This window comes from Cellulomonas sp. T2.31MG-18 (assembly GCF_964266755.1).
Lineage (GTDB): Bacteria > Actinomycetota > Actinomycetes > Actinomycetales > Cellulomonadaceae > Cellulomonas.
This window is the reverse complement of the sequence record NZ_CAXWGW010000001.1, coordinates 566,596-1,020,601: the sequence shown is the minus strand read 5'-3', so window position 1 is coordinate 1,020,601 and position 454,006 is coordinate 566,596. Positions and strand designations below refer to the sequence as shown.

General features: G+C 73.4%; 434 protein-coding genes, 6 tRNA genes and 1 riboswitch (1 of these 441 cut by a window edge). Of the genes, 110 read left to right on the top strand and 330 right to left on the bottom strand.

The annotated features are described in order from the left end of the window. On the bottom strand, positions 1–606 hold the start of the coding sequence (gene mmsA / locus ACFQTY_RS04780) for a multiple monosaccharide ABC transporter ATP-binding protein (RefSeq protein ID WP_378097932.1). It extends 942 nt beyond the left edge of the window; the window shows 606 of its 1,548 coding nt (coding positions 1–606); it begins with the start codon at positions 604–606; its stop codon lies beyond the left edge, outside the window. A gap of 308 nt (positions 607–914) precedes the next feature. Between mmsA (ACFQTY_RS04780) and ACFQTY_RS04775 the strand changes: the two genes are divergently transcribed. Further along, positions 915–1,196 (top strand): DUF167 domain-containing protein, encoded by a 282-nt coding sequence (locus ACFQTY_RS04775; protein ID WP_378097929.1) that lies wholly within the window; start codon positions 915–917, stop codon positions 1,194–1,196. A 29-nt stretch (positions 1,197–1,225) separates the two neighbouring features. Here ACFQTY_RS04775 and ACFQTY_RS04770 read toward each other — a convergent pair whose 3' ends face one another. The 4 genes from ACFQTY_RS04770 to ACFQTY_RS04755 form a co-directional block, all read right to left on the bottom strand. Then, positions 1,226–2,014, bottom strand: coding sequence for an ATP-binding cassette domain-containing protein (locus ACFQTY_RS04770; protein ID WP_378097925.1), 789 nt, complete (start codon positions 2,012–2,014; stop codon positions 1,226–1,228). 59 nt (positions 2,015–2,073) lie between these two features. Further along, positions 2,074–3,264, bottom strand: coding sequence for an ROK family transcriptional regulator (locus tag ACFQTY_RS04765; protein ID WP_337973426.1), 1,191 nt, complete (start codon positions 3,262–3,264; stop codon positions 2,074–2,076). Between the two features lie 169 nt (positions 3,265–3,433). After that, positions 3,434–4,426, bottom strand: coding sequence for a malate dehydrogenase (locus tag ACFQTY_RS04760; RefSeq protein WP_378097921.1), 993 nt, complete (start codon positions 4,424–4,426; stop codon positions 3,434–3,436). Positions 4,427–4,493: 67 nt separating this feature from the next. Further along, entirely contained in the window at positions 4,494–5,711 is a 1,218-nt protein-coding gene (locus ACFQTY_RS04755; protein WP_378097918.1) for an NADP-dependent isocitrate dehydrogenase, read from the bottom strand. A gap of 176 nt (positions 5,712–5,887) precedes the next feature. Here ACFQTY_RS04755 and ACFQTY_RS04750 point away from each other — a divergent pair, with 176 nt between their 5' ends. Further along, complete coding sequence (locus ACFQTY_RS04750; protein WP_378097915.1) at positions 5,888–6,883, top strand: aquaporin; 996 nt, start codon at positions 5,888–5,890, stop codon at positions 6,881–6,883. 51 nt (positions 6,884–6,934) lie between these two features. Here the strand turns inward: ACFQTY_RS04750 and ACFQTY_RS04745 are convergent, their stop codons facing one another. Continuing rightward, positions 6,935–8,215: an NAD(P)/FAD-dependent oxidoreductase gene (locus ACFQTY_RS04745; protein ID WP_378097912.1), complete on the bottom strand. Its 1,281-nt coding sequence runs from the start codon at positions 8,213–8,215 to the stop codon at positions 6,935–6,937. A 154-nt stretch (positions 8,216–8,369) separates the two neighbouring features. On the opposite strand from ACFQTY_RS04745, the gene ACFQTY_RS04740 reads away from it, so the two are divergent. Next, positions 8,370–8,714: a DUF3017 domain-containing protein gene (locus tag ACFQTY_RS04740; RefSeq protein ID WP_378097909.1), complete on the top strand. Its 345-nt coding sequence runs from the start codon at positions 8,370–8,372 to the stop codon at positions 8,712–8,714. Positions 8,715–8,798: 84 nt separating this feature from the next. Here ACFQTY_RS04740 and purH read toward each other — a convergent pair whose 3' ends face one another. Both purH and purN read right to left on the bottom strand, forming a co-directional pair. After that, entirely contained in the window at positions 8,799–10,427 is a 1,629-nt protein-coding gene (purH, locus tag ACFQTY_RS04735) for a bifunctional phosphoribosylaminoimidazolecarboxamide formyltransferase/IMP cyclohydrolase (RefSeq protein ID WP_378097906.1), read from the bottom strand. A gap of 47 nt (positions 10,428–10,474) precedes the next feature. After that, positions 10,475–10,566: riboswitch (ZMP/ZTP riboswitch) on the bottom strand. A 3-nt stretch (positions 10,567–10,569) separates the two neighbouring features. Next, positions 10,570–11,253 carry a phosphoribosylglycinamide formyltransferase gene (gene purN, locus ACFQTY_RS04730; protein ID WP_378097903.1) on the bottom strand — a complete coding sequence of 228 codons (684 nt, stop codon included), beginning with the start codon at positions 11,251–11,253 and terminating at the stop codon, positions 10,570–10,572. Between the two features lie 68 nt (positions 11,254–11,321). Here purN and ACFQTY_RS04725 point away from each other — a divergent pair, with 68 nt between their 5' ends. Then, complete coding sequence (locus ACFQTY_RS04725) at positions 11,322–11,924, top strand: hypothetical protein (protein WP_378097900.1); 603 nt, start codon at positions 11,322–11,324, stop codon at positions 11,922–11,924. Between the two features lie 24 nt (positions 11,925–11,948). On the opposite strand, the gene ACFQTY_RS04720 is transcribed toward ACFQTY_RS04725, so the two are convergent. From ACFQTY_RS04720 to sucC, 3 genes are all read right to left on the bottom strand, one after another. Beyond that, positions 11,949–13,253, bottom strand: a complete 1,305-nt coding sequence (locus ACFQTY_RS04720) for a DUF6350 family protein (RefSeq protein ID WP_378097897.1) — start codon at positions 13,251–13,253, stop codon at positions 11,949–11,951. Positions 13,254–13,368: 115 nt separating this feature from the next. Beyond that, entirely contained in the window at positions 13,369–14,244 is an 876-nt protein-coding gene (gene sucD, locus ACFQTY_RS04715; RefSeq protein ID WP_378097894.1) for a succinate--CoA ligase subunit alpha, read from the bottom strand. A 30-nt stretch (positions 14,245–14,274) separates the two neighbouring features. Next, positions 14,275–15,456, bottom strand: coding sequence for an ADP-forming succinate--CoA ligase subunit beta (gene sucC, locus ACFQTY_RS04710; protein ID WP_291757793.1), 1,182 nt, complete (start codon positions 15,454–15,456; stop codon positions 14,275–14,277). A gap of 197 nt (positions 15,457–15,653) precedes the next feature. Between sucC and ACFQTY_RS04705 the strand changes: the two genes are divergently transcribed. Both ACFQTY_RS04705 and ACFQTY_RS04700 read left to right on the top strand, forming a co-directional pair. Next, a complete protein-coding gene (locus tag ACFQTY_RS04705) occupies positions 15,654–15,872 on the top strand; it encodes a helix-turn-helix domain-containing protein (protein ID WP_378097891.1) in 219 nt (72 codons plus the stop codon). Continuing rightward, positions 15,872–16,447: a Clp protease N-terminal domain-containing protein gene (locus ACFQTY_RS04700; RefSeq protein ID WP_378097888.1), complete on the top strand. Its 576-nt coding sequence runs from the start codon at positions 15,872–15,874 to the stop codon at positions 16,445–16,447. The genes ACFQTY_RS04705 and ACFQTY_RS04700 overlap by 1 nt, the downstream gene beginning before the upstream one ends. Positions 16,448–16,468: 21 nt before the next feature. Here ACFQTY_RS04700 and ACFQTY_RS04695 read toward each other — a convergent pair whose 3' ends face one another. The 6 genes from ACFQTY_RS04695 to ACFQTY_RS04670 form a co-directional block, all read right to left on the bottom strand. Then, positions 16,469–17,602 carry an arabinan endo-1,5-alpha-L-arabinosidase gene (locus tag ACFQTY_RS04695; protein ID WP_378097885.1) on the bottom strand — a complete coding sequence of 378 codons (1,134 nt, stop codon included), beginning with the start codon at positions 17,600–17,602 and terminating at the stop codon, positions 16,469–16,471. Positions 17,603–17,627: 25 nt separating this feature from the next. Continuing rightward, positions 17,628–19,136 carry an alpha-N-arabinofuranosidase gene (locus tag ACFQTY_RS04690; RefSeq protein WP_378097881.1) on the bottom strand — a complete coding sequence of 503 codons (1,509 nt, stop codon included), beginning with the start codon at positions 19,134–19,136 and terminating at the stop codon, positions 17,628–17,630. 83 nt (positions 19,137–19,219) lie between these two features. Then, a complete protein-coding gene (locus tag ACFQTY_RS04685) occupies positions 19,220–20,134 on the bottom strand; it encodes a carbohydrate ABC transporter permease (protein ID WP_378097878.1) in 915 nt (304 codons plus the stop codon). After that, positions 20,131–21,075, bottom strand: a complete 945-nt coding sequence (locus ACFQTY_RS04680; protein WP_378097875.1) for a carbohydrate ABC transporter permease — start codon at positions 21,073–21,075, stop codon at positions 20,131–20,133. Before ACFQTY_RS04680 ends, ACFQTY_RS04685 begins: the two co-directional genes overlap by 4 nt. A 65-nt stretch (positions 21,076–21,140) precedes the next feature. Continuing rightward, entirely contained in the window at positions 21,141–22,508 is a 1,368-nt protein-coding gene (locus ACFQTY_RS04675) for an ABC transporter substrate-binding protein (RefSeq protein WP_378097872.1), read from the bottom strand. Between the two features lie 164 nt (positions 22,509–22,672). Next, positions 22,673–23,704, bottom strand: coding sequence for a LacI family DNA-binding transcriptional regulator (locus ACFQTY_RS04670; protein ID WP_378097869.1), 1,032 nt, complete (start codon positions 23,702–23,704; stop codon positions 22,673–22,675). A 192-nt stretch (positions 23,705–23,896) separates the two neighbouring features. On the opposite strand from ACFQTY_RS04670, the gene ACFQTY_RS04665 reads away from it, so the two are divergent. Next, positions 23,897–24,367, top strand: coding sequence for a GyrI-like domain-containing protein (locus ACFQTY_RS04665; RefSeq protein ID WP_378097865.1), 471 nt, complete (start codon positions 23,897–23,899; stop codon positions 24,365–24,367). Between the two features lie 3 nt (positions 24,368–24,370). Here ACFQTY_RS04665 and pcrA read toward each other — a convergent pair whose 3' ends face one another. From pcrA to ACFQTY_RS04640, 5 genes are read right to left on the bottom strand one after another with little or no spacing between them, the layout of a single operon-like run. Beyond that, a complete protein-coding gene (gene pcrA, locus ACFQTY_RS04660; protein ID WP_378097862.1) occupies positions 24,371–26,947 on the bottom strand; it encodes a DNA helicase PcrA in 2,577 nt (858 codons plus the stop codon). A 53-nt stretch (positions 26,948–27,000) separates the two neighbouring features. Then, complete coding sequence (locus ACFQTY_RS04655; RefSeq protein WP_291757800.1) at positions 27,001–27,495, bottom strand: DUF456 domain-containing protein; 495 nt, start codon at positions 27,493–27,495, stop codon at positions 27,001–27,003. A gap of 10 nt (positions 27,496–27,505) precedes the next feature. Then, positions 27,506–27,862 (bottom strand): hypothetical protein, encoded by a 357-nt coding sequence (locus tag ACFQTY_RS04650; protein WP_378097858.1) that lies wholly within the window; start codon positions 27,860–27,862, stop codon positions 27,506–27,508. Positions 27,863–27,898: 36 nt separating this feature from the next. Continuing rightward, positions 27,899–28,570, bottom strand: coding sequence for a response regulator transcription factor (locus ACFQTY_RS04645; protein WP_263729599.1), 672 nt, complete (start codon positions 28,568–28,570; stop codon positions 27,899–27,901). Then, complete coding sequence (locus ACFQTY_RS04640; protein ID WP_378097854.1) at positions 28,567–29,925, bottom strand: PspC domain-containing protein; 1,359 nt, start codon at positions 29,923–29,925, stop codon at positions 28,567–28,569. Before ACFQTY_RS04640 ends, ACFQTY_RS04645 begins: the two co-directional genes overlap by 4 nt. A gap of 126 nt (positions 29,926–30,051) precedes the next feature. Here ACFQTY_RS04640 and ACFQTY_RS04635 point away from each other — a divergent pair, with 126 nt between their 5' ends. Further along, positions 30,052–31,524 carry a PspC domain-containing protein gene (locus tag ACFQTY_RS04635; protein WP_378097851.1) on the top strand — a complete coding sequence of 491 codons (1,473 nt, stop codon included), beginning with the start codon at positions 30,052–30,054 and terminating at the stop codon, positions 31,522–31,524. Beyond that, positions 31,524–32,057 (top strand): hypothetical protein, encoded by a 534-nt coding sequence (locus tag ACFQTY_RS04630; RefSeq protein WP_378097848.1) that lies wholly within the window; start codon positions 31,524–31,526, stop codon positions 32,055–32,057. The genes ACFQTY_RS04635 and ACFQTY_RS04630 overlap by 1 nt, the downstream gene beginning before the upstream one ends. 189 nt (positions 32,058–32,246) lie before the next feature. Here ACFQTY_RS04630 and ACFQTY_RS04625 read toward each other — a convergent pair whose 3' ends face one another. The 4 genes from ACFQTY_RS04625 to guaA form a co-directional block, all read right to left on the bottom strand. Beyond that, a complete protein-coding gene (locus ACFQTY_RS04625) occupies positions 32,247–32,798 on the bottom strand; it encodes an aromatic ring-opening dioxygenase LigA (RefSeq protein WP_378097845.1) in 552 nt (183 codons plus the stop codon). A gap of 231 nt (positions 32,799–33,029) precedes the next feature. After that, a complete protein-coding gene (locus tag ACFQTY_RS04620; protein ID WP_378097841.1) occupies positions 33,030–34,175 on the bottom strand; it encodes a glycosyltransferase family 4 protein in 1,146 nt (381 codons plus the stop codon). A gap of 41 nt (positions 34,176–34,216) precedes the next feature. Then, on the bottom strand, positions 34,217–34,618 hold the full coding sequence (locus ACFQTY_RS04615) for a DUF3817 domain-containing protein (protein WP_378097838.1): 402 nt from the start codon (positions 34,616–34,618) through the stop codon (positions 34,217–34,219). A 4-nt stretch (positions 34,619–34,622) separates the two neighbouring features. Then, positions 34,623–36,203, bottom strand: a complete 1,581-nt coding sequence (gene guaA / locus ACFQTY_RS04610; RefSeq protein WP_378097835.1) for a glutamine-hydrolyzing GMP synthase — start codon at positions 36,201–36,203, stop codon at positions 34,623–34,625. A gap of 147 nt (positions 36,204–36,350) precedes the next feature. Here guaA and ACFQTY_RS04605 point away from each other — a divergent pair, with 147 nt between their 5' ends. Next, on the top strand, positions 36,351–38,138 hold the full coding sequence (locus tag ACFQTY_RS04605; protein WP_378097832.1) for an ABC transporter ATP-binding protein: 1,788 nt from the start codon (positions 36,351–36,353) through the stop codon (positions 38,136–38,138). Then, a complete protein-coding gene (locus tag ACFQTY_RS04600) occupies positions 38,135–39,871 on the top strand; it encodes an ABC transporter ATP-binding protein (RefSeq protein WP_378097829.1) in 1,737 nt (578 codons plus the stop codon). Before ACFQTY_RS04605 ends, ACFQTY_RS04600 begins: the two co-directional genes overlap by 4 nt. A 10-nt stretch (positions 39,872–39,881) precedes the next feature. Here the strand turns inward: ACFQTY_RS04600 and ACFQTY_RS04595 are convergent, their stop codons facing one another. Beyond that, on the bottom strand, positions 39,882–40,658 hold the full coding sequence (locus ACFQTY_RS04595; RefSeq protein ID WP_378097826.1) for an SURF1 family protein: 777 nt from the start codon (positions 40,656–40,658) through the stop codon (positions 39,882–39,884). Positions 40,659–41,031: 373 nt separating this feature from the next. Here ACFQTY_RS04595 and ACFQTY_RS04590 point away from each other — a divergent pair, with 373 nt between their 5' ends. Genes ACFQTY_RS04590 through ACFQTY_RS04580 form a run of 3 tightly spaced genes read left to right on the top strand, consistent with a single transcriptional unit; the run spans position 41,032 to position 46,905 of the window. Next, entirely contained in the window at positions 41,032–43,512 is a 2,481-nt protein-coding gene (locus ACFQTY_RS04590) for a phosphoketolase (protein WP_378097823.1), read from the top strand. 46 nt (positions 43,513–43,558) lie between these two features. Further along, a complete protein-coding gene (gene pta, locus ACFQTY_RS04585; RefSeq protein WP_378097820.1) occupies positions 43,559–45,712 on the top strand; it encodes a phosphate acetyltransferase in 2,154 nt (717 codons plus the stop codon). Next, positions 45,709–46,905, top strand: a complete 1,197-nt coding sequence (locus ACFQTY_RS04580) for an acetate/propionate family kinase (RefSeq protein WP_291757821.1) — start codon at positions 45,709–45,711, stop codon at positions 46,903–46,905. Before pta ends, ACFQTY_RS04580 begins: the two co-directional genes overlap by 4 nt. Before the next feature lie 65 nt (positions 46,906–46,970). Here the strand turns inward: ACFQTY_RS04580 and ACFQTY_RS04575 are convergent, their stop codons facing one another. From ACFQTY_RS04575 to ACFQTY_RS04520, 12 genes are all read right to left on the bottom strand, one after another. Next, positions 46,971–48,623: a succinic semialdehyde dehydrogenase gene (locus ACFQTY_RS04575; protein ID WP_378097817.1), complete on the bottom strand. Its 1,653-nt coding sequence runs from the start codon at positions 48,621–48,623 to the stop codon at positions 46,971–46,973. A 144-nt stretch (positions 48,624–48,767) separates the two neighbouring features. Continuing rightward, positions 48,768–50,483, bottom strand: a complete 1,716-nt coding sequence (ptsP, locus tag ACFQTY_RS04570; protein ID WP_378097814.1) for a phosphoenolpyruvate--protein phosphotransferase — start codon at positions 50,481–50,483, stop codon at positions 48,768–48,770. Then, positions 50,480–50,761, bottom strand: a complete 282-nt coding sequence (locus ACFQTY_RS04565; RefSeq protein WP_263729620.1) for an HPr family phosphocarrier protein — start codon at positions 50,759–50,761, stop codon at positions 50,480–50,482. Before ACFQTY_RS04565 ends, ptsP begins: the two co-directional genes overlap by 4 nt. 57 nt (positions 50,762–50,818) lie before the next feature. Continuing rightward, complete coding sequence (locus tag ACFQTY_RS04560; protein WP_378097810.1) at positions 50,819–52,363, bottom strand: PTS fructose transporter subunit IIC; 1,545 nt, start codon at positions 52,361–52,363, stop codon at positions 50,819–50,821. Continuing rightward, on the bottom strand, positions 52,360–52,815 hold the full coding sequence (locus ACFQTY_RS04555; RefSeq protein WP_291757827.1) for a PTS sugar transporter subunit IIA: 456 nt from the start codon (positions 52,813–52,815) through the stop codon (positions 52,360–52,362). The genes ACFQTY_RS04560 and ACFQTY_RS04555 overlap by 4 nt, the downstream gene beginning before the upstream one ends. Position 52,816: 1 nt before the next feature. Then, positions 52,817–53,764: a 1-phosphofructokinase gene (pfkB, locus tag ACFQTY_RS04550; RefSeq protein WP_378097806.1), complete on the bottom strand. Its 948-nt coding sequence runs from the start codon at positions 53,762–53,764 to the stop codon at positions 52,817–52,819. After that, on the bottom strand, positions 53,761–54,522 hold the full coding sequence (locus tag ACFQTY_RS04545) for a DeoR/GlpR family DNA-binding transcription regulator (protein ID WP_378097803.1): 762 nt from the start codon (positions 54,520–54,522) through the stop codon (positions 53,761–53,763). Before ACFQTY_RS04545 ends, pfkB begins: the two co-directional genes overlap by 4 nt. A gap of 458 nt (positions 54,523–54,980) precedes the next feature. Continuing rightward, on the bottom strand, positions 54,981–55,421 hold the full coding sequence (locus ACFQTY_RS04540; RefSeq protein ID WP_291757830.1) for a PTS sugar transporter subunit IIA: 441 nt from the start codon (positions 55,419–55,421) through the stop codon (positions 54,981–54,983). Beyond that, positions 55,418–57,019 (bottom strand): PTS mannitol transporter subunit IICB, encoded by a 1,602-nt coding sequence (locus ACFQTY_RS04535; protein WP_378097800.1) that lies wholly within the window; start codon positions 57,017–57,019, stop codon positions 55,418–55,420. The genes ACFQTY_RS04540 and ACFQTY_RS04535 overlap by 4 nt, the downstream gene beginning before the upstream one ends. Positions 57,020–57,173: 154 nt before the next feature. Then, the gene (locus tag ACFQTY_RS04530) at positions 57,174–58,214 is read right to left on the bottom strand and encodes a zinc-dependent dehydrogenase (protein WP_291757832.1); all 1,041 of its coding nucleotides are present in this window, start codon (positions 58,212–58,214) and stop codon (positions 57,174–57,176) included. Positions 58,215–58,275: 61 nt separating this feature from the next. Then, entirely contained in the window at positions 58,276–59,037 is a 762-nt protein-coding gene (locus ACFQTY_RS04525; protein WP_337973480.1) for a DeoR/GlpR family DNA-binding transcription regulator, read from the bottom strand. Between the two features lie 277 nt (positions 59,038–59,314). Next, positions 59,315–60,436, bottom strand: a complete 1,122-nt coding sequence (locus ACFQTY_RS04520) for a GuaB3 family IMP dehydrogenase-related protein (protein ID WP_263729632.1) — start codon at positions 60,434–60,436, stop codon at positions 59,315–59,317. A 129-nt stretch (positions 60,437–60,565) separates the two neighbouring features. On the opposite strand from ACFQTY_RS04520, the gene ACFQTY_RS04515 reads away from it, so the two are divergent. After that, on the top strand, positions 60,566–61,291 hold the full coding sequence (locus ACFQTY_RS04515) for an exonuclease domain-containing protein (RefSeq protein ID WP_378097795.1): 726 nt from the start codon (positions 60,566–60,568) through the stop codon (positions 61,289–61,291). Positions 61,292–61,318: 27 nt separating this feature from the next. Here the strand turns inward: ACFQTY_RS04515 and guaB are convergent, their stop codons facing one another. From guaB to ACFQTY_RS04500, 3 genes are all read right to left on the bottom strand, one after another. Beyond that, the gene (guaB, locus tag ACFQTY_RS04510; protein ID WP_378097792.1) at positions 61,319–62,830 is read right to left on the bottom strand and encodes an IMP dehydrogenase; all 1,512 of its coding nucleotides are present in this window, start codon (positions 62,828–62,830) and stop codon (positions 61,319–61,321) included. 94 nt (positions 62,831–62,924) lie between these two features. Beyond that, a complete protein-coding gene (locus tag ACFQTY_RS04505) occupies positions 62,925–63,617 on the bottom strand; it encodes a DNA-binding response regulator (protein ID WP_378097788.1) in 693 nt (230 codons plus the stop codon). Between the two features lie 176 nt (positions 63,618–63,793). Next, complete coding sequence (locus ACFQTY_RS04500) at positions 63,794–64,753, bottom strand: MerR family transcriptional regulator (protein ID WP_378097785.1); 960 nt, start codon at positions 64,751–64,753, stop codon at positions 63,794–63,796. 272 nt (positions 64,754–65,025) lie between these two features. Between ACFQTY_RS04500 and ACFQTY_RS04495 the strand changes: the two genes are divergently transcribed. Then, the gene (locus ACFQTY_RS04495) at positions 65,026–65,322 is read left to right on the top strand and encodes a WhiB family transcriptional regulator (protein ID WP_291757840.1); all 297 of its coding nucleotides are present in this window, start codon (positions 65,026–65,028) and stop codon (positions 65,320–65,322) included. Between the two features lie 124 nt (positions 65,323–65,446). Here ACFQTY_RS04495 and groES read toward each other — a convergent pair whose 3' ends face one another. Next, complete coding sequence (gene groES / locus ACFQTY_RS04490; protein WP_263729639.1) at positions 65,447–65,740, bottom strand: co-chaperone GroES; 294 nt, start codon at positions 65,738–65,740, stop codon at positions 65,447–65,449. A gap of 206 nt (positions 65,741–65,946) precedes the next feature. Here groES and ACFQTY_RS04485 point away from each other — a divergent pair, with 206 nt between their 5' ends. Beyond that, complete coding sequence (locus ACFQTY_RS04485) at positions 65,947–67,203, top strand: SAM-dependent methyltransferase (RefSeq protein WP_378097780.1); 1,257 nt, start codon at positions 65,947–65,949, stop codon at positions 67,201–67,203. Further along, the gene (locus tag ACFQTY_RS04480) at positions 67,203–68,351 is read left to right on the top strand and encodes a glutamate--cysteine ligase (protein ID WP_378097777.1); all 1,149 of its coding nucleotides are present in this window, start codon (positions 67,203–67,205) and stop codon (positions 68,349–68,351) included. Before ACFQTY_RS04485 ends, ACFQTY_RS04480 begins: the two co-directional genes overlap by 1 nt. 42 nt (positions 68,352–68,393) lie before the next feature. Here ACFQTY_RS04480 and tsaD read toward each other — a convergent pair whose 3' ends face one another. Then, a complete protein-coding gene (tsaD, locus tag ACFQTY_RS04475) occupies positions 68,394–69,449 on the bottom strand; it encodes a tRNA (adenosine(37)-N6)-threonylcarbamoyltransferase complex transferase subunit TsaD (protein ID WP_378097774.1) in 1,056 nt (351 codons plus the stop codon). 97 nt (positions 69,450–69,546) lie between these two features. On the opposite strand from tsaD, the gene ACFQTY_RS04470 reads away from it, so the two are divergent. Beyond that, positions 69,547–70,197, top strand: a complete 651-nt coding sequence (locus ACFQTY_RS04470; RefSeq protein ID WP_378097771.1) for a malonic semialdehyde reductase — start codon at positions 69,547–69,549, stop codon at positions 70,195–70,197. Between the two features lie 83 nt (positions 70,198–70,280). On the opposite strand, the gene ACFQTY_RS04465 is transcribed toward ACFQTY_RS04470, so the two are convergent. The 7 genes from ACFQTY_RS04465 to ACFQTY_RS04435 are packed head-to-tail and all read right to left on the bottom strand — an operon-like array spanning position 70,281 to position 76,376. Continuing rightward, positions 70,281–71,129, bottom strand: coding sequence for a sulfurtransferase (locus ACFQTY_RS04465; protein ID WP_378097768.1), 849 nt, complete (start codon positions 71,127–71,129; stop codon positions 70,281–70,283). Then, on the bottom strand, positions 71,126–71,611 hold the full coding sequence (rimI, locus tag ACFQTY_RS04460) for a ribosomal protein S18-alanine N-acetyltransferase (protein ID WP_378097765.1): 486 nt from the start codon (positions 71,609–71,611) through the stop codon (positions 71,126–71,128). The genes ACFQTY_RS04465 and rimI overlap by 4 nt, the downstream gene beginning before the upstream one ends. Further along, entirely contained in the window at positions 71,608–72,303 is a 696-nt protein-coding gene (gene tsaB / locus ACFQTY_RS04455) for a tRNA (adenosine(37)-N6)-threonylcarbamoyltransferase complex dimerization subunit type 1 TsaB (protein ID WP_378097762.1), read from the bottom strand. The genes rimI and tsaB overlap by 4 nt, the downstream gene beginning before the upstream one ends. Before the next feature lie 5 nt (positions 72,304–72,308). Beyond that, on the bottom strand, positions 72,309–72,899 hold the full coding sequence (gene tsaE / locus ACFQTY_RS04450) for a tRNA (adenosine(37)-N6)-threonylcarbamoyltransferase complex ATPase subunit type 1 TsaE (RefSeq protein ID WP_378097759.1): 591 nt from the start codon (positions 72,897–72,899) through the stop codon (positions 72,309–72,311). Then, positions 72,896–74,092 (bottom strand): alanine racemase, encoded by a 1,197-nt coding sequence (gene alr, locus ACFQTY_RS04445; protein ID WP_378097756.1) that lies wholly within the window; start codon positions 74,090–74,092, stop codon positions 72,896–72,898. The genes tsaE and alr overlap by 4 nt, the downstream gene beginning before the upstream one ends. Before the next feature lie 47 nt (positions 74,093–74,139). Further along, a complete protein-coding gene (locus ACFQTY_RS04440; RefSeq protein WP_378097753.1) occupies positions 74,140–74,823 on the bottom strand; it encodes a nucleoside/nucleotide kinase family protein in 684 nt (227 codons plus the stop codon). Then, positions 74,820–76,376 carry an NAD(P)H-hydrate epimerase gene (locus ACFQTY_RS04435; protein WP_378097750.1) on the bottom strand — a complete coding sequence of 519 codons (1,557 nt, stop codon included), beginning with the start codon at positions 76,374–76,376 and terminating at the stop codon, positions 74,820–74,822. Before ACFQTY_RS04435 ends, ACFQTY_RS04440 begins: the two co-directional genes overlap by 4 nt. Before the next feature lie 30 nt (positions 76,377–76,406). On the opposite strand from ACFQTY_RS04435, the gene ACFQTY_RS04430 reads away from it, so the two are divergent. Next, a complete protein-coding gene (locus ACFQTY_RS04430; protein ID WP_291757864.1) occupies positions 76,407–77,393 on the top strand; it encodes an LLM class F420-dependent oxidoreductase in 987 nt (328 codons plus the stop codon). Between the two features lie 72 nt (positions 77,394–77,465). Here the strand turns inward: ACFQTY_RS04430 and ACFQTY_RS04425 are convergent, their stop codons facing one another. Next, positions 77,466–77,819: a holo-ACP synthase gene (locus ACFQTY_RS04425; protein WP_378097746.1), complete on the bottom strand. Its 354-nt coding sequence runs from the start codon at positions 77,817–77,819 to the stop codon at positions 77,466–77,468. 7 nt (positions 77,820–77,826) lie between these two features. After that, on the bottom strand, positions 77,827–79,683 hold the full coding sequence (gene glmS, locus ACFQTY_RS04420) for a glutamine--fructose-6-phosphate transaminase (isomerizing) (RefSeq protein ID WP_378097743.1): 1,857 nt from the start codon (positions 79,681–79,683) through the stop codon (positions 77,827–77,829). On the opposite strand from glmS, the gene coaA reads away from it, so the two are divergent. Next, positions 79,682–80,716: a type I pantothenate kinase gene (gene coaA / locus ACFQTY_RS04415; protein ID WP_378097740.1), complete on the top strand. Its 1,035-nt coding sequence runs from the start codon at positions 79,682–79,684 to the stop codon at positions 80,714–80,716. The two genes, glmS and coaA, sit on opposite strands and share 2 nt — an antisense overlap. 24 nt (positions 80,717–80,740) lie before the next feature. On the opposite strand, the gene ACFQTY_RS04410 is transcribed toward coaA, so the two are convergent. The 7 genes from ACFQTY_RS04410 to ACFQTY_RS04380 form a co-directional block, all read right to left on the bottom strand. Continuing rightward, positions 80,741–81,397, bottom strand: a complete 657-nt coding sequence (locus tag ACFQTY_RS04410) for a hypothetical protein (RefSeq protein ID WP_378097736.1) — start codon at positions 81,395–81,397, stop codon at positions 80,741–80,743. Positions 81,398–81,533: 136 nt separating this feature from the next. Beyond that, positions 81,534–82,184: a DedA family protein gene (locus tag ACFQTY_RS04405; RefSeq protein WP_378097733.1), complete on the bottom strand. Its 651-nt coding sequence runs from the start codon at positions 82,182–82,184 to the stop codon at positions 81,534–81,536. 69 nt (positions 82,185–82,253) lie between these two features. Continuing rightward, positions 82,254–82,925, bottom strand: a complete 672-nt coding sequence (locus ACFQTY_RS04400) for a peptide deformylase (RefSeq protein WP_378097730.1) — start codon at positions 82,923–82,925, stop codon at positions 82,254–82,256. Continuing rightward, positions 82,922–84,271, bottom strand: a complete 1,350-nt coding sequence (glmM, locus tag ACFQTY_RS04395) for a phosphoglucosamine mutase (RefSeq protein WP_378097727.1) — start codon at positions 84,269–84,271, stop codon at positions 82,922–82,924. Before glmM ends, ACFQTY_RS04400 begins: the two co-directional genes overlap by 4 nt. 190 nt (positions 84,272–84,461) lie before the next feature. Next, the gene (rpsI, locus tag ACFQTY_RS04390) at positions 84,462–84,950 is read right to left on the bottom strand and encodes a 30S ribosomal protein S9 (RefSeq protein ID WP_263729660.1); all 489 of its coding nucleotides are present in this window, start codon (positions 84,948–84,950) and stop codon (positions 84,462–84,464) included. A 38-nt stretch (positions 84,951–84,988) separates the two neighbouring features. Then, positions 84,989–85,438 carry a 50S ribosomal protein L13 gene (gene rplM / locus ACFQTY_RS04385; RefSeq protein WP_263729661.1) on the bottom strand — a complete coding sequence of 150 codons (450 nt, stop codon included), beginning with the start codon at positions 85,436–85,438 and terminating at the stop codon, positions 84,989–84,991. 228 nt (positions 85,439–85,666) lie between these two features. Next, on the bottom strand, positions 85,667–86,587 hold the full coding sequence (locus ACFQTY_RS04380) for a LysR family transcriptional regulator ArgP (protein WP_378097722.1): 921 nt from the start codon (positions 86,585–86,587) through the stop codon (positions 85,667–85,669). 19 nt (positions 86,588–86,606) lie between these two features. On the opposite strand from ACFQTY_RS04380, the gene ACFQTY_RS04375 reads away from it, so the two are divergent. Both ACFQTY_RS04375 and ACFQTY_RS04370 read left to right on the top strand, forming a co-directional pair. After that, complete coding sequence (locus ACFQTY_RS04375) at positions 86,607–87,251, top strand: LysE/ArgO family amino acid transporter (protein ID WP_378097719.1); 645 nt, start codon at positions 86,607–86,609, stop codon at positions 87,249–87,251. A 108-nt stretch (positions 87,252–87,359) separates the two neighbouring features. Then, the gene (locus ACFQTY_RS04370; protein WP_378097716.1) at positions 87,360–87,809 is read left to right on the top strand and encodes a DUF5709 domain-containing protein; all 450 of its coding nucleotides are present in this window, start codon (positions 87,360–87,362) and stop codon (positions 87,807–87,809) included. 106 nt (positions 87,810–87,915) lie between these two features. Here ACFQTY_RS04370 and truA read toward each other — a convergent pair whose 3' ends face one another. Beyond that, positions 87,916–88,839: a tRNA pseudouridine(38-40) synthase TruA gene (truA, locus tag ACFQTY_RS04365; protein ID WP_378097713.1), complete on the bottom strand. Its 924-nt coding sequence runs from the start codon at positions 88,837–88,839 to the stop codon at positions 87,916–87,918. A gap of 33 nt (positions 88,840–88,872) precedes the next feature. Here truA and ACFQTY_RS04360 point away from each other — a divergent pair, with 33 nt between their 5' ends. Continuing rightward, positions 88,873–89,637 (top strand): ROK family protein, encoded by a 765-nt coding sequence (locus tag ACFQTY_RS04360; protein ID WP_291757883.1) that lies wholly within the window; start codon positions 88,873–88,875, stop codon positions 89,635–89,637. Here ACFQTY_RS04360 and ACFQTY_RS04355 read toward each other — a convergent pair. The 43 genes from ACFQTY_RS04355 to ACFQTY_RS04145 all read right to left on the bottom strand — a co-directional run bounded on the left by ACFQTY_RS04355 (position 89,539) and on the right by ACFQTY_RS04145 (position 126,369). Beyond that, positions 89,539–90,435, bottom strand: coding sequence for an alpha/beta fold hydrolase (locus ACFQTY_RS04355; protein ID WP_378097709.1), 897 nt, complete (start codon positions 90,433–90,435; stop codon positions 89,539–89,541). The two genes, ACFQTY_RS04360 and ACFQTY_RS04355, sit on opposite strands and share 99 nt — an antisense overlap. A 120-nt stretch (positions 90,436–90,555) precedes the next feature. Beyond that, positions 90,556–91,119, bottom strand: a complete 564-nt coding sequence (gene rplQ, locus ACFQTY_RS04350) for a 50S ribosomal protein L17 (RefSeq protein ID WP_378097706.1) — start codon at positions 91,117–91,119, stop codon at positions 90,556–90,558. A gap of 76 nt (positions 91,120–91,195) precedes the next feature. Continuing rightward, a complete protein-coding gene (locus ACFQTY_RS04345; RefSeq protein WP_291757890.1) occupies positions 91,196–92,209 on the bottom strand; it encodes a DNA-directed RNA polymerase subunit alpha in 1,014 nt (337 codons plus the stop codon). Between the two features lie 134 nt (positions 92,210–92,343). Beyond that, positions 92,344–92,748 carry a 30S ribosomal protein S11 gene (gene rpsK, locus ACFQTY_RS04340; protein ID WP_291757892.1) on the bottom strand — a complete coding sequence of 135 codons (405 nt, stop codon included), beginning with the start codon at positions 92,746–92,748 and terminating at the stop codon, positions 92,344–92,346. Between the two features lie 45 nt (positions 92,749–92,793). Beyond that, complete coding sequence (rpsM, locus tag ACFQTY_RS04335; protein ID WP_263729672.1) at positions 92,794–93,174, bottom strand: 30S ribosomal protein S13; 381 nt, start codon at positions 93,172–93,174, stop codon at positions 92,794–92,796. A 179-nt stretch (positions 93,175–93,353) separates the two neighbouring features. Then, positions 93,354–93,467 (bottom strand): 50S ribosomal protein L36, encoded by a 114-nt coding sequence (gene rpmJ / locus ACFQTY_RS04330; RefSeq protein ID WP_088289657.1) that lies wholly within the window; start codon positions 93,465–93,467, stop codon positions 93,354–93,356. A 55-nt stretch (positions 93,468–93,522) separates the two neighbouring features. Continuing rightward, a complete protein-coding gene (gene infA, locus ACFQTY_RS04325; protein WP_029290613.1) occupies positions 93,523–93,744 on the bottom strand; it encodes a translation initiation factor IF-1 in 222 nt (73 codons plus the stop codon). 346 nt (positions 93,745–94,090) lie between these two features. Then, on the bottom strand, positions 94,091–95,017 hold the full coding sequence (locus ACFQTY_RS04320) for a hypothetical protein (protein ID WP_378097699.1): 927 nt from the start codon (positions 95,015–95,017) through the stop codon (positions 94,091–94,093). Positions 95,018–95,307: 290 nt separating this feature from the next. After that, a complete protein-coding gene (gene map / locus ACFQTY_RS04315) occupies positions 95,308–96,129 on the bottom strand; it encodes a type I methionyl aminopeptidase (protein ID WP_378097696.1) in 822 nt (273 codons plus the stop codon). A gap of 5 nt (positions 96,130–96,134) precedes the next feature. Further along, the gene (locus ACFQTY_RS04310; protein WP_378097693.1) at positions 96,135–96,716 is read right to left on the bottom strand and encodes an adenylate kinase; all 582 of its coding nucleotides are present in this window, start codon (positions 96,714–96,716) and stop codon (positions 96,135–96,137) included. Next, a complete protein-coding gene (secY, locus tag ACFQTY_RS04305) occupies positions 96,713–98,008 on the bottom strand; it encodes a preprotein translocase subunit SecY (protein WP_263729676.1) in 1,296 nt (431 codons plus the stop codon). Before secY ends, ACFQTY_RS04310 begins: the two co-directional genes overlap by 4 nt. A gap of 167 nt (positions 98,009–98,175) precedes the next feature. Beyond that, positions 98,176–98,886, bottom strand: a complete 711-nt coding sequence (rplO, locus tag ACFQTY_RS04300; RefSeq protein WP_378099108.1) for a 50S ribosomal protein L15 — start codon at positions 98,884–98,886, stop codon at positions 98,176–98,178. 2 nt (positions 98,887–98,888) lie between these two features. Beyond that, the gene (rpmD, locus tag ACFQTY_RS04295) at positions 98,889–99,071 is read right to left on the bottom strand and encodes a 50S ribosomal protein L30 (protein ID WP_263729677.1); all 183 of its coding nucleotides are present in this window, start codon (positions 99,069–99,071) and stop codon (positions 98,889–98,891) included. Continuing rightward, positions 99,071–99,718: a 30S ribosomal protein S5 gene (gene rpsE / locus ACFQTY_RS04290; protein ID WP_291757903.1), complete on the bottom strand. Its 648-nt coding sequence runs from the start codon at positions 99,716–99,718 to the stop codon at positions 99,071–99,073. The genes rpmD and rpsE overlap by 1 nt, the downstream gene beginning before the upstream one ends. A 37-nt stretch (positions 99,719–99,755) precedes the next feature. After that, positions 99,756–100,127 (bottom strand): 50S ribosomal protein L18, encoded by a 372-nt coding sequence (gene rplR / locus ACFQTY_RS04285; RefSeq protein WP_263729681.1) that lies wholly within the window; start codon positions 100,125–100,127, stop codon positions 99,756–99,758. A gap of 3 nt (positions 100,128–100,130) precedes the next feature. Then, positions 100,131–100,670: a 50S ribosomal protein L6 gene (gene rplF / locus ACFQTY_RS04280; RefSeq protein WP_263729682.1), complete on the bottom strand. Its 540-nt coding sequence runs from the start codon at positions 100,668–100,670 to the stop codon at positions 100,131–100,133. Between the two features lie 25 nt (positions 100,671–100,695). Further along, positions 100,696–101,094, bottom strand: coding sequence for a 30S ribosomal protein S8 (gene rpsH, locus ACFQTY_RS04275; RefSeq protein WP_263729683.1), 399 nt, complete (start codon positions 101,092–101,094; stop codon positions 100,696–100,698). An 86-nt stretch (positions 101,095–101,180) separates the two neighbouring features. Beyond that, positions 101,181–101,366, bottom strand: a complete 186-nt coding sequence (locus ACFQTY_RS04270; RefSeq protein ID WP_263729684.1) for a type Z 30S ribosomal protein S14 — start codon at positions 101,364–101,366, stop codon at positions 101,181–101,183. 1 nt (position 101,367) lies between these two features. Beyond that, a complete protein-coding gene (rplE, locus tag ACFQTY_RS04265) occupies positions 101,368–101,940 on the bottom strand; it encodes a 50S ribosomal protein L5 (protein ID WP_263729685.1) in 573 nt (190 codons plus the stop codon). Further along, positions 101,940–102,281: a 50S ribosomal protein L24 gene (rplX, locus tag ACFQTY_RS04260; protein WP_263729687.1), complete on the bottom strand. Its 342-nt coding sequence runs from the start codon at positions 102,279–102,281 to the stop codon at positions 101,940–101,942. Before rplX ends, rplE begins: the two co-directional genes overlap by 1 nt. A 2-nt stretch (positions 102,282–102,283) precedes the next feature. Beyond that, positions 102,284–102,652, bottom strand: coding sequence for a 50S ribosomal protein L14 (gene rplN, locus ACFQTY_RS04255; protein ID WP_263729688.1), 369 nt, complete (start codon positions 102,650–102,652; stop codon positions 102,284–102,286). 130 nt (positions 102,653–102,782) lie between these two features. Further along, complete coding sequence (rpsQ, locus tag ACFQTY_RS04250; protein ID WP_263729689.1) at positions 102,783–103,073, bottom strand: 30S ribosomal protein S17; 291 nt, start codon at positions 103,071–103,073, stop codon at positions 102,783–102,785. A gap of 7 nt (positions 103,074–103,080) precedes the next feature. Then, the gene (gene rpmC, locus ACFQTY_RS04245; protein WP_263729690.1) at positions 103,081–103,320 is read right to left on the bottom strand and encodes a 50S ribosomal protein L29; all 240 of its coding nucleotides are present in this window, start codon (positions 103,318–103,320) and stop codon (positions 103,081–103,083) included. Next, entirely contained in the window at positions 103,320–103,739 is a 420-nt protein-coding gene (rplP, locus tag ACFQTY_RS04240; RefSeq protein ID WP_263729691.1) for a 50S ribosomal protein L16, read from the bottom strand. Before rplP ends, rpmC begins: the two co-directional genes overlap by 1 nt. A gap of 3 nt (positions 103,740–103,742) precedes the next feature. After that, positions 103,743–104,558, bottom strand: a complete 816-nt coding sequence (gene rpsC / locus ACFQTY_RS04235; protein WP_263729692.1) for a 30S ribosomal protein S3 — start codon at positions 104,556–104,558, stop codon at positions 103,743–103,745. Next, positions 104,558–104,944 carry a 50S ribosomal protein L22 gene (gene rplV / locus ACFQTY_RS04230; protein ID WP_263729693.1) on the bottom strand — a complete coding sequence of 129 codons (387 nt, stop codon included), beginning with the start codon at positions 104,942–104,944 and terminating at the stop codon, positions 104,558–104,560. Before rplV ends, rpsC begins: the two co-directional genes overlap by 1 nt. Positions 104,945–104,996: 52 nt before the next feature. Continuing rightward, entirely contained in the window at positions 104,997–105,278 is a 282-nt protein-coding gene (rpsS, locus tag ACFQTY_RS04225) for a 30S ribosomal protein S19 (RefSeq protein ID WP_263729694.1), read from the bottom strand. A gap of 12 nt (positions 105,279–105,290) precedes the next feature. Next, positions 105,291–106,127, bottom strand: coding sequence for a 50S ribosomal protein L2 (gene rplB, locus ACFQTY_RS04220; RefSeq protein WP_263729695.1), 837 nt, complete (start codon positions 106,125–106,127; stop codon positions 105,291–105,293). Between the two features lie 22 nt (positions 106,128–106,149). Further along, entirely contained in the window at positions 106,150–106,452 is a 303-nt protein-coding gene (gene rplW / locus ACFQTY_RS04215; protein ID WP_299166694.1) for a 50S ribosomal protein L23, read from the bottom strand. After that, positions 106,449–107,105 carry a 50S ribosomal protein L4 gene (rplD, locus tag ACFQTY_RS04210; RefSeq protein ID WP_378097677.1) on the bottom strand — a complete coding sequence of 219 codons (657 nt, stop codon included), beginning with the start codon at positions 107,103–107,105 and terminating at the stop codon, positions 106,449–106,451. Before rplD ends, rplW begins: the two co-directional genes overlap by 4 nt. Before the next feature lie 5 nt (positions 107,106–107,110). Further along, complete coding sequence (rplC, locus tag ACFQTY_RS04205) at positions 107,111–107,770, bottom strand: 50S ribosomal protein L3 (protein WP_291758114.1); 660 nt, start codon at positions 107,768–107,770, stop codon at positions 107,111–107,113. Between the two features lie 22 nt (positions 107,771–107,792). Next, entirely contained in the window at positions 107,793–108,101 is a 309-nt protein-coding gene (gene rpsJ / locus ACFQTY_RS04200) for a 30S ribosomal protein S10 (RefSeq protein WP_263729699.1), read from the bottom strand. A gap of 428 nt (positions 108,102–108,529) precedes the next feature. Further along, a complete protein-coding gene (gene tuf, locus ACFQTY_RS04195) occupies positions 108,530–109,723 on the bottom strand; it encodes an elongation factor Tu (protein ID WP_291758112.1) in 1,194 nt (397 codons plus the stop codon). A gap of 122 nt (positions 109,724–109,845) precedes the next feature. Next, positions 109,846–111,948 (bottom strand): elongation factor G, encoded by a 2,103-nt coding sequence (gene fusA, locus ACFQTY_RS04190; protein WP_378097672.1) that lies wholly within the window; start codon positions 111,946–111,948, stop codon positions 109,846–109,848. An 84-nt stretch (positions 111,949–112,032) separates the two neighbouring features. Further along, positions 112,033–112,503: a 30S ribosomal protein S7 gene (gene rpsG / locus ACFQTY_RS04185; RefSeq protein WP_263729702.1), complete on the bottom strand. Its 471-nt coding sequence runs from the start codon at positions 112,501–112,503 to the stop codon at positions 112,033–112,035. Between the two features lie 5 nt (positions 112,504–112,508). Further along, positions 112,509–112,877 (bottom strand): 30S ribosomal protein S12, encoded by a 369-nt coding sequence (gene rpsL, locus ACFQTY_RS04180; protein ID WP_263729703.1) that lies wholly within the window; start codon positions 112,875–112,877, stop codon positions 112,509–112,511. 425 nt (positions 112,878–113,302) lie between these two features. After that, positions 113,303–117,172, bottom strand: coding sequence for a DNA-directed RNA polymerase subunit beta' (locus ACFQTY_RS04175; RefSeq protein WP_378097667.1), 3,870 nt, complete (start codon positions 117,170–117,172; stop codon positions 113,303–113,305). A gap of 118 nt (positions 117,173–117,290) precedes the next feature. Continuing rightward, positions 117,291–120,797 carry a DNA-directed RNA polymerase subunit beta gene (gene rpoB / locus ACFQTY_RS04170; RefSeq protein ID WP_378097664.1) on the bottom strand — a complete coding sequence of 1,169 codons (3,507 nt, stop codon included), beginning with the start codon at positions 120,795–120,797 and terminating at the stop codon, positions 117,291–117,293. 534 nt (positions 120,798–121,331) lie between these two features. Next, the gene (gene rplL / locus ACFQTY_RS04165; protein WP_263729706.1) at positions 121,332–121,721 is read right to left on the bottom strand and encodes a 50S ribosomal protein L7/L12; all 390 of its coding nucleotides are present in this window, start codon (positions 121,719–121,721) and stop codon (positions 121,332–121,334) included. 84 nt (positions 121,722–121,805) lie between these two features. Continuing rightward, positions 121,806–122,339 (bottom strand): 50S ribosomal protein L10, encoded by a 534-nt coding sequence (rplJ, locus tag ACFQTY_RS04160; protein ID WP_291758107.1) that lies wholly within the window; start codon positions 122,337–122,339, stop codon positions 121,806–121,808. A 268-nt stretch (positions 122,340–122,607) separates the two neighbouring features. Beyond that, the gene (locus ACFQTY_RS04155) at positions 122,608–125,235 is read right to left on the bottom strand and encodes a CHAT domain-containing protein (protein WP_378097660.1); all 2,628 of its coding nucleotides are present in this window, start codon (positions 125,233–125,235) and stop codon (positions 122,608–122,610) included. Between the two features lie 4 nt (positions 125,236–125,239). Then, a complete protein-coding gene (locus ACFQTY_RS04150) occupies positions 125,240–125,743 on the bottom strand; it encodes a carboxypeptidase regulatory-like domain-containing protein (RefSeq protein WP_378097657.1) in 504 nt (167 codons plus the stop codon). Further along, positions 125,740–126,369 (bottom strand): RNA polymerase sigma factor, encoded by a 630-nt coding sequence (locus tag ACFQTY_RS04145; protein ID WP_291758103.1) that lies wholly within the window; start codon positions 126,367–126,369, stop codon positions 125,740–125,742. Before ACFQTY_RS04145 ends, ACFQTY_RS04150 begins: the two co-directional genes overlap by 4 nt. 403 nt (positions 126,370–126,772) lie before the next feature. Between ACFQTY_RS04145 and ACFQTY_RS04140 the strand changes: the two genes are divergently transcribed. Beyond that, positions 126,773–128,413, top strand: a complete 1,641-nt coding sequence (locus ACFQTY_RS04140; RefSeq protein ID WP_378097654.1) for a peptidase S32 — start codon at positions 126,773–126,775, stop codon at positions 128,411–128,413. Between the two features lie 196 nt (positions 128,414–128,609). Here the strand turns inward: ACFQTY_RS04140 and rplA are convergent, their stop codons facing one another. From rplA to ACFQTY_RS04115, 5 genes are all read right to left on the bottom strand, one after another. Then, positions 128,610–129,326 (bottom strand): 50S ribosomal protein L1, encoded by a 717-nt coding sequence (gene rplA / locus ACFQTY_RS04135; protein ID WP_378097651.1) that lies wholly within the window; start codon positions 129,324–129,326, stop codon positions 128,610–128,612. Positions 129,327–129,400: 74 nt separating this feature from the next. Then, positions 129,401–129,832, bottom strand: coding sequence for a 50S ribosomal protein L11 (rplK, locus tag ACFQTY_RS04130; RefSeq protein WP_263729713.1), 432 nt, complete (start codon positions 129,830–129,832; stop codon positions 129,401–129,403). A 94-nt stretch (positions 129,833–129,926) separates the two neighbouring features. Further along, positions 129,927–130,748 (bottom strand): transcription termination/antitermination protein NusG, encoded by an 822-nt coding sequence (gene nusG / locus ACFQTY_RS04125; protein ID WP_378097647.1) that lies wholly within the window; start codon positions 130,746–130,748, stop codon positions 129,927–129,929. Positions 130,749–130,809: 61 nt separating this feature from the next. After that, positions 130,810–131,091, bottom strand: a complete 282-nt coding sequence (gene secE, locus ACFQTY_RS04120) for a preprotein translocase subunit SecE (RefSeq protein ID WP_263729716.1) — start codon at positions 131,089–131,091, stop codon at positions 130,810–130,812. A gap of 150 nt (positions 131,092–131,241) precedes the next feature. Then, a tRNA-Trp gene (locus tag ACFQTY_RS04115) sits at positions 131,242–131,314 on the bottom strand. A gap of 142 nt (positions 131,315–131,456) precedes the next feature. On the opposite strand from ACFQTY_RS04115, the gene ACFQTY_RS04110 reads away from it, so the two are divergent. From ACFQTY_RS04110 to ACFQTY_RS04085, 6 genes are all read left to right on the top strand, one after another. Then, entirely contained in the window at positions 131,457–132,680 is a 1,224-nt protein-coding gene (locus ACFQTY_RS04110) for a pyridoxal phosphate-dependent aminotransferase (protein ID WP_378097643.1), read from the top strand. A gap of 154 nt (positions 132,681–132,834) precedes the next feature. Beyond that, positions 132,835–133,788: an ABC transporter ATP-binding protein gene (locus ACFQTY_RS04105; protein WP_378097640.1), complete on the top strand. Its 954-nt coding sequence runs from the start codon at positions 132,835–132,837 to the stop codon at positions 133,786–133,788. Next, positions 133,785–134,639 (top strand): ABC transporter permease, encoded by an 855-nt coding sequence (locus ACFQTY_RS04100; protein WP_337973521.1) that lies wholly within the window; start codon positions 133,785–133,787, stop codon positions 134,637–134,639. The genes ACFQTY_RS04105 and ACFQTY_RS04100 overlap by 4 nt, the downstream gene beginning before the upstream one ends. A gap of 152 nt (positions 134,640–134,791) precedes the next feature. Then, a complete protein-coding gene (locus ACFQTY_RS04095; RefSeq protein ID WP_378097637.1) occupies positions 134,792–136,093 on the top strand; it encodes a histidine kinase in 1,302 nt (433 codons plus the stop codon). Continuing rightward, positions 136,090–136,713 carry a response regulator transcription factor gene (locus tag ACFQTY_RS04090; RefSeq protein WP_291758093.1) on the top strand — a complete coding sequence of 208 codons (624 nt, stop codon included), beginning with the start codon at positions 136,090–136,092 and terminating at the stop codon, positions 136,711–136,713. The genes ACFQTY_RS04095 and ACFQTY_RS04090 overlap by 4 nt, the downstream gene beginning before the upstream one ends. A gap of 57 nt (positions 136,714–136,770) precedes the next feature. Beyond that, complete coding sequence (locus ACFQTY_RS04085; protein WP_378099106.1) at positions 136,771–137,811, top strand: adenosine deaminase; 1,041 nt, start codon at positions 136,771–136,773, stop codon at positions 137,809–137,811. Positions 137,812–137,843: 32 nt separating this feature from the next. Here ACFQTY_RS04085 and ACFQTY_RS04080 read toward each other — a convergent pair whose 3' ends face one another. From ACFQTY_RS04080 to ACFQTY_RS04070, 3 genes are all read right to left on the bottom strand, one after another. Then, complete coding sequence (locus ACFQTY_RS04080) at positions 137,844–139,001, bottom strand: UDP-N-acetylmuramate dehydrogenase (protein WP_378097632.1); 1,158 nt, start codon at positions 138,999–139,001, stop codon at positions 137,844–137,846. A gap of 9 nt (positions 139,002–139,010) precedes the next feature. Next, a complete protein-coding gene (locus tag ACFQTY_RS04075) occupies positions 139,011–140,384 on the bottom strand; it encodes an MFS transporter (protein WP_378097629.1) in 1,374 nt (457 codons plus the stop codon). Between the two features lie 64 nt (positions 140,385–140,448). Then, positions 140,449–141,756: an MFS transporter gene (locus ACFQTY_RS04070; protein ID WP_378097626.1), complete on the bottom strand. Its 1,308-nt coding sequence runs from the start codon at positions 141,754–141,756 to the stop codon at positions 140,449–140,451. A gap of 274 nt (positions 141,757–142,030) precedes the next feature. Here ACFQTY_RS04070 and ACFQTY_RS04065 point away from each other — a divergent pair, with 274 nt between their 5' ends. After that, entirely contained in the window at positions 142,031–143,095 is a 1,065-nt protein-coding gene (locus tag ACFQTY_RS04065; RefSeq protein WP_378099104.1) for a LacI family DNA-binding transcriptional regulator, read from the top strand. A 13-nt stretch (positions 143,096–143,108) separates the two neighbouring features. Here ACFQTY_RS04065 and ACFQTY_RS04060 read toward each other — a convergent pair whose 3' ends face one another. The 3 genes from ACFQTY_RS04060 to rpmG are packed head-to-tail and all read right to left on the bottom strand — an operon-like array spanning position 143,109 to position 144,159. Next, complete coding sequence (locus tag ACFQTY_RS04060; protein WP_378097623.1) at positions 143,109–143,534, bottom strand: MaoC family dehydratase; 426 nt, start codon at positions 143,532–143,534, stop codon at positions 143,109–143,111. After that, positions 143,534–143,983, bottom strand: coding sequence for a MaoC family dehydratase N-terminal domain-containing protein (locus tag ACFQTY_RS04055; RefSeq protein ID WP_378097620.1), 450 nt, complete (start codon positions 143,981–143,983; stop codon positions 143,534–143,536). Before ACFQTY_RS04055 ends, ACFQTY_RS04060 begins: the two co-directional genes overlap by 1 nt. Before the next feature lie 5 nt (positions 143,984–143,988). Next, the gene (rpmG, locus tag ACFQTY_RS04050; RefSeq protein WP_291758088.1) at positions 143,989–144,159 is read right to left on the bottom strand and encodes a 50S ribosomal protein L33; all 171 of its coding nucleotides are present in this window, start codon (positions 144,157–144,159) and stop codon (positions 143,989–143,991) included. 221 nt (positions 144,160–144,380) lie between these two features. Between rpmG and ACFQTY_RS04045 the strand changes: the two genes are divergently transcribed. Continuing rightward, positions 144,381–145,550, top strand: a complete 1,170-nt coding sequence (locus tag ACFQTY_RS04045; protein ID WP_378097616.1) for a MarP family serine protease — start codon at positions 144,381–144,383, stop codon at positions 145,548–145,550. A gap of 61 nt (positions 145,551–145,611) precedes the next feature. Beyond that, on the top strand, positions 145,612–146,448 hold the full coding sequence (locus tag ACFQTY_RS04040) for an LLM class F420-dependent oxidoreductase (protein ID WP_378097612.1): 837 nt from the start codon (positions 145,612–145,614) through the stop codon (positions 146,446–146,448). 54 nt (positions 146,449–146,502) lie between these two features. Here the strand turns inward: ACFQTY_RS04040 and ACFQTY_RS04035 are convergent. The 3 genes from ACFQTY_RS04035 to ACFQTY_RS04025 form a co-directional block, all read right to left on the bottom strand. Then, positions 146,503–146,576: transfer RNA gene (locus ACFQTY_RS04035), tRNA-Met, on the bottom strand. Between the two features lie 53 nt (positions 146,577–146,629). Further along, a tRNA-Thr gene (locus tag ACFQTY_RS04030) sits at positions 146,630–146,702 on the bottom strand. A 200-nt stretch (positions 146,703–146,902) separates the two neighbouring features. Continuing rightward, positions 146,903–146,984: transfer RNA gene (locus ACFQTY_RS04025), tRNA-Tyr, on the bottom strand. A 154-nt stretch (positions 146,985–147,138) separates the two neighbouring features. Between ACFQTY_RS04025 and ACFQTY_RS04020 the strand changes: the two genes are divergently transcribed. Continuing rightward, positions 147,139–147,636 carry a YajQ family cyclic di-GMP-binding protein gene (locus ACFQTY_RS04020; RefSeq protein WP_291758083.1) on the top strand — a complete coding sequence of 166 codons (498 nt, stop codon included), beginning with the start codon at positions 147,139–147,141 and terminating at the stop codon, positions 147,634–147,636. On the opposite strand, the gene ACFQTY_RS04015 is transcribed toward ACFQTY_RS04020, so the two are convergent. From ACFQTY_RS04015 to ACFQTY_RS04005, 3 genes are all read right to left on the bottom strand, one after another. Next, positions 147,623–148,246: a DinB family protein gene (locus ACFQTY_RS04015; protein ID WP_378097608.1), complete on the bottom strand. Its 624-nt coding sequence runs from the start codon at positions 148,244–148,246 to the stop codon at positions 147,623–147,625. The two genes, ACFQTY_RS04020 and ACFQTY_RS04015, sit on opposite strands and share 14 nt — an antisense overlap. Before the next feature lie 79 nt (positions 148,247–148,325). Continuing rightward, the gene (gene htpX, locus ACFQTY_RS04010; protein WP_337973530.1) at positions 148,326–149,210 is read right to left on the bottom strand and encodes a zinc metalloprotease HtpX; all 885 of its coding nucleotides are present in this window, start codon (positions 149,208–149,210) and stop codon (positions 148,326–148,328) included. A 133-nt stretch (positions 149,211–149,343) separates the two neighbouring features. Then, positions 149,344–150,714 (bottom strand): FAD-dependent oxidoreductase, encoded by a 1,371-nt coding sequence (locus ACFQTY_RS04005; protein ID WP_378097605.1) that lies wholly within the window; start codon positions 150,712–150,714, stop codon positions 149,344–149,346. A gap of 138 nt (positions 150,715–150,852) precedes the next feature. On the opposite strand from ACFQTY_RS04005, the gene rarD reads away from it, so the two are divergent. Further along, positions 150,853–151,848, top strand: coding sequence for an EamA family transporter RarD (gene rarD / locus ACFQTY_RS04000; RefSeq protein ID WP_378097602.1), 996 nt, complete (start codon positions 150,853–150,855; stop codon positions 151,846–151,848). A gap of 43 nt (positions 151,849–151,891) precedes the next feature. Here rarD and ACFQTY_RS03995 read toward each other — a convergent pair whose 3' ends face one another. From ACFQTY_RS03995 to ACFQTY_RS03910, 18 genes are all read right to left on the bottom strand, one after another. Continuing rightward, on the bottom strand, positions 151,892–152,638 hold the full coding sequence (locus ACFQTY_RS03995) for a PP2C family protein-serine/threonine phosphatase (RefSeq protein WP_378097599.1): 747 nt from the start codon (positions 152,636–152,638) through the stop codon (positions 151,892–151,894). A gap of 159 nt (positions 152,639–152,797) precedes the next feature. Then, on the bottom strand, positions 152,798–153,805 hold the full coding sequence (locus ACFQTY_RS03990; protein ID WP_378097596.1) for a polyprenyl synthetase family protein: 1,008 nt from the start codon (positions 153,803–153,805) through the stop codon (positions 152,798–152,800). Between the two features lie 50 nt (positions 153,806–153,855). After that, the gene (nuoN, locus tag ACFQTY_RS03985) at positions 153,856–155,568 is read right to left on the bottom strand and encodes an NADH-quinone oxidoreductase subunit NuoN (RefSeq protein ID WP_378097593.1); all 1,713 of its coding nucleotides are present in this window, start codon (positions 155,566–155,568) and stop codon (positions 153,856–153,858) included. After that, on the bottom strand, positions 155,565–157,100 hold the full coding sequence (locus tag ACFQTY_RS03980; RefSeq protein ID WP_378097590.1) for an NADH-quinone oxidoreductase subunit M: 1,536 nt from the start codon (positions 157,098–157,100) through the stop codon (positions 155,565–155,567). The genes nuoN and ACFQTY_RS03980 overlap by 4 nt, the downstream gene beginning before the upstream one ends. A 17-nt stretch (positions 157,101–157,117) precedes the next feature. Further along, positions 157,118–159,070, bottom strand: coding sequence for an NADH-quinone oxidoreductase subunit L (gene nuoL, locus ACFQTY_RS03975; RefSeq protein WP_378099100.1), 1,953 nt, complete (start codon positions 159,068–159,070; stop codon positions 157,118–157,120). A 19-nt stretch (positions 159,071–159,089) separates the two neighbouring features. Then, positions 159,090–159,389 (bottom strand): NADH-quinone oxidoreductase subunit NuoK, encoded by a 300-nt coding sequence (nuoK, locus tag ACFQTY_RS03970; protein ID WP_263729737.1) that lies wholly within the window; start codon positions 159,387–159,389, stop codon positions 159,090–159,092. Continuing rightward, positions 159,386–160,372 (bottom strand): NADH-quinone oxidoreductase subunit J, encoded by a 987-nt coding sequence (locus ACFQTY_RS03965; RefSeq protein WP_378097587.1) that lies wholly within the window; start codon positions 160,370–160,372, stop codon positions 159,386–159,388. Before ACFQTY_RS03965 ends, nuoK begins: the two co-directional genes overlap by 4 nt. Next, entirely contained in the window at positions 160,369–161,049 is a 681-nt protein-coding gene (nuoI, locus tag ACFQTY_RS03960) for an NADH-quinone oxidoreductase subunit NuoI (protein WP_378099098.1), read from the bottom strand. Before nuoI ends, ACFQTY_RS03965 begins: the two co-directional genes overlap by 4 nt. Positions 161,050–161,230: 181 nt before the next feature. Further along, the gene (gene nuoH, locus ACFQTY_RS03955; RefSeq protein ID WP_378097584.1) at positions 161,231–162,577 is read right to left on the bottom strand and encodes an NADH-quinone oxidoreductase subunit NuoH; all 1,347 of its coding nucleotides are present in this window, start codon (positions 162,575–162,577) and stop codon (positions 161,231–161,233) included. Beyond that, positions 162,574–165,189: an NADH-quinone oxidoreductase subunit G gene (locus tag ACFQTY_RS03950; protein ID WP_378097581.1), complete on the bottom strand. Its 2,616-nt coding sequence runs from the start codon at positions 165,187–165,189 to the stop codon at positions 162,574–162,576. Before ACFQTY_RS03950 ends, nuoH begins: the two co-directional genes overlap by 4 nt. Beyond that, a complete protein-coding gene (gene nuoF, locus ACFQTY_RS03945) occupies positions 165,189–166,523 on the bottom strand; it encodes an NADH-quinone oxidoreductase subunit NuoF (protein WP_378097578.1) in 1,335 nt (444 codons plus the stop codon). The genes ACFQTY_RS03950 and nuoF overlap by 1 nt, the downstream gene beginning before the upstream one ends. Continuing rightward, positions 166,523–167,305: an NADH-quinone oxidoreductase subunit NuoE gene (nuoE, locus tag ACFQTY_RS03940; RefSeq protein ID WP_378097575.1), complete on the bottom strand. Its 783-nt coding sequence runs from the start codon at positions 167,303–167,305 to the stop codon at positions 166,523–166,525. The genes nuoF and nuoE overlap by 1 nt, the downstream gene beginning before the upstream one ends. Further along, positions 167,305–168,672, bottom strand: coding sequence for an NADH-quinone oxidoreductase subunit D (locus ACFQTY_RS03935; RefSeq protein ID WP_378097572.1), 1,368 nt, complete (start codon positions 168,670–168,672; stop codon positions 167,305–167,307). The genes nuoE and ACFQTY_RS03935 overlap by 1 nt, the downstream gene beginning before the upstream one ends. Continuing rightward, positions 168,669–169,610: an NADH-quinone oxidoreductase subunit C gene (locus ACFQTY_RS03930; protein WP_378097569.1), complete on the bottom strand. Its 942-nt coding sequence runs from the start codon at positions 169,608–169,610 to the stop codon at positions 168,669–168,671. Before ACFQTY_RS03930 ends, ACFQTY_RS03935 begins: the two co-directional genes overlap by 4 nt. Then, positions 169,607–170,161 carry an NADH-quinone oxidoreductase subunit B family protein gene (locus ACFQTY_RS03925; RefSeq protein ID WP_291758070.1) on the bottom strand — a complete coding sequence of 185 codons (555 nt, stop codon included), beginning with the start codon at positions 170,159–170,161 and terminating at the stop codon, positions 169,607–169,609. The genes ACFQTY_RS03930 and ACFQTY_RS03925 overlap by 4 nt, the downstream gene beginning before the upstream one ends. A 66-nt stretch (positions 170,162–170,227) precedes the next feature. After that, the gene (locus ACFQTY_RS03920; RefSeq protein WP_263729744.1) at positions 170,228–170,590 is read right to left on the bottom strand and encodes an NADH-quinone oxidoreductase subunit A; all 363 of its coding nucleotides are present in this window, start codon (positions 170,588–170,590) and stop codon (positions 170,228–170,230) included. Positions 170,591–170,654: 64 nt separating this feature from the next. Further along, entirely contained in the window at positions 170,655–171,929 is a 1,275-nt protein-coding gene (locus ACFQTY_RS03915) for a geranylgeranyl reductase family protein (protein WP_378097565.1), read from the bottom strand. A 194-nt stretch (positions 171,930–172,123) separates the two neighbouring features. Beyond that, positions 172,124–172,828, bottom strand: coding sequence for a demethylmenaquinone methyltransferase (locus ACFQTY_RS03910; RefSeq protein WP_378097562.1), 705 nt, complete (start codon positions 172,826–172,828; stop codon positions 172,124–172,126). 130 nt (positions 172,829–172,958) lie between these two features. Between ACFQTY_RS03910 and ACFQTY_RS03905 the strand changes: the two genes are divergently transcribed. Then, complete coding sequence (locus ACFQTY_RS03905) at positions 172,959–174,332, top strand: isochorismate synthase MenF (protein ID WP_378097559.1); 1,374 nt, start codon at positions 172,959–172,961, stop codon at positions 174,330–174,332. A gap of 91 nt (positions 174,333–174,423) precedes the next feature. On the opposite strand, the gene ACFQTY_RS03900 is transcribed toward ACFQTY_RS03905, so the two are convergent. The 3 genes from ACFQTY_RS03900 to ACFQTY_RS03890 form a co-directional block, all read right to left on the bottom strand. Beyond that, a complete protein-coding gene (locus tag ACFQTY_RS03900; protein ID WP_378097556.1) occupies positions 174,424–176,301 on the bottom strand; it encodes a trypsin-like peptidase domain-containing protein in 1,878 nt (625 codons plus the stop codon). Positions 176,302–176,424: 123 nt separating this feature from the next. Further along, positions 176,425–178,314 (bottom strand): 2-succinyl-5-enolpyruvyl-6-hydroxy-3-cyclohexene-1-carboxylic-acid synthase, encoded by a 1,890-nt coding sequence (gene menD, locus ACFQTY_RS03895; RefSeq protein ID WP_378097553.1) that lies wholly within the window; start codon positions 178,312–178,314, stop codon positions 176,425–176,427. Then, entirely contained in the window at positions 178,311–179,282 is a 972-nt protein-coding gene (locus ACFQTY_RS03890) for an o-succinylbenzoate synthase (protein ID WP_378097550.1), read from the bottom strand. The genes menD and ACFQTY_RS03890 overlap by 4 nt, the downstream gene beginning before the upstream one ends. A 57-nt stretch (positions 179,283–179,339) precedes the next feature. Here ACFQTY_RS03890 and ACFQTY_RS03885 point away from each other — a divergent pair, with 57 nt between their 5' ends. Continuing rightward, positions 179,340–180,311, top strand: coding sequence for a 1,4-dihydroxy-2-naphthoyl-CoA synthase (locus tag ACFQTY_RS03885; RefSeq protein WP_378097547.1), 972 nt, complete (start codon positions 179,340–179,342; stop codon positions 180,309–180,311). Positions 180,312–180,404: 93 nt separating this feature from the next. Here the strand turns inward: ACFQTY_RS03885 and ACFQTY_RS03880 are convergent, their stop codons facing one another. The 3 genes from ACFQTY_RS03880 to ACFQTY_RS03870 are packed head-to-tail and all read right to left on the bottom strand — an operon-like array spanning position 180,405 to position 183,249. Then, positions 180,405–181,157, bottom strand: a complete 753-nt coding sequence (locus ACFQTY_RS03880; protein WP_378097544.1) for an SDR family oxidoreductase — start codon at positions 181,155–181,157, stop codon at positions 180,405–180,407. Positions 181,158–181,173: 16 nt separating this feature from the next. Further along, positions 181,174–182,097, bottom strand: coding sequence for an RNA polymerase sigma factor SigJ (gene sigJ / locus ACFQTY_RS03875; RefSeq protein WP_378097541.1), 924 nt, complete (start codon positions 182,095–182,097; stop codon positions 181,174–181,176). Positions 182,098–182,112: 15 nt separating this feature from the next. Further along, positions 182,113–183,249, bottom strand: a complete 1,137-nt coding sequence (locus tag ACFQTY_RS03870) for a DUF3048 domain-containing protein (RefSeq protein WP_378097538.1) — start codon at positions 183,247–183,249, stop codon at positions 182,113–182,115. A gap of 127 nt (positions 183,250–183,376) precedes the next feature. Here ACFQTY_RS03870 and menE point away from each other — a divergent pair, with 127 nt between their 5' ends. After that, positions 183,377–184,582 (top strand): o-succinylbenzoate--CoA ligase, encoded by a 1,206-nt coding sequence (gene menE / locus ACFQTY_RS03865; protein WP_378097535.1) that lies wholly within the window; start codon positions 183,377–183,379, stop codon positions 184,580–184,582. A gap of 94 nt (positions 184,583–184,676) precedes the next feature. Next, positions 184,677–185,546, top strand: a complete 870-nt coding sequence (locus ACFQTY_RS03860; protein ID WP_378097532.1) for a 1,4-dihydroxy-2-naphthoate polyprenyltransferase — start codon at positions 184,677–184,679, stop codon at positions 185,544–185,546. On the opposite strand, the gene ACFQTY_RS03855 is transcribed toward ACFQTY_RS03860, so the two are convergent. The 7 genes from ACFQTY_RS03855 to ACFQTY_RS03825 form a co-directional block, all read right to left on the bottom strand. Continuing rightward, entirely contained in the window at positions 185,510–185,953 is a 444-nt protein-coding gene (locus ACFQTY_RS03855; RefSeq protein WP_378097529.1) for a DUF4229 domain-containing protein, read from the bottom strand. The two genes, ACFQTY_RS03860 and ACFQTY_RS03855, sit on opposite strands and share 37 nt — an antisense overlap. A gap of 19 nt (positions 185,954–185,972) precedes the next feature. Then, complete coding sequence (gene ccsB / locus ACFQTY_RS03850) at positions 185,973–187,133, bottom strand: c-type cytochrome biogenesis protein CcsB (protein ID WP_378097526.1); 1,161 nt, start codon at positions 187,131–187,133, stop codon at positions 185,973–185,975. Then, positions 187,130–188,827, bottom strand: coding sequence for a cytochrome c biogenesis protein ResB (locus tag ACFQTY_RS03845; protein ID WP_378097523.1), 1,698 nt, complete (start codon positions 188,825–188,827; stop codon positions 187,130–187,132). Before ACFQTY_RS03845 ends, ccsB begins: the two co-directional genes overlap by 4 nt. Positions 188,828–188,956: 129 nt before the next feature. After that, positions 188,957–189,838 carry a cytochrome c biogenesis CcdA family protein gene (locus ACFQTY_RS03840; protein WP_378097520.1) on the bottom strand — a complete coding sequence of 294 codons (882 nt, stop codon included), beginning with the start codon at positions 189,836–189,838 and terminating at the stop codon, positions 188,957–188,959. Continuing rightward, positions 189,835–190,512 carry a TlpA family protein disulfide reductase gene (locus tag ACFQTY_RS03835; RefSeq protein WP_378097516.1) on the bottom strand — a complete coding sequence of 226 codons (678 nt, stop codon included), beginning with the start codon at positions 190,510–190,512 and terminating at the stop codon, positions 189,835–189,837. The genes ACFQTY_RS03840 and ACFQTY_RS03835 overlap by 4 nt, the downstream gene beginning before the upstream one ends. Next, entirely contained in the window at positions 190,512–191,207 is a 696-nt protein-coding gene (locus tag ACFQTY_RS03830) for a histidine phosphatase family protein (RefSeq protein ID WP_378097513.1), read from the bottom strand. The genes ACFQTY_RS03835 and ACFQTY_RS03830 overlap by 1 nt, the downstream gene beginning before the upstream one ends. 66 nt (positions 191,208–191,273) lie before the next feature. Then, positions 191,274–191,765 (bottom strand): MarR family winged helix-turn-helix transcriptional regulator, encoded by a 492-nt coding sequence (locus ACFQTY_RS03825; protein WP_378097510.1) that lies wholly within the window; start codon positions 191,763–191,765, stop codon positions 191,274–191,276. A 146-nt stretch (positions 191,766–191,911) separates the two neighbouring features. Here ACFQTY_RS03825 and ACFQTY_RS03820 point away from each other — a divergent pair, with 146 nt between their 5' ends. After that, on the top strand, positions 191,912–192,469 hold the full coding sequence (locus ACFQTY_RS03820; protein WP_378097507.1) for a YceI family protein: 558 nt from the start codon (positions 191,912–191,914) through the stop codon (positions 192,467–192,469). A gap of 104 nt (positions 192,470–192,573) precedes the next feature. Here the strand turns inward: ACFQTY_RS03820 and ACFQTY_RS03815 are convergent, their stop codons facing one another. Together ACFQTY_RS03815 and ACFQTY_RS03810 are read right to left on the bottom strand one after the other, a co-directional pair. Continuing rightward, positions 192,574–193,239, bottom strand: coding sequence for a redox-sensing transcriptional repressor Rex (locus ACFQTY_RS03815; protein ID WP_378097504.1), 666 nt, complete (start codon positions 193,237–193,239; stop codon positions 192,574–192,576). A gap of 69 nt (positions 193,240–193,308) precedes the next feature. After that, the gene (locus ACFQTY_RS03810) at positions 193,309–193,569 is read right to left on the bottom strand and encodes a glutaredoxin family protein (protein WP_378097501.1); all 261 of its coding nucleotides are present in this window, start codon (positions 193,567–193,569) and stop codon (positions 193,309–193,311) included. Between the two features lie 147 nt (positions 193,570–193,716). On the opposite strand from ACFQTY_RS03810, the gene ACFQTY_RS03805 reads away from it, so the two are divergent. After that, positions 193,717–194,724: an HAD-IB family hydrolase gene (locus tag ACFQTY_RS03805; RefSeq protein WP_378097498.1), complete on the top strand. Its 1,008-nt coding sequence runs from the start codon at positions 193,717–193,719 to the stop codon at positions 194,722–194,724. A 101-nt stretch (positions 194,725–194,825) separates the two neighbouring features. Further along, positions 194,826–195,347 carry a GNAT family N-acetyltransferase gene (locus ACFQTY_RS03800; RefSeq protein WP_378099096.1) on the top strand — a complete coding sequence of 174 codons (522 nt, stop codon included), beginning with the start codon at positions 194,826–194,828 and terminating at the stop codon, positions 195,345–195,347. 76 nt (positions 195,348–195,423) lie between these two features. On the opposite strand, the gene ACFQTY_RS03795 is transcribed toward ACFQTY_RS03800, so the two are convergent. From ACFQTY_RS03795 to ACFQTY_RS03785, 3 genes are all read right to left on the bottom strand, one after another. Further along, positions 195,424–195,522, bottom strand: a complete 99-nt coding sequence (locus ACFQTY_RS03795; RefSeq protein WP_003792170.1) for a 30S ribosomal protein bS22 — start codon at positions 195,520–195,522, stop codon at positions 195,424–195,426. A 243-nt stretch (positions 195,523–195,765) separates the two neighbouring features. After that, positions 195,766–196,002 carry a helix-turn-helix domain-containing protein gene (locus ACFQTY_RS03790; RefSeq protein WP_291758047.1) on the bottom strand — a complete coding sequence of 79 codons (237 nt, stop codon included), beginning with the start codon at positions 196,000–196,002 and terminating at the stop codon, positions 195,766–195,768. A gap of 151 nt (positions 196,003–196,153) precedes the next feature. Continuing rightward, positions 196,154–197,353: an acetoin utilization protein AcuC gene (locus ACFQTY_RS03785; RefSeq protein WP_378097495.1), complete on the bottom strand. Its 1,200-nt coding sequence runs from the start codon at positions 197,351–197,353 to the stop codon at positions 196,154–196,156. A gap of 182 nt (positions 197,354–197,535) precedes the next feature. Here ACFQTY_RS03785 and ACFQTY_RS03780 point away from each other — a divergent pair, with 182 nt between their 5' ends. Then, a complete protein-coding gene (locus ACFQTY_RS03780; RefSeq protein WP_378097492.1) occupies positions 197,536–198,390 on the top strand; it encodes a polyphosphate kinase 2 family protein in 855 nt (284 codons plus the stop codon). A 40-nt stretch (positions 198,391–198,430) separates the two neighbouring features. Here the strand turns inward: ACFQTY_RS03780 and ACFQTY_RS03775 are convergent, their stop codons facing one another. The 28 genes from ACFQTY_RS03775 to ACFQTY_RS03640 all read right to left on the bottom strand — a co-directional run bounded on the left by ACFQTY_RS03775 (position 198,431) and on the right by ACFQTY_RS03640 (position 234,985). After that, a complete protein-coding gene (locus ACFQTY_RS03775) occupies positions 198,431–199,162 on the bottom strand; it encodes an ABC transporter permease (protein ID WP_378097489.1) in 732 nt (243 codons plus the stop codon). Then, positions 199,159–199,920, bottom strand: a complete 762-nt coding sequence (locus ACFQTY_RS03770; RefSeq protein WP_378097486.1) for an ABC transporter ATP-binding protein — start codon at positions 199,918–199,920, stop codon at positions 199,159–199,161. Before ACFQTY_RS03770 ends, ACFQTY_RS03775 begins: the two co-directional genes overlap by 4 nt. Continuing rightward, entirely contained in the window at positions 199,910–200,638 is a 729-nt protein-coding gene (locus tag ACFQTY_RS03765) for a TetR family transcriptional regulator (RefSeq protein WP_378097483.1), read from the bottom strand. The genes ACFQTY_RS03770 and ACFQTY_RS03765 overlap by 11 nt, the downstream gene beginning before the upstream one ends. 106 nt (positions 200,639–200,744) lie before the next feature. Continuing rightward, a complete protein-coding gene (gene mmsB, locus ACFQTY_RS03760; protein ID WP_378097480.1) occupies positions 200,745–201,926 on the bottom strand; it encodes a multiple monosaccharide ABC transporter permease in 1,182 nt (393 codons plus the stop codon). 5 nt (positions 201,927–201,931) lie between these two features. Continuing rightward, on the bottom strand, positions 201,932–203,461 hold the full coding sequence (gene mmsA / locus ACFQTY_RS03755) for a multiple monosaccharide ABC transporter ATP-binding protein (RefSeq protein WP_378097477.1): 1,530 nt from the start codon (positions 203,459–203,461) through the stop codon (positions 201,932–201,934). An 83-nt stretch (positions 203,462–203,544) separates the two neighbouring features. Continuing rightward, the gene (chvE, locus tag ACFQTY_RS03750; RefSeq protein WP_378097474.1) at positions 203,545–204,693 is read right to left on the bottom strand and encodes a multiple monosaccharide ABC transporter substrate-binding protein; all 1,149 of its coding nucleotides are present in this window, start codon (positions 204,691–204,693) and stop codon (positions 203,545–203,547) included. Between the two features lie 171 nt (positions 204,694–204,864). Further along, positions 204,865–206,370 carry an L-arabinose isomerase gene (gene araA, locus ACFQTY_RS03745; protein WP_378097471.1) on the bottom strand — a complete coding sequence of 502 codons (1,506 nt, stop codon included), beginning with the start codon at positions 206,368–206,370 and terminating at the stop codon, positions 204,865–204,867. Beyond that, the gene (locus tag ACFQTY_RS03740; RefSeq protein WP_378097468.1) at positions 206,367–207,122 is read right to left on the bottom strand and encodes an L-ribulose-5-phosphate 4-epimerase; all 756 of its coding nucleotides are present in this window, start codon (positions 207,120–207,122) and stop codon (positions 206,367–206,369) included. Before ACFQTY_RS03740 ends, araA begins: the two co-directional genes overlap by 4 nt. 26 nt (positions 207,123–207,148) lie before the next feature. Continuing rightward, positions 207,149–208,795, bottom strand: a complete 1,647-nt coding sequence (locus ACFQTY_RS03735) for a xylulokinase (protein WP_378097465.1) — start codon at positions 208,793–208,795, stop codon at positions 207,149–207,151. Between the two features lie 88 nt (positions 208,796–208,883). Next, positions 208,884–209,951 carry a LacI family DNA-binding transcriptional regulator gene (locus ACFQTY_RS03730; protein WP_378097462.1) on the bottom strand — a complete coding sequence of 356 codons (1,068 nt, stop codon included), beginning with the start codon at positions 209,949–209,951 and terminating at the stop codon, positions 208,884–208,886. A gap of 11 nt (positions 209,952–209,962) precedes the next feature. Then, positions 209,963–210,829, bottom strand: coding sequence for a pyrroline-5-carboxylate reductase (gene proC, locus ACFQTY_RS03725; protein ID WP_378097459.1), 867 nt, complete (start codon positions 210,827–210,829; stop codon positions 209,963–209,965). A gap of 182 nt (positions 210,830–211,011) precedes the next feature. After that, complete coding sequence (locus ACFQTY_RS03720; RefSeq protein ID WP_378097456.1) at positions 211,012–213,009, bottom strand: HlyD family efflux transporter periplasmic adaptor subunit; 1,998 nt, start codon at positions 213,007–213,009, stop codon at positions 211,012–211,014. Continuing rightward, positions 213,002–213,937 carry a hypothetical protein gene (locus ACFQTY_RS03715; protein WP_378097453.1) on the bottom strand — a complete coding sequence of 312 codons (936 nt, stop codon included), beginning with the start codon at positions 213,935–213,937 and terminating at the stop codon, positions 213,002–213,004. The genes ACFQTY_RS03720 and ACFQTY_RS03715 overlap by 8 nt, the downstream gene beginning before the upstream one ends. 53 nt (positions 213,938–213,990) lie before the next feature. Then, positions 213,991–215,223: an ABC transporter permease gene (locus ACFQTY_RS03710; protein ID WP_337973577.1), complete on the bottom strand. Its 1,233-nt coding sequence runs from the start codon at positions 215,221–215,223 to the stop codon at positions 213,991–213,993. After that, complete coding sequence (locus ACFQTY_RS03705) at positions 215,220–216,053, bottom strand: ABC transporter ATP-binding protein (protein WP_378097449.1); 834 nt, start codon at positions 216,051–216,053, stop codon at positions 215,220–215,222. The genes ACFQTY_RS03710 and ACFQTY_RS03705 overlap by 4 nt, the downstream gene beginning before the upstream one ends. Continuing rightward, complete coding sequence (locus ACFQTY_RS03700) at positions 216,046–217,455, bottom strand: efflux RND transporter periplasmic adaptor subunit (protein ID WP_378097446.1); 1,410 nt, start codon at positions 217,453–217,455, stop codon at positions 216,046–216,048. Before ACFQTY_RS03700 ends, ACFQTY_RS03705 begins: the two co-directional genes overlap by 8 nt. Before the next feature lie 221 nt (positions 217,456–217,676). Beyond that, positions 217,677–219,947, bottom strand: a complete 2,271-nt coding sequence (yicI, locus tag ACFQTY_RS03695) for an alpha-xylosidase (protein WP_378097442.1) — start codon at positions 219,945–219,947, stop codon at positions 217,677–217,679. Positions 219,948–219,975: 28 nt separating this feature from the next. Beyond that, positions 219,976–220,869, bottom strand: coding sequence for a carbohydrate ABC transporter permease (locus ACFQTY_RS03690; RefSeq protein WP_378097439.1), 894 nt, complete (start codon positions 220,867–220,869; stop codon positions 219,976–219,978). After that, positions 220,866–221,804, bottom strand: coding sequence for a carbohydrate ABC transporter permease (locus ACFQTY_RS03685; protein WP_337973582.1), 939 nt, complete (start codon positions 221,802–221,804; stop codon positions 220,866–220,868). The genes ACFQTY_RS03690 and ACFQTY_RS03685 overlap by 4 nt, the downstream gene beginning before the upstream one ends. A 92-nt stretch (positions 221,805–221,896) precedes the next feature. Continuing rightward, the gene (locus tag ACFQTY_RS03680) at positions 221,897–223,228 is read right to left on the bottom strand and encodes an ABC transporter substrate-binding protein (RefSeq protein WP_378097434.1); all 1,332 of its coding nucleotides are present in this window, start codon (positions 223,226–223,228) and stop codon (positions 221,897–221,899) included. A 62-nt stretch (positions 223,229–223,290) separates the two neighbouring features. Further along, positions 223,291–224,307: a LacI family DNA-binding transcriptional regulator gene (locus tag ACFQTY_RS03675; RefSeq protein ID WP_378099094.1), complete on the bottom strand. Its 1,017-nt coding sequence runs from the start codon at positions 224,305–224,307 to the stop codon at positions 223,291–223,293. Positions 224,308–224,534: 227 nt separating this feature from the next. After that, a complete protein-coding gene (locus tag ACFQTY_RS03670; RefSeq protein WP_378097431.1) occupies positions 224,535–226,208 on the bottom strand; it encodes a methyltransferase in 1,674 nt (557 codons plus the stop codon). After that, positions 226,205–226,978: an endonuclease/exonuclease/phosphatase family protein gene (locus tag ACFQTY_RS03665; protein ID WP_378097428.1), complete on the bottom strand. Its 774-nt coding sequence runs from the start codon at positions 226,976–226,978 to the stop codon at positions 226,205–226,207. Before ACFQTY_RS03665 ends, ACFQTY_RS03670 begins: the two co-directional genes overlap by 4 nt. A 32-nt stretch (positions 226,979–227,010) precedes the next feature. Beyond that, positions 227,011–229,467 (bottom strand): sodium-translocating pyrophosphatase, encoded by a 2,457-nt coding sequence (locus ACFQTY_RS03660; RefSeq protein ID WP_378097425.1) that lies wholly within the window; start codon positions 229,465–229,467, stop codon positions 227,011–227,013. Positions 229,468–229,796: 329 nt separating this feature from the next. Next, positions 229,797–230,159, bottom strand: coding sequence for an STAS domain-containing protein (locus ACFQTY_RS03655; RefSeq protein ID WP_378097422.1), 363 nt, complete (start codon positions 230,157–230,159; stop codon positions 229,797–229,799). 276 nt (positions 230,160–230,435) lie between these two features. Further along, positions 230,436–232,073 (bottom strand): DUF222 domain-containing protein, encoded by a 1,638-nt coding sequence (locus ACFQTY_RS03650; RefSeq protein WP_378097419.1) that lies wholly within the window; start codon positions 232,071–232,073, stop codon positions 230,436–230,438. A 252-nt stretch (positions 232,074–232,325) separates the two neighbouring features. Next, the gene (locus ACFQTY_RS03645; RefSeq protein ID WP_378097416.1) at positions 232,326–233,114 is read right to left on the bottom strand and encodes an anaerobic ribonucleoside-triphosphate reductase activating protein; all 789 of its coding nucleotides are present in this window, start codon (positions 233,112–233,114) and stop codon (positions 232,326–232,328) included. Continuing rightward, positions 233,111–234,985 carry a ribonucleoside triphosphate reductase gene (locus tag ACFQTY_RS03640; RefSeq protein ID WP_378099092.1) on the bottom strand — a complete coding sequence of 625 codons (1,875 nt, stop codon included), beginning with the start codon at positions 234,983–234,985 and terminating at the stop codon, positions 233,111–233,113. Before ACFQTY_RS03640 ends, ACFQTY_RS03645 begins: the two co-directional genes overlap by 4 nt. A gap of 409 nt (positions 234,986–235,394) precedes the next feature. On the opposite strand from ACFQTY_RS03640, the gene ACFQTY_RS03635 reads away from it, so the two are divergent. Further along, entirely contained in the window at positions 235,395–238,034 is a 2,640-nt protein-coding gene (locus ACFQTY_RS03635) for a DEAD/DEAH box helicase (protein ID WP_378099089.1), read from the top strand. 8 nt (positions 238,035–238,042) lie between these two features. On the opposite strand, the gene ACFQTY_RS03630 is transcribed toward ACFQTY_RS03635, so the two are convergent. The 7 genes from ACFQTY_RS03630 to ACFQTY_RS03600 form a co-directional block, all read right to left on the bottom strand. Next, positions 238,043–238,498 carry an Rv3654c family TadE-like protein gene (locus tag ACFQTY_RS03630; protein ID WP_378097413.1) on the bottom strand — a complete coding sequence of 152 codons (456 nt, stop codon included), beginning with the start codon at positions 238,496–238,498 and terminating at the stop codon, positions 238,043–238,045. Next, positions 238,495–238,803: a TadE family type IV pilus minor pilin gene (locus ACFQTY_RS03625; RefSeq protein WP_378097410.1), complete on the bottom strand. Its 309-nt coding sequence runs from the start codon at positions 238,801–238,803 to the stop codon at positions 238,495–238,497. The genes ACFQTY_RS03630 and ACFQTY_RS03625 overlap by 4 nt, the downstream gene beginning before the upstream one ends. 119 nt (positions 238,804–238,922) lie before the next feature. After that, on the bottom strand, positions 238,923–239,282 hold the full coding sequence (locus ACFQTY_RS03620) for a DUF4244 domain-containing protein (RefSeq protein ID WP_378097406.1): 360 nt from the start codon (positions 239,280–239,282) through the stop codon (positions 238,923–238,925). A 138-nt stretch (positions 239,283–239,420) separates the two neighbouring features. Beyond that, positions 239,421–239,879 carry a type II secretion system F family protein gene (locus ACFQTY_RS03615; protein WP_378097403.1) on the bottom strand — a complete coding sequence of 153 codons (459 nt, stop codon included), beginning with the start codon at positions 239,877–239,879 and terminating at the stop codon, positions 239,421–239,423. Between the two features lie 176 nt (positions 239,880–240,055). Further along, positions 240,056–240,856, bottom strand: a complete 801-nt coding sequence (locus tag ACFQTY_RS03610) for a hypothetical protein (RefSeq protein ID WP_378097400.1) — start codon at positions 240,854–240,856, stop codon at positions 240,056–240,058. After that, on the bottom strand, positions 240,853–242,169 hold the full coding sequence (locus ACFQTY_RS03605; RefSeq protein ID WP_378097397.1) for a TadA family conjugal transfer-associated ATPase: 1,317 nt from the start codon (positions 242,167–242,169) through the stop codon (positions 240,853–240,855). Before ACFQTY_RS03605 ends, ACFQTY_RS03610 begins: the two co-directional genes overlap by 4 nt. Before the next feature lie 19 nt (positions 242,170–242,188). Beyond that, the gene (locus tag ACFQTY_RS03600; protein ID WP_378097394.1) at positions 242,189–242,959 is read right to left on the bottom strand and encodes a pilus assembly protein FlpE; all 771 of its coding nucleotides are present in this window, start codon (positions 242,957–242,959) and stop codon (positions 242,189–242,191) included. Between the two features lie 191 nt (positions 242,960–243,150). On the opposite strand from ACFQTY_RS03600, the gene ACFQTY_RS03595 reads away from it, so the two are divergent. The 5 genes from ACFQTY_RS03595 to acs all read left to right on the top strand — a co-directional run bounded on the left by ACFQTY_RS03595 (position 243,151) and on the right by acs (position 250,219). Beyond that, positions 243,151–244,077 carry an HAD family hydrolase gene (locus ACFQTY_RS03595; protein WP_378097391.1) on the top strand — a complete coding sequence of 309 codons (927 nt, stop codon included), beginning with the start codon at positions 243,151–243,153 and terminating at the stop codon, positions 244,075–244,077. 380 nt (positions 244,078–244,457) lie between these two features. Continuing rightward, positions 244,458–245,855: an NAD-dependent malic enzyme gene (locus ACFQTY_RS03590; RefSeq protein ID WP_378097388.1), complete on the top strand. Its 1,398-nt coding sequence runs from the start codon at positions 244,458–244,460 to the stop codon at positions 245,853–245,855. 89 nt (positions 245,856–245,944) lie between these two features. Then, a complete protein-coding gene (locus tag ACFQTY_RS03585) occupies positions 245,945–246,829 on the top strand; it encodes a formate/nitrite transporter family protein (protein WP_378097385.1) in 885 nt (294 codons plus the stop codon). 165 nt (positions 246,830–246,994) lie between these two features. Then, positions 246,995–248,062 carry a hypothetical protein gene (locus ACFQTY_RS03580; RefSeq protein WP_378097382.1) on the top strand — a complete coding sequence of 356 codons (1,068 nt, stop codon included), beginning with the start codon at positions 246,995–246,997 and terminating at the stop codon, positions 248,060–248,062. Between the two features lie 177 nt (positions 248,063–248,239). After that, a complete protein-coding gene (gene acs, locus ACFQTY_RS03575) occupies positions 248,240–250,219 on the top strand; it encodes an acetate--CoA ligase (protein ID WP_378097379.1) in 1,980 nt (659 codons plus the stop codon). Between the two features lie 73 nt (positions 250,220–250,292). Here the strand turns inward: acs and ACFQTY_RS03570 are convergent, their stop codons facing one another. Continuing rightward, positions 250,293–250,973: a response regulator gene (locus ACFQTY_RS03570; RefSeq protein WP_378097376.1), complete on the bottom strand. Its 681-nt coding sequence runs from the start codon at positions 250,971–250,973 to the stop codon at positions 250,293–250,295. Continuing rightward, positions 250,966–253,029: a histidine kinase gene (locus ACFQTY_RS03565; RefSeq protein ID WP_378097373.1), complete on the bottom strand. Its 2,064-nt coding sequence runs from the start codon at positions 253,027–253,029 to the stop codon at positions 250,966–250,968. The genes ACFQTY_RS03570 and ACFQTY_RS03565 overlap by 8 nt, the downstream gene beginning before the upstream one ends. A gap of 194 nt (positions 253,030–253,223) precedes the next feature. On the opposite strand from ACFQTY_RS03565, the gene ACFQTY_RS03560 reads away from it, so the two are divergent. After that, positions 253,224–253,925 (top strand): hypothetical protein, encoded by a 702-nt coding sequence (locus tag ACFQTY_RS03560; RefSeq protein WP_378097370.1) that lies wholly within the window; start codon positions 253,224–253,226, stop codon positions 253,923–253,925. Positions 253,926–253,959: 34 nt separating this feature from the next. On the opposite strand, the gene ACFQTY_RS03555 is transcribed toward ACFQTY_RS03560, so the two are convergent. Beyond that, entirely contained in the window at positions 253,960–254,760 is an 801-nt protein-coding gene (locus ACFQTY_RS03555; RefSeq protein WP_378097367.1) for a hypothetical protein, read from the bottom strand. Next, on the bottom strand, positions 254,757–256,388 hold the full coding sequence (locus ACFQTY_RS03550; protein WP_378097364.1) for a bifunctional lysylphosphatidylglycerol flippase/synthetase MprF: 1,632 nt from the start codon (positions 256,386–256,388) through the stop codon (positions 254,757–254,759). The genes ACFQTY_RS03555 and ACFQTY_RS03550 overlap by 4 nt, the downstream gene beginning before the upstream one ends. A 110-nt stretch (positions 256,389–256,498) precedes the next feature. Between ACFQTY_RS03550 and ACFQTY_RS03545 the strand changes: the two genes are divergently transcribed. Then, complete coding sequence (locus tag ACFQTY_RS03545; protein ID WP_378097361.1) at positions 256,499–257,641, top strand: alpha/beta hydrolase; 1,143 nt, start codon at positions 256,499–256,501, stop codon at positions 257,639–257,641. A gap of 79 nt (positions 257,642–257,720) precedes the next feature. Then, entirely contained in the window at positions 257,721–258,926 is a 1,206-nt protein-coding gene (locus ACFQTY_RS03540; RefSeq protein WP_378097358.1) for an alpha/beta hydrolase, read from the top strand. A 35-nt stretch (positions 258,927–258,961) separates the two neighbouring features. Here the strand turns inward: ACFQTY_RS03540 and ACFQTY_RS03535 are convergent, their stop codons facing one another. Beyond that, the gene (locus ACFQTY_RS03535; protein ID WP_378097355.1) at positions 258,962–260,083 is read right to left on the bottom strand and encodes an NAD(P)-binding domain-containing protein; all 1,122 of its coding nucleotides are present in this window, start codon (positions 260,081–260,083) and stop codon (positions 258,962–258,964) included. A gap of 150 nt (positions 260,084–260,233) precedes the next feature. On the opposite strand from ACFQTY_RS03535, the gene mshD reads away from it, so the two are divergent. From mshD to ACFQTY_RS03520, 3 genes are read left to right on the top strand one after another with little or no spacing between them, the layout of a single operon-like run. Beyond that, entirely contained in the window at positions 260,234–261,199 is a 966-nt protein-coding gene (gene mshD / locus ACFQTY_RS03530) for a mycothiol synthase (protein ID WP_378097352.1), read from the top strand. A gap of 46 nt (positions 261,200–261,245) precedes the next feature. Next, complete coding sequence (locus tag ACFQTY_RS03525; protein WP_378097349.1) at positions 261,246–263,489, top strand: RNA degradosome polyphosphate kinase; 2,244 nt, start codon at positions 261,246–261,248, stop codon at positions 263,487–263,489. Further along, the gene (locus tag ACFQTY_RS03520; RefSeq protein ID WP_378097345.1) at positions 263,486–264,457 is read left to right on the top strand and encodes a histidine phosphatase family protein; all 972 of its coding nucleotides are present in this window, start codon (positions 263,486–263,488) and stop codon (positions 264,455–264,457) included. Before ACFQTY_RS03525 ends, ACFQTY_RS03520 begins: the two co-directional genes overlap by 4 nt. 45 nt (positions 264,458–264,502) lie before the next feature. Here ACFQTY_RS03520 and ACFQTY_RS03515 read toward each other — a convergent pair whose 3' ends face one another. The 3 genes from ACFQTY_RS03515 to ACFQTY_RS03505 all read right to left on the bottom strand — a co-directional run bounded on the left by ACFQTY_RS03515 (position 264,503) and on the right by ACFQTY_RS03505 (position 267,024). Then, positions 264,503–265,507, bottom strand: a complete 1,005-nt coding sequence (locus ACFQTY_RS03515; RefSeq protein ID WP_378097342.1) for an anion permease — start codon at positions 265,505–265,507, stop codon at positions 264,503–264,505. A gap of 6 nt (positions 265,508–265,513) precedes the next feature. Next, on the bottom strand, positions 265,514–266,134 hold the full coding sequence (locus tag ACFQTY_RS03510; RefSeq protein ID WP_337973611.1) for a DUF47 domain-containing protein: 621 nt from the start codon (positions 266,132–266,134) through the stop codon (positions 265,514–265,516). A gap of 290 nt (positions 266,135–266,424) precedes the next feature. Further along, the gene (locus ACFQTY_RS03505) at positions 266,425–267,024 is read right to left on the bottom strand and encodes a hypothetical protein (RefSeq protein ID WP_378099087.1); all 600 of its coding nucleotides are present in this window, start codon (positions 267,022–267,024) and stop codon (positions 266,425–266,427) included. 199 nt (positions 267,025–267,223) lie between these two features. Between ACFQTY_RS03505 and ACFQTY_RS03500 the strand changes: the two genes are divergently transcribed. Next, the gene (locus tag ACFQTY_RS03500) at positions 267,224–268,690 is read left to right on the top strand and encodes a sugar porter family MFS transporter (protein WP_378097338.1); all 1,467 of its coding nucleotides are present in this window, start codon (positions 267,224–267,226) and stop codon (positions 268,688–268,690) included. A 27-nt stretch (positions 268,691–268,717) separates the two neighbouring features. Here the strand turns inward: ACFQTY_RS03500 and ACFQTY_RS03495 are convergent, their stop codons facing one another. Beyond that, a complete protein-coding gene (locus ACFQTY_RS03495; RefSeq protein ID WP_378097335.1) occupies positions 268,718–269,491 on the bottom strand; it encodes an NERD domain-containing protein in 774 nt (257 codons plus the stop codon). 105 nt (positions 269,492–269,596) lie between these two features. Then, a complete protein-coding gene (gene msrB / locus ACFQTY_RS03490) occupies positions 269,597–270,001 on the bottom strand; it encodes a peptide-methionine (R)-S-oxide reductase MsrB (RefSeq protein WP_378097332.1) in 405 nt (134 codons plus the stop codon). Between the two features lie 152 nt (positions 270,002–270,153). Here msrB and ACFQTY_RS03485 point away from each other — a divergent pair, with 152 nt between their 5' ends. The 4 genes from ACFQTY_RS03485 to ACFQTY_RS03470 all read left to right on the top strand — a co-directional run bounded on the left by ACFQTY_RS03485 (position 270,154) and on the right by ACFQTY_RS03470 (position 274,112). After that, positions 270,154–272,226, top strand: a complete 2,073-nt coding sequence (locus ACFQTY_RS03485; RefSeq protein ID WP_378097329.1) for a putative bifunctional diguanylate cyclase/phosphodiesterase — start codon at positions 270,154–270,156, stop codon at positions 272,224–272,226. A gap of 242 nt (positions 272,227–272,468) precedes the next feature. Then, entirely contained in the window at positions 272,469–273,161 is a 693-nt protein-coding gene (locus ACFQTY_RS03480) for a TasA family protein (protein WP_378097326.1), read from the top strand. Between the two features lie 5 nt (positions 273,162–273,166). Next, positions 273,167–273,889, top strand: a complete 723-nt coding sequence (locus ACFQTY_RS03475; RefSeq protein WP_378097323.1) for a signal peptidase I — start codon at positions 273,167–273,169, stop codon at positions 273,887–273,889. Then, a complete protein-coding gene (locus ACFQTY_RS03470; RefSeq protein ID WP_378097320.1) occupies positions 273,870–274,112 on the top strand; it encodes a hypothetical protein in 243 nt (80 codons plus the stop codon). The genes ACFQTY_RS03475 and ACFQTY_RS03470 overlap by 20 nt, the downstream gene beginning before the upstream one ends. Positions 274,113–274,225: 113 nt before the next feature. Here the strand turns inward: ACFQTY_RS03470 and ACFQTY_RS03465 are convergent, their stop codons facing one another. Continuing rightward, entirely contained in the window at positions 274,226–275,659 is a 1,434-nt protein-coding gene (locus ACFQTY_RS03465; RefSeq protein ID WP_378097317.1) for an FAD-binding oxidoreductase, read from the bottom strand. Between the two features lie 228 nt (positions 275,660–275,887). Between ACFQTY_RS03465 and ACFQTY_RS03460 the strand changes: the two genes are divergently transcribed. Both ACFQTY_RS03460 and ACFQTY_RS03455 read left to right on the top strand, forming a co-directional pair. Next, positions 275,888–277,063 (top strand): LLM class flavin-dependent oxidoreductase, encoded by a 1,176-nt coding sequence (locus tag ACFQTY_RS03460; protein ID WP_378099085.1) that lies wholly within the window; start codon positions 275,888–275,890, stop codon positions 277,061–277,063. Continuing rightward, on the top strand, positions 277,060–277,680 hold the full coding sequence (locus ACFQTY_RS03455) for a CE1759 family FMN reductase (RefSeq protein WP_378097314.1): 621 nt from the start codon (positions 277,060–277,062) through the stop codon (positions 277,678–277,680). The genes ACFQTY_RS03460 and ACFQTY_RS03455 overlap by 4 nt, the downstream gene beginning before the upstream one ends. Here the strand turns inward: ACFQTY_RS03455 and ACFQTY_RS03450 are convergent. Next, positions 277,655–278,602 carry an endonuclease/exonuclease/phosphatase family protein gene (locus ACFQTY_RS03450; RefSeq protein ID WP_378097311.1) on the bottom strand — a complete coding sequence of 316 codons (948 nt, stop codon included), beginning with the start codon at positions 278,600–278,602 and terminating at the stop codon, positions 277,655–277,657. The genes ACFQTY_RS03455 and ACFQTY_RS03450 overlap by 26 nt on opposite strands. A 122-nt stretch (positions 278,603–278,724) precedes the next feature. Between ACFQTY_RS03450 and ACFQTY_RS03445 the strand changes: the two genes are divergently transcribed. Next, on the top strand, positions 278,725–279,348 hold the full coding sequence (locus tag ACFQTY_RS03445) for a nucleotidyltransferase family protein (RefSeq protein ID WP_291757972.1): 624 nt from the start codon (positions 278,725–278,727) through the stop codon (positions 279,346–279,348). 86 nt (positions 279,349–279,434) lie between these two features. Here the strand turns inward: ACFQTY_RS03445 and ACFQTY_RS03440 are convergent, their stop codons facing one another. Beyond that, on the bottom strand, positions 279,435–279,836 hold the full coding sequence (locus tag ACFQTY_RS03440) for a transferase (protein ID WP_378097307.1): 402 nt from the start codon (positions 279,834–279,836) through the stop codon (positions 279,435–279,437). A 139-nt stretch (positions 279,837–279,975) separates the two neighbouring features. Here ACFQTY_RS03440 and ACFQTY_RS03435 point away from each other — a divergent pair, with 139 nt between their 5' ends. Further along, positions 279,976–280,749, top strand: a complete 774-nt coding sequence (locus tag ACFQTY_RS03435; protein ID WP_378097304.1) for an aldo/keto reductase — start codon at positions 279,976–279,978, stop codon at positions 280,747–280,749. Between the two features lie 43 nt (positions 280,750–280,792). Here the strand turns inward: ACFQTY_RS03435 and ACFQTY_RS03430 are convergent, their stop codons facing one another. The 5 genes from ACFQTY_RS03430 to ACFQTY_RS03410 all read right to left on the bottom strand — a co-directional run bounded on the left by ACFQTY_RS03430 (position 280,793) and on the right by ACFQTY_RS03410 (position 284,912). After that, on the bottom strand, positions 280,793–281,239 hold the full coding sequence (locus tag ACFQTY_RS03430) for a hypothetical protein (RefSeq protein ID WP_378097301.1): 447 nt from the start codon (positions 281,237–281,239) through the stop codon (positions 280,793–280,795). 245 nt (positions 281,240–281,484) lie between these two features. Beyond that, positions 281,485–282,309: a hypothetical protein gene (locus tag ACFQTY_RS03425; protein ID WP_378097299.1), complete on the bottom strand. Its 825-nt coding sequence runs from the start codon at positions 282,307–282,309 to the stop codon at positions 281,485–281,487. Then, on the bottom strand, positions 282,306–282,956 hold the full coding sequence (locus ACFQTY_RS03420) for a signal peptidase I (protein WP_378097296.1): 651 nt from the start codon (positions 282,954–282,956) through the stop codon (positions 282,306–282,308). Before ACFQTY_RS03420 ends, ACFQTY_RS03425 begins: the two co-directional genes overlap by 4 nt. 70 nt (positions 282,957–283,026) lie before the next feature. Continuing rightward, complete coding sequence (locus ACFQTY_RS03415; RefSeq protein ID WP_378097293.1) at positions 283,027–283,464, bottom strand: hypothetical protein; 438 nt, start codon at positions 283,462–283,464, stop codon at positions 283,027–283,029. A 278-nt stretch (positions 283,465–283,742) separates the two neighbouring features. Next, entirely contained in the window at positions 283,743–284,912 is a 1,170-nt protein-coding gene (locus ACFQTY_RS03410) for a sensor histidine kinase (protein ID WP_378097290.1), read from the bottom strand. A gap of 69 nt (positions 284,913–284,981) precedes the next feature. On the opposite strand from ACFQTY_RS03410, the gene ACFQTY_RS03405 reads away from it, so the two are divergent. Then, positions 284,982–285,653, top strand: a complete 672-nt coding sequence (locus tag ACFQTY_RS03405; protein WP_378097287.1) for a response regulator — start codon at positions 284,982–284,984, stop codon at positions 285,651–285,653. Between the two features lie 75 nt (positions 285,654–285,728). Here ACFQTY_RS03405 and ACFQTY_RS03400 read toward each other — a convergent pair whose 3' ends face one another. After that, positions 285,729–286,403 (bottom strand): recombinase family protein, encoded by a 675-nt coding sequence (locus ACFQTY_RS03400; RefSeq protein WP_378097283.1) that lies wholly within the window; start codon positions 286,401–286,403, stop codon positions 285,729–285,731. Between the two features lie 247 nt (positions 286,404–286,650). Between ACFQTY_RS03400 and ACFQTY_RS03395 the strand changes: the two genes are divergently transcribed. Together ACFQTY_RS03395 and ACFQTY_RS03390 are read left to right on the top strand one after the other, a co-directional pair. Next, positions 286,651–289,158: a LamG-like jellyroll fold domain-containing protein gene (locus ACFQTY_RS03395; RefSeq protein ID WP_378097280.1), complete on the top strand. Its 2,508-nt coding sequence runs from the start codon at positions 286,651–286,653 to the stop codon at positions 289,156–289,158. A 112-nt stretch (positions 289,159–289,270) separates the two neighbouring features. Further along, the gene (locus tag ACFQTY_RS03390; RefSeq protein ID WP_378097277.1) at positions 289,271–289,765 is read left to right on the top strand and encodes a hypothetical protein; all 495 of its coding nucleotides are present in this window, start codon (positions 289,271–289,273) and stop codon (positions 289,763–289,765) included. Between the two features lie 186 nt (positions 289,766–289,951). Here the strand turns inward: ACFQTY_RS03390 and ACFQTY_RS03385 are convergent, their stop codons facing one another. The 8 genes from ACFQTY_RS03385 to ACFQTY_RS03350 all read right to left on the bottom strand — a co-directional run bounded on the left by ACFQTY_RS03385 (position 289,952) and on the right by ACFQTY_RS03350 (position 297,293). Then, positions 289,952–290,212 (bottom strand): hypothetical protein, encoded by a 261-nt coding sequence (locus ACFQTY_RS03385; protein ID WP_378097274.1) that lies wholly within the window; start codon positions 290,210–290,212, stop codon positions 289,952–289,954. Positions 290,213–290,228: 16 nt separating this feature from the next. Then, complete coding sequence (locus ACFQTY_RS03380) at positions 290,229–291,032, bottom strand: hypothetical protein (protein ID WP_378097271.1); 804 nt, start codon at positions 291,030–291,032, stop codon at positions 290,229–290,231. Between the two features lie 979 nt (positions 291,033–292,011). Beyond that, positions 292,012–293,271: an LCP family protein gene (locus ACFQTY_RS03375; RefSeq protein WP_378097268.1), complete on the bottom strand. Its 1,260-nt coding sequence runs from the start codon at positions 293,269–293,271 to the stop codon at positions 292,012–292,014. 40 nt (positions 293,272–293,311) lie between these two features. Next, the gene (locus tag ACFQTY_RS03370) at positions 293,312–293,836 is read right to left on the bottom strand and encodes a DUF2975 domain-containing protein (protein WP_378097265.1); all 525 of its coding nucleotides are present in this window, start codon (positions 293,834–293,836) and stop codon (positions 293,312–293,314) included. A gap of 33 nt (positions 293,837–293,869) precedes the next feature. Further along, positions 293,870–293,943 (bottom strand) — tRNA-Thr (locus tag ACFQTY_RS03365). Positions 293,944–294,012: 69 nt separating this feature from the next. Beyond that, positions 294,013–294,939 (bottom strand): DsbA family protein, encoded by a 927-nt coding sequence (locus ACFQTY_RS03360; RefSeq protein ID WP_378097262.1) that lies wholly within the window; start codon positions 294,937–294,939, stop codon positions 294,013–294,015. Positions 294,940–294,985: 46 nt separating this feature from the next. Next, the gene (locus ACFQTY_RS03355) at positions 294,986–295,459 is read right to left on the bottom strand and encodes a hypothetical protein (protein WP_378097259.1); all 474 of its coding nucleotides are present in this window, start codon (positions 295,457–295,459) and stop codon (positions 294,986–294,988) included. A 46-nt stretch (positions 295,460–295,505) separates the two neighbouring features. Further along, positions 295,506–297,293 carry a protein kinase gene (locus tag ACFQTY_RS03350; RefSeq protein WP_378097256.1) on the bottom strand — a complete coding sequence of 596 codons (1,788 nt, stop codon included), beginning with the start codon at positions 297,291–297,293 and terminating at the stop codon, positions 295,506–295,508. Positions 297,294–297,502: 209 nt separating this feature from the next. Here ACFQTY_RS03350 and ACFQTY_RS03345 point away from each other — a divergent pair, with 209 nt between their 5' ends. The 4 genes from ACFQTY_RS03345 to ACFQTY_RS03330 all read left to right on the top strand — a co-directional run bounded on the left by ACFQTY_RS03345 (position 297,503) and on the right by ACFQTY_RS03330 (position 302,029). Next, on the top strand, positions 297,503–299,020 hold the full coding sequence (locus ACFQTY_RS03345; RefSeq protein WP_378097253.1) for a trehalose-6-phosphate synthase: 1,518 nt from the start codon (positions 297,503–297,505) through the stop codon (positions 299,018–299,020). Continuing rightward, entirely contained in the window at positions 299,013–299,801 is a 789-nt protein-coding gene (otsB, locus tag ACFQTY_RS03340; protein ID WP_378097250.1) for a trehalose-phosphatase, read from the top strand. Before ACFQTY_RS03345 ends, otsB begins: the two co-directional genes overlap by 8 nt. A 96-nt stretch (positions 299,802–299,897) precedes the next feature. Continuing rightward, positions 299,898–300,815: an ABC transporter ATP-binding protein gene (locus ACFQTY_RS03335; RefSeq protein WP_378097247.1), complete on the top strand. Its 918-nt coding sequence runs from the start codon at positions 299,898–299,900 to the stop codon at positions 300,813–300,815. Beyond that, positions 300,812–302,029 (top strand): ABC transporter permease, encoded by a 1,218-nt coding sequence (locus ACFQTY_RS03330; protein ID WP_378097244.1) that lies wholly within the window; start codon positions 300,812–300,814, stop codon positions 302,027–302,029. Before ACFQTY_RS03335 ends, ACFQTY_RS03330 begins: the two co-directional genes overlap by 4 nt. A 43-nt stretch (positions 302,030–302,072) precedes the next feature. Here ACFQTY_RS03330 and ACFQTY_RS03325 read toward each other — a convergent pair whose 3' ends face one another. The 10 genes from ACFQTY_RS03325 to csrA all read right to left on the bottom strand — a co-directional run bounded on the left by ACFQTY_RS03325 (position 302,073) and on the right by csrA (position 311,026). Continuing rightward, a complete protein-coding gene (locus ACFQTY_RS03325) occupies positions 302,073–302,561 on the bottom strand; it encodes a hypothetical protein (protein ID WP_378097241.1) in 489 nt (162 codons plus the stop codon). Then, positions 302,558–302,920, bottom strand: coding sequence for a response regulator (locus tag ACFQTY_RS03320; protein ID WP_337973641.1), 363 nt, complete (start codon positions 302,918–302,920; stop codon positions 302,558–302,560). Before ACFQTY_RS03320 ends, ACFQTY_RS03325 begins: the two co-directional genes overlap by 4 nt. Then, positions 302,917–303,396, bottom strand: coding sequence for a chemotaxis protein CheX (locus tag ACFQTY_RS03315; RefSeq protein ID WP_378097237.1), 480 nt, complete (start codon positions 303,394–303,396; stop codon positions 302,917–302,919). The genes ACFQTY_RS03320 and ACFQTY_RS03315 overlap by 4 nt, the downstream gene beginning before the upstream one ends. After that, positions 303,393–303,788 (bottom strand): response regulator, encoded by a 396-nt coding sequence (locus tag ACFQTY_RS03310; protein ID WP_291762996.1) that lies wholly within the window; start codon positions 303,786–303,788, stop codon positions 303,393–303,395. The genes ACFQTY_RS03315 and ACFQTY_RS03310 overlap by 4 nt, the downstream gene beginning before the upstream one ends. Beyond that, on the bottom strand, positions 303,785–304,720 hold the full coding sequence (locus ACFQTY_RS03305) for a CheR family methyltransferase (protein ID WP_378097233.1): 936 nt from the start codon (positions 304,718–304,720) through the stop codon (positions 303,785–303,787). Before ACFQTY_RS03305 ends, ACFQTY_RS03310 begins: the two co-directional genes overlap by 4 nt. Then, positions 304,717–305,964 (bottom strand): chemotaxis-specific protein-glutamate methyltransferase CheB, encoded by a 1,248-nt coding sequence (gene cheB, locus ACFQTY_RS03300; RefSeq protein WP_378097230.1) that lies wholly within the window; start codon positions 305,962–305,964, stop codon positions 304,717–304,719. The genes ACFQTY_RS03305 and cheB overlap by 4 nt, the downstream gene beginning before the upstream one ends. A 101-nt stretch (positions 305,965–306,065) precedes the next feature. Next, positions 306,066–307,679 (bottom strand): methyl-accepting chemotaxis protein, encoded by a 1,614-nt coding sequence (locus ACFQTY_RS03295; RefSeq protein ID WP_378097227.1) that lies wholly within the window; start codon positions 307,677–307,679, stop codon positions 306,066–306,068. A gap of 128 nt (positions 307,680–307,807) precedes the next feature. Further along, on the bottom strand, positions 307,808–308,224 hold the full coding sequence (locus tag ACFQTY_RS03290) for a chemotaxis protein CheW (protein ID WP_263732604.1): 417 nt from the start codon (positions 308,222–308,224) through the stop codon (positions 307,808–307,810). Then, the gene (locus tag ACFQTY_RS03285; protein WP_378097223.1) at positions 308,221–310,653 is read right to left on the bottom strand and encodes a chemotaxis protein CheA; all 2,433 of its coding nucleotides are present in this window, start codon (positions 310,651–310,653) and stop codon (positions 308,221–308,223) included. Before ACFQTY_RS03285 ends, ACFQTY_RS03290 begins: the two co-directional genes overlap by 4 nt. A 52-nt stretch (positions 310,654–310,705) precedes the next feature. Then, the gene (gene csrA, locus ACFQTY_RS03280) at positions 310,706–311,026 is read right to left on the bottom strand and encodes a carbon storage regulator CsrA (RefSeq protein ID WP_378097220.1); all 321 of its coding nucleotides are present in this window, start codon (positions 311,024–311,026) and stop codon (positions 310,706–310,708) included. Between the two features lie 128 nt (positions 311,027–311,154). On the opposite strand from csrA, the gene ACFQTY_RS03275 reads away from it, so the two are divergent. Then, positions 311,155–311,421 carry a type II toxin-antitoxin system Phd/YefM family antitoxin gene (locus ACFQTY_RS03275; RefSeq protein WP_378097217.1) on the top strand — a complete coding sequence of 89 codons (267 nt, stop codon included), beginning with the start codon at positions 311,155–311,157 and terminating at the stop codon, positions 311,419–311,421. Beyond that, complete coding sequence (locus ACFQTY_RS03270) at positions 311,421–311,687, top strand: type II toxin-antitoxin system RelE/ParE family toxin (RefSeq protein ID WP_378097214.1); 267 nt, start codon at positions 311,421–311,423, stop codon at positions 311,685–311,687. The genes ACFQTY_RS03275 and ACFQTY_RS03270 overlap by 1 nt, the downstream gene beginning before the upstream one ends. Before the next feature lie 34 nt (positions 311,688–311,721). On the opposite strand, the gene ACFQTY_RS03265 is transcribed toward ACFQTY_RS03270, so the two are convergent. Continuing rightward, on the bottom strand, positions 311,722–312,225 hold the full coding sequence (locus tag ACFQTY_RS03265) for a hypothetical protein (protein ID WP_378097212.1): 504 nt from the start codon (positions 312,223–312,225) through the stop codon (positions 311,722–311,724). Positions 312,226–312,386: 161 nt separating this feature from the next. On the opposite strand from ACFQTY_RS03265, the gene ACFQTY_RS03260 reads away from it, so the two are divergent. Further along, positions 312,387–312,668, top strand: a complete 282-nt coding sequence (locus tag ACFQTY_RS03260) for a hypothetical protein (RefSeq protein ID WP_378097209.1) — start codon at positions 312,387–312,389, stop codon at positions 312,666–312,668. 9 nt (positions 312,669–312,677) lie between these two features. On the opposite strand, the gene ACFQTY_RS03255 is transcribed toward ACFQTY_RS03260, so the two are convergent. The 30 genes from ACFQTY_RS03255 to ACFQTY_RS03110 form a co-directional block, all read right to left on the bottom strand. After that, the gene (locus ACFQTY_RS03255; protein WP_378097206.1) at positions 312,678–313,835 is read right to left on the bottom strand and encodes a hypothetical protein; all 1,158 of its coding nucleotides are present in this window, start codon (positions 313,833–313,835) and stop codon (positions 312,678–312,680) included. Continuing rightward, entirely contained in the window at positions 313,813–315,870 is a 2,058-nt protein-coding gene (locus tag ACFQTY_RS03250) for a flagellar biosynthesis protein FlhA (RefSeq protein WP_378097203.1), read from the bottom strand. The genes ACFQTY_RS03255 and ACFQTY_RS03250 overlap by 23 nt, the downstream gene beginning before the upstream one ends. Continuing rightward, positions 315,867–317,150 (bottom strand): flagellar biosynthesis protein FlhB, encoded by a 1,284-nt coding sequence (locus ACFQTY_RS03245; protein WP_378097200.1) that lies wholly within the window; start codon positions 317,148–317,150, stop codon positions 315,867–315,869. Before ACFQTY_RS03245 ends, ACFQTY_RS03250 begins: the two co-directional genes overlap by 4 nt. Then, complete coding sequence (locus ACFQTY_RS03240) at positions 317,147–317,923, bottom strand: flagellar biosynthetic protein FliR (protein WP_337973654.1); 777 nt, start codon at positions 317,921–317,923, stop codon at positions 317,147–317,149. The genes ACFQTY_RS03245 and ACFQTY_RS03240 overlap by 4 nt, the downstream gene beginning before the upstream one ends. 13 nt (positions 317,924–317,936) lie before the next feature. After that, the gene (locus ACFQTY_RS03235) at positions 317,937–318,209 is read right to left on the bottom strand and encodes a flagellar biosynthetic protein FliQ (protein ID WP_337973655.1); all 273 of its coding nucleotides are present in this window, start codon (positions 318,207–318,209) and stop codon (positions 317,937–317,939) included. After that, positions 318,206–319,156, bottom strand: a complete 951-nt coding sequence (gene fliP / locus ACFQTY_RS03230; protein WP_378099083.1) for a flagellar type III secretion system pore protein FliP — start codon at positions 319,154–319,156, stop codon at positions 318,206–318,208. The genes ACFQTY_RS03235 and fliP overlap by 4 nt, the downstream gene beginning before the upstream one ends. After that, positions 319,156–319,704, bottom strand: a complete 549-nt coding sequence (locus ACFQTY_RS03225; RefSeq protein ID WP_378097195.1) for a flagellar biosynthetic protein FliO — start codon at positions 319,702–319,704, stop codon at positions 319,156–319,158. Before ACFQTY_RS03225 ends, fliP begins: the two co-directional genes overlap by 1 nt. After that, the gene (gene fliN, locus ACFQTY_RS03220; protein ID WP_291758171.1) at positions 319,704–320,417 is read right to left on the bottom strand and encodes a flagellar motor switch protein FliN; all 714 of its coding nucleotides are present in this window, start codon (positions 320,415–320,417) and stop codon (positions 319,704–319,706) included. The genes ACFQTY_RS03225 and fliN overlap by 1 nt, the downstream gene beginning before the upstream one ends. Continuing rightward, the gene (locus ACFQTY_RS03215) at positions 320,414–321,400 is read right to left on the bottom strand and encodes a flagellar motor switch protein FliM (protein WP_378097190.1); all 987 of its coding nucleotides are present in this window, start codon (positions 321,398–321,400) and stop codon (positions 320,414–320,416) included. The genes fliN and ACFQTY_RS03215 overlap by 4 nt, the downstream gene beginning before the upstream one ends. A 224-nt stretch (positions 321,401–321,624) precedes the next feature. After that, the gene (fliL, locus tag ACFQTY_RS03210; protein WP_378097187.1) at positions 321,625–322,149 is read right to left on the bottom strand and encodes a flagellar basal body-associated protein FliL; all 525 of its coding nucleotides are present in this window, start codon (positions 322,147–322,149) and stop codon (positions 321,625–321,627) included. An 81-nt stretch (positions 322,150–322,230) separates the two neighbouring features. Continuing rightward, on the bottom strand, positions 322,231–323,145 hold the full coding sequence (locus ACFQTY_RS03205) for a flagellar motor protein MotB (protein WP_378097184.1): 915 nt from the start codon (positions 323,143–323,145) through the stop codon (positions 322,231–322,233). Continuing rightward, positions 323,142–323,918 carry a motility protein A gene (locus tag ACFQTY_RS03200; RefSeq protein ID WP_378097181.1) on the bottom strand — a complete coding sequence of 259 codons (777 nt, stop codon included), beginning with the start codon at positions 323,916–323,918 and terminating at the stop codon, positions 323,142–323,144. The genes ACFQTY_RS03205 and ACFQTY_RS03200 overlap by 4 nt, the downstream gene beginning before the upstream one ends. After that, complete coding sequence (locus ACFQTY_RS03195) at positions 323,918–324,235, bottom strand: flagellar FlbD family protein (RefSeq protein ID WP_378097178.1); 318 nt, start codon at positions 324,233–324,235, stop codon at positions 323,918–323,920. The genes ACFQTY_RS03200 and ACFQTY_RS03195 overlap by 1 nt, the downstream gene beginning before the upstream one ends. 128 nt (positions 324,236–324,363) lie before the next feature. After that, positions 324,364–325,026 carry a D-alanyl-D-alanine carboxypeptidase family protein gene (locus ACFQTY_RS03190; RefSeq protein ID WP_378097175.1) on the bottom strand — a complete coding sequence of 221 codons (663 nt, stop codon included), beginning with the start codon at positions 325,024–325,026 and terminating at the stop codon, positions 324,364–324,366. Positions 325,027–325,034: 8 nt separating this feature from the next. After that, positions 325,035–326,234, bottom strand: coding sequence for a flagellar hook protein FlgE (locus tag ACFQTY_RS03185; RefSeq protein WP_378097172.1), 1,200 nt, complete (start codon positions 326,232–326,234; stop codon positions 325,035–325,037). 26 nt (positions 326,235–326,260) lie between these two features. After that, positions 326,261–326,734 (bottom strand): flagellar hook assembly protein FlgD, encoded by a 474-nt coding sequence (locus tag ACFQTY_RS03180; protein ID WP_378097170.1) that lies wholly within the window; start codon positions 326,732–326,734, stop codon positions 326,261–326,263. 52 nt (positions 326,735–326,786) lie between these two features. Continuing rightward, positions 326,787–328,334, bottom strand: a complete 1,548-nt coding sequence (locus ACFQTY_RS03175) for a flagellar hook-length control protein FliK (RefSeq protein ID WP_378097167.1) — start codon at positions 328,332–328,334, stop codon at positions 326,787–326,789. Continuing rightward, a complete protein-coding gene (locus ACFQTY_RS03170) occupies positions 328,331–328,777 on the bottom strand; it encodes a flagellar FliJ family protein (RefSeq protein WP_378097164.1) in 447 nt (148 codons plus the stop codon). Before ACFQTY_RS03170 ends, ACFQTY_RS03175 begins: the two co-directional genes overlap by 4 nt. After that, positions 328,774–330,126 (bottom strand): FliI/YscN family ATPase, encoded by a 1,353-nt coding sequence (locus tag ACFQTY_RS03165; RefSeq protein WP_378097161.1) that lies wholly within the window; start codon positions 330,124–330,126, stop codon positions 328,774–328,776. The genes ACFQTY_RS03170 and ACFQTY_RS03165 overlap by 4 nt, the downstream gene beginning before the upstream one ends. Further along, entirely contained in the window at positions 330,123–330,740 is a 618-nt protein-coding gene (locus ACFQTY_RS03160; RefSeq protein WP_378097158.1) for a FliH/SctL family protein, read from the bottom strand. Before ACFQTY_RS03160 ends, ACFQTY_RS03165 begins: the two co-directional genes overlap by 4 nt. Then, complete coding sequence (gene fliG, locus ACFQTY_RS03155) at positions 330,733–331,737, bottom strand: flagellar motor switch protein FliG (RefSeq protein ID WP_337973669.1); 1,005 nt, start codon at positions 331,735–331,737, stop codon at positions 330,733–330,735. The genes ACFQTY_RS03160 and fliG overlap by 8 nt, the downstream gene beginning before the upstream one ends. Next, a complete protein-coding gene (gene fliF / locus ACFQTY_RS03150) occupies positions 331,734–333,350 on the bottom strand; it encodes a flagellar basal-body MS-ring/collar protein FliF (protein WP_378097154.1) in 1,617 nt (538 codons plus the stop codon). Before fliF ends, fliG begins: the two co-directional genes overlap by 4 nt. Continuing rightward, positions 333,350–333,691: a flagellar hook-basal body complex protein FliE gene (fliE, locus tag ACFQTY_RS03145; protein ID WP_378097151.1), complete on the bottom strand. Its 342-nt coding sequence runs from the start codon at positions 333,689–333,691 to the stop codon at positions 333,350–333,352. Before fliE ends, fliF begins: the two co-directional genes overlap by 1 nt. Before the next feature lie 2 nt (positions 333,692–333,693). After that, complete coding sequence (locus tag ACFQTY_RS03140) at positions 333,694–334,089, bottom strand: flagellar basal body rod protein FlgC (protein WP_378097148.1); 396 nt, start codon at positions 334,087–334,089, stop codon at positions 333,694–333,696. Next, positions 334,089–334,436: a flagellar basal body protein gene (locus ACFQTY_RS03135; RefSeq protein ID WP_291758201.1), complete on the bottom strand. Its 348-nt coding sequence runs from the start codon at positions 334,434–334,436 to the stop codon at positions 334,089–334,091. Before ACFQTY_RS03135 ends, ACFQTY_RS03140 begins: the two co-directional genes overlap by 1 nt. A 180-nt stretch (positions 334,437–334,616) precedes the next feature. Then, positions 334,617–334,943 carry a hypothetical protein gene (locus tag ACFQTY_RS03130; RefSeq protein WP_378097144.1) on the bottom strand — a complete coding sequence of 109 codons (327 nt, stop codon included), beginning with the start codon at positions 334,941–334,943 and terminating at the stop codon, positions 334,617–334,619. Beyond that, positions 334,940–335,365 carry a flagellar export chaperone FliS gene (fliS, locus tag ACFQTY_RS03125; RefSeq protein ID WP_378097141.1) on the bottom strand — a complete coding sequence of 142 codons (426 nt, stop codon included), beginning with the start codon at positions 335,363–335,365 and terminating at the stop codon, positions 334,940–334,942. The genes ACFQTY_RS03130 and fliS overlap by 4 nt, the downstream gene beginning before the upstream one ends. A 19-nt stretch (positions 335,366–335,384) precedes the next feature. After that, positions 335,385–336,770 (bottom strand): flagellar filament capping protein FliD, encoded by a 1,386-nt coding sequence (gene fliD, locus ACFQTY_RS03120; protein WP_378097138.1) that lies wholly within the window; start codon positions 336,768–336,770, stop codon positions 335,385–335,387. A 138-nt stretch (positions 336,771–336,908) separates the two neighbouring features. Then, complete coding sequence (locus ACFQTY_RS03115; RefSeq protein WP_378097134.1) at positions 336,909–338,081, bottom strand: flagellin; 1,173 nt, start codon at positions 338,079–338,081, stop codon at positions 336,909–336,911. Positions 338,082–338,215: 134 nt separating this feature from the next. Further along, a complete protein-coding gene (locus ACFQTY_RS03110; RefSeq protein WP_378097131.1) occupies positions 338,216–339,076 on the bottom strand; it encodes a sigma-70 family RNA polymerase sigma factor in 861 nt (286 codons plus the stop codon). A 376-nt stretch (positions 339,077–339,452) separates the two neighbouring features. Here ACFQTY_RS03110 and flgN point away from each other — a divergent pair, with 376 nt between their 5' ends. The 8 genes from flgN (at position 339,453) to ACFQTY_RS03070 (ending at position 348,166) form a co-directional block, all read left to right on the top strand. Then, a complete protein-coding gene (gene flgN / locus ACFQTY_RS03105; protein ID WP_337973677.1) occupies positions 339,453–339,938 on the top strand; it encodes a flagellar export chaperone FlgN in 486 nt (161 codons plus the stop codon). Positions 339,939–339,945: 7 nt separating this feature from the next. After that, a complete protein-coding gene (gene flgK, locus ACFQTY_RS03100; protein ID WP_378097128.1) occupies positions 339,946–341,421 on the top strand; it encodes a flagellar hook-associated protein FlgK in 1,476 nt (491 codons plus the stop codon). Then, entirely contained in the window at positions 341,418–342,329 is a 912-nt protein-coding gene (gene flgL, locus ACFQTY_RS03095; RefSeq protein WP_378097125.1) for a flagellar hook-associated protein FlgL, read from the top strand. Before flgK ends, flgL begins: the two co-directional genes overlap by 4 nt. Next, positions 342,326–342,784: a flagellar assembly protein FliW gene (locus tag ACFQTY_RS03090; RefSeq protein WP_378097122.1), complete on the top strand. Its 459-nt coding sequence runs from the start codon at positions 342,326–342,328 to the stop codon at positions 342,782–342,784. The genes flgL and ACFQTY_RS03090 overlap by 4 nt, the downstream gene beginning before the upstream one ends. A 44-nt stretch (positions 342,785–342,828) precedes the next feature. Continuing rightward, positions 342,829–344,025, top strand: coding sequence for an EAL and HDOD domain-containing protein (locus ACFQTY_RS03085; RefSeq protein ID WP_378097119.1), 1,197 nt, complete (start codon positions 342,829–342,831; stop codon positions 344,023–344,025). 188 nt (positions 344,026–344,213) lie between these two features. Beyond that, on the top strand, positions 344,214–345,293 hold the full coding sequence (locus ACFQTY_RS03080; RefSeq protein ID WP_378097116.1) for a DsbA family protein: 1,080 nt from the start codon (positions 344,214–344,216) through the stop codon (positions 345,291–345,293). A gap of 283 nt (positions 345,294–345,576) precedes the next feature. After that, positions 345,577–346,698, top strand: a complete 1,122-nt coding sequence (locus tag ACFQTY_RS03075) for an ABC transporter ATP-binding protein (RefSeq protein WP_291758218.1) — start codon at positions 345,577–345,579, stop codon at positions 346,696–346,698. A 157-nt stretch (positions 346,699–346,855) separates the two neighbouring features. Beyond that, positions 346,856–348,166: a DUF4032 domain-containing protein gene (locus tag ACFQTY_RS03070; protein ID WP_378097112.1), complete on the top strand. Its 1,311-nt coding sequence runs from the start codon at positions 346,856–346,858 to the stop codon at positions 348,164–348,166. A 65-nt stretch (positions 348,167–348,231) separates the two neighbouring features. Here ACFQTY_RS03070 and rlmB read toward each other — a convergent pair whose 3' ends face one another. From rlmB to ACFQTY_RS03035, 7 genes are all read right to left on the bottom strand, one after another. Beyond that, positions 348,232–349,248 carry a 23S rRNA (guanosine(2251)-2'-O)-methyltransferase RlmB gene (rlmB, locus tag ACFQTY_RS03065; protein WP_378097109.1) on the bottom strand — a complete coding sequence of 339 codons (1,017 nt, stop codon included), beginning with the start codon at positions 349,246–349,248 and terminating at the stop codon, positions 348,232–348,234. Further along, complete coding sequence (gene cysS, locus ACFQTY_RS03060) at positions 349,248–350,684, bottom strand: cysteine--tRNA ligase (protein ID WP_378097106.1); 1,437 nt, start codon at positions 350,682–350,684, stop codon at positions 349,248–349,250. Before cysS ends, rlmB begins: the two co-directional genes overlap by 1 nt. A gap of 9 nt (positions 350,685–350,693) precedes the next feature. Further along, positions 350,694–351,989, bottom strand: a complete 1,296-nt coding sequence (locus tag ACFQTY_RS03055) for an MFS transporter (RefSeq protein ID WP_378097103.1) — start codon at positions 351,987–351,989, stop codon at positions 350,694–350,696. Beyond that, complete coding sequence (locus ACFQTY_RS03050) at positions 351,989–352,633, bottom strand: TetR/AcrR family transcriptional regulator (protein WP_378097100.1); 645 nt, start codon at positions 352,631–352,633, stop codon at positions 351,989–351,991. The genes ACFQTY_RS03055 and ACFQTY_RS03050 overlap by 1 nt, the downstream gene beginning before the upstream one ends. 144 nt (positions 352,634–352,777) lie before the next feature. Next, positions 352,778–353,293 carry a 2-C-methyl-D-erythritol 2,4-cyclodiphosphate synthase gene (ispF, locus tag ACFQTY_RS03045; RefSeq protein ID WP_378097097.1) on the bottom strand — a complete coding sequence of 172 codons (516 nt, stop codon included), beginning with the start codon at positions 353,291–353,293 and terminating at the stop codon, positions 352,778–352,780. Next, a complete protein-coding gene (gene ispD, locus ACFQTY_RS03040; RefSeq protein ID WP_378097094.1) occupies positions 353,290–354,021 on the bottom strand; it encodes a 2-C-methyl-D-erythritol 4-phosphate cytidylyltransferase in 732 nt (243 codons plus the stop codon). Before ispD ends, ispF begins: the two co-directional genes overlap by 4 nt. Before the next feature lie 48 nt (positions 354,022–354,069). Then, complete coding sequence (locus tag ACFQTY_RS03035) at positions 354,070–354,552, bottom strand: CarD family transcriptional regulator (RefSeq protein WP_122148867.1); 483 nt, start codon at positions 354,550–354,552, stop codon at positions 354,070–354,072. Positions 354,553–354,792: 240 nt separating this feature from the next. On the opposite strand from ACFQTY_RS03035, the gene ACFQTY_RS03030 reads away from it, so the two are divergent. Beyond that, the gene (locus ACFQTY_RS03030) at positions 354,793–355,377 is read left to right on the top strand and encodes a hypothetical protein (protein ID WP_378097090.1); all 585 of its coding nucleotides are present in this window, start codon (positions 354,793–354,795) and stop codon (positions 355,375–355,377) included. 26 nt (positions 355,378–355,403) lie between these two features. Here ACFQTY_RS03030 and pstB read toward each other — a convergent pair whose 3' ends face one another. From pstB to ACFQTY_RS03000, 6 genes are all read right to left on the bottom strand, one after another. Then, positions 355,404–356,183 carry a phosphate ABC transporter ATP-binding protein PstB gene (pstB, locus tag ACFQTY_RS03025; protein WP_378097087.1) on the bottom strand — a complete coding sequence of 260 codons (780 nt, stop codon included), beginning with the start codon at positions 356,181–356,183 and terminating at the stop codon, positions 355,404–355,406. Positions 356,184–356,226: 43 nt separating this feature from the next. Beyond that, the gene (gene pstA, locus ACFQTY_RS03020) at positions 356,227–357,195 is read right to left on the bottom strand and encodes a phosphate ABC transporter permease PstA (RefSeq protein ID WP_378097084.1); all 969 of its coding nucleotides are present in this window, start codon (positions 357,193–357,195) and stop codon (positions 356,227–356,229) included. Continuing rightward, on the bottom strand, positions 357,195–358,115 hold the full coding sequence (gene pstC / locus ACFQTY_RS03015; protein WP_378099081.1) for a phosphate ABC transporter permease subunit PstC: 921 nt from the start codon (positions 358,113–358,115) through the stop codon (positions 357,195–357,197). The genes pstA and pstC overlap by 1 nt, the downstream gene beginning before the upstream one ends. 219 nt (positions 358,116–358,334) lie before the next feature. Then, positions 358,335–359,465 carry a phosphate ABC transporter substrate-binding protein PstS gene (gene pstS / locus ACFQTY_RS03010; protein WP_378097081.1) on the bottom strand — a complete coding sequence of 377 codons (1,131 nt, stop codon included), beginning with the start codon at positions 359,463–359,465 and terminating at the stop codon, positions 358,335–358,337. A gap of 165 nt (positions 359,466–359,630) precedes the next feature. Beyond that, the gene (locus ACFQTY_RS03005) at positions 359,631–360,350 is read right to left on the bottom strand and encodes a response regulator (RefSeq protein WP_378097078.1); all 720 of its coding nucleotides are present in this window, start codon (positions 360,348–360,350) and stop codon (positions 359,631–359,633) included. Further along, positions 360,347–361,591 (bottom strand): sensor histidine kinase, encoded by a 1,245-nt coding sequence (locus ACFQTY_RS03000; RefSeq protein ID WP_378097075.1) that lies wholly within the window; start codon positions 361,589–361,591, stop codon positions 360,347–360,349. Before ACFQTY_RS03000 ends, ACFQTY_RS03005 begins: the two co-directional genes overlap by 4 nt. A 147-nt stretch (positions 361,592–361,738) precedes the next feature. Between ACFQTY_RS03000 and phoU the strand changes: the two genes are divergently transcribed. Continuing rightward, positions 361,739–362,410, top strand: a complete 672-nt coding sequence (phoU, locus tag ACFQTY_RS02995; protein ID WP_378097072.1) for a phosphate signaling complex protein PhoU — start codon at positions 361,739–361,741, stop codon at positions 362,408–362,410. Positions 362,411–362,504: 94 nt separating this feature from the next. Here phoU and ACFQTY_RS02990 read toward each other — a convergent pair whose 3' ends face one another. The 4 genes from ACFQTY_RS02990 to ACFQTY_RS02975 form a co-directional block, all read right to left on the bottom strand. Next, complete coding sequence (locus tag ACFQTY_RS02990; RefSeq protein WP_263732435.1) at positions 362,505–363,245, bottom strand: phosphoglyceromutase; 741 nt, start codon at positions 363,243–363,245, stop codon at positions 362,505–362,507. Between the two features lie 76 nt (positions 363,246–363,321). Beyond that, entirely contained in the window at positions 363,322–364,653 is a 1,332-nt protein-coding gene (locus ACFQTY_RS02985; RefSeq protein ID WP_378097068.1) for a glycosyltransferase, read from the bottom strand. Between the two features lie 49 nt (positions 364,654–364,702). Further along, the gene (locus ACFQTY_RS02980) at positions 364,703–365,800 is read right to left on the bottom strand and encodes a lactonase family protein (RefSeq protein ID WP_378097064.1); all 1,098 of its coding nucleotides are present in this window, start codon (positions 365,798–365,800) and stop codon (positions 364,703–364,705) included. Then, on the bottom strand, positions 365,797–367,092 hold the full coding sequence (locus tag ACFQTY_RS02975) for an ROK family protein (RefSeq protein ID WP_378097061.1): 1,296 nt from the start codon (positions 367,090–367,092) through the stop codon (positions 365,797–365,799). Before ACFQTY_RS02975 ends, ACFQTY_RS02980 begins: the two co-directional genes overlap by 4 nt. An 80-nt stretch (positions 367,093–367,172) precedes the next feature. Here ACFQTY_RS02975 and xylA point away from each other — a divergent pair, with 80 nt between their 5' ends. Beyond that, positions 367,173–368,360, top strand: coding sequence for a xylose isomerase (xylA, locus tag ACFQTY_RS02970; RefSeq protein ID WP_263732432.1), 1,188 nt, complete (start codon positions 367,173–367,175; stop codon positions 368,358–368,360). After that, complete coding sequence (gene xylB, locus ACFQTY_RS02965; RefSeq protein WP_378097057.1) at positions 368,357–369,769, top strand: xylulokinase; 1,413 nt, start codon at positions 368,357–368,359, stop codon at positions 369,767–369,769. Before xylA ends, xylB begins: the two co-directional genes overlap by 4 nt. Before the next feature lie 131 nt (positions 369,770–369,900). Here xylB and ACFQTY_RS02960 read toward each other — a convergent pair whose 3' ends face one another. The 5 genes from ACFQTY_RS02960 to ACFQTY_RS02940 form a co-directional block, all read right to left on the bottom strand. Further along, the gene (locus ACFQTY_RS02960) at positions 369,901–370,236 is read right to left on the bottom strand and encodes an Lsr2 family protein (RefSeq protein WP_263732430.1); all 336 of its coding nucleotides are present in this window, start codon (positions 370,234–370,236) and stop codon (positions 369,901–369,903) included. Between the two features lie 73 nt (positions 370,237–370,309). Then, a complete protein-coding gene (locus ACFQTY_RS02955; RefSeq protein ID WP_378097053.1) occupies positions 370,310–370,477 on the bottom strand; it encodes a hypothetical protein in 168 nt (55 codons plus the stop codon). A 23-nt stretch (positions 370,478–370,500) separates the two neighbouring features. Then, positions 370,501–372,057, bottom strand: coding sequence for a lysine--tRNA ligase (gene lysS / locus ACFQTY_RS02950; protein ID WP_378097050.1), 1,557 nt, complete (start codon positions 372,055–372,057; stop codon positions 370,501–370,503). A 96-nt stretch (positions 372,058–372,153) separates the two neighbouring features. Further along, on the bottom strand, positions 372,154–373,437 hold the full coding sequence (locus ACFQTY_RS02945; RefSeq protein WP_378097047.1) for an endo-1,4-beta-xylanase: 1,284 nt from the start codon (positions 373,435–373,437) through the stop codon (positions 372,154–372,156). Positions 373,438–373,516: 79 nt separating this feature from the next. Then, positions 373,517–374,587, bottom strand: a complete 1,071-nt coding sequence (locus tag ACFQTY_RS02940) for a LacI family DNA-binding transcriptional regulator (RefSeq protein WP_378097044.1) — start codon at positions 374,585–374,587, stop codon at positions 373,517–373,519. A 319-nt stretch (positions 374,588–374,906) separates the two neighbouring features. Here ACFQTY_RS02940 and ACFQTY_RS02935 point away from each other — a divergent pair, with 319 nt between their 5' ends. The 5 genes from ACFQTY_RS02935 (at position 374,907) to ACFQTY_RS02915 (ending at position 382,229) form a co-directional block, all read left to right on the top strand. After that, positions 374,907–376,217 (top strand): extracellular solute-binding protein, encoded by a 1,311-nt coding sequence (locus ACFQTY_RS02935; RefSeq protein WP_378097041.1) that lies wholly within the window; start codon positions 374,907–374,909, stop codon positions 376,215–376,217. Between the two features lie 8 nt (positions 376,218–376,225). Then, a complete protein-coding gene (locus ACFQTY_RS02930; RefSeq protein ID WP_291758254.1) occupies positions 376,226–377,251 on the top strand; it encodes a carbohydrate ABC transporter permease in 1,026 nt (341 codons plus the stop codon). Continuing rightward, positions 377,251–378,126, top strand: coding sequence for a carbohydrate ABC transporter permease (locus ACFQTY_RS02925; RefSeq protein WP_291758256.1), 876 nt, complete (start codon positions 377,251–377,253; stop codon positions 378,124–378,126). Before ACFQTY_RS02930 ends, ACFQTY_RS02925 begins: the two co-directional genes overlap by 1 nt. Before the next feature lie 105 nt (positions 378,127–378,231). Continuing rightward, on the top strand, positions 378,232–380,664 hold the full coding sequence (locus ACFQTY_RS02920) for a glycoside hydrolase family 3 N-terminal domain-containing protein (protein WP_378097037.1): 2,433 nt from the start codon (positions 378,232–378,234) through the stop codon (positions 380,662–380,664). Between the two features lie 8 nt (positions 380,665–380,672). Next, positions 380,673–382,229 (top strand): glycoside hydrolase family 43 protein, encoded by a 1,557-nt coding sequence (locus ACFQTY_RS02915; RefSeq protein ID WP_378097034.1) that lies wholly within the window; start codon positions 380,673–380,675, stop codon positions 382,227–382,229. A gap of 183 nt (positions 382,230–382,412) precedes the next feature. Here the strand turns inward: ACFQTY_RS02915 and ACFQTY_RS02910 are convergent, their stop codons facing one another. The 16 genes from ACFQTY_RS02910 to dacB form a co-directional block, all read right to left on the bottom strand. Next, positions 382,413–382,526 (bottom strand): DivIVA domain-containing protein, encoded by a 114-nt coding sequence (locus tag ACFQTY_RS02910; protein WP_378097032.1) that lies wholly within the window; start codon positions 382,524–382,526, stop codon positions 382,413–382,415. A 91-nt stretch (positions 382,527–382,617) separates the two neighbouring features. Then, the gene (gene nadC / locus ACFQTY_RS02905; RefSeq protein ID WP_378099079.1) at positions 382,618–383,523 is read right to left on the bottom strand and encodes a carboxylating nicotinate-nucleotide diphosphorylase; all 906 of its coding nucleotides are present in this window, start codon (positions 383,521–383,523) and stop codon (positions 382,618–382,620) included. Between the two features lie 59 nt (positions 383,524–383,582). Continuing rightward, the gene (locus tag ACFQTY_RS02900; protein WP_378097029.1) at positions 383,583–385,322 is read right to left on the bottom strand and encodes an L-aspartate oxidase; all 1,740 of its coding nucleotides are present in this window, start codon (positions 385,320–385,322) and stop codon (positions 383,583–383,585) included. 4 nt (positions 385,323–385,326) lie between these two features. Further along, positions 385,327–386,244, bottom strand: a complete 918-nt coding sequence (panC, locus tag ACFQTY_RS02895; protein ID WP_378097026.1) for a pantoate--beta-alanine ligase — start codon at positions 386,242–386,244, stop codon at positions 385,327–385,329. Continuing rightward, positions 386,244–387,224: a Rossmann-like and DUF2520 domain-containing protein gene (locus ACFQTY_RS02890; RefSeq protein ID WP_378097023.1), complete on the bottom strand. Its 981-nt coding sequence runs from the start codon at positions 387,222–387,224 to the stop codon at positions 386,244–386,246. Before ACFQTY_RS02890 ends, panC begins: the two co-directional genes overlap by 1 nt. A gap of 10 nt (positions 387,225–387,234) precedes the next feature. Beyond that, complete coding sequence (locus ACFQTY_RS02885; protein ID WP_378097020.1) at positions 387,235–388,818, bottom strand: PH domain-containing protein; 1,584 nt, start codon at positions 388,816–388,818, stop codon at positions 387,235–387,237. Beyond that, a complete protein-coding gene (locus tag ACFQTY_RS02880) occupies positions 388,815–389,324 on the bottom strand; it encodes a PH domain-containing protein (protein WP_378097017.1) in 510 nt (169 codons plus the stop codon). The genes ACFQTY_RS02885 and ACFQTY_RS02880 overlap by 4 nt, the downstream gene beginning before the upstream one ends. Before the next feature lie 100 nt (positions 389,325–389,424). Then, positions 389,425–389,934, bottom strand: coding sequence for a DUF3180 domain-containing protein (locus tag ACFQTY_RS02875; RefSeq protein ID WP_378097014.1), 510 nt, complete (start codon positions 389,932–389,934; stop codon positions 389,425–389,427). After that, complete coding sequence (gene folK / locus ACFQTY_RS02870) at positions 389,916–391,547, bottom strand: 2-amino-4-hydroxy-6-hydroxymethyldihydropteridine diphosphokinase (protein WP_378097011.1); 1,632 nt, start codon at positions 391,545–391,547, stop codon at positions 389,916–389,918. Before folK ends, ACFQTY_RS02875 begins: the two co-directional genes overlap by 19 nt. After that, entirely contained in the window at positions 391,544–392,404 is an 861-nt protein-coding gene (folP, locus tag ACFQTY_RS02865) for a dihydropteroate synthase (RefSeq protein ID WP_378099077.1), read from the bottom strand. Before folP ends, folK begins: the two co-directional genes overlap by 4 nt. A 100-nt stretch (positions 392,405–392,504) precedes the next feature. Beyond that, positions 392,505–393,179, bottom strand: coding sequence for a GTP cyclohydrolase I FolE (folE, locus tag ACFQTY_RS02860; protein ID WP_291758277.1), 675 nt, complete (start codon positions 393,177–393,179; stop codon positions 392,505–392,507). A 1-nt stretch (position 393,180) separates the two neighbouring features. Continuing rightward, a complete protein-coding gene (ftsH, locus tag ACFQTY_RS02855) occupies positions 393,181–395,244 on the bottom strand; it encodes an ATP-dependent zinc metalloprotease FtsH (protein WP_378097007.1) in 2,064 nt (687 codons plus the stop codon). A 142-nt stretch (positions 395,245–395,386) separates the two neighbouring features. Further along, entirely contained in the window at positions 395,387–395,941 is a 555-nt protein-coding gene (hpt, locus tag ACFQTY_RS02850; RefSeq protein WP_378097004.1) for a hypoxanthine phosphoribosyltransferase, read from the bottom strand. A gap of 5 nt (positions 395,942–395,946) precedes the next feature. Next, a complete protein-coding gene (gene tilS, locus ACFQTY_RS02845) occupies positions 395,947–396,990 on the bottom strand; it encodes a tRNA lysidine(34) synthetase TilS (RefSeq protein WP_378097001.1) in 1,044 nt (347 codons plus the stop codon). Between the two features lie 4 nt (positions 396,991–396,994). Further along, the gene (locus ACFQTY_RS02840; protein ID WP_378096998.1) at positions 396,995–398,056 is read right to left on the bottom strand and encodes a zinc-dependent metalloprotease; all 1,062 of its coding nucleotides are present in this window, start codon (positions 398,054–398,056) and stop codon (positions 396,995–396,997) included. A 46-nt stretch (positions 398,057–398,102) separates the two neighbouring features. After that, positions 398,103–399,527: a D-alanyl-D-alanine carboxypeptidase/D-alanyl-D-alanine-endopeptidase gene (gene dacB / locus ACFQTY_RS02835; protein ID WP_378096995.1), complete on the bottom strand. Its 1,425-nt coding sequence runs from the start codon at positions 399,525–399,527 to the stop codon at positions 398,103–398,105. A gap of 196 nt (positions 399,528–399,723) precedes the next feature. Here dacB and ACFQTY_RS02830 point away from each other — a divergent pair, with 196 nt between their 5' ends. After that, complete coding sequence (locus ACFQTY_RS02830; protein ID WP_263732407.1) at positions 399,724–400,221, top strand: inorganic diphosphatase; 498 nt, start codon at positions 399,724–399,726, stop codon at positions 400,219–400,221. A gap of 92 nt (positions 400,222–400,313) precedes the next feature. Here ACFQTY_RS02830 and ACFQTY_RS02825 read toward each other — a convergent pair whose 3' ends face one another. After that, entirely contained in the window at positions 400,314–401,705 is a 1,392-nt protein-coding gene (locus tag ACFQTY_RS02825; protein ID WP_378096991.1) for an NlpC/P60 family protein, read from the bottom strand. A 189-nt stretch (positions 401,706–401,894) separates the two neighbouring features. Further along, positions 401,895–404,189 carry a putative bifunctional diguanylate cyclase/phosphodiesterase gene (locus ACFQTY_RS02820; RefSeq protein ID WP_378096988.1) on the bottom strand — a complete coding sequence of 765 codons (2,295 nt, stop codon included), beginning with the start codon at positions 404,187–404,189 and terminating at the stop codon, positions 401,895–401,897. Between the two features lie 376 nt (positions 404,190–404,565). Between ACFQTY_RS02820 and ACFQTY_RS02815 the strand changes: the two genes are divergently transcribed. Both ACFQTY_RS02815 and ACFQTY_RS02810 read left to right on the top strand, forming a co-directional pair. After that, positions 404,566–405,885 carry a bifunctional o-acetylhomoserine/o-acetylserine sulfhydrylase gene (locus ACFQTY_RS02815; protein ID WP_378096985.1) on the top strand — a complete coding sequence of 440 codons (1,320 nt, stop codon included), beginning with the start codon at positions 404,566–404,568 and terminating at the stop codon, positions 405,883–405,885. A 4-nt stretch (positions 405,886–405,889) separates the two neighbouring features. Beyond that, positions 405,890–407,122, top strand: coding sequence for a homoserine O-acetyltransferase (locus ACFQTY_RS02810; protein ID WP_378096982.1), 1,233 nt, complete (start codon positions 405,890–405,892; stop codon positions 407,120–407,122). Positions 407,123–407,326: 204 nt separating this feature from the next. Here the strand turns inward: ACFQTY_RS02810 and ACFQTY_RS02805 are convergent, their stop codons facing one another. Further along, the gene (locus tag ACFQTY_RS02805; RefSeq protein WP_291758313.1) at positions 407,327–409,312 is read right to left on the bottom strand and encodes an ABC transporter ATP-binding protein; all 1,986 of its coding nucleotides are present in this window, start codon (positions 409,310–409,312) and stop codon (positions 407,327–407,329) included. Continuing rightward, entirely contained in the window at positions 409,309–411,042 is a 1,734-nt protein-coding gene (locus tag ACFQTY_RS02800; protein ID WP_378096978.1) for an ABC transporter ATP-binding protein, read from the bottom strand. The genes ACFQTY_RS02805 and ACFQTY_RS02800 overlap by 4 nt, the downstream gene beginning before the upstream one ends. Positions 411,043–411,276: 234 nt before the next feature. Here ACFQTY_RS02800 and ACFQTY_RS02795 point away from each other — a divergent pair, with 234 nt between their 5' ends. From ACFQTY_RS02795 to ACFQTY_RS02785, 3 genes are all read left to right on the top strand, one after another. Beyond that, positions 411,277–412,008: a maleylpyruvate isomerase N-terminal domain-containing protein gene (locus ACFQTY_RS02795; RefSeq protein WP_378096975.1), complete on the top strand. Its 732-nt coding sequence runs from the start codon at positions 411,277–411,279 to the stop codon at positions 412,006–412,008. Between the two features lie 99 nt (positions 412,009–412,107). Beyond that, positions 412,108–413,076, top strand: coding sequence for a zinc-binding dehydrogenase (locus tag ACFQTY_RS02790; protein ID WP_378096972.1), 969 nt, complete (start codon positions 412,108–412,110; stop codon positions 413,074–413,076). Continuing rightward, positions 413,073–414,035: an alpha/beta hydrolase gene (locus ACFQTY_RS02785; protein WP_378096969.1), complete on the top strand. Its 963-nt coding sequence runs from the start codon at positions 413,073–413,075 to the stop codon at positions 414,033–414,035. Before ACFQTY_RS02790 ends, ACFQTY_RS02785 begins: the two co-directional genes overlap by 4 nt. A 24-nt stretch (positions 414,036–414,059) precedes the next feature. Here the strand turns inward: ACFQTY_RS02785 and ACFQTY_RS02780 are convergent, their stop codons facing one another. The 11 genes from ACFQTY_RS02780 to ACFQTY_RS02730 form a co-directional block, all read right to left on the bottom strand. Continuing rightward, positions 414,060–415,544, bottom strand: a complete 1,485-nt coding sequence (locus tag ACFQTY_RS02780) for a hypothetical protein (protein WP_378096966.1) — start codon at positions 415,542–415,544, stop codon at positions 414,060–414,062. A gap of 116 nt (positions 415,545–415,660) precedes the next feature. Beyond that, complete coding sequence (locus ACFQTY_RS02775; protein WP_378096963.1) at positions 415,661–415,969, bottom strand: MTH1187 family thiamine-binding protein; 309 nt, start codon at positions 415,967–415,969, stop codon at positions 415,661–415,663. Positions 415,970–416,384: 415 nt separating this feature from the next. Beyond that, entirely contained in the window at positions 416,385–419,285 is a 2,901-nt protein-coding gene (locus tag ACFQTY_RS02770) for an FAD-binding and (Fe-S)-binding domain-containing protein (RefSeq protein WP_378096960.1), read from the bottom strand. Positions 419,286–419,355: 70 nt separating this feature from the next. Then, positions 419,356–420,129, bottom strand: a complete 774-nt coding sequence (locus tag ACFQTY_RS02765; RefSeq protein WP_378096957.1) for a hypothetical protein — start codon at positions 420,127–420,129, stop codon at positions 419,356–419,358. Between the two features lie 131 nt (positions 420,130–420,260). Beyond that, the gene (locus ACFQTY_RS02760; RefSeq protein ID WP_378096954.1) at positions 420,261–420,770 is read right to left on the bottom strand and encodes a DUF6318 family protein; all 510 of its coding nucleotides are present in this window, start codon (positions 420,768–420,770) and stop codon (positions 420,261–420,263) included. Positions 420,771–421,135: 365 nt separating this feature from the next. Then, positions 421,136–421,378 (bottom strand): hypothetical protein, encoded by a 243-nt coding sequence (locus ACFQTY_RS02755; RefSeq protein WP_378096951.1) that lies wholly within the window; start codon positions 421,376–421,378, stop codon positions 421,136–421,138. Further along, a complete protein-coding gene (gene feoB / locus ACFQTY_RS02750; protein ID WP_378096948.1) occupies positions 421,378–423,582 on the bottom strand; it encodes a ferrous iron transport protein B in 2,205 nt (734 codons plus the stop codon). The genes ACFQTY_RS02755 and feoB overlap by 1 nt, the downstream gene beginning before the upstream one ends. Continuing rightward, positions 423,579–423,869 carry a ferrous iron transport protein A gene (locus ACFQTY_RS02745; protein WP_378096945.1) on the bottom strand — a complete coding sequence of 97 codons (291 nt, stop codon included), beginning with the start codon at positions 423,867–423,869 and terminating at the stop codon, positions 423,579–423,581. Before ACFQTY_RS02745 ends, feoB begins: the two co-directional genes overlap by 4 nt. Positions 423,870–424,074: 205 nt before the next feature. Then, positions 424,075–424,512 carry an OsmC family peroxiredoxin gene (locus ACFQTY_RS02740; protein ID WP_263732388.1) on the bottom strand — a complete coding sequence of 146 codons (438 nt, stop codon included), beginning with the start codon at positions 424,510–424,512 and terminating at the stop codon, positions 424,075–424,077. Between the two features lie 66 nt (positions 424,513–424,578). Further along, a complete protein-coding gene (locus tag ACFQTY_RS02735) occupies positions 424,579–425,727 on the bottom strand; it encodes an AAA family ATPase (RefSeq protein ID WP_378096942.1) in 1,149 nt (382 codons plus the stop codon). Positions 425,728–425,750: 23 nt separating this feature from the next. After that, on the bottom strand, positions 425,751–427,274 hold the full coding sequence (locus ACFQTY_RS02730) for a D-alanyl-D-alanine carboxypeptidase family protein (RefSeq protein WP_378096939.1): 1,524 nt from the start codon (positions 427,272–427,274) through the stop codon (positions 425,751–425,753). Between the two features lie 129 nt (positions 427,275–427,403). Between ACFQTY_RS02730 and ACFQTY_RS02725 the strand changes: the two genes are divergently transcribed. The 4 genes from ACFQTY_RS02725 (at position 427,404) to ACFQTY_RS02710 (ending at position 429,731) form a co-directional block, all read left to right on the top strand. Then, positions 427,404–427,802, top strand: a complete 399-nt coding sequence (locus tag ACFQTY_RS02725) for a hypothetical protein (protein ID WP_378096935.1) — start codon at positions 427,404–427,406, stop codon at positions 427,800–427,802. A 16-nt stretch (positions 427,803–427,818) separates the two neighbouring features. After that, entirely contained in the window at positions 427,819–428,499 is a 681-nt protein-coding gene (locus ACFQTY_RS02720; protein ID WP_378096932.1) for a protein-L-isoaspartate O-methyltransferase, read from the top strand. Positions 428,500–428,506: 7 nt separating this feature from the next. Next, positions 428,507–429,136, top strand: coding sequence for a DUF3806 domain-containing protein (locus tag ACFQTY_RS02715; RefSeq protein ID WP_378096929.1), 630 nt, complete (start codon positions 428,507–428,509; stop codon positions 429,134–429,136). 64 nt (positions 429,137–429,200) lie between these two features. Beyond that, positions 429,201–429,731, top strand: coding sequence for a hypothetical protein (locus ACFQTY_RS02710; protein ID WP_378096926.1), 531 nt, complete (start codon positions 429,201–429,203; stop codon positions 429,729–429,731). 57 nt (positions 429,732–429,788) lie between these two features. Here the strand turns inward: ACFQTY_RS02710 and ACFQTY_RS02705 are convergent, their stop codons facing one another. From ACFQTY_RS02705 to ACFQTY_RS02675, 7 genes are all read right to left on the bottom strand, one after another. After that, positions 429,789–430,748, bottom strand: a complete 960-nt coding sequence (locus ACFQTY_RS02705) for a 5'-3' exonuclease H3TH domain-containing protein (RefSeq protein WP_378096923.1) — start codon at positions 430,746–430,748, stop codon at positions 429,789–429,791. Continuing rightward, complete coding sequence (locus ACFQTY_RS02700) at positions 430,745–430,942, bottom strand: hypothetical protein (protein ID WP_378096919.1); 198 nt, start codon at positions 430,940–430,942, stop codon at positions 430,745–430,747. Before ACFQTY_RS02700 ends, ACFQTY_RS02705 begins: the two co-directional genes overlap by 4 nt. 49 nt (positions 430,943–430,991) lie before the next feature. After that, positions 430,992–432,743 carry a hypothetical protein gene (locus ACFQTY_RS02695; RefSeq protein WP_378096916.1) on the bottom strand — a complete coding sequence of 584 codons (1,752 nt, stop codon included), beginning with the start codon at positions 432,741–432,743 and terminating at the stop codon, positions 430,992–430,994. Positions 432,744–432,884: 141 nt separating this feature from the next. Then, positions 432,885–433,406 carry an RNA polymerase sigma factor gene (locus ACFQTY_RS02690; RefSeq protein WP_378096913.1) on the bottom strand — a complete coding sequence of 174 codons (522 nt, stop codon included), beginning with the start codon at positions 433,404–433,406 and terminating at the stop codon, positions 432,885–432,887. Between the two features lie 142 nt (positions 433,407–433,548). Beyond that, positions 433,549–435,009, bottom strand: coding sequence for a MinD/ParA family protein (locus ACFQTY_RS02685; protein ID WP_378096910.1), 1,461 nt, complete (start codon positions 435,007–435,009; stop codon positions 433,549–433,551). Positions 435,010–435,199: 190 nt separating this feature from the next. Further along, a complete protein-coding gene (locus tag ACFQTY_RS02680; RefSeq protein WP_378096907.1) occupies positions 435,200–435,643 on the bottom strand; it encodes an ATP-binding protein in 444 nt (147 codons plus the stop codon). A gap of 113 nt (positions 435,644–435,756) precedes the next feature. Continuing rightward, the gene (locus tag ACFQTY_RS02675) at positions 435,757–436,002 is read right to left on the bottom strand and encodes a PspC domain-containing protein (RefSeq protein ID WP_263731290.1); all 246 of its coding nucleotides are present in this window, start codon (positions 436,000–436,002) and stop codon (positions 435,757–435,759) included. 371 nt (positions 436,003–436,373) lie between these two features. On the opposite strand from ACFQTY_RS02675, the gene ACFQTY_RS02670 reads away from it, so the two are divergent. Genes ACFQTY_RS02670 through ligD form a run of 3 tightly spaced genes read left to right on the top strand, consistent with a single transcriptional unit; the run spans position 436,374 to position 440,650 of the window. Beyond that, positions 436,374–436,622, top strand: coding sequence for a hypothetical protein (locus tag ACFQTY_RS02670; RefSeq protein WP_378096903.1), 249 nt, complete (start codon positions 436,374–436,376; stop codon positions 436,620–436,622). Continuing rightward, the gene (locus ACFQTY_RS02665) at positions 436,604–439,522 is read left to right on the top strand and encodes an AAA family ATPase (protein ID WP_378096900.1); all 2,919 of its coding nucleotides are present in this window, start codon (positions 436,604–436,606) and stop codon (positions 439,520–439,522) included. The genes ACFQTY_RS02670 and ACFQTY_RS02665 overlap by 19 nt, the downstream gene beginning before the upstream one ends. Before the next feature lie 57 nt (positions 439,523–439,579). Beyond that, on the top strand, positions 439,580–440,650 hold the full coding sequence (gene ligD, locus ACFQTY_RS02660) for a non-homologous end-joining DNA ligase (RefSeq protein ID WP_378096897.1): 1,071 nt from the start codon (positions 439,580–439,582) through the stop codon (positions 440,648–440,650). Positions 440,651–440,675: 25 nt separating this feature from the next. Here ligD and ACFQTY_RS02655 read toward each other — a convergent pair whose 3' ends face one another. Next, a complete protein-coding gene (locus tag ACFQTY_RS02655) occupies positions 440,676–441,140 on the bottom strand; it encodes a nucleotidyltransferase domain-containing protein (RefSeq protein WP_378096894.1) in 465 nt (154 codons plus the stop codon). A 54-nt stretch (positions 441,141–441,194) separates the two neighbouring features. Further along, positions 441,195–442,055 (bottom strand): M15 family metallopeptidase, encoded by an 861-nt coding sequence (locus ACFQTY_RS02650; RefSeq protein ID WP_378096891.1) that lies wholly within the window; start codon positions 442,053–442,055, stop codon positions 441,195–441,197. A 380-nt stretch (positions 442,056–442,435) separates the two neighbouring features. On the opposite strand from ACFQTY_RS02650, the gene ACFQTY_RS02645 reads away from it, so the two are divergent. Then, a complete protein-coding gene (locus ACFQTY_RS02645) occupies positions 442,436–443,731 on the top strand; it encodes a hypothetical protein (protein WP_378096888.1) in 1,296 nt (431 codons plus the stop codon). A 189-nt stretch (positions 443,732–443,920) separates the two neighbouring features. On the opposite strand, the gene ACFQTY_RS02640 is transcribed toward ACFQTY_RS02645, so the two are convergent. From ACFQTY_RS02640 to ACFQTY_RS02615, 6 genes are all read right to left on the bottom strand, one after another. Next, a complete protein-coding gene (locus ACFQTY_RS02640; RefSeq protein ID WP_378096885.1) occupies positions 443,921–444,142 on the bottom strand; it encodes a hypothetical protein in 222 nt (73 codons plus the stop codon). Positions 444,143–444,346: 204 nt separating this feature from the next. Then, complete coding sequence (locus tag ACFQTY_RS02635; RefSeq protein WP_378096882.1) at positions 444,347–444,646, bottom strand: hypothetical protein; 300 nt, start codon at positions 444,644–444,646, stop codon at positions 444,347–444,349. A gap of 119 nt (positions 444,647–444,765) precedes the next feature. Next, on the bottom strand, positions 444,766–445,518 hold the full coding sequence (locus tag ACFQTY_RS02630; protein ID WP_378096879.1) for an alpha/beta hydrolase: 753 nt from the start codon (positions 445,516–445,518) through the stop codon (positions 444,766–444,768). A 209-nt stretch (positions 445,519–445,727) separates the two neighbouring features. Continuing rightward, entirely contained in the window at positions 445,728–446,738 is a 1,011-nt protein-coding gene (locus ACFQTY_RS02625; protein WP_378096876.1) for a LacI family DNA-binding transcriptional regulator, read from the bottom strand. Positions 446,739–446,853: 115 nt separating this feature from the next. After that, positions 446,854–446,926 (bottom strand) — tRNA-Thr (locus ACFQTY_RS02620). A gap of 116 nt (positions 446,927–447,042) precedes the next feature. After that, a complete protein-coding gene (locus ACFQTY_RS02615; protein ID WP_378096873.1) occupies positions 447,043–448,635 on the bottom strand; it encodes an alpha/beta hydrolase in 1,593 nt (530 codons plus the stop codon). A gap of 131 nt (positions 448,636–448,766) precedes the next feature. Between ACFQTY_RS02615 and ACFQTY_RS02610 the strand changes: the two genes are divergently transcribed. The 4 genes from ACFQTY_RS02610 (at position 448,767) to ACFQTY_RS02595 (ending at position 451,740) form a co-directional block, all read left to right on the top strand. Next, positions 448,767–449,237 (top strand): hypothetical protein, encoded by a 471-nt coding sequence (locus tag ACFQTY_RS02610; RefSeq protein WP_378096868.1) that lies wholly within the window; start codon positions 448,767–448,769, stop codon positions 449,235–449,237. Then, on the top strand, positions 449,234–449,584 hold the full coding sequence (locus tag ACFQTY_RS02605; protein ID WP_378096865.1) for a hypothetical protein: 351 nt from the start codon (positions 449,234–449,236) through the stop codon (positions 449,582–449,584). The genes ACFQTY_RS02610 and ACFQTY_RS02605 overlap by 4 nt, the downstream gene beginning before the upstream one ends. A 45-nt stretch (positions 449,585–449,629) precedes the next feature. Continuing rightward, the gene (locus ACFQTY_RS02600; protein WP_378096862.1) at positions 449,630–450,460 is read left to right on the top strand and encodes a response regulator transcription factor; all 831 of its coding nucleotides are present in this window, start codon (positions 449,630–449,632) and stop codon (positions 450,458–450,460) included. A gap of 122 nt (positions 450,461–450,582) precedes the next feature. Then, the gene (locus ACFQTY_RS02595; protein WP_378096859.1) at positions 450,583–451,740 is read left to right on the top strand and encodes a histidine kinase dimerization/phospho-acceptor domain-containing protein; all 1,158 of its coding nucleotides are present in this window, start codon (positions 450,583–450,585) and stop codon (positions 451,738–451,740) included. On the opposite strand, the gene ACFQTY_RS02590 is transcribed toward ACFQTY_RS02595, so the two are convergent. Both ACFQTY_RS02590 and ACFQTY_RS02585 read right to left on the bottom strand, forming a co-directional pair. Continuing rightward, positions 451,685–452,449, bottom strand: a complete 765-nt coding sequence (locus ACFQTY_RS02590; RefSeq protein WP_378099075.1) for a TetR/AcrR family transcriptional regulator — start codon at positions 452,447–452,449, stop codon at positions 451,685–451,687. The two genes, ACFQTY_RS02595 and ACFQTY_RS02590, sit on opposite strands and share 56 nt — an antisense overlap. 65 nt (positions 452,450–452,514) lie before the next feature. Next, entirely contained in the window at positions 452,515–453,903 is a 1,389-nt protein-coding gene (locus ACFQTY_RS02585) for a DUF222 domain-containing protein (protein ID WP_378096856.1), read from the bottom strand. Between the last annotated feature and the right edge of the window lie 103 nt (positions 453,904–454,006).

Sequence of the window (454,006 nt, the reverse complement as noted above, 5' to 3'; positions counted from 1 at the left end):
GGAGATCATGATGCTGGTCAGCCCGCGGGAACGCAGGCCGCGCAGCAGGTCCAGCAGGTGCGCCGAGTCGTCCTCGTTCAGTGCCGACGTCGGCTCGTCGAGGATGAGCAGCTTCACGTTCTTGGAGAGCGCCTTGGCGATCTCGACGAGCTGCTGCTTGCCCACGCCGATGTTCTTGATCACCTCGTCGGGTGACTCGTCCAGGCCGACGCGCGCCAGCAGGTCGACCGCGCGGCGACGGGCCTCGGCCCAGTCGATGCCGAGCGAGCCCTTGACCTCGTTGCCCAGGAAGATGTTCTCGGTGATCGAGAGCTCGGGGATGAGCGCGAGCTCCTGGTGGATGATCACGATCCCGGCGTGCTCGCTGGACTTGATGTCCTTGAAGCGGACCTCTTCGCCGAGGTAGTTGATCTCACCCTCGTAGGTGCCGTAGGGGTACACCCCCGAGAGCACCTTCATCAGAGTCGACTTGCCCGCACCGTTCTCCCCGCAGATCGCGTGGATCTCCCCGGCACGAACCTGCATGCTCACCCGGTCCAGGGCCCGGACCCCCGGGAACACCTTGGTGATCGACCGCATCTCCAGGATGACTGGGCCGTCCGTCATTTCACGCTCCTCGTGCCACACTGCACACCGCGACCCCGCGGGTCCGGACAGACACTAGGCAGGGCACCCCATCGCGTCAACTCATGAACGCAAGGCCGTGTCCGTACCCTCACCGCATCGTGACCTCGCCGTGACATTGGCATCCGTTGCCATCGGCTCGCCCCGACTCCGCCCGAGTCTTCACGTCCGGATCCGCCCGACTTCACGCAGCACAGGGGACGACTCGCTTCTTGTCATCACTTCTTGAACGCTAGGGACAGCCCCGGGAAGTTCACCCGCCGCGGCCTCGGTGCGGCACCATCTGGGTCATGCGTCTGGAGATCCGCGTGCGCCCTGGCTCGTCCCGGGCGGGCGTCGGAGGCGAGCACGCGGGTCGGCTCGTGGTGGCCGTGCACGAGCGCGCGGTCGACGGCAAGGCGACGGATGCCGCCCTCGGCGCCGTCGCCGACGCCCTGGGCGTCCCCACCCGCAGGGTGCGCCTGGTGCGCGGGGCCACGAGCCGCGACAAGCTCGTGGAGGTCGAGACCCACGACACGCAGGAGGAGGCCGACCTGCTCGAGCTCGTCGACCGGCTGCGGTCGGCTCGCTGACCGTTCAGCCCTGGGGGGACGGCCTGCGGCTAGATGACGGAGCGCAGGTGAGACACCGGCCGGTTCGACGAGGCACCGGTGATCGCGGCGATGATCGCCTCGTAGCTGGTGCTCGCCGTGTCGAACGAGCCGTTGTTGCGCCCGTGGCGCAGGACCTCGATGCGGTCCGACACCGAACGGACGTCGGTCATGTTGTGGCTGATCAGCACGACGCCGAGGCCGAGGTCGCGCAGCCTCTCGATGTGCGTCAGCACCTCGGCGGTCTGCGCGACGGACAGCGCCGCGGTCGGCTCGTCGAGCACGACGAGCCGGGGCTGCCCGACCAGCGTCCGCGCGATGGCCACGGCCTGGCGCTGGCCGCCCGACAGCGTGCGCAGCGGCGAGTGCACCGACGGGATGCCTGCGGTGATCTGCTGCAGGATGCGCCGCGCCGTCTGCTCCATGCGCTCCTCGGCCAGCCAGCCGCCGGACGCGCGCACCTCCTGGCCCAGGAAGATGTTGGCCGTCACGTCGAGGTTCTCGCACAGCGCGAGGTCCTGGAACACGGTCGCGATCCCGAGCTCGCGGGCCGCCTTGGCGGACGTGATGCTGGCCGGCTCGCCGTCGAGCTCGACCAGGCCGGCGTCGGGACGCAGCACACCGGCGATGATCTTCGCCAGGGTCGACTTGCCCGCACCGTTGTCGCCGACGAGCGCGACGACCTCGTGCGCGTGCACCTCGAAGTCGACGCCGATCAGCGCCTCGACGGCACCGAACCGCTTGGTCACTCCCTGCATCGACAGCAGGGGTGGGCGGATGTCGGGCGTCGTCGCCGTCATGCTCTCCTGCTCCTCGTCGGTCATACGTCCCGTCAGTGAATCGGTGCGGACGTCCACAGTCAACCAACCCCCCAGCGTCCGACCGGCTCGTCCTCGACCGCCCTCACCAACAGATCGGTCGACGACAGCACGAGCAGGAGGGCACCCATCACCTCGGCGTTGGCGCCGAGGTCGGCGGGCACCACCTCGAGGGGTGCGATCTGGTTCAGCAGCACCCGGCGGCGGATCGCCTCGCGCATGGGTCCGAGCAGGATCTCCCCCGTCTCGGCCAGCTCGCCGCCCACCACGACGCACTGCGGGTTGACGGCCATGCCGAGGCCGGCGACGACGGCGCCGATGGTGGCACCGGCGTCGGCGACGATCTGGCGGCAGCCGGGGTCACCGCTCAGCGCCTGGGCGATCACGTCGCGGAGCGCCAACGTGCCGTGGCTCGCGCGCAGCGGGGCGAGCAGAGCCTGCGCGCCGACCACCGTGTTGAGGCACCCGCGGCTGCCGCACAGGCAGATGTCGCCGCCCGCGTCGACCTGCACGTGGCCGATCTCCCCCGCGGTGCCGGCGAACCCGCGGTGGACCTGGCCGCCGATGACGATGCCGCCACCGACGCCGTACGAGGCACGCACGTACACCGAGTCCTGGTAGCCGCGGGAGGCGCCGATGCGGCTCTCGGCCAGAGCGCCCAGGTTGGCGTCGTTGTCCACGAACACCGGTCGGTTCAGCCGCTTCGACATCACGTAGCCCACGGACACGTCGTCCCAGCCGCGCATGATGCCGGGGACGGAGATGGTGCCGGTGGCGACGTCGACCGGCGCCGGGAGGGCGATGCCGATGCCGAGCACCTCGTCCAGGGCGGACCCGACGCGCTCGAGCAGGTCGACGATCAGCAGGGCGGCACGGTCCAGGCTGGTGTCCGCACGGTGCTCGGGAGGCAGCGGCAGCGTCTGGTCCGCCAGCACCTCGTGGGAGGCGTCCGCCAGCGAGATGCGCAGGTGCCGCAGGCCGATGTGGACGCCGACAGCCACGCCGGTGCGGTGCGCGAGCGTGACCAGCTGGGCACGGCGACCGCTGCGCACCGTGGTGCGGACCTCGACGACGCCGGCGCCGAGCAGCTCCTTGACGATGTTGGACACCGTCGCCGCGGACAGGCCGGTGGTGCCGGCGAGCTCCACCTGGGTCAGGCCGCCGAAACGGCGGACGGCGTCGACGATCAGCGCGCGGTTCGCCCCTCGCAGGGCGGACTGCGACCCCGACATCGTCCTCGCCCTCCCGCCGCGCCGCGCCGCGCCGGAGGGGGCGCCGGTTGGTCGGCGCACCGGGCCTGCCCGGGCGGTTTCAGGGTGAATCAAACCACCGATGGTCAAGACCTCGCCCCGGCAGGCGCGGCGGCCGACCGGGGCGAGGTGGGGACGAGGACGGTGCGGATCAGACCAGGCCGAGGGCGCGGACCTGGGCCCGCTCCTCCTCCAGCTCGGCGACCGAGGCGGCCAGCCGCTCCCGCGAGAAGGCGTCGAGCCGCAGGTCAGGCACGATGGTGAAGCGTCCGTCGGCCGCCGTGACGGGGAACGAGGAGACCAGCCCCTCGGGGACGCCGTAGGAGCCGTCGGACACCACGCCGGCCGAGGTCCAGTCCCCCGCCGGGGTGCCGTGCACCCAGGTGTGGACGTGGTCGATCGCGGCGTTGGCGGCCGACGCCGCCGACGAGGCGCCGCGCGCCTCGATGATCGCCGCACCGCGCTTGGCCACCGTCGGGATGAACGTCTCGCGGACCCAGGTCTCGTCGCCGACCACCTCGGGAGCCGGGCGGCCGCCGATGGTCGCCTGGGTGATGTCCGGGTACTGGGTGGCGGAGTGGTTGCCCCAGATGGTCAGCCGAGCGACGTCCGACACGGCTGCACCGGTGCGGGCGGCGAGCTGCGCGACCGCGCGGTTGTGGTCCAGACGCGTCATCGCGGTGAAGCGGTCGGCCGGGACGTCGGGCGCGTGCTGCTGCGCGATGTACGCGTTGGTGTTCGCGGGGTTGCCGACGACGAGGACGCGCACGTCATCCGCCGCACCGGCGTTGATCGCGGCGCCCTGCGGTCCGAAGATCCCACCGTTCGCGGTGAGCAGGTCGCCGCGTTCCATGCCCGCGGTGCGCGGGCGGGCGCCGACGAGCAGCGCCACCTGGACGCCGTCGAACGCCGCCGTCGCGTCGTCGTGGATGTCCGTGCCCGCGAGCAGCGGGAACGCGCAGTCCTCCAGCTCGAGCGCGACGCCCTCGGCCGCCTTGACGGCCTGCGGGATCTCGAGCAGGTGCAGCCGGACGGGGGTGTCGGGGCCGAGCAGCTGGCCGGAGGCGATCCGGAACAGCAGCGCGTAGCCGATCTGGCCGGCCGCGCCGGTCACCGTCACGTGCACGGGGGTGGGTGCGGACACGTTCGTTCTCCTTCGAATCGATCGCGCGGCGGCCGGCCGCCGGGTGGTGCTGCTGGTGCCGGGCGCCTCAGGCGAGGCGAGCGGCGAGGTTCTCGTCGAGCTGGGCGAGGAACTCCTCGGTGGTCAGCCAGGGCTGCTTCGGCCCGACGAGCGAGGCGAGGTCCTTGGTCATCGCACCCGACTCGACGGTCTTGATGACGACGTCCTCGAGGGTCTCCGCGAAGCGCGTCACCTCGGGCGTGCCGTCGAGCGAGCCGCGGTGCTTGAGGCCACCGGTCCACGCGTAGATCGAGGCGATCGGGTTGGTGGACGTCGGCTTGCCGGCCTGGTGCTGGCGGTAGTGCCGCGTGACGGTGCCGTGGGCGGCCTCCGCCTCGACCGTCTTGCCGTCGGGCGTCATCAGCACGGAGGTCATCAGGCCGAGCGAGCCGAAGCCCTGCGCCACCGTGTCGGACTGCACGTCGCCGTCGTAGTTCTTGCAGGCCCAGACGTAGCCGCCCTCCCACTTCAGGGCCGAGGCGACCATGTCGTCGATCAGGCGGTGCTCGTAGGTGAGGCCGGCGGCGTCGAACTGCGCCTTGTACTCGGTCTCGAACACCTCGGCGAACAGGTCCTTGAACTGACCGTCGTACGCCTTGAGGATCGTGTTCTTGGTCGACAGGTACACCGGGTAGCCGCGCTGCAGGCCGTACGCGAAGGACGCGCGCGCGAAGTCCTTGATCGACTCGGTGAAGTTGTACATGCCCATCGCCACGCCCCCGGCCTCGGGGTAGACGACGACGTCGTGGCTGATCGGCGCGGAGCCGTCCGCCGGCGTGAACGTCATCGTCAGCGTGCCGGCGCCCGGGACGACGAAGTCGGTGGCGCGGTACTGGTCGCCGAAGGCGTGACGACCGATGACGATCGGCTTGGTCCAGCCCGGGACCAGGCGCGGGATGTTGCTGATGATGATCGGCTCGCGGAAGACGACGCCGCCGAGGATGTTGCGGATGGTCCCGTTGGGGCTCTTCCACATCTTCTTCAGGCCGAACTCCGCGACGCGGGCCTCGTCGGGCGTGATCGTCGCGCACTTGACGCCGACGCCGTGCTCGGCGATGGCGTGCGCCGCGTCGATGGTCACCTGGTCGTCCGTGGCGTCCCGGTGCTGGATCGACAGGTCGTAGTAGAGGAGGTCGACGTCGAGGTACGGGTGGATCAGGCGGTCCTTGATGAACTGCCAGATGATCCGGGTCATCTCGTCGCCGTCGAGCTCGACGACCGGACCGACGACGCTGATCTTCGCCATGATGCGGGCTCTCCTGTGGGCCGGGACCGGCACCGCTGGGTGCCGCGCGCCAGATTACTCGACATCGAGAGATCTCGCGGCGCGGGTCCCGGCGCCGGCCTCTGACGCGCCACAGCACCGGCTGGCATGCTGGGGGCCGATCCCCGATCTCCACCCGTACTCACGACAGGACGACCATGTCCCAGCAGAAGCCCGACCCCGCCGACATCACGGCCGCGACCGCGTCCGACGCACCCGTCGAGACCGAGGCCGTCCCGGCCGGCACCCACCCCGAGCCCGTGTCGGAGCCCGAGGAGCTGGCCGACGTCACCGCCGACGGCGAGCTGGTGCTCGACGAGGACGTCGAGACCTACGTCGAGGGGCCCTCGCTGGCCGCCAAGCTCGGCGCCGAGGCGCTCGGCACGTTCGTGCTGGTGTTCGCCGGCGTCGGCGTCGCCCTGTACTCCGCCTTCAGCGGCGTCGGCGGCACCCTGGCGGTCGCGCTGGCCTTCGGCATCGCCGTGCTGGCCGGCATCATCGCGTTCGGCCGGGTCTCCGGCGGGCACTTCAACCCCGCGGTGACCCTCGGTGCGGCGGTGGCCGGCCGCACCCGCTGGGCCGACGTGCTGCCCTACTGGCTGGCCCAGGTGGTCGGCGGCGCGCTCGGCGCGGCCGTGCTGTTCCTGACGGTGCCGAGCGGTCTGCCGCAGATCCTGGGGCACCAGACCGGCGGCGTCCGCGCCCTGTTCAGCACGGTCTCCACCGGCTACGGCATCCACTCCCCGCTGGCGCACGTGCTGGCGCAGAACCAGATCACGTCCGACGTCACGTTCGGCGTCGGCGCCGCGCTGCTGGCCGAGGCGGTCGGCACGGCCATCTTCGTCGCCGTGATCCTCGGCGCCACGGACCGTCGCGCCAACCTGCAGCACGTCCCGTTCGCGGTGGGTCTGACGCTGTCCGCCGTCATCCTGGTGCTGCTGCCGATCACCAACGCGTCGGTGAACCCGGCGCGGTCGCTCGCGACGGCGATCTTCTCCGAGGGCTGGGCGCTCAAGCAGGTCTGGCTGTTCTGGGTGGCTCCGCTGCTGGGTGCCGCCGTGTCCGGCCTGCTGTACCGGGCCTTCGCGCGCGAGCCGATCGAGGACGACCTGTTCGGCGAGGAGGACGAGGAAGAGATCCTCGTCGTGCAGTAAGGGACCTTCGCACCCCGTCGACGCCCGCCGTCTGCCTCCCGCTCCGGGAGCTCAGCCGGCGGGCGTCGCGCTGAGCAGGGTGCGCAGCGGCACATCCGGGTCCGCGGCGGCCGCGACGTCGACGCGCGGCAGCTCGGCACCGCCGAACGCACGCCGTGCGGGACCGACCTCCCGGTGCCGGTCGACGACCAGGACTGCGGTGACACGGTCGCCGGCGAGCCAGAGGACGCTCCAGCCGGTGGACGCCGTGGGGTCGCCGCGGACGACGACCTCGTCCGCGGCGCCGGGCTGGCCGAGCAGCACCACGTCGTGGCCCAGCTGGGTGGAGAACACCTCCGGCGCGGGGTCGTGGGTGGGTGGCTCGACGGTCGCGGCGACCGCGGTGCCGTCCGTCGCCACCAGGTGGCGCGCCAGGGCCTCGGGCCCGCGCAACGCCGCCTCCCAGTGGCCGCCGGGCACCCAGCCGTGCCTGGCTGACCGGCGCAAGGCCACGTCTCCGACCGCCCACAGGCCCGGGACCGGCTCCCGGCCGGCCAGGACCCGGTACCGCTCGTCCACCCGCACGGCGCCGGACGCGTCCCGAGGCACGGTGTCGCCGAGCCACCCGGTGGCGGGCCGAGCGCCCACCGCGGCGAGCACCGTGCCGGCCGTCAGCCGACGGCCGTCACCGAGCCGCACGCCACCGTCCTCCACCGCCGCGACCGGCGCCCGCGTGACCAGCTCGACGCCCGCGGCTGCGTACCAGGGCACCGTCAACGCCCCGACCCGGGCGCCCAGCGCGCCGCTCAGCGGAGCGGGTGCCGCCTCGACGACGGTCACGGGCGTGCCGGCCGCCGCCACCACACCGGCCACCTCGGCACCGATCCAGCCCGCGCCGATCACCACCAGCGGCCCACCGGCCGCGAGCGCGGCACGCAGCCGGTCGGCGTCGGCTGCGGTGTGCAGCGTGCGGGCAGAGGGCCAGGCCGGAGGGCGGACGGCATGGGCGCCCGTCGCGAGCACGACGTGGTCGGCGCGCACCGGGCCGGTGTCCGTGGCGACACCGGGCCGTCCGGGCTCGTCGAGCAGCAGGGCGCGCGCGGGTCGGTCCAGCTCGACGCGGTCGGCCAGGGCCGCGACGTCCACCCCGAGCTCGTCGGTCAGCCAGGCAGGTGCGGTGCGGTCGAGCAGGTGCTTGGACAGCGGCGGCCGGTCGTACGGCGGCACGCCCTCGGCACCGAGCACGTGGATGTGGCCGTCGAACCCGGCGGTGCGCAGCTCGGCCACGGTGCGCGTGGCGGCCAGCCCGGCGCCGACCACCAGGACGTCACGGGCGGCCGGGTTGCTGCGCACCGGGCCACGGTAGTCTGCCGAGAGGGAGGCACGGATGGGCGCTGAGCATGCGGTCGGTCGTGCGCCGACGGGCGCACCGACCTCCGGTGGCGCACCCCGCACCCCGTCCGCCACCGCGTCCACATGGCCCCGGATCGACGCAGGGGGCACCTCGATGAGCACCCCCGGCGCGGTGCCACCGACGGCTGCGTCCTCGCCGTCGCCTGCAACCGGAGCCGTCCCGCTGGTCGCCCGGCGCCGGCCTCGCCTGCCCCGTTCGGTCCTGCTGGTGGTGCTCGGGGTCGTCCTCGTGGTGGTCGCCGCCCTGCTGCTCGGCACCCGCGCGGCGGCGGGTCTGCTCGCGCTGCAGCTGCTGGTGTGCGCCGTCGTGCGGGCCGTCCGCCCGGCCCCCGGACCGAACGCGTTGGCCGTGCGCTCACGCGCTCTCGACGTGCTGACCCTGACTGCGTTCGCCCTGGTCCTCGGCGTGCTGGCGGCGATCGTCCCCAGCGCGCGCTGACGGCTGCCGCGACAGCTGCGGCAGGCACCGTCACGGGACGGGCTCGTCCGGGACCGCCGTCTGCACGGTCCCGGACGGTGCCCGTCAGTGGGCGAAGTGCCGCGTCCCCGTCAGGTACAGGGTGACGCCGGCCGCCGTCGCCGCCTCGATCACCTCGGGGTCACGCACGGAGCCGCCCGGCTGCACGACGGCGCGCACCCCGGCGTCCAGCAGCACCTGGAGGCCGTCGGCGAACGGGAAGAAGGCGTCCGACGCGGCGACCGAACCGCGCGCCCGCGCCTGACCGTCCGCGTCGGCACGCTCGACGGCCAGCCGGCACGAGTCCACGCGGTTGACCTGCCCCATCCCGACCCCGACCGAGGCGCCGTCGGCGGCGAGCAGGATCGCGTTCGACTTCACCGCCCGGACGGCGCGCCAGGCGAACGCGAGGTCGGCCAGCGTGGCGGCGTCGGCGGCGTCGCCCGCGGCGAGCGTCCACGTGGTCGGGTCGTCGCCCGCGGCGTCGATCCGGTCCGCCTGCTGCACGAGCAGGCCACCGCTGATCGAGCGCTGCTCGAGGCGGGCGGCCGGCGGGGTGTCCACGACCAGGAGGCGCACGTTCTTCTTCTGGGACAGCAGCTCGAGGGCGTCGTCGTCGAAGGCCGGCGCCAGCACCACCTCGGTGAACACCGGCGCGATCTGCTGAGCCGCCGCCAGGGTGATCGGCACGTTCGCGGCGATCACACCGCCGAACGCCGACACCGGGTCGCACGCGTGGGCCTTGGCGTGGGCGTCCGCCACGTCGGTGCCGACGGCGATGCCGCACGGGTTGGCGTGCTTGATGATCGCGACGGTGGGCTGGTCGCCGTGGTCGTGCGCCGCACGCCAGGCCGCGTCGGCGTCGACGTAGTTGTTGTAGCTCATCGCCTTGCCGTGCAGCTGGGTCGCCTGGGCCAGCCCCCGCGCACCGTCGCCGGCGGTGTACAGCGCCGCGGCCTGGTGCGGGTTCTCGCCGTACCGGAGCACCGCCGAGCGCGTCCACGTGCCGCCGACCCATGCCGGGAAGCCGGTGTGCTGACCCTCGACCTCGTCGGTGCTGGTGGCGACGTTGCCCATCCAGGAGGCGACCGCCACGTCGTAGGTGGCGGTGTGCACGAACGCCTCCGCGGCGAGCCGGGTGCGCTGCGCCAGCGTGAAACCGCCGGCCGCGACGGCCTCGACCACCGCGGGGTAGCCGGACGGGTCGACGACGACGGCGACGCTCGGGTGGTTCTTCGCGGCGGCCCGGACCATCGAGGGGCCGCCGATGTCGATCTGCTCGACGCACTCGTCGACGGACGCGCCCGAGGCGACGGTCGCGGTGAACGGGTACAGGTTGACGACCACCAGCTCGAACGGGGCCACGCCGAGGTCCTCGAGCTGGGCCAGGTGCTCCGGGCGGCGGGTGTCGGCGAGGATCCCGGCGTGCACCCGCGGGTGCAGGGTCTTGACGCGGCCGTCGAGGCACTCGGGGAAGCCCGTCAGCTCCTCGACGCGGGTGACCGGGACGCCGGCGCCGGCGATCGTCGCGGCCGTCGAGCCGGTGGACACCAGCTCGACCCCGGCCGCGTGCAGTGCGGTGGCGAGCTCGACGAGGCCCGTCTTGTCGTAGACGGAGACGAGCGCACGGCGGACGGGGCGGCGACCGTCGCCGGTCGGGGTTGCGGGGGTGGACTGGCTGGGCTGCTGGGACATCGAGCACTCTCCCGGGTCAGGGCGCCGCGGTCACGGCGCGGGGCGGACCCGGGCACCCAGGCGGACGGTGCACGGACGACGGTGGTGCGGCCGCTCCCCGGTGGTGATCCACCTCGGTTCGCCAGTCACGGCCGAGGCCATGCTATCCGGCGACCGGGGCACCGCCGAGCCGCACGTGACGGCCCTCGACGCTGACTCCCTCCCGGACCACCCGCCCGACGACGTCGACCAGCAGCTCCCGCTCGACGGTCTTGATGCGCTCGTGCAGCGTCGCCTCGTCGTCCCCCTCGAGCACCGGCACCGCCGACTGCGCGACGATCGGGCCCGAGTCGACGCCCTCGTCGACCACGATCACCGAGCAGCCGCTGACCTTGACGCCGTGCGCGAGGGCGTCCCGGACCGCGTGCGCACCGGGGAAGGCCGGCAGCAGCGCGGGGTGCGTGTTGAGCGTCCGGCCACCGTGCTCGGCCAGGAACGCCTGGCCGACCAGCCGCATGAACCCGGCGAGGACCACCAGGTCCGGGGTGAACACCCGGACCGTCTCGGCGAGGGCGCGGTCCCACGCCGCACGGTCCGCGAAGTCCGCCGGGGCCACCACGGCCGTGGCCACCCCGGCCTCCCGCGCGCGCTCGAGCGCCCTGACGCCGTGCCGGTCGGAGACGACGGCGACGACGCGCGCGCCGTACGCCGGGTCGGAGTGCGCGGCCAGCAGGGCGTCGAGCGTCGAGCCGGTGCCGGAGACCAGCACGACGACGCGCCCCGCGGTGCGGGTGGACGGTGCGGGCGGGGTCGGGCCGGGAGGGGTGGGGCCGGGAGCGGCGGTCACGGGGGAACCCTAACCGGGCGCCGACGGACGCCCGACGTCCCCGTCGACGGCCCGGGGGACAATGAGGTGTGAGCAACCCGTACGCCCCGCCGGACGACCGGCCCCGCGGCGACGAGGCGCCGGCCGACCGCGGCGCTCCCGACGGGCGGCACGGCGTGACCGGTCCCGGGCACGGCCCGTCCAGCGGACCGTTCCATGGTCCGGACGGGCAGGCACCGGCACCCTGGCCGGGTGTCCGTCCCGCCGACCGGCCTGGCGTCGGGCACGGTCCCGGTCAGCAGGAGGTGCCGCCGCCGGTCAGCCCCGCGCAGCTGTCGCGGATCGCCGCGGGCATGCGCTTCGGCGCCGCCCTGGTGCTCGCGGCGCTCCTGGTCCAGCTGCTGCCGCTGCCCTGGGGGCTGCTCGCGCTGCCGTTCGCGCTGCTCGGCACGGGCGTGGTGGGACGGACCATGCTGCTGATGTCCCGGGCACGGGTGCGGGGGCCTGCCTCGGTGCTGACCACCCTGCTGCTGGTGGTGGGCGTCGGCAGCGTGGCGGTCTCGCTGATGCTGGCCGCCTACTGGGCCGCCGGTGCCGAGTCGTACCGGTGCGAGCAGTCGGCGCTCACCGTGCAGGCCCACTACTCGTGCGCGGCGCTCCTGCCGCAGCAGGGGTCGGTGCACCTCCCCTGACGGCCGACGGCCGAGCGCGAGCGCTCAGGCCCCGCCGAGCTCGGTATCGTCCGGCACCCACGGGTCGGCCGCCCGCCTGTGCACCAGGTGCCGCACGGCTGCGCGGACCACAGGGGCGCTCAGCGTCGTCGTGACCGCGGCACCGACCCACACCCAGAGCCCCACCCGCAGGCCGACCAGCCAGCCCTCCGCTCCGACGACGGCCATCCGGCCCGGGCCCGCCGCCCCGCTCGCGGCCGTCACCACGAGCGCGACCAGCACCGCGACCACCCCCGCGAGCAGCCCCGCCGCCGCGGCCGGGTGCCACCACCGCCGCGCGGACCACCCGCGGTGCAGCACCAGTCCGGCCAGCACGCCGACCAGGGCGAGCACCAGCGGCAGCACCGCGGCCGCGATTCCGTGCACCGTCTCGGCGGGCAGCATGCCGAGCAGCGGGACGGCCGGGAGCGATCCGGGGACGACGGCGTCGGGCGCGAACCGGGACCCCGCACCGACGGAGAAGCCGACCCCGGAGACCCACGTCAGCGCCCAGACCACGATGTTCGGCAGGTAGCCGAGCTGGACCACGGCGAGCACGACGCCGCCGATCACGTCGAGGTTCAGCCCGCCGACCACGGACGCCACCTGAGTCCGCCCGTCCAGCAGCCACCCGCACGTCACCAGGCTCGACACCACCGCGAGCAGCGCGACGGTGAGCAGGCCCGTGCCGAGCGCCGCGCGCAGCACGGGTGGCAGCCGACGGGTCAGCGGCTGCGCGAGCCGCGCCCACGTCGGCGCGTCGCTCTTGCGCATCACCCCCGTGCCGAGCCCGAGCAGCGCGACCACCGCCCCGCCCAGCAGGGCGCGCGGCAGCCCACCGCGCGCCGCGGGCGTCAGCGCGGCCATCCCGGCCACGACCACCACGTAGGTCGCCATCCCGGACAGCGAGGAGGACCAGCTCGCCGCGCCCGACCGCCGGGCCGAGGCGTGGCAGGTGTACACCGCGAGCGCGGTCACGCCCAGCGGCACCAGGCCGACCGTGATCGCCCCGACGCTGACCGTGACGCCGTGCCCGAGCAGCCAGACCGCGGTGCCGACCCCGACGGCGCGCACCCATGGCACGCCGTCGTTCGCCGGGTCGGCGGAGGTCGCCACGAACGCGGCGACCGACGGGACCACGATGACCAGCCACGACAGCAGGGCACCCTGCAGGGCGGCGAGGACGCCTGCGACCCACCGCGGGGCGCCGTCGAGCGCGCTGCCGAGATCGACGGCCAGCGCCAGGTCACCGGCACGTCCGCGGGTCGTCCGCGGCGCGCGGCGGATGGCGGGGTCGGTGCGCAGGCTCACGCGCCCATGGTCGGCCGACCACCGCGTGCCGTCCGGCAGGCACGTCCGGCGAGTCGCTCACGGCGCGACCCGGCGCCGTCGCGCCCGCCGCAGCGCGCGCGACGCCTCCGCGGGCTCAGGACAGCAGCGCGCGGACCAGCGCGGCGGTCTCGGACGGCGTCTTGCCGACCTTGACCCCGGCGGCCTCGAGGGCCTCCTTCTTGGCCTGCGCGGTGCCCGACGAGCCGGAGACGATGGCACCGGCGTGGCCCATGGTGCGGCCCTCCGGTGCGGTGAACCCGGCGACGTAGCCGACCACCGGCTTGGTGACGTGGTCGCGGATGTACGCGGCGGCACGCTCCTCGGCGTCGCCGCCGATCTCGCCGATCATCACGATCGCCTCGGTGTCCGGGTCCTCCTCGAACGCGGCGAGCGCGTCGATGTGCGTCGTGCCGATGATCGGGTCGCCGCCGATGCCGATGGCCGTGGAGAAGCCCAGGTCACGCAGCTCGTACATCATCTGGTACGTCAGCGTGCCGGACTTGGACACCAGCCCGATGCGGCCGGGACCGGTGATGTCCGCCGGGATGATGCCGACGTTCGACTGCCCGGGGCTGATCAGGCCGGGGCAGTTGGGGCCGATCACCCGCACGCCGTTGTCCTGCGCGTAGGCGAAGAACGCGGCGGTGTCCGCCACCGGGACGCCCTCGGTGATGACGACGACCAGCGGCACCCGGGCGTCGACCGCCTCGATCACCGCGTCCTTGGTGAAGGCCGGCGGGACGAAGACGACGGACACGTCGGCACCCGTCTCGGCGACAGCCTCGGCGACCGTCCCGAAGACGGGGACGTCACCGGTGGGGAACGTCACGGTGGTGCCGGCCTTGCGCGGGTTCACGCCGCCGACCACCTGCGTGCCGGACGCGAGCATCCGGGTGGTGTGCTTGGTCCCCTCGGACCCGGTCATGCCCTGCACGATCACCCGCGACGCAGCGGTGAGGAAGATGGCCATGGCTGTTCGTCTCTCTCGTCGTCGGGTGGCTCAGGCGGCCGTCGAGGCCAGGCGGGCCGCGTCGTCCGCGCCGCCGTCCATCGTGTCGGCCAGCGTCACCAGCGGGTGCGCCGCCTCGGTGAGGATCCGGCGGCCCTCGGCGACGTTGTTGCCGTCGAGGCGGACCACCAGCGGCTTGGACGCCTCGTCGCCGAGGATGCCCAGGGCCGCGACGATGCCTCGCGCGACCTCGTCGCACGCGGTGATGCCGCCGAACACGTTGACGAAGACGGCCTTGACCTGCGGGTCGGACAGGATGATGTCCAGCCCGTCAGCCATCACCTGCGCCGAGGCGCCGCCGCCGATGTCGAGGAAGTTGGCGGGCTTGACGCCGCCGTGGCCCTCACCGGCGTAGGCGACCACGTCGAGCGTGCTCATCACCAGGCCGGCGCCGTTGCCGATGATGCCGACCTGACCGTCGAGCTTGACGTAGTTCAGGCCCTTCTCCTTGGCGCGCGCCTCGAGCGGGTCGGCTGCGGCCTTGTCCTCGAGCTCGGCGTGGTCCGGGTGCCGGAAGTCGGCGTTGGCGTCCAGCGACACCTTGCCGTCGAGCGCGATCACGTCGCCGTCCTCGGTCAGCACCAGCGGGTTGACCTCGACCAGCGTCGCGTCCTCGTCGCGGTAGACCGCCCACAGCCGCTCGAGCACGTCCACGACCTGACCGGCCACCTGCTGGTCGAAGTCGGCGGCCCGGACGATCTCCTCGGCCTTGGTGCGGTCGATGCCGGTGCGCGGGTCGACGGCGACGCGGGCGAGGGCCTGCGGGCGCTCGACGGCGAGCTGCTCGATCTCCATGCCGCCCTCGACGGACGCCATCGCCAGGTACCGGCGGTTGGCCCGGTCCAGCAGCAGCGACACGTAGTACTCGCTGGCGATGCGGGCTCCCGCGGCCACCATCACGCGGCGCACGGTGTGGCCCTTGATGTCCATGCCGAGGATCTGGCCGGCGACCTGCTCGGCCTCGTCGGCCGACCGGGCGAGCTTGACGCCGCCGGCCTTGCCGCGGCCACCCACCTTCACCTGGGCCTTCACGACGACGACGCCACCGCTCTCGCCGAGCAGCCGCTCGGCTGCGGCCCGCGCCTCCGCGGGCGTCGTCGCGACGATGCCCGGCAGGACCGGTACCCCGTGCTTCTCGAACAGGTCCCGTGCCTGGTACTCGAACAGGTCCACGCCGGCGCGTCCTCTCGCTCATCCCGCACGTCGGTGTAGGCGACGTGCGCACCGGTGGCGACTCTAGCCGGGGACCGGCGATTTCTCGACATCGAGAGATTCGTTCGACGCGCCGGGCGGGGGGTGGTGGCCGCCGAGCTGCATCTGCCTCCAGAGGCGTCAAGCCGCCTTGACAGAGCGTCGAACGTCAATCTAGGTTGACGCCCATGACCGACACGTTGCTCGACAGGGCGACCTCCGACGACCCGGCGAGCGGCCTGGCCGCCGTCGGGGCGCTGCGTGAGCTCGCCGACCGCCTCGAGGCGCTGCAGGTGGAGCGTGCGCGGCGGCTCGGCTGGTCGTGGCAGCAGGTCGCCGCCGCCCTGGGCGTGTCCCGGCAGGCCGTCCACCAGAAGTACGGGAAGAGGTTGGGCTGATGTTCGAGAGGTTCACGCAGGACGCCCGCACCGCCGTGGTGCAGGCGCAGGAGCTCGCGCGCGAGCTGCACGCCGACCGGATCGGCACCCAGCACCTGCTGGCCGGCGCGGTGCGGACCGAGGGGTCGGCCGCCTCCCGCGCGCTCGCCTCGCTCGGCATCCGGCCGGCCGACGTCGACGCCGCGGTGCGGCGCCGCAGCAGCACCGGGCTCGACGCGGACGCCCTCGCGGCGCTCGGCATCGACCTCGAGGCCGTCCGCGCCCGGGCCGAGCGGCTGTTCGGTGTCGGTGCGCTCGACCGGCCCGCACCCGGCCGGGGCGGCCGACGAGGCACGCACGTCCCCTTCGACACCACCGCCAAGAAGCTGCTCGAGACCACCCTGCGCGAGGCGGTCGCAGCCGGGCACCGGCGGATCGACACCGGCCACCTGCTGCTCGCGGCCGTGCGTCTCGAGGACGTGCCGGCGCACCAGGTACTGCTCGGCCTCGGGCTGGCACCGGAGGAGGTCCGGCGGGCGGTCCGACGGGCGTGGGCCGAGCCGGACGACGGGCCGGCCGGCGTGCTGGTCGGCTGAGACCGCCCCGCACCGGCCGCGTCAGGGCCGTGGTGACGGTCCGGCGCTCGCGGCGGTGCCGGCCTGCTCCGCCGCCGTGGTCGCCACCGGCCACCCGTCGTCCGTCCACGCCAGCTTGCGGATCGCCAGCCTAAAGTCGCCGCCGGCCGTCGCGTCGTAGTAGTGGAAGGCCAGGTACCCGTTCGAGTACGACTGCCCGCCCGGGCCGACCATCGTCCCGGTGGTACCGAGCAGCGGCGTCGCACCGTCGAGCGTCGCCGGGGTCCCGGTGCGGCCGATGTACGGACCCCGCACGTCGGTCGACCGAGCCACCGCGATGTTGTACGTGGACGCGGTCCCTCGGCAGCAGCTGTCCCGCGAGACGAAGAGGTAGTACCAGCGGCCACGGTGCACCAGGTAGCCGGCCTCGATCGCGTCGGGTGGGCCGAGGCGGCTCGCGATCGTGGTCGGGCTGGCGCCCGGCGCCGGCTTGCCGGACGGCCACTGCAGCTGCAGCAGCCGGATGCCGCTCCAGAAGGAGCCGTACGCCATCCAGGGCGTGCCCGACGCATCGGTCACGACACCGGGGTCGATCGCGTTGTCGCTGCTCTGGCCGGCCGTGGAGTGCCACACCTCGCCCCGGTCCACCCAGTGGTAGGCCGGGTCCGCCGGGTCGAGCGTCGTGTTGGTGGTGAGCCCGATCACCGAGGTGTTGGAACCGAACGTCGACGCCGCGTAGTAGAGGTAGTACGTGCCGTCGTGCTCGACGACCTCCGGTGCCCAGAAGTTCTGCACGCCCTTGACCCGCTGGTACACCCACTGCGGACGTGTCGCGGCGTCCCACACGGTGCCGACGTACGTCCAGGTGCGTCCACCGTCCGTCGACCGGCGGACCTGCGGAGCACCGAGCCCCACGTGCACGTCGCCCGTCGAGAAGACGTACCAGGGCTGCTTGCCGGTCCCGGCCACCAGCGCGGGGTCGTGGGTGTGCAGGTCGCCGTGCAGGTCCAGCGCCTCGGCGGCGGGCCCGGCGGCGCTCGTCGCCGTCGCCGGGCCCGCCCCGGACGCCACGCAACCGGCGGTCAGCAGGACGACCGCCAGCAGCAGCGCGGCTGCCAGCAGGTGACGACGTCCAGGGTTGGGGCCGGACGTCGCCACCTGCCGGGTCACAGGCACCGGAGAGCCAGCGGGTGGGGCCGGGTCACAGTCCCAGCCGGACCACGTTCCAGGACACCGGCGGCACCGTCAGGCTGAGCCGTCCGTCCCGCACCGCGGCGGTCGCGTTCGAGCGAGGCGCCACGCTGCTGTCGTCGTCCGCCGTCGCCTGCCAGGTGTGGTCGGGGTTGGACAGCGTGCTCGCGGACGTGAGCTGCAGGCCCGGGATCGAGCGCAGGTCCACCTCGAGGCGGCCCTCCTGCGTCGTCGAGCGGTTGACGGCGAACAGCGCCACGGCACCCGTCTCGGGATCGTGGGTCGCGACCGCATCGACCAGGGGGGCGTCCCCGAACTTCGCCGTCTCGTACGTCGGCACGTCGATCGCCACCTGCAGCACGTCGCCGAGGGCGGCGGACGACGCCTGCGCGAACGGGTGGAAGATCGTCTGCTTCCACGACCGGCCGCCCGGCTCCGTCATGATCGGCGCGATCACGTTGACCAGCTGGGCGAGGCTGGCGGCCGCGACCCGGTCGGTGTGCCGCAGCAGGCTGATCAGCAGGCTGCCGACCACCACCGCGTCCGCCACGTTGTAGCGGTCCTCCAGCAGGACGGGCGCCACCGGCCAGTCGTCGCCGGTCGGCGGCTGGGACTCGGCCCGGTGCTGGTACCAGACGTTCCACTCGTCGAACGAGATCGCGATGCGCTTGGACAGCTTCTTGTGGGCGCGGACGGCGTCCGCCGTGGCCGCGACCGACGTGATGAAGTGGTCCATGTCGAGCGCCGACGCGAGGAACGAGCCGAGGTCGCCGTCCTGCTCGCAGTAGTAGGCGTGGGCCGAGATCATGTCGACCTGCTCGTAGGCCTCGGTGAGCACCGTCTGCTCCCACTCGCCGAAGGTCGGCATCCCGACCCCCGACGACCCGCTGGCCACCAGCTCCAGGTCCGGGTCGATCATCCGCATGGCCCGCGCGGTCTCCGCCGCCAGCCGGCCGTACTCGTGGGCGGTCTTGTGACCGATCTGCCAGGGGCCGTCCATCTCGTTGCCCAGGCACCACATCTTCACCTTGTACGGCGCGGCCGCACCGTTGGCCCGCCGCAGGTCGGACAGAGCGGTCCCACCCGCGACGTTGCAGTACTCGAGAACGTCCAGCGCCTCCTGGATACCCCGGGTGCCGAGGTTCACCGCCATCATCGGCTCGACGTCCGCGGCGGCGGCCCACCGCATGAACTCGTCCACGCCGACGAGGTTCGGCTCGGTCGAGTGCCAGGCGAGATCCAGTCGCCGCGGGCGGCCCTCCACCGGTCCGATGCCGTCCTCCCACCGGTACCCGGACACGAAGTTCCCGCCCGGGTAGCGCACGGTCGAGACGCCGAGCTCGCGCGTCAGCTCGATGACGTCCTTGCGGAAGCCGTCCGCGTCCGCCGTCGGGTGGGACGGGTCGTGGATGCCGGTGTACACGCAGCGACCGAGGTGCTCGACGAACGAGCCGAAGGTGCGGCGGCGGACCGGGCCGACGCGGAACGCCGGGTCGAGGGTGAGGGTGGCAGTGAACATGCGGGTGGAGCTCCTGGTTCGTGGTGACGTGCGAGGGAACCGCGCCGGCACGGTGCCGCCCTGGCGGGCGCCGTGCCGTCGCACTACTTGATCGAGCCGAGCGACAGGCCGCCCTGCCAGTACTTCTGCAGGCTGAGGAACGCGATGATCAGCGGGAGGACGGAGACCAGCGCTCCCGTGGTGATGAGGTTCCACACCTGCTCGCCGCCGGCACCGGCGTTCGACAACGCCTGCCAGTTGTTCAGGCCGACGGTGACGGGGAGCAGCTGCGGGTTCTGGACCATGGCGAGCGGCAGGAAGAAGTTGTTCCACGTCGCCACGACGGTCAGCAGGAGCACCGTCACGATCGCCGGCCGCAGGAGGGGCAGGGCCACCTGGGCGAACACCCGCAGCTCGCCCGCACCGTCCACGCGCGCGGCGTCGAGCATCTCGTCCGGCACCGCGTCCTGCGTGTACACGCGCATCAGGTACACGCCGAGCGGGGACAGCAGCGACGGCAGGATGACGGCCCACATCGTGTTCACCAGGCCCACCCGGCTCAGCAGCACGAACGTCGGGATCACCAGCGCGGTGAGCGGCACCATCACCGAGCCCAGGAGCACCGAGAAGTACAGGTTGCGTCCGCGGAACCGGTACTTGGCGAACCCGTAGCCGGCGAGGATGGCAAGCACCGTGGCGCCGATGCCACCGGACAGCGCGTAGACGAACGAGTTGGCGAGCCACCGCCAGTAGATGCCGCCCTGGTGCTGCCCCAGGCCACGCAGGTTGTCCAGCAGGTTCAGGTGCGAGTCGAACCACAGGGGGCCGTGCGCGCCGGTGAAGAGACCGGAGTTGCTCTTGGTCGCGGCGACCACCAGCCACCACAGCGGGAGGATGAAGTAGAGGACGAGGACCAGCAGGAAGAGGTGCGAACCCAGCCGCGGGCTGCGCCGGGCGACGTTGGCGGCGACGTCCGCGTCCTGGTGCCGGGCAGTCGGCTGACGAAGGCTCGTGGTCATGACTGCAGTCCGCTCTGCTTGCGCGTCAGGAAGAGGAAGAAGTAGGAGCCGATGAAGACGACGACCCCGAGCGCGAAGGCGATGGTGGACGCGTAGTTGAACTGGCTGTAGGAGAACGCCAGCGAGTACGCGTACATGTTGGGCGTGTAGTCGGGCGGGATCGCGCCCTGCGCGATGGAGCGCAGCACCTGCGGCTCGGTGAAGAACTGCAGCGTGCCGATGAGCGAGAACACCACGACCATCACCATCGAGCTGGAGATCATCGGCACCTTGATGCGCGTCGAGATCTGCCATCCGCTGGCACCGTCGATGCGCGCCGCCTCGTAGATCGACGGATCCACGGAACGCAGGGCCGCGTAGATGACCACCATGTAGTAGCCCGACCACTGCCAGGTCACGATGTTGACGAGGCTGGCGAAGATCATGTTCTGCGCCAGGAAGCTCGGGGCGTGCAGACCCACCAGGGCGAGGATGTCGTTGGCGGGCCCGAACCGGGGGCTGTAGAGGAACCCCCACATCAGCGCACCGATCATGGCGGGCACCGCATAGGGCACGAAGATCATCAGCCGGGAGAACTTGGACAGGCGCGTCGTCAGCGTGTCGAGCACGAGCGCCGCGACGAGGGCGACCACGATCTGCACCGGCACCATGACGATCGCGTACAGCGCGACGCGCTCGAGACCGTGCAGGAACAGCGGGTCGGTGAAGGCCCTCGCGTAGTTGCCGAGGCCCACGAAGCGGTCGCCGGTGGCGAGAGTCTTCGACCGCAGGCTCATCCAGAACGCGTACGCGATGGGCGCCACGAGGAATGCCAGGAAGATGACGGTGAACGGTGTCACGAAGAGCCAGCCCCAGCGCTGCCTGTTCGTCTCGATCGAGCTCGCCGCACCCCGGGCCGTCGTCGCGCTGCGCTGCGGTGCGGTGGACGTGATGGTGCTCATGGACCTTCCTTCCGCCAGGCCCGGGGTCGGCGCGCGGACGACGCGCCGACCCCGGGACGAGGACCTCAGTTGCTGACCTTGAAGCCCTGCTGCTTGGCGTACTGCACGAGGCTGTTCTGCAGGTTGTCCAGCGCGGTCGAGGCGTCCTGCTTACCCTGCGCCATGTCGTACAGCTGCTGAGTCTGCTGGTCGAACGCGTAGTTCTGGAACGGGCTGAACGTGAAGCCCTTGTAGCCGGCGGCCGCGGTGAGGAACACGTCCTTGTTGATCTGCTGACCACCGAAGAACGGGTACGCGAGGTTCTTGAAGTAGTCCGAGTCGAGGATCGGCTTCCACAGTGGGAACAGGGCGCCCTGCTCGATACCGATCTTCCACGCCGCTTCCGTGTTGAAGACACCCTTCGCCACCTCAGCGGCGGCGGCCTTGTCCTTCGCCTGGCTGGTCACCGCGAAGGTTGACCCACCCCAGTTGATCTGGACGGGGCTGGAGGCGTCCCACTGCGGGATGGGCGCCGCCTTCCACTGCGCGCTCGCGTCGCTCCCGGACAGGCCCTTGAGGTAGCCCGGGCCCCACGCCGCCGCCAGGTAGACGGCGTACGTACCGTCGACGAGCTTGGTGTTGTAGTCGGTGGTGAAGGCGTCGTCGGCGGCGACGAGCTTCTTGTCGAGCAGGCCCTTCCAGTAGCTCAGGACCTTCTTGGCGTTGTCGTCGTTCGCCTTGATGCCGACATCCGTGGGCTTGGTGGAGTCGTACGTGAAGGGCGTCGAGCCGACCTGCGAGAACAGCGCCTGGTTGAACGCCCGGCCGTTGGTCGGGAAGTTGGTGATGTACCCCTTGTAGCCCGCGTCCCTGAGCTTCTGGGCCGCGGTGGCGAACTCGTCCCAGGTCGTGGGGACCGGGACGTTGTACTTGGCGAAGATGTCCGCGCGGTAGAGCATGCCCATCGGTCCGCCGTCGACCGGGATCGCGTAGACGTGCGAACCGCTGGAGACGTCCTTCCACGCACCTGCCGTGTAGTCCTTGGCGACGTCCGCGGCACCGTACGACGAGAGGTCGACGAGCGCGTTACGAATCGTGAAGCTCGACAGCACCTCCGCCTCGAGCATGATGACGTCCGGCGCACCCGACTTCGCCTCGATGGCGGTGGAGAACTTGGTGTACTCGTCGTTCCCCTGACCCGCGTTGGTCCAGCAGATCTGGACGTCGTCGTGGGTCGAGTTGAACTGGTCCACCACCTTGTCGAACGCCGGGTACCAGGCCCAGACCGTCACCTTCTTGGCCGACGGCTTCTGGATGGTGTTGGTGCACGAGCCGGCCGCTGCGGCCGACGCTGTGGACGAGGCGCTGCTGCCTCCGCTGCTGCAGGCCGTGAGCAGTGCGAGGGCTGCCGCCGCGGGCAGGGCGACCCACCTTGCGAGCAAGGACTTCCGCATCCGAATCCTCCTTGATCCGAGTCAGGTACCGGCGACTGCGCCGGCCGACACGTCGAGGCGCGACGCGCGCCCTGCAACGTTGTAGTACAACGATAGAGAACCTGTCGACCGGATGACAAGTCACAGAACGGACACGATGTCCCGGTCCCACTGATCTCCACCGCTCAGCTGCGGGTCGACTCCCGCGCGACAACCACGTAGTCCGCGACGATCGTGCGTGGGGGGCCCGCCGCGTCGCCGCGCTCGATCCGCTCCCTGAGCAGACCGACTGCCGTCTGGGCGATCTGCTCGCGGCCCGGCGCGATCGACGACAGGGTTGGTGTGGAGTACTGCGCCTCCTCGATGTCGTCGAAGCCGATCACCGCCACCTCGCCCGGCACCTCGATCCCCCGGTCGTGCAAGGCGTGCAGCACACCGAGCGCGAGCGCGTCGTTCATCGCGAACACCCCGTCGATCGGCGCACCGGCGTCGAGCAGCCGGTTCATCGCATCGGCACCCGTGGCGCGGTGCCAGAGGCCGGCCTCCCCCACCAGCGCCGGGTCGTACGGCAGGCCGGCGCCCTCGAGCGCGGCTCGATAGCCCTCGAGCCGGAGGGCGGCCGAGCCCGACGACTCGCCGAGGTGCGCGCCGACGACGGCGATGCGGCGTCGGCCGCGCCCGATCAGGTGCTCCGTAGCGGCTCGGGCTGCCTCGACGTTGGCCATCGTCACGTGGTCCGCTCGCGCGCCGAAGATCCGTTCGCCGAGCAGCACCATGGGGAAGTCCAGCTCCAAGGACGTCAGGTCGCCGAGGTCGAGCGCAAGGGGCGAGTAGAGCAGCCCGTCGGTCAGCTGCCGCTGCGCGCTGGTCAGGACGGCGAGCTCCCGGGCGCGCTCGGCACCGGTCTGCTCGATCAGCACCGTCAGGCCCGCGCTCTCGGCGGCGCGGATCACCGAGTCGGCGAGCTCGGCGAAGTACGGCAGCCGCAGCTCCGGCAGGGCGAGGCCGATGATGCCGGTGGACCCGCGGCGCAGGTTCCTCGCGCTGAGGTTGACCTGGTATCCGAGGTCCGCGATCGCCTGCTCGACCCGCTCGCGCGTGGCAGGGCGGATGTACGGGTACTCGTTGAGCACGTTGGAGACCGTCTTGATGGACACACCCGCCCGGGCGGCGACGTCGTGCATCGTCACACCGCCCGTGCGACCTGCACGGCTCATCACGTCACCCTCTCCCGTCGCCCGCCCACCCGTCCGCCACAGGGTGGCAGACGCTGCGCGCACCGGACCGCACGACGCCGCGCCGTCGGATCGTACATCGTTGTATAGGACCGCCATCAGGACCTCTGCACCACGCCGCAGCTCGTGACGCACCATCTCGACGGCGACCCGGCTCAGCGGGACGCTGGAGCCATGACGACCGAGGAGATCGCGCGTGAGGTGCGCGCGGAGCAGCAGGTGGCGGTGGTGTGCGGGCGGATGACGACCGAACAGCTGCCGGGGTTCCTGGGTGGTGCGTTCGGCGAGGTGATGGCGACCGTCGCGGCGCAGGGCCGGCACGTCGCCGGCATGCCGTTCGGCCGGTACGTGCCCGTCGGTGACGGCACGTTCGATGTCGAGGCCGGCTTCCCGGTGGACGCGCCGGTGGTGGCGCAGGGCCGGGTGGCGCCGCGCACGCTGCCCGGCGGACCGGCGGTGAGCGTGGTGCACCGCGGCAGCTACGACACGGTCGCCGCGGCGTACGAGCTGCTGCTGCGGTCGGTGAGCGAGGCCGGCGCGGAACCCGCGGGAGCTCCGTGGGAGTCCTACCTCGACGAGCCGGGGGTGCCCGAGCCGCGGACCGAGGTGGTGCTGCCGTACACCGACCGCGCAGCCGGCGCCTGAGGGCTACAGCTTGGTCACGGGCGAGAACCGCAGCAGCAGCCGCTTGGTGCCGGCCGAGCCGAAGTCGACCTTGACCACCGCGTTGGGACCGGCGCCCTCGAGCGCCACGACGGAGCCGAGGCCGTAGGCGTCGTGCGTCACGCGGTCGCCGACGGCCAGCGCCGGGATCGCCCCCTCCGGCCGCGGCTTGGCCGAGCCGAAGGACGCGCCGGTGGACGGCAGCGGGGCGCGCTCGGTGCGCGATCCCGACCCGCCGCCCGAGGAGCCCCGTGGGCCGTCGGACCAGGACGAGCCCCGTCCGCCTCCGCTGCCGAAACCGGACCCCCAGCCGCCGCGGATCCGCGACGTCGACGACTCGCGCCGCCGCCAGTCGATCAGCTCGTCCGGGAGGTCCTCGAGGAACCGGCTCGGCGGGAACTCGTTCGGCACGCCCCAGGCGGTGCGGACCGCGGCGCGCGAGATGTACAGCCGCTGCCGGGCACGCGTCAGCCCGACGTACGCGAGCCGGCGCTCCTCCGCGAGCTGGTCCGGGTCGGACAGCGACCGCAGGTGCGGGAACGTGCCGTCCTCGAGGCCGGTGAGGAACACCACCGGGAACTCCAGGCCCTTGGCGGTGTGCAGCGTCATCAGCGTGACGACGCCCTGGTCGGGGCCCGTGCCCTCGTCGCCGCCGTCCGGCGTCGGGATCTGGTCGGAGTCCGCCACCAGGGACACGCGCTCGAGGAAGTCGGCGAGGTCCCCGTCGGGATCCCCCTGCTCGAACTCCGTGGCCACCGCGTGCAGCTCGGCGAGGTTGTCCACCCGCGAGCCGTCCTGCGGGTCGTCCGACGCCCGCAGCTCCGCCAGGTAGCCGCTGCGGTCCAGCACCGCGCCGAGCACCGTCGCCGGACCGGCGTCGGCCGCCAGCTCCCGCAGGCCGCCCAGCAGCTCCCGGAAGGCCGTGAGGCCGGTGACCGCGCGTGTGCCCAGTCCCGGCACCTCGTCGAGCCGCTCGAGCGCGGCCCCGAAGCTGATCCGCTCCCGCTCGGCGAAGGCGGCCACCATCGCCTCGGACCGCTCCCCCAGCCCGCGCTTGGGCACGTTGAGGATGCGGCGGGTGTTCACGTCGTCGTCCGGGTTGGCGATCGCGCGCAGGTACGCGATCGCGTCCTTGATCTCGCGGCGCTCGTAGAACCGCGTGCCGCCGACCACCTTGTAGGGCAGGCCGACGCGGACCAGCACCTCCTCGATCGCGCGGGACTGCGCGTTGGCCCGGTAGAAGATCGCGACGTCACCGGGCCGCACGTCGGCGGTGTCGCCGAGGCGGTCGATCTCCTCGGCGACGAACCGGGCCTCCTCGCGCTCGTCGTCCGCGACGTACGCGACGATCTGCGGGCCGGCACCGGCGTCCGTCCACAGCCGCTTGGGCTTGCGGCCGGGGTTGCGGGAGATCACCGCGTTGGCCGCGGAGAGGATCGTCTGCGTGGAGCGGTAGTTCTGCTCGAGCAGGATGGTGCTGGCGTCCGGGTAGTCCGCCTCGAACTCGAGGATGTTGCGGATGTTGGCGCCACGGAACGCGTAGATCGACTGGTCGGCGTCGCCCACGACCGTCAGCTCGCCGCGCGGCACGCCGTCCGAGCCGTCGCCGACCAGCTCCTTGACCAGCACGTACTGCGCGTGGTTGGTGTCCTGGTACTCGTCCACCAGCACGTGCCGGAACCGGCGGCGGTAGTGCTCGGCAACCGCCGGGAACGCCTGCAGCAGGCTGACCGTGGTCATGATCAGGTCGTCGAAGTCGAGCGCACTGGCCTGCCGGAGGCGCTGCTGGTAGCGGCTGTAGACCTGCGCGAGCGCGGTGTCGAAGTCGTTGGCGGCGCCCTGGCCGCTGGTCGCCGCGAACGTCTCGGGGTCGACCAGCTCGTCCTTGAGGTTGCTGATCTTGGCCGCGAGCGCCTTGGCCGGGTAGCGCTTGGGATCCAGGTCGAGCTCGCGCGCGACCAGCGTCAGCAGGCGCTGCGAGTCCGCCGAGTCGTAGATGGAGAACGAGGAGCGCAGGCCGAGCGTGGTGGCCTCGCGGCGCAGGATGCGCACGCACGCCGAGTGGAAGGTGGACACCCACATCCGCTGCGCCGAGGGGCCGACCAGGGCCTCGACGCGCTCACGCATCTCGGCGGCGGCCTTGTTGGTGAAGGTGATCGCGAGGATCTCCCCCGGCCGGGCGTGGTGCGTGGCCAGCAGGTGCGCGATCCGGTGGGTCAGCACCCGCGTCTTGCCGGAGCCGGCGCCCGCGACGATCAGCAGCGGACCGCCCTCGTGCAGCACGGCCGCGCGCTGCTGCGGGTTCAGGCCCTCGAGCAGCTCGTGGGCACGGGCCTCGTCGCGCGCCTGCGCCTGCTCGCGCGCACGCGCACGGTCGTCGTCCGCGCCCTCGGGCGCCCCCGCGCCCGTCGCCGCCCCGGCGCGCTCGTCCTCCCGGGGCGGCAGCACCACCGGCAGGCCCGAGGACTCCCCGACGTGCGTGGGCCGGACGGAGCCGGACGCGGGGGTGCCGCGGACCGACCCGGGGAGGGGCAGGGACAGGTTCTCGAACAGCGACGTCATGGCCCTACCAGGGTAGGCGAGCGGACCCACACACCTGGGCGCGGCGGGCCTCCTCAGCGGGTGACCAGCGCCACCACCCAGACGCCCGCGACGAGGAGCGCCGCCGTCAGCTCCACGAGCACCGTCAGCCCGGCTGCGCGCAGGGCGACGCCGGTCGCGCGCCAGGCCGCTGCATGCGACCGCAGCCGCAGCCGCTCCGCCAGGTAGACGCCGAGCACGAACCCGAGCACCACCCCGACGACCGGGACGACGACGAACCCGACCACGCCGAGCACCCCGCCCCACACGAGGGCCGATCGCGGCACTCCCCCGCGCCGCAGCTGCCGCCCGGCGAGCAGGTACTTCAGCACCTGCCCGGCCGCGGTGAGCAGCACCGCGACCACGGTGACCGTCCAGCCGCGCGGCCCACCGGTCAGCGCGCCCCATCCCGCGACCGCCGCGCCGACCAGCAGGGCGCCGGGCAGCACCTGCACCACGGTGCCCACCAGGCCGACCGCGACCAGCGCGCCAACGAGCCAGGTCAGCTCCCCGGCCGCGCCGATCGTCATCCCGTCGGGGCTACTGCCAGAGCACCGCCACCGCGACGTTGAACGCCGTCAGGCCGCCGATGGTCAGCACCAGCCAGCGCGGCACGCCCTTGTCCTTGCGCCGGCCGCCCCACGCCACCAGCCCGGTGACGATCAGGGCGACGACCAGCTTGACGCCCAGCTTGGCGTTGCTGAAGTGCTCGTCGGGCTTCCATGCGCCGGACGTGAGCAGGAACGCGAGGATCAGACCGGTGACCAGGGCGGTCAGCGCGCCGTGCAGCATCCCGGTGGGGATGCGCGGCGGCCGGAGGCTCACCAGGGCGCCGCCGAGCACGATGGCCCAGCCGATCAGGTGCAGCACGATGAGGACACCAGCGACGACGGTCATGGCGCGACCCTACGAGACGGCCCCGTGCGGCGCGTCTCAGAGCAGCCGACGCGCCGCCGCCCACCGGGTCAGCTCGTAGCGGCTGGACAGCTGCAGCTTGCGCAGCACCGCCGAGACGTGGGTCTCGACCGTCTTCACCGAGATGAACAGCTCGCCGGCCACCTCCCGGTAGGAGTAGCCGCGCGCGATCAGCCGCATCACCTCGCGCTCGCGTGCCGACAGGCGGTCGAGCTCGTCGTCGCCCGTGGCCACGTCGCCCGCCGCCGTGCCGAACGCGTCGAGCACGAAGCCGGCCAGCCGCGGGGAGAAGACGGCATCGCCGCCGGCCACGCGCAGCACGGCGTCGGTCAGGTCCGGACCGCTGATCGCTTTGGTGACGTAGCCGCGCGCGCCGACGCGGATCACACCGACGACGTCCTCGGCGGCGTCGGACACCGACAGCGCGAGGAAGCGGGTGCCCGCGAGCAGGTCCGCGCACCGGCGGATCACCTCGGCACCGCCACCGCCGTCACCCCCGGGCAGGTGCACGTCGAGCAGCACGACGGGCGGCCGCAGCCGGTGGATCACCTCGACGGCCTCGTCGACGCAGTCGGCCTCGCCCACCACGTCGACACGCTCGTCCAGGGACGCACGCACGCCGGTGCGGAACATGTGGTGGTCGTCCACCAGCACCACGTCCACCGGTGGGCGCACCGCGCTCGTCGTCATCGGGCCACCTCCGTCCTCTCCGCCCGTCCGTCACCGTCCGCCGCCGGCCGCGCCACCACGGGCGGGACGACCGCGGCGCCGACGGGGAGCAGCAGGTGCACCTCCGTGCCGCGGTCCGGCCGGCTGGTCACCGTCGCCGTGCCGCCGCGCCTGTGCACGCGCCCCATGATGGACTCCCGCACGCCGAACCGGTCGGGACCGATCGCGTCGACGTCGAACCCGTCGCCGTGGTCGCGGACGAACACCTCGACCTCGTCCGGACGGACCTCGAGGTAGAGCGAGACCGGCGGGCGGCCGTGCACCACGGCGTTGACCAGGGCCTCCCGGCTCGCGGCGAGCAGGGCGTCGGTCCCCTCGTCGGGCACCCGGTCGCCGACCACGACGGTGTCGACCGCGACGGGCTCACCGCCCGGCCCCGAGCGGGAGTCCTCCACCTCGGCGACCACCGCGCGCAGGGCCGCCGCAAGCGACGTGCCGGGGGCCGGTCGGTCGTCGTAGAGCCACTCGCGCAGCTCCCGCTCCTGGGCGCGGGCCATGCGGGCGACCTCGGCAGGCTCGTCCGACCGGGCCCGGATCAGCGCGAGGGTCTGCAGCACGGAGTCGTGCAGGTGCGCGGCCATGTCCGCCCGCTCCGCCTCACGAGCCCGGGCGGCACGCTCGTCCCCCAGCTCGCGCCACAGCCGCAGCCACCACGGCGCGAGCACCAGCCCGACGCCGGCCAGCACGGCGACCGCCGCGACCACCGCCTGCAGCAGCACACCGGGCGCGATCCCCTGCCCGGTTGCGCCACCCACCAGCAGCAGCACCCCGACGCCGGCCAGCACCACGCCGCCGACCAGGCGCAGCACGCTGACGGGCACGCGACCACCGGCGCGCTCCCGCAGCCGTCCGCGCTGCACGGCGTCCAGCTGGCTCCACGCGAGCACCAGACCGGCCGCGACGAGCATCGCCGGCAGCACCCACTGCAGCCCGAGCGACCCCTGCTGCCGGGCGAGCAGCAGCGCGGCCGCGCCCGCCATCAGCAGCACGCCGACGGCCACGTCCGTCACCGGGAGGCGGCTGGGGGTGCCGTCGGTGCCCTGCCGGCGCGCCAGCCGGGCGAACGCCGCGGGCCGCGCGGCCTCGGCCGCCTCGGCGGGGTCGCCCTCCGGGACCGTCAGCCACCAGAACCCGTAGAGCAGCGGTCCGACGCCGAGCACGGGCGTGAGCACCACGAAGAGGACCCGCACCAGGCGGACCGAGATGCCGAGGTGCACGGCCAGCCCGATGGCCACCCCGGCCAGCCGACGGCCCTGGGCCGGGCGCCGCCACGGCAGGCGCGGCGGCGCAGGAGGCGGCACGGGAGCGGTCCACACAGGTCGATCGTGACACGTCCGGGTGCTGGTGAGGGCAGCCGCCGGGGCAGGATCAGGGGCGGTTCAGGGTGCGCTCAGGGGGCCACCCGATGGTGGCGGCGGGACACCCCGGCGGACGATCGGGACATGGACAACCCGACCTCCCCGACGCCGGCACCCGGGCCGGCGCCCGCCCCACCGGCGGGGTTCTTCGCGGCGATCCGCCGCACCGGGCTCTACCGTTCCGACGACCGCTGGATCGGCGGCGTGTGCGGCGGCCTGGCCGCCCGGTTCGGCGTCGACCCGCTGCTGGTGCGCGGCATCGTCGCCGTCACCGTGCTGCTGGGCGGCTTCGGCCTGGTGCTCTACGCCGTCGGCTGGGCCCTGCTGCCGGAGCAGCGGGACGGCCGCATCCACCTCGAGGGCCTGACGCTGGGGCACCCGGACATCGCGCTGCTCGGCGCACTGGTGATGCTGCTCGTCGGGCTGGGACGCGGCTCCTACTTCGGCTTCGACGGCCACGTCCCCGGCTGGATCCAGGGCCTGTTCTGGGTGGCCGCCGTGGTGGGCGCCGTCGTGCTGGTCGCGACCGCCGCATCCCACCGGACCACCACGCCGCGCCCACCGACGCCCTACGGCCCGTTCCCGGGCGGCCCGGTGCCGCCCGGAGCACCCGTGCCCCCGGTGCCCGGCACGGCGTCGACCACCTCTGCGGCCGCAGCCGGCTACCGCCCGGCCGCGCAGATGCCGGCACCCGCTGCCTACGGCGCCGCACCCCAGACCCCGACGACCGGCCAGCCCGGTGGCCCCGGCGCCTACCCGCCGCCCGGCCCCTACGGGCCGTACCCCGGCTCGGCAGCGCCGTCCGGCCGTCCCGGCTACCCGCCGCAGGCTCCGTACTCCCCGGGACCCGTCCCGCCGCGCCCCGTCGCGACGGCCACACCCGTGTACCCCTCGCCGGTCCGGCGCTCCGCCGGTCTGCCGTGGGTGGGCAGCGTGGTGGCGCTCGGCCTGCTGACGCTCGCCGGCCTGCTGATCGCGCAGCGCACCACCGACTTCACGGGACCGGTCGTCGCCACGGCGGCGGGGGTGACCGTGGTGCTCGCCGGCCTGGCGACCATCGCGGTCGGGCTGCGGGGACGACGCAGCGGCGGGCTGACCGCCGTCGCCATCATCGCGGTCCTGATCGCCGGACCGGCCGCGCTCGGCGAGCGCAGCGACTGGACCTCACCGGGTCTGTCGCACGCGCAGCAGGTCAACGGGTCGTCCACCGTCACGGTGTCCGACCGCGCCGAGGCCGCACGCGGTGTGCGCGCCGGCGTCGGGAACACGCGCATCGACCTCAGCTCGGTGCCGATGGACGCCAGCACCCTCGAGGTGCCGCTGTGGCTCGCGGTGGGCAACTACACCGTGGTGGTGCCGCACGGCACGGCCGTCACGGCGACGGTCGACCTCGGCGCCGGCTCCGTCAGCTGGCGGCTCGACGGCGGCACCGACCAGGCGAACGGCGTCGGCATCTCCCAGCGCAACTTCGCCAACCAGGCCGCGTCCAGCGGCACGTCGCAGCTGCACCTGCGGATCAGCATGGGCACCGGCGACCTGACCATCGAGGAGCAGTGATGAGCACCGACGACACCCGCCCGCTGCCCGCGGCGGACGACGAGACGCCCACCCGGGCGATCGAGCCGGTCGCGGCGGACGAGGCCGAGCCGGCGGTCGACACCGCCACCCTGGACCAGGACAGCGCAGGGACCACCCGGCCGCTGCCGATCGCCGAGGAGACGGTCGCGACGTCCCGCGAGAGCGCGGACGCGCCGCGGTCGACGGCGGCGAGCGAGACGGCGGCACCCCCGCGGCCGACCGCGGCACCAGCACCCACGCCGGCGTCCGCACCCACGCCGGCACCCGCTCCGGCACCGGCTCCGGCAGCGGCGCCCGCCACACCGGCCGGGCCGGAGCTGCGGGTCGGGACGGTGGTGTGGGGCCTGGTGGTGGCGGTCGTCGGCATCGGGATCGTCTCGTTCGCCTGGGGCGCCCGGATCGACGGCGGGCTCGCACTGATCGTGCTGCTCGCCGGCGCGGGAGTCGCGCTGCTGGTCGGCTCGCTCGTCGTGGCGCTCCGCCGGCCGCACCGGCGGGACGGGCGGGCCTGAACCGACGCGCAGGAGGGCGCGCCGCGGACGTGCACCGCGAGGCGGTCGGGTCGGCCCGGAGGGCCGGAGACGGTGGGCCGACCCGGCCGAGCAGCAGGTCAGCAGGGTGATGAGGGACGAAAGAACGAGGGACGGTCGACCGGTTGGTCGACCGTCCCTCGTTCTGTGGGACCGTGCGTGCTGAGCAGGTCAGACGGTGACAGGCTCGCGAGCCGCCGCCGTGGCCACCGCGGCGGGCCGCGACAGCTTCATCAGGGTCCAGCCGATCAGGGCGAACACGACGCCGACGCCGACCGCGAAGAGCGCGACACCGAAGGCGATCACCGAGGTGAACAGCGAGGCGCGGAGGAACGAGCCGTTCATCACGGTGGTGCGCTGGCCCTGCAGCTTGACGACGTCGGCGTCCTTGGCGATCTCGTCAGTGGACTTGCCGGCGGCCTTGAGGTCGGCCTGCTTGGCCGAGATCATGGCGCCGAGCTCGGCGTACGTCTTGTCGTTGCTGGCCGTCAGGGCGTGGTGGCGGATGATCATCGCCTGCGAGAACGCCGTCCACGGCGAGTTGACGTCCTGGCCACCGAAGGCCGAGGCGTCGGGCGAGACGGTGATCTTCTCGTCGGCCAGGTTCGCCGACACGGCGCCCCACGTGACGCCGCCGGCGACGATGAAGATGGCGCCGAAGATCAGAACGATGAGGCCCAGGACCCTGGCGGTCCCGGTGCGCTCGCTGAGGGTGGTGGACATGGTCTCCCCGATTCGTTGGTGAATCTCTGCAGCTGGCGAGGCCCGGCGAGATCCGGCCCTCGGTGAGCGTCTGTGCTCGAGAGAAAGCGTCGCTGCTGGTGGAGGCACCTGGCTGGGACCCAGGTCCCGCGGAATGTAGCGCCGCAGGTCAGGGCACCCTTTGTCGACAGATCTCGTCCCATGACCCCCCTTGCACGGGGTCGGGCAGCCCCCGGACGGGGCGACGGAGCGTCAGTGCGTGCCGACGAGCGAGCGGGCGCGCTCGTACTCCACCTCGGCGGCGCGGAGCACCCGCTGCCATCCGAAATCGGGTCGCCGGGACCGGTTGTGGGCCGCCATCCGGTCCAGCAGTGCGCCGTCCCGGGCGAGCCGCACGATCGCCATCGCCATGTCGTCGTCGTCCTCCACCAGCAGCCCGTCGACGCCGTCGACGACGAACTCCGCGATCCCCGTCCCCCGGCGTGCCACCACCACAAGGCCGGCGGCCCGCGCCTCGAGCGCGGCGATGCCGAACGCCTCGAGCTGGGCGGGGGCGAGGAACACGTCCGCGTCCTCGTACGTCGCCCGCACCTGCTCCCGCGGCACCTGTCCGCGCAGGTCCACCAGGTGCTCCAGACCGCTGTCCTCGACGGCGGCCTGCACGGCCCCCCGGGCCGGCCCCGAGCCGAGGACGGTGAGCCGGAGCCGGTCGGGCGGCAGCCGCCGTGCAGCCTCCGCCACCGCTCTGACCAGCGGAACCGCACGCTTGCGCGGCGCGAGCCGCATGGTGGCGACCAGCCGCAGCGGCCCGCGCTCCCCCGGTCGGTCGGCCCGGTCGGGGTCGCCGCGCGGCGCCCACCGGTCCAGGTCGACACCGTTGGGCAGCACGTCGACGGGCTGTCCCTCGAACACCGCCGAGACGCGCTCGGCGGCCGCCGAGCTCACCGCCGACAGCGCCGCCGGCACCGTGCGCCAGTGCGACAGCTGCACGGCGCGGTGCAGCACGGGCGCGATGCCGTCGAGCATGCAGTGCCACGTGATCGCCGTCGGCAGGCCGGCGGCGATCGCCAGGCGGGCCCCGTCGTAGGCGAACGGCGACACCACGCCCGCGTGCACGTGCACGACGTCGGGCTGCACCGCGCGCAGCGCCTGCGTGATCAGGTGCGGTCCGCGCGGGTTCACCGGCAGCTCGAAGGGCATGCGCGCACCGAGGCGGTGCACCTGCACGCCCCGGACGTCCTGCAGCGCGCCGCCCCGCTCGCCGTCGGGGCCCAACGTCCCGGTCAGCACGTGGACCTCGTGCCCTGCGGCGACCTGGTAGGTCGCCAGGTCGCTGACCTGGGTCTCGATGCCACCCGTCCGGGGCGGGAAGCAGTCGGAGACGTGGACGATCCGCACGCGGGCCCGCTAACCGAGAGGTGCCTGACGGCCTGCCGCGCTCACCGGCGGCCGAGCGTCGCCAGACGCTCCTGACCGTCGGCGTGCACCCGCCGCTCGAGGACGAAGGACATCACCGGGACCACGCCGGCCGCCGCCATGGTGACGAACCGGCCCAGCTTCCACCGCATCACCGACCACAGGTCGAACACGGTGACCAGGTACACGATGTACACGAAGCCGTGCAGCCGCGGCACCCAGTCCAGCGCGTTCACGTGGAAGCCGTACTTGAGCACCATCTCGAGGCACAGCACCAGCAGCATCGAGCCGGTGACGTAGGCCATCACCCGGTACCGGGCCAGCGCACCGGACGCGCGCCGCACCCGCGGGTCCACGGCCGCAGCGGCCGTCGGGTCAGGTGTCGGCTCCGTGCGCGGTCCCGTCGAGTCCGTCGTCCCTGTCACCGTCTCACTCCCACTCGATCGTGCCCGGCGGCTTGCTCGTCACGTCCAGCACCACGCGGTTGACCTCCGGGACCTCGTTGGTGATCCGGGTGGAGATCGTCGCGAGCACCTCGTAGGGCAGCCGCGTCCAGTCGGCCGTCATCGCGTCCTCGCTGGACACCGGTCGCAGCACGATCGGGTGACCGTACGTGCGCTCGTCGCCCTGCACGCCGACCGAGCGGACGTCGGCCAGCAGCACCACGGGGCACTGCCAGATGTCGCGGTCGAGGCCCGCGCGCGTGAGCTCCTCACGGGCGATCGCGTCGGCGGCACGGAGCACGTCGAGGCGCTCGGCCGTGACCTCGCCGACGATGCGGATGCCGAGGCCGGGGCCCGGGAAGGGCTGGCGCCAGACGATCGCCTCCGGCACGCCCAGCTCCAGGCCGACGGCCCGCACCTCGTCCTTGAACAGCGTGCGCAGCGGCTCGACCAGCTCGAACTGCAGGTCGTCCGGCAGGCCGCCGACGTTGTGGTGGCTCTTGATGTTCGCGGCACCCTCGCCGCCGCCGGACTCGACGACGTCGGGGTAGAGCGTGCCCTGGACGAGGAACCGGACCTGCTCGCCGGACTCGCCGGCCTCCTCGACCACCTCGCGGGCGGCGTCCTCGAACACGCGGATGAACTCGCGGCCGATGATCTTGCGCTTGGTCTCCGGGTCGGACACCCCCGCGAGCGCCGTCAGGAACCGCTCGCGCGCGTCGACGACCTCGAGCCGCACGCCCGTGGCGGCGACGAAGTCCTTCTCCACCTGCTCGGCCTCGCCGGAGCGGAGCAGCCCGTGGTCGACGAACACGCAGGTCAGCTGGTCACCGACGGCCTTCTGCACCAGCGCCGCGGCCACCGAGGAGTCCACGCCGCCGGACAGCCCGCAGATCACGCGCGCGTCGCCCACCTGGGCGCGGATCGCGGCGACCTGCTCGGTGACCACGTTCTCGGGGTTCCAGTCGGCGGCCAGGCCGGCACCGCGGTACAGGAAGTTCTCCAGCGTCGACTGGCCGAGCGGCGTGTGGTGCACCTCGGGGTGCCACTGCACGCCGAACAGCCGACGGTCGGTGTCCTCGAACGCCGCGACAGGTGCGGCGGCGGTGCTGGCCAGCACGCGGAACCCGGCTGGCGGGGACTGCACCGCGACGCCGTGGCTCATCCACACCCGCTGCTCGTCGGGCGAGCCGTCCAGCAGCACGCCGTCGTCGGACACGTCGGCCCGCGTCTGGCCGTACTCGCCCGTCGCGCCCGCGTCGACCGTCCCGCCGAGGGCGTGGGCCATCGCCTGGAAGCCGTAGCAGATGCCCAGCACGGGCACACCGGCCTCGAACAGCGCGGGGTCGACGGACGGGGCGCCCGGCTCGTACACCGAGGCGGGACCGCCGGACAGGATGATCGCCGCAGGGTGCTTGGCCAGCATCGCCTCGACCGACGCCGTGTGCGGCACGATCTCGGAGTACACGTGCGCCTCACGGACGCGACGCGCGATGAGCTGGGCGTACTGGGCACCGAAGTCGACGACGAGGACCGGGCGCTGCGCGGAGGCCGGGGGCTGCGTCACGCGACCAGGATAGGTGCGCGTCGCGGGCGTCCCGGCCCGGTGAGCGCCGCCAGGTCGGCCAGCCCGGTTCCCACGCCCCGCCGCCACCGTCCGGACGAGCGAAAACACCGTGAGCCGTGTCGGTACCTGTCCGTAACGTGGACGCCCGTGCGCTCGCTGCCCCTCGCCGATCCCGGCACCCCGCCGACCAGCGGCCCCTGGCCGCTGCTGGGCTGGTTGGCGCGCAAGCAGGCGGGTCCCCTGACCGCCGCCGTGCTGCTCGGCATCCTGACGTTCGCCTGCCAGGCGGTGCTGCCCTGGCTGACCGGGCGAGCGGTGGACGGCGGGCTGACGCACGGGTTCGGGCGGGACCTGTTCCGCGCGGTGACGGGCCTGGTCGCGCTCGGCCTGGTCAGCGCGGCGGCCAGCGCGATCGGCCACCGGTTCGACGTGACGTGCTGGATGCGTGCGGCGTTCACCTCCTCCGAGCTCGTCGGACGCACCGCGGCGCGCTCCGGCCACGCGATCACGGCCGAGCTGCCCACCGGCGAGGTGGTCTCCGCGGTGGCGAACGACTCGCTGCGGATCGGTGAGATGTACGCGAACGCCGGGCGGTTCGTCGGGAGCCTGGTGGCGTACGCGGTCGTGGCGGTGCTGATGCTGCGGGTGTCCGTCCCGCTCGGCCTGGTGGTGGTCCTGGGGCTGCCGACCGTCGCCGCGGTGCTCGGGCTGCTCGTCAAGCCCCTGCAGCGCAAGCAGGCCGCGCAGCGCGAGGCGTCCGGCCGGCTGACCACGCTGGGTGCCGACACGGTGTCCGGTCTGCGCATCCTGCGGGGCATCGGCGGCGAGCACGTGTTCACCGCGCGGTACCGCGAGCAGTCCCAGAAGGTCCGCGCCGCCGGTGTGGACGTCGCCGGGACGCAGTCCTGGCTCGACGGGCTGCAGGTGCTGCTCCCCGGAGCGTTCGTGGTGGCGCTGGTGTGGCTCGGCGCGCACCTGGCGCTGACGGGCACGGTCACGCCCGGCCAGCTGGTGTCGACCTACGGGTTCGCGGCCTTCCTCGCCTGGCCGGTGCAGAACGCGACGATGATGCTGCAGGCCGCGACCCGGGCGCACGTCGGTGCCGCCAAGGTGGTCGCGGTGCTCCGCGTGGTGCCGGCCTCCGGCGCCCGGCCTGCGAGCGCGGCCGCCCCGGCGCCGGGCGTGGCTCTGGTGGACGAGACGAGCGGCGTGCGGGTGGACACCGGCCAGGTGGTCGGCCTGGTCAGCGCGGACCCGGACGAGTCCGCGGCGATCGCGACGCGGATGGGCCGGTTCGACGACGAGGCGGAGGCCACGACACCGGTGCTGCTCGGCGGTGTCGCACTGGCCGACCTGCCCAAGGAGGAGGTGCGCCGCCGGATCGTCGTCGCCGAGGCGACGCCCCACCTGTTCTCCGGACCGCTGGTCGACGAGCTGGACGTCCGGGGGGTCGCCGACCGGACTCACGTGAGCCACGCGCTGACGCTCGCCGACGCCCACGACGTGCTGGAGTCGCTGCCCGGCGGGCTGGACGGCGAGCTGACGGAGCGCGGCCGGTCGCTGTCCGGGGGGCAACGGCAGCGGGTCGCCCTGGCACGAGCGCTGCTCACCGACCCCGAGTTCCTGGTGCTCGTCGAGCCGACCTCGGCGGTCGACGCCCACACGGAGGCGCGGATCGCGGCACGGCTGGCGGACGCCAGGCGGGGCCGGTCCACCCTCGTCGTCAGCGCGAGTCCCGTGGTGCTCGAGCACGTCGACGAGGTGCAGCTGGTCGAGGACGGCCGCCTGGTCGCCCGCGGACGGCACGACGACCTGCTCGCGGGTGCGGCGGGTGCCGACGTCGCGGACCGGTACGGACGGATCGTCGGCCGCCGGCTGGACGAGGAACGCACCACCGCCGCCGGCGGTACGGAGCGGACGGGAGGTGCGGCGTGAGGCTCCCCATCGCCGACGGGCCGACGGTGCGGGCGTACGCCCTCGGGCTGCTGCGCGCGCACCGCTCCGCGCTGACGCGCATCGCCGTGCTGCACGGTTTGGCCGCCACGGCCGGACTCGCCGGACCGTGGCTGCTCGGGCGGGTGGTCGACGGGATCACCCACGGCACCACGGGCGGGTTCATCGACCGGATGGTCGCCGTCGGTCTGGTCGCCGTGCTGACCCAGGCGGGCCTGACCCGGTACGCCACCCGCGCCTCGATCGTGTTCGGCGAGCAGGTGTTCGCCCAGCTGCGCGAGGAGTTCGTCGAGACGGTCACCACGCTTCCGCTGTCCACCGTGGAACGGGCGGGCACCGGCGACCTGGTCGCCCGGACCACCAACGACGTCAACCGCCTGCAGCACGCCGTCCGGTTCGGGGTGCCGCGGGTGATCGTCGCGGTCGTGTCGATCACCCTCACGGTGGTCGCCTGCGTCCTCGTGTCGCCCCTGGTGGCGCTCGCGCTGTTCGTCGGGGTGCCCGGGATGGTCACCGTGGTGCGCTGGTACCTGCGCCGCGCGACCCCGGCCTACGTCCGGGAGGCGGCGGCCTACGCCACGCTCAACGGCACCATCACCGAGTCGGTGGAGGGTGCCCGGACGGTCGACGCCCTGAGCCTGGGCCCGCGCCGGCACCGCCGCGTCCGCTCCGACCTGCACGAGGCTTTCCGTGCGGAGCGCGCCACGCTGAACCTGCGCACGGTGCTCTTCCCCGGCGTCGACCTCGCGTTCGTGCTCGCGCCCGCCGCCGTGCTGCTGTGGGGCGGATGGCTGGCCGCGGACGGCCGGGTCAGCCTCGGCGCCGTCACGTCGATCGTCCTGTACGGGTACCAGATGGCCGGGCCCGTGTGGGAGCTGATCTTCTGGGTGGACGAGATCCAGGTCGCCATGACGGCGCTGGCCCGCATCGTCGGCGTGCAGCTGGTGGCGCCGGACCGGACCGCCGGCAGCGAGCAGCCCGCGGACGAGCGGATCGCTGCCGAGGGCCTGCGGTACGCGTACCGCGAGGGGCACGACGTGCTGCACGGGATCGACCTCGACCTGGTGCCGGGCGAGCGGCTGGCCGTCGTCGGACCGTCCGGCGCCGGCAAGTCCACGCTGGGACGCCTGCTCGCCGGCATCCACCCACCCACGGGCGGACGGGTGACCGTGGGCGGTGTCCCGCTGGTCGACCTCCCGCTCGGCGAGCTGCGCGGGCACGTCGCCCTGGTCACCCAGGAGCACCACGTCTTCGTCGGCTCGGTCGCCGACAACCTCCGGCTGGCGGCCGAGCACGCCGACGACCACGCGCTGGAGCACGCGCTGCGGGCGGTCGACGCGTGGGACTGGGTCCAGGCCCTCCCCGAGGGTCTCGGCACCGCGGTCGGCTCGGGTGGTGCCGCGCTGACCCCGGCCCAGGCGCAGCAGCTCGCCCTGGCGCGGCTCGTGCTGCTCGACCCGCACACCCTGGTGCTCGACGAGGCCACGTCGCTGCTGGACCCGAGGGCCGCACGGCACCTGGAGCGGTCGCTGTCGGCGGTCCTCGCCGGGCGGACGGTCGTGGCGATCGCGCACCGCCTGCACACCGCGCACGACGCGGACCGGGTCGCCGTGGTGCAGGACGGGATGGTCAGCGAGATCGGTGCCCACGACGACCTGGTCGCAGCGGGCGGCGACTACGCCGCGCTCTGGCGGTCGTGGCAGCACGAGGCCTGACGGTGCGTCCCTAGTCGAACGGGTTGCCGCGCGCCTCGTCCCGCACCATGCGCCACCACAGCAGCAGCGCGAACCCCGCGAAGATCCACCACTGCGCGGCGTAGGACAGGTTCTGCAGGTTCAGCCCGGTGCCGCGCCTGGTCGGCGGCGGCAGCACCGTCGGCGGGTCGCCCTGCGCCGGGTCGGACGAGGCGAGCACCACGTACCCGGTCCACGTGGGTCCGCCCCACACCCCGACGAGCTCCGCCGGGCTGATCGCCTCGGTGCGCCCGTCGGACACCCCCGCTCCGGGAGCCTCCCCCGCCTGCAGGTACCCCACCACGGAGACGGCACCGCCGGGTGCCGCGGGCAGCGGCTCACCGTCGGGCACGAACCCCCGGACGACGGCGAGCACGGCCGCGCCCTGCGGGGTGCTGACGTGCAGCGGCGTGAGCACCAGTGACCCGTGCCGGCCACCGACCACCCGTCCGGTCACCTGCAGCTGCCCCGCCGGGTCGTAGGTGCCCGAGACCTGCACCTTCCGCCCCACCATGCCGCCCGTGAACGGCTGCTGCGGTGCGATCACCTGGTCGAGCGGGACGGGTGCCGCCGTGGTCAGCTCCGCCTGGTGCCGCTGCTCGGCGGCGGCCCCGCGGACCTGCGCACGGTCCAGCTGCCAGACCCCGAGCCGGGCGCACACCGCCGCCGCCAGGAGCAGCAGCGCGAGCATCCCGAGCATCCGCGGCGTCACCGCAGCCCGGAACCAGCGCGCCGCCCCTCCGGACGGTGCCGGGACGTCGGTCCCCACCGCGTCTGGGACCTGCGTCCCAGTCGGCTCTGTGACCGGTGCAGACGCGTGCCCGGAAGCCTGCTCGGCACGTCCCGGACCGCGGTCCGACGACGGGCCGGGCGGTGCGCTCGGCAGGGGGCTCATGGGCACGTGCCACGGTACCTCGGCACTCGGGAGCAGCACCGTGACCAGGGCAGATGCGCGCTCGGCCGTACCTGCTGAACCGATGCGGCCCGCACCGGTGCGCTGCCCGTCGCCATGGGGTTGTATGGCGTTATGAGCCTTGTCACAGCGCTCCCTGGGCCTGATGTCCCGGATTCGGAGCCGCGGCTCACGCAAGGCTAGGGTCCGGGACCGGCCTAGACCGGCCGTCGACGAGGGGAAGACACCGATGAGCACGACGACGGAGAAGCCTGCGGCCTGGCGCCGCGGGGCGGGCGCCCAGATCGAGGCATCGACCCTCGAGCGCATCGACCAGTGGTGGCGTGCCGCCAACTACCTGTCGGTCGGCCAGATCTACCTGCTGAACAACCCGCTGCTGCGCGAGCCGCTCAGCCGGGACGACGTCAAGCCGCGCCTGCTGGGCCACTGGGGCACCACGCCGGGCCTGAACTTCCTGTACGCGCACCTCAACCGGGCCATCGCGGAGCGCTCGCAGTCGACGATCTACGTCACCGGCCCGGGCCACGGGGGCCCCGGTCTCGTCGCCAGCGCCTACCTGGACGGCACGTACTCCGAGATCTACACGAACATCACCGAGGACGAGGACGGGCTGCGCAAGCTGTTCCGCCAGTTCTCCTTCCCGGGCGGCATCCCGTCGCACGTCGCCCCGGAGACGCCGGGCTCGATCCACGAGGGCGGCGAGCTCGGCTACGCGCTCTCCCACGCGTACGGCGCGGCGTTCGACAACCCCGATCTGCTGGTCGCCGCGGTCGTCGGCGACGGCGAGGCGGAGACCGGCCCGCTGGCGACCAGCTGGCACTCGAACAAGTTCGTCAACCCGGCGCAGGACGGCGTCGTGCTGCCGATCCTGCACCTCAACGGGTACAAGATCGCCAACCCCACGGTGCTCGCCCGCATCAGCGACGACGAGCTGCACGACCTGATGGTCGGCTACGGCCACCACCCGTACGTGTTCACCGGCGGCTACGACGCCGACGAGCCGATGGTGGAGGTGCACCGGCGGTTCGCGACCCTGCTCGACGAGGTGCTCGACGAGATCGCCGACATCAAGCAGCGTGCCGCTGCCGGCTACACCGACCGGCCGATGTGGCCGATGATCGTCTTCCGCACCCCCAAGGGCTGGACCGGCCCGGCGGAGATCGACGGCAAGAAGACCACCGGCTCGTGGCGGGCCCACCAGGTGCCCCTGGCGAGCGCCCGGGACACCCCGGAGCACCTGCAGGTGCTCGAGGAGTGGCTGAAGTCGTACCGCGCCGAGGAGCTGTTCGACGCGACCGGCCGCCTCGAGGCGAACATCCGCGCGCTGGCGCCGAAGGGCGACCTGCGGATGAGCGCCAACCCGAACGCGAACGGCGGCGTGCTGCTCAAGGACCTGCGGCTGCCCGACTTCCGTGACTTCGCGGTCGACGTGCCGCACCCCGCCGGCTCGTTCTCCGAGGCGCCCCGGGTGCTCGGCGACTACCTCACCGAGGTGATCCGCCGGAACCCCGACAACTTCCGGATCTTCGGCCCGGACGAGACGGCGTCCAACCGCCTGCAGTCGGTGTTCGGCGTGACGGACAAGCAGTGGAACGCCGAGTACATCTCCCCCGACGTCGACGAGCACATGGCCCGCGCGGGTCGTGTGATGGAGATGCTGTCCGAGCACCAGTGCCAGGGCTGGCTCGAGGGCTACCTCCTGACCGGGCGGCACGGCCTGTTCACCTCGTACGAGGCGTTCATCCACATCGTCGACTCGATGTTCAACCAGCACGCGAAGTGGCTGAAGGTCACCAACGACATCCCGTGGCGCCGGCCGATCGCCAGCCTGAACTACCTGCTGTCCAGCCACGTCTGGAGGCAGGACCACAACGGCTTCTCGCACCAGGACCCGGGCTTCATCGACCACGTGGTCAACAAGAAGGCCGAGGTCGTCCGCGTCTACCTGCCGCCGGACGCGAACACCCTCCTGTCCACCTACGACCACTGCCTCAAGAGCCGGCAGTACGTCAACGTGGTGGTGTCCGGCAAGCAGCCCGCGCCCAACTTCCTCACGATGCAGGAGGCCATCGAGCACACCACCCGGGGCCTCGGCATCTGGGAGTGGGCCGGTACCGAGGTCGCCGGTGAGGAGCCGGACGTCGTGCTGGCCTGCGCCGGTGACGTGCCGACGCTCGAGGTGCTGGCCGCGGCGGACATCCTGCGCCGAGAGCTGCCGGTGCTGAAGGTGCGCGTGGTCAACGTCGTCGACCTGATGCGGCTGCAGGACGAGCGGGAGCACCCGCACGGCATGTCCGACCGGGACTTCGACACGCTGTTCACGGCGGACCGGCCGGTCGTCTTCGCCTACCACGGCTACCCGTGGCTGATCCACCGCCTCACGTACCGCCGCAACGGGCACGCCAACATCCACGTGCGCGGGTACAAGGAGGAGGGCACCACCACCACGCCCTTCGACATGGTGATGCTGAACGACCTGGACCGTTACCACCTGGTGATCGACGTGATCGACCAGGTGCACTGGCTGCGCGCGTCGCAGGCCGGCCTGCGCCAGCGCATGGTCGACGCCCGCCTGCGCGCCCGCCAGTACACCCGGGAGCACGGCGAGGACATCCCCGAGGTGCGCGACTGGGTGTGGCCGGATGCCGGCGACGCCGCCGCCGAGGGTGAGGTCGCCGCGACCTTGTCCACGGGTGGCGACAACGAGTAGTCGGTGAGGGGGCCGGAGCGGGTGACCGCTCCGGCCCCCTCGTCGCATGACGAACCGCAAGAAACAGGAGACGCCCACCGTGGCCCGCAGCATCTACATCGCCTCACCCGAGGGTGACACCGGAAAGTCCACGGTGGCTCTCGGCCTCGTCGACCTGCTCACGCGAACCGTGCAGCGGGTGGGCGTGTTCCGTCCGGTCGCCCGGTCCACCGAGGAGCGGGACTACGTGCTCGAGCTGCTGCTCGCGCACGACGGCATCGACATGACGTACGACGACGCGATCGGCGTCACGTACGAGCAGGTGCTCGACGACGCCGAGGGCTCGCTGGCGAAGATCGTGCAGCGGTACCACGACGTGGAGCGCCGCTGCGACGCGATCGTCGTCGTCGGCACGGACTACACGGACGTCGCCGGACCGACCGAGCTGGCGTACAACGCCCGCATCGCCGCGAACCTCGGCGCGCCGGCGGTGCTGGTGGTCAGCGGCAAGAACCGGGCACCGGACGCGATCCACCAGATCGCGGAGGTCGCGATCGCCGAGATGAAGGCGAACCACGCCCAGGTGGTCGCGGTGGTGGCCAACCGGTGCGCGGCCACGTGCGTGGACGGGGTGCGGGCAGAGTTCAAGGACGAGCTGCCGATCTGGGCCATCCCGGACGACCCGATGCTGACGGCCCCGACCCTGCGCGAGCTGGTCGACGCGGTGGGCGGCTCGCTGATCCGCGGCGACGAGGAGCTGCTGTCCCGCGAGGTGCTGGACCTGCTGGTCGGCGCGATGAGCGTGGAGCACCTGCTCGACCGGCTGCAGCCGGGTGCCGTGGTGATCACCTCCGGCGACCGGCACGACGTGCTGCTGGGCCTCCAGCTGGCGCACCAGGCCGACGGGTTCCCCAACCTGGCGGGCATCGTGCTGACCGGCGGGCTGACGCCCGCGCCCGTGATCTCCCGGCTGCTGGACGGCCTGAACTCCCGGCTGCCGATCATCAGCACCGACCTCGGCACGTTCCGGTCCGCCTCCGCGGCGGCGGCGACCCGTGGGCGGCTCAGCCGCGACTCGCAGCGGAAGGTCGACTCCGCGCTCGCGCTGTTCGAGCAGCACGTCGACGGCACGGCCCTGCTCGGGGCTCTTGACGTCCCGCGCGTCGCCGTGGTCACCCCGCTGATGTTCGAGTACGAGCTGCTGGACCGGGCCCGCAACGACCGCAAGCACATCGTGCTGCCCGAGGGTGGCGACGACCGCATCCTGCGCGCCGCCTCGACCTTGCTCCAGCGCGGTGTCGCGGACCTGACGATCCTCGGCGACGAGCAGTCGATCCGGACCCGGGCCACCGAGCTGGGCCTGGTGCTGGACGCGGCCCAGGTGATCGACCCGAAGGACGGCGAGCTGCTCGAGCGGTTCGCCGCGGAGTACACCGAGCTGCGCAAGCACAAGGGCATGACGGTGGAGCGCGCGCGAGAGATCGTCTCCTCGGTGTCCTACTTCGGCACGATGATGGTCAAGCTCGGCCTGGCCGACGGCATGGTGTCCGGTGCGATCCACACGACGGCGCACACCATCAAGCCGTCGTTCGAGATCATCAAGACGGCCCCGGGCGTCAGCAACGTGTCCAGCTGCTTCCTGATGTGCCTCGAGGACCGCGTGCTGGTGTACGCCGACTGCGCGGTGATCCCGGACCCGACCGCCGAGCAGCTGGCGGACATCGCGATCTCCTCGGCGGCGACCGCCGAGCAGTTCGGCATCGAGCCGCGCATCGCGATGCTGTCCTACTCGACCGGCGAGTCCGGCACCGGGGCGGACGTGGACAAGGTCCGCACCGCCACGGCGCTGGTCCGCGAGCGCCGCCCCGACCTGTCGGTGGAGGGCCCCATCCAGTACGACGCCGCCGTGGACGCCTCGGTGGCCAAGACGAAGCTGCCGGACTCGGCGGTGGCCGGGCGGGCGACCGTGTTCGTCTTCCCCGACCTGAACACCGGCAACAACACCTACAAGGCCGTGCAGCGGTCCGCCGGCGCCGTGGCCATCGGCCCGGTGCTGCAGGGTCTGCGCGCCCCGGTCAACGACCTGTCCCGCGGCGCCCTGGTCCAGGACATCGTCAACACCGTCGCGATCACCGCGATCCAGGCCCAGGCGCTCGCCGGGGCCACCACCCGCACCGAGCTGCCCGCGGCAGCCGACCCCGTGGAGGCAGCAACCCGATGAGCACCCGCACAGTCCTGGTGGTCAACTCCGGCTCGTCGTCGATCAAGTACCAGCTGGTCGACCCCGACGCCGGCACGGCGATCGCCTCGGGCCTCGTCGAGCGGATCGGCGAGAGCTCCGGCAACGTCAAGCACACCTACGGCGACCAGACGGTCAAGCGCGAGCTGCCCGTGCCGGACCACGCGGTCGGCATGCGCATCGTCCTCGACCTGTTCGAGGAGGTCGGCCCCTCGATCCACACGTCGAACGTCGTGGCCGTCGGCCACCGCGTGGTGCAGGGCGGCTCGGTGTTCGACGCGCCGGCCCTGATCGACGACGACGTGGTGGAGAAGATCGACGCCCTGTCCCCGCTGGCGCCGCTGCACAACCCGGCCCACATCACCGGGATCAAGGTCGCCCGGCAGCTGCTGCCGGACGAGCCGCAGGTCGCGGTGTTCGACACGGCGTTCTTCGAGAAGCTGCCGGCCGAGGCCGCCACGTACGCGATCGACAAGAAGGTCGCCGCCGCGCACCAGGTGCGCCGCTACGGCGCCCACGGCACGTCGCACCAGTACGTCTCGCAGGAGGTGGCCCGGTACCTCGACCGCCCGGTCGGCGAGCTGAACCAGATCGTGCTGCACCTGGGCAACGGCGCCTCGGCGTCGGCCGTCAAGGGTGGGCACGCGGTGGACACCTCGATGGGGCTGACGCCGCTCGAGGGCCTGGTGATGGGCACGCGGTCCGGCGACATCGACCCGGCCGTCGTCTTCCACCTGTACCGGAACGCCGGCATGTCGATCGACGACATCGACGACCTGCTCAACCGGCGCTCGGGGATCAAGGGCCTGTCCGGCGAGAACGACTTCCGCGCGCTGCACGAGCTGATCGCGGCCGGGAACGCCGATGCGGCGCTCGCCCTGGACGTGTACGTGCACCGGCTGAAGAAGTACGTCGGCGCCTACTACGCGATCCTCGGCCGGCTCGACGTGCTGACGTTCACCGCCGGCGTCGGTGAGAACGACGACGTGGTGCGCGCGCGGGTGTGCGAGGGGCTCGAGCCGCTCGGCATCGTGCTCGACCCGGAGCGCAACGCCGGCCGCGGTGGCCCGAAGGTCATCTCGGCGGAGGGCTCGCCCGTCACCGTGCTGGTGATCCCCACCAACGAGGAGCTCGCCATCGCCCGCCAGTCGCTGGCGGTGGTCGAGGCCCGCTGAGGCCCGCGACCCACGGGTGCCCCGGTCCGCTCGTCGGACCGGGGCACCGCTGCGTCAGGCGGCGCTCACGGCAGCCGCACCGTCCGCATGGCCCGCAGCGCCTGGGTGTAGACGACCGGCCAGAGCTCGTGCCCCAGCCCGAACAGCCGCTCGAGCCCCAGCGTCGGGCCGCCCCACGGACCCAGCACGCCGTGCGTCCCCCGCTGCACGGCGATGGTCTGCTGCCGCGTGTGCAGCCACAGCCCCTCCGGGCCGTGCCGCCCGCCGAGGCCGGACGGTCCCCAGCCGGACTGCGGCGCCCCCATCGACGCCCAGCTGGCGACGTACCCCTCGTTGACGTTCACCGACCCGGCCCGCACGCGCCGAGCGAGCGCGGCCCCGCGTCGCGCCGACGCCGTCCAGATGCTCGCGTTCAGGCCGTACTCGCTGTCGTTCATCGCGGCGACCGCTTCGTCGTCCGACGACACCGGGCTGAGCGCCACCACCGGACCGAAGGTCTCCTCGCGGCACAGCAGGGCCGTGGCCGGGACGTCGGTCAGCACCGTCGGCTCGTAGAAGTAGGGGCCGAGGTCCGGTCGCTCGTGCCCGCCGGTCAGCACCCGTGCACCCTGGCCGACGGCGTCCTCGACGTGCTCGACCACCCGCGCGAGCTGGCTCGCCGACGTCAGCGACCCGACGTCCGACCGGTAGTCCAGCCCCGCACCCAGCCGCAGCGCACGCGTCCGGGCGACGAACGCCGGCACGAGCTCGTCCCACACGGCGCGGTGCACGTACACGCGCTCGACGCTCACGCAGATCTGGCCCGTGCCCGCGAAGGCGGCGCGCACCACCCCGGCGGCCGTGACGTCCACGTGCACGTCCTCGGCGACGTAGAGGGCGTTCTTGCCGCCGAGCTCGAGCGTCGCAGGCACCAGGCGCCGCCCGGCCTGCGCGGCGACCGTGCGACCGGCGCCGGTGGAGCCGGTGAAGACGACGGCATCGGCCGCGTCGACCACCGCCGAGCCGATGTCCGGCCCGCCGGTGACCACCTGCAGCACGCCGACCGGCAGGCCCGCGTCCTCCAGCAGCTCCGCGGCCCACAGCGCCGTCAGCGTCGTCTGCGGGTCGGGGCGCAGCACCACGGCGTTGCCCGCGACCAGGGCCGGCAGCGCATCGCCCAGGGCCATGGTCAGCGGCACGTTCCAGGGCGCCACCACGCCGACCACCCCGATCGGGTGCCGCACCACCCGGGTGGACGTCAGCCCGGGCAGCAGCCCGGCGGCGTGCCGGGTGGCCAGGTACGAGCGGGCGCGGACGGCGTAGTGCCGCGCCACGTTGGCGACGTCCGCGACCTCCTCGAAGGCGTGGGTCCGCGCCTTGCCCGTCTCCACCTGGATCAGGTCGAGCACGTCGCTCTGCCGTTCGAGCAGCAGGTCGTGCAGCCGCAGCAGCACCGCCGTGCGCTCCCGGAGCGGGGCGGCGGACCACAGCCGCTGGGCGGCACGGGCGGTCCGGACGGCGTGCACCACGTCCTCCGGCCGGGACAGCGGGACGGCGGCGATCGGTGCGCCGGTGAACGGCGCGTGCGCGACGTGGACGGCGTGGCCGGGGCCGGCGACCACCCTGGCCAGCAGCGTGCGCAGGTCGTCCGGCTCGAGCACGTAGGTGGCGAGCGGGTCCGTCTCCGGGTCGTGCAGCTGGGCGTGTGCCGGGTCCGGCTGCCCTGCTTCGTGCGCCATCGCGTCAGCGTACGTCCGCCGCCTGTCGGAGCCCATGCGGGCAGAGTCGGTGGAGCCGGCGCCGTCGGGCGCAGCCGGACGCACTCGGGTGCGGAACGCAGGTGGGGCGGTCGCCGTCGGCGCCCGCCCCACCCCGTCGTGCGCTCAGCCCAGCGTCGCGCGCACCTCGTCGACCAGCAGCCCGACCACGGCCGCCCGGCCCTCCTCGGCCGACCGCGCCGCGAGCGCCGCCGCCGCCATCTCGCGGCACCGCTCCAGCGTGTGGTGCCGCACGGCGTACCGCACGGCCGGCACGGCACCTGCCGACATCGACAGGCTCGTGACGCCAAGACCCACCAGGACCAGCGCCATCAACGGGTCGGCCGCCGACTCGCCGCACACCCCGACCGGCTTGCCGAGCGTCACCCCGGCCCGAGCCGTGGTGGCGACCAGGTCGAGCACGGCCGGCTGCCACGGGTCGAGCAGGTCGGCCAGCTCACCGCGCAGCCGGTCGGTGGCCATCGTGTACTGCGCGAGGTCGTTGGTGCCGAGGGAGACGAAGTCCACCTCCGCGAGCAGCTGCTCGGCCCGCAGCGCGGCCGAGGGCACCTCCACCATCACGCCGACCGTCGCGACCCCCGCGGCACGCGCCCGTGCCGCGAACTCCCGGGCCTCGTCCACCGTGGCGATCATCGGCGCCATCACCCAGGGGGTGGTGCCCGTCTCCCGCTGGGCATCGGCGAGCGCCGCCAGCTGGGTGTCGAGCAGCTCCGGGTGCGTGCGCACCTGGCGGTATCCCCGCACGCCGAGCGCCGGGTTCTCCTCGTCGGGCTGCGTGGCGAAGGTCAGCGGCTTGTCCGCACCGGCGTCGAGCGTGCGGACCACCACCTTGCGCTCGCCGAGCGCCCGCAGGACGACGGCGTAGGTCTCCGCCTGCTCCTTGCGGGTCGGCGCCGTGGACCGCTCGAGGAACAGCACCTCGGTGCGGAACAGGCCGACGCCCTGCACCGGCTGCGGGGCCACGCGCTGGGCGTCCTCGGCCGTGCCGATGTTGGCGAGCAGCTGCACGGGGTGACCGTCGGCCGTGGCGCCCGGTGCGGTGTCCTCCTCGAACACGCGCTCGGTCGCCGCCCGGCGCGCCAGCGCCGCCCGCAGCTCGTCGTCCGGGTCGACCGTCACGGTGGACGTCGCCGAGTCGACGGCGACCTCGACGCCCTCGGGCAGCTCGGTCGCACCGGTGACCCGGACCAGGCACGGCAGGCCCAGCTGGCCCGCGATGATCGCGGTGTGGCCGGTCGGGCCGCCCAGCTCGGTGACGATCGCCAGCACGTTCGCCAGGTCGAGCGCCGCCGTGTCCGCCGGTGCGAGGTCGCGGGCGACCACCACGGACGGCCTGGTCAGCTCGGGGACACCGGGTGCCGGCAGCCCCATCGCGCGGGCCACCACCCGGTCACGCACCGACCGCAGGTCGGTGACGCGCTCGGCGAGGTACCCGCCCGCCTGCTCGAACATCGCGGCGAACTTGTCCACCACGGCGTCGATCGCCGCGACCGGCGGCTCGCCGGCGTCGAGCCGGGCGAGCACGCCGGTGCGCAGCGCCGGGTCGGCCGCCATCTGCGCGGTGGCGGCCAGCACCTCCTTGACGGTGCCGGACGAGCGGTCGGACTGGGCCTGCAGGGCGTCCGCGACGTCCGTGAACGCCTGCCCCACCGCGGCGCGCACCTGCTCCGGGCCGGCCGGTGCACCGTCCACCAGCAGCGGCGCGTCGGCGGCGGGGGCCGGTGCCGGGCGCACCTGCACGACGGGGCCGACGGCGGTCCGACGGCCGACGCCGACGCCGTGCAGCACGGCACCGGACGCGGCCCCCACCGCCGCGGTCACGACGTCGCCTCGGGTGCGTCCAGGTCGCGGGAGAGCAGGTCGACGAGGCCGTCGAGCACCTCGTCCGCCTTCGGTCCCTCGGCTGCCAGGGTCACCTGGGCACCGCACGGCACGCCGAGCGACATCACCAGCAGGATGCTCGACGCGTCCACCGGCAGCCCGCCCTCGGTGGCGATGGTGACGGGGGTGCCGCCGGCGGCCACCGCCTGCGTGAAGAGCATCGCGGGACGGGCGTGCAGCCCCACCCGGGACGCCACGGTGACAGTTCGTTCTGCCATGTCGTCAATCGCCTTTCGTCAGGTCGTCCAACGTCGTCGTCGTCACTGCGATGCTGCTCACGCCGCCCGGGCGACCACCGGACGGGTGACCGCCTCGTCGGCGAGCTCCGCGTCGGAACCCTGCCCGAGCCGCTTCATCGCCATCACCGCCAGGGCGGACACCACGGTGCCGACCACCAGGGCGAGCAGGAACAGCAGCGGCTTGCTGATCAGGGCCAGCACCCAGATGCCGCCGTGCGGGGCCAGCTGACCGCTGCCGAAGGCCATCACCAGGCCACCGGTCACGGCGCCGCCGAGCATGAACGACGGGATCATCCGCAGCGGGTCGGCCGCAGCGAACGGGATGGCGCCCTCGGAGATGAAGGACAGGCCGAGGAGCCAGGCGGACTTGCCGGACTCCCGCTCGTTCTCCGTCCACAGCGCCGGACGGACGGCGGTGGCCAGCGCGACGGCCAGCGGCGGGACCATGCCCGCGGCCATCACGGCGGCCATCACCTTCGCCGGGGCGGCCGACGTGCTGGCGGCGTTGGCCAGACCGGTGGTGGCGAAGACGTACGCCACCTTGTTCAGCGGTCCGCCGAGGTCGAAGCACATCATCAGGCCCAGGATCACGCCGAGCAGCACCGCGCTGCCGCCGGACAGGCTGGACAGCCAGCTCGAGAGCCCGTCGTTCAGCGCCTTCATCGGCGGGCCGATCACCAGGGCGGTCAGCACGCCGACCACGGCGACGGACAGCAGCGGGATCACCACGACGGGCATCACGCCCCGCACGCCCTTGGGCACCTTCCAGCGGGAGATCCACAGCGCGAGGAAGCCGCCGAGGAAGCCGGTGACGATGCCGCCGAGGAACCCGGCGCCGACCAGGCCGGCCGCGAAGCCGCCCACCATGCCGGGCACGATGCCCGGACGGTCGGCGATGCCGTAGGCGATGTACGCCGACAGCGCCGGGACCAGGAAGGCGAAGGCCCACTTCCCGATCCAGAACAGCAGCACGGCCCACGACTGCCCGGAGGTGAACGAGAACCCGTCGGCGATCCACTTGGCGAACGCCGCACCGTTGGTGCCGTCCACCACCTTGGTGACCTCGATGGCGCCGTTGGACGGCCACGCCACGGTCGCGATCAGGAAGCCGATCGCGATGAGGATGCCGCCGGCGGCGACGAACGGGATCATGTACGACACGCCGGTCATCAGGTACTGCCGGATGCGGTGACCCACCCCGACCGTACGGGCCGGTGCTACCGCGACCGGGACCGGTGCGGCCCCAGCGGCGGGTGCGGTGCCCGCGGCGCGGGCCGCCTCGACCGCAGCGACGGCCTGCGCGATCACGCCGGGCGCGTCGTGCACCGCCTTCTTCACGCCGACGTCCGTGATCGGCTTGCCGGCGAACCGCTCCTTGCCCTGCACGTCCAGGTCGGCGGCGTAGATGACGCCGTCCGCCTCGGCGATGAGCGCCGGGTCCAGCGGGACGGAACCCGCGGCACCCTGCGTCTCGACGTGGACCTCGTGGCCGGCCGCCTTGCCGGCCTGCTCGAGGGCCTCAGCGGCCATGTAGGTGTGCGCGATGCCCGTGGGGCATGACGACACGGCGACGAACTTCATGCGGGAACCACCTCTCGGGTGATGATCTCGGCAACGGTGGCGGCGTCCGGCGCGTCGGTCAGCGACTGCCGGAACTCCGGGTGCACCAGGCGGCGCGCGAGCGCCGCCAGGATCTTCAGGTGGTCGGCGTCACCGGACGCGGGCGCCGCGATGAGGAAGACCAGGGTCGCGGGCCCGTCGGGGGCACCGAAGTCCACGCCGCCCGGCACCTTGCCCAGCGCGAGGCTGGGGGTGGTGACGTACTGGGACCGGGCGTGCGGCAGGCCGATGCCGCCGGGCATGCCGGTGGCCATCTGCGCCTCACGTGCCTTGACGTCGGCGGCGAAGCCGTCGGCGTCGGTCACGCGGCCCGCCGCCACCAGCTTGTCGATGAGCTGGCGGACGACGTCGTCCCGGTCGGTGGCGACCACGTCGACGGCGACGAGGTCGGGGGTGATCAACGAGGTGCTCACGTCACAGCTCCTTCAGTGCGAGGCGGGGATCCGGGTTCTCGATGACGTGGACGGCCTCCACGTCGACGTCGGCGGGGTCCGGGACAGCGGTGCCCGGCATCATCACGGCGGCCCGTCCCCATGCCACCGCGGCACGCAGCCGCTCGGCCGGGGTGCCGGTGGCGCCCAGGTAGCCGGCGAGGGTGGTGTCGCCCGCGCCGACGGTGGACAGCGGCACCAGGGCGGGCCCACCGGCCCACCACGTGCCGTCCGCCAGCACCAGCAGCGCGCCGTGGGCGCCGAGGCTGACCAGCACGGCCTTGGTGCCGGCGGACATCACCTCGCGCGCGGCCTCGGTGACGTCGCCGACCGTGCTCAGCTCGCGGCCCACCAGGTCCGCCAGCTCCTCGTCGTTCGGCTTGACCAGGCACAGACCACCGGCGCGCACGGCGCGCGTGAACGGGGTGCCGGAGGTGTCGAGCACCAGCGGCACGCTGTACCGGGCCGCCAGGCCCGCCAGCCGGACGAAGAACGACTCCCCCGCACCCGCCGGCAGGCTGCCGGCGGCGACCAGGGCGGCCGGCCGGGTGGCCAGCTGCGCCTCGACCGCCGCGAGCACCGCGTCGACCTCGGCGGCGGACAGCTGCGGACCGGGCGCGTTGACCTTGGTGGTGGTGCCGCGCGAGTCGACCAGCGTCAGGTTGGTGCGGGTGTCCCCCGCGATCGGCACCGGCACGGCCGGCACCTGGTGCTCGTGCAGCAGGCGCACCAGGTAGTCGCCGTCGGCACCGCCCACCGGCAGCACCGCGCGGGTCTCGACGCCCTGCCGGGCGAGCACGCGCGACACGTTGATGCCCTTGCCGCCGGGGTGCACGTGCGCGGCGTGCGCGCGGTTGACCTCGCCGACCTCCAGGCGGTCGACGTCCAGGGCCCGGTCCAGGCTCGGGTTGGGGGTCAGCGTGACGATCATGCGCGCACCACCCTCAGTCCGGCCGACTCCAGCTCCTCGGCGAGCTCGGCGTCCACGCCGGCGTCGGTGATCAGGGTGTCGACGGCACCGATCGGGGCGACGTGGACGAAGTCGGCCCGGCCCACCTTGGTGTGGTCGGCCAGCACCACCGTCCGCCGCGCGGCGGCCACCAGCGCCCGCTTCACGGACGCCTCGGCCAGGTCCGGGGTGGTCAGCCCGTGCTCGACGCTGATCCCGTTGGTGCCGAGGAAGGCGACGTCGGCGTGGATGTCGCCCAGGTCCCGCAGCGCCCAGGTGCCGACGGCGGCGAGCGTGCGGCCCCGCACCGTGCCGCCGACCAGGTGCAACGTGATGCCCTGCCGCGTGGCGAGCACCGTGGCGACCGGCAGCGCGTGGGTCACCACCGTCAGCTCCCGGTCGCCCGGGAGCAGCTCGGCGAGCCGCACCGTGGTGGTGCCGGCGTCGAGGATGATCGCGCCCCCGTCGGGCAGCTCGTCGAGCGCCGCCTTGGCGATGCGCTCCTTCTCTCCGGAGAGGACGCCCTCGCGGTCCGCGATGCCGGGCTCGAAGCCGAGGCGCTCGACCGGGATCGCGCCGCCGTGCACCCGGCGCACCAGGCCGTGCCGCTCGAGCGCGGTCAGGTCGCGGCGCACGGTCTCGGGCGTGACGTCGAGCTCGATCGCCAGCGAGGCGACGTCGACGCGCCCCTCGCTGCGCGCCCGCGCCAGGATCTGCTGGTGCCGCTCCGGTGCGTACACGGTGACTCCGTCGTCCTCAGGCCGGACGGGCCCTGCGCCGCGTCCGTGCCAGTGAGACTCTCGCCCACGGCGCCGGATGTCAACCCCAAGCAAGCAGACTCGGACATAGCCGGGTCCGATCGGGCACCGGTCGGTCCGATAACGGGACCTCGGTCCCATTCGGTCGCGCTGATCGGACATTGTCGACGCCCCCGATGTCCGGGCCTGTGGGATCGCATCCACGCCGTGCGTCCGCGCACGTCCCGGCACACGCCGAGCGTCCCGCGCGGACGGCGCTCGCGCCAGACGAGCGCGCCACCGGCTCCGGCCGTGCCGCCACCGCGACCGGGCATGGCGAAGGGCGCCGCGGGCGCGGTGCGGAGACCTTCTGGAGTGGTCTCCGCACCACGACCGCGGCGCCCTTCGCCCCTCGGCTCCCGGGCCGCGTCACCAGCCCGGGAACCGACGGCACGGGCCCGTCAGGCCTCGTTCACCGAGGAGATGAGCTCGTACAGCTCGTCGGCGTCCTTCACCTCGAGCACGCGTGCCGCCTGCTCGGGGTCGGCGAACACCAGGGCGATCTTGGACAGGATCGCCAGGTGCTCGTCGCCGACACCGGCGATGCCCACCACGACCCGCACGGGCTTGTCCGGGCCCCACTCGATCGGCTCGTCGTACCGGACCAGGCACAGGGCCGACCGGACGATCTGCCCCTTGCTCTCGTCCGTCCCGTGCGGGATGGCCAGGAAGCTGCCCATGTACGTCGACATGGACCTCTCCCGCTCGGCCATCGCCTCCACGTAGGCCGGTGTGACGGCTCCGGCGCTGACCAGGAGCTCACCGGCCTCCCGGATGGCCTCGTCCTTGGTCCGGGCCGTGCCCGGCACCACGACGAGGTCCCGGGTGAGGACGTCCGTCACGAGGCGCTCCTGTCGCCGGCCGTGGCGGCCGCCGCCTTCGCCTCCGCCACCACGTCGTCGTAGACGGGGCTGGCCAGGAAGTTGTCGACGGACAGGTGCCGGGAGGTCGGCGCGTGCCGACGTGCGCGGTCGGTCAGCTCGCTCTGGCTGATCACGATGTCGGCGCCGTCCTCCAGGTTCGCCACCGCCTTGTTGACCACGGAGATGTCGCTCAGCCCGGCCTTGCGCAGCTTGTCGCGCAGGATGCTCGCCCCCATCGCGCTCGAGCCCATGCCGGCGTCGCACGCGAAGATGATCGAGTGGATCGGCCGGGTGCCGACCAGGGTGGACCCGGCGGCGTCCGCCGTGGCCGCACCGGACAGAGAGCCCAGCGCGCTGCTGGACTTGCCCTTGTTCGCCTCGGTCTGGGCGATCGCGGCGGACAGGTCGCCGCTCTCACCGAGCTCGAGGTCGCGGCGCCGCTGCGCCCGCAGGATCACGGCCGCCACGACGAAGGACACCGCGGCGGACAGGACCACGGACAGGATGACGCCGAGGTAGCTGCCCCGCGGGGTCGCCGCGAGCACCGCGATGATCGACCCGGGTGCCGCCGGACCACGCAGGCCGGAACCGAACACCACGTTGGTCGCCACGCCGGTCGCGCCGCCGAGGATCGCGGCGATGATCAGCATCGGCTTCATCAGCACGAACGGGAAGTACACCTCGTGGATGCCGCCGAAGAACTGGATGATGATCGCGCCGGGAGCCGAGCTCTTGGCGACGCCGACACCGAGCAGCGTGTAGGCGAGCAGGATGCCGAAGCCCGGGCCGGGGTTCGCCTCGACCAGGAACAGCAGCGACTGACCGTGCTGGGTGACCTGCTGCGCGCCGAGCGGCACCAGCACGCCGTTGCCGATCGCGTTGTTGAGGAACAGCACCTTCGCCGGCTCGACGATCAGGCTCATCAGCGGGAGCAGCTGGTGGGACGCCATCGCGTCGACGACGTGGCCCAGGGCCTTGCTGACCGAGGTGATCACCGGCGCGAACAGGAAGAACGCACCGACGGCCATGGCCGCGCCGGCGATGCCGGCGGAGAACATGTCGACCAGCATCTCGAAGCCGGGACGGATCTTGCCGGCCCAGATGGAGTCGATCTTCTTCATCACCCAGGCGGAGGCCGGGCCGACGATCATGGCGCCGAGGAACATCGGCACCGTGGAGCCCACGATCATGCCGACGGCGACGATCGAGGCGACAACGGCACCGCGGTCCTTGTAGACGATCCGGCCGCCCGCGTTCGCGATCAGCAGCGGGAGGAGGTACGTGATCATCGGGCCGACCAGGCCCACGTACTGGTGGAACGTCGTGCCGTCCTTGGCCTGGGCCAGCGCCGTGGCGGCACCCTGCCAGCTCATCGCGTCGGCGTTGCCGAACCCGCCGAGGATGCCGTTGGGCGTCCAGCCGGCGGCGATGAAGAGGGTGGTGATCAGGCCCCAGGCGAGGAACGCCGGGAGGTTCGGCATGATCATGGAGGTCAGGAAGGCCCCGAACCGCTGGACCCTGACCTGTGCGCTCTTGCCCCGGCGCACGGTGGGGACGGCTGCCGCACTAGCGGACATCCCGCTCACTCTCCGTTCGGTGTGACGGTCGGTCGGGCTCTCGCCCGGGTCCGGCACTGAGGGATCTTCATTGATCGCGCCCTGCTCCCCGGGGCCCCTGCACCCCGGGACTGGTGCCGGGCGGCCGTCGGCCGACCGCCCGGCGGTCACGGCCTCACGGCTCGATCGTGACCTTGATGCCCGTCCCGTTCCGGACGACGTCGAGGCCGTCGCGGATCTGGTCCAGCGGCAGCCGGTGGGTGATGAGGTCCGCCACCGGCACGCTGCCGTCGGCGATGTGGGCGAGGGCCTGCTTGTTGTGCGCAGGGCTCGACCCGTTGGCGCCCCAGATCGTCAGCTCGCGGTAGTGCACGAGGTTGGAGTCCAGGGTGATCGTCGGCTTGTCCTTGGGCAGGCCGCCGAACAGGCTGATCCGGCCGCGCGGGGCCAGCATGCGCAGACCCTGCTCCTGGGCCGCACCGGAGGCGGCGGCCGTGATGACGAGGCTCGCGCCCTTGCCGTCGGTCAGGTCGAGCACGGCCTGCACCGGGTCGGTCTCGGCCGAGCAGATCGCGGCGTCCGGCTTGACGATCTCGGCGGCGAGGTCGAGGCGCTCGCGGCTGAGCTCGACGAGGAACACCTTCGCCGCGCCGCGGGCCCGGGCCAGCCGCACGTGCAGGCAGCCGATGGGGCCGGAGCCGACGACGACGACCACGTCGCCCTCGTGCGTGTCGGCGAGCTCCTGCGCGTTGATCGCGCAGGCGAACGGCTCGCTGACCGACGCCTCGGCGAACGAGACGCCGTCGGGGATGCGGTTGAGGCCGTCCACCGCGAGCACCTGCGGCGGCACGATCATGTACGGCGCGAACCCGCCGTCGAAGTCGTAGCCCATCGACAGCTGGTTCGGGCAGATGGTCATCAGGCCCGCCGTGCAGAACTCGCACTTGCCGCACGGGATGGCGGCGATCACCTGCACGCGGTCACCCGCGGCCCAGCCGGTGACGCCCTCGCCGACCTCGACGATCTCGCCGGCGATCTCGTGGCCCATGACCCGCGGCGGCTGCATGCGCTGGTGGCCGGCCGTCGCGATCTTCACGTCCGTGCCGCACATCGAGCAGGCGCGCACCCGGATCTTCACCTCGCCGGCGGCGACCTGCGGCTCGGGCGACTCCTCGATGCGCACGTCGCCCGGGGCGTAGAAGCGGAAGACCTTCATCGTTCTCCTTCGTTCGTGGTGCCCACGCTCCGGGCGGGGTGCGGGCGGACGGGCAGCGCGGTCATGCGCGCACCACCCGAGGTCCGGCTGCCTCGATCTCGTCCACCAGCTCGGGTGCCGCGTCGGTGTCCGTGACGAGCACGTCCACCGCGGACAGGGGAGCGACCAGGGCGAAGTCGGAGACGCCGAGCTTTGTGTGGTCCGCGAGGACCACGACGCGTCGGGCGGCGGCCACGAGCGCACGCTTGACCTGGGCCTCCGCCAGGTCCGGCGTGGTCAGGCCGCGCTCGACGGTCACGCCGTTGGTGCCGAGGAACACGACGTCGGCGTGGATCTGGGTCAGCGCCGCCAGCGCCCAGGAGCCGACGGCGGCCAGCGTGCGGCCGCGCACCGTGCCGCCCACCAGGTGCACCGTGATGTTGGGCCGTCCGGCCAGCACCGTGACGATCGGCAGGCCGTGCGTCACCACCGTCAGGTCCCGGTCGGTCGGCAGCATCGCGGCCAGCCGGATCGTGGTGGTGCCGGCGTCGAGGATGATCGCGCCGCCGTCCGGCAGCTCGTCCAGGGCGGCCTTGGCGATCCGCTCCTTCTGGGCGGACATCACGCGTTCGCGGTCGGCGAGACCGGGCTCGAAGCCCAGGCGCTCCACGGCAACCGCGCCGCCGTGCACCCGGCGCAGCAGGCCCAGCCGCTCGATGGCGGTCAGGTCGCGCCGCACGGTCTCCGGCGTCACGTCCAGGTCGAGCGCCAACGAGGCGACGTCCACCCGACCCTCGGCCCGCGCACGGGTGAGGATCTGCTGGTGTCGCTCGGGTGCGTACATCGGTCTCCGTCGACTCGACCGGGCGGCAGTGCCCGCGACGTCAGAGCATGATGTCCACTCGGACAGATGTCAAGCACATCCGGACTCAACCGGCGGCATCACCACATCGGTTCACGCGTGAAACGGGCATCCGAACGGTCATTTTCGCAGGTGAGGCCCGTGTTCCCACCCAACCGGGCACGCGCCGCCCCACCCCGGCGGTCCACGCCCGAACATGGCGGAGCCCGGTGCGCAGGAGGTGCGCACCGGGCTCCGACGGGAGGTCTCGCGGACCCGCTCAGCGGGGCTGGTACGGGGAGACGACGACCTCCACGCGCTGGAACTCCTTGAGGTCCGAGTAGCCGGTGGTGGCCATCGCCCGGCGCAGGGCGCCGATCAGGTTCAGCGTGCCGTCGGCCGTCCGGCCCGGGCCGAACAGGATCTGCTCGAGGGTGCCGGCGGTGCCGACCTCGACCCGCTCACCGCGCGGCAGGTCCGGGTGGTGCGCCTCCGGTCCCCAGTGCCAGCCGCGGCCCGGCGCCTGCGTGGCGCGGGCCAGCGCGGCACCGAGCATCACCGCGTCCGCACCGCAGGCGATCGCCTTCACGAGGTCGCCGGAACGGCCCACGCCGCCGTCGGCGATCACGTGCACGTACCGACCGCCGGACTCGTCGAGGTAGTCGCGCCGGGCGGCGGCGACGTCCGCCACGGCCGTCGCCATCGGGGCGTGGATGCCCAGCGACACGCGCGTGGTGTGCGCAGCTCCCCCGCCGAACCCCACCAGCACGCCCGCGGCGCCCGTGCGCATCAGGTGCAGCGCGGCGGTGTACGTCGACGCCCCGCCGACGATCACCGGCACGTCCAGCTCGTAGATGAAGCGCTTGAGGTTGAGCGGCTCCGCGCGCCCCGACACGTGCTCGGCCGAGACGGTCGTGCCGCGGATGACGAACAGGTCGACGCCCGCGTCGACCACGGTGCGCCAGTGCTCCTGGGTCCGCTGCGGCGACAGCGCCCCCGCCACGGTGACCCCGGCGGCGCGCACCTCCTGCAGGCGGGCGGTGATCAGCTCGGGCTTGATCGGCTGGGAGTAGATCTCCTGCATGCGCTCGGTCGCCCGGGACGGGTCCAGCGTGGCGATCTCGGCGAGCAGCGGCTCGGGGTCGTCGTACCGCGTCCACAGGCCCTCGAGGTCGAGCACGCCGAGACCGCCGAGGCGGCCCAGCTCGACGGCGGTTGCGGGGCTCATCACCGAGTCCATCGGCGCGGCGAGCACCGGCAGGTCGACGTGGTAGGCGTCGATCTGCCAGCCTACGTTGACCTCCTCCGGGTCGCGGGTGCGCCGGGAGGGCACCACCGCGACGTCGTCGAAGGAGTACGCGCGGCGACCGCGCTTGCCACGTCCGATCTCGACCTCGCTCACCGGCCCAGGCTACCGGCGTGCCGAGCACGGCCGTGTCGGTGGCCGGTGCCATCCTGGCGCCGCAGCGGGGGTACGACGAGGTCGGTGCAGCACCGAGGTCAGGCAGCGAAGGCAGGCAGTGAGGGCACGATGACGACGAGCTGGAGCGAAGGGCCGCTGCTCGGCTTCGACACCGAGACCACCGGTGTGGACGTGGACAGCGACCGCATCGTCACCGCCGCGCTGGTCCGCCGGGACGCGACCGGCACCAGCATCACCACGTGGCTGATCGACCCCGGCGTCCCCATCCCGGCCGAGGCGGCCGCGATCCACGGCATCACCACCGAGCACGCCCGTGAGCACGGCAGGCCGCCGCGGGACGCGCTGGAGGAGATCGCCGTCGAGCTGGCGGAGGCGTTCCGGGCCGGTGTCCCGGTGGTCGCGTACAACGCGTCGTTCGACCTGCGGCTGCTGGACGCGGAGCTGCGCCGGCACCGCCTGCCGACGCTGCCGGACCGGCTCTGCCAGGCTGCCCGCCCGGTGATCGACCCCCTGGTGCTGGACCGCGCGGAGGACCGGTTCCGGCGAGGAAAGCGCAAGCTGGTCGACCTGTGCGGCTTCTACCGCGTCATCGAGTCCGGCTCGCTCCACAGCGCCGACGTGGACGTCGTCGCCACGCTGGACGTGCTCGAGCGGATCCTCGGGCGCTTCCCGCACCTGGCGGAGCTCGACCTGGACACGCTGCACGAGTACCAGGTGTCCGCCCACCGGGCCTGGGCCGAGGGGTTCAACGCCTGGCGCGCCGAGCAGGGTCTCGACGGCCCGGGTGCCGAGCTGGTCTGGCCGACACGCGAACCGGCCGGCACCCTCTGGTAGGGCGCCGGCCGGTTCGGGTCGAGCAGGTCAGTGCGAGGTGTAGTTCGGCGCCTCGACCGTCATCTGGATGTCGTGCGGGTGCGACTCCTTCAGGCCCGCCGGCGTGATCCGGATGAACTTCCCGCGGGCCTGCAGCTCCGGGATCGTGTGCGCACCGACGTAGAACATCGACTGGTGCAGCCCGCCGACCAGCTGGTGCGCGACGGCGCCGAGCGGCCCCCGGTAGGGCACCTGGCCCTCGATGCCCTCCGGGACGATCTTCTCGTCGGACGGCACGTCCGCCTGGAAGTACCGGTCCTTGGAGTAGCTGACCCGGCCGCGGGAGGCCATCGCACCCAGCGAGCCCATGCCGCGGTAGTGCTTGTACTGCTTGCCGTTGACGAACACGAGGTCGCCCGGCGACTCGTCACAACCGGCGAGCAGCGAGCCCAGCATCACGGTGTCCGCACCGGCCACCAGCGCCTTGGCGATGTCGCCCGAGTACTGCAGGCCACCGTCGCCGATCACCGGCACCCCGGCCGGCTTGCACGCCCGTGCCGCGTCGTAGATCGCGGTGATCTGCGGCACGCCGACGCCCGCCACCACGCGCGTGGTGCAGATCGAGCCCGGGCCCACGCCGACCTTCACCGCGTCGGCACCGGCGTCGACCAGGGCCTTCGCCCCCTCGTACGTCGCGATGTTGCCGCCGATCACCTGCACGTGCGCCGTCGCGGCGTCGGCCTTGAGCCGGCGCACCATGTCGAGCATCAGGCGCGCGTGCCCGTTGGCGGTGTCCACCACCAGCACGTCGACCCCGGCATCGACCAGGGCGGTCGCCCGCTCCCACGCGTCGCCGAAGAACCCGATGGCCGCACCGACCACCAGCCGCCCCTCGGCGTCCTTGGTCGCGTCGGGGTACTGCTCGGACTTCACGAAGTCCTTGACGGTGATCAGGCCCTGCAGCACGCCCCGCTCGTCGACCAGGGGCAGCTTCTCGACCTTGTGCTTGGCCAGCAGCGCCGCGGCGTCCTCGCGGGCGATCCCCACCGGTGCGGTGACCAGCGGCATCGACGTCATGGTCTCGCGCACGCGGCGCTGCTCGAACTCGGCGGCGGGGACGAACCGCAGGTCGCGGTTGGTGATGATCCCCAGCAGGTGCCGCTCGTCGTCCACCACCGGCAGGCCGGACACCCGGTACGTGGCGCACAGCCGGTCCAGCTCGGCGAGCGTGGCGTCCGGCCCCACCGTCACGGGGTCGGAGACCATGCCCGACTCGGAGCGCTTGACCAGGTCCACCTGGTGCGCCTGGTCGGCGATCGACAGGTTGCGGTGCAGCACCCCGATGCCGCCCTGCCGTGCCATGGCCACGGCCATCCGCGACTCGGTGACGGTGTCCATCGCGGCGGACAGCAGCGGGACGCGCACGGAGATCTGGCGCGTGAGACGCGAGGTCGTGTCGACCTCGCTGGGGATGACGTCGGTCTCCCCGGGCAGCAGCAGGACGTCGTCGTACGTCAGTCCTGTGCGGCCGAACGGGTCGTGCTCGTCTGTCCGGCTCATCGGTCCATGGTACGGGGCCGGGACGGGCGCCCTGGCAGCGGTCAGGGCCGCCGGGACGGTCCGGCCGCCGCCCGCGGAGCCGGGTGCCGAGCGGTCAGCGGATGATGCCGCGGCGCAGCCCGATGGCGACCGCCTGGGCGCGGTCCCGGGCGCCGAGCTTGCGGAACAGCCTCCGGGCGTGGGTCTTGACCGTGTCCTCCGACAGGAACAGCTCCGCGCCGATCTGCGCGTTGGACTGGCCGTTGCTCATGCCGACCAGCACCTGCACCTCGCGCCGGGTCAGCTCGAGGTCGCCCGAGGAGTGCGCGCCGACCGAGGCCAGCGCCTCCGGGGCCAGTGGCAGCGAACGGAGGTCGTGCACCGACTCGACCTGGCTCGCGGAGACGGGCTGCGGGACGGTGGCGGACCGGCCACCACCCGCGAGCCCGGCCTGCACGTGCGCCGCGACGGCGGCCAGCTCGGCGCGACCGACCTCCGGCGCAAGGAACCCGCGAGCACCCAGCGCCAGCGCGCGGTCGAGAGCCACGCCGTCGTCCGGGCCGGCGAGCAGCACCACCGCGGTGGTCGGGGCGACCGCCCGGAGCCGGCGGACGACCTCGACGGTGCCGACGCCAGGCAGGTGCGCGTCGATCAGTGCGATCGAGGGCGGGACCCGGCGGGCGAGCGCCAGCAGCTCCTCCGCGGTGGCGGCGGCGCGGACCGGCGCGAGCACGGGCACGCCGATCGAGGCGACGACGAGGCGCTCGCGCACCGACGCCGACGCATGGCACACCACCACGCCAGCCATTCGGGTAACCCTCCCCTGCAACGGACACCCATCTGGGCATTTACCGATACATCGGCCCGCTGGACCTGGACGTTAGCGGCACCGGAGGAACTGCTGGACGGCGCGGTGCCGAATTGCCCCGTGGAGGGCGGACAACCGGAATTGTCCGTGACCCGTTCGAGTGGATCTTCGGGGCATCACCCGAGAAATCGCCCGCCGTGACTCGAGGTTCCCCCCGACTCGCCGAGCGCCGCCAGCACCTCGTGGAGCAGCCCGGTGAAGGTCCGCGCGCGGTGCACGGAGCGACCCAGCGGGAGCAGCTCGGCCGCCGAGTCCGGGACCATCACGAAGTGCGGCACCTCGGGCCGGTCCTCCGCGAGCCGCGCAACGGGCGCCAGGTCCGGCACCTGCTGCTGAGACACGGTGACCAGCGCACCGGCCCGCGTCATCGCGACCAGCTCCACGGCGTGCCGACCCGACAAGGGGCCGCCCACCACGCGAGCGTCCACGCCGTGCTGGACGAGCGCCGCCGCCAGCGCGTGCGCCAGCAGCGGCCGCGGCGCACCGGACGGCACGAGGACGAGGACGACGGGCTGACCCGTCGTCTCGTGGTCCGGCGTCACGTCCCGGAGGGCGCCCAGGGCGGCTGCCCGCAGCACCGTCTCGGCGTCGGCGCCGGGGCGGTCGATCACGGTCCGGCGGCTCAGCGCCTCGAGCGCCGGCTCCACCAGGGCGGTCCACCAGCTGACCACGTCACCGCCGGCGCCGATCCGCAGCAGCGCCGCGCACCCCTCGCCGTCACCGGCGAGAGCGGCGTCCACGACCGGACCCGGCGTCCGGGACGCGCTCGGCGCCGGTACGGCGACCCGGTCGGGCACCGCGTCCAGGAGCGAACCGCCGGAGACCTCGGTGGCGAGCGCGATGCGCGCGGCCTCGCCGGGTGCGACGCCGTCGATGGTGAGCCGCCGCATCACCAGCAGCCGCGCGAGGTCCTCGGCGCCGTACCGACGGTGGGAGCCGGCCGGGTGCTCGGACGGCCCGAGGCCGTAACGGCGGTCCCAGGTCCGCAGCGTCGCCGGTGCGACGCCGAGGCGACGGGCGACCGCGGCGACCGTGAGCGCCGGCGCCAGGTGCGCGGCCTGCTCGTCTTCGGCCATGACGCGATTGTGCCAGGCCGCAGGACCCTCAGCACTGCAGTGGTCGCGCTCCCGCGCCTGATGCCGTGGCCTGCACCGACACTCGGACCGGACCTGGGCACGCGTCCATATCGTTTCACCGAGGCTGAACTTTCGACCGGGTCTTGAACAACCTATGGCGCGGTTGCTACGGTGACCAAGCACCACCCGATCGACCGGCACCGCCCGTTGCGGCGCCAGGGCGGTCCGCACGCAGCGGCCGACGAGGCCGAGAACACGAGGAGGACGACCAGATGGCCGAGATCTCGCGCTTGCCCGGTCCGGTGATGGACCTGTGGGAGTGGCAGTTCCAGGGAGCGTGCCGCGACGCCGACGAGAACCTCTTCTTCCACCCTGAGGGCGAGCGGGGCGCCGCCCGCCGCCGGCGTGCCGAGGCGGCCAAGGCGATCTGCGCCACGTGCCCGGTGATCAAGGAGTGCCGCGAGCAGTCGCTCGCCGTGCGCGAGCCCTACGGCGTGTGGGGCGGCCTGTCCGAGGACGAGCGGGCCGCTGTGCTGGCCGAGCGGGCGGGCCACCGGCACGTCGGCTGAGAGAGCTCAGCACTCCACGGACCCGAACGGGTTCCACGGACCCGAACGGGTTCCACGGACCTGAACGACGAGGGCCCCTCTCCCGACCGGGAGAGGGGCCCTCGTTCATGACGGGGGGCGAGGATCAGCCCACGACCGCCAGCACGTCACGCGCGGACAGGATGAGGAACTCCTCGCCCGCGTACTTCACCTCGGTGCCGCCGTACTTGGAGTAGATGACCTTGTCACCGACCGCGACGTCGAGCGGCACGCGGTTGCCCTTGTCGTCGATGCGACCCGGGCCGACGGCGAGGACCTCGCCCTCCTGCGGCTTCTCCTTGGCGCTGTCCGGGATGACCAGACCGGACGCGGTCGTGGTCTCGGCCTCGAGGGCCTTCACCACGATCCGGTCCTCGAGGGGCTTGATGGAGACCGACACAGCGGACCTCCCCTTCGCATGTGAGTAGTTCAGCAGGTCAGTGCCGCACCGTCAGCCGCCGTCGTCGCGGTGCCGGGACCTGGGTGCGGTTGGCACACTCACGGGGAGAGTGCCAGCTCCTCACTCTAGGAACGCCTTAGCACTCGGTCAAGGCGAGTGCCAGCGACAGGCGGCGTCGCCGCCGGTCGCCGTGCGAGGATCGCCGCATGGACGCCGCCAGCCTCTCGCTCCTGCTCAGCGAGCAGGGCTGGGCGTTGCTCACCGCGCTGCCACCGTACGACGAGCAGCGCGTGATGGCCCTGTCCACCCGGCTGCAGGCCGAGGGCCTGGACCCGGCACTCGTCGCCGCGGCACTGACGCAGTCACGCCTGCGCGCGCGGGCGCGCACCAAGTTCGGGGACTTCGCGGACGGGATGCTGTTCACACCGGCCGGTCTGGAGCAGGCGACCCGCCTGCCGGTGGCGGCGCACCATGCGCGGCGCTACCTCGCCGCCGGGCTGACCCGGGTGGCGGACCTGACGACCGGGATCGGCGCCGACGCGATGGCGCTGGCGGGCGTCGGCATCCAGGTGCTGGCGGTGGACCTCGACGAGGTGACCGCCGCGGTCGCGACGGTCAACCTGCGGCACTTCCCCGAGGCACAGGTGCGCCACGGCGACGGTCTGCAGCTCGACCTCACGGCGGAGGGCGTCGACGGCGTCTACGCCGACCCGGCCCGGCGCAGCGCCGCTGGACGGCGCAGCTGGGAGCCGACGGACTGGACCCCGCCGCTGGACGCGCTGCTCGCGCTGCGTGACCGGGTGCCCGCCGTCGGCCTCAAGCTCGGACCAGGGCTCCCCCACCGGCTCGTGCCCGACGGCGCGCTCGCCCAGTGGGTCTCCGTCGACGGCGACGTCGTCGAGGTGGGTCTGTGGTTCGGCCCCCTGGCACCCGAGGGCCCCGGACGGTCAGCGCTGGTGCTGCGCGACGGCCGCGCGCACACGCTGGCCGGCGGGACGGACGACGACGAGCGGCCGCCGGTGGGCGCCGTCGGCACCTACCTGTACGAGCCGGACGGCGCGGTGATCCGCGCCGGGCTGGTCGGCACCGTCGCGCAGGGCCTGAACGGCCGGCTGCTGGACCCCACCATCGCGTACGTCACCGCCGACCGGCTGGTGCCGAGCGACGTCGCCACGACCTACCGCGTCCTGGACGACCTGCCCTTCGGCGTCAAGCGGCTGCGCACCTACCTCCGCGAGCGCGGCGTGGGTCGGCTCACCGTCAAGAAGCGCGGCACCGCCGTGACACCCGAGCAGCTGCGCGGGCAGCTGGACCTGCGCGGCGACGCGGAGGCCACCGTGGTGCTCACCCGCGTCGGCGGTTCGCAGCGGGTGCTGCTCGTCGAGCCGGTCGCCGACCCGACCGCGGCGACCACCGGCCGGTCTGACCCTGCCGCCTCCGGCGGCGAGCCCGAGGAACCCTGATGGCGGCACCCGTCCCCCTGCCGTTCGCCGTGTCCGAGCGGTCGACCATCGGCATCGAGTGGGAGGTCGCCCTGGTGGACGCCGACTCCGGTGACCTGCGGCAGGCCGCCCAGACCATCCTGCAGGCCGTGAGCGCCGAGGACGGCAGCGACCACCCGAACATCAGCCAGGAGCTGCTGCTCAACACCATCGAGGTGCAGAGCGGCAAGTGCCGGACCGTCGCGGAGGCCGCCGCGGATCTCCAGGTCGCGCTGGACCAGGTGCGGCGCGTCGCCGAACCGCTGCGGATCGAGCTGATGGGCAGCGGCACGCACCCGTTCGCCCACTGGGCCACCCAGAAGGTCACCGACAAGCAGCGCTACGCGACGCTGATCGACCGCACCCAGTGGTGGGGCCGTCAGATGCTGATCTACGGCGTGCACGTGCACGTGGGCGTGGAGGACCGTGCCAAGGTGCTGCCGCTGTCCCGCGCGATGCTCACCGTGTTCGGCACCATCCAGTCGCTGTCCGCCTCGTCGCCGTTCTGGGCCGGCGCCGACACGGGCTACGCCTCGAACCGCGCGCTGATCTTCCAGCAGCTGCCGACGGCCGGCCTGCCGCCCCAGTTCGACCGGTGGTCGCAGCTCGAGCAGTACGTCGGCGACATGGTGCACACCGGCGTGATCGACCAGGTGGACGAGGTGCGCTGGGACATCCGGCCCTCCCCGCGCTTCGGCACGCTCGAGATGCGCATCGCCGACGGCGCCGCGAACCTCCTCGAGGTCACGGCCATCTCGGCGCTGACGCACTGCTTCGTCGAGCACTTCTCCGAGCTGCTCGACGAAGGCGAACCCCTGCCGGCCCTGCAGCCCTGGTTCGTGCAGGAGAACAAGTGGCGCTCGGCGCGCTACGGCATGGACGCGATCCTGATCACCGACGCCGCCGGCGACGAGGAGCTGGTGACCGACTCGGTCACCCGGTGGCTGGAGGTCCTCGCGCCCGTCGCCGAGCGGTTGGGCTGCGGCGCCGAGCTGGAGCAGGTCCGCACCATCCTCCGTCGCGGCGCGTCGTACCAGCGGCAGCGGGCGGTCGCGCGCCGCAACGCCGGCGACCTCGGCGCGGTGGTCCGCGCGCTGGTCGAGGAGTTCAGGGCCGGACGACCGCTGTAGCGGTCCCGGGGTGGCGTCCCGAGCGGCCCGCGCCGTCCGACGCTAGACGAGCACCTGGGTCAGCGGCATGGACGAGTCGACCGGCAGGTCCAGCGACGACGCCGGCCGCCCCCGGCGCACCAGCGCGGAGCCGAGCGCCGCGATCATCGCGCCGTTGTCCGTGCAGTACCGGATGGGCGGGATGCGCAGCGTGATGCCGGCCTCCTCGCAGCGCAGCGCGGCCATGTCGCGCAGCTGCGAGTTCGCCGAGAAACCGCCGCCGACCACCAGCGTGTCGACGCCGTGGGCCTTGCAGGCGGCGATCGCCTTGGCGGTCAGCACGTCGGCGACCGCGGCGGCGAACGACGCGGCCACGTCGTGCAGCGGGATCTCGAGCCCGGCGTCCTCGCGCGCCTCGACCCACCGGGCCACGGCGGTCTTGAGCCCGGAGAAGGAGAAATCGGTCGCGTGGGCGGCCTGGTCCTTCGCCGCGGTGAGGCCGCGCGGGAACCGGATCGCCTCCGGGTCGCCCTCGCGCGCCAGCCGATCGATGTGCGGACCGCCCGGGTACGGCAGGCCGAGCAGGCGGCCGACCTTGTCGAACGCCTCCCCCGCCGCGTCGTCGAGCGTCGAGCCGAGCTCGGTCACCTCGACGGTGTCGTCGATCCGGAGCAGGGAGGAGTGGCCGCCGGAGACGACGAGCGCGAGCACCCGCTCCGGGAAGGGTCCGTCGACCAGCTCGTCGACCACGGCGTGGCCGATCACGTGGTTGACGCCGTACAGCGGACGGTCGAGCGCCACGGCGAGCGCCTTGGCGGCGGAGGCGCCGATGGTCAGCGGGCCGACGAGACCCGGGCCGGCGGTGACGGCGATCGCGTCGACCTGCTCGAGCCCCACCCCGGCGGTGCCGAGCGCCCGGCGGATGGTGGGGATCATCGCCTCGAGGTGGGCCCGCGAGGCGATCTCGGGGATGATCCCGCCGAAGCGCGCGTGCTCGTCCATCGAGCTCGCGACGGAGTCCACCAGCAGCTCGTACCCGCTGACGAGGGCCACACCGGTCTCGTCGCAGGAGGTCTCGATGCCGAGGACGAGCGGGTCGGTGGATCCAGGCAGCGGCACGAGGACAGGATAGGCGAGGGCCCGGGATCCGCCCGGCTGTGGCGCAGGTCACACGCGTGGCGGGAAGTGACCCGAGCGGTTGAATGTTCAACGAGTTGTGAGCACCGACACCACACCGCTGGACACCTCGGACCTCGACGCCGAGCTGGACTCCGCCGGCCTCCTCGACGGAGCCACCGCCGACCTGCTGTTCCGGGCGGCCCGGACCGCCGGCGCCTTCACCGCCGACGACGTCACGGACGCGCAGCTGCAGGCGGCCTACGACCTGGCCAAGTGGGGCCCGACCGCGATGAACGTCACCCCGCTGCGGATGCTCGTCGTCCGCACGCCCGAGGCCCGCGCGCGCCTCGCCGCGCACATGAACGAGGGCAACCGGCAGCGCGTGCTCGACGCGCCCGTCACGCTGCTGCTCGCCGCCGACACCCGGTTCCACCAGCACCTGCCGCTGCTCGCGCCGCACCGCGCCGAGATGGTGGACACGTTCGAGGCGATGCCGCAGATGCGCGAGCAGATGGCGCGCAACAACGCGTGGCTGCAGGCCGGCTACCTGATCCTCGCCCTGCGCGCGGCGGGGCTGGCCGCGGGGCCGATGGGCGGGATGGACGCCCAAGCGATCGACGACGACCTGCTCGCCGGCACCGGATGGGCCTCGCTGTTCGTCGTCAACGTCGGCCAGGCCGAGGGCGCGCAGTACCCGTTCCCGCGCGCCGCGCGGCTCGACTGGGACCAGGCGACGCGCACGGTCTGAAGGAGCGCCGGCCGCGGACCACGGCACGGCACGGCACCCCAGCCTGATCGGGCCGACGTGAGCGGTCGGCCCGGTCAGGCGCGTCAGGCGGTCGTCTCCCCGGAGGACGTGGCCACCGGTCGCGACGGGTCCGAGGACCACTGCGACCACGACCCCGGGTACAGGGCCGCCTCGATCCCGACCGCCGCGAGCGCCGCGACCTCGTGGGCCGCCGTCACGCCCGAGCCGCAGTACACGGCCACGGGACCCTTCACGCCGACCGCGGCGAACCGGGCGAGCAGCGCGTCGTCCTCGAGGAATCGCCCGTCCGGCGCGAGGTTGTCGGCGGTCGGTGCGCTGCGGGCGCCGGGGATGTGGCCCGCTCGCGGGTCGACCGGCTCGACCAGGCCGGCGTAGCGCTCCGCCGCGCGGGCGTCGAGCAGCGTGCCGGCCTCGGGCCAGGCTGCCGCGCCGTCCGCGTCGATCGTCGGCAGGCCGCCCGCGTGCAGCACCACGTCCCCCGGTTCCGGGAGCACCTCGCCGGCCTCCAGCGACAGGCCCGCCGCGGTCCACGCCGACAGGCCGCCGTCGAGCAGCCGGACCTGGGCCACGCCCGCCCACCGCAGCAGCCACCACGCCCGCGCTGCCGCGGTGCCCCCCGTGGCGTCGTAGACCACGACCGCCGCTCCGTCGCGCAGCCCCCAGCGCCGCGCCGCGGCCTCCAGGTCGGCCAGCGGCGGGAGCGGGTGCCGGCCGGCAGCCGCGCTCGGGGGCGCGGCGAGCTCGGCGTCCAGGTCGACGAAGACGGCGCCCGGCAGATGGGCCGCGAGGTACTGCTCGTGCCCGTCCGACCGGCCCAGGGCCCAGCGGACGTCCAGCAGCACCGGCGGTTCCTCGTCGGCGAGCGCCGCCGCCAGCGCCTCCGCGGAGACCAGCACGTCGGCCCTGCTCATCGGGCCTCCTCGGACGCCACGAGCGGGAGCAGCATGGTCCAGGCGTCGATGTTGCCCGGCTGGTAGTACGCCCGGCGGCGGCCCAGCCGCTGGAAGCCGGTCGACTCGTAGAGGTGGATCGCCGGGTCGTTGTCGACCCGCACCTCGAGCAGCACGCGCAGGGCGCCCAGCCCCCGGGCGTGGTCCACCAGCTGGTTCAGCATGGTCCGCGCGATGCCCCGGTCCTGGTGCTGGGAGTCCACCGCGATCGTCATCACCTGGGCGTCCTCACCGTCGAACCACAGGCCCGCGTACCCGACCAGCAGCCCGGTCGTCGGCGTGACGGCGCCGATGTACCACCTGCCCTCGGTGACCAGCTCCTCCGCGAGCGACGCCGACGACCACGCAGCCGCACCGAACAGGTCCCGCTCCAGCACCTCGAGCCGTGGCAGGTCGCTCGCGGCCAGCTCCCGCACGACGACGTCGGGCGGGACGGCGCTCACGTGAGGACCCGCTTGCGCACGACGGACGGCTCGGCGTCCGGTCGGCGGAGGTAGAGCGGGGTGGTCGCGAGCGGCTGACCGGCGGCGTGGCGGGCCAGCGCCAGCCGGCCCAGCTCGGCGGGGTCGGGGTCGAGCAGCGCGGGGTCGTCCGGCTGCTCGTCCGTCAGCCCGAGCGCCTCGTGGTGCAGCCACGCTCCGCGCCCGACGACCAGCGCGCCCGTGGTGCGGCCTCGCTCGACGAGCGTGGCCGGGACGGCGATGTCCGGGCCGCCGATCGGCTCCGCCGCGCGGTCGGCGTCGACGCGGTACTCCGCCCAGTACACCTCCCGGCGGCGTGCGTCCGTCACCACCAGCACGCGGGCTCCAGGCTCCGCCGTCCGCGCGGCGGTCGCCGCCAGGGCGTCGACCGAGGGCACTCCCCACGCCGGGACGTCGAGCGCCAGCGCCATCGTCCGGGCCGTCACCAGCCCGACGCGCAGCCCGGTGAACGGCGCCGGGCCGGTGCCGGCCACGACCGCGGTCAGCTGCGTCCGGTCGACACCGGCATCGGCCAGCACGTGCTGCACCATCGGCGCGAGCAGCTCGGCATGGTGCCGCTGCTCGGAGTCGGACCGGGTGGCCAGCACCGTGCCGTCGTCGGCCAGCAGGGCGACGGCGACGGCGGAGGACGTGTCCAGGGCGAGGATCGGCACGGCGATCAGCCTGCCACGACGGTCAGGACGCCGACGCGCGGGAGCGCGACACCGGCCCAGCGAGGACCCACGGCACGGACCGTGAGCACCCGCTCGCCGGCGTCCGCCGGCTCGTCGGCCGTCGGGTCCACCGCCCCGCGCGGACGCCGCAGGCTCAGCTCCAGCCGGTCCTCCGCCAGGGGCTCGACCCACCCCTCGCCCCACTCCACCACGGTCACCGACTCGTCCAGGCTCGAGTCGAGGTCGAGCGCCTCGACCTCGTCGAGGGACCGCAGCCGGTACGCGTCCACGTGCACCAGCCCGGGCCCGACGGAGCCGTCGGGCTGCGGGACCGGCGGGTGCTCACGGGCGATGATGAACGTCGGCGAGGCGACCTGCCCGCGGACGTGCAGTCCGGCGCCGATGCCCTGGGTCAGGGTCGTCTTCCCCGCGCCGAGGTCACCGGTGAGCACCACGAGGTCCCCCGGCCGCAGCACGGCCGCGAGCTCGAGCCCGTAGGCCCTGGTCGCCTCGGCGTCCGGCAGCCGCACGGAGCCGGTCGGTGCCGCACCGCCCGAGCCCGGCGCCCCGGGCACACCCGCCAGCTCGCCGCTCATCGGACGACCGCCTGGTCGCACGCCGGCACACCGGCGCGCGCCACGGAGTCCACGTGCTCACGCGGTACGCGCACGCCCAGCCGCGTGGTGATCTCGTAGCTGATGGTCCCGGCCGCCCGGGCCCAGTCCTCCGCCGTCGGACCTCCGTCCGCACCCGTCCCGAACAGCACCACCCGGTCCCCCGCTCTCTGCGTCGCCTCCGGCCCGAGGTCGAGCACGAACTGGTCCATGCACACGCGCCCCGCCACCCCGAGCGTGCGGCGCCCGACCTGCACCGGCCCGCCGAGCCGCGCCCCGGACCCGGACGCGTGCCGGGGGATCCCGTCCGCGTACCCCAGCGGAACCACACCGAGCGTCGTCTCGCGGTCGGTCACGTACTGGTGCCCGTAGGACACGCCCTGGCCGGCCGGGACGCGCTTGACGGTCGCGAGCTCCGCCTCGAGGGTCATGGCCGGCACCAGCCCGAAGTCGGCCGGCCCGCCGAGCTGGGGCACCGGGGACAGCCCGTACACGGCCAGCCCGGGGCGGACCAGGTCGTAGTGCACAGCCGGCCGCGTCAACGTCGCCGCCGAGTTGGCGATGTGCCGCACCTCGAGCCGCGCACCGGCGGCCTCCACCGTGCGCACCGCGTCGGCGAACACCTGCTCCTGGGCCCGGACGGTCGGGTGGTCGGGCTCGTCGGCGAACGCGAAGTGGGACCACACGCCGACCAGGCGGACGGCGCCCTCCGCCTCGGCTCGCAGTGCCGCCGCCGTCAGCTCCGGCAGCTGGTCCGGCAGCACGCCGTTGCGGCCCAGCCCGGTGTCGACCTTCAGGTGCACCCGGGCGGTGCGGCCGGTGGCACGGGCGGCACGCAGCACCTCGTCGAGCGCCCACGGCGCGGCGACCGACACGTCGACGTCCGCCTCGATCGCCTCGCCCAGCGGGGCTCCCGGGGCGTACAGCCAGGTCAGCACGCGGGGCGCGGTCACCCCGGCGGCGCGCAGCGCGAGCGCCTCGGACACCTGCGCGGTGCCGAGCCAGGTCGCACCGGCCTCGACGGCGGCCGTCGCGACGGGCAGCAGCCCGTGGCCGTAGGCGTCCGCCTTGACCACGGCCATCACCTGCGCCGTGGGGGCGTGCTGGGCCAGGGCCCGCACGTTGCCGCGGATCGCGGCCAGGTCGACGACGGCACGGGCGGGGAAGCGGCTCACGGCCGTCAGTGTCTCACCGGCCCCGCGGAGGGGCCCGAGGCTGCCCGTCAGCCGGGGTCGACCACCAGGTCGGCGCGGTCGGCCGTCGCCGCGATCAGCCGCGCGTTGGCCTCGTCGGGACCGAGCGACCACGTCCGTGCGGCGTCCGGCGCCTTGCCGAACCGCACGTGCCGGGCGACCAGGCGCTCGAGCCGCACCTCGTCCTCGACCCTGACGTACCAGGTCTCGTCCAGCAGCTCGGCCACCGGCCCGAACCCGTGCTCGCGCACCAGCAGGTAGTTGCCCTCGACGACCACCAGCGGGACGTCGGCCGGCACGGCCAGCGCACCGGCGATCGCGTTGTGCGCCTCGCGCCGGTACTCGGGCGCCCACACCGTCTCGCCGTCGACCGGCCGGCGCAGCCGTCGCAGCAGCGCGACGAAGCCGGCCGCGTCGAACGTGTCGGGCGCTCCCTTGCGGTCCGCCCGCCCCAGCCGCTCGAGCGTCGTCTGCGCGAGGTGGAAGCCGTCCATCGGCACGACGACGCAGTCCGCGCCGAACGCCTCGGCCAGCCGTGCGGACACCGTGGACTTGCCGGCACCCGGTGCACCCGTGATCCCGAGGAGCCGCCGGTGCGCCGCACCGCCGGACGGTTCGGTGCCGCCGGCGGATCGTCTGGGCGGACGGTCCAGCAGCGCGCGGACCCGCTCGACCAGGGCGGACGGCAGCGGGGACGTCTCCGGGATCGTCATGCGTCCGCCGCCGCCGTCTCGTGCGGCGCCACCAGCCCCGCCACCACGCCGGGGAGCGCCTGGGCCACCGCCAGGGCCGCCACGGGTCCGCCGGGGTTCGCCGCCCGTGCCGCGCGACCGTGCACCGACGCGGCGGCGGCCGCGAGCGCCGCGACCAGGGTCGGGTCGGCGCGCACGTCGTCCGAACGGCCGGCGAGCAGGGCGCCGAGCAGTCCGGTCAGCACGTCGCCCGCACCGGCGGTGGCCAGCCACGCGGGCGCCTCGGCCTGCGCGTACCGGGCGCCGTGCGGTCCCGCCACCACCGTCACGGCCCCCTTGAGCAGCACCGTGGCGCCGGTCAGCTGCTGCGCCCGCACCGCCCATCGCAGCGGCTCCCGCTCGACGTCCGCACGCTCGACCCGTTCACCACGTGCGCCCAGCAGGGTCGCCAGCTCCCCGGCGTGCGGGGTCAGCACCGTCAGCGGGGTCAGCCGGTCCGGCAGCAGCCCGAGCGCGCCCGCGTCCGCGACGACAGGGAGGTCGTCGGCCGCCGCCGCACCGACCGCGTCCCGCACGCGTGCGGCCGCCACCTCGTCGTCGGGGTCGATGCCGGGACCGACCGCCCAGGCCTGCACCCTCCCGGTCCCGACGACCACCTCGGGCCGCGCGGCGAGCACCGCATCGCCGACGTCACCGACGTACCGGACCATCCCGACGCCGGCCAGCACCGCGGCGCTGCTCACCAGGACCGCAGCGCCGGGGTACCGCGGCGTGCCGGCCACCACGCCGAGCACCCCGCGGGTGTACTTGTGGGCCGCTTCGCCGGGCACGGGCCACAGCGCCGCGAGGTCGTCGGCCCCGAGCCGCACCACGGCCGGCGTGCCGGCGTTCCGCAGCCCGATGTCCACCACGTCGACCCGCCCGGCCAGAGCCGCCGCGGGCGGCAGCAGCAGCCCCGGCTTGAAGCAGCCGAACGTCACCGTGAGGTCCGCGGTCAGCACGGGACCGGGGACGCTGCCGTCGTCCACCCCGATGCCGGAGGGCACGTCGACCGCCACCACCAGGGGCGGCCGCGCCACCGCCGCGAAGGTCTCCTGCAGCGCCGTGACCAGCGCCGCGCCCGTGCCACGCAGGCCGCCCCGCGCCCCGATGCCGAGCATCCCGTCGAGCACCACGTCGGCCTGCGCCGCCAGAGCGGCCGCCACTCGAACGGACGAGCCGTCGGACGACCCGTCCAGCGACCCGTCCAGCGACCGCAGCCGGCCCCCGGCCTCCCGGAACGCCACCGACCCCTCCGGGTGGACCCGCTCGGACACCAGCAGCGCCGTGACCTCGGCCCCCCGGCGCAGCAGCCGCACGCCCGCCCACAACGCGTCCCCGCCGTTGTTGCCGCCACCGACCAGCAGGACCACCCGCGCGCCACCGACCCGGCCCCGCCGTTCTCGCAGGCGGGCCGCGACCACCGTGGCCAGCGCGAAGGCGGCGCGGTCCATCAGCGGCACCCCCGCCGCCAGCAGCGGCTCCTCCGCGGCCCGTACGTCGTCCGACCCCCACGCCAGCAGCACGTCGCCCATCCTCGCGGGTCCCCAGGTAGCGTGCGAACCATGCGCTTCGGACTCTTCATCCCCCAGGGCTGGCGGCAGGACCTCACCGGCATCGACCCCCGCGAGCACTGGTCCGTGATGCACGGCCTCGCCCAGCACGCCGACGACGGCGACACCTGGGAGTCGATCTGGGTCTACGACCACTTCCACTCGGTGCCCGAGCCCAACGGCGAGGCCGTGCACGAGGCGTGGAGCCTGATGAGCGCCTTCGCCGCCAGCACCTCCCGGGTCCGACTGGGCCAGATGTGCACCTGCATGGCGTACCGGAACCCCGCCTACCTGGCGAAGGTGGCCGCCACCGCGGACGTGATCAGCGGCGGCCGCGTGGAGATGGGCATCGGCGCCGGCTGGTACGAGCACGAGTGGAAGGCGTACGGCTACGGCTTCCCGTCCGCCGGCAACCGGCTCGGCATGCTCGACGAGGGCGTGCAGATCTTCAAGCAGCTGTGGAGCACCGGCACCGCGACCCTCGACGGGAAGCACTACCAGGTGGACGGCGCGATGCTGGCCCCGCTCCCCCTGCAGCTGGACGGCCCGCCGCTGTGGATCGCGGGGGGCGGCGAGAAGGTGACGCTCCGGATCGCGGCCGAGCACGCGTCCTACACCAACTTCGACGGGGCGCCGGCCGGCTTCGCGCAGAAGTCGCAGATCCTGCGCGGCCACTGCGAGGCGATCGGGCGGCCGTTCGACGAGATCACGCGCTCGGCCAACTACAACGTGGTGATCGGGTCGACGCAGGCCGAGGTGGACGACCGGATCGCCTGGATCGAGGAGCACTACGCGCTGACGGTGCCGGCCAAGGCGGCCGACGAGGCGGAGTCCTGGCGCCGCGGCCCGCTGGTCGGCACGCCGGAGCAGATCGTCGAGAAGCTGCGCGAGCTCGAGGGGCTCGGCATGACGTACGCCATCTGCTACTTCGCCGAGGCGGCCTACGACCGCTCGGGCATCGAGCTGTTCGAGCGCGAGGTCGTGCCGGCGCTGCGCTGAGAGGTCGGTCGACGCGCCGGGCCGGCTGCCGGTCGGCCCAGCGTGGGACCGTGCCTCTGACGACCTGGCGGCTCAGTCGCGCTCGGCGACGACGACGGCGGCCGCGATGCCGGCGTCGTGCGAGATCGAGACGTGGAACCGCGCGATCCCCAGCTCGGCGGCCCGTGCCGCGACGGTCCCGGTCACCTCGATGACGGGCTGAGCACCCGCCACGCGGCGCACCACCGCGTCGTGCCAGTGCAGCCCCGCGGGTGCCCCCAGCGCCTTGGCGAGGGCCTCCTTGGTGGCGAACCGCGCCGCCAGGGAGGTCTCCGGCATCGACCGCTCGTCGGCGACGAACAGCCGCTCGCGGAGCCGGGGTGAGCGGTGCAACGCCTCCACCAGGCGCTGCACGTCCACCACGTCGATGCCGACGCCGACGATCACCGTCCGGTCACTCGACCGTGACGGACTTGGCCAGGTTCCGCGGCTGGTCCACGTCCAGCCCCTTCGCGGTGGCCAGCTCGCAGGCGAAGATCTGCAGCGGCACCACCGTCAGCAGGGGGGCGAGCAGCGTCGGGCACTGTGGGACCGAGAACACCTCGTCCGCGAACGGGAGCACGGCCTCGTCGCCGTCCTCGGCGATCACCAGGGTGCGCGCGCCGCGCGCCCGGATCTCCTGGATGTTGGAGACGACCTTCGAGTGCAGCGAGTGCCGGCTGCGCGGGCTCGGCACGATGACGAACACGGGCTGACCGGGCTCGATCAGGGCGATCGGTCCGTGCTTGAGCTCGCCGGCCGCGAACCCCTCGGCGTGGATGTACGCGATCTCCTTGAGCTTGAGCGCACCCTCGAGGGCCACCGGGAAGCCGACGTGCCGGCCAAGGAACAGCACGCTCTGCGTGTCGGCCATCCACCGCGCCACCTGCCGCACCCGGTCGGCCCGGTCGAGCACCTGCTGGATCTTGTCCGGCATCGCCCGCAGCTCGGTGAGGATCGCGCCGACCTCGTCGGGGAACATGTTGCCGCGCAGCTGGGCGAGGTACAGGCCCAGCAGGTACACCGCGGTGATCTGGGCGAGGAACGCCTTGGTCGACGCGACGGCGATCTCCGGACCCGCATGCGTGTACAGCACCGCGTCCGACTCGCGCGGGATCGTCGAGCCGTGCGTGTTCACCACGGCGAGCACGCGAGAACCCTGCTCACGGGCGTGCCGGACGGCCATCAGCGTGTCCATCGTCTCGCCGGACTGCGAGATCGCCACGACCAGCGTCCGCTCGTCGACCACGGGGTCGCGGTAGCGGAACTCGTGGGCGAGCTCCACCTCGACCGGGATCCGGCACCAGTGCTCGACGGCGTACTTGGCGACGTGCCCGGCGTAGGCCGCGGTGCCGCAGGCGACGACGACGATCTTGTCCACCTGACGCAGCACCGACTCGTCGATGTGCATCTCGTCCAGCACCAGCCGGCCGTGCACGTCGGTCCGGCCGAGCAGCGTGTCGGCGACGGCGTGCGGCTGGTCGTGGATCTCCTTGTCCATGAACGACCGGAAGCCGCCCTTCTCGGCGGCGGCGGCGTCCCAGTCGACGACGAACCGGCGGCCCTGCGCGGCGTTCCCCGCGAAGTCGGTCACCTCGACCCGGTCCGGCGTGATGGTCACCACCTGGTCCTGCCCGAGCTCGAGCGCCTCGCGGGTGTGCGCGATGAAGGCCGCGACGTCCGAGCCGAGGAAGTTCTCGCCGGCGCCGAGGCCCACGACGAGCGGCGAGTCGTGCCGTGCGCCGACGACGAGGTCGGGGCGGTCGGCGTGCACCGCGAGCAGCGTGAAGGTGCCCTCCAGCCGCAGCGCGACCGACTGCATGGCGGTCGTCAGGTCGCCCGTGCGGTCGAAGGCGGCGGCCAGCAGGTGCGCGACGACCTCGGTGTCGGTCTCGGAGGCGAACTGCACCCCCTGCTCGACCAGCTCGGCCTTCAGGGTGGCGAAGTTCTCGACGATGCCGTTGTGGATCACGGCGAGCCGCCCCGAGACGTGCGGGTGGGCGTTGACGTCGGTCGGACCGCCGTGCGTCGCCCAGCGGGTGTGGCCGATCGCGGCCGTCGCGGCGGGCAGCGGACGGGCGTCCAGCTCCTCGACGAGGTTGGCCAGCTTGCCCGCCTTCTTGCGGGTGTCGAGCTCCCCGTCGGCCGTCACGACGGCGACCCCGGCGGAGTCGTAGCCGCGGTACTCGAGCCGCCGGAGGCCCTCGACCACCACCTCGAGGGGAAGGCTGCTGGCCGTTCGACTCCCGACGTACCCGACGATTCCGCACATGGCGTCGATGGTAACGGGCGGGCCACGACGGACCGGTGCCGGCCGTCCTCGCCGGCCTCCGGTGGCGTGCGAGGATCGGGCCGTGCCGCTCACCGCCGCGTCGTCCACGCCGTACGTCGACCTGGACCGGTCGGCCTGGGTGCGCCTGTCGGAGTCGACCCCGCTGCCCCTGACCGGCGCCGACGTGCAACGGCTGCGTGGCCTCGGGGACCCGATCGACCTCGCGGAGGTCGACGCGATCTACCGGCCGATCTCGCGCCTCCTGGACCTGCACATCGAGGCGACGCGCCACCTGCACCGGGCCACCAGCACGTTCCTGCACGAGGACGCCGGGCTGACGCCCTTCGTCATCGGCGTCGCCGGCTCGGTCGCCGTCGGCAAGTCCACCACCGCCCGCCTGCTGCGCGAGCTGATGGCCCGCTGGCCCGCCACGCCGCGCGTCGAGCTGGTCACCACCGACGGCTTCCTGTACCCGAACGCCGAGCTCGAGCGGCGTCGGCTGCTCGACCGCAAGGGCTTCCCGGAGTCGTACGACCGCCGTGCACTGCTGCGGTTCGTCGCCGCCGTCAAGGCGGGGCGGCCCGAGGTGAGCGCCCCGGTGTACGACCACCTGACCTACGACATCGTGCCGGGCGCCCGGACGGTGGTGCGGCGGCCGGACGTGCTGATCGTCGAGGGCCTGAACGTGCTGCAGCCGGCCCGGACCCCTCTGGGCGGCCGCTCGAACCTCGCGGTCAGCGACTTCTTCGACTTCTCCATCTACGTGGACGCGCGGACCGCCGACGTGCGCAAGTGGTACATCGACCGGTTCCTGCGGCTCCGCGAGACGTCGTTCACCCAGCCGAGCTCGTACTTCCACCGGTTCGCCGCCCTGTCCGACGACGAGGCGACGGACATGGCCAAGGGGATCTGGGACGCGATCAACGCGCCCAACCTCGAGGACAACATCCTGCCGACCCGCAGCCGGGCGACCCTGGTGCTGACCAAGGGCCCTGACCACAGCGTCCAGCGGGTCCGGCTGCGCAAGCTCTGACCGCGCCGCCAGCCGTCGTCCGGCTCAGCGACCCGTCGGTGCCGGCGTCGCCGGCGCGACCAGGCTGACCGGCGCATCGGACTGGTCCGTCACCGTCAGGGCGTCCAGCGCATGCCGCACCGCCTCCGTCGGGCGGCCGCAGCCGTCCGTCGGCGTCTGCGGGCGGACGGCCCGGCCCATCGAGTCCACCAGCCACAGCTCCACCCGGTCGGCGGGGCTGGTCGAGCAGGTGGACGGCCTCCCGCTCGGCGCCACCGGCGCCGGGGCACCTTCCAGGGCGGCCTGCAGGGCCGCGATCGCCGTCGCGGTGCCCTCCCTCGTCGTCGCCGTGACCACCGACCAGGTGCCGGACCCGTCGCGCAGCGTGCCACCGGCCTGGCACACCACCGCACCGACCGGGCTGAAGGAGCTCGGGACCCGACCGGCCGCCGGTGCCGGCTCGTGCGCCCCCGCCGTGGCGAGAACCGCGTCGAGCCGCAGCCCGAACGCGTCGAGCACCTCGGGCGCCAGGCAGTCGGCTGCCGGCACGACCTCGGCCGACCGGGTGCTGCGCAGCGCGTCGTCGTCGGACCGCTGACCGAGCACCAGGACCAGCAGCACGGTGCCGATCCCGAGACCCGCACCGATCAGGGCCACCGGACGCGCGGCACCGCGCTGCGCGCGCCCTCGTCCTCGGTCCACGTCCTGCCCCTGCCTACGTCCTGCGGCCGGCAGGACCGCCGCGGACGACGTGCGGTGCCGGAGGCCCAGCCGCGGCGCCGACCCGGATCGAGGGTAGGTGGGTCATCCCGCCGATTGACGCAGTGAGACCGGATCGTTAGCCGGCGGCGCCGGATCGTGACCTCGACCCACCGGGGCGGCGCGCCCATGCGCTGAGCACCCAGTCCACCAGCGCTCCGATCACCAGGCCGCCGACCACGCCCACGACCAGGCCGATCATCGGATGGTTCTTCAGCACCACGCCGGACGCGATGCCGATCAGCGAGGAGTAGGTCGCCCAGGTGACCGCCGCGAGCGCGGTGATGCCGACGAACCGGCGACGGCGGTAGCGGAGCGCGCCCGCCGTCATGTTGACGGCCACGCGGCCGACGGGGATGTACCGCGCGGCGATGATGAACGACGCCCCACGGGTCGCGAGCGACCGCTCGGCCCAGTCCAGCGCCTGCTGCGCCCTGGGCCGGGCGAAGATGCGCAGGCTGCGGACCTTCACCCGGGTGCCGATCGTGTAGGCGATCTGGTCGCCCGTGAACGCACCGAGGGCCGCCACCAGGATCACGGGCAGCAGCGGCGGGCTCCCCCGCGACGCCCACAGCGAGGCGAGGGCGATCACCACGGTCTCGCTGGGGATCGGCGGGAAGAAGCCGTCCACGGTGGCGAACGCGTAGAGCGCGGCGAACACCCACGGCGACCCGACCAGGGCCAACGCCCACTCCTGCACGCCTGACGTCCCCTCGCCGACGGTCGGCACTGCCCGTGCCCCGGGGCGGGCGTGCCGCCGTCTTCACGCTACAGGCCGGGGCACCGCCTCCGGGAGCGTTCAGTCCAGCGGGAAGCCGAGCGTGCGGGACGCGGTGACCGGCCGCGGCTCCGCCGCCCACCGGGCGCCGAGCTCGTCCGTGGCGGAGAGGGAGCGCAGCTCGGCGCGGTCCAGGTACAACGTGCCGGCCAGGTGGTCGGTCTCGTGCTGGACGATGCGCGCGGTCCAGCCGTCGACCACCTCGTCGAGCGGTTCGCCGTGCTCGTCCTGGCCGGTCAGGCGCACGGAACGGTGCCGCGCCACGACGGCCTGGTAGCCCACCACCGACAGGCACCCCTCGTAGAAGGACACGCGCTCGTCGTCCAGGGGCGCGTACCGCGGGTTGACCAGGACCCGGGGGGCCAGCGGCTGGCGCTCGCGCACCGTGGCGACCTCGGGGCTGGCGACCCCGGGGTCCTCGAGCACGGCGAGGGCGAGCGGAAGGCCGACCTGGGGCGCGGCGAGACCCACACCGGGGGCGGCCCGCATCGTCCGACGCATCAAGGACAGCAGGGCGGCCAGCTCCGTGGCCGACAGCTGACCGTCGAAAGGGACCGCCACGGCCCGCAGGGCCGGGTGGCCGGCACGGACGATCGGAGCCAGCCCGTCCGGGCGCGAAGCAGCCGCCTCGACCAGGCGCAGGGCGTGGTCGCGCAGCGCGTGGTCGCGCGCCGCCCGGTCCGAAGCCGTCACAGCGCGAGCCGCTCCCGCACCACGTCGGCCAGCTCGCCGGCGACGCGGTCGGCCTCGGCCTGGGTGGCCGCCTCGACCATCACGCGCACCAGCGGCTCGGTGCCGGACGGCCGCAGCAGCACACGGCCGGTGCCGCCCAGCAGCCGCTCGGCACGGGCGACGGCGTCGCCGAGCGGGCCGTCGCCGGCTGCCCGCGTCCGGTCGACGCCCGAGACGTTGACGAGCGTCTGCGGGAGGCGCCGGACCACGGAGGCGAGGTCGGCCAGGGGCCGGCCCGAGGCGGCGACGCGCGACGCCAGCTGCAGGGCGGTCAGGATGCCGTCCCCGGTGGTGGCGTGCTCCGCCAGGATGATGTGCCCCGACTGCTCGCCGCCGAGGCTGAAGCCGCCGGCCCGCATCGCCTCGAGCACGTACCGGTCCCCCACGGCGGTGTCCACGGTGGTGACGCCCGCCTCGGTCATCGCCAGCCGCAGGCCCAGGTTGCTCATCACCGTGATGACCAGGGTGTCGTGCGCAAGGCGGCCCTGGTCCCGCAGGGCCAGCGCGATGACCGCCATGATCTGGTCGCCGTCGACCAGGGTGCCGTTCGCATCGACCGCCAGGCAGCGGTCGGCGTCCCCGTCGAACGCGACGCCGAGGTCGGCACCGGAGGCGACGACGAACGCCTGCAGCTGTTCCGGGTGCGTGGAGCCGCAGCGGTCGTTGATGTTCAGCCCGTCGGGCGCGGCGTTGATCACCAGCACCTCGGCGCCGGCTGCTCGCAGCGCCGCCGGACCGACCTCGCTGGCCGCGCCGTTCGCGCAGTCCACGGCGATCCGCAACCCGGTCAGCGGGGTCGTGATGGTGCTGACCAGGTGCTCCACGTACAGCTCCCCGGCGCGTCCGGTGTCCACCCGGATGCGTCCAACCTCCGCACCGACCGGCCGGTCCCACGGCTCGCCGAGCCGGGTCTCGATCGCGTCCTCGAGCTCGTCGTCCAGCTTGTGCCCGCCTCGAGCGAGGAACTTGATGCCGTTGTCCGGCATCGGGTTGTGCGAGGCGGACAGCACGACGCCCAGGTCGACCCCCGTCGCCGCCGTCAGGAAGGCCACCGCGGGTGTGGGCAGCAGGCCGACGTCGTCCACGTCCACGCCGGCGGAGGCGAGCCCCGCCGAGACGGCCGCGGCGAGGAACTCGCCCGACGCCCGCGAGTCCCGGCCGACCACCGCGCGCGGCCGGTGCCCGGCGAACGCTCCCTTGGTGCCGAGCACGTGCGCGGCCGCCACGGAGACGTCCAGCGCCACCTCGGCCGTCACGTCGCGGTTGGCCAGCCCCCGCACACCGTCGGTCCCGAACAGTCGGCCCATCAGCGGACCCCCTCGTCGTCGTACCCCACGTGCCGGGACCCCGAGGTCTGCCGGCCGGTCATCTGCTTGTGGACGGTACCGGTCGCGATCGTGCCGCGGGCCGGAACGTCGGCCGGACCCCTCCGGGGCCCGGCATGCCGACGGCCCCGCGCACCGAGGTGCAGCGGGGCCGTCGTGACGAAGTGCCTGATCAGCGCTTCGAGTACTGCGGAGCCTTGCGGGCCTTCTTCAGACCGGCCTTCTTGCGCTCCACGACGCGCGCGTCGCGGGTCAGGAAGCCGGCCTTCTTCAGTGCCGGGCGGTTGTGCTCGGCGTCGATCGCGTTCAGCGCACGGGCGATGCCGAGGCGCAGGGCGCCGGCCTGGCCGGTGACGCCGCCGCCGCTGACCCGGGCGATGATGTCGAAGCGACCCTCGACGTCCACCACCTTCAGCGGGGAGCTGACCAGCTGCTGGTGCAGCTTGTTCGGGAAGTAGTCCTCGAGCGTCCGCCCGTTGATCGTCCAGGTGCCGGTGCCGGGCACCAGGCGGACGCGGGCGATGGCCTCCTTGCGGCGGCCGAGCGCCTGGCCCGGTGCCGTCAGGGACTGGCCACGCCCTGTGGGGGCCGCCGTCTCAGAGGTGTAGCTGGTGGGCGTGTCGTCGCCCTCGGTGTCGTAGTCGACTGTGGTCTCCGCCACGGGGATCCTCGCGTTCCGTCGTTCGTCGCAGCGGGGCCTCAGCCCTGCTGCGCCACCTGGATGAGCTCGAAGGGCTTCGGCTGCTGCGCGGCGTGCGGGTGCTCCGGACCCGTGTACACCTTGAGCTTGCCCAGCTGCTGGCGGCCGAGCGTTGTCTTGGGCAGCATGCCCCGCACGGCCTTCTCGATCGCGCGCTCCGGGTGCGTGGCCAGGAGCTCGGTGTAACCGGTGGCCGTCAGACCGCCCGGGAAACCGGAGTGCCGGTAGGCGACCTTGGTCTCCCGCTTGGTGCCGGTGAGGGCGACCTTCTCGGCGTTGATGACGATGACGAAGTCACCGCCGTCGACGTGAGGAGCGAACGTCGGCTTGTGCTTGCCACGCAGCAGCGTGGCCACATGGGTGGCCAGGCGGCCCAGGACGACATCGGTCGCGTCGATGACGTACCAGGTCCGCTCGACGTCGCCGGGCTTCGGGGTGTACGTGCGCACGGGTGTGAGCCTTCTGGTCAGTGATGCATGTCGAGGCCGCGGACGACTCGCAGAGCGAGCAGCCCGTGACGGGTATGTCGAGGCATCCCGATCCGGCGAGTGGGATCACCGGGTGCAGCCATCGGTGCCAGGTGGTGAGAAGCCACCGGCGCACGACAGGGGACGCGCAACGACACACCAGGGTAACTGAGAGCGGCACCACGGCAAAACCCGTCCGTCGGCGACCCGTCAGACCGCGACGGGCGCCTGCCGCAGCGCGCTGCGGGCGACCTCCACCACCCGGTCGGACAGCTCGTCGAGCGCCCGGGTCCGGATGGCCCAGCGCTGCCACCACAGCGACACGTCCAACCACGCGCCGGGAGCGAGGTCGACGAGCACACCGGCCGGCGCGAGGTGGTCGGCCTCCTGCTCGGACACCATCCCCCAGCCCAGGCCCGCGGCGATCACCGAGACGTACGCCGAGCTGGACGGGACGTGGTGCACCCGACGCAGCCCGGCGCCGCCGCCCAGCATCGTGACGAACCGGTGCTGCAACGCGTCCTCCGCGGTGAACGCGACGGCCGGCGCCGTGGCGAGCGCCCGCGCGAGACGACGCCGCTCCCGCGAACCGCCGAGCGGCACGTCGGCCAGGTGACGTGCGACGAAGGACGCGGATGCCATCGCGCGGTACCGGGCCGACCCGAGCGGTACCGAGCGGCAGCCCTGCACCGCCCGTCCGTCACCGGTCACCGCGGCCATCACCGTGCCGTCCCGGAGCAGCTGAGCCGTCCGGTCCTGGTCCTCCCGGTGGACCTCGACCGTGACGTCGTCGCCGACGCTCGAGAGGACCTGGACGAACCAGGTGGCGAGCGAGTCGGCGTTGACGGCCACCGGCAGCCGGTCCGCGGGCCCGCCCAGCTGCCCCAGCGCATGCCGCGCCTCCGTGTCCAGGGCGGCGCGCTGGCCGGCGAGCCGCACCAGCACCTCTCCGGCCGCCGTCGGGCGGCACGGCCTCGTCCTGAGCACCAGCACCTGGCCCGCGTGCTGCTCGAGCGCTCGGACACGCTGGCTGACCGCGCTCGGCGTCACGTGCAGCGTCTGCGCGGCGGCGTCGAACGTGCCCTCGGCGACGACCGCCGCGAGAGTCGTCAGCTGCTCGGCGTCGTACACATGAGCAATGCTACAGATGATGCAGAAACCTGAACTTCCCTGTCGGAGCGCATCCGCCTACCGTCCCTCCGTGATCGCCATCCGTGGCCTGCTCAGCGGCCTGTCCCTCATCGTCGCCATCGGCGCGCAGAACGCCTTCGTGCTGCGGCAGGGCCTGCGCCGTGAGCACATCGGCGCCGTCGTCGTCCTCTGCGTCCTGGCCGACGCCGTGCTCATCGCCCTGGGTACCGCCGGGCTCGGCGCCGTCGTGCAGGCCCACCCGACCGCACTCACCGCCGTGCGCGTCGGAGGCGCCGCCTTCCTGCTGTGGCTCGCCGCTGACGCCGTGCGACGTGCCGTGCGGCCGGGCGTCCTCGACCCCGCCACCTCGGGCCCCGCACGCCTACGCCCGGTGCTCGCCACGAGCGCCGCGCTGACGTTCCTCAACCCGCACGTCTACCTCGACACCGTGCTGCTGCTCGGCGCGCTCGCCCAGCAGGCGGGAGCCGCCCGGTGGCAGTTCGCCGCCGGCGCTGCAGTCGCCAGCGTCGTCTGGTTCACCGCCCTGGGCTACGGGGCCGTGCACCTGCGGCCGCTCTTCGCCCGCCCCGGTGCCTGGCGGGTCCTCGACCTGCTCGTCGCCGCCGTCATGGCGACGATCGCCGTGCGGCTGGTCCTCGACTGAGCCGACGGCGCACCCCAGGCGCACGACGCCGCACGGTGCGCCCGCACCGCACGGGCTTGGTGCCCCGCACCCGTGGCGCCGCCGGCCGACGGATGCCACGGTGGAGCCATGACCGAGGAGACCCCAGCCACCAGCACCGACGCCGCACTCGGTTCCGAGGGTGACGCCGACCAGCTCCCGCGCGAGGACATGCTGCTCGAGCGCGGCGTGGAGGACCTGCTCGACGAGGGCTACTCCCCGCCCGAGCGCGGCCGCAGCACCCACTACGGCGAGACGGCGTGGGAGGAGGAGCACCGGGAGACGATCGACCAGCGGGCACGGCAGGAGGAGCCCGAGGTCTGGGAGATGCCGGAGGGCCCGAGCGGCGACCGCGAGGAGTACCGCGCCGGCCGCCTCGAGGCCGACGACGACGCGGTGGAGGCCGGCGTGACCGACACCTTCGCGCACGACGTCGGCGTCGCCGGCGGCGCGGCCAGCGCCGAGGAGGCAGCGGTGCACGTCATCCCCGACCCCGACCAGCAGGAACCGTTGTACCGGGCGGACGACGAGCACGAGTGAGCGGGGCGTCGCGGCACGCCCCGCTCGGGCGCGTCAGCGACCTCGTCGGATCGTCGCGCCGCGCGGTACGGGACCCCGCCGCTGACGGTGTGCCGTCCGGGCGTGGTCAGTCGCACTCGCAGCCGGGGGCGCCGGCGGCTTCCTCCGGCCGGCGCCGCGCCCGGGTCTGCACCGCACGCTCCGCCAGCTCGGCGTCCGGCGGGTAGCGCACCTCCTCGAGCGTGAGGCCGTGCGGCGGCACGACGGCCGCAGCCCCGTCGCGCCGACGTCCGGCGAGCAGCTCGGCCGCCCACCCGGCGGGGCGTCGCCCCTCGCCGATGACGAGGCTCGCGCCGACGAGCGCCCGCACCATCGAGTGGCAGAACGCGTCCGCCTGCACCTGGGCGACCACCAGGCCCTCGTCCGGCCCGCCGGTCACGCGACTCCACTCGAACCGCTCCAGGGTGCGGATGGTCGTGGCCTCCGGCCGTGGCTTGCAGAACGCGGCGAAGTCGTGGCGTCCGACGAGCGGGCGCGCCGCTGCCGCCATCGCGTCGGCGTCGAGCGCCCGCCGGTGCCACAGCACGTGACCGCGGCGCAACGGGTCGCGGAGCGCCGCGTCGTCGCAGACGCGGTAGACGTAGCGGCGTCGCAGTGCGGAGAACCGAGCGTCGAACCCGCTCGGCGCCACGGTCACGCGATGCACGACCAGGTCGCCGGGCAGCACGCCGGCCAGCCGGGCCACGAGCGCCGTCGGGCCGTCCCGGTCCGACCGCCCCCGAGTCGCCAGCAGCGCCGCCACACCGACGTCGACGTGCGCCACCTGTCCTCTGGCGTGCACCCCGGCGTCGGTTCGACCGGCCACCGTTACCCGAGGCAGGGCCTCGCCCCGAGGCGCCGCGCGCAGGACCGTTGCGAGGGCGTCCTCCAGCACGCCCTGCACCGTCCGCAGCGCGGGCTGCCGCGCCCAGCCCGCGAAACCCGTGCCGTCGTAGGCCAGGTCGAGGCGCAGCCGGACGACGGGGTCCGCGGCGGTGGTCACGGCGGACACCGTAGCCGCACGGGGCCCCGCTACCGTGGTCCGGTGGCGAACCCGTCGGACCCGTTCACCCTCGCCGTGGACTGCGGCGGAGGCGGCATCAAGGCGTCGGTGCTGGACGGCGCCGGCACGCTCCACGCGCCGCCGGTCCGGGTGCCGACGCCCTACCCCCTCCCCCCGGACCGGCTGGTGCAGACGGTCGCGGAGCTCGGTGCCGCCCTTCCCCCGTTCAGCCGAGCGACCGTCGGCATGCCGGGCATGATCCGGCACGGCGTCGTCGTGGCCACGCCGCACTACGTCACCCGGTCGGGTCCGCGCAGCACCGTGCTGCCCGAGCTGGTCGACGCCTGGGCGGGCTGCGACATCCGCGCCCTGATCGAGGACCGCCTCGGTGTGCCGGCGCTGGTGCTGAACGACGCGGAGGTGCACGGCGCGGGCGTGGTGTCCGGCACCGGCGTGGAGCTCGTGCTCACCCTCGGCACCGGGCTCGGCTCCGCACTGTTCGACGGCGGCAGACTGGCGCCCCACCTCGAGCTGTCCCATGCGCCGCTGCGCCGCAGCACCACGTACGACTCGTACATCGGCCAGCCGGAACGGGCCCGGCTCGGCGACGCGCTGTGGTCGCGCCGGGTGCGGCACGTCGTCGAGGGCTTCCGGCCGGTGTTCTGGTGGGACCGGCTCTACCTCGGTGGCGGCAACTCCCGCCACATCTCACCGCAGGTGCTGGACCGGCTCGGTGACGACGTCGTCGTGGTGCCCAACCAGGCGGGCATCGTCGGCGGCGTCCGCGCCTGGTCGCTGACCCTCTGACGTCGGTCCGACGCCGCGCGGCACCGCTCCCTCGAGGACGCTCTCGACCTCGGCGACCGCCTCGAGCAGCACCCGGGTGAACCGCGTCGGACGCACCAGGCTGACCAGGTGCGTCGCGCCGGGAACGACCACCAGCCGACCGTGCCGGCACGCACGCAGGAAGGCGCGCTCCTCACCGCGGAAGTGGTCGAACCGACCGTTGACCAGCCACACGGGTGCGTCGACCCGAGCCAGGTCCTCCAGCGGCCGCGCCGACCGCATCGCGTGCAGGACGTCGCCCATCACCTCGAGGGCGAACCCGCCGGCACCCGAGTCGGCCGCGCCCGCGGGTGGGAGCATCCGCTCGACGAGCACCTGGTTCAGGCGTGCGCCCGCGTCCGGCAGCCGGGCGATCACGCTCGCCGCAACCGCCCAGGCGTCCACCAGCGGCGGCCACGGGCGCGTGCAGCAGGACGCGGCGACCAGGCCGACCACCTGCTCCGGGTGTCGCGCGGCGTGCGCGATCGCCACGTAGCCACCGAGCGACAGCCCGACCACGAGCGCGCGGCCCCCGACGTCGTCGACGGCGCGCACCAGCGTCTCGTCCGCCGCCTCGACGCTGAACCGTTCCCCGCGCCGCACGCCGTGCCCGGGCAGGTCGACCGCCACCGCCGTGCGACCCGACCGCTCCAGCGCCTCGACCTGGACCCGCCACATGGTGCGGGACGTGCGCAGCCCGTGCACCAGCACGACCGGCACCGTCGACCGCCGCGGCTCGGCCCCTGCCGACGCCGACCGCTCCCGGTCCCTCTCGGTCACGGCCCGACGCTAGGCCGTCCGTCACCGCGGTGCCCAGGTTCAGCCGGCGGACGCAGGAGAGCCCGGGACATCCCCTCTGCGGATGTCCCGGGCTCTCGTGTGGTGCTGCGGTGCTGCGGATCAGGCCTTGTCGGCGTCGCTCTCGGGGGCGTCGTCGGCGGCCGTGTCGGCGGCAGGCTCGTTCGGGGTCTCCTCGGCGACAGCCGCGGACTCCTCGACCGGGGTCTCGCTCTCCTCGACCGGAGCGGCGGCGACCGGCGCGGCCGCGGGTGCCGCCTTGGCGGTCGCGCGCGTCGCCTCCTTCACGACGGCCTGCTTCGGCGAGAGCGGCTCGAGCACCAGCTCGATGACCGCCATCGGCGCGTTGTCACCCTTGCGGGCGCCGATCTTGGTGATGCGCGTGTAGCCACCCTGACGCTCGGCGACCGCGGGTGCGATCTCCGTGAACAGGACGTGCACGACGCCCTTGTCCTTGACGACCGTCATCACCCGACGACGGGCGTGCAGGTCGCCGCGCTTGGCGAACGTGATGAGCCGCTCGGCGAGGGGGCGCAGGCGCTTGGCCTTGGCCTCCGTCGTCGTGACACGCTGGTGCTCGAACAGCTGCGTCGCGAGGTTCGCGAGGATCAGCCGCTCGTGAGCCGGTCCGCCACCGAGCCGGGGTCCCTTGGTGGGCGTGGGCATGGTCTCTACTCCTTGAGTTCTGGTGATGGTCGACGCGCGCGGCCCGTCGAGCGACGGGCCGGCGCGTTCCCCGGCGTCAGTACTGCTCGTCCTCGCTGAAGTCGACCTCGTCGTCGGCGTAGTAGCCGGCACCGGCCGTCGCGTCGAAGTCGATCGGGCTGTCCTTCAGGCTCAGTCCCAGCTCGGCCAGCTTCTCCTTGACCTCGGTGATGGACTTCGCACCGAAGTTGCGGATGTCGAGCAGGTCGGCCTCGGACCGTGCGACGAGCTCGCCCACCGTGTGGATGCCCTCGCGCTTGAGGCAGTTGTACGACCGGATGGTCAGCTGGAGGTCCTCGATCGGCAGCGCCAGGTCGGCGGCGAGCGCGGCGTCCGTCGGCGACGGGCCGATCTCGATGCCCTCGGCCTCGACGTTGAGCTCGCGGGCCAGCCCGAACAGCTCGACCAGCGTCTTGCCGGCGGAGGCCAGCGCGTCGCGCGGGCTGATCGCCGGCTTGGTCTCGACGTCCACGATCAGCTTGTCGAAGTCGGTGCGCTGCTCGACGCGGGTCGCCTCGACCTTGTAGGTCACCTTGAGCACCGGCGAGTAGATCGAGTCGACGGGGATCCGGCCGATCTCGGTGTCGAACGACTTGTTCTGGCTGGCGGAGACGTAGCCACGGCCACGCTCGACGGTCAGCTCGATCTCGAGCTTGCCCTTGTCGTTCAGCGTCGCCAGGTGCAGCTCGGGGTTGTGCACCTCGACACCGGCCGGCGGGACGATGTCCGCCGCGGTCACCTGACCGGCACCCTGCTTGCGCAGGTACATGACCACCGGCTCGTCGTTCTCGGAGGAGACGACCAGGTTCTTGATGTTGAGGATCAGCTCGGTGACGTCCTCCTTGACCCCCGGCACGGTGGAGAACTCGTGCAGCACGCCGTCGATGCGGATGCTGGTCACGGCCGCACCCGGGATGGACGACAGGAGCGTCCGGCGCAGGGAGTTGCCGAGCGTGTAGCCGAAGCCCGGCTCCAGCGGCTCGATGGAGAACCGCGAGCGGTGCTCCGAGATGACCTCTTCGGTCAGGGTGGGGCGCTGTGCGATCAGCACGGTGGGGTTCCTCTCAGCGGGCGTCCGCCATATGACGCTCCGCAGTGACGTGCAATGACCGCGCGCGGTCTCGGTCCACCGGCGCGGTCGGCGCACCGGTCCGTGCGACAGGGCACGGACCGGTGCGATCGAGCTCAGACGCGACGGCGCTTCGGCGGACGGCAGCCGTTGTGGGCCTGCGGCGTCACGTCCTGGATCGAGCCGACCTCGAGGCCCGCCGACTGCAGCGAGCGGATCGCGGTCTCACGGCCGGAGCCGGGACCCTTGACGAACACGTCGACCTTGCGCATGCCGTGCTCCTGCGCCTTGCGCGCGGCGGCCTCGGCCGCCAGGCCCGCGGCGAACGGGGTCGACTTGCGCGAGCCCTTGAAGCCGACGTCGCCGCCCGACGCCCAGGCGATCACGGCGCCGGACGGGTCGGTGATGGAGACGATCGTGTTGTTGAAGGTGCTCTTGATGTGCGCCTGGCCGTGGGAGACGTTCTTCTTCTCCTTGCGGCGCGGCTTGCGCACGGAGCTGGTGCGGGTCTTGGGGGGCATCTGCTTCTTCTCTCGGGGTCTGCGGGTCGTCCGACGACGGGCGGGCTACTTGCGCCCGGCCTTCTTCTTGCCGGCGACGGTGCGCTTGGGGCCCTTGCGGGTGCGGGCGTTGGTCTTGGTGCGCTGACCACGCACCGGCAGGCCGCGGCGGTGGCGCAGCCCCTGGTAGCAGCCGATCTCGACCTTGCGGCGGATGTCGGCGGCGACCTCGCGCCGCAGGTCACCCTCGAGCTTGTAGTTGCCCTCGAGGTAGTCGCGCAGAGCGACGAGCTCCGCGTCCCCGAGGTCCTTGACGCGGACGTCCGGGCTGATGCCGGTCGCCTTCAGGGTCTCGGTCGCACGCGTGCGGCCGACCCCGTAGATGTAGGTGAGCGCAACCTCGAGCCGCTTCTCGCGGGGGAGGTCGACGCCGATGAGACGTGCCATGTGCCTGGTGGCTCCTGCAACTTCGTCGGAGGTCTGCCGCACCGTCCTCCCGCGAGCCTGCGGGCCCCGGCCTCCGAGCCGGGGGTGTCACCGGTGCCGACGTCTGCACGACGGCGACCGGTGCGGCGGTGCGCTGATCGGGTCCCGTCACCGGGACCCGGGGTGGTGCTGGTGGCTGCTCAGCCCTGGCGCTGCTTGTGGCGCTGGTTCTCGCAGATCACCATGACGCGACCGTGCCGGCGGATCACCTTGCACTTGTCGCAGATCTTCTTGACGCTCGGCTTGACCTTCATGGTTCCCTCCGCCGCCGGGCACCCTCGCAGGTGAGACGGCGTGGTCGAGTGGTGATTACTTGTAGCGGTAGACGATGCGCCCGCGGGACAGGTCGTACGGGCTCAGCTCCACCACGACGCGGTCCTCGGGGAGGATCCGGATGTAGTGCTGACGCATCTTGCCCGAGATGTGGGCGAGAACCTTGTGCCCGTTGCTCAGCTCGACGCGGAACATCGCGTTCGGCAGAGCCTCGACCACCGAGCCCTCGATCTCGATGACACCGTCCTTCTTTGCCATGTCCTCCGCTGCCTGTCGGTCCGTACGTGTCGACCCACGACACGCGACCCGCCAGAGCTGACGCCCCGGCGACTCGTGCCATCGTGGAGGGTGCTGCCGGTCTCCCCGTCCAGACAGGGCGGGGGATGACGACCTTGCCCGCCCACGCCGCAGCGCAGGATGACGCACACCCAACGGGCGATCCTACGCCATCGGCCGCACCCCGGGAAACCGGCCCGGTGAGAGCCCCGGCACACCCGCCCGCGACATCCGGGTGCCGGGTACGTCGGCGGCGCGCCACGGCCGTCGGGCACGGACCGGTGGCGCGCCGCGCACCTGCGTCAGGAGAGGTGCGGCGCCGCCGGCCTCATCGCATCGCGCCGCGACGGCGGAGCACCAGCAGAAGCACGCCTGCTGCCACGAGCACGACCGCTGCGACTGCGACACCGATCGGCGCCGCACCGGTCTGCGCCAACGAGCCGGTGCGGTCCTCGGCTGCCAGCACGGCGCTGACGACCTGTGGGCTGGCGCTCTGGGTGGAGTCCGGCGCGGACAGCACGACGTCGACGACGTCCCGCGAGGAAGAAGCGCTCGGCTTCGGCGTCGCGACCGGTGCAGCCGTGGCACTCGGGGTCGCCGCCGGAGCGACTGTCGCGCTCGCGGACGCCGTGGGCGCGGTCGTGGCCGCACGGCTCGGGCCGACGGTGGGGATCGTCTCGACCGGTCCGGGCGTCTCGGTCGGGACGACGACGGGTGCGGCGGGCGCCTTCGGCGTGGTGGTCGGCGTCGGGGTCGGGACGGCTGTGGCCGAGGCGCACGCAGGGACCTCGACGAGCTTGTCCAGGGTCCAGTGCTGCGCGGCGAAGATCGGTGGCCAGCCGATGGTCATCTTCGGGTAGCTCGGCGCCGGGGTGTCGGTGAACAACGACTCCGTGCCGTACGCCTGGTCCTCCTGCACCGCCCAGCCGGAGCCGCACAGCTCGACACCCGCCACGGCCAGCGCGGTCCGAACCTGGTCGAGCGTCACCGGGCGGTACTCGGCGCCCGACCAGGTCGCCACCAGGTACTGCTGCGTGGAGTTCTTCCAGGACGCGGGCCGGCTGGCGTCGCGCTTGCGGTAGACGTACGCGCCGGTCGCGGTCGCGGGTGCGGCATGCGTGCCACCACGCGGGGGGAACGGATGCGCAGGGACTCCCTGGGACTCGTCCTGCCCCCCACCGCCCGCGTCCACACAGCTGGCCGCGGCCGACGCACCCGTGGCGAGGCCGATCATCATCACCGTCCCGGTGAGCACGGCCGCTGCAGCTCTGAGGCCGCGGCGGGGGACGGAGCTTCCATGACGAGAACTGCGCAGCATGGTCCACCCATCGATGCGGGCAGGCGTCAGCGCTGAGGCACCTGCCGGGGAACGCGAGCACCAGTGCCGCTGCGTGCGTGACGCACGCGCTCGCGCCCCCTGGCCCGTGGCGGGATCCTTCCCGCGCGAGCGACCATATCGGACATACCGGACCGATGTGGGCAATCCACAGCCCTGACCAGCCTCAACGGGAATGCCACCCGATCAGGTGATCCAGCTCGGCGCTCTCAGCCCGGCGTCGCGGTCCGCACTCCCCGCTCGCCGAGACGGGCCGCGCCGCCGTCCTCGGCCGTGAGCACCCAGAGCGCCCCCTCCAGCACCGCGACGGTGTGCTCCCAGTGCGCGGCCCGGGACCCGTCGTCCGTCACCACCGTCCACCCGTCGGCGAGCTCGTGCGTGTCACCCGAACCGCGCGTCAGCATCGGCTCGACGGCCAGCACCATGCCGGGCGTCACCCGGTGCCCCCTCGGTCGAAACCGATAGTTCGGCACGTCGGGTGGCTGGTGCATCGCGGTGCCGATGCCGTGCCCGACGTAGTCCTGCACGATCCCGTAGCGCACCGGACCCGAGTCGACCAGGTTCTCCACGGCCTCCCCGACCACACCGATGCGGTCCCCGCCGGCAAGAGCGGCGATGCCGGCCCACATCGCCGCCTCGGTCGTCGCGACCAGCGCCTCGTCGGCAGGATCGCCCTCGCCGACCACCGTGCTGAAGGCGCTGTCGCCGTGCCATCCGTCCACGATCGCGCCGCAGTCGACGGACACGAGGTCGCCCGAGCGGACCACCCGCTCCCCCGGGATGCTGTGGACCACCTCGTCGTTCACCGAGACGCAGATCGTCGCCGGATACCCCTCGTACCCGAGGAAGGACGGCGTGGCACCCGACGAGGCGATCACCCGTGCCGCCACGGCGTCGAGCTGGGCCGTGGTCGCACCGGGTACGAGCGCGGCCCGCACCTCCGCCAGCGCCGCCGCGACGACGAGCCCCGCGCGCCGCATGGCGCATACCTCGTCGAGCGACTTCAGCTCGATCCGCTCCCGGCCGGCCACGCCGGTCAGTGATGCAGCGCGGGCTCGATCGCCGCGAGCAGGCGGTCGGTCACCTCGTCGATCTCGCCGAGCCCGTCGACCCGCACCAGCAGCCCACGCTCGGCGTACACGCCCGACAGCGGCGCGGTCTGGTCGGCGTAGACGTCGAGCCTGTGGCGGATCACGTCCTCCGTGTCGTCCACCCGACCCTCGATCTGGGCGCGCTTCAGCAGACGCTCCACGACGACCTCGGCATCGGCGGTGATCTCCACGACCACGTCGAGAGCCCGGCCGGCGTCGGCGAGGATCGCGTCGAGCGCATCGACCTGGGCGAGGTTCCGCGGGTACCCGTCGAGCAGGAAGCCCTCGGCCGCGTCGGGCTCCGCGAGGCGGGCACGGACCAGCTCGTCCGTCAGCTCGTCCGGGACCAGCGCGCCCACGGAGGTGTACTCCACGACCCGTCGCCCGAGCTCGGTCCCGCCCTTGATGTTGCTGCGGAAGATGTCGCCCGTGGAGATCGCGGGGACGCCGAGCTTGTCGCAGATGCGCGCGGCCTGCGTGCCCTTGCCGGCACCGGGAGGACCGAACAGGACCAGGCGGACGCTCACCGCAGGAACCCTTCGTAGTGCCGCTGCTGCAGCTGGGACTCGATCTGCTTCACCGTCTCCAGACCGACGCCCACGATGATCAGGATCGACGACCCGCCGAAGGGGATGTTGCCGCCGACCTTCATCAGGGCGAACGCCACGGTCGGCACCAGCGCCACGAAGGCCAGGTAGATCGAGCCGGGAGCCGTGATGCGGGTGATCACGTAGTCGAGGTACTCGGCCGTCGGACGTCCCGCACGGATGCCGGGGATGAAGCCGCCGTACTTCTTCATGTTGTCGGCGACCTCGTCCGGGTTGAACGTGATGGCCGTGTAGAAGTAGCAGAAGAAGATGATCAGCAGCGTGTAGATCACCATGTGCAAGGGGGCACTGGAACTGGCGAGGTACTTGCCGACCCACTTCACCCAGCCGGTCGTCTGGTTGCCGAACTGGGCCAGCAGCACCGGCACCTGCAGCAGCGACGACGCGAAGATGATCGGGATCACGCCCGACATGTTGATCTTGATCGGGATGTACGTGCTGGAGCCGCCGTACATCTTCCGGCCGACCATCCGCTTGGCGTACTGCACCGGGATGCGCCGCTGGGACTGCTCGACGAAGACGACGAGCGCGATGACCAGCACGATGATCGCGAGCACCACGATGAACTTGCTCACGCCGCCGTTGCCGCCGGCGATCGACCACATGTTCGAGGGGAACCGCGCGGCGATCGAGGTGAAGATCAGCAGGGACATGCCGTTGCCGACGCCACGCTCCGTGATGAGCTCGCCGAGCCACATGATCAGGCCGGTACCGGCGGTCATCGTGATGACCATGACGAGCATGGTCACCCAGCTGCTGTTGGGGATCACGCTCTGCGTGCAGCCCTGGAACAGGTTGCCGGACCGGGCGACCGCGATGATCGTCGTCGACTGCAGGATCGCCAGGCCGATGGTGAGGTACCGGGTGTACTGGGTGAGCCGCGACTGACCCGCCTGGCCCTCCTGGTACAGCTCCTCGAACTTGGGGATCACCACGCGCAGCAGCTGCACGATGATGCTCGCGGTGATGTAGGGCATGATCCCGAGCGAGAACACCGACAGCTGGAGCAGGGCTCCGCCGCTGAACAGGTTGACGATGCCGAGCAGGTCGTTGCTGGCCGTCTGCTTGATGCAGGCCTGGACGTTGGGGTACGACACCCCGGGCGTCGGGAGGAACGACCCGATCCGGAACACCACCATGATCGCGATGGTGAAGAGCAGCTTGCGCCGCAGGTCGGGCGTACGGAACGCCCGCACGAATGCGCTGAGCACCTGTCCTCCTGGCACCGCCCGTCGGCGGCATCTCGTCCGGCCGGAGCACTCCGGCCGGGCCGCCTGCGACGCGTCGCAGGCACCTGGGGAACCCTAACGGATGGCCCAGGGTGCCGGAACGGGGCCGGTGAGCGAGGGTCTCGCCACCGGCCCCGTTCCGGATCGAATCAGTCCTGCGCGACGGTCCCGCCGGCAGCGACGATCTTGTCCTTCGCGGACGCGGACAGAGCGTCCACGGCCACGGAGACCTTGACCGTCAGCTCACCGTCGCCGAGCACCTTGACCGGCTTGCCCTTGCGGACAGCGCCCTTGGCCACCAGGTCCGCGACGGTGACGTCGCCCCCGTCCGGGTAGAGCTCCGAGAGGCGGTCGAGGTTGACCACCTGGTACTCGACACGGAACGGGTTGGTGAACCCGCGCAGCTTGGGAAGGCGCATGTGCATCGGCATCTGGCCACCCTCGAACCGCTCGGGCACCTGGTACCGGGCCTTCGTGCCCTTGGTGCCGCGACCGGCGGACTTGCCCTTGGACGCCTCACCACGACCCACACGGGTCTTGGCGGTCTTCGCGCCCGGGGCCGGCCGCAGGTGGTGCACGCGCAGCGTGCCACCCGCGCCGGGGACGGCGGCGGCCTCGGCCGCCTCCTTCGCCGCGGCCGAGACCGCAGGCGTGGCCTTGGCCTTCGCCGGAGCCTTGGCGACCTTCTCGGTCTTCTCGGCCTTGGTCGCCTTCTCCGCCTTGGCAGCAGCCGGCTTCTCGGCAGCGGGCTTCTCAGCCGCTGCCTTCGACGCCTTGGCAGGGGCGGCCTTCGCCGCCGCAGCCTTCTTCGCCGGGGCCTTCGCCTCGGTCGTCTCGTCAGCCTTCTTCTCGTCGGCCATGGTCACTCGACCTCCTCGACCGCGACGAGGTGCGTCACCGTGCGGACCATGCCGCGGATCTCGGGACGGTCCTCCTTGACGACCACATCACCGATCCGCTTCAGGCCCAGGGTGCGCAGCGTGTCGCGCTGGTTCTGCTTGCCGCCGATGGCGGACCTGGTCTGGGTCACCTTGAGTCGTGCCATCACGCACCGACCTTCGCAGCCGTCGCAGCGGCACGACCGGCGGCCTGCGCCCGCAGGAGCGGGGCCGGCACGACGTGCTCGAGGGGGAGCCCGCGGCGTGCTGCCACGGCGGCCGGCTCCTCGAGGCCGCGCAGGGCGGCAACGGTCGCGTGCACGATGTTGATGGAGTTGGACGACCCGAGCGACTTGCTCAGCACGTCGTGGATGCCGGCGCACTCCAGCACCGCGCGCACCGGACCACCGGCGATCACACCGGTACCCGGCGAAGCGGGACGCAGGAAGACGACACCGGCAGCGGCCTCACCCTGGACGGGGTGCGGGATGGTGCCCTGGATGCGCGGGACGCGGAAGAAGTTCTTCTTCGCCTCCTCGACACCCTTGGCGATCGCCGCGGGCACCTCCTTGGCCTTGCCGTAGCCGACGCCGACGGTGCCGTCGCCGTCGCCCACCACGACGAGCGCGGTGAAGCTGAAGCGACGACCACCCTTGACGACCTTGGCCACACGGTTGATCGTCACGACGCGCTCGACGAACGCGCTCTTCTCAGCGGCGTCCTGCCGACGGCCGCCGTCCCGGCGGCCACCATCGCGGCGGTCGCCGCCGGCGCCACCCTGGGCACCGGTGTTGCTGCGTGCAGGTGCAGCCATCAGTGGATCCTCTTCTTCGTCTGGACGTGCGTCGTGGTCACAGCGTCAGGCCTCCCTCGCGGGCACCGTCGGCGACCGCGGCCACGCGACCGTGGTACTTGTTGCCGCCGCGGTCGAACACGACGGCCTCGATGCCGGCGGCCTTCGCGCGCTCGGCGATGAGCTCGCCGACCTTGCGGGCCTTGGCCGACTTGTCGCCCTCGGCGCCGCGGAGGTCGACCTCGAGGGTCGACGCGGAGACGAGCGTCCGGCCCACGGCGTCGTCCACGACCTGGGCCGTGATGTGACGCGTGGAGCGGGTGACGACGAGGCGCGGACGTGCGGCCGTGCCGACGACCTTCTTGCGCAGGCGCAGGTGACGGCGCTTGCGCGCGATCGCCTTGCCCTTGCCCTTGATGCTGATCGCCATGGCTTACTTCCCAGCCTTTCCGACCTTGCGCCGCACGACCTCGTCCGCGTACTTGACGCCCTTGCCCTTGTACGGCTCGGGCTTGCGGATCTTGCGGATGTTCGCGGCGACCTCGCCCACCTGCTGCTTGTCGATGCCCGTCACCGTGAACTTGGTGGGGGTCTCGACCGAGAAGGTGATGCCATCCGGAGGCTCGACCGTGACCGGGTGGCTGAAGCCCAGGGCGAACTCGAGGTTCGAGCCCTTGGCCTGCACGCGGTACCCGGTACCGACGATCTCGAGCTTCTTGCTGTAGCCGTCCGTCACGCCGACGACCATGTTGGCCAGGAGCGTGCGGGTGAGGCCGTGCAGCGAGCGCGACGCGCGCTCGTCGTCAGGCCGGGACACCACGAGGGCGCCGGCGTCGTCGCGCGCCACCTGGATGGGCGCCGCTACGGTGTGGACCAGCGAACCCTTGGGACCGTTGACGGTCACCACGGCGCCGTCGATGTCGACCTGGACGCCGGCCGGGACCGGGACGGGGATCCTGCCGATACGAGACATGGGCTTCTCCTCTCCGTCTCTGTCGTTACCAGACGTAGGCGAGGACTTCCCCACCCACGCCCTTCTTGGCGGCCTGCTTGTCCGTCAGCAGCCCGGACGACGTGGACAGGATCGCCACGCCCAGGCCGCCGAGCACCTTCGGCAGGTTGGTCGACTTGGCGTACACGCGCAGGCCCGGCTTGGACACGCGCTTGACGCCGGCCAGCGCACGCTCGCGGTGCGGGCCGTACTTCAGGGTCACGACGAGGTTCTTGCCCACCTCGGCGTCCTCGACGGTCCAGCCGGCGATGTAGCCCTCGGCCTGCAGGATCTCGGCGATGTGCGACTTCAGCTTCGAGAACGGGATGCTCACCGAGTCGTGGTGCGCGGAGTTGGCGTTGCGCAGCCGCGTCAGGAAGTCGGCGATCGGGTCGGTCATGGTCATGGGGCGTCGCCCCTCTCTCGCCGGGGTATCCCGGTCCCGCCGTTGCGGGACCGGGACCTACCGACGTCTGTCTCCTACAGGGTTCGTTACCAGCTGCTCTTGGTGACGCCGGGCAGCTCGCCGCGGTGCGCCATCTCGCGCACGCAGATCCGGCACAGGCCGAACTTGCGGTACACCGAGCGGGGGCGGCCGCAGCGCTGGCAGCGGTTGTATCCACGCACACCGAACTTCGGCGTGGCGTTCGCCTTGTTGACGAGGGCGGTCTTCGCCATGTCAGTCCTCCTTGAACGGGAAGCCGAGGGCCTTGAGGAACGCGCGTCCCTCGTCGTCCGTGGTGGCCGTGGTGACGACCGTGATGTCCATGCCGCGCACGCGGTCGATGTTGTCCTGGTCGATCTCGTGGAACACCGACTGCTCGGTCAGACCGAACGTGTAGTTGCCGTGACCGTCGAACTGCTTGGCCGACAGCCCGCGGAAGTCGCGGATGCGCGGCAGCGCGATCGACAGCAGGCGGTCCAGGAACTCCCAGGCCCGGTCGCCGCGCAGCGTGACGTGCGCGCCGATCGGCATCCCCTCGCGCAGCTTGAACTGCGCGATCGAGGTGCGGGACTTGGTCACCTGCGGCTTCTGGCCGGTGATGGCGGTGAGGTCGCGGACGGCTCCGTCGATCAGCTTGGAGTCCCGCGCGGCCTCGCCGACGCCCATGTTCACGACGACCTTGACGAGGCGCGCGACCTGGTTGACGTTCTCGTGGCCGAACTGCTTGAGCAGCGCGTCACGGATCTCGGCGTTGTAGCGCGCCTTCAGCCGCGGCTGTGCCGGCGCGTCGATGGTGGTCTGCGTCATCAGATGTCCTTACCGGAGCGCTTGGCCACGCGGACGCGGACCGTACGGGTGCGACCGTCACGCTCGACCTGCTCGGTGCGGTAGCCCACCCGGGTGCCCTTCTTGGTCTCCGGGTCGACCAGCATCACGTTGCTGATGTGGATGGGAGCCTCGACGGTCTCGATGCCACCGGTCCGGGTGCCGCGCTGGGTCTGGCCGGCCTTGACGTGCTTGGTCACCCGCTGCACGCCCTCGACGACCACGCGCTGGGTCTCGACGAGAACCTCCAGGACGCGACCCTGCTGGCCCTTGTCCCGGCCCGAGATGACGACGACGAGGTCGCCCTTCTTGATCTTGGCCATGGTCAGAGCACCTCCGGCGCCAGCGAGATGATCTTCATGAACTTCTTGTCGCGGAGCTCGCGACCGACCGGACCGAAGATGCGGGTGCCACGGGGCTCCCCGTCGTTCTTCAGGATCACCGCCGCGTTCTCGTCGAACTTGATGTACGAACCGTCGGCGCGACGGCGCTCCTTGCGGGTGCGGACGACGACCGCCTTGACGACGTCGCCCTTCTTCACGTTCCCGCCCGGGATCGCGTCCTTCACCGTGGCGACGATGACGTCACCGATGCCGGCGTAGCGGCGACCGGACCCGCCGAGCACACGGATGCACAAGATCTCCTTGGCACCCGTGTTGTCGGCGACGCGCAGCCGCGTCTCCTGCTGGATCATCTACCTGCTCCTGTCGTCTGGCGGGTTCTCGCCGCCCGGTCTCCCGGACGGACGAGCCTGGCCGAACGGATAGTTGCCGTGGTGCACACGTCGCGGACCGGGGTCCGCCCGTGGGCAACTGCCTGTCTGCCTACTTGGCCTTCTCGAGGACCTCGACCACGCGCCACCGCTTGGTGGCCGACAGCGGACGCGTCTCCATGATGAGCACGAGGTCGCCGATGCCCGCCGAGCTGAGCTCGTCGTGCGCCTTCACCTTGCTCGTACGTCGCATGACCTTGCCGTAGAGCGGGTGCTTGACCCGGTCCTCGACCTCGACCACGACGGTCTTCTCCATCTTGTCGCTGACGACGTAGCCCCGGCGCGTCTTGCGGTACGCGCGGTGCTCGGACGTCGCCGTCGTCGACTCGTTCTTGGTGCTCATGCGATCCTCACTCGCTCGGGCTCGGGGCGGTCCGGATGCCGAGCTCGCGCTCGCGCAGGATCGTGTAGATCCGGGCGATGTCGCGGCGGACGGCCTTGAGCCGACCGTGGCTCTCCAGCTGGCCCGTGGCCGACTGGAAGCGGAGGTTGAACAGCTCCTCCTTGGCCTTCTTCAGCTCGGCGACGAGACGCTCGTCGTCGTAGCCGTCCAGCTCGCTCGGCGCGAGGTCCTTGGTTCCGACGGCCATCAGCTGGCACCTCCCTCGCGGACCAGGAAACGGGTCTTCATCGGGAGCTTGTGCTGCGCGCGGCGCATGGCCTCACGAGCGAGCTCCTCGGGGACCCCGGCCAGCTCGAAGAGCACCCGGCCGGGCTTGACGTTGGCGATCCACCACTCCGGCGAACCCTTGCCGGAACCCATGCGGGTCTCGGCGGGCTTCTTGGTGAGCGGCCGGTCCGGGTACACGTTGATCCAGACCTTGCCGCCACGCTTGATGTGGCGGGTCATGGCGATACGAGCAGCCTCGATCTGCCGGTTGGTGACGTAGGCGGGCTCGAGAGCCTGGATGCCGAAGTCGCCGAAGGCGATGGAGGTGCCACCGGTCGCGGCGCCGGAGCGCCCGGGGTGGTGCTGCTTGCGGTGCTTCAGCCTGCGCGGGACGAGCACGGCTCAGGCCTCCGTTCCGGTCTCAGGGGTGGTGTCCGACGAGGGCGCGTCCGACTGCTCGGAACGCTCCGGCCGACGAGCACCGGCACGCGGGCCGCGCTCGGGACGGTCGCCCCGGTCGCCACGCGGACCACGCGACGGGCGGGGAGCCGCCGTCGCCTGCTCGCGGGCGAACTCCTTCTCGGTCATGTCGCCCTTGTAGACCCAGACCTTCACGCCGATGCGGCCGAAGGTGGTGCGGGCCTCGTGGAAGCCGTAGTCGATGTTGGCGCGCAGCGTGTGCAGCGGCACCCGACCCTCGCGGTAGAACTCCGTGCGGCTCATCTCCGCACCGCCGAGGCGGCCGGAGACCTGCACGCGGATGCCCTTCGCACCGGCGCGCTGGGCGGACTGGATGCCCTTGCGCATGGCGCGACGGAACGACACGCGGCTGGCGAGCTGCTCGGCGATGCCCTGCGCGACCAGCTGCGCCTCGATCTCGGCGTTCTTGACCTCGAGGATGTTGAGCTGCACCTGCTTGCCGGTGAGCTTCTCCAGCTCGCCGCGGATGCGGTCGGCCTCCGCGCCACGACGCCCGATGACGATGCCCGGGCGGGCGGTGTGGATGTCGACGCGAACCCGGTCACGGGTGCGCTCGATCTCGACCTTGGCGATGCCGGCGCGCTCGAGGCCCGTCGACATCAGCTTGCGGATCTGCACGTCCTCGCGCACGTAGTCGCGGTAGCGCTGACCGGTCTTGGTCGAGTCGGCGAACCACCGCGAGCGGTGGTCGGTCGTGATGCCCAGGCGGTACCCGAGCGGGTTGACCTTCTGTCCCACTATCGGGCCCGTCCCTTCGTGCTCTGTGCCGTCGCCTGCTCGCGCTCGGCGACCACCACGGTGATGTGGCTCGTGCGCTTGAGGATGCGGCCGGCACGACCCTGCGCGCGCGGCCGGAACCGCTTCATCGTCGGGCCCTCGTCCACGAAGATCTCGGAGACGTAGAGGTTCGCCTCGTCGAGCCGCGTGCTCGCTCGCTTGGCGCCCTCGACCGCGTTCGCGATCGCCGACTCCACGGTCTTGAGGACCGGCTGTGCCGCGACCTGCGGGGCGAACCGCAGCACGGCCACCGCCTCGCTGGCCTGCTTGCCACGGACGAGGTCCACGACGCGCCGGGCCTTCTGGGGCGTGACGCGGACGAACCGCGCCTTCGCCATGGCTTCCATCGCTGTCCTGCCTTCTGTCTGCGCCGTCAGGGCGTCGTCACCGACCCGGGGGTCAGCGGCGACGGCCCTTCCGGTCGTCCTTCTCGTGGCCGCGGAACGTCCGCGTGGGGGCGAACTCGCCGAGCTTGTGGCCGACCATCGACTCGGTGACGAACACCGGCGTGTGCTTGCGGCCGTCGTGCACGGCGAAGGTGTGGCCGAGGAACTCGGGCGTGATGACCGAGCGGCGCGACCACGTCTTGATGACGTTCTTCGTGCCCGCCGTGTTCTGGACGTCGACCTTCTTCTGCAGGTGGCCGTCGACGAACGGGCCCTTCTTCAGGCTGCGTGGCATCTCAGGCTCCTATCAGCGCTTCTTGCCGGTGCGCCGACGGCGCACGATGAGCTTGTCGCTCGGCTTGTTCGGACGACGGGTACGACCCTCGGGCTGGCCCCAGGGGCTGACCGGGTGACGGCCACCGGACGTCTTGCCCTCTCCACCACCGTGCGGGTGGTCGATCGGGTTCATCGCGACACCACGGACGGTCGGGCGCTTGCCCTTCCAGCGCATGCGGCCGGCCTTGCCCCAGTTGATGTTCGACTGCTCGGCGTTGCCGACCTCGCCGATCGTCGCGCGGCAGCGCAGGTCGACGTTGCGGATCTCACCGGACGGCATGCGCAGCTGGGCGTACGGCCCGTCCTTGGCGACGAGCTGCACCGAGGCACCCGCGGAGCGGGCGATCTTCGCACCGCCGCCGGGCCGCAGCTCGATGGCGTGGATGATCGTGCCGGTGGGGATGTTGCGCAGCGGCAGGTTGTTGCCCGGCTTGATGTCCGCCGTGGCACCGGCCTCGACGAGGTCGCCCTGGTTCAGCCGGTTCGGCGCGAGGATGTAGCGCTTCTCGCCGTCGGCGTAGTGCAGGAGCGCGATGCGCGCCGTGCGGTTGGGGTCGTACTCGATGTGCGCGACCTTGGCCGGCACGCCGTCCTTGTCGTGGCGACGGAAGTCGATCACCCGGTACGCCCGCTTGTGGCCGCCGCCGTGGTGGCGGGTGGTCACGCGGCCGGTCGAGTTGCGACCGCCCGACTTGGTCAGCGGACGGACCAGCGACTTCTCCGGCTCGGACCGCGTCAGCTCGACGAAGTCGGCCACGCTCGAGCCACGACGGCCCGGCGTCGTCGGCTTGTACTTACGGATTCCCATGTCAGTAGTCCTCTCGGGCCGCTCAGCCGACCGGTCCGCCGAAGATGTCGATCGAGCCCTCGCGGAGGGTGACGATCGCACGCTTCGTGGCCTTGCGACGGCCGATGCCGAACCGGGTCCGGCGGGCCTTGCCCTGCCGGTTGGCGGTGTTGACCGAGTCGACCTTGACGCCGAACACCTGCTCGACGGCGATCTTGATCTCGGTCTTGTTGGCCCGCGGGTCGACGAGGAACGTGTACTTGCCCTCGTCGAGCAGGCCGTAGCTCTTCTCCGAGACCACCGGGGCGATCAGGATGTCGCGCGGGTCCTTGCCGACGGTGCTCACTTGGTCTCCTCCTTGGCGGCCGAGGTGCCGGCGAGGAACGCGTCGAGCGCACCCTGCGTGAACACCACGTCGTCGCTGACGAGCACGTCGTAGGTGTTCAGCTGGTCAGCGACCAGCAGGTGCACCCGCTCGACGTTGCGCAGCGACTTCCACGTGATCTCGTCCGCCCGCTCGACGACCACCAGGACGTTCTTGCGACCCGACAGGTTGTCGAGCACCTTGATGGCGGCCTTGGTCGACGGCGCCTCGCCCGGGGCGAACCCGGAGACGACGTGCACGCGGCCGGCACGGGCGCGGTCCGAGAGAGCACCACGGAGCGCCGCGGCCTTCATCTTCTTCGGGGTCCGCTGGCTGTAGTCGCGCGGCGTCGGGCCGTGGACGACGCCACCGCCGGCGAACTGCGGTGCACGCGTCGAGCCCTGACGGGCGCGGCCGGTGCCCTTCTGCTTGTACGGCTTCTTGCCGCCACCGGACACCTCGCCACGAGTCTTCGTGGAGTGCGTGCCCTGGCGCGCCGCAGCGAGCTGCGCGACGACGACCTGGTGGATCAGCGGGATGTTGGTCTGCACGTCGAAGACGGCGCCGGGCAGGTCGGCCGTACCGGCCTTGTTGCCCTCGGCGTCCAGGACGTCGACGGTCAGCGTGTCACTCATCGTGGTCACGCACCCTTCACAGCGGTACGCACGAGGACCACGCCGCCCTTGGGGCCGGGGACGGCGCCCTTGACGAGCAGCAGACCCCTCTCGGCGTCGACCGCGTGCACGGTCAGGTTCTGAACGGTCTGACGGGCGTTGCCCATCCGGCCGGCCATCCGCATGCCCTTGAAGACGCGCGACGGGGTGGACGCCCCGCCGATCGAGCCGGGCTTGCGGTGGTTGCGGTGCGAACCGTGGGAAGCGCTGACGCCCTTGAAGCCGTGACGCTTCATCACACCGGCGGTGCCCTTGCCCTTGGTGGTGCCGGAGACGTCCACCGACTGGCCCGCCTCGAAGGCGGTCGCGGTCAGCTCCTGGCCGACCGAGTAGTCGGCGGCGTCCGCCGTGCGGATCTCGGCCACGTGCCGGCGGGGGGTGACCCCGGCCTTCTCGAAGTGGCCCTTGAGCGGCTTGGTGACCTTGCGCGGGTCGATCTGGCCGTAGGCCAGCTGCACCGCGACGTAGCCGTCGGCCTCAGCGGAGCGCACCTGCGTCACGACGTTCGTACCGACCTCGACGACCGTGACGGGGACGAGGCGGCCTGCCTCGTCCCACACCTGAGTCATGCCGAGCTTGGTGCCGAGCAGCGCCGTGACCGGGCGAGCGGTCTGCTGGGTTGCCATGAAGATCAGTCCTTCCCAGCGATCAGAGCTTGATCTCGATGTTCACGTCCGCAGGCAGGTCGAGACGCATGAGCGAGTCGACGGCCTTCGGCGTGGGGTCGATGATGTCGATCAGCCGCTTGTGCGTGCGCATCTCGAAGTGCTCGCGGCTGTCCTTGTACTTGTGGGGCGACCGGATGACGCAGAAGACGTTCTTCTCCGTCGGCAGCGGCACCGGGCCCACGACCTGCGCACCAGCTCGGGTCACCGTGTCGACGATCTTGCGCGCCGAGCTGTCGATGACCTCGTGGTCGTAGGACTTGAGCCGGATGCGGATCTTCTGTCCCGCCATGGCGTCGTCTACTTCTCTCTCTTCGAAACCGGTCTGTCCGACCCCCGCACTCGGGCGTGTCGCATTGAGCGACACACTCTCGCGCTGCGCACCGTCAGGTGCTAGGTCAGTGGTTGCGGTCGAGCCCCTCACCGCCGGGTGACCCCGGGGTCCGTGGGCTCTCCACGTCGTCGCGCCCGCACGTCTGCGGCGCGCGAACGCACCACACCCCAGCGGGCAACCCCGACAGTCTGCCAGACGCTCACCCGATTGACCAAACCCGGATGGGCACCGACTGCGTCACACGCGGAGCAGCCCGGACGCGGACGCCGGAGCGACGACCCCGGACGCCCGACGATCTCCCGCGGACCGGCACCGGACGACAGAAGGGCCCGGGTGCGGCGTGCGCACCCGGGCCCTCTGCGTCGATCAGCCCCGAGGGGCGGTGATCACTTGATGATCTTGATGACCCGGCCCGAGCCGACGGTCCGGCCACCCTCACGGATGGCGAAGCCGAGGCCCTCCTCCATGGCGATGGGCTGGATCAGCTGGACGCTGATCTCGGTGTTGTCGCCGGGCATGACCATCTCGGTGCCCTCGGGCAGCGTGATGACGCCGGTGACGTCCGTGGTCCGGAAGTAGAACTGCGGACGGTAGTTCGAGTAGAACGGGTTGTGACGGCCACCCTCGTCCTTGGCGAGGATGTAGACCTGGCCCTCGAACTGGGTGTGCGGGGTGATCGAGCCCGGCTTCACGACGACCTGGCCACGCTCCACCTCCTCGCGCTTGGTGCCGCGGAGCAGCAGACCCGTGTTGTCGCCGGCCTCGGCGTAGTCCAGGGTCTTGCGGAACATCTCCACGCCGGTGACCGTGGTCTTGATCGACTTCTCCTTGATACCGACGATCTCGACCTCCTCGTTCACCTTGAGGCGACCGCGCTCCACACGACCGGTCACGACGGTGCCGCGGCCGGTGATGGTGAAGACGTCCTCGATCGGCATGAGGAACGGCTTGTCGATGTCGCGCACCGGGTCCGGCACGTTCTCGTCGACGGCGTCCAGCAGGTCCTCGACGGACTTGACCCACTGCGGGTCGCCCTCGAGCGCCTTCAGCGCGGAGACGCGGATCACCGGGACGTCGTCGCCCGGGAAGCCCTGCGAGGAGAGGAGCTCGCGCACCTCGACCTCGACGAGCTCGAGGATCTCCTCGTCGTCCACCATGTCGGACTTGTTCAGCGCGACCAGCAGGTAGGGGACGCCGACCTGACGGGCGAGCAGCACGTGCTCACGCGTCTGGGCCATCGGGCCGTCGGTGGCGGCGACCACCAGGATGGCGCCGTCCATCTGCGCCGCACCCGTGATCATGTTCTTGATGTAGTCGGCGTGCCCAGGGGCGTCGACGTGCGCGTAGTGGCGCTTGTCGGTCTGGTACTCGACGTGCGCGATGTTGATGGTGATACCGCGCTGCTTCTCCTCCGGCGCCTTGTCGATCTCGTCGAACGGCGTGAAGGGGTTCAGGTCCGGGTGCTTGTCGTGCAGCACCTTCGAGATCGCGGCGGTCAGCGTCGTCTTGCCGTGGTCGACGTGACCGATGGTCCCGATGTTGACGTGCGGCTTGGTCCGCTCGAACTTCGCCTTGCCCACTGGGTGTCCTCCTCAGGACTTGGTAGAGATTGCCCGTCGTCGCCTACGAACGGTAGCCGACGAGCGTGCGGTCCTCCGGGTCGGGTGTGTTGCTGGTACTGCGAGGGGTCGACCCTCGGGACTCACTCGCCCCGGGTCTTCTTGATGATCTCTTCGGCCACGTTGCGAGGAACCTCGGCGTAGCTGTCGAACTGCATCGAGTACACCGCACGACCCTGGGTCTTCGACCGCAGGTCGCCGACGTACCCGAACATCTCCGAGAGCGGGACGTGCGCACGCACGACCTTCACGCCGGTGGCGTCCTCCATCGACTGGATCATGCCGCGGCGGGAGTTCAGGTCGCCGATCACGTCGCCCATGTACTCCTCGGGCGTACGCACCTCGACGGCCATGATCGGCTCGAGCAGGGCCGGGTCGGCCTTGCGCGCAGCCTCCTTCAGGACCATCGAACCGGCGATCTTGAAGGCCATCTCGGACGAGTCGACCTCGTGGTAGGCACCGTCGAGCAGGATCGCCTTGACGCCGACCATCGGGAAGCCGGCCAGCACGCCCTGCTGCATGGCGCTCTGGATGCCCTGGTCGACCGACGGGATGTACTCGCGCGGGATGCGACCACCGGTGACGGCGTTCTGGAACTCGTAGACCTCGCCCTCGGCGGTGTCCAGCGGCTCGAAGGACAGCTGGACCTTGGCGTACTGGCCCGAACCGCCGGTCTGCTTCTTGTGGACGTACTCGATCTTGTCCACCTTGCGGCGAATGGTCTCGCGGTACGCCACCTGCGGCTTGCCGACGTTCGCCTCGACCTTGAACTCGCGACGCATGCGGTCGACGAGGATGTCGAGGTGGAGCTCGCCCATGCCGCCGATGACGGTCTGGCCGGTCTCGTCGTCCAGGCGCACCCGGAACGTCGGGTCCTCCTCGGCGAGCTTCTGGATGGCCGTGGACAGCTTCTCCTGGTCAGCCTTCGTCTTCGGCTCGATCGCCACGTCGATGACGGGCTCGGGAAAGGTCATGGACTCCAGGACCACCGGCGAGCTCGGGTCGGAGAGGGTGTCACCGGTGGTGACGTCCTTCAGGCCGATGAACGCGTAGATGTGGCCGGCCTGGGCCTCGTCGACCGGGTTCTCCTTGTTGGAGTGCATCTGGAACAGCTTCCCGATGCGCTCCTTCTTGCCCTTGGTCGAGTTGAGCACCTGGGCCCCCTGCGCCACCTTGCCGGAGTACACCCGGACGTAGGTGAGCTTGCCGAAGAACGGGTGCGCGGCGACCTTGAACGCGAGCGCGGAGAACGGCTCCGTCGCGTCGGCGTGACGCTCGATGACGACCGACTCGTCCTTGACGTCGTGACCCTCGATCGAGGGGACGTCCAGCGGCGACGGCAGGTAGTCGATGACGGCGTCGAGCATGGGCTGCACGCCCTTGTTCTTGAACGCCGACCCGCACAGCACCGGGTACGCCTCGGACGAGATCGTCAGCTTGCGGATGCCCGCCTTGATCTCGGCGACGGTGAGCTCCTCGCCGGAGAGGTACTTCTCCAGCAGCTCCTCGTCGGTCTCGGCGACGGCCTCGATCAGCTCGGCGCGGTACTGCTCCGCGCGCTCGACCAGGTCGGCCGGGATCTCCTCGACGTCGTACTTCTCGCCGAGCGCCGTCTCGCCGCGCCACACCAGCGCGCGGTTCTCGACCAGGTCGACGACACCGATGAACTGGCTCTCCGAGCCGATCGGCAGCTGGATGACCAGCGGGCGGGCCTTCAGGCGGTCGACGATCGTCTTGACCGTGAAGTAGAAGTCGGCGCCGAGCTTGTCCATCTTGTTGACGAAGCAGATGCGCGGCACGTCGTACTTGTCGGCCTGGCGCCACACCGTCTCCGACTGGGGCTCCACGCCCTCCTTGCCGTCGAACACCGCCACCGCGCCGTCGAGCACGCGCAGCGAACGCTCCACCTCGACGGTGAAGTCGACGTGGCCAGGGGTGTCGATGATGTTGATCTGGTTGTTCTTCCAGAAGCAGGTCGTCGCGGCGGACGTGATGGTGATGCCGCGCTCCTGCTCCTGCTCCATCCAGTCCATCGTGGCGGCGCCCTCGTGGACCTCACCGATCTTGTACGTGATGCCTGTGTAGTACAGGATCCGCTCGGTCGTGGTGGTCTTGCCGGCATCGATGTGCGCCATGATGCCGATGTTGCGGACCTTGGTCAGGTCGGTGAGCACGTCGAGTGCCACGTTGTGTACGCCCCTTGTCGGTTGGCTCGGGTGGTCGGGCGGGGCGGCAGCCACGTGGGCCGCCGCCCCCCGACCCGCCGGTTGTTACCAGCGGTAGTGCGCGAAGGCGCGGTTGGACTCGGCCATCTTGTGCATGTCCTCGCGGCGCTTGACCGCGGCACCGAGGCCGTTCGATGCGTCCAGGATCTCGTTCATGAGGCGCTCGGTCATCGTCTTCTCGCGACGGGCGCGGGAGAAGTCGGTGAGCCAGCGCAGGGCCAGGGTGGTGGCGCGCACCGGGCGCACCTCGACCGGGACCTGGTAGGTGGCACCGCCGACACGACGGGACTTGACCTCGAGCGCGGGGCGCACGTTGTCGAGCGCGCGCTTCAGCACGACGACGGGGTCGCCGGAGGTCTTCTCGCGGACGCCCTCGAGGGCGCCGTACACGATGGACTCAGCGACGGTCTTCTTGCCGTCCAGCAGCACCTTGTTGATGAGCTGGGTGACGACGGGAGACCCGTAGACCGGGTCGACGACGAGCGGCCGACGGGGGGCCGGACCCTTGCGAGGCATTGGACTCAGCCCTTCTTCGCGCCGTAGCGGGAGCGCGCCTGCTTGCGGTTCTTGACGCCCTGCGTGTCGAGGGCACCACGGACGATCTTGTAGCGGACGCCGGGAAGGTCCTTCACACGGCCGCCGCGCACCAGCACGATCGAGTGCTCCTGCAGGTTGTGGCCGACGCCCGGGATGTAGGCCGTCACCTCGACCTGCGAGGACAGGCGCACGCGCGCCACCTTGCGCAGGGCCGAGTTCGGCTTCTTCGGGGTCGTGGTGTAGACGCGGGTGCACACACCGCGTCGCTGGGGGGAGCCCTTGAGGGCAGGCGTCTTCGACTTGTTCGTCTTCGCCTGCCGGCCCTTGCGGACCAGCTGCTGGATCGTGGGCACTGCGTCTCCGTCTGTCGATGGATCTCTGGTCGACCGGACCCGTCACCCAGGACGGCCGGCAGGTTCCCGGATCGACGCTCGTCGCGCGACTACCCCGGCTGGTCTAGCGTCCCGCACCGACCCCCGCGCCCGGGCGTGTCGACCCGGTCCTCCGCGGCGCGGACCAGGACGGGGTCCTGGTCGGTCGTGACGGTCGGGCTGTCACCCGGTGCCGCTGCCACCGCCTCGGAGCTGGTCCGAATCAGCGGCGCGATGCGTGCACGCACAAGGGCCCGACGACGCGGGCACGGTGTCCCAGGCTACCTGGCGGCCGAACAGGCGTCAAAGCAGCACGTGGGACGACGTGCCGGCAGGGCCGGCACCGTGCAGGTGCGCCGAGGGGCCCACCGGCGAACCGGCAGGCCCCTCGGGCGATGCGATCGACGTCAGCGGTAGTCGCCGAAGTCGATGTCCTCGAGCGGGATCGCGTCGCCGGTCCCCATGCCGAGGGCCGGGAAGTCGATCTCGTCGTAGCCGAAGGCCGGGTAGAGCTCGGCCTTCGCCTCCTCGGTCGGCTCCACCGCGATGTCCCGGTACCGGGCGAGCCCGGTGCCGGCGGGGATCAGCTTGCCGAGGATGACGTTCTCCTTCAGGCCGAGCAGCGGGTCCGACCGGCTCGACATCGCAGCCTCGGTCAGCACCTTGGTGGTCTCCTGGAAGGAGGCCGCCGACAGCCACGAGTCCGTGGCCAGCGACGCCTTGGTGATGCCCATCAGCTCCGGACGGCCGGACGCCGGCTGGCCACCCTCGGACACGGCCTTGCGGTTCGCGTCCTCGAAGCGCCCACGCTCGGACAGCTCGCCCGGCAGCAGGTCGGTGTCGCCCGAGTCGAGGACGGTCACCCGGCGCAGCATCTGCCGGACGATGACCTCGATGTGCTTGTCGTGGATGTCCACGCCCTGCGAGCGGTAGACCTCCTGGACCTCGTCCACCAGGTGCTTCTGCGTAGCCCGCGGGCCGAGGATGCGCAGCACCTTCTTGGGGTCGACGGCACCCAGGACCAGCTGGGTGCCGACGGAGACGTGGTCCCCGTCCGCGACCAGCAGGCGCTGACGCTTGGTCACCGGGATGGAGATCTCCTCCGACCCGTCGTCCGGCGTCAGGACGATCCGGCGGGACCGGTCGCCCTCCTCGATCGCGATGCGGCCCGAGAACTCCGCGATCGGCGCCTCACCCTTGGGGGTGCGGGCCTCGAAGAGCTCCTGGACACGCGGCAGACCCTGCGTGATGTCCTCCGCCGAGGCGACACCACCGGTGTGGAACGTACGCATCGTCAGCTGCGTGCCGGGCTCACCGATCGACTGGGCGGCGATGATGCCGACCGCCTCGCCGATGTCGACGAGCTTGCCGGTGGCGAGCGAACGGCCGTAGCACTTGGCGCACGTGCCGACCCGCGACTCGCAGGTGAGCACGGAGCGCACCTTGAGCTCGGTGACGCCCGCCTCGAGCAGCCGGTCGAGCAGCACGTCGCCGACGTCGTCACCGGCGTGGCCGATGACCTCGCCGTCGATCTCGATGTCGGTGGCCAGCGTGCGCGAGAAGACCGAGGTCTCCACCTTGTCGTGCCGGCGCAGAGTGCCGTCGCCGGCGTCCACCCCGATCGGCATGGTCAGGCCGCGCTCGGTGCCGCAGTCCAGCTCGCGGACGATGACGTCCTGCGACACGTCCACCAGACGACGCGTGAGGTAGCCCGAGTCGGCGGTCCGCAGAGCGGTGTCCGCCAGACCCTTGCGGGCACCGTGCGTCGCGATGAAGTACTCCAGGACCGACAGGCCCTCGCGGTAGTTCGCCTTGATGGGCCGAGGGATGATCTCGCCCTTCGGGTTGGCCACCAGACCACGCATGCCGGCGATCTGCCGGACCTGCATCCAGTTGCCTCGAGCACCCGAACCCACCATGCGGTAGACGGTGTTGCGCGCCGGGAAGTTCGCCTGCATCGCCTTGGCGACCTTGTCGGTCGCCTCGGTCCAGATGTTGATGAGCTCCTGACGACGCTCGTCGTCCGTGATCAGACCCTTGTCGTACTGGCCCTGCACCTTGGCGGCGCGCGCCTCGTTCTCCTCGAGGATCGCCTTCTTCTCCGTCGGCGTGGCGACGTCGGAGATGGCGATGGTCACGCCCGAGCGGGTGGCCCAGCGGAAGCCGGCCTCCTTCAGGGCGTCGAGCGACGCGGCGACCTCGACCTTCGGGTACCGCTCGGCCAGGTCGTTGACGATGGCCGAGAGGCGCTTCTTGTCGACGACGCCGTTCTCGTACGGGTAGTCCACCGGGACCAGGTCGTTGAACAGCGCACGGCCGAGGGTGGTCTCGAACACCAGGGGCTCGCCCTGCGTCCAGCCCTCGGGCACCCGCTCCTCGTCGAGGACCAGGCCGTCCATGCGGATCTTCACGACCGCGTTGAGGTCGAGCGTGCCCTGGTCGAAGGCCATGATCGCCTCGGACACCGAGCTGAACGCGCGGCCCTCGCCCTTGGCACCCGGCCGGTCGGACGTCAGGTGGTACAGGCCGATGATCATGTCCTGGGTCGGCATGGTCACCGGACGGCCGTCCGACGGCTTGAGGATGTTGTTGCTGGACAGCATGAGGATGCGGGCCTCGGCCTGCGCCTCGGCGCTCAGCGGCAGGTGCACGGCCATCTGGTCGCCGTCGAAGTCGGCGTTGAACGCGCCGCAGACGAGCGGGTGCAGGTGGATCGCCTTGCCCTCGACCAGCTGGGGCTCGAACGCCTGGATGCCGAGACGGTGCAGCGTGGGCGCACGGTTCAGCAGCACGGGGTGCTCGGTGATGACCTCCTCGAGCACGTCCCACACGACCGGGCGGGCACGCTCGACCATGCGCTTGGCGCTCTTGATGTTCTGCGCGTGGTTGAGGTCGACCAGCCGCTTCATGACGAACGGCTTGAACAGCTCGAGCGCCATCTGCTTGGGCAGGCCGCACTGGTGCAGCTTGAGCTGCGGACCGACGACGATGACCGAACGGCCGGAGTAGTCGACGCGCTTGCCGAGCAGGTTCTGGCGGAACCGACCCTGCTTGCCCTTGAGCATGTCCGAGATGGACTTGAGCGGGCGGTTGCCCGGACCCGTCACCGGACGGCCGCGGCGGCCGTTGTCGAACAGCGAGTCGACGGCCTCCTGGAGCATCCGCTTCTCGTTGTTGACGATGATCTCGGGCGCGCCGAGGTCGAGCAGCCGCTTGAGGCGGTTGTTCCGGTTGATCACGCGGCGGTACAGGTCGTTCAGGTCGGAGGTGGCGAACCGGCCACCGTCGAGCTGGACCATGGGACGCAGGTCCGGCGGGATGACCGGGACCGCGTCCAGCACCATGCCGGTCGGCGAGTTGTTGGTCGTCAGGAACGCGTTGACGACCTTGAGGCGCTTGAGGGCACGCGTCTTGCGCTGGCCCTTGCCCACGCGGATCGTCTCGCGCAGCGACGCGGCCTCGGCGTCGAGGTCGAAGGCCTCCAGGCGCTTCTTGATCGCCTGGGCGCCCATCGAGCCCTCGAAGTAGTTGCCGTACCGGTCCTGCAGCTGCCGGTAGAGCATCTCGTCGCCCTCGAGGTCCGCGACCTTGAGGTTCTTGAACCGGTCCCAGACGGTCTCGAGGCGCTCGAGCTCGGTGTCGGCACGCTTGCGCAGCTGCGCCATCTCGCGCTCGGCGGAGTCGCGCACCTTGCGGCGGGCGTCCGCCTTGGCACCCTCGGCCTCGAGCTCGGCCAGGTCGGCCTCGAGCTTGGCCGCGCGGGTGTTGATGTCGTTGTCGCGGCGGTCCGCGATCTCCTTCTTCTCCAGGTCGATCTCGTTCTGGAGGTTCGGGAGGTCCTCGGCACGGCCGTCCTCGTCCACCCACGTGATCATGTAGGCGGCGAAGTAGATGACCTTCTCCAGGTCCTTCGGCGCGAGGTCGAGCAGGTAGCCCAGGCGCGACGGGACACCCTTGAAGAACCAGATGTGCGTCACGGGGGCGGCCAGCTCGATGTGGCCCATGCGCTCACGGCGCACCTTGGACCGGGTCACCTCGACGCCGCAGCGCTCGCAGATGATGCCCTTGAAGCGCACGCGCTTGTACTTGCCGCAGTAGCACTCCCAGTCCCGGGTGGGACCGAAGATCTTCTCGCAGAACAGGCCATCCTTCTCCGGCTTCAGGGTCCGGTAGTTGATGGTCTCGGGCTTCTTCACCTCACCGTGCGACCAGGCACGGATGTCGTCGGCCGTGGCCAGGCCGATGCGCAGCTCGTCGAAGACGTTGACGTCGAGCAAGGGGTCCTACTTCCTTCGCATGCCGGCCTCGCGCTGTGCGGGCCGACGGACGGAATGGTGCAAGGGGTGCGGGCTGACGGTGCGGGCCCCCGGGCAGGGGCCCGCACCGGGCTCGTCGTCAGATCTCTTCGACGCTGCTCGCGTTGGGGCGCCGGGACAGGTCGATGCCGAGCTCCTCCGCCGCGCGGTAGACCTCGTCGTCGTTCTCCTTCATGTCGATGGAGACGCCGTCGCTGGACAGCACCTCGACGTTCAGGCAGAGCGACTGCATCTCCTTCAGCAGCACCTTGAACGACTCGGGGATGCCCGAGTCGGGGATGTTCTCGCCCTTGACGATCGCCTCGTAGACCTTCACGCGGCCCGGGACGTCGTCGGACTTGATGGTGAGCAGCTCCTGCAGCGTGTACGCGGCGCCGTACGCCTCGAGCGCCCACACCTCCATCTCGCCGAACCGCTGGCCACCGAACTGGGCCTTACCGCCCAGAGGCTGCTGCGTGATCATCGAGTACGGACCGGTCGAACGGGCGTGGATCTTGTCGTCGACCAGGTGGTGCAGCTTGAGGATGTACATGTAGCCGACGGCCACCGGGTCCGGGAACGGCTCGCCGGAGCGGCCGTCGAACAGCCGGGCCTTGCCGTCGTGGCCGACCATGCGCTCGCCGTCGCGGTTCGGCAGCGTGGCGCCGAGCAGGCCGGTGAGGGTCTGCTCCGGGACGCCGTCGAACACGGGGGTGGCGACCGGGGTGCCGGGAGCCGACTTGGCGGCGATGGCCGGGACCTCGTCCCGCCACTGCACGTCGCCCTCCGCGAGCGAGATGTCCCAGCCCTGCTTGGCGATCCACCCGAGGTGGACCTCGAGCACCTGGCCGACGTTCATGCGGCCGGGCACACCCATCGGGTTCAGGACGATGTCGACCGGCGTCCCGTCCTCGAGGAACGGCATGTCCTCGGGGGGCAGGATGATCGAGATGACGCCCTTGTTGCCGTGACGACCGGCCAGCTTGTCACCGGCGGTGATCTTGCGGCGCTGGGCGATGTACACCCGGACCAGCTCGTTCACGCCGGCGGGCAGCTCGTCGCCGTCCTCGCGGTTGAAGGTCCGCACCTCGATGACCGTGCCGGACTCGCCGTGCGGCACCTTCAGGGACGTGTCGCGGACCTCGCGGGCCTTCTCGCCGAAGATCGCGCGCAGCAGGCGCTCCTCCGGGGTCAGCTCGGTCTCGCCCTTGGGGGTGACCTTGCCGACCAGGATGTCGCCGGCGTTGACCTCGGCGCCGATGCGGATGATGCCCCGCTCGTCGAGGTCGGCCAGCACCTCCTCGGAGACGTTCGGGATGTCCCGCGTGATCTCCTCGGGGCCCAGCTTGGTGTCGCGGGCGTCGACCTCGTGCTCCTCGATGTGGATCGAGGAGAGCACGTCCTCCTGCACCAGGCGCTGGCTCAGGATGATCGCGTCCTCGTAGTTGTGGCCCTCCCACGACATGAACGCGACCAGCAGGTTGCGACCGAGCGCGAGCTCGCCGCCGTCGGTCGCCGGGCCGTCGGCCAGCACGGAGCCGGCCTCGACGCGGTCGCCCTCGTTGACCAGGACGCGCTGGTTGTAGCTCGTGCCCTGGTTGGAACGACGGAACTTGGCCACGCGGTAGGAGCCGGTGGTGGCGTCGTCGTGCGCGATGGTGATCAGGTCGGCCGAGACCTCGGAGACCACACCCGGCTTCTCGGAGACGATGACGTCGCCCGCGTCGACCGCCGCACGCCACTCCATGCCGGTGCCGACCAGCGGCGCCTCGGAACGGACCAGCGGCACGGCCTGGCGCTGCATGTTCGCGCCCATGAGGGCACGGTTGGCGTCGTCGTGCTCGAGGAACGGGATCAGCGCCGTGGCGACGGAGACCATCTGCCGCGGGGAGACGTCCATGTAGTCGACGTTCTCGCCGGCGACGTACTCGATCTCGCCGCCCTTGACGCGGACCAGCACGCGCTCCTCGGCGAACGTGTTGTCCGCCTTCAGCTCGGCGTTGGCCTGCGCGATGACGTGGCGGTCCTCGTCGTCGGCGGTGAGGTAGTGCACCTCGTCCGTGACGACACCGTTGACGACCTTGCGGTACGGGGTCTCCACGAAGCCGAACGGGTTGATCCGGCCGTAGGTCGCGAGCGAGCCGATCAGACCGATGTTCGGACCCTCGGGGGTCTCGATCGGGCACATGCGGCCGTAGTGCGACGGGTGGACGTCACGGACCTCCATGCCGGCGCGGTCGCGGGACAGACCACCCGGGCCCAGGGCCGACAGACGCCGCTTGTGCGTCAGCCCGGCGAGCGGGTTGTTCTGGTCCATGAACTGCGACAGCTGGCTGGTGCCGAAGAACTCCTTGATGGAGGCGACGACCGGCCGGATGTTGATCAGGGTCTGCGGCGTGATCGCCTCGACGTCCTGGGTGGTCATCCGCTCGCGGACGACGCGCTCCATCCGGGACAGGCCCGTGCGGACCTGGTTCTGGATCAGCTCGCCGACGGCGCGGATGCGCCGGTTGCCGAAGTGGTCGATGTCGTCCGTCTCGACGCGGACCTCGATCGCCTCACCGTTGCGCACGCCCGCCATCGAGGTGCGGTCGATGTGCAGGCTGGCCAGGTACTTGATCGTGGCGACGATGTCCTCGCGGGACAGCACCGAGTCGCTCAGCGCGGCGTCGCGGCCCAGCTTCTTGTTCAGCTTGTAGCGGCCGACCTTCGCCAGGTCGTAGCGCTTGGGGTTGAAGTAGAAGTTGTCCAGCAGCGCACGGCCGGCCTCGACCGTCGGCGGCTCGCCCGGGCGGATCTTGCGGTACAGGTCGAGCAGGGACTCGTCCTGCGTCTGCACGTGGTCCTTGTCCAGCGTGTCGAGCACGGCCGGGAAGTCCGCGAACTCGGCACGGATCTCGGAGTCCGTCATGCCGAGCGCCTTGAGCAGCACGGTGGCGTTCTGCTTGCGCTTGCGGTCGACGCGCACACCGACGTTGTCGCGCTTGTCGATCTCGAACTCGAGCCAGGCCCCGCGGCTCGGGATCATCTTCGCGGTTAGGACGTCCTTGTCGCTGGTCTTGTCGGCGACGCGCTCGAAGTACACGCCCGGCGAGCGGACCAGCTGGGAGACGACGACACGCTCGGTGCCGTTGATGATGAACGTGCCCTTGTCGGTCATCAGCGGGAAGTCGCCCATGAACACGGTCTGGCTCTTGATCTCACCAGTCGTGTAGTTGACGAACTCCGCCGTGACGAACAGCGGTGCGGCGAAGGTGAAGTCCTTCTCCTTGCACTCGTCGGCCGTGTACTTCGCCGGCTCGAAGCGGTGCTCGCGGAAGGAGAGAGACATCGAACCGCCGAAGTCCTCGATCGGGGAGATCTCCTCGAAGATCTCCTCCAGACCGGCGGTCTGCGGGACGTCCTGACGTCCCGTCTCGAGCGCGGCGGCCACCCGGGCCTGCCAGCGCTCGTTGCCGAGCAGCCAGTCGAAGCTCTCGGTCTGCAGCCCGAGCAGGTCCGGCACCTCGAGAGGCTCGGAGATCCTGGCGAAGGAGATGCGGCGAGAAGCGGTGCGAGTGGCGATGGCGTCGGCGGAGGGTGCAGAAGGGGTGCGCGAGGCAGCCAAGAGGGGTCCTTCCCTGCGGATCGAGTGCACGCTGCGCCGGTCCCGGCGAGATACGACCCCCCGGCCTCGGAACCACCCGGCGTCGCGCACGAACGACGAAAGGAAGGCTCGGGTTATACGGGATCGCGGACACAGGCCAGCGCAAAGCGCGAGCATACTCGCTTCGGCGCGCGCCGTCCAGCCGCGCACTCCCTCGTACACTCTCCGGTCGCTGCCCCGCGACCGACCACCACGCCCCCGACCCGATCGGCCGTGGACCTCAGGACACCGATGCCGGCGCCGTTGCCGTCCCCCCGCTGTCCCGCACGCTCACTCGTCGTGCTCCCGGCGGGCGAGCCCGACGGGTGCGACCCGGTGAGCCATGAGGCCCGGTCCGGTGTCGCCGCGCCCATGATGGCACACGACGGTCCGCGTCGCCGCAGGCGCCCCTCGATCGGTGGACAGGAACGCCGGGCACGACGAGGGCCCGCCCCCGGTGCGGGGACGGGCCCTCGTGCTGTCGGCGGCCGCGTCAGCGCGCGACCGCCGAGGGGCTCACTTGACCGAGACGGTCGCGCCAGCGCCCTCGAGGGCGGCGACGGCCTTGTCCGCGGCCTCCTTGTTGACACCCTCGAGAACCGGCTTCGGGGCGCCGTCGACGAGGTCCTTGGCCTCCTTCAGGCCGAGGCTCGTCAGGGCGCGCACCTCCTTGATGACCTGGATCTTCTTGTCGCCGACGGTCTCGAGGACGACGTCGAAGGAGGTCTTCTCCTCGACCTCCTCGGCCTCGGCGGCGCCACCGGCGGCCGGCGCGGACGCGACGGCGACGGGGGCGGCGGCGGTGACCTCGAAGGTCTCCTCGAACGCCTTGACGAACTCGGACAGCTCGATGAGCGTGAGCTCCTTGAACGCGTCGATGAGCTCGGCGGTGGACAGCTTCGCCATGGTGGCGGTTCCTTCCGTGTGGGCCCGCCGGTCGCGGCGACCGGCGGTGATGCTGGGATTACGGGGTACGGCCGGAGCGGAAGCTCAGGCCGCGGACTGCTCGGACTCGTCGCGCTTGGCGCGCAGGGCCTCGACGGTGCGGACGGCCTGGGCCGCCGGCGCCGTGAACAGGTAAGCGGCCTGGTAGAGCTTGGCCTTCATCGCGCCGGCCGCCTTGGCCAGCAGAACCTCGCGGGACTCGAGGTCCGCGAGCTTGGTGACGTCCGCCGCGGTCAGGGAGCGGCCGTCGAGCACGCCCCCCTTGATGACCAGGGCGGGGTTCGCCTTGGCGAAGTCACGCAGACCCTTGGCGGTCGCAACCGGGTCACCGGTGACGAAGGCGATGGCGGACGGGCCCTTCAGCTCGTCCGCAAAGCCCTCGAGCCCGGCGTCCCTGGCCGCGATCGCGGTCAGCGTGTTCTTCACCACGGCGTAGTTCGCGTTACCGCTGAGCGCCTTACGCAGCGACTTGAGCTGCGCGACGGTGAGCCCGCGGTACTCGGTCAGCAGGGCCGCGTTCGACCCACGGAACTGCTCCGTGAGCTCAGCGACCGCGGCTGCCTTGTCCGGCCTCGCCATGACGATCCTTCCGATGGTGGTGCCGCCGGTCTCCAGACGCACGACGAGCCCCGGCGCAGGCGCGGGGCTCGGACGGACTGCGCGCACGACGGCGCGGGACCGGGAACACTCACCTGCGCCGGTCTCCGCGTGAGCGGGACTTCGGACGACGGGTCGGTCCCGCGGGGCGGGCACGACGAGCCGACGACCGGCGGTCTTGGGCGCGTCAACGGTACGGCACGGTTCGGTGACAGCCAAATCCCGGTCGGCCGACCGGGTGGCGCGGGGTTCAGACGGGGGCGCCGAACACCTGCAGGGGGACGTGCTGACCGGTGACGGCCAGGTCCTCGGCCGTGGCCCGGGCCAGAGCAGGGGCGATCGCCTCCCCGTCGCGGAGCAGCTGGTGCGCCCGCGTCATCACCCGTATCGCCGTGTCGTCGGGCAGCGGCGCCGTCGCGGCGACCACGGCACCGACACCCGTCCGCAGCAGCACGCTCGCCATGCCGAGCGCCTCGCCGCCGGCGCGCACGCTCGTACGTCCGACCTCGCACGACGAGAGGACCACCAGGTGCGGCGGGCTGCCACCGCCGTCGAGCTCGTGCGCGAACAGCGGACCGTCTGCCAGGCGGACCGAGGAGAACAGCGGGTTGTCCGGCTCGTGCCGGCCGTGGGCGGCCAGGTGCACGATCCCCGGGGACCCGAGCAGCTCGACCATCCGGCCGACGGTCGCCTGCTCCCCGACCAGCGCGCTGGCGGCCGGCCACAGACCGGCGACCCGGCGGGCCTCGTCCTCACCGTGCACCAGGCCCGGTCCCGCGGCGGCTGTCACCCGTTCCGGACGGCGCGGCGCTGCGCCCGCGTGGGTGAGCCAGTGGCGCACCGAGGGCGCCACCACCGTCGGCAGACCACGCCGTGCCGGCAGCATCGCCCACGGCACCAGGCCGAGCCACCCGCCGGCGACGACGACCAGCTCCGCACCGCCCTCGTCGACGATCGCGCCCAGCGTGCGCTGCAGCGCCTCGAGCCCCTCGCCCAGGGACCGGGCTGCCGCCCCCCGCAGGTCGCGCGGGACGAGCGGGTTGGCGAGCACCTCCAGGTCCGCGTGCACCCGGTGCACGTGCTCCCGCAACGGCGCGGCATCGCCGAGCCTGCGGAGACGCAGGCCCGAGCCATCGGCGCGCACCCCGAGCACCTCGCCGCGGTGCTCGACCACGTCCACCAGGACCGCACCGGGGTGGTCGGACAGCGCGCGCCGGACCTCCGCCGAACGAGCCGCACGGTCGTCCGCCAGACGACCCTGCTCGTGCCACGAGCGCGCCAGGATCTCGTGCTGCAGGCGACGGCTGTCGGCCAGCAGCCGGTCACGTCCGGGGTCGCTGGCCGGACGGCCCTGGAGGTTGCGGTTCTCGGCGACCAGCTGGCGCAGCTCCGTGAGCAGGGTCGCGGTGACGGGATCCTCCGGCGGCGTGACCCGCGGTGTGCCGCCGATCACCGCGCGGACCCGCTCCACGGCGTCCAGCACCGATCCCGGGCGGCCGGTGGCCGTTGCGAGCTGGAGGTCGAGGTCGGCCAGGGCGGTGCCGTGCACCGCGCCGGCCGTGCGCAGGTCGAGAGAGCCGAACCGGGCCCGGTGCACGCGCAGGTCCCGCTGGCCGGCGCGCACGTCGCGGACCGCGGCCTCGCGTCGGCCCGCCGCGAGCTGGAGGAGGGCTCGGACACGGCGCGCCTGGAGCCGTACCGCGATCGGCGCCTCGACCGGCACGGGGCCGAGCAGCTCGAGCGTCGCCGCCGGATCGTCGCAGGCACCGCGCGCGAGATCGGCCTCGACCCGCAGGCACGCGGCACTCAGCGCCCACAGCGGTCGCCCGGTCTGCCGGCACAGCTCCTCGACGCGAGCGGCCCGGCGCGACACCGAGGCCCACCGTCGGCGCAGCGCGGCATCACGCTCAGGTGCCGCGGCCAGGAGAGCCGCGTCCGCCTGCAGCTCCCCGAGCGTCGCGCGCACCACCCACGTCTCGTCGCCCCTGCGGCGGAAGAGGTGCCGCGCCACAGCCGCGTGCTGCCGAGCCGCCGCCGAGTCGCCCCGCACGGCGGCGCACTCCGCCCGGCCCAGCTCGCACTCCCCCACGTCGTGCGGCAGGTGCTGGTCCGCAAACTGGGCGGCCGCCTCGGCGAAGGTGCGGTCCGCGACCTGGACCAGGCCGGCCTCGAGCAGCACCAGGGCGCGGTCGAGGAGCGCGATCGGCCACTGCCCCGGCATCGTGCGGGCGGCCGCCTCCATTCGCGCCAGCGCCTGCGGCAGCCGCCCGGCGTAGAGCTCCAGGTGACCGCGGTTGTGCTCCGCCTTGAACTGCAGGCGGGCGAACCCCTCGGCCCGCGCCCGCCGGGCGCACTCGGCGTAGTCCGCGCGCGCCTGCCCGAGCTCGCGACGCTCGGCATGGACGACGCCGCGGTTGAGCAGCATGCGGCAGGCGTCCAGCGGCTCGGCGTCGGCGATGTGCGTCACAGCGGTGTCCAGCCAGGTCAGCGCCTCGTCGAGCCGGCCCGCGCGCAGCGCGAGCAGACCATGCAGGCCGGCCACCGCGGGACGCAGGCCCGGCCACCCGGCGCCGGACGCCTGCGACCGCTGGGTGGCCTGGGCCTCCACCATCTCGTCGAGCCGCTGGACCGTGGCGTCGGCGCTGCCCTGCGTCTCGAACTCGCTGCGGGCCAGCTCCATCAACGCCCATGCGCGCACGCGCACCACGTCCGGGTCCCGGTCCGGAACGGCGTCGAGCGTCCGCAGCACCGGGAGCAGACGACGGCGGGCTCGCGCCGGCCGCCCTTCGGCGTTCTCCCGTTCCGCCTCGCGCACGCGCAGCGTCAGCTCCGCCAGGTCCGGCGACCCGGCCTGCGCCGGGGCACCGGTGGGGCACATCCGGCTACAGCTCGATCTGCGGGGTCACGATCGGCACGGTGGGCTCGGCCGGACGGCGCAGGACGAATCTCGCCGGTCCCCGCTCCACGTCCGAGAAGGAGAACCTGCCGTCCGCGTTCGAGCTGGTCACGACGACGTCGCCGTGCTGGTGCAGCTCGACCGTCAGCAGTCCCGCCGGGGCGGCCCAGCCGTCCACCCGCAACCGGTCCCCCTCCGGGTGCACGGACACCATCACCGTCAGCACGTCGGTGGTGAACGTGATGGTGCCGGCCTCGATGCTGGTCTCGTCGGCGCGTACCGCACCCGCGGCCTCGCCGACCAGGTGCAGCTCGGCGACCTCCGCGTGCAGGGCCTCGACGGTCAGCGCGATGCCGATCCGTTCCACCAGGCCCGCCGGGACGGGGTCGACCGCGTCGACCAGGGCGTCGAGCCGGCGCAGCACCTCGAGGTCGAGCTCGTCGAGCGGGGCGTCGGCGAGGGCCTCGAGCTCGCGGCCGTCGGCGTTCACACCAGGCTCCACGTGGGATCGGAGGTGAGTGCCTGGCGGAGCTTGGCCAGGCAGCGGCCGCGCGTCGGCCCGATGCTCCCGACCGGCATCCCGAGGGAGCGCGACACGACGGCGTAGTCGGGTCGGTCGACCGTCGCCACCAGCCCGAGCAGCTGCCGGCAGCGCTCGGGCAGCTCCCGCACGTGCCGCCACAGCGCCCGGTCGCGCTCGTCGCGCACGGCGACGACGTCGGGCAGCTGGTCCAGGGGGGCGGCGAGCCAGTCCGTCACCGTCTCGTCCTGCTGCTGGCGCACCAGCTCGTCGCGGCTGCGGCGCACCGTCCGCCATGCCGCCCGGCGCGCGGTGACGAGCATCCACTGCAGCGTCGCGCGGGGGTCGCGGATCGTCTCGATGTCGCGCACCAGCGTGAGCCAGACGTTCTGGACGACGTCCTGAGCCTGCTCGGGATCCGCACCCTGCGCGCGCACCGTGTGCCACAGCAGGGGTGTCATCACCTCGACGAGCTCGGCGAGGGGGGCACGGTCACCGGCGCGATAGGCCAGCACGGCGTGCGCCGCGCGCAGCGCGAGCCCTTGCTCCTGGTCGCGGAGCCCGGCCTCGACCGGTCCCACCACCTCGTCACTCATCATCGACCCCTCGCACGTGTCCTCGGCGGGTGGCCGCCCCTGCCGTGCAGACTAGGACGACCCGGACAACCCAGACAAGGACGCAAGGGACCTCCGGCCCGTCGCGGTGCCCGCTCGCGACGGCGTCGACGTCCCCCGCGTCCAGCCGCGTCGAGGGTCAGGAGCAGCACCGTCGCACGCAGATACACCGGCCCGGCGATCCCTCCGGCGAGAAGGCCCTGTATCTGGCACGCCGCGGGATGCTCCTGTCGATCGCGTGGCGCACCCGCGCCGCGCCTGAGCCATGAGGAGTGCGTACCCGATGACCGCACCGGAGCGACCAGTGCCCTCGAGCCCGTCGCCGACCGTCGCTCCTCCGCCGTCAGCGGCCGCCGAGCCGCCGGGGCGCGCCGAGGTGCGGCCGGTGAAGCGCGCAGCGGAGGACGCGCTGCTCGCCCGGCCCGGCGTCGTCGGTGTCGACATCGCGGAGAAGCTCACCGGTGGCCGACGCTCCGGCGTGCTGGCGATCGTGGTCCACGTCGAGGTGAAGCGCGGCGCCGACGAGCTCGGCCCCGGGGAGCGCATCCCCGAGCAGATCGAGGGCGTGCCGACCGACGTCGTGGTGCATCACGTCGGGCTCGAGCCGACGGCGACCCCGCCGGTCAGCCCGGAACGGTTCCGACCCCTCGCCGGCGGCATGTCGATCGGCCCCCTGGACCCCGTCACGCTGCCGTCCGACGAGGGCGCGAGGCTCCGCTCGGTGAACGGCACGCTCGGGCTGCTGGTGACCGAGCCCGGGACCGACCGCACGCTGGCCCTGACGAACTGGCACGTCGCCGCCGGCGACGGCCTCGAGGACGTCGGCAGCGTCTGGGTGCAGCCGGCGGTCGCCGACGGCGGGTCCCCGGCGGACCGGTTCGGCTCGCTGGCGCGCGGCGTGCTGACGGAACGTGTCGACGCGGCCGTGGTGGCCCTGGCGCCCGGTGCGCGGTGGACACCCGCCGTCGTCGGCATCGGAGCCGTGACGGGCTGGGCGTACGCGGAGGTCGGCACAGCCGTCCGCAAGCACGGCCGCACCACGGGGCTGACGTCCGGCGTGGTCGCCTCGACCGACCTGACCGTCAAGGTCGACTTCGGCCCCGGCACGGGCCCGAAGATCCTGCGCGACCAGCTGCGGATCGAACCTGCGCCCGGCACCTCGCGGTTCTCCGCCGGCGGCGACTCCGGCTCGGCGGTGGTCGACCTGCAGGGCCGGGTGGTCGGGCTGCACTGGTCCGCCGAGGACGACGGCAGCTTCGCCGTGTCCAGCCCCATCGACGTGGTCCTGGCGACGCTCGGGGTCCAGGTGGCCACACCCGCATCGGTCGCCGCGACCGCCGCACGACGCGCTGCGCAGGCGCGGCTGGTGGCGTCCATCCGGCGGGACGTCCTGCTGCCGCCGATCGAGGCGGCCTTCGGGATGGGTGACGGGGTCGGAGCGCGTCCGACGGCACCACGAGTCGGCGCGGCCACGGACGGCATGCGGACCGGAGGCCCGGGTGCGGGGCCGACCGACCGGGTCGGCGCCGCGCCGACCGGAGAGGACGTGACCTCGGCCGTGCGGCCGGAGGCCGCGACCGAGCCGTTCACCGAGCCGTTCACGGAACCGTTCACCGAGGCAGCGGCCCAGCCGTTCACCGAACCGTTCACGGAACCCTTCACCGAGCCGTTCACGGAGGCAGCGGCTCAGCCGTTCACCGAGCCGTTCACGGAGCCCTTCACCGAGCCGTTCACCGAGCCCTTCACGGAACCGTTCACCGAGGCAGCGGCCGAGCCGTTCACCGAACCCTTCACCGAGCCGGTCTCCGACGCAGCCGCCCAGCCGTTCACCGAACCGTTCACGGAGCCCTTCACCGAACCGGTCGCCGCCACCGTCACGGAACCGTTCACCGAGCCGTTCACCGAGGCCTCCGGAGTCTGGGCCGCCGACCCGGCCGTCCGTGCACGAGCGGTCGCCACGCTTCGGCTGCGCCGGGCGTTCTGGGAGGGCTGGATGGCAGGCCTGCGGCAGAGCCGGCGTCGATGACGCTCGCACCGCGCCGCCGCCCGCGCTGACCGTCGTGGTGGCCGAACGGCCCCGCAGGGGGAGGTCGTTCCGCCACCACGAGCACCGCCTGCCGCCACGCGGCGGGCGCCCCGGGCGGGCGGAGGGCCGCCCGGGAACGACGAAGGCCCGGTCCTTGCGGACCGGGCCTTCGTTCGTGCTGCGGGGAGGGCGACCGTCAGGCCGCGTCCTCCTCCGTGAGCCGACGCGTCTTGTTCTGGTCGAGCGGGATGCCCGGGCCGTTCGTCGTCGACATCGTCGCCTTGGAGATGTACCGACCCTTCGAGGCGGCCGGCTTGAGCCGGAGGATCTCCTCGAGCGCCGCGGCGTAGTTCTCCACCAGTTGCACGTCGGTGAACGACGTCTTGCCGATGATGAAGTTCAGGTTCGCGTGACGGTCCACGCGGAACTCGATCTTGCCGCCCTTGATGTCGGACACGGCCTTGGCCACGTCCATCGTCACCGTGCCGGTCTTCGGGTTCGGCATCAGGCCACGGGGACCCAGCACCTTGCCCAGACGGCCGACCTTGCCCATCAGGTCCGGCGTCGCCACGGCGGCGTCGAAGTCGGTGTAGCCACCGGCGACCTTCTCGATCAGCTCGTCGCCACCGACCTCGTCGGCGCCTGCGGCACGCGCCTGCTCGGCACGCCCACCGACGGCGAACACGACGACGCGGGCCGTCTTGCCGGTGCCGTTCGGCAGGTTCACCGTTCCACGGACCATCTGGTCCGCCTTGCGCGGGTCGACACCGAGGCGGAACGCGACCTCGACCGTGGACGGGTAGGACGTCGTCGACGTCTCCTTCGCCAGGCGCACCGCCTCGAGCGGGCTGTAGATGCGACCGGCCTCGATCTTCTCGAGAGCGGCGCGGTACTTCTTGCTGTGCTTGGCCATCTGCTTCTCCTTGTTCAGCAGTCGTGGTCGACGGGCCGCACAGGGCCCTGCCACTGGTGTGACGTGCCGGGGGCTCAGCCCTCGACGCGGATGCCCATCGAGCGGGCGGTGCCGGCGATGATCTTCGCGGCGGCGTCCAGGTCGTTCGCGTTGAGGTCCTCCAGCTTGGTGCTGGCGATCTCACGGACCTGGGCGTTGGTCAGGGTGGCCACCTTGGTGGTGTGCGGCGTCGGGGAGCCCTTGGCCACACCGGCGGCCTTCTTGATCAGCTCGGCGGCCGGCGGGGTCTTGGTGACGAAGGTGAACGAGCGGTCCTCGTACACCGTGATCTCGACCGGGATGACGTTGCCGCGCTGCGACTCGGTCGCCGCGTTGTAGGCCTTGCAGAACTCCATGATGTTCACGCCGTGCTGACCGAGCGCCGGGCCGATGGGCGGGGCGGGGGTAGCAGCACCAGCGTTGATCTGGAGCTTGATGAGGCCGGTGACCTTCTTCTTCGGGGGCATTGCAGTCCGTTCTTGTCGTGGGCCGACGCCGTGGGCGATGACCCGGTTGCACTGCCGCGCGGCAAGCGCCGCCCGGCGGGATCAGGGGGTGGGGTCAGATCTTGGAGACCTGGCTGAAGGACAGCTCCACCGGGGTCTCGCGGCCGAACAGCGAGACGAGCACCTTGAGCTTCTGGTTCTCGGGGTTGATCTCGGAGATCGTCGCCGGCAGCGTGTCGAACGGGCCGCCGTCGGTGACGGTGACCGACTCGCCGACGGTGAAGTCGACCTGCACCGGCGCGGCAGCCTTCGCGGCCTTCGCCGCGGCGGGGGTCGCCGGCTGGATGCTCGGGGCGAGCATCGAGAAGACCTCGGACTGCGTCAGCGGCACGGGCTGGTGGGTGTGGCCGACGAAGCCGGTGACCCCGGGGGTGTGGCGCACGGCGCCCCACGACTCGTCGGTCAGGTCCATGCGCACCAGGACGTAGCCGGGGATCCGGACGCGCTTGACGACCTTGCGCTGCGCGTTCTTGATCTCCACGACCTCCTCCATGGGGACCTCCACCTGGTAGATGAAGTCCTCCATGTTGAGGCTCTGGGTGCGGTTCTCGAGGTTCGTCTTCACCCGGTTCTCGTAGCCCGCGTACGAGTGGATGACGTACCAGTCACCCGGGAGCCGGCGGAGCTTGGCCTTGAAGGCCGCGACGGGGTCCTCGTCGGGGTCCGGCTCGTCCTCGTCTGAGGCCAGGTCCTCGTCGGACTCCGCGACCTCGTCCTGCTCGAGCTCGTCCTGCTGGACCTCGTCCTCGGGCGCCTCGTCCACGTCCGTGCTGGACGGAGCCACGTCCGACGTCCCCTCGACGGCCTCGACCGACTCGAGGGCGTCCTCGAGCTCGGCCTCGGCGCCCGGGGTGGGCTGCGGCGACTCCTGCGACACGTGCGAACCTGCTTCCTGCTCGGGGACGAACTGACGGGACCTCACGGGTCCCGGTGGGCGGTCAGCCGCCGAACACCCAGAAGGTGAGCTGGCCGGCGCCGAAGTCGACGACCGTGATGAAGGCCATCACGATCACGACGAACGCGATCACGACCATCGTGTAGGTGCCCAGCTCGGAGCGGGTGGGCCAGACCACCTTCTTGAGCTCGGCGACCACCTGGCGCCAGAACAGGGCGATGCGGGCGAAGAGCCCACGACGCTCCGCGCCGGCACGAGTGCTCGGTGCCGTGCTGCGGCGCGGCGCCTTGCCCTCGGATGCGGCCGCGGGTGCGGGTTCGCTCACGTCTGGCCTCTCCCTCTCATGACGGACGTCGCCGGCGCCGAGCCGGACACCCGTCGCGCGTCACGTCCCGGAGGGACCTGACGGCTGCGGTGCCGGCGTGACCCGCTGGACCGTCCGGCAGACCTGCTCGCGATCGGATGACCGCTTGCGCAGGGCAGACAGGACTCGAACCTGCAACCTGCGGTTTTGGAGACCGCTGCGCTACCAATTGCGCCACTGCCCTACGGTCGTTCGACGTCCAGCACGTGCGATCGGTTCCCGCCGAGGGCGCAACTGATCATGACGGACGTCAACCGCCGGGGGTCCACTGTACGCGACCGTGGACGCCCGGTCGAACTGCCCCCGGTCCGCGCGATGATGGCCCGGTGAGCCAGCAGACCTCGTCCCCCCGCCCTCGCGTGTCCGCCCGGGTCGGCGCCATCGCCGAGTCCGCCACCCTCGCCGTCGACGCCCGCGCCAAGGCGCTCAAGGCCGCCGGCCGGCCCGTGATCGGCTTCGGCGCCGGTGAGCCGGACTTCCCGACGCCGCAGCCCATCGTCGACGCGGCGATCGCCGCGGCCGCCGACCCGCGCAACCACCGGTACACGCCCGCCGCGGGCCTGCCCGAGCTGCGCGAGGCGATCGCGGCCAAGACGCTGCGCGACTCCGGCTACGAGGTTCGCGCGGCGGACGTGCTGGTGACCAACGGCGGCAAGCAGGCCGTGTTCCAGGCGTTCGCGACGATCGTCGACCCCGGCGACGAGGTGCTGCTGCCCGCGCCGTACTGGACCACCTACCCCGAGGCGATCCGCCTGGCGGGCGGCGTGCCGGTGGAGGTGTTCGCCGACACGGACGCCGGCTACCTGGTCACGGTCGAGCAGCTCGAGGCGGCCCGGACCGAGCGGACCAAGGCGCTGCTGTTCTGCTCGCCCTCCAACCCGACCGGCGCCGTGTACTCCCCCGAGCAGACCGAGGAGATCGGGCGCTGGGCGCTGGAGCACGGCATCTGGGTGATCACCGACGAGATCTACGAGCACCTGACCTACGACCACTCGGTGTTCACCCCGATCGTCCGCGTGGTGCCCGAGCTCGCCGAGACGGCGATCGTGCTCAACGGCGTCGCGAAGACCTACGCGATGACCGGCTGGCGGGTCGGGTGGCTGATCGGCCCGTCGGACGTGGTCAAGGCCGCCACCAACCTGCAGTCGCACCTGACGTCGAACGTGGCGAACGTGTCGCAGCGGGCGGCGATGGCGGCGCTGACCGGGGACCTGTCGGCGGTCGAGGCGATGCGGTCCGCCTTCGACCGGCGGCGCCGGACGATGGTGTCGATGCTCGAGCAGATCGACGGTGTGCGGATCCCGGCCCCCCAGGGCGCGTTCTACGCGTACCCGTCGGTGAAGGGCGTGCTCGGCCGGACAATCCGGGGCGTCACGCCGGCGACCTCGGCCGAGCTGGCGGCGCTGATCCTGGACCAGGTCGAGGTCGCGGTGGTGCCCGGCGAGGCGTTCGGGCCGTCGGGGTACCTGCGGCTGTCGTACGCGCTCGGCGACGACGACCTGGTGGAGGGCGTCGGACGGATCGTGTCCCTGCTGGGCGAGGCCAGCTGATCCCCGTGGTGCGCGGCGGGCGGGCGCTCGCCGCGCACCACCACNGGCGCGCGCGCCCCACCACGACGGACCCACCCGTCCACCGATCGGTGGACGCGCAGGGCGGTGACCCGGCCGTCGCGGCAGGTGGGGCTCGTCGACCACGCTGGTGGTCATGGCGAGAGACATCGGCAGCCGCGCGGTCGACGTGGTCGGGCTGCACAAGAGCTACGGGGACAAGCACGCCGTCGACGGGGTGAGCCTGCACGTCGACACCGGCGAGGTGGTGGCGGTGCTCGGGCCGAACGGCGCAGGCAAGACGACCACCGTCGAGATCCTCGAGGGCTACCGGCACCGGGACGCCGGCGAGGTGCGGGTGCTCGGCGCGGACCCGCAGACGGCGGACCGGGCGTGGCGCTCACGCGTCGGCATCGTGCTGCAGAGCGTCAACGACCTGGCCGAGGCCACCGTCGAGGAGCTGGTGCGGCAGTTCGCGGCGTACTACCCCCGGCCGCGGGACGTCGACGAGCTGATCGCGGCGGTGGGCCTGGAGGACCGGCGGCGGACGCGGGCGCGTCAGCTCTCCGGCGGGCAGCGGCGGCGGCTGGACGTCGCGCTCGGCGTCGTCGGACGCCCGGAGCTGCTGTTCCTCGACGAGCCGACCACGGGGTTCGACCCGGAGGCACGCCGGGCGTTCTGGGACCTGGTCAAGGGCCTGCGCGACGGCGGGACGACGATCCTGCTGACCACCCACTACATGGACGAGGCCGAGCAGCTGGCGGACCGCGTCGTCGTGGTGAGCGCCGGCCACGTGGTGGCCGAGGGTGCACCGCACACGCTGGGTGGTCGGCAGGCGCACCGCGCACGGGTGCGCTGGCTGCGTGACGGCGAGCTGCAGGAGGTCGCCACCGACACCCCGACCCGGACGGTCGCCGAGCTGACCACGCGGTTCGCCGCGGAGGGGCTCGACGAGGTGCCGGGGCTGCAGGTGGTCCGCCCGACGCTCGAGGACGTGTACCTCGGGCTGGTGGGCGCCGCCGACGCGGCTGGTGCGGGGGCTGGTCCGGGTGACGCGTCGCCCGTGCTCGTCGGCCGCGCGGGTGCGGAGCGGACGGGGGCCCGGCGATGACCGCGCTGCCCGTGCCGACCGACCGTGGGTCGGCCGTCGTCACCCCTCCCCTGCCGGGCGTGCTGCGCCTCGGCCTGGTCCGTGCCGGGTACGAGCTGCGGGCCTACGCCCGGGAGCGCGACGCGGTGGCGTTCATCTTCCTGTACCCGGTGGTGATGCTCGGCATCTTCGCGACGGTGTTCGGGCGGGACGGCGGCACCGTCGGACCGGTCAGCTTCGCCCAGTACTTCCTGCCCGGCATGGTGGCGACCGGCGTGATGCTGTCGAGCTTCCAGAACCTGGCGACGTTCGTCGCCGTCGAGCGCGACGAGGGCGCCCTCAAGCGCCTGCGCGGCACTCCCCTGCCGGCCGCGTCGTACTTCCTCGGCAAGGTCGGGCAGGTGCTGGTGACGGCCCTGCTGCAGACCGCGTTGCTGATCGGCGCCGCCGCCCTGCTGTGGGACGTGCCGCTGCCGAGCGACGCCGGCCGGTGGCTGACCTTCGCCTGGGTGTTCGTGCTGGGTACGGCGACCGGGTCGGTGTGCGGGGTCGCGTTCTCCTCGGTGCCGAGGTCCGGGCGGTCCGCGAGCGCCGTGGTGGTGCCGATCGTGCTGGTGCTGCAGTTCGTCTCCGGGGTGTTCTTCCAGTACGACCAGCTGCCGACGTGGATGCAGGACGTCGCGTCGGTGTTCCCGCTGAAGTGGATGGCGCAGGGCATGCGCTCGGTGTTCCTGCCGGACGGCGCGCTGAGCATGGAGCCCTCCGGCTCGTGGCAGCACGGGCTGACCGCCGGCGTGCTGGCCGCCTGGCTGGTGGCCGGGCTGGTGCTGGGCGGGCGGCGGTTCCGGTGGCTGCGCCGGGACGACGGGTGAACGTGCACCCTGCTGACGGCCTGGCCGGACCGCGCGACGTGCGGACCGGCCAGGCCTCGGCGTCGCCCCGGGTGGCACCCTCGGTTGCGCCTGCCGTGGCGCCGCGGTCGATGGCGTCCACCTGGGCCCGGGCGCTGTGGGAGGGTCGGCCCATGCCCGCGCAGGCGCCGCACCCGCACGACAGCAGGCCGACGACGGTCGCCGAACGGCTGGACCGCGCGGTGCGCCGGCTCAGCGGCTGGGACGCTCTGTTCTTCGCGCTGACCGCGGTGGCCGCCGTGGCGATCGTCATCCCGGGGACCACCGGTTCGCGGACGTGGTGGGCGCTCGCGGTCATCGTCGCGCTGGTCGCCGCGTACGTGCTGGTGGGCCGTGGGGCGATGGACGGGCACCACCCGCGCCGTGCCGACGCCTACCTGGCGCTGCTGCTCCCGCTGACCGCCGTCTGCACGGCGCTCACCAGCGCGGGATTCGTCCTGCTGTTCGTCGCGTACACGCAGATCTGGTTCTTCAGCCGCAGCCGGCTGCGCGGGGCGCTGTGGTGCACCGGCCTGACCGTGGTGGTGATCGCGGCGGCTACCGTCGCGGCCCGCGGCTGGCGCGACGAGCTGGTCGGCTTCGCCGCCCAGATGCTGGCGAGCCTGGTGTTCAGCATCGTGCTTGGCCTGTGGATCACGATGACCGCGGAGCAGAGCGAGGAGCGGGCCGAGCTGCTGCGCCGCCTCGAGGCGGCCCAGGCCGAGCTGGCGGCGACCCACCACGCGGCGGGTGTGGTGGCCGAGCGGCAGCGGCTGGCCCAGGAGATCCACGACACGCTCGCCCAGGGGTTCACCTCCGTGGTGATGCTCGCCCAGACCACGCAGGCGGAGCTGGACCGCGGTCGGCCGGAGGCGGCGCGGACGCGGGTGACCCAGATCGAGCAGGTCGCACGGGACAACCTCGCCGAGGCGCGCAGCCTGGTCGCGGCCTTCGGACCGGCCGGGCTGCAGGACGCCTCGCTCGGCGAGGCCCTGCTGCGGCTCGCGGAGCGGTTCTCGGCGGAGGCCGACGTGCACGTACAGCTGTCAGGCGACCACACCGCCGGTGACGACCTGCCGCGGGAGGCGCAGGTGGTGCTGCTGCGCTCGGCGCAGGAGGCTCTGGCGAACATCCGCAGGCACGCTGCCGCGCGCAGCGTGACGCTCCGGCTGGTGCGGGCCGACGACGTGGTGCGGCTCGAGGTGGAGGACGACGGCCGGGGACTGCCGCCGGGCACCACCGAGGGCAACGGGTTGCGGGGCATGCGCGAACGCGCGCACGACGGCGGCGGGTCGCTGCAGGTGGAGCCGGGACCGGCGGGAGGGACGCGGGTGGCAGTGACGGTGCCGACCGGGACGACCGGCGCGCAGGCGGACGGTGGGCGGGACGCGGGTCGCAGCGGGTCCGCGGGAGCGGCTGCCGGGGGTGCTCGATGATCCGCGTGCTCATCGCCGACGACCACCCGGTGGTGCGCTCGGGGCTGGCCGGCATGCTGGCCGTCGAGCCCGACCTGGAGGTGGTCGGCGAGGCGGCCGACGGTGAGGAGGCCGTCGCGCTCGCCACCGGACTTCGGCCGGACCTGGTGCTGATGGACCTGCGGATGCCGCGGATGGACGGTGCCGAGGCGACCGCCCGCATCGCGCGGGAGGTGCCCGGCGTGCACGTGCTGGTGCTGACCACCTACGAGACGGACACCGACATCCTGCGGGCCGTCGAGGCCGGCGCGACCGGGTACCTGCTGAAGGACACCCCGCGCGACCAGCTCGTCGCCGGTCTGCGCGCCGCCGCCCGCGGCGAGTCGGCGCTCTCCCCCTCCGTCGCCCGCCGGCTGGTGCAGCAGCTGCGCGGCGGCGACGAGCGGCTGACGGCCCGTGAGCAGGAGGTGCTGGCGCTGGTGGCCCGGGGGCTGTCGAACGTGGCCATCGGACGCGAGCTGTACATCACCGAGGCGACCGTGAAGACGCACCTGCTGCGCGCCTTCGCCAAGCTCGGTGTCGACGACCGGACGCGTGCCGTCACGGTGGCGATCGAGCGCGGCATCCTGCCGGGTGCCTGACCTGCGTCCGCCCCGACGGCGGGCGCCACGTAGGGTGACGGGCATGCTGGAGGCCCGCTGAGCACCGAGAGCGGGCGCGACCTGCGGGCCCTGCCCAAGGCGCACCTGCACCTGCACTTCACCGGGTCGATGCGCTCGGCCACCCTGACGGACATGGCGGCCCGCCGCGGCATCGTCCTGCCCGACCTGCTGCAGGAGGGCGAGCGCGTCCACGTGCCGGCCGACGAGCGCGGCTGGTTCCGGTTCCAGCGGCTCTACGACGCGGCGCGCGCGTGCGTGCGCTCCGAGGCAGACATGCGGCGGATCGTCGACGAGGCGGCCGCGGACGATGCCGCTGAGGGCTCGGGACGCCTCGAGATCCAGGTGGACCCCACGTCGTACGCGCCGTTCGTCGGCGGGGTGACCCCCGCCCTGGAGATCGTGCTCGACGAGGCCCGGGCGGCCTCCGTCCGGCACGGCGTCGAGGTGGCCGTGGTGGTCGCCGCGTCGCGGCTGCGCCACCCGCTCGACGCCCGCACCCTGGCCCGGCTGGCCGCCCGGCACGCCGGTGAGGGGCCGGGCGAGGTGGTGGGGTTCGGGCTGTCGAACGACGAGCGCCGGGGTGACACCTCGGCGTTCGCGCCCGCGTTCGCCATCGCCCGCCACGCGGGCCTCGCCTCGGTGCCGCACGGCGGTGAGCTGCTGGGGCCGACCCACGTCGACCAGGTGCTGGACCAGCTCGAGCCGGACCGGCTGGGGCACGGCGTGCGGTCCGTCGAGGACCCCGCGGTGCTGGAGCGGGTGCTCGAGTCCGGCGTGGCGCTGGAGGTGTGCCCGGCGTCCAACGTCTCGCTCGGCATCTACGCCACGTCGGCCGACGTGCCGCTGCGGGTCCTGGCGGAGGCCGGCGCGCAGGTGGCGCTCGGCGCGGACGACCCGCTGCTGTTCCGGTCACGGCTGGTGGAGCAGTACCGGACGGCCCGCGAGGTGCACGGGTTCAGCGACGCCGAGCTGGCCCAGCTGGCTCGGGGGTCGATCCTGGCCAGCCGCGCGTCGGCCGCCACGAAGGACCGGCTGCTGGCCGGCGTGGACGACTGGCTTGCGGCGCCGGCGGGCTGACCCGCCCGGCGGTCAGAGCCGGTCAGAGCCGGTCAGAGCGCAGCGCCCACCAGCACCGGCTCCGGCTCCAGCACCACGCCGAAACGCCGTGCCACACCGTCCCGGACGGTGCGCGCCAGCGCCAGCAGGTCCGCAGCCGTCGCGCCGCCACGGTTGGTCAGCGCCAGCACGTGCTTGCCCGAGAGCCTCGCGGGACCGTCACCGAACCCCTTGGCGAAGCCGGCGTGGTCGATCAGCCACGCGGCGCTCGTCTTGACGCCGCCGGGCACGCCGTCCCGCGCGCCGTCGTCGGGAAGCGGGAACCGTGGGGCGTCCGGCGGCAGCTGCGCGGCCTGCTCGGGCGTCAGCAGCGGGTTGGTGAAGAACGACCCGGCGCTCCACGTGTCGTGGTCGCCCCGGTCCAGCACCATGCCCTTGCCGGCACGCAGGCTCAGCACCGCCGCCCGCACCTCTGCGAGGGGTGCCCGCTGACCGAGCTCGACACCGAGCGTTCGCGCCAGCTCGGCGTAGGCGATGGGTGCCGACAGCGAGCCCTGCCGCAGCTGGAGCGTGACGTCGAGCACGACGTAGCGGGGGGTGGGCCACCACGGCGCCCCCGGGTCCTCGTCGGACGGCGCCGCCCGCATGGACCGCTTGAGCAGCGAGCTGCGGTAGGACAGCTGCAGGTCGGACAGGGCGAGCGTGCGGACCCGGCCGCGCGCCCGGTCCCACGTGCGCACGCTGGCGACCGTCTGGGCGACCTCCTGCCCGTAGGCCCCGATGTTCTGCACCGGTGCGGCCCCGACCGAGCCGGGGATGCCGGACAGGGCCTCGATCCCGTACAGCCGGTGCTCACCGGCGAACGCGACGACCTCGTCCCAGGGCTGCCCGGCCGGCAGCTGGTAGGTCACACCGGCGCACGCGGAGTGGTCCGGGACCTCGATGCCGGTGCGGACGTCGCGCACGACGACACCGTCGACCCCCTCGTCGGCCACCAGGAGGTTGGAGCCACCACCGACGACCAGCAGCGGCTCGCCGGCCTCGTCCGCGGTCCGCACGGCGTCGATCAGCTCCGCCTCGGTGGCCGTCTCCACATAACGGGCGGCGGGGCCACCGACGCGCAGGGTGGTCAGGTCCGCCAGCGTCGGCACCGTTGCCGGACCGTCCTGCGCGGGCTCGCTGGCGGAGGTGGTGGTCGGCTCGGCGGTCACCCGGCCAGGCTAAGCCCGGTCGCGCTGGGCCTGGTCGCGCTGGGCCTGGTCGTGCGGGGCGCCGTCGCGCTGGGCCCGGTCGCGATGCAGGGGTGCCGCGGCGCCCATCACGGCCAGGCTCAGCGCGACGGGCACCAGGATCGCCAGCAGCGCGTGCCGGTAGCCGACGTGCTGCGCCAGGAGCCCGAGCAGCGGCGGGCCGCCGAGGAACGCGGAGTACCCGATGGTGGACACGACGCTCACCCGCGCCGGAGCACGCCGCGGGTCGTCGGCGGCCGCGCTCATGCCGACCGGGAAGCCGAGCGCCGCACCCATGCCCCACGCGACGATGCCCACCATCGCCAGCCACAACGGCCCGACCAGGCCGAAGACGGCGAGGCCCACCAGCGCCAGCCCGGCGCACAGCCGCAGCACCGCCACGCGCCCGAACCGGTCCAGCAACGGGGTTCCGAACATCCGCATGGCCGTCATCGCCGTGACGAAGATCCCGAACGCCAGCGCCCCGACCGCGTGGCTGGTGCGGAACCCGTCGACCACCGACAGGCTGGCCCAGTCGTTGGCCGCCCCCTCCGTGAGCGCGGCGGCGAGCACCACCAGCCCGACGAGCAGGGTGCGGGGCTCCGCCCAGGCCGCGAGCGCGCCGCGGGCGCCGCGCGGGGTGCTGACCGCCGGGTCGGCGGCGAGGTCGACGTGCTGCTCGACGACGGCGGTCGCCGCCCGGGACCCGGCCGTCGGACCGGCGACCTCGGCATCCGGCACGGCGTCCGTCGGCGGCTCCGGGTGCAGGAGGTGGTCCGCGTGGCCGGTCGGCAGGAACCGGCGCACCGCCACGGCGACGAGCACCGTGCTCACCACCATCACGGCCGGCAGGTGCGCCACGACCGGCACGTGCGCCTCGGCCGCGACGGCCGCCACCCCGGCAGCGGCCATCGTCCCGAACGAGAAGCCGGCGTGGTACCGCGGCATCACCGTGCGGCCCAGCCGCTGCTCCACCAGGGCGCCCTCGAGGTTCATCGAGGCGTCCCAGACGCCGGCACCCACGCCCACCAGGACCAGCCCAGCGACCACCAGCGGCACCAGCCGCTGCTGCACGCCGACCGACGACAGCAGGAAGCCCAGCGCGTTCACCACCGCGAAGGTCATCACCGTGCGTCGCGCACCGAGCCGCTCGACCACCATGCCGGACAGCGGCAGCGACAGCAGCGAGCCGACGGAGGCGACCAGCAGCAGCAGGCCCATCCGGTCGGGCGAGAACCCCAGGCCGTCACGGATGGCGGGCATGCGCGACGCCCAGCTGGCGAAGTTCACGCCGCTGAGCGTGAACACGGCCGCGACCGCCCACGACGCGGCGCGGACCGAACGGTCGGGTGCAGGGGTGCTCATCGTCAGCTCTCCACGGGGGTCTCGGGCATCCTCACGCATCGGCGCAGCAGTGACCAGGCTGCGGTCAACGTGAGCCGGCGGGCTCGGGTACCGCGGCGGCAGCGGTCGGCAGCCCTGTGACGGACGGCTCCACGGCCGTCAGCAGCTCGACGGTCGGTGCGGGACGCGCGGTCGGCACCGCCGCCGGTCCCGGTGCGCGCAGCCGGGCGACGTGTCGGGAGACCGAGACGCTGGCCACCATGGCGACGACGACGAGCAGCAGCATGTGGCGCGCGCCCATCGTCTCCGCGGCGAGGCCCAGCAGGGGCGGTGCCGCGATCGAGGCGCCCGACGCGAACGTGGAGACGAGCGCGACGCGGGCAGCCGCCCGCCGGGGGTCGTCGGAGGCGGCCGCGATGCCGATCGGCACGGCGAGCGCGGCACCGAAGCCCCAGGCGACCACACCGACGCAGGCCAGCGGCAGGGACGGTGCGAGACCGAACGTCAGCAGCCCGACGAGGGACACGAGCCCCGAGGTCCGCAGCACGGCCACCCGGCCGAACCGGTCGATCAACCGCGTGCCGAGCAGCCGGACCACGGTCATGGCGGCCACGAACAGGCCGAGCACCACACCGCCCATCGACTCCGGCCTGCGGAAGCCGTCCACCACGGCCAGGGACAGCCAGGTGTTCGCTGAGCCCTCGGACAACGATGCCGCCAGCACCACCACCCCGATCAGCACGGTGCGCCGTTCGGTCCACGCCGAGAGCACGCACCGGAGGCGTCCACCGCTCGTCCCTGGCACCGGACGCAGAGCGGCGGCCAGCTCCTCGGCCGCGGGGTCGAGCACGACGCCACGCACGGACGCCAGCCGCCAGACCACCGCCACCGCGGCGACCGCCGTCAGCTGCGCCGTGACGGAGATGCCGAGCCGCGAGGCGAGCGCGCCGGCCGCCGAGCCCGCGACGGCGCCCACCGAGAAGCCGGCGTGGAAGTGCGGGATCACGGTGCGGCCCATCGCCCGTTCGATGCGGGCGGACTCGAGGTTGAACACCATGTTGGCGAGCGACACACCGACGCCGTTGAGGAAGATGCCCACCGCGAGCACGGCCGCCGAGCCGGCGCCGGGGCCGATGCCCATCAGCGCGTAGCCCGCGCCGAGCACCCCGGTGGACAGCACCAGCGACCGTCTGCTGCCGATGCGCTGCACCAGCACGCCGGACGCCATGACGGTCAGCAGGGCGCCGACGGATCCGACCAGCAGCAGCGCACCCAGGGTGGCGGTGGACAGGTGCAGCTGGTCACGGACCGCCGGGATGCGCGCCAGCCAGCCGGACGTCATCAGGCCCATCAGCACGTAGCAGCCGATCAGCAGCAGGCGCGCTCGAGGCACGGGGCCGGTCCGGGATCGGCGGGCGAGCAGCACAGCGAGGACTCCAGGTGACGACGACGAGGGACGGGTCCGGCGCCGCGAGTGGTCGAATCGATTCGATCGGAACGGACGAAGGTTGTCGAATCGATTTGAGGACGGGCGCCATTTTGGCCGGTACGCTGACCGACGTCAACCAGGTGGCCGCCTCGGTGACCGGCGAACCGCGGTGCACCAGCGGCCCCATCTGCCCGGCCGACCGACGCCCCGGCAGGCGACCGACGAGAAGGAGAGCGCCCTGTCCTCCCAGCGGCCCACGCTCGCCGACGTCGCGGCCTCCGCCGGCGTCTCGGTGTCCACCGCCTCGCTGGCGTTCTCCGGTGCCGGACCGATCGCGGCGGCCACCCGGCAGCGGGTGCTCGACGCCGCGCAGGCGCTCGGCTACGCCGGCCCCAACCCGCTCGGCCGGCAGCTGCGCCGCGGACGCTCCGGGATCGTCGGCGTGATCGTCGGCGACGCGCTGCGTCGCGCGTTCCGGGACCCCGTGTCCATCCAGGTGCTCGACGGCATCACCAGCACGCTGGGACCGATGGGGCTGGGCGTCCTGCTGATCGCCGGCCCGCACGACCCGACGGACCCGCCGGTGGACCCGCTGGTGGAGCTCGCGGCGATGGACGTCGCGGTGATGATGTGGGGTGGCACCACGGACGACCCGGTGCTGAGCGCGCTGCGCCGCCGCGGCATCCCGACCGTGCTGGTCGAGGGCAGCCGCCATCCCGACATCTCCGTGATCGGCATCGCGGACCGCGCCGGCATCGCGGACGTCACGCGCCAGCTGGTGGGCCTCGGCCACACGCGCATCGCCACGGTGACCCTGCCGTTCACCAACGACCGCTCCGAGGGGCTGGTCGACGCCGCCCGGCTCGACGCCCTGGAGTGGGAGCTCACCCGCCGGCGGCTCGACGGCGTCTTCGACGCCGGTGTGCAGCCCGTCGCCATCTGGGAGACGCCCGCCTCGCTGGTCGAGCACGGCGCCAGCGCGGCGCGCGCGCTGCTGGCCGGCCCGGACCGGCCGACCGCCGTCGTGTGCCAGTCCGACCTGCTCGCGGCCGGTGTCGTGCTGGGCGCCCGTGAGCTCGGCCTTCAGGTGCCGCAGGACGTCTCCGTCGTCGGGTTCGACGGGCTGGACCTGCCGTGGTTCAAGCCGGACGTGCTGACCTCCGTCGCGCAGCCGCTGGCCGAGAAGGGCCGGGCCGTCGGGCGGGAGGTCGCGAGGCTGCTCGAGGGCGAGTCGCCGCAGTCGCTGGACCTGCCGGTCGAGCTGGTGTGGGGCACCACGGCGGGACCGACACCGACGGTCTGACGTCCGCGGGGCCTCAGCCCAGCCGCACCAGCACCTGCGCCTTGCCGAGCACCCGGGTGCCCAGGGCGCTGACCTGCAGGTCGATGCGCGCCGTCCCAGCCTCGGCGTCGAGCGCACCCACCGTCGCGACCACCTCGACCTCGGCCTCGCCGGGGTCCGGCACCGGGATCGGGCGGGTGAACCGCACCTGGTAGTCGAGCACCGCGCCCGGGTCGCCCAGCCAGTCGACGACGACGCCGACGGCGGACCCCATGGTCCACATGCCGTGCGCGATCACGCCGGGCAGGCCCACCGAGGCGGCGAACCGCTCGTTCCAATGGATCGGGTTGAAGTCACCGCTCGCACCGGCGTACCGCACCAGCCGGGACCGGTCGACGGTCCGCGTGCCGCGGGCGACCTCCTGGCCGACCGCGAGGTCGGCGAGCACCGGCAGCGCCATCAGCCCTCCTCCGGCCGCACCGCGAGCGTGGAGACGACCGTCGCGACGGCCTCGCCGTCCTCGGCCGCGATCTCCGCCCGCGTGGTCACCATCGCCAGCCCGGCGCGCTCGGTGATCGAGTCGACGTGCAGCGTCGTCACCAGGCGGTCGCCCGCGTGGATCGGGCGGTGGTGGGTGAAGCGCTCGTCCGCGTGCACCACGCGGCTGAAGTCGACGCCGGCGGCGGGGTCGCGCACGTACTGCGCCTCGGCCCGCTGGGCGATCACCACGGCGAACGTCGGCGGGGCCACCACGTCCGGGTGGCCGAGCGCCTGCGCGGCTGCCGGGTCGGTGTAGGCGGGGTGGTCGGCGCCCACCGCCTCGGCGAACTCCGCGAGCTTCTCCCGGCCGACCTCGTACACCGGGCCGGCCGGGTACACCCGACCGGCGTACGACGCGTCGACGGGCACGAAGGTCAGCGGGTCTCGCGGTGGACGGTGTGCCGACCGTCGCGCGGGCAGTACTTCTTCAGCTCGAGGCGGTCGGGGTCGTTCCGCCGGTTCTTCTTGGTGATGTAGTTGCGCTCCTTGCACTCGGTGCAGGCGAGCGTGATCTTCGGACGGATGTCCTGGCTCTTGCTGGCCATGGTGCTGCCACCCTCTCGCGTGGTTACCCGACGCACGACGAGCGGCCGGGAAGCTGACAGCGGCGGCGTACCCGCACGCTGGACCCGTCAATGTTACGGCATGGCAGGGCCCTCGGCCGACGCCCTGACTCTCTGCGGTGACGGCGTCCGACGTGGCCCGCTCCGCGGTGCCGAGAGCGCGTCCCACGCCGTCGGGCGCCCGTCGGGAGAAGATGTCGCCGATGCTCCTCGACCTCGTGCTCGCGCTGATCCTCCTCGCCACGCTGCTGGGGGGCTTCGGCCGCGGCCTGCTGGCCACGCTCGGCGGGCTGCTCGGCCTGGTCGCCGGCGGTGCCGCCGCGTACTGGGTGGTGCCCCTGGTCAACGACTGGGCGCCGGCCCGTTGGCGCGCCGCGCTCGTCGTCCTGACCGCCGTCCTGCTGCCGCTGCTCGGGTCGTCGGTCGGCGCGCGCATCGGGCACGCGCTGCGCCGAGGGGTCGACCGGACGCGGCTGGCGGTGGTCGACCGGCTGCTCGGCGCGGTCGCCAGCGTCGTCGTGATGGCGCTGGCGATGGCGTTCGTCGGGTCGGCGATCGCCGCGACCGGCGTCCCGGTGCTGGCGCCCGCGATCGCCTCGTCGTCGGTGCTCGGCACGATCGACCGCCTGACGCCCGCCCCCGTGACCCGCACCATGGCGCAGCTGCGCGGCGCCGTGCTGCACTCCGGCCTGCCGCAGCTCGGCGACCTGCTGGGGCCGCAGCCGTCGCCCACGGTGCCGTCGGTCGACCTGTCCACGGCCCAGCTGGCGCAGGCGTCCAAGGCCGTGGCCCGCATCCAGGGCACCGCCTACGCGTGCGGCATCAGCTCCAGCGGATCGGGGTTCGTGGTGGCCACGGACCGGCTGGTGACCAACGCGCACGTCGTCGCCGGGGTGGACAAGCCCGTGGTGGAGCTGCCCGGGCAGCGCGCGAAGGTGGGGCGCGTGGTCTACCTCGACCCGGTGAACGACCTGGCGGTGATCGCGGTCGACCACCTGGGCGTCGCGCCGCTGCCCATCGTGCCGACGCTGGCTCGCGACGCCGTCGCGGTGGTCCAGGGCTACCCCTACGGCGGCCCGTTGACGTCCGGCGGTGCCCGCGTGCTGGCGGTGAGCACCGCCAAGGTGCCGGACATCCACGGGCAGGGCGACTCCGAGCGGGAGATCTACGCGCTGGCCGCGGTGGTCCGGCCCGGCAACTCCGGCGGACCGCTGCTGACCACCGACGGGAAGGTGGCGGGCATCGTGTTCGCCCGCTCCGACTCCAACCCGGACCTGGCGTACGCGATGACGCCCGCGGAGCTGCTGCCCGTCGTGGCGCGCGCCCCGGGCCTCAGCGCGACGGTTCCCTCGGGCGCCTGCATCACCGGCTGACCGGGACCACTGACCTGGACCACCGGCTGAGCAGGCCGACGCACGACGGTGGGAGGCCGCGATGGGATGGAGTGACCGGCTCGGCACCGTAGGCGTGTGGCACCGCGTCGGCGGCCTCGACACGGACGTCGTCGTGCAGATCGAGGATCTCGGCTACCGGACGCTCTGGCTGGGTGGCAGCCCGGCTGCGGACCTGCAGGCGGCCGAGCGGTTCCTCGACGCCACGGCGTCGCTGACGGTCGCCACCGGGGTGGTGAACATCTGGAGGTCGGGCGCCGAGGAGCTCGCCGACTCCTTCCACCGCATCGAGCGCCGCCACCCCGGCCGTCTGCTGCTCGGCATCGGTTCGGGCCACCGCGAGGCGACGCCCCAGCGGGAGCGACCGCTCGACGCGATGGCGCACTACCTCGACGTGCTCGACGCGCACGGCGTCCCGGCCGACCGCCGGGTGCTGTCCGCCCTCGGTCCGCGGATGCTGGCGCTCGCCGGTGAGCGCAGCGCCGGGACGCACCCGTACCTGACCATCCCGCCGCAGACGGCGCAGGCGCGCGCCGCGCTCGGACCGGCAGCGCTGGTGGCGCCCGAGCAGACCGTGGTCCTCGGGACGGAGGTGGAGGCCGCGCGGCGCGACGCCCGCGACTTCCTGCGGTCCTACCTCGGCATGGTCAACTACGTCAGCACCATGCGGCGGGGCGGGTTCTCGGAGTCCGACGTCGCCGACGGCGGCAGCGACCGCCTGGTGGACGCGATCGTCCGGCACGGTGACGGTGCAGCCCTGGCGACGGCGGTCCGTGAGCACCTCGACGCGGGTGCCGACCACGTGTGCGTCCAGGTGGTGCCGGCCGCCGGCGACGTGCTGCCGGCGTTGCGGGCGATCGCGGAGCGGCTCGGGCTCTGACCCGGAGAGACGACAAGGGCCCGGGTTCCGAGGAACTCCGGGCCTGCCGTGCTGTAGCGGGAGCGGGACTCGAACCCGCGACACCACGATTATGAGCCGTGTGCTCTAACCACCTGAGCTACCCCGCCGCGCCGGTGGTGCGGCCAGCCGCCGAGGCGACTTGACCGGCAACACACCAGAGAGCCCCGAAAGGGAATCGAACCCTTGACCTTCTCCTTACCATGGAGACGCTCTGCCGACTGAGCTATCGGGGCGGCGCGGATCAGAGTACACGGCGGGCCGGGGGCGGCGAAATCGCGGGTGCACCCGGCGAGCACCGCGCCACGCAGCCCGGTCGGCCCCGGTCTGACGTCCACCGCGGCGGCGGGGAGTGCCGGTCCGGCCGCGTCCGACGGGCGAGCTCCAACATGCGGACGGGGCGCCCTCTCCGCGGAGAAGACGCCCCGTCCGTGCGTGGCGGGTGAGGGATTCGAACCCCCGTAGGCGTTGCCAGCTGATTTACAGTCAGCCCCCTTTGGCCACTCGGGTAACCCGCCTCGGCCAACCCGTCCCCGACGCCCACCCTGATCCCGAAGGACCGTCCGGGCGAGCCGACGCGAACGCGCGGATGGAAGGATAGCAACTCGCGAGGGCCACCCGTGCCAGGGGTGGACGACGACGGCGCCCCGGTGGCGCGAGGGAGGCACAGGCATGGCGAGCGAGTCGTCGTTCGACGTGGTGAGCAAGGTCGACCGGCAGGAGGTCGACAACGCGCTCAACCAGGCGGCGAAGGAGATCGCCCAGCGGTACGACTTCAAGGGCGTCGGCGCCTCGATCGCCTGGAGCGGCGAGACCATCGTGCTGGTCGCCAACTCGGCCGACCGGGTCCGGGCGGTGCTCGACGTCTTCGAGACCAAGCTGATCAAGCGCGGCATCTCGCTGAAGTCGCTGGACCTCGGCGACGGCGAGCCGAAGCCGTCCGGCAAGGAGTACCGCCTGGTCACGTCGATCAAGGAGGGCCTGTCCTCGGAGGTCGCCAAGCAGCTGGCCAAGCTGGTGCGCGACGAGGGGCCCAAGGGGGTCAAGACGCAGATCCAGGGCGACGAGCTGCGCGTCTCGGCCAAGAGCCGGGACGACCTGCAGGCGACGATCGCCCTGCTCAAGGGCGCGGACGTGGACGCCGCCCTGCAGTTCGTCAACTACCGCTGAGCCCGCGGGGCTCTCCCGTCAGACGGGCGGCAGGCCGGCTGACGGTCCGGGCGGCTGCCTCGATGCGGCCGCAGTACTCCGCCCACTCCTGCGGCGTGCGCCCGGGGATGTTCGGGTCGTCCGGCTTCATGCCGACACGCCCGTCGAGCGTCTCGCGCAGGATGTCCGCCTGGCCGGCGTGCCGGGACGTGTCGACGATCACGTGCACCGCGATCCGGTGCAGGGTCACCTCCTGGTGGCCGGGCCGCCACCACGGCACCACGCCGGGGACGTCCAGCGGCAGCTCGGCGAGCGTCGCGTCCGCCTGCTGCGCGGAGTACCGGTGCAGCTCGAGGATCTCGTCCCGGGACTCGTCGGCCTGCGCCCACATGTCGTCGTCCGGGTTGCCGCCCTCGCGGTCGTACGGCGCCACCCGCCCCGGCGGCCGGCCGAACACGGTGGTGAAGTAGCCCAGCTGGATCCAGGCGACGTGCTTGACGAGCCCGAGCAGGTTGGTGCCGGTCGGTGTCAGCGGGCGCCGGACCGCGTACTCGTCGAGCCCGTCGAGCTTGCCGACCAGGCTGGTGCGCTGCTCGTCCAGGTAGTGCCGCAGGGCGTCCTTGGGGTCCATGGGCGGCAGTCTGCCGGTCGGGTCCGACACCCGCGCCCCGGCCGCCTCCCAGCCCGGCCCTGGCGCCGCGCGCGCCGGCTCAGTACCGGGTGATCGGGCCCTGGTTGCCCGCCATCGCCTCGAGCCGGGCGATCCGCTCGGCCATCGGCGGGTGGGTGGCGAACATCTTCGCCACGCCGGCGCCGCGGAACGGGTTGGCGATCATCAGGTGCGAGACGTCCACGAGCTTCTGCTCCTGCGGCAGCGGACGGGCGTTGGTGCCGACCTCGAGCTTGCGCAGGGCCGATGCGAGCGCCAGCGGGTCGCCGGTGAGCGACGAGCCGTCCTCGTCCGCGTCGTACTCGCGGGTCCGGCTGATCGCCAGCTGGATCATCGTGGCGGCGAGCGGCGCCAGCACCACCATCACCAGGCCCGCGATCGGGTTGCCGCCGCGGTCCCGGTCGGATCCGCCGCCGAAGAACAGCGCGAACTGCGCCAGCGACGTGATGACGCCGGCCACGGCGGCGGCGACCGAGGACGTGAGGATGTCGCGGTTGTAGACGTGCATCAGCTCGTGGCCCAGCACGCCGCGCAGCTCGCGCTCGTCGAGCATCCCGAGGATGCCCTCCGTGCAGCAGACGGCCGCGTGCGCCGGGTCGCGCCCGGTCGCGAAGGCGTTCGGCGACGAGGTGGGCGAGACGTACAGCCGCGGCATCGGCTGCCGGGCCTTGGTCGACAGCTCCCGCACGATCCGGTACATGCCCGGCTGCTCGAGCTCGCTGACCGGGCGCGCCCGCATCGCACGGATGGCGATCTTGTCAGAGGCCCAGTAGCTGTACGCGGTGCTCAGCAGGCCGATCGCGGTGAACAGCAGGAGGAAGCGCGGCGTGCCTCGGCCCAGCAGCCAGCCGATGCCGAGCAGCAGCGCCCACATGCCGCCGAACAGCGCGGTGGTCTTCAGACCGTTGAAATGCCGATGACTCATGGTCGCGTCGAGCTCCTGATCCGTGCACGGCGCCGGGCGGCCCCTGCGGGCCGACGCGTACCGGCGTCCTGTGCCTGACAACGCCCGCTCCGCTCGGGGCGTTCCCGGCACGCTCCGAGTGGCCCGGAGCGGGTCAGCCGCGGCGGCCCAACGACACGTCCACCATCTCCTCGCGAGGCACGACCTTGACCCGCTCGCGCCCCTGCACCTCGCCGAGCGCCCGCTCGTACGCGTCCAGCAGCTGCCACCCGGACCACTCGATCGCATCGACACCGCGCTCGTCGAGCAGCTTGGTGACGGCCTGCGGGTCCCGCTCCGTCGCCGGCGGCAGCAGCCCCGCCTCGGCGTCCTCGCGCAGGTGCGCGATGGTCTCCGTCGCGTCCGACTTGGTGTGCCCGATCAGGCCGACGGGCCCGCGCTTGATCCAGCCGGTGGTGTACAGGCCCGGCAGCGCGTCGCCGCCGTCGTCCACCACCCGACCCTCGCGGTTGGGGATGACCCCGCCGACCTCGTCGAACGGCAGCTCCGGCAGCGGCGAGCCGAAGTAGCCGACGGCCCGGTAGACGGCCTGCACGGGCCAGTCGGTGGTGCGGCCGGTGCCGGTGACGTTGCCGTCGCCGTTCAGCGCCGTGCGCTCGGTGCGGAGCCCGACGACGTGGCCGCCCTCCCCCAGCACCTCGACCGGCCGCTGCAGGAAGTGCAGGTGGATGCGGCGGCTCGCCGTCAGGTCCTCCGGCTCCCTGAGGGTCCAGTCGGTGAGGGTCTTGACCACCTGCTTCGTCTGGTTCGACGAGTGGATCGCCGCCATCGACCCCTCGTCGAAGTCGAAGTCCTCGGGGTAGACGATCACGTCGACGTCCGGCACGTGACCCAGCTCCCGCAGCTCCAGCGGCGAGAACTTGACCTGAGCCGGACCGCGGCGGGCGAACACGTGCACGTCCGTCACGGGGCTGGCCAGCAGGCCCTCGTAGACGTTGGGCGGCACCTCCGTCGGCAGCAGGTCCTCCGGGTGCTTGGCGAGGATCCGAGCCACGTCGAGCGCGACGTTGCCGGCACCGATCACTGCGACCTCGCGGGCCTCGAGCGGCCAGGTGCGCGGCACGTCCGGGTGGCCGTCGTACCAGGAGACGAAGTCGGCGGCACCGTACGAGCCGACCAGGTCGACGCCGGGGACGCGCAGGCCGGCGTCCCGGATGGCGCCGGTGGCGAAGATGACGGCGTCGTAGTGCTGCCGCAGGTCGTCGAGCGTCAGGTCGGTGCCGTAGTCGACGTCCGCGAGCAGCCGGATGTCCCCGCGCTCCAGCACCTTGTGCAGGGCGACGATGATCTGCTTGATGCGGGGGTGGTCCGGGGCGACGCCGTAGCGCACCAGCCCGAACGGGGCCGGCAGCCGCTCGATCAGGTCGATGCTGACGTCCAGGCCCGAGCGGGCGAGGATGTCGGACGCGTAGATACCGGCGGGCCCGGCGCCGACGACGGCGACGCGCAAGGGCGTGGTGGTCACGGGACGAAGGGACCTTCCGCGAGGGGGTTCGCTAGCTGCCGGCCAGTCTAGGCGGGACCCCCTCGGCGCCCGCCAGCACGTCTCGCATGCGGACGGACGCACGGTGCCCGCGTGGGTGGCACGACCTACAGTCAGCCGGTGGCCGACGAGCGGACGATCCCTGCCCCGACCGACGGGGCCGCCCCCGCAGCCCGGCCCGGCCGGGGCGGCCTGGCTGCCGGCATCGGTGCCTACCTGCTGTGGGGCGGCCTGCCGCTCTACTTCCCGCTGCTGCAGCCGTCCGGCGCGGTGGAGATCATCGCCCACCGAGTGGTGTGGTCACTCCTCTTCTGCCTGCTGCTGCTGGTCGCCACCCGCAGCTGGCGCCCGTTCGCCGAGCTGCTGCGCCGACCGCGCACGCTGGCCACCCTCGGGGTCGCCGCGGTGCTGCTGGCGATCAACTGGCTGGTGTTCGTCTACGGCATCCTCACCGACCAGGTGGTGGACGACGCGCTCGGCTACTTCATCAACCCGCTGGTGACCGTCGGCCTCGCCGTGCTGGTGCTGCGGGAGCGGCTGCGCCGGGTGCAGTGGGCGGCGCTGGCGTTCGGCGCGGCCGCGGTCGTGGTGATCACCGTCGGCTACGGACGGGTGCCGTGGATCGCCCTGTCCCTGACGGCGAGCTTCGCGCTGTACGGGCTGATCAAGAAGCAGGTGGGCCGGTCGGTCGGCGCCCTGCCGGGCCTGGCAGCCGAGACGCTGGTGCTCACCCCGGTCGCCGCCGGCTACCTGGTGTGGCTGCAGGTGGCCGGCACCGGCTCGTTCACCGGCCACGGCGGCTGGCACGCCGCGGCGCTCGCCTCCGCCGGCGTGGTGACGGCCGTCCCGCTGCTGCTGTTCAACAGCGCCGCCCGCCGGCTGCCGCTGTCCGTGATCGGGCTGCTGCAGTACCTGACGCCCGTGCTGCAGTTCCTCACCGGCGTGCTGCTGCTGCACGAGCACATGCCGCCCGCGCGGTGGTGGGGTTTCGGGCTCGTGTGGGTGGCCCTGGTGATGCTGGCGGCGGACGGTCTGCGGCACCGGCGGACGCAGGTGCTCGAGGCTCGTGCGGCCGTGGACGCGAGCGGGGACTGCGAGGCGGTCGCGGAGCGCTGAGCCCCCTGCGGGCAGGGCGACCACGAGGGCCGCCGGCAGGGGCTCAGCCGACGACGTCGACGACGACGACCGTGACGTTGTCCCGGGCGCCGACCGCCAGCGCCGCCGCGACCAGGGCGTCCGCCGCCCGCTGCGCCTCGGGGTGCGCCCGCAGCTCCGCCTGGATCCGGGCGTCCGGCAGCGCCTCGGACAGCCCGTCGCTGCACACGACGATGCGCTCCGTGGGGCTGACGGCGAGCGCGAACACGTCCGGCTCGACGTCCGGAGAGCCACCGCCGAGGACGCGCGTCACCACGTGCCGCTCGGGGTGCCGGGACACGTCCTGCGGGTCGAGGAACCCGGTCGCCACCAGCTCCGCCACGCGCGAGTGGTCGGTGGTCAGCTGCTCGAGGACGCCGCCCACCATCCGGTAGGTGCGGGAGTCGCCGACGTTGAGCACCAGCCAGCACGGCAACCCGTCGCGCTCGCTCAGCACCACACCGGACACCGTCGTCCCGGGGCGCCGCTCACCACCGACCGGCAGGGCACGCACCCGCTCGTGCGCCGTGCGCACCGCCGCGCGCACGTCGTCCTCGTCGGGGGTGCCGCCCGTCAGGCTGCCCAGCGACTCGACGGCCGTCGCGCTGGCCACCTCGCCCGCCTCGTGCCCACCCATGCCGTCGGCTACCAGGTACACGCCGTCACCGGCGCGGTACGAGTCCTCGTTGTCCAGGCGACCGCCACGGTGGCTCGCGGCGCCCACCCGCACCGTCGGACCGCCCTGCCGGGGCGCCGGGTCAGCTGCGCTCATGCGGTCTTCTCCGACGACGACCAGGTGGACGTCGGTCAGCATAGCGAGGGCCGGGCGGAGCGCTGACCACCCGATGACCGGACCGTGACGGTGCCCGCCGGGGCCGCTCCTCCACCCCCGGTACCCGCCGCAGCGGCGCCCGGACCGGCGCAGGAGGGGTCAGGCCGCGCGGTCCACCAGCGCGTCGGCGAACTGCACCAGGGACTCCTTGACGGGGCCGTCCGGCAGAGGTGCGAGCTCGGCCACGGCGGCACGCGCCACGGCGACGGCGCGCTGCCGCGTCTCCTCCACGACCGGGTGCCGGCCGAGGGTCGCCACGGCGGCGGCCAGCCGGTCGTCGTCCGACAGGTCGGAGTCCAGCAGGGCCACGGCCGCACGGTCCTCGTCGGTGGCGTCGGGACCCGCCGCCCGCGCGCGCAGCAGCAGCACCGGCATGGTCGGCACGCCCTCCCGCAGGTCGGTACCGGGGGTCTTGCCGCTGAGCGACCCGTCGGAGGTCAGGTCCAGCACGTCGTCGGCCAGCTGGAACGCCAGGCCGATCAGCTCGCCGAACCGGCCCACGGTCGCGACCACCTCCGGCGAGCAGCCGGACAGCATCGCGCCGAACTGCGCCGAGGTCGCGATCAGCGACGCCGTCTTGTCGGCGAGCACCTGCAGGTAGTGCTCGACCGGGTCCTCACCCGTCGCCGGCCCGACCGTCTCGTGCATCTGCCCCATGCAGAGCCGGACGAACGTGTCCGCCTGCAGGGTCAGCGCCGGCTGCCCGAGGTGCGCGACCACCTGCGACGCCCGGGCGAACAGCAGGTCACCCGTGAGGATCGCGATCGAGTTGCCCCACACCTCGTGGGCGGCGGGGGCGCCGCGGCGCAGCGGAGCGTCGTCCATCACGTCGTCGTGGTACAGCGACGCCAGGTGGGTCAGCTCGACCACCACGGCGCCGTCGATCACCTGCGAGCGGTCGGGGTCGCCGAGCTCCGCCGTCAGCAGCGTGAGCAGGGGACGCAGCCGTTTGCCGCCGGCGGAGACCAGGTGCGTGCTGGTGGCGCCGACCAGGAGGTCGGTGGTCGCCACCGCCTCACGCAGGCGCGCCTCGACCGTGCCGAGCCGCTCCGTGAGTCGTGCGGAGAGCTCGGGGTCGGCGAGGGCGAAGGCCGTCGTCGTCGTCACGGGATGAACCTATCTTCCGGACCCGGTGGCGGCGCAGCGGCGGACAGCCGTCACTGCAGGAACCGCGCCACCGCGTCGACCAGGTCGAGCACCGGGGTGGGGAACACGCCGAGCAGCACGGTGCCGACGGCGCAGACCGCGATCGCGACCGCCGCGAAGCCCTCGGACCGGACGACGACCGTCGCGGTGGCCCGCTCGGTGAGCGTCGGGGCGACCGCGACCGCCGTGGCGGTTCCGCCGCCGGCGACGTCCGCCAGCTCGTCGGACGCGTCCGCGGGCACGGCGTCCCCGCCCGCGACGGCGCCGTCCTCGACCGCCGCCTCGGCCGTCTCCTCGTGCGCCGCCGTGAAGAACATCAGCACGATGATCCGGACGTAGAAGAACGCGGCCGCCGCCGAGGCGAGCACGCCGATCAGCGCCAGGGGCCAGGCACCGCCGGCCACCGCCGCGGAGAACACCGCGAACTTCCCCATGAACCCCGCCGTCAGCGGGATGCCCGCGAAGGACAGCAGGAACAGCGTGAAGGTCAGCGCCAGCACCGGGTGCGACCGGCCCAGGCCGGCCCACTGGGACAGCGCCGTCGCCTCGCCCGTGATCGAGTCGCCGCTGCGCTCCCGCACCAGCGAGACGATCGCGAACGCGCCGATGGTCGCCAGGCCGTACGCGACCAGGTAGAACAGCACGCCCGTGATGCCGCGCTGGTGCAGGGCGACCACGCCGGTGAGCACGAAGCCCGCGTGCGCGATCGAGGAGTAGGCGAGCAGCCGCTTCACGTCGTTCTGCACCAGGCCGGCGACCGTGCCGACCACCATGGTGGCGATCGCGACGATCCACAGCAGGGCGCCGAGGTCCCACGCCATCCCGGGCAGCATCGCGTAGACGATCCGCAGAATCGCGCCGAACGCCGCGACCTTGGTGCACGCGGCCATGAAGCCCGTGATGGGCGTCGGGGCGCCCTGGTAGACGTCCGGGGTCCACATGTGGAACGGCACCGCACCGACCTTGAACAGCAGGCCCGCGAACAGCAGCACGGTACCGACCAGCAGCAGCCCCTCGGTCCCGCCCGGGGTGCCCGTCGCCGCGGTGATGTCGGCGTACCGGATCGAGCCGCTGTAGCCGTACAGCAGCACGATGCCGAACAGCAGGAGCGCCGACGCGAAGGCGCCGAGCAGGAAGTACTTCATCGACGCCTCCTGCGAGAGGAGACGGCGGCGGCGCGCCATGCCGGACAGCAGGTAGAGCGGCAGCGACAGCACCTCGAGCGCGACGAACAGCGTCAGCAGGTCACCGGCGGCCGGGAACACCATCATCCCGCCGAGGGCGAAGAGCGTCAGCGGGTAGACCTCGGTCTGCGACAGCCCCGCGCGGCGGGCCTGCTCCTCGTACTCCGAGCCGGGGACGGCCGCGGCGAGCGGCGCGAACGAGTCCTCGCCGGTCTGGGTGCGGTCGGCGACCACCAGCACGGACAGCAGGCCGAGCAGCGCCAGGGTGGCCCACAGCACCAGGGTCGGGCCGTCCACCAGCAGCGAACCGCCGAGCACGACGGTGCCGCCGGAGCGGTGCACCCCGCCCCACAGGGCGACGACGGCGACCAGCGCACCGGCCGTGGCGGCGATCGCGAGAGCGACCTGGGTGGTGCGGCGGAGGCGGTCGGGCACGAAGGCCTCGACCAGCACACCGACCACGGCGGCCCCCAGCACGACGACCACCGGGGCGAGCGCCGTCCAGGCAACGCTCGGCGCGGTGAAGGCAGCGGCGATCACTTGGCGGTCCCTTCGGATGCGACGGCCGGCAGGTCGGCGACGCCGACGTTCTGCACGGTGGTCTGCGCGGCTGGGCGGACCAGGTTCAGCGCGGGCCCGGGCACGAAGCCGAGCACCAGCATGACGGCGACAAGCGGGCCGATCGCCCACCGCTCCACGCTGCTGACGTCCTTCATGGTGTCCAGACCGGGCCGCACGGGACCGGTGAACATCCGCTGGTAGGTCCACAGGATGTAGAGCGCGGCGAGCACCACGCCGATGCTGGCGACGACCGCGGCGGCGGGCACCGCCGGGAAGCTGCCGACCAGCACCAGGAACTCGCTGACGAACGGCGACAGGCCGGGCAGCGCGAGCGCCGAGAGGCCGACCACCAGGAACAGGCCCGCGAGCACCGGGGTGACCCGCTGCAGCCCGCCGAAGTCGTCGATCCGCTGCGACCCGCGGCGCGAGATCAGGAACCCGGCGAGCAGGAACAGGGCGCCGGTGCTGAACCCGTGGTTGACCATGTAGAACGACGACCCCGCGACGGACGTCGACGTGAAGGCGAAGATGCCGAGCACGATGAAGCCGAAGTGCGACACCGACGTGTACGCCACCAGCCGGAGCAGGTCACGCTGGCCGATCGCCAGCAGGGCGCCGTACAGGATGGACACCACCGCCAGGACGATCACCACCGGGGCGGCCCAGCGCGAGGCGTTCGGGAAGAGCGGCAGGCACAGCGTCAGCATCCCGAAGGTGCCGACCTTGTCCAGCACGCCGACCAGCAGCGTCGAGGTGCCGGCGGGTGCCTGCTCGGCGGCGTCGGGCAGCCAGGTGTGCACCGGGAACATCGGCGCCTTGATGGCGAACGCGACGAAGAACGCGACGAACAGCAGCCGCTCGGTGGTGGGGTCCAGGTGCAGGCCGACGAGGTTCTGCGTGAGGAAGCCCTGCGGCCCGCCGGGGCCCTTGAGGTACAGCGCGATGACGCCGACCAGCATGACCAGCCCACCGGCGAGTGAGTACAGCAGGAACTTCACCGCGGCGTAGCGCCGTCGGGGCCCGCCGTAGCTGCCGATCATGAAGTAGACCGGGATCAGCATCGCCTCGAACAGGATGTAGAAGAGGAACACGTCGCGCGCGGCGAACACCGCGACGACGAACGCCTCGAGCGCGAGCACCAGCGCGAGGTAGCGACGCAGGCTGTTCGACGCGGACGTCGTGCTGCCCTGCTCGTGCCAGGCGGCGAGCACCACCAGCGGCACGAGCAGCACCGACATGCCGATCAGCGCGAGCGCGACGCCGTTGACGCCGACCGCGTAGGAGACGCCGAACGCCGGGATCCAGCTGTGCACCTCGGTCAGCTGGTACTCGCCGGCACGGTGGGTGTCGAAGGCGAGGAACGCCAGGCCGGTCAGCACCAGCTCGGCGATCGCGAAGGCGAGCGCCACCGGCCGGACGACGTTGCGTGGCGCGGCGGGCAGCACCCACAGCACGACGGCGCCGACCAGGGGCAGCAGCACCAGGACGGTGAGCCAGGGGAAGGAAGACATCGGTCGCTGCTCTCCCGTCAGCTCTGCAGGGCCAGGACGACGACCACCAGGGCGACCAGGCCCAGGAGCATCGTCGAGGCGTAGGAGCGGACGTAGCCGGTCTGTGGACGGCGGGCGAGGTCGCCGGAGGCGACCGTCCCCTTGGCGAGGCCGGACACGGCGCCGTCCACCAGGGCCCGGTCCCCGTACACGAGGGAGCGGGTGAGCACCTGGCCGGGGACCACCAGCACGCCGTCGTTGACGACGTCCTGGTACAGGTCCTTGCGGGCGGCCCGCGTGAGGGTGGTGCCGAGCGGCGGCGTGGTGGGCACCGCGGCGACCGCGTACCGGCGCCAGGCGATGACGACGCCGATCACGACGACCAGCAGGCTCAGCGCGATCAGCACCGGCGCGGGGATCACCGGCTCGGCGTGGTCGGTGGCGCCGACCGACGGCTCCAGCCAGTGCGTGAACCGCGAGCCGGTGGCCAAGATGCCGCCGAGGGCAACCGAGCCGACCGCCAGGATGATCATCGGCACCGTCATCAGGGCCGGGGCCTCGTGCGGGTGCTGGTGGCTGCCGTCGGCCTTGTCGGTCCACCGCTTGGTGCCCTCGAAGGTCATGAAGAACAGCCGCGCGATGTAGAAGGCCGTGATCGCCGCGCCGAGCAGCGCCACCGTGCCGAACAGCCAGGCGCGCCACGGCTGCCCGTCGGTCGGGACGAACGCCGCCTCGATGATCGGGTCCTTGGAGAAGAAGCCGGAGAACGGGAACATCCCGACGATCGCCAGCGCACCGGCCATGAACGTCAGCCAGGTGATCTTCATCGAGCGCGCGAGACCGCCGAAGAACCGCATGTCCGTCTGGTCGTCCATCGCGTGCATCACGGAACCGGCACCGAGGAACATGCCGGCCTTGAAGAAGCCGTGCGTCACCAGGTGCAGGATCGCGAACGCGTAGCCGACGGGGCCGAGTCCGGCCGCCAGGATCATGTAGCCGATCTGGGACATCGTCGAGGCCGCCAGCGCCTTCTTGATGTCGTCCTTCGCGCAGCCGACGATCGCGCCGAACAGCAGGCTGATCGCGCCGACGATGGTCACGACGAGCCGGGCGGTGGGCGCGGCGTCGAAGATCGCGTTGGACCGGACCACCAGGTAGACGCCGGCCGTGACCATCGTCGCGGCGTGGATCAGCGCGGACACCGGCGTCGGGCCGGCCATCGCGTCGCCCAGCCAGGACTGCAGCGGGAACTGCGCCGACTTGCCGCACGCGGCGAGCAGCAGCATCAGGCCGACGCCCGTCCACAGCGCGGTGTCCTTCGACCCGGACGCCGCCGCGGCGTGCACCGTGGTGAAGTCCAGCGCGCCGACCTTGGCGAAGATCATGCCCATGCCGATGATCAGGCCCAGGTCGCCGATGCGGTTGGCGACGAACGCCTTCTTGCCGGCCACCGCGTAGTCGAGGCGGTAGTTCCAGAAGCTGATCAGCAGGTACGACGCCAGACCGACGCCCTCCCAGCCGACGAACAGCAGCAGGTACGAGTCCGCCAGCACCAGCAGCAGCATCGCCGCGACGAAGAGGTTGAGGTAGGCGAAGAACCGGCGGCGGTCGACGTCGTGCTCCATGTAGGCCACGGAGTAGACGTGGATAAGCGTGCCGACGAACGTCACCAGCAGCACGAACGTCAGCGACAGCGGGTCGACGCGCAGGCCGGCGTTCAGGTGGAACGAGCCGGCGTCGATCCAGGTGCCGAGCTTGACGTCGAGCACGCGCTGGTCGGCGGGACGGCCCAGCACCGTGACGAACGCGACGAGGCCGAGCAGGAAGGCGGCGCCGGAGGCGAGCACGCCCACCCAGTGGCCCCAGCGGTCGGCCCGCCGCCCCAGCAGGAGCAGCACCGCGGCGGACGCCAGGGGAAGGCCCACCAGCAGCGATGCGTAGGAGACGGAGCCGCCGTCCACCGGGGAGGCGGAGGCGACCAGTTCGGTCAACAGATGCACGTGCCGGCCCTCAGCTCTTCAGCAGGTTGACGTCGTCGACCGACGCGGAGCGCCGGGTGCGGAAGATCGCGACGATGATGGCGAGCCCGACGACAACCTCGGCGGCGGCGACCACCATGACGAAGAAGGCCAGCACCTGGCCCGTCAGGTTGCCGTGCAGCCGGGCGAACGTCACCAGCGCGAGGTTGCTCGCGTTGAGCATCAGCTCGACGCCCATGAACACGATGATCGAGTTGCGTCGCAGCAGCACCGTCAGGGCGCCGATGGAGAACAGGATCGCCGCGAGGACGAGGTAGTGGGTCAGGCTCACGGCTTGGGCTCCGTCCGCTGGTCCTGCACGGTCGCGTCGCCGGCGTCCTGCGGTCCGCTCGGGGCGTGCACCCCGGGCACGGGTGCGCCGACGACGGCCGCCTCGTGGTCCGCCGCCTCGGGCGGCGTGGTACCGCCGACCGGGCCGATCTGGGTCGCCGAGGTGAACGCGCCGCCACCGGACGCCCAGCCGCCCGCGAGCACCCGGTCGATGCGCGCGGCGTACTCGGCGGCGTCGGCCTCCTGGCCACGCACGCGCAGCACGCGCGGGACGGAGATGTCGAGCGGCTGCCCGTCGGCGCCGAGCGCCGGCACGTCCATCGCGTTGTGCCGGGCGTACACGCCGGGGGCGGGCAGCGGCGTCAGCGTGTGACCGTTGCGGACGCGGGCGTCGGCCCGCTCCTTCTGCGTCACGCGGGCCGTCAGGCGGCGGCGGTGCGTCAGCACCAGGGCGCCCAGCGCCGCGGTGACCAGCAGGGCGCCGACCACCTCGAAGGCGAAGACGTACTGGCCGAAGACGATCCGCGCGAGCTCGACGGGGTTCGAGTCGGCGTTCGCCGAGGTCAGACCCTTCGCAGGTCCGTAGGTCGCGCGACCCACGACGCCGGCCAGCACCACCACCAGGCCGATCCCGCCGAGCAGCGCGGTGACCCGCTGCCCGCGCAGCGTCTCCACCAGCGAGTCGGAGGTGTCGACGCCGACCAGCATCAGCACGAAGAGGAACAGCATCATCACGGCGCCGGTGTAGACGACAACCTGGACGACCCCGAGGAACACCGCGTCCTGCGCGACGTAGAGGAACGCCAGGCTGATCATCACCACGACGACCGACAGGGCCGCGTGCACCGCCTTGCGGGCGAACAGCAGGCCGAGAGCGGCGATCACCATGATCGGGCCGAGGGTCCAGAACAGGATCGCCTCACCCGTCGTCGTGACCCCGGCGGCCGTCAGCGAGGCGGGGACGAGGGCAACCAGCGCGCTCATCGGGTGCCCTGCCGGGTCGCCGCCGCCGTGAGGTCCGCCTGCGCCTGCGCCGTCGCGCCGCGGGGTGCCGGCGGCACACCCTTGGCGACGTTGGCCGGCAGCGACGGGTCGTCGGGCCGGTGCTCGGTCACCCACGCCTCCTGCTGCTCGGTCGGACCGGTGACGGCGCCGTTGTAGTAGTCGGTGTCCGTGGTGCCCTCCACCATCGGGTGGGGGGAGGAGAGCATCCCGTTGCGCAGCGGCGCGAGCAGGTCCTCCTTCTCCCAGATGAGCCCGGCGCGGGTCGGTCCCGCGAGCTCGAAGTCGTTGGTCATGGTCAGCGCCCGCGTCGGGCAGGCCTCGATGCAGAGGCCGCACAGGATGCAGCGCAGGTAGTTGATCTGGTAGACGCGGCCGTACCGCTCGCCCGGCGAGTACTGCTCGTCGGGGGTGTTGTCCGCGGCCTCGACGTAGATCGCGTCCGCCGGGCACGCCCACGCGCACAGCTCGCAGCCGATGCACTTCTCCAGGCCGTCCGCGTAGCGGTTGAGCTGGTGACGGCCGTGGAACCGCGGCTTCGGCGGGATCTTCTCCGACGGGTACTGCTCCGTCACCGTGGGCCGGAACAGGTTGGCCAGCGTGACACCGAACCCGGCGACCGGCGCGAGCGCGGCCTGCAGGCCCGTCGACCCCGGCATCCGAGATGTGTAGCCCTGGGCCGGGGCGCCGACCTCGCGGCCCGCGGCGGGCTTGGTCGCCGGCGTGCCGGCGGGTCGACGGGCCGGGGTGGCCGACGGGCGGGCGACCGGCGTCGTGCCGGTCGCGCTCGTCCCGCTCTGCTTCTTCGGCGTCGGCTTCTTCGGCGTCGGCCTGGTGGGCTCAGCCACGTGGCACCTCCTGCGTCACCTGGGGGGCGGTCGCGTCCGTCGCCGTCTGCACGGCCATCCGGCGCTGGGCGCGCGGCGAGGGCGGCAGCACCTGACCGGGCAGCGGCGGGACGGGGTAGCCGTCGGCGTACGGGTCGAACTCCTTGACCGGTGCGGCGCGCTGCTCGGGCTTCTTCTCCGGGATGAGGAACGACACGATCAGCCCGACGACCACCAGCCCGGCGAGCACGTACAGCAGCGTGCTCAGCTGCAGGTGGGTGAACTGGCGCACGCCCTGGACGACGGCCACGCACACCACCCACACCAGGGCGGACGGGATCAGCACCTTCCAGCCGAGCTTCATGAACTGGTCGTACCGGAACCGCAGCAGCGTGCCGCGCACCCAGACGAAGAAGAACATCAGCAGCCAGACCTTGGCGAGGAACCACAGCAGCGGCCACCAGCCGGTGTTGAGCACCCCGTGGTCGATCGCCGTCAGCGGCCACGGTGCGCGCCAGCCGCCGAGGAACAGCGTGGTGGCGACGGCCGAGACGTTGAGCATGTTGATGTACTCGGCGAGGAAGAACCAGGCGAACTTCATCGAGGAGTACTCGGTGGTGTAACCGCCCACCAGCTCGCCCTCGGCCTCGGGGAGGTCGAACGGCAGGCGGTTGGTCTCGCCGACCATCGAGATCACGTAGATGACGAACGCCGGCAGCAGCGGCAGGAACCACCACACGCGGATCTGCGAGTCGACGATCTGCGACGTGGACATCGAGCCGGCGAGCACGAACACGCTGACCAGCGACAGGCCCATGGCGAGCTCGTAGCTGATCACCTGGGCGGTGGAGCGGACCGAGCCGAGCAGCGGGTAGGTCGAGTTGGACGACCAGCCGCCGAGCACGATGCCGTACACGCCGACGGAGGCGCACGCGAGGATGTAGAGCGTCGCCACCGGGAAGTCCGTCAGCTGCAGCGGCGTGCTGTGGCCGAACATGCTGACCTGGGGACCCATCGGGATCACCGCGTAGGTGAGCAGCGAGCAGAACACCGCGATCATCGGCGCGACCAGGTAGACGATCTTGTCGGCCGCCGAGACGTCGATGTCCTCCTTGACCAGGAGCTTCATCGCGTCCGCGAGCGACTGCAGCAGACCGAACGGGCCGTGCACGTTGGGGCCGGGGCGCACCTGCATGCGGCCGACCACGCGGCGCTCGAACCAGATGGCGAACAGCACCGACAGCAGCATGAACACGAGGATCGCGACGGCCTTGATCGCCCAGATCCACCACGTGTCGTGACTGAAGTCGGCACCGGTCGGCGCACCGCCGACGGCCGCTGCCACGCTGAGCGCGTTCACGCCGTGACCCCTTCACCCGTCGCGTCGGCGGTGACCCCGTCGACGATGTCCGGCGCGGCGGCGCTCAGGCGCACCACCGCTCCGGCGTCCGCCCCCAGCGCGTCCCGCACCGCGCTGCCGACCGAGTTGGTCGGCAGCCAGACCACCCGGTCCGGCATGTCGGTGACCAGGACCGGCAGCGTGATGCTCCCGGCCTGCGTGGCGACGGTCAACGACCCGCCGTCCGCCACGCCGGTCGCGGCGGCCGTGGCGGCGGACACGCGGGCGGCCGGCCGCTTGGCGGTGCCGGCCAGGAACGGCTCACCCGTCTGCAGCCGGCCGGCGTCGACCAGCTGGTGCCAGGTGGCCAGCACGGCCGACCCGTCGGGCACGGCCGGAGGCTGCGCGGCGTCGACGGCGGGGGCCGGGACCCGGGCGCCGTCCCAGCCGCCGAGCTGGTCCAGCTCGGCGTGCACGGCGGCGACGGTCTGCAGCCCGAGCGGCTCGCCGAGCGCGTCGGCCAGCAGGTCGAGCACGCGGTGGTCCGCCATCTGGTGGCTGGCCAGCGCCTGCGGGAACGGCCGCGGACGGCCCTCCCACGTGACGAACGTGCCGGCCTTCTCCACCGGCGGGGCGACCGGCAGGACCACGTCCGCCAGCGCCGTCACCTCGGAGGCGCGCACCTCGAGCGACACGACGAACGGGACCGCCTCCAGCGCCCGGCGCGCCTGCGCCGGGTCGGGCAGGTCCGCGAGCTCGAGACCGCCGACGACGAGGCCGCCGAGCAGCCCGGCCTCGGCCGCAGCGAGGATCTCCGTCAGCGACCGGCCGCGCTCGGCGGGCAGGCCGTCGACGCCCCAGACGGCGGCGAGGTCGACGCGGGCCGCCGAGTCGTCCACCGGACGTCCGCCGGGCAGCAGACCCGGCAGCGTGCCGGCCTCGACCGCACCGCGCTCACCGGCACGGCGCGGCACCCACGCGAGCTTGGCGCCGGTCCGCTCGGCCAGCCGCAGGGCGGCGGAAAGGGCGCCGGGTGCACCGGCGAGCCGCTCACCGACCAGCACCACGGCTCCCGGGGCGGTCAGCGCGGCGGCCGCGTCGGACAGCAGGGAGTCGGACGAGCCGGCGACCAGACCGTCCAGCACCTCGGCCTCGGTGCCGGGCGCAGCCGGCAGCAGCGTGCCGGACAGCCGCTCGAGACCGCGGGTCGCGAAGGGCGCCACCGACAGCACGCGCTGCTTGCGGGCCCGGACCGCCTGGCGGAGGCGGACGAACAGGATGCCGCCCTCCTCCTCGGCCTCCAGCCCGGCCAGCAGCACCGCGGGGGCGACGGCCAGGTCGGAGAACGTCACCTCGAGCGTGCGACCGGCGACCGCGTGGGCGAGGAACTGCTCCTCCTCCGCCGAGTGCGGGCGGGCGCGGTGGTCCACGTCGTTGGTGCCCAGCACGGTCCGTGCGAACTTCGAGTAGGCGTACGCGTCCTCGAGCGTGACGCGCCCACCGGGGAGCACGGCGACACCGTGGGCGGTGCCGGCGGCACGCTGCGCCGCGGCCAGCCCATCGGCGGCGACGTCGAGCGCCTCCTGCCAGCTGACCGGCTCCAGCTCGCCGTCGCGGCGCACCAGCGGGGTGGTCAGCCGGTCGGCGGCCACCTGCCAGGTGAACGCGAAACGGTCCTTGTCGGTGATGAACTCCTGGTTCACCGCCGGGTCGTCCCCGGCCTGCCGGCGCAGCACCACGCCGCGGCGGTGGTCGATGCGGATCGCCGACCCGTTGGAGTCGTGCTCGGCGATGCTCGGCGTGGACACCAGGTCGAACGGGCGGGAGCGGAACCGGTACGCCGCCGAGGTCAGGGCGCCGACCGGGCAGATCTGCACCGTGTTGCCGGAGAAGTACGACGAGAACGGCTTGCCGCTGACGTCCAGGGTGGCCGGTCCGGCCGGAGCCTCGCCGGCGAAGTCGAGCACGTGCGTGTCGAACGTGCCGATCTGCTGCACGGCACCGCGCATCTGCAGGTCGATGAACGGGTCGCCCGCGACCTCCTCGGAGAACCGCGTGCAGCGCTGGCACAGGATGCAGCGCTCGCGGTCGAGCAGGATCTGCGTCGAGACGTTGATCGGCTTGGGGTACGTCCGCTTGACGTCGATGAACCGGCTGGTCGCGCGGCCGTTGCTCATCGCCTGGTTCTGCAGGGGGCACTCGCCGCCCTTGTCGCAGACCGGGCAGTCCAGCGGGTGGTTGATCAGCAGGAACTCCATCACGCCGTGCTGGGCCTTGTCGGCCTCGGCGGAGGTGTGCTGCGTCTTGACCTGCATGCCCGGTGTCGCCTCGAGCGCGCACGACGGCTGCGGCTTCGGCATCTTGGACAGGTTGCCGTCACGGCCGGGTGCCCAGACCTCGACCAGGCACTGCCGGCAGGCGCCGACGGGCGCGAGCAGCGGGTGGTCGCAGAACCGCGGGATCGCGATGCCCAGCTCCTCGGCGGCGCGGATCACCAGGGTGCCCTTGGGCACGGTGGTCTGGATGCCGTCGATGCTGAACGTCACGGTCGCCGCGGGGACGGCCGGCACGGCGGCCGGTGCCTGCGGCACCAGCGGCGTCGCCGCATCCGTACGGGATGAGGTCACGGTCATCAGTGCACTCCCGCCAGCTGCGCCTTGCGGGGACGCGGCGTGTACGCGAACAGGGAGCTGCGCTCCGGGGGGAACAGGACGTCGGCCGGGGTGTGCATACCGGCCTCGAACTCCTCGCGGAAGTACTTCACGGCGCTGGTGATCGGGCTGGTCGCACCGTCACCGAGCGCGCAGAAGGCGCGGCCGAGGATGTTGTCGCACTGGTCGAGCAGCAGCTCGATGTCGCCCTCGGCACCCTGGCCGGCCTCGAGGCGCTGGAGCACCTGGAGCAGCCAGTAGGTGCCCTCGCGGCACGGCGTGCACTTGCCGCAGGACTCGTGCTTGTAGAACGCGGTCCACCGCGTGACGGCGCGCACCACCGAGGTGGTCTCGTCGAAGATCTGCAGCGCGCGGGTGCCGAGCATCGAGCCCGCCTTGCCGACCGACTCGTAGTCGAGCGGCACGTCGAGGTGCTCGGCGGTGAAGATCGGCGTCGACGAACCGCCCGGCGTCCAGAACTTGAGCTGGTGACCCTCGCGGACGCCACCGGCCAGGTCGAGCAGCTCGCGCAGGGTGATGCCGAGCGGCGCCTCGTACTGGCCGGGCCGCTGCACGTGCCCGGACAGGCTGAACAGACCGTGACCGGTGCTCCGCTCGGTGCCCATCGCGGTGAACCACGAGGCACCGCCGCGCAGGATGCCCGGCACCGACGCGATCGTCTCGACGTTGTTCACCACCGTCGGGCGGGCGTACAGACCGGCGACCGCCGGGAACGGCGGCTTCAGCCGCGGCTGACCGCGCAGGCCCTCGAGCGAGTCGAGCAGGGCCGTCTCCTCGCCGCAGATGTAGGCGCCGGCACCGGAGTGGACCGTCACCTCGAGGTCGAAGCCGGACCCCATGACGTTCTTGCCGAGGTAGCCCTTGGCGTAGGCCTCGGCGACCGCCTGGTGCAGCCGGCGCGCGACGTGCAGCACCTCGCCGCGCACGTAGACGAACGCGTGGTGGCAGCCGATCGCGTACGACGTGATGGCGATGCCCTCGATCAGCTCCTGCGGGCTGGCCAGCATCAGCGGGATGTCCTTGCAGGTGCCCGGCTCGGACTCGTCGGCGTTGACGACGAGGTAGCGCGGACCGCCGTCGGGCGCCGGCAGGAAGCTCCACTTCATGCCGGTGGGGAAGCCGGCGCCGCCGCGGCCGCGCAGGCCCGAGTCCTTCACCGCGGCGATCACCGCGGACGGCTCCATCGCCAGCGCGGCACGCAGGCCCTTGTAGCCGCCGTTCTTCTCGTAGGTGGCCATGGTCCAGGACTTGTCGGCGTCCCAGTGGGCGCTGAGCACGGGGGTCAGGGTGGTCATCAGGACTCCTTCGCCTCGGACGGGCGGCGTGCGCCCTTCTCGTCGCCGAACGGCGCCGCGGCCCAGCCGTGCTCGTGGGCGACCTCGAGGCCGACCAGGGTGGCGGGTCCCGCGCCGACGCCTTCGTCCGCACGCCCGTCCGGGAAACCGGCGAGCACGCGGCTCATCTCGCGGAACGGCACCACGGTGTCGGCACCACGGGTCGGGTGCACGGGGCGGCCGGCCTGGATCGTGTCGACCAGCTCGACGGCGGAGGCCGGGGTCTGGTTGTCGAAGAACTCCCAGTTGACCATCACCACGGGGGCGTAGTCGCAGGCCGCGTTGCACTCGATGCGCTCGAGCGTGATCGCACCGTCGTCCGTCGTCTCGTCGTGCCCGACGCCGAGGTGCTCCTCGAGCTCCTCCCAGATCGCGTCGCCGCCCATCACGGCGCACAGCGTGTTGGTGCAGACGCCGACGGTGTAGTCGCCGTTGGGGTGCCGCTTGTACTGCGTGTAGAAGGTCGCGACGGCCGACACCTCGGCGGTGCTGATCCCGAGCTGCTGCGCGCAGAACGCGATGCCGCGGGGGCTGACGTACCCGTCCTCGGCCTGCACCAGGTGCAGCATCGGCAGCAGCGCCGAGCGCTGCTGCGGGTAGCGGGCCATGATCTGCGCCGACTCGGCGGCGAGCCGGGCGCGGGTCTCCTCGTCGTACCCGGCGCGGTGCGCCTGGCCGTGGACGCGGCCTGTGACCTGGCCCGTCACCTGGCCCGGCACGGGGCCGGTCGTGTCTGCGGACATCAGCGGTCCACCCCTCCCAGCACGGGGTCGAGCGAGGCGACGGAGACGACGACGTCGGCCAGGTTGCCGCCCTCGCACATCACCGAGACCGCCTGCAGGTTGTTGAACGACGGGTCCCGGAAGTGGGCCCGGTACGGCCGCGTGCCGCCGTCGGAGACGACGTGGCAGCCCAGCTCGCCGCGGGGGTGCTCCACCGACACGAAGGCCTGCCCGGCGGGGACCCGGAAGCCCTCGGTGACCAGCTTGAAGTGGTGGATCAGGGCCTCCATCGAGGTGCCCATGATCTCCTTGATGTGGTCCAGCGAGTTGCCCATGCCGTCGGTGCCGATGGCGAGCTGCGCGGGCCACGCGATCTTCTTGTCGGCGACCATCACCGGTGCCTGGCCCAGCTTCTGCAGCCGCTCGAGCGTCTGCTCGACGATGTGGATCGACTGCCAGCACTCCTCGAACCGGACGATCATCCGGTCCCAGGCGTCGGCGCCCGTGCCGGTCGGCACGTCGAAGTCGTACGTCTCGTACCCGCTGTACGGGGCCGCCTTGCGCACGTCGTACGGCAGGCCGGCGGACCGCAGCACGGGGCCGGTCAGCGCGAGCGCCGTGCAGCCGGCGAGGTTGAGGTAGCCGACGCCGACTAGCCGCGCCTTGAGGATCGGGTTGGCCAGCATCAGCTTCTGCAGCTGACCGAGGTAGTGCCGCACGCCGACCAGCGCCTCGCGGATGGTGTCGATCGACCCGGGCGGGACGTCCTGCACCACACCGCCCGGACGGATGTACGCGTGGTTCATCCGCAGGCCCGTGATCAGCTCGAAGATCTGCAGGATCTCCTCGCGGGCCTGGAAGCCCAGCGTCATGATCGTCGTGGCGCCGAGCTCGTTGCCGCCGGTGCCGAGACAGACCAGGTGGGACGCGATCCGGTTCAGCTCCATCATCATCACGCGGATGACGGAGGCCTTCTCCGGCACGTCGTCCGTGATGCCGAGCAGCTTCTCGGTGGCCAGGCAGAACGCGGCCTCCTGGAACAGGGGCGCGAGGTAGTCCATCCGGGTGCAGAAGGTCACGCCCTGGGTCCAGGTGCGGAACTCCATGTTCTTCTCGATGCCCGTGTGCAGGTAGCCGATGCCCGCACGGGCCTCGGTGACCGTCTCGCCCTCGATCTCGAGCATCAGCCGGAGCACGCCGTGGGTCGACGGGTGCTGGGGGCCCATGTTGACGACGATGCGCTCCTCGCCGAGGCGAGCAGCCTCCTCGGCGATGTCCGACCAGTCGCCGCCGGACGCCTCGAAGGTGGGGATGCCGGCGGTCTGGTCGTCGACGATGTGGCCGGTGGCGTGCGGGACGCCCGGCCGGTGCGGTGCCTGGGTGCTCACGTGTACGACCTCCGCTGGTCCGGGGGCGGGGTTGTCGCGCCCTTGTACTCGACCGGGATGCCACCGAGCGGGTAGTCCTTGCGCTGCGGGTGGCCCGGCCAGTCGTCCGGCATCTCGATGCGTGCGAGCGCCGGGTGGCCGTCGAAGACGATGCCGAAGAAGTCGAACGTCTCGCGCTCGTGCCAGTCGTTGGCCGGGTACACGTCGACGGTCGACGGGATGTGCGGGTCGGCGTCCGGGGCCGCGACCTCGAAGCGGAGGCGGCGGCCGTGGGTCACCGACACCACGTGGTACACGGCGTGCAGCTCGCGGCCCTCGTCGTGCGGGTAGTGCACGCCGCTGACGCCGAGGCTGATCTCGAACCGCAGGTCGGGGTCGTCGCGCAGCGCCTGGGCCACCTCGTGCACGTGCTCGCGGGCGACGTTCAGCGTCAGCTCGCCGCGGTCGACGACAACGCTCTCGACGGCGTTCGCGAAGCCGGTGCCGGACTCGTCGAGCACCTCGGTCAGCACGTCGACCACCTCGTCGAACCAGCCGCCGTACGGCCGCTCGCTCGGGCCGGGGAGCGCCACCGTGGCGACCAGGCCGCCGTAGCCGGAGGTGTCGCCCGAGCCGTGCACGCCGAACATGCCGTGCCGCACGTCGACGACCTCGAGGGTCGGTGTGCCGGCGGGGACGGCGACCGTGGTGGCCGGGATGTTGGCAGCACCGACCTCGGCGGCCGCGGCGGAGGTCGACTGCGCGGCGGCAGCCGCCGGGGTGGTGGCCTCCCCCGGCTTCGCAGCGTTCGCGGCGTCGGCCTTCTCACCCGTCGGCGCGGGGCTCGCGGGCTCGTCGCGCGTCGCGTCCTTCGGCGTCTCGACGGGTGCGCGGGTGTCCGGCGGGGTCGTGCCGACCTCGGACCGACCGGTGGCGTCCTTCTTCTTCGGGGGCGTCATCGCAGCAGGCCCGTCATGTGGGAGGTGGGCGTGGCCTCCAGCGCGGCGCGCTCGGCGGCGGCGGCCGCCTGCTTGCGGTCCACGCCGAGCGGGGAGTTCTGGATCTGCTCGTGCAGCGCCAGGATCGAGTGGATCAGCATCTCCGGGCGAGGCGGGCAGCCGGGCAGGTAGATGTCCACGGGCACGATGTGGTCGACACCCTGCACGATCGCGTAGTTGTTGAACATGCCGCCCGACGAGGCGCACACGCCCATCGACAGCACCCACTTCGGCTCGGGCATCTGGTCGTAGACCTGCCGCACCACCGGGGCCATCTTCTGGCTGACCCGGCCGGCGACGATCATCAGGTCCGACTGCCGCGGCGAGGCCCGGAACACCTCCATGCCGAACCGGGAGATGTCGAACCGCGGACCGCCGGTCGCCATCATCTCGATCGCGCAGCAGGCCAGGCCGAACGTCACCGGCCACAGCGACGCCTTGCGGAAGTACCCGACGAGCGTCTCGACGGACGTCAGCAGGAACCCCTGGGGTGCGCCCTCCTCCAGACCCATCTCAGGCCTCCGTTCTCGTTGAGCTCGTCGTCGTCCGCATGCCTCGCGTACCCGCCGGGGCGGCCGTCAGTCCCACTCGAACCCGCCCCGCCGCCACTCGTAGACGAACGGCACCGTGATCAGGGCGAGGAAGCCGAGCATCGCGATCAGCCCGAACATCGCGAGCTCGGTGAACGTCACGGCCCAGGGGTAGAGGAACACCACCTCGATGTCGAAGATGATGAACGTCATCGCGACCAGGTAGTACTTCACCGGGAACCGGCCGCCGCCGACCGCGTGCGGGGTGGGCTGGATGCCGCACTCGTAGGCCTCGAGCTTCGCGCGGTTGTACCGCTTGGGGCCCAGGATCGCGGAGGCTCCGACGCCGCCGAGCGCCATGACGGCGGCGATCGCCATCATCCACAGCAGCGGGACGTAGGGGTTGTTCATCGGTGAGCCCTCCTCGACCGGGGCCGTGCGAGATGCCGTGCGGGATGTGCGGAAAGACGGTGGTTCATGCTGCCGGGGCCATCCTCGCCAGCCCGGCGATGACGCGGTCCACCACGTCGCCGCCGTGCGGCTCGTAGCAGTCCGAGAGCAGCTTGAGCGTGAAGCGCATGACGAGCGGCCGGGGCAGACCGTAACGCGTGCAGACGCGCATGACCTCGGGGTGCTCGATCAGCCGGACGAACGTACGCCCCAGCGTGTAGTACCCGCCGAGGTCGTCCTTCATGCGGGACTGGTACGAGGCGAGCGCGCGCTCGCGCCCCGCGGCCGAGCCCCGGGCGAGCCCCTGCGCGATCGCGTCGGCCGCCACGCGACCCGCCTGCAGGCCGTAGGCGATGCCCTCGCCGTTGAACGGGCTGACCATGCCGGCGGCGTCGCCGGCCAGCAGCACGCCGTTGCCGTACAGCGGACCGCGGTTGAAGCCCATCGGCAGGGCAGCGCCGCGCACGGGACCGAGCTGGTTGTCGGGGGTGAGCTCCCACTCGGGCGGGGTGTTGGCCATCCAGGTGGCGAACAGCGCCTTGTAGTCCACCTTGGTGGCGGCGTTGGTGGAGCTGACCGAGCCGAGCCCGACGTTCACGGTCCCGTCGCCGAGGGCGAAGATCCAGCCGTAGCCCGGCATGAGGTTGCTGCGACCGGGCTCGCCGTCCCACAGCTCGAGGTGGGACTCCATCCACGGGTCGTCGTGGCGGGGGGAGCGGAAGTAGGTGCGGACGGCCACCCCCATGGGGCGGTCCGGCCGGGTGGTGCGACCGAGCGCGGTGGCCAGGCGGGACGAGACGCCGTCGGCGGCGACGACGACCGGCGCGCGGTACGTGGTCTCGCTCCCGTCCGCGGTACGGGCGGTGACGCCGACGACGCGGCCGGTCCGCTCGTCGTGCAGCGGGCCGGTGACCCGCGTGCCCTCGAGGACCTTGGCACCGGCGGCGCGGGCGTGGTCCACCAGCAGCGCGTCGAGGCTGGTGCGCGCCTTGGCGAGGCCGTAGGACGGGTAGCTGGACAGCTCCGGCCACGCCAGCTCGATGGTGTGGCCCCCGCCGTGCACGCGCAGGCCGCGGTTGCGGATCCAGCCGTCCTGCTCGCGCAGCGGCACGCCCATGCGCACCAGCTCGGCGACGGCGCGGGGCGTCAGGCCGTCGCCGCAGACCTTGTCGCGGGGGAAGGTCGCCTTGTCGACGAGCAGCACGTCGAGCCCGGCCGAGGCCGCCCAGAAGGCCGTCGAGGAACCCGCTGGACCGGCGCCGACGACGACGACGTCTGCGTCATCGTGTGCTGCGTCCACCACGAAGTCCCCATCTTGTGACGATGTTCACGTGCGACCCCCGGCGAGTGTAACCAGCGCCTCTGGGCATGTCTGCGAAGGCTTGGCTTACTTGAGGGTCCGGAGCGGGACGGTGGTCCCGGATACCCGTCTCTACCTGCGGTGACGCGGTCCGGAGGCGGTCGGTGTCGAGGCTCCGTCCGCGGCAGGAACGGTCACGATGCGTCCTCCGGCCGGGTCGCCCGATGCAGCGCCACGATGCCCCCCGAGAGGTTGCGGTACGCCACCTTCGACCAGCCGGCACGCTTGATCTGCCGGCCGAGGGTCGCCTGGTCCGGCCACGCCTGGATCGTGTCGGCCAGGTACGTGTAGGCGTCGGACTCCTTGGCGACGGCCGCCGCGACCCTGGGCAGCGCCCGGACCAGGTACTGCGTGTAGACCGTCCGGAACACCGGGTTGGTCGGGCGGCTGAACTCGCAGACCACCAGCCGGCCGCCCGGCCGGGTGACGCGCAGCAGCTCCGCGAGCGCGGTGTCGACGTCCGGGACGTTGCGCAGCCCGAACGACATCGTCACCGCGTCGAACGAGCCGTCGGCGAACGGCAGGGCCAGGGCGTCACCGTTGACGAACGCGAGGTCGGGACGGCGGCGGCGGCCCTCGGTCAGCATGCCGAGCGACAGGTCGCACGCCACCACGCGCACCCCGCGGTCGGCGAGCGGCTCCGCGGAGGTGCCGGTGCCGGCGGCCAGGTCGAGCACCGTGTCGCCCCGCTGCGCCCCGACCGCGTCGAGCGTCGCGCGCCGCCACAGCCGGTCCTGACCCATCGACAGCACGTCGTTGGTCAGGTCGTAGCGGTGCGCGACGGCGTCGAACATCGCCGCGACGTCGTGGGTCTGCTTGTCCAGGCTGGCACGAGGCATGGGGACATCGTCGCAGGTCCGGCTGACGGGACCGGCGGCGCGAGGCGTGGTGGTCGTGGCCCGACCTCGGCGTCGGGGCCTCGGGCCCCCGTGCGCGGGTGCGGTGCGCCAGCACCTACGCTGACGGGCGATGAGCATCACGTCCTCGGCGCCGTCCGCGCCGTCCCTCCCGCTGGTGGTGCGGACCGTCCCGCTCGACGACCTGGCGCAGCCGCCCGGGTCCGGGCTCGGGGCGCCGTCCGCCGCCGGCGACCTCGCCGATCGGGCGGCCGACCTGCTGGGGCTGCTGCCCGCGGAGGCACCGCTCGCCTGGGTGCGGCGCGGCGACGGGCTGGTGGCGTGGGGCGAGGCGATGCGCCTGGAGGTGCACGGGCCCGACCGGTTCGCCGCCGCCGAGCGCGCCTGGCACCAGGTGCTGGCGCACGCCGTGGTGCGGGACGAGGTGCGGCTGCCGGGGACCGGTCCGGTCGCGTTCGGCTCGTTCGCCTTCGACGACGACTCCCCCGCCGGCGGCGTGGTGGTGGTGCCGCAGGTGGTGGTGGGTCGACGGGACGGGCGGGCCTGGCTGACCACGCTGACGACCGGCGGGCACCTCGGCGCGGCACCGCGGTTGGCCGACGTCGCGGCGGAGGGTGCCGGTGCGGCACCTCGGTCCCCCGGGGCGGTGACGTATGCCGAGGGTGCGGTGCCGGCGCAGGAGTGGCCGGATGTCGTCAGCGCCGGCGTCGCCGCGATCCGCGCCGGCGAGGTGGACAAGGTGGTGCTCGCACGGGACGTCGAGGCGACCACCGAGGAGCCCGTGGACGTGCGCTGGCTGCTGCAGCGGCTGGCCCGCCGCTACACCTCCTGCTGGACGTTCAGCGTCGACGGCATGGTGGGGGCGACCCCCGAGCTGCTGGTGCGCTCCGACCAGGGGCTGGTCACCTCCCGCGTGCTGGCCGGCACGATCCGGCGCACCGGGGACGACGCGGCGGACATGGCGCGCGCGGCCATCCTCGCGCACTCCTCGAAGGACCTCGAGGAGCACGAGTACGCCGTCGCCTCGGTGGCCCGGGCACTGGCACCGTTCTGCTCGTCGAGCAACGTGCCCGACGTGCCGTTCGTCCTGTCGCTGCCGAACGTGCTGCACCTCGCGTCCGACGTGACCGGCGTGCTGGCGACACCGGCCGACGGACGTCCGCACCCGTCGTCCTTGGCGCTGGCCGCCGCCCTGCACCCGACCGCCGCGGTGTGCGGCACGCCGACGCAGGCAGCCGGGGCGCTGATCCGGCGCATCGAGGGGATGGACCGGGGCCGGTACGCCGGCCCGGTGGGCTGGTTCGGTGCCGACGGCGACGGCGAGTGGGGCATCGCGCTGCGGTCCGGGCGGGTGGACCCGGACGACCCGCGGCGGGTGCGGCTCTTCGCCGGTTGCGGTGTGGTGGCGGCGTCCGACCCGGCCGCCGAGCTGGCGGAGTCCGAGGCGAAGCTGGTGCCGATGCGCTGGGCGCTCGGCTCGGACTGACCACCGCCAGGGCGGACGAGGATCGGACGACGACGGGCCGGCCCCGGGTGCTGAACCCCGGGGCCGGCCCGTCCGTCGTGCTGGGCGCTCGTCAGCCCTGGTTGGGGCTGCTCCCGCCGTTGCCGCCGCCCTGCTGCTGCTGCAGCCACTGCCACAGCTGCTCGGGGCTGAGGTTGCCGGGCGCGGTCGACCCGTTCGAGCCGTTCGACCCGCTGGACCCGTTGGACCCGGAGCCGTTCTGCGTGGCCGTCTCCTTCTTGGTGGCCAGCGTCACCTTGACCTCCATCGCCTTGCCGCCGCGGACCACCGTCAAGGTCGCCTGCTGACCCGAGGTCATCGCCCGGACGAAGGCGGTGAGCGACTCGGCCCCGCCCGTCGGGTTGTTGTCGATCGCGACGATCACGTCACCGTTCTGGATGCCGGCGTTCGCCGCTGGGGAGCCGGGGGTCACCGAAAGCACCGCGGCGCCGCGGCGCGTGACGCCGTCCGCCGTCGCGGTGCCGTCCTTGAGGCCCACCCCGAGGAAGGCGTGCTTCGCCGATCCGGAGTCGATCAGCTGTGCCGCGATGTTCTTCATCAGGTTCACCGGGATGGCGAAGCCGAGACCGATCGAGCCTGACTGGCTGGACGTGGTGGCGATCGACGAGGTGATGCCGATCACCTGACCCTGCGCGTCGAACAGCGGTCCGCCGGAGTTGCCCGGGTTGATCGCGGCGTCGATCTGGATGGCGTTGGTCACCACCGGCTGGCCGCCGGACTCGGAGGTGGACACCGGACGGTCGACGGCGGACACGATGCCCGTGGTGACGGTGTTGGCGAGGCCGAGCGGGTTGCCGACCGCCATCACAGCCTGGCCGACGGCCACCTTGTCCGAGTCGCCGAACTGGGCGACGGTCAGGTCGTTCGGCGCGTTCTTCAGCTGCACCACGGCCAGGTCGGTGGTCGGGTCGGTGCCGACGACCGTGGCCTCGAACAGCCGACCGTCGTCGAGCGTCACCTGGACGGTGTTGTTCTGGGCTCCGGAGACGACGTGGTCGTTGGTGAGGACGTGCGCCTTGGAGTCGATGATCACGCCCGACCCCTCGGCCTGACCCGAGGCGGTGGTGACGGAGATCGCCACCACGGACGAGTGCACCGCCTGCACCACCGCCGGCCAGTTCGGGTTCTGGGAGCTGGAGCCGGACACCGGCACGGAGCTGGAGCCCGAGTGCCCGATGGTCGCCAGCGAGGCCGGGTGCGATCCGCCGCCCGCCGTGCTGCGCGAACCGCTGCGCGACGCCACGGCGACCGCGCCGATGGCGAGGAGCAGCACCACGACCAGCGTCGCGACCAGGGGCAGCCACCGCCGCCGCGGCGCGCTGCCGCGAGGGGCGTTCGGGTCGACCTCGGCCGCCTCCGCCGTGCCGGTCGGCTGACCGGGACCGGCGTACGGGTCGTAACCGGCGTACGGCTGGCCCTGGGTGCCCTGCGGCGGGTAGGGCTGGCCGGGGTACGCCTGACCGGGGTAGGGCTGGCCGGGGTACGGCTGGCCTCCGTACGGCTGGCCCGGCGCCTGGCCCGGGTACGGCTGGGCGCCGTACGGCTGGGCGTAGGGCCGGCCTGCGACGGGCGGGTACGGCTGCTGGCCGGGCTGACCGGGGCCGCCGTACGGCTGCTGGCCCGGCTGACCGGGGTACCCGCCGTAGCTGCGGATCGGGTAGGTGTGGCCGGCCTGCGGCGGAACCGGCGCCTGCGGCGCCGTGGGCTGCTGCGCCGTCGGTGCCGCGGGCTGCTGCGCCGAGGTGGGCAGCGGCTGCGTGGGGTGCTCGACGGGCAGCGCCTGCGTGTCCGCGGCCTGCGGGTGCTCCGGCTGGGCCGAGGGCTCCTGGCCTGCGTCGGCCGTCCCCTGCGGTCCCTGGTCCGCCGGCGGCTGCTGCGCACCCTCGGGCCGGTCGGTCCCGTCGGGTCCGGGCGAATCAGTGGTGGTCATGGGTCCCCTCCTTGTCACGACCATGAGACGTCCTCGCGCTGGAGAGAGCCTCCACCGAACCTGGGAATCCGCTGCGAGTTCGGCATGTGTCCGGCGACGATCCTGCCGCACGGCACCCACAGCTCAGCTGGAGAGCAGCTCCCGGACGGCCTCGGCGATCTCGGCGGCGATGCGCTCGCCGAGCGCCCGACGGCCGGCGCGGTCCACCCGCACCTCCACGACGCTGAGCCCGGTCCCCGGCGCCGCCAGCGCCGGGAGGAGGCCGTCCAGGTCGCTCACCCGCGTGTGCCGCACCCCGTACCCGGCGCACAGCGCCGCGAGGTCGGCGCCGTGCGGCGTGCCGAACACCCGCTCGAACACCGCCGCATGCGCCGGCGCGCCCGGCTCGAGGGTGCTGAACACCGATCCGCCGTCGTCGTTCGCCACCACCACCTGCAGGTCCAGCGACGGCTCTCCGGGTCCCCTGAGCAGGCCGCCGACGTCGTGCAGGAACGTCAGGTCGCCCACGTACGCGCGCACGCGGCGCGCGGGCAGGGCGAGCGCGGTCCCCGCCGCGGTGGAGATGGTGCCGTCGATGCCCGCGAGGCCGCGGTTGGCCAGCACCAGCGGTGCCGTCTCCCAGCGCGCCACCAGGTCGAGGTCGCGCACGGGGTTGGACGAGCCCGCCACCAGCACGTCCGCCGGAGAGCTCGCGGCCGCGACGGCCCGCGCCACCGCGGGACCGCTCAGCCGGGCCGACGAACGGCCTCGCCGGCCCGCCGTCGCCGCGTCGTCCACCCCGAGCAGGCGGTCCAGCACGGCGAGCGCCGCCTGGTCGGCCGCGCGCCATGCGTCCCACCAGCCCTGGGGTGCACCGGAGCGACGCCAGCGCGCCGGGACCTCGGGCAGCACCGCTGCGGCGTTGCGGGCGGCGTCCGGCCAGGGCGCCCCGCGCGGGGCGATGACGGCCACCTCGACGTCCGGGTCCGCGAGCAGCCGCTGCACCGGCCGCGACAGGGTCGGCCGGCCGAGCACCACCACGCGGCGGACCTCGCCGCCCAGCCGTTCGTCGTCCAGCAGCAGGCGGTACGTGGTCAGCGCGCGCGAGCCGGCACGCGCACCGGACGACGGCTCCGCGAGCAGCGGCCAGCCGGCGGCCTCCGCGAGCTGGCGTGCGGCCGGGCCGGCGCCGTCGCCGGCCACGACGACGGTCGGCACCGGCCCACGGGAGCGCCGGCGCCGGGCGGCTGCGGGGTCGACGACGGCCGGGATCGCGGCGGTCAGCGCCGGGAGCGGGGCACCCGCAGCTGCGGACCACCCTCCGACGGGCTCGACGACGCTGAGCCCCGCGGTGGACGGCGTCGGCCAGCCCTCGTCGTCCGGCGACGGCACCAGGGGCTCGCGGAAGGCCAGGTCGAGGTGCACCGGCCCCGGGGTGCCGGTGCGGGCGCCCGTCGCGGCGGCGACGGCCCTGGCCGTGAGCGCCCGCAGGTCGCGGTCCTCGTCGGGACGTCCGGTCGGCGCCGGGACGTCCGCCGCGAGCCGGACGGCCGAGCCGAACATCCCGGGCTGCTCGGTGGTCTGGTTGGCACCGGTGCCGCGCAGCTCGTGCGGCCGGTCGGCCGTCAGCAGCAGCAGCGGGACGCCGGCGTGGTGAGCCTCGAGGACCGCGGGGTGCAGGTTCGCGACGGCGGTGCCGGACGTGGTGACCACGGCCACCGGCCGCGCCATCGCCGGACGGCCGTCACCGGGTCCCGTCGGCACGTCGCTCCAGGGCGAGGCCTTGGCCATCCCGAGGGCGAGGAACGCGGCATCCCGCTCGTCGACCCGCACGTGCAGGCGCAGCGCCGGGGCGTGCTGCGGCCGCTCGTCGTCCGGCAGCGCGGCCGCGGCGAGCGCGAACGCGAGCGGTGCGCTCCGCGAGCCGGGTGCCAGCACGACGTCGCGCACGCCGAGCGCCGCCAGCGCCTGGACGAGCACGCGGGCGGCGGTGGTCGACGGGTTGGTCGACGGGGTGGTCACGGCCGCCATCATGCCCGAGGAGCCGGGACCGCTCCTGCCACGCGGGCGACCCGCTCCCGCCACCGGGCGTCGAGGTCGGGCGCCGCCGCGGCGGCCGCCAGCAGGTCCGGCTCGGGCAGCGGCCGGCGCACGTCGATCGCCCCGTCGCGCGGCAGCAGCGGTTCCGTGACCAGGTCGTGCGTGAGCAGCGCCGCCGTCGCCAGGCCGCAGGCGTACGGCAGCTCCGGCAGGGCCGCCGCGAGCGCGAGGCCGGCGGCGAGCCCGACGGAGGACTCCAGCGCGGAGGACACCACCACCGGCAGGTCCAGCTGCTCGGCCAGCCGCAGGCACGCCCGCACGCCGCCGAGGGGCTGCACCTTGAGCACCACCACGTCGGCGGCGTGCCGACGGGCGACCTCCAGGGGGTCGGCCGCCCGGCGCACCGACTCGTCGGCCGCCACCGGCACGTGGGTCCGGCGGCGCAGCGCCGCGAGCTCGTCCACCGTGCGCACCGGCTGCTCGGCGTACTGCAGGCCGCCGGCGGCACGGTCCAGCGCGGTCAGCCGCGCGGCCGCGGTGTCCACGTCCCAGGCGGTGTTGGCGTCCACCCGGATGGCACCGTCCGGACCGAGCGCGTCGCGCACCGCCTCGAGCCGCGCCTCGTCGTCGGCGGGCGGCTGCCCCGGCTCGGCGACCTTCACCTTGGCGGTCGTGCAGCCGCCGGACTCCCGCACGATGCGGTGGGCCGTGGCCGCGTCCACCGCCGGGACGGTGACGTTCACCGGGATGCGGTCGCGCAGCGGTGCCGGCCAGCCCTGGTCGGCCGCCTCCCGCGCCGCAAGCCACCAGCGGCGGGACTCGGCGTCGTCGTAGTCCCAGAAGGGGCTGAACTCCCCCCAGCCCGCGTCGCCACGCACCAGCGCGCCGTCCCGGGACGTCAGCCCGCGGAACCGGGTGCGCATGGGGAGGGACCAGACGACGAGGTCTCTGGGGGCGGGCACGTCCGCCACCTTAGGCACCCGATCTCGAGGCGTACGGCCCGGCCTAAGGTGACGGGCGTGACCCCCGCCGTCGCCCTGCAGCCCCTGACGCCCGAGCCCGCCGCCGTCTCGGCGACCTTCGACCCGTCCCGGTGGCGCGCCGTGCCGGGCTTCGAGCAGCTGACCGACATCACGTACCACCGCGGGGTCGCGCGGCAGGCCGACGGCCAGCGCGACCTGCCGGTGGTGCGGGTGGCCTTCCACCGGCCCGAGGTGCGCAACGCCTTCCGCCCGCACACGGTGGACGAGCTGTACGCGGTGCTCGACCACGCGCGCATGACCTCCGACGTCGGCACCGTGCTGCTGACCGGCAACGGGCCGAGCCCCAAGGACGGCGGCTGGGCGTTCTGCTCCGGCGGCGACCAGCGGGTGCGCGGCCGCGACGGGTACCGGTACGCCGACGGCGACACCGCGGCGACCGTGGACCCCGCGCGGGCCGGGCGGCTGCACATCCTCGAGGTGCAGCGCCTGATCCGCACGATGCCCAAGGTGGTGGTCGCCCTGGTCAACGGCTGGGCGGCCGGCGGTGGGCACTCGCTGCACGTGGTGGCCGACCTGACGGTCGCCAGCCGCGAGCACGCCCGCTTCATGCAGACGGATGCGAACGTCGGCTCGTTCGACGCCGGCTACGGCTCGGCTCTGCTGGCGCGGCAGGTCGGGCAGAAGCGCGCCCGGGAGATCTTCTTCCTCGCCCGGGAGTACTCGGCGCAGCAGGCCTACGAGTGGGGTGCGGTCAACGACGTCGTCGCGCACGACGACATCGAGGCGGCGGGCCTGGAGTACGCACGGATCATCGCCACCAAGTCGCCGCAGGCCATCCGGATGCTGAAGTTCGCGTTCAACCTGGCCGACGACGGGCTGGCCGGTCAGCAGGTCTTCGCCGGTGAGGCGACCCGGTTGGCGTACGGCAGCGACGAGGCCGTCGAGGGCCGCGACGCGTTCCTGCAGCACCGTGACCCCGACTGGTCCGCGTTCCCGTACGCGTTCTGAGGGAGGCTTCCACCGGTCGCCGACCCTCGCCGGGCACCGCCCGCGCCGGGAACCGCCCTGCCGGGCGTGCAGCCCGGCGGGGCGGCCCGGACCTCAGCGCCGTGCCGCCGTGCGTGCCGCCAGGTGGTCGGCGAACGTGACGCGGCCGTAGGGCGTACCCGGCACGAGCCCTGCGCCGGAGCGGTAGCCGGCGAACGTCTTCCCGGGCAGCACGAAGGGCAGCACGGGACGACGGCCGCCCACGGCGCCGCGCCACAGCCGCGCCAGCTCCGGCACGGTGCGCTGCTCGGGACCGCCGATGTCCGGGACCCGTCCGGCCGGCCGGTCGGACGCGAGCTCCACGAGCCGGTCCGCGACCTCCTCGGCCGCGATCGGCTGCACGGCGAACGCCGGGGCGACGACGACGGGCAGCGCGCGCTGACCCGTGAACAGGGCCTCCACGAAACCGTGGAACTGGGTGGCCCGCAGGATGGTGAACGGCACCCCGGACTCGCGCACCAGCCGCTCGATCACTACCTTGTCCCGGTAGTAGGCCAGCGGGATGCCGTCGATCCCCACGATCGAGATCAGCACCAGGTGCTGCACGCGCGCATCGGCGGCCGCCCTCAGCAGCGTCCGCGCCGCCTCCACGTCGCCCTTCCCGCGCGGGGCGGTCGCCAGGTGCACCACGGTGTCGACCCCGGCGAGCGCCCGGTCCACCCCGGCACCGGTGACCAGGTCGCCGGTCGTCAGCCCCCGGCCGGTGCGCCGGCTGAGGGCGCGGACGTCGTGCCCGGCGGCGCGCAGCCGGAGGACGGTGGGGGTGCCGAGCGTGCCGGTCGCGCCGGTGACCAGGGTGGTCGTCATGGGTGTGCTCCTCTCGTCACCCCTCACGACCAGGCAGCGCTCCGATCCGTGACAGCTGCCGCTCGGCGTGGGCGAGCTTGTCCGGGTTCAGCACCAGGTCCAGCGCCGACACCCGGCCGTCGCGCGTCTGCACCACCAGCACGGCCCGGAGGCTCGTGCCGTCGGTGAAGGCCGCCGCCGGCACGCCGTTGACCTCGACGAGCGCCCGCTGCAGCCCGCCGGCGAAGCGGTCCACCACGCCGGTGACGTAGCGGGCCACCTTCTCGCGGCCCTCCACGGGACGGCGTCCGGCGCTGACGACGCCACCGCCGTCGGCACGCGCGACGACGTCCTCGCTGAGCAGCGCCTCGAGCGCGGCCAGGTCGCCGCCACGGGACGCGTCGAGGGACGTCTCGACCAGCTCGCGCAGGCGAGCCGGATCCGCCTCGCGCGGCGCCGCACCCGCCCCGGAGACGCGGCGCCGGGCCCGCGCGTGCAGCTGGCGCACGTTGGCCTCCGACGTGCCGATCAGCTCCGCGACCTCGGCCGCGCTGTAGGCGAAGGCCTCCCGGAGCACGTAGGCCGCCCGCTCCGGCGGGGACAGCCGCTCGAGCACCGTGAGCAGGGCGAACGACACGCTGTCCCGCTGCTCGGCCTGGTCGAGCGGTCCGAGGTCCGTGCCGGCCGGTCCGGTCAGCACCGGCTCGGGCAGCCACGGACCCACGTAGACCTCACGACGGGCCCTGGCCGACGTCAGCGCCGTCAGGCAGAGGTTGGTGACGGTCCGGGCGAGGAAGGCCGCGGGAGCCTGCACCGCTGACCGGTCCACCGCCTGCCAGCGCAGCCAGGCGTCCTGCAGCACGTCGTCGGCATCGGCGGCCGAGCCCAGCATCCGGTAGGCGATGCCGAACAGCCGAGCGCGGTGCGCTTCGAACTCCTCGAGCGCGGGATCGGCGGCCACGTGCCTTGACCCGGCTCAGCCCGCGGTGACCGACCCGTTGGTCGGCACCATCTCGATCCACGTGCTCCCGGGGGCTAGCGAGAGGGGCTGACCGTCCGCGCCTGTGAGCTTGAGGACGTCGGGCTTGTCCCCCTTGGTCCATGTGCCGGGGACGGTCTTGCCACCGGTCGCGACGAGCGCCTCGCCCGATCCCGTCAGTACCGTCTCCGGCACGGGGTTGCCCGCCGGGTCCCTGGTGCCCGTGTCCCGCAGCGTGACCCGCAGCACCACCACGTTGGTGGCCGCGAGCCGCGCGCCGGACCGCACGACCGCCGGGGCAGACCCCTCCGAGCGCAGCCACGTGCCGCTGGCCGCGTCCCAGGTCCACGACGGCTGCGAGTAGCCGCTCATCGTGATCCGCACGGCGCCAACCGGGGTCCCGCCGACCACGGCCGAGGCGGCGGACGCCTGCCGTGCGATGACGAACTGCGGTGCGGGCGGCGCCTGGTGCTGCGCATCGGCGTTGGACCACCACGTGGCCGGTGTGCCGTACACGTTGTGCGGTGCCGGTGCGACACCGGGCTTGCGGGCGAAGCCGGGGGCACCCCTGTCCTGCGAGAAGAGCTGCAGCCCGGCGTCGGAGAGCATCTGCACGAAGCCCGGCTGACCGCCGGAGAACGCGATGAGGCCGTGCATCGGCGCGAGGATCGTCGAGTCCATCGGCCGCACGGACCGCACCGGTCCCACCTCGGCCGGCACCTGCGAGTCGAACACCGCCGCGAAGCGGGTGATGCCGCCCTCGACGACCTCCTCCCACACCATGTCGGCCTGGTCGAGGCCGGTCTGCGGGCGCGCCTCGCGGGAGTTCTCGATCTTGACGGCGAGCGCCGGCCGGTTCGCCACCGCGCCGGCGACGCCGGTCAGCGGCCAGCGTGCCGGCACGGTGGCCGTGGGGGCCGCCTGCTTCTGCACGCCGACGCTCGGTCCGACGGTGACGTCCCCCGGCGTGCTCCGGGACGGTCCGGGGCCGCCGTTGGAGCAGGCGGCCAGGGCCGCCAGCACGGCGACGGTCGAGGCGGCGGCGAGCAGCCGGGGCAACGTGCCGGTGCGGCGCTCGAGCGGGCGTGCGGCGTCCCCGCTCCGGACGGGCACGGCGTGGACGGCGTCAGGCACGGCAGCTCCTCGGGACGGGACGGCCGACACTCTACGGTGGACGACCGCCCCGGCGGGTCGGTCCGCGGTCGCGTCGCACCAGGTTCCGCCGACGAGGTGGCCCCTGGTGCGCACCTACAGTGGCGGCATGTCCCGAGCCGTCCGCGTGCTGCCCGCGCGGGCGGACGTCCTGGTGGGAGCGCTGCGGGCGGCGCTCGAGGACGACGGACCGGCGGTCCTGCCCGTCGCCGAGGGGTCCGACGGCGGTGGGTCCGACGGCGACGGGTCCGACGGCGGCAGCTCCGACGACGGTGTGGCCGACGACGTCGTCCTGGTGGTGCGGACCTCCGGCTCCACCGGCGCCCCGCGCGGCGTGCTGCTGTCGGCGACGGCGCTGCGCGCCTCGGCGGACGCGACCGCCGAGCGGCTCGCCGGCCCAGGTCGTTGGCTGCTCGCCCTGCCCGTCGACCACATCGCCGGCCTGCAGGTGCTGGTGCGCTCCGTGCTCGCAGGAACCGGACCGACCGTGCTGCCGCCGGGCCCGTTCCGGGCCGACCGCTTCGCCGCCGCGGTGACCGCCGCCGTGGGGACGTCCCCCGCCGGTCCCTGGTACACGTCGCTGGTCCCCACGCAGCTGGTGCGGCTGCTGGACGACGCCGCCGGCACCGCAGCGCTGCGCCGGTTCGACGCCGTGCTGGTCGGCGGCGCGGCCACGGCCGGCAGCCTGCTGGACCGCGCGCGCGAGGCCGGGGTGCGGGTGGTGACCACCTACGGCATGACGGAGACCTGCGGCGGCTGCGTGTACGACGGCCGTCCGCTGGACGGTGTGGACGTCCGGCTGGACGAGACCGGGCGCGTGTGGCTGGCCGGTCCGGTGCTGGCCGTCGGCTACCGCGGTCGGCCCGACCTGGACGCCGAGACGTTCACGGTGGACGCCGACGGCCGGCGGTGGCTGCGCACCGGCGACCTCGGTCGGCTCGCCGACGGCGTGCTCACGGTGACCGGCCGCGCCGACGACGTGCTGGTCACCGGGGGGGTGAACGTGGCGCCCGGTCCGGTGGAGGACCTCCTGACCGGCCTGCCGGGCATCCGCGAGGCCTGCGTCGTCGGGGTGCCGGACGCCGAGTGGGGGCAGGCGGTCGTCGCCGTGCTGGTCGTCGGGCCGGACGGTCCCCCGCCGCTCGCCGACCTCAGACGGCACGTGGCCGACCGGCTCGGCGCGGCGGCGGCGCCACGGCGGGTCGTCGTCGTCCCCGCCCTGCCGCTGCGCGGGCCGGGGAAGCCCGACCGCCGGGCCGCCGCCGCGCTCGCGTCGACCTCGGCAGGGGCCGAGAACCGCACCGACCCGCGCTGACCAGCCCCGACAGGCCCGCCCGGCAGCCACCCGCGCTGACCCGCCCCGACCGGCGCCGACAGAGGCGCCCCGGGCCGCACCGTAGGCTCGGCGCATGGCCACCTGGACGGAATGGGTCGCCGGCGCGCGCCCACGCACGCTGCCCGCGGCGGTCGCACCGGTGCTCGTCGGCACCGGGGCCGCAGCGCAGAGCCACTCCGTCTCGCTGGTCCGCGCGCTGCTCGCGGCGGGCGTCGCGCTCGCGCTCCAGGTGGGCGTCAACTACGCCAACGACTACTCCGACGGCGTGCGCGGCACCGACGTCGACCGGGTGGGACCGATGCGCCTGACCGCCTCCGGAGCGGCGCGGCCAGGACACGTGAAGCTGGGGGCGTTCGGGGCGTTCGGCGTCGCCGGGGTGCTCGGTCTGGCGCTGGTCGCCCTGAGCGGTCACTGGTGGCTGCTGGCCGTCGGCGTGCTGTGCGTGCTCGCGGCGTGGGGCTACACCGGGGGGCGGCGGCCGTACGGCTACCGGGGCCTCGGCGAGGTCGGCGTGTTCGTCTTCTTCGGCCTGGTGGCCACGCTGGGCACCACGTACACGCAGGCCGACGGGCTGACCTGGCCCTCCTGGCTCGGCGCGGTCGGCGTCGGGCTGCTGGCGTGCGCGCTGCTGATGGTGAACAACCTGCGGGACATCCCCACCGACGCCGTGTCCGGCAAGCGGACGCTGGCCGTGCGGCTGGGCGACCACCGTGCCCGGCGCGCGTACGCCCTGCTGGTGATGCTGCCGGTGCTGCTCGGGGCGGGCTGCGCGTTCGCCTCGGGCTGGGCGCTGATGGTGCTGGCCCTGTTCCCGGCCGCCGTCGCGCTGGCGGTCACCGTGCTGGTCGGCGCGCGCGGACGCGCGCTGGTGCCGGTGCTGGCCGGCACCGGTCTGCTGCAGCTCGGCTACGGCATGCTGCTGGGGCTCGCGCTGGCGCTCTGAGCGCTGCCCGGCTCGGCGCGTCGGTCCCCGTCGGCCGGCCGCTCGTCGGCGTCGTCATCGGGGGCGGTCCGGGGTGCAGCGTCGCCGACCCCGTCGCCGACCACCGCGTCACCGACAACCGTGTCGCCGAGTGCCGCGTCCACCGCGGCGTCCTCCACGTCCGCGTCCTCCCGCGCGTGCGGCGAGAGCATCGGCCGCCCGGCGTGCGCGGCACGCACGGCAGCGCGCTCGGCGAGGTACCGAGCCGCGGCGTCGCGAGGGCCGCCGAGCGCCACGTAGGACAGCCCCCACGCGACGAAGGCCGCGACCAGCAGCGCCGCGAGCGGGTGCAGGCCGGCCCAGGTCAGCAGCAGCCAGCTGAGCACCAGGAGGGCGACGCGCAGGACGGAGTAGACGACGACGGGCACGGATCCAGCGTAGGTGGCGCTACTTGAGCCCGGAGTAGGAGTGCAGGCCGGAGACGAAGAGGTTCACCAGCGTGAAGTTGGCGATCACCACCGCGTACCCGGCGAACACCAGGTACGCCGCCCGCCGACCGTTCCAGCCGCGGGTGGTGCGGGCGTGCAGGTAGGCCGCGTACACCACCCAGGCGACGAAGGTGCCGATCTCCTTGGGGTCCCAGTTCCAGTACCGGCCCCAGGCGTGCTCGGCCCAGATCGCCCCGCCGATCAGGGTGAACGTCCACAGCACGAAGCCGACGGCGTTCAGCCGGAAGGACAGCGCCTCGAGGTTGCGCGGACCCGGCACCTGCTTCAGCCACGCGAACCGCGGGCCGGTGACGCGCCAGCCGGCGACCGGCCGGCGCAGCCCGTCCACCGCACCCCACGAGCCGGTCAGGTGCGAGCGCCCCTCCTCACGGGCTGCCGAGAGCAGCTGCAGGGCGGAGGCGGCGAAGGCGACGGTGAACACACCGGTCGCGGAGATCGCGACGCCGACGTGGATCACCAGCCAGTAGCTCTGCAGCGCCGGCTGCACCGCCTCGGCCTTGACGTAGAACAGCAGCAGGTCGGCGGCGAGCGCCAGCACGGTGATGCCGAGCACGACGACGCCGACGAACGCGATCACGCGGCGACGCTGCACCAGCGTCAGCACCACGGAGGCGACCAGCACGCCGACCAGCGTGAACTCGTACATGTTGGCGGTGGGCCAGCGGCCCGCCGCGACGCCGCGCATCACGATGCCGGCGATCAGCAGGGCCGTGCCGAGGTACGTCGTCGAGCGGGCGATGCCCTCGCTGCGCGCCGACCGTCCGTCGGGGCCGTCGGGGCCGTCGGGAGCGCCGGCGTCGGCCGCAGCCGTCACGCGGTTGTCGTCCGGGCCGCCGGCGGCGACCGTCGCCGGCGGCACCGCGTCCGCGCTCGCACCGCTGACCAGCCCGGCCGCCCCGACGGCCACCGGCGCACCGGCCGTGACCGCGACGCCCGCCGGGACCGCACGAGCGGGGCTCGTCGAGGTACGCCGCTGACCGGCCCGCCGCTGCCCCGCCTCGACGATGCCGGCCAGGTCCACCGTGTAGGCGATCCACGCGATGGTGAAGGCGGTCGTCGCCGCCCACACCAGCAGCGTGCTCAGGTCCCCGGTCGTCATGGCGTGTCCTCTCCGGGCCCCTCGTGACGGCCCAGCGTCGCGGCGAGCACGCGGTCCAGCTCCGGCTGCAGCCCGATGTCGTCACCCCGGGCAAGACCCGCGGCGCTGACCACTGTAGTAGGACCTTGGTCCCGTGCAGCACGCAGCCAGATGCGGCGCCGGGGCGCGAACAGGGAGGCCGCGAGGCCCGCGAGCGCCAGGAGGGCGAACGTCAGCACGAACGCCAGCGCCGGGTCGTGCCGCAGGTCGAGCGCGACGTACCGCGGCAGGCCGTTGAACGTGAACGAGCCCAGGCCGTCGGGCAGCTGCACCGTCTGGCCCGGGTGCACGTACAAGGTCACGGGCTTGCCCGCGCTGTCCACCGACTGCGTCATGCGGCTCTGGTCCAGCAGGTACACGTTCTGCGGCACCCCGGTGTCCAGCCCGAGGTTGCCCGACCAGACGGACAGCACCAGCACCGGGTCGTCCGACTGCGGGCTGACCGACCGCCACACCCCCGGGGCGACCTCCTTGCCGGTCGGCAGCAGGAACCCGACCAGGCCGATCTGCTTCTGCCCGCCGGACACGTCCGGCACCTTGATCACGCCGCGCGAGGTGTAGACGGTGTCCTGCGGCAGGAACGGCACCGGCCCCGCGAAGGCCACCGAGCCGGACGCGTCCTTCACCGTGACGTCCGGCGCGTAGCCGTTGCCCATCAGGTACACGTTCGCCCCGCCGACCATCAGCGGGTGGTTCACCTTGATCGTGTCGGTGGACGACCCGCCGCCCGGCGCCGTCACGGTCACGTGGGCGGTGAAGTCACGGGCGGCGTCCGTCTCCGGGTCGAAGCGGGCGTCCAGCTGGTCCAGCTTGAGGGTGAACGGCACCAGGGACGAGGACGAGTAGAACCGCCCGTGCTCGAACGGCGAGTACGCCACCTCGGCGTTGGCGAAGCCGTGGCCCTGCACCACCAGCACCTGGCCGCGGTAGTGCAGCACCTGGCCGGTCGCCACCGACACGAGCAGCCCGACCAGGGCGAGGTGGAACAGCAGGTTGCCCGTCTCGCGCAGGTAGCCGCGCTCGGCGGACACCGACCACGTGCCGGCGCCCTCGTCGTGCACGTCCACGCGGTAGGCCGGCCAGAACGGCAGCCACCTGCCGCGGCGCAGCACGCGCGCGGCACGCTCGACGACCACCTGCGGCTGGTCACCGCTGGTGCCGGTGCCCTGCGCCGGGAACCGCGTCAGCCGCCGGGGGGTGCGCGGTGGCCGACCGCGCAGCGCCGTCACGTGGGCGCGGGTCCGCGGCAGGATGCAGCCGACCAGCGAGATGAACAGCAGCAGGTAGATCGCCGAGAACCACACCGACGTGTAGGTGTCGAACATCCCGATCCGGTCGAGGAACGGGCCGAGTGCCGGGTGGTCGGTGAGGAAGGTGGCGACCTTCTCCGGGCTCTGCGCGCGCTGCGGCACCAGCGTCCCGGGGACGGCGGCGACCGCGAGCAGCACCAGGAGCAGCAGCGCGACCCGCATGCTGGTCAGCTGCCGCCACGCCCAGCGCAGCCAGCCGACCGGACCCAGCCCCGGGAGGGTGGGCGAGCCCGGCGCCGGCGCCTCCGCCGCGCCGTCCTGCGCGGGCAGCACCGGCTCGGCCGCGTCCGCGTCGTGCTCCGGCACGAACGTGTCGTGCAGACCTTCCGGCCGGTACCCGCTCATCGCCACCTCTCGTCCGGCCCGCCGGTTCGTCGTCCGAACCCGCGGGGCCGCTCGAACCCTGCCCGAACCTGCTCGAAACCCTCCCCCGCGCACCTGTGCGGCGCGCGCCCGACCGTGCCCGACCGTGCCTCAGACCACCGGCACGAAGCCGTTCGTCCCGGTCAGCAGGCCCTGCAGCCAGCCCGCCCACGTGCTCCACACGCCCGTGACCATCGCCAGGCCCAGCACCACCAGCAGCCCACCGCCGATGCGGGTCACCGCCACCCGGTGCCGGCGCACCAGCGCCATCGCCCGGCTCATCCGCTCCACGCCCAGCGCGACCAGGAGGAACGGCAGCCCGAGCCCCGCGCAGAACACCGCCGCCAGCACCGCGCCGCGCGCGGCCGAGCCGTCGCCGAGGGACAGGGCGAGGATCGCCGCGAGCGTCGGCCCGATGCAGGGCGTCCAGCCCAGGCCGAACGTCAGGCCGAGGATCGGCGCGGCCCAGATGCCGGCCCGCGGAGCGAGGTGCATCCGCCGCTCCTGCTGCAGGAACGGCACGAAGCCCAGGAAGGCGAGCCCGAGCAGCGCGACGACGACGCCGAGCACGCGCGAGATCGGCCCCTGCCAGTGCAGCAGCGCCGCGCCGACCGTGCCGGCCAGCGCACCGAAGGCGACGAACACCACGGTGAACCCCGCGACGAACAGCCCGACGCCGGCCAGCAGCCGCCGCCGGCCGGCCCGTGCTTCCGCCCGCTCGCCGGCGCGCTCGTCGGCCCGCTCGTCGACAGAGGCCGACGCCGCCCCGCCGGCACCGGGCGCACCCGGCACACCGGCGAGCAGGGCCGTCGGCCGGGTCGTCACCCCGAGAGCGCTGCCGAGGTAGCCGAGGTACCCCGGCACCAGCGGCAGCACGCACGGCGACGCGAAGCTCACCACACCCGCCAGCAGCGCCACCGGGACCGCGAGCAGCAGCGAGCCGCTGGCGACCGCCTGGCCGAACGCGTCGCCGATGCCGGCAGCCATGCTCATCCCGCCGCCCCGGCGGTCGTCGAGGCGCTCGGTCCCGAGGTCGCGCCCGGGGTTGCGGCAGACCCACCCGGTTCCGCCAGCAGCGAGTCGACCAGCGTGCGCAGCGTCGAGGGGTCGGCCAGCCCTAGGATGCGGGCCGCCACCTTCCCCTGCCGGTCGAGCAGCACGGTGGTCGGTACCGCGTTCACCGGCACCACGCCCTGCAGGGCCGCGATCGCCGAGCCGCCCGTGTCCTGGATCGTCGGGTACGGGACGGAGAACTGGCGGACGAAGGCATCGGCCGCCCCCGCGGCATCGGTGCCGTTGATGCCGAGCACCTTCAGTCCCTTGGCGGCGTCCTCGTTGGCCAGCGCGACGAGGGTCGGTGCCTCGGCACGGCACGGCGGGCAGGCCGCGTACCAGGTGTTCAGCAGCACGACGTCACCCCGCCACGCGCTCACGTCCTGCGTGGCGCCGCTGTAGTCCGTCCCGGACAGCGTCACCGGGCCCTTGCGCTGGCCGACGGGCCAGATCGTCGTGCTGCCGTCCCCGGACCGGTAGCCCTGGTCGACCACGTCGGACGGGTGGCTCGCGGGACGCGCCGTTCCCCCGCACGCTGCGGTGCCCAGGACGACGGCCAGCCCCAGCGCAGCCGCCAGGGGCGCGCGCCACCGGCGTCCGTGCAGCCGCGCCATCACGCCCCCGCCACCGTGGAGGCACCGGCCAGCAGCGCCGCCGCGGGCTCGCAGTACCCGATGCCGACCAGCGTGTCGCCCTCGAACCGCAACGAGGTCAACGAGCCGAGGGCGCACTGCCGTCGGCGCGGGTCGTGCCACAGCCGCCGGCCCTCGAGCGCCATCCGGGTGATCCAGATCGGCAGCTGGTGGCTGACCAGCACCGCCTCGTGCCCACGGGCGGCCGCCCGCGCATCGGCGACCGCCGCGAGCATCCGCTCCACCTGCTGCGTGTACGGCTCCCCCCACGACGGGCGGAACGGGTTGCGCAGGTAGGGCCAGTGCCGCACGTGCCGCAGCGACCCGTCGCCGACGCCGAACGTCAAGCCCTGGAAGTGGTTCTCCGCCTCGAGCAGACGGGGGTCGCTGCCGATCGGCAGCCCGAACGCCGCGGCGACCGGCGCCGCCGTCTCCTGCGCCCGCTGCAGCGGGGAGGCGACCACCACCGTCACGTCGCGCCGCACGCCGCCGGCCTCGAGCGCCGGGTCCGCGTCGGGCCCGCTGCCCGCCTCGACACCGGCCAGGTAGTCGGCCACCACCTGCGCCATCCGCGCGCCCGCGTCGGACAGGCGGTAGCCCGGCAGACGGCCGTAGAGGACCCCCTCGGGGTTGTGCACCTCGCCGTGGCGCAGCAGATGGACCGTGGTCGCGACCATGGGCCTAGTGTCGCAGCCCGCGCTGGGGGTATTGCCCCGCCTCGGCGCGCCGGCCGGGTGTGCTGCTCAGCGCTCGGGCGTCTCCCGCAGCCGGTGCTCGACGACGGCCATCGCCTCCCCGAGCGCGGCGAGCTGCTCGTCGCTCAGCACGTCGACCAGGTGCGCCCGCACGCTCTCCACGTGGCCCGGTGCCGCCTCCACCAGCCGCTGGAACCCGGTGTCGGTCAGCGCGCAGTCCACGCCCCGCAGGTCGGAGGAGCACGTCCGCCGCTGCACCAGGCCGGCCGCCTCCATCCGTGCGATGGTGTGGGTGAGGCGGCTGCGGGAATGGCCGATGCCGCTCGCCAGCTCGGACATCCGCATCCGGCGGTCCGGCGCCTCCGACAGTCGGACCAGCACCTCGTACTCGTGCAGAGAGAAGCCGCTCTCGTCCTCGAGCTCGCGGCCCAGGGCGTCCATCAGCAGGGCGACACCGTTGCGGAACGCGCGCCAGTGCCGCTGCTGCTCCGTCGACAGCCACCGTGTGGCCCGCTCCGTCTGCTCGCCGCTCGACGTCACCGTCCCGCTCCCGTCCCGTGCTGCTCGCCCACCGGGGTCCACCTGTCGGTGCGCCCCTTGCATCCGACGTCCGAGTGTAGTAGAAAGTTCAACGAATCAGTTGACCGTTCAACCAACCCGGCCGGACACGGCCACGGAGGACTCCCATGACCACCACCGCCATCCCGCAGGGTCTCGCCACCGGCACCTGGACCATCGACCCGTCGCACAGCGAGGCGAGCTTCACCGTGCGCCACGCCGGCATCTCCAAGGTCCGCGGCACCGTCGCGATCGTGTCCGGCGAGATCGTGCTCGGCGAGTCCCTGGCCGAGTCGCGCGTGACGGCCACGCTGGACCCGAGCACGGTCAGCACCGGCGACGCGAACCGCGACGGTCACCTCAAGAGCGGCGACTTCTTCGACGTGGAGAAGTTCGGCCAGTGGACCTTCGTCTCCACCGAGATCCGCCAGGCCGGCGGCAGCACCTACGAGATCGCGGGCGACCTGACCATCCACGGAGTGACGCAGCGCGTCGAGCTCGCCACCGAGTTCAACGGCACCGCGACGGACCCGTTCGGCAACCTCCGCGCCGGCGGCGAGGCGACCACCACCATCTCCCGCAAGGACTTCGGCCTCACCTGGAACGCGGCCCTCGAGGCCGGCGGCGTGCTGGTGGCCGACAAGGTGCGCGTCGACCTCGACGTGTCGGTGATCAAGCAGGCCTGAGTCTCGGCTCGAGGCGGCGTCAGCGCCAGCGTCTGGGGCCGCGCCCCGGCGCCACGACCCGGCCCGGTCCGCCACGTGCGGGCCGGGCCTCGTCGTACCCCGGCTCACGCCCCCTCGCCGTCGACCGCCCGGCGCCGCCCGTGCCCGTGGAACGCGAGGATCTGCAGCTCCGAGGCGACGTCCACCGACCGCACGTCCACGTCGTCGGGGACGTGCAGCACCGCGGGGGCGAAGGTCAGGATGCCGGTCACACCGGCAGCCACCAGCAGGTCGGCGACGTGCTGGGCGGCCGACGGCGGGGTGGTGATCACGCCGATCGTCGCGCCCTGCACCGCGACCAGCTCGGCCAGCGCCTCGAGCGGCCGTACCGGCAGCCCCGCCACCACCGTGCCGACCACGTCCGGCGCCACGTCGACCAGACCGACCAGCGTGAAGCCGCGCTGCGCGATCCCGGCGTAGCCGGCCAGGGCGCGTCCGAGGTTCCCGACGCCGACCACGACGAGTCGCTGCGGCACCGCCATGCCCAGCACCCGTCCGATCTGCTCCCGCAGGTGCGGCACCTCGTACCCGACGCCTCGGCGACCGTAGGTGCCGAGGAACGACAGGTCCTTGCGCAGCAGCGCGGGCTGCACGCCGGCACGGGTGGCCAGCTCCTCCGACGACGTCAGCAGGTGCCCCTCGGCCGCCAGCACGTCGAGCGTGCGCAGGTAGGCAGGGAGCCGGGCGACGGTGGCCGGCGGCACCTGGGGGCGGGCGCGCACCGGTGTCACCGGACCGAGGCTAGGGCGCCGACCAGGCGCTGACCAGGGCCTGCACCGGGCGAGCCGCCACCGACCGCCTCAGCGTCCGACCAGCGCCCGGCGCAGCGCCTCGCCGTCCACGTGCCACCACGCGTGCCGGGCACCGTCCACCTCGACCACCGGCACCAGCTCGCCGTACTCCTCGAGCAGGTCGCGGCCGCCCGCCGGCGGCGCGTCGTCCACGTCCACCTCGGTCCACTCGGTGCCGGTGCGTGCGCAGACGTGCGCCACCACCGCACGCGCCTCGACGCACAGGTGGCACCCGACACGTCCGTACAGCACCACCCGGGGAGAGCTCACGGACCCACCGTAGGCGGCGCACCGGTCGAGGTACTGCCCCCGGGTGCGCGGGCGGCGGCGACGGGCGGACGCCGTGTCGGCGACGGACCCGACGCCCCTGACGACCCCCGGAACGGACGGCACCGACCGCCTGGCTACAGTGGCAGGGTGGCCCCGACGACCGAACCGTCCGACGTGACGGCGCCGGACGAGGGCCACACGCCCGTCACCCGTTCGAGTGATCAACGCCCCGCTCCCGATGGCGTTGCGTCCGGCGCCGCCCGCCCCGCGCCGGCCAGCCCCACCCCGACCATTCCCGCCGCGGCCGTCCCCGAGGACGACGAACGGGCGGGACGCGCAGCGGTGCGCGAGGCGGTCGTCGGCCCCGGTGCACCGCCGCACGGTTGCGTCGGGGCGTTCTTCGACGTCGACAACACGATCATCCGGGGTGCGAGCGCCTTCCACCTCGCGGTCGGCCTGTACCGGCGCGGGTTCTTCCGGCGGTTCGACATCGTCCGGTTCGCCCTGCACCAGGCGCGCTACCTCGTGTTCGGCGAGAACAAGCAGCAGATCGACGAGCTGCGCTCCGAGGCGCTGGCGATCATGCGGGGGCACTCCGTCGCCGAGGTCGCGGTGATCGCGGAGGACGTCTACGACGAGGTGCTGACCCTGCGCATCTACCCCGGCACCCGACGGCTGCTCGACGAGCACGTCGCGGCCGGGCACGCCGTGTGGCTCGTCACCGCTACCCCCGTCGAGGTCGGCGAGCTGATCGCCCGTCGCCTCGACGCGACCGGGGCGCTGGGCACGGTCGCCGAGCACCGCGACGGCTTCTACACCGGCCGGCTGGTGGGCGACCTGCTGCACGGCGAGGCGAAGGCGGCCGCCGTGCGGGCGCTCGCCGAGCGGGAGGGCATCGACCTCGCGTCGTCGTACGCCTACGGCGACTCGGCGCACGACGTGCCGATCCTGTCGCTGGTGGGCCATCCGTTCGCCATCAACCCGGACCGTCGGCTGCGCCGCCACGCCGCGGAGGTCGGCTGGCCGGTCCGCGAGTTCCGCGCCCGTCGCCGGGCCACCCGCCGCAGCATCAACGCCGCCAGCCTCGCCGGGCTGGCGTGGGTCGCCGGGCTGGTGGCCCGAGCCGTCCGGCGGTCCCTGGCGGACCGCCCGTGACCGCCGGGCAGCCGACGGGTCGGCCCGAGCGGGGAGCGCTCGACGAGGGGGCCCGCGGCGCACGGTGGGACGGGCAGCGCTCGACGGGGGCTCCCGTCCGCGTGCGCACCGCGCAGACCGAGGACGCCGACGCACTCGCCGAGCTCGCGGCCGTCACGTTCCCGCTTGCCTGCCCGCCCGGCTCCACCCCCGCCGACCAGCAGGCGTTCCTCGCGCAGCACCTGTCCGCCGAGCGGTTCGCCGGCTACGCCGCCGACCCCTCGCGGGTGCTGCTGGTCGCCGACTACCCCACCGGCGCCCTGCTGGGCTACACGATGCTGGTGCAGGCGACGCCGGCCGATCCCGACGTGCGCGCCGCGCTGACCCTGTCCCCCGCCGTCGAGCTGTCGAAGTGCTACGTGCACCCGGACCACCACGGTTCCGGGGTGTCGAGCCGGCTGATGGCGGCGACCCTCGAGGCTGCCCGCGGCACCGGCGCGGCCGGCGTGTGGCTCGGCGTGAACCAGCTCAACGACCGGGCACAGCGGTTCTACGCCCGGCACGGGTTCGCCGTGGTGGGCACCAAGCACTTCCAGGTCGGCAGCCGGGTCGAGGACGACTACGTGCTGGAGCGCCCGCTCTAGCGGCAGGAACGACGAAGGCCCGGTCGCGAGACCGGGCCCGTCGGGTGCGGCGCCACCCGGACGGGCGGCGCGGCGGTCACTTCTTGTTGCGACGCTGGTGGCGCGTCTTGCGCAGCAGCTTGCGGTGCTTCTTCTTGGCCATCCGCTTGCGGCGCTTCTTGATGACGGAGCCCATGTGGTCCTCACTCGCTTCGGTCGGCCCGCACGGGCCTCGGTTTGGTCGATCGGCGCGGGACGGACGCACTGGATCAACCGAGGCGCCCACGCAGGAAAGTCCGGTCGCCTACCTTACGCCCTCGGCGCGGGGCGGCGCGACGCGCGGACCGACCCGGCTGACAGGTCCGGCTGACGGGTCCGGCCGACAGGGCCGGCCGACAGTGCCGGGCGACCGGCTCCACCGACGACCGCGCCGGGCCGTTCAGGAGGACCGGCGGTCCTCGCGCCGGGCCGAGCCCTCGTCGTCCACGAACGCCGTGGCGGACGAGCGCAGGTAGGCGTCCAGCGCGTCCTGCGGCACGCGGAAGGAGCGTCCGACGCGCACCCCGGGCAGCTCGCCCGAGTGCAGCAGCCGGTACACCGTCATCTTCGACACGCGCATGACCTCGGCCACCTCGAGCACCGTGAGGAACCGCACCCGGCCGGACTGCTCGCTCATGTCTGCTCTCTCTCGGGCGCGCGCCCGGGGAACGGTCGCGGCCGGGTGTCGCCGCGGGACGAGCCCGACGACGCCGGGTGCTCGGCGCACAGCGTAGTGGCTGGTGGGACGGGTGGGAAAGGGGTGACCGAAGGGTCTGATGTGACCGAAATCATGCGTAGTCGACGTCCAGCCCGAGGTGCGGGAACACCTCCGCCCGCGTCGCCCGGATGGCTCGGTCGACGTCGTCCGCCGGGTCGTAGCCGGCCGACCACGGGCGGAACGTCGCGGGCTGACCGTCCGTCATCCGGTGGGTCGACAGGGGGCCGTAGCGAGCCTCCACGATGGTCACCCAGTCCTCCGGCAGTGCGGTGTCCGGAGGGACCGACCGATGCGTCGCCGTGGCGATCAGGTGCGACCAGACCCGCGGCACCACGTCGGCCATCGCGTAACCCCCACCGCCCAGGGCGAGCCACCGGCCATCCACCAGCTCGTGCGCCAGGTCGTGCAGCAGCTCCGCGGCACGCCGCTGACCGTCCACGGACGTGCGCAGGGTGGTCAGCGGGTCGGACACGTGCGTGTCGCACCCGTGCTGGGTCACCAGCACGTCCGGCGCGAACTCCCGCACCACGGGCGGCACCACCGCGTCGATCGCCCGCAGCCAGCCCGCGTCGCCCGTCCGGGACGGCAGCGCGACGTTGACGGCCGTGCCGAGCGCGTGGGGCCCGCCGATCTCGCTCGCCCAGCCGGTGCCCGGGAACAGGGCGTGGCCGGTCTCGTGCAGCGAGATGGTCAGCACCCGCGGGTCGTCCCAGAAGGCGGCCTGCACACCGTCCCCGTGGTGGGCGTCGATGTCGACGTACGCCACGCGGGCCGCCCCGGCGTCCAGCAGCGCCCGGATCGCCAGCGCGGCGTCGTTGTACACGCAGAAGCCCGAGGCGGCACCGGGCATGGCGTGGTGCAGACCGCCGCCCACGTTGACCGCGTGCTGCACGTCACCCGCCCACACGGAGAGCGCGGCGTCGACCGACCCGGTGACCATGCTGGCGGCGGCCGTGTGCATCAGCGGGAAGATCGGGTCGTCGGACGTCCCCAGACCCCGGGCGAGGTCGGGCAGCCCCTGCTCGGCGGCGGCGTGCACCGCGGCGACGTACGCCGGCTCGTGCACCGTGGTCAGCAGCGCGTCGGAGGCGGGCTCGGCACCGACCACCTCGACGTCCGGCTGGTCGAGCAAATCCAGGCCGGCCGCGAGCGCGATGGTCAGGTCGATCCGCTCGCTGGTCATCGGGTGGCCGGGGCCGAAGTCGTACGCCAGCAGCTCGGTGGACCACACCACCCGAGCGACCGTCGTGGTGCGGGACAGCGAGGTCATGGGTTCACGGTTGCACCGCGGGGCGCCGGTGTCGATCCAGCGTCCACGCATCCGGGGCGGACCGGTCGCGCCACCGGCGGCGCAGGACGAGGATCCGTGCCACGTGACGACGGTCCGAGGCACGCGCGGCACCACCGCGACGACCCGGGCCCGCGCGGCAGACCACACGGAAGGGGACGGCGATGGTGGCGGACGGCTGGTCGACCAAGGCGGCGGAGGCCCTGGCGGTGCACCCGCGGTTCCGGCTGGCGGACCTCGACACGCGCGGCACACCCGGGTTCGGCGACGGCAAGAAGACCGGCGCCGCGATCACCCGCGCCATCGGCGAGCGGATGTCCGACCTGCAGGAGCGGCTGTTCGCCGAGGGGCGCACCGGCGGCACGCGCTCGATCCTGCTGGTGCTGCAGGGCCTGGACACCGCCGGCAAGGGCGGGATCGTGCGGCACGTGATGGGGATGGTCGACCCGCAGGGCGTCGCGCTGCACTCGTTCGGCGTCCCGACGGCCGAGGAGCGCCGGCACGACTACCTGTGGCGCATCCGCCGGGCGCTCCCGCCGGCGGGGAAGATCGGCGTCTTCGACCGGTCGCAGTACGAGGACGTGCTGGTCGCCCGGGTGAATGAGCTCGCGCCACGGGACGTGATCGAACGGCGGTACGACGAGATCGTCGACTTCGAGTCCGAGCTTGCCAAGGCCGGCACGCAGGTGATCAAGGTGGCGCTGATGATCTCCCACGGGGAGCAGTACCGGCGGCTGCACGAGCGCCTGGAGCGGTCCGACAAGCACTGGAAGTTCAACCCGGGCGACGTGGACACCCGGGCGCGCTGGGACGACTACCAGGAGGCCTACCAGGTGATGTTCGACCGGACCTCGACCCCGGACTGCCCGTGGCACGTCGTGCCGGCCGACCGCAAGTGGTTCGCCCGGCTGGCGGTCTCGCAGCTGGTGCTGGACGCGCTCGAGGACCTGGACCTGCACTGGCCGTCGGCGGACTACGACGTGGCGGAGCAGCTGGCCCGGCTCGAGGCGACCCGCTAGGCCGAGGCGGCGTCGGGCCGGCGCGTCGTCCGGCCGGCGCTCAGGCCGTGCGCCGGCGCAGCGTGCTGATGCCCAGCAGCAGCGAGCCGACGATGAACAGGGCGATCACGCCGACGTCCCCGCTCACCTTCGACCAGCCGTCGCCGAAGGCGATCCGCTGCATCGCCTCGACGCCGTAGGTCAGCGGAAGCACGCGGGACAGCCACTCGAGCAGGGTCGGCATGTGTGCGCGCGGCATCAGCAGGCCGGCCGTGATCAGCTGCGGGAAGATGATCGCCGGCATCAGCTGCACGGCCTGGAACTCGGTGCGGGCCACCGCCGAGGCGGCCAGGCCGAGCGCGCAGCCCAGCACCGCGTCGAGCACCGCGACCAGCACCATCAGCAGGAACGGACCCTTGACGTCCATCCCGCACACCCACACGGCGAACCCGGTGACCACCAGCGACTGCACCAGGGCGAGCACGGCGAACGCGATCGCGTACCCGATGACGAAGTCGCCGCGGCCGATCGGCAGGGTCATCAGCCGTTCGAGGGTGCCGGAGGTCCGCTCGCGCAGCGTCGCCACGGACGTGACCAGGAACATCACGATCAACGGGAACAGGCCCACCAGCATCGGCCCGAACCTGTCGAGCACGTCGGTGCCGTGGAACATCCACGCGATCAGGCCCAGCAGCAGGCAGGGCAGCACGAGGATCAGCGCGATCGTCCGGGGGTCGTGCCGCAGCTGGCGCAGCACGCGGCCGGTCGTCGCAGCCGTCAGGCGCGGGCTCATGCGGCCACCGACCCGTCCCCGGCGTTCGCCCGGTCGACGAGGCTGAGGAAGGCGCCCTCGGCGTCCGCCGCACCCGTCTCGGCGAGCAGCTCGGCGAGCGTGCCGTCGGCCAGCACCGCACCGTTGCGCATCAGCACCAGCCGGTCGCAGCGGGCCGCCTCGTCCATCACGTGGCTGGACACCAGCAGGGACCGCCCGGCGTCCCGCAACCGCCCGAACAGGCTCCACAGGTCCCGCCGCAGCACCGGGTCCAGCCCGACCGTCGGCTCGTCGAGCACCAGCAGCGCCGGGGTGTTCAGCAGCGCGACCGCCAGCGAGACCCGGGACAGCTCCCCGCCGGACAGCGTCCCGGTGAGGCGCCGCTCGAACCCGGTCAGCCCCACCTCGTCGAGCACCCGCGCGGGGTCGGACTCCGGCGCCCCCAGCAGCGAGCCTGCATAGTGGAGGTTCTCCCCGACCGTCAGGTCCGCGTACACGCTGGGCGCCTGGGTGACGTAGGCGACCTCGCGGCGCAGCGGCGGGGACCCGGCGGGCCGCCCGAGCACCGTGACGGTGCCGCCTGCCACGACCTGCGCGCCGACGATCGAGCGCATCAGCGTCGTCTTGCCGCTGCCGCTGGGTCCGAGCAGCCCGACGACCTCACCGGCCGGGACGGTGAGGTCCAGGCCGTCGAGCACCACGTTGCCGACCCGGACCACCCGGAGCCCGCGCACCTCGACGGCGACGGGCCGTCCGCCGCCGTGCTCGTTATTCCTCATGTGAGGAATAGTCCTCCTCCGTGTGCGCGCCCGCAAGGGGCGCCGTGGGCCGATCGGGTGACCGGACATCCGCGAGGGGTCCGGTCAGGTAGCCCTGCAGCGCCGGTCCGACGAGCGCCGCCAGCCGGTCGGTGCCCATCCCGGCGATCTCCGGGAGCTGCAGCACGTGGCGAGCGATGAGCACACCGACCACATGAGAGGCGGCCAGCGCCATCCGCAGGTCGGCGTCCGGCGTCGGCAGCGCGGCCACGACGCGCGCGAACACCTGCCGGCCGAGGAACTGCGCCATCGCCTGCACGTGCGGCTCGCTGGAGCCCAGGGCACCGAACAGGACCCGGAACCGCTCGCCGTGCTCGTCCTCCCACACCTCGAGCACCGCCCGGGCAAGCCGTTCACCGAGCCCGTCGAGCCCGCCCTCCAGCAGCTGCCCGACCACCTGTGCCGGTTCGACCCCCGTCGGCACCATCGCTGCGGCGAACAGCTCGGCCTTGTCCTCGAAGTAGTGCCGCACCAGCGCCGGGTCCACCCCGGCGCGACGCGCCACCGACCGGACCGACGCGCCGTCGTACCCACGCTGGGCCAGCTCCGCCCGGGCCGCGGCGACGATGTCGCCCCGGGTGTCCGAGCCCGCGGGCCGGCGGCCGCGCGGCCGGGCCTGGTCCTCGCCGCCTCCGACCGCGCCCGCGGCGCCGTCGGCCGCCCGCGCTCGTCCCGCCACGGCCCCAGCGTAGGGACTGCGGACAGCCGACGACCCGCCCTCCGAGGTGCCGGAGGGCGGGTCGTCGGCGCCGGGCGGGCTGTGCCCGGCGGTGGAGCTGCGCAGGTCAGCGGCTGACGCCGGCCCGCCGCTTGTTGTACACGTCGAACGCGACGGCCATCAGCAGCACCAGGCCCTTGATGGCCTGCTGGTAGTCGATGCCCACGCCCATGATCGACATGCCGTTGTTCATCACACCGATGATCAGGCCACCGGCGATGGTGCCGACCACGGTGCCGACACCGCCGGTCACCGCCGCACCGCCGATGAACGCGGCGGCGATGGCGTCCAGCTCGAAGCCGGTACCGGCCTTCGGGTTGGCCAGGTTCAGACGGGCCGTGAACACCAGGCCGGCGAGCGCGGACAGCACGCCCATGTTGACGAAGATCCAGAAGTTGACCCACTTGACCTTGATGCCGGACAGGGTGGCCGCGTTCAGGTTGCCGCCGATCATGAACACGTGGCGGCCGAAGACGCTGTTCTTGGTGACGGCCGCGTACACGAGGATCAGCGCCGCCAGGATGATCAGCACGATCGGGAGGCCCTTGTAGTTGGCCAGCTCCCACGCGAACGCCATGACGACCGCGCCCATGATGACGATCTGGCCGATGAACAGCGGCATCGACTCGACGTCCTGCTGGTAGGCGATGCGGGCACGCCGCTTGCGCCACTGGCTGAAGGCGTAGCCGATCACGCCGAGGGCGCCGAGCAGCAGGGTGAACGCGTCGAACCCGTTGCCGCCCATCACCCCGTTGAGGTAGCCGGACGCGATGTTGCGGAAGTCGTCCGGGAACGGCGAGATCTGCGTGTTGCCCAGCGTCACCATCGTGGCGCCGCGGAACAGGAGCATGCCGGCCAGCGTGACGATGAAGGCCGGGATGCCGACGAACGCCACCCAGTAGCCCTGCCAGGCGCCCACCAGCGCGCCGACCACCAGGGCCGCGACAACACCGATCCACCACGGCATGCCGTGCCGGACGGTGACCACACCGGCGACGGCGCCGGTGAACGCCACCACCGAGCCGACCGACAGGTCGATGTGGCCGGCGATGATCACGATGACCATGCCGATGGCCAGGATCAGGATGTAGGAGTTCTGGACGACGATGTTCGTGACGTTCTGCGGCGTCAGGAGAACGCCGTCCGTCAGGAAGTAGAACAGGATGATGATCGCAACGAATGCGAGATAGATCCCGCTCTGGCGGAAGTTCTTGGTGAAGGCGTCCTTCACCCCGGCGAGCGCGCCCATCGGCGTCAGTCCTTTACCTTGGTCATGAGCTGCATGAGGGATTCCTGGGTCGCCTGCTCGCGCGGCACCACACCGGTGATCCGGCCGGCGCTCATCGCATAGATGCGATCGCACATGCCCAGGAGCTCGGGCAGCTCGGAGGAGATGAACAGCACCGCCTTCCCGGCGTCCGCGAGGCGATTGATGATCGTGTAGATCTCGTACTTGGCGCCCACGTCGATGCCGCGCGTCGGCTCGTCGAGGATCAGCACGTCAGGGTCGGCGAAGATCCACTTGCTCAGCACGACCTTCTGCTGGTTGCCGCCGGACAGCTTGCCGGCGAGCGCCAGGACCGAGGGGGCCTTGATGTTCATCGAGACGCGCGAGTCCTGCGCGACCTTGGTCTCCTCGTTGTCGTTGACCCAGCCGCGGCGGGACACCTTGCCGAGGGCGGCGACCGAGATGTTCTGCTTGATCGTCTCGATCAGGTTGAGGCCGTAGCGCTTGCGGTCCTCCGTGGCGTACGCGATGCCGGCGGCGATCGCGTCCGGCACGGTGTGCAGGCGCAGCTCCTTGCCGTCCTTGATCACCCGGCCCGAGATGTCGGCGCCGTAGGCCCGGCCGAACACGCTCATCGCCAGCTCGGTGCGGCCCGCACCCATCAGACCGGCCAGGCCGACGATCTCGCCGCGCCGCACGTTCAGGGAGGCGTGGTCGACAACGACCCGCTCGTGCTGGATCGGGTGGTGCACGGTCCAGTCCTCGACCCGGAGGACCTCCTCGCCGATGGTCGGCGTGTGCTCCGGGAACCGGTGCTCGAGGTCGCGACCCACCATGCCGCGGATGATCCGGTCCTCCGTGACCTCGTCGCGCTTCATGTCGAGCGTCTCGATGGTCCGGCCGTCCCGGATGACCGTCGTGGAGTCGGCGATCTCGGCGATCTCGTTGAGCTTGTGGGAGATCATGATCGAGGTGATGCCCTGCTCCTTGAGCTGCCGGAGCAGGTTGAGCAGGTGCTCGGAGTCCGCGTCGTTCAGCGCCGACGTGGGCTCGTCCAGGATGAGGAGCTTGACCTCCTTGGAGAGCGCCTTGGCGATCTCCACCAGCTGCTGCTTGCCGACCCCGATGTCCGCGATGCGGGTGGTCGGGTTCTCGGTCAGGCCGACTCGCGCCATGAGGCGCGCGGCCTCGGCGTTCGTCTTGTTCCAGTCGATGAAGCCACGCTGCGACAGCTCGTTGCCGACGAAGATGTTCTCTGCGATCGACAGCAGCGGGTTGAGCGCGAGCTCCTGGTGGATGATGACGATCCCGCGCTGCTCGCTCGCGCGGATGCTGTTGAACTTGCACAGCTCGCCGTCGAAGTAGATCTCGCCCTCGTAGTCCCCGTACGGGTAGACGCCCGAGAGCACCTTCATCAGCGTCGACTTGCCGGCGCCGTTCTCTCCGCAGATCGCGTGGATCTCGGCCCGCGCGACCGTGAGGTTCACGTCCTGGAGCGCCTTGACTCCGGGGAACGTCTTGGTGATGCCACGCATCTGGAGGATGTCGTCACTCATGTGCCCAACCGATCCTGCTGTCTCGGGGCGGCGCCCCGCCGGAAGGACCGGCGGGGCGCCGCGCTGCTGATCGTGGCGGGACGTCAGCTCAGCTGCGCCTCGGTGTAGTAGCCACCGTCGACGAGGACCTTCTTGTAGTTGTCCTTCGTGATGATCTGCGACTCGAGCAGGTAGGACGGGACCACCTTGACGCCGTTGTCGTAGGTCTTGGTGTCGGTGACCTTCGGCTCCTGACCCTTGAGGATCGCGTCGGTCATGGCAACCGTGACCTTGGCCAGCTCACGGGTGTCCTTGTAGATGGTCGAGTACTGCTCGCCCTTGATGATCGACTTGACCGAGGCCGCCTCGGCGTCCTGACCGGTCACGATCGGGTACGGCTGGCTCGCCGTGCCGTAGCCGACGCCCTTGAGGGCGCCGAGGATGCCGATCGACAGACCGTCGTACGGGGACAGCACGCCGGCGACCTTCGAGCCGTCCGCGTAGGTGGACGTCAGCAGGTTCTCCATGCGGGACTGCGCCGTGGCCGGGTCCCACCGCAGCGTGGCGATGGTCTTGAAGTCGGTCTGGCCGGACTTGACGACCAGGACCTTCTTGTCGATGTACGGCTTGAGGATGCTCATCGCGCCGTTGTAGAAGAACGTCGCGTTGTTGTCGTCCGGCGAGCCGGCGAACAGCTCGATGTTGAGCGGGCCGGTCTTGCCGGCGTCCTTGCCCGAGGCGTCGAGGACGCCCAGGCCGGTCAGCAGCGAGGTGGCCTGCTGCACGCCGACCTTGAAGTTGTCGAACGTCGTGTAGTAGTCCACGTTCGCCGAGTTGCGGATCAGGCGGTCGTACGCGATGACCTTGATGCCGTTGGAGTGGGCCTGCTCGAGCTGGCTGGTGAGGGCCGTGCCGTCGATCGAGGCGACGATCAGGACCTTGGCGCCCTTGGTGATCATCGTGTCGATCTGGTTCACCTGGGTGGGGATGTCGTCCTCGGCGTACTGCAGGTCGACCTTGTAGCCCAGGGCCTCGAGCTGGCTCTTGACGTTGTTGCCGTCGTTGATCCAGCGCTCGGAGGACTTGGTCGGCATCGCGACGCCGATCAGGTCGCCCTTGGTGGCGGCGCCGCCACCGGCGGTGCTGCCGGCGGTGGAACCCGAGGTGGAGCCCGCGCCGCCGCCGCTGCACGCGGCCATCGTCAGGGACAGGGTGAATGCTGCCGCAATGGCAGCGATGCGCTTGACGTGCATCGATGATCTCCTCGTTGAGATTCACGGCCATACGACGATATGGCCGCGGGTACTGCGTCTGTGGTGCTCAGACGGACGAAGGTAAACCTCCGGCGTCACGTGTTCTCGTGGTCCAGGTTAGCGCTCACATCTGCGATTTCCCAAGGCCGTGGAGTCACATTTGGGTAACAGCTAGATTCGCTGCGCCAGGCGGTAATACGCGGCGTTGAAGCGCACCTGGTCGCGGAACCCGCGGGCCGTGGTGGCCTCGTCGATGACGAGCAGCTCGGTGCGCGCGATGGTGGCGAACACCTCGAAGGCGTCGACGCCGGCGGCCGTGGACAGCACGGTGTGGTGCGCCCCGCCGGCGGTCAGCCAGGCCTCCGCCGACGTGGTGAAGTCCGGGCGCGGCTTCCAGACGGCCCGGGCGACCGGCAGGTTCGGCAGCGCCGGGTGCTCCACCAGGTCGACGACGTTGGCGGTCAGGCGGAACCGGTCCCGCATGTCCGCGAGGGACACCACGACGCCGACGCCGGGGTCGGCGTCGAACACCATGCGGACCGGGTCCTCCTTGCCGCCGATGCCGAGCGGGTGGATCTCGACCTTCGGCGTCGAGGTGGTCAGCGACGGGCAGACCTCGAGCATGTGCGCACCGAGGATGCGCTCGTCGCCCGGGGTCAGGTCGTAGGTGTAGTCCTCCATCAGCGACGCGCCACCGGGCAGGCCGGCGCCCATCACCTTGGCGGCCCGGACCAGGACCGCCGTCTTCCAGTCGCCCTCGGCGCCGAAGCCGTAGCCCTTGGCCATCAGGCGCTGCACGGCGATGCCCGGGAGCTGGCGCAGCGCGCCGAGGTCCTCGAAGTTCGTCGTGAACGCCTTGGCGCCCAGCTCCCCGAGGAACGCCTCGAGCGCCGCCTCCTGCCGCGCCGCGTACCGCAGGGACTCGTGCCGCTCGCCGCCCTTGCGCAGCTCCGGGACCACGTCGTACAGGTCCTCGTACTCCGCGACCAGGGAGTCGACCGTCGCGTCCTCGACCGCGTCCACCGCGGCGACGAGGTCGTTGACGCCCCACGTGTTCACGCTGACGCCGAAGACGTGCTCCGCCTCGGTCTTGTCGCCCTCGGTGACGGCGACGTTGCGCATGTTGTCGCCGAACCGCGCCAGCCGCAGCTCGTGCGTGGCGGCCCAGCCGGCGGCACCGCGCACCCAGGTGCCGACGCGCCCGGTGACGGCCGGGTTCGAGGCGTGGCCGACGACGGTGGTGCGGGCGACGCCGAGACGGGCCAGCGCGTAGCCGTACTCCCGGTCGCCGTGCGCGGCCTGGTTGAGGTTCATGAAGTCGAAGTCGATGCCGTCCCACGGCAGCTCGACGTTCGCCTGGGTGTGCAGGTGCAGCAGGGGCTTGCTCAGCACGTCGAGGCCGGCGATCCACATCTTGGCCGGGGAGAACGTGTGCATCCAGGTGATGACGCCGAGGACGTCGTCTCGGCTGTTCGCGTCGAGCATCGCCCGGCGGATCGCGGCGGAGTCCGTCAGCACCGGCTTCCAGACGATCGTGGCCGGCACGTCGTCGCTCGCGTCGAGGGTGCGGGCGACCTCCTGCGACTGCTCCGCCACCTGGCGCAGCGTCTCCTCGCCGTACAGGCCCTGGCTCCCGGTCAGGAACCAGACCTCGCGGTCGGCGTACGGCTTGCTCATGCTCGGGACTCCTCGTCGAGTGCGGAACCGGTGGAGACCGGGGCGCTGTCGCCCTGGCCGTAGACGTTCTGGTAGCGGGCGTACAGCGCGTCGATGTGGCGCTGGTCGATCGGGATCAGGTCGCCCAGCTGGCGGGACAGGTGCACCGTGCGGGCGACCTCCTCGACCATGACGGCCGCCTTGACGGCGTCCTTGGCGTCGCGGCCGATGGTGAAGGGGCCGTGGTTCTGCATCAGCACGGCCCGGCTGCGGGAGCCGGACAGGGTGTCGACGATGCCGCGGCCGATCGAGTCGTCGCCGATCAGGGCGAACGGGCCGACCGGGATGGGGCCGCCGAACTCGTCGGCCATCATCGTCAGCACGCACGGCACCGCCTCGCCGCGGGCGGCCCACGCCGTCGCGTACGTCGAGTGCGTGTGCACCACGCCGCCGACGTTCGGCATGTGCCGGTACACGTAGGCGTGCGCGGCCGTGTCCGACGAGGGCTGGCGGGTGCCGTCGACGAGGTTGCCGTCCAGGTCGCAGACGACCATCGACTCCGGCGTCAGCTCGTCGTAGGTGACGCCCGAGGGCTTGATCACCAGCAGGTCCTCGCCGTCCTCCACCGGGACGCGCTGCGAGACGTTGCCCGCCGTCCACACGACCAGCTCCCAGCGCGGCAGCTCGGCGTGCAGCCGGGCGACCACTTCACGGGTGCGCTCGACCTCGGCGCGCACGGCGGCCGAGTACTCGGACAGGGGTCGGACGGTCATCGGTGACGGCTCCTGGGTCGCGGGGGTCAGAGGGCCAGCGTCGCGGCGCGCTCGACGGCGAGCCCGGCCTGGTAGCGGTCGAGGTAGGCGGCGAACCCGGCCACGTCGGCCGCGTCCGGCTCGACGACGTCGAGGTCCGCACCGGCGAACACGCGGGTCCGCAGGTACTCGCCGAGGTCCTGCTCCGCACCGGAGGTCAGGTAGGCGGCCAGCACGGCGATGCCCCACGCACCGCCCTCACCGGCGGTGCGACCGACGGCCACCGGCGCGCCGATCGCCGCGGCCAGGAACCGCTGGGCGACGCCGGCGGTGCGGAACACGCCCCCGTGGGCGAACATCGCGTCGAGGCCGACGCCCTCGGCCGCGAGCACGCGCATGCCGAGGCTGAGCGTGGCGAAGGCGCCGTAGATGCTGGCGCGCATGAACGTCGGCAGCGTCAGGCTGCTGCCCGGCGTGCGCACGACGAGCGGCCGGCCGGACTCCAGGCCGGTGACCGGCTCGCCGGCGAGGTAGTTGTAGGCCAGCAGGCCGCCACCGTCCGCCTCGCCCTCGAGCGCGGCGCGGAACAGGGTGCCGAACACCTCGTCGGACGAGGACCCGTGCCCCGAGCGCAGCGCGAACTCGCGGAACAGGCCCACCCAGGCGTCCAGCTCGCTGGCGCCGTTGTTGCAGTGCACCATCGCCACCGGGTCGCCGGCGGGCGTGGTGACCACGTCGAGCTCGTGGTGCACGTGCGCCAGCGGCCGCTCGAGCACCACCATCGCGAAGATCGAGGTGCCGGCGCTGACGTTGCCGGTGCGGGGTGCGACGGAGCTGGTGGCGACCATGCCGGTGCCGGCGTCGCCCTCCGGCGGGCACAGCGGGATGCCGGCACGCAGGCTGCCGGTCGGGTCGAGCAGCGCGGCACCCTCCGGGGTGAGGTTGCCCGCCTCCTCGCCGGCGCAGAGCACCTGCGGCAGCAGGGCGTCGAGGGCCAGGCCGGGCTCGAGCCCGCGGTGCGTGGCGAGCAGACCGTCGACCGCCGCCAGCATGTCCTTGTCGTAGCCCCGGGTGGCGGGGTCGATCGGGAACATGCCCGAGGCGTCGCCGACGCCGAGCACGCGGCGGCCGGTCAGCTGCCAGTGCACGTAGCCGGCGAGCGTGGTGACGAAGCGGACGTCGGGGACGTGGGGCTCGTCGTCGAGCACCGCCTGGTACAGGTGGGCGATCGACCAGCGCAGCGGGATGTTGTGGCCCAGCAGCTCGGTCAGCTCGCCGGCGGCGCGGCCGGTCGACGTGTTGCGCCACGTCCGGAACGGCACCAGCAGCCGGTCCTCGGAGTCGAACGCCAGGTAGCCGTGCATCATCGCGGAGACGCCGATGGCCCCGAAGGTCGTCGGGCGCACGCCGTACTGCCGCTGCACGTCCGCGAACAGGTCCGCCACCGCCGCCTGCAGGCCGGCCCAGACGTCCTCGAGCGAGTACGTCCACACGCCGTCGACCAGCTGGTTCTCCCAGTCGTGGCTGCCGTTGGCGATCGGCGTGTGGTCCGGGCCGATCAGGCACGCCTTGATGCGCGTGGAGCCGAGCTCGATGCCGAGCGAGGTACGTCCTGAGGTGACGGCCTCACGGGAGACGCTCGTCACGTCGGGGGCTGCGGCGTGGGCACGCGCGGCGTTGGGCACGACCACCATTGGTCCGCTCCTTCACGATCGGTCGTGGAGGATGTTAGCGCTCACATGGTCTGGTGCCAAGCCGCCTGGTGAGGAGGGCTTTCCGGCCTCAGGGCCGGCGCAGGGAGGAGGCGCGCACGACGAGGTGCGCGGGGATGATGCCCACGGTCGGCGGGCTGCCCGCCGTCGCCCCCATCAGCACGCGGACCGCGCGTGCGCCGAGCGCCGCCAGGTCCTGCCGGACGGTGGTCAGGGCCGGGATCGTGTACGCGGCGCCCGCCTCGTCGTCGAAACCCGCCACCGCCACGTCGTCGGGCACCCGGACGCCCGCCTCCCAGAACGCGTGCAGCAGCCCGATGGCCAGCTGGTCGTTGGCGGCGAAGACGGCCCGCGGCAACCCCTCCTTGACCAGCCGTCGGCCCACCGCTGCTCCGTGCGCGGCCGACCAGCCGGACTCCATCGGCGCCGGCGGCTCGATGGGCGCACCCGGTTCGATCCCCGCCGACCGGCACGCGTCGCGCCAGCCCGCGAGCCGCTCCTGGGCGTCGAACCAGTCCTGCGGCCCCGCGACGTGCACCACCTCGCCATAGCCCTGCGCGAGCAGGTGCGACGTGGCCAGACGACCGCCCCCGCGCTGGTCGACGGCCACCTGGTGCAGGTGCTCCGCCTCCGTGCCGAGGTCGCCGGAGGAGACGATCACCACGGGGAGCGAGGTCGGCGCCTGCTCGAGGACCCGCATCACCTCGGTGTTGGGCGCGATCACCGCGAGACCCTCGACGCCCTGGGTGAGGAACTGCTCGACCGCCTGGTGCATCGAGTCGGCGTCGAAGCTGCGCAGCATCGCCACCGCCACCACCGCACCGACCAGCCGGGCGGACTCCTGCAGGCCGACCAGCGTGCTGGTGGGGCCGAACAGCGTGCTGGCGGGCGCGACGACGCCCAGGACACCGGTGCGCCGGGTGACCAGCGCTCGCGCGGCGCTGTTGCGCCGGTACCCGAGCTCGGCGATGGCGGCCAGCACCCGGGCGCGGGTCTCGGGCCGGACGCTCGGGTGGTCGTTGAGCACGCGCGAGACGGTCTGGTGGGAGACCCCCGCGACCACAGCCACGTCGCTCATCGCGGGTGGGCGCGGGTTGGCGGCGCGGGACGTCGGCACGGCGGCGGGGACGTTCGGCACGGGGCGCGCCGTCAGTGCCGCGGCGAGGCGGACTGGGCCGAACCCAGCTCGCGGGAGCGCTCGTACGCCGCCCGGGCGGCTGCGACCACACCGGCACGTACCCCGTGGGCGTCCAGCTGCGCGACGGCGGCGACCGTGGTGCCGCCCGGCGACGAGACGCGCTCGCGCAGCACCACCGGGTGGTCGCCGCTCTGTGCGGCGAGCGCGGCGGACCCTTCGACGGTCGCGACCGCGAGGCGGGTCGCCAGGTCACGGGGCAGGCCGAGCAGCACCCCGGCCTCCGCCATCGCGTCGATCAGGTAGAAGGCGTACGCCGGGCCGGAGCCGGAGATCGCCGTGACGGCGTCGAGCTGCTTCTCGGGCACCCGCACCACCAGGCCGGTGGGACGCAGGATCGTCTCGGCGAGCGCCAGGTGCCGTTCGGTGGCCGCCGAACCGGCGGCGAGCGCCGCGGCACCCTTGCCGACCACCGCCGGCGTGTTGGGCATCACGCGGATCACCGGGGTGCCGGTGGGCAGCCGCTGCTCGTAGAAGGCGAGCGGCAGGCCGGCGGCGACGCTGATGACCGGGGCACCGCCGCGCAGCGCCGGGCCGATGGTGGTGAGCACGTCGCCCACCACGTCGGGCTTGACGGCGACCAGGACGACGTCGGCACGGGCGGCCGCGTGCTCCGTGGAGGCTGCGGTCAGGACGCCGAGCCGACGGTGCAGGTCCTCGGAGCGGGCGACGTCCCGCTCCGCCACCTCGACGTCGCGCGGGGACCAGCCCGCCGCGAGCAGCGCCTCCACCAGCGTGCCGCCCATCACGCCGCCGCCGACGACCAGCACGTGGGCGCGCTGCGCCCGCTCGTCGTCCGCCCGGTCGGTGCCCTCGTTCATGCCCGGCCTCCCCCGTCGCGACCGGGTGCTCCGGCCGTCCGCGCCGAGCCTAGTTGGGCCCGCCGATGGTCGGTGCCGACCGCGCGCCGGGGCAACGCGCGATCGGCACCGGGACGACGACGGCGCCGACAAGTCGCCGCGTCGTCAGGCAGGGTCGGCCCGCAGACCCGGGCCGACCCGGATCAGCCGCCCGGCCGTACGCCGCCGGCAGGCGGGCCGTTGAGGGTGCCGGCGAACTGCCGGTTGGCACCCCCGTTGCCGCCGGACAGCAGGCCGGTGGACGACGAGGAGCGGGTGCTGCTGACCATGGGGACCGAGAGGTCCGCGAGCACGACCTTCTGGCCCTCGGTCAGGCCCGAGGTGATCTGCGTCAGCTCCGAGCCGACCGCACCGCGCTGCACGGTCACGGTCTTGGCAACGCCGTTGTCCAGCACCTGCACCGTCGCCGTCTGGCCGTCGACGTGCACCGCGGAGGTGGGGACGGTGAGCACCTGGCCGGTGCCGGCCACCGTGATCACCAGCTGGGCGGACGAGCCCCCGTACAGCTTCTCGGTGGTCGGGCTGACGGCGACGGTGACGGCGTAGGACGGGGTCGAGGTCGACGAGACGTCCAGCACCCCGATGCTGCTGACCGTGCCGGCCAGCGTCGCCGTGGTGGACGGCACGGTGATCGCGACCGTCTGCCCCACCTTCACCGCGTCGATCGAGGCGAGCGGGACGGTGGTGCTCACGACGAACCCGTCGGTGCCGACCACCGTGACGACGGCGGACGTGGACTGCGCCGCGACGCTGCTGCCGACCGACAGGCTCACGGCCGCCACCGTGCCGGCGATCGGCGACGTCAGCGTGACCAGGGACAGGTTCTGGTCGGCGATGTCGAGCTTGGACTGCGCCGAGTCGATCGCCGCCCGGTCGGAGAGGATGTCCGCCGCGCTCGCGACGGTGGTGGTCCCCGCGCCGGACGCGCCGGTGGACGTGCGGGCGGCCGACGACGAGCCGGACGTGCCGGTGGTCGACGAGCCGGTGCCGGACGACGTGCGGGTGCTGCTGCCCGCCGAGCCGGTGCCGGCCGACGGGCCCGACGTACCGGGACCGGACGTGCCGGCCGAGGCGGTGACCGCCTTCTGCAGCGCGCCGACCGCCTTGTCCAGGGCCTGCGCCGCCGTGCCGACGGCCGTCTGCGCGGTGCCGGTGGTGGTCTGCGCGGTGCCGACCGCGACGAGAGCCGTCTGGCACGCCTGCAGCTGCGCCGCCGTGGGTGGCGTGCCGCTGGTGACCAGCGACGTGGTCGTGGCGGTCGGGCTCGGCGTGGGCGTCGGGGTGACGGTCGGGGTGGGCGTCGGCGTGGCCGTGGCGCTCGGGCTCGCGGTGGGGCTGGGCGTCGCGGTGGGCGTCGGGGAGGCCGATGCCGTCGGGCTGGGCGTCGGGCTGGGGGTCGCGGTGGGGGTGGGCGTCGGGGACGGCGTCACCGCGGCGCAGGCCGTCTGGGCGTCCTGCAGCGCGGTGGTGCTCGCCTTCAGCGCCGTGTCGGCGGCGTCGTACGCGGTGAGCAGGGCCTGCTGGGCCTTCTGCACGCCGGCGAGGGCTGTGGCGACAGCCGACGACGCACCGGACGAGCCGGCACCGGCGGACGAGCCGGTCCCGGAGCCGGAGGCGGAACCGGAGGCCGAGCCGGCCGCGGCGCCCGACGACGCACCGGCTGCGGCGGACGACGTCGCGGTGGCGGCACCGGTCGAGCTGCCGCCGGACGACGCCGAGGAGGTCGTCGAGGCCGCGCTGGTCTGCGAGTCCAGGTCGGTCTGCAGCTGCTGCTGGGCCGTCTGGAGCGTGGTGGTCGCCGCGTCCACGGCGTTCTGCAGCGCGGTCGGGTCGAGGGTGGCCAACGTCTGACCGGCCGTCACCGTCTGGCCGACGCCCACCGCCACGGACGCGACCGTCCCCGCGACGGGGAACGCGACGTCGCGGCGGGTGGCCGAGGCGACGGTCCCGACGGCCGACACGGTCTGCGTGACCGAGCCCAGCTTGGCCGTCGCCGTGGTGTAGCGCGTCTCCGACTGCCGGGACATGGCCAGGGCCACTCCCCCGCCGGCGATCGTCAGCACCACGGCGCCGGCCGCCGCGAGCGCCGCGACCCGGCGCCCACGAGCGCGGCGCCGTCGCACGGTGGTCCGCTCAGGCATTGGAGCCCGCCGCCGGAGCGCCCTGCTGGGGCTGCCCGTTCTGGCCGCCGCGGTTGCCGCCGAAGCCGCGGTTGGCGGTCACGCACGTGCCGTTGGTCGGCGGGGACACGACGATGCTGGTCGCCGTCACCTTGCCGGAGGTGTCCGCCTGGCCGCGGGCCGTGGCGCACTGGCCGACGACGATGACCGACGCGTCCGCCGTCCTGGTGGTGCGGTACGTCGTCGCCGAGTCGACCGTCACGGTGGCGGTGCCGGTCGTCGTGCCAGGGCTGGCCGTGCCGGGGGTCGCGGTGCCGGAGGTGCCCGCGGCACGCGTGGTCGTCTGCACCGTGATCGTGCTCCCGGACACGCCCGTGACCAGGCCGTCGACCGGCCGGGCGAAGCCGCCCGCGCCGCCCGTCGGGGCACCGCTGGGCCGGGTACCGGAGCGTGGGGCGCCGGTCGGCATGCCACCACCGGGCGCCCCCGCCGCCCCGCCGAAGCCAGCCGCGCACGCGCCGTCGACCGGCTGGGTGATGGTGACAAAGGTCGCCGCGCCGGACGTGGACGCCGTCGCGGTGCCGGACGACGCCGTGGTCGCCAGGATGCACACCCCCGGCGTGACGTCCGCCAGGCTGCCGGCGACCTGCTGGCTGATGACGGTGCTGGAGGTCCACGCGACGGCCGTCTGGCTGGACGTGTCCTGCAGCTGCATCACCTGGCCGGTGACGGCCGCGATGGTGCCGCGCACCCCGCCCCGGTCCTGCTGGGCGGCGCCGCCGCCCGAGCCGGACCGAGCGCCGGCCGAGGCCGACGCCGCGGGGGCCGCGGGGGCCTTCGCGTTGGCGGCACCGCCGCCGCAGGCGGCGAGGGTGAGGACCACGACGGCGCCGAGCGGGAGGGCCCAGGCGCGGTGCAGCCGGGCAGCCGTGGGACGGGACGACGACATGGCAGAGCTCCTCGAGGTGGGGATGGTGCTGGTACGGGCGCGCTGCACGGTGATCACTCCGAGCGCAGCGCGTCGATGGGTGCGAGCCGGGCGGCCCGCGTGGCGGGGTAGACCCCGAAGACGAGCCCGATGGCGACGGCGACCACCACCGAGCCGGCGACGGCGACGCCGGACACGACGATGGTGCTGTTCAGCAGCTTGGGCAGCGTGTTGGCCGACACCACGCCCAGCAGGCAGCCGAGCAGACCGCCGGCCAGGCCGAGGATCGACGCCTCGACCAGGAACTGCCGGCGGATGGCCCACGGCGGGGCGCCGAGCGCCTTGCGCAGGCCGATCTCCCGGGTTCGCTCGGTGACCGACACCAGCATGATGTTCATCACGCCGATGCCGCCGACCAGCAGGGACAGCGCCGCGATTCCGGTCAGCAGCACGGTGAGCGTGCGGGCCACCGCGGTGGCGGTCGACACCAGCGACTCCTGCGAGGAGACCGTGAAGTCCGCGCTGGACGCGGTGGTGATCGAGTGCAGGTTGAGCAGCAGCTGGGTCGCCTCCTGCGAGGCCCCGGACAGCTGCTGGGCCGACGCCGCCTCGATGTAGATGCGGGAGACGGCGTCGCGGGTGCTGCCGCCGACCAGCTGCTCCGCCGCGGTGGACAGGGGCACCACCGCGAGGTCGTCGAGGCTCGTGTTCCCGCTCGACCCGGCGGTGGACAGCACCCCGATCACGGTGAACTCGACGTTGTTGATGGTCACTGTGCGGCCCACCGCGTTGGTGGTGCCGTACAGCTGCGTGGCCGTGTCGGCGCCGAGGACCACCACGTCGGCGCGGGCGGTGTCCTGCGCGTCGGTGATGAACTGCCCGGCGGACAGCTGCCGCGCCCGGACCCCCAGCCACGACGCCGTGGTGCCGGTGACGGTGGTGGTCCAGTTGGTGGTGCCGTTGACCAGCGACAGCTGGGTCGACTTCTCGGGGGCGACCGCGGCGATGTCCGGGGCGTTGTCCTTCGACGTCAGGGCGACGGCGTCGGACCGCTTCAGCGTGGTGTTGGAGCCGAAGCCGCCGCGGACGCCGGTGGTGCTGGTGCTGCTGCCCGGCGTGACGATCAGCAGGTTGGAGCCGAGGGAGTTGATCCGCGCCGACACGTCCTTCTGCGAGCCGAGGCCGAGGCCGACGGTGAGGATCACCGCGGCGATGCCGATGAGGATGCCCAGGATGGTCAGCGTCGAGCGCAGGGTGTGCGAGCGGACCGCCGACCAGGCGGTGTGCAGCGTCTGGGTCCAGGTCATCGCGCCGCCCCCTCGCCCTCGGCGACGTGGGCGGCCGCGCGATCGTCGGGATCGGTGTCGGACAGCACCCGGCCGTCGCGCACCCGCACCATGCGGCGGGCGCGCTGGGCGACCTCGAGCTCGTGGGTGATCAGCACCACCGTGCGGCCGGCGGCGTGCAGCTCGTCGAACAGGCCCAGCACGTCGGCGGTGGAGACGGAGTCGAGGTTGCCCGTCGGCTCGTCGGCCAGGATCAGGTCCGGGTCGCTGACCAGGGCACGTGCCACCGCGACCCGCTGCTGCTGGCCGCCGGACAGCTCGCCGGGCCGGTTGGCGGTGCGGTCGGCCAGGCCGACGCGCGCGAGCGCGTCCATCGCGCGGGCCTTGCGCTCCGCGGACGGCACCCCGGCGTAGATCAGCGGGAGCTCGACGTTGCGCCAGGCGGACAGCGCCGGCAGCAGGTTGAACTGCTGGAAGACGAACCCGATCCGGCGGTTGCGGATGTGCGCCAGCTCCACCTCGTCGAGCTCGGAGACGTCCTCGCCGGCCAGCCGGTAGGCACCGGTGGTGAGCACGTCCAGGCAGCCGAGGATGTTCATCAGCGTCGACTTGCCGGAGCCGGACGGGCCCATGATCGCCACGTACTCGCCCTGGTCGATCCGCAGGTCGACCCCGCGCAGCGCCTCGAACGTGATGCTGCCGGTGGTGTACGTCTTGCTCACGCCTGCCAGCTCGATCACCGGGGTCGCGGCGTGCTCGGCGAACCGCTCCTGCACCGCCGTCGGAGCGCCGATCGGGAGCACGCCGTCCAGCGGAGCCGTGCCGCCGTGCCGCGGGCTGCCGTCAGCCATTCGTCCGGCTCCCCGTCGTGCCCGCCTGCTGGCCGCCCTGGCCCGCCTGACCGCCCTGACCGCCCTGACCAGGGAAGCCGCCCGGGAACTGCCCCGTGCCGCCGTTGCCGTAGCCCCGGGTGCCACCGGTCCCGGTGTACCCGCCGTACCCGCGCTGGGTGCCCGTGCCGGACCCCGTGCGGGTGTACACGACCTCGCGCACCAGGTCGCCCTCGGAGAGCCCGGACGTGATCTCGGTCAGCTGCCCGGACGTCTCGCCCACCTGCACCTCGACGGTCTGCACGGCGCCCTCGGCGTCCACCTTCTGCACGGTGCTCGTGCCGTTGGCGGTGGTGACGGCGGCGGTCGGGACGGCGAGCACGTTCGCGCGCCGCTCGTAGACGATCGCGGCGGTCACCGAGATGCCGTCGTGCAGCTTGCTCACGTCGCCGGTCACGTCGACCACCACGGGGTAGCTCGCCACGCCGGACGACGTGGACAGCAGCCCGATGGACGACACCGTGCCGAACACCGTGCCGGACAGGCTGGTCGACGTCATCTCGACCTGGTCGCCGACGGCCACCTTGGCGATGTCGCTGTCGCTGACCCCGACGGACACCTGGTAGGCGTCCGTGCCGACGATGGTGAACTCCGCGCTCGACGAGGAGGCGGAGGACCCGGACGACGAGGAGCCCCCGGACGACCCCGCGCCGCCCTGCCCGCCGCCGGCCGACCCGGCCGAACCGGAGGAGCCGGAGGAGCCCGACGTGCCGGTCGACCCGCTGCCGCTGGTGCTCGTCGTGCCGGACGCCGAGCCGGTCACCTTCTGCCCGACGACCACGTTCACGCTGGTCACCAGGCCGGCGACCGGTGCGGTGAGGGTCGCCTCGCCCAGCGCGGTCGTCGCGCTGTCCACCTGCGACTGGGCGACGGCCACCTGGGCCGACGCGGCCGCGATCTGCGCCACCTGCGCGGCGGTGCCGGTCGAGGCGGCCTGGAGGTCGGCCAGCTTGGCCTGGTCGCTGGCGAGCGTCGCCTTCGCGGACAGCAGGTCCGCGTTGAGCTGCAGGGTGTCGACGGTGGCCAGCGCCTGCCCGGCGGTGACGGTCGCCCCGGCGGCCACGTTCACGGCGGTGACCGTGCCGCTGACCGCGAAGTTCACCGTCTGGTTCACCTTGGGCGTCAACGTGCCGGTGCCGGAGACCGACTTCTGCATCGTGGTCAGGCTCGCCGCCACGTCGCGCGTGGTGGTGGTCGCCGTCGTCGCGGCCGAGGCGGCGTCGCGTCCCGCGAACCACCAGATGCCCGTACCGCCGGCCGCCAGCACGACGGCCAGCAGCACCACCGCGAGCACCCGCCCAGCCGGGCGCGCCGACCTCCACCGCTTGCGCATGTCGTCCTCACGTCGTGTGCCGATGTTCACGAGCGACGCTAGGGACGGCTGCTGGACGCGCTGCCGATCCCGGCTGTGACCAGCCTGTGAATGCTGCGTGGGCGGTGCCCGGTGGACGCAGCAGAGCCCGGCGTGAGGGGGGTCTGCTCACGCCGGGCTCTGGGCCCGGGGGCGGCGTCGGGGGTGCGCCGCCCACGGTGGTCAGGCCGAACGGCCTTGGTCGGGTTCGGCGTCGGGGTCGGGTCGAGGGGTCAGTCGAGCGGCAGCTCCGCGCGCCCGTCGGCGGCGTCGACGACCAGGTCAGCGACCTGCAGCCGCCACGCGACGTCCGCGGGCCCCTCGGCCAGCAGCCGGTCGCCCTCGCGGCGCACGACGAAGGTGGTCGCCGCCCCGCCGGTCGACGACGGGACCACCACCTCGCGCCGGTCGCCGTCGGCCAGCTCGAAGGCGCGAAGCGTGACGCCGTCCGCCCAGTCGTAGTCCGGCCGGTCGGTGACCGCGCCGACCGGCAGCACGGTGCCGGGCCGCACCAGCACGGGCAGCGAGTCGAGGCCGTGCACCTGGTTCACCCAGCGCGGGCCGGTCACCGTTGAGCCGTCCAGGAGCGAGGTCCAGGTGCCCTCCGGCACGTACACCTCGGCGACGCCGTCCGGGGAGAGCACGGGCGCCACCAGCAGGCTGTCGCCCAGCATGTACTGCGTCTCGGCGGTGAACGCCGACCGGTCGTCGCCGAACTCCAGCAGCATGTGCCGCAGCATCGGGATGCCGTCGGTGTGCGCCTCCTCGGCCACCCGGCCGAGGTACGGCATCAGCGAGAGCTTGAGGTGGGTGAACCGCCGCGTGATGTCGACGGCCTCGTCGTCGAACGCCCACGGGACCCGGACCGAGCCGGAGCCGTGCAGGCGGGAGTGCGACGACAGCAGGCCGAACGCCAACCACCGCTTGAACACCAGCGGGTCGGGCGTGCCCTCGAACCCGCCGATGTCGTGCGACCAGTACCCGAAGCCGGACAGGCCGAGCGACAGGCCGCCGCGCAGCGTCTCCGCCATCGAGGCGAGCGAGGAGTCGTTGTCGCCGCCCCAGTGCACCGGGTACTGCTGGCCGCCGACGGTCGCCGACCGGGCGAACAGCACCGCGTCACCCTCGCCGCGCACGTCGCGCAGCACGTCGAACACCGTCTGGTTGTAGAGGTGCGTGTAGTAGTTGTGCATCCGGTCCGGCTCGGAGCCGTCGAACCACGCGACGCCCTCGGTGGGGACGCGCTCGCCGAAGTCCGTCTTGAAGCAGTCGACGCCCTGGCCCAGCAGGGTGCGCAGCTCGCCGGCGTACCAGTCGGCCGCCGCCGGGTTGGTGAAGTCGACCAGCGCCATGCCGGCCTGCCACAGGTCCCACTGCCAGACGCTGCCGTCGGTGTTGCGCAGCAGGTAGCCCTTGGCCTTGCCCTCCTCGAACAGCCGGGAGCGCTGGGCGATGTACGGGTTGATCCAGACGCAGATGCGCAGGCCCTTCGCCTTCAGGCGGGTGAGCATCCCCTCGGGGTCGGGGAACGTCGCCGGGTCCCACACGAAGTCGGTCCAGTGGAACTCGCGCATCCAGAAGCAGTCGAAGTGGAACACCGACAGCGGCAGCTCCCGCTCGGCCATCCCGTCGATGAACGAGCTGACCGTCTTCTCGTCGTACTCGGTGGTGAACGACGTGGTCAGCCACAGGCCGAAGGACCAGGCGGGCACGCGCGCCGGCCGGCCGGTCAGCGCCGTGTACCGGCGCAGCACGTCCTTGGGCGTCGGGCCGTCGATCACCAGGTACTCGAGCACCTGGCCCGGGACCGAGAACTGCGTGCGCTCCACCATCTCCGAGGCGACCTCGAACGAGACCTTCTCGGGGTGGTCCACCAGCACGCCGTACCCGCGGGACGTCAGGTAGAACGGCACGTTCTTGTACGCCTGCTCCGAGGACGTGCCGCCGTCGAGGTTCCAGATGTCGACGGTCTGGCCGTTCTTCACCACCGGCCCGAACCGCTCGCCCAGGCCGTACACCAGCTCGCCGGCGGCCAGGGTCAGCTGCTCGTGCACGTAGGTCGTGCCGTCGGGCGCCGTCGCTGCGCCCACCGAGCGGTTGGCGGACGAGGTGAGCAACCGACCGCCGGACCGGAACTCGACCAGCCAGCCGGGGCCGCGGCGCACCCGCACCGTCAGCTCGCCGGAGACCAGCTCGCCGACCTCGTCGTCCACCCGCACCTGCGGGACGAAGCCCGGCTGACCGGCGATCGCGAAGCCGGGACGGCGCTCCACTCCCCCGTCGAAGTGGGCGATCCGCACCCGGACCACGCCGGGCGCCGGCGCCGAGTACGTGACGGTGATCAGCGGGAGGTTGAGCGTGTCGCCGCGGGTGCGGATCCGCTTCGCCGTGCCGTACACGGTCAGCGTGCCGGCCTCCGGGTCGGCGACGACGTCCCGCACCTCGGCGGGGCGGATCAGGGTGAACCCGTCGCGGTCCATCCAGTAGCCGTTGGTGAACTTCATCGCAGGGAATTCCTTCGCGGGTCGGGTGCTACTTCACCGCGCCGGCGGTCACCCCACGGGTGAGCGTGCGCTGGAAGAACAGGAAGAACAGGAGGGTGGGAAGCAGGGACACCAGGGCGCCGGCGTTCAGCGTCGGCACGTCGAGCAGGCGGTCGCCCTGCAGCGAGCTCAGCGCGATCGGCACGGTCTGCGAGGCCGGCGTGGTGAGCATCACCAGCGGGATGAAGAACTCGTTCCACGTCCAGATGAAGAAGAAGATCATCAGCACCGCGAGCGTCGGCCGGACGATGGGGAACACCACCCGCCACAGCACGCGCCAGCTGTTCGCGCCGTCGAGCGCCGCCGCCTCCAGCAATGCCTTGGGGAACGTGCCCAGGACGCTCGCGAGAAGGTACGTGCCGAATGCCGACTGGATCACCGTGAAGATGATGACGATCGACCAGCCGCTGTTGTTCAGGCCCACCTTCTGCGCCATCGTGTACAGCGGGTACAGCAGCACCTCCTGCGGCAGCATGTTGGCCAGCAGGAACACCGCCACCAGCCAGGCGCGGCCCCGCACCCGGCCGATGCCGATCGCGTAGGCGGTCAGCAGCGACAGGCCGGTGCCCAGCACCGACACCGCGGCGGACGTCCAGATCGAGTTCCACAGCTTCACCGGGAAGTCGACGGTGGTCCAGAACTTCGTCAGGCCCGTGAAGTACAGGTTGGTGGGCAGGCTCAGCGGGCCGTGCGTCGAGTAGTCGGCGGGCGACTTGAACGCGTTGATCAGCATCAGCACGAACGGCGCCAGCATCAGCACCGCGACGACGGCGCAGCCGACCAGCACCACCCAGCGCAGGGCGCCACGGTGGTGACGGTCGCCCGTGCGGGTGGCCTTGACGGGTGCGGCGACCTCGGTCGGCGCCTGCGCGATCGTGGTCATCGGACACCCTCCTCGTCCCTGCGGGCGGAGCGGTTCTGCAGCAGCTGGATGACGGCTGCGACCACGACGATCACCAGCGTCAGGACGGTGGCGACGGCGGCGCCGTAGCCGACCTTGGACTTGTCGAAGAAGTTGAGGAACGAGTAGTACGACGGCACCAGGGTCGACAGCTCGGGACCGCCGCGGGTCAGCACGTAGATCGGCGCGAACACCTTCAGCGCCGCGATGGTGCAGGTCAGCGTGATGACGAAGGTCTCGGGCTTGATCTGCGGGATGGTGATCGCGCGGAACCGGCGGAACCAGCCGGCGCCGTCCAGCTCGGCGGCCTCGTACAGCTCGGGGTCCACCCGCTGCAGGGCCGACATGAAGATCACGGTCGGGTAGCCGATCTGGATCCAGACCAGCACCAGCATCACCGCGGGCAGCGCCGTCGACGGGCTGCCCAGCCAGTTGGGCGGGTGCGCGACGCCGATGCTGTGCAGCATCGCGTTCAGCGACCCCGTCTCGGCGTTGAAGATCCAGTTCCAGACGATGCCCGCGACGGCCACCGGCATGATCTGCGGCAGGTAGTACGTCGCCCGCAGGAAGCTGGCGGTCCGGTTGCCGACGTTCTTGCCGATGTAGTCGAACAGCACCGCCGCCAGGATCAGGCCGATCAGCGTCGGGACGATCACCATCGCGACGATCATCCAGACGGAGTTGCGGAACGAGCTCCAGAACGCCGCGTCGTGCAGCAGGTCGGTGTAGTTGCCGAACCCGTACCAGTGCATGGGCGACAGGCCGCCCTTCCACCGGTGCAGGCTGTAGAACACGTTCAGGCCGAACGGCACGATGATCACGGCCGTCAGCGCGATGACACCGGGCAGCAGGTAGAGCCAGTAGACCGCCTGGCGCCGGCGTGCGGCGCGGTGGACGCGGGGCGTCTGTACCGACATGAGGGATCTCCTGGTCCGGGTCGTCGGGTGTGTCAGCGCAGGTGGGCTCCTCGTCGGGCCCCGGGTTCCGTCCGGGGCCCGACGAGGTCACCTCACTTGCCGGTCAGGTCCTTGCGACCGGAGTCGTAGAACGTGCCGAGGTCCTTCAGCGCGTCGGCCGGGGCCTTCGAGCCGTTGACCACCGTCTGGCCGAAGCTGACCAGCTGGTCGTAGAAGCCGGCGACCGGCCAGTCGGGGTAGAACGCGAGACCGTCGCTCTTCACCACGGAGTCGAAGTTGTCCTGCAGGGTCTTGGTGTTCGGGTCCGTGATCACGGACGAGTCACCGGCGACCGGCAGACCACCGAGCTTGGCCATGGTGTCCTGCGAGGTCTTGCCCAGCGTTGCGTCGATGAACTTGGCGGCGAGCGCGGCGTTCTTCGAGTTCTTCGGGATCACCAGCAGGTTGCCCGACGAGCCCGGGTTCAGCTTGTTGCCGGGGAAGGTGAACTGGCCGAGCTTGAAGGAGGTGACCTCCTTGTTCAGGCGGCCGAACCACCACGAGCCGGAGACCATGATCGGGTACTTGCCGGCGATGAACGCGGTGCCCATGTCCTCGGCCTTCAGACCGGAGGAGTCCTTGGAGACGTAGCCCTTGGACACCCAGTCGGCGAGGGTGTTGGTGCCGTCCAGCAGCGGGCCGGACGTGAAGTCCACGTTGCCCTTGAACAGCTCGAAGTTGTCGACGAAGGAACGGTCGGCCTTGTTCAGCACCAGCTCGTACCACAGCTGGCCGAGCGGGTACTCGGCGCCGGCCTCGGCCAGCGGGGTCACACCGTTCTGCTTGAACGTCGCCAGGGCCTTCTCGAAGTCGGCGAAGGTCGTCGGCACGGAGATCCCGTACTTGTCGAACATGTCCTTGTTGTAGAAGACGGTGACGTACTCGCCGTAGCTGGGGACGCCGTACCACTTGCCGGAGCCCATCAGCCCGTTCTCGTCGTACTTGGCGGTGGTCTGCACGGACGACGAGAGCTTGGAGTCCCAGCCGTACTTCGTGGCGTCGGCGCTCAGGTCGGTGAGCAGGCCCTGCGAGGCCAGCTGGCCGGCGGTCGCGTTGCCCTTGTTGTACTCCATGACGTCCGGCACGTCGTTGCCGGCCAGCACGATCTTGGCGTTCTTCTGCAGCTGCTCGAACGTCTGCTTCTCGACCTTGACGGTGACGCCAGGGTTGGCCGCCTCGAACTCCTTGATGGCGGCGTTCCAGCCCTGCGTCATCGCCGAGTCGTCGCCCTCGTAGTGCCAGAACGTGAGGGTGGTCGGGTTGGCGGTGCCACCGGCGGCGGCGCTCGAGCTGGAGGACGAGCTGCCCCCGGACGAGCAGGCGGCCAGGGAGAGGGCCGCGAGGGCGGTCGCGGCGACCACCTTCAGGCGGGTCGAACGGATCATGACTTTCCTTCCGTCGTGCGGCTCGGCATCGAGCAGCGGGTGGGATGGAGCGGTGCGGCTCGTCAGGGGGTGGTGAGCCGGGTGACCGGACCGGACGTCTCCCGGACCTGCAAGGTGCAGGGCAGGTTGACCCCGGCCGGGGCTGGGCGGCCGTCGAGGACCTCGAGCAGGCCGTGCACCGCACGTCGGCCCTGGTCAGGGCCCGGTGCGGCGAGATAGGTGAGCGGGTGGTCGTACATGTCGCTGATCTCGCCGGAGATGGCGATACCCACCACGGACACGTCACGGGGGACGGAGCGCCCGGCCTCGCGCAGGGCGGAGGCGACGCCGAACAGCGCAAGCTCGTTCATCACGATCACGGCGGTCAGCTCGGGGTGCTCGGCGAGCAGGGCGGTGGTGGCTCGACGACCGGCCCCCGGGTTGACGTCGCACGGCGTGCTCACCGGTGCAAGCCCGCGCTGCGCCATCGACTCCTCGTAGGCGCGCAGCGCCCGGACCGACGGGCCGTAGCCGGCGTCGAGGTCCGCCTGCGAGCGGTTGACGAACGCGATGTGCGTGTGGCCCTGGCCTGCCAGGTGGTCCACCGCCACCTTGAGGCTCTCCTCGAAGTCGATGTCGACCCACACCCGGTCGGCCGGGTCGGCCGAGCGACCGATCAGCGCGCACGCGAGGCCCTGGCTCTCGACGGCCTCGATACGAGGGTCGTCCAGAGCGACCTCCATCAGCAGCACACCGTCGGCGGTGCGGCCCGCCGCGAGCTCCCGCAGCACCTCGGGCTCGCTGCTGCTGACCGGCCACAGCACCAGCTCGTACTCCGCCTCGCGGGCCGCCTCGACGGCCCCCTGGACGATCTCGTTCAGGGTGGCGCCGAGCGAGACCCCGTACACCGGGTAGGCGAGGGCGAGCACATGGGTGCGGCGCGAGGCGAGCGCGCGGGCGACGGGGTCACGGCGGAAGTCGAGCTGGGCCATCGCCTGCTCGACGCGGGCGCGGGTTGCGGCCGAGACGGGGCGCTTGCCCGTGAGCGTGTACGACACGGTGCTCAGCGAGACATGGGCCAGATCGGCCACGTCCTGCATCGTCGCCACGGCGAACCCCTTCGTTCGAAGCGCTTCCGCGAAGCGCTTCGACAAGAATGCGCGGCGAGGCAGATAACGTCAAGCGCGCGAACAAACCCGTGACCTGATCGAGACAGTCGGTGACTGGACGAGCGTCCAGAGGGCGCTCGGGTGTCCGGACGGCCCGGGCCCCCGGGGTGCGTGGCCGGCGGGCGTCGCGACGCGGACCCGCGCCGGCGCCCTGCCGCTCAGGCAGGCAGCAGGAACCCGTCGGCCACCAGGCCGCGAGCGGTCGGCAGCACCTCTCGGGCGACGTCCTCCGCGGACCGGTCCAGCAGCGCTCCCAGCGCTCCCACCAGCGTGCCGACGCTGAGCTCGCCGTCGCACGCCCCCACCAGCCCGGCCACGGCCGTGCCCACCTGCACCGCGCGACCGAACCCGCCGCCCTGCCGTAGCAGCACCACGCGGGGGTCGGACTCCCCCGGCACCAGGTGCCGCTCCTCGGTGACGTCGGGGGCGACGACGAGGTGCTCCGCGACGAACGCCTCGTCGTCGCGGGCGGCGAGCCAGTCTTGGGCGGCCAGGCCGGCGGCGACGGCCGGACCGACGGGGCCCGGCAGAGCGTTGGTCAGCTCCTCGAGCCGGCGGAGCCGGGGCCGGTGCTCGTCGGCCGCCGACGGCCGGCGCAGGGTCACGATGCCGAAGCCGATCGCCGTGACGTCCCGGGACGCCAGGTCGTCGAGCCAGGCGCCGTACAGCGACCGCCACGCGATCCGGTCGGCCGCGGCCGTGGTGCCGGCGTCGCGGATCCAGGTCTCGGCGTACTGGGCCGGGTCGAGCAGCTCGCGCTGCACCACCCACGCGTCCAGGCCCGAGGCGTCCACCCAGGCACCGATCCGCTCGGTCCAGTCGGCCTGCCCGTGCACCTCCCAGTTGGCCAGCAGCTGGGCGACGCCGCCGGGCGCCAGCACGCTGCCGACCCCGGTGACCAGCTCCTCGACCAGGGAGTCGCCGGCGCGACCGCCGTCGCGGTACTCGTACACGGGCACGTCCGGCATGCGCGGCGTGATGACGAACGGCGGGTTGCTCACCACCAGGTCGAACACCTCGCCGGCGACCGGCTCGAGCAGCGAGCCGCGGCGCAGGTCCACCCGGGACGGGTCGAGACCGGCCAGCGCGAGGTTGAACGCCGCGAACGCCAGCGCCCGGTCGGACACGTCCGTCGCGGTCACGTGCCGCGCGTGCCGCGAGGCGTGCAGCGCCTGCACGCCGCAGCCGGTACCGAGGTCCAGCACCCGGTCGAGCCGCGTGGGGACCGTGGCGGCGGCGAGCGTCACCGACGCACCGCCGATGCCCAGCACGTGGTCGGTGCCCAGCGGACCGCCGGTCGCCAGCTCGCCGAGGTCGGAGGCGACCCACCACGTCGTCTCGTCGGCACCGTCGACCGCCGTCCACGGGCGCAGGTCGACGAGGGGGCGGAGCCCTTCCGGCCGAGACGAGCCGTGCGCTGACGCCGGCGGCGCCGCGTCCGACGGTGCCGACTCGCGCCCGTCACGGCCGAGCGCCGCCGCTTCGCGCTCGTGCACGTCGTCGGCCCGGGCGACGAGCCCGAGCGCCAGCGCACCGGCCGCGCCGGCGGTCGGCAGCGCGCGGTCGAGGTCTGCCCTGGTCACCACCTCGCCGAGGAGGAAGGCCCGCACCAGCGTCGCGACGGGCGGGACGTCGGGGCCGGCGGTCGCCCGCAGTGCCGGGGTCGGCTCACCGCGCTGCAGCGCCGCCGAGGCGACAGGGCCGAGCAGAGCCTCGACGGCGTCGACGGTGAAGGCGGCAAGGTCCGCACGGAGGGCGGCGACCGCCGCCTCGTCGACGACGGGGACGCGATGCGGCGTGCGGTCGTCCGGCGTCGTGGCGGACGACGTCACCGCTCCTCCCCCGCCACGAGGTCGACGACCACCGGCAGGTGGTCGCTGGCGGCGCGGGCCGCCGGGACGTCGAGCACACGGGCGGCTGTCACGCGCAGACGGTAGCCGACCAGCACGGCGTCGATCCGCTGGGCCGGAGCGGACGCCGGGAACGTCGGACCGGTGTCCGCGGCCGCATCGGTCAGCCCCTGGGCGAGCAGCGTGCGCCACGACGGCTGGTCCGGCACCTCGTTGACGTCCGCCAGCACCACCCACGGCTCGGTGCGGGGCAGCCGGTCGAGCAGCAGGCGCAGGTGCCGTTCCCGCTCGCCCGCGTCCAGGCCGAGGTGGACGACGACCACCCGGACCTTCTCACCGCCCGCCAGCACGCGCGCGGTGCTGGCACCGCGGCGGGTGCGCGGCAGCTCCCAGGGCAGCCGGTAAGCCGCCACCTGGTCGGACGGCACGTCCGCGCGCACCAGCAGGGCGGTGGTCCGGGAGGCGCCACCGCCGACGACCACGCGGAGCCCCGCACGCCGGGCGACGCGGCGCAGGCGCCACCGGCCGAGCGGGCCGAGGGGACGTTCCTGGACGCCGACGACGTCCGGAAGGGTGTCCCGCAGCACGCCGACGACGGCGTCGACGCACCGTCGGGTGGTCAGCCAGGGAGTGCCGAGGGCGTGCAGGTTCCACGTCATCACCCGCAGCGGCCGGTTTGCCTCGGCGGGCTGGGTCCCGGCCGCGGGCGCCGGCACCCCGAGGGGCTCGGGCGCTCGCTCGGGCTCCGGCACTCGCGCGGGCTCCCTCACTGCGGAGGGCTCCCTCACTCCCGCGGGCGCGGTCCCCGCGGTGCCGAGTCGGCGAGGCTGTCGTCGTCCAGGTCCTGGTCAGGCAGGTCGGCGGCGAGCTCGGCGTCCGAGAACTCGTCCGTCTCGTCGAACTCGAGCTCCGCCTCGAGCACCTCCGGGTCCGGCGACCCGCCGGACGCGCGCCGTCCCTCCGCCGACGCCGCGGCGACCGACTCGCGGTCCACCCGCGCCGCCCGGAGCCGGGACACGATCACGGCCCCGAACGCGACCCCCGCGGCCAGCAGGGCGATCACCAGGCGCAGCGCGTGGTTGGCGCCGGCCCCGGCCGACACGGACACGACCGCCGGTGCGACCAGCAGCGCCACCAGGTTCATCACCTTGATCAGCGGGTTGATCGCCGGGCCGGCGGTGTCCTTGAACGGGTCGCCGACGGTGTCGCCGATCACGGCTGCGGCGTGCGCCGCTGACCCCTTGCCGCCGTAGTGCCCGTCCTCGACGATCTTCTTCGCGTTGTCCCAGGTGCCACCGCTGTTGGCGAGGAACACGGCCATGAGCACGCCGGCACCGATCGCCCCGGCGAGGAACCCGGCGAGCGGGCCGATTCCGAGCCCGAACCCGACGGCGATCGGCGCGAACGCCGCCAGCAGGCCCGGGGTGGCGAGCTCCCGCAGCGAGTCGCGCGTGCAGATGTCCACCACCCGGCCGTACTCGGGCCGCTCGGTGCCGTTCATGATGCCGGGGTGCTCGCGGAACTGGCGGCGCACCTCGAACACGATCGCGCCGGCGGCGCGGGTGACGGCGTCGATCGCCAGCCCGGAGAACAGGAACACCGTGGCGCCGCCGAGGATCAGGCCCACCAGCGTGATCGGGCTGATGATCTGGTAGTCCATCATCGCGGTGACCAGGTCGTCGCCCAGCCGACCGCTGACCCCGGCCAGCGAGGTGCGCACCGCGTCGGCGTAGGAGCCGAACAGGGCGGTCGCCGCCAGCACGGCGGTGGCGATCGCGATGCCCTTGGTCACGGCCTTGGTGGTGTTCCCGACGGCGTCGAGGTCCGTGAGGATGCGCGCACCCTCCTCGGTGACGTCGCCCGACATCTCCGCGATGCCCTGGGCGTTGTCGCTGACCGGCCCGAACGTGTCCATCGCGACGATCACGCCGACCGTGGTCAGCAGTCCGCAGCCCGCCAGCGCGATGAGGAACAGGGCCAGCGGGATCGACCCGCCCGCCACCAGGAACACGGCGCAGATCGCCGCGGCGATGATGCCCGCGGTGTAGACGGCGGACTCGAAACCGACGCCGATGCCCGACAGCACCACGGTGGCGGCACCGGTCAGCGTGGTCCGGGCGACGTGCAGGGTCGGGTTGCTGGTGGTGTTGGTGAAGTAGCCGGTCACCCAGAGGATCACGCCGGCCAGCACCACGCCGACCAGCACCGCGACCGATGCGATCAGGCGCGGGTCGCCGTGGTGGGTCTGCAGCCCGGCGGTGCCGTCGGTGAAGGCCGCGAACGACGACGGCAGGTAGACGAAGGCCGCGACGGTGGCCAGCACCACCCCGAGCAGCGCTGACGTGTAGAAGCCGCGGTTGATCGCCTGCAGGCCGGACTCCTGGCCACGGACGCGCGTGATGAACACGCCGAGGGCCGCGACGAGGGCACCGACCGCGGTGACCAGCAGGGGGAACACCATGCCGTGCTCGCCGAACGCCGCCTTGCCGAGGATCAGCGCGGCGACCAGCGTCACGGCGTACGACTCGAACAGGTCGGCCGCCATGCCGGCGCAGTCGCCGACGTTGTCGCCCACGTTGTCGGCGATGGTCGCGGCGTTGCGGGGGTCGTCCTCCGGGATGCCCTGCTCCACCTTGCCGACCAGGTCGGCGCCGACGTCGGCCGCCTTGGTGAAGATGCCGCCGCCCACCCGCATGAACATTGCGAGCAGCGCGGCGCCGAAGCCGAACCCCTCGAGCACCGCGGGTGCGTTGCCCCGGTAGACGAGGACGACGGCGGACGCGCCGAGCAGCCCGAGCCCGACGACCGACATGCCCACCACGCCGCCCGTCCGGAAGGCGATGCGGGCACCCGCCGCCCGTCCGTCGGGCCCGGAGGCCGCCGCCGCGACACGCAGGTTGGCGCGGGTGGCCAGCCACATGCCGAGGAACCCGATCGATGCGGAGAAACCCGCTCCGAACAGGAAGAAGATGCTGCGCCCCAGCTTGACGCCACCGTCTCCGGGGAGCAGCAGCAGCAGCGCGACGACCACCACGGCGAACAGGGCGAGCGTGCGGAACTGCCGCCGGAGGAACGCCGAGGCGCCCTCCTGCACCGCGTGCGCGATGTCCTGCATGCGGACGGTTCCCTCGCCCGCGGCCAGCACCTGACGGGCCAGCACCGCAGCGACCGCCAGGGCAGCCACCGCCACGGCGGCGATGCATCCGACGATCACCAGGCTCGTGGTGCCGAGCTGCAGCATGGATCCTCCCCCAAGGACGTCGCACGGCTCTCGGCCGAGTCGTTCCTCGGCACCGTCGCCGGGAATCCGGGCAGTCTAGCCAGGGAGTGTGACCTTGGTCCTACCGAGGGCCGAACAAGAGGTGTCCGGGCTCTGGTCCCTCAGCACGGCACGGTGCCGTCGACCGGGCCATCTCCGTGGGCGATAGGTCGATGGTCATGCGCTGGCCGCCGCTGCGCACGGCCCCCGCGACGGTGCCGTGGACCGGGGCCGCTTCCCCGAGGCGGAGGGCGCTCGTGCGCGCCGGCCGTCGGTCTCGACCGCGGACGGGCCGCGGCCGACCTCCGACGTCAGTGCGTCGGCTCCTCGACCAGCGCGTCGTCCAGGGAGGGGCGGATGGTGAACACCTGCTCCAGCGCCGTGATCCGGAACACCATGAGCAACCGCTCCGAGTCGACGACCAGCTGCAGCCGGCCACCTGCGGTTCGCACCCGCTTGAGCGTGCCCACCAGCAGGCCCAGACCTGTCGAGTCCATGAAGCTGACACCCCGGAGGTCGACAACCAGGTCGACCTGCTGCCGGTCGATCAGGGCGTTCAGGCGCTCCCGCAGCGTGTCGGCGGTGGCGACGTCGATCTCGCCGTCGACCTCGACCACCGTCTGCTGGCCGACCTCACGGCTCACCACACGCAGCGCCACGGCCTGCCCCTCCACGTCCGCTCGGCACGACACCGGAATTGAAGCATCCGCGCCGAGCAGGAGCCACAACAGCGACCGTGGCGCTCGTCACCAGGTGCCTCGGACACCGCACATCGCCGCTCGCAGCTGGGGGCACCTCGCGCAGCCCCCGTGAGGTTGCCGCACACCCACGCAGCGTCCCGGCCGCGGTGCGGTACCGCGCACAGCATCGCAGGGCGTCGCGCAGCCTCCACAGGGCGCGGCACACACTCGCAGCGCACGGAGGCGCGTCGGCACACCGGGAGCGCGGGGTCAGAAGGGTGGGACCAGCGGGTAGGCAGCAGCAGCACGGTGCCCAGCTGGAACTGTCGAACGAACGGAGTCACGAGCGAAGGCATCCGCTGGGGCACGGGCGGTGGTCGACGACGGCGGCCCGGTGTCGAGACGGACAGCCGGCTCGTCGTGGTACCGGCGCCCCGACGGCGTCTGCCAGACGAGCTCACCACCGCGCCGGTGCGTCACGTGCCATCCACCCAGGTGCTTGAGCCGGTGGTGCTTGCGGCACAGATGGGCGAGGTTGTCGGCTTCCGTCGCGCCGCCGGCCACCCATGCCGTCGAGTGGTCGACGTCGCAGCGCGCGGCCCGGCGCGCGCAGCCGGGGAACCGACAGGTGACGTCCCGCACCGCCAGGGCGGTACGGAGATCCGCCGGGACCGCGTACCGACGGCGACCGACGGAGAGCACCGCCCCGGTGTGCGGGTCGGTGAGCACCCTGATGAACGACGGCGCGTCCGCCGCCAGACGACGAGCCGTCTCGATGTCGATCGGCCCGTGGCCCTCGAGCACGGCCGGCTCGTCATCGTGTCCGAGCAGCGTCAGAACCGGCACCGTGAGCACCACGGTCGCCCGGATTCCTCGCGCCCCGTCGGGGAGGGACCTGCCGAGCCCGCTCAGCTCGGCGTCCACGTGGTCGGCGTCGCTCTGATCGTCGCGTCCGTCGGCCCGGCTGGGGTGCCGCTGGTCCTCCTCCGACAGCCGTCGCGGAACGGCCGCGACCGGCCGGATGGCGTCCGAGGCGTCCGGGTCGATGAGGAGCGCGGACATCACGTCCGCGCGCAGCTGCGGGAGCGAGCGCTCGTCATCCGGACCCTGGACCTCCGCGGCGAGGTCGGAGATGCGGTGGAACGCCGCATAGGCCTGCTCGGCGGGCAGCAGTGCGCTGAGCCACGCGAGGTGGTCGTCAGCCGGTGTCACGGTGACGTGCCGGTCCGCGACGGCGGCGCGGCGCGCCTCCGGCGTCACCGGACCGGCGTGCCGCGCACGCCACCGACGGGCCACGGAGCGGAACCGGGACGGGTCCAGCACCACGGCCCGCGGGGTCAGCGTCTCGTCCGCCGCTGAGCGCACCTCCTCCGGATACCGCTCGAACAGCTCGAGCATCACGTCGACGTGCCACCGGGAGACCTCACCGTCGCCGTGCGCCTCCGCGAGGCGCGGGAAGCACCTGGTCAGCACGGCCGTTCGGCGCACGCGGGATGCGACGGTCGACTCCGGCAGACGAAGAGCGAGCGCAAGCTCCGCGATCATGTCGGTCCGGGCCCACTCCCAGGCGACGTTGTCGGACAAGCTGGCCGGCAGCTCGGCCCGACGGATGGCGGCGCCGCTCCGGAACGCCTCGACGACAAGACCGTCACGCCAGGCGGAGATGCGGTTCACCAGGCGGTCCGCAGCCGAGACGGCCGAGATCACGTCGTCGACGGGATCGCGGTCGTCCCCGTCCGCGAGCACGGTGGCGCCGGCGGTAGCTCCCGGACGGACGGGCCGATCGCCCTGAGACAACGCAGCGCCACGAACGGCGGGCGTGGCCAGCACGGCGGGCACGGCGGGCACGGCGGGCACGGCGGGCACGGCGAGGAGCGTCCCCACCGGTGCCGACCGCCCGTCATCCATGGGGAGATCCCACCACCGCCCACCGACATAGCACCCCAAACCGGGCGCCACGCGCTCAGGGTGGCCGTGGTGCGGGACCGGGAGGTCGGCAGTGGCGTCCATGGTCGGCCGACACCACACCACGCGGGCCCTCGCAGACCACCGCGGGCTGAGGCACCGGTCAGAGGTGCCGATCCGAGCCGCCCGGTCAGGTCGGGTCAGCTCAAGTCGGGTGGGGTCAGGTCACGTCAGGCCGAGCCGACCACAGCCCCGTCAGCCAGCAGCCCGGACCGCCGCCAGCGCAGCCCGGTACTCCTCGGTGGTGCCGTCCGCTCGTACGGTCTGCAGCACGTGCTCGCGGACCCCCCGCTCCGCGAGCACGGCAGTCAGCTCGGCGACGTCGTCGTCGGACATCACCGTCGGATCCACCGTGGTGCGCACCTGCACGTCCACACCGGACGCGAGCACCAGCTCGAGAGAGGAGAACGCCTGGTCGGCGCTCGTCGTCGGCCCGCCGGTACGCGTGATCTCGCGGTAGAGCCGCGCCGGCGCCTTGATGTCGAGCCCCACCCAGTCCACCAGGGGCAGCAGCTGCCGGAGCCGACGTGGGTAGGCACCGCCGGTGTGGAGCCCGACGAGGAAGCCTGCCTCCTTCACCTCACGCATCGCGGCCACCAGCCCGGCCTGCCGGGTGGGCTCGCCGCCCGAGAAGACCACGCCGTCCAGGAGCCCCCGGCGTCGCGCGAGCAGGTCGCGGACGGCCTGCCACGGGACCACGCCGGGTGTCCGGGGATCGAGGATCGCGCTGTTGTGGCAGTAGGTGCACCGCCACGGGCAGCCCTGCAGGAACGCGGTGGCGACCAGGTGCCCGGGCCAGTCGACGGTGGAGAGCGACACGAGACCGGCGATCTGCAGGTCGTCGGCGGCGGCGCCACGGGCCTGCGAGCCGGCGAGTGCCGTCGATCGACCCGACCCGGTCTGCGGCGCCTGCGACGGCGAGCCGGCACGGGCCGACGACGAGGCAGCGCGCCCCGTCGTCGGCCCGGTCGTCGTCATCGTCATGCACCCACCGCGACGGGCTCGTTTGCGCCGACGATCTCGTCGTGCGCGTACGCGTGCATGCCGGGGTCCGCACCGAACGCGACCCGCTCCTCGAACGAGACCCGCTCCGCCTGCTCACCCTTCTTGCCGACGTTGAACGAGCTCACGGGCCGGAAGTACCCCATGACGCGCGTCCACACCTCGCACTCCACCGGCGCGGCGTCCGGGTGCGCCTCCGCGCAGCGCGGGCACGTGTGGTGCTCGCCGGCGAGGTAGCCGTGGTTCGGGCAGATGGAGAAGGTCGGCGTGATGGTCAGGTACGGCAGGCGGAAGCTCGACAGCGACCGCTTCACCAGCTCCCGGCAGGCGTCCGCGGTGCTGATCCGCTCCGACATGTACAGGTGCAGCACGGTGCCGCCGGTGTACCGGGTCTGCAGCTCGTCCTGCCGGGCCAGCGCCTCGAACGGGTCGTCGGTGAAGCCCACCGGCAGCTGCGAGGAGTTGGTGTAGTACGGGTTGGCGTCCGTGCCGGCCTGCAGGATGCCGGCGAACCGCTTGCGGTCCTCCTTGGCGAACCGGTACGTCGTCCCCTCGGCGGGCGTCGCCTCGAGGTTGTACAGGTGACCCGTCTCCTCCTGGAACTCGACCATCCGGCCGCGCACGTGGTCCAGGATGCGCAGCGCCAGCTGGTGGCCACGCGGGTCGGTGAGGTCGTACTCGTCACCGGTGAAGTTGCGGATCATCTCGTTGATCCCGTTGACGCCGATCGTGGAGAAGTGGTTCTCCAGCGAGCCGAGGTACCGCTTGGTGTAAGGGAACAGGCCCTCCTCGAGCAGCCGCCCGATCACGTCGCGCTTGAGCTCGAGCGACGTGCGAGCCAGCTCCAGCAGCCGGTCGAGCGCCGTTGTCAGGCCCGCCTCGTCGCCCGGGAAGAGGAAGCCCAGACGCGCCATGTTGACCGTCACGACGCCGACGGAGCCGGTCTGCTCCGCGGAGCCGAACAGGCCGTTGCCCCGCTTGAGCAGCTCGCGCAGGTCCAGCTGCAGGCGGCAGCACATGGACCGGACGTCGCCGGGGTTCATGTCCGAGTTGATGAAGTTCTGGAAGTAGGGCAGCCCGTACTTCGCCGTCATGGCGAACAGCCGCTCGGCGTTCTCCGACTCCCACGGGAAGTCCTTGGTGATGTTGTACGTGGGGATCGGGAACGTGAACACGCGGCCCGACGCGTCGCCGGCCGTCATCACCTCCATGTACGCCCGGTTGATCAGGTCCATCTCGACCTGCAGCTCGCCGTACGTGAAGTCGCACGGCTCGTCGCCCACGAACGGCACCTGCTCCTTCAGGTCCTCCGGGCACGTCCAGTCGAACGTCAGGTTGGTGAAGGGCGTCTGCGTGCCCCACCGGCTCGGCACGTTGAGGTTGTAGATCAGCTCCTGGATGCCCTGCCGCACCTGCTCGTAGGTCAGCTGGTCCAGCCGCACGAACGGCGCCATGTACGTGTCGAACGAGCTGAAGGCCTGGGCGCCGGCCCACTCGTTCTGCATGGTGCCGAGGAAGTTGACGATCTGGCCGATGGCCGACGAGAAGTGCTTGGGGCCGGTCGCCTCGACCTTGCCCGGCACGCCGTTGAGGCCCTCCTGCAGCAGCGTGCGCAGCGACCAGCCCGCGCAGTAGCCGCTCAGCATGTCGAGGTCGTGGATGTGGATGTCACCCTCGCGGTGGGCCGTGCCGATCTCGGCCGGGTACACGTGGGACAGCCAGTAGTTGGCGACCATCTTGCCGGCGGTGTTGAGGATCAGACCGCCCAGGGAGTACCCCTGGTTCGCGTTGGCGTTGACCCGCCAGTCGCTGCGGTCCAGGTACTCCTCGATGGACGAGCCGACCTCGACCATCACCGGCGCGGCCGGCTGCTGCGGCACGGTGGACGTCGTCGTCCCACGCTGCGCCTCGACCTGCTGCTGAAGCTCTGCACCGAGCTCCGACCCCTGCGTCGCGTGCTGCGACGACTCCTGCACCGACATCTGCGCCCTCCTGAGCCTGCGTCACCCGCGGTCCGGGTGGAGCCCTATCCGAGCGCACCCGACACAAGATGTTGTGGTCCGACTCGCCCGACACGCCCACATGTGCCACAACGACACTCCGTTCAACGCCCGGCGCGCGCCGCAGGCCCAGGACCAACGTCCCGGAACGCGGGTGATCTTGGCGCCCGCCGAGAGCACCGCGCGCGGGTGCGACCATGAACAGGTGGGGACCGGCGAGCTGCTCGACGTGCTGCTCGCGGGAGGCCGCCGAGCGGACCGGATGACGCACGTCCGGCACCTTCCGAGCCGGCCCGGCCGCACCGTCGACTGGCCGGCCTGGGCCGACTCGGCGCTGGTCACCGGCTACCGGCGGCTCGGGGTCGAGGCGCCGTGGGCGCACCAGGCCGAGGCGGCGGACGCTGCGTGGTCCGGCACCCACACCGTGCTCGCCACCTCCACCGGCTCGGGCAAGTCCCTGGCGTTCTGGCTGCCCGCGCTCAGCGCCGTGCGCCGCGCGGGCACGGACGCCGCGACGGGTGCCGGCCGAGGCCGGATCGAGACCGTCCGCCGACGCGCCACGACCCTCTACCTGTGCCCGACCAAGGCGCTGGCCGCCGACCAGCTCGCCGGGCTCGAACGGCTGCTGCACGCCGGCGAGCTGCGCGACGTCCGCGTCGCGACGTGCGACGGCGACACCTCCCGCGAGGAGCGTCGCTGGGTGCGCGAGTACGCCGACGTGGTGCTGACCAACCCCGACCTGCTGCACGTCACCCTGCTGCCGCAGCACCAGCGGTGGTCGCGCCTGCTCTCCTCGCTGCAGTACGTGGTGCTCGACGAGTGCCACGCGTTCCGGGGCGTGTTCGGCGCGCACGTGGGGCTGGTGCTGCGCCGGCTGCGCCGGGTCGCCGCGGCGTACGGGGCGTACCCGACCTTCGTCATGGCGTCCGCCACCACCGCGGACCCGGCGGCGAGCGCCGCACGGTTGATCGGGGTGGGTCTCGACGAGGTGCGGGCGATCACCGACGACGCGTCGCCGGCCGGCACCAAGACGGTGGTGCTGTGGGAACCGCCCGAGCTGCCGGGGTCGGATGCACCGTGGTCGGCGCTGCTGCCGGAGGACGACCCCTGGGCGCAGGTCTCCGTGGTGCCGGCTCCCCTGCCGGTGGCGGTGGCGGCGCAGGGCGTCGTGGCGGCGCAGGGTGTTGCGGCGCCGGGGGTCGTGGCGCAGGAGTCGGTGGCGGCGCAGGTGTCGGTGGCGGCGCAGGTGTCGGTGGCGGCGCAGGCGGCGCGCGCACCAGAGACGCCGCTCGCCGGCCTGCCGTCGGGCCCGCTCGGCACCGGCGAGCAGCTGGTGGTGGAGCGCAGCGACGCGCCTCGGCGCACGGCGACCGCCGAGGTGGCGGAGCTCCTCGCGGACCTCGTCGCCGCCGGTGCCCGCTGCCTCGCGTTCACCCGCTCACGCCGAGGAGCGGAGTCCGTGGCCACCACAGCACGCGCCCACCTGGAGCGCAGCGTGCCGGAGCTGGCCGGACGGGTCTCGGCGTACCGCGGCGGCTACCTCCCCGAGGAGCGGCGTGCGCTGGAGCGGGCGATCGGCACGGGCCAGCTGCGGGGGCTCGCCACGACCAACGCCCTGGAGCTGGGCGTGGACATCTCCGGCCTCGACGCGGTGCTGATCGCCGGCTGGCCCGGCACCCGCGTGTCGTTGTGGCAGCAGGCCGGCCGCGCCGGCCGGGCCGGTGCCGACGGGCTCGTCGCGTTCGTCGCCCGCGAGGACCCGCTCGACACCTATCTGGTGCACCATCCGGAGGCGGTGCTCGATGCACCCGTGGAGGCCACCGTCTTCGACCCGGGCAACCCCTACGTGCTCGCGCCGCACCTGTGCGCCGCGGCGGCCGAGGTGCCGCTGCGCACGGACGAGCTGGCGATGTTCGGGCCGGCCGCGCCGGCGCTGCTGGACGAGCTGGTGGAGCGGGGCGCCCTCCGCCGCCGAGCCTCCGGGTGGTACTGGACGCACGCCGAGCCGGCGAGCGGGCTGACCGACCTGCGCGGCACCGGAGGTGACCCGGTACGGGTGGTCGAGTCCGGCACCGGCCGGCTGCTGGGCACGGTGGATGCCGCGTCCGCCGACTCCACGGTGCACGAGGGCGCGGTCTACGTGCACCAGGGTGCGACCTTCGTCGTCGACGAGCTGTCCCTGGACGACGGCATCGCCCTGGTGACGCGCCGCGACGTGGACTACGGCACGTGGGCCCGCTGGGTCACGACGACGCAGATCCGCGAGGTCCGTCAGGAGCTGGCGTGGGGCCCGGTGACGTGGGGCTTCGGGGACGTGGACGTGACCAGCCAGGTGCTCGGCTACCAACGCAAGCGCGTCCCGGACCTGCAGGTGCTCGGCTCGTCCGAGCTGGACCTGCCCGCACGGACCCTGCGCACCACCGCCGTCTGGTGGACCGCACCGCCGGAGGTCCTCGAGGCCGCCGGCGTGACGCTGGAGCAGACGCCGGGCGCCCTGCACGCCGCCGAGCACGCCTCGATCGGCCTGCTGCCCCTGCTGGCGACGTGCGACCGCTGGGACCTCGGCGGCCTGTCGACGGCCGTGCACGTCGACACCGGCACCGCCACCGTCTTCGTGCACGACGCGTACCCCGGGGGCGCCGGGTTCGCCGAGCGCGGGTTCGATCTCGGCGCCTTCTGGCTGCGGGCCACCCGTGATGCGATCGCGTCCTGCCCGTGCAGCTACGGGTGCCCCGCCTGCGTCCAGTCGCCCAAGTGCGGCAACGGCAACGACCCCCTCGACAAGGCGGCTGCGATCCGGCTGCTCGACGTGGTCCTGGCGCACGCACCGAGCTCGACGGCCGATCGAACGCCATCCGACCTGGGGTCGACGGTCGATCGAGCGGGGTCCCAGCCGAGCTGACCGCACGGTCACGGCGCCCGAGGGTCGACCGCAACCGGGCTCGGTCCCGCGCGGGCGCGCGCTCGCGCGGCGCCGGCAGGCCCGTCCACCGTCACCTGCACGGTCACGGTTCCGAACCCTGCCGTCCCGGACGCGCCCGTCTCGCACCCCGTCGTGCGGCCGCCGTTGCGCTCGGCGACGGCGGCGGCGAGGACGCACGGGCCCCCGGCCGGTCCGGACGCGGGTTCGGCGGCGTCGGGGAAGACGGACTGACGCTGCAGCCATTCCGCAGCCGCGAGCGCCGCGAGGTCCGCAGCCGCCTGCGCACGTGCGTGCGCGAGGAACGACGCCGCCAGCACGCCGAGCAACCCTGCGACCAGGACGACCACCGCGGCCACGCCGAGGACCAGGACGGTTCCGGACCCACGGTCGCCGTGCGGAAGCCGCCGCCGCGCGCGCGGCACTCGGCTCGGTGGCGTGCTCACGGCTCCACCGGCGTGCTGCTGCGCGCCCGTGCCTCGAGACCCCCGAGACCCCATGCACCCGTCACAGGCCGGTCGACCGTCACCGTCACCCACCCGTCGGCGCGGACCACGGCGACGCCGGCACCGTCCCCGGCCGAGCGCCGGACGATGCCCAGCACGGCGGCATCGTCCTCACCGAGCGCGGCGCTGCGCGCACCGGCACGCGCCGCCTCGGTGCACCGCAGCTGGGTGCTGGCCGCCGTGGTGAGGAGCAGCACCAGCCCGAGGAGCACCACCACACCGACCAGACCGACGGCGAGCTCCACGGTGACTGCCCCACGATCGCTGACTGGCCCACGATCGGCGACTGCCCCACGACCGCCGGCCGCGTGCGGACGGCGCACCGCACGGTCCCGGCGTGGCACCGGGCCACCAGCACGCGCCGTCACGACGAGAGCGCGCGCCGCACGATGCCGAGCAGCAGTCCGCGCACCTCGTCGCTGCGCAGGATCGCCACCAGCAGCCCGGCGAACCCGACCGCGGCCAGCGTGGCGATCGCGTACTCCGCGGTCGCCATCCCGGCGTCCCGCCCACCCGACCGCAGCGCGCGCACCCTCGCGACGACCCATCGTGCGAAGGCCCTGAGCGGTCCGACGACGAGGCGGCCCCGCGCGCCCGCGCTCGTCGCGCCGGCACGCGCCGGCCCCGCACTCGTCGCGCCGGCACGCGCCGGCCCCGCACTCGTCACGTCAGCACCGGTCGCCCCGGCGTCGGCCACGCCCACACCGATCACATCCGCACCCATCCACGTCTCCTTCCGACCAGGCCGGTCCCGTGACCGGCGGGCCGAGCCTGGTGGTCCGCCGCCGGGCGACTCCCCACCCCCCGAAGGTCCGGATCGCCCACGGGATCGCCCCGGGCTGTGGACGGGTGACGTCCACGGTCACCCGAGCACCCGGCCCGCGATCGACAGCACCACCGGCACGACGCCGAGCAGCAGGAAGGCAGGCAGGAAGCACAGGCCGAGGGGCAGCACCAGCCAGACGCCGAGCCGTCCGGCAGCCGCTCGACCGGCAGCCCGACGACGGCGACGCGACGCCGCGGCGGCGGCGCGCAGGAGCGGGACCGGTGACGCCCCGGCCGCCGCCGTGGACTCGAGCGCGTCCGCCACCGCACGGGCTGCCGGCGGCGCGTCCGCCCACGCGGCGTGCCACGACGAGCCGAGCGCCAGCGCACCCGCGGCGCGGCGCAACGGAGCACCGACACGTCCCGGAAGCGCGTCGGCGACGGTCGACAGTGCTCGCGGCATCGGCGCACCCGCCGCCAGCGCGGCTGCGACCAGGTCGAGCAGCAGCGCCGGATCCGGATCGACCTCCAGCACCCACCCGCGCCGTGCACCCACCGGCCCCCACCGAGCCCAGCCGGACCCGCTCCCCGGGCGTCGCCGCGCAGGGTCGGCGGCGTGCTCCCGCACCGCGCCCGACCCTCGACCGACCGACCGCACCCGGTCACGAGCGCACCACCACCACGGGACGCTGCCGAGCACCACGAGCACCACAACCATCTCGGGGCCGCCGCTCACGGTGCTGCGGCTCTCCGCGCCCGGGCGACGAGGAGCCTGGTCCAGCCCCATCCCCCGGCGGCGAGGCCGCAGCCCAGCACCCCGGACGCCGTGCCGAGGCGACCGTCGAGCAGCACGGCGACGGGGTCCGCGCCGGCGGCCGCGCCCAGCAGCACGCCGAGCACGGGCAGCCCGAGCAGCACGCGCACCGATGCGCGCGGGCCCGCGAGCGCCGCGGTGAGCTCCGCCTCGGCCTCCGCGTCGGCCACCACCGCAGCGGCGACCTCGTCCAGCACGGCGGCGAGCGGAGCTCCCAGCTGCTGCGCGACGACGGCGGCCGCGACCACCGCCTGCGCGCGCGCCCGTTCACCGGGCGGCACCCGGCGACGTCGTCGACCGCGGGTCTCGGGCGCCGCACCCTGCAGGAGCTGGTCCACCGTCGGGATGGCACCGCAGGCGGACAGGCGGAGCGCCCGCGCCCACGCGTCGGCGGGTCGGGCACCGGCACGCAGCAGCGTGCTGACGGTGGTGACGACTGCCGCCAGGTCCCCCGTACCGGTCTGCGCACCGCGGCGGGACGCGAGCCGTGCGGCCCGGCCGGCGGGCGCCCCTCGTGCCTGCGACGACACCGGAGGAGGAGGAGGCCGCCACTCCCGGCCGGCAGCCGGCGGCCTCGCCCCGGCCCCCTCCGGCACGGCACCGGGCCCCGCCGAGACCCTCCTCCGCTGCTCGGCGCCGGTCCGGAGCCCGCGGCGCGCCCGCGGTCCCGTGAGCAGCAGCACCGCCAGTGCGACGAGCAGCCCGAGGACGGTCGTCACGATGCGGTCCGGTCGAGGCGTGCCGCGAGGCGGTCCCACGCCGGGCCGCGCTCCACGGCTCGCCCACCGCCGCAGCGCACGGCGGTCTCGACGGCCAGCGACCCGTCGTCGGCCCGGCGCACCACACCGATCTCGCTCAGCCGGCGCTGCGCGCGGTCGGGGCCGGCCCGGCGCAGGTGCAGCACCGCATCGACGGCGCTGACGGCCTGGGCGGCAAGGGCGTCCCGCGACATCCCGGCGAGGGCCGCCAGCGCCTCGAGCCGCGCCGGGACGTCGGCCGCCGTGTTGGCGTGCAGCGTCGCGCAACCGCCCTCGTGCCCCGTGTTCAAGGCCGCGAGCACCTCCCGGATCTCGGCACCGCGGGCCTCGCCGAGCACGAGCCGGTCGGGACGCATCCGCAGCGCCTCCCGGACGAGCCGCGCGAGGTCCACCGCGCCGGCCCCGTCGACGTTGGCGTTGCGGGTGGTGAGGTGGACGACGTGCGGGTGGTCCGGCCACAGCTCGCCGGCCTCCTCCACGACGACGATCCGCTGGTCCGGCGGGACGGCCGTCAGGAGCGCTGCGAGCAGCGTCGTCTTGCCGGATCCCGTCGGGCCGGACAGCAGCAGGTTGGCCCGCCGGTGCACCAGCGCCTGCAGCAGCGGTGCGACGGCGGGGTCCAGGGTGCCGCGGTCGACCAGCTCGTCCAGCGTGAACGGCTGCCGACGCAGCACCCGCAGGCTCAGCACCGTGCACGGCCCCGCCAGCGGAGGCAGCACGGCGTGCAGCCGCGTCCCGTCGGGCAGACGGGCGTCGACCGTCGCCGTCGCGTCGTCGAGCCGCTGGCCGCCCGATGCCGCCAGGCGGACCGCCAGGTCCCGCACGTCGGCCACCGAGCCGAGGTTCGCGTCGGTGCGCACCAGCCGCCCGGCGCGCTCCACCCACACGTCGGCCGGTCCGTTGACCAGCACGTCGGTGACCAGCGGGTCGTCGAGCCACCGCTGCAGCGGCCCGGCGCCGAACAGCACCGCACGGACCTCCCGCACGGCCGTGGCCAGGGCGGACGGGCCGAGCAGGGCGCCCTCCTGGTGCACCGCGTCCCCGACCAGCGCGGCCAGGAGCTCGTCCGACGGCACCGTCCCGACGCTGCCGTCGACACGGCGCCCGGACGCGGCAGAGGTCGAGGAGGCCGGAGGTGCTCCGAGCCCGTCCTGCAGCCGCGCACGCACCCGCTCGGCGAGGGCCGTCAGGCCATCACCCGCCAGCACCGCCGCACCACGGCCCGCCGAGCCGGGCAGCGCGTCCCGAGCCACCACCAGCCGCCCGGCACTCATCGCCTCACCGGCCGTGCCGTCATCCGAGCAGGCACGACGCCTCGACCTGCGCCGCGACCGCGCGCGCCGCGCGCACGGCCGTCCCCCTGCTCGGCAGCACGCCCCGCTCCGCCGCGCGCGCGAGCCGCCGCGTCGTGCCGCCGGCCCAGAGCACGGGGAGGTCGACCGCGGCCGAGAGCTCCGCCACGGAGAGCCCGCCGGGACCCCGCCCGAGGACGACCAGCCCCGCCGACGCGCCGGCCGCGGCGAGCCGGGGCCGAACGGCGAGGGTGCCCGCGACCGATCTGAGATCCCGCCGCGCCACCACGACCACGACGTCGCACGCCCCCAGCACGGCGGCACCGGCCGAGGCGCCGCCCCGCGGCAGGTCCAGCACGATCGCGCCGACGACGCCGGTCAGCGCGTGCAGCACGTCGGTCACCAGACCGGGGCCGGGGTCCGAACCGTCCCGGTCGGCGCTGAGCACCGCGCAGCCGCCCCACCGCGGCAGCAGCGCGAGCACGTCCTCACCAGGCACGTCGCCACGCGCACCCGCCAGCTCCGGCCACCGCGCACCGTCGACGTCCTCCACCCCGACGGTGACGTCCAGGCCGCCGCCCCGGCAGTCGAGGTCGACCAGCACCGTGCTGGTGCGGCGGGCCAGCCGGGCCGCGGTGAGCGCCGCCAGCGTGGACGTGCCGGCACCGCCACGGGCCCCCACCACGCCGACGACGGCGGCCCGCCGCCCGGGCCCGGCGCCGGCGACGGCTTCGCCCGGTCCGGGCGGCAGCAGCACCCTGCTCGACGACATGACCCACCTCCTCAGCGGCCGCCCAGCCTGCCGTTCCGCGCCGCAAGCAGCAGGACCGGTGCGACGTCCCCGCCGGGGGCCGACGTGCGGAGCCGGGCTGTGGGTGGGTGGCCGCCGATACGCTCGCGGAAGCCGGCGCCCGTCGGGTGCCGCCGCAGCACGTGGTCCCAGGCCGCCGAGGAGGCTGATCGATGAGCGACGCCGCCGCCGCGGGTCCCACAGCCGCGGGTCCCACAGCCGGTCCCACCGCCGACCGCACCGCCGACCCCTCCGCCGACCGCGCCCCCGACCCCTCCCCCGACCCGGCACCGGCCGACCCGCACCGGGCGGCGGCCTTCTTCGACCTCGACAAGACGATCATCGCCACGTCGTCGGCCACGGCCTTCTCGCGCCCGTTCCTCGCCGGCGGCCTGCTGACCAGGCGCGCGATGCTGCGCGCCGCGTACGCCCAGTTCCTCTACCAGGTGGGCGGTGCGGACGAGGTGCAGACGGAGCGCATGCGCGCCCAGCTGTCCCGGATGGTGACGGGCTGGGACGTGGACCAGGTGACGGCCATCGTCGAGCGGACGCTCCACGAGTCGATCGACCCGGCGGTGTACGCGGAGGCCGTGGTGCTGATCGACGAGCACCACCGCGCCGGGCGGGACGTGATCGTGGTGTCGGCGTCGGGCCGGGAGCTGGTGGAGCCGATCGCCCGGCTGCTCGGCGCGGACGGCGTCATCGCCACGCACATGCGCGTCGCGGACGGGCGGTACACGGGGCTGATCGACTTCTACGCGTACGGGCCGACCAAGGCGGAGGCGATGGCCGACCTCGCCCACCGCAGGGGGTACGACCTGCAGGCCAGCTACGCGTACTCCGACTCGATCACCGACGAGCCGATGCTCGCCGCCGTGGGCCACGCCGCGGTGGTCAACCCCGACCGGGCCCTGCGCCGGCTCGCCGAGGAGCGGGGCTGGGAGACGCTGCGGTTCGTCCGGCCGGTGTCGCTCCGGCTGATGTCGCGCCGCGACTCCCGGACCGCGGCGGCCGCCGTGCTGCTCCTCCTGGCGACGGGCGCCGTGGTGTGGGTCGTCGCGGCCCGGCGACGCCGAGGCGGCGGACGGGCCGGCCACTGACGGCAGCCCCGTCCACATGCCGGTCCGTCGTCCCGCCATGTGACCGCCAGCACGCCGTGACCTCGTCGGACGCCGCCAGGGGTAGGCAGACGGCGCCGCAGGAGGTACCAAGGGTTCACAACTGAACGTGCGGGGGCACCCACGCGCAGGAGTGCCCACCTACAGGGCAGGTCGACCGGGCTGGACCCGTAGCGACCGAAGCGATGCACGCCATGTTCACCCCCGCACCTCGGTACCGACGGCGGCGTCCTGCGGGGCGCCGTCGCTGGCGTCCCCGACAGCCCGGGCCCCCGGCCGACCCGGATCCCCTCGAACGGCGCGACGGGCGCCCGTCCCGCGCGCCGACGAGCGCATCGGCCTCACGTCGTGACAATGACCGCATGGTGGCAGCCCCCAGCGTCTCGTCGTCCATCACCGCGCGCCTGAAGGTGACGGCGCGCCCGACGGCGGTCAGCGAGCTGACCACCGCGATCGAGACCGCCGGCGGGATCGTCACGGCGCTCGACGTGCAGTCCTCCGGCCACGAGCAGATGACGGTCGACGTCACGTGCGCGACGCGCGGCGAGGAGCACGCGGCGACCATCGTCGCGGGCCTGGAGCAGCTGCACGGCGTGGTCGTCGAGCGGGTGTCCGACCGGACGTTCCTCATGCACCTCGGCGGCAAGCTGTCGATCGAGTCCAAGGTGCCGCTGCGCACCCGCGACGACCTGTCGATGGCGTACACGCCGGGCGTGGCCCGGGTGTGCGAGGCGATCGCGGCGCATCCGGAGGACGCCCGCCGGCTGACGATCAAGCGCAACACCATCGCCGTGGTGACCGACGGCACCGCCGTGCTGGGTCTCGGCGACATCGGCCCGCTGGCGGCGCTGCCCGTGATGGAGGGCAAGGCGGTGCTGTTCAAGCGGTTCGCGGACATCGACGCGTTCCCGATCGCGCTGGACACCACGGACGTCGACCAGATCGTCGAGACGGTGGTGGCGATCGCGCCGGTGTTCGCCGGGATCAACCTCGAGGACATCAGCGCGCCGCGGTGCTTCGAGGTGGAGCGCCGGCTGCGCGAGCGCCTGGACATCCCGGTGTTCCACGACGACCAGCACGGCACGGCGATCGTGGTGGTCGCGGCGCTGACCAACGCGCTGAAGGTGGTCGACAAGGCGATCGGCGACGTGCGGATCGTGCTGTCCGGCGCGGGCGCTGCCGGGACCGCGGTGCTGAGGTTGCTGCTCGCGGCGGGGGCTCGCGACGTGGTCGTGGCCGACATCGAGGGCGTGGTGCACCCCGCACGGCCCGGGCTGGCACCGTCGTTGCGCTGGACGGCGGAGAGCACCAACCCGCGCGGCGTCACGGGCACGATCGCGCAGGCGCTGGTCGGGGCCGACGTGTTCATCGGCGTCAGCGCACCCGACGTGATCACGGGCGACGACGTGGCGACGATGGCCGACGACGCGATCGTCTTCGCGCTGGCGAACCCCCGACCCGAGGTGGACCCGGACGACGCCGCGCAGCACGCCGCGGTGGTCGGCACCGGCCGGTCCGACTTCGCCAACCAGATCAACAACGTGCTGGCCTTCCCCGGGGTGTTCCGGGGGCTGCTCGACGCGCAGTCGCACAAGGTGACCGAGCACATGCTGCTCGCGGCGGCCAACGCCCTCGCGTCCGTGGTGCGCGACGACGAGCTCAACCCGACGTACATCGTCCCCAGCGTGTTCAACCCGGAGGTCACCCGCGTGGTCGCCGCCGCCGTGGCGAACGCCGCACGCCTCGCCGAGTGGGGCTGATCACAGCCGGCGGTCCTCGCACTGGTCAGCGTCCCGCACCGGACCATTCGTCCCAGGACTGACCCTCGGCGAGCCGTCACCCTGGTCGGGTGCTGACCATCCCGCAGACCGTGGACCTCGAGGCCGACGCCGCGCACCACAAGGTTGACCTCACGCACCGGCCGGGGGTGTTCCTGGTGCGCACCATGCTCGCCGGCGCGTACATCGGCATCGGCGTGCTGATCATGGTCACCGCCGGTGGGCCGCTGGTGCAGGCCGGGTCCCCGTGGGCGCCCCTGATCCAGGGCCTGGTGTTCGGGGTCGCGCTGACGATCGTGGTGGTCGCCGGGGGTGAGCTGGCCACCTCGGCGATGATGATCCTCACCCAGGGCGTGTTCCGGCGGTCCGTGCGGCCGGGGCGGGCGGCGCTGACGCTGCTCGCCGTGCTCGTCGGCAACCTGGTCGGTGCCGCGGTGTTCGCGGCCCTGCTGCGGGGCTCCGGGGTGCTGGCGCCCACGACGGCGGCGGGCAAGACGATCGCCGCGATGATCGAGCACAAGGCGGCCGAGACCACCGGTCAGCTGTTCGTCCGCGGCATCCTGTGCAACCTGCTGGTCTGCCTGGCGATCTGGTGCGCCGGCCGCCTGGAGAACGAGGGCGCGAAGATCACCGTCATCTTCGCCTGCGTCATGGTGTTCATCACGTCGGGCTTCGAGCACGTGGTCGCCAACATGACCACCTTCTCGTTCGGCCTGATCGCGGGGCTGCCGCACGCGACCGTCGGCGAGTTCGCGCGGAACCTGCTCGCCGTCGGGCTGGGCAACCTGGTCGGCGGCGGGCTGCTGGTGGGCGCGTCGTACGCGTACGGCGTGCACGGACCGCGCGGTGCGGCGTCGGACGCGAAGCCCGGTGCCGTCGAGCCGGCGTCGGGCGCCCCGACCGTCGCGGACCCGGAGCTCGACGAGCAGCTCGCTGAGGTCGCCGCCGTCCGCTGACGCCTCGGCGTCCTGCGCGGTGCCCTCACCTGCGCGGTGCCCTCACCTGCGCGGTCGCATCGCGGCGCGCCTGGCCGTGCGAGGGCGCACCGGGCCGGAGAGCAATAGCGTGACCTCGACGCGCCCGCGCAGGGCGCCGACGACCAGCCGAGGAGCATGCGCGCGATGAGCACCAGCGACCCCCAGGACCGCCCCGCTCCGACCGAGCCCGTGGTCCCGGCACCGGACGCCGCGGACGCCGGCGCCGCAGCGGGCACGACGCCGACCCGCCCCGCCTCCACCGAGCCCCGCACGGTGCCCGGCACCGTGCCCGGCACCGAGCCCGGCACCGTGCCCGAGAGCGCGGCACCGGCGGACCTGCCGCCGTCGGGCGAGGGCCTGACCGTCAGCGACGAGACCGCGCACCGGCACGTGCAGGCGCGGCCGCTGCCGACCCCGCCGGAGCCGGAGGCTGCCGACCGTCGCCTGCCGTCGCCGCGGTTCACCGCCGCCCGCTCGGAACGCCAGGAGCCGGCACCGGACTCGCGCACCACGACGCCGCTTCCCGCGGCGGGCGCACCCGCCTCCGGCCCGGCCCGCGACGTGCCACCGGCGCCCATGCCCGGCCCGGCGGTCGCGGCCACCGCCGCCGGCGGAGCAGGTGCGGCAGGTCGGCCCGGCGAGCGCACCGGCGCCACGCCGCTCGCCACCCCGGCCACCGTCGCGTCGACGCCGGGCACCACGGAGGACGGGACGCTGTTCCCGGACCCCAACGCACCACGCACCATCGGGGCCGGCACGCACGTGCTCGGCCTGATCGTGGGACTGCTGCTGCCGGCCGTCGCCGCCGTGGTCACGCTGCTCGGGGTGTCCCGCATCCTGTCCGTCGAGGCGGACGGCTGGGTGGCACGGGTCGAGGTGCTCGGCATCGTGCTGGTGACGCTGGGCGCGCTGCTGCTGGCCGCGGTGGCGCTGCTGTCGCTGTGGACGCCGTGGGTGGGCTACACCGGCGGGGTGCTGCTGACGCTGGCCGGGGCGCTGGCGCTGTTCGCGCCGGGCGTCAGCCGCGACGCGATGCTGCACGTGGTCAGCGCCGAGGGCTGGCAGCCGACCGTGGTGCAGACGTCGGTCGCGGCGACCTCGGGCACGTTGCTGGTGATCGGCGTGATGGTGCTGGCCAGCGGCATCGTGTCGCACGTCGCCCGCCGGCACGGGATCCACCTCGGTGCCTTCCGGGAGCGCAACGCCCACTGAGGTGAGCACCGGAGCTGAGCCCTGGAGCTGAGCACGGAGGCGAGCACCGGAGCTGAGCACCGGGGCTGAGCACTGGGCCGCCCAAGGCCCTGACCACGGCACATGCGGGTCTAAAGTCCCAGGTGGCACCATCTGTGACTCGACCGATCGCATCATCGTCGCTGCGGAGGAGACACCGTGACCGAGCCGGACACCGGGGACAACGGACTGGAGAACCTGCTGACGGAGGACCGCCGGTTCCCGCCGTCGCCGGAGTTCGCCGCCCAGGCGAACGCCACCCAGGACCTGTACGCGTGGGCCAACGCCGACCCGGAGGGGTCGTGGGCGGAACAGGCGCGCCTGCTGCTGAGCTGGAGCACGCCGTTCACGCAGACGCTCGACTGGTCCGACGCCCCGTTCGCCAAGTGGTTCGCCGACGGCACGCTGAACGCCTGCGTCAACGCGGTGGACCGGCACGTCGAGGCGGGCAACGGTGACCGCGTCGCGCTGCACTTCGAGGGTGAGCCGGGCGACACCCGGACGCTGACCTACGCCGACCTGCTGCGCGAGGTGTCCCGCGCCGCGAACGCCCTGGAGTCCCTCGGTGTGCGCACCGGCGACCGCGTGGCGATCTACCTGCCGCTGATCCCCGAGGCCGTGATCACCATGCTGGCGTGCGCCCGGATCGGCGCCCCGCACTCGGTGGTGTTCGGCGGCTTCTCGGCCGAGGCGCTGCACTCGCGGATCCTGGACGCGGAGGCGACGCTCGTCGTCACGGCCGACGGCGGCTACCGTCGCGGCCACCCCAGCGCGCTCAAGCCGGCCGTCGACGAGGCCCTGGCCAAGGGCGCGCCGACCGTCCGCCACGTCCTGGTGGTGCGCCGCACCGGCCAGGACGTCGAGTGGACCGACGGGCGCGACGTGTGGTGGCACGACGTGGTGGACGGCGCCTCCGACCAGCACACGGCGGTGGACCTGCCGGCGGAGCACCCGCTGTTCATCCTCTACACGTCCGGCACCACCGGGAAGCCGAAGGGCATCTTCCACACCACCGGCGGGTACCTGACCCAGGCCGCGTTCACGCACCTGAACGTGTTCGACCTCAAGCCCGACACCGACGTGTACTGGTGCACCGCCGACATCGGCTGGATCACCGGGCACACCTACGTGGTCTACGGGCCGCTGGTGAACGGTGCCACGCAGGTGATCTACGAGGGCACGCCAGACACCCCGGACCGCGGCCGCTGGTGGGACATCGTCGAGAAGTACAAGGTGTCGATCCTGTACACGGCGCCGACGGCGATCCGCACCTGCATGAAGTGGGGCGACGACATCCCGGCGGCACGGGACCTGAGCAGCCTGCGCGTGCTGGGCTCGGTCGGTGAGCCGATCAACCCCGAGGCGTGGATGTGGTACCGCCGGGTGATCGGCGGTGACCGGACCCCCGTGGTCGACACGTGGTGGCAGACCGAGACCGGCGCGATCATGATCACCCCGCTCCCTGGGGTGACCGCCGCCAAGCCGGGATCGGCGCAGGTGCCGCTGCCCGGCATCGCGGCGGAGGTCGTGGACGACGAGGGCCACCCGGTGCCCAACGGCGCGGGCGGCTACCTGGTGGTGACCAAGCCGTGGCCGTCCATGCTGCGCGGCATCTGGGGCGACCCCGACCGGTACCGGGACACCTACTGGTCCCGGTTCCGCGGCCTGTACTTCGCGGGCGACGGCGCCAAGAAGGACGAGGACGGCGACATCTGGCTGCTGGGCCGCGTCGACGACGTGATGAACGTGTCCGGCCACCGGCTGTCCACCACCGAGATCGAGTCGGCCCTGGTGTCCCACCCGTGGGTGGCCGAGGCCGCGGTGGTGGGCGCGCACGACGAGACGACCGGTCAGGCCGTCGTCGCCTTCGTCATCCTGCGCGCCGGGTCGGAGGGCCTGGACAAGGAGGCCCACGACGTGGAGACCGAGCTGCGCAACCACGTCGCCACGCAGATCGGCCCGATCGCCAAGCCGCGGCAGATCCTGGTGGTGCCCGAGCTGCCGAAGACCCGCTCCGGCAAGATCATGCGGCGCCTGCTGAGGGACGTCGCCGAGCACCGGCAGGTCGGTGACTCCACCACGCTGGCGGACGCCTCGGTGATGGAGCTGATCTCCCAGGGTCTGGCGAAGGGCGCCTAGAGCCACGGCGGGTGGCGCTGGGTCTGCGCGCGCAGCACGCGGCCGTGCGCCGGGCGTCGACCGGCGTGTGCGGTCAGCCCGTCGACGCCTGGTCGCGCAGGTAGGACAGCACGGCCGCCACCCGCCGGCTCAGCGTGCGCTCCTCGCTGAGGCCGAGCTTGGTGAAGATCGCGTTGACGTACTTCTCCACCGTCGACTCGGACAGGTGCAACGAGTCGCCGATGGCCGCGTTGGTCCGGCCCTCCGCCATCTCGCGCAGCACGTCGAGCTCACGAGGCCCGAGCAGGCGCAGCGGTGAGCGGTCCTGGGCCACCCGGTGGTCCACCAGGCGTTCGACGACCCTCGGGTCGACGACCGAGCGACCCGCCGCGACCTCCCGCAGGGCGTGCAGCACGTCCTGCAGGTCCCCGACGCTGGCCTTGAGGAGGTAGCCCAGGCCGTCCGTGCCGCCGCCGAGCAGCTGCACCGCGTAGTCCACGTCCGAGTACTGCGACAGCACGACGACGCCGATCCGCGGGTGCGCGGCGCGCACCGCGTGCGCGGCCCGGATGCCCTCGGTCGAGTGGTCGGGCGGCATGCGGATGTCGGTGATCACGACGTCCGGCTCGTGCTCGTCGACGGCCGCGAGCAGCGCGTCCGCGTCGCCGACGCCCGCCACCACGACCACCTCGCCGGAGTCCTCGAGCAGCCTGCGCGTCCCCTCCCGGACCAGGTAGCTGTCCTCCGCGATCACCACACGCAACGGCTCAGCCATGGGCCCTGCTCCCGACCGGGATGGCGGCGCGGACAGTCGTCCCCGCCGCGCCGCTGGTCAGCGCGAACCGTCCACCCGCCGCCTCGACGCGGTCCCGCAGCCCCTGCAGGCCGGTGCCGCCGGCCGTGCCCGGGTCGAACCCGACGCCGTCGTCGGCGACCTCCACCAGGAGCTCGTCGCCCGGCGCCTCGAACCGGACGGTGGCGGACGAGGCGCGCGCATGCTTCGCCGCGTTCACCAGGCTCTCGGAGACCACGAACCAGGCGACGGTCTCGACCTCGGCCGGCAGCCGGGTCGAACGCACGGCGTGGTCGCTGGTCACCCGGATCGGGAACGGCATGCGGGAGGAGCGTTCCTCGACGGCGGTCACCAGGCCGCGGTCGCTGAGAAGCGTGGGGTGGATCCCCCGGACCAGGTCCTGCAGGTCCTCGAGGGTGCGCCGGGCATCCTCCTGCGCCTCTGCGAGGGTCGCTGCGGCGAGGTCCGGGTCGCGCCTCAGCCGGTTCGCCACCAGCCCGAGCCGGGTGAGGAGCGCGACGAGGTCCTGCTGGACGCCGTCGTGCAGGTCCCGCTCGAGCTGACGGCGACCCGCCTCCTCGGCGCGCAGGATCCGCGTGCGGGAGGCCTCGAGCTCGGCGACCTTCGCGGTGAGCTCGGCGGTCAGGTGCGCGTGCCGGGACGCCCACGCGGCCTGTCGCCCCAGCGTCTCGAGCAGCGCACGGTCGTGCTCGCCGTACCGGCCGTCCTCCTTGTCCCCGCAGGCGATCTCGCCGATCTGCACGCCGTCGACCTCGATCGCGACGGCGACCGTCGCCGCACCCGTCGCGACCCCGGCGCTCGGGGCCACCGCGGTACCACGTGACGCGACCGCCGTGCGGTCGTCCAGCCGCACGCGCACCCACGACGCGCGGACCCCCTGCCGCACCGACTCCGCCAAGGTCGCCGCGACGTCGTCCGTCGGCGGACCCGCGGCCAGCCGGCGGCCGACGTCACCGATGAGCTGGGCCCGGTCCACACGCCGGCCGAACACCAGCCGGTCCGCGAGCGCGGCGAGGCGGCCCCGTGCCGATCCGAGCGCCAGTGTGATCACCACGGTGGTCGCCACGGCCAGCGCGAAGGGCAACCGGCGACTCACGACGACGCCCGCAGCGGCTGACAGCGCGACGTAGAGCGCCGTGATCGCGACCCAGAGACCGCCGTAGACCAGGGCGCGTCGGACGACCACCCGCAGGTCCAGCAGGTCGTGCCGCAGCATCCCGACCAGGAGACCGGCGGGCAGCAGGAACGCGACCGGCAGGTAGACCAGCGTCTGCACGAGCTCCGGCACGGGCGGCAGCTCCGTGTTGACGAAGCCGAGGACGAGGGTGCACGCGGCAGTGGCGAAGAGGGCGGCGAGCGGCCAGCGGATGCGCCGCCGGTCGTCTGCACCCGAGCGGCGCCAGCGGACCAGGAGGAGCCCCGCACCGACGAGGACCACGAGCGGGCTGGAGATGCCGACGGCCGCCCAGGCCACCTCGCCCACGACGGCGAGCGCAGGAACCGCGAGGGGGTTGGGCGCGGTCACGGCGTCCTGCAGCACCAGGTCCTGCACCCGCAGCTGCGCCTGGCCGGCGAGCTGCAGCAGCAGGAGCACCGCGAACACCACGGGCGCCCACCGGACGACGTCGCGGTCCGACGGCCGGTGGTAGGTCCCGTCCGGGAAGACGACGAACAGCGCGAGCGCCGCGTACGAGCTCGACCAGCTGAGCAGCTCGAGCACGAGCAGCGCCGCCCAGCCCCACCGGGGAGTGCCGACCGACGCCACCACCGCCGAGTACGCCGCGCCTGCAGCGAGGGCGACGGCCTGCGCGGTCCCCCACAGCAGCATGCGCACGGCAGCCCGATGCCCGGGCCGACGCAGCACCGCGTACCCGCCCACGAGGACGTACGAGAGGGCGTTGGGGACGCTCATCCACGCGTGCACCGGCTGGCTGGCAACGACTCCGAGCACCGGCCGCGCCGCGACGGCGGCCAGCCCGACGACGAGCACCGCGAGGTCTCGCCGCCGCAGGGTCATCGAGTCATTGTGCGAGCGGTCGGCCCGCACGTCACCGCGGTTCACCCCACCGGGGACGGCGGAGAACCGCCACGTCACCCGCCGCCCGGTGCGCGGTCGCGACGGCGGCCAGCGCGGTGCCGGGCGTCGGGAGCCGCTCCCTAGCGTCGCTGCGACGGATCGACCGGCGATCCGACCCACCTTGTGAGGACCTCATGCCGACCATCGCCACACCCAGCTTCCTCGGTCCCGTCCGGCGCCGGACAGGCGCAGTCTGCCTCCTGACGGGCCCTCTCTGCTTCGCGGCCGCCGAGGCCGTCTGGCCCGAGACCGGATCGTCCGCCGAGGACATGCTGCGGTCCGTCGCGGCCGCACGGGCGTCGATGCCCGCTGCGCTCGGCCTGATGCTCGCCACGTCCCTTCTCTTCGTGCCGGGGACATTCGCCATGCTGAGCCGGCGCCTGCCTCGCGGCCGCGCGCTCTGCGACACGGGCCTGGGCCTGGCGTTGTGGAGCTTCCTGGCCAACGCCGCTCTGGTCGGCGTCAACACGGTCTTCGTGGCGATGACCGACCCCGCGGTAGACCATCACGCGATGGTGCAGCTGCTCGACACGTTGATGACGAGCCCGTTCGCCCTGGTGCTGCTGTCCGGGCACTGGGTGCTGGTCGTCGCCTTCCTGCTGCTCGGCGCCGGCCTGTGGCGCGCCGGGGTGGGGCCGCGGTGGGCGGCGGCCGCGATCGGGCTGTGCGGGGTTGTCGACATGGCGCTGAGCCCGCTCGGCGATGTGTCGTCGATCGTGTCGGACCTGCTCATGCTGGCGGGCTTCGCCGCCCAGGCGTGGCTGCTGCTCCGCGAGAACCACCCCGAGGCGACCCGTGCAGTGGCGGCCTCCACCGAAGCGCCGCTGCACGCCTGAGGCTGGGGCGGGACGCCGACCCAGCGCCGTGCGATCAGCCGCCGGCGGCCGCGTTGGCGGGGCTGCGCGCGAGCACCACGCAGCCCGCCAGCGCGACGCCGACCGCGAGCACCACCCCGGGCAGCCAGCCCGCCCGCACGGTGTCGCCGAGGAACGCGGCGCCGACCAGGCCGGGGACCAGCACCTCCACCACGGACACCGTGGCGGCGGCCAGCCCGACCGGGCCGCGCTCGAGCGCGCGCACGTAGGCGAGCACGGCGATCACGCCGCAGCCGACGACGACGGCGGCCATCGGCTGCAGCACCACGTGCAGCAGCGGACCGTCGGTGCGGGCGCCGCGGGCGCCGATCGCCACCCCGGCGTAGCCGAGCGCGCTGACCAGGCCGAGCAGCCACGCCGGCCCCTTGGCGTAGGACGCCGCGAGCAGCACCACGAGCGCGCCGGCGCCGGCCACGGTGGCGACCAGGAACGTGCCGTGCGCCTGCACCGGCGGCTGGTCGCCGGACGCGGCCGCGAGCACCACGAGCGACAGCACGACTCCGACGGCCGCGGCGAGGTCGACGGGCCGCAGCGGCGCCCCGAGGAAGGGCCGCGCCAGCAGCACGACGACGACGACGGAGGCGGCGATCACCGTCTCGACCGCGAACAGCGGCAGCCGCGCGAAGGCCAGGAGGGACAGCAGGAAGCACGCCCCGTCCAGCGCCAGCCCGCCGAGCACCAACGGGTTGCCGAAGGCCGCCATGCCGTGCGCCCGGCGGGTGCCGACCGCCTGCATGATCGTCGCCACCCCGTACCCGATGCTGGCGCCGACCGCCGCGAGGAGCCCGACGATCATGCGGTGGTCCGGCCGAGGAACCGGCCGATCACTGGGATCTCCGTGACGCCCTCGGCGCCCGCCATCACCAGGGCCTGCGTGCCGACGAACTCGGCGGCGTCCAGCACCACGTACCGGGGCTGCCACGACGGCCCGAACTTCTCGTTGAAGCTGGCCAGCGAGCTCATCTGGGTCTGCTGCGACAGCCGCTGCAGCATCGGCCGCACCAGGTCCTCCCACCGCGAGTCGCTGCGGCCACCGAGCACGTCCCGCATCACCGCGAAGTTCAGGCCGACCGCGCGCTGACCGCGCGCCGCCACCTCCTCGATGGTGCGCACCACCGTGAAGTCGATCAGCCCGTTGGGCAGGTCCGGCACGTCGAGCCGGCGGCGCATCACGTCCAGGGACCAGCCGTCGATGCCGGGAGCCGGCGCCCACTGGCAGAAGGCGTCGACCCGGCCCTCCGGCGACGTGGTCACCGAGAGCATCAGGCCGGCGTCGTGCGGGTCGAACAGGCGGGACAGCGTCATGGAGAAGCCCCGCTCGGCCTCGCCGCGCCGCGACTGGTCGGCGACCTCCTCGATCTGCTGCCGCAGCGCCGGGTCCACCGCCGTCGACTCGACGAACGTGGTGGTGTAGCCCGCCTTGCCCACCCGGTTCACGGCCTGCCGCAGCGACTTGCGGGCGTGCCCCTCGAGGCTGAAGCCGGGGCAGTCGACGATCGCCTCGTCGCCCAGGTACACCGAGCGCAGCCCGCTGGCCTCGTAGATCGGCAACCAGTCGGCCGAGGCGCCCAGCACCGCGACGGACCAGCCGCAGTCGACGGCGTAGTCCAGGAACTCCGCCCACGCGTCGGCCTGCTCCCCCGGCGGCCCGATCGGGTCGGGCGAGACCAGGCAGACGCCGCCGCGCACCGCGTGGGCTACCACCGACTCACCGACGAAGAACCAGTCCTTGTCGTCCCGCAGCGCGAAGTAGTCCAGGGTGCCGCGGCCCCACCGCTCGATCACCCGGCGGGCGCGCTCCCGCTCGTTCAGGTGCGCCGCGGTGTGCAGCCGCCCGGGCCGCTGCGGAGACATCACGAACCAGACGAGCGCGACGACGAAGACGACGACCAGGGCCAGGTCGATGTCGGCGGACAGGTCCACCAGCGACGACCGGTGCTCCGGCTCCGAACGCAGCACGAGCCGGAACAGCACCTCCGCCGCACCGGTCAGCAGCAGCCACGTGCCGGCGATCAGGGCCACCCGCCGTGCCTCGCGGCGAGTCGCCCGCACGGGGAACGACCGGCGCTGCAGGGCCAGCCAGATCGCGGCACCCAGCACCAGCACGGTCGGGATCACGTCCACGCGGTGCGCCAGGTGCAGCACCGCGGAGACGGCCAGCACGGCGAGCGTGCCGCCCCACGCGATCGAGTGTCCGCGGCGCAGGCCGCGCGACGTGCCGAGCATCACCACGGCCGCGAGCACCAGCGACGGACGTGCCACGTGCGGCCGGGCGTTCCAGGCCACCTGACCCAGCACCGCGACCGGCTGCCACAGGTGCGGACGCGCAGCGGAGATCAGCGTGATCACCGCGAGCGCGAGGATCGCGCGGGACGCGACCGTGCGGACGCGCACCTGGCGACGGTGCCGCGCGAGGGCTTCCATCCGGTCGTCCGTGGCAACCCGCCCGGCCCCTCGAGAGCCTGTTGTCGCCGCCGTCGCCACGGCCCCAGTCTCGCACCGACCCGGCCGGCGCATGAGGCAGTATCGGCCCGGTGAGGAGCGACGCCGACCCCGTGCTGCCGCCGGAGGTGCTGCACGAGCTCGGTCAGGGCGGCGACTTCCTGGGGTCCTGGTGGACGGCGGTGGGGCTCGCGGTGCTGACGGCGGCGCTGGTCACGGTCGCGGTCCGCCGTCGGCGCCCGCGTCCCGGGCGGCGACGTCGGCGGGCCTGGCCGGCCTGGACCGCAGCGGTGACCGCCCTGGTGCTGTGCCTGGCGATCGCCACCAACGTGGTGGTCGGGTACATGCCCAGCGTGGCTGCGGCGCGCGTGACCCTGGCCGGCTGGGGCATCGGGCACGCGCACGCGCTGCCGCACGGCATCCCCGTCGCCAACGCGGCGTCGATGGCGACCGGCGCGACCCAGCCGGTCACCATCCCGGCGCCGCCGGAGCTGCGGATGGGCACCGCACCGAGCTGGGTCTACACGCCGCCGGGGTACTCGGAGAGCGCCGACCGGTACCCGGTGGTCTACCTGGTCCACGGCAGTCCCGGGCACGCCGGCGACTGGTTCGCGGCGGGCAACGTCGGGCACGCGATGGACACGCTGCTGGCGCACGGGCTGGTGCAGCCGATGATCGTCGTCTCGGTCGACGTCAACGGCACCGGCCCCGGCGCCCGGGACACCGAGTGCCTCGACTCGACCACCGGCGGGGCGCTCGTCGAGACCTACCTGACCACCGTGGTGATCCCGTACGTCGACACCCACCTGCGCACGGTGGCCGACCGCACCGGCCGGGCCCTCGGCGGCTTCTCCTCCGGCGGGTACTGCGCCCTCGACCAGGTGCTGCGCCACACCGGCCTGTACAGCACGCTGCTGGCGATGGCGCCCTACGGCGACCCTGGCACCGGCGGAACGGCGATGCTGGCCACCGGTGCCGAGTGGGCGACGCACCACGTGACGGCGTACGCGCCCACCATCCCGCTGCCCCACCCCGTCGCCGCCTTCGTCGCCGTCGCGGGTGCGGACCACGGCCAGGACTCCCGGGACGCCCGCACCATCGCTGCCACGCTGCGCCAGCGCGGCCAGGACGTGGTGCTGCACGTCGCCCGCGGGGACGTGCACACCTGGAACATGGCCCGCGCGACGCTGCCGTACGCGCTGGTGTTCGCCTCGCACCACCTGAGCGGCGCCTGAGCTCTCATGGCGCCCGCACAGGATCCGTGCGCACCATGAGGCGGTGAACCCCGGCCGGGCCCCGTCCGTGGTGAGCTCCGTGCGATCCCCGATCAGCCGGCTCGCCGACCCGCCGAGGCTGCTGCGCGCCCGCTGGCCGGTGGCCGTGGCGGCCGGCCTCACCGCCGCGGGGGTGGTGCTGGGCCGCCGGTCGGGCACCGGGGGCCGGCGCTGGACGATCGGTGCCGGCGGCGCGCTGGCGCTGACCACGGCGCTCGCGGTCAACCGGTACGTCGGCTACGTGCCGACCGCGGGCGCCGTCGGCATGTACCTGGCCAGCTGGTCGGCGCGGCTGCGCCGGAGCACGCCGTCACCGGGGAGCGTCCGCACGTGGCGGCAGGCCGAGGACGGCTCCGGACGGGTGCTCGCGGCACAGGTGCCGGTACCGCGCGAGCTGCGCCTGCCCGCCTCGATCACGTGGGTGTGGACCCCGCCGGGCTACGACGACGAGCCGGAGCGCCGGTACCCGCTGCTGCTGATGCTGCACGGCACCCCGGGGTCGTCCGCCGACTGGTTCGCGGCGGCGGAGGTCCCCCGGCTGCTCGACGAGCTGGTCTCGTCCGGGGTCATCCCGCCGGTGGTCGCCGTCGCACCGGACCTCAACGGCACCGGCCTGTCGTGGCTCGACACGGAGGGCCTGGACTCGACCACCGGCGGCGCCCAGATCGAGACCTTCCTGTGGCAGGTGCTGCTGCCGTGGGTGCAGCAGCGGTTCCGGGTGAGCGACGACCGGCGGCGCCGGATGCTCGCCGGGTTCTCGGCCGGCGGCTTCGCCGCCCTCGACCAGGGACTGCGGCACCCCGAGCTGTTCGCGACGCTTCTCACCTTCGAGCCGTACGGCGACCCCGGCCTCGGCGGGCGGCTGATGCTGCGGACGCCGCAGGAGTGGGCGGAGCACGACGTGTCCTCGTACGTCGGGGACGTGCCGCTGCCGCCCGACCTCGGCGTGTTCGTCGACATCGCCGGGCATGCGCGGGGACGCACCAACGGCCAGGTCGCCCGCTCGATCGCCGGGGTGCTGCGGGCGCGCGGCGCCCAGGTGCTGGTGCGCAACGAGCCGGGGCACGACCACACCTGGGTGATGGCCAAGCACGGGCTGCCGCACGCCCTGGCGTTCGCCGCCTCCCGGCTGCCGTCCGACGAGCGCCGGCTCGCCCCCGACCAGGCGCCGCGCCCTCGACGACGGTCGGTGCGGCCGGCCCGCGAGCCCGTACCACCGCCGACGAGCGCGCCCGACGCGGCCTGACCCCCTGCGGGGCGCGGCAGCCCCGTCGCGGTCGGCTACAGCGCGAGCGTCCGCCGCAGGTTGCGCACCGCCTCCCGGCCGGCGCGGTTGGCCCCCACCGTCGACGCGCTCGGCCCGTACCCGACCAGCTGGACGCGCGGGTCGGCCACCACCTGCGTGCCGTCCATGACGATCCCGCCGCCCGGCGCCCGCAGCCCCAGCGGCGCCAGGTGGTCCAGCGACGCGCGGAAGCCGGTGGCCCACAGCAGCGTGCGGGCGGCCACGTGGGCCGGGCCGGTGACCCAGCCCTCGCCGGCGTCGTCGGGGTGGTCCCACTCGACGCCGTCCGGGACGATCCGGTCGAACATCGGCCGGGCGCGCAGCACCCCGGACTCGATGCCGGCGCGGTACGCGGCCGTCAGCGGCAGCCCGGTGACGCTGACGACGCTCGCCGGCGGCAGCCCGGCCCGGGTGCGGGCGTCCACCTGGGACACCGACTCGCGACCGTGCTCCGGGGTGAACTCGGCGTCGATCCACTGCGGGGGCCGCCGGGTGACCCACGTGGTCGGCGTGAGCGGGGCGATCAGCAGCAGCAGCTGCACCGCCGAGGTGCCGGCGCCGACCACCACCACCGGCCCGTCGGCCAGCTCCTCCGGCGTGCGGAAGTCGTGGGTGTGCAGCTGCCGTCCGGCGAACGTCGACCGCCCGGGGTACGCCGGCCAGAACGGCTTCTGCCACGTCCCGGAGGCGTTGACCAGGCCGCGGGCGCGCCAGACGACCTGCGCGTCGGACCCGTCGAGCACCCGGCTGCGGACCAGCAACCGGCCGCCGCCGTCGTCGGCCACCCGCTCCACGCGCACGGGACGCTGCACCTGCAGGTCGTACGCGTCCTCGTACTGCGCGAAGTAGTACGGCACCGCCTGCGCCGCCGGCTCGGACTCGTCGGGCACGTGCAGCGGCATGCCGGGCAGCTCGTGCACCCGGTGCGCCGCCGCCATGGTCAGCGCCGGCCAGCGGTGCTGCCAGGCGCCGCCGGCCCGCGGGTTGTCGTCGAGCACCACGAACGTCGCCCGCGCCTGCTCCCAGCCGCGTGAGCCGACCGCGACCAGACCGGTGCGGCGCAGGTGGTAGGCCGCCGACAGCCCCGCCTGCCCGGCGCCGACCACCACGACGTCCACGTCGACGGTGCGGGGTCCCGCAGGTGGCCCGGAACGCCGTGACCGGCGCGACCCGGACGGCGGGGCGGGCGTGGACTCCATCGCCCGCCCACGGTAACCCAGCCCCCGGCGCCCCTGCCGTCCGCGCGCGCCCCGTGATGGGATCGCCCCATGCACCCCGAGCAGCTGACCGGTCCCCTGCCGGCGGCCAGCGCCGCTCGGGTGCGCGCGCTGGCGGCCCGTGCCGAGGCGGCGGACGGCATCGCGCCGCTGTCCGAGGAGCCCCTGCTGCGCCTGACCGACCCCGAGGCGCCCGTGCGGCACCTGCTGGTGCACGAGCCTGGCGTCCCCGAGCTCCACGGGTACGCCCAGCTGGCGCTGGACGACGGGGCCGCGCCGCTGGTCGAGCTGGTGGTGGACCCGCCGTCCCGCGGCCACGGGGTGGGCCGCGAGCTGCTCGCCGCCGCGCGCCGCATCGCCGGTCGGCCGCCGCTGGTGTGGGCGCACGGGGACCTGCCCGCGGCGCGGGCCCTGGCGACAGCGGCGGGACTGGTGCCGGTGGAGCAGCTGTGGCGGATGCGCGCGGTGCTGCCGGTCCCGCCGCCCGCGCCGGCGCTGCCGGACGGTGTCCGGGTGCGGGCGTTCGTGCCCGGTCAGGACGAGGACGCCCTGGTCAGGCTCAACGCACGGGCGTTCGCCGACCACCCCGACCAGGGCCGCTGGACGCGTCACGACGTGCTGGCCCGGGAGAGGGAGCCGTGGTTCGACCCGGCCGGGCTGCTGCTGCTCGAACGTGCCGGAGCGCCGGTCGGCTTCGTCTGGACCAAGGTGCACCCCGCGGGCGACCTCGAGCCGGAGCCGGTCGGGGAGCTGTACGTGGTGGGCGTCGATCCGGACGCGCAGGGCGCGGGCCTCGGCGGTGTGCTCACGGCGCTGGGCCTGCGGGTGCTGGCCGAGCGCGGGCTGACCGCCGTGGTGCTGTGGACGTCCGGGGACAACGACCGGGCGGTGCGCACCTACCGGCGCGCCGGTTTCGAGCCGGTGGTGGTCGACGTGCGGTACGGACCCCCTCAGACGGACGAGGGTGCCCGGCCGGATCGAGCGGCCCCCGGCGCACCCGGCACGGCCCCGGCCTGACGGGCGCCGCCGGACCGGACCCGCGCGAGGGTGCCACGATGGGCGCATGAGCGACGCGACCGTGCTCCAGAACTCCTTGGCGGCCACCATCGCCGAGCACCTGGACACCTCCGCCATGCCGGTGGTCCCGGTGGACACCACCCCGCTGCCGGAGGGCCGGTTCCTCGACCGGGAGCTGTCCTGGCTGGCGTTCAACCAGCGGGTGCTGGAGCTGGCCGAGGACCCGACGGTCCCGCTGCTGGAGCGCGTGCGGTACCTGGCGATCTTCGCGTCCAACCTCGACGAGTTCTTCATGGTGCGGGTGGCCGGCCTCAAGCGCCGCATCGCCACCGGCATCGCCGTCACGGCCGCCTCCGGCCTGTCCCCGCGGCAGGTGCTCGAGGCCATCAGCGAGCGCGCGCACACGTTGATGACCCGGCACGCGCAGGTGTTCGTGCAGCAGGTGCAGCCAGCGCTGGCCGCCGAGGGCATCACCATCGTCCGCTGGGACGACCTGGGCGAGGCCGAGCAGGACCGGCTGCACAAGTACTTCCGCCGGCAGATCTTCCCCGTGCTGACCCCGCTGGCCGTCGACCCGGCGCACCCCTTCCCGTACATCTCCGGGCTCTCGCTCAACCTGGCCGTCTCGGTGGTGAACCCGACCAGTGGCAAGGAGCACTTCGCTCGCGTCAAGGTGCCGCCGCTGCTGCCCCGGTACGTCGCCGTGGACGCCTCCGGACGGCCGAGCGCGCCCGACCTGCAGACCGCCGCGGTGGAGAAGGGGCCCACCAGCTTCGTCCCCGTCGAGGACGTCATCGCCCAGCACCTGGACTACCTGTTCCCGGGCATGGAGATCCAGGAGTTCCACACCTTCCGCGTCACCCGCAACGAGGACGTGGAGGTCGAGGAGGACGACGCCGAGAACCTGCTGAAGGCGATGGAGAAGGAGCTGCTGCGGCGCCGGTTCGGCCCGCCGGTGCGGCTCGAGCTCGCAGCCGGCACCAGCGCCCGCGTGCGCAAGCTCCTGGTGCGCGAGCTGGCGATGTCCGAGGAGGACGTCTACGAGCTGCCGGCCCCGCTGGACGCGACCGGCCTGAACCTGATCGCGGACCTGGACCGGTCGTCCCTGCACTTCCCGACGTACGTGCCGACCACCCACCGGCACCTGGCGGAGGTCGAGTCGGCGACGCCGACGGACATCTTCGCGGCCATCCGCGCGCGGGACATCCTGCTGCACCATCCGTACGACTCGTTCTCCACGTCGGTGCAGGCCTTCCTCGAGCAGGCCGCCGCCGACCCGCAGGTGCTGGCGATCAAGCAGACGCTGTACCGGACGTCGGGCGACTCGCCCATCGTCGACGCGCTGATCGACGCCGCCGAGGCCGGCAAGCAGGTGCTGGCTCTGGTGGAGATCAAGGCCCGGTTCGACGAGCAGAACAACATCTCCTGGGCGCGCAAGCTCGAGCAGGCCGGCGTGCACGTGGTGTACGGCATCGTCGGGCTGAAGACGCACTGCAAGCTGTCGCTGGTGGTCCGGCAGGAGAGCGACGGCCTGCGCCGGTACAGCCACGTCGGCACCGGCAACTACCACCCCAAGACGGCGCGCCTGTACACCGACCTGGGCCTGCTGACCTGCGACCCGGAGGTGGGTCAGGACCTGACCCGCCTGTTCAACCAGCTGTCCGGCTACGCCCCGAAGTCGCGGTTCCACCGGCTGCTGGTCGCACCCCGCTCGGTGCGTGCCGGGCTGATCGAGCGGATCGAGCGCGAGGCCGCCTCGGCCCGTGCCGGCCGGACGGCGTGGATCAAGATCAAGGTCAACTCGATGGTGGACGAGGCGACGATCGACGCCCTGTACCGCGCCTCGATGGCCGGCGTGCCCATCGACATCAACGTCCGCGGCATCTGCGCGCTGCGGCCCGGCGTCCCGGGTCTGTCGGAGACGATCCGGGTGCGCTCGATCCTCGGCCGGTTCCTCGAGCACTCGCGCGTCTTCGCGTTCGCGCACGCCGACGGCACCCCCGAGGACGGGTTCGACTTCGCCGGTCCCGAGGTGTTCATCGGCTCCGCCGACCTGATGCACCGCAACCTCGACCGCCGGGTCGAGGCCCTGGTGCGGGTGGCCGACCCGGACCACGTCGTGGAGCTGCTCGACCTGATCGACCTGCAGATGGGCGACGGCATCTCGTCCTGGCACCTGCTGCCGGACGGCGCGTGGGAACGGCACTCGACCGGTCCCGAGGGGCCGCTGGCGGACGTGCAGGCGGTGCTGATCGCCCGGCAGCGGCGCCGGCCCGGGCTCGGCCAGTGAAGGCAGTCGCTGCGCCGGTCGTCGTCGAGGCGGCCGGCGCGCTCGTGTGGCGGGTGCGTCGCGGCAGGCTGCAGGTGGCCCTGGTGCACCGGCCCCGGTACCGGGACTGGTCGTGGCCCAAGGGCAAGCTGGAGGCCGACGAGACGGCGGTGGAGGCCGCGGCCCGCGAGGTGGCCGAGGAGATCGCGCAGGACGTGGTGCTCGGCATGCCGCTGCCGCCGCAGGAGTACAGGCTGCGCGACGGCCGCATCAAGCGGGTGCACTACTGGGCGGCGCAGGTGGCCGGGCGCTCGGACGCTCCGGCGGTGCACGCGCGGGAGCCGGTGCCGCCGGCCGCCCGCACGGAGATCAACGACGTGCGGTGGTTCGACGCCCCGGACGCTGCCCGGCAGCTGACGCGGTCGTCCAACATGGCCCCGCTCGACGCCCTGATCGACTCCTACGCCAAGCGCCGGCTGGACACGCGCGCGGTGGTGGTGGTGCGGCACGGGTCGGCCCGCAAGCGGGCCGGGTGGACCGGGACGGAGGCCGACCGGCCCCTGACGCCGGACGGCGTACGGCAGTCGGAGCACCTGGTGCCGCTGCTCTCCGCCTTCGGGGTGACCGGCATCGTCTCCAGCGAGTGGCTGCGCTGCGCGGCCACCGTGCGGCCGTACGCGCAGGCAGCCGGCATCCCGGTGCGGACCTCGCCGGTGCTCACCGAGGCGGGCCACCGCACCAGCCCCGGCCTGGTGGCCGCCGAGGTGGCCGATCTGGTGCGTGGCCGCCACGACGTGGCGCTGTGCACCCACCGGCCGGTGCTCGCCACGGTGATGGACGTGATCGCCGAGCACTCGCGGCGCGAGGTGGCCGACGGCCTGCCGGCGCAGGACCCCTTCCTGCACCCCGGGGAGATCCTGGTCGCGCACGTGGCGGACACGGCGCCGGGACCGCGCGTGGTGGCGACGGAGCGGCACCGGCACGTCTGACGCGCGGGCCCGCGGCCCAGCGGGCGCCGTCCGGCCCAGCGGGCGTCAGCCGATCAGCGGCCGCAGCAGCACGTAGCAGAGCGCCGCGACGGCGGCGGCGGCCGGGATGGTGAGCACCCACGCGACGGCGATGTTGCCGGCGACGCCCCAGCGCACGGCGGACAGCCGCTTGGTGGCGCCGACGCCCATGATCGCCGAGGTGATGGTGTGGGTGGTGGACACCGGGGCGTGCAGCGCGAACGCGTTGACGTACAGCACCACGGCCGAGACGGACTCGGCGACGAACCCGCGCGCGGGGTCGAGCTCGATGATCCGCCGACCGAGGGTCCGCATGATGCGCCAGCCACCGGAGTACGTGCCGGCCGAGATCGCACCGGCCGCCGCGAGCTTGACCCACACCGGGATGCCCGTGTGCGGGTTGGCCCACCCGACGCTGATCAGCGCCAGGTAGATCACGCCCATCGTCTTCTGCGCGTCCTGCAGTCCGTGGCCCAGGGCCATCGCCGCCGCCGAGACCGTCTGCGCCAGCCGGAACCGGCGCAGCGTGCGCGCCGGGGGACGCCGCCGGACCGCCCACAGCACGCCGACCATCACCGCGAAGCCGAGCGCGAAGCCCAGCAACGGCGACACGATCATCGGCAGCACGACCTTGTTCTCGATCGCCTTGCCGTAGACGCCGAACCCGGCCGCCAGCCCGGCGCCGACGAGCCCGCCGATGATCGAGTGCGTCGACGACGACGGCAGCCCCAGCCACCACGTGATGAGGTTCCAGGCGATCGCCCCGATCAGGGCGCACACCACCACCACCAGCGCGTCGTGCGAGGACGCGTCCTTCAGGTCGACGATCGACTTGGCGATCGTCTCCGCGACGCCGGTGCCCAGCAGGGCGCCCGCGAAGTTCATCACCGCCGCCATGATCAGCGCGACGCGCGGCGTCAGCGCCCGGGTCGACACCGACGTGGCGATCGCGTTCGCGGCGTCGTGGAAGCCGTTGGTGAAGTCGAACCCCAGGGCGAACGCGACGACGACGACGACGAGCACGGCCTCCACGGCGGCTCAGGACTCCTTGACGGCGATGGTCTCGATGGTGTTCGCCACCCGCTCGAACGCGTCGGCCGCGTCCTCGAGCTTCTCGACGATCTCCTTGAGCTTCATCAGCAGGATCGGGTCGGAGATCTCCTCGAACATCTGCGCCAGCAGCTTGCGGTGCGCCTTGTCCGCCTGGTTCTCCAGCCGGTTGATCTCCACGACGTACTCCGACAGCGAGCTCATGGACCGCAGCCGCGGCATCGCCTCGGCGGTGAGCTCGGCGGCGCGCTGCAGCGCCTGAACCTGGTCGGCCACGCGGGGCGGCAGGCCCTCGATCTTGTAGAGGACTACGAGGTCGGCGGCCTCCTCCATGAAGTCCATGCAGTCGTCCAGGCCGGAGGCGAGCGTGTAGATGTCGTCCCGGTCGAACGGCGTGATGAACGTGAGGTTCAGCTGACGCATGATCGTGTGCGTCGCCTCGTCGGCCTGGTGCTCCGCCTCGGCGAAGCGCTTGCCGATCTCCTTGCGGGTGGCGCGATCGGCGCCGAGCATCTCGCCCAGCAGGTTCGCACCCGTCACCAGGTGCTGTGCCTGGGCGGCGAAGAGGTCGTAGTACGAGTTCTCGCGCGGTGTCAGGCGCAGGCGCACGGCAGGCTCCGGTCGAGGAATGGGGTGCCCGGGCGAGCCGCTCGGACGTCCGACAGCCTAACGGCACCCGACCGGGACATGGACGCCGGGTGTCTGCTACGTGCAGGTGATGTGCGCGGGCGAGCGGCCGTGGGCGCGGCAGGTGGGCCTGCAGGAGTGGGTGCGTCGGGCCGCAGAGCGCCTCTCGGCGCGTGGCCGCTCGAAGCGGCGAAAAGTGGAGCCCGGGGCTACCGCGACCCGACGCCCTTCCATCTTAGGCACGCGTCCGGACGGGTCGCCGGGCCGGCCCGTCAGTCGAGCGTGCCGGCCCGCCACGAGCGGGCGTCGTCGGCCAGCTCGTCGGCCGTCCGGAGCAGGGCGGACGCGCCGTGCGTCTGCCGTGCGGCCGCATCGGGGTCGGCCAGGTCCAGGTGGTCGGCGTCCAGGGCGGCGCCCGCGGCGAGCACCCGGCAGAACGCCGCCGCCCGCTCCAGCGCCACCGCGAGGTCGCCGGAGTACACGCCGCCGAGCACCTCGTCGGCCGCGCGCCGCACGTCCTCCGGCCCGGGAGGCGACACCACGCCGGCCACCGCGTCCTGCACCGGCGCCACCGCCATGCCCTGCCGGTACCGGTCGGCCACCGTCCCGGGGTCCCGGCGCACCCACTCGCGCAGCACGTAGAGCCGCCACAGCGCCCCTGGCAGCGTCCCCGCCGGGCTGTGCGACCACAGGTCGGCCACCACGTCGAGGCCCTCCGTCTCGACCAGGGCGGTCAGCCGGGCCAGCACCTGCGGGTCCTCGCTGGCGCGCCCGCGGTGCACCAGCAGCTGCGCCGTGGTGTGGGCCACCTCCTCGCGCAGGCGCGCGTCCGACGGGTCGGCCAGCCCGTCGGTGGAGGCGGGGTCGACCAGCACCGGTCGGTGGTGGCGGGGGGCACCGGGGCCGGTCGGTCCGTTGCGGTTGTCGTCGGGCACGGCGCCGATCATCCCTCGCGCGGACCCGCCCTGCCCGCGCCGGTCGTCCTCGCCCGACGCCGCGGCTCGGCGTGCGCCTGCGCAGATGCGGACGGAGGGTGAAGGTCACAACACCACGACCGCAGGGGGTCCCCACATGTCCAGCCCGAGCGACCGCCCACGTCCTGCCCACCACAAGGCCGCCATCGGGCTGGCCGTCGCGGCGGCGATCGGCGGCTTCCTGTTCGGGTTCGACAGCTCGGTGATCAACGGCGCCGTGCAGTCCATCACCGCGCACTTCCACCTCGGCGGGGTGGTGACCGGCCTGGTCGTGGCCGTGGCGTTGCTCGGCTCAGCGCTCGGCGCGTGGCTCGGCGGGCGGCTGTCCGACCACTGGGGCCGCACCCGCGTGATGCTGCTGGGCGCGGTGCTGTTCTTCGCCTCCTCGATCCTGTCGGGGCTGGCCGTCACCCCCTGGGACCTGGCGCTGTGGCGGGTGCTGGCCGGTGTCGGCATCGGCATCGCGTCGGTGATCGCCCCCGCGTACATCGCCGAGATCTCCCCGGCGGGCGTCCGCGGGCGGCTCGGCTCGCTGCAGCAGCTCGCCATCACGCTCGGCATCTTCGCGGCGCTGCTGTCCGACCAGCTGCTCGCGACGTCCGCCGGCGGCGCCTCGCACGACCTGTGGCTCGGCTTCCCCGCCTGGCGGTGGATGTTCGGCGTCTGCGCGATCCCGGCGGCCGTGTACGGCTTCCTCGCGCTGCGGCTGCCGGAGTCGCCGCGCTACCTGGTGGCGCAGGGTCGGCACGACGAGGCGCGCGAGGTGCTCGCCAGCGTGCTGGGTCCGGACGAGGACGCCGGCCGCCGGGTGGACCTGATCCGGGAGACGATCCGGGCGGACCGGAAGGCCGAGCAGCGCGTCACCCTGCGCGGGCCGGTGCTGGGCCTGCTCGGCGTGGTGTGGGTGGGCATCCTGCTGTCGGTGTTCCAGCAGTTCGTCGGGATCAACGTGATCTTCTACTACTCGACGACGCTGTGGCAGGCCGTCGGGTTCGGCGAGCAGCAGTCGTTCCTGTTCTCCACGCTCACCTCGGTGACCAACGTGCTGGTCACCCTGATCGCCATCGCGCTGGTGGACCGGCTCGGCCGGCGTCCGCTGCTGCTGGTCGGGTCCGCCGGCATGGCCGCGATGCTCGGCCTGATGGCCCTGGCGTTCGCCCACTCCGGCGGCAGCGCCCAGCACGTCACGCTGTCCCACGGCTGGGGCGTGACGGCGCTGGTGGCCGCGAACGCCTTCGTCGTCTTCTTCGGCGCGACGTGGGGCCCGCTGGTGTGGGTGCTGCTCGGCGAGATGTTCCCCAACCGCATCCGTGCGGCGGCCCTCGGCGTGGCCGCCTCGGCGCAGTGGCTGGCCAACTTCGCCATCACGGTCAGCTTCCCGCAGCTGCTGTCGCAGTTCGGACCGAGCGTGCCGTACGTGCTGTACGCGGTGTTCGCGGCCGTGTCGTTCGTGTTCGTGCTGGTGCGGGTCCCGGAGACGAAGGGCGTCCAGCTGGAGGACATGGAGTCGCTGCACACGTCGCGGCAGGAGTCGCGCGCGCACAGCGCGGCAGCCCGGGCGTAGAGCAGCCGTAGCGGACGGTCGGGGCGGTCAGCCCATCCAGGTGGTGCGCCGGCGGGCGACCTTGGCCAGCGCGGCCACCCGCGCCTCGTCCAGCACCGGCTCCATCCGTCGGAAGACGGCGGGCACGTCGCTGCGCGGCACGGCGAGCGGGTCGCTGGGGCTGGTGGCGGCGACGTCGAGGTCCAGCTCGCCCTGCAGCACCAGCACGCCGCGGACGTGGATCTGCGCGCAGCCGGCCGCCATCAGCCGGTCCTGCGTGCGGGCCGCCTCGAGCCGGCAGTCGCGCAGGTAGGCGACGGGCTGACCGGACACGGTCACCGTGCGGCCGCGGGCGCGGACGCGCTCGCCCGGGTGCCGGCGCTCGGTGACGGTGAACAGGCCACCGGGACCGATCAGCAGGTGCTCGACGAGGCTGCCCTGGCGGCCCAGCGGCACGTCGTGCACCGTCTCCCAGCCCTCCTCGGCCAGCCGGTCCAGACGCTGCGCGACGGAGCTGCCGCGCTGCGCGGCCGAACCGGTGGCGAGCACGCTCTTGCCGAGCCACTCCTCGATCGCGGCGTCCAGCCGGCGCAGGTCCTCCTGCGCGCGGACGGTGGTCGCGGGGAGCACCAGCTCGGTGACGTCGGCCCGCAGGAACTCCTGGGCGGCCCGTCGCAGCTCGTTCTCCATGCCCGGGTCGGCGGCGACGACCTCGCCGGACTGCAGGTCGACCGAGCCGACCGGACGGCCGCTGTCCTGGGTGACGTACAGACGGTCCGCGCCGTAGCGGCGCCAGCGGCGCACGGTCAGCAGATCATCCACGACCTGATTATCGGCATCGCGCGGCCTGTGCGTGAGGTGGGAGGACCGGCGCGTCCGCCACCGGATGTGCTGTTCTGCACACCCGGTGCCGGCTCACCCGGGACCTCAGCCCTGCGTCGGCTCGAACGTCAGGCTGACCGAGTTCATGCAGTAGCGGTCACCGGTCGGCGTCTGGGGCGCGTCGTCGAACACGTGGCCCAGGTGCGAGCCGCACCGCGCGCACCGCACCTCGGTCCGCACCATCCCGAGGGTCCGGTCCGTCAGCAGCTCCACGCGGTCACCGGCGAGCGGGGAGAAGAAGCTCGGCCAGCCGCAGTGCGAGTCGAACTTGGTGTCGGAGCGGAACAGCTCCGCACCGCACGCCCGGCACCGGTACACACCCTCGCGGTGCTCGTCGAGCAGGGCGCCGGTCCAGGGCCGCTCGGTCGCGGCCTGCCGCAGCACGGCGAACTCCTGGGGCTCCAGCTGCAGCCGCCACTCCTGCTCGCTCTTGTCCACCTGGTAGGTCATCACGCCTCCTTCGCGTCAGCCCGTGCAACACCCGGCCGGACCGTGACGTTCCCCGCCGCGGATGTCCGCGGTTATCGCCCGGTGGCCGGACCACGCCATACCCTGTCCACAGGTGCCCCGCCGGGCGCCCCCCGCCGTCCCGCGAGGTCCCCGTGCCACGAGCAGCCCGACGACGCTCGAGCCTGACCCGATACTTCGTCGTGGTCAGCCTCGTCGCCACCACGCTGCTGGGCTGTGCCCTCGTGTGGGTGTCCTCGTCCGTGATGCGGCACCAGGCGGTGCGGCTCGGCACGGTGACGGCGTCGTCCGTCGGCTCGTACGCGGTCGCACCGCTCAACGCGGAGATGTTCCGCACCGGCATCCTCGACGACAGCCAGCGCGCCGCCGTCACCGCCGCGACCTCGGGGTTCAAGGACAAGCTGGTCGAGCTGCGGCTGTGGAGCATCGACGGCCGGCTGATGTACTCGACGGCCCGCAACACCACGACGGGGCTGCCGGACAACACCCGGTTCGAGCGGATGCGGGCCTCCGGCGAGCCGGACGCGCAGATCGTCACCGACGTGCGACGGGTGCCCGGCGGCTCGGCGCTCGCCTCGACCGAGCAGCCGGTGCTGGACGTGTACGTCCCCGTGCGCGCCGGCGACACCAGCGACCCGACCACCAGCGTCGGTGTGCAGCCCAAGGACGCAATCATCGGCGCGGCCGAGGTGATGATCGACCAGACGGTGTCGCAGCAGTCCCTGGCCGACGCCGTCCGCACGGTCACGTACGTCGTCGTCGGCGGCCTGGTGCTGCTGTGGCTGCTGCTGTTCCGCACCGTGCACTCGACGTCGAAGCGGCTGCACAACACCGCGCTGGAGAACGCCCGCCTGGCGCTGCTCGACTCGCTGACCGGCCTGCCCAACCGGCGGCTGCTGGCGGACCGGATGCGCCGCGGCATCCAGCAGGCCCGTGACGAGGGCACCCGCGTCGGCCTGGTGCTGCTGGACATCGACCGGTTCAAGGAGATCAACGACACCCTGGGCCACGACCGCGGCGACGAGCTGCTCGAGCTGGTGGCCGAGCGGCTGCGGCACTCCCTGCGCGACGAGGACGTGGTGGCCCGGCTGGGCGGCGACGAGTTCGCGATCCTGCTGCCGGACGTGCGGACGATCGAGAACGCGGCACGCCTGGCCCGCCGCGTCCGCGACGTGTTCGGCGCCCCGTTCCGGCTGGGCGGGATGGAGCTGCACGTCGAGACGTCGATCGGCGTCGCGTGCCTGCCGGACCACGCCGACGACGCGTCGTCCCTGATGCGGACCGCCGACGTGGCGATGTACGCCGCCAAGACGCACCGCACCGGCGTCGAGGTGTACGACGCCGACGACGACCACTCGTCCCCCGCCCGGCTGATCCTGCTCGGCGACCTGCACCGGGCCCTCGAGCAGGCCGAGTCCGGGGCGTCCACCGAGCTCGAGATGCACTACCAGCCGAAGATCGACCTCGCATCCGGCCGGACGGTCGGTCTGGAGGCGCTGATCCGCTGGCGGCACCCGGAGCACGGGCTGCTGCTGCCGAGCTCGTTCATCCCGCTCGCCGAGCAGTCGGGGCTGATCCACGTGGTCACCCGGTTCGCCCTCGAGGAGTCGATCCGGCAGCTGGCCGCCTGGAACGGGCAGGGCTCCACCACGCCGGTCGCGGTCAACCTGTCGGCGCACGACGTGGCGACGGACCACGTCGTGGACCTGATCGAGACGCTGCTGCAGCGGTACCACGTGCCGGTCGGACAGCTCGAGGTGGAGATCACCGAGACGGCCCTGGTCTCCGACCGGTCCCGGGTGATCCCGGTTCTGCAGCGGCTCGCCGGGATGGGCGTCCGCGTGGCGATCGACGACTTCGGCATCGGCAACACGTCGATCTCCCAGCTGCGGGACCTGCCGGTGGACCAGCTGAAGATCGACCGCCTGTTCATCGCGGACCTGCGGGACGACACCCGCGAGGGCTCGCAGGTGGTGGTGCAGGCGATGGTGGACCTGGCCCACTCCTTCGGCCTGCGGGTGGTAGCGGAGGGCGTGGAGGACGAGTCGACGTCGACGATCCTCGCGCGCCTCGGTGTGGACGAGGCGCAGGGCTTCTTCTACGCCAGGCCCGCGGCGCCGACCGAGCTGCCGGTGCAGGTGCGGCTGCCGGGCCAGCGCGTCCCGAGCGGCCGGGGTCGACGGCCCGCCGCCTCCCGGCCTGCCTGACCCCGCTGCCCGGACGCCGCGGCCGGGTCGACCGCCTGGACCGTCCGGCCGGTAGGCGGCGCCGCGCCCGCGGTCGATCTGCGACGGTTATGACCCTTTTGACCGGTGCCGGAGCGCCGTCGGCCGCCCGATAGAGTGAAACCCCGGCCGAAGTACTCAAGAACCGCGCAGTGCGCGTCGATAGGGATCGACGACCGGACGTGTCGCACGTCGATGCCCGCCTTCGAGGAGACCCGCTCGCGATGGACGAACTGCTCCAGGAGATGATCGACCCCGAGCCGCCGCGCCGTGACGGTGCGCGCAGGTGGCGGCTCTGGACGACCATCGGGGTCTTCACCCTGGTCGGCGTCGGGGTCACGTCGCTCACCACGAGCGCGGTGTTCACGGACACGGACTCCGTCGCGGGCGACCTGCTCTCCGGGACCGTCGTCGTCACCCTGGACCCGACGGACCCCACCTCGACGCTGGCGCTCAACGCCGGCAACGTGGCGCCCGGCGACGTCGTCAACGCACCGCTCGTCGTGACGAACTCCGGCTCGCTGGCCCTGCGGTACGCCGTCTCCTACTGGTCCGAGAGCACGACGCAGAACCCGCCGACCGGGGCCGGTGACCTGCGCAACATGCTGTCGCTGTCGATCCTGCCCCTGGGCGCCAACGCCAGCTGTGCCGCGGTGCCGGCGAGCACGACGCCGCTGGGCTCCGTGACCACCCTCGGCACCGTCGCGGTCAGCGACGCCACGGCAGCGAAGATCGTCGGCGACCCCACCACCGGTGCGCAGACCGGCGACCGGGACCTGTCGGCCGGTACGCAGGGCGGGAACAGCGAGACGCTCTGCGTCCGCCTGACCTTCGACAAGAACGCCACCAACATCTACCAGGCGACCAGCGCCAAGCTGCACCTTCGGATCGACTCCGAGCAGACCGTCAACAACTGATCGGGATGACCCAGCTCACCGGCGCGGAGGAGTCGGCGTTCGTCGATCGACGAGTGCCCACCCCTGTTGCGATCCGGCGGCGGCGGCGGTCCCACCGACCGCGCTGGCGGGTGGCGGTCTCGGCGGTCCTGTGGACGGTGGTCGTGCTCGGCACGTTGGCGTACGCGACCACCCTGGCGGTGCCGCTGTCGTTCCAGCTGCAGGGTCAGCGACTGCTCATCGTCACCTCGGGCTCCATGGCGCCGACGTTCGTGGCCGGTGACGTCGTGGTGCTCAAGGCGATCACGGACGAGTCGCAGCTCAAGGTCGACCAGGTGGTGACGTTCCGACCGGTGGGCAGCCAGACGCTGGTGACCCACCGGATCGTCGAGCTGCACAAGCTGCCGGCCATGACGCAGACGGCGGGTGGTCGAGCGGTCCCCCGGTTGGACTCCAACGGCAACCCGATCCTGCAGCCCTACATCATCACGCAGGGCGATGCGAACAAGAGCCCGGACCCCGACGCGACGCCGGTCAGCCGCGTACGAGGCGTGGTGCTGGGCTGGCACCACGGGTGGGGCCGGGTGCTGCTCTGGGCCGGGTCGCCGCAGGGACGTGCGACCATGCTGGTGCCGCCGCTCGTGGCGCTCGGCGTGCTCGAGCTGCTCAGCATCCTCGAGGCCAGGGGCCACGACGGGCACCGCCGTTCCCGAGCGAGAGGGCCGCACGATGAGCTCCTCCTCGACTGAGCCCACGCCCCCGTCGCCGAGCGGGACCACCCCGCGGGGACGCGCTCCTGGCGAGCCCCGTTTCCTCCCGACGGGCCGGACGGGCTGGCTGCGGCTGGTCGTCGTCCTCGCCCTCGCGCTCGCGGCGATCCTCGGACCGCGAGTCGTCGCCACGACGGGCGCCATCTACACGGACAGCGGCAGCGTGAGCGGAGACGTCACCGCCACGCCCACCATCCCCTAGCGCAGGGTGCGGGTCCCGCCCGGTCCGCGCCGGCTCCTCACCCGGCGGCAGACGACGGAGGGCGGGACACCGGCCCTCCACCGGCATCCCACCCTCCCCGCGCAGCCAGGGGCTCACGCCCCCAGCACCAGCTCCTCCTCGACCGCGGCGACGGTCGCGGCGCCCACCGGTAGGGCCCGCACGTTGCGGCTGCCGAGCAGCACACCGTCCGGGTCGTAGCGCAGCGACACCTCGCGCAGCCGCCGGGCGCCGTCCTCCCCGAACACCCGCAGGGCCCAGTCCGGACCGCTGCCGGCGTGGAAGTTCGGCAGCGCGCCGGGGCGACGCCACGGCGCGAGGCCGTCGACGATGCGCCGGGCGTCGGCGCGGACCAGGTCGGCGATCTCGGGGATGCCGAGGCCGACGGCCAGCACGGTCCACTGCGCGTCGCGGTGGCCGAACACCGACTCCCCGCGCAACGGGGTGGAGACGGCACCGCCGAGGCGGCGCACCTCGACCATCAGCTGCGTGGTGGCCGCCTGCGGTCCGACGAGGTCCAGCAGCCGGTCGGCGGCCGCGGCGTCGAACGCCTCCAGCAGCAGGTGCGTCTCGACGGCCGTCATCGGGTCCTCGGGGTCGCTGTGCACGATGCCGATCTCGGCGTAGGGCCGCACGGCGACCAGGTCGACCACAGGTGCGGCCACCGAGCGGATCGCGCGCAGCAGCTCCTCGCCGACCGCCGGGTCGCCGGTCCACGCGAAGCGGACGGACACGGTGGTGCGGCCGGCCAGCATCGGGGGGACGCCCGGCATGGCGGGCAGCCGCATGACGGCGATCGACGTGGTGCCCTCGTCCGGAAGCAGCTGCGACCACTGCGCCCACGTGCGCACCACCGCCGGGATGTCCGGGGCGTCGAACCACACCGCGCCGGCGTAGACCTCCGGCTGGTGCACCAGCTCGAGCTCGAGGCCCGTGACGATGCCGAGCGTGCCCTTGCCGCCGCGCAGCCCCCAGTACAGGTCCAGGTTCTCGGTGGCCGAGGCCCGGCGGAGCACGCCGTCGCCGGTGACCACGTCGAACGAGAGCACGCGGTCGGCGGACAGGCCGTACGTGCGGGCGAGCGGACCGTGGCCGCCGCCGGTGAGCAGACCGACCACGCCGACGGACGGTGACGACCCGCACAGCGGCGCGAGGCCGTGCGGCGCGGCGGCCTCGAGGACGGCGGACCAGCGGACCCCGGCGCCGATGCGGGCGATGCGGCTGACGGGGTCCACCATCAGCCCGTCGAGGCCGCGGGTGGCGACGAGCACGGCGCCGGCCATCGTGGCCCACGGACCGTGGCCGGTGCTCTGCACGCCGACCGGCACGCCGTGCTCCCCGGCGACGCGCACGGCCGCGGCCACGTCGTGCGCGGTCTGCGCCTCGACGACGGCGAGCGGGGTGAGCCGCGTGCACAGGTTGTAGGTGGCGGTCAGCTCGGCGTACCCGGCCGACCCGGGCAGGTGGACGCGCGAGACGGCAGCGCCCAGCGCGTGGGCGAACGCGGTGGTGTCGGGGGCGACGGACATCGCGGGGACTCTCCTGGGCATCGTGGACGCCGGTCGTTCGGACCGGGTCGCGGTGGACGGGGGCACCGGTTCTCGGTGCACGAGTCGTCAGGAGTCGTCGTCGGGCTGTCTGATACGTCCGGTTCCGATCCGGATACGGACCTTGGTCCCGGGAAGCGGAATACGGTGACGGAGCCCGGCGTTCAGCGCGATGTTCATGCAAACGCATAGATCGTGAGGCGACCTGACATGCAGTTCGGCATCTTCTCCGTCGGCGACGTCACCACCGACCCGCTCACCCGGCACACGCCCGACGACACCGAGCGCGTGCGGAACATGCTGACGATCGCCCGGCACGCCGACGAGGCGGGGCTCGACGTGTTCGCCACCGGTGAGCACCACAACCCGCCGTTCGTGCCGTCGTCCCCCACGACGATGCTCGGCTACCTGGCCGGCGTGACCAAGCACATCACCCTGTCCACGGCGACCACGCTGATCACCACCAACGACCCGGTCCGGCTGGCCGAGGAGTACGCGATGCTCCAGGTGATCAGCGACGGGCGGATGGACCTGATGCTGGGCCGCGGCAACACGGGCCCGGTGTACCCGTGGTTCGGCAAGGACATCCGCCAGGGCATCAACCTCGCGGTGGAGAACTACGCGCTGCTGCGCCGGCTGTGGACCGAGGACGTCGTCGACTGGTCCGGCAAGTTCCGCACCCCGCTGCAGGGGTTCACCTCCACGCCACGGCCGCTGGACGGGGTGCCGCCCTTCGTCTGGCACGCGTCCATCCGCTCTCCCGAGATCGCCGAGCAGGCCGCGTACTACGGCGACGGGTTCCTGCACAACGCGATCTTCTGGCCCATGGAGCACACCGCCGCGATGGTGAACTACTACCGCCAGCGGTTCGAGCACTACGGCCACGGCCGTGCCGACCAGGCGATCGTCGGCCTGGGCGGGCAGGTGTTCGTGCGGCACGACTCGCAGAAGGCATGGGACGAGTTCCTGCCGTACTTCAACGAGGCGCCGGTGTACGGGCACGGGCCGTCGATGGAGGAGTTCACGCGCGACACCCCGCTGACCGTCGGCAGCCCGCAGCAGGTGATCGACCGGTACGGCGCCTTCTGGGAGCAGGTGGGCCACTACCAGCGCCAGCTGTTCCTGGTGGACCACGCCGGCCTGCCGCTGAAGACGGTGCTCGAGCAGATCGACCTGCTCGCGGGTGAGATCGTGCCCGCGCTGCGGCACGAGGCGGGCCTGCGCCGTCCGGCGGACGTGCCGTCGGACCCGCCGTCGCACGCCGAGCTGGTGGCCGCGGCGCGCGCCGCTGGCCAGGTGCACGAGCAGCAGGTCGCCGCGGGCGACCACTGGACCGGGAAGACGGCCGAGGACGACATCGACGCGGCGGACGAGGTGACGGCATGAGCACCCGCTCGATCGTCGTGATCTCCGCCGGCGTCTCGCAGCCGTCGTCGACCCGCCTGCTGGCGGACCGCCTGGCCGAGGCGACCGTCACGGCGCTCGCCGACCTCGGTCAGCAGTCGCAGGTCACCGTCGTCGAGGTGCGCGAGCTGGCGCACGACGTGGTGAACATGACGCTGACCGGCTTCGCGGCGGCACCCCTCGCGGCGGCCCAGCGGGCGATCGCCGATGCCGACGCCGTCATCGCCGTCACGCCCGTGTACACGGCGGGGCCGGCCGGGCTGTTCAAGTCGTTCGTCGACGTGCTGGGCACGGACGCACTGACCGGGACGCCGGTGCTGCTGGGTGCCACGGGCGGCACGGCCCGGCACTCGCTGGTGCCGGAGGTGGCGATCCGCCCGCTGTTCACCTACCTGCACGCCGATGTGGTGCCGACCTCGGTGTTCGCCGCGACGGACGACTGGGCCGACGAGGGTGGCGACGACGTCAAGCCGCTGCCGTCCCGGATCACCCGGGCGGCCACCGAGCTGGCGGAGCGGGTGGCCCGACGCCCGACCACCGCCCGGCCCGGGCTGTACGACGCGGTGCCGGACTTCAGCGAGCTGCTCGGCGGCGCCTGAGCCGCCGCAGGGCGGGCGCGTAGCCGCCCGGGTCGCGGCTGGACGACGGTGCCGAACCGGCGCCCTGCCGCTCCCGGCCGGCGTCCCGCCGCACGGTGCCGGTCGGTTGCTGCGCACCGGCCGACCCGGCGTGCGCCGCGCCGGCACGGACGGCCGCCGCACCGATCCGCACGTCCACCACCAGGGCACGGTGGTCGGACAGGCCCAGGTCCACCGCCTCGGCCGGACGGACGGCCGCCACCGCACCCTCCCCCAGGATGTGGTCGAGCTGCCGCACCGGGCGGCCGACCGGGTAGGTCGGCGCGGTGGCGAGGGGCGTCATCCGTGCGAGCTGTGCCGGCTGACCGTCCTCGAGGTTGAGGTCGCCCAGCACCACCAGCGGCCGCGGCAGCTCCTCCACGGCAGCGGTCAGGCGCCGCAGCTGCAGCCCGTTCCAGCGCGGGATGAACGTCAGGTGCGTGCACACCACCGTCAGCGTGCCGCCGGGCGCGTCGAGCACCGCGGCGATCGCCGCGCGCGGCTCGTCGCGCACCAGCTCCGGCCACCGGCGCCCCGGGAACCGGACCGGCGCTCGCCGGTTCAGCACCGGGAGGGTCAGCACGCGCCACTCGCGCACCGGGTGCCTGCTGAGCAGCGCGATCCCGTAGGCGGCACCACGAGGTTGATGGGCACCGGTCGCCGCGACCCACAGCCCCGGCTCGCCGTGCAGCGTCGCGGCGAACCGGTGGGCGTGCGCCCCCATCGCCTCGGCGGCGATCGAGGTCAGGTCCGCACCGTGGGACCGCGCCTGGTCGCGGTCCACCTCCTGCAGGCCCAGCACGTCGGCGTCGAGGCGCCGCACCGCGGCGGCGAACCGGTCCAGGTCCACGCGGCCGTCGGCAGGCGAGCGCGCGTGCAGGATGTTGAACGTGGCCAGCCGCACCCGTCGAGTGTCGCCCGGCAGGCCGCTCACGTCCTGCTGAGGGCGTCCGCAGCGCCTTCCCCCCGACCGCCGCACGGTGACCCACGCTGCGGGTCGCGGCGCCGGGGTGTAGACAACCGAAGATGACGGACCACGTGACGACGCCGGCAGACGAGCGCGCCGCCCTGCAGGACGGCCTGCGCCGCACCGCCGTGGCTCTGCTGGAGGCCGGCATCCCGTTCGCCCTGGTGGGCGGCTACGCGGCCTGGGCGCGCGGTGCGCCGGAACCGAGCCACGACGCGGACTTCGCGGTGACGGAGGAGGACGTGGGCCGCGCCAAGGAGGCGCTGACCGCGGCCGGCCTGGACGTGGTGCAGCCCGCGGAGAACTGGCTGTTCAAGGCGTACCACCACGGCCAGCTGATCGACGTGCTGTTCCGGATGGTCGGTGAGCCGATCACGCACCAGATGCTGGCCAGCGCCGAGGAGCTCGAGGTCCTCGCGGTGCGGATGCCCGTGCTGCAGGCCACCGAGATCGTCTCGGCGAAGATGCGCGTGCTCGGGGAGCACTACTGCGACTTCACGTGGCTGCTGCCCACGGCGCGGGCCCTGCGCGAGCAGATCGACTGGGACCGCGTGCGCGAGGAGGTCGGCGAGCACCCGTACGGGCGGGCGTTCCTGTTCCTGGTGGACGAGCTGGGGATCACCGGCGCGGGGCCGCGCTCGACGTCGTCACCGGGACGCGCGGACCTGCCCGACGACGACTGACGCCCTCCGCCCGGCAGGGCGAAGGGCGTCGCGGCGGCGCGGTCAGCCCGCGCCGGGAGGTGCCGCAGTGCCGGGAGGCGCCGCCGTCAGGCGGCGACAGAACGCGAGGCCGAGCGCCGGACGAGCGCGCCCGCCGGGATCGTCTGGTCGGAGTGCACGACGACACCGGGCTCCACCCGTGCGCCGGCGCCGACGGTCACCCGCGTGCCGAGGCGCGCACCCGCGCCCACCACCGCGTCCGCCTCCACGTGCACGTGGCTGCCGAGCCGCGCACCGGTGTGCACCACCGCGCCGCGCTCCAGCCACACGTGGTCGCCCAGGTGCGCGCCCGCGTTCACGTGCGCGCCCGGGTCCACCCATGCGGTGGCCGCCACGTAGGCGTCCGGTGCCGCGTGCGCGCCCGCGCCGACGAGACCGCCGCCGTTGTCGTGGCGCCGGTACCGGACGACGGTGCCGTCGTCGTTCTCGAGGTCTTCGTATCGCTTCATCTCGGCTGGCACAACGATGCGCGACACGCCGGTGTTCCCGGCTGTGCACAGGCTGTGCCACGGCCCGGGCGACGGCGCATCCGGGCGTCGTCACGCCCTCCAGGTGCGCCTCGGCGGGGGTGGCGGCGAGGATGGCCGCATGACGTCCTCCCCCACCCTGGCCCTGCCCGGCGGCACCATCCCGATGCTCGGCCTGGGCACCTGGCAGTCCACCGGTGACGAGGCGGTGCGTGCCGTCAGCGGCGCCCTGGAGCTGGGCTACCGGCACCTCGACACCGCCACCGGCTACGGGAACGAGGGGCAGGTGGGACGTGCCCTGACGCTGGTGGACATCGACCGGGACGACGTCTTCCTCACCACCAAGCTGCCGCCCGAGCACGCGGGCCGCGAGCGCCGGACGATCCTCGAGTCGCTCGCCGCGCTGGGCACGGACCACGTCGACCTGTGGCTGATCCACTGGCCGCCCGGCGGCAAGGCGGCGCCGGAGGTGTGGCAGGAGCTGCGCCGCGCCCGCGACGAGGGCCTGACCAGGTCGATCGGGGTGTCCAACTACTCGATCCCGCAGATCGACCAGCTGATCGAGGCGACCGGTGAGGCACCGGCGGTCAACCAGATCCCGTACAGCCCGGCCGACCACGACCCCGAGCTGCTGGACGCGCACCGCGAGCGCGGCATCGCCGTCGAGGGCTACTCGCCGCTGAAGCGGACGGACCTGGCGTCGGAGGCGATCACCAAGGCGGCCGCGGTGCACGACGCGACGCCGGCCCAGGTGGTGCTGGCCTGGCACCTGGCGCACGACGTGGTGGTGATCCCCAAGACGACCCACCTTGCCCGCCTCGAGGAGAACCTCGCGGCGCTCGACCTGCGGCTGACGGCCGAGGAGGTCGCGGCGATCGACGCCCTGGGCTGGTGAGCGGCCGGGACCGCGCGGACCACGCCGCGGTCAGGAGACGCGGTCAGGGGACGGGCGCCCAGGACGCGGCGGTGACCAGCACGTCGCCGACCACCGACCTGTCGACCCGGTCGATCACGCCGCGCTCCAGCGGCCGAACCGCCTGGCGGACCACGGTGCCGCCGCTGGAGTACGTGATCGCCACGGGCCGCCCGACGCAGGCGGCCGGTACGTCGTCCACCCGGATGCCCTCGATCGAGAAGCCCCCGTCGGCCCCCGGGACGAGCCCCGCCTCGTACCCCCAGCGCACCTGGTTGCCGTCGCACCCGGACGGCACGGCAGCGGCCGCGGACTGCGGGGCCTGCGCCATCGCCTGGGACGAGGCGTAGAGACCCGCGACGGAGAACGCCGTCAGCACCGCGGCCAGCTTGAGCCGGAACGCGCGCGAGCGCAGGGACCGGATCGGCGCCCAGAGCGCGGTGCGCGCAGAACCTGCGGACACCTGTGTCACGGTCGCCTCCCCTCCGTGGGCGGCGGATCGTCGGCGGACCGACGAGTCAGCGTCGTGCTGACAGCACTGAGGCTAGGTGCTAACACCCAGAGGCCGCGAGCGGGGATACCCGTTCGGGGCAGAACTTCACCCCTCTGACCAGGTATGACGCGTCAGACGCAGCTCAGACCGGATCATCGGTCGGGCGTCCCCGGTGCTGAGGGATCCGGCCGGACGTCACCCGTTCGGAGCAGCGACCTGTCGGGTCAGGAGCAGACGAGGCCGGAGGCGCCGGTGCGGTTCTCGAGCGCGTCGAAGTACACCTGGGCACCGTTGGCGGCCCAGCCGGGCGCATAGGCCTGGAGCATCGGGAGCGCCGAGCAGCGGTCGCCGGGATAGGGCGTGAGGTTGCCCGTCGTGACGCCGGCGTTGCCCCACTGCCAGTTGTTGGGCAGTCCCGACGCGGCGCCCAGGTTGAGCACCAGGTACGCCTTCTCGGTCCCGTCCGTGGCCATGGTCGGCGCGGACAGCACCAGGTACATGTGGTCGGTCCGGGAGCCGCGACCGGCGCCGTCCCCGTTGCTCACGGCCGTGAGGCTGGTGATCGAGCACGGCTTGGTGGTGGTCGCTCCCGTCGCCGCGACGACGACGACGCAGCCGCCGTAGATGGACGGCATCCACGTCGCCTTGACCGGCCAGGTGTTGCCGGAGACGAAGAGCCGTGCGTTCGCCGTGCTCGGCGGCGTGTACTGGCCGCTGCCGGTGGACACGGAGAACGTGCCACCGGAGATGGTGCCCGTGCCGGAGATCAGGCTCGTGCCGTAGTTGTCCCGCAGCTCGAGGTAGCCGGTGGAGCACGAGCCCGTCAGCCCGGTGACGGCGGCCTGCGAGTACTTGCCCGCGCCGTTGGGGTTGCCCATCGGCGTGACCAGCACCGGCCCGGCGCACGGCCGGGAGAAGGTCGCGGAGTGCCACACCGCCCCGACCGAGCTGAGCGGGATCGCGGAGGCGGACGCCTCGGCAACGCCGAGCACGCCGAGCACCAGGACGGTGAGCGCGGCGATCAGTCGGAACCGCGGGCGTCGCGTCATCGGGCGTGGTCCACGGCCACGGGTCGGCGGTCCACGGAGTCGTCGCCCGCGACGTCCCCCGCGCCGACGGTCAGCACCTCCGCGACGTCGTCGGCCACCTCGGACGGCGCGGCGTCGGCGCCGGCGTCGTCGTCGTGCGGCTCGTCCTCCGCGGACGGCCAGATCAGCAGGACCATCGCCGCCAGCACGGCGAACGCCCAGAGCCAGGGGTTGAGGAGCAGCACGGACAGCCGGCCGAGCTGCGGGATGTGCAGCACCGCGACGCCGACCACGTCGGCGTTCGTCGGGGAGAACGGGTCGGCGTACGTGTTGTTGTCGCCCTTCAGCTGCCACCCCGTGGCACCGTCACCGCCGACCACCCGGTGGATGATCCGGGCCGAGCGGTCCACCGCGGCGGGCCGGTAGACGGCCACGTCGCCCACCTTCGGGGTGCCGCACCGCGCCACCACCAGGTCACCGGTGTAGTAGGTCGGCTCCATCGAGTGCCCCGAGACCACCGTCAGGGTGGTGCAACCGCCGAGCGACGACGGCCAGACGAGCCACAGACCTGCGGCGAGCAGCACCCAGCCGAGGACGCCGCGCACCACTCGCAGCACACGCGGCGCGGACGACGCCGGTGCGCTGGTGCGGTGCGCGGCTTCCTGCACGGGCGAACCCCCAGGTTCGAAGGGTGTGCGCGAGGGCGGCGCCTCGAGTCGGCCGCCCTCGCCCGGGTCGTCAGCTGTGGATGGTCAGCGCCCAGCCGGTGATCGTGCTGGGGTCGGTCACACCGCTCGGCAGCGTGACGGCGATGGAGCCGGTGGCGTCGACCTTGGCGCTCGCCGTGGTCAGGCCGGTCTGCACCCAGCCGTTGCTCGACGACGTGGAGTAGGCGACCTCGTAGGTCTTGCCCTGGCAGGCGGCGTCGATGGACGAGAACGTCACGTTGGAGACGGTCCAGCCGGTGGAGGAGAACGCCGGCGTGCCGTACGCGACGCCGACGGTGCTCTTCTGGCAGTCGCTCATGACGGTCGGGACCGAGCCGGACTGGAAGCTCTGGGTGTTCCAGTTGAAGTTGATCTGCGACGCGGAGGCCAGCGAGAGGCCGGCCACGCCGACGACGGCCAGGCCGATGGCCAGGGACTTGCGACGGGTGGACCACTTGCTGCGAGACATGGACGTGCTCCTCTTGTTCCGGGGGTTCTGAAGACGATCCGCCCGGAACGTAGGGCTTCACATAACCAAGTTGGACAAGCGTCTAGGTGGCAGCACCCAGGGGTGTCTAAATTGTCCGATTCTTTCACCCAGCCGCAGGTCAGCGGCTCACTCCGGCGGGTGAAGCGGTACGCCGGGGAATCGCTTCGGCGCCCTATAGCGCGCCTAATCCGCGCCATTTTTCACGGGGCTGACGACGATGCTCGCGACAGTGCTGCCCCAGGCCGATGCGGAGGCCCTCAGCGACCGCGGAGCGCGTCCACGGGGAGCGTCGCGACCACCTCGGTACCGACGCCGAGCACTCCCTTGACGTCGAGCCGGCCGCCGACGATCGACAGTCGTTCGGCCAGCCGCTTGGTGCCGGAGCGGGTCACCGCCGCCGGGTCGAAGCCGCCACCGTCGTCCCGCACCCGCAGCGCGATGCCCGTGCGGTTCACGCCGAGCCGCACGTCCAGCTCGGTCGGGGTGCCGTGGCGGAGCGCGTTGCTCACGGCCTCCTCGACGACGCGGACGGCCAGCAGCCGTTCCGCCTGGGAGAGCTCCGGGGCGGCCGGGTCGTCCAGCGCGCGCAGCTCCTCGTCGACCTCCAGGTGCGTCGCGATCGCCGGCGGGACGCGGCGCAGGAGCGCACGGACCGCCGGGACCATTCCGATCTCCAGCTGGTCCGGGTAGAGCAGCCGGCTCATCTGCCGCACGTCCTGCTCGCGCACGTTCTCGATCTCGGTGCGCACCTCGCGCAGCGTGGCGAGGTCCCGCGCCGGGGCGCCGGCGGCGGCGAGCCGGGCCAGCGCGCCGTCCAGCCGCGCCGTCACCAGCACCAGGCGCTGCTGCATCGACGAGTGCAGCCCGTCGGCCACCTCCCGCCGCACGCGGATCTCCTCGTCCTCGAGGGCTTGCACCGCCGTCTCGACCGCGTGCGTCGTGCGCACCCGCTCGCGGACCTCGGCCCGCAGCCGACGCCGCGACATCATCACCCAGGTGCCGAGCACGGACGAGCCGACCCCGATCGCCGCGCCCGTCAACGCCTCGGCGACCACCGTCTTCGGCCCGAACGCGGGGTACACCCCCAGCAGCACCTGCAGTGCCACCCGCGCGAGCGCGGCGATCAGCCCGGCGAGCACCGCCCCGAGCATCTTGCCGAGCCGGGTGATCCGGTGCGGCTGGCGCCACAGCGCCAGCACCGCGACGAGCACCAGGACGGTCAGGGCGTTGACGATTACGCGCGAGACGACGGAGACGGCCTGCCAGCCCGGCACGAACGCGGCGAAGATGTAGGTGGACTGGGCGACGGCGCCGAGCGCGAACATCGAGGCGACGGCCCCGGTGGTCACCCAGAGGGTGCGCCAGTCCGACGCCTCGTCCGCCGGGTCCGCACTGCCGTCCGGCGCGCTCTGAGCGGGCACGCTCACCTCAGCTCTCGTCGGCCGGTGCGACGTTGCGCCACAGCATCCGGTCGGCACAGACGATACTGAGCACTGATGCCCAACCAATCCCCCGCCGCGCTGCGCGTCGCGGTGGTCGAGGACCAGCCGCTGTTCCGCTCGATGCTCGAGCGGACCCTCGGCGAGCAGCCGGGGCTGCAGGTGGTGGCCAGCGTCGGGACCGTCGCCGCGGCCCGGAACGTCATCACACCAGGCCTGGCGGACGTGGTGGTGCTGGACATCGACCTGCCGGACGGCAACGGCATCGCGCTCGGCGTCCAGCTGCGCCGCAGCCAGCCGTCGCTCGGCATCCTGCTGCTGTCCGCGCACGACGCGATGGAGCTGCTGCTGGACCTGCCGGCCGACGTGGCGGTGGGCTGGGGCTACCTGTCCAAGACGTCGGCGACCACCGTGGAGGCCCTGGTCGGGGCGCTGCACGCCGCCGCCCGCGGCGAGACGGTGCTGGACCCGGCGCTGCTGGCGAAGATGCGGCCGCGACGCGGCTCGGCGGTGGCGGCACTGACGGACCGGCAGTTCGAGGTGCTGCAGCTGCTGGCCCAGGGCCTGAGCAACTCCGGCATCGGCGAGCGGCTGGGCATCACCGAGAAGTCGGTGCAGAACCACGTGAACGCGATCTACAACACCCTGGGCATCGACTCCGACCCGGAGCGGAACCCGCGGGTCAGCGCGGCGCTGCGCCTGATCGAGGAGACCGGCCCGCTCGGCTGAGCGGGCGCGGCCGCATCGGTCGGTCGGTGCGCATCCGTCGATGCGCACCGGTCGGCGGCCGGCGGCGAGCCGGCGTCAGTCGGTGGCCGGCAGCGAGCCGGCGTCGTGCTCGATCGACGGCAGCCGCAGCGTCCGGGTGCGGCGCTGGGCCGGCGCGGGCGCAGGGTCGTCGTCCTGCGCCTCGGCGGCGCCGCGGTCGGCGTCCTGGATCACCCGGTAGACGGTGGCCCGGGACGTGCCCAGCGCCTCGGCGATCTCGCGCACCGTCGCGCCCTGGTCACGCAGCATCAGCACGCGCTCGACGTTGGTCGAGGACAGCGCCCGGGGGCGGCCGCCGACCCGGCCGCGGGAGCGTGCGGCGTAGACGCCGACGATGGTCCGCTCGCGGTGCAGCCGGCGGTCGAGGTCGGTGAACGCGGCGACGAACCGCAGCAGCGCGGCGCCGTCGGGACCCGTGGTGTCGAGCTTGTCGGCGACGCTGACCACGCCCACCTGTCGTCGGCCGAGCAGGTCGAGCAGGGAGACGACGGCGGAGGTGGTCGCGCCGAGCCGGTCGAGGCGCCAGACCAGCAAGGTGTCCCCGGCGTGCAGCTCGTCGAGCGCATCGGTCAGGTGCTCGCGCATCTGGGTGGACGTGTGGGCGCTGACGTCCTCGAACAGCCGCTCCGCCCCGCGCTCGCGCAGCAGCGCGCGCTGGTAGTCGGCGTTGTGCTCCAGCGGGCCCACCCAGACGTAGCCGACGGTGGTCATGACCCGGGGCCCTTCGGACGGCACTTCGGACGGCGCGCGGCGGTGGACCGCCTGGCGGACGCGGCGAGCGTACTACCGCCGACCGCGCGGGGACGGGCGAACCCTCGACTTATGGACAGGTTTTCGGAACACTGTCCATCGGCGGTCCGGGGAGGGCCGCCCGGGGGCACCGCCCTCGGTTCCAACGAGGAGGTTGGGCCACATGCACGTACCCAGACCACGGCGCGCACCCGGTGCGCTCCTGGCGTTGGCCGCAGTCTTGACCCTCACGCTCCCGGCCGCGACCGCAGACGCCGCGACCGGCACCACCACCGCATCCGCCTCCACGACCGTCGCCTCGACCGCGGCGTGGACCAAGGGGACGCCACCGTTGAGCACGCCGTGGACGGCCGACGTCTCGCCGACCAACGCGCTGCCCGACTACCCGCGTCCCCAGCTCGCCCGGCCGAGCGCCGCGGCTCCCGAGTGGGCCAACCTCAACGGCCTGTGGCAGTACCAGCCGTGGGACGGGTTCAGCCCGCTGCCGTTCGGCACCGACCTGGCCAAGCAGATCCTGGTGCCCTACCCCACCGAGTCGGCCCTCTCGGGCATCCAGGCGCACTCGGACTACATGGTCTACCGGACCACCACCACGGTCCCGGCCTCGTGGAAGAACGGCGACCGCCGCATCCACCTGAACTTCGGTGCCGTCGACTACGAGGCGACGGTGTACGTCAACGGGCGCGAGGTGGCCCACCACACCGGCGGGTACACCGCCTTCACCGCGGACATCACCGACGCGCTGGTCGCCAAGGGGCCGCAGGAGATCCTGGTGGCGGTGCACGCGCCCGCGAACAGCGAGAACATCCCGGTGGGCAAGCAGAGCCTGACGCCGGGCGGCATCTTCTACACCGCGTCGTCGGGCATCTGGCAGACGGTGTGGATGGAGCCGGTCGCGACGACGAGCATCTCCGCCCTGACCGCCACGCCCACCTCCGACCTGACGGGCTTCGACGTCAGCGCCACGACGGTCGGTGACGCGGCCGACGCCCGCCTGAGGGTCACCGCCTTCGCCGACGGGCAGCAGGTCGGCAGCGCCGAGGGCCCGGCCGGTCAGCCGGTGCACATCGGCATCGACCACCCGCACCTGTGGACGCCGGACGACCCGTTCCTCTACACGTTCACCGCGACCCTCACGGGGGCCGGCCGTGCGGACCAGGTGGAGAGCTATGCCGGGCTCCGTACCATCGCCGTGGCGAACGTCAACGGCAAGCAGCGCATCACGCTCAACGGCAAGCAGCAGTACCTGCTGGCCACCCTCGACCAGGGCTTCTGGCCGGACGGCATCTACACCGCCCCCACGGACGCGGCGCTGAAGTCGGACATCCAGCACACCAAGGACCTGGGCTTCAACACCATCCGCAAGCACATCAAGGTGGAGCCGGCCCGCTGGTACTACTGGGCCGACCGCCTCGGGATGATGGTGTGGCAGGACGCACCGTCCATGCCGGCCGGCAGCACGCCGCGGCTGAGCACCGCCGACAAGGCGACGTTCCGCTCGCAGGTGTCGGACATCGTCACGCAGCTGCGCGGCGAGACCTCGGTGATCGGCTGGATCCCGTTCAACGAGGGCTGGGGCCAGTGGAGCATCCAGGCGGCCGCCGACCTGACCACACAGATCAAGTCCCTCGACCCGACCCGTCTGGTCGACTCGCGCAGCGGCTCCAACTGCTGCGACATGGCCGGCGACCCCGGCAGCGGCAACATCATCGACTGGCACCAGTACCAGGGCCCGGCACTGCCGTCGCCCGACGCGAACCGTGCGGCGATCGACGGTGAGCACGGCGGGCTCACCCTGCCCGTCGCCGGTCACGCGTGGCCCGGTGCCGACGTCAACCCCTACGGCGCCGTCAAGGACTCGGCCGCCCTCACGCAGGGCTACGTGGACAACACCACGGTGCTGAAGGACTACGCCCCCTGGGGCCTGTCGGGCAGCGTGTACACGCAGATCACCGACGTCGAGGGTGAGCAGAACGGCTTCTGGACGTACGACCGTCAGGTGCTGAAGGTCGACGCCGGCGCCGTGCGGGCGATCAACCTGGCGACCATCGCCGCGGGCTCGTCGTCGTCGGCACCCCAGCCGCCGGCCGGGACCCCGGGGCTGGGCGGCATCGGCCACTGGCCGCTCGACGACGGCAGCGGCAGCACCGCCACCGACGTCTCCGGCAGCCACCCGCTGACCGTGGTCAACGGTGCCTGGAGCACCGACGGCCTGACGTTCACCGGCAACGGGTACGCGCACAGCAGCGGCCCGGTGATCGCCACCCAGGGCACCGACTACGCGGTGTCCGCGTGGGTCAAGCTGTCGCAGGCCGGCGGCGGGTTCCAGACGGTGGTCAGCGAGGACGGCGTGACCAACAGCGCCTTCTTCCTCCAGTACTCCGGCGCGGACCACCTGTGGGCGTTCTCCTTCGCCGGGACCCGTGCGCTGGCGACCGCGGTGGGCACCCCCGTCATCGGGCGCTGGTACCACCTGGTCGGCGTCCGGGACGTCGCGGCGTCGACCCTGACGCTGTACGTGGACGGTCAGCAGGCCGGCGTTGCGCACGTGCTCGGCTCGGTCGACGCCGGGACGGGCGACTTCACGGTCGGTCGCGGGCGGTACGGCGGCAACCCCGTCGACTACCTGACCGGCACCGTGGACGACGTGCGGGCCTACGACCGGGCGCTGTCGTCCGACGAGGTCGCGCAGCTGTTCGCCGCGGGTCGCGTCTGAGGTGCGTGGGGTGGCCGGGTCGCTTCGACCCGGCCACCCCACGGCACGCGCCGGCCCGCTGCGCCCCTCAAGCCCGGGACGTCGGCGACCGATTCCAGAGCGGGGGTGACGGATGACGACCAGGACGGGCGACGACGGCAACGGCGCCATGACCGCCGAGCACCGCGCTCCCGCGGCCGTGCTGGCAGCAGCCGTGCTGACCGGCCTCTTCACCATCGGGTTCCTGATGGAGGCAGGCATCACGGCGGACGTCCTGCTCGGGCAGAAGGCGGGGTTGGCTCACGCCGGCGCCATGGCCGATCGCGGGGCGGCGACCGTCCTCCTGCTGTTCCTGGTGGCGGCGGGATGGTCCGTCGTCGGGACGGCCCGCCTGCTCCGCGGGCAGGACGTGAAGGCGGTGGCCCTCCCGCTCGGCGCCGTCGTCCTCATCGGCATCCCCGGAGAGATCGCCGACGCGATCGGCACGGCGAGCGGCAGCAGCCTCGCCATCGGCGCGGGGATCGTCGCGGCGGCCGGCCTCACGCTGGCGCTGCTGCTCACACCTGCCGCGCGGGCGTGGCGACGCACCTCGGCACCTCGCCCACCGGACGCGCCGACGGGGTTCTGACCGGCGCCTCGCCGACGGGCGCCGTCGTTGCGTCGAGGGCACGAGACCGGCGGCTTCAGACCCCACCTGCAGCGCTGGATGCGAAGAGCCCCTCAAGCACGGTTCGTAGGACGGTCCTCTATCGGGAACGCCGCGCGGGTGCTGGTGCTCCGCTCGTGTGTGCGTACGAGCGGAGCACCAGTGCGGTCATGCCTCGTCGGCCCTGGCAGACGCCGGCACCGGAAGCGCGGGCCACATGAACCGGCCGAGCACGAAGGCTGCGAGGTACGGGACGACCACTGCAGCCCGGTCCTGGTGGAGCGCCATCACCGCGGCGACGAGAAGGACGGCGAGGAAGTCCAGCCCGCGTGATGCCACGTTCCGCCGTCGAGCTCGGAGGTACCGCGATGCCAAGCCGAGGCCGAATCCCAGGGCCGCGGCAGCGACGGCGAGGACGATGATGATCACCTAGACGACCCCCTCGTCAGCAGTTTCGTTCAAAGACACCGACGCCGGCGCCGAGCATGAGCGTCACGCACTTGCCGTGGGACACTGCGCTCTTCGACCGGCTGTTGATCTCCCATGTTTCCGCGGCGCAGAGCACGCCGGCCGGCGCGTTCCATAGTCCCACGACGGCACAGATAACCTCGACGCCTGCCACGTCGCCCGCAGCCTTGAGCGACTCGCTCCAGTTCAGGTACGCGGTCGGAATTACCCAGTAACTCCATCCGTAGGTGGGGTCAGCCACGACGGGGTATGTGAGTGACTTGCTCAGCTGAACGACCTGTGTGAACGTGCTGCCGGATACCTCGTATCGGGTGGGCACCACTGCACCGCTCGCGTCGAAGGCCCACGGCGCGTCGACCGACCCGACCCTCACATTGAGGCCGCTGGCAGGGTCGACACCGACCAGGTCAAGGCCCCCGTCGGTGCGCTCGACGGCCGTCACGCCGCTCTGGAGCTGGTAGGTGTAGCGGTTGCTCGCCCCGGCGTTCGGGATGACGGTCTGGATCGAGACCTTGCCGGAAGCAAGCGGCTCGACGACTAGCGCGGTGTCGTTCTTGGAGTCTGCCGAGTAGACGACCGCGCCGTGCTTGTCGACGACGGCGTGGTGGGCTTTCGCCTGAGCGGGGAGGCTAACGGCCAGCGTTGTGCGTGCCGGTCCAGCCAGCGCCACAACACCCTCAGCGTCCACCGGGATGCGTGCTGTGACGTCCGCAGTGAGATCGGCAGTCAGTGCATCGCCGGTCGAAGTCGTATGGGCGATCGGTCCGAGCCGCGTCGCCACGGCTTGCGCCGCGCCCAGGGCGCCGCCCGGGTCTGGCACCAAAGGGGCAGCCTGAACTTGGCTGGCTGTGCCAGCCACCAGGACTATGGCCGCGACCGTAGCGGTTAGGTTGCGTCGAGCGATTTTGCGCAAGGCAGGCCCCCTGTTTGTGTTTTCATCGCCTCGTCTTGAGGCAACCCGAGCGTAGCGGCGACGGTCACGCTGGGGAGTCACTTCTGTCAATCGCAATCCTTTCCACTCGCTCGGCCCACCGATGCGACCACATCCCGTGGCCGCCGCAGGGTGCTCGAGACCAGCGGTGTCTGACCGCGCCGCCACCGCTGATCGCGAAGAACCCGTTGCCCGTCGCGGACACCAGCGCGTAGACCTGTTGCGTCGCGGCGGCAGCCTCAGCAAGCCCGCGTGCGCTACCGCCGACGTCGGACTAGCCGCGGCTAGGACGTTCTTGGGAACAGCGCATTGACGTCGTCTTCGGTCAGGAGCCGAGCCGCCGGAGGTGAGAGGAACTCGGCGAGCCAGCTTGAAGGGGGCAGACGCGCTTCGTGGGCCCTGCGCGCTACACAGCGCAACCGCGGCGGCGTCTGGACATAGTCGGTCGTACTTGCGCAGCCGATCCACCAGTACCTCGAAGTGCGCCAGCACGGCGCCGTCGGTCAGGAGCGGAACCTTGAGCCGCCTCGAGGGCTCCCGCTTTGGCCGTAGTTACGGCAGTGAACACGCAGCCCAGCACGGTGAGCCCGCGTTCTCAGGTGGACTCCACCTCGATCTGTGCGAGCCATCGGCGCGGGGATCGTCGCGGCAGCAGGCCTCACGCTGGCGCTGCTGTTCACACCAGCCGCGCGCACGTGGCGACGCACCTCCGCACCTCGCCCACCGGACGCGCCGACCGGGTTCTGACCGGCGTCCACGCCGTCGGGCGCCGTCCTTGCGCCGACCACGGCCACGCGGGCGCCTCGTGTGCATGGCCGACGGGACGGGGTCAGCCGCCGCAGACGGCGGACGCCTGCGCCTGGACCTGGTCGACGCTGGTCACGTCCTTCGGCAGCGGGGCCGCGGGCTGCGACGCCGCGGGCGATGGCGCTGTCGCGGTGGACGCAGGCGCACTGCCCTGCGAGGTGGTCGACTGCACAGGCGTGGACGGCGGTGCGAGCGCGTCGGTGATCGGCCGGTCGGCCGCCATCGCGGCCCACAGCCGGTCCGCGGCCTCCGTCCAGACCACGCGGTAGCGGTCCTGCGGTGCCGGACCGTTGGGGACGGTGGTGAAGACGACCTGTGCCGGGTCGATGCCCCGGAGGCTGTAGGCCAGACCGGTGGCGGTCGAGGACGTCAGGCCCGAGTCGGTGGTGAGTGCGCTGGTCGCGGCGTTGGCGAACGACATCAGCTTCACCGGGTCGGTGAGGACGGCCTTGCTGAGCACCTTGTGGGCCAGGACGGCAAGCAGCTGCTGCTGATGACCGATCCGCGTCAGGTCAGACCCGTCGCTGCCCGTCTCGTAGCGCGCACGGGCGAACTGCAGGGCCGTCTGGCCGTCGAGCGCGTTGAGCCCCGCCGGGAGGTTCAGGCCCGTCTTGTCGTCGGTCATGGCCTTCGGCACGCAGACCTGCACACCTCCGACCGCGTCGACCATCTTCTGGAACCCCGCGAAGTCGACGACGGCGACGTGGTCCACGGGCACGCCCGTCGTGGCTTGGACGGTGGTCACGGTGCACGCCGCGGCGGACGCGATGTCGCCTCCGTCGTCCCATCCGAGGGCGAACGCCGAGTTGAACATGGCGGCTCGTTGCGGCTTCGTCGTCTTCTGGTTGGTGAGCCTGCACGCGGGGATGTCGACCAGCGAGTCACGAGGGACGGAGACCAGCTCGACGCGGCGCCGGTCCGCCGACACGTGCATCACGATCGCGGTGTCGGAACGCATTCCTCCGTTCGCGCCGCCGATCTCTGCGTTCTCCCCCGAGCGGTCGTCCGAGCCGAGGAGCAGGACGTTCACAGGTCTCGCGGCGTGGGCGTCGGCCACCTCGGTGGTGCCCGACGTCGACGTCGGCGTCGGGCGGTCCACCAGGGCCGCGATGTCCACGTGCTTGACGTTCCCCTGCAGACGCTGCGCGACGGCGCCCGCCAACGAGACCGCGCCGAGCAGCACCGCGACGAGCCCGACGGCGAGCACCCGGAGCGCGGGGTGCTGCTTGCGTGGACGCGCGTGCCGTGGGACCGGGGACGACCGCCGCGTCGACTGAGGCACGGCCGGAGCCTAGGGAGACACCGGCATCGCGCGGGCCGGTTCAGGCGAACGGGATGTGGGGATCCCGTGCGCGGATCGTCCCGGCGCCGCCCGCCGGCACGAGCCCCGCATCGCGGCGCAGCCGAGCGGCACCCGCGAACAGGCCCTCGAACAACGCCAGCAGGCCGATGCCCAGGAGCGCCGCGACCTCGACGGCGCACCAGCTCAGCACGAGCGTGACGTGCATCAACCCGGTGCCGGCCCAGAACCCGACGAAGCCCACGGCGAACCACGCGGCGACGACCACGAGCAGCATGCGCATCCGCCGGAACAGGTGCACCGTCCGATCCGAGAACGCCTCGCCCAGGTCGACCAGCGCGAGGAACCGGAACCCGCAGACCGCCACGGCCACCGCCGGCAGCAGTCCCGCCACGATGCCGAGGTACACGGGCAGCCGCCAGCCGGCCAGCTCCGGCCAGCGCGCGACCGCCTCGAGGCTGACCAGGTACAGCAGGCCGCACGCGATCAGCGCCCCGGCCAGCACCGTCACCAGCAGGATCCGCAGCACCGCCGTGTGCAGCCGCACGAAGCCGACGCTACGCCGCGGAGAGGAGAGGAGAGCCCCCTGTCGGATTCGAACCGACGACCTGCCGCTTACAAGGCGGCTGCTCTGGCCAGCTGAGCTAAGGAGGCGAGGGGGTCCAGCGTAACGACCGCCACGACGGCGGCCGCCACGCCGGACCCACGGGAGTGCCGGGCGGATCAGCCCTTGGCGGCCTTGGCCGCGTTCACCTTCGCCAGCAGCGCGCCGGGGGTGCTCCAGAAGCCGGCGTCCGAGGAGTTCTGGCCGCCGACCTGCTTGCCGTCGATCAGGATCGTGGGCGTCGCGATGCCGCCGAGCGTGTCGTTGGCGTGCTGGGTGGCCGCCGCGAGGAACGGGGCGTAGGTGCGCCACGTACCGGTCTTGGTGGCCGACCCGGCCTTGTACGTACCGGTGACGGTGTCGGTGAAGTGTGCGATCACGCTGTCCGGCACGCCTGCCGACTTGGCGATGTCGCCGATCTTCGCGTCGGTCAGCCCGGGAGTGTTCTCCGCGGGCTGGCCCGTGAAGAGGGCCGTCATGAACGCCGTGAACTTGTCCGGCGCCTGGTCGGCCACCACCATCAGCGCGTTGCCGGCGCGGGTGGAGTAGAAGGTGCCGAGCGAGCTCGGGTCGAGGAAGGCGAGCGGCTGGAAGACGACGGTGACGCCACCCTCCTTGATCAGGGTGTCGATGTCGGCGGAGTTGATCTTGTCGAACTGCTGGCAGATGGGGCACTGCATGTCGAAGTAGATGGTCAGCGTGGTGTCGTTGGCACCGGCCACGCCGACACCGCCGGAGCTGATGGGGATGCCGCCTGTGCTGTCCGCCGTCTTGGGCTTGGTGACGGAGTCGAGGCTCGGCGCCGTGACGTTGGTGCCACCACCGCCGTACGCGACCTTGCCGTAGGCGTCCTTGGCGGCCTTGTTGTTGATCAGCACGGTGGCGACGACGCCGATCAGCACGACGACGGCGAGGACCAGCCCGCCGATGGCGAGCATGCGGTTGCGGCGCTCCTTGCGCTGCTGCTCCTGGCGCATCTGCAGCGCCTTGGCGCGGGCGTCGTCACGGCGCTGAGCCTTGGTGACGCGAGGTTCGTTGCTGGGCATGGGGGTGCTCCTGAGATCCGGTGGGGTTGCTGGGGACGGGCGCTGCTCAGGCGGGCAGCGGCGGTCCCCGGTGCGGCCGGACCTGCACCAGCCACCGGTCCAGGCGCACCCGCGGTGCGGGCAGCGGCGGACGCGGGCGACGCGCCACCGGCAACGGCCGGGCGGCGGGCGCGGGACGGGTCAGTGCGGCGCGGACCAGGGCCGCCGCGGCACGAGCCGCCCGCACCAGCACCGAGCCGAGGCCCAGACCGCCGGCGACGAGTGCGAGGTGCAGCGCCAGCACGGGGAGCGCGACGGACAGCAGGACGACGACGCCGCTGGGCGCCTGACCCAGGCCCAGGGTGCCGGCCGGGCAGTCCGCCCGGTCCTGCAGCACCAGCAGGTCGATCCCGAGACGACCCCAGGAGCCCGTGGTCACGCACTCGTGCAGGAGCACGCGGCCCTGGGTCAGCACGACGCCCGCACCGGCGGTCAGCAGGGCTGCGGCCAGCGCCGCACCGTGCCGTCCGCTCGCGCGCATGGCGCCAGGGTAGGGCAGCGACCTGTCGGGACGGCAGCCGCCGGGCTCAGGCGCCCGGCAGCGTCGGGGTCGGCAGCGGGGACCAGACGATGGCACCGCCGTCCAGCACCCGCACCAGGAGCATCGCCGTCACGCCGAGGGCCAGCAGCACCAGCACCAGCGCGCCGAGCCAGTTGGGGGTGACCACCCACAGCGCCCGCCGCGCACCGAGCCGCGTCATCGCCGAGAGGGGGCCGAACCACAGCAGCACCACGCCCGCCAGCACGACGAGGCCCACCAGCACCGACGCGGTCGGCCCCTGCAGCGGGCCGCCCTGGTGGCTGGTGCCGACCGTCCAGCGGCCGGTGCCGACCAGCCACCAGCCGATCCCCAGACCGATCACCATCACGCTCGCGGCCACCAGCACGCTGGGCACCAGGCCGAGCACCGCGCGCAGCAGGTGCCACGGGCTGGAGACCGCCGCGACCAGGCGGTCGGACGGTCGGACGCCGTGCTTCTCGCGCCGCCCGTGCATCGCCTCGACCGTGGACCCGAACCCCCGGACCAGCAGCACCACCGCACCGACGACGATCAGCGTCCGCCCGGGCCACGAGGCACCCGCCGCGGCGACCAGCAGCGCGAGCGCCGCCACCGACCCCCATCGGCGCCGGGCGTGCGGCCGGACGTAGCCGGAACCCTCCTCGTCGGGACCCGTCGACTCGTCGAGGTCCTCCTCGATCCACTCGACCGCCTCGTCGACGTCCACCGGGCGCACCCGCCACGGGTGCCGGGGGTCAGTGCCGTCGTCGTACGGCTGGTCGAGCTCGTCGTCGTCGGGCTCGGCACCGTCGTCCAGCCGGATGTCGTCACCGTCGCCCGGCCCACCGGGTGCGAACGCGCGCGTGCGACCGTCGTTCGCCGCGCCCCGACCGGCGAGCGCCACGGTGGCACCCGCGGCAGCGGCGCCCACCCGGGCCGGGACGGCGACCGTGCCGGCCACGTCCGCACCGCTCAGCACGCGGGTCGCCGTGCCGTCCACCGGGTCGCCGTCGACCGCGGCCGTCCGCAGCGCGGAGACCAGGTCGTCCGCCGCGAGGCGCTGCCGCGGGTCGGGGTCCAGCGCTCGGCGCAGCGCCCCGGCCGTCAGCGGTCCGAGGTCCGCCAGGTCCGCCGAGCCGGTGCGCGCCCGCGCCAGGACCACGTCCACCGCTCCGCTGCCGAACGGCGGCCGGCCCGTCGCGGCGAACGCCAGCACCGCCGCCCAGCCCCACAGGTCGCTGCCCGGCCCTGGCTCGGCCCCCGACAGCAGCTCGGGTGCCAGGTAGCCGGGCGTGCCCATCACCAGGCCGGTGGAGGTCAGGTGCTCGTCCCCCGCGTCCTGCGCGATGCCGAAGTCGATCAGCACGGGCCCGTGGTCGGTGAGCAGCACGTTGGACGGCTTCAGGTCGCGGTGCACCACGCCGGCGGCGTGCACGGCCGCGAGCGCGTCGCGCAGGCCGGCGGCGAGGTCGGCGAGCTCGTCGGGCCCGAGGGGTCCCCGCGCGTGCACCCGGGCGGCGAGGTCCTGCCCGTCGACCAGCTCGGTGACCAGGAACGCCTCGGTGGAGTCGACCTCGGCGTCGAGCACCGCGGCGACGGCCGGGTGCCGCAGCCGTTGCAGCGCCGCGACCTCGCGCATCAGCCGCGCGCGGGCGGCCGCGTCGGCGCCGACGTGCGGGTGCAGCAGCTTGAGCGCCACCGGCGAGCCACCGCCGTCCACCGCCCGGTAGACGGTCCCCATGCCCCCCGCACCGAGCGGGGAGACGACGGTGTAGCCACCGATCTCCGACCCCGGCGCCAGACCGATCCGCTCCATGACGGAACGGTATCCGCGCACCGTCCGCGCGCCAGCGCGCGGCGCCGCGAGGTCCCGAGCCAGCCCGCGAACCGGTGCCGTCGGCCGCGCCACCGGCGTCGTGACCGGAGCGCCACCAGCAGGTTCACCAGCATCTTCACCGGGCGACCACACCCGAACGCCGCTAGTTTGGACGGCACCGCCCGAAGGAGCTGATCGCGCTGTCCCACGTGCCTGCCGGCGCCCACGAGCTGGTGGTCGTCGCGAACCGCCTGCCCGTCGACGTCTCCCTCGACGACGAGGGGAGGATGAGCTGGACCCGAGCACCGGGAGGCCTGGTCACGGCTCTGTCGCCGGTGATGCGGAAGTCGCGGGGCGCCTGGGTGGGCTGGGGCGGTTCCCCCGACCTCGAGGTGGACCCGTTCGACGCGGACGGCCTGCACCTGGTGCCCGTGCCGCTCACGGCCGGTGACGTCGAGGGGTTCTACGAGGGGTTCGCGAACGACACGCTGTGGCCGCTGTACCACGACGTGATCACGCCGCCGACGTACCACCGGCAGTGGTGGGACGCCTACCGGCGGGTGAACGACCGGTACGCCCGGGCGGCCGCCGAGCAGGTGGCGCACGGCGGCACCGTCTGGGTGCACGACTACCAGCTGCAGCTGGTGCCGGCCCGGCTGCGGGAGCTGCGGCCGGACGTGCGGATCGGGTTCTTCTGCCACATCCCCTTCCCGCCGCTGGAGCTGTTCGGCCAGCTGCCATGGCGCAAGCAGGTGATCGAAGGGCTGCTCGGGGCGGACCTGGTCGGCTTCCAGAGGCCGGGCGACGCCGGCAACTTCGTCCGGGCGGTACGGCGGCTGACGGACCTGACCACGCACGGTCTGCTGATCACCGCCGGCGGCCGCGAGGTGCGCGCCGGCTCCTTCCCCATCTCGATCGACTCCCACTCCTTCGACCAGCTGGCCCGGACCCCCGCGGTCGCCGCCCGGGCCCGCGAGATCCGCCGCGAGCTGGGCGACCCGGAGGTGGTGCTGCTCGGCGTCGACCGTCTCGACTACACCAAGGGCATCCGGCACCGGCTCAAGGCGTACGGCGAGCTGCTGGCCGAGGGCCGGCTGTCGCCCGCGGAGACGACGCTGGTGCAGGTGGCCAGCCCCAGCCGCGAGAACGTCGGCGCCTACATGCAGCTGCGCGACGAGGTCGAGCTGCTGGTCGGGCGGATCAACGGCGACTTCGGCCAGGTGGGCCACGCACCCGTGCAGTACCTGCACCAGTCGTACGGCATGGAGGAGATGGCCGCGCTCTACCAGGCCGCCGACGTGATGCTGGTCACCGCGCTGCGCGACGGCATGAACCTGGTGGCCAAGGAGTACGTGGCCGCGCGGTGCGACGAGCGCGGCGCCCTGGTGCTGTCCGAGTTCACCGGCGCGGCCGACGAGCTGCGCGGCGCCCTGCTGGTCAACCCGCACGACATCGACGGGCTGAAGGACACCATCACCTACGGCGTCCGCATCGACGGTCGCGAGGCGCGCAAGCGGATGCGACGGCTGCGTCGGCGCGTGCTGGGTCACGACGTCGCGGCGTGGTCGGCGGAGTTCCTCGCGGCGCTGCGGGCCGGTCCCGGGGCGCTGCTGCCTGCCGGGGAGGAGCTCCAGTCGGCCGAGTACCCGCGCACGGGCAGCGAGGAGCTGGCCCACGGCCCGGACGAGTTCGGGCCGCCCGACGAGCCGGGGCAGGCTCGTGGCTGAGGACGGCACGGCGCTGACGCGACGCCTCGCACAGCTCGCCGGCGACGTCTCCGTGCGGCCCCTGCTGATCGCGCTGGACTTCGACGGCACCCTGGCTCCGCTCCAGGACGACCCCTCGAGGTCGGCGATCACCGCCGACGGCGTCGCCGTGCTGGGGCGCCTCGCGGCGCTGCCTCAGGTGACGCTCGCCCTGGTGTCCGGCCGCTCGATGGCCGACCTGCACAAGCTCGCCACCGTCCCTGCCGGCACGGTGCTGATCGGCAGCCACGGCGCCGAGCGGGCGCGGCGCACCCGGTTCGGGCTGGACCGGGACGTGGTGCGCCTCACCGACGAGCAGGCCGACCTGCTGGCGGCGCTCGGCGCCCGGGCCGCCGCGGTGGCCCGCGGTCGAGACGGCGTGTGGGTGGAGAGCAAGCCGACCGCGGTGGTGGTGCACTCCCGGCTGGCTCCGCGGGACGTCGCGGCGGTGGCGTGCGACGAGGCGCTGGCCCTCGGCGCCGACACCGGTGTGGACGTGATGAAGGGCAAGGACGTGGTGGAGCTGTCGGTGCTGCACGCCGACAAGGGCGCCGCGCTGACCGCGCTGCGCGACGAGGTGCGCGCCGAGCTGGTGCTCTACGCCGGTGACGACGTGACGGACGAGCGGGCGTTCGCCGCCCTGCGGCCCGACGACGTGACGGTCAAGGTCGGTGACGGCGACACCTCGGCGGCGTACCGGGTGCCCGGCACCGAGGAGCTGGTCGACGCCCTGGGCGGCTTCGCGGACGCGCTCGCCGGCTGACGTTCAGGACACGCGCGTGATGGGCTGAAGGCCCTGGTCACAGCGCGTTCCGCATGGTCGGATGAGCACACCGCCGTCCGTCAGGGGAGCACGCGCATGCCCGATCTGGAGCTGGACCGACTCGACAAGTCCTACGGGGAGCTGCGCGCGCTGCGCGAGCTGAGCCTGACGGCGCACGCCGGGGAGATCCTCGGCTTCGTCGGCTCGAACGGAGCGGGCAAGACCACCGCGATGCGCATCGTGATGGGGGTGCTCGCGGCGGACGGCGGGCAGGTGCGCTGGGACGGGCGGCCGCTCGACCTGGCCGCGCGCCGGCGGATCGGGTACATGCCGGAGGAGCGCGGCCTGTACCCGCGGATGCGCGTCGGCGAGCAGCTGGAGTACCTGGCGCGGCTGCACGGGCTCGACCAGCCCGCGGCGCGGGCGGCCGCCGGCGAGTGGATGGAGATCCTCGGCGTCGGCGCACGGCGGGACGACGAGGTGCAGAAGCTGTCGCTCGGCAACCAGCAGCGCGTGCAGCTGGCCGCGGCGCTGCTGCACACGCCGGACGTGCTGGTGCTCGACGAGCCGTTCTCGGGGCTCGACCCGGTGGCGGTCGACGTGATGAGCGGCGTGCTGCGGGAGCGCTCCCGGGCCGGGGTGCCGGTGCTGTTCTCCTCGCACCAGCTGGACCTGGTCGAGCGGCTGTGCGACAGCGTCGGGATCGTCAAGGACGGGGCGATGGTGGCTGTCGGCAGCATCGAGCAGCTGCGCGCCTACGAGCGCCCGCGGTGGCTGGTGGACGGGCCGCCCGGCGGCGGCGCGTGGGTGGACGCGGTGGCCGGCGTGCACCTGGTGCAGGCGGACGGCACCCGGACGGTCGTCGAGCTCGACTCGACCGCGGCCGGTGCGGAGCAGCCCCTGCTGCAGGCCGCGCTGGCGGCCGGTGCCGTCCGGGAGTTCGGGCCCGTGCGGCCCTCGCTGGTGGAGCTGTACCGCGACGTGGTGAGCGTCCCGACGGAGGTGGCGGCATGAGCGGCACGGTGACGGCCCCGGACCGGCTCGGCGCCGGTGCGACCATCCGCCTGGTGGCCGGCCGGGAGATCACCACCCGGTTGCGGTCGAAGTCGTTCCGCCTGATCACCGGGCTGCTGCTGCTGCTCGTCGTCGGCGGTGGCGTGGCCCTGCACCTGGCGACCGCCTCCCCCTCCACCAAGCAGATCGCGCTGGTGCCGGGCACCGCAGCCCTGGGCCCGGCGCTCGAGGCGGCCGGCACCGCGAGCGGCCAGCACCTCAGCGCGGTGCCCGTGGCGGACGACGCGGCGGCGCGCGCGAAGGTCCAGGACGGCACGGCGGCACTCGCGCTGACCGGGACGCCCGCGCAGTTCGCCGTGGTGGTCAAGACGCGTCTGGACCCCTCGCTCACGGCGCTGCTGACCGAGGTGCGCCGGCAGGCCGCGCTGAGCGCGGCGATCACCCAGCTGGGCGGCGACCCGGCCGCGGTGGCGAAGCAGGTTGCGGGAGCGACGCTCGACGTGCAGGCCCTGCAGCCGACACCGGAGCGGGACGCCGCGCAGATCATCGCCGGCTCGCTCGCCGGGATCCTGCTGTTCATCGCGCTGCAGACGGGCGCCCAGCTGGTGGCGCAGGGCGTGGTGGAGGAGAAGTCGAGCCGCGTCGTCGAGCTGCTGCTCGCCGCGATCCGGCCGTGGCAGCTGATGGCCGGCAAGGTGATCGGCATCGGCGTGATCGGTCTGATCCAGGTGGTCGTCCTGGTCGCGGGTGCGGCCGGCACGGCGACGGTCACCGGGCTGGTCGACCCCAGCAAGATCGGCCTCGGCGCCACCGCAGCGTGGGCGCTGGTGTGGTTCGTCGTCGGGTTCGCCGGGTACGCGGTGGTGCTCGCCGCACTGGCCGCGCTGGTGTCCCGGCAGGAGGACGTCGGCTCGGTGACGGCACCCGTGGTGATGCTGATGGTGGTGCCCTACATGCTGGGCATCACGCTCGGCGTGCAGGACCCGACCAGCCCGGTCATCGTCTGGCTGAGCTTCATCCCGTTCGCCTCGCCGATCGTCATGCCGATCCGGGTCGCCATGGGCACCGCACCGACCTGGGAGGTGCTGGTGTCGCTGGCGATCTCGACGGCCCTGATCCCCGTGCTGGTGTGGGGCGCCGGGCGCATCTACTCCAACGCGGTGGTGCGGATGGGCGCCCGCGTGCGGCTGCGGGACGCCCTGCACTCCGTCTGACCCGCAGGCCCCGGGCCCGGACGGCGGCCGCGCCCGGGACCCGTCAGGGGATCAGCAGGATGGAGACCGCACCCTCGCCGTAGCCGGCGATGTCCACCGTCAGGTCGAGGCGGGGCACGTAGGCCTTGACCCACCGCGCGAGGTCGTGCGGCAGCGGCTGACCCGGCTCGGCCACCCCGTCCAGGCGCAGGTGCGGTCCGTCCCCCGTGTTGAACAGCGATGCGGTCACGTTGAGCACCTCGGCGGCGTTCTCGGCCAGGGTGTCCGACAGCTCGAGCGCGGCGACGTCGCCCTCCGAGATGCGGTTGGGCACCAGGCCGATCGCGGCACCGCAGCGGGCGGCGAACGCCAGGTCGAGCACCACGAGGGCCCGAAGGTGCAGCAGCCGGTCGACGTACGCGCCGACCATGGCGCCGCCGGGCTCGGCCGGGTCGATGATCCGGCCACCGGTCAGCACCTGGACGTCGCGGCCCAGCAGCCCCTCGACCAGCTCGCGGAACTCCTGCGCGGACGGCAGCGCGGTCCCGCTCATGCCAGCACCGGGTCGATGACCTCGCGGAACGACTCCGGGGTGAACGGCTTGGCGATGAGGAACAGCGCGCCGGCCGCCTCGGCCTTCTCGCGCATGTCCGGCGAGCCCTCGGACGTGACGAACCCGAACGGCGTACCGAACCCCTCCTGCCGCAGCCGCCGGAGCAGCTCGATCCCGGTCATCTCGGGCATGTTCCAGTCGGACAGCACCACGTCGGGCTCATCCGCACGGATCTCCTCCAGCGCCTGCGCGCCGTCCGCCGCCTCGCGGACCTCCCAGTCGTAACCGGCCTGGCGCAGCGTGCGGATGACGATCTGCCGCATCACGCGGCTGTCGTCGGCCACCAGCACCCTGATCATCGCTCCCCCTCTCGCACCGAGCCCGTCGGCTCGGCCACCTCCCACACAGTGACGACGAACGGGTGACCCCGCCAGGCGAGCGGCACCCGCTGGACCGCGGCGGCCAGGTGCCCGTCCGGCAGCCGGTCCGCCACCTTGGGCAGCCCCAACGTGCCGTGCTCCGGCAGCAGCGCCTTGACGTTGCCGCCGACGACGTTGGCGAGCTCGCCGAGCGCGTCCACCACGTCCTCGCGGGGCACCGTCTCGTCCGCCTCCATCGACAGCAGCGCGCGGGCCAGCTCGTGGGCCGCCGGCGTGCTCGTCTCGAGCGACGCGCGGCCGAGCCAGGGCCCGTGCACGTCCACCCAGGCGACCACCGCGTCGGACCCGGTGCCCGCGTCCGGCCACGGCACCAGGGACTCCGGCTCGCCGTCGATCATCGCGGCGAACACCTCCTGGGCGATCGCCTGGACCTCCTCGTGCGCGATCGGGCTCATGCCACACCTCCGGCGGCGACGGGCTCCGGCACCAGGCCGAGCAGCTCGAGCTTCTCCCGCAGCGCGTCCGCGGTGAAGGGCTTGATCACGTACTCGTGGGCGCCGGCGGCCAGCGCCCGGACGATCTGCGAGTGCTCCGACTCGGTGGTGACCATCACCAGCGTGACGGCCCGCCACAGCGGGTTGGCCCGCACGCGCGTGACGAACTGCAGCCCGTCCAGCACGGGCATGTTCCAGTCGACGCAGGCGAGGTCCACCTCGAGGCCGCCCTCGAGCAGGTCGAGCGCGGCCTGGCCGTGCTCGGCCTCGTGCACCTCGTACCCGAACGCCGCCAGCGTGGCTCGGACGATGCGCCGCATGGTGCGCGAGTCGTCGATGACCAGGGCTCTCACGGTGCGACTCCTCTGAACGTCGGGACGGCGGCGCGAGTGCGGTCCGCCGCGCTGAGCGGGTGCGGGATGGTGCCGGCGAGGCGCCGGGCGGTGTCGGCGGGGAGGGCGGCGGTGAGCGGACGGCCGATCGCGCGGTGCAGGCAGGCACGACCGGCCTCGACCCGCTCGAACCCGTCGTGCACGCCGAGGGTCGTCTCCGCGGCGCCGAGCACCAGGTACCCGCCGGGCCGCATGGCGCGCAGCACCCGGTCGAGGACGGCGCGCTTGACGGCCAGGTCGAAGTAGATGAGGACGTTGCGCAGGAAGACGACGTCGAACGGGCCACCCGCGGGAGCCGGGTCCAGCAGGTTGTGGCGGCGGAACGTGATCACCTTGCGCAGCGGGTCGGACACCTGCCAGTGCGCGCCGGCCCGCTGGAAGTGGCGCACCAGCATGGGCGCCGGTAGGCCGCGGTTGATCTCCAGCTGGGTGTAGGTGCCGGCCCGGGCGCGCGCGAGCACCTGCTCCGAGAGGTCGGTGGCGGTGATCGACAGGGCGGTGCCCGCGTCCAGGGTGCCGTCCAGCACCATCGCGATGGAGTACGGCTCCTGCCCCGTGGAGCAGGCCGCGGACCACACCCGCAGGCTGTCCAGCCGGCCCAGGTGCGCGCGCAGCGCGGGGACGACGTGCTGGGACAGCGCCACGAACGGCGTCTGGTCGCGGAACCACGACGTCTCGTTGGTGGTCAGCGCCTCGACCACGCCCATCAGCTCGCTCTCGCGGGGCTGGGCGCGCAGCGCGCGGACGTAGGCGTCGACGTCCATCCCGCGCTCGCGGGCCAGGGGCGCCAGACGGCTCTCCACCAGGTACTCCTTGCCCGGTTCGAGGCTGATGGCGCTGCGCTGCCGCACCAGGTCGGCGACGTAGGCGAACGTGTCGGCGGCGAGCGTCATCGGACCCCTCCCGTGAGGTGTGCGGCGGGTTGAGGGGCGCCGACGGCGGCGGCGACGGCGGCCTCGATGGCGCCGGGGACGTCGTCGAGCGGCAGGACGCGGTGCGCGAAGCCGGACGTGGTGACGGCGCCCGGCATGCCCCAGACGACGCTGGTCGCCTCGTCCTGGGCGAGCACCGTGCCGCCGGCGGCGACGATCTTGCCGGCGCCGTTGCGGCCGTCGGAGCCCATGCCGGTGAGCACGGCGCACACCAGGTCCCCGCCGACGGCCTCGACGGCCGAGTCGAACATCACGTCGACCGACGGCTTGCAGAAGTTCACCGGTGGGCCCTGGTCGAGCACGGCGCGCAGCGTGCCGCGGACGTTGCGGACCAGCAGGTGCTCGCCGCCGGGCGCGATGTAGACGTGGCCGGGCCGCAGCTCCTCGCCGTCCACCGCCTCGCTGACGCGGGCGGGTCCGAGCCGGTCGAGCCGCGCCGCGAGCTGGTGGGTGAACACCGGCGGCATGTGCTGGACCACCACCACCGGCACCCGCGGCGGCGCGGTCAGCGCCGTGACCAGGGTGGACAGCGCCTGCGGGCCACCGGTCGACGAGCCGACCACCACCATCCGCACCGGGTGCGGGGCGGGTGGCGCCGGGCTCGTGGCGCGGGCCGGCACCGTCCCGGGCGCCGTCCGCGCGGGGCCGAAGCCGGCGGCACGGGTCGCGAACCCACCGAGGGCCTGCCCGCCGGCCGCCGCGGTCGAGGCGTACCCGCCGGGTGTCCGCAGGCCGGGCCCACCGGGCCCGCCGGCAGCCGGACGGGCTCCGAGGTGACCGCGGCCGGCTGCTCCGGGACCGCCGGCCAGCACCAGGATCTTGGGGATCAGCTCCTCGGCGACCCGGGCGATGGACTCCTGGACCGAGCCCATGTTCGACGGCTTGGTCACGTAGTCGCTGGCGCCCGCCACCAGGGCGTCCAGCGTGGCCGCCGCCCCCCGCTCGGTCAGCGTGGAGAACATGATGATCGGCACGCGGGAGCCGGACGTGCGCAGCGCGCGGACCGCCTCGATGCCGTTCATGTCCGGCATCTCGACGTCCATGGTCACCACGTCGGGCTTCAGCTGCTCGACGCGGGCCAGAGCCCGGCGGCCGTCCGACGCCGTGCCGACCACCTCGACCCGGGGGTCGGCGGCGAGGGCGTCGGTGACGAGCCGTCGCACGACGACGGAGTCGTCGACGACGAGGACGCGGATCGCGGTCATCGAGGCCTCCGGGTGCGTGGTGATCGGGACGGGTGGACAGGGGGTGCCGGGTCCGCACCGGCCCGGTGTGGGGGCGGCAGGCCGGTGCGGACGGATCGGGGTCAGACGGTGAAGGCGGCGACGCGGGTGCGCAGGTCGGCCGAGAGGCGGGCCAGCTCGGCGACGGAGTCGCCCATCTGCCCCAGCACCTGCGAGCTGGTCGAGGCCGCGGAGGCGACCGCGGTGATGTTCTGCGCGATCTCCCCCGACCCCGTCGCGGCCTCCGTCACCCCACGGGACATCTCGTTGGTCGTGGCGGTCTGCTCCTCCACCGCCGAGGCGATCGTCATCTGGTGGTCGTTGATCGCCGCCACGATCGAGCCGATCTGCCCGATCGAGGTCACCGCCCCGGCGGTGTCCGCCTGGATCGTCTCCACCCGACGAGCGATGTCCTCCGTCGCCCTGGCCGTCTCCCGCGCCAGGTCCTTGACCTCCCCGGCCACCACCGCGAACCCCTTGCCCGCCTCACCAGCCCGCGCCGCCTCGATCGTCGCGTTCAACGCCAACAAGTTCGTCTGCTCCGCGATGCTCGTGATCAGCTTCACCACGTTCCCGATCTCCGCACTGGACTCCCCCAGCCGGCCCACCGACTCGTTCGCCGCCGCCGCCACCCCCGTCGCCTGCGAAGCGACCTTCGCCGCCTCCGTCGCGCTCTGCGCGATCTCCCGGATGCTCGCGCCCATCTGCTCCGCACCCGCCGCGACCGCCTGCACGTTGCGCGACACCTGCTCCGCCGCCGCCGCCACCACCCCCGCCTGCACCGACGTCTCCTCCGAACCCGACGCGACCTGACCCGAGGCCGCCGACAACTCCTCCGCCGCCGCCGCCACCGCCGCCGCCGTCTCGGCCACCACGCTCAACGTCCCCCGCAACGACCCCTGCGCCGCCGTCAGGGCCTGCGCCATCCGACCCACCTCGTCACGCGAGTCGAGACGGAGCTCCTTGGTCAGGTCGCCGGCCGCCATCGCCTCGAGACCCGCCTTGACGGCGTTCACCTTCTTCAGCACCCCGCGCAGCACGGAGAAGCCGAGCGCGATCGAGGCGACCGACGCCACGACCAGCAGGATCCACATGAACCGGATGGAGGACGACGACTGGGCCACGCCCGTCTCGTGCAGCGCCTTGGCCTTCTTCGCGAGAGCGTCCGCCTCGGCCGCGATCGCGTCGTTGGTGGTCGACGCCTGCTTGGTCAGGGTGTTCTGGGTGTAGACGGCGGCACCGGCGATGTCACCGGCGCCGACCATGTCGAACATCTTCTGGGCGTCGTTCTCGTACACCGTCATCTCGGTGCGGATGGACTGGATGCTCTCCTGGCTCGACGCCATCGGCGCGTACTTGTCGATGTACGACTGCATGTCCCGGAACCGGCCCCCGAGCTCGGTCACCTGGTTGGTCAGGTCCACGCTGCCGAGCGCCGGCACGAGGCCCACGCGTCCGCGGTCACCGCCGAACTCCCGCTCGATCATGATGATCTGCTGCATCGGCAGGCTCGTCTGGTCGTAGAGCTGCTCCGAGCCGGCGTTCAGGGAGTCCATCCGCTGCACCGACAGGCCGGTGAGCCCCGCCGCGACGAGCACCAGCAGAGCGAGGCACAGCCCGATCTTCACGGCGATCGAGGAGTCGGAGAACAGCCGCTTGGTCAGGGACCGGCGGGGCGCCCGTGCGGTGGTGCTCATGCGAGGTGCTCCTTCCTGGAGACGTGGACATCCGTGTCACTCGTCCCACCCATCGGCCGGACCGGGACGCTCGTGAGCCGGCGGGCGGGGTGGATCGGACGGTCGTCCAGGACGCCGTCCCCGCGTCGTCAGGCGGCGACCGCCTCGTCGACGTCGAGCACCAGCAGCAGGTCGTGGTCCAGCTTGTGCGCGCCGAGCACCACCGACCGCATGACGCGGGGCAGGGTGTCCGGCGGCTCCTCGAACGTCTCCGACCCGACGGTGACCACCTCGCCGACGTGGTCCACCAGCAGCGACACCGTCTCGCCGCCCACCCGGACCACCACCATCATCGGGTCGTCGCCCTCGGCACGGTCGGGCAGCGCGAGCCGGGCCCGCAGGTCGACCGCGAGCACCACCTGACCGCGTAGGTTCACCAGGCCGGCCACCGTGCGGGGCGCGAGCGGCACGCGGGTGCGCTGCTGCTGGTGCAGCACCTCCTGCACCTGCGTCACGTCCACCCCGTACAGCGCACCGCCCAGGCGGAACGTCACCAGCTGGGTCATCGGGCCACCCCCACCAGTTCGCGGTCGTGCGGCGCGTCGTCGAACGTCGTCGCGTCGAAGAAGGCCGGGTCGGCGGCGAGGATCGCCGAGCGGACGTCGAGCAGCTCGGTCACCTTGCCGCCCAGCACCGCGGAGCCGACCAGCCCCATGTCGTCCAGGTCGCTGTGCAGCGAGTCGTCGTCGGCCAGGATGTCGACGATCGACTCGACCACCAGGCCGACCCCGCGGCCGTCCTGGCTGTGCACCACGACCTGCAGCGTCTCCTCGTCGAAACCGCCCATCGCGCCGAGCAGCCGGTCGAGGCGGACCAGCGGGAGGATCGCGCCGCGGTACTGCACCACCTCGCGGCCGCCCACCAGCTCGACCAGCGACGCCGGGATCTGCTCCAGCCGCGTGACCGAGGCCAGCGGCATCGCGACGCGTCGTCCGCCGCCGATGCCGGCGACCAGCACCTGCCGGGCGGTGGAGGCGCCGGCCGCTGCGGCGGTGGACCGGGTACGGCCCAGGCCGCTCTCCGGCTCGCCGACCAGTGCGCGGCGCGCCAGCCCCTGCACGTCGAGGATCAGCGCGACCCGCCCGTCGCCCAGCACCGTGGCGCCGGAGTACGTGCCGATCGACTTCAGCCGCGGCGACAGGGCCTTGACCACGATCTCCTCGGTGTCCAGCACGCGGTCGACCACCAGGCCGAACCGCACGTCGTCGGACGCGACCACGGCGATCACCGCGGAGCTGCCCGGCGCCACGCTGAGCACCGGCGCCGAGCCGTCGGCCTGCGTCGTGCCGTCCAGGACGTGCGCCAGCGACACCAGCGGCAGCAGGTCGCCGCGCAGCCGGTACACCGGTGCGGAGTGCACGTACTCGATCGAGGTGGCGTTGCGGTCGTCCACCGCAACCAGCTCGAGGAGGTTGACCTGCGGGACGGCGAACCGCTCCTCGCCGCACTCGACGGTCAGCGCCGGCATGATCGCCAGGGTCAGCGGGATGCGCAGCCGCCACGTCGTGCCGATACCGGGCTTGGACTCGACGTCCACCGACCCGCCCACCGACTCGATCTTGGTGCGGACCACGTCCATGCCGACACCGCGGCCGGACACGTTGGTCACCTGCTCCGCGGTGGAGAACCCCGGCAGGAACAGCAGCTGCATCAGGTCCGCCGGCGTCGCCGCGGCGAGCTGCTCCGGGGTGCGCAGCCCCTTGCGGAGCGCGCTGGCGGCGACCTTCTGCACGTCGATGCCGCGGCCGTCGTCGGACACCTCGACGACCACCAGCCCACCGGCGTGGTAGGCGCGCAGCGTCAGCAGGCCCTGGGCCGGCTTGCCCGCCGCGACCCGGTCGGCGACCGGTTCGATGCCGTGGTCGATCGCGTTGCGCACCAGGTGCGTCAGCGGGTCCTTGACCGCCTCGAGCAGCCCGCGGTCCAGCTCCGTGTCGCCGCCGGACATCTCCAGGCCGACCTCGCGGCCGCAGGACGCCGCCAGGTCGCGGACGACGCGCGGCATCTTGGACCAGATGTGCTCGATGGGCTGCATGCGCGTCTTCATGACGCCCTCCTGCAGCTCACCGGCGATCACGTCGAGGCGCTGGGCGGCGCGGGACAGGTCGAGGTCCGCTCCGACCGAGGCCAGGCGGGTGATCTGGTTGCGGGCCAGCACCAGCTCGCCGACCTCGCGCATCAGGCCGTCGAGCAGCTCGACGTCGACGCGGATCGAGGAGTCGGAGATGGTGCGGACGGCCTCGTCCGGCGTCTCCGTGGTCGCGGCCGACGGCGGGATGCGGGGGGTCGGGACGGCAGGGGCGGGCGCGGCGGCCGCGGCGGCAGGCGTTGCCGGCGCGGGCGCGGCAGGCGCGGGGGCGGGAGCAGGGGTCACGACGGCAGCAGGTGCCGACGCGGGCACCGTCTCGGCGATGCGCTCGACGATCACCGCGGTGGTGGCCGGGGCGGCCTCGCTGACGGGCTCGGCCGCGGCAACCGGCTCGGGGCCTGTCGTCGCCACGGGCGTCGCCACCAGCTCGGGCTCGGGGGTCGCAGCAGCCGCTGCCGGGTCGGTGGCCAGCACCGCCTCGACGCGGGCGACGACGTCGTCGATCGCCACGGACCCCTCGTCGCCACCGGTCTCGATGGTGCGCAGGATCTCGCGGACGCGGTCCACCACGGCGAGCAGCACGTCGGTGGTCGGCTGGTCCATCGACCGCTTGCCGTCGCGCAGCTCCACCAGCAGGTTCTCGCCGGCGTGCGTGACGTGCTCGAGGTTGCCGAACGCCAGGAAGCCGCTGGTGCCCTTGATCGTGTGGATGGTGCGGAACACGCTGCTCAGCAGCGGCCGCGCACCGGGCTCCTTCTCGAGGGCTACCAGGTCCTGGTCGAGCTGATCCAGGTTCTCGTAGCTCTCCACGAGGAACTCGCGGACGATGTCGTCGGCGTCCTCCACGCTCCGGCCTCCTCATGGAGGGCCGGCGTCCATCGCCGGCCGTACAGGAAGCTCATCGGTCGTGCGGGGCGTCTCCTGAGGAGTCCACGGCCGGGGTGGCGGGCGCAGCGGGGACGGCCGGGTCGACGGGCGTCGCGGGCGACGGCGGTGCGGCGATGATGCGGCGCAGTGCCGCCTCGGTGCCCGCGTCCGCGGCGACCGCCTCCTCGTTGGCGGAGCTGATCGCCTCCAGCACCTCTGCGCGGTGCACCCGCACCGACCGCGGGGCGTCGATCCCGAGCCGCACACCGTCGGACCGCACCTCGATCACGGTGACGACGATGTCGCCCCCGATGACGAGGCGCTCGCCCACCCGACGGCTCAGCACCAGCATGCGGTGACCCTATCTTGCGGCGCCGTGAGGCCCCGGCTGCCGCGCGACCGCCGGCGCCCAAGGCCTCGTCGACGTCGCGGAGATGTACAACTTCGGCGTAAACGTACATCGTCGTCTAGACTGCGGCGGTGACCGAGATCTCTCTCAGCGACGCGCGGAGCCGACTGGCGGACGTCGTGGACGGCGCGCGTATCCGGCACGACCCGGTCTACCTGACCCGCCGCGGTCGTCGAGTGGCAGCCGTGATCGACGCCGAGGACCTCGAGCGTCTGCTCGAGGCCGCGGAGCACCTCGCCGACCTCGTCGCGGCGGACGAGGCTCGCGAGGAGATGGCGAGGACGGGGTCCGAACCGATCCCCTGGGACCAGGTCAAGGCGGACCTCGGCCTCGCCTGATGACATCCCGGTACGACGTCGAGCTCACCCCGGCCGCGGCGCGTGAGCTGCGCAAGCTCGACGGGCCGGCACGAGCGCGGGTCGCAGCGGCGATCGACCTCCTGGCCGAGACCCCGCGGCCGGCGGGCGCCAAGAAGCTCGTCGGCGGTGCCGGCGAGTGGCGTGTGCGGACCGGTGACTACCGGGTGGTCTACGAGATCGAGGACCACGTGCTGCGCATCCTCGTCGTACGGGTCGCCCACCGTCGCGAGGTCTACTCCCGCTGACCGACGTCGTTGCGGGTGAACCGGCTCGGGACCACTAGGGCGCAGCTCGGGCCTCGATGCGGACGATGTGCTCACCGACCGCCCGTCCGCCGCCGGACTCGACCGACGTGGTCAGGTTGTACATCCCTGGCGCGGCGTCAGCCGGGATGGCGATGGTGCTGACCGGCACACTCCCCGCCCGGGTGGTGGTCTCGACAGGGCTGGCGCTGACCGTCGGCGAGGGGGCGGTGGTGCTCAGCGTGTCCTTCAGCTGCGCCGCATCCGCGAACGAGCCGGTCAACGAGGCCGACAACCTGACCGGCGCCTCGGGGTACGTCCGGGTGGGCGGAACGGCCGTGACGATCCAGTGCAGCACCAGCACGTCACCCGGGTGCAGCACCCGATTGATGTCGGCGCTCGTGCAGCACGTGTAGGTGAACGTGGCGGGGCTGCTGGCCGACGGTGGCTGCGGCACCTGTGCACAGCCCGTGACGGCCGCGGCACCGAGGCCGACCGTCGCCCAGAACCGTGCTGAACGTCGACGTCGGGGGCCTCCCATGGTCGGACCGTAGCCGTGCCCAGGTGGGCGCAGCGGGCGAACGGCACCCCGGCTGAGATTGGTTCGCAGTTCCGCCCGGATGGCCGCGGCGCCCGGGCTACGGTCCGATCGAGGGCTGCGACCACCGGCCGCGGCCCGGCCCGAGAGGAGCACCCGCGCCCATGGCGTCGCGGCGACGGAACGTCTGGTCGGTGCTGTTCGGCGAGACGATCATGACCTGGCCCCGGCTCGCCGGGCAGCAGCTGGTGGCCGTGACCCTGGTGGTCAACGCGGTGCTCGCCCACAGCGGGTGGCTGCGGTGGGCGGGCTTCACGCTCGCCGCCGTCACGCAGGTCTGGACCGTGTACGACGCGAGCCGCCGCCTCAGCGCGACGATCGAGGCCCGGAGGGCGGCGGCGCACCGGTCGGCACCGCGGGCTCGCGCGGCTGACACCGAGGGCTGACCGAGCGCGTCACGCGCGGGCGGCGTCCACGTCCTGGCCCAGCAGGGCCGCCCAGACGACGGGCGACGACGGCACCCCGTCGGCCAGGGCGATCGGCAGGTCGAGGCCGAGCACGGTTCCCGGTGCACGCGTGTCGAACAGCCCCCGTACCGCGAGCGCGTCGACGGCGCGCTGGCGGCCGACCTGCGCGAGCCAGTGGCCGGTGTCCTCCGGCTTGGTGCGGCCGTCCACGACGGCCCACACCTGGTCCGGGCGGGCGGCGGCGACCAGGGCGGCGGCCTGCTCACGGTCGAGGCGCTCGTCGCGCACCGGGACGGTCACGATCCACGGGTGGTCCTCCCGCGGAGCGGTGGCCCGCCAGCGCGAGGTGGCCGTGGCGCTCGACATGGCCCCCGGACCGCACTTCACGACGGCCTGCGGGGGCAGCGCCCAGCGGTGTGCGATCAGGTCGGCGGTCTCCTCGACGTCCAGCGGCGGCCCGACGAGGACGAGCACCTGACCCGACTGGCGCGGCGGGACGGGCGACGGCGGGAGCTGGGCCAGCACCCCGCCGAGGGTCAGCGGTGTGCGGGTCAGCAGGGCGGCAGGGACGCCGGCGGCGGTCAGCGCCGCGCGCAGGGCGTCGTCGGACTGCGGTGCGAGGCCCGGAGCCGGCGCCGTGCCGGGCGCAGCGACGGTGCCGGCCGAGGTCGGCGCGGGAACCTCCACCTCGGCGGGGGGCGGCACCTCGGCGAGCGCACGGACCTGGTCGAGCACGGCCGCGAACCGGGCGCTGGCCGTGGACACCGGGGCCGGGTCGGTGGGCGCCGCCACCTCAGCCGCCGGACGACCCGCCACCGCGGTTCCGGCCGGCCCGGGAACGGCACCAACCGCAAGACCGGCGGGCGCCGCGCTGAACGGCGCGCCGGTGCGCTCGGCCTGGTCAGCGGCCTCGAGCAGGTCGTCGAGCGACGCCGCCGTCGGACGCGTGAACCGACGCCGAGGCGTCCGCGCGGGCTCCGGCACGTCGATGGTCAGCTCGTACCGCTCGCGTGCGAAGAAGCCCCCGAACCCGCCGCTGCGCACCTTCTCGGCGCGGACGATGCGGGCGCCCGGGCCCAGCTCCTCGCGGACCCGGACGATCAGCCCGGCCAGGTCGGCGCCCTCAAGCAGCAAGCGCTCGCCCACGGCTCACCATCCCCACGGTCTCGACGTTGACGCCGGCCCCGGTCACCTCGGAGTAGCTGAGCACCGCGAGGCGGGGCAGGCCGAGGGACACCAGCCGGCGCAGCGCCGGGCGGATGGTCGGCGCGCACACCAGCACCGCGGTGGTGCCCTCCGCCTCGGCCTCGGCGAGCGCGCCCCGCAGGCGGCCGAGCATCGTGTCGAGGATCTCGGGGTCGACCACCAGCTGCGTGCCGTGGTCGCCGGGCCGGGACGACTCCACGAGCTGGTGCTCCAGCACCGGCTCGAGGGTGATCACGCGCAGCACACCGTCGCGCGAGTGCGGTGCGACCAGGGCGGGGCCGAGCGCGGCGCGCGCCGCCTCGATGAGACCCTCCGGGTCGGTGGACACGCGGGCGCGCAGCGTAAGCGCCTCGTAGATGCGCGACAGGTCGCGGATCGAGACACCCTCGGCGAGCAGGCCCTGCAGCACCCGCTGCACCTCACCCAGCGAGAGCAGCGACGGCACCAGCTCCTCGACCACCGACGGGTTCACCTGCTTGACGCCCTCGGTCAGCACCCGCACGTCCTCGCGGGACAGCAACCGGTCGGCGTGCTGGCTGACCAGCTCGCCGAGGTGCGTGACCAGGACGGACACGCGGTCGACGACGGTCGCACCGGTCATCTCGGCGGCGTGCCGGAGCTCGGCGGGCACCCACTTGCCCGGCAGGCCGAACACCGGCTCGGCCACGGCGGATCCCGGCAGGCCCGCGAGGTCGTCGCCGAGCGCCAGCACCCGTCCGGCCGGCGCCTGCCCGCGGCCCACCTCGACGCCGGCGATGCGCACGACGTAGGTGGCCTGCGGCAGGTCGACGCTGTCGCGGGTGCGCACCGGCGGGACGACGACGCCGAGGTCCATCGCCGTCTTGCGGCGCAGCGACCGCACGCGGCCCAGCAGGTCGCGCTCGGGTCCGCTGCCGACCAGGTCCACCAGGTCGGGCGCCAGCAGGATCTCCAGCGTCGGCACGCGCATCTGCTCGATCAGCTGCTCGGGGGTGTCCGCGGCCTCCGGTGCGGGACCGGCCGGCTTGGCGACGGCCTTCGCGGCCGCCTCGCGCCGCTCGGTGCTGCGCGCCCGCTGCGAGACGAGCAGCAGCACGCCGCCCACCAGCAGGAACGGCACCTTGGGCATGCCGGGCAGCAGGGCCAGGGCCACCGCACCGCCGCCGGCGATCATCAGCGCGGTCTTGGACTGGGTCAGCTGCTTGGCGGCGGAGGAGCCCAGGTCCGCGTCGGCGCTGGCGCGGGTGACGACGATGCCGGTGGACACCGACAGCAGCAGCGCGGGGATCTGGGTGACCAGGCCGTCGCCGATGGTCAGCAGGCTGTAGCGGTTCAGCGCGTCGCCCATGGTCATCTTCATCTGGACCATGCCGATGATGAACCCGCCGACCAGGTTGATCACCGTGATGATGATTCCTGCGACTGCATCGCCCTTGACGAACTTGGAACCACCGTCCATCGCGCCGTAGAAGTCGGCCTCGGCGGCGACGTCGGCACGGCGGCGGCGCGCCGTGTCCTCGTCGATCAGGCCCGAGTTCAGGTCGGCGTCGATCGCCATCTGCTTTCCGGGCATCGCGTCGAGCGTGAACCGGGCGCCCACCTCGGCGACGCGGCCGGCACCGTTGGTGATCACCACGAACTGGATCACCACCAGGATGAGGAAGATCACCAGGCCGATCACCAGCGACCCGCCCACCACGAAGTGGCCGAACGCGTCGATCACGTGACCGGCGTACCCGTCGCGGAGGACGAGCCGGGTGCTCGCCACGTTGAGCCCCAGCCGGAACAGGGTGAACACCAGGATCAGCGACGGGAACACCGAGAAGTCCAGCGGCCGGCGCACGTACATGCTGGTCAGCAGGATCACCAGCGCCGCGGTGATGTTGGTCGCGATCAGCACGTCGAGCAGCGCCGCCGGCAGCGGCACCACCAGCAGCAGCACGATGCCGACCACGCCGATCGGCACGGCCATCGCGGACAGGTCCTTGTTTCTCATCGGCCGTCCTCCGGTCGAGCGGGTGAGTCTGCGGTGGTCGAGCGGGTGGTCGAGGTGGCGACAGCGAGGTCGTCGCTCGTGGGTGCCGGTGCTGCGGTGGCATCCGCAGCGGGGGCGGGGCGCCCGGCACGGGACCGGCTCGCCGCACGTGCGGCGGCACGGGCGACCGCGCGGTGGTCGGTGTGGTCGTCGGACCCGAGGGTGGAGCCGCCAGGCACGTGGTGCTTGCCGGCGGAGGCCCCGCGCCGGCGAAGGGCCATGACGAACGCGAGCACGCGGGCCACCGCGGTGAACAGGTGCTCGGGGATCTCGGCGCCGATCTCGCACGCGGCGTGCAGCGCGCGGGCCAGCGGGATGTCCTCGACCAGCGGCACGTGCTCCTCGGTCGCCTTCTCACGGATCTTCGCGGCGACGGCGCCGGCCCCCTTGGCCACCACGCGCGGCGCGCCCTTGCCGGGCTCGTAGCGCAGCGCGACGGCGACGTGCGTCGGGTTGACCAGCACCACGTCGGCCTCGCGGACGGCCTGCATCATGCGCTGGCGGCTCATCTGGTGCTGCCGGGCGCGGATGGCGGCCTTGACCTGCGGATCGCCCTCGTTGCGCTTGTTCTCCTCCTTGAGCTCGCGCATCGTCATCCGCGTCTGCTTGCGGTTGCGGCGGATGACCGTGACCACGTCCACCAGGCCCAGCAGCAGGCCGGCGGCGATGCCGGCGCGCAGCAGCGAGGACACCCCGGAGCCCGCCTCGTGCAGCAGCTGCGACAGCGGCAGCCGGCCGGAGGCGATCAGCACCGGCAGCAGCCCCTTGATCGCCATCCACAGCGCCAGCCCGACGGCGACGGACTTGCCGAGCGTCATCGCCAGCTGTCCCCAGGCGTGCGGACCGACCATCCGCTTCACGCCGTTGACCGGGTTGAACTGCTCCACCTGCGGCTTCGGGGAACGGACGTGGATGCCGCCCTGCGCCGCGGCCACGACGAGCGTGACGGCGACCACGACGACGAGCAGCGGCGCGAGCGTCGACACGGCGGACCGCAGCCCCGTCTCGAGCGCCGTCACCGCCAGCGCGGGCTCCGGGTGCGCGGCCAGCCGCTGCAGCGAGCCGAGCTGCTCCATACCGGCCTGCCGGCCGCGGGACAGCACGCCCGGCAGCATCACCACGGCGGCGCCCACCCCCACCCAGGCCGACAGGTCCTGCGACCGGGAGAGGCGACCCTTGCGACGCACGTCCTTCAGGTGCCGGTCGGTGGCCTTCTGGTTGCGCTCCTGACCGTCGCTCACGGCTGCACCCCCTGCATCAGGTGGGTGGCCGTGCCGGACAGGCCGGCCAGCACGCCCGGCAGCGTGAGCACCACGTACCCGCCCAGGCTGACGGTGAGCAGGATCTTCAGCGGGAAGCCCATCGCGAACGCGTTCAGCGCCGGTGCCACGCGGGTGAGCAGCCCCAGGCCGACGTCGGCGAGGAACAGCACGACGACCAGCGGCCCGGCGATCTGCAGCGCCGACACCGTCATGCCGGTCAGCCCGCTGATCGCCGCCTTGGCCAGCGCCGCCGGCGCCAGGCCCATGCCGATCGGCAGGGAGTCGAAGCTGCGCACCAGGCCGAGCAGCATCACGTGGTGCGCGTCCGAGGCGACGAGCAGCGCCACCACCAGCATCTGGTAGAGCCGCGCGAACGTCGCGCCGCTGACCATGTTCATCGGGTCGAAGGCGGTGGCGAGCTGGAAGCCGCCGAACAGGTCGATCAGCCCGCCCGCGGACTGCACCGCGGCGAACACCAGCCAGACCAGGAACCCGAGGGCCAGCCCCACCAGCGCCTGCAGCGCCACGTCGCCGACCAGCGGGGCGACCGACGTCGTCGCCACCCGCGGCAGCCGCGCCTGCACCACCAGTGCCAGGCCCAGGCCCAGCGCCACCTTCACCGGACCGGGCACGCCCTTGTTGGCGAACGGCGGCGCGACGACGAGGAAGGCGGTGATCCGCACGGCCGCGAGCGCCGTGGTCTCGATGACGTCGAGCGGGACGTCCACCGCCAGGTCCGGGGAGAAGGCCATCTGCGTGCCCGGCTCAGTGCCCGACGAGCGCGGGCATCCGCGTGTACAGGTCGGTGGTGAACGTGACGACCGTCGAGATCATCCAGTGGCCGGTGACCACCAGGGCGATCGCGGCGCCCAGCGCCTTGGGCACGAAGCTCAGCGTGACCTCCTGCACCTGGGTCATCGACTGCACCAGGGACACGACCAGCCCGATCACCAGGGCGGTCACCAGCACGGGTGCGCAGAGCTTGGCAGCGACCATCAGGGCCTGCACCGCGATGTCGAGGACCGCCTCGGTGGTCATCCGCCGGCCCCCGTGTACGAGCCGAGCAGGGCCTTGATCACCAGGCCCCAGCCGTCCACCAGCACGAACAGCAGCAGCTTGAACGGCAGGGACACCATGACGGGCGGCAGCATCATCATGCCCATCGCCATCAACGAGCTGGAGACGACCAGGTCGATCACCAGGAACGGCACGAAGATGACGAAGCCCATGATGAACGCGGCCCGCAGCTCCGAGAGCATGAACGCCGGCGCCAGGGTGGTGAACGGCACGTCGGCCGCGGACTGCGGGTTGGGCCGCTGGGCGGCGCGCGTCACCAGCGCCAGGTCCTGCTCGCGGGTGTGCGCCACCATGAACGTCGCCAGGGGCTTCTCCCCCGCGCCGATCGCCTCGGAGAAGCTCGTCTGACCGTGCAGGTAGGGCTGCACCGCCTGGGTGTTGATGTCCCCGATGGTCGGCGCCATCACGAACAGGGACAGGAAGAGCGCGAGGCCGGCGATCGCCTGGTTGGGCGGCACGCCCTGCAGGCCCAGGGCGTTCCGGGTCATCGCCAGGACGACGAAGATCTTGGTGAAGCTGGTGGTCATGATCAGCAGCGAGGGTGCGACGGACAGCACCGTGATGCCCAGCAGCACCGTGATCGAGCTGCTCGGGGTGCCGTCGACGCCGTTCACGCTGACGTGCACCGAGCCGGGGGCGGCCGGGGTGGCGGCCGGCGTCGGCGCGCTCGGGCTGGCGGGCTTGGTGGGACCGGCGGCTGGCACGACCGCGGCTGGCACGACCGCGGCGGCCGTCGTCGTGCGCGTGCTCGCGACCGCACCCGACGAGGCCAGCAGCACCAGGCCGCCGGCCAGGCACAGCGCCGCCAGCAGCCGCAGGGCGCGCACCACGCGCGCCGGGGCGGCGACCTGCGCCAGCTCGGGCTCGACCACGGTGCGCGCAGCGGTGTCGCGGCGCGGAGCGAACATCACCGGCGGACCGTCCGGTCCTGCAGCGCACGGACCGCTGCACGCCACGTCTGCGGGGACAGCACGGAACCGGACAGTGCCCCGGCCAGCGCGGACTGGTGGGACGCGTCATCGAGCGCGGGACGCGGGTGCGGCACGGCACCGAGAGCCGGCCCGGCACCCGGCAGGCCGGGCGTGCCGCCGACGACGGGCCCCGGGACGCCGGCGCCGGCGGCCGTGGTCGTCGTGACCGCCGCCTGCTTGGCCGCCTTGGCGCCCGTCCGGTCGCCGGTCGCACCGGCCGGCGCGCTGGCCACCGGACCGAGCTCGGTCAGCAGCTGCACGGACGTGTCGCTGAAGCCGACCAGCAGCCGCCGGTCGCCGGCGGCGATCACCGCGACGCCGGAGTGCCGGCCCAGACCCTGCCGGCCCACCACGTGCACGTCCGCCTCGCGCGTGCGCTCCGCGGCGCGGCCGGCGGACATCCGCCGGCCGACGTACACGATGAGCGCGATCACGACGCCGAGGGAGACGGCGACCCGCAGCAGCACCAGGAGGGTCTCGCCCATCAGCGGTCGGCCTCCACGCCGGACACGATCTCGGTGATCCGGACGCCGTACTCCTCGTCCACCACCACCACCTCGCCGCGGGCGATCAGGCGGCCGTTGATCATCACGTCGGCCGGCGCACCGGCCGCACGGTCCAGCTCGAGCACCGTGCCGGGGGCCAGCTCGAGCACCTGCCGCAGCGGCAGGCGAGCCCGGCCCAGCTCGGCCGTCAGGGTCATGTCGACGTCGTAGAGCACCCGCATGCTGGCCCGCGGGGTCGGCACGGCCGAGGCGCCGCCGGCCACCGGCACGCGCCCGCCGCGCACCCGCACCGCGAACCAGCCGAGCGTGGTGCCCGCGGCCTGCAGGGCGAACAGCTGGGAGTCGTCGGTCAGCACGCTGCCCGCGGAGTCGGTCCGGGCGGACTCCAGCACGCCGGTGCCGAGCCGGGCGGCCGCAGCCTCCAGCGCCGGACGCAGCGCATCGGTCAGCGCCACCGGGGTGCCCTCGCTGACACCGGCGGCGGTCAGCTCGGCGACCACGGCCTCCGCGACCACCACCAGCTCGGCGCTGGGCGACCCGACGAACGAGGCGACCACCGCGACGGCGTCCGGGTCCGGCCGGTCACCGGGGGCGGCCGGCACCGCGACCAGCGGGACCGTCGAAGGGACCATCGCCGCCGCCGCGCCTGCGACCGCCTGCACCTCCAGGTCGCTCACAGTGGTGGCGTTCATGCGTTCTCCTCCTCGACGTCGACCACCCGGCAGGCGAGCCGGGAGCCCTGGCTGCCCACGGCAGCGCGGGCGAGCACCACACCGTCGACGACCACGTCGAGCGGACGGGTGGCGGGATGCTGCAACGGCAGGACGTCGCCGACGGCGAGCCCCACCACCTCCGGGGGGCGGACCGTGACGGGTGCGAACCGCACCACCAGGTCCACCGGGACCGCCGTGACGGCCACCTCGAGCTGCGCGCGCGCGTGGGCCGCCTCGCGCCGGTCGTCCTCCGACCGGGTCTCGTCCGTCTCGGCCAGCCGCATCGCGGCCAGCAGGTTCTCCGCCGGGACCATCAGCGTCGCGGTGTCCACCCGCTCGCCGGTGTGCAGCGTGAACCGGGCGACCAGCACGGCGTCGCTGGCCGGCACCGCCTGCACGAACTGGGGGCTGTACTGGACCGCCCGCATCGACAGGCTGAGCGGTGCGACCGTCGTGAAGGCGTACCGCAGGTCGTCCAGCGCGGGCTGGAGGAGCTCGCGGACCACGGTCAGCTCGATGTCGGTCAGCTCGCGGCCCTCGCGGTCGTCACCGAGCCCGGTGCCGCCGAACAGGTAGTCGACCCACACCATCACGGTCTCCACCGGCGTCTGCAGCAGTGCCGTCTGGCGGGTCTGCTCGACGGTGCACAGCATCAGGGCCGTGCGGGCGGGCAGGGTGCCGACGTACTCGTCGTACGGCATCAGCTCGACGCGGTCGCACGTCGCGGAGCACAGCGCGCGCAGGCGCGAGGTCAGCTGGGTGCCCCACATGCGGGCGAACCGCTCGAACGCCATCTCCAGCCGGCGGCCGTGGTCGCGGGCGAGGGTCATCGGGCGGCGGAAGTCGTACAGCTCGGGCTCGGCGCTGCGCGCGCGGCCCGTCGCCGTCCGGGATGCAGGCCCGGGCGCGGACCGGGGCGCGGGCACGCCGAGGGTCGCCTCCGGCGCCTGGGGGGCTGTCACGAGCAGCCCATCGGCGGGCAGCGCGGCTTCCTGAGCGAAACGTGTGCGAGAGCCGCTCACGTGCGTCTGGTCGTGCTTCCCCGCCACCGGCCGTCGTGGCCGGCGCCTCGTGGTGCTGTGCCCGAACGAGGACTACGGGGCGGTGCGGCGCCCTCCATGGCGCCCCGGGTGCGCCGGGCTGGTGCCCGGCGGGACGGTGCGGCGGTCCGTGCCGCCGCTCACCGTCACTGGGTGACGAAGTTCGTCAGGTAGAGGTCCATCACCTCCCCCTTGTAGGCCTTCTCCAGGGAGGTCAGCAGCTCCGCCTTCATCTTGTCCCGCGTGGCGGCGTCGGAGACCTCGGCCACCGTGTGGCCGGAGAACTCCGCGATCGCCAGGTCGAGAGCGCGGGAGGGGTTGGGAGCCGTCTTGGTCTCCTTGGTCAGCTGCAGGCCCATGCCGAGGCGCAGGTAGTGGCCGTCCGCGAGGTTGATGCTGATCGCGTCGACCGTGAGCACCTCCCCGGCGACCGGCGTGGGGGTCGCGTGCGCCTTGGGCGTGCCGCCGGTGGGCCGCAGGAAGAACCAGTAGCCCGCGCCGCCGCCGAGCAGCAGCACGACGACCAGCACGACGACCAGGAGCTTCTTGGACTTCTTCGGCTTCTTCTCCGCCGGCGGCTCGGCCGGCGTGCGGGAGCCGATGGTCGAGGACGGCGACGCCGGCCGGGGGGCGCCGATCTTCTGCGAGATGATCCGCTGCTCGGTGGGCACTGGCTCCTCCTTCGGGTGTCTGGCTCGGGTGGCGGGATCGAGAGTCTGGGTGGGTCGGTCGCGGCGGGTTGGGTCGCGGGGTCAGCCGCCGGCGGCGACTATCGGCAGCAGCTTGCGGACCGCGTCGGGTGCGCTGGACAGCACCACCAGGTCCACCCGGCGGTTGGCCGCGAGCGCCTGGTCGTCGGCCCCGGGCACCTCCGGGCGGGCGTCGCCGAAGCCGACCGCCATGATCCGGTCCGCCGGCATGCCGTCGGACTCGACCAGCCGGCGCAGCACCTGCGTGGCCCGGTCGGACGAGAGCTCCCAGTTGGTGGCGTACTTGCCCGAGCCGGACACCGGCAGGGTGTTGGCGTGCCCCTCGACGGACACCTGCTCGGTGATGCCGCGCAGCGTGGGCGAGAGGGTGTCGATCACGCGCTGGGACGTGGGCGTCAGCTGGGCCGACTCGGGACCGAAGAACACGTCCTGGGCGACCAGGCCGATGATCAGACCGCGCTCGGTGATCTTGTAGTCCACCGCGTCGCTGAGGCCGACGGCTCCCAGCTCCGACTTGATCGCGTCGCGGATCTGCTCCAGGTGCGCCGCCTCGGCCCGCGCCGCGAGCAGCAGCTTCGGGTCCGTCGTCGGCGAGTTCGCGGCCGGCTTCGCCCCCGCCGCCTGCGGGGCGCTCGCCTGCTGGCCCAGCCCCTTGTCCGCGGTGACCAGGCCCGCCGTGCCGACCTCGTTGGCGTTGGTCGCGGCGCTGACGCCGTCCAGCACGCCGGGGTTCGACTCGAGCACCGAGCTGTGCACCGTGCCCTGCCCGAAGCCGGTCGCCAGCGAGTCGCGCAGCGCGGTGAACTTCTGCTGGTCCACCTGGCTGATCGCGAACAGCACGATGAACAGGCCCATCAGCACGGTCATCATGTCCGAGTAGCTGACCGCCCAGCGCTCGGCGTTGGTGTGGTCGTCGTCGTCGACCTTCTTGCGCCGACGGCGCGGCGGGGTGCTCATGCCGCCTTCTTCTCGCCGGCGGCGCGTGCGTCGTCGGGCAGCAGGCTGCGCAGCCGCTCGCCGACCAGCCGGGGGTTGGCACCGGCCTGCACGGCCAGCAGCCCCTCGAGCGCGAGCTCCATCTGGGCGCACTCGAGGTCCGACATCCGGCGGATGCGGCTGCCCAGCGGCATCCAGACGACGTTGGCGGACAGCAGGCCCCACAGGGTGGCGACGAACGCCGAGGCGATCGACTCGCCGAGCTTGCTGGGGTCGGACAGGTTCTGCAGCACGTGCACCAGCGAGATGACGGTGCCGATGATGCCGATGGTCGGCGCGTAGCCCGCCATGTCGTGGAAGTACTTGGCGTGCATGCGGTCGAGCCGGCGCTTGGACGCGATCCGGTCCTCGAGCATCATCCGCAGGTCCTCGGGGTCCGTGCCGTCGATCGCCGACTGCAGGCCCGAGCGCAGGAACGGGTCGGTGATGGTGCGGGCGGCGTCCTCCAGCGCGAGCAGACCCTCCCGGCGCGCCTTGTCCGCCAGGCTGACCAGGGTCTCGATGGTGCCCGACGGGTCCGGCGCCTTGCTGCGCAGCGCCGTCGGCACCGCGGCGAAGGAGCCCATCGCGTCCTTCAGCGTGTGGCCCATCAGGCCGACGGCGAGCGTGGTGACCCACACCAGCAGCAGCGGCCCGGGCAGCACGATGGCCATCGGCGGGGTGCCCTCGATGAGCATCACCACGAAGACGGTGCCGAGGGCGACGGCCAGACCGATCAGACCTGCGGGATCCATCAGCGCACCGTCCGCAGGTGGGCACGGCCCTCGTCGTGGGGACCTCTCGGGTCCGGCTCGTCGTCCGGACCGCCCTCCGGCTCGTCGTCCGACGGCACCGAGGCCAGGTGCACCGACTGCCGCTCGGTCTCGATCTGGCGGGCCCGGGCCAGCACCAGCGCCCGGTGCTCGGTGATGCGGGAGATCACCTCGGCCATCGACTCCTCGACGATGTACTTGCTGCCGTCGATGAGCGTCAGGATCGTGTCCGGCGCACTCTCGACGCGCTGGACCAGATCGGGGTTCACCCCGAAGAGTCCGCCGTTGAGGCGCGTCACGATGATCACGGTGGTCCCGTCCCTGGTCCCTGCATGCGGCTGGATGCCGTTGAGCCCGTCCGTGGGCTCGTTGCCTTCCCGATCGGCCGTGCGCCCTGCCTGCTGAGGACTTCAGCCTGCTGAGGACGTCAGCCGGCCGGGTGGTAGGCCCAGTGCCAGCTCTCGCCGGGCACGTCGGCCTGGAAGCCGTACGACGGCGCGTTGCGCTGCATCCACGCCTGTGCGGCACCGTTCAGCTGCAGGTCCGCGGCGATGCCCCAGCCGTGCTCGCTGGTGCCGGGCTTGGCCGCGAGACCGCCCTGCGAGTACAGGCCCTTGCTGGCGGCCAGCTGCACCTGCTCGTCGTACGGCCGGTACGTCTCGGTGACACCGACGGTGACGCCGTCCGCCTTCGCCGCGGCGATCAGCTTGGTCATCGCAGCGGCCGCCGGGCCCCACATCTTCTTGCCGGTGTCGCCGACGGGCGCGAGGGCCGAGTCGGGGATGCGGCCGTTGCCGTAGGCCGCCAGGTCGGTGGGGACCCGGTTGGCACCGAGCGTCCCGGCCGCCGTGGCGGCGGTCGACGACGAGGCCGACGACGCGCCCAGCGACGAGCCCGACGAGGACGAGCTCCTCGCCAGCTCCTGCGCCAGCACGTCGTCGAACGCCGCGCCCCCGGCCGCCCCGGCCGCCGTGACCCCCGGGCGCGAGGCGAGCGCGACACCGCCGACACCGGCGACCGGGCCGGACACCAGGGACTGCAGTTGCAGCACCCGGGCGGAGATCTGGGAGATCTGCGAGAGACCGTCCATCAGCCGGCTCAGCGCTTGAGGTTGACGAGCTCCTGCAGGACCTCGTCGGACGTGGTGATGACGCGGGAGTTCGCCTGGAAGCCGCGCTGGGCGACGATCAGGTTGGTGAACTCGCTGGACAGGTCGACGTTGGACATCTCCAGCGCGCCGCCGGCGAGCGTGCCGCGACCGCCGGTGCCGGCCGCGCCGAGCTGCGGGTTGCCCGAGTTCACCGTCGTCTGGAACAGCGAGCCGCCGGCCTTCTCCAGGCCCGCCGGGTTGGTGAACGACGCGAGCGCGATGCGGCCGATCACCTGCTTGAGGCCGTTGCTGAACGCGCCGGTGATGGTGCCGTCGCTGCCGAGCGAGAAGGACTGCAGCGTGCCGGCCGCCTGGCCGTCCTGCTTGCTCGCCGCGACGGTGTCCAGGCCGGCGAAGCCGGTGATCTTGGAGATGTCGACTGTGATGCCGCCCACCGTCAGCGTGCCGGCCGAGGTGAGCTTGCCCGTGCTGTCGAACGCCAGCGGGCCGTAGGCGGTGCTGGCCGCGCCGTCGTTGCCGGTCAGGTTCCACGTCGTGACGCCCGCAGCCGTGGTGCTGGCCTGGAACGTCAGGTTGAGCTGGGTCTCGTTGCCGGTCGAGTCGTAGACGCCGATCGCGCGGGTGATCGTGGTGCCGTCCGGCGCAGACTGCTCCAGGTTGCCCTCGTACGTCGCGCTCTTGGTGGCGATCGCCGCCATCAGCGTGCCGGCGGGCACCCGCAGGTCCGTCAGCGGCCCGTTGGTGTCGATCACGCCGTTGGTGGCGGCCCAGCCCTGCACCAGGGCGCCCTCGCCCGGCAGCACCATCTGACCGGTGGAGTCGAAGTCGAACGACCCGGCGCGCGTGTAGTACGTGTCGGCGCCCTTGCGGACGGCGAAGAACCCGTCGCCCTGGATCATCATGTCGGTGCTGCGGCCGGTCAGCTGCGAGGCACCCTGCGAGAAGCTCGTCGTGATGCCGGCCACCCGCACGCCCAGGCCCACCTGGGCCGGGTTGGTCCCGCCGACGCCCGCGCCGGGCTGGGCGCCGCCCGCGTTGGACACCAGCTGGCTGAGCGTGTCCTGGAACTGGATCTGCGAGCTCTTGAAGCCCGTGGTGTTGACGTTGGCGATGTTGTTGCCGGTCACGTCGAGCATCGTCTGGTGGCTGCGCAGACCGCTGATGCCGGAGAAGAGCGAGCGAAGCATGGTGGTGTCCCTTCGGGTGGAGCGGGTCAGGCGCTGGCGGAGGTGCCGGCGGTGGTGCCGGTTGTGGTGCCGGCGGACGTGCCGGACGGGGTGACGGTGCGGACCTCGTCGAGGCCGACGTCGGTGGTGCCGACCCGCAGGGTGGGCACGGTGGAGGTGTAGGAGACGGCGGAGACCTGGCCGTGCTGCTCGGTCCCGTTGGCGTCGTTCCAGGTCACCTGGCGGCCGACGAGCGTGGCGGCGGCGACGCGCATCTGCAGCGCGAACTCGTTCTGCGACGTGGTGGTGAGCTCGGTGAGGCTCTGCATCGTCGACATCTGGGTGGTCTGCGTCATCATCGCCGAGGTGTCCATCGGCGAGCTGGGGTCCTGGTTCTTCAGCTGGGCGATCAGCAGCTGCATGAACGCCTTGCTGTCCAGCTGGGTCTTGTCCTTGGGTGCCGAGGCGCCCGCCGTGGCGGCCGTCCGGTCGGACGTGAGGTACGAGACGTCGATGCTCATGCGGGTCTCCGTGGTGGGCTGAGGGTCGGCCGGGCCGGTGGGTGGTGGGGGGTCAGACGAGGAGGTCGAGGCCTCCGGGTCGGACCCCGGCGGCGCCGGGCGCCGGTCCGCGCTGGGTGGCCGGTGCGCCGGTCCACGGTCCGGTGCGGTCGTCCGCCGGCCGGGCCGGTGCACCCTGGCGGTCGCCCGAGCGGCTGTCGGGCTGACCGCCGGACTGGCTGCCGGACTGGCTGCCGGGCTGGCCGGCCGCGGGGCCGCCCGTCCCCTGGCGGCCGCTCCCCTGGTCGGGACCGGAGCTCCCGGCGTCGACCGTGATGCCGGCGGCGGAGAGGTCCTTGCGCAGGTCGGACAGCGCACCGCGGAGCGCCTCCTTCGCCGCGTCGGTCGCCCCCGCGAGCTCCACCCGGACGGACTGGGCCGTGATGTGGGCGACCACCCGGACGGTGCCGAGGTTCTCCGGGTCCAGCGGGACCGACAGCACGTGGTGACCGGCGGCGAGGCCCGTCAGGGAGCGAAGCCGGGCGCCGAGCTGGTCGGCGACGGGCAGCGGCGTCGTGGGCGTCGCCTGTGCGGCGGCCGGGGCGGCCGGGGTGGGCGCGGAGGTGGTCGGCGCAGAGGTGGTCGGCGCGGAGGGGGCGTTGAGCGGCACGGCAGCCTGCGCGGCGGCGGCGCCGGTGGCGTCCACCCGCACGGGGGCGTCGGGGAGGGCAGCGGCCGGCTGGGTGGCGGCGCCGACGGGCGCGGTGGCGGTCGCAGCGGCGGCGTCCGGTGCGCGGTGGTCGGCGGCGGTCCGGGTGCCGCTCGTGCCGGCGCCGGCTGCCGCCGTACTCGGCGTGGCCGCGGCAGCAGCGGCGGTGGTGCCGGTGGCGAGGGTCCGCGGGTCCGCACCGGCGCGGCCGGGCTGACCGGCGGCCGCCTCGGCTCCCGTCGGGAGGGTGGTGGTGGTAGGCGTGCCGGCCGCCGGTGCGCCCGCAGTCACCGCTGCACGTGCCCCGACGCCGGTCGCACCTGCGACAGCGGCCGCGGAGGGCACCGGGGCAGCGGTGGACGCCGCCGTCGTCGTCTGCCCGACCGCCGCGGCCGTCGCCGCCGTCGCAACCGTGGTCGTGGTCACCGCTGCACCGGCCGCGGCGAGCTGGGCGGCCGTCTGCGGGGTGGCACCCTGGAGGGCGGTGCCCTGCACGGCGGTGCCCTGCGCCGCCGCACCCTGCGCGGTGGTCGAGGTCGCCGTGCCGGCGGACCCGGCCGACGACGAGGCCGCGGCCGACGAGCCGGCTGCCGCGGCGTCCCCCGGTCCACCCGTCGTCGTCGCGTCGCTCCCCGACGCCGCACGCGTGCCCCTGCCGGCAGGCCGGTCCCGGCGGTCCACCGCCCGGTCGGCACCAGGGTCCGGCACCCGCTCGGGGCTGTGGTCGGGCCGAGCGTCGCTGCCGCGGTCGGCACGGTCCGCACGGTCGGACCCGGGCGACGGCACGCTGCGGGCCGTGCTCGCCAGGTGCGCGGCCAGCAGGTCGTCGAAGCCGCTGCCGCTGGTCTGCGCGGCCGCGTACCGGGCGGGCCGCACCGCCGGGGCGGTCGGCGTGACCGTCGTCGTGCTCATGCCTTCGTCCCCTCGTCGTCGCGTCCGGGGACGCCGCCGTCCGTGCGACGGCGCGCGGCCGCCTCGTCCAGCACGTGCTGCTCGGCCCGGCCCTCGGCCAGGCGCTCGCGCTCCTCGTGGTGCTCCGCCAGCCGCTCGACGGCCCGCAGGTCCCGCCGCGCGGCCGACCAGGCATCCCGGCGCTCGTCCGCGGCGCGGTCCGCCTCGGCCGCCTCGGCCGAGCGCTCGGCGAGCAGGCTCGACAGCGCCAGCCGGGACGCGATGGTGGCGTGGAAAAGGACCTGGTCCACGGGCTCGCCGGTCGCGGCCAGCCGCTGCAGGGTGTCGTCGGCCACGGCCCGCCGCTCGCGCCGGCGCCGCTCGGCCTGACCCAGCTCGCCGGCGGCCGTCTCCTCGCGGAACGTGCGCACGCGCAGCAGCCCGCCCAGCCCGAACACGCTCATGCCGCGCCCCCGTCCATCGAGCCGACCAGGGCGGCCAGCCGCTGCCACGACTGCTCCGCCGGCGCGCGCTCCGTCATGTCCTGGCACAGGAACGCCTCGATCGCGTCGGCGTGGGCCAGGGCGGTGTCCACCTGCCGGTTGGACCCCGGCACGTAGGCGCCGACGTCGATCAGGTCCTGCGCCTGGGACCGCGCCGCCAGCACGCTGCGCAGCCGCTGGGCGGCGGCCCGCTGCTCGCGGGACGTCACCCGGTTGGCCACCCGGCTGATCGATGCGAGCGCATCAACCGACGGGAAGTGACCGGCCACGGCCAGGCGGCGCTCCAGCACCACGTGCCCGTCGAGGATCGACCGGGCGGCGTCCGCCACCGGCTCGTTGTGGTCGTCGCCGTCCACCAGCACCGTGTACAGGCCGGTGACCGAACCCCGCGGTCCGGTGCCGGCCCGCTCGAGCAGCCGGGCCAGCATGGCGAACGTGCTCGGCGGGTAGCCGCGGGTCGCCGGCGGCTCGCCGACGGACAGCCCCACCTCGCGCTGGGCCATCGCGACGCGGGTGAGCGAGTCCATCATCAGCACCACGTGCCGGCCCTCGTCGCGCAGCTGCTCGGCGATGCGGGTCGCCAGGAACGCCGACCGCAGCCGCACCAGCGGCGGCTCGTCGGACGTCGCCACCACCACCACCGACCGCGCCAGGCCCGCCGGGCCCAGGTCGTCCTCGAGGAACTCGCGCACCTCACGGCCGCGCTCCCCGACCAGGGCGATCACCGAGACCTCGGCCTCGGTGCCGCGGGCGATCATCGACAGCAGGCTCGACTTGCCGACGCCGGACCCGGCGAACAGCCCCAGCCGCTGCCCGCGACCGACGCTCACCAGCGTGTCGAGCACGCGGACGCCCAGGTCGAGGGGGGTGTCGACACGGGCGCGCTCCAGCGGGTGCGGTGCGGCGTGCTCCACCGGCAGCCAGCCGTCGGCCTGCAGCGGTCCGCGCCCGTCGATCGGCCGGCCCAGCCCGTCCAGCACCCGGCCCAGCAGCCCGCGCCCGACCGGCGCGCACAGCGTGCCGCCCGTCGACCGCGCCGGCAGCCCGGCACGCAGTCCGTCGGCGGGGCCCAGCGGCAGGCACCGCACGGCGCCGGAGGCCGTGGCGACCACCTCGGCCGGGATCGCCTCGGCACCGTCGCCGATCCGCAGCAGCCCGCCCACCGGCGCGTCGAGCCCGGACACCTCGACCGAGAGGCCGACGACGGACCGCACCGTCCCCACCCGCTCGGGCCGGGCGGCGGTCAGCACGCGCCCCCACGCGGGCACCACGGTGAGGTCCGGCCGCACGGCCGTGCCGAGCGCCGTCACGACGCACCCCCGGAGGCCAGCGCCGCTCGCGCGCGGTCGAGCGCCGTGCCGATGCGCGCGTCCAGCCAGCCGTCCGGCAGGTCGGCCACCGCGTCGCCGCGCGCCAGCGAGGGGTCGGCCACCAGCCGGGCACCGTCCGGCAGCTCGGGGTCGGAGCCGAGGGCGCGCACGTCGTCCGGGTTCAGCCGCACCACCACGGGCTCGACGTCGGCGGCCGTCACCCGGGCCAGCGCCGCCACGGCGCCGGTGGCCCCGTCGGACAGCTCGACGCCCAGCACCGCCTCGGCCAGCTCCAGCGCGCAGCGCAGCAGGGTCGCCTCGGCCTCGGCCAGCACGGGAGCGGTCCGGGACTGCGCACCCCTGGTCGCCGCAGCCAGCGCCGCGAGCGCTGCCGCGTGCTCGGCGGTGCGCCGGTGCTCGTCGGCGAGGCGGCGCTGGTCGGCCACCGCCTGGGCCCGCGCGGCGGTCCGGGCGGCGGCCCGCGCCCCCGCGGCGAACCCCGCAGCGAAGCCGGCGGCGTGCGCACCGTCGCCCGGGCGCTGCGTGGGCACCCCGACGCTCCCCGGCGCGTCCAGCGCGGGGTAGGCGACGGTGACCACGTCGCGGTCAGGCAACGTACTCGTCCTCGGCGTCGCGGCGGATGGTGATCTGCCCGCTCTCCTCGAGTCGGCGGATCACCTGCACGATGCCCGCGCGGGCGTCCTCCACCTGCGACATGCGGACCGGACCGAGCAGCTCGATCTCCTCGAGCAGGTTCTCGCGCGCCCGCTCGGACAGGTTGCGCAGCACGGTGTCGCGCACCTCCGGGCCGGAGCCCTTCAGCGCCAGCGCCAGCGCGGGAACCTCGACGCCGCGCAGCACCAGCTGCATCGCGCGGTCCTCGAGCAGCACGATGTCCGTGAACACGAACATCCGGCTGCGGACCTCCTCGGCCAGCGCCTCGTCGCGCGCCGCGAGCCCCTCGAGGATCGCCTTCTCGGTGCCGGGGTCGGCCCGGTTGATGATCTCGACCAGCGGCTGCACGCCGCCGACGGCCGCGAGCTCCCGCGGCGCGAGCACGGCGGACGCCTTGCGCTGCAGGCTCTCGGCCACCACGGCCACCACGTCCGGCGAGGCGCGCTCCATCAGCGCGATCCGGTGCGCGACGTCCGCCTGCTCGGCGCCGGGCAGACCGGCCAGGATCGCCGACGCGTGCTCGGGACGCAGGTGCGCCAGCACCAGGGCGACGGTCTGCGGGTGCTCACCGGACAGCAGCGACACCACCTGCCGGGCGTCGGCCTGCTGCAGGAACTCGAACGGCTGACCGGCCAGCGTGGTCTGCAGCCGCTCCATCATCCCGGCGGCCCGCTCGGTGCCGAGCGACGCCTCGAGCAGCCGCTGCGCCAGCCCCATGCCGCCGCCGAACGACGGCCCGGTGTTGGTCGCCTCCCAGAACTCGTCGAGCACCTCGCCTGCGACCTCGGGGTCGATCCGCTCCAGGTGCAGGATCTCGGCGGTCAGCTCCTCGATCTCCTGCTCGCTGAGCTGGGAAAGCACGCGGGCGGCACGGTCCTTTCCCAGCTGGAGCAGCAGCGTCGCGGCCTTCTGGGGCCCCGTCAGCCCGAGGCTCATCGCCGCCGCCCGGAGGAGGGTGCGGCCAGCCAGCCGCGCAGCAGCTCGGCGACCTCGGCGGGCTGTGCGTCCGCCATCGCCTCGACCTCTTCACGGCGCACGGCGCGCGGGTCCGGCAGCAGCGGCGACGGCCCCGGGGGCAGCACCGGGTGCAGGCCGGCGCCGTCGATGCCGTCCGGCAGGTCGAAGCCCTCGTCCACCGCGGTGAGCGATCCGAGGTCGAGCGCCTCTCGACGGGCCCTGCGGGACCGGCGCATGCCCAGCACCACCAGGAAGACCACCAGCAGCAGCACGGCCCCGGCGATCGCGGCCTGCTTGATCATCGACTGCTTCTTCTCGGCTGCCGTCGCCGCGTCCGCCTTGGCCAGGGCCGTCGCGGCGGTCTGCGCCGACGTGGTGTCGAAGGCCATCCGCTGCACCGAGATGGTGTCGCCGCGGGTGGGGTCGATGCCGGCGGCCGCCGAGATCGCCTGGGTCAGCGCCGTCATGTCCAGGCCGCCGCCCGCCTTGGCGTCGACGGCGACGGACACCGACTGCCGCTGCACACCGCCCGGCGGGGTGGTGACCACCTGGGTGCTCTTGTTCACCGAGTTGGTCACGTCCGTGCTGGTGGAGGTGTAGCTGCCGGTGCCGGTGCCCGCGGTGCTCGAGCCGGACGGGACGGCGATGTTGTCGGGACCGAGGACCCCGGCCGCACCCGCGCCGCCGGCGCCGCTGTACTGCTCCGTCTTGGTGGACGAGGCCAGCGGCGGCGTGGTCGGCGTGGCGGAGAAGGTCTCCGTGGTGGTCTGGCTGGACGACGTGCCGAGCTGCGCGGTGACCGTCACCGCGGCGTTCCCCGCGCCGACCAGCGGGTCGAGGATCCGCTGCACCGCCTGCTGCACGCGGGCCTCGTAGTCGGTGGTGGCGCCCGACGACATCGGGCCGCTGGTGGTGCCGGTGCCGACGGCGGACAGCACCTTGCCGGACGCGTCGATCACCGCGACGTCGGTGGGCGTCATGCCCTGGATGCCGGCGGACACCAGGTGGACGATCGCCTGCACCTGGTCGTTGCTCAGCGTCGCGCCGGTGCGCGTCCGCACGAACACCGAGGCGGTCGGGTCCTTCTTCTTCTCGACGAAGACGGAGTCGTCCGGGATCGCCAGCTGCACGGTGGCCTGGTCGACACCGTCGATCGCGCCGACCGTCTTGGCCAGCTCGCCCTCGAGCGCCCGCTGGTAGGTGGTCTTCTGCTGGAACTCCGACGCGGTGACCGGCATCGAGTCGAGCAGCGAGTACCCGGCACCGCTCTTGTTGGCCGGCAGGCCGGCCGCCGCCATCGCGATGCGTTCGGCGTACAGCTTGTCCTGCGGCACCAGGATCGTGGAGCCGCCGTCGGCCAGCTGGTACTTGACGCCCTTGGAGCCGAGCTGGTCGACGATCGCGCTGGCGTCCGCCCCGGACAGCCCGCTGAACAGCGGGCCCATGGTCGGCTTGGTCAGGTAGCTGGACAGCGCCACGCCACCGAGCACCAGGGCCGCGACGGCCAGCACCGCGAAGGTGCGCTGGGCGAGGGAGAACTGCCGCACCGCCGCCTGCAGGCGGGCGATGACGGACTGCAGCGGCGCGGGCATCAGGCCTGCATCCGCATGATCTCGTTGAACGCGTCGACCGCCTTGTTGCGGACCGCCGCGGTCAGCTCCATCGCCAGGTTCGCCTCGGAGGCGGCGATCGTGTAGTCGTGCACGTCGGTGAGGTCACCGGTGACGGCCTTGACCGACAGGTCCTGCGCGGTGGACTGCAGCTGCTGCAGCCGGTCGACGCCGGACAGCACGTTGGCGAACCCGGCGCCGGAGGTGGCCGGGGTGCCGGCGGTCGAGCCCGCAGCGGTGACGCCGGTGGTCGGTGCGACGCCCGTCAGGGCGGTCAGGGCCGGGCTCGCGGCGCCGACTGCGCCGATCGCGGAGACGCTCATGGTCACTTCCCGATCTGGAGAGCGGCCTGGTAGGCCTCGGTGGCGCGCTCGATCACGGCGGCGTTCGCCTGGTAGCCGCGCTGGGCGATGATCAGCTGGGTCATCTGGCTGGCGGTGTCGATCTCCGGGTACCGCACGTTGCCCTGGGCGTCGGCCAGCGGGTTGCCCGGCTCGTAGACCACCCGGCCGGTGGTGTCGCCTGACAGCTGGGTGCCGGCGACGACGACCCCGCCCTCGCCGCCCATCTCCTGGGCCACCACGTACCGGGCCTGGAACGCCGACTGGGAGGTGCTGGTCGCGTCGTTGACGTTGGCCAGGTTGTCGCTGACCGCGTCGAGCCACTTGCGGTGCACCGTCAGGCCGGAGCCGGCGATGCCGAGGGCGCCGAAGATCGTCATCAGGCGGTCCGCATCGCGGCGCGCACGTCGGACAGCTGGCTGGACACGGCCTGCGACGCGAGCTGGAAGCGCAGGTTGGTGTCGATGTTCAGCACGGTCTCGGTGTCGAGGTTGACGTTGTTGCCGTCGGTGCGGGTCGGCTCGAGCGACCGCGACTCGGTGGCGGTGACCGCACCGGAGCCCTGGGAGACGGCGGCGCTGAGCGCCTGCTCGAACGACACCCGTCGGGCCGTGTACCCCGGGGTGTTGATGTTGGCGACGTTGTCCGCGATCGCACGCTGACGCAGGGCGAGCCCGTCCAACGCACTGTGCAGCGCGACATAGCTCACCGAGTCGAACAGACCCATGGCCGTGCACACCTCATCGACGAGTACGAGAGGCCGATCCGTGGCCAGAGGGTCGAGCGATCCGTGCTCAGCCCTGTCGATCGGCAGGGCTGACGAGGTGCTGAGGAGTTTCTTCACGACGAGCCTGGTCAGGCCCGAATCCCGGGGATCTGTCGTGTTCTCCCCGGCGGAGGGGCGCTGTCAGCCGTCGATGTCGACGTACACCGGGCGCCGCTCGGCGACGGTGCCGAGCACGGCGCGGGTGGCGGCCAGCTGCCGCCGCGACCGCACGACCGCCTCCGAGACGGCCTTCGCCACCTCGAGCTGACGGTCGCGCAGCGTGCGCGCCCGCTCCTCGAGGCTGGCCGGCAGCGGGCCCAGCTCCACCGGCGGGCGCCAGGTGCGCACGGCGGGCGCCATGCCTCCCCCGGTGCCGTGCGCCGCGGCGAGCAGCAGCTCCGCGGCGGCGACGTCCAGCTCCAGTGCGTCGAGCGCCTGCTCCCAGGCGTCCGACCACCCGGTGGTCATGCGACGCCGAGCAGCCCGGTGGCCGCGACGGGCTCGGCCGCGGGGCGGTCGGCCCCGGCGAGCGCGTCGGCCGCCTCGTGCCAGGCCTCGGCCAGCGGGGCGACCACGCCGCGGCAGGCCTCGACGCGGGCGGCGTCGCCGGTGGTGCCGGCGGTCAGCAGCTCGTTGAGCACCCAGCCGTACAGCGACATCAGGCGGTTGCCGCCCTCCCACGCCGAGACGTCCAGCGTGGCGATCAGCTCGCACACGATGTCCTGGGCGTGCGCCAGGTGGGTGCCGGCACCGCCGCGGTCACCGGACTCCAGCGCGGACGTGGCGCGGTGCAGGTCCAGCAGCAGCCGGTCGTACAGCAGCGTCAGCAGCCGGGCCGGCGAGGCCGTGGCGACGGAGTCCACCAGGTAGCGGGCGCGCAGGTCGGACATCAGAAGTCCTCCGGTGGGGTCAGTTCGACGACGAGCTGGACGAGCCGCTGAGCGACCCGAGCTGGCTGGCCAGCCAGCTCGACTGCGACTTGAGGTTGGACAGCGTCACCTCGAGGTTGGAGTACGTCGTCTGCAGGCTCTCCCGGCGCAGCTGCAGGGTGACGTCCCACTGGCTGATCTGGTCACCGAGGTCCTTGACCACGCCCTGCTGGGCGGTGATCTCGGCGGTCAGGCTGCCGCTGGTCGGGTCCGAGGTCGACGTGGTCACCGCGGCGACGCGGGCGGCCAGCCCGGAGACGACGTCCTGCACCTTCTGCGGGTCGGCGGCGAGCGCCGCGCTGTAGGCCGCCTGGTCGAACGCGAAGGTGCCGTCGCGCTGGATCGAGATCCCGACGGTCGACGGGGAGACGCCGTTGACCGGGTACGACGCGGCCGCGGTCAGCTGCTGCTGCAGCGTGCTGACGGACGAGTCCATGCCGAGGACCCCGGGCGTCACCACGGTGCCGCCCGTGGTGGGGTCCGTGGTGGTCGTCGAGCTGGTCCGGCTGGAGATCTCCCCCAGCACCAGGTTCAGCTGGCTGACCAGGTTGGAGCCGAGCGTGCTCAGCGCGGCGGTGTCCCGGCCGAGGGTCAGCGTCACCGGGTTGGTCTCGACGGCGCTGGTGGTGATCGACACCCCGGTCAGCACGTTGCTGAACGTGTTGGTGGTCGAGGTGAACGTCTGCGCGGCCGAGGTCCCCGGCCACAGGGTCAGCTGGGCGTCCTGCGCGGTGGTCAGCGAGGTGAGCGACTTCGACGTCGCCGTCCCGGCGGTCACGTCGGCGGGGGTGCCCTGGTACAGCTGGAAGGCGTTGGCGGCGCCGGTCTGCTTGGCCGAGAGCTGCAGGCGGTAGCCGCCGGTCACCTGCACGGCGACGGCGGAGACGCCGGCGTTCGAGTTGGTGATCGCGCTCGCCAGGCCGGTGACGCTGGTGATGCCGGTGGTGTCGATCTGCGTGGACCCGGCGGCGGAGGTCAGGGTCAGCGAGTTGCCGCTGCCGGTGAAGGACGCGACGTCGGTGAAGACGTCGGTCAGCGACACCTGCCGCTGCGCCAGCTTGTCGACGGTGAAGCTCACCTGGGTCGGCGAGGCACTGTTCGAGGCCGTCGCGGTGACGGAGGTGGCCGACGAGGTCGCGGTCAGCGCGGCCCAGGACGTGGCGGTCGAGGCGGCCGTCGCTGCGGTGCCGAGCGAGGCCACCTTCGTGTTCAACGACTGCAGCGCGGCGATGAACGTCTGGGTGTCGGACTGCTTCGTCTTGAGCAGGGTCTGCGGACCCGACTCGACGGACATCAGCTGGTTGATCAGGTCGGTCGTGTTCAGACCGCTGACCAGGCCGTCGATGCCCATGCTGCTGGTCGCCACGAGATCCGCCCTTGCTGCCGTCGAAAGTGGTTCAGACGGCACCGGCGGCGCGGGAAGGAGCCCGTCGCCGCCGGTGCCGGGTGCGGGCGCCGCAGGGGCGCTCGCGTCTGGTGACCGTCAGCCGGTCACCGGGGTAACTCAGCCGAGGAGCTTGAGCACGCTCTGCGGCAGCTGGTTCGCCTGGGCGAGCATCGAGGTGCCGGCCTGGGACAGGATCTGGGCCCGGGTGAACGAGACCATCTCCGACGCCATGTCGGTGTCACGGATGCGGGACTCCGACGCGGACAGGTTCTCGACCGCCACGTTGAGGTTCTTCACCGTGTGGTCGAAGCGGTTCTGCACGGCACCGAGGTTGGCGCGGACCGTGGAGACCGTGCGGATGGCGGTGTCGATCGCGGTGATCGCGAGGTCCGCACCCGACGCCTGGCTGCCCGTCAGGGTGTTGGTGGCCAGGTTCGCCGCCGTCGGAGCCGTCGCCTGGGTGAAGGTCAGACCCGTGGTCGTACCCCCCACCGTGAGGTAGCCGGTGCCGAAGGTGGCGTCCGCCGCCTTCTGAACCGCGGCGAGCCGAGCCGTCGCGGTCGAGCCGGACGCGAACTGGACGGTCGACAGGTCGAGGGACTTGCCCCCCACCGAGATGGTGCCGTTGAGACCGTCGAAGCTCTCGGAGAGCGTGAAGTCCTTCACGCCTGCGCCAGCACCCGCCACGGTGACGACGCCCGCGGTCCCCGCGGCCGAGGCCGTGGTCTGCGTCACCGTGTTGCCGACGTTCGTCGTGGTGACGTCGACGCCGTCCACGCCGAGGCCCTTGGCGCCCATCGAGGTGCTCACGCCCACCGTGATCGTCTCGCCGACGTTGGCGCCCACCTGGAACTTGCCGGTGTAGCTGCCGTCCAGCAGCTTGGTGCCGTTGAACTGCGTGGTGTCGGAGATGCGGGTCAGCTCGGACTTGAGCTGGCTCATCTCGGACTGGATGTTGCCCTTGGCGTCGGCCGACAGACCACCGGTGTTGGAGGCCTGCACGGACAGGTCGCGCATGCGCTGCAGGATCGAGGTGGACTCGTTCAGCGCACCTTCAGCGGTCTGCACGACCGAGGTGCCGTCCTGGGCGTTGCGGACGGCGACCTTCAGGCCACCGATCTGCGAGCGCAGGCCCTCGGAGATGGCCAGGCCGGCCGCGTCGTCGGCCGCACGGTTGATGCGGAAGCCCGACGACAGCTTCTCCAGCGACTTGGAGAGGTCGTTCTGGGTGTTGGAGAGGTTGTGGTACGCGTTGACTGCCGCGATGTTCTGGTTGATCGAGAGACCCATCGTTCTCTTCCTCCTGAGTTCGGGTCGAGCGGCCCATCCGTGGGCACACCCCGTTCATCGCCACCCGGGGCGCTGGTCTGAGAAGTTCTGCGCGGACTTTTCGTCGCGGTGCGCAGATCGCCTCCGTGCAGGCGTCAGGCGCCGAGCGCCCGGCTGGCGAAGGCCGTCGGCATCACGCTGCCGGTCCGCGGCGAGGGAACGCTGGCGCCGTACACGCTGGCCGGCATCGACGCCCGCGCCGCGACCGCGGCGAAGTACGCCTGCCGGCGCCGCTCGGCGACGCCGCCCGGACGCTCGCCACCGCGCACCAGCCCGGGGTTCATCGACGCGTTCATGCCGTCGCGCAGCAGCCCCAGCGCCTCGGTGCGCAGCTGGCTGATGCGCGACTGGGTCACGCCGAGCTCGTCGGCCAGGTCGGCGATCGACCGGTCGTCCAGGTACAGCCCGCTGATGACGGCGCGCAGCCGCTCCGGCAGCACCTCGACCGCCGAGCGCAGCCAGTGCCGCTGCTCGGCGGCCAGCACCTGCTCCTCGGGGGTCGCGTCGTCGTCGGCGATGGAGTCGGCGATCGGCGTCTCCGACGCGTCGATGGACAGCACGCGCCGCTCGGCGTCGTGCCGGGCGACGTCGACGCCGGCGGCGTCGGTGCCGAGCGCAGACGCGAGCTCGTCCCGGCTGGGCTCGCGGCCCAGCGTGGCGCGCAGACGCTCGGTCACGTCGGAGAGCTCACGCACCCGGCGGCGGGCGGAGCGGCTGGCCCAGTCCATCGAGCGCAGCTCGTCGAGCAGGGCGCCCTTGATGCGCAGCGAGGCGTAACGAGCGAACGGCACACCGGCCTCGGGGTCGAAGCTGCGCGCGGCGAGGACCAGGGCGAGCGAACCTGCGGAGGCCAGCTCGTCGCGCGTCACCGACGGCGGGACGCGGTGCAGCAGCTCGGTGACGTGGTAGCCGACCAACGCGAGGTTGTTCACCACCAGCTCGTCGTGCGCGTTCATGGGAGAAAGGTCGTCGTTCCCACACGACGACTTGAACGGTTCCGGTGCAGTGGAGAGGAACGCCCGAAGGGGTCATTGCGTCGGGCGTGCAACAAATCCGGACGTATGGTCCGGCGGAAATTCGGACGTTCTCCGTCAGATCGCTCCACGTCCCGGGATGCGTGTGATCGACGTCACATCGCCGATTCCTACGACGTTGCACACCCGTCTCACATGCTGGTCACCGTCGGTCTGGGGCTACCGCTCGGTATGCAGGTCAGCGTCGGATTGGGCCGTTCGGGTCAGATCCCGGCGGTACCGGCCGATACCTACGGCAGAGTTCACCGCGGCTTCACCAGCCGACCACCGGACCGTGCACGAGAGGAGGGCAGAGGAGATGTCGTTGACCCAGCTGTCCGACGTCCTCTGGCAGGAACGTCACCTGCTGGACCTGCTCCTGTTCAAGCTCGAGGAGGAGCAGCTGGTGCTGAGCAGCGGCCGCACCCGCTGGCTCGCCAACGCCACGCGCGAGGTCGAGGCGGTGCTGGACGAGATCCGCTCCGCCGAGATCGCCCGCGCCGTGGCCGCCGACTCCGCCGCCCGCGAGCTCGGGCTGAGCCCCGACGCCGGTCTGCGCGCCCTCGCCGACGCCGCCCCGGAGCCGTGGGACGAGCTGCTGCGCGCCCACCACGAGGCGTTCCTGTCCCTCACCGGCGAGATCAGCCGGCTGGCGGACGACAACCGCGAGCTGTTGGCCATGTCGCACCGCGCCACGCAGGAGACCCTGATGTCCCTGCAGGACTCGGTGCAGACGTACGACGGGTCCGGCCAGGCGGCCGTGCTCGCCGAGCACGGCTCCCGCGTCCTCGACCGGTCGATCTGAGGCGGGGATGGCCAGCACCTTCTCGGGCCTCGGCACCGCCCTGAGCTCCCTGATCGCCCAGCGGCAGGCGCTCACCGTGGCGGGCCAGAACATCGCCAACGCCAACACCCCCGGCTACACCCGCCAGCGCGTCGACCTCGCCTCGGTGCCGGGTGCCCAGGTGCCGTCGATGTTCGCGACCTCCGACGGCGTCGGCATGGGCACGCAGGTCACCGGGATCTCCCGGCTGTCCGACCAGTTCCTCGACACCCAGGTGCGCTCGCACACCGGCACCGCCTCCTTCCTGGCCGCTCGCGCCGATGCGTACACCACTCTGGAGACGAGCCTCGGCGAGCCGTCGACCACCGGCCTGTCCTCCCAGCTGTCGACCTTCTGGGCCGGCTGGCACGACGTGGCGAACTCCCCGGACGACACCGCCGCCCGCACCGTGCTGCTGGACGACGCCCGCCAGGTGACCGAGACGCTGCACGCCCGGTACGGCGACCTGCAGACGCAGTGGCAGCAGGCGCGCACCACCACCGGCACCCTGGTGGACCAGACCAACACGCTCGCGTCGAACGTCGCGGACCTGAACAAGCGCATCCTCGACATCACCAACTCGGGCGGCAGCGCCAACGAGCTGGCCGACCAGCGCGACCAGCTGGTCACGCAGCTGTCCGGCCTGGTCGGCGCCACGGCGCGGCAGCGGGCCGACGGCCAGCTCGACGTGATGGTCGGCGGCAACATGCTGGTGTCCGGGGACCACGTGCGGCAGCTCGCCGTCAGCGGCCCGGCAGCCTTCTCCGGTGCGACGGGTGACCCCTCGGCCGTCCCGCCGGTGGTCGCGGCCGCCGTCCGGGTCGTGTGGGCCGACGCCCCGACGCAGGACGCGGCCCTGTCCGGCGGCCGGGTCGCCGGCCTGCTGACCGTGCTGGCCCCGCCGGACGCCTCCGGCACCGGCGGCATGCTGACCGAGGCCGCCGCGAGCCTCGACACGGTGGCGCAGGCGCTGGCCGACGGCGTCAACGCCCTGCACGGGCAGGGTCAGACGGTCGCCCAGGCCACGGCCGGCTCCACTGCCCCCGGCGGCACCGACTTCTTCGCCATCAGCGGCGGATCAGCGGCCGCCGGCATCTCCGTCGCACTGAGCACCCCCGACCAGATCGCCGTCGCGGCACCCGGCAGCGGGCCGCTCGACGGCTCGGTCGGGCAGAAGATCGCCGCGCTCGCCGACAGCTCGTCCGGCCCCGGTGCCGTCTGGGCCGCCGCCGTGGCGCAGGTCGGCAGCATGTCGGCGTCGGCCTCGTCCCGCAGCGGCGTGGCCGAGCAGGCCCGCGCCTCGGCGGAGACGGCGCAGCAGTCCGGCGCCAGCGTGGACACCGACGAGGAGACCGTCTCGATGCTCGCGTTCCAGCGGGCCTACCAGGGCGCCGCCCGCGTGATCACCGCGATGGACGAGATGCTGGACACCCTGATCAACCGCACCGGAACCGTGGGGAGATGAGCATGCTCGGCCGTGTGACGCAGCAGACGGTGCAGGCCTCGAGCCTGCGCAACCTGCAGTCCAACCTCAGCCGGATGGCCGCTCTGCAGGCGCAGATGTCCAGCGGCACCAAGCTGTCACTGCCGTCGGACGACCCGTCGGCCACGTCGGACGTGATGCGGCTGAACGCCTCGGCCCGTCAGCTCGACCAGTTCGGCCGCAACGCCTCCGACGGCACGTCGTGGCTCACCACCATCGACACCGCCCTCTCGTCCACCACCACCGCGCTGCAGCGTGCCCGCGACCTGACGGTCCAGGGCGGCAACGGCGCCTACGGCGCGACGTCGCGGCAGGCGCTGGCCACCGAGATCGCCGGCATCCGCGACGACCTGCTCAAGCAGGCCAACACGACCTTCCTCGGCCGCACGGTGTTCGCCGGCACGTCCAACACGGGGGCGGCGTACACCGTCGGCACCGACGCGAGCGGCAACCCGACCTACACGTTCAACGGCGTGGCGACGTCCTCCGTGCAGCGGCAGGTCGGCACCGACACCCAGGTGCGGGTCGACTCGGACGGCTCCGCTGTGTTCGGCAACGGCAGCAGCTCGGTGTTCGCGACGCTCGACAGCATCGCCGCGACCCTGAACGCCGGCGGCGACCCGACCTCGCAGCTGGCCGACCTGGACAAGCACCTGAACGCCGTCACCAACGAGGCCGCCTCGGTCGGCAGCCGCCAGCGCGTGCTCGACGCCTCGACAGCGGACCTGACCAGCGCGAGCCAGACGGTGAAGATGCAGACCTCCGGCCTGCAGGACATCGACCTGGCCGAGGTGATCATGCAGCTGAAGTCGCAGGAGGTCGCCTACCAGGGCGCCCTCGGCGCCACCGGTCGCGTGCTGCAGCCGACGCTGATGGACTTCCTCAAGTGACCCCCGCCCCCGCCGCCCAGACGGTGACGGTGTCCACCGCCACCGGTCCCCGTCAGGTGCCCGCCGTGCTGCGGTTCGCCGACCCGCTCCCGGGCCTGCCCGGCCGCACCGAGTACGCCCTGGACGCGCTGGACGACGAGGGCCTGCTGTTCGCGCTGCGCAGCGCCCCCGACGCGGCGGCGCCGCGGGTCCGGCTGTTCGTGGTGAGCCCGGGCCTGTTCTTCCCGGACTACGCGCCCGCCATCCCCACGGACGCGCTGGACGGCGTGCGCGGGCGCCCGGTCGGCGGTCCTGCACCGGACCCGGTGCTGCTGAGCGTGGTGCACCCGGGCGAGGCGGACGGCGAGCACCCGACGGCCAACCTGCTCGCGCCCCTCGTGGTGAACCCGAGCAACGGGCGTGCCGTGCAGACGGTCCTCGACGAGGACCTGCCGCTGCGCGCCCCGCTGGGCTGACGCCGAACCCTCAAGACGAGGTCGCTCCGGCCGATGGACCGGACATGCCCCACTCGTCGCCGTCGTCCCCGGTCGCCGTCTACCGACAGCCGGTCGTGGACCTCGACCGCAACGTGCGCGCGTACGCGCTGCGCGCCGCCACCTCCGCCGTCGCGACCGACCCCGTCGCCGAGGACCTGGTCGAGGCGCACTACGCCCAGCTGGACCTGACCGAGCTCGCCGGCGACGCCCCGGTGATCCTCCGGGCGACGGCCCGCATCCTGTCCGGCGCCCTCCCGCTGCCGACGGCTGCCCAGGGCACCTGGCTCGAGCTCACGGCACGGATGGCCGCCGACCCGGATGCCGCCACGCACGTCGTCACCCTGCGCACCCGGGACGTCCGCACGGTGCTGGGCGACTACGCCGCCACCCCGGGCCAGGACGCGCTGCTGCCCCTGGCAGGCTGGGCGAAGGTGGACGCGACCGCGGAGCCCGAGCGGCTGCGCGCGCTGGTCGAGCGGGCGCACGCCCTCGGCGGCCAGGTGATCGCCGAGCGCGTGGGCACCGCACGCGACCTGCAGGCGGCCCAGGCAGCAGGCGCCGACCTGCTGCAGGGCCCGATGCTGGTGCGCCGCGAGGAGGCGCAGACCCGCGAGGGCTCCGCCGGCGAGCTCCAGTGCCTCGAGCTGGTCCGGCTGCTGTCCGTCGAGGACGAGATCAACTTCACCGCGGTGGCGAACATGGTCGCCAGCGACCCCGAGATGTCCGTGCGCGTGCTGCACATGGTCAACTCCTCGGCGTTCGCCCTCGCCCGCACCGTCGACTCCGTCCGCACCGCCGTGGTGCTGATGGGTGCCCGCCGGCTGGCCGCCCTGGCGATGGCCTCGCTGATCGACGCCCGCCCGACGGCCGTCGGGCCGCTGTGGGCCGTGCTGACCCGTGCGCTGGCCTGCCGCACCCTCACCGACGAGACCGGCTACACCGTCGGCCTGCTGTCGGCGGTCAGCGCCCAGCAGAACCTGTCCCTGGCGACCATGGTGCGGCGCACCGGCGTCTCGGCCCAGGTCGCCGACGCGCTGCTGAACGGCGCCGGTCGGTACGGCGCCGTGCTCGCGGCGGTGGTCGCGTACGAGGCCGACGACCCGCAGGCCGTCATCGCCACCGGCATCGACCCGTTCGCCGTCGCCCACGCCTACCTCGACGCGGTGCCGGCGGCCCTGTCCACCGCGACCGCCCTGTGCGTCGAGGCCGTCTCGGCCTGACCTCGGGCCACGCCCCGGCGCAGCACCCTCCGGACACAGCAACCTCTCAGCGGACTTCAGGCGCACGGCCAGCCCGCGGTGCCAGGCTGCGAACGTCATGCCCGGCCACGGCCGCCGCGACGTCCCGGTCGCGTGGGTGCGGGTCCGGCAGCCGCAACGATGCAGCCGCAACGAAGGGGTGCCCCCGCGTGAGCTACAACCGGTCCGCCAAGCAGAAGGTCAGCCGCAAGCAGCGGCGTGCGGAGGACCGCGAGCTGGCTCGCCTGGAGCGGGAGCGCCGGGCCGCCCGTGCCCGACGACGCCGCATCGGCCTGCGTGTCGGCGCGGTGACCTCCGTCGTCGTGGTGGTGGCCGGCGTCGCCGTGGCGGTGCAGGCGCACGCGCGCGCCCTGCAGGTCGGTCCGCGGAACATGATGAGCGACGGCCTGCTGATCACCGGCGACGGCAGCACCCTGGCCCCGGCGACGAGCGCGCCGATCCCCGCGGGCGGCACCCCGACCCCGCACCCGGTCAGCACCGGCTCGGGCGCGCTCGACCTGGTGGTCAGCCTCGACTACGGCGACCCGCGGTCGGCGGCGTTCTGGGCCGCCAACGGCAGCACCATCGAGCAGTGGGTCACGTCCGGAGCCGCCACCCTGGAGATCAAGCCCGTGGCGCTCTCGTCCGGTCGGACGGCGTACACACCCACCCCGGCGCCCAGCCCCAGCACCCCGGCGGCGTCGCCGTCGGCCACCCCGTCGGCCACGCCCGGCCCCACGACGTCGTCCTCGGCCACCCCGTCGGCCACGCCCACGCCGACCGCCACCACCAACACCGAGACGACCGCCCAGGACTACGCGCTGCGCGCCGCGAACGCCTTCGCCTGCGTCGCCAGCTACCAGCCGAGCTCGGCCCTGGCGGTCAACGACGCCCTGTTCACGGCGCAGCACACCTTCGGCTCCGCGGGCCTGACCCAGGCCCAGCTCGTCACGCTCGCCACCAACGCCGGCGTCACGTCCAGCACCGTGAGCTCGTGCATCACCAGCCGCCGCTACGTCGACTGGGCGCAGCAGGCCACCGACCGCTCGGGGGTCACGGGCGTGACGGTCGACGTCGCGGGCCGGCCGTACACCGGCTCGGTCGACGACACCACGGCGTTCTCCACCTTCGTCGCCTCCGTGTACAGCTCGCTCGCCGCCTCGGCGTCGGCCGCCACGGCCACGCCGACGCCGACCGCCACCCCGGCCCAGACGTCCACCCCGACGCCGGTGGCCACCCCCGCCGGCTGACCGAGGCCGGTTTGACCACGGCCGGCTGACCGAGGCCCGCTGACCACGGCTGACCCACGGCCGGCAGACGCCCGACCGCCTTGCCCCGGCCACCCGAGGACCGAGGGGCCCAGTCCCGCCGTCGACCCCTGTGGCATGATGACTGCGCGCGGACCTCTCGGTCCGCGTACCCGTCGTCGTCGACGGTGTCGACGACGACACCTCCCCGGTCCGCTGTGGTCCGGGGCAGCTCTTCACTCGGATCGTCCGGCACGTACCTGCCGGTGAAGGGATTGGCACAGTCATGGCTACGGTCACTTTCGACCACGCGACCCGGATCTACCCGGGCACCGAGCGTCCCGCGGTGGACTCGCTCGACCTGCACATCGAGGACGGCGAGTTCCTCGTCCTCGTCGGCCCCTCCGGCTGCGGCAAGTCGACCTCCCTGCGCATGCTCGCCGGCCTCGAGGACGTCAACTCGGGCAACATCTTCATCGGCGACCGCAACGTCACCGACGTGCAGCCCAAGGACCGGGACATCGCGATGGTGTTCCAGAACTACGCGCTGTACCCGCACATGACGGTCGCGGACAACATGGGCTTCGCCCTGAAGATCGCCGGCACCCCCAAGGCGGAGATCCGCACGCGGGTGGAGGAGGCGGCCAAGATCCTCGACCTGACCCAGTACCTCGACCGCAAGCCGAAGGCCCTGTCCGGTGGTCAGCGTCAGCGCGTCGCCATGGGCCGCGCCATCGTCCGCCAGCCGCAGGTGTTCCTCATGGACGAGCCGCTGTCGAACCTCGACGCCAAGCTGCGCGTGCAGACGCGTACGCAGATCGCCGGCCTGCAGCGCCGCCTCGGCGTCACCACGGTGTACGTCACGCACGACCAGACCGAGGCCCTGACCATGGGCGACCGGATCGCCGTGCTCAAGGACGGCCTGCTCCAGCAGGTCGGCACCCCGCGCGAGATGTACGACCGCCCGGCCAACGTCTTCGTCGCCGGCTTCATCGGCTCCCCGGCCATGAACATCGGCACGTTCCCGGTGCTCAACGGCGCGGCGAACCTCGGCTCCACCCGCGTGACGCTGCCTCGCGAGGCGATCACGGCGCTGTCGGACGACGACAAGGGCCACATCACGGTCGGCTTCCGCCCGGAGGACCTCGACGTGGTGCCGGCCGGTACCCCGGACTCCATCCCGGTGTCCGTGAACATCGTCGAGGAGCTCGGCTCCGACGCGTTCGTGTACGGCTCGCTGACGGACGACTTCGGCAACGCCGAGACCATCCACTCCGGTGCCGGCGACGCGCAGGTGATCGTCCGCATCGACCCGCGTGGTGTCCCGGCCAAGGGTGAGAAGATCGCCGTCAAGGTGCGTCCCAACGACCTGCACCTGTTCCACGCCGGTACGGGCGAGCGCTTCTGATCCGCTCCACGTGACGCCCGTGAGGGGCGGGACCGGCACCCGGTCCCGCCCCTCACGTCGTCTCGGAGCCTTCCGGGCGCTCGTTCGCCGACCCGCACCATCGCGCGCCCGGCCCACCCAGCCCGTCGCGCCCGCCCAGCCCGCCGAGAGGACCACGATGGCGCAGAGCCTGCAGATCACCGCCGCCTCGGCAGACCCGGCGCTGCTCGATCTGCCGTGGCACATCGCCCTGGAGGACTGGCCGACGTCGGCCCTCGCCGCCCTGCCACGCGGCATCTCCCGGCACATCGTGCGGTTCGCCCGCCTGTCCGGACGCGTGATCGCGGTCAAGGAGATCGGCGAGTCCGTCGCCTTCCGCGAGTACGAGCTGCTGCGCCAGCTGCGCCGGCTCGACGTGCCGAGCGTGGTCCCCCTGGGCGTGATCACCGGCCGGCACGCCCCCGACGGGGAGCCGCTCGAGGCCGCCCTGATCACCGAGCACCTGCAGTTCGCCCTCCCCTACCGGGCGCTGTTCAGCCAGTCGCTGCGCCCGGACACGGCCACCCGGCTGATCGACGCGCTCGCGGTGCTGCTGGTGCGCCTGCACCTGGCGGGCTTCTACTGGGGCGACGTCTCGCTGTCGAACACCCTGTTCCGCCGCGACGCCGAGACGTTCGCCGCGTACCTGGTGGACGCGGAGACCGGCGACCTGCACGAGAGGCTGACGGACGGACAGCGGTCGTACGACCTGGAGATCGCCCGGGTCAACATCATCGGCGAGCTGATGGACCTGCAGGCCGGCGAGTTCCTGGAGGACGACACCGACGCCGTGGCGATCGGCGACGCCCTGGCGGTCCGCTACGAGGAGCTGTGGCGGGCGCTGACCGAGGTGGAGTCGTTCGGGTTCGGCGACCGCTGGCGGGTGCAGGCCCGCATCGACCGGCTCAACGACCTCGGCTTCGACGTCGACGAGATCGACATCACCACCGACGTCGACGGCACCACGGTGCGCATCCAGCCCAAGGTCGTCGACGCCGGCCACCACTCCCGGCGCCTGATGCGCCTGACCGGCCTCGACGTGCAGGAGAACCAGGCCCGGCGCCTGCTGAACGACCTCGACGAGTACCGGGCCGCAACGGACCGGCAGCGCGAGGACGAGGCGTTCGTCGCCCACGACTGGCTCACCGAGGTGTTCGAGCCGGCCGTCCGGGCGGTACCCCGTGAGCTGCGCGGCAAGCTGGAGCCGGCACAGGTGTTCCACGAGCTGCTGGACCACCGCTGGTTCCTGTCCGAGCAGCAGCACCGGGACGTGCCGATGGACGAGACGGTGGCCTCGTACCTGTCGACGATCCTGCCGCTGCGCCCCGACGAGCAGGCGATCCTCGGTGGGCTGCCGGGCGACCTCCGCGACGAGACCGGCGCCATCCCCAGCGTGGAGGCCGCGGCGGCGGACGAGGCAGCGGTGCAGGACGCGGTAGCCCAGGACTGACGCCCGCCTACGGGCACGGCCCCGACGTCCGGGTCGTCACGTCACCAGCCGGTGACGGCAGGAGGTCAGCCGACCGAGCGGGCCTTCGCCACCTCGTACAGCGCGATCCCGGCGGCCACCCCGGCGTTCAGCGACTCGACGGCCGACGCGATCGGGATCGCCGCCACCGCATCGCACTGCTCGCGCACCAGGCGGGACAGCCCCTTGCCCTCCGAGCCGACCACCAGCACCAGCGGGTCGCCGGAGAACGGCAGGTCACCCACCGACACGTCGCCGTGCCCGTCCAGGCCGACGACGAACACGCCCGCCTGCCGGTACTCCGCCAGCGTGCGCGCCAGGTTGGTCGCCCGCGCCACCGGCACGCGCGCGGCGGCACCGGCGGACACCTTCCACGCCGCCGCGGTCACGCCGGCGGAGCGACGCGACGGCACCAGCACGCCGTGCGCGCCGAACGCGCCGGCGCTGCGCAGCACCGCGCCGAGGTTGCGCGGGTCGGTGACGCCGTCGAGCGCCACGATCAGCGCGGGCTTGCCGGACCGCTCGGCGGTGTCCAGCAGGTCGTCCGGATCGCCGTACACGTAGGCCGGCACCTGCAGCGCCACGCCCTGGTGCACGCCGCCGTCGGTCATCCGGTCCAGCTCGAGGCGGCTGACCTCGAGGATCGGCATGCGGGCGTCGGCCGCGATCGTGATGATCTCGCGGGTGCGGTCGTCGGCCTCGAGCTTGGCGGCGAGGTAGACCGCCGAGGCGGGCACGCCGGCGCGCAGCGCCTCGAGCACCGAGTTGCGGCCGCCGACCACCTCCTTGCCGGGGGTCTGACGGCCCCGGCCGGCCGCGCCGGGCCGCCCTGTACCGGGTCGTCCTGCGCCGGGCCGCCCGGTGGCCGCCGGGCGTGCGACGGAGCCACCCCGCTCCTGTGCCACCTTCCGCTTGTGGGCGGCGTGGTACGGCCGGTCCTCCGCCTTGGGCGTCGGGCCCTTGCCCTCCAGCGCCTTGCGGCCGTGCCCGCCCGTGCCGACGCCGGGGGCCTTCTTCGACCCTGCCTTGCGCGTCGCACCGCGTCGCTGCGAGTTCCCGGCCATCAGCTCTCCTCGTCCCGCGCGGCGAGCGTCCACCGCGCACCGTCCTTCGAGTCCTCCACCACGATGCCGGCGGCACCGAGGCGATCCCTGATGGCGTCCGACGTCGCGAAGTCCTTGGCGGCCCGCGCCTGGGCCCGTGCCGCCAGCTCCGCGCCGACCAGGGCGTCCAGCGCCCGCGCCTCGCGGTCGTCCGAGCGCGCGGAGCCCCACTGCTCGCCGGCCGGGTCCAGCCCGAGCACGTCGAGCATCCCCCGCAGCTCGACCATCGCGGCCTGCACCGCCTCGTCGTCGCCGCGGGCGAGCGCCGAGTTGCCGGCACGCAGCACCTCGTGCACCACCGCGAGCGCGGCCGGCACGTTGAGGTCGTCGTCCATCGCCGCGACGAAGTCCGCGGGGAGCTCGGCCGAGGCGACGGCGGCGGCGTCCGCCGCCCCCACCTTCTCGGCAGCCCGCGCGACGAAGCCGGAGAGGCGGTCCCACGTCGCGGCGGCCTCCGCCAGGGTGCCGTCCGTCCACTCGAGCATCGAGCGGTACTGCACGGCGGTCAGCGCGTACCGCACCACCGCCGCCGGCGTCTGCGCCAGCACCGCGGAGACCAGCAGCCCGTTGCCGAGCGACTTGCTCATCTTGGCGCCGCCCTGCGTCACCCAGCCGTTGTGCAGCCAGTACCGCGCGAACCCGTACCCGGCGGCCCGCGACTGCGCCAGCTCGTTCTCGTGGTGCGGGAACCGCAGGTCCAGGCCGCCACCGTGGATGTCGAACGAGTCGCCCAGGTACCGGCGGGCCATCGCGGAGCACTCCAGGTGCCACCCGGGGCGGCCGCGGCCGAACGGGGTCTCCCAGGCGGCGGTGTCCGGCTCACCCGGCTTCGGCGACTTCCACAGGGCGAAGTCGTGCGGGTCGTGCTTGTCGGTGCCGTAGGCCGGCTCGTCGGAGGTCTCGACGATGTCGTCCAGGCGCTGGTTGGTCAGCGCGCCGTAGGCCGGGTAGGACCGGACGTCGAAGTACACGTCGCCAGGACCGGTGCGGTAGGCGTGGCCGGAGTCGACGAGCTGGGTCATCAGCTCCACCATCGCCGGCACGTGGCCGGTGGCACGCGGCTCGTAGTCCGGCGGCAGCACGCCGAGCGCGTCGTAGGCGGCCGTGAACGCCCGCTCGTTGGCCATCGCCCACGCCCACCACGGCACGCCGGCGTCCGCCGCCTTGGCGAGGATCTTGTCGTCGATGTCCGTGACGTTCCGGATCATCGTCACCTGGTAGCCGCTTCGCCGCAGCCAGCGCACCAGCACGTCGAAGGCGATCGACGAGCGCACGTGGCCCACGTGCGGCGGCGCCTGGACGGTGGCGCCGCACAGGTAGATGCCGACCCGGCCTTCGACGAGGGGGACGAAGTCACGCACCGCGCGGGTCGCGGAGTCGAAGAGCCGGAGGGTCACCGACCAAGGCTACCGGGGCGGCTGCGTGGGCCCGCGCCCGCCAGGGCTGCCCAGCACGCCCGCGACCAGCACCACCGCCAGGACCAGCACCGCAGGCACCACGAAACCGGCCCGCAGCGTGAGGACGGACCCGACGGCTCCCACCGCGACGCCGCCGAGCACCACACCGACGTAGTTGAAGTAGTTCAGCCGCGCGACGACGGCATCGGCGTGCCCGGGCGCCACGTCGCCGGCCGCCGAGAACGACAGGGGCGGCACCACCCCGAGGCCGAGGCCCACCAGACCGAACCCGGCCACGACCAGCCAGGCGTCGTGCGTCAGCATCACCACGAGCAGACCGACGGTGCCCAGCACCGCGCCGACCCGCACCACCGCCGCCCGGCCGACGCGGCGCACCCCGAGGTCGCCGACCACCCGGGACAGCAGCGTCGTGCCCAGGTAGGCCGCGTAGCCGAGGGGCTGCACGTGCGTCGGGGCGCCGACGTCCTGCGCCAGGAACAGGGCGCTCCAGGCCGACACCGCCGAGTCGACGATGTAGAACGCCACCACCACCAGCCCGAGCATCACCACCGGGCGCCACGGCACGACCGCGCGCAACCCGGGCTCGGCGGTCGGGGCCGGCGGCTCAGCGCCGTCCGCTGCCACCGGCGCCGCCTCGGTCCCGTCAGCCGCCGTCCCGGCGGCAACCGCGACCGTGCCCCCGGACCACCACCCGGCCCGTCGCACCAGCACCGCCGCTGCGACGGCAGCCGGTGTGCCGAGCAGGATCACCGCCACCACGGGATCCGCCGGCCAGCGCGGCGCCAGCGCCGCCACCAGCAGCGCACCGGCGATCCCCCCGAAGGACCACGCCCCGTGGAACCCCGCCAGCAGCGACCGCCCGTACCGGTGCTGCACGGCGACCGCCTGCATGTTCACCGACGCGTCCACCAGGCCCAGGCCGAGGCCGTACAGCAGGAACGCCCCGACCAGCAGGGCGAACGACGGGGCCGCCGCGACACCGACCAGGGCGGCCGCGAGCACGCTCAGCCCTGCGACCAGCCCGCCTCGGCTGCCGGACGCCGAGGCGGCGAGCCGGTCGGCCAGCACCGTGCCGCCGGCCGCCACCAGGCACACGCCGAGGATCACCAGCGTCACCTGGCCGGTGCCGACGCCGTGCCGGCGCTCCAGCACCGGCAGGCTGTTCAGCGTCAGCGCGTAGGACAGCCCCTGGGCCGCGAACGCCACCGAGATCGCGATGCGCGCCCGACGAGCCGCCACCGGGACGGCGAGGCTGCGCGGCAGCGCGTCCGCCGGCGACGCCATCAGACGGGCTGGTCGGCGAGCGGCTGCTCGAGGGCGTCCGTGCGGGCCTGCACGGGGCGGATGTGGGAGGCGAGGAACGCGCCGAACACCTCGAGGGCGGCCAGCGCCTGGTCGCCGTCGTGGTCGGCCAGCCACGCGAGCGTGATGCCGTCCGTCGCCATCACCACCAGCCGCGCGAGCTGGGCGAGCGGCAGGGTCCACTCGACCTGTGCCGCCCGCGCGACGCTCTCCAGGAACGTCCGCGCGGCCTCGTGGCTGACGGAGTACTGCTCGGCGGACACCTGCCGCACCTCGGGGTGACGCATCGAGTAGGTGGTGAGCTCGAAGCTGAGCAGCTGGGCACCGCGCGTCTCCGCGATGTTCGACCACAGGAGGTGCGTCGCGCCGAGGATGATCTCGGCCGCCTCGCCCTCGGGCGGCATCTGCTGCAGGCCCGTGGTCAGGTTCTGCCGCGTGATGTGGTGCGCCATCGACCGCAGGATCTCGTCCTTGTCGCGGAAGCAGTAGTGCACCACCCCGAGCGAGACGCCGGCCTCGGAGGCGATGGCGCGCACGGTGGCGGCGTCGATGCCGTCACGGCTCGCGACGCGGATGGCCGCGTCGATCAGCTGCTCGCGCCGCTCGGCGACGGGCAGTCGGTTCATGGGGCCCTCCTTGTACCGGCGCCGCTCGCGGCACCGCAGCGCCGCGACGAGGCGAATAACCAAGGATGACGATAGTCATAAGTGGCGCGCACTCTGCACCCAGGCGCGAGGCGGTCACCCGCTCGGATCTGCGGTGACCGGCTCTCAGGAGCCGACGGGCAGCACCAGCGCCGTGGCGACGGCCGCGACGCCCTCGCCGCGGCCGGTCAGCCCCAGGCCGTCCGTGGTGGTCGCGGAGACCGTGACCGGGGCGCCCGCCGCCGCCGACAGGGCCGCCTGGGCCTCGTCCCGCCGCGCCCCCAGGCGCGGCCGGTTGCCGATCACCTGCACGGCGACGTTCCCGACGACGAACCCGGCGGCGCGCACGCGCCGCGCCGTCTCCGCCAGGAGGGCCGTGCCGGCCGCACCGGCCCAGGCGGGGTCCGACGTGCCGAACTGCGAGCCCAGGTCACCGAGCCCGGCGGCCGACAGCAGGGCGTCCGCGGCGGCGTGGGCGGCGACGTCGGCGTCCGAGTGCCCCGCCAGCGGTCGCTCCCCCGGCCACTCGAGGCCGGCGAGGTGCAGCACGGCGCCCTCGGCGGGATCCGGGTCGTAGGCGTGCACGTCCACGCCGATACCGGTGCGGGGCAGTCGACCGGCCAGCGGCTCGCCCGTCGTCACGGCGCCACCGCCGCCAGCACCTCGGACAGGTGCAGGTCGCGCGGGGTGGTGATCTTCACGGCGCGCTCGTCCCCGGCCACCATCCACACCGGCAGCCCGAGGGCCTCGACCAGCCCCGCGTCGTCGGACGCCGCGGTCGCCTCGCCCACCGCCCGGTCGGCTCCCGCCCGGTGCGCCCGCACCAGGACGTCCCGGTCGAACCCCTGCGGCGTCTGCACGGCGCGCAGCTCCTCCCGCGGCACGGTCGCCAGCACCGGCGCACCCTCGGCGCCGCCGGCACCGACCCGCTTGATCGTGTCCGTGACGGCCAGGCCCGGCACGACCGCGGGGTGCCCTGCCCGCACGGCCTGGACCACCCGCGCGACCAGTTCGGGCGGCGCGAAGGCCCGCGCCGCGTCGTGCACCAGCACCACCGTCGCGTCGTCCGGGATCGCCGCGAGCCCCGCCGCCACCGACGCCTGCCGCGTCGCACCGCCGGCCACCACCACGAACGACACCCGGGGACCGAGCCCGGCCCGCAGCAGCGCCTGTGCCGCGGTCACCTGTCCCGCGGGCACCGTGACCACCAGCCGCTCGACACCGGGCCCGTCGGCCGGCCGTGCCGCGAGCAGCGACCGCGCCGCATGCACGACGAGGGCCACCCCCTGCACCGGCACGAAGGCCTTGGGCAGGACGTGGCCCAGTCGGGATCCGCTCCCGGCGGCGGTGAGGATGGCGGCGACCGTCACGGCCGTGCTCCTCGGGCGCTGGTCAGCAGGTGGGTGGCGCGAGGCGGCTCAGGAGGCCAGCACCTCGTCGAGGATGGCCTCGGCCTTCTCCTCCTCGGTGTGCTCCGCCAGCGCGAGCTCCGAGACGAGGATCTGACGGGCCTTCGCCAGCATCCGCTTCTCGCCGGCCGAGAGGCCGCGGTCGGCGTCGCGGCGCGACAGGTCGCGGACCACCTCGGCGACCTTGATGACGTCGCCCGATGCCAGCTTCTCGAGGTTGGCCTTGTAGCGGCGCGACCAGTTGGTCGGCTCCTCCGTGTAGGGGGCGCGCAGCACGTCGAACACGCGCTCCAGACCCTCCTGGCCCACCACGTCGCGCACGCCGACCAGGTCGACGTTCTCCGCCGGGACCTCGATGGTCAGATCACCCTGCGCGACCTTGAGCTTGAGGTAGATCTTGTCCTCTCCACGGATGGTCCGGGTCTTGATCTCTTCGATCAACGCTGCACCGTGGTGCGGGTAGACAACGGTCTCCCCAACAGTGAAAGTCATCTGCAGGTGTCCCCTTTCGCAGTGGCCTATCCTATCACGCCGTATTTCCGGCCAAATGGTCCGGTTCCTGCCGTCGTCGCAGGTCAGCAGGCACGTCCGGAGCGCGGTCCCGGCACGGCGCACGGGGGGTACGGGCCGCTAGGCTGGGCACGCTCAGGACCAAGGTCCTTCCCGCACGTCGGGACCGGAGCCGGGGGCACCGGGCCGCGCAGCGGCCGCAGTCCGTGCACAGGAGGAGCCGTGACCAGCACCCGCCGCCCACGCCGCACGATCGCCGTCGCGGTGCTCGCGGTGGCGCTGCCGCTCGTCGGAGGGCTCGCCGGCTGCTCGGCGACCAACCCGATCCAGACGCAGCGCCCGTACTCGCCGGCCGACGGTGTGCGTGCGACGCTCGGCCCGCTCGAGACGACGAACCTGCTGGTCGCCGGCACGGCGAAGGGCCACGCCGCGGCGCTGTCCGGCGGGCTGGTGAACACCGGCGCGGACGCGCTGACCGTCAGCGTGGCCGTGTCCGGCGAGACGTCGACGTTCACGGTGCCCGGGCACGGGTCGGTGCTGATCGGCACGGGGTCCGACACCGGCCGGACGATGCCGATCCAGTCGCTCGACGCCGACCCCGGGGCGCTGACGACGGTCACGCTGAAGGTGCCGTCCGCCGGCTCGGCCGCCGTGCAGGTGCCCGTGGTGGACGCCTCCTTGCCGCAGTACACGTCGGTGCTGCCGTCACCCGCGTCGGGCTCGGGCGCGACCGCGTCGTCGTCACCGGCCGCCTCCGCGACACCGGGCGCGAAGACGCCGGCGCCGACGCCCAGCACGTCGTCCTGACGGCTGCGCCGGCGCCCCCGGCCCGGTCAGCCGAAGCGGCCGGAGATGTAGTCCTCGGTCTGCTGCTGGCGCGGGGCGGAGAAGATCGTCGCGGTGTCGTCGATCTCCACCAGGCGACCCGGCTTGCCGGCGCCCTCGATGTTGAAGAAGCCGGTGCGGTCGGAGACCCGCGCGGCCTGCTGCATGTTGTGCGTGACGATCACGATCGTGTAGCTCGCCTTGAGCTCGGAGATCAGGTCCTCGATGGCGAGGGTGGAGATCGGGTCGAGCGCGGAGGCCGGCTCGTCCATCAGCAGCACCTGCGGGGTGACGGCGATGGCGCGCGCGATGCACAGGCGCTGCTGCTGACCGCCGGACAGGGACGACCCCGGACGGTCGAGACGGTCCTTGACCTCCTTCCACAGGTTGGCGCCCACCAGGGAGCGCTCCACCAGGTCGGCGGCGTCGGACTTGGAGATCTTCTTGTTGTTCAGCCGCACGCCCGCCAGCACGTTCTCCGCGATCGACATCGTCGGGAACGGGTTGGGCCGCTGGAACACCATGCCGACCTGGCGGCGCACCGCGACCGGGTCGACCGCGGGGCCGTACAGGTCGACGCCGTCCATCGCGACGGTGCCCTCGACGCGCGCGCCCGGGATCACCTCGTGCATGCGGTTCAGCGAGCGCAGGAACGTCGACTTGCCGCAGCCGGACGGGCCGATCAGCGCGGTGACGCTGCGGGGCTCGATCGACATGCTGACGTCCGAGACGGCGAGGAAGGACCCGTAGTAGATGTTCAGGTCCTTCACGTCGATGCGCTGTGCCATGCGGGTCTCGCTCTCTGCTCTCTGCGACGGGGTCTCGTGGTGCTCAGCGCAGCTTCGGCGCGAACAGCCAGGTCACGAGGCGACCCACGAGGTTGAGGATGACGACGATGAGAAGGAGGGTCAACGCCGCGGCCCACGCCCGGTCGAGGTTGATCGACACGAGGCAGTTGGTGGCGTTCCGGGCGCAGCGCGCCGGGCCCTGGTGGTACTGGTCGTAGATGAACACCGGCAGCGTCATCATGCGGCCGGCGAACAGGTTGAAGTTGATCGACGCCGTGGTGCCGACCGCGATGAGCAGTGGTGCCGTCTCGCCGATCACGCGGGCGACGGCGAGCAGCACGCTGGTGGTCAGCCCGGCGACGGACGTGCGCAGCACCACCTTGACGATGGTCAGCCACTTGGGCACGCCGAGGGCGTAGGCCGCCTCGCGCAGCTCGTTGGGCACCAGCCGGAGCATCTCCTCCGACGAGCGGACCACCACGGGGATCATCAGCAGCGCGAGCGCCACAGACCCCATCACGCCCAGGCGGACGCCGGGGCCGAAGAAGATCGCGAACACCGCGAAGGCGAACAGACCGGCGACGATCGACGGGATGCCCGTCATCACGTCGACGAAGAACGTGACGGCCCGCGCGAGCGGTCCCTTGCCGTACTCGACCAGGTAGATCGCGGCGAGCAGGCCGATCGGCACCGAGATCACCGTGGTGCCCAGCGTGATCAGCAGGGTGCCGGCGATCGCGTGGTAGGCACCGCCGGCGTCCATGCCGCCGGACACGTTGCGCATCGAGTGCTGCAGGAAGTACGGCGTGAACTTCGCCAGACCGTGGCTGAGCACGGTCCAGAGCAGCGAGAACAGCGGCGTGATGGCCAGGAAGAAGGCGGCCCAGACGAGCCCCGTCATCATCCGGTTCTTGCGCTGCCGGCCGCGGTCGACCGACGTGAGCAGCTCGCGGAGCGCGTTGTCCGGTCCGGGGGCGGTCGAGGCGGTGGCCGACGCGCTGGTGGCGCTCATCAGTTGGCTCCGGAGAACTCGTTGCGGCGCGAGACGATCCAGCGCGCCAGCATGTTGACCGCCATGGTGATGACGAACAGCGCCAGGCCGGTCGCGATCAGGGTGTTGACCGCCAGACCGCTCGAGTCGGGGAACTTCGCGGCGATGTTCGCCGCGATCGTCTGCAGCACGCCGGAGTCGAAGATCTGGAACGAGTAGCCGGCGCCGCTCGAGGTGGACAGCACCATCAGCACCGCCATCGTCTCGCCGAGCGCGCGGCCCAGGCCGAGCATCGCGGCGGACACCACACCGGAGCGCCCGAACGGCAGCACGGCCATGCGGATCACCTCCCAGCGCGTCGCGCCGAGGGCGAGCGCCGCCTCCTGGTGCAGGTGCGGCGTCTGCTTGAACACCTCGCGGGAGACCGCCGTGATGATCGGCAGGATCATGATCGCCAGCACCAGGGCGGTGGTGGCCATCGAGCGGCCGGTGGCCGTCGCCCGCACCGTCACCCCCGGGATCACGCTGAGCACGTCGGCCACCCACTGCCACAGCGGGGCGATGCGCGGCGCGAGGATCTGCGCGCCCCACAGGCCGAACACCACCGACGGGATCGCCGCGAGCAGGTCGATCACGAAGCCGACGGCACCGGCGACGCGGCGCGGCGCGTAGTGGGACACGAACAGCGCGATGCCGACGGCGACCGGCGTCGCCATCACCAGCGCGAGCGCGGCCGCGACCAGCGTGCCGAAGATCAGCGGGCCGATGTACCCGGCCAGGTTGTGCGCGCCGGGGGGCAGGTTGCCCTCGGTCTGCAGCTTCTCCGGTGACGCGGTGATCGCCGCCCAGCCCCTGATCAGCAGGAACACCGCCACGGCGGCCAGGACCACCAGCAGCAGCACACCGGCGGCCGTGGCCGCCCAGCGGAACACGCGGGACATGCCGCGCTCCGGGACGCCCCGCGCGCGGGTCGCCCGCGGGCCGGAGCTGTCACCGCCCCGCGGGGCCTTCGATGCATCGAGCGTGGGTGCGCTCACCACTGGGACCTTCTCATCGCTTGATGGTCAACGGGAACTTCGCCGAACGCTAGTGCCGGTGGCAAGGGCGCCCTGGTGGGGCGACCCTGCCACCGGCAGGTGTGCGTCAGCCGGCAGAGCCGGTCAGCCGACCTTGATGGCCGCGACCGAGGCCGCCGCCTTCTGCGCGAGCGCGCCGGTCATCGGCGCCGAGCCGGCCGCCTGGGCGCCGGCCTTCTGGCCCGCGTCCGACACCACGTAGCTGAGGAACGACTTGACGAAGCTGCCCTTGGCCGAGTCGCTGTAGCTGGAGCACGCGATCCCGTAGGAGACCATCAGCAGCGGGTAGTCGCCGGCGGCCGAGGCCTTGCGGTCGATGTTGACCACGATGTCGTTCGCCGGGCGGCCCGTGGCCAGCGGCGAGGCGTTCACCACGGCGGCTGCGCCATCGGCCGACGGCTTGTTCCAGGCGGAGCCGACCTTGAGCGCCGCGACCCCGACGCCCTGCGGGACACCGGACTCGTCGATGTACGCGATCGCTCCGTCGGTGCTCGTCAGGACCCCGGCGACACCCGAGGTGCCCTGCGCCGAGTCGCCACCGTTCAGCGGCCACGCGTCGTTCTTAGCGTTGGTCCACACGTCACCGGCAGCCTTGTTCAGGTAGTCGGTGAAGTTGTTCGTGGTGCCCGACTTGTCGGACCGGTGCACGGTGGTGATCTTGGTCGACGGCAGGGTCACGCCCGGGTTGTCCGCGGCGATCGCCGGGTCGTTCCACGTGGTGATCGCGCCGGTGAAGATCTTGGCGATCGTGGCCGGTGCGAGGTTCAGCGAGGAGACGCCCTTGAGGTTGAACGCCACCGCGATCGGCGAGATGTACACCGGGATGTCCCAGGCGCCGTCGGTGCCGCAGACCTTCTGCGACTGGGTCAGCTCGTCGGTGCTCATCGCGGCGTCCGAACCGGCCCAGGCCACGCCACCGGCGAGGAACTGCTGACGGCCCGCACCCGACCCGGCCGGGTCGTAGTTGATGGTCAGGCCGGAGTTCTGCTGCTGCATGGCGGCGATCCAGGCCTGCATCGCCTGCTGCTGCGCCGAGGAGCCGGCACCGGAGAACGTGCCCGAGATGGCCGGTCCGGCGCTCGTGGCGCCCGAGCCCGACGTCGCCGACGAGCCGCTACCGGCCGTGGCGTTGTTGTTGTCCGAGCCACAAGCGGCCAGCGCCAGGGCGGTGAGCCCAGCCAGCACGGCGGCGCCCACTGCGTGCGTTCGCTTCACTATGTTCCCCATCGTCTCGTCGTAGCGCCGTGCGCGGCGCTGTCGAGGGCAGACGTTAGGGACCCGAGGTGACCGGTTTCCCGGCGGAAGGTGAACCCCGGGTGAACGCTGGACGACGATCTGGTCGCGCGTCCGAGTTCTCCGACGCGGCCCCCGCAGCCGGAGCTACTCGTCGGCGGAGAGCTTGTAGCCCAGACCGCGCACGGTCGTCAGCAGGCGCGGGGTGGACGGGTCGTCCTCGATCTTCGCCCGCACCCGCTTGACGTGCACGTCGAGCGTCTTGGTGTCCCCGACGTAGTCCGCACCCCAGATCCGGTCGATCAGCTGGCCGCGGGTCAGCACCCGCCCGGGGTTGCGCAGCAGCAGCTCGAGCAGCTCGAACTCCTTCAGCGGGAAGGCGACCTGCTGGTCGTGCACCTTCACCACGTGCCGGTCGACGTCCATCTCCACCGGGCCCAGCACCAGCCGGGTCTGGTCCTCGTCGGCCACGTCGCCGTCCGGCGCGGCCGCCACCGGGGCGGGGGCCTCGCGTCGCCGCAGCACCGCCCGCACCCGTGCGAGCAGCTCGCGCGACGAGTAGGGCTTGGTGACGTAGTCGTCGGCGCCGAGCTCGAGGCCGACCACCTTGTCGATCTCGCCGTCCTTGGCCGTCAGCATGATCACCGGGACGTCGCTGACCGCACGCAGCCGCCGGCACACCTCCGTGCCGGGCAGGCCGGGCAGCATCAGGTCGAGCAGCACGAGGTCCGCACCGGTCTCCGCGAACCGGTCGAGCGCGTCGGGGCCGGTGGCCGCCGTGACCACGTCGTACCCCTCGCGGCGCAGCAGGTACTCGAGGGGCTCGCGGTAGGACTCCTCGTCCTCGACGAGCAGGATGCGGGTCACTGGGCGCTCCCGGGTGCGGACGTGGGACGGTCGGCCGGCGACGCCGGCTCGGCGGTGGAGGCGGTGGTGACGGTGGAGGCGCTGCTGGTGGTGGCGCTGCCGGCGGACGTGCCGGTCGGCTCCTCGGCGCGCGGCAGGCGCAGCGTGAACGTCGAGCCACGGCCGGGTTGCGACCACACGGTGACGTCACCGCCGTGGTCGGCGGCCACGTGCTTGACGATCGACAGGCCGAGGCCGGTCCCTCCGGTGTTCCGCGAGCGCGCCGGGTCCACCCGGTAGAAGCGCTCGAAGATACGGTCCTGCTCGGTGGGCGGGATGCCGACGCCCTGGTCGACCACGGCGATCTGCACCAGGTCGGCCGTGGTGGACACGCCGACGCCGACGCGGGTCGCGTCCGGCGAGTACGCCACGGCGTTGTCCAGCAGGTTGCGCACGGCCGTGACCAGGAGGTTCCGGTCACCGAACACCCGCGCGCCGGTCTGCCCGCCGACGTCGATGACGATCCGCTTGCCGCTGGCCGTGGTCCGGGCGCGGTCCGCCGCCTCGACCAGGACGCTGTCGACGTCGACCAGCTCCATGTCCTGCAGGGCGTCCGTCACCTGCAGGCGGGACAGCTCGATGATCTCCTGCACCAGCAGGGCCAGCCGCTGCGCCTCGGACTGCATCCGGGCGGCGAACCGGCGGACGGCGGCCGGGTCGTCGGCGGCGTCCTGCACCGTCTCGGCGAGCAGCGACAGGGCGCCGACCGGCGTCTTCAGCTCGTGCGAGATGTTCACCACGAAGTCCCGCCGCATCGCCTCGAGCCGGCGGGCCTGGGTGAGGTCCTCCGCGAGCACCAGCAGCAGGTGCGGCATCACCTGGGCGACGCGCACCTCGAGCAGCAGCGTGCCGGAGCCGACCGGGCCGCGCGGCAGGTCCAGCTCCGCGTCCCGGATCACGCCGTCGCGGCGCACCTCCGCCACCATGTCGCGCACCGCGGCGTGCACCAGGCGACCGTCCCGCACCAGGCCCAGCGCATGGGCGGGCGGGCTCGCCCGCACCACCCGGTCCGCGTCGTCCAGCACGATCGCCGACGAGCGGAGCACGGCGAGCGCCCGCACCAGGCCCTCGTCCAGCTCGGGCTCCGGTTGCGGCGGGACGTGCCGCTGGGCACGCTCGCTCAGTCGGAAGGCGAGCGTCGCGCCCACTCCCACGAGCAGCCCGACGAGGCCTCCGACGAAGGAGGCGAGCTCGGTGTCCACAGCGCCACACCCTAGGGGCCGACGCCACGGCCAGGTCCCACCGGAGGGGCCCGTGCCGTGGCACAGTGCCCAGTGTTCACCTGGGGGGGCCCTTCCGTTCACCTGGACCTGGCACCCTGGCACCCGCACAAGCGGGAGAGGACGTTCATGCGTGAGATCTTCGACGCCGAGCTGAAGGCGCTCGGCGAGGACCTGCAGGCCATGAGCCGCAAGGTCGAGCAGGCCATCACGTCGGCGGGCATCGCCCTGGCGACGGCCGACCTGGGGCTGGCCGAGCAGGTGATCGTGGACGACCTCGCGATCGACGAGCTCGAGCGCCACCTCGACGAGCGGTGCATCCATCTGCTCGCCCAGCAGCAGCCCGTCGCGACCGACCTGCGGATCGTCGTCTCGGCGCTGCGCATGAGCGCGACGCTGGAGCGGATGGGCGACCTGGCGCGGCACGTCGCCCAGGTGGCGCGCGGCCGGTACCCCCGGCAGGCCGTGCCGCAGTCGCTGTCCGGCACGTTCGCCGAGATGCACGAGGCGGCGGTGCGGGTGGCCCGCCGGATGACGACGCTGCTGGAGACCCGCGACCTGGCGGTGGCCGAGTCGATCGAGTCCGACGACGACCTGCTCGACGCCCTGCACGCCGACACGTTCACCGCGATGCTCGGCGGCGAGTGGTCCGCCACCCCGCAGCAGACGATCGACGTGACGCTGCTGGGCCGGTACTACGAGCGGTTCGGCGACCACGGCGTGAGCATCGCGCAGCGCGTGGTGTACCTGGTGACCGGCGACCTGACGAAGGGTGAGCCGACCAACCTGCGGGCGCACTGAGCCACCGCTCGGGCATCGCGCCCGACCGGCACCCGAACGACGAAGGGCGCCGCTCCTGCTCGGAGCGGCGCCCTTCTCGTTCAGCGGAGCGAGGTCAGCGACCCTGGTTCGCCACGGCCTTGATCGCCTCGGCGGCGGCGTCCGGGTCGAGGTACTTGCCACCGCGGACGGTGGGCTTCAGCGTCTCCTCGTCCAGCTCGTACACCAGCGGGATGCCCGTGGGGATGTTGATGCCGGCGATCGTGTCGGCGTCGACGTCGTCCAGGTGCTTGACCAGCGCGCGGATCGAGTTGCCGTGGGCCGCGACCAGCACCGTCTTGCCGGCCTGCAGGTCCGGGACGATGTCGCTGGTCCAGTACGGCAGCGCCCGCGTCAGCACGTTGGCCAGGGCCTCGGCGCGCGGGATCGGCTCACCGGCGTAGCGCGGGTCCGCGTCCTGCGAGAACTCCGAGCCGAGCTCGATGTCCGGCGGCGGGACGTCGTACGAGCGGCGCCAGAGCATGAACTGCTCCTCGCCGTACTCGTCGCGGATCTGCTTCTTGTCCTTGCCCTGCAGGGCGCCGTAGTGGCGCTCGTTCAGGCGCCAGCTGCGCTTGACCGGGATCCACAGGCGGTCCGCCACGTCGAGGGCGTAGTTCGCGGTGGTGATCGCGCGGCGCAGCAGCGAGGTGTGCACCACGTCCGGCAGCACGCCCTCGGCCTTGAGCAGCTCCCCGCCGCGCTTGGCCTCCTGCACGCCCTTCTCGGACAGCGCGACGTCGACCCAGCCGGTGAAAAGGTTCTTCGCGTTCCATTCGCTCTCGCCGTGGCGGAGCAGCACGAGGGTGTAGGTCATGGCATCCATCCTGCCGCAGGCGGGCGGCACCCGGCAGGACTGGGGTCCCCCGCGGACACCTGCCGAGGGCACGCGGTCAGCGGGCTTCGGCCGCCACGGCGTAGACCTTGAGCACCTGGTCGGCGGCGGCGTCCCAGCCGAACCGCTCGGCGCTCGGCCGGGCCGCCTCACCCCAGGCGGCGAGGGTGTCGTCGTCGTCCAGCGCCTGGGCCAGCACGTCGGCCCAGACCGCCGGGTCGTGCCCGCGGACCAGGCGCCCCGAACGGCCGTCGTCCACGATGCTGCGCAGGCCGCCGACGGCAGCTGCTACCACGGGGACGCCGGACGCCTGCGCCTCGGCGGCGACCAGGCCGAACGACTCCGAGCGGGACGGCATCGCCACCAGGTCGGCCGCGTGGTACCAGCTGACCAGGTCCTCGCGCGCGGCCGGCGGGTGCACCAGCAGGTCGTCGCCGACGCCGAGCGACGCCGCGAGCGCGACCAGCTCGCGCACCGCCGTCGACCGCCCGCTGGGCCCGCCCAGCACCACCAGCAGCGGCACGGGGCGGCCGGTGGCGCGCAGGAGACCGAGCGCCCGCACCAGCACGTCGGGAGCCTTCAGCGGCTGCACGCGGCCGGCGAACAGCACCACGCGCCGGTCGGCCGGCAGGTGCAGGCACTCGCGGGCGGTGGCACGCGCCCCGCGGTCCCCGGGACGGAACCGGTCCAGGTCCACGCCGGGCTCCACGACGTGCACCCGCGCGGGGTCGGCGCCGTAGAGCTCGACGAGCTGGCGCGCCTCCGCCGGCGTGCTCGCCACCAGGGCGTCCGCCGCCTCGACCACCTGCTCCTCACCGACCACCCGGGAGACCGGCTCGGCGTCGTCCCCCGGCGCGAGCGCCGCGTTCTTCACGCGGGCCAGCGTGTGGGCGGTGTGCACCAGCGGCACCTCCCAGCGCGTCGCGGCGACGGCACCGACCTGCCCGGACAGCCAGTAGTGGGAGTGCACCACCTGGTACCAGCCCGGACGGCGGGCCGCCTCCGACCGCAGCACGCCGGCGGTCATGCCGCACAGCATCCCCGGCAGGTCCCGCTTGTCGAGCCGCTCGAAGGGTCCGGCCGGCACGTGGTGCACCAGCACGGGCGGCGTCACGCCGGGCGGCACGTCGTCCGCCAGCAGCACCGCGCGGCGGTCGTCGCGGGACAGCGGGGCGCCGTGCTCGTCGGTGCCGCCGAGCACCACCGTCTCCGGCAGCTCGGACGATGTGGCGCGCGTGAAGATCTCCACCCGGGCGCCCCGGGCCGCCAGCGCCCGGGACAGCTCGAGCACGTAGACGTTCATCCCCCCGGCGTCGCCGGTGCCCGGCTGGTCGAGCGGGGACGTGTGCACCGAGAGCATGGCGACGCGCGGTGCGTGCTCGAGGGTCACCGGGTCATTCTCACCTTCGGTGCGGACGAGCGCGGGTCGGCGTGACGCGTCACACGGTTCCGGCCGCGGCGCCACCGACCGGGTCGACCGAAGGCTCGACGACCGGGGCGACGACGGGGACCACGCACGCCGGCACCGGCAACGACCGGGTGCACACCACGCCGCCGTCGCCGTCCAGCACGGTCAGCGCGCTGGAGTCCTGCTCGGCGACGATCGTCCAGCCGTCCACCACCTCGTGGTCCCGGGGGGTGCGGCCCGGCAGCGCGTCGTCGGCGCGGTGCGTCAGGAGCCCGTCGGCGTGACGCGTGAACCGGGACAGCACCTCCGTGCCGCGCACGCCGACCACCACCTCGTCGCCGTCGATCAGCACGTGCGCCGGCTTGACCTCGGCGCCGGGAAGGGCGGGCGCGGAGGTGGCCGGCAGCACCTGCACGGACGTGCCGGTGTCGGTGGCGCCGTCCCATGCGAGCACGTGCACCGCCGCATCCAGCTCGCCGGTGACGTAGGCGAACCGGCCGTCGGGGCTGAAGGCGAGGTGCCGAGGACCGGTGCCGGGCGGGAGCGTGGCGGCGACCCCGGCCGGGACCAGCCGTCGGCCGGCGACGTCCCGCGCGTAGCGGCGCACCTGGTCGGCACCCAGGTCCATCACCAGCACGTGGGCGCCGGACGGGGTCATGACGACGTAGTGGGCGTGGGGCCCCTCCTGCCGGTCGGCGCGCGGGCCGTGGCCGTCGCCGGGCAGCCGCTGCGCGGGCTCGTCGTCGGCGAGCGTGCCGTCGGCCGCGAGGCGCAGCACGCCGAGCACCCCGTCGGCGTAGTTGGCGACGTAGAGCAGAGCGGCCGCCGCATCCAGCAGCAGGTGGCACGGGGCCGAGCCGCCCGACGGCACCGTCGCGGTGGTCACCAGCGTGCCGTCCCGCACCGCGAAGGAGCTGACGGCGCCGGGCGAGCTCTCGTCGACGGCGTAGACCGTGCGGCCGTCCGGATGGGTCGCGACGAACGACGGTGCCGGCGTGACCACCACCTGGTGCGGGATGCCGAGCATCCCGTCGAGCGCGTCCAGCTCGACCCGCCACACCCCCTCGCCGCGGCCCGTCGGCGTGCCGAAGCCCGCACTGGGGTAGGTGCCGATCCAGAGCATCGTCATGCCGGTCCTCCCGCCGCGGTGCCCGCGGTCGCCACCGTCGTGGTGGTCGTCGTCGTGGTGGTCGTGCTCCGATCCAGCCACGCCGACGGCTGCTGCACCAGTCGACGGAGCGCCGCCAGCGCCCCACCCGTCATCGCGGGGAACTCCCCGGCCCGTGCCGCACCCACCGTCACCGGCGACCACGGCGCCGTGATCACCAGCTCGTCGAGCGCTCGCGCCACCTCGTCGCGCACGTAGCCGTACAGCTGGCCGAACGTGCCGCCGAGCACCACCTGGTCGACGTCCACCACGTGGACCACGCCCGACAGGGCGATGCCGAGCGCCCGCCCCGCACCGGCGACCGCCGCCAGGGCCCGGGTGTCACCCGCGGCGCACGCGGCCACCAGCCGGTGCACCGGCGCACCGTCGGGGAGCCCGGCCACCCGTAGCATCGCCTCCTGCCCGGCACGCGCCTCGAGGGTGCCCAGCCGAGGGCCGCCCGGCATGCACGGGTCGACGACGACGTGCCCGATCTCGCCGCTCCAGCCGTGCTGACCGCGGAACAGCTCGCCGCCCAGCACCACGGCACCACCGATACCGACCTCGCCGGACACGTACACGAAGCTCGGCTGCGGGCTGCCGCGACGCACCCGCGCCTCCGCCAGCGCGGCCAGCTTCGCCTCGTTCGCCAGGTCCGGCGGCAGCTCCGCCAGGGCCGGGTGCTGCACCAGCCGGCCCACCACGTCCACGTCGCGCCAGCCGAGGTTGGGCGCGACGCGCAGCGGCCCCGTGCCGGCGTCCACCAGCCCCGGCAGCGCCAGGGAGGTGCCGACCACCCGCACGCCCTGGCCGACGAGCCGGCCCAGCACACCCGCGACCAGCTCGGCGAGCCGGTCGAGCGTCTGCTCCGGCGACCGGGTCCGCTGGTCCCCCGCCTCGACCCGCTCGGCGAGCACCGTGCCGGCCAGGTCGACCGCCCGCAGGCCGAGGTAGTCGACGTTCACCTCCATGCCGATGCCGGCGAACGTGCCGCGCGCGGGCGCCAGCGGCACGGCGGGACGGCCGGCACGCTGCGCCGGACGCGGCAGCAGCTCGCGCACCATGCCGCCGCGGATCAGCTGCTCCACCAGCGAGGTGACGCTGGGACGGGCCAGCCCGGTCACCGCCGCCAGCTCGGCGCGGGACGGGGGCTCGCGCGCGTCCAGCACGTGCGCGAGCGCCACGGACAGGTTGTGCTCACGCAGGTGCTCCTGACGGGCGACGCCCGAACGGGCGCCGCGGGACTGCGAGGCCCACGGGTCGGCTGCCGGCACGGGCTTGACCCTACCGCCCGGTCTCGATAAATTCATGGCGGGAACTAATACGCCCGGCAACTCGACGAGGAGCACTCCCCATGACGCGTACCCCCACCCGTGACGACCACTTCTCCTTCGGTCTGTGGACCGTCGGCTGGGCCGCGCAGGACCAGTTCGGCAGCGCCACCCGCCCGTGGCTCGACCCGGTCGAGTCGGTGCACAAGCTCGCCGAGCTCGGCGCCGCGCACGTGACCTTCCACGACGACGACGTGGTGCCCTTCGGCTCCTCGGACGCCGACCGGGAGAAGATCCTGGACCGCTTCCGCGGTGCGCTGGCCGAGACCGGCATCACCGTGGAGATGGTGACCACCAACACCTTCAGCCACCCGATCTTCAAGGACGGCGCGTTCACGTCGAACGACCGCCGCGTGCGCCGCTACGGCCTGCGCAAGATCCTGCGCAACGTCGACCTGGCGGCCTCGCTCGACGCCGACACGTTCGTCATGTGGGGCGGCCGCGAGGGCGCCGAGTACGACTCCGCGAAGGACCTGTACGCCGCCCACGAGCGCTACGCCGAGGGCATCGACACCGTCGCCGCGTACATCAAGGAGAAGGGCTACAAGCTCCGCATCGCGCTGGAGCCGAAGCCGAACGAGCCCCGCGGCGACATCCTGCTGCCGACCGTCGGCCACGCCCTGGCCTTCATCGCCAAGCTGGAGAACGGCGACATCGTCGGCCTGAACCCGGAGACCGGCCACGAGCAGATGGCGGGCCTGAACTACACCACGGGCCTGGCCCAGGCGCTGTGGGCCGGCAAGCTGTTCCACATCGACCTGAACGGCCAGAAGTCGATCAAGTTCGACCAGGACCTGGTGTTCGGCCACGGCGAGCTGTTCTCCGCCTTCGGCACCGTCGACCTGCTGGAGAACGGCTTCCCGTCCGGCGGCCCGACCTACACCGGCCCGCGCCACTTCGACTACAAGCCCTCGCGCACCGAGGACATGCAGGGCGTGTGGGACTCCGCCGCCGCCAACATGGCGACGTACCTGCTGCTCAAGGAGCGCGCACAGGCGTTCCGTGCCGACCCCGAGGTGCAGGCCGCCCTCGAGGAGGCCGGCGTGTTCGAGCTGGCCCAGCCGACCATGGCGGAGGGCGAGACGATCGCCGACCTGCTGGCCGACCGGTCCGCGTTCGAGGACCTGGACGTCGACGCCGTCGCGGCGCGCGGCTTCCGGTTCGTGCGGCTCAACCAGCTCGCGCTCGAGCACGCTCTCGGCGCGCGATGAGCCTGGTCGCCGGGGTCGACTCGTCGACCCAGTCCTGCAAGGTCGTCGTGCGGGACGCCGCGACCGGAGCGCTCGTGCGCTCCGGTCGCGCGGCGCACCCGGACGGCACCGAGGTGGACCCGCAGGCGTGGTGGGCGGCCCTCCAGGTCGCGATCGACCAGGCCGGCGGGCTCGACGACGTCGAGGCGCTGGCCGTCGGTGGGCAGCAGCACGGCATGGTCGCCCTGGACGCCTCCGGCGAGGTGGTCCGGGACGCGCTGCTGTGGAACGACACCCGGTCGGCGCCGGCGGCGCGCGAGCTGATCGACGAGCTCGGCGGGCCGCAGGCGTGGGCGTCGGCGATCGGCTCCGTGCCGGTCGCGTCGCTGACGGTGACCAAGCTGCGCTGGCTGCGGGACGCCGAACCGGCGAACGCCGCCCGCGTGGCGGCCGTCGCGCTGCCGCACGACTGGCTGACGTGGCGGCTGGCCGGCGGGTTCGGCGAGCTCGGTTTCGAGGGCCTGGCCACCGACCGGTCGGACGTGTCCGGAACGGGCTACTGGTCGCCGTTCGACGAGGCGTACCGGCTCGACCTGCTGGAACGGGCGCTCGGTTCCGCCCCCGCACTCCCGCGGGTGCTCGGTCCGCACGACGTGGCGGGTCGCACGGCCGCCGGGGTGCCGCTCGGCCCGGGTGCCGGGGACAACGCCGCCGCGGCGCTGGCCCTGGGCCTCGGCCCGGGCGACGTGTCGGTGTCCATCGGCACGTCGGGCGTGGTGGCCGCGGTCGCCGACGCCCCGACTGCCGACGGGTCCGGCCTGGTGACCGGCTTCGCCGACGCCACCGGCCGGTACCTGCCGCTGGCGTGCACGCTGAACGCCTCGCGCATCCTCGACTGGGCGTGCCGGCTGCTGGGCGTGGACTACGACGAGCTGTCCCGGCTCGCCCTGTCCGCACCCTCCGGTGCCGACGGTCTGGTGCTGGTGCCGTACTTCGAGGGTGAGCGCACCCCCGACCGGCCCACCGCCACGGCGTCCCTGCACGGGATGACCCTGACCAGCTCGACCCGGGAACACATCGCCCGGGCCGCCGTCGAGGGGCTGCTGTGCTCGCTCGCCGACGGCATCGACGCGCTGCGTGCCGTCGGGGTGCCCGTGCAGCGGGCGTTCCTGGTGGGCGGCGGGGCCCGGTCCGAGGCGGTCCGCCGCCTCGCCCCCGGTGTCCTGGGGCTCGACGTGCTGGTGCCGCCGGCCGGCGAGTACGTCGCCGACGGCGCGGCCCGCCAGGCCGCGTGGGTGCTCTCCGGCGGGGACACTCCCCCGGCGTGGCAGCTCGGTGGCGAGCCGGAACGGTTCACCGGCGATCCCCAGCCGCACGTGCGGGAGCGGTACGCCGCCGCCCGCGAGCTCACCCTCGAGCGGGTGCGCTGAGGGTCGCCAGAGCTCGGCCGTTCCCGGCCGGCGGCACGAGCCGGCGCGGGGTCACGACGAAGCGGCCGACGAGAAGGGGCCCGGTCACTCATCGGTGACCGGGCCCCTTCGTCGTTCTGGGGTGCGAGCCGTCAGTGGGCGGCCTCGTACGCCGCGCGCACCTCGGCCGAGATCCGGCCGCGCTCGGAGACGTGGTGGCCGTTCGCCTTCGCCCAGTCGCGGATCGCCTGCGCGTCGCCGCGCGAGGCGCGCCCGCGGGGCGCTGCCGACGTCTTCGCGGCGCCGCCGCGGCCGCTCACCTTGCGTGCGTGACCGGTCCACTGGGCGAGCGCGTCGCGCAGCTTGGCGGCATTTTCCGTCGTGAGGTCGATCTCGTACGAGACGCCGTCCAGACCGAACGTGACCGTCTCGTCAGCAGTTCCGCCGTCGAGGTCGTCGACCAGGAGGACCTGGACCTTCTGTGCCATTGCGTGCTCCCGGGGGTCTCGCCAGCGCATTGTGCGCCGACGCGCCAAGGATGACACCCCCGTGAAAAGTCCGTCAAACGGTAGGAGGGCCGTCCACATTCTCTTCGCGAGACTGCTGCTGCTGCTGCGCATCGATTTGCGCCTGCGCCCGGCGTTCGTTGCGGTCTGCATTCATCACGGCACGCAGGCCGAACCAGAAGATCAGGCCGACACCGATCGACGGCAGCACCGCGGCGAGCACGCCACCCCACCCGGACATAGGACCTACCCCTGCGGCTTGACCAACGGAAACAGGATGGTGTCGCGGATTCCGAGGCCGGTGAGCGCGATCAGCAGGCGGTCGATCCCCATGCCCATGCCCCCCGACGGCGGCATCGCGAACTCCATCGCGGTGAGGAAGTCCTCGTCGATCCGCATCGCCTCGTCGTCCCCACGCGCGGCCAGCAGGGCCTGCGCCTCGAACCGGGCCCGCTGCACCACCGGGTCCACCAGCTCGGAGTACGCCGTCGCCAGCTCCATGCCGCGCACGTACAGGTCCCACTTCTCCACCAGGCCCGGCTTGGACCGGTGGTCGCGGGTCAACGGGGAGGTCTCCACCGGGAAATCGCGCACGAACGTCGGCGCGACCAGATGGTGGCCGACGTGGTGCTCCCACAACGTCTCGACCATCTTCCCGTGGTTGCGCACCGCCGGGTCCAGCTCCACCTCGGCCTTCTCCAGCAGCTTGCGAAGATGTTCGTCGGAGGTGTCGTGCGTGATCTCCTCGCCGATCGCCTCGGACAGCGAGTCGTACATCGGCAGATGCGTCCACTGCCCGCCGACGTCGTATTCCGTGCCGTCCGCCAACGTCATCAGGGTGGTGCCGAACGCCTCCTGGGCGGCTGTCTGCACCAGATCCTGCGTGAGGGCCGCCATGGTGTCGTAATCGCCGTACGCCTCGTACGCCTCGAGCATCGCGAACTCCGGTGAGTGCGTGGCGTCCACACCCTCGTTGCGGAAGTTCCGGTTGATCTCGAACACGCGCTCCACCCCACCGACGGCGGCGCGCTTGAGGAACAGCTCCGGTGCGATGCGCAGGAACAGCGGGATGTCGAACGCATTCATGTGCGTCTCGAACTGACGCGCGGCCGCACCCTCCGGCCGCGCCTGCAGCATCGGGGTCTCGACCTCGAGGAAGCTGCGGCGCCACAGGTTCTCGCGCAGCGAGCGGACGACGGCGGCCCGCGTGCGGACCATGTCGCGGGCGCCCTGCCGCACGATCAGGTCGACGTAGCGCTGGCGCACCCGCGCCTCGTCGGACAGCTCGGCACCCTCGTAGAGGTTGGGCAGCGGCCGGATCGCCTTGGCGGCGATCGCCCACTCGTCGGCCATCACGGACAGCTCGCCGCGGCGGCTGGACACCACGCGCCCGTGCACGAAGAGGTGGTCGCCCAGGTCGACGTCGGCCTTGAACGCCGCGAGCCTCTCGGCGCCGACGTTGGCCTCCGAGAGCATCGCCTGCAGCCGCGTCCCCTCACCGTCCTGCAGCGTGACGAAGCAGAGCTTGCCGGTGTTGCGCAGGAAGACGACACGGCCGGCGACGCCCACCTCGTCGTCCGTCTCCTGGCCCGGCTCGAGGTCCGGGTGGGCCGCGCGCACCGCGGCGATCGTCTGCGTGCGGGGCACCCCGACGGGGTACGCCGCGACACCCTCGGACAGCAGCCGCTCGCGCTTCGCCCGGCGGATGGCGATCTGCTCGGGGACGTCGTCGGACGCGGGGGCGGCCGGCTGCGCGCGCTCGACGGGCGCGGCGGGCTGCGACGGGGTGGGGCTGACGGTCACCGCGCAATCCTAGGTCGCGGGGCCGGACGGGCCTGCCGGGGCCGGTGCGACGACGGGCAGGGCCGGCCCCGGGGCACGCCGCCGGCGGCGGCCCCGTCAGACCGCCTCGTCGACCACCACCGACTCGGCGGGCCGGTCGGCCGACAGCGTCAGGGCACCGTGCCGGCCCCACGCCGTCACCGTGTAGTCACCGAGGTACCCGTCGAGCACGAACCGCCCGTCGGCGTCCGTGCGGACGGTCGTGGCAGGCAGCCACCACTCCCCCTTCACCAGGGCGAGCAGCGCGTCGTAGGCCGGCTTGGGGGTGCCGTCGGTGCGGACCAGGCCCGCCGGGGCGCCCAGCCACGAGCCGTCGTCGGACAGGCCCCAGTACGTGACCACCTGCACCGCGGGATGGGCGAACAGGGTGCGGTAGTGGCGCACCACCTCGTCGGCCTGCCGCGCCTCGCCCTCCGGGGTCGAGGGCCAGGACGGCACCTGGTGGTCGTTGAGATCGACGATGTCGGCCGGCATCAGGTCGCCGGACAGCAGCGTGGTCTCGGTGAGGTGCAGCGGCAGCCCGAAACGGGCGAAGCGGCCCAGCACGTCGGCGGTCTTCTGCTCGCCCCAGTAGCCCTGGTGCATGTGGCTCTGCAGCCCCAGCGCGTCGATGCGGATGCCGGCCGCCAGGCACTCCTCGACCAGCGCCTCGTACCGCGGCGACATGTCGAAGTCGTTGAGCAGCAGCCGCGCCGCCGGGTTCGCGGCGTGCGCCGTCTCGAACGCCAGCCGCGCGGTGGCCACGCGACCGTCCCGCGCCGCGAGGCGGGTCAGCCCGTTGGGCTCCTTGTCGAACACCGGCATGATCACCACCTCGTTGATGGCGTCCCACGTGTCGATCAGCCCGGCGAAGTCGGTCACCTCGCGGGTGATCCGGGCCCGCACCGCCTCGGCCACCTGGTCCACCGACAGCTCGTCGAGCCACTGCGGGGCCAGCGTGTGCCAGGCCAGCGGGTGGCCCTTGAGCTCGACGCCACGGTCCGCGAACCAGCGGGCGGTGCGCAGCAGGCGCTGCGTGTCCGGCCGGCCGCGCTCCGGCTCGAAACCGCGCCAGTAGAACGGCAGCGTCGCGGTGTTGAACAGCGCCAGCCACTGCTCGGCCAGCACGGGCAGCAGGTCGGCGCGGGCGCCGCCGAACACCGAGCCGCCGGCCTCGACCTCGCCGTTGGCGAGCGGGATCAGGTCGAAGCCGATGTTGCCGAAGCCGAAGGCGTGCCGCTGCTGGGCGACCGCCACGTCGGCGTCCGCCAGCGGGCGACCGTCCGGTCCGAGGGCCGTGACGACGGTGCGGGCCGTGCGGTGGGCCAGCTCGGCGGGACGGGGGACGACGACGTCGTGCACGGACGCTCCTTTGCGTGGTGGGACGAGGGTTGGCGGGCGACACCCGGCGCCACCCTGCGCCGGGTGTGCCGAGGGCCGGTCAGCTGAGGGCGGCCACCTCGGTGGCGGACGGCGCCGGGACGGTGGCGGGGACCGTGGCCGGGACGACGGGGGACGGCACCGGTGCCGTGGACGCGCGGCGCACCAGCGTGGTGGGCAGCCGCACGTGCGTGGAGTCCACCGGGGTGCCGTCGAGCAGGGCGATCAGCAGCTCGATCGCGGTGGCGCCCATCTGCTGGATCGGCTGCCTTACCGTGCTCAGCGGCGGCGTCGTGGTGCGCGACTCCGGGATGTCGTCGAACCCGATCACCGACAGGTCCTCCGGCACCCGCAGCCCGAGCTCCCGTGCCACCTCGATGGTGCTGATGGCGGACAGGTCGTTGGCGGCGAACACGGCGGTGGGTCGGTCCGGCATGGTCAGCAGCTCGGTCGCAGGCCCGCGGGACGTCGGCTTGCGGTAGTCGCCGACCCGGACGAGCGCCGGGTCCACCGCGATGCCGGCTGCGGCGAGCGCCTGGCGGTAGCCCTCCTCACGCAGGCGGGAGGACTCGAGGTCCGGACGGCCGGCCACCAGGCCGATGCGGCGGTGGCCCAGCTCGAGCAGGTGCTCGGTGGCGCGAACGGCGCCGGCGAGGTTGTCCGAGTCGACCGTCGGCAGGCCCGTCGGGCCCTCGTGCGGGTCGATGGCCACCACGGGCACGGTCGACTGCACGTCGACCACCGTCGGGGTGACCAGCACCGCGCCGTCGATCAGCGTGCCGGACAGCCGGGACAGGTAGCGGCGCTCCCAGCCCGCACCCTCGTTGTGGCGGCCTCCGGTGTAGGCGAGCAGCTCGTAGCCGGTGTCCCCGAGCGCCTCGGCGGCACCCTTGAGGATCTCGGTGCTGAAGGGTTCGAACTCCGCGACCAGGATGCCGATCACGTGCGTCTTGTGGGAGCGCAGGCTGCGCGCCACCAGGCTCGACTCGTAGCCGAGGTGGGCGATCACGTCGCGCACGCGCTCCGACGTCGAGCTCGCCACGCCGTAGCGGTCGTTGAGCACCTTGGAGACGGTGGCGACCGACACGCCGGCGGCCCGTGCCACGTCGGTGATGGTGACCCGGTCTGCCATGCGGATCAGCGTATCGCTACTAAAACGTTATCGATAACGTTTGACAGCCCTGTCGGACGGGTGTCAAAGTCGCTCCTGCGTCCCCCTCTCGAAGACGACGAGGAGTCCACTCGATGAAGAGACCCGACAGCACGACGGTCGCCACCACGATGGTGGTCCTCGCCCCCCGGGGCAGCGACGACGACCGACGCCGCGGCGCCTAGCACCGCACGCACCACCCGCCGGCTCGGGCTGACGCTCCGGCACCGGCAGCGCACCGGTTCACCCCTCCGGGGGGACCTGACCACTTGAGTGCAGCTCAACGAAGAGGACAGATCTCATGAAGGCAAGGAAGTCCCTGGCGGCTGCGGCCGTCCTGGCGGCGGGCGCCCTCGTGCTCACCGCGTGCAGCAGCGGTGGCTCGGGTTCCGGGTCCACGGCCAGCTCCGCCGCCGGCGGCGGCAAGGTCACGATGACCTTCTGGCACAACTCGACCACGGGTGACGGCAAGGCGTACTGGGAGAGCACCGTCAAGGACTTCGAGACGGCCAACCCGAACGTCACCATCAACATCCAGGCCATCCAGAACGAGGACATGGACGGCAAGCTGCAGACCGCCCTGAACTCGGGCGACGCGCCGGACATCTTCATGGCGCGCGGTGGCGGCAAGCTCGCCGACGTCGTGGCGGCCGGCCAGGCGCAGGACCTCACGGGCAAGATCGACGCGGCGACCAAGTCGGCGGTCGGCGACGGCGCCTTCAGCGCGTTCTCCGTCGACGGCAAGGTCTACGGCATGCCCGTCGCGGTGCTGCCGGGCGGCATCTACTACAGCAAGGACCTGTTCACCAAGGCCGGCATCACCTCGACGCCGAAGACCATGGCGGACCTGAACGAGGCGGTCACCAAGCTCAAGGCGGCCGGCATCGAGCCCATCGCGCTCGGCGCCAAGGACGCGTGGCCCGCCGCGCACTGGTTCTACTTCTTCGCGCTGCGAGAGTGCAGCAAGGACACGATGGCCGCGGCCGCCAAGTCCCGCTCCTTCAACGACCCGTGCTGGACCAAGGCGGGCCAGGACCTGCAGACGTTCGCCGCGACCAACCCGTTCAACCAGGGCTTCCTCACCACCTCCGCCCAGCAGGGCGCCGGCTCGTCGGCCGGTCTGATCGCCAACCACAAGGCGGCCATGGAGCTCATGGGTGCGTGGGACCCGGGCGTGATCGCGTCCCTGACCCCGGACGCCAAGGCTCTGCCGGACCTCGGCTGGTTCCCGTTCCCGGCCGTTGACGGCGGCAAGGGCGACCCGGCGGCCATGATGGGTGGCGTCGACGGCTACTCCTGCTCGGCCAAGGCGCCGAAGGAGTGCGCGCAGTTCCTCAACTTCGCGATGCAGAAGCAGTACCAGGAGGGCTACTCCAAGGCCTTCCAGACGCTGCCCGCCAGCAAGGACGCGCAGAGCGCCGTCACCGACCCCGCCCTGCTCGACATCCTCAAGGCGTACAACAACGCGCCGTACGTCTCCGTCTGGCTGGACACGCTGTTCGGCCAGAACGTCGGCAACGCCCTGAACAGCGGCGTGGTGAACATGCTCGCCGGCAAGGGTGACGCGGCCGGCATCGTCAAGGCCACCAACGACGCGGCGGCCAAGGGCTGATCAGCACCATGAGCGACTCTCTGGGCGAGAACTCGCCGACACTCACGACGTCGCCCGAGGGTCCCTCGGCGGTCGGGGGCGGTGCCCGCACGGCACCGTCCCCGGCCCGCCGGCCGCGGCGAGGCTCCGGGCCCGACTGGCGCAAGCGGCTCGAGATCACGATCCTCGCGGGCCCGGCCATCCTGGTGTTCCTGACGTTCGTCATCTTCCCGGTGCTGATGGCGGCGTACTACGGCTTCTACAAGTGGAAGGGCTTCGGCCGGCCCACCAACTTCGTCGGCCTGCACAACTACGTCGTGATCTTCCAGGACCCGACGTTCCACCAGGCCCTGATGCACAACGGCTTCATCGTGGTGCTGTCCCTGATCATCCAGGGACCGGCGGCGGTGGCCCTGGCCCTGCTGCTCAACCAGAAGATGCGCGGACGCTCGATCATCCGCGTGCTGATCTTCGTGCCGTACGTCATCTCCGAGGTGATCGTCGGCACCGGCTGGTCGCTGATGCTGCAGACCGTCGGCGCGGTGAACAGCGTGCTGGAGAAGATCGGCCTGATCCACCACCCGATCGACTGGCTGTCCAACCCCAAGCTGGCGATCTGGTCGCTGATGCTGGTCATCAGCTGGAAGTACATCGGCTTCGCCGTGATCCTGTTCCTGGCCGGCCTGCAGTCGATCCCCGAGGAGCTGTTCGAGGCCGCCTCGATCGACGGCGCCAGCTACTGGCAGACGCAGCGGCGCATCACGTTGCCGCTGCTGGGCCCGACCATCCGCATCTGGGCGTTCCTGTCGATCATCGGCTCGATGCAGCTGTTCGACCTCGTCTACATCATCTGGGGCCAGTACGTGTCCTCCACGGCGGGCACCTCGACGATGGCGACGTACATGGTGACCAACGGCCGCAACGCCGGGAACTACGGCTTCGGCAACGCGGTCGCCGTGGTCCTGTTCGTGATCTCCCTGATCGTCGCCCTGATCTACCAGCGCTTCGTGCTCCGACGTGACACCGAGGGCGCGCTCACGGAAGGGAAGAAGTGATGGCGACGACGACCCTTCAAGCGCCGGGCCGGATCGCACGGACCCGGAAGGCCGACAGCGTCGGCTGGGGCAGCCCGCTGACGTACTTCATCGCATTCGTCTTCGTGGCGATCTGCATCGGGCCGGTCATCTACATCATCATCGGCGGCTTCCGCACCAACGCGCAGATCACCACCGACCCGTCCGGGTTCCCCACGCACTGGCAGGTCAACAACTACCTCGAGGTGCTGCGCAGCAGCATCTTCTGGCGGCAGGTCAGCAACTCCGTGATCACCGCGGTGTTCACCACCCTCGGCGTCGTGGTGCTCGGCGTGATGGCGAGCTACGTGATCGCCCGGTACCAGTTCAAGGGCCGTGGCGCGATGTACTCGCTGTTCGCCGCCGGCCTGATGTTCCCGATGACCGTGGCGATCACGCCGCTGTACATCATGATCAAGAGCCTCGGCCTGATGAACACGCTGGCCGGGATCATCCTGCCGCAGATCGCTTTCGCCCTGCCGACCACGGTGATCATCCTGGTGCCGTTCCTGCGGGCCATCCCCAAGGAGATCGAGGAGGCGGCGTCCATCGACGGCGCCAGCCGGCTCGGGTTCTTCTTCCGGATGGTCGTCCCGCTGTCCGTGCCGGGTGTGGTGACCACCGGCATCCTCGCGTTCATCGCGTCCTGGAACAGCTACATGCTCCCGCTGTTCCTGATGAATAACGAGACGTCGTACACGCTGCCCCTCGGGGTGCAGGCGTTCGCCTCGCAGTACGCGGTGGACACCGCCCGCGTGCTGGCGTTCACGTCCCTCTCGATGATTCCCGCCCTGATCTTCTTCTCGCTGTTCGAGCGCCGCATCGTCGGCGGCCTGACCGGCGCCGTCAAGGGCTGACCCACCTCCTCCTCCCGGTGGCCGCGCCCCTGGCTCACTGCCTCACGAGCCGCGCGGCGCGGCCGCCCTGCCTTCACCTCCGCTGACCAGAGAGAAGTCGTGCCCGTGTCCGAGGACGTCCCCGCCGTGCCGGAGGTCTCGCAGCGCGTCCGCGCCCTGCACGCCCGCATGACGCTCGAGGAGAAGCTGGCCCAGCTGGTGGGCTACTGGCTGGACCAGAACGGCACCGTGGCGCCGATGCAGTCGGAGATGGCCTCGGGCCAGAAGGACTCCGGCCGGCTGGGCGAGATCACGGAGCACGGTCTGGGCCACTACACCCGCGTGTACGGCACCCGGCCGGTGGACCCCGCCGAGCGGGCCGCCTGGCTGTGGGCCGAGCAGCGTCGGCTGAAGCGGGAGACCCGGCTGGGGATCCCGGCGCTGGTGCACGAGGAGTGCCTCACCGGCCTGGCGGCCTGGCAGGCGGCGACGTACCCGACGCCGCTGGCCTGGGGGGCGTCGTTCGACCCCGAGCTGGTGCAGGAGGCCGGCCGCGCGATCGGCGACTCGATGCACCAGCTGGGCATCCACCAGGGGCTGGCACCGGTCCTCGACGTGATCCGCGACCCGCGCTGGGGGCGGGTCGACGAGTGCATCGGCGAGGACCCGTACCTGGTGGGCACCGTCGGCACGTCGTACGTGCGCGGTCTGCAGGACGCCGGGGTGCACGCGACGCTCAAGCACTTCGTCGGGTACTCGGGGTCCAAGGCCGGCCGCAACCACGCGCCGGTCAGCGCCGGTCCGCGCGAGCTGGCGGACGTGTTCCTGCCGCCGTTCGAGATGGCGGTGCGCGACGGTGGCGTGCGGTCGGTGATGAACTCCTACACCGACGTGGACGGCGTGCCGATGGCGGCCAACGCCGACCTGCTGACCACGCTGCTGCGCGACGAGTGGGGGTTCGACGGCGTCGTCGTCGCCGACTACTTCGCGGTGGCGTTCCTCGAGGTGATGCACAAGGTGGCGGCCGACCGCGGCGAGGCCGCGGCTCTGGCGCTGCAGGCCGGCATCGACATCGAGCTGCCGACGGGGGACGCCTACCTGGAGCCGCTGGCGGAGCGCGTGCGGTCCGGGCAGCTCGACGAGGCCTGGGTGGACCGGGCGGTGCTGCGGGCCCTGCGCCAGAAGGAGCAGCTGGGGCTGCTCGACGAGGACGCGTTCGAGGACGAGCCACCGACGGACATCGACCTCGACTCCCCCCGGCACCAGGCGCTGGCGCGCCGGCTGGCCGAGGAGTCGGTGGTGCTGCTGGCCAACGACGGGGTGCTGCCGCTGAACCGGTGGACCACGACGCCGAGGCGGGTGGCCGTCGTCGGCCCCAACGCGCACCGGTCCGAGGCGCTGATGGGCTGCTACTCCTTCGCCAACCACGTGCTGGCGCACCACCCCGAGCTGCCGCTGGGGTTCTCGATCCCGACGGTGCTCGAGGGCCTCGGGTCCGCGTTCTCGCGAGCCGGCCTGGCCGGCTCCGAGCTGGTGTACGCGCGGGGCTGCGACCCCGAGGGGGACGACACGTCCGGCTTCGCGCCGGCGGTGGAGGCCGTGGCCGGGTCGGACGTGGCGGTCGTCGTCGTCGGCGACCAGGCGGGGCTGTTCGGGCGCGGGACGGTCGGCGAGGGCAACGACGCCGAGTCCCTGGAGCTGCCCGGCGTGCAGCGGCAGCTGGTCGAGGCGCTGGTCGCCACGGGCACCCCCGTGGTCCTGGTGATGCTGACCGGTCGGCCGTACGCGGTGGACTGGGCGTTCGACGGCGGTCCGGACGGCGGCGCGGTGCCGGCGGCCGTGCTGCAGGCGTTCTTCCCCGGTGAGGGCGGCGGCCTGGCGATCGCCGACGTGGTGACCGGCCTGGTCAACCCGTCGGGACGGCTGCCCGTCTCGCTCCCCCGGTCCACGGGTGCCCAGCCGTACTCCTACCTGCACCCGGTGCTCGGCGGGCCGTCCGACGTCACGTCGGCCGACTCGACGCCGCTGCGGCCGTTCGGCTTCGGGCTGTCGTACACGGACTTCGCGTACGACGACCTCGTCGTGGAGCCGTCCGTCGAGGCGGGCGGCACGTTCACCGCCGCCGTCACGGTGCGCAACACCGGAACGGTGGCGGGCAGCCACGTGGTGCAGCTGTTCGGGCACGACGTGCAGGCGACGATCACCCGCCCCGTGGTGCAGCTGCTGGGGTACACCCGGGTCGAGCTGGACCCCGGCGAGTCGGTGCGCGTCACCTTCCTGGTGCCGACCACGCGGTTCGCGTTCTCCGACCGGCGGCTGGTGCGCGTCGTCGAGCCCGGTGACGTCGAGGTGTGGGTCGGTGCCCACGCCGCTGCCTCCGGTGCCGGCGCGCGGACCGACGAGGCGACCGGCGGCGTCATCGCCAACGAGAAGGCGGTCGCACGCCGCTCCCTGCCGGGCACCGCCACCGACCGGGCCGTCCTGGCGGTCACGGGCGACGTGCACCGGGTGAGCGGGGCCGACTCGCGCTGGGTCGAGGTCAAGCTGGCCGGGGCCTGAGCCGACGCATGAGCACCGTGCACAACCCGCTGCTGCCGGGCTGCCACCCGGACCCGAGCATCTGCCGCGTCGGCGACGACTACTACCTGGTCACGTCCACGTTCGAGTACTGGCCCGGCCTGCCCGTGCTCCACAGCCGCGACCTGGTGTCGTGGGAGCAGATCGGCCACGTCGTCGACCGTCCCGGACAGCTGGACTACGACGGCATCGCGTCGTCCGGCGGCCTGTATGCGCCGACGCTGCGCCATCACGACGGGCTGTTCTGGCTCGTCTGCACCCTCGTGGACCAGAAGGACGCCACCCGTGGTGGCAACTTCCTGATGACCGCCACCGACCCGGCCGGGCCGTGGTCCGACCCGGTGTGGCTGGACGCCGACGGCATCGACCCGTCGATCTTCTTCGACGACGACGGCCGCGTGTGGCTGCACGGCACCCGGCTGGCCCGCGAGCCGCAGTGGCACGACCAGACGGAGGTCTGGGTCCGCGAGCTCGACCAGGTCACCCGGACGCTCGTCGGTCCCGAGACCGTGATCTGGAACGGCGCCCTCAAGGACGTCGTCTGGGCCGAGGGACCGCACCTGTACAAGGTCGACGGCGCCTACTACCTGCTGGCCGCCGAGGGTGGCACGGAGTTCCACCACGCGGTGTCGGTTGCCCGCGCGGAGGCGGTGAGCGGGCCGTACGTCGGCAACAAGGGCAACCCGGTGCTGACCCACCGGCACCTGGGCCACGGCTCCGCCGTGGTCGGCGTCGGGCACGCCGACCTGGTCCAGGCGGCCGACGGCAGCTGGTGGGCGGTGCTGCTCGGCATGCGGACGTACGGCGGCTACCACTACCCGCTGGGCCGCGAGACGTTCCTGGTGCCGGTGACGTGGGAGGACGGCTGGCCCGTCTTCGCACCGGGGCTGGGTCGGGTGCCCGACGAGGTCGAGGTGCCGTTCGCCCTCGGAGGGCCGCTGGGTTCCTCGCAGGGTCGGACCTCGGGCGTGGTGCGTCCCGACGACCTGCGCTGGACGTCCCTGCGCCGGCCGGCGGCGGAGCTCGCGGTGCCCGTGGAGGACGGCTGGGACCTCACGATGCGGCCGACGACGCTGGCCGACCCGTTCACCCCCGCCTTCCTCGGCGTGCGGCAGCAGCACGTGGACGTGGACGTCCGTGCGGTGCTCGACACCCCCGCCGTGCTCGGCGAGGAGGTGGGCGTGGCGATCCGCCAGTCGGAGGACGACCACGTCCGGTTCTTCGTCACGGGTTCGACGGGAGGACGCAGCGCGGTCGCCGTGCACCGCCAGGGCGGGGTCGACACGACGCTGGGCTCGGCGCCCATCGCCGGCAACGGCGCCGTGACGCTCACGGTGGAGGCGCGGGGCCCGGAGTACCGGCTGCTCGTCGCCACCGATGACGAGGTGCTGGTCCAGGTCGCCACGGCCGACGCCCGCACGCTGGACAGCGTCGCAACGGGCGGGTTCCTCGGCCTGTGGATCGGCGTCTACGCCACCAGCAACGCCCGCCCGACCAGCACGGTCGCCCACGTCCGGCGCTTCTCGTACGAGCCGCTCACCGCCTGACCGCTCCACGGAGCCCGGCCGTGCCATCCGCGTGTGTCAGCGGCCACGGCGTGCCGCGAGGACCAGGCCTCCCCCCTTCGCGCTGTACGCCCGGTGTACGTACACCAGGCGTACTGCCGCAGAGGGATGCCGGCTCCCGTCGCGGCCACGTCGCCGGCGATCGTGGGTAGCCCGGCCGCGTGGTCACCGCAGTGCGGCGACCACGCGGTCGAGCAGGTCGTCGACCGCGTCCTGGTCGTAGCCCTCGCGGAGCTTCGTCGCGGCGAACCGGAGGGCGGTCACGTCGTCGGCCGACACGGGGCGATGGTGGCACCAGCCATGGCCCCACGCAGGGGGTTCGGCGGGCGGACCGTCGGCGCCCGCGAGCCCGAGCCGTCAGGCGACGACGTCAGGCGAGTGCGTCGAGGTCGAGCGCCAGGTCGAGGATCGGGGACGAGTGGGTGAGGGCACCGACGGACAGGTAGTCGACCCCCGTGCGGGCCACGGCGGCAGCGGTGTCGAGGGTGAGGTTGCCGGTGGCCTCGAGCTCGACCCGGCCGGTCTGCGGCTCGCGGGCACGGACCGCCGCGACCACGTCGGTCAGCAGCGGGACGGGCATGTTGTCGAGCAGCAGGAAGTCGGCGCCCGCGTCGAGCGCCTCCATCGCCTGGTCCAGGGTGTCCGCCTCGACCTGGATCGCCACGTCCGGGAAACGGTCGCGGACCGCGCGCACCGCCGCCGCGACCCCGCCGGCGGCCACCACGTGGTTGTCCTTGACCATCGCGACGTCGTACAGGCCCATGCGCTTGTTGGTGCCGCCGCCGCACCGGACGGCGTACTTCTCGAGTGCGCGCAGACCGGGGGTGGTCTTGCGGGTGTCGAGCACACGGGCGCCGGTACCGACGAGGACGTCGGCGAAGCGACGGGTGTGCGTCGCGACGCCGGAGGCGCGGGAGACGAGGTTGAGCAGCGTGCGCTCGGCGACCAGGAGCACCTGCACGGGACCGGTCAGCTCGGCGACGACGTCGCCACGGTGCAGAGCGGAACCGTCCGGGAGGTGCACGGTCATGGTCGGGGTCGGCAGGGCGAGGCGGTCGGCCACCTGGGCGAGGACGGTGGGGACGACGACGACGCCGGCGAGCACGCCGTCGGCGCGGGCCATCAGCCGGGCTGTGCCCACCTCGTCGGGCGGCACCGTCGCCTGCGTGGTGACGTCCCGGCCCGGGGCGACCCCGAGGTCCTCGTCGAGCGCAGCCGCGACCAGGCGCTCGACGGCCGAGCCGTCCGGGCCCGGATCACCGGGCAGGACACCGATCGGCGTGCCTGCCGTACCAGCAGGCGTTCCGGCCACGGCGGTGCGCACGTCGGGCGCCGTCACGGGAGGGCCACCGGGGTGACCGTCAGCATGCCGTCCGCGTCGAGCTCCAGCTCCTGACGCAGCCGCCAGGCCTCGTCGGGCACCGGGAAGTCGGTCCGCACGTGCCCCCCGCGCGTCTCCTCGCGCAGCAGCGCCGCGGCGGTGATCGCGGTGGCCACCTGGTGCACGTTGGTCGTCTCCCACTCGGCCGGCTGCGGCTCGGCCACCGCCCGCCCGTCCTCCGGCGGCACGTACGCGTCGGTGCCCACCTGACCCAGCCGGTCGAGCGCCCGGCGCAGACCCTCGGCGTCACGGAGGACGCCGGACCCGTCCGTCGCCACGCGCTGTACCCGCGCTCGGGCGGCGGCCGCGACCAGCGCGGGCTCCCCGCGGCGCAGCACCGGCGGGACGACGGTCAGCGTGCCGGACGAGATCGCCTCGGCCACGTGGTTCGCGGCCCGGTGCGCGAACACCAGCCCTTCGAGCAGGGAGTTCGACGCCAGCCGGTTGGCCCCGTGCACGCCCGTGCACGCCGCCTCCCCCACGGCGTACAGGCCGGGCACGGCGGTGCGCCCGTCGAGGTCGGTCACCACGCCGCCGGAGAAGTAGTGCTGCGCAGGGGCCACCGGTACCAGGTCGGTGGTCCAGTCGACGCCGTGGTCGGCCAGCCGCTCGGTGATCGTCGGGAACCGGTGCCGCAGGAAGTCGGCGCCGAGGTGGCGGGCGTCGAGCCACACGTGGTCGGTGCCGGTCGCGGCCATCCGCCGGACGATCGCGTGCGCCACGACGTCCCGCGGTGCCAGCTCGGCCAGCGGGTGCACCTGCGGCATGAACCGCACCCCGTCGGTGTCCAGCAGGCGGGCGCCCTCGCCGCGCACCGCCTCGGACACCAGCGTCAGCTGGCCCTTCACGGCGGAACCGAGCCACAGCACCGTCGGGTGGAACTGCACGAACTCGACGTCACCCAGCCGCGCACCGGCACGCAGCGCGGCGGCGATCCCGTCCCCGGTGGCCTGCACCGGGTTGGTGGACGAGCGGTACACCTGGCCGATCCCGCCAGTCGCCAGGATCACCGCGGGCGCCAGCACCGCGCCGACCCCGTCCCGGCTGCCCTCGCCGATCACGTGGACCGTGACACCGGCCACCGGACCGGGCCGTCCGCCGTCCCCCGGAGCGCCGGTCAGCACGTCCACCACCAGGGCGTGCTCCAGCACCTCGATGCCCGGGTCGTCGCGCACCGCCTCGATCTGCGCCACCAGGGCCCTGCTGACCTCGGCACCGGTCGCGTCGCCACCGGCGTGGGCGATCCGGTCGGCCAGGTGCCCACCCTCGCGGCCCAACGAGATGCTGCCGTCGGGCGCCCGGTCGAACACCGCCCCGCGTGCGGCCAGCTCGCGCACCCGCGCCGGGCCTTCGGTGACCAGCACCCGCACCGCTCGCTCGTCGCACAGCCCCGCCCCGGCCACCAGCGTGTCCGCGAGGTGGGCCTCCGGGGAGTCGGTCGGCGCCAGCGCCGCGGCGATGCCGCCCTGCGCCCAGACGGTGGAGCCCGAGGCGAGCACGTCCTTGGTCACCAGCACCACGCGTGGCACCCGCGTGCGCAGCTCCAGCGCGGCGGTCAGGCCGGCGATGCCCGAGCCGACGACGACGGCGTCCGCGTGGGTGGTCCAGCCCGGTTCCGGTGCCGCCAGGTGCGTCGCGACGTGCACACCGGTGCGGGTGGGCGCCGTGCGGGCGCCCGTCTCGGCGAGGGTCATCAGGTCAGCGTCCGATCAGCTCGACGTCGGTGTTGTCGATCAGCCGGGTACCGCCCACCCGGGCGGCAACGGCCAGCACTGCGGTGCCGACTGCGGTGTCGGGGACCTCGGTGAAGGTGTCGGGATCGAGCAGGGCGACGTAGTCGACGGCGTCCACCTGCTCGTCGAGCTGCGCGTCGAGAACCGCCCGGACGACGGAACGCACCTGGTCGGGGGCGCCGCCGGCGGCTGCGCGGTCCCGACCGGCAGCCAGCGACCGGGACAGGGCCAGCGCCCGCTGCCGGTCCTCCGGGCGCAGGTACGCGTTGCGGCTCGAGAGCGCCAAGCCGTCGTCGTCCCGGACGATCGGCACGCCGCGCACGTCGACCGGCACGTCCAGGTCGCGCACCATCGCCCGGACGGCGGCCAGCTGCTGGGCGTCCTTGCGGCCGAACAGCGCCACGTCCGGCCGGGTCAGGTGCAGCAGCTTGAGCACCACCGTCAGCACGCCGTCGAAGTGCCCGGGCCGGACAGCACCCTCGAGCACCGTGCCGATCGGCCCGGCCGACACGCGCACCGAGGGCTCGCCGTCGGGGTACATCACCTGCGGCGTCGGGGCGAACACCACGTCGCCCGCTCCGAGCAGGCGGGGGCCGGACAGCAGCGCGAGGTCGCCGTCCAGGTCGCGGGGGTAGCGCTCCAGGTCCTCGCCCGGACCGAACTGCAGCGGGTTGACGAAGATGGTGACGACGACGCGGGAGGCGAGCTCCTTGGCGGCGCGCACCAGCGACAGGTGTCCGGCGTGCAGCGCCCCCATCGTCATCACGACGGCCCGGCCGTACGGCGTCGCGTCACCGTCACGGTCACCGCCGGGTGCCGACGCGTCGAGCGCCGCCGACAGCTGCGCGACGTCGTGGACCAGCACCGGCGCGCTGTCCGTCATCAGTCCTCCTGCGGGCCGCCGTCGCCGGTCTGGGACCGGCCGTCCGGGGCGCCCGCCAGCACGTCCAGCAGCCGCTGGGCCGCCGCGGCATCCACCAGGCCGGCAGCCAGCGACCGCGCCGTGGCGGCGCGCGCGAGAGCACGGTACCCCCCGACCACGTCGACGGCTCCGGTGCGTCCGCCGAGGGCGGTCAGCTGCTCCAGGTGCTGCTCGACGGTGCCGGCATCACCACGCCGCACGGGTCCGGTCAGCGCGGTGATCGCCCCGGCGCCGCCGGCCGACTCGGCCCGCAGGGCGGTGTCGAGCGCCGCCTCCAGCAGCGGGCGCAGCATCCGGCCGGGATCGTCCACACCGGCCGCCGCGAGCGCCTGCGCAGCCTGCGCCACGAGGACCACCAGGTGGTTCGCCCCGTGCGCCAGGGCCGCGTGGTACAGCGGACGGGCGTCCTCGGCGAGCACCACGGGTTCACCGCCCACCTCGACCACGAGCGCCTGACCGATCGGCAGCACCGGCGCGGGCGCCGTCACGGCGAACGGGCAGCCCTCCAGCCGCGCGAGGTCCAGCGAGGTGCCGGTGAACGTCATCGCCGGGTGCAGCGCCAGCGGGATCACCCCCGCGGTGCGCGCCGGCGTCAGCACGTCCGTGCCGAACCGGCCGCTGGTGTGCACGACCAGCTGTCCCGCCTGCCAGGCGCCGACCTCCGCCAGCCCGGCGACGAGCGGCGCCAGCGCATCGTCCGGTACCGCCAGCAGCACCAGCTCGGCACGCCGCACCACCTCGGGCACGTCGACCACCGGGACGCCGGGCAGCAGCGCGTCGGCACGGTCGCGCGACTCCTGCGAGACGGCGCTGACGGCCACCACGGGGTGCCCCGCGGCCCGCAGCGCGCTGCCGAGCACCGCACCGACGCGGCCGGCGCCGACCACCCCCACCCCGAGCCGACCGGGGCGGGCGGCGGGGTCCACGGGCTGGGCGCTCATGCGGTCCGGCTCACGACGCGCCCCGGCGCATCCACTGCTCCGGCCCGGCCGCCTGGCGAGCCTGCCGGGCGCGCGCCGCCTGCTCGTCCAGCAGCGCGGCCGCCGCCTGCTCGGTCAGGTGCTCCGCACGCGGCGACACCGGCCCGGGCGTGGAGTGCACGACGAAGGTCGCGACGCCGAGCGCCCGCTGGATCGGCCCCTGCCGCACGGCCAGCGACTGGGTGCGCTCGTGCGGCACCACCTCGACGGAACGCCACCACCGGCCGGAGCGGACCAGCAGCGCCCGCTCCGTCACCAGCACGCCCCGTCGCCGCCAGCCGATCGGGTCCACCCAACGCGCGGCCCGTGGCGACGGCGTGAACCCGCCGTCGTCGCCCCTGCCGGTGAACGCGGCGTCGAGCACCGCCTGCGGGTCCGCGACGCCGAGGTCCGGCAGCACCAGCCACAGGGCCGTCATCGCCTCCTGCCGCGTGGCGACGGGGTGCAGCACCGCCTCGTTCTCCCGCTCCTTGGCCTCCGTGCCGTAGCCGGCGACGTTGATCTGCACCCGCCACCAGTCGCGAGACCGCCACAGCAGCGGCTGGTGCAGCCGGACGGCCTGCACCCGGCCCGGCGGGACGGTCTGCGTGCGGGTCTCGGTCAGCCCGTGCCGCAGCCGGATGCCGTCCGGGGAGATGGCGGCGCGGAACGTCGCGGCGCCGTTCAGCCGGGACCACACCCAGCTGACGGCGCCGAGCACCGCGGGCAGCACGCCGAACGCGGCGTCGATGCTGTCGCTCACGACGATCGTGACGGTGATGGCGACCACGCCCAGCACCAGCCAGACGGTGCCGCCGGACAGCAGGATCGAGCCGAGCAGCCGCGGCATCGGCAGCTCGTACACCTGCTGCTCCGGTGCGGGTGCGAACCCCGGGGCAGTGACAGGGGCCGGGACAGAGGCGGGGCCGAGCGCCCGGGGCACGGACGGCACGGTGGACGACGGCGGCAGCGGGGAGCCGGGCACCATCGGCACCGTCTGCGCGTCGGGCACGGCCGAGGGCGGCGGTGCCGACGGCCGACGCAGGCCGGCCGCGAGCGCCAGCAGCTCGGCGCGCAGCGCATCGGCCTCGTCCTCGCGCAGGAACGACAGCGACACCGCGGACCCGTGCCCGCCGGCCACCTCCAGCCGCAGCTCCGACAGGCCGACCAGCCGGGCCAGCAGCGGCTGCACCACGTCCACCGCCTGCAGCCGGTCCAGCCGGGCCTGCCGCTGCTGCCGGAACACGATGCCCTGCCGCAGGTGCACCGCCTCGTCCGTGACGGCGAACCGCATCGCCCGCCACGCAAACGCCGAGTACACCAACGTCACCACGGTGACCAGCACCAGCACGCCGACCAGCGCCAGCCACGTGCGGCCACCGAGCACGTGCGCGAGGTTGCGGACGTTGTCACCGGCCTGCGCCGCGAAGATCGCGAGCACGGCGACCAGCGCCTTCCACCCGCGCAGCAGCGGGGTGATCGGGTGCACCCGCCGCCAGGCGTAGGAATCCTCGCCGACGGCTTCTGCCGTGACGGGGGCCGGGCCCGCGGCGGGCGGCGTCTCGGCGGCGCTCACAGGCCCGCCAGCCGGGCCTCGCCGCGCGAGGCGAGGCGGTCACGCAGCCGTGCGGCCTCCTCGGGCCGCAGACCGTGGATCGAGGCGTCGGTGTTGGGTGCGGCGGTGTGCAGCTGGACGGCCGCGATGCCGAAGCTGCGGTCCACCGGTCCGGCGTTCACGTCGACGTACTGCATGCGGCCGTAGGGCACCACGACCAGGGTCTTGAACATGATGCCGCGGCGGATCAGCAGGTCCTCCGCCCGCTCGGCGTAGCCGACGGCGCGCACCTGCCGCGGCACCAGCCATCCGAGCCACACCCCGACCGCCAGCACCGCGGCAGGCGCGATCCACACCGCGGCCGCCCCGGTGAGGACCGCCCACACGACGCCCGCGACGAGGAGCGGGACGAGGACGATCGCCGCGACCGTCAGCCGCGCAGCGGCCAGCCGTGGGGAGACGGGTGTCCAGACGATGTCCGCCGGCTGGAACAGGGCGTCGGTCGAGACAGGGCCGGAGCTGGTCATGAGGCCATCCAAGCATCGGCCGCAACGCCTGCGGCCGGGACCTGCGCCGGTCCGGGTGCCGTCGGGGCCGGTGCCCTGATGTCGAGTCGGCGCCCCGACGTCAGCTCGGCGACGGGTCCGGCTCCGCACCGCCGGACTCCTGGGGCTGCTCGTCCTGCGGTGGCGGGATGCGGCAGAACCACTCCACCACCAGGCCGACCACCGCCATCACCAGCGCGCCGCCCGCGGCGACACCGGCCGCAGCCGCCCGAGGTCCGCTCCCGGGCAGGTCCCGGGAGAGCAGCAGCGCCGCCAGCTGACCGCCGTACCAGCCCACCAGCAGCGCGCCGGTGTAGCACGCCGCCTTGGCCAGCACCGCGGTCCGTGCCGCCCGGATCGGGTCGAGGTCCGGCCGGTGGCCGCGCAGGAACTGCCGCACCGCCCAGCCCATCGAGAACACCACCGCGGAGATCAGCAGCTCCACCACGGCCACCAGCCACGGCACCGTCGGCATGCCGGGTCCGCGGCGGGACAGCTCCGTGGTGAGCAGCGCGGCCAGCACCCCGACGACGAGCGCGACGAGCAGGAGGCTCTGCCAGCGGGTCCGCCGCATCACGGACCCCACGGCCACGCGGGTCCCGCGTCGTCGTCGGCCTGGTCCTCGTGGGGTGCCGCCGCGGGGGCCGGGGTCGCGCCGGGTGCGTGCGCCGGGGCTGCGTGCGCCGATGGCCCCTGCGCCGCGGGGCCGTGCCCGGAGACGTCCAGCGACCCGGTGTGCTGCACCGGCGCCGTCAGCCAGTCGAGGGCCATCCACCGCACACCGTCACGGTCCGGTGCGGTGTCCGCCAGCTGGGCGACGGGGCCGCCGCCGAGGCCCGGCAGCACGGCGGTCGGGTCCACCTGCGCCCACGGCTGCAGCACGAAGGCACGCTGGTGGGCACGCGGGTGCGGCAGCTCGAGGTCGTCCGTGACGGCCAGCACCGAGCCGTACACCACGATGTCGAGGTCCAGCGTGCGCGGGCCCCACCGCTCCAGCCGCACCCGACCGTGCCGGTCCTCCAGCAGCTGCAGGGCGTGCAGCAGCTCCCGCGGCGCGAGCGTCGTGCGGGCCAGCACCACCGCGTCGAGGTAGTCCGGCTGCTCCGGACCGCCGACCGGTGCCGTCCGCGCGAGCGGCGAGACCTTCACCACCTCGAGGCCGGGCAGCTGGCCCAGCTCGGCGACCACCTCGCGCAGCGTCTCCTGGGACGGGCCGAGGTTCGAGCCCAGGGCCAGCACCACGTCGACCGGCGCCGCCGGGCGCTGGTCCAGCGCGTCGCCGGGCGCAGCGGCCGCGGGCACGGGCACGGGCACCGGTGCGGCCGGCGACTCCGGTGCGGCCGGCTCGGGTGCGTCGGCCGGCGTGCGGGGCAGGACCGTCGTCTCGGAGACGTCGTCCGGCACCGCCATCACGGGCTCCCACGACGGCACGGCGACCGCTTCGGAGCGCTCGGCCGGGACCGCGGCCAGCTCGGCCGCACCCATCCCAGGCACGGCCACGGCCGGCATGGCGGCCCCGGGAACCGCGGCACCCGGCGCCGTGGTGCCGGGCAGCATCGCGGCCGCCAGTGCGGCGGCCTCGGGACCGACGATGTCGGCGAACGTCGGGATCTCGAGCGGTGCGCTCGGTGCGTGCGGGGCGCGCGCCGAGGACGGTGCGGGCAGCGTGACGCCGGCCGGTGTCTCGGCGAGCGGCAGGGGCGCCGTGCGCGGGTGGGCGTGGGCGGCGGCACGGGTCGCGGCGCTGGCGGTGGGCGGCTCGCCCGTCCCCTGCTGCGCGCGGTACGGCTCCGCGGCGGGCAGCTTGCGCCGGTCCCGGTGGATCTCGACGACGACGTCGCCGAAGGGCACGGTGATCGGCGCCTGCGGCTTGTGCACCGCCACGTCGACGGCCAGCACGCCCGGGTGGGCCAGCACGGTGGCGGCGATCCGCTCGGCGACCGTCTCGATCAGGTCGGCCGGCTCGCCGGCGAGCACGGCGTGCACCTCCTGCGCCAGGCGGCCGTAGTCGACGGAGTACGTCAGGTCGTCCCGCGCCGCGGCGCGGCGCGTGTCCAGGTGCACGACGACGTCGGCCAGGAACTGCTGACCGTCGCGCCGCTCCTCGGGCAGCAGCCCGTGCCGGCCGGTGGCTGCGATCCCGGTCAACCGGATCCGGTCCAGCTCGCGCCCGGCCTCGTCCACCACCGGCTGCTCACCGCTCACCGCGGGCCTCCTACCGTCTCGTCGTGCACGTCATCGTGCCCGATGCCGTTCCTGCCACCGCCCGCGGCCGCGCGCCACGCCGCGGCGACCCGCACCGCATCGGCCGAACCCCGGGCCTCGTGCACCCGGACGGCCCACACCCCCGCCGCCGCCGCGAGCGCACTGATCGCCGCCGTCGCCCCGTCGCGTTCCGCGGGAGGTACCGGCTCGCCGTCCGGCCCGGCCAGCAGGTGGCCGAGGAACCGTTTGCGGCTGGCGCCGACCAGCACCGGGAAACCCTCGGCCTGCAGCACGTCGAGGTGGGCCAGCAGCGGCCAGTTGCTCGCACCGGCCTTGGCGAAGCCGAGGCCCGGGTCCAGCACCACCTGCTCGTCCCGCACGCCGGCGGCGCGCAGCTCGGCCAGCCGGGTGCGCAGCTCGGCCAGCACGTCGGCGACCACGTCGTCGTACCGGTCGTGGGCGTCCATCACGTCGGCGTGCCCGCGCCAGTGCATCGCCACGTACGCGACGCCGGTGCGCGCCACCAGCGCCGCCATCTCCGGGTCCGCCAGGCCGCCGGACACGTCGTTGACCAGCAGCGCGCCGGCGTCCACCGCCTGCTGCGCCACCACCGCCCGCGTGGTGTCCACGCTGACCGTCGCACCGTGCGCCACCAGCTCGCGGACCACGGGCAGCACCCGGGACAGCTCCTCCTCCACCGGGACCCGCGGGGCGTTGGGCCGCGTGGACTCGCCGCCGACGTCCAGCAGGTCGGCACCGTCGGTCAGCAGCTGCAGGCCGTGCGCCACCGCCGAGGAGGTGGTGAACCAGCGTCCGCCGTCGCTGAAGGAGTCGGGCGTCACGTTGACGACGCCCATCACCAGCGTCCGGTCACCGTCACCGAGGTGCGCGAGGGACGCCGGGCCGCTGCGCGCGCCGGTGCTCACGGGCGTCACCCTACGCAGGCCGGTGCACGGGTCAGCGACCCAGCACCAGGGCCATCGCCTCGGCCCGGGTCGCGGCGTCGCGCATCTGACCGCGCACCGCGGAGGTGACCGTGCGAGCACCGGGCTTGCGGACCCCGCGCATCGACATGCAGAGGTGCTCGCACTCGAGCACCACCATCACGCCACCGGGGTTCAGCACCTCGACCAGGGCGTCCGCGATCTGCGACGTCAGCCGCTCCTGCACCTGCGGGCGGCGGGCGTAGACCTCCACCACCCGGGCCAGCTTGGACAGGCCGGTGATGCGACCGTCCGTGCCGGGGATGTAGCCCACGTGGGCGACGCCGTGGAACGGGACCAGGTGGTGCTCGCAGGTGGAGTACACGGCGATGTCGCGCACCATCACCATCTCCTGGTGACCGGCGTCGAACGTGGTGGTCAGCACGTCGCGCGGGTCCTGGAACAGGCCGGCGAACGTCTCCCGGTAGGCGCGGGCCACCCGCGCGGGCGTGTCCAGCAGCCCCTCGCGGTCCGGGTCCTCGCCGACGGCGATCAGCAGCTCGCGGACGGCGGCCTCCGCACGGGCGGCGTCGAACGGCCGCACCGCGCGGCCGCCGTCCACCAGCGGACCGATCACCGAGCGCTGCTCGGGCGTCTCGTCGTCGGCCAGGTCGTCCTCGACCGGTGCACCCACGGCGCGGTCGGCCATGTCAGAGGCGCCCGGTCGTGTCGGTGGGGCCGGGGGTGTCCGGCGTCTGGTTCGGCGGCACCTCGACCACCTCGACCGGCGGGTGCTCGTGGGTCGCGGCGGCGGCCTCGTCCTGCGGCACCACGTCGTGACCGTTCAGCGCGGCCCTCTCCGCCGCCGTCATCACGGGTCCGCGCTCGGACACCGCGCGCTCCTCGCTGGACAGCCACACCTCGCGCGGCTCGCGCTTGACGACGTCGTGGAACACCTCGCGCAGCTGCTCGGCGTTCAGCGTCTCCTTCTCCAGGAGCTCGAGCACCAGGCGGTCCAGGACGTCGCGGTACTCGACCAGGATCTCCCACGCCTCGTCGTGCGCCTTCTCCATCAGCGCGCGGACCTCGACGTCGATCCGGCTGGCGACCGACTCGGAGTAGTCCCGCTGGTGGCCGACGTCGCGGCCGAGGAACACCTCGGACGACTCCTGGCCCAGCTTCACCGAGCCGAGCGAGGCGCTCATGCCGTACTGCGTGACCATCTTGCGGGCCACCTCGGTGGCCTTCTCGATGTCGTTGCTCGCACCCGTGGTCGGGTCGTGGAACACCAGCTCCTCCGCGACGCGGCCGCCCATGGCGTACGCGAGCTGGTCGAGCAGCTCGTTGCGAGTGGTGGAGTACTTGTCCTCCGTCGGCATCACCATCGTGTAGCCGAGGGCGCGGCCGCGGGGCAGGATCGTCACCTTGGTCACCGGGTCGGTGTACCGCAGCGCCGCCGCCACCAGGGCGTGGCCGCCCTCGTGGTAGGCGGTGATCTTCTGCTCCTTGACGTTCATCACGCGCGTGCGCTTCTGCGGGCCGGCGACGACGCGGTCGATCGCCTCGTCCAGCTCGCGGTCGCCGATGATCTTGGCGCTGGAGCGGGCGGTCAGCAGGGCGGCCTCGTTCAGCACGTTGGCCAGGTCCGCACCGGTGAAGCCGGGGGTGCGGCGGGCCACCGCGGTCAGGTCGACCGCCGGGGCCATCGGCTTGCCCTTGGCGTGCACCTGCAGGATGTGCTCCCGGCCCTTGAGGTCCGGCGGCTCCACCGACACCTGGCGGTCGAAGCGGCCGGGGCGCAGCAGCGCCGGGTCGAGGATGTCCGGCCGGTTGGTCGCCGCGATCATGATGACGTTGGCGTTGACGTCGAACCCGTCCATCTCGACGAGCATCTGGTTCAGCGTCTGCTCGCGCTCGTCGTGCCCGCCGCCCAGGCCCGCACCGCGGTGCCGGCCGACCGCGTCGATCTCGTCGACGAAGATGATCGCCGGCGCGTTCTGCTTCGCCTGGTCGAACAGGTCGCGCACGCGGCTGGCGCCGACGCCGACGAACATCTCGACGAAGTCCGAGCCGGAGATCGAGTAGAACGGCACGCCCGCCTCACCGGCGACCGCGCGGGCCAGGAGCGTCTTGCCGGTACCGGGCGGGCCGTACAGCAGCACGCCCTTGGGGATCTTGGCGCCGACGGCCTGGAACTTGGCCGGCTCGGAGAGGAACTCCTTGATCTCCTCGAGCTCCTCCACCGCCTCGTCCACGCCCGCCACGTCGGCGAACGTCACCTGCGGCGACTCCTTGTTCACCAGCTTGGCGCGCGACTTGCCGAAGCTCATCACCCGGTTGCCGCCGCCCTGCATGTTGGACATGAGGAACCAGAACGCGCCGAGGATCAGCACGAACGGCAGCACGAGGGACAGCAGGCTGCTCCACCACGACGAGACGGCAGGCCCGTCGGACGTGTAGCCCTTCGGCAGGTTGGCGCTCTGCACGGCGTCCACCACGGTCGGGCCCTGCGGCGCGACGTAGAAGAACTGCACCTGCTTGCCGAAGTCGTGGTTGTTCTTGTTGAAGTCCTGCGTCAGGGTCATGTCGACGCGCTGGGCGGTGTCGACGATGCGGACCTGGTCCACCGTGCCGCCCTTGAGCAGCGCCAGACCGTCCGAGGTGTCGATCCGCTGGACGGTGGGCACCCGCAGCGCGCTGAACGCGAACACGATCAGCAGCAGGGCGATGACGACCCACACGACGGGTCCGCGGGCGAGGCGCTTGAGATTCATGGGCGATCGGGGCCGGGCCCCTCATCCTCCGGGTCGCAGGGCTGCTGGCCTCGACGGTACATGGTGAATCTGACGGTCCCGCGGCCCGGTCCGCCCTGTTCGCGCAGGGCTCAGCGCCCTCAGCGACGTCTCAGCCGGTGTCTCAGCCGGCGTAGACGTGCGGCGCCAGGGTGCCGACGAACGGGAGGTTGCGGTACTTCTCGGCGTAGTCCAGGCCGTAGCCGACGACGAACTCGGTGGGGATGTCGAAGCCGACGTACTTGACCGGGACGTCCACCTTCAGCGCCTCCGGCTTGCGGAGCATGGTGGCGATCTCGACACTGACCGGTCCGCGCGAGCGCAGGTTCGACAGCAGCCAGGAGAGGGTCAGGCCGGAGTCGATGATGTCCTCGACGATCAGCACGTGGCGGCCGGTCAGGTCCGCGTCGAGGTCCTTGAGGATCCGGACGACGCCGGAGGACTTGGTGCCCGAGCCGTACGACGAGACCGCCATCCAGTCCATCTGCACGGGCAGGTGCAGGCGGCGCACCAGGTCCGCCATCACCATCACCGCGCCCTTGAGCACCCCGACCAGCAGCAGGTCCTTGCCGGCGTAGTCGGCGTCGATCTGCGCCGCGAGCTCGTCCAGCCGGCCGTGCAGCTGCTCCTGCGTGAGGAGCACCCGCTCCAGGTCGGCTCCCATGTCGGCAGCGTCCACCGCGGCTACTCCTGTCGTGAAGGGGAGGGGGATTCGGTGAGGACGAGCCTGCCACACTCCCGGACGCCGACCATCCCGCCGGGCAGGTGCACGGGCCCCTGCCCGTGCCAGTCGACGAGCAGCGCGTCGAGCGCCAGGACGTGGAGTCGCGTGACGGAGCCGGGCGGGCAGCCGGTGCGCAGCGCCGCCGCGTGCAGCGCGGCCCGCCGGACGCCGGGGACGGCCGCCGCGAGGGTCTCGGCGTCCCAGCCGGCCGTCGGCACCCCGCGGGACGCCGCCTCGGCGAGCAGCCGGTCGGCGAGCTCGTCGACGGCGTCCGCCTGCTCGCGCAGCTGCTCGGCGGTCCGTGCGAGGGCGGGCACCACCCCGGGGCCGAGCACCCGCTCGGCCGCCGGCAGCAGCTGGTGCCGCACGCGGCTGCGGCGCGGGCCGTCCGGCGCGGCGGCATTGGTTGGGTCCTGCCACGGCAGCAGCCGCTGGGCGGTGCACGCCGCCGCGGTGTCGGCGCGGCGCAGCTGCAGCAGGGGGCGGCGGAACGGGCCGCGGCGCGTCGGCATGCCCGCCAGCGACCGGGCGCCGGACCCCCGTGCGAGCGCGAGCAGCACGGTCTCGGCCTGGTCGTCGAGGGTGTGGCCCAGCAGCACCGCCGCGGCACCGGTGCGTCGCGCCGCCTCCTCGAGCGCCGCGTACCGGGCGTCCCGCGCCGCGGCCTCGGGCCCGCCGGGGCCGTCGACGGTGACCGGGACCACCAGCACGGGATCCAGCCCCAACCGGCGGCACTGCTCCGCGGCGCGCGTCGCCACCGTGGCCGACCCGTCCTGCAGCCCGTGGTCCACCACCACCGCACCCGCGCGCAGCGGGGGCACTCCCCCGGCCTCGTCCACGTGGCGCGCGGCGCGTCCGACGACGAACGCCGTGCCCGCCGCCAGCGCCAGGGAGTCGGCACCGCCGGAGCACGCGACCAGCACCAGCGAGCCGGCCGGGAGGTCCGCCAGCTCGCGGCTGACCGCCAGCCGCACCGCCGCGACGGCGGCCGAGGGCCCGGTCACGCGCTCAGGGCCGGACGCGGGCGACCCACGCCGCGGGGTCGGCGATCTCGGCAGCCGTGGGGAGGGTGTCGGCGGACGTCCAGACGGCGTTGAAGCCGTCCGTGCCGACGCGGGCCCGCACCCCGCGGACGAAGGCGGCGCCCTCGCGGTACTGCGCCAGCTTGAGGTCCATGCCGAGCAGCCGGCGGAGCAGCCGCTCGAGGCCACCGGCGGAGGCGCTCGCGTCCCGGCGGGCCTCGAACGCCGTCCGGATCCGGCCGACGGTCGGCACCACCGCCGGCCCGACCTCGTCCATGGTGACGTCGGCGTGCCCCTCGAGCAGCGCCATCACGGCGCCCACCTCGTCGAACACCGCCCGCTGCGCCGGCGTGAGCAGGCCGAGCACCCCACCGCCGCGGCCGCCCGCCAGCGCCCGGCCGATCGCCTCGAGCAGCTCCTGCGCCTCGAGGCGACCGGTGCCCGGTGCGAGGTCGCCGAGCAGCTCCTGAGCCCGGTTACGCAGGTGGTCCGTCAGCCACGGTGCCGCCGCGAACTGCAGCGCGTGCGTCAGCTCGTGCAGGCACACCCACAGCCGGAAGTCGGCCGGGTCCACGCCCATCGCCGTCTCCACCGCGAGCACGTTGGGCGCCACCAGCAGCAGCCGGCCCTCGGCCCCCGAGAACGGGTCGAACTGCCCCAGCACCTTGCCGGCCAGCAGCGCAAGCACGCCCCCCACCTGCGCCGCGGCGGCCTGCCGGGCGGCGGCCGGCACGACGACGGGGCTGCCGTCGGCGTGCCGGGACAGCGGGCCGAGCAGCGACGCGAACACCTGAGTGTTGGCCAGGGCCCAGCGCGGACGGTCGACGACGAGCACCCGCGCGAGCTGCGCCGCCGGCCGGCCGTCCGCCGGACGCATGCCGGTGGTGTCCAGCACCGGGGCACCGGCGCGCGCCGCCGCATCGCGCAGCTCCGCGACCAGGGCGGTCAGCTCGGCGCGGTCGGCGGTCGGTCCCGGGGGCGCCAGACGGCCGGCCACCCGGGCGGCGGCGCTCCAGTCGACCGGGCCCGCGGCGTCGTCGTCCACCATGACGCTCACGCTAACCCGGTGCGGCGCCGGGCCGGCCGGGACCGCGTCAGCGACAGCCGCACGCCGCGAGGCCGCTGACGAAGGTGTCGAGCGCCCGGCGCGGCGGGTCCTGCCCCACGGCACCGGTCTGGTCGGCCAGCACCGCGAACAGCAGCTGGCGCCCGTCGGCGGTGATCACCGTGCCGGCCAGCGAGGTCACGTTCGGCAGGCTGCCCGTCTTGGCGCGCACCAGGCCGCGCGCGTCGCTCTGCGTGAACCGGTCGAACAGGGTGCCGGTCAGGCCGGCGATCGGCAGCTGCGTGGCGACCTCCGTGAGGGCCGGGTGCGAACCGTCGACCATGAGCTTGAGCAGCCGCACCAGCAGGGTCGGCGGCAGCGCCGAGCCGGCCGCCAGACCGGAGGCGTCGACCAGGTGCGCGCCGTTGACGTCCACGCCCAGCGTCGAGACGGCGTGCAGCACCGCCTGGGTGCCGCCCTCGAAGCTGCCCGGCAGCGTCTGGTGCAGCGCGACCAGGCGCGACACCACCTCGGTGATCGTGTTGTCCGAGCTGTCCAGGAAGTAGCCGACCACCTGGTCCAGCCGTGCCGACCGCACCTCCCCCAGCACCCGGCCGTTGGCCGGCGCGGTGCCGCGGGACGGCGCCCCCTGCACCGTGATGCCCGCCTCCGTCAGCCGCTGGGCCAGGACGTTGGCGGCGTTCATCGTGGGGTCCGGGAAGCGGACCGAGTACTCGACCTCGGGGTGCACCCGTGCGTCGTGCACCGCGATCGGCGTCACCGGGGCGACGAACCCCTCGGACAGGTAGCTCGGGTCCCAGCCGGGGGACGTCGCCGGACCGCTGAACAGCGAGTCGTCCACCGACAGGTGGACCGTCGTCGTCCCGGCCAGCTTGAGGTCGCGGGCCACCTGCGCCGCCAGGTCGCCCAGGCCGGCGTGCCCGTCGACCGCGTTCGGGTCGCCCGCGCCCGGCGCGAGCAGCATGTCCCCGCCGCCGACCAGCACGATGGAGCCGCCGGCGCCGGCGACGACCCGGGTCGGCAGCGTCGACGCCGGGTCCAGGGTGCCGAGGGCTGCGGCAGCCGTGACCAGCTTGGCGGTGGACGCCGGCACGTGCGGGCTCGCCGAGTCGTGCTCCGCGATGACGTCGCCGCTCGCGGCGTCCGTGACCAGGACCCCCACGCTGGGCCCCACCCGCGGGTCGGCGGCGAACGCGTTCACCGCGGCCTGCACGGCGGCCGTCGACGGCACGGGGGCCCCGGTGTCCAGGGCGCGGAGCGGTGCGAGGGACGCCGGGATCGCCACCGGCAGCAGGGCACCGGGGGCGACGGGGAACGGCGAGGCGGTCGGCCCCGGCGGGGCCAGGGTCAGCACGCCCGGCACCACGTCGTACGCGTCGGCCGTCACGTACGCGGCTCCGGCGAGGACCACCACCAGGATGCTGGTGCCCACCACCCGAGCCGTCCTGGCCATGCTCTCCCGTTGCTCCCGTACGCCGCAGTCACGGCAGCGGTCACGGCCGCTGCCACGGCACCGCGCCTCGGGGCGGGCTGCCCGCCGCCGGTGCGTCAGACTACTGTCCTAGAGCCGGGGCGCCACGGCGCCGCGCGACGACTTGTGCACCGACTACGAACCAGCGCCTGCCGCCGGGCGCGCGCGGAGGAGAGCTGTGGAGTTCGACGTCACGATCGAGATCCCCAAGGGACAGCGCAACAAGTACGAGGTCGACCACGCGACCGGCCGTATCCGCCTGGACCGCATGCTCTTCACCTCGACCCGGTACCCCGACGACTACGGCTTCATCGAGGGCACCCTCGGCGAGGACGGCGACCCGCTCGACGCCCTGGTGCTGCTCGAGGAGCCGACCTTCCCGGGCTGCCTGATCCGGTGCCGCGCGCTCGGCATGTTCCGCATGCGCGACGAGGCGGGCGGCGACGACAAGGTGCTGTGCGTGCCGATGGGCGACCAGCGCGCCGCCTGGCGGCAGGACATCGACGACGTGTCGGACTTCCACCGCCTGGAGATCCAGCACTTCTTCGAGGTCTACAAGGACCTGGAGCCCGGCAAGTCCGTGGAGGGCGCCCACTGGGTGGGCCGTGCCGACGCGGAGGCCGAGATCGAGCGGTCGCGCCAGCGGGCGATCGACGCGGGGTACTACGCGCACTGACGCACCCGCACGACGAGCGCTCGAAGGCCCGCACCACCGGACGGTGGGTGCGGGCCTTCGTCGTTCGTGCGCGCTGCCGCGCGGGCGGCGCGTCAGGGGCGGCCGGCGAACGGCATGGTGCCCGACCAGCGGATCGAGGTGATCCGGATCGGCACGCCAGGCCTGGCGGCCTCCACCATCTGCCCGCCGCCGATGAACATCGCCACGTGGTAGATCGAGCTGGCGTCGGTGGTGTCGTCGGCCCAGAAGATCAGGTCACCGGGGCGCATGCTCGAGTAGCTGATCTTGAGGACCTGCTTGTACTGGTCGGCCGCGGTGCGGTTGATCCCGACGCCCGCCGCGGACCACGCCTTCATCGTCAGGCCTGAGCAGTCGAAGCCGTCGGGCCCGACGCCGCCCCAGATGTACGGCAGCCCGATCTGGCCCTCGGCCCAGGACACGGCCGCCTGACCCTGACCGGCCGACCCGCGGGACACACCGGTGCCGAGGCCGTAGCGATCGCTGGTCGGCGGGGCGGGCGGCGGGGTCACCGGGTTGGTGACCGGGGCCGTCACGGGAGGCGTCGTCACCGGTGGCGTGGTGACGGGAGGGGCGGTGGTGCCGCCCGACGTACCGCCCGACGTACCGCCCGAGCCTGTGCCGGCCGGCGGCGTCGTGGTGGCCGGTGGTGCCGTGGTGCCGCCGGCCGGCGGGGTGGACGTCGTGCTCGTCGACCCAGCCGCCGGGGCCATGCGGACGGCCTGCGCGGCGGCGTTCTCCCGCTGCTGACGAGCGGCGTCGAGCGCGTCCTGGCGGGCGCGCTCCACGGTGGCCGACGTCTGCTGCGCGACAGCCAGGGCGTTGATCAGCTGGTCCCGCTCGGTCGAGGCCGCAGCGATCTGCGTCTGTGCGTCGTCGGACGCCTTCTGCGCGGCGTCGAGCGCCTGCTGGGCGGTGTCCTTGGCGGCCGACGCCTCCGTGGCGGCCGCCGCGGCATGGTCGCGCAGGGTGTCGGCGACGAGCGTCGCGGCGCGGAACCGCTGGACCGTCTCGTCGGCCTTGCCCGTCAGGTGCGCCAGCGTGCTGGTGCGCTGCGCGACGTCCTGGAAGCCGTCGGCGGACAGCACGGCCTCGAGCAGGTCCGCGCCACCGCCGGACCGGGCCATCTGCCGGGCGAGCGCGACGAGGTCCCGCCGGGCGGTCTCCGCGTCGGCGGCCGCCTGCGTGGAGCGCTGGGCGGCCTGGTCGGCGGCCGTCTGCGCGTTCTGCGCGTCGGACAGCGCCTGGGTGTACTTCTCGCCGGCCACCTGCACGGCGACGTCGGCCTGGTCGCCGACCACCGACAGCTCGGCGAGGCGCACCTCCATCTGCGCGACGGACCCCTTGGCCGCCTGCACGGCGGCCTGGGCGCTCTGCACGTCGGCGGCGGACGGGGGCGTGGGCGACGGCGACGGGTCGGCCAGGGCGCCGGACTGGTCGACGAGGACGAGCAGGGTCGCCAGCACGGCGGACGTGAGCGCGAGGCGGGATCGCCGGGCGGTTCGGTGGGGCCGCGGTGCGGGTGTCACGGGCTGTCTCGCCTCGATCTGGTGGCGGCCGCGCGGCCGCGCACCGGTGCTCATTCCGGGGGGTGCGTCACGCACGCTACCTGCGCAGATCCCAGAAGTGAACATCTGTCACACGGGCATCAGAAGTCACATGGGTGTGGTTCGGGACGGATCGGACACCGCGGGCTCCAGCTCGCTCCGGTAGCGCGCGCCCAGGCTCACCGCGACCTCGTCCGCCGGTGCCGGGCGGGCGATGTGGAAGCCCTGCGCCAGGTCGCAGCCCATCGCCCGCAGCGCCACCATCTGGGCCGCCGTCTCCACGCCCTCGGCGACCACCTGGAGGCCCGCGCTGTGCGCGGCGTGCACGGCGAGGGCGACCAGCTCGCGGGAGCCGGCGTCGTCCAGCGCGATCAGGCTGCGGTCGATCTTCAGCGCGGACGCAGGCAGGTTCCGCAGCTGGCCGATCGAGGTGTACCCGGTGCCGAAGTCGTCGATGTGGATGCCGACACCGAGCCGGCGCAGCGTGGTCAGCTGGGCCTGCATCACCGGCGAGCTCAGCGGGACCGTCTCCGTCACCTCCAGCACCAGCCGCTCGGGAGCGATCCCGGCCGCGACGCACGCGCCGACCACGTCGTCGACGATCACCGCGGACATCAGGTGCCGCCCGGAGATGTTCACCGACATGTGCACGTGCGGGCGACCCTCGCGGTCCCACGCCGCGGCCTGCGCCGTCGCCTCGTAGAGCGCCCACCGCCCGATGTCGCAGATCAGCGAGCTCTTCTCGGCCAGCGGGATGAACTCGCTGGGCGGCAGCAGGCCGCGGCCCGGTCGCTGCCACCGCGCCAGCGCCTCGTAGCCGACCACCGACCCGCTGCTCAGCTCGAGCAGCGGCTGGTAGTGCATCACCAGCTCGCCGGCGACCAGGGCGTGCCGGACGGCCGCCTCCGCGTCGGCGCGCTCGATCAGCTCCTTGCGCAGCTCCTCGCCGAACACCTGGACGCGCGCCCGGCCCTCGGCCTTCGCCTGGTACGCACCGGCGTCGGCCTCCCGCACCAGGTCGTCCGGGTCGACCATCCCCTCGCGCGAGAAGGCGACGCCGACGGAGGCGGACAGCCACAGCGCCTGCGGCTGACCCTCGAGCCGGAGCGGCCGCTCCACCGCCGCGACGATGCGGCTGGCCATGTCGACCAGGGGGCGCTGGGACGGCACCGCGCGCACCAGCACGACGATCTCGTCGCCGCCGATGCGGCCGACGACGTCCTCGGGTCGCACGACCTCGCGGATCCGGGCCACCACGGAGCGCAGCACCTCGTCGCCGACCACGTGGCCGAACGTGTCGTTCACCTGCTTGAAGTGGTCCAGGTCGACGTACAGCAGCCCGACGGGCGCACCGGGACGCACGCCGGCGAGCGCCTTCTCCACCTCGACGAGCGTGCTCGCCCGGTTCATCGCGCCCGTCAGCGCGTCGTGCGTCGCCTCGTGCGCCAGCCGGTCCAGGACCACGCCGCGCTCGGCCGCCGCCGTCCTGGCGTCGACCAGCGCCAGCTGGAGCCGCATGACGGCCAGGGCGGTCAGCACCGCGTAGCCGGCGATCAGCGGCCAGGTGTCGTACTCCTGCCCCCTCAGGTGCTCCACGGTCTCGATGCCGGGGGCGACGAGCAGCGCGCCGAGCAGCCCCACCACGCGCCACGTCGACATCGTCGCCGGCCCCTCGGCCGGTTGGGACACCGCACGGGCGGACCGGTGCAGCGCGGCGGCACCGGCCAGCGCGTAGGACGTGAGCCAGAGGGCGTCCAGCCAGCGGTCCGCGGCCGACGCCGCGGCGCCGAGCAGCGTGTACGCCACGTCGGCCGTCATCAGGGTCGCCAGCGAGCCGAACAGGAGCAGGTAGGCGAAGGGTCGGTGGCCGCCGGCGACGAACAGCCGCGACGCCACCGCGAGCAGCAGCAGGTCGGCGAGCGGGTACGCCAGGGAGAGCAGGGCGGGGAACGTCGAGCCCTGCGCGGCGAGGGTCGGCGCGCCGACGACCACCCACGCGATCAGGCCCAGGCTGACCACCACCACGCCGGAGTCGACCCAGCCCGCGCGGTCCCAGCCGGTCCGGCGGCACCGCGCCAGCAGCAGGAGGGACACGGCCAGCACGGGGTACGCGGAGAGGTAGACCGCATCGGCCGGCGACGGGAACGGGTCGACGTGCTGGACGTCCTGGTACCAGGCGTACATCCCGTCGCCGACGATCAGCAGCAGCTGGCCCAGCGCGAGGACGTACCAGGCACGGTGGCAGCGCGACTGCCGCAGGGTCGCACCCAGCACGACGGCCCCCACCGACACCAGGCCGATCGCCTGGTACAGCACGTCCCGGGCGAGCACGGACGGCACGAGGGCCCAGGCCGTCGCCAACGTTGCGACGACCAGCAGGTAGCCCTTCCACCACCGGTCCACGTCTTCAAGATCGGTCCGACGGGCAGGCAGATGAACGGTTGTCCAGGTGAGGTTGGGCCGCAGGGACGGAGTTCACCCGGTCCGCCGTGGACGGTGGGGGTCCGAATGATGAGACGTCGGTTTCACGAGCCGGGACGGTGCCCGTAGGCTCCCTGCCATGTCCCGCCGAATGTGTCGCTGACCAGCGCACGTTCGGCTGTGCCCGCGGGCCGGTCGCGCCCCCTCTGGGACGCTCCCCCGCCTCGAGCCTCGGCTCGCACGTGCGCCACACCCCCGAGCACCACCCCGGGACGGTCGTCGGCTGCACTCCCTGTCCCGGGTCGCCCACCCACCCGCAGGACTTGTGACAGGACCGAGAGCAGGAGCGAGCACGACGATGAGCAACGAGAGCTGGAACTTCGAGACCCGCCAGATCCATGCCGGCCAGGTGCCGGACCCGACGACGGGCGCCCGCGCCCTGCCGATCTACCAGACCACGTCCTACGTGTTCGACTCGGCGCAGCAGGCCGCCGACCGGTTCGCGCTCAAGGAGCTCGGCCCGATCTACACCCGCATCGGCAACCCGACCCAGGAGGTCGTGGAGAACCGGGTCGCCTCGCTCGAGGGCGGTGTCGGCGCCCTGCTCGTCGCCTCCGGCCAGGCTGCCGAGACGTTCGCGATCCTCAACGTCGCGGAGGCCGGTGACCACGTGGTGGCCAGCCCGTCGCTCTACGGCGGCACGTACAACCTGCTGCACTACACGCTGGCCAAGCTGGGAATCGAGACGACGTTCGTCGACGACCCGCACGACCCCGAGTCGTGGCGCGCGGCGATCCGCCCCAACACCAAGCTCTTCTACGCCGAGACGATCCCCAACCCGAAGTCCGACGTGCTGGACATCGAGACGGTGGCCGGTGTCGCCCACGAGTACGGCGTCCCGCTGATCGTGGACAACACCGTCGGCACGCCGTACCTGATCAACCCGCTGCAGTGGGGTGCCGACGTCGTCGTGCACTCGGCCACCAAGTACCTGGGCGGGCACGGCTCGGCCATCGGCGGCGTGATCGTCGACGGCGGGTCCTTCGACTACGCGCAGTACCCCGAGCGCTTCCCCAACTACAACACCCCGGACCCGTCGTACAACGGCCTGGTGTTCGCGCGGGACCTGGGCGTCGGCGGCGCGTTCGGCGTCAACCTCTCCTACATCCTCAAGGCCCGCGTGCACCTGCTGCGCGACCTCGGCTCGGCGGTCAGCCCGTTCAACGCCTTCCTCATCGCGCAGGGCATCGAGACGCTCTCGCTGCGCGTGGAGCGGCACGTGGCAAACGCCCAGAAGGTCGCCGAGTGGCTCGAGGCCCGCGAGGACGTGCTGGGCGTGCACTACGCCGGGCTCGAGTCCTCGCCGTGGCACGCGAACCAGCTGAAGTACGCGCCGCGCGGCGCCGGCGCGGTGCTGGCGTTCGAGATCGAGGGCGGTGCCGAGGCCGGCAAGGCGTTCGTCTCCGCGCTGGAGCTGCACTCGAACGTGGCGAACATCGGCGACGTGCGGTCGCTGGTGATCCACCCGGCGTCAACGACGCACAGCCAGCTGACGCCCAAGGAGCAGGCGCTGTCCGGCGTGACGCCGGGCCTGGTCCGGCTCGCCGTCGGCATCGAGCACATCGACGACATCCTGGGCGACCTCGAGGCGGGGTTCCGCGCGGCGAAGGGCGCCTGACCCCATGTGTGCCGACACGCCTCGCCCGTCCGCCGACCGTGCCCACCGGTCGGCGGGCGGGCGGGCGTCGTCCACCAGCCGGATCCCCCCGGCACTGCGGCCGCCGGTCCGCGCGACGGCCGCCTGGCGCGAGGGTGACCCGGTCGGCAACCGCCGGTTCGCCGACCTCGGGCCGTTCGCGCTCGAGTCCGGTGGCCGGCTGCCGGCCGTCCGGCTCGCCTACGAGACGTGGGGCACCCTGTCGCCGTCGGGCGACAACGCGGTGCTGGTGCTGCACGCGCTGACCGGCGACTCCCACGTCACCGGTCCGGCCGGCGCCGGCCACCCGACCGAGGGCTGGTGGTCCTCCCTGATCGGCCCCGGTGCCCCGATCGACACCGACCGGTACTTCGTCGTCGCGCCGAACGTGCTCGGCGGGTGCCAGGGCTCCACGGGTCCGGCATCGCTCGCGCCCGACGGCCGGCCGTGGGGCAGCCGGTTCCCGCTGCTCACGGTCCGCGACCAGGTCGCCGCCGAGGTGCGGCTCGCCGACCTGCTCGGCATCGACCAGTGGGCCCTGGTGATCGGCGGGTCGATGGGCGGCCACCGGGCGCTCGAGTGGGCCGTGTCCGCGCGCGAGCGCGTGGCGGCCGTCGGGGCGATCGCCACCTGTGCCCAGACCTCCGGCGACCAGATCGCCGGCTTCCACACCCAGCTCGCGGCGATCACCGCCGACCCGGGGTACCGCGGCGGCGACTACTACGACGCAGCCGACGGCGCCGGGCCGCACGTCGGCCTGGGCATCGCCCGGCAGATCGCGCACCAGACCTACCGGTCGGCGCGGGAGCTCGACGAGCGGTTCGGCCGGATCCCGCAGGGCGGTGAGGAGCCGCTCGAGGGCGGCCGGTTCGCCGTCCAGTCGTACCTCGACCACCACGGCGACAAGCTGGCGCGGCGGTTCGACGCGAACACCTACGTGACGCTGACCCGCACGATGATCACCCACGACCTCGGCCGCGACCGCGGCGGGGTCGAGGCGGCCCTCGCCGGCGTGACCGCGCGTGCCCTGGTGGTGGCCGTCGACTCCGACCGCCTGTTCACGCCGGCGCAGTCCGAGCGGATCGCCGCCGGCATCCGCGGCGCGGGCCCGGTGCGGTACGTCCGCTCCGAGTACGGGCACGACGGGTTCCTCATCGAGGAGGACCAGGTCGGCGCGCTCGTCGCGGACTTCCTCGGCGACGACGTCCGCGTGCGCTGATCCGTACCGCGCACCAGACCGGCGGCCTCACACGGGCCCCGGCCCCGACCCCGGAACTGACTCGGACTCTCGTCCCGGTCGCGGCCTCGTCCCAGTCCCGGAGAGACATTTCGCGGTGTACGCCCGATGTACGTACACGGGGCGTACACCGCGAAAGGGCAGCCGGGCCGGGCGCGTCCGAACGACTGCCAGGCCGAGGCCGGATCAGGCGTCCGCCTCCACCGCCGCCCCCGCGAACTGCGACTGGTACAGCCGGTAGTACGCACCCATGGCGGTGATCAGCTCGTCGTGCGTGCCCTGCTCGACGATCGCGCCGTGCTCCATCACGAGGATGAGATCCGCGTCGCGGATGGTGGACAGGCGGTGGGCGATGACGAACGACGTCCGCCCCTCGCGCAGCGTGGCCATCGCCCGCTGCAGCAGCCGCTCGGTGCGGGTGTCCACCGAGGACGTCGCCTCGTCCAGGATCAGCACGGACGGCTGCGCGACGAACGCCCGCGCGATCGTCAGCAGCTGCTTCTCCCCTGCCGACAGGTTGGCGGCGTCCTCCTCGAGCACCGTGTCGTACCCGTGCGGCAGCGAGTGCACGAACCGGTCGACGTAGGTCGCCCGCGCGGCCTCCAGCACCTCCTCGTCCGTGGCGGACTGCCGCCCGTACCGGATGTTCTCGGTGATGGTGCCGGCGAACAGCCACGGGTCCTGCAGCACCATGCCGGTGCGTGCGCGGGCGTCGTGCCTGGTCAGCGTGGCGATGTCCTGGCCGTTGACCAGGATTCGTCCGCCGTCCAGCTCGTAGAACCGCATCAGCAGGTTCACCAGCGTCGTCTTGCCGGCACCGGTCGGACCGACGATGGCGACCGTCTGGCCGGGGTGCACGGTGAACGACAGGTCCTCGATCAGCGGCTGGTCGGGGCTGTAGGAGAAGTGCACGTGCTCGAACTCGATGGTGCCGTCACCGTCGGCCGGTGCCGGTGCGGGGACTGTGTCAGGGCTCTGCTCGTCCTCGTCGAGCAGCTGGAACACACGCTCGGCGGAGGCGGTGCCGGACTGCACCACCGCGGCCATGCCACCCAGCTGGGACAGCGGCTGGCTGAACATCTGCGCGTACTGGATGAACGCCTGCACGCTGCCCAGCCGCATCGACCCGTTGGCCACCATCAGCCCGCCGAGCACCGCGATGCCGACGTACGTCAGGTTGCCGACGAACGACATGCCCGGCCAGATGATCCCGGAGAGGAACTGCGCCGAGAACGACGCCTGGTACAGCTCCTCGTTCTCCGCCCGGAACCGCTGCTGGAACTCGGCGCGGCGGCCGAACACCTTGACCAGCGCGTGACCGGAGAACGACTCCTCGACGCGGGCGTTCAGCCGACCGACCTTGCGCCACTGGATGCCGAACGCCTTCTGCGAGCGCGGCCCGATGATCCCGAAGATCACGCCCATCAACGGCAGGGACACCAGGGCGACCAGCGCCAGCTTCCAGCTGATCGAGAACATCATGACCAGCACGCCGATCACGGTCAGCACCGAGGTCAGCGCACCGGACAGCGACTGCTGCATGGTCTGCGTGATGTTGTCGATGTCGTTGGTGACGCGGGAGATCAGCTCGCCACGCTGCACGCGGTCGAAGTACGCCAGCGGCAGCCGGCTGATCTTCTCCTCGACCTGCTCGCGCAGCCGCCACATCGCCCGGACCATCACCACGTTGATGACGAAGCCCTGGCCCCAGGTCAGCAGCGCACCCGCCAGGTACAGCGCCAGCACCGTCAGCAGCAGCCGGCCGAGCCGGTCGAAGTCGACGCCGGCACCCGGCACCAGGTGGTCCATCGCCGCCACCATCGCGGCCAGCCGGTCCTGACCCTGCGCGTGCAGACCGGCCACCGCCTGGGCCTGCGTCATCCCCGGCGGCAGCAGCCGGGACACGAAGCCGGTGAACACCACGTCGGTCGCCCGGCCGAGCACCCGCGGTGCGAGCACCGTCAGCACCACGCCGGCCGCGCCCATCAGCGTGACGGCGACCAGCGCGAGCTTGTACGGGGCCAGCAGCCCCAGCATGCGGGTGAACGACTCCTTGAAGTGGTCCGCCTTGCCCGGCGCGACGGCGGCGCCGAACGTGTCGGACGCGAGCCGCGCCTGCTCACCGAGCTCGATCTCGAGCTTCTCGTCCTCGGTCAACGTCTGGTTGCTCATGCGCCGGCCCCCACAGCGAGCTGGGACTCCGCGATCTCGCGGTAGGTCTGGTTGGTGGCGAGCAGCTCGGTGTGGGTGCCCGCACCGGCGATGTGCCCGTCCTCGAGCACGAGGATCGCGTCGGCGTCCGTCACCGTGGAGACGCGCTGGGCGACGACGATCTTGGTGACCTCAGGCAGCTCGCGCCACAGCGCCTGCCGCAGGCGGGCGTCGGTGGCGAGGTCCAGCGCCGAGAACGAGTCGTCGAAGATCAGCACGGCCGGTCGCCGCACGATCGCGCGGGCGATGGCGAGCCGCTGCCGCTGACCGCCGGACACGTTGGTGCCGCCCTGTGCGATGCGGGCGTCGAGGCCGCCGTCCATCTGCGCGACGAAGTCGCTCGCCTGGGCGATCTCCAGGGCCTTCCACAGGTCCGCGTCGGTCGCGTCGTCCCGGCCCAGCCGCAGGTTCGACGCCACGGTTCCCGCGAACAGGAAGGGCCGCTGCGGCACCAGGCCGATCTGCGACCAGAGCGCCTCCATGTCGGCGTCCCGGACGTCGACGCCGCCGACCCGCACCGTGCCGCCCGTCGCGTCGAACAGCCGGGGGATCAGCGACACCAGCGTCGTCTTGCCGGCACCGGTCGAGCCGATCAGGGCGACGGTCTGCCCGGGGCGGGCGGTGAACGAGATGCCGGACAGCACCGCGTGCTCCGCCTCGGGGTAGGAGAACGTCACGTCGGTGAACGCGACCTCGCCCGGGGTCGGCAGCTGGTGCACCGGCTCGGCCGCCTCCGTCAGCGTCGAACGGCTGGCCAGCACCTCGCTGATCCGCTCGGCGGACACGGCGGCGCGCGGCAGCATCACGGTCATGAAGGACGCCATCAGGACGCCCATGAGGATCTGACCGACGTACTGCATGAACGCCAGCAGCGTGCCGATCTGCACCTGCCCCTCGTTCACCTTGATGCCGCCGAACCAGATGACGCCGATCACGGTGACGTTCAGCACCAGCATCACCAGCGGGAACAGCGCGACGAACAGCGAACCGATCTTGCGGCCGACGATCATGATGTCGGTGTTCGCCAGCCGGAACCGCTCCGCCTCGATCGTCTCGCGGACGAACGCCCGGACCACCCGCACGCCGGTCAGCTGCTCGCGCATGATGCGGTTCACGGCGTCGAGCTTGAGCTGGTAGGACCGGAACAGCGGGACCATCCGGCTGATCACCAGCCCGGCGATGATCAGCAGCGCGGGCACGGCGACCGCGATGATCCAGGACAGCCCGACATCCTGCCGCAGGGCCATCACGATCCCGCCGATCGCCAGCAGCGGGGCGCTGACCAGCATCGTCGAGCCCATCATCGCCAGCATCTGCACCTGCTGGACGTCGTTGGTGTTGCGGGTGATCAGCGACCCGGCGCCGAACTGGGAGATCTCGCGCTCGGAGAAGCCGCTGACCTGGTGGTACACCTCGTCGCGGATGTCCCGCCCCAGCTGCATCGACGCGCGCGCCGCGAGGTACGTCGCGATGATCGCCGCCACGATCTGGCCCAACGACACGGCGAGCATGAAGCCGCCGGTGCGCCAGATGTAGCCGGTGTCGCCCGCAGCCACGCCCTTGTCGATCACGTCGGCGTTGAGGCTGGGCAGGTAGAGCATCGCCAGGGCGGACGCCAGCTGGAAGACCAGCACGCCCGCGAGCAGCGGTCGGTACGGGCGCAGGTAGCGCCACAGCAGTCGTGCGAGCACGGGTGTCTCCAGTGGAAACGGTGGGCTGGTTGAGGTGTCCGCGAACGACGGGGGACCTCAGCGAGACCCCCGTTCACGCTCGCCGTCAGCGTTCCACACCCCACCGACACAGCCGCAAGCCCTTATGCCCTGGGCGTGATCGCCGTGCTGGGCCCGTCCACGACCCATGCTGGACATCTGCCCAGTCGGCGGACCCGGCGAGCGGTCCCCGCCCGTCGACTGCAGCATGTCGTCATGCCGCTGCCCGCCACCGAGATCGCCCTGCTCACCGACACGTTGGCCCGCCAGTGGCGCCGCGTCCGCACCTGGGTGGGGGACGCGGTCGGCGACGACGTGCAGGGAGAGCCGTCGGTGCTGCCCGGGTGGACGGTCGCCGAGCTCGTCGCGCACCTCGCCCGCGCCATGGATGCCCTGGCCGTCTGCGTCCCGGCCGAGCCGACGACGGTGCCGGCCACGTTCGCGGAGTACCTCGGCAGCTACCCTGACCGTGCCGAAGAGGTCGCCGAGACCGCCCGGATCATCGCGCGGCAGATCGAGGACGCCCCGCTGCAGTGGGCGGACGCCCGTGCGACGGCCGCGCTGCACGAGGCGGAGTCGCTGGGGCCCGACGACGTGGTCGTGCAGGGCCGCCGCGCCCCGGTGCTGCTGAGCACGATGCTGGTGTCCCGCATCCTCGAGCTGGTCGTCCACGCGGACGACCTGCTGCGCTCGGTCCGCCGCGTCCGCGGCGCCGACGCCGTGCCCGACCCCGTGGACCCGGTCGCGCTGCACCTGGTGGCCGAGGAGCTGCTCGACATCGTCGTCGCGCGCGGCGGCTGGGACCTCGAGGTCGCGGACGCGCGGACGTGGCTCCGGCTGGCAGCCGGCCGGGTCCCGTACGACGTCGACACGCTCACCCGCGCGCTGCGCCCCCGCTTCGCGTCCGACGCGGTGCCCGACCTCGGCCGGATGCTGCCGCTGCTCTGACGTCCTGCCCGGTCCCGGCTCACCCCGGACCCGGCTCACCCCGGAGCCGGCGCGCCTCGGGCCCGTGGGCGCCTCGCGGCCGCCGCTACGGTGACACCCATGCTCGCCGCGTACGCCGCCCGGTCCGACGCCGACGACCCGCTGACCGCCCTCGAGGTCGGGGAGCGTCCCGACCCGCAGCCGCGCGACGGCTGGACCGTGGTGACCGTCAGGGCGGCGGCACTGAACCACCACGACCTGTGGTCGCTGCGCGGCGTCGGCCTGCCGGCGGAGCGGCTGCCGATGATCCTCGGCACGGACGCCGCCGGGACCACCCCGGACGGGCGCGAGGTGATCGTGCACGGCGTGATCGGCGGGCCGCACGCGCCCACCGGTCAGGCGGTGCCGGCCGACGAGCCCCGCAGCCTGCTCTCCGAGCGCTACCAGGGCACGCTCGCGGAACAGCTCCTCGTCCCGACGGCCAACCTGGTGGACAAGCCGGCCGACCTGTCCTGGGAGCACGCCGCCTGCCTGCCGACGGCGTACCTGACGGCCTACCGGTCGCTGTTCCGCAGCGGTGGTGCGACGCCCGGCCAGCGGGTGCTGGTGCAGGGCGCGGGCGGCGGGGTGGCGACGGCCGCGGTGCTGCTCGGCTCGGCCGCCGGGCTGGAGATGGTGGTGACCAGCCGCGACGCCGGCAAGCGGGAGCGCGCGCTGCAGCTCGGTGCGGCCGAGGCGGTGGAGACGGGCGCACGGATCGGTCGGGTGGACCTCGTGCTCGAGACGGTCGGCGCGGCGACGTGGGCCCACACCATGCGGTCGGTGAAGCCGGGCGGCACGGTGGTCGTCGTCGGCGCCACCACCGGTGAACCCGCCCGGATGGACATCAACCGGCTGTTCTTCCAGGAGATCTCCGTGGTCGGCGCGACCATGGGGTCGCGTGACGAGCTGGGCCGCCTCGCGGCGTTCTGCGCCCGCACCGGCGTCCGCCCGGTGATCGACCGCACGTACCCGCTGACCCAGGCGACGGACGCGCTGGCACGGCTGGCGGGCGGGGGTCAGTTCGGCAAGATCGTCGTGACCCCGTGAGCCGCTGGCTCCCCGACGTCCTGGGCGACGGGTTCGAGGCGCGCACGCTGCACCTGACGCCGGACGACGAGGGCGACGTGGTCGCCACCCTGGTCCGCTACGCGCCGCCGACCGAGGAGCCGGTGCGGCCGTCGCGCGTGGTGCTCTACCTGCACGGCTGGTCGGACTACTTCTTCCAGACGGAGCTCGCGCGGTTCTGGCACGCGACCGGCGCCGCGTTCTACGCCCTCGACCTGCGCAAGTACGGGCGCTCGCTGCGTGAGCACCAGACGCCCGGCTACGTCGACGACCTGCGGGTGTACGACGAGGACCTCGAGACAGCGCTCGCCGTGCTGCGCGCCGACCACGGGGACGCGGCCCGGATCATGGTGATGGCGCACTCGACCGGTGGGCTGGTCGCCGCCCTGTGGGCCGAGCGGCATCCCGAGGCGCTGGCCGGGCTGGTGCTGAACAGCCCCTGGCTGGAGCTGCAGGGCTCGTCCGTGGTGCGGCACATCTCGGCGCCCGCGATCGGCCGCCTCGCGCGGTACCAGCCCAAGACGCCCCTGCCGAGCATCGACCCCGGCTACTACGCCCGGACCCTGCGGGCGCCCGACGGCGAGTGGGAGTACGACGACACCTGGCGGCCGGTGCCGTCGTTCCCGGTCCGTGCCGGCTGGCTGAACGCGATCATCGTCGGCCACGCCGCCGTCGCCCGCGGGCTGCACATCCCCGCGCCGATCCTCACGCTCGCCTCGGCCCGGACGGTGATCAGCCCGCGCTGGAGCGAGGACATGCGCCGGTCGGACGTGGTGCTGGACGTCGAGCTGGTCGCGCGCCGCGCGGTGCAGCTCGGTCCCGTGGTGACCGTCGTCCGCATCGCCGACGGGCTGCACGACCTCACGCTCTCCGCACCACCGGTCCGTGCGCGGTTCTACGCGGAGATCGACCGCTGGCTCGCGGCCTACGGCTGGTCCTGACCGGGACCTCAGCGACCGACGACCTCAGCGACCGGCGGCGTCGGCCAGCGTGGGACCACCGACGCCGAGGCGCCAGGCACGCCACCCGTCGACCAGCCCGTCGACGCCGGCAGCGCGCGCTGCCGCGGTGTCCGGGTCGGCGAACACCGACCCGTCGGGCAGCTGGATCAACCCGTCGGCGCGCAGCATCGCCTCGAACCGTTGCCCACGCCGCTCACGCACCCACACCAGCAGCGTCACCGCCTGCCGGCGCTTGGCCAGGCTGGTCAGCTCGGGCACGGGCCACTGCCGGTCGGGCAGCTCGGGGCTGCGGGGCGCCGACGCCGCGACGGACGGCCGTGCGTCGCCGCCCACCGGCAGGAACTCCGGCGGCGCCTCGAGGCGAGGTGCGGGTGGTTCCACCGGTGCGTACGCCGGCGGTGCGGGCCGCTCGCGACCGGCGGGTGCGGCGCCCGCGGTGGCGAGACCGGCAGGGGACGACGTCGTCACGCCGGCCGACGGAGCCGGAGCCGGAGACGGAGCCGGAGCCGGAGCCGGAGCCGGAGCGCCGGCGTACCGCAGCGCCGGATCCGTGGGGAACGACAGGTCGATGCTGGTGGGGTCCGCCGGTGCCCGGTGCGACGTCACGCGCGCAGGCACGGCCGGCACCGTCGGGAGCGCGGTCTCCGTCGGGAGCGCGGTCTCGGGCGGCAGCGCTGTCTGGGCCGGCAGCGCTGTCTCGGCCGGCAGCGGCGTCTCGTGCGGGGTGGGGATCGGCGCCGTCGACACCCGGTCCTCCCGGACGGGCGCCGACCACTCGCCCCCGCCGCCGAGCCGCTCGTCCGGCACCCCGCCGGCCGCCGCACGGACCAGGCGCAGCGCCGTCGGCTCGACAGGCCGACGCTCCCGCTCGTGCACCGCCAGCGGGGACACGTCCAGCAGGCGGCGGTCGTCGGAGCCGCGCATCACACCGACCTGGAGCACGGTGACGCGGGTATCGGCCGCTCGCAGCGCGCCGAGCGCATCGGCCGTCTCGGCCGCGACCTCGGCGCACAGCAGCACCACGCGCACGTGCGGGCGGTCGGTGGTGGAGGGGTGGAACGACACCTGCTCGCGGAAGCCCGCGTAGTCGACGGTGAACCGGGTGGGGTCGGCGTGGTAGGCGCGGGCGAGGTCGCCGGCGGTCAGCCGTGCCGCGGTGCCGGCATGGCGGAGCAGCGTGACCAGGGCGTCGTCGTCCACCACCTGCATCGCCTCGACCAGCACGGGGTTGCCGGCCGCGTCGAGCGCCAGGAGCTCGGGCCCGTCGGCGTGCTCGGGCAGCACGGCCCGGGACCGCACGCGGAACAGCGGTTCGCCGACGACCACCGGCAGGTGCTCGTTGAGCAGCCCCCGCAGCTCGGTGACGAACGAGGACGCCAGTGGCTGCATCGGCTGCAGCAGGCGCGCGCGCCCGTCGTCCATCTCGAAGATCGGCATCGCCCCGGGGCCCTTCTCACCGTCCGCCACGGCGTCGGCCAAGGATCCCACAGCACCCTGCCCCGGCCGGGGCGCGACGCTGCTCCGTCCGAGGGAATCTCGGCCGACGGAGCCGTCCCGTGTCAGCCCGCGGTGCCGCCCTCGCCGAGCAGCCGCTCCACCTCGTGTCAGCCCGCGGTGCCGGCGTCGCCGAGCAGCCGCTCGACACGTGCCACCTTGCCGTCGATCTCGCCGCTGTGCCCCGGCCGGATGTCGGCCTTCAGCACCAGCGCCACCCGGCCGGCCCCGCGCCCGGCGGCCTCGGTCGCGCGCTTCACCACGTCCATCACCTCGTCCCACTCCCCCTCGATGGTGGTGAACATGGAGTCGGTCCGGTTGGGCAGCCCCGACTCGCGGACCACCCGGACGGCCTCGGCCACGGCGTGCGACACGGAGTCCCCGGTGTCCATCGGGGAGACGGAGAAGGCGACGAGCATGTCCCCACCCTCCCCCGCCGACCCCCAGCCGTCCACCCACCGACGGAGTGCCGACGACCCGCTTCTCACGCTTGAGGCTCCAGCTGGCGCTGATCGCCGAGGACCCGGAGCGCTACCGGAGGGATCCGCGGATCCCGGACGATCCCGATCTGGTGGCGATGGTGGCCGAGGCGCTCCTCGCCCGGGACAGCCGACGACCGGGCGACGTACCGACCGTGGACCCGCCCCCGTCGAACCGCGACGGCGCCGGGGAGAGCGCGATGTCGACCCCGCCGCCAGGTGAAGGACAGTCGCCGCCCCCACGCACGCCGGTCCCCCCGCACACCGGTCGCCTCGTACACGCGGCGGTCCTGCCCGCGCCGGCCGCCCCCGCGCGCGGCGACCTCACGCGGCGCCGTGCTCCGCGGGTGGTGGGTCAGGCGTCGGCGTGGGTGCTCGCGGGGAGGTGGGAGGCGAGGAGCTGGGCGAGGTGGACGCCCTGGACACCGGCGAGGTGGTCGGCCTGGGTGCGGCAGGAGAAACCGTCGGCCAGGTAGACGTCGCCGGGAGCGGCGGCGCGCAGGGCCGGCAGCAGGGCGTGCTCGGCGACCGCGACGGAGACGTCGTAGTGACCGGCCTCCATGCCGAAGTTGCCCGCCAGGCCGCAGCAGCCCGCCAGCTCCGAGAACTGGGCACCGGCCTCGCGCAGCAGGGTGCGGTCGGCGGTCCAGGTCATCACCGCGTGGTGGTGGCAGTGCGGCTGGACGACCGCGGTGACGTCGGAGAGGTCGGGCACCGTCCAGCGGTCCCCGGGTCCGATCGGCGCCGGTGCCGTGAGCAGCTCGGCCAGCGTGTGGGTGGCGCGAGCGACGGCGGCGGCGCGGGGGTCGTCGGGAAGCAGGTCCTGCAGGTCGGACCGCAGCACCGCCGTGCAGCTCGGCTCCAGGCCGACGATCGGGATGCCGTTCACCGCGAACGGCGCCAGCACGCCGAGCAGGTGGCGCAGGCGGTCCTTGGCGCCGTCGAGCTGCCCGGTGGTGATCCACGTCAGGCCGCAGCACGCGTCGTGGTCCGGAACGATCACCTCGTACCCGGCGCCGCGCAGCACGGCGACGGCCGCGCGCGGGACGTCGGGGGCCAGCGAGTCGCTGAACGAGTCGGTCCACAGCAGGACGCGCGGACGACGGGCCACCCGCTCGGCCGGCGGAGGCGTGCCGGCGACGACCACCTGGTCGCGACCCTCGGCGCGGGCCCACGCCCGGAACGGCCGGTCGGCGAAGGTCACCATCTGCCGTCGGGGGTCCATGCCACCTGCGCGCAGGACGGTCCGAGCCAGGGGGCGGATCCGGAGCGCGGCGTTGACCAGGGACGAGACCCCCGGGACGGCGGTGACCAGCCGGGTCCAGCGGGGCAGCCAGCCGAGCACGTAGTGCGACACCGGCCGCAGCCTGTGCCGGTAGGCCCGGTGCAGCACCTCGGACTTGTACTGAGCCATGTCGACGCCGGCCGGGCAGTCGGACGAGCACGCCTTGCACGCCAGGCACAGGTCGAGGGACTCGCGGACCTCCGGTGCCGACCAGCCGCGGGAGACGAGACGGCCGTTGGCCAGCTCCTGCAGCACGCGGGCGCGGCCGCGGGTGGTGTCCTTCTCGTCGTGCGTCGCCTGGTAGCTGGGGCACATGAAGTCGCCGGCCGCCGTGTTGTCCGCCCGGCACTTGCCGACGCCGACGCAGCGGTGCACGGCTGTGGTCAGGTCGCCGTCGTCGTGCGCGAAGGAGAAGCCGACCGCACCCAGGCGTTGGGCCGCCGGTCGCCGGAGGTCGGCATCGATCGGTCGGGGGTGGACCAGCACGCCCGGGTTGAGCCGGTCCTTCGGGTCGAGCAGCGCCTTGAACTGCTCGAACAGGCCGATGGCCGCCGGCGAGTACATCACCGGCAGCAGCTCGGAGCGGGCCCGGCCGTCTCCGTGCTCGCCGGACAGGGAGCCGCCGTGGGACGCGACCAGGGCCGCGGCGTCCTCCATGAACGACCGCAGCGGCGCGCCGGAGTGCTCCAGGGGCATGTCCAGACGCAGGTGCACGCAGCCGTCGCCGAAGTGGCCGTAGGCCATGCCGTCCACGTCGTGCCGCTGCATCAGCGCGGACAGCTCGCGCAGGTAGGTGCCGAGGTGCTCGGGCGGGACCGCGGAGTCCTCGAAGCCGGGCCACGCCTGTGCGCCGGACGCGGTGCGGCCGGCCAGACCCGCGCCGTCGGCGCGGATGCGCCACATCGCGGTCGCCTCCGGGCCGGGCGGGAACAGGCCGACGGCGCCGGTGGCGGCATCGGCTGCGAGCGCGCGAGCCGTCGACAGCGCCTCGTCCAGCGTCTCGCCGCCCACCTCGACGAACAGCCAGCCGCCGCCCTCCGGCAGGTCCGGTACGGCGGCGGCGCCGCGGACACGCCGGACCACGTCGACCAGCCGGGCGTCCATCCCCTCGATCGCCAGCGGCGCGTGGGCCAGCAGCGCCGGGACGTCGTCGGCCGCGACCGCCATGTCCGGGTAGCCGAGCACCACAAGCACGGGTGCCGCGGCCGTCGGCACGAGCCGGACGGTGGCCCCGAGCACCGTCACCACCGTCCCCTCGGTGCCGACCAGCGCCTTGGCCAGGTCGGTGCCCCGCTCGGGCAGCAGGTGCTCGAGCGAGTAGCCGGACACCTGGCGGCCGAAGCGGCCCAGCTCGGTCCGGATGGTCGACAGGTTGGCTCTGACCAGGGCATCGAGGCCGGGGACCGCGTCGAGCGCACCGGCACCGGCCCCTGCGGTGAACCGCCGACCGGTTCCGTCCACCACGTCGAGGCTGTGCACGTTGTCGCTGGTCCGGCCGTACGCGACGGCATGGGGGCCGCAGGCGTTGTTGCCGATCATCCCGCCGAGGGTGGCGCGGGTCCACGTCGAGGGGTCGGGGCCGAACCGCAGGCCGTGCGGCGCCGCCTCGCGCTGGAGGGTCGCCATGATGGTGCCGGGTTGGATTCGGGCGGTGCGAGCCTCCGGGTCCAGCTCGAGCACGCGGTTGACGTGGCGGGACCAGTCGAGCACCACGCCGGGGCCGATCGCGTTGCCCGCCACCGAGGTGCCGGCGCCGCGGGACGTGACCGGGATCCCGAGCTCGCGGGCGACGGTCAGTGCGGCGAGGGCGTCGTCCTCGTCGTGCGGGAAGACGACGACGCGCGGCACGACGCGGTAGTTCGAGGCGTCGGTGGAGAACTCGGCGCGACGGCGGGCGGAGTCGTCGACCTCGCCGCGCACCGCCGAGCGGAGCCCGGCGACGAGGGCGTCGGTCGCAGTCGCGGTGGCCACGGCTGGCAGTCTCGCATCGCGCGACAGCCGACGGACGGCGTGCCCGCTGAGCGGTCAACCGCGTGGGGTATCAGCTGCAGCCCGGGTCGTCCGGGTGCTCGGTGCAGGTTCCGGCGACGAGGTGGGCGCGCAGCTCCTGGACCTGGAAGGGGGCGCTGGTCGCGGTGGTGGTGGCCGTGCCGGCGACGTCGTGCCAGACGGTGGTGCCGACCACGCGGTACCGGCCCGTCCAGGTGGTGGTGAGGGTGATGGTCCGGGTGCCGAGCTGCCGGTAGACGTGGCTGGTGTCCTGGTGCGGCCACGGTGCGCCGGGGCTGGTGGTGGCCAGTGGCGCCGACCCGTCACCGAAGTCGTAGGTGAACCGGCTGGGGGTGGCCTCGACCTCCATGGGATACCCGAGCAGGTCCGTCGTCAGGTGCACTACAGCGGGGTCGGTGTAGACGATCGTCTCCTTGTTGACCAGCACCCAGGCGCGGGCCGGCTGGACGTTCAAGGTCGGCGCGGGCAACGGCAGACGACGGAAGTCCTCGGCCGTCATGGGCGGGACGACGTCCTCCGGGCAGCCGTAGCCGCGGACCAGCTGCCACGGCAGGCCGGTCCACGGGACAGTGGCCGCAGGGCGGGCCTGGCGCCACACCGGCAACGTCGGCTCTCCGGCGTCGCAGACCAGCGGGTGCAGGGTCGCATTGTTCGCCGAACAGCCCGGCAGCCCCGGGTCACCGCCGATCACCTCGCCGACCGCTGCGCCAGGGGTCGGCGCCCCGTCGGTCGCGGCATCGCACATCGGCGCCCTCATGTACCGGACGAGGAGCTGGTCCGGCGCCACCCTCCGTGCGGCAGCCATGGCCTGCTGCGCTTCCCATTCTGACAACACGATGGTGTCGCCCGACGCTTCGCCACCGAAGTTCGAGCTTGCGGCTAAACCGCCGACAGCAATGCTGGCGGATACTGCAATCGCGGCGCCGATAGCCTGGATCATGCTGAGGCGCGGACTTTGGTAGAGAGCTCGCGGATATGCCAGTTGCCGTCGTAGGTGACGATGACGTTGGCTTTGAGATCGTCACCGGATGTTTCGCTGAACGCTGTGCCCGACTGGTCGATCGTCCTCGACGGAGCCTCGTTGAGAGTCAACGTCAGATCGAAGAACCTACCGACGGTGACCTCCGTCCCGGTGGCGGACGTCACAGAGATGGCACCGCCGACGAGGTGACGGCCGAGTGTCTTCTCTGTCTCCACATTGGACCTGACGCTCTCGCAGAAGACACACCGCGGGTCAACGAGGGTGTTCCACGGCTTGAGATCGCCGGTTTGGTAGGCGTAGGAGTAGACGAGGACGAAATAGGTGGCGACAGCCTTGGCCCCCTCGAGGGTCGGCGGCTGATCCAGCGCGGCGGGTCGTGCGGGTGCGACACCGTCGGGCAGCGGCCCAAGCGCGGACAGCACCGTGGGTGTGGGTGTGGAAGTCGGCGTGGCGACCGACGACACGGTCGGGGTCGTCGTAGTGCCCCAGGGAGCCTCACGAGGCGGACCGTCAGGGCCACCTGGGGCGCAGCCCGCGAGGGCCGCCCCGACCAGCAGGACCGTGACGAGCGCACGCGCGAGCGGACGAGAACCTGGGGGCATGCCCGGAATGTACTGGTTGACACCAGTCACGGTGGGCGATTCACCCGGTTCTGTGGACCACGCTCCGGCGAGACGGCGGATGCGCCACCGCGAGCTGAGCGCTTTGCATCCAGACGAGCAGTTCGCACTGCTCACCTGGGTGCGAAGTGCTCTTCTCGGCTCGAGGGCCCGGGCCGAGGACACGGTTGGCCGAGGACGTGGGTGGCCGACGACCCGCGGGGCGGGCGTCAGCGGGCGAACGGGCAGCCGGCGCAGGCCAACGGGTTGACGGTGGCCGTGCGGCAGCCGGTGCCGCACGGCGCGGCAGTCCGCCCCGTCGACTCTCCCCCGGCGCGCAGCACCAGGCCGATCCGCTCCGCATGGTCGAGAGCCGCGTGCACCAGCCCCTCGTCCACACCGAGCACCGCGGCGACCCGCTGGGGCGGCAGGCCGCGGCCGGTCTCGCGCAGCACCTGCGTCAGCACGCTCATCAGGCGCCCACCAACCGGGAGCCGAGCTGGAAGGCCGCCACCGCGAGCAGCCAGGCGATCACCAGCGAGCTGCCGACGGACACCGCGGTCCAGCGCGATCCGAACAGCCGGCGCTGCTCGGCGACCGTCGCGAGGCACGGCGTGTAGGCCAGCACGAACACCATGAAGGCGAACGCCGCCGACTGCGGGGCGCCGCCCGAGGTCCGGTCGAAGGTCGCGCGCAGCTGCGCGCCCAGGTCGCCGCCCGACGTCGCCGAGGGGACGCCGGACGACGAGGCGCCCGACGACGACGTGCCGGACGAGGCCGTCGTCGACGCGCTGACGCTCGTCGGGTCGGCGACGGCATACGTCTGCGCCATCGAGCCGACGACCACCTCCTTGGCGACGAAGCCCGTCATCAGCGCCGAGGAGGCGTGCCAGTCGTCGAACCCGGCCGGCGCGAACACCGGCGCGATGCCGGCCGCGACCCGCCCGTACACGCTGTCCGCCACCGGCACCTGCGCCACCGAGTACCCGGACGTCGCCGGGATGGCCATCAGCACCCACACCGCGGACAGGGTGATCACGATGATGGTCCCGGCCTTGGTGACGAAGGCCCGGACGCGGACCCAGGCGGACGTGGCGATCGCCCGCAGGCGGGGCCGCTGGTAGGCGGGCAGCGCCAGCACGAACGGCTCGCGACGCAGGTCGCGGAACGCCGTGCGGCGCAGCAGCAGGCCGATGCCGATCACCAGCAGGGCCGACAGCAGGTACATCGCCAGCACGGCGAGGCCGGCGTGGCCGGGGAAGAACGCCCCGGCGAGCATCAGGTACACGGTCAGCCGCGCCGTGCAGCTGGTGAACGGGATCAGCAGGCCGGACAGCAGCCGCTGGCGCGCGTGCGGCAGGGTGCGGGTGGCCGACAGGGCGGCGACGTTGCAGCCGAAGCCGACGACGAGCGGCAGCACGGCTCGGCCGTCGAGTCCGAGCGCCCGCATCGCGCGATCGGCGACGAACGCCGCACGGGCCAGGTAGCCGGAGTCCTCCAGCAGTGCGACGGCGACGAACATCAGCGCCATGAGGGGCGCGAAGGACAGGACCGTGGCGACCCCGGCGAGTAGGCCGTCGACGACGAACCCGCCGACCCACGGCGGTGCGCCGCCGAGCCAGCCGTGCAGCAGTCCGCCGAACCACCCGACGACGAGGTTGTTGACGCCGTCCATCAGCGGGGCGGCCGCCGTGGTGGCCAGCTGGAACAAGCCCCACATCACGGCGAGCAGCACCGGCACGCCGACCCAGGGCCGCAGCAGCCAGGCGTCCACCCGGTCCGACCACGTGCGGACGGCACCGGCCGCCGCGCCCGACCGTGCGCCGTCGCCAACGGCTGCAGAGCCGTCCGACGGTGCGAGCCGAGCGAGCACCTGCTCGACCCACTCGAACAGCTCGGCCGCCTCGGCCAGCCGCGGGTCGAGGTCGTCGTCGAGCGCGAGGTCGTCGAGCGCGAGGTCGTCCGGCGCGACGTCGACGGGCCCGAGGTCATCCGGCCTGAGGTCGTCCGGCGCGAGGTCGTCGGGCCCGAGGTCGTCGGGCCCGGTCGCGCCCGGCCCCGCCCTGTGCGACGCACCAGGGCGCACGACGAGCCCGACGGGCGGCCCGTCGAGTGCCGACCGCACCGCGCCGACCAGGGCGTCCACCCCCGCGCCGGTCCGCGGGTCGAGACCGACCACCGGCACGCCGAGCGCCGTCGCGAGTGCCTCCGGGTCGACGTCCACGCCGCGGGCGGCGGCCACGTCCCGCATGGTCAGCCCCACCAGCACGGGCATCCCGGCACGGGCCACCTGCCCGACGAGGTACAGGGACCGAGCCAGCGCCGAGGCGTCGGCCAGCACCACCACCAGGTCGAGGGTGCCGAGCGGCCCGGAGCCCGCGACGGCGTCGGCCGTCACCTGCTCGTCGGGCGTGCGCGCCAGCAGGCTGTACGCGCCCGGCAGGTCGACGAGCAGCGCACCGGCTGCCCGCCACGGACCGGTGGCCAGCTCGACGGTGGTGCCGGGGGCGTTGACCACCTGCTGGCGGGAGCCGGTGACCGCGTTGAACAGGGTCGACTTGCCGACGTTGGGGCTGCCGACCAGGGCGACGGTCGCCTGCCGGGTGCCGGGCCCGGTGTCCCCCGTACCGCGGCGTGCCGCCAGCGTGGCGACGTCGGACGGCTCGTGGCAGCTCATCGGGCCGCCGCCGAGGTGACGTATCCCGAGCCGGTCGGTGCAGGGACGGCCACGGGCGCGCCGGCCGTCACCGGCTCGACGGTGATCCGCGCGCACGTCGCCGAGTCCAGCGCGAACCGGTCGGCGCCGACTGCGACCACCCGGCCCTGTGCCCCGACGTCGTGCGTGACCTGCACCAACGCCCCGGCGCGCAGGCCGAGCTCACCGAAGCGGAGGCGTGCGGCGGGGTCGACGTCCACCCGCACGATCCGCGCGACCGTCCCGGCCCGGCAGGCTCCCAGCTCCATACCCTCACGCTAACTAAGGGTTGCCTTGCCTCATAGGACAGTGGTCCCGAGCCCTGAGACGAGGCGGTGAGGTGGGCCACAGCACCGTGGACCGCGCTGAGCGGAGCCGCAAAGAGCCTCGATCACAGAAGGTCCCGCACGACGACGGCGCCGGCCCGCGGGTCTGCACCCGCCGGTCGGCGCCGTCGTCCCGGCGTCCGGAACGTCAGATCAGCGCCGCGTCCAGCGACACGGTGGTGCCGGTCAGCGCCTTGCTGACCGGGCAGCTCGCCTTCGCGTCCTCGGCCACCGCCTGGAACCCGTCGGCGTCCATCCCGTCCACCTCACCGCGCACGGTGAGCGTGATCCCGCTGATCCGGAAGCCGCCGGCCGGGTCCGGGCTGAGCCGCACGTCGGCCAGCACGTCGAGGCTCCTCGGCGTGCCGCCCGCCTGCGCGATCAGGGCGGACAGCTGCATGGCGTAGCAGGACGAGTGCGCGGCGGCGATCAGCTCCTCGGGGCTCGTCGTGCCCTGCGCGTCGTCGGAGGTGCGCCGCGGGAACGAGACGTCGTACCGCCCCGCCTTGGAGCTGAGCAGCTCGACGTGGCCGCCGCCGTCCTCGAGGCCTCCGGTCCAGTCGGTGCGTGCGCTGCGCGTGGCCATCGCAGATCTCCTTCGTGATGGGAGTCCGGGCGCGGGTCGGCGCCCGGCTCCCACGTTAGAAGCGGGTCAGCGCGCGCGCTCGAGGTGGCCGGTGATCACGTGCGACGGTGCCCCGGCCGCCTCGAGAGCCCAGGCGGCGCGCGCGTGCAGGGCTCGCCGCTGCTCAGGGGGCAGGTCGTCGTACAGGGCGGTGCGCACCACGTCGTGCCGGAAGGCCAGCCGGTCGCCGCGAGCCGCCACCAGCCCCGCCGCGAGCGCGTACCGCAGCGTGCGCCAGCAGGTGGTGACGTCCAGCGCCGCGAGGGCGGCCAGGTCCGGCACGACGAACGAGGTGCCGAGCACGCTCGCCTGCGTCAGCAGCGTGCGCACCGACGCGTCGACGTAGGCGACGTGCCGACGCACCCGCGCGTCCAGCTCCGCCTGCCAGCCGGAGCCGGTCAGCTCCACGGTGCCGTCCGACGTGCTCAGCGACCCCGTGGTAGCGGCGGCGGCCAGGACGTCGCCGACCAGCCGCGGGTTGCCGCCTGTGGTGGCCAGCACGCCGCGCAGCACCGGGCCGGGGGTTCCCCCGACGGTCCGCTCCACGAGGGTCTGCACCGCCGGCGTGGACAGGGGGCGCAGCTCGACGTTGCGGGCGCCGGCCCGCACCCAGGCTGCGACCAGGTCCTGCACCTCCGGACGGTGCGGCACCGGCCGCAGGGTGAGCACCACCAGCACGCCGGGCAGCGGCGCCTCGTGGGCGAGCCGCGTCAGCACGTCCAGGGTGGACGCGTCGGCCAGGTGCGCGTCGTCGAGCAGCAGGGCCCACGGGTGCTGCGCGCCGCGGCGCAGCGCCACGGTGGCGACCAGCTCGGCGATGCGGCGTGGCGCCGGGGGCTCGTCGGACGCCGCCAGCAGCGCCGCGAGCTCCGCATCCTCCGGTCCCGCCGGCCACACGTCCGCACGCGGCGCGACCAACTGACGGAGCGGCCCGTACGGGACCGTTCCGGCGTCGACCCGCACCAGCACGGGCTCGACCGCGACCAGCCGTGCGCCCGGGACCAGGGCTGCCAGGAGGGCCGACCGGCCGATGCCGGCCTCGCCCTCCAGCAGCGCGGCGGCTCCCGCACCGCCGGCCACCGAGGTCAGCAGCCCGTCGATGTCGTCCAGCTCACCGGCTCGACCGACCAGCGCACCCGGACCGGGCCCCGGCCCCGCTGGATCGCGCTGGTCCACGGGCCGATGCTAGGCGCGCCTCGTCAGCCGGTGTACTCCCAGTGCCACGGCTCCGGCTTGCTGCCGTCGGGCTGCGCCCACGCCGGGTGCTCGAACTGGAAGGCCGCGGCGTTCTTCACCATCCACGCGTGCTGCGCGGAACCCGGCTGCTCGATGCCGCCGCCGAGGTCCACCGCGATGCCCAGACCGTGGTGCGAGGTGCCCGGCGTGGCGCACAGCCAGCCGCGGGTGGACAGGCAGGCGACCTGCGCGGCGTAGGACCGGTAGGAGTCGTTGATCGTCAGGTGGACGCCGAACGCCTGGAAGTAGGCGGCGTCGAGGCTGTCGAGCGCCTCGGCGGCGTCGCACCGCAGCAGGGCACCGCCGTCGAACGTCGGCGCGCACAACGCCGAGGCGGGGATCTTCCCGTTCGGGTAGCCCTGCAGCGACGTCTTCCAGGCGGCCCGCTGCGCGTCGGCAGCGGCCTGGGCGGCGGCGGCCTCGGCAGCCGCGGCGGCTGCCTGGGTGGCGGCGTCGGCCGCGGCCTTGGCGGCGGTGCGGTTGGCGTCGGCCGCGGCGCTGACGGCCGCCGTGCTGCGGGCCAGGGCGATCACCGCGTCGCGCAGCTGGGCGGCGTCGGGGTCGTCCGTGCCGAGCACCGGCGGGATGGCGGCAGCCACCTGGTCAGGCGTCTCGACGGCGGTGGCCGACGGCGTCGCGGAGGTGGCGGCGGAGGGCGTGGCGCTCGCGGACGGGGTGGTGCCGGCCGAAGGGGCGTCCGACGACGGCGTGGCCGCGTCCGTCGAGGCGGAACCGGCCGGGGCAGGCGCGGTCGGGGCGGATCCCGTCGAGGTCGGGCCGGTCGGAGCCGGGCCGGCGCCCGCGGCCGGGGTGCCGGTCGACGCGCTCGGCGACGGGCCGGCGACGGCGGCCGCGGTGGACGTCGGGTCCGCACCGGCGGCTGTCGCGCCGGGCGTCGGCGCGATCGACGCCGTCGACGAGGGGCTCGCGGTGGGGGCCGACGGGTCGGGGGCGCCGCCGCGCTCGGCAGCCGCGCCGCCCCGCGAGGTGACTCCCGTCCGGTCGGTGCGCGCCGCCGCGTCCTCCTGCTGCACCTTGGTCACCAGGGTGGCCACCTGGGCACGGAGCGAGTCGAGCTGGGCGAGCTGGTCCGCGGACACCTGGGCCTGCGCACCGTCGGCACGCACGGCGACGGCGCGCGCGGTCACGGCGTCGGCCACCTGGGCCACCTTCTCCCGCGTGGAGCGCGCGGCCTGGTCGGCCTGCGCGGCGGCGGTGTCGGCGCCGGTCAGGCTCGTCGAGGAGGAGGCCGTGGACCCCTCACCGGTGGCGGGGTTCACCAGCACGACGCCGAGCGCGACGGCCAGCGCGACCACGACACCGCCCTGGGCGATGCGAGGGGCGAGCGGACGCGGCGAGCGCGGACGGTGGTCCTGCGGGGCGCGGTGGGCGCCGGCCTGACGGCTGCGGCGCGTGGCGGCGGCCGGCGCGGTGGCGACATGCCTGCCGCCTCCGGACCGACGCCGGGGCGGCAATCTGTCACTCACGCGAAACACGTTAAGTGCATCGGACGGTCGTCCAGACCGCTTGAGCCCTTTGAGGGGGCGAAGATCTTGTGATGATCTCGTCACGGTGTCGTCACAAGACTGACCCCGACTTGCCGCTACGCTGCCGCCGTGCCAGACGCCCAGCAGCCCCCGGCGGACCACCTCGCGACGGCCCCGCGGGCACTGGACGATCTCTACGACATCGCGCGACTGGCCGACCGGCTCGGCGTCGAGCACGCCACCATCCGGGTGTGGTTGTCCCGCAAGGTGCCCTGGCTGCCCGCCCCTGACGGGCGGCTCAACGGCGGCGCCGTCTGGCGCGCCACCACCCTCGAGGGCCTCGAGGACCGCCGTCGGCCAGGCCGCCCCGGCCCCAAGCCGCGCTACCGCTCGGCGCCGGCCGCTGCCGACGTCGCCCGCACGGGCCCGCTCCCGATCGTCTCCCAGGACCTGATCCGCACCGGCCCCATCCCGGTCGTCCCGGAAGCCGGACGCCCGGACGGCGCCTGGGGTTCGTCCGGACGGTGACGGACGTGGGCCCGCGGTGAACCGGACGGATGGCGCCGACGGCGCCGAGCGTGCGGACGCCGACCGGTCGGCGGACGTCGTCGCCGCGATGCGGGCGCTCGGCCGCGCCCGCTTCCTTCCGCCCGACCAGGTGGTCCACGCCCACGAGGACCGCGCCCTCCCCCTGTTCCACGGCCAGACCGGCTCCCAGCCGTCGACCGTCGCCGCCATGCTCCGGCTGCTGCAGGTGCCCGTCGGCGGCCGCGTGCTCGACGTCGGCTCCGGCTCCGGCTGGAGCACGGCCCTGCTGGCACGGCTGGTGGGACCGAGCGGTGAGGTGCTGGGCCTGGAGCTCGACGCCGAGCTGTGCGCGTTCGGGGCCGCCAACCTCGCCCCGTGGGACATGCCCTGGGCCCGCATCGAGCAGGCGGACCCCGCCCGGCTCGGCCGGCCCGTGCCCGGCGGCTGGGACCGGATCCTCGTCTCGGCGTCGCCGCGGGTGCTGCCCCAGGAGCTGGTGGACCAGCTGGCGGTCGGCGGCCGGATGGTGGTGCCGGTCCAGACGACCATGACCCTGGTGGTCAGCCGTGCCGACGGGCCGCCGGAGATCAGCCGGCACGGCCAGTACGAGTTCGTCCCGCTCCGTACCGGTTCCGCGGGTGAGGCTCCCGGGGCGACCGGCCGGCACGATCAAGGGTGGCCGCGCGGGCGCCGATGAGAACCGCATGCCGCTGTTCCGCCGCACGCCGCGCCCGTCGGGCGGGACGTTGATCCCGACCCCCTTCGGGTCCGTGGAGGACGAGGTGTCCGGCCCCACCCCGCCGGACATCACGCCGGGTGTGGTCGAGGAGCTGAACGACGCAGAGCGGGTGTGGACGGCTCAGCAGCGGGAGCTGCTGCTCGAGCTGTGCGACGCCGTGGTGGACGCCCCGACCGTCGGTCGGCTGTTCGACCGGGTGCACACCGCGTGGCGCGCGACGGTCCGACCCGCCGACCCCGACCTGCTGGTCAACGTGTTCGGGGTGGCGCTCGGCGACCTGATCGCCCAGCGGGTGCCCGGCCTCTCGTGGGCCGTCTACCGCGACGACGTGGGCACCGAGCTGGTGCTGGCGCACCCGTCGCACCCGTTGGTGGTGTTCCCGGTGGCGGCCGTCGCCGAGCGGTGGGGGACCGCCGAGCCCGGGTGGTTCGCCGGTTACGTCGCGGAGGCGGCGCGGCTGTCGTCGGCTGTGCTCGATCCGGCGGATGACGCCGTACCGTGGAACGAGCAGGGGCCGGACCAGGAAGGGCGGGATCACCACGGACAAGGTGACGAACCGCAGGACGGGACGCCGGACGACGAGCCACGCCGCTGAGCCCTCGACCGGCTCGGTGGCCGTCGTGCCTCAGGTTCAGGCGTCGAGCGGCCGATGGACCGGTATGTCCGCCTTCACCGAACCGGCGCCGACCGACGAGTGGCTCTCGGGGTTCGGCACGCACGACACCGCGACCACGCCGCAGCAGCACCGGCGGGCCGGGATCACGCTGGTGGCCGCGTCCGCCCTGGTGGTGGCCGGTGGCGGGATCGGCTGGTGGCTGCTGGCGCCCGGCTCCTCGTCGGGACCCGCGGCGCACGTCGCCGCCTTCGACAGCCCGCAGCAGGACGGCGACAAGCTCGACGCGGACGACGCTGACCAGCTGCAGGTGGACCCCGCCTCGACCCGGCTGCTGGTGCACACCCCGGCCGCCGCGACGTACGTGGGGCGGTCGGTGTCCGGCCGGCTGTGCATCATCCAGCTGCCGACCGGCGACGTCTCCACCGAGACGTGCGGCCCGGACCGCAAGGGCGTGGTGCTGACCGTGGGCACCCCCCGTGGGGGGCAGGTGCGGCTGGTGGCCGACGGCGGTCCGGCGCCTGCAGCGGAGGAAGGCTGGACGTCGGCCGGGGCCAACGTCTGGACGCACGCCTGATCGCTCGTCCGGCGTGACGCGTCGTCCCGCCTGACCCGCCGTAGCCAGGCGCTGCGCTCAGGCCTCCGCGGCCGCGAGCGCGTCCACCAGGCGCCGGACGCTCGACGTCAGGCCCCAGCGCTGCGCCAGCTCGACCACCCGGTCGGCGTCGGCGACCACGCGCGGGAGTTCGTCGGGCACCTGCTCGACCGGGGCGTCGTGGGCGACCCGCACCACCGCGGGTGCCACGGCGAGGTAGTCGGCGGCGTCAGTCAGCCGCCGTCGGGCCGCCGGCGCCAGCGCGGGGTCGGACCGGTCCCGCGCCGCGAGCACTCCCGGCAGGTCACCGAACCGGGCGACCAGCTGGGCGGCCGTCTTCTCCCCGATGCCGGGGACGCCGGGCAGCCCGTCGCTCGGGTCGCCACGCAGCACGGCGAGGTCGGCGTAGGCCGCGCCCGACGAGACGCCGTACCGCTCGGCGAGCACGCTCTGGTCCACCACCAGCAGGTCCTTGACGCCCTTCGACGGGTACAGCACCCGGACGCGTGCCTCGTCGTCGACCAGCTGGAACAGGTCCCGGTCCCCCGTCACCACGTCCACGGCCGCGCGCTCGGCCGCCGGCCGGTCCAGCTCCTGGGTGACCAGGGTGCCGATCACGTCGTCGGCCTCGAAGCCCGGCGCGCCCACGCGCGCGACGCCGACCGCCGCCAGCACCTCGACGATCACCGGGATCTGCGCCGTCAGCGCCGCCGGGACCTCCTCGACCCAGCGCTCACCGTCCCGACCGGCCACCCGGTGCGCCTTGTACGTGGGGATCGCGGCCACCCGGAAGGCCGGCCGCCAGTCGTCGTCCCACGCCGCGACCAGCCGGGCGGGCCGGTGGTCGGTCACCAGCCGGGCGATCATGTCCAGCAGCCCGCGCACGGCGTTCACCGGTGTGCCGTCCGGCGCCTTGACGCTGTCCGGCACCCCGAAGAACGCCCGGAAGTACAACGACGCGGTGTCCAGGAGCATCAGCCGGTCGGCGCGGTCGGTCATGGCGTGGAGTCTGGCACCCGGGTCCCACGTCGGGCCCGGCGCGTGCGCACGAGGTCGGCGGACGCGGCCACGACGCCCATGAGGACCGTGAAGGCGATGTCCTGCGGGCCGTGCACGACGGCCCGGACGACGACGACGATCACCACGATGAGCGCGCCCTGGCCCAGGGCGTGCAGTACGTCGGTCCGCATCATCCGGCCATCGTGGCGTGCCGGACACCCCCGCGAGGCCGGTTCGGCGGCCTCAGCCGGCGGCGGTGAGGTCGAGCTGGGCGTCGACGACCGCGATCACCGACCACGTGCCACCGTCGGCGTCGGTCAGCTGGTACGTCGGCACCAGCACCGAGGCGCCGGACGGCAGCGTGGTGACGGCCAGCCCGAGGCGGGCTGACGTGATGGTCACGTGGCGGACCGGCCAGGCGATCGCACTGCCCGCGGACGGCGTGGTCGGCGCCACGGGCGGGACGGTGGACGACGGGGCTGGGATCGGCTCGGCGCCGGGCGTGACGGCCGGTGCGGGGGCGATGACACCCGGACCGGCGGTCGCTGTGCCGGACGTCGCGGAGCCGGACGAGCCGGATCCCGTGGACGCCGTGCGGGACGGCGCTGTGCCGGACGACGCAGCGGCGGAAGGCGCCGTGACGGACGGCTGCACCTGCGACGGGACGGCCCCCGAGGTCGCCGACCCCGTGCTCGCACCATCCGGCGGCGGGACCGCCCCCGACGTCGCAGAGCCGACCGCCGGTTCCGCCGCACCGCTGTCCACCTGCACGCCGCCCGCGACCATCGGCATCGGGCCGCCGCCGAACGCGCCGAACCGCGGGTCGTTGAGCCGTTCCACCGCCGCGGCCGGGCTGACCACCTGGTAGCGACCCAGGTCGACCAGCGGCGCGAGCGGTCCCCACAGCGACTGCACGCCCGAGCCGACCAAGGTGGCCGACCACGTGACGCCCGTCAGCTGACCGTCCACCACCTGCGAGAACCTCACGGTCTCGCGACCGGCCGTCGGCACCGTCGCACCGGTGCCGTCCCGCACGGGCTTCTCGGGCTCGCCGACCTGGACCGTCGCGCCGGTCAGGTCGACACCGAGCGCGTGGAGCAGCGCCCGCACCTTCGCCACGGCCGCGTCACCGGTCGGTGCCGCCGCCGCGTTCGGGCCGCACACCGAGGCGTTGGCCGCGGTCTTCTCGCCGGTGCACGTCCACGGGTCCCAGGCGGGGTCGGAGTAGGAGAGCGTCGCCATCCCGTCCCCGGAGAGGGTGAGCACGGCACCCTTGCCGTCCAGCGTCCCGACTGTCCAGGTGCCCCACTGGGCGCGCGGCTCCCCCGCCACGCCGAGCACCTTGGCCGCTCGACGGACGGTGTCGGCGCTGACCACGGACGCGGCGTCGAACGCCCTCGCGGTCCCGGTGCCGCCGGTGGTGGACAGGCCGGACGCGGTGAAGACGATCCGCGAGCCCCACCAGCGGCCCGGTGCGGGCACGGCGATGGACGACGACGAGGCGCTGCCCGATGCCGCGCCGTTCGCGGACGCTGCCATGTCGGCCCCCGCGCGCTGCGGACCACCGACCTGCGGACCACCGAGCGCGATCGCCGGCAGCGGTGTCGCACCGGCCGTCGAGCTGCCGCCCGTGCGGTCGCCCAGCGCGTACGCACCGCCGCCGACCACCGCGAGCGCCGCCACGGCCGCCGCGACCTGCAGCCACCGCGGGGCAGCCGTCGGCCGCCACCGAGGTCGAGCCGCCTCGGCGGCCGGGCCCGAGCCCGTCGCCACGTCCGTGCGGCCCACGTCGACACCCGTCGCGGCGCGCAGTGTCGCTGCCAGGCGATCCGCGTCCGGTGCCGCGCCGGCGGCGGGATCGGCGGCGCGCAGCCGGTCGAACGCCGGGCCGCCGTCGAACGCCGGGTCGTCACCGACCGTCGCCTCGGGCGCCGGCGGCACGTCCGGGGGCACCGACCCGTCGGACGGCGTCCAGCCCGGCAGCTTCTCGCTCATGACGACCTCCGTCGACCTCCGTCGGGGCCGCCCGTGCGACCCGTCATCCCTCCTGTGTCCGCACCGCCGCGGACCTTGCACGCCGCGTCGACGGCGATCGCCCCGGCCGTGAACCGCCAGCAACCGCCGGCCGGTCCCTCCTCAGTCCTCGTCGGCCGCCCACGCCGCCGCCAACCGCGCCCGCGCACGGCTCAGTGCCGCATCGGCACCGCCCCGACCGATCCCCAGCACCGCGGCCAGCTCGGCACCGCCCAACCCCTCCCAGGCGGCGAGCAGCAGGATCTGCCGGTCGCGGGGCGCCAGGCCGGCGAGCACCCGGCGCACCCGCTCGTCGCCGACCGCACGCACCGCGGGGTCGTCGTCGGCCTCCGGCGGCTCGGGCAGCTGGTCCATCACCAGGGGACGCACCTTGCGGCGGTGGTTGGCCAGCACGTACGCCGCCGTCCGGTACAGCCACGGCAGCTCGGCGCCGTCCGGCACGTCGTCGCGCCGCCGCCAGGCGACCACCAGCACGTCGGCCGTCAGGTCGTCCGCGTCCCCGATGCCGTCACGGCGCACCAGGTACCGGTGCACGGCGGTGGCGTGCTGACGGACGAGGGTGGTGAACCACGCCTCGTCGTGCGCCGGCACGGTGGTCGGCTCGAGCGAGGTCCTCGCTGACACGGTGGCTCCTGGAGGCGCGGACGCACGGACACCCCTGTGGTGTGCCCAGCGTGCCGGATCTTGCACGCCGCACGGTGCGGAACCGCCGAACGCCGCGCGGGCACCCTGCGCACGGTCCGCACGGGCGCCCGACGACGGGTCCTCAGAGCCCCTCGGCCACCGCCGCCGTCGCCCGCAGCCACGCCCGCCGGGTGGCCGGCCGCAGCTTGTCGTAGTCGATCGGCCCACCGGACACCAGCGCCCGCTCGTAGGGCACCTCGACGACCGTCCTGGTCAGGGCACCGAAGTGGTTCCGCAGCCGCTTCTGCAGGGCCTTGTCCACCTTGGGGTCCGGGGCGGACAGCACCGTCACCGCCTTGCGGACGGCCTCCTCGTGGCCCATCGCCCGCAGCGCGTCCAGCGCCCACGCGGCCGACTGCGCGGTGTCCTCGCGGACCGTGGTCACCACCACCAGCTGGTCGGCGGAGTCGACGGCCGCCCGCCAGTTCGAGGCGCGCATGTTGTTGCCCGTGTCCACCACCAGCACCCGGTAGAACTGCGACAGCAGCCGGTGCAGACGCTGGAAGCTCTCCGCGTCGACGGAGGCGACCGAGGCGGCGTTCTCGTCCGAGGCGAGCACGTCGAACTGCTCGGTCGGCTGGGTGCGCATGTACCCGTCGAGGTCGCCGATCCGCACGGCGCCGTGCGAGGTCAGCGTCGGCAGCGAACGCAGCAGGTCGACGGCGGTGCGGGTGTGGTCCGACGGCGCCGACCGCCAGCCCAGGGTCCCGTGCGTCTCGTTGTTGTCCCAGGCGAGGGTGTAGCCGCCGCGCTGCAGCCCGAACGTCGAGGCGAGCAGCATGGTGGCCGTCGTCTTGTGGGCGCCGCCCTTGGGGTTGATCACCACGACGGTCCGCGGGCCGTCCAGGGACCGGCGCACGGCGGCGATGTCGGCACGCAGCCGGCGCTCGGCACGGCCGGGACCGGGCTTGACGGTGCCGAACGTCAGCGTGCGCACGCCGCGCTGCCAGCCCTGCCGCGCGGGGCCGTTGCGGTCCGAGCGACGGACGGACACCAGGTCCTCGAGCGTGGGGAGCACCTCGCCGTCGCGGCGCCGGCCGGCTGCGGCGTCCGCGGCGCTCCGGGTCTCGGTGGCGCGGGGCTCGGCGGTGCGGGCCTCCGCGGTGCGGGCGTCCGACGACGAGGCAGCAGCCGTCGCACCGGCCGCCGTGGGCCCGGCGGCCGGCACCGGGGCACCGATCGGCGCGGACGCTCCCGGCACCGGTGCGCCGGAGGGGAGCGGCGCGGCCGGCACCGGCGGCGCTCCGAGCTCGTCGGCCTCGTCGGGCTCCGGCGGCGCCTCGTCCACGCGTCCGTCCGGGTGGATCAGCAGCGACCACACCCCGTCGGGGTCGCGCACCTGCACCGGCAGCGGCCGGCCGAGCTCCGCGGCCAGCGCCGCGACCTGCGACGTCACCTCGGCACCGGCCTGCGCCAGGTCCTCGCGGGCCACCGGACGGCGGTCGCCGTCCACCACCAGCTCGCCGGTGCCGTCGTCGCGCACCTCGGCCGTGATGGTGGGGACACGCCCCGTGCTGGTCGTCAGGCTGCTGCCGTCGGTCATCCCCGAGAGCTCCTTCGTCGTCCACCGCTGTGCCCGGATCTGCGCAGCTCCGTCGCGCGGACAACCCACGCATGCGCGACGAAACTACGCCGTAGGGTCTCAGGTCGCACCGGGAGAGCGACGAACGCCCAGGCCAGCGGGGCCGGCACAGCCCTCCGAACCGTCGACGGGACGGCCGACGAGGTCGGCTCTAGTCGTCCAGCTCGACGTCGAACCACACCGTCTTGCCACCGTCGGGGTGCGTCGCGGTGCCCCAGGCGGAGGACAGCGCCTCGACGAGAGCCAGGCCTCGGCCGCTCGGCGCGGTCGGCTCGGGGTGCCGCACGCGCGGACGGCTCTGACCGGTGTCCCGCACGCTCACCCGGACGGTGCGCCGGTCGATCCGCAGACCCACCAGCACCTGCGCGTCGGCGGGCCCGTGCACCACCGCGTTGGAGACCAGCTCCCCGGTGAGCAGCTCGATGACCTGGTTGTGCGAGCCGACCACACCCTCGGCGGCGATGGCCCGCATCACCCAGTGGCGGGCCAGCCGAGGTGCGTGCCGCTCGGCGCGCAGCGTCAGCTCGTCGTCGACCGGGCGCCAGCCACTCCGGCGCGCACTCGGTGCGCTGGAGAGGTCTCGGACGTCGCCCACGGGACCAGCGTGCCCGATGGTCGTCCGCAGCGCCCTCCGAGGCACGCGCACCGATGGGTGATCCGCGGCTCGGGACGGGGTCGTCCCGGCTCTCCCCCGCGTGCCGGAGGGGGTCAGCGGCGCACCGGCGGGGCGGGCCGCCACACCGGCGACTCGATGGGCATGAGGATCCACAGCGCGATGTAGACGATGAGGAAGCTGCCGGGGATCACCAGGTTGGCCAGCAGGAACAGCAGCCGCGTCACCCACGGGCCCAGGCCGATGCGGCGGCCGATGCCGGCGCACACGCCGGCGACGACCCGCCCCTCGTAGACCCGGATCAGGCCCGTGCGGCCCAGCGGCTCCTGGATGGTGCTCATCTCGTCCTCCCGTCACCGGACGTCCGGGGTGGGTGTCCGCCCCTCGGTCGTCCGGCGCTCTCCGGCGCCGTGCGCGCCGTCTCGTCGTGGTGCCGACCCCGTGCGGGCCGGTGTGCTCCCAGCCTGGCGCTGGGGCCCGTCCCGGCCCATCGGGGAGAGCCCTGATCCGTCCCGGGTTCGTCCCTGAGCCCCTCAGCGCGCTGCCTCAGCGCCCTGGGCGGGCCACCTCAGGGACGGCCCGTGCCGCCTCAGACGTCGTCGGGCGCACCGCACGCGCAGGACTGGGCGATCGACCGATCCGCCGACCCGGGCCTCACGGCGACCTTGGGGTCATCACACGGAGAAGGACGAAGGACGGGGAGCGCACCACCATGATCGAGATCACCAGGACGTGGCAGGCACCGGCGGTCGACGCCGACCTGGCCTACCGCCGCGAGCACCTGCTGGACGAGCTGGGCCAGGCACGCCGGGCGGCGTACCTCAGCCGTGCGGCCCGCGCCGAGCGCGCCGCACGCCGCGATGCCGCCGGCCGGCAGCGGTCCGGCGGCCCGGGGTCGATAAGCAGGTGGCTGCGTGGGTGGCCCCTGCGAGGATCGGGGGCATGGCACGCAGCCCGATGAGCACGCCGTTCGTCGCCCGTGCGGCACAGGTCGAGCGCCTCTGGGAGGCGTTCGAGGGCGCGAGCGCGGGCGACCCGTCGCTGGTGGTCGTCGCCGGTGACGCCGGCGTCGGCAAGACGCGGCTGGTGCGCCACGTGAGGAGCCTGGCCAAGCAGGCCGGCGCCCGGACGGTCGTGTCGGCGTGCGTCGACCTCGGGGAGATCGGCCTGCCGTACCTGCCGTTCGCGGCGGCGCTCGCGACGCTGCAGGGCCTGGAGCCGGACGTGGTCGACGCGGTGGTGGCGGACCGTCCGGCGCTCGGCCGGCTGCTGCCCGGCGGGGCGGACCGACCTGCCCGGGCCGACGAGGCGCAGGACCGGTTCGAGCTGTTCGAGGGCGTGGCCGACGTGCTGGCGCGCATGGGCACGGCCGAGCGGCCGCTGCTGGTGGTGCTCGAGGACCTGCACTGGGCGGACGCCTCCTCGCGGGACCTGCTGCGCTTCCTGGTCAGCCGCCTGGCCATGCAGCACCTGCTGCTGGTCGCCACGTACCGCACGGACGACCTGCACCGGCGCCACGCCCTGCGCCCGCTGATCGCCGAGCTGGTGCGGCACCCGCGCGTGCAGCGGCTGGAGCTGCTGCCGTTCGACGAGCCGGAGCTGCGGGAGTTCACCACGGCGGTGCTCGGTGCTCCCTTGGACGACGACACCTTCGGCCGGGTGGTCGCCCGCTCGGAGGGCAACGCGTACTTCGCCGAGGAGCTGCTGGCGGCCGGTCCCGAGACGGACGAGCTGCCGTGGTCCCTGGTCGACGTGCTGCGCGTGCGGCTCGAGGCGCTGCAGCCCGCGTCCCAGCGGCTGGCGGAGCTGGTCGCAGCCGCCGGACGCAGCGTCCCGGAGACGCTGCTGCGCGCCGCGGCCGCGGCCGACGACTCCGCGGTGCTGAGCGGGCCGGGCGCGGTGGACCTCGCCCTGCGGGACGCCGTCGCCCAGCACGTGCTGGCCGCCGAGGACGGCGGCCGCATCGCGTTCCGGCACGCCCTGCTGGCCGAGGCGGTGTACGGGGACCTGCTGCCGGGCGAGAAGTCGGGCCTGCACCGCGCGTACCTCCGCGCTATGCAGGCCGACCCGACCGTCGCCTCGTCGGCCCGCCTGGCCAGCCACGCGCTGCGCGCCCCGGACCTCGACGTCGCGCTCACCGCCTCCTACGCCGCGGCCCGCGAGGCGCAGGCCGTGCTGGCGCCCGAGGAGCAGCTGCAGCACCTCGAGGTGGTGCTCCGGCTGTGGGACGCGGCCCCTCGTGCGGCCGTCGGGCTGCCGGAGGACCACGTGGCGCTCCTGGGCCTCGCGGCGGGCGCGGCGTCGGAGGCCGGACGGGCGGACCACGCGCTGCAGCTGGCCCGGGCCGCGGTCGACGAGACCGGCCACGACCCACGCCGCCAGGCGGGCTGTCGCACGGCGCTCGCCCGGTTCCTGCTCGACGCCGACCGGGTGCACGAGGCCCGGACCGAGGCGTCCCGCGCCGTGGCCGTGCTCGACGAGCCGTCCGCCGATCGGGCGTGGGCACTGGCGACCTACGCGCGCGCCGCGATGAACATGGACCTCGACGAGGAGGCCGAGGTGGTGGCGACGCAGGCGCTCGAGGTGGCGCGGGCCGTCGGCGCCACCGACGCCGAGTCGGACGCGCTGACCACGCGGGCCCTGCTGGTCAGGGAGTCGCCGGAACGGTCCGAGGAGCTGCTCGAGGCGGCGCTGGTGCGCGCCGAGGAGTCCGGGGACCTGGCGACGGAGCTGCGGACCCGGTTCAACCTGGTGTCCGGCCGGTACTACGCGGGTGACCTCGCCGGGGCCGCTGCGCTCGCGGCGAGCAGCGTGGCGCGCGCCGAGCGGCTCGGCGCCGGCCGCGGGGCGTACACGCTGGAGCTGCGCTGGATGGCCGAGCTGATCCGGTACCAGTCGGGCGACCTCACCCCCGGGTCGGCGGCGCGCGCCCCGGTCGACCAGTGGGACGAGCACACGTCGTGGCTGGCCGTGGCGTGCACGTACGCCGCCGTCGCGCGGGGCGACGAGGACGCCGTCGAGCGCGGGCGGGCCCTGGTGGCGCACCGGGACCGGGACCCGCAGATCCTGCTGATCGCGGGCGGCACCACGGTCGACGCGCTGACGTGGCGAGGCGAGCCCGACGCCGCCGTCGAGCTGGCCGCGGACGTGCTGACCGGGGTGGCGGCCTCCTGGGGCGAGTACGTGCTCGGCGGCATCTGGGTGTGCGCGCTCGCGCTGGCGGCGCACGCCGATGCGGCGGAGGAGGAGCGGCTCGCCGGCCGGGACGTCACGCAGCGGCTCGAGGCCGGCGAACGGCTGCTGGGCCACGCCGAGGACACCGCGGTGAAGGGGCGTCCGCGCGGTGGCCGGCTGGGACCGGAGGGTCGCGGCTGGGCGGCACGGGCCCGCGCGGAGCACGCGCGGCTGAACGGTCGGCCGGAGCCGGAGCTGTGGGCGGCGGCGGTCGCGGAGTTCGGCAGCGGGTTCCGGTACGAGGTGGCCAGGACCCGGTGGCGGTGGGCGGAGGCGCTGCTGGCCGTCGGCGACCGCAGCGGTGCGCAGGGTCAGGCGTTGACGGCGTTGGCCGAGGCCGAGGCGATGGGCGCGCGCCCGCTGGCCACCGCGGTGCGGGCCCTGGCGCGTCGCGGCCGGCTGGAGCTGCCCGGCACCCGGGCCGAGACGGCGGACGTGCTGACGGCCCGCGAGGCAGAGGTGCTGCGCCTGGTGGCTCAGGGGCTGTCCAACCGGCAGATCGGCGAGCGGCTGTTCATCTCCGCCAAGACCGTGTCCGTGCACATCTCCAACCTGCTGGCCAAGCTCGGCGTGTCCGGCCGAGCGGAAGCCGTCGCGGTGGCCCACCACCGAGGGCTGCTGAGCTGAGCCGACGGGCCGGCGGCAGGGGGTGCCGGTGTCGGTGCGCGGCTCTAGCGTGAGCCCATGCCGAGCGCCAGTACGCCCGCCGTCGAGCTCGAGGTGCGCGGCCGCACCGTGCGCGTGTCCAACCCGGACCGGCTCTACTTCGCCGAGCGGGGGCTGACCAAGCTCGACGTGGTCGAGTACTTCGTCGCGGTGGGTGACGGGATCCTCGGCGCGCTGCTGGACCGCCCGACGACGCTCGAGCGCTGGCCCCGCGGCTGGTTCGCCGACGCGAAGCGGGCCACCCGCGCCGACTCGTCGGGCGACGCGTTCTACCAGAAGCGGGTGCCGCAGGGCGCCCCCGACTACGTCGAGACGAGCCGGATCGGCTTCCCGAGCGGTCGCACGGCCGACGAGGTGGCACCGACCGAGCTGGCCGTCGTCGCGTGGGCCGCCAACCTCGGCACGCTGACCTTCCACCCCTGGCCGGTGGTGCGCGACGACGTCGACCGACCGGACCAGCTGCGCATCGACCTGGACCCGCAGCCGGGCACCGACTTCACCGACGCCGCCCGGGTCGCGCCGCACGTCCGCGAGCTGCTGACCGAGCACGGTCTGACGGGGTTCCCCAAGACGTCCGGCGGCCGCGGCATCCACGTCTTCGTGCCGATCGAGCCGCGCTGGACCTTCACCGAGGCCCGCCGCGCCACCATCGCGTTCGGCCGGGAGCTGACCCGCCGGCTGCCGGAGCAGGTGACGGTGAAGTGGTGGAAGGAGGAGCGCGGCTCGAAGATCTTCGTCGACTACAACCAGATGGCACGCGACCGCACCATCGCCTCGGCCTACTCGGTCCGGGCCAACGCCCGTGCCACCGTGTCCGCTCCCCTGCGCTGGGACGAGATCGCCGACGTGGCGCCGGACGACTTCGACGTCACGACGATGCCGGCGCGGTTCGCCGAGGTCGGGGACCTGTTCGCCCCGCTGGTCGCCCACCGGGAGCCGCGCTACTCGATCGAGTCGCTGCTGGAGCTGGCGGACCGGCAGGAGCGCGACGAGGGCGAGGGTGACCTGCCCTACCCGCCGGAGTACCCGAAGATGCCGGGCGAGCCGAAGCGCGTGCAGCCGAGCAAGGACGCCGACCGCCCCCGCTGACGGGCGGCTGTCACCGGCGCGACCGTCAGCGATCGCCCCCGACGCCGAGCGCGGTGAGCAGCCGGCCCAGGACGCCCACCGGGTCGTGCAGCACGCGGAACCCGTCGCGCACCACCCGCGCGGTGCCGTCGTCCACCGGCTCGGCCGCCCACTCGCGCGGCACGATCCCCAGCTCGACCTCCAGGCCGCTCGCCAGCCGCACCCGTCGCTCGGTCAGCACTCCCCAGGCCTGCGTCCGCACCGGCGTCACGCCCTGGCCGACCGCCGCCGGGATCCAGTCGTCCCCCTGGATCCAGCGCTCGGGCACGTCGGTCACCAGGACGAGGTCGACGTCGGAGTCCGCGCTCGCAGCGCCACGTGCCCACGACCCGGCCAGCCCTACCGCGACGACGTCGGGACGTGCCGCCGCCCACGCCGCCACGGAGCGGCACACGGCCATGACCTCGTCCCGCCGGCTCGGCTCGGACGGCATGCTCGGTTCGGACGGCATGCTCGGTCCCTCGGTCATCGGAGGTTCGTCGCGGCGCGCTGCGCGGGCGACCCGTCAGCCCATGTACTCGTAGTGCCAGTACTCCGGCCCCGACCCGTTCTGCAGGGCCCACGCCGGCTGGACCCAGCCGAACGACGGACCGTGCGCCAGCAGCCACGCGCGCTGCGCGCTGTTCCAGCCGTACTCGCACGGCAGCTCCGGCACGTCGATCGCCTTGCCGTACCCGTGCGGCGACGTCCCCGGCACGGCGGCGACGGTGCCGAGCGCGGCGCGCATCGCGACCTGCGTCGCGTAGTCCCGGTACGCCAGGTCGATGTCCAGGTCGTGCCCGAACGCCGCCCGGAACGCGACGTTGAGCCGCTCGAGCGCCTGCGCCGCCGGGGTGAGCAGGTAGAAGCGGGTGCCGTGCGAGTCGGTGGTCCAGGACAGCGCCGTCATGGACGAGGCCGGCAGGTTCCCGTTCGAGCCGTCGCCGGTCGCGGTGGGCACCGACGTCCAGAACGGCGGCCCGGTGTAGGTGGTGCGGCAGGGGTCGACGGACGACGTCGGCGCGGGGCTCGCTGCGGCACGGGCCTTCGCCGCTGCCTGGGCCGCTGCCTGCGCAGCCCGGGCGGCCTGCCAGGCCTGCTGCGCCTGGTTCACCTGCGCCGCGGCGGTGGAGACGGAGGCGGTGAGCGTCGCGGCGCGGGCCGGCGCGACGGTCCCGGCGAGCGCCTGGTCGGCCTCGGTGAGCGCCGACGACAGGGCCGTGCGCACCGCGTCGTCGGACACCTGCCCGGCGCTGCCGTCGAGCACGGCACGCGCCGCGGCGACCGCCTGCTGCAGGTCGGCACGGGACTGGTCGGTCAGACCCTGGGCCGCCGCCTGCGCAGCCTGGGCCGTCAGGCCGGACACCTGCGACGCGTCGTCGCTCACGGCCGCGGCCGCCCGAGCCGACGTCAGATCGTCCGCCGCAGCGGCCGGTCGCCGACCGTCCTGCCAGGCCCACGCCCCCGTGCCGCCCGCACCCAGCACCAGGGCGGCGGCGAGCGCGACAGCGGCGGGACGACGGATGGCGTACCTCCCCGATCGGTGCGACGGGGTCCGCAGCAGTGCGGCGCGACGGACGAGCCAGGCTAACCCGGTGCCCCGCGGGGCGCCCAGCCCCCGACCACCACTCGGGTGGGTGCCCGGAGGCGACCCCCGCCCACGACCAGGTCCGACGACCCACGAGACCACCCGCGGGACCACCCGCGGGAGCGATCTCACTCTCCGGGTTCCTCAAGACCGGCGCGGCGCTGGTCGATCCCCACACCATGACCGAGTTGACTGCGATGGTGCAGACGCTCACGCCCGACCCCACCCTCGTCGGCCCGCGTGACCTCACCTCGCACGAGCACGCCGACCTCGAGCGGCTCCGAGCACCGCTCGCCGGCAGCGTCGACCGCACGGACTCCCGGGCGCTGAGCTGGTTCTGGGACCGGGTGGTCCCCCAGCCCGGCACGGCCGCGCCGGCGGGGCTCGTGGAGTGGGTCGGGGTCGCACTCGGCGACCTGCTGGTCACCCATGTCGCCGGTTCCCGCTGGGTGGTGTGCCCGGGACCGTCCGGACCGACGCTCGGCATCGTCGGCGATGCGCACCCCCTGGCACCGGTGGTCCCGATCCCGGACGCGCAGGACCGGTGGGACGCCGGCGCCCGCGGCTGGATCGGCGGCTACCTCGGCGCGGCAGCCGCGCACCTGGCGGGCGTCACGATGCCGCAGCCGCGCGTGTCGGTCGAGAACGTGACCTCCTCTGAGCGCACCACCGGGCCGGCACCCGCGCCCGTGGACGACGAGCCCTCGGCCCCTGACGACTCCCTCGCCGGCTCCTTCACCGCGTCCGGCAGCGAGCCGGACGCCGCACCGGCGGCGGAGGCGGAGGCGACGGAGTGGACCCCCGTCGTCGTGCCGGCGCCGGGCACACCGCTGCCCAGCCGTCACCACGCCCCGGCGGACGGAACCGCCGCCGCGACTGCCGGTGCCGCACCGACTGCTGACCCGGGACCGCACACCGCCTCGCGAGCGGCCGCCGCGCCTGCTCCCGTCCAGCCTGCGCCCGTCCAGCCTGCACCCGTCGAGCCGGCAGCCGTCCAGCCGGAGCCGGTCCGCCCGGCACCCGTCCAGCCGACGGCGGTCCAGCCGACCGCCCCGCAGCGGCCGACCAACCTGCCGCACCCCCCGTCGACCGCCGCGCAGGAGCTGGCGCTGCGCGCCCTCGAGCACGCGCTGGTGGTGCTGCGCCGCGGACCGTTCGACCGCGAGGCGTTCGTCATGCTGGTCGACGAGTCGGGCACCCGCACCCTCGCCTGCACCGGTGAGCCGTCGCAGGCCCTGCGACAGGCGCGGGACACCGCGCGCACCTCAGGTGCCCGCGCGGTGGCGATCGGCTGGATCGACCGGCGCCCGGCCGGTATCCCGGACCCGCGTCAGGGGTTCCCGGCGGTGCTGATCGAGGCGTCGGAGGCAGGAGCGCCGGGGCTGAAGGTGGCGCACCGGTTCGTGGAGGACGCGCTCGGCACCGGCCCGCTCGGCGACCCCGTGCTGGTGGGCGAGGTCCCGCCGCTGCTCTAGCAGCAGCTGGTGCTCAGGTCCGGCTGGTGCTCAACTGCGGCTGGTGCTCGGCTCCGGCGGGACTGGATGGCCCGGGCCGCGTCGACCTCCGGACACAGGAATCGCCCGGCGACGTCGTCGTCGGGCGATTCGGTTTGACCGGCCTCGCGTGAGACCTGCGGGCGCGACGCTGCGTCCGCGTGGTGCGTCTCAGGCGATGCGGCGCTTGGCGCGGAACTCGTCGGCGATCTGCTGGGCCTGCAGGCTGATCAGGGCCCGGTAGTACTCGAAGAGGATGGCCACCCGCTCGGCGGGCACCTCGTCGTCGCCGTCGCGCGCCGCCAGCCACTCGTACTTCGCCACGCGGATCTCCGCGTCCGATATGTGCAGCTGCCAGTCCGCTGTCGTCGGGAGCTCGTTGTTCGGTTCCATGCCGTGAGTCTGGACCGGCCGGAGGGCGCCTGGGACGAACGTCCTGTGTTTTCGCCCCCCGTGACAACGCGTCGCGACACCGTGTCACATAACCCGCCCGGGTGAGCGACCCACCACCGGCACCGGTCCTGACCTGCGAGGACACACCCTCGCAGATTTTGGACGACTGTCATGGTCAAGCGTCCAGTTCACCCTTTACTGCCACTAGGCGAGACGGCTCCGGGGGCTCTCCGGGGCGTCGACCGAGCCCGCACCGTCCTCGTCCAGCTGCCGGTGCAGCCCGTCGAGCTCCGTCCGGAGCTCCGCAGCCGTCTGCGCCCACCGGCGCGCCTCGTCGTCCCGGCCCCACACCTCCGCGTAGCCGCGGGCGCGGAACATCGCCAGGCTCAGGCGAACGGTGGTGTCGCGGACGCGTGCCCGCAGGAACGCCTCCTGCAGGCCTGCCAGCCCGAGGTCGCCCGGGTGCCCGACGAGCGGGTCACGTCGGTCGAGGGAGGCGGTCATGCCCTACTGATCGGTCTGCGAGGGCCGATCGGTGAGTCATCCGGCACGACTACCCGGGAGATCACACGGCGGCAGAGCCGGACCGGTCAGGCACCGCCCCCGTCAGGCACCAGTCCCCGTCAGGCACCACTCCCCGTCAGATACCACTCGAGGAACCGCTCCGACTGCTCGACCTCGACCCAGGGCACCTGGTGGTGGCCGCCGACGTGGGCCCGCAGCGTCTTGTGCGGTGAGCCGAAGGCGTCGAACAGCGCCAGCCCGGAGGGGCGGTCCAGCTCCGGGTCGTCCCAGGAGAGGATCACCTCGACCGGGATGGTCACCTGCCGGGCGAGGGCGAGCACCGGCTCGGTGCCGAAGTAGCCGCCCAGCACCGCCGCGCGGACGCGGGCGTCGGCCAGGATCAGCGGGATCCCGATGCCGGTGGCCAGCGTCAGACCGGTGTACCCGATGGGCGCCTCGGCACCGACCTGCGGCAGGGCCCGCAGCGCGTCGATCGTCGCGCGCCACTCCGGCACGGCCCGCTCGGCGATCGACGTGTTGAGCTCGACGACGATCGGCGCGAGCGGCTGACCGGCCGCGCGGGCGGCCAGCATCGCGTCGACCAGGCGCTGGTCCGGGGCGCTGCGCGGACGGTCGCCGTGCCCCGGCGCGTCGACGGCCGCGACGGCGTACCCGTACGTGCCGACCAGGTGACGGGCACGCGCCACGAGGCCCGGCGCGCGCTTGTGCAGCCCACCGCCGTGACCCATCAGCACCAGGGCGGGGGGTGGCTCGACGGCGCCGCTGGGGGTCCAGAGGACCCCGGGGACGTCGTCGAGCGTGAAGTCGTGCTCGTCGACGCCGTCGGCGGACGAGGAGGTGTGCAGGTGCATGGCGGACGCCTTCCGATCAGCTGACGGAGGGCTCCCGGCGTCGAGCGAGCAGGCCGGTCAGTGACGACGTGGGGAGCACCCGTGGGACACAGCGTTCATCGGTGCTCACCCCCCTGGAGTCGTCGGCCTCGCGCACAGGGTCCCGTGGGTCGGCGCGGTTGTCGACGGCATTTCCGTGCTGCTCGAGGCCTGAGCGACCTCTGGCGTGCTCAGCGCCGCGGCGCGGCGGTGCTGCCCCGCACGACGAGGCTGGTCGGGATCAGCTCGCTCCCGGGCGGGGTACCGCCGGCGATCGTCTCCAGCAGCACCTGCAGGCAGCGCTCCCCCAGCCTGCCGAAGTCCTGGCGCACGGTGGTCAGCGGCGGGACGAAGTGCGCGGACCCGTCGACGTCGTCGAACCCCACCACCGACACGTCGTCCGGGACCCGCAGGCCGGCCTCCCAGAACGCCCGCAGCAGGCCGAGCGCCAGCTGGTCGTTGGCGGCGAACACCGCGGTCGGCGGCCCACCCGCCACCAGCTCCCGCCCGACGGCGTAACCGCGGTCGGCGCTCCAGTCGCCCGTGCTGGGCTCCCGCGACTCGATGCCGGCGGCGGCCAGCTCGTCGTGCCAGCCCTCGATGCGGCGGCGTGCGTCCAGCCAGTCGGTCGGGCCGGCCAGGTGCAGCACGTCCCGGTGCCCGAGGTCCAGCAGGTGCCGCACCGCCTGGCGCGCGCCGGCGTAGTGGTCCACCGCGACCGACCGCAACGGCGCCGGCAGGGCCATCGGCCCCACCATCACCACCGGCACCGGGGAGGCGAAGGAGCGCACGGCCTCGACCGCGTCGTCGTGCGCCGCGAGCACCACGACCCCGTCGACACCCTCCGTCATGAAGTGCTCGAGCACGGACGCGACGTCGTCCGAGCTCCACGCCGGCAGCGTGGCCAGGGACACGAACAGCCCGAGCTCGCGGGCCGCGTTCTCGATCGCGATCAGGGTGCTGGTCGGCCCGAACAGCGCGGAGCCGGACGAGAGGACGCCGATGGTGCCGCTGCGGCGGGTCACCAGCGCCCGCGCGGCGAGGTTGGGCCGGTACCCCAGGGCGGCGACGGCGTCGAGCACCCGCCGTCGGGTGGCCGGACGCACGCTGGGATGGTCGTTGAGGACCCGGGAGACGGTCTGGTGGGACACCCCGGCGAGCGCGGCGACGTCGCTCATCACGGGTGGGCGTGTGCTGGACATCGGTCCGAATCCTCCACCCCTCGAGGAGCCCGAGGTGGCCGGACACCCCGCCGACCCGTGAGACACGAAGGCCCCGCGCCGGCATTGGTGCTGGTCGCGGGGCCGTTCGGTGCGGAGCCGCCTGAGAGAATCGAACTCTCGACCTTCTCATTACGAGTGAGACGCTCTGCCGACTGAGCTAAGGCGGCGTCGTCGTGGGGTGACGCGGAGCGACCCCCGGCACGGCGAGCGCGCCCACTGTACCCGGAGCCCGGTCCGGCCTCCAAAGCGGGTCCGCGGCGGCGGCACCGGCCAGGGCCGGGCTTCAGCAGCGCGTGCCGGCCTTGGGGGCCGTGCCGTCGAGGAAGTAGTCGTCCACGGCGTTCTGCACGCAGGAGTTGGACAGGCCGTAGGCGCCGTGCCCCTCCCCGACGTGGGTGAGCAGGACGCCCGACGACAGGGTCGAGGCCATCTTCTGCGCCCAGACGTACGGCGTCGCCGGGTCGTTGGTGGTGCCGACGACGACGATCGGCGGCGCACCCTTCGCCGAGTAGTCGGTCAGGTCCGTCACCTGGGGCACCGGCCAGCTGGCGCAGGTGGTGCCGGAGTAGGCGAAGAAGTCGCCGACGGTGGGCGCCGCCTGCTTGATGGCGGCGGCCTGGGTGCGCATGGTCGCCAGGTCCGACGAGCCGCGGGAGTCCAGGCAGTCGATGGCGGTGAACGCCTCGGTGGTGTTGGTGGTGTACCGGCCGTCGGACGCGCGGTCGTAGTACGCGTCGGCCAGCTGCAGCAGCCCGGAGCCGTCGCCCTTCACCGCGGCGGTCAGCGCCTGGGTCAGCATCGGCCAGGCCTTCTGCGAGTACAGCGGGTAGGCGATGCCGGTGAAGGCCAGCGGCGCCGTCAGCCGGCGGGAGGTGCCGGTGGGCAGCGGGGTGGTGTGCGTGTGGGTCAGCAGGCCGGCGATCTCCTTCATCGCGGTGTCCACGTCGCCCGTCAGCGGACAGCCCTTCCCGCCCAGGCAGTCGGTGACGTATGCGCGCAGGGCGCTCTCGAACCCGGCTGCCTGGCCGGCCGCGACGGCATCGGCGTCCAGCGTCGGGTCCAGCGCCGAGTCGAGCACCATGCGGCCGACGGTCTTGGGGAACAGCGCCGCGTAGGTGGCGCCGAGCTTGGTGCCGTACGAGTAGCCGAGGTAGTCGAGCGTCACGTCGCCGACCGCGGCCCGCACCACGTCCATGTCCTTGGCGGAGCTGATGGTGTCGACGTGCCCCAGCACGGCACCCGTGTTCTGGGCGCACGCGGCGCCGAAGTCGGCCCACGCCTTCTCCTGGGCCTGCACGCCGGCGTCGGTCGACAGGTCGAAGTCGGCGGACACCAGCTTGTCCATCTGCGGGCCGTCGTAGCACTTCACGGGCGCCGACCGCTGCACGCCGCGGGGGTCGAAGGCCACCAGGTCGTACTCGTCGCGCACCTCGGCGCTCACCACGGTGCCGGCCGTCTCGAGGAAGTCGACGGCCGAGGCGCCCGGTCCACCCGGGTTGACCAGGATCGACCCGACGGTGTCCGACCCCTTGGCCTTCAGCCGTGCCACGGCCAGGTCGATGGTCTGGCCGGCCGGCTGGGCCCAGTCGAGCGGGACCGTGACGGTGCCGCACTGGGCGGTCTCGCCCTGCGGCGCCGCGACGCCGGAGCAGCCCTTCCACTGCACGGTCTGCGAGTAGAACCGGGTCAGGTCCGCCGGGACCGGGGTCGCGGGCGCCGACACGCTGCGCGAGGCGTTGCCCGTGGGGCTGGTCCGGTGCTTGGCGGGGGCCGGCGTGCAGCCGGCGAGCACGAGTCCGACGACGAGCAGGGCCGATGCCGCACCGAGGCGGGTCGACCGGCGCAGGCCGGTGGACGGCCGGGCGGCGATGGGCATGGCGCCCACCGTAACGGTCGGTGCTGAACAGTCTTGACGGAACCCGAACACAGGGCGGACACACCCCGAACCGAGGTGGTCGACAGTCCTCCTCGTCGGCGGGAGCGGCCCGCCCTGGTGAAGGAGTCGTCATGACGCTGCCCCTCGCACGCATCGTCGGGACCGTCGCGCTGACCGGGGCGCTCGCGCTCGGTGCCGCCGTGCCCGCCCTCGCCGACGGGACGTCCACCCCCGTCGCGACCCCGACGGCGAGCTCGTCGCCCAGCCCGTCGACGCACGTGACGGTCGACGGGAACACGGTCACCATCACCACCGACCTGGCCACGGTCCAGGCGTGGTGCACCCGCGACCACAAGGCCCAGGCCCGCCTGACGGCGCTGCAGCAGCGGATCCAGGCCGGGGCCGACACCAAGGGCTCGGTCGCCTGGCTGCGCGCCAAGGCCGCCGCAGCGGCGACCGCCGGGCACCCCGAGCAGGCGAAGCGGCTCAACGAGCGCGCCGACCGGCGCCAGGACCGGCTGCCGCAGATCGCCGACGCGCTGACCCGGCTGAAGAACGCGGACACCACGGTGTGCTCCGCCCTGCCCGGCGCGGGCGCATGAGCCTGCGCCTGCGCGCAGACGCGCGCCGAGATGGCGTCGCGCTGCTGCTCACCGCGGGGCTCGTGGCCGGCCTGGCCGGCTGCGGCCTCGCGGGGCACGGCAGCGCGGGGGCCGGTGGCGGGACGACGAACGGCGCGGCCAGCGGGACGGCGGGCGGGAGCGCGGCCCGTGGCGGGTCGACGGCCGGCAGCGCGTCCGGCGGGACGGGGGCTGGCGCCGGAGGCTCGTCCGGCGCGTCGTCGTCGCCTGCCGCGACGGACGTCAACGGGCTGCAGCAGGCTGTCGACCAGGCCGGCAGCCTCGCCGACCAGGTGGACCAGGACATGGCGGGCGACGCCTCGTCCTGACCCCGTCGCCCGGCACGGCGGGCGCGGCAGCCGACAGGAGGATCGATGGCGCAGGGCAGCGGGCTGGTGGTGCTCGCCGAGGACGACCCGGCGGTGACCGAGCTGGTGCGCCTGTACCTGACCCGCGACGGGTTCACGGTGCAGGCCTACGCCGACGGCTCGCACGCGCTGCAGGCCGTGCTGACCCATCGTCCCGTCGCCGTCGTGCTCGACATCGGCCTGCCCGGCCTGGACGGCATCGAGGTGTGCCGACGGCTGCGCGCTCGCGGGGACCGCACGCCGGTGCTGTTCGTCACCGCGCGGGACGACGAGGTGGACCGGGTGCTCGGGCTCGAGCTCGGTGCCGACGACTACGTCACCAAGCCGTTCAGCCCCCGCGAGCTCGTCGCCCGCGTGCACGCGGTGCTGCGCCGGACGCAGCCGGTGGACGCCGAGCGGCTGACGCTGGGGCCCGTGACCGTCGACGTGCCGGGCCGGCGGGTGTGGGTCTCCGACCGGCCGGTGCACCTGACCGCGACGGAGTTCGACCTGCTCACGCACCTGCTGCGCACACCGGGGCGGGTGTGGCAGCGCGAGGAGCTGCTCGCGGCGGTCTGGGGGTACGCCGACGCCGGCAGCCGCACGGTCGACGTCCACGTCGCCCAGCTCCGCGCCAAGCTGGGCGCGGAGGCGCCGCTGCGCACGGTCCGCGGGGTCGGCTACGCGGCCGACGAGGCCGCGGGCGGCGCGGAGCAGGGCGGACGCGGCGGTGCGGGACAGGGCGGGAGCGACGGCACTGACCCGCACGGGCCTGACGGTGCTGACCATCGGCAACACGGCGGTGCGGACCCCGACGGACGGGCAAGCTCCGACCAGCGTGGGCGAGGCCGGCTGTGACCGGCACGCCGGCCGATGACCGGTTTCCCGCCACTGCTCCGATCCCCCTCGCGAGCCCTCCCGACGTACCCCGCCGCGACGCCCCCCGTCGGTGGTCCGGCCACCTGAGCCTCAGCGTCCAGATGACCCTGGTGTGCGTCGCGGTGGCCCTGGTCGCGGCCGCTCTCTCCGGGGTGGCCGCCGCGCGGGCCGTCGTCCAGGAGGACCGCATCGCGGCCGCCGCGGCGGCGGCACCGGAACCCGTCGCCACCACCGCGGCGGAACGGGCTCGGGAGCGAGCGCGTGAACGCGCGCTGGCTCGCGCCGAGGCCCGGCCGCTGCAGCGCGTGGAGCGGGCGGTCGCCATCGCCCTCGCCGTGGGCCTCGGCGTCGGTCTCCTCGCCGGCGGGGGCGCCGCCCGGTTGCTGACCCGTCCGCTGCGCCGCACCGCCGTCGCCGCCACCGCCCTGCAGCACGGCCGCCGAGACGTCAGGGTGCCGGCCGAGGGTCCGCCCGAGATCGCCGAGGTGGCCGACTCGCTGAACGCCCTGGCAGCGGCGCTGGCGACGTCCGAGGCCAGGCAGCGTCGGTTCCTGCTGTCCGTCTCGCACGAGCTGCGCACGCCGCTGACGGCCGTGCAGGGGTTCGGCGAGTCGATCGCCGACGGCGTGGTCGAGGGTGAGCAGGCCCGGGAGGCCGGACGCGTGGTGGTCGCGGAGTCGCAACGGCTGGCGCGCCTGGTGGAGGACCTGCTGGCGTTGGCCCGGATGGGCGCCGACGACTTCCGGCTGGAACCCGCCACGGTGGACGTCGGTGCGCTGGTGGACGACGCGGGCCGCACCTGGTCGGCCCGGGCTGCGGCCTCCGGTGCCGTGCTCCGGGTGGAGCTGCCCACGGTTCCGCTGGTGATCCGCACGGATCCCGGCCGGTTGCGGCAGGTGCTCGACGGCCTGGCGGCCAACGCTGTGCGCATGACCCCCGCGGGACACCCCGTGGTGCTCGCCGCACGCCCGCCGCTCCTGACGGACCCGCCCGGGACGGCCGCCGTTCTCCAGGTGCGCGACGGCGGCCCGGGGCTGACGGAGTCCGACCGTGCCGTCGCCTTCGAGCCCGGTGCGCTCGGGGCCCGCTACCGGGACGAGCGGCCCGTGGGCGTCGGCATCGGCTTGTCCCTGGTGCACGGTCTGGTGCAGCGGCTGGGCGGCGCCATCGCCGTCGACGTCGCACCGGAGGGCGGCGCGGCGTTCACGGTCGCCCTACCCCTGGCGGCACCGACCGGCGCGCCGTCGCCTCTGCCGTGACGGGCTGCTTCCCGCCGGTGAGCAGCGGGACGACGACCTCGTCGACGATGGACGCCACCGCCAGGCCCGACGGCGCCCGCAGCGTCGTCGTCACCTCCTGACGCAGCAGGTCGGCGGCGAGCCGCAAGGTGCGCGGCGTCACCCGGCTGGGGTCCACCTCACCCCTGCGCTCGGCGCGGCGGACCACCTCCACGACCGCGGCACCGCCACCGCCGAGCCAGTGCTCGCGCAAGGCGTACGGGGCGATGCCGGTCTCCCGGTAGAACTCCCCCATCTGGACGCCGAGCAGCACCATCACGTCCGTCCGCCGCGTCATCGCGTGCAGGATCTCGAGCAGGTCGCCGCGCAGGCTGCCCGTGTCCGGTGCCGGTGCGGCGTCGCCGGCGGTGCGGTGCCGCAGTGCCGCCAGCGCCAGGTCGCGGCGGGTGGACCAGCGGCGGTAGACGACGCTGCGCGACGTGCCGGCCCGCGTGGCGACGGCGTCGAAGGTCAGATCGGCATAGCCCCGCTCCACCAGCTCGCCCCACGCCGCCTCGAGCAGCGCCGCGTCGAGCTGAGCGCCCCGCCGACGACGCCGAAGCCCAGAACCGGCATCGCGCCCGGTATCGCGCCCGGTATCGCGGCCGGCATCGCGCCTCGGGCCCGGCCCTGGATCGCCGCCTCGACCGCGCCCTGGATCGCGCCTGGAACCGGGAGCCGGACTCTCCACGTCAAGGTCCACGGATGCATCTTATCGGCAGCCGCGTCTAAGATCCACTGACGACTCTTAGCCGGTCAGCCGCTGGTCATCGCGGGCACCCGCGCCGGCGCCGGTCCAGGCGGGGCGGGGCGACCCGGGACGGAGACGAGCGGCACGCCGTGCCGGCTGCTGAACGACCAACCACCGGTCCGGGAAGGCCGGATGCGCACGTGGTGCCGGTGGACCACGTCGTGGTGGTGCCAGCACAGCAGGACGCCCGTGTTGACGTCGGTCTCCCCGCCGTCCCGCACCCACTCGGCGACGTGATGGATCTCGCCCAGCGCCGGCGGCGCTGTGCACCCTGGATACCGGCACGTGCCGTCGCGGGCGACCACCGCCCTCCGGCGGGGACCGGCGTAGGTGCGCTCGGCGCGGCCGACGTTGATCACCTGCGAGTCCGGACCGAACACGAGCCGCGAGACGGCGGAGTCGCAGGCCAGCCGCGCGAGCACCGTCTGCGGCACAGGACCGGCACCGACCAGCTCCGCCACCGCGAACCGGTCGACGTCCGCGACGGTCGGCAACCGGAACGGCCGTCGCGCACGTCTGCCCGCGTCGCTCTCCACCAGTCGACGCTCCGCCACTCGACGCTCCACCGCTCCACCAACGGCGCGCGGGTCCGGGGCGCCGGCCTCGACGGCACGCCGCAACGTCTCGAAGTCGACGACGACGTCGAGGTGCGGCCGGACCGCTGCACCGGTGCCGACCAACCCGTGGTCGAGCACGAGCCGTGCGACGTCGGCAAGCCCCTGCGCGCGACGCTGCTGCGTGGTCCGTCGGTCGTCCGGGGCCGGGGGCGTCATCACGGCGTCCAGCGCGGCGTTGACCGCCGCACCGTGCTCGGTCGTCAGGAAGCCCGAGAGGTGATACCCGCCCTTCGTGGCGGCAAGCCCGACGAACTCCCGGTCGCACGCCTCGCGGTACCCGCGCTCGTCCGCGTCGGGATCGGCCGCGGCGGCCCAGCGCCGGGCCAGCCGGCGGAAGCCGTCGGCGCCGTCCTGAGCCGCGTGCTCGACGAGGAACTCCTCACCGCACTCCTCCGCCGATCCGGCGAGAGCGTCGCACCGCGGCTCGCTGGTGGCGACGACCGTCACCATCGTCCGCACCTGGTCCCGGCCCACCACCCCGGCCAGTGCCGCGGCGCTCGTGGCGGGCAGGTGCTCCCGCAGGACCCGGCCTGTGGTGACGAGCTCCCGCGCCCTGACGAACGACATCCCGGTGCGGGCGGCCAACCAGTGCGCGAACGAGCGAGAGCCGTCGGCCGCCCACATCCCGTCCTCGGCCGCCGACGCCGACAGCCACGCGGCCGCGACGCTCAGGCGGTCCAGCTGCTCGACCAGGCTCAACAGCACGTCCAGCGGTTCACCGCCGACGGCTCCGCCGACCGAGGACGCCCGCTGCACACCCTCCACGACGGCGTCCACCGCCACGGTGAGCGCGTCAACGACTCCGTCCGCTGCCGATCCGTGCACCGCTTACCACCGCCGCCCACCCGAGAGACCCGTCCGACCAGCACCAACGATATCG

Coding starts and splice junctions, on each gene's coding strand:
- ACFQTY_RS04775 (WP_378097929.1), top strand. CDS start 915: ATGCGTCTGGAGATCCGCGTGCGCCCTGGCTCGTCCCGGGCGGGCGTC.
- ACFQTY_RS04770 (WP_378097925.1), bottom strand. CDS start 2,014: ATGACGGCGACGACGCCCGACATCCGCCCACCCCTGCTGTCGATGCAG.
- ACFQTY_RS04765 (WP_337973426.1), bottom strand. CDS start 3,264: ATGTCGGGGTCGCAGTCCGCCCTGCGAGGGGCGAACCGCGCGCTGATC.
- ACFQTY_RS04755 (WP_378097918.1), bottom strand. CDS start 5,711: ATGGCGAAGATCAGCGTCGTCGGTCCGGTCGTCGAGCTCGACGGCGAC.
- ACFQTY_RS04750 (WP_378097915.1), top strand. CDS start 5,888: ATGTCCCAGCAGAAGCCCGACCCCGCCGACATCACGGCCGCGACCGCG.
- ACFQTY_RS04740 (WP_378097909.1), top strand. CDS start 8,370: ATGAGCACCCCCGGCGCGGTGCCACCGACGGCTGCGTCCTCGCCGTCG.
- purH (WP_378097906.1), bottom strand. CDS start 10,427: ATGTCCCAGCAGCCCAGCCAGTCCACCCCCGCAACCCCGACCGGCGAC.
- sucD (WP_378097894.1), bottom strand. CDS start 14,244: ATGGCCATCTTCCTCACCGCTGCGTCGCGGGTGATCGTGCAGGGCATG.
- ACFQTY_RS04700 (WP_378097888.1), top strand. CDS start 15,872: ATGTTCGAGAGGTTCACGCAGGACGCCCGCACCGCCGTGGTGCAGGCG.
- ACFQTY_RS04690 (WP_378097881.1), bottom strand. CDS start 19,136: ATGTTCACTGCCACCCTCACCCTCGACCCGGCGTTCCGCGTCGGCCCG.
- ACFQTY_RS04685 (WP_378097878.1), bottom strand. CDS start 20,134: ATGACCACGAGCCTTCGTCAGCCGACTGCCCGGCACCAGGACGCGGAC.
- ACFQTY_RS04680 (WP_378097875.1), bottom strand. CDS start 21,075: ATGAGCACCATCACGTCCACCGCACCGCAGCGCAGCGCGACGACGGCC.
- ACFQTY_RS04675 (WP_378097872.1), bottom strand. CDS start 22,508: ATGCGGAAGTCCTTGCTCGCAAGGTGGGTCGCCCTGCCCGCGGCGGCA.
- ACFQTY_RS04670 (WP_378097869.1), bottom strand. CDS start 23,704: ATGAGCCGTGCAGGTCGCACGGGCGGTGTGACGATGCACGACGTCGCC.
- ACFQTY_RS04665 (WP_378097865.1), top strand. CDS start 23,897: ATGACGACCGAGGAGATCGCGCGTGAGGTGCGCGCGGAGCAGCAGGTG.
- pcrA (WP_378097862.1), bottom strand. CDS start 26,947: ATGACGTCGCTGTTCGAGAACCTGTCCCTGCCCCTCCCCGGGTCGGTC.
- ACFQTY_RS04655 (WP_291757800.1), bottom strand. CDS start 27,495: ATGACGATCGGCGCGGCCGGGGAGCTGACCTGGCTCGTTGGCGCGCTG.
- ACFQTY_RS04650 (WP_378097858.1), bottom strand. CDS start 27,862: ATGACCGTCGTCGCTGGTGTCCTCATCGTGCTGCACCTGATCGGCTGG.
- ACFQTY_RS04645 (WP_263729599.1), bottom strand. CDS start 28,570: ATGACGACGAGCGCGGTGCGCCCACCGGTGGACGTGGTGCTGGTGGAC.
- ACFQTY_RS04635 (WP_378097851.1), top strand. CDS start 30,052: ATGGACAACCCGACCTCCCCGACGCCGGCACCCGGGCCGGCGCCCGCC.
- ACFQTY_RS04630 (WP_378097848.1), top strand. CDS start 31,524: ATGAGCACCGACGACACCCGCCCGCTGCCCGCGGCGGACGACGAGACG.
- ACFQTY_RS04625 (WP_378097845.1), bottom strand. CDS start 32,798: ATGTCCACCACCCTCAGCGAGCGCACCGGGACCGCCAGGGTCCTGGGC.
- ACFQTY_RS04590 (WP_378097823.1), top strand. CDS start 41,032: ATGAGCACGACGACGGAGAAGCCTGCGGCCTGGCGCCGCGGGGCGGGC.
- pta (WP_378097820.1), top strand. CDS start 43,559: ATGACGAACCGCAAGAAACAGGAGACGCCCACCGTGGCCCGCAGCATC.
- ACFQTY_RS04580 (WP_291757821.1), top strand. CDS start 45,709: ATGAGCACCCGCACAGTCCTGGTGGTCAACTCCGGCTCGTCGTCGATC.
- ACFQTY_RS04575 (WP_378097817.1), bottom strand. CDS start 48,623: ATGGCGCACGAAGCAGGGCAGCCGGACCCGGCACACGCCCAGCTGCAC.
- ACFQTY_RS04565 (WP_263729620.1), bottom strand. CDS start 50,761: ATGGCAGAACGAACTGTCACCGTGGCGTCCCGGGTGGGGCTGCACGCC.
- ACFQTY_RS04560 (WP_378097810.1), bottom strand. CDS start 52,363: ATGAAGTTCGTCGCCGTGTCGTCATGCCCCACGGGCATCGCGCACACC.
- pfkB (WP_378097806.1), bottom strand. CDS start 53,764: ATGATCGTCACGCTGACCCCCAACCCGAGCCTGGACCGGGCCCTGGAC.
- ACFQTY_RS04535 (WP_378097800.1), bottom strand. CDS start 57,019: ATGTCCGCTAGTGCGGCAGCCGTCCCCACCGTGCGCCGGGGCAAGAGC.
- ACFQTY_RS04530 (WP_291757832.1), bottom strand. CDS start 58,214: ATGAAGGTCTTCCGCTTCTACGCCCCGGGCGACGTGCGCATCGAGGAG.
- ACFQTY_RS04525 (WP_337973480.1), bottom strand. CDS start 59,037: ATGTACGCACCCGAGCGACACCAGCAGATCCTCACCCGTGCGCGGGCC.
- ACFQTY_RS04515 (WP_378097795.1), top strand. CDS start 60,566: ATGACGACGAGCTGGAGCGAAGGGCCGCTGCTCGGCTTCGACACCGAG.
- guaB (WP_378097792.1), bottom strand. CDS start 62,830: ATGAGCCGGACAGACGAGCACGACCCGTTCGGCCGCACAGGACTGACG.
- ACFQTY_RS04505 (WP_378097788.1), bottom strand. CDS start 63,617: ATGGCTGGCGTGGTGGTGTGCCATGCGTCGGCGTCGGTGCGCGAGCGC.
- ACFQTY_RS04500 (WP_378097785.1), bottom strand. CDS start 64,753: ATGGCCGAAGACGAGCAGGCCGCGCACCTGGCGCCGGCGCTCACGGTC.
- ACFQTY_RS04495 (WP_291757840.1), top strand. CDS start 65,026: ATGGCCGAGATCTCGCGCTTGCCCGGTCCGGTGATGGACCTGTGGGAG.
- ACFQTY_RS04485 (WP_378097780.1), top strand. CDS start 65,947: ATGGACGCCGCCAGCCTCTCGCTCCTGCTCAGCGAGCAGGGCTGGGCG.
- ACFQTY_RS04480 (WP_378097777.1), top strand. CDS start 67,203: ATGGCGGCACCCGTCCCCCTGCCGTTCGCCGTGTCCGAGCGGTCGACC.
- ACFQTY_RS04465 (WP_378097768.1), bottom strand. CDS start 71,129: ATGAGCAGGGCCGACGTGCTGGTCTCCGCGGAGGCGCTGGCGGCGGCG.
- tsaE (WP_378097759.1), bottom strand. CDS start 72,899: ATGAGCGGCGAGCTGGCGGGTGTGCCCGGGGCGCCGGGCTCGGGCGGT.
- ACFQTY_RS04440 (WP_378097753.1), bottom strand. CDS start 74,823: ATGACGATCCCGGAGACGTCCCCGCTGCCGTCCGCCCTGGTCGAGCGG.
- ACFQTY_RS04435 (WP_378097750.1), bottom strand. CDS start 76,376: ATGGGCGACGTGCTGCTGGCGTGGGGGTCGGACGACGTACGGGCCGCG.
- ACFQTY_RS04430 (WP_291757864.1), top strand. CDS start 76,407: ATGCGCTTCGGACTCTTCATCCCCCAGGGCTGGCGGCAGGACCTCACC.
- coaA (WP_378097740.1), top strand. CDS start 79,682: ATGGCGTCGATGGTAACGGGCGGGCCACGACGGACCGGTGCCGGCCGT.
- glmS (WP_378097743.1), bottom strand. CDS start 79,683: ATGTGCGGAATCGTCGGGTACGTCGGGAGTCGAACGGCCAGCAGCCTT.
- glmM (WP_378097727.1), bottom strand. CDS start 84,271: ATGGGCCGACTGTTCGGGACCGACGGTGTGCGGGGGCTGGCCAACCGC.
- ACFQTY_RS04375 (WP_378097719.1), top strand. CDS start 86,607: ATGCAGAAACCTGAACTTCCCTGTCGGAGCGCATCCGCCTACCGTCCC.
- ACFQTY_RS04370 (WP_378097716.1), top strand. CDS start 87,360: ATGACCGAGGAGACCCCAGCCACCAGCACCGACGCCGCACTCGGTTCC.
- rplQ (WP_378097706.1), bottom strand. CDS start 91,119: ATGCCCACGCCCACCAAGGGACCCCGGCTCGGTGGCGGACCGGCTCAC.
- rpsK (WP_291757892.1), bottom strand. CDS start 92,748: ATGCCCCCCAAGACCCGCACCAGCTCCGTGCGCAAGCCGCGCCGCAAG.
- rpsM (WP_263729672.1), bottom strand. CDS start 93,174: ATGGCACGTCTCATCGGCGTCGACCTCCCCCGCGAGAAGCGGCTCGAG.
- rpmJ (WP_088289657.1), bottom strand. CDS start 93,467: ATGAAGGTCAAGCCGAGCGTCAAGAAGATCTGCGACAAGTGCAAGGTG.
- infA (WP_029290613.1), bottom strand. CDS start 93,744: ATGGCAAAGAAGGACGGTGTCATCGAGATCGAGGGCTCGGTGGTCGAG.
- rplO (WP_378099108.1), bottom strand. CDS start 98,886: ATGGCCGACGAGAAGAAGGCTGACGAGACGACCGAGGCGAAGGCCCCG.
- rpmD (WP_263729677.1), bottom strand. CDS start 99,071: ATGGCACGACTCAAGGTGACCCAGACCAGGTCCGCCATCGGCGGCAAG.
- rpsE (WP_291757903.1), bottom strand. CDS start 99,718: ATGGCTGCACCTGCACGCAGCAACACCGGTGCCCAGGGTGGCGCCGGC.
- rplR (WP_263729681.1), bottom strand. CDS start 100,127: ATGGCGATCAGCATCAAGGGCAAGGGCAAGGCGATCGCGCGCAAGCGC.
- rplF (WP_263729682.1), bottom strand. CDS start 100,670: ATGTCTCGTATCGGCAGGATCCCCGTCCCGGTCCCGGCCGGCGTCCAG.
- rpsH (WP_263729683.1), bottom strand. CDS start 101,094: ATGACCATGACCGACCCGATCGCCGACTTCCTGACGCGGCTGCGCAAC.
- ACFQTY_RS04270 (WP_263729684.1), bottom strand. CDS start 101,366: ATGGCGAAGACCGCCCTCGTCAACAAGGCGAACGCCACGCCGAAGTTC.
- rplE (WP_263729685.1), bottom strand. CDS start 101,940: ATGACGCAGACCACCATCGACGCGCCGGCACAGCCGCGGCTGAAGGCG.
- rplX (WP_263729687.1), bottom strand. CDS start 102,281: ATGGCCAAGATCAAGAAGGGCGACCTCGTCGTCGTCATCTCGGGCCGG.
- rplN (WP_263729688.1), bottom strand. CDS start 102,652: ATGATCCAGCAGGAGACGCGGCTGCGCGTCGCCGACAACACGGGTGCC.
- rpsQ (WP_263729689.1), bottom strand. CDS start 103,073: ATGAGCACCAAGAACGAGTCGACGACGGCGACGTCCGAGCACCGCGCG.
- rpmC (WP_263729690.1), bottom strand. CDS start 103,320: ATGGCCGTCGGAACCAAGGACCTCGCGCCGAGCGAGCTGGACGGCTAC.
- rplV (WP_263729693.1), bottom strand. CDS start 104,944: ATGGAAGCCATGGCGAAGGCGCGGTTCGTCCGCGTCACGCCCCAGAAG.
- rpsS (WP_263729694.1), bottom strand. CDS start 105,278: ATGCCACGCAGCCTGAAGAAGGGCCCGTTCGTCGACGGCCACCTGCAG.
- rplB (WP_263729695.1), bottom strand. CDS start 106,127: ATGGGAATCCGTAAGTACAAGCCGACGACGCCGGGCCGTCGTGGCTCG.
- rplD (WP_378097677.1), bottom strand. CDS start 107,105: ATGAGTGACACGCTGACCGTCGACGTCCTGGACGCCGAGGGCAACAAG.
- rplC (WP_291758114.1), bottom strand. CDS start 107,770: ATGGCAACCCAGCAGACCGCTCGCCCGGTCACGGCGCTGCTCGGCACC.
- rpsJ (WP_263729699.1), bottom strand. CDS start 108,101: ATGGCGGGACAGAAGATCCGCATCCGGCTCAAGTCCTACGACCACGAG.
- rpsG (WP_263729702.1), bottom strand. CDS start 112,503: ATGCCTCGCAAGGGTCCGGCCCCCCGTCGGCCGCTCGTCGTCGACCCG.
- rplL (WP_263729706.1), bottom strand. CDS start 121,721: ATGGCGAAGCTGTCCACCGCCGAGCTCATCGACGCGTTCAAGGAGCTC.
- rplJ (WP_291758107.1), bottom strand. CDS start 122,339: ATGGCGAGGCCGGACAAGGCAGCCGCGGTCGCTGAGCTCACGGAGCAG.
- ACFQTY_RS04155 (WP_378097660.1), bottom strand. CDS start 125,235: ATGTGCCCCACCGGTGCCCCGGCGCAGGCCGGGTCGCCGGACCTGGCG.
- ACFQTY_RS04145 (WP_291758103.1), bottom strand. CDS start 126,369: ATGAGTGACGAGGTGGTGGGACCGGTCGAGGCCGGGCTCCGCGACCAG.
- rplA (WP_378097651.1), bottom strand. CDS start 129,326: ATGGCCAAGCACAGCAAGAAGTACCGCGCCGCTCTCGAGAAGATCGAG.
- rplK (WP_263729713.1), bottom strand. CDS start 129,832: ATGCCCCCGAAGAAGAAGGTCACCGGCCTCATCAAGCTCCAGATCAAC.
- ACFQTY_RS04105 (WP_378097640.1), top strand. CDS start 132,835: ATGGCGAGAGACATCGGCAGCCGCGCGGTCGACGTGGTCGGGCTGCAC.
- ACFQTY_RS04100 (WP_337973521.1), top strand. CDS start 133,785: ATGACCGCGCTGCCCGTGCCGACCGACCGTGGGTCGGCCGTCGTCACC.
- ACFQTY_RS04095 (WP_378097637.1), top strand. CDS start 134,792: ATGCCCGCGCAGGCGCCGCACCCGCACGACAGCAGGCCGACGACGGTC.
- ACFQTY_RS04090 (WP_291758093.1), top strand. CDS start 136,090: ATGATCCGCGTGCTCATCGCCGACGACCACCCGGTGGTGCGCTCGGGG.
- ACFQTY_RS04075 (WP_378097629.1), bottom strand. CDS start 140,384: ATGAGCACCCCTGCACCCGACCGTTCGGTCCGCGCCGCGTCGTGGGCG.
- ACFQTY_RS04060 (WP_378097623.1), bottom strand. CDS start 143,534: ATGGCGCTGCCGGTGCTCGCCGACCTCGCGGTCGGCCAGGAGGTCGCC.
- rpmG (WP_291758088.1), bottom strand. CDS start 144,159: ATGGCCAGCAAGAGCCAGGACATCCGTCCGAAGATCACGCTCGCCTGC.
- ACFQTY_RS04045 (WP_378097616.1), top strand. CDS start 144,381: ATGCTCCTCGACCTCGTGCTCGCGCTGATCCTCCTCGCCACGCTGCTG.
- ACFQTY_RS04040 (WP_378097612.1), top strand. CDS start 145,612: ATGGGATGGAGTGACCGGCTCGGCACCGTAGGCGTGTGGCACCGCGTC.
- ACFQTY_RS04020 (WP_291758083.1), top strand. CDS start 147,139: ATGGCGAGCGAGTCGTCGTTCGACGTGGTGAGCAAGGTCGACCGGCAG.
- ACFQTY_RS04015 (WP_378097608.1), bottom strand. CDS start 148,246: ATGGACCCCAAGGACGCCCTGCGGCACTACCTGGACGAGCAGCGCACC.
- htpX (WP_337973530.1), bottom strand. CDS start 149,210: ATGAGTCATCGGCATTTCAACGGTCTGAAGACCACCGCGCTGTTCGGC.
- ACFQTY_RS03995 (WP_378097599.1), bottom strand. CDS start 152,638: ATGAGCGCAGCTGACCCGGCGCCCCGGCAGGGCGGTCCGACGGTGCGG.
- ACFQTY_RS03980 (WP_378097590.1), bottom strand. CDS start 157,100: ATGTCTTCCTTCCCCTGGCTCACCGTCCTGGTGCTGCTGCCCCTGGTC.
- ACFQTY_RS03965 (WP_378097587.1), bottom strand. CDS start 160,372: ATGAGCGCGCTGGTTGCCCTCGTCCCCGCCTCGCTGACGGCCGCCGGG.
- nuoI (WP_378099098.1), bottom strand. CDS start 161,049: ATGCCGGGGTCGACGGGCCTGCAGGCCGCGCTCGCGCCGGTCGCCGGG.
- ACFQTY_RS03950 (WP_378097581.1), bottom strand. CDS start 165,189: ATGACCGTGACCTCATCCCGTACGGATGCGGCGACGCCGCTGGTGCCG.
- nuoF (WP_378097578.1), bottom strand. CDS start 166,523: ATGACCACCCTGACCCCCGTGCTCAGCGCCCACTGGGACGCCGACAAG.
- nuoE (WP_378097575.1), bottom strand. CDS start 167,305: ATGTCCGCAGACACGACCGGCCCCGTGCCGGGCCAGGTGACGGGCCAG.
- ACFQTY_RS03930 (WP_378097569.1), bottom strand. CDS start 169,610: ATGACGCCCCCGAAGAAGAAGGACGCCACCGGTCGGTCCGAGGTCGGC.
- ACFQTY_RS03925 (WP_291758070.1), bottom strand. CDS start 170,161: ATGGGTCTGGAGGAGGGCGCACCCCAGGGGTTCCTGCTGACGTCCGTC.
- ACFQTY_RS03920 (WP_263729744.1), bottom strand. CDS start 170,590: ATGAACAACCCCTACGTCCCGCTGCTGTGGATGATGGCGATCGCCGCC.
- ACFQTY_RS03910 (WP_378097562.1), bottom strand. CDS start 172,828: ATGCCTCGTGCCAGCCTGGACAAGCAGACCCACGACGTCGCGGCGATG.
- ACFQTY_RS03905 (WP_378097559.1), top strand. CDS start 172,959: ATGAGCATCACGTCCTCGGCGCCGTCCGCGCCGTCCCTCCCGCTGGTG.
- ACFQTY_RS03900 (WP_378097556.1), bottom strand. CDS start 176,301: ATGACCACCACTGATTCGCCCGGACCCGACGGGACCGACCGGCCCGAG.
- menD (WP_378097553.1), bottom strand. CDS start 178,314: ATGATGGCGGCCGTGACCACCCCGTCGACCAACCCGTCGACCACCGCC.
- ACFQTY_RS03880 (WP_378097544.1), bottom strand. CDS start 181,157: ATGACGACCACCCTGGTCACCGGCGCGACCGGCACGCTCGGCACCCCC.
- menE (WP_378097535.1), top strand. CDS start 183,377: ATGTCCCGAGCCGTCCGCGTGCTGCCCGCGCGGGCGGACGTCCTGGTG.
- ACFQTY_RS03860 (WP_378097532.1), top strand. CDS start 184,677: ATGGCCACCTGGACGGAATGGGTCGCCGGCGCGCGCCCACGCACGCTG.
- ccsB (WP_378097526.1), bottom strand. CDS start 187,133: ATGACGACCGGGGACCTGAGCACGCTGCTGGTGTGGGCGGCGACGACC.
- ACFQTY_RS03845 (WP_378097523.1), bottom strand. CDS start 188,827: ATGAGCGGGTACCGGCCGGAAGGTCTGCACGACACGTTCGTGCCGGAG.
- ACFQTY_RS03840 (WP_378097520.1), bottom strand. CDS start 189,838: ATGAGCATGGCTGCCGGCATCGGCGACGCGTTCGGCCAGGCGGTCGCC.
- ACFQTY_RS03835 (WP_378097516.1), bottom strand. CDS start 190,512: ATGGCGCGGCTGCACGGACGCCGGTGGCGCGCGCCCCTGGCGGCTGCG.
- ACFQTY_RS03830 (WP_378097513.1), bottom strand. CDS start 191,207: ATGGTCGCGACCACGGTCCATCTGCTGCGCCACGGCGAGGTGCACAAC.
- ACFQTY_RS03820 (WP_378097507.1), top strand. CDS start 191,912: ATGACCACCACCGCCATCCCGCAGGGTCTCGCCACCGGCACCTGGACC.
- ACFQTY_RS03795 (WP_003792170.1), bottom strand. CDS start 195,522: ATGGGCTCCGTCATCAAGAAGCGCCGCAAGCGGATGGCCAAGAAGAAG.
- ACFQTY_RS03790 (WP_291758047.1), bottom strand. CDS start 196,002: ATGAGCGAGCAGTCCGGCCGGGTGCGGTTCCTCACGGTGCTCGAGGTG.
- ACFQTY_RS03785 (WP_378097495.1), bottom strand. CDS start 197,353: ATGACCTCGCTGTCCCGCACCACGACGGTCGCTCGGGTGGTGTGGTCC.
- ACFQTY_RS03780 (WP_378097492.1), top strand. CDS start 197,536: ATGGTGGCGGACGGCTGGTCGACCAAGGCGGCGGAGGCCCTGGCGGTG.
- ACFQTY_RS03775 (WP_378097489.1), bottom strand. CDS start 199,162: ATGAGCCCGCGCCTGACGGCTGCGACGACCGGCCGCGTGCTGCGCCAG.
- ACFQTY_RS03770 (WP_378097486.1), bottom strand. CDS start 199,920: ATGAGGAATAACGAGCACGGCGGCGGACGGCCCGTCGCCGTCGAGGTG.
- mmsB (WP_378097480.1), bottom strand. CDS start 201,926: ATGGGCGCGCTCGCCGGGGTGAAGGACGCCTTCACCAAGAACTTCCGC.
- mmsA (WP_378097477.1), bottom strand. CDS start 203,461: ATGAGTGACGACATCCTCCAGATGCGTGGCATCACCAAGACGTTCCCC.
- chvE (WP_378097474.1), bottom strand. CDS start 204,693: ATGCACGTCAAGCGCATCGCTGCCATTGCGGCAGCATTCACCCTGTCC.
- araA (WP_378097471.1), bottom strand. CDS start 206,370: ATGAGCAAGCCGTACGCCGACCGCGAGGTCTGGTTCCTGACCGGGAGC.
- ACFQTY_RS03740 (WP_378097468.1), bottom strand. CDS start 207,122: ATGACCGTCCGACCCCTGTCCGAGTACTCGGCCGCCGTGCGCGCCGAG.
- ACFQTY_RS03735 (WP_378097465.1), bottom strand. CDS start 208,795: ATGGTGGTCGTGCCCAACGCCGCGCGTGCCCACGCCGCAGCCCCCGAC.
- proC (WP_378097459.1), bottom strand. CDS start 210,829: ATGAACGAGGGCACCGACCGGGCGGACGACGAGCGGGCGCAGCGCGCC.
- ACFQTY_RS03720 (WP_378097456.1), bottom strand. CDS start 213,009: ATGCCTGAGCGGACCACCGTGCGACGGCGCCGCGCTCGTGGGCGCCGG.
- ACFQTY_RS03715 (WP_378097453.1), bottom strand. CDS start 213,937: ATGTCGTCGTCCCGTCCCACGGCTGCCCGGCTGCACCGCGCCTGGGCC.
- ACFQTY_RS03710 (WP_337973577.1), bottom strand. CDS start 215,223: ATGACCTGGACCCAGACGCTGCACACCGCCTGGTCGGCGGTCCGCTCG.
- ACFQTY_RS03705 (WP_378097449.1), bottom strand. CDS start 216,053: ATGGCTGACGGCAGCCCGCGGCACGGCGGCACGGCTCCGCTGGACGGC.
- yicI (WP_378097442.1), bottom strand. CDS start 219,947: ATGAAGTTCACCAACGGCTACTGGATGGACCGCGACGGGTTCACCCTG.
- ACFQTY_RS03690 (WP_378097439.1), bottom strand. CDS start 220,869: ATGACCACGATCGCGCAGGCGCCGACCGAGGTCGCCGCACCCGTCAAG.
- ACFQTY_RS03685 (WP_337973582.1), bottom strand. CDS start 221,804: ATGTCGGTACAGACGCCCCGCGTCCACCGCGCCGCACGCCGGCGCCAG.
- ACFQTY_RS03680 (WP_378097434.1), bottom strand. CDS start 223,228: ATGATCCGTTCGACCCGCCTGAAGGTGGTCGCCGCGACCGCCCTCGCG.
- ACFQTY_RS03675 (WP_378099094.1), bottom strand. CDS start 224,307: ATGCAGGACGTGGCCGATCTGGCCCATGTCTCGCTGAGCACCGTGTCG.
- ACFQTY_RS03660 (WP_378097425.1), bottom strand. CDS start 229,467: ATGCTGCAGCTCGGCACCACGAGCCTGGTGATCGTCGGATGCATCGCC.
- ACFQTY_RS03650 (WP_378097419.1), bottom strand. CDS start 232,073: ATGGATGACGGGCGGTCGGCACCGGTGGGGACGCTCCTCGCCGTGCCC.
- ACFQTY_RS03645 (WP_378097416.1), bottom strand. CDS start 233,114: ATGACGATGACGACGACCGGGCCGACGACGGGGCGCGCTGCCTCGTCG.
- ACFQTY_RS03640 (WP_378099092.1), bottom strand. CDS start 234,985: ATGGTCGAGGTCGGCTCGTCCATCGAGGAGTACCTGGACCGCAGCGAC.
- ACFQTY_RS03635 (WP_378099089.1), top strand. CDS start 235,395: ATGACGCACGTCCGGCACCTTCCGAGCCGGCCCGGCCGCACCGTCGAC.
- ACFQTY_RS03620 (WP_378097406.1), bottom strand. CDS start 239,282: ATGGGTGCGGATGTGATCGGTGTGGGCGTGGCCGACGCCGGGGCGACC.
- ACFQTY_RS03605 (WP_378097397.1), bottom strand. CDS start 242,169: ATGAGTGCCGGGCGGCTGGTGGTGGCTCGGGACGCGCTGCCCGGCTCG.
- ACFQTY_RS03600 (WP_378097394.1), bottom strand. CDS start 242,959: ATGTCGTCGAGCAGGGTGCTGCTGCCGCCCGGACCGGGCGAAGCCGTC.
- ACFQTY_RS03595 (WP_378097391.1), top strand. CDS start 243,151: ATGAGCGACGCCGCCGCCGCGGGTCCCACAGCCGCGGGTCCCACAGCC.
- ACFQTY_RS03590 (WP_378097388.1), top strand. CDS start 244,458: ATGGTGGCAGCCCCCAGCGTCTCGTCGTCCATCACCGCGCGCCTGAAG.
- ACFQTY_RS03580 (WP_378097382.1), top strand. CDS start 246,995: ATGAGCACCAGCGACCCCCAGGACCGCCCCGCTCCGACCGAGCCCGTG.
- ACFQTY_RS03570 (WP_378097376.1), bottom strand. CDS start 250,973: ATGGCTGAGCCGTTGCGTGTGGTGATCGCGGAGGACAGCTACCTGGTC.
- ACFQTY_RS03565 (WP_378097373.1), bottom strand. CDS start 253,029: ATGACCCTGCGGCGGCGAGACCTCGCGGTGCTCGTCGTCGGGCTGGCC.
- ACFQTY_RS03560 (WP_378097370.1), top strand. CDS start 253,224: ATGCCGACCATCGCCACACCCAGCTTCCTCGGTCCCGTCCGGCGCCGG.
- ACFQTY_RS03555 (WP_378097367.1), bottom strand. CDS start 254,760: ATGATCGTCGGGCTCCTCGCGGCGGTCGGCGCCAGCATCGGGTACGGG.
- ACFQTY_RS03550 (WP_378097364.1), bottom strand. CDS start 256,388: ATGGAAGCCCTCGCGCGGCACCGTCGCCAGGTGCGCGTCCGCACGGTC.
- mshD (WP_378097352.1), top strand. CDS start 260,234: ATGCACCCCGAGCAGCTGACCGGTCCCCTGCCGGCGGCCAGCGCCGCT.
- ACFQTY_RS03525 (WP_378097349.1), top strand. CDS start 261,246: ATGAGCGACGCGACCGTGCTCCAGAACTCCTTGGCGGCCACCATCGCC.
- ACFQTY_RS03500 (WP_378097338.1), top strand. CDS start 267,224: ATGTCCAGCCCGAGCGACCGCCCACGTCCTGCCCACCACAAGGCCGCC.
- msrB (WP_378097332.1), bottom strand. CDS start 270,001: ATGACCTACCAGGTGGACAAGAGCGAGCAGGAGTGGCGGCTGCAGCTG.
- ACFQTY_RS03480 (WP_378097326.1), top strand. CDS start 272,469: ATGGACGAACTGCTCCAGGAGATGATCGACCCCGAGCCGCCGCGCCGT.
- ACFQTY_RS03475 (WP_378097323.1), top strand. CDS start 273,167: ATGACCCAGCTCACCGGCGCGGAGGAGTCGGCGTTCGTCGATCGACGA.
- ACFQTY_RS03470 (WP_378097320.1), top strand. CDS start 273,870: ATGAGCTCCTCCTCGACTGAGCCCACGCCCCCGTCGCCGAGCGGGACC.
- ACFQTY_RS03465 (WP_378097317.1), bottom strand. CDS start 275,659: ATGTCCGTCGCCCCCGACACCACCGCGTTCGCCCACGCGCTGGGCGCT.
- ACFQTY_RS03460 (WP_378099085.1), top strand. CDS start 275,888: ATGCAGTTCGGCATCTTCTCCGTCGGCGACGTCACCACCGACCCGCTC.
- ACFQTY_RS03455 (WP_378097314.1), top strand. CDS start 277,060: ATGAGCACCCGCTCGATCGTCGTGATCTCCGCCGGCGTCTCGCAGCCG.
- ACFQTY_RS03445 (WP_291757972.1), top strand. CDS start 278,725: ATGACGGACCACGTGACGACGCCGGCAGACGAGCGCGCCGCCCTGCAG.
- ACFQTY_RS03440 (WP_378097307.1), bottom strand. CDS start 279,836: ATGAAGCGATACGAAGACCTCGAGAACGACGACGGCACCGTCGTCCGG.
- ACFQTY_RS03435 (WP_378097304.1), top strand. CDS start 279,976: ATGACGTCCTCCCCCACCCTGGCCCTGCCCGGCGGCACCATCCCGATG.
- ACFQTY_RS03425 (WP_378097299.1), bottom strand. CDS start 282,309: ATGACGCGACGCCCGCGGTTCCGACTGATCGCCGCGCTCACCGTCCTG.
- ACFQTY_RS03415 (WP_378097293.1), bottom strand. CDS start 283,464: ATGTCTCGCAGCAAGTGGTCCACCCGTCGCAAGTCCCTGGCCATCGGC.
- ACFQTY_RS03405 (WP_378097287.1), top strand. CDS start 284,982: ATGCCCAACCAATCCCCCGCCGCGCTGCGCGTCGCGGTGGTCGAGGAC.
- ACFQTY_RS03400 (WP_378097283.1), bottom strand. CDS start 286,403: ATGACCACCGTCGGCTACGTCTGGGTGGGCCCGCTGGAGCACAACGCC.
- ACFQTY_RS03390 (WP_378097277.1), top strand. CDS start 289,271: ATGACGACCAGGACGGGCGACGACGGCAACGGCGCCATGACCGCCGAG.
- ACFQTY_RS03360 (WP_378097262.1), bottom strand. CDS start 294,939: ATGCCCAGCAACGAACCTCGCGTCACCAAGGCTCAGCGCCGTGACGAC.
- ACFQTY_RS03355 (WP_378097259.1), bottom strand. CDS start 295,459: ATGCGCGCGAGCGGACGGCACGGTGCGGCGCTGGCCGCAGCCCTGCTG.
- ACFQTY_RS03350 (WP_378097256.1), bottom strand. CDS start 297,293: ATGGAGCGGATCGGTCTGGCGCCGGGGTCGGAGATCGGTGGCTACACC.
- ACFQTY_RS03335 (WP_378097247.1), top strand. CDS start 299,898: ATGCCCGATCTGGAGCTGGACCGACTCGACAAGTCCTACGGGGAGCTG.
- ACFQTY_RS03330 (WP_378097244.1), top strand. CDS start 300,812: ATGAGCGGCACGGTGACGGCCCCGGACCGGCTCGGCGCCGGTGCGACC.
- ACFQTY_RS03325 (WP_378097241.1), bottom strand. CDS start 302,561: ATGAGCGGGACCGCGCTGCCGTCCGCGCAGGAGTTCCGCGAGCTGGTC.
- ACFQTY_RS03320 (WP_337973641.1), bottom strand. CDS start 302,920: ATGATCAGGGTGCTGGTGGCCGACGACAGCCGCGTGATGCGGCAGATC.
- ACFQTY_RS03315 (WP_378097237.1), bottom strand. CDS start 303,396: ATGAGCCCGATCGCGCACGAGGAGGTCCAGGCGATCGCCCAGGAGGTG.
- ACFQTY_RS03305 (WP_378097233.1), bottom strand. CDS start 304,720: ATGACGCTCGCCGCCGACACGTTCGCCTACGTCGCCGACCTGGTGCGG.
- cheB (WP_378097230.1), bottom strand. CDS start 305,964: ATGACCGCGATCCGCGTCCTCGTCGTCGACGACTCCGTCGTCGTGCGA.
- ACFQTY_RS03295 (WP_378097227.1), bottom strand. CDS start 307,679: ATGAGCACCACCGCACGGGCGCCCCGCCGGTCCCTGACCAAGCGGCTG.
- ACFQTY_RS03290 (WP_263732604.1), bottom strand. CDS start 308,224: ATGACCCAGCTGGTGACGTTCCGCCTGGGCGGTGCGCTGTACGGGGTG.
- csrA (WP_378097220.1), bottom strand. CDS start 311,026: ATGCTGGTGCTGAGCCGTCGGGTGGGCGAGCGCCTCGTCATCGGGGGC.
- ACFQTY_RS03270 (WP_378097214.1), top strand. CDS start 311,421: ATGACATCCCGGTACGACGTCGAGCTCACCCCGGCCGCGGCGCGTGAG.
- ACFQTY_RS03265 (WP_378097212.1), bottom strand. CDS start 312,225: ATGGGAGGCCCCCGACGTCGACGTTCAGCACGGTTCTGGGCGACGGTC.
- ACFQTY_RS03260 (WP_378097209.1), top strand. CDS start 312,387: ATGGCGTCGCGGCGACGGAACGTCTGGTCGGTGCTGTTCGGCGAGACG.
- ACFQTY_RS03250 (WP_378097203.1), bottom strand. CDS start 315,870: ATGAGAAACAAGGACCTGTCCGCGATGGCCGTGCCGATCGGCGTGGTC.
- ACFQTY_RS03240 (WP_337973654.1), bottom strand. CDS start 317,923: ATGGCCTTCTCCCCGGACCTGGCGGTGGACGTCCCGCTCGACGTCATC.
- ACFQTY_RS03235 (WP_337973655.1), bottom strand. CDS start 318,209: ATGACCACCGAGGCGGTCCTCGACATCGCGGTGCAGGCCCTGATGGTC.
- fliP (WP_378099083.1), bottom strand. CDS start 319,156: ATGTTCGCTCCGCGCCGCGACACCGCTGCGCGCACCGTGGTCGAGCCC.
- ACFQTY_RS03225 (WP_378097195.1), bottom strand. CDS start 319,704: ATGGGCGAGACCCTCCTGGTGCTGCTGCGGGTCGCCGTCTCCCTCGGC.
- fliN (WP_291758171.1), bottom strand. CDS start 320,417: ATGAACGCCACCACTGTGAGCGACCTGGAGGTGCAGGCGGTCGCAGGC.
- ACFQTY_RS03205 (WP_378097184.1), bottom strand. CDS start 323,145: ATGAGCACCCCGCCGCGCCGTCGGCGCAAGAAGGTCGACGACGACGAC.
- ACFQTY_RS03200 (WP_378097181.1), bottom strand. CDS start 323,918: ATGGATCCCGCAGGTCTGATCGGTCTGGCCGTCGCCCTCGGCACCGTC.
- ACFQTY_RS03190 (WP_378097175.1), bottom strand. CDS start 325,026: ATGGACGGTCTCTCGCAGATCTCCCAGATCTCCGCCCGGGTGCTGCAA.
- ACFQTY_RS03185 (WP_378097172.1), bottom strand. CDS start 326,234: ATGCTTCGCTCGCTCTTCTCCGGCATCAGCGGTCTGCGCAGCCACCAG.
- ACFQTY_RS03180 (WP_378097170.1), bottom strand. CDS start 326,734: ATGAGCATCGACGTCTCGTACCTCACGTCCGACCGGACGGCCGCCACG.
- ACFQTY_RS03175 (WP_378097167.1), bottom strand. CDS start 328,334: ATGAGCACGACGACGGTCACGCCGACCGCCCCGGCGGTGCGGCCCGCC.
- ACFQTY_RS03170 (WP_378097164.1), bottom strand. CDS start 328,777: ATGAGCGTGTTCGGGCTGGGCGGGCTGCTGCGCGTGCGCACGTTCCGC.
- fliG (WP_337973669.1), bottom strand. CDS start 331,737: ATGAGCCTCGGGCTGACGGGGCCCCAGAAGGCCGCGACGCTGCTGCTC.
- fliF (WP_378097154.1), bottom strand. CDS start 333,350: ATGCCCGCGCCGCTGCAGTCCGTCATCGCCCGCCTGCAGGCGGCGGTG.
- fliE (WP_378097151.1), bottom strand. CDS start 333,691: ATGAGCGTCTCCGCGATCGGCGCAGTCGGCGCCGCGAGCCCGGCCCTG.
- ACFQTY_RS03140 (WP_378097148.1), bottom strand. CDS start 334,089: ATGACGATCTTCGGCGCCCTCGGCATCGCCGGCTCCGGCCTGACGGTG.
- ACFQTY_RS03135 (WP_291758201.1), bottom strand. CDS start 334,436: ATGGGTCTGTTCGACTCGGTGAGCTATGTCGCGCTGCACAGTGCGTTG.
- ACFQTY_RS03130 (WP_378097144.1), bottom strand. CDS start 334,943: ATGACCACCGGGTGGTCGGACGCCTGGGAGCAGGCGCTCGACGCACTG.
- fliS (WP_378097141.1), bottom strand. CDS start 335,365: ATGTCCGACCTGCGCGCCCGCTACCTGGTGGACTCCGTCGCCACGGCC.
- ACFQTY_RS03115 (WP_378097134.1), bottom strand. CDS start 338,081: ATGGGTCTCTCGATCAACCAGAACATCGCGGCAGTCAACGCGTACCAC.
- ACFQTY_RS03110 (WP_378097131.1), bottom strand. CDS start 339,076: ATGAACGCGCACGACGAGCTGGTGGTGAACAACCTCGCGTTGGTCGGC.
- flgN (WP_337973677.1), top strand. CDS start 339,453: ATGTCGTTGACCCAGCTGTCCGACGTCCTCTGGCAGGAACGTCACCTG.
- flgK (WP_378097128.1), top strand. CDS start 339,946: ATGGCCAGCACCTTCTCGGGCCTCGGCACCGCCCTGAGCTCCCTGATC.
- flgL (WP_378097125.1), top strand. CDS start 341,418: ATGAGCATGCTCGGCCGTGTGACGCAGCAGACGGTGCAGGCCTCGAGC.
- ACFQTY_RS03085 (WP_378097119.1), top strand. CDS start 342,829: ATGCCCCACTCGTCGCCGTCGTCCCCGGTCGCCGTCTACCGACAGCCG.
- ACFQTY_RS03075 (WP_291758218.1), top strand. CDS start 345,577: ATGGCTACGGTCACTTTCGACCACGCGACCCGGATCTACCCGGGCACC.
- ACFQTY_RS03070 (WP_378097112.1), top strand. CDS start 346,856: ATGGCGCAGAGCCTGCAGATCACCGCCGCCTCGGCAGACCCGGCGCTG.
- rlmB (WP_378097109.1), bottom strand. CDS start 349,248: ATGGCCGGGAACTCGCAGCGACGCGGTGCGACGCGCAAGGCAGGGTCG.
- ACFQTY_RS03055 (WP_378097103.1), bottom strand. CDS start 351,989: ATGGCGTCGCCGGCGGACGCGCTGCCGCGCAGCCTCGCCGTCCCGGTG.
- ACFQTY_RS03050 (WP_378097100.1), bottom strand. CDS start 352,633: ATGAACCGACTGCCCGTCGCCGAGCGGCGCGAGCAGCTGATCGACGCG.
- ACFQTY_RS03035 (WP_122148867.1), bottom strand. CDS start 354,552: ATGACTTTCACTGTTGGGGAGACCGTTGTCTACCCGCACCACGGTGCA.
- pstB (WP_378097087.1), bottom strand. CDS start 356,183: ATGGCACAGCGCATCGACGTGAAGGACCTGAACATCTACTACGGGTCC.
- pstA (WP_378097084.1), bottom strand. CDS start 357,195: ATGAGCGCCACCAGCGCGTCGGCCACCGCCTCGACCGCCCCCGGACCG.
- pstC (WP_378099081.1), bottom strand. CDS start 358,115: ATGTCCCGCGTGTTCCGCTGGGCGGCCACGGCCGCCGGTGTGCTGCTG.
- phoU (WP_378097072.1), top strand. CDS start 361,739: ATGCGTGAGATCTTCGACGCCGAGCTGAAGGCGCTCGGCGAGGACCTG.
- ACFQTY_RS02990 (WP_263732435.1), bottom strand. CDS start 363,245: ATGACCTACACCCTCGTGCTGCTCCGCCACGGCGAGAGCGAATGGAAC.
- ACFQTY_RS02980 (WP_378097064.1), bottom strand. CDS start 365,800: ATGACGATGCTCTGGATCGGCACCTACCCCAGTGCGGGCTTCGGCACG.
- xylA (WP_263732432.1), top strand. CDS start 367,173: ATGACGCGTACCCCCACCCGTGACGACCACTTCTCCTTCGGTCTGTGG.
- xylB (WP_378097057.1), top strand. CDS start 368,357: ATGAGCCTGGTCGCCGGGGTCGACTCGTCGACCCAGTCCTGCAAGGTC.
- ACFQTY_RS02960 (WP_263732430.1), bottom strand. CDS start 370,236: ATGGCACAGAAGGTCCAGGTCCTCCTGGTCGACGACCTCGACGGCGGA.
- ACFQTY_RS02940 (WP_378097044.1), bottom strand. CDS start 374,587: ATGGCAGACCGGGTCACCATCACCGACGTGGCACGGGCCGCCGGCGTG.
- ACFQTY_RS02935 (WP_378097041.1), top strand. CDS start 374,907: ATGAAGGCAAGGAAGTCCCTGGCGGCTGCGGCCGTCCTGGCGGCGGGC.
- ACFQTY_RS02930 (WP_291758254.1), top strand. CDS start 376,226: ATGAGCGACTCTCTGGGCGAGAACTCGCCGACACTCACGACGTCGCCC.
- ACFQTY_RS02925 (WP_291758256.1), top strand. CDS start 377,251: ATGGCGACGACGACCCTTCAAGCGCCGGGCCGGATCGCACGGACCCGG.
- ACFQTY_RS02915 (WP_378097034.1), top strand. CDS start 380,673: ATGAGCACCGTGCACAACCCGCTGCTGCCGGGCTGCCACCCGGACCCG.
- ACFQTY_RS02900 (WP_378097029.1), bottom strand. CDS start 385,322: ATGACCCTCGCCGAGACGGGCGCCCGCACGGCGCCCACCCGCACCGGT.
- panC (WP_378097026.1), bottom strand. CDS start 386,244: ATGACGGACAGCGCGCCGGTGCTGGTCCACGACGTCGCGCAGCTGTCG.
- ACFQTY_RS02890 (WP_378097023.1), bottom strand. CDS start 387,224: ATGAGCGCCCAGCCCGTGGACCCCGCCGCCCGCCCCGGTCGGCTCGGG.
- ACFQTY_RS02880 (WP_378097017.1), bottom strand. CDS start 389,324: ATGACCAGCTCCGGCCCTGTCTCGACCGACGCCCTGTTCCAGCCGGCG.
- folP (WP_378099077.1), bottom strand. CDS start 392,404: ATGGGCGTCGTCAACGTGACGCCCGACTCCTTCAGCGACGGCGGACGC.
- folE (WP_291758277.1), bottom strand. CDS start 393,179: ATGGCCGACCGCGCCGTGGGTGCACCGGTCGAGGACGACCTGGCCGAC.
- ftsH (WP_378097007.1), bottom strand. CDS start 395,244: ATGAATCTCAAGCGCCTCGCCCGCGGACCCGTCGTGTGGGTCGTCATC.
- ACFQTY_RS02840 (WP_378096998.1), bottom strand. CDS start 398,056: ATGGTGGACGACGACGCCGCGGGCCCGGTCGACTGGAGCGCCGCCGCC.
- dacB (WP_378096995.1), bottom strand. CDS start 399,527: ATGGCCAGGACGGCTCGGGTGGTGGGCACCAGCATCCTGGTGGTGGTC.
- ACFQTY_RS02815 (WP_378096985.1), top strand. CDS start 404,566: ATGAGCAACGAGAGCTGGAACTTCGAGACCCGCCAGATCCATGCCGGC.
- ACFQTY_RS02810 (WP_378096982.1), top strand. CDS start 405,890: ATGTGTGCCGACACGCCTCGCCCGTCCGCCGACCGTGCCCACCGGTCG.
- ACFQTY_RS02805 (WP_291758313.1), bottom strand. CDS start 409,312: ATGAGCAACCAGACGTTGACCGAGGACGAGAAGCTCGAGATCGAGCTC.
- ACFQTY_RS02795 (WP_378096975.1), top strand. CDS start 411,277: ATGCCGCTGCCCGCCACCGAGATCGCCCTGCTCACCGACACGTTGGCC.
- ACFQTY_RS02790 (WP_378096972.1), top strand. CDS start 412,108: ATGCTCGCCGCGTACGCCGCCCGGTCCGACGCCGACGACCCGCTGACC.
- ACFQTY_RS02775 (WP_378096963.1), bottom strand. CDS start 415,969: ATGCTCGTCGCCTTCTCCGTCTCCCCGATGGACACCGGGGACTCCGTG.
- ACFQTY_RS02765 (WP_378096957.1), bottom strand. CDS start 420,129: ATGGCTGCCGCACGGAGGGTGGCGCCGGACCAGCTCCTCGTCCGGTAC.
- ACFQTY_RS02755 (WP_378096951.1), bottom strand. CDS start 421,378: ATGAGCGTGCTGACGCAGGTGCTGCGCGAGACCGGCCGCGGCCTGCCG.
- feoB (WP_378096948.1), bottom strand. CDS start 423,582: ATGAGCTGCCACGAGCCGTCCGACGTCGCCACGCTGGCGGCACGCCGC.
- ACFQTY_RS02745 (WP_378096945.1), bottom strand. CDS start 423,869: ATGGAGCTGGGAGCCTGCCGGGCCGGGACGGTCGCGCGGATCGTGCGG.
- ACFQTY_RS02740 (WP_263732388.1), bottom strand. CDS start 424,512: ATGGCCACGCGCAGCGCACGCACCGACTGGACCGGAGGCCTCGAGGAC.
- ACFQTY_RS02715 (WP_378096929.1), top strand. CDS start 428,507: ATGCCGCTGTTCCGCCGCACGCCGCGCCCGTCGGGCGGGACGTTGATC.
- ACFQTY_RS02710 (WP_378096926.1), top strand. CDS start 429,201: ATGTCCGCCTTCACCGAACCGGCGCCGACCGACGAGTGGCTCTCGGGG.
- ACFQTY_RS02705 (WP_378096923.1), bottom strand. CDS start 430,748: ATGACCGACCGCGCCGACCGGCTGATGCTCCTGGACACCGCGTCGTTG.
- ACFQTY_RS02700 (WP_378096919.1), bottom strand. CDS start 430,942: ATGATGCGGACCGACGTACTGCACGCCCTGGGCCAGGGCGCGCTCATC.
- ACFQTY_RS02695 (WP_378096916.1), bottom strand. CDS start 432,743: ATGAGCGAGAAGCTGCCGGGCTGGACGCCGTCCGACGGGTCGGTGCCC.
- ACFQTY_RS02685 (WP_378096910.1), bottom strand. CDS start 435,009: ATGACCGACGGCAGCAGCCTGACGACCAGCACGGGGCGTGTCCCCACC.
- ACFQTY_RS02675 (WP_263731290.1), bottom strand. CDS start 436,002: ATGAGCACCATCCAGGAGCCGCTGGGCCGCACGGGCCTGATCCGGGTC.
- ACFQTY_RS02670 (WP_378096903.1), top strand. CDS start 436,374: ATGATCGAGATCACCAGGACGTGGCAGGCACCGGCGGTCGACGCCGAC.
- ACFQTY_RS02665 (WP_378096900.1), top strand. CDS start 436,604: ATGGCACGCAGCCCGATGAGCACGCCGTTCGTCGCCCGTGCGGCACAG.
- ligD (WP_378096897.1), top strand. CDS start 439,580: ATGCCGAGCGCCAGTACGCCCGCCGTCGAGCTCGAGGTGCGCGGCCGC.
- ACFQTY_RS02655 (WP_378096894.1), bottom strand. CDS start 441,140: ATGCCGTCCGAACCGAGCATGCCGTCCGAGCCGAGCCGGCGGGACGAG.
- ACFQTY_RS02645 (WP_378096888.1), top strand. CDS start 442,436: ATGACCGAGTTGACTGCGATGGTGCAGACGCTCACGCCCGACCCCACC.
- ACFQTY_RS02640 (WP_378096885.1), bottom strand. CDS start 444,142: ATGGAACCGAACAACGAGCTCCCGACGACAGCGGACTGGCAGCTGCAC.
- ACFQTY_RS02635 (WP_378096882.1), bottom strand. CDS start 444,646: ATGACCGCCTCCCTCGACCGACGTGACCCGCTCGTCGGGCACCCGGGC.
- ACFQTY_RS02630 (WP_378096879.1), bottom strand. CDS start 445,518: ATGCACCTGCACACCTCCTCGTCCGCCGACGGCGTCGACGAGCACGAC.
- ACFQTY_RS02625 (WP_378096876.1), bottom strand. CDS start 446,738: ATGTCCAGCACACGCCCACCCGTGATGAGCGACGTCGCCGCGCTCGCC.
- ACFQTY_RS02615 (WP_378096873.1), bottom strand. CDS start 448,635: ATGCCCATCGCCGCCCGGCCGTCCACCGGCCTGCGCCGGTCGACCCGC.
- ACFQTY_RS02610 (WP_378096868.1), top strand. CDS start 448,767: ATGACGCTGCCCCTCGCACGCATCGTCGGGACCGTCGCGCTGACCGGG.
- ACFQTY_RS02605 (WP_378096865.1), top strand. CDS start 449,234: ATGAGCCTGCGCCTGCGCGCAGACGCGCGCCGAGATGGCGTCGCGCTG.
- ACFQTY_RS02600 (WP_378096862.1), top strand. CDS start 449,630: ATGGCGCAGGGCAGCGGGCTGGTGGTGCTCGCCGAGGACGACCCGGCG.
- ACFQTY_RS02595 (WP_378096859.1), top strand. CDS start 450,583: ATGACCCTGGTGTGCGTCGCGGTGGCCCTGGTCGCGGCCGCTCTCTCC.